General features: G+C 51.1%; 403 protein-coding genes, 7 tRNA genes, 1 other RNA gene, 32 pseudogenes and 1 riboswitch (2 of these 444 cut by a window edge). Of the genes and pseudogenes, 203 read left to right on the top strand and 240 right to left on the bottom strand.

Annotation, left to right across the window (positions count from 1 at the left end):
• The 4 genes and pseudogenes from speA to C1192_RS25940 all read right to left on the bottom strand — a co-directional run.
• Nucleotides 1-933 carry the start of a biosynthetic arginine decarboxylase gene (gene speA / locus C1192_RS20870; protein WP_052463068.1) on the bottom strand. It extends 1044 nt beyond the left edge of the window, so the window shows 933 of its 1977 coding nt (coding positions 1-933); it begins with the start codon at nucleotides 931-933; the stop codon falls past the left edge of the window.
• Nucleotides 934-941: 8 nt separating this feature from the next.
• Nucleotides 942-1073: an acid stress response protein YqgB gene (yqgB, locus tag C1192_RS20865; RefSeq protein ID WP_001338822.1), complete on the bottom strand. Its 132-nt coding sequence runs from the start codon at nucleotides 1071-1073 to the stop codon at nucleotides 942-944.
• A 93-nt stretch (nucleotides 1074-1166) separates the two neighbouring features.
• Nucleotides 1167-1310, bottom strand: a complete 144-nt coding sequence (gene yqgG, locus C1192_RS25945; RefSeq protein ID WP_269446598.1) for a small protein YqgG — start codon at nucleotides 1308-1310, stop codon at nucleotides 1167-1169.
• A gap of 110 nt (nucleotides 1311-1420) precedes the next feature.
• Nucleotides 1421-1672: pseudogene (locus C1192_RS25940) on the bottom strand (hypothetical protein).
• A gap of 55 nt (nucleotides 1673-1727) precedes the next feature.
• On the opposite strand from C1192_RS25940, the gene metK reads away from it, so the two are divergent.
• The 8 genes and pseudogenes from metK (at nucleotide 1728) to ruvX (ending at nucleotide 9004) form a co-directional block, all read left to right on the top strand.
• A complete protein-coding gene (gene metK, locus C1192_RS20850; protein ID WP_038355773.1) occupies nucleotides 1728-2882 on the top strand; it encodes a methionine adenosyltransferase in 1155 nt (384 codons plus the stop codon).
• Nucleotides 2883-3363: 481 nt separating this feature from the next.
• A pseudogene (galP, locus tag C1192_RS20845) lies at nucleotides 3364-4765 on the top strand (galactose/proton symporter).
• 76 nt (nucleotides 4766-4841) lie between these two features.
• Nucleotides 4842-5339: a SprT family zinc-dependent metalloprotease gene (locus C1192_RS20840; RefSeq protein WP_038355772.1), complete on the top strand. Its 498-nt coding sequence runs from the start codon at nucleotides 4842-4844 to the stop codon at nucleotides 5337-5339.
• 94 nt (nucleotides 5340-5433) lie between these two features.
• The gene (gene endA / locus C1192_RS20835) at nucleotides 5434-6141 is read left to right on the top strand and encodes a deoxyribonuclease I (RefSeq protein WP_000286521.1); all 708 of its coding nucleotides are present in this window, start codon (nucleotides 5434-5436) and stop codon (nucleotides 6139-6141) included.
• 80 nt (nucleotides 6142-6221) lie between these two features.
• The gene (gene rsmE, locus C1192_RS20830) at nucleotides 6222-6953 is read left to right on the top strand and encodes a 16S rRNA (uracil(1498)-N(3))-methyltransferase (protein WP_001517055.1); all 732 of its coding nucleotides are present in this window, start codon (nucleotides 6222-6224) and stop codon (nucleotides 6951-6953) included.
• A 12-nt stretch (nucleotides 6954-6965) separates the two neighbouring features.
• Nucleotides 6966-7916 (top strand): glutathione synthase, encoded by a 951-nt coding sequence (gene gshB, locus C1192_RS20825; protein WP_000593301.1) that lies wholly within the window; start codon nucleotides 6966-6968, stop codon nucleotides 7914-7916.
• Between the two features lie 108 nt (nucleotides 7917-8024).
• Nucleotides 8025-8588 (top strand): YqgE/AlgH family protein, encoded by a 564-nt coding sequence (locus C1192_RS20820; RefSeq protein WP_010378695.1) that lies wholly within the window; start codon nucleotides 8025-8027, stop codon nucleotides 8586-8588.
• Nucleotides 8588-9004, top strand: coding sequence for a Holliday junction resolvase RuvX (gene ruvX / locus C1192_RS20815; protein WP_000017106.1), 417 nt, complete (start codon nucleotides 8588-8590; stop codon nucleotides 9002-9004). The genes C1192_RS20820 and ruvX overlap by 1 nt, the downstream gene beginning before the upstream one ends.
• A gap of 163 nt (nucleotides 9005-9167) precedes the next feature.
• Here ruvX and C1192_RS20810 read toward each other — a convergent pair whose 3' ends face one another.
• Nucleotides 9168-10148, bottom strand: coding sequence for a PilT/PilU family type 4a pilus ATPase (locus C1192_RS20810; RefSeq protein ID WP_072041616.1), 981 nt, complete (start codon nucleotides 10146-10148; stop codon nucleotides 9168-9170).
• 17 nt (nucleotides 10149-10165) lie between these two features.
• Here C1192_RS20810 and yggS point away from each other — a divergent pair, with 17 nt between their 5' ends.
• The 5 genes from yggS to hemW are packed head-to-tail and all read left to right on the top strand — an operon-like array spanning nucleotide 10166 to nucleotide 13471.
• Nucleotides 10166-10870, top strand: coding sequence for a pyridoxal phosphate homeostasis protein (gene yggS, locus C1192_RS20805; RefSeq protein WP_038355770.1), 705 nt, complete (start codon nucleotides 10166-10168; stop codon nucleotides 10868-10870).
• Nucleotides 10871-10887: 17 nt separating this feature from the next.
• Complete coding sequence (yggT, locus tag C1192_RS20800) at nucleotides 10888-11454, top strand: osmotic shock tolerance protein YggT (RefSeq protein ID WP_001094831.1); 567 nt, start codon at nucleotides 10888-10890, stop codon at nucleotides 11452-11454.
• Nucleotides 11451-11741 (top strand): DUF167 family protein YggU, encoded by a 291-nt coding sequence (yggU, locus tag C1192_RS20795; RefSeq protein ID WP_001277217.1) that lies wholly within the window; start codon nucleotides 11451-11453, stop codon nucleotides 11739-11741. Before yggT ends, yggU begins: the two co-directional genes overlap by 4 nt.
• A 7-nt stretch (nucleotides 11742-11748) precedes the next feature.
• Complete coding sequence (locus tag C1192_RS20790; protein WP_001174757.1) at nucleotides 11749-12342, top strand: XTP/dITP diphosphatase; 594 nt, start codon at nucleotides 11749-11751, stop codon at nucleotides 12340-12342.
• Nucleotides 12335-13471 carry a radical SAM family heme chaperone HemW gene (gene hemW, locus C1192_RS20785; RefSeq protein WP_038355769.1) on the top strand — a complete coding sequence of 379 codons (1137 nt, stop codon included), beginning with the start codon at nucleotides 12335-12337 and terminating at the stop codon, nucleotides 13469-13471. The genes C1192_RS20790 and hemW overlap by 8 nt, the downstream gene beginning before the upstream one ends.
• 64 nt (nucleotides 13472-13535) lie before the next feature.
• Here hemW and C1192_RS20780 read toward each other — a convergent pair whose 3' ends face one another.
• The 5 genes from C1192_RS20780 to trmB all read right to left on the bottom strand — a co-directional run bounded on the left by C1192_RS20780 (nucleotide 13536) and on the right by trmB (nucleotide 17845).
• Entirely contained in the window at nucleotides 13536-14543 is a 1008-nt protein-coding gene (locus C1192_RS20780) for a DUF1202 family protein (protein ID WP_038355768.1), read from the bottom strand.
• A 116-nt stretch (nucleotides 14544-14659) separates the two neighbouring features.
• Complete coding sequence (gene ansB, locus C1192_RS20775; RefSeq protein WP_038355767.1) at nucleotides 14660-15703, bottom strand: L-asparaginase 2; 1044 nt, start codon at nucleotides 15701-15703, stop codon at nucleotides 14660-14662.
• A 175-nt stretch (nucleotides 15704-15878) separates the two neighbouring features.
• The gene (locus C1192_RS20770) at nucleotides 15879-16598 is read right to left on the bottom strand and encodes a YggN family protein (RefSeq protein ID WP_000984801.1); all 720 of its coding nucleotides are present in this window, start codon (nucleotides 16596-16598) and stop codon (nucleotides 15879-15881) included.
• A gap of 201 nt (nucleotides 16599-16799) precedes the next feature.
• Complete coding sequence (locus C1192_RS20765) at nucleotides 16800-17126, bottom strand: YggL family protein (RefSeq protein ID WP_038355766.1); 327 nt, start codon at nucleotides 17124-17126, stop codon at nucleotides 16800-16802.
• Nucleotides 17126-17845 carry a tRNA (guanosine(46)-N7)-methyltransferase TrmB gene (trmB, locus tag C1192_RS20760; RefSeq protein WP_000786922.1) on the bottom strand — a complete coding sequence of 240 codons (720 nt, stop codon included), beginning with the start codon at nucleotides 17843-17845 and terminating at the stop codon, nucleotides 17126-17128. Before trmB ends, C1192_RS20765 begins: the two co-directional genes overlap by 1 nt.
• 160 nt (nucleotides 17846-18005) lie before the next feature.
• Here trmB and mutY point away from each other — a divergent pair, with 160 nt between their 5' ends.
• From mutY to nupG, 4 genes are all read left to right on the top strand, one after another.
• Nucleotides 18006-19058, top strand: coding sequence for an A/G-specific adenine glycosylase (mutY, locus tag C1192_RS20750; RefSeq protein WP_001517060.1), 1053 nt, complete (start codon nucleotides 18006-18008; stop codon nucleotides 19056-19058).
• 26 nt (nucleotides 19059-19084) lie between these two features.
• Entirely contained in the window at nucleotides 19085-19360 is a 276-nt protein-coding gene (locus C1192_RS20745) for an oxidative damage protection protein (RefSeq protein WP_000091700.1), read from the top strand.
• Between the two features lie 66 nt (nucleotides 19361-19426).
• Nucleotides 19427-20506 (top strand): membrane-bound lytic murein transglycosylase MltC, encoded by a 1080-nt coding sequence (mltC, locus tag C1192_RS20740; protein WP_038355765.1) that lies wholly within the window; start codon nucleotides 19427-19429, stop codon nucleotides 20504-20506.
• Between the two features lie 199 nt (nucleotides 20507-20705).
• Complete coding sequence (gene nupG, locus C1192_RS20735) at nucleotides 20706-21962, top strand: nucleoside permease NupG (RefSeq protein ID WP_001517062.1); 1257 nt, start codon at nucleotides 20706-20708, stop codon at nucleotides 21960-21962.
• A gap of 48 nt (nucleotides 21963-22010) precedes the next feature.
• Here nupG and speC read toward each other — a convergent pair whose 3' ends face one another.
• Both speC and C1192_RS25520 read right to left on the bottom strand, forming a co-directional pair.
• Nucleotides 22011-24146, bottom strand: coding sequence for an ornithine decarboxylase (speC, locus tag C1192_RS20730; protein WP_038355764.1), 2136 nt, complete (start codon nucleotides 24144-24146; stop codon nucleotides 22011-22013).
• 162 nt (nucleotides 24147-24308) lie between these two features.
• Nucleotides 24309-24392 carry a hypothetical protein gene (locus tag C1192_RS25520; RefSeq protein ID WP_212976457.1) on the bottom strand — a complete coding sequence of 28 codons (84 nt, stop codon included), beginning with the start codon at nucleotides 24390-24392 and terminating at the stop codon, nucleotides 24309-24311.
• Nucleotides 24393-24544: 152 nt separating this feature from the next.
• On the opposite strand from C1192_RS25520, the gene C1192_RS20725 reads away from it, so the two are divergent.
• Together C1192_RS20725 and C1192_RS20720 are read left to right on the top strand one after the other, a co-directional pair.
• Nucleotides 24545-25252 carry a DUF554 domain-containing protein gene (locus C1192_RS20725; RefSeq protein ID WP_038355763.1) on the top strand — a complete coding sequence of 236 codons (708 nt, stop codon included), beginning with the start codon at nucleotides 24545-24547 and terminating at the stop codon, nucleotides 25250-25252.
• A gap of 105 nt (nucleotides 25253-25357) precedes the next feature.
• Nucleotides 25358-25433, top strand: a tRNA-Phe gene (locus C1192_RS20720).
• A 76-nt stretch (nucleotides 25434-25509) separates the two neighbouring features.
• Here C1192_RS20720 and C1192_RS20715 read toward each other — a convergent pair.
• The 12 genes and pseudogenes from C1192_RS20715 to tssB form a co-directional block, all read right to left on the bottom strand.
• Nucleotides 25510-26223, bottom strand: a pseudogene (locus C1192_RS20715) (VasL domain-containing protein); the annotation flags it as partial.
• 30 nt (nucleotides 26224-26253) lie between these two features.
• Nucleotides 26254-27404, bottom strand: a protein-coding gene (locus C1192_RS20710) for an IS3-like element ISEc16 family transposase (protein ID WP_103194781.1) whose coding sequence is annotated in 2 segments (ribosomal slippage) — nucleotides 26254-27143 and nucleotides 27143-27404 — 1152 coding nt in all. Because the reading frame shifts where the segments join, the coding sequence is not laid out codon by codon here.
• A 44-nt stretch (nucleotides 27405-27448) separates the two neighbouring features.
• On the bottom strand, nucleotides 27449-27613 hold the full coding sequence (locus C1192_RS20705) for a hypothetical protein (protein ID WP_154663961.1): 165 nt from the start codon (nucleotides 27611-27613) through the stop codon (nucleotides 27449-27451).
• 2 nt (nucleotides 27614-27615) lie between these two features.
• A pseudogene (locus tag C1192_RS20700) lies at nucleotides 27616-28749 on the bottom strand (DUF2345 domain-containing protein); the annotation flags it as partial.
• On the bottom strand, nucleotides 28662-28991 hold the full coding sequence (locus tag C1192_RS25740; protein WP_038354802.1) for a hypothetical protein: 330 nt from the start codon (nucleotides 28989-28991) through the stop codon (nucleotides 28662-28664). The gene C1192_RS25740 and the pseudogene C1192_RS20700, both read right to left, overlap by 88 nt.
• A 237-nt stretch (nucleotides 28992-29228) precedes the next feature.
• Entirely contained in the window at nucleotides 29229-31844 is a 2616-nt protein-coding gene (gene tssH, locus C1192_RS20695) for a type VI secretion system ATPase TssH (protein ID WP_038354803.1), read from the bottom strand.
• A 177-nt stretch (nucleotides 31845-32021) separates the two neighbouring features.
• Nucleotides 32022-32513, bottom strand: coding sequence for a type VI secretion system effector Hcp (hcp, locus tag C1192_RS20690; RefSeq protein WP_038354804.1), 492 nt, complete (start codon nucleotides 32511-32513; stop codon nucleotides 32022-32024).
• A 4-nt stretch (nucleotides 32514-32517) separates the two neighbouring features.
• Nucleotides 32518-34242, bottom strand: a complete 1725-nt coding sequence (locus tag C1192_RS20685; protein WP_077784534.1) for an OmpA family protein — start codon at nucleotides 34240-34242, stop codon at nucleotides 32518-32520.
• Nucleotides 34243-34245: 3 nt separating this feature from the next.
• Nucleotides 34246-34899, bottom strand: a pseudogene (gene tssL, locus C1192_RS20680) (type VI secretion system protein TssL, short form).
• The gene (gene tssK, locus C1192_RS20675; protein ID WP_038354805.1) at nucleotides 34896-36233 is read right to left on the bottom strand and encodes a type VI secretion system baseplate subunit TssK; all 1338 of its coding nucleotides are present in this window, start codon (nucleotides 36231-36233) and stop codon (nucleotides 34896-34898) included. The pseudogene tssL and the gene tssK overlap by 4 nt, the downstream one beginning before the upstream one ends.
• Before the next feature lie 18 nt (nucleotides 36234-36251).
• Nucleotides 36252-37799, bottom strand: a complete 1548-nt coding sequence (gene tssC, locus C1192_RS20670; protein WP_038354806.1) for a type VI secretion system contractile sheath large subunit — start codon at nucleotides 37797-37799, stop codon at nucleotides 36252-36254.
• A gap of 33 nt (nucleotides 37800-37832) precedes the next feature.
• Nucleotides 37833-38330: a type VI secretion system contractile sheath small subunit gene (tssB, locus tag C1192_RS20665; protein WP_016249187.1), complete on the bottom strand. Its 498-nt coding sequence runs from the start codon at nucleotides 38328-38330 to the stop codon at nucleotides 37833-37835.
• A 593-nt stretch (nucleotides 38331-38923) separates the two neighbouring features.
• Between tssB and C1192_RS20660 the strand changes: the two genes are divergently transcribed.
• A complete protein-coding gene (locus C1192_RS20660) occupies nucleotides 38924-39397 on the top strand; it encodes a hypothetical protein (RefSeq protein ID WP_000143249.1) in 474 nt (157 codons plus the stop codon).
• A 148-nt stretch (nucleotides 39398-39545) separates the two neighbouring features.
• On the opposite strand, the gene C1192_RS20655 is transcribed toward C1192_RS20660, so the two are convergent.
• The 4 genes and pseudogenes from C1192_RS20655 to C1192_RS20640 all read right to left on the bottom strand — a co-directional run bounded on the left by C1192_RS20655 (nucleotide 39546) and on the right by C1192_RS20640 (nucleotide 43203).
• A complete protein-coding gene (locus tag C1192_RS20655) occupies nucleotides 39546-41117 on the bottom strand; it encodes an IS66-like element ISCro1 family transposase (protein WP_103194767.1) in 1572 nt (523 codons plus the stop codon).
• 19 nt (nucleotides 41118-41136) lie between these two features.
• Nucleotides 41137-41484 (bottom strand): IS66 family insertion sequence element accessory protein TnpB, encoded by a 348-nt coding sequence (gene tnpB, locus C1192_RS20650; protein WP_069906977.1) that lies wholly within the window; start codon nucleotides 41482-41484, stop codon nucleotides 41137-41139.
• Nucleotides 41484-41861: pseudogene (tnpA, locus tag C1192_RS20645) on the bottom strand (IS66-like element accessory protein TnpA); the annotation flags it as partial. The pseudogene tnpA and the gene tnpB, both read right to left, overlap by 1 nt.
• A gap of 13 nt (nucleotides 41862-41874) precedes the next feature.
• The gene (locus C1192_RS20640) at nucleotides 41875-43203 is read right to left on the bottom strand and encodes an IS4-like element IS4 family transposase (RefSeq protein ID WP_103194760.1); all 1329 of its coding nucleotides are present in this window, start codon (nucleotides 43201-43203) and stop codon (nucleotides 41875-41877) included.
• Between the two features lie 80 nt (nucleotides 43204-43283).
• On the opposite strand from C1192_RS20640, the pseudogene C1192_RS20635 reads away from it, so the two are divergent.
• The 3 genes and pseudogenes from C1192_RS20635 to spt form a co-directional block, all read left to right on the top strand.
• A pseudogene (locus C1192_RS20635) lies at nucleotides 43284-43802 on the top strand (Rossmann-fold NAD(P)-binding domain-containing protein); the annotation flags it as partial.
• 31 nt (nucleotides 43803-43833) lie between these two features.
• A complete protein-coding gene (locus C1192_RS20630; protein ID WP_000248105.1) occupies nucleotides 43834-44082 on the top strand; it encodes an acyl carrier protein in 249 nt (82 codons plus the stop codon).
• Nucleotides 44082-45254 (top strand): serine palmitoyltransferase, encoded by a 1173-nt coding sequence (gene spt / locus C1192_RS20625; protein ID WP_000524948.1) that lies wholly within the window; start codon nucleotides 44082-44084, stop codon nucleotides 45252-45254. The genes C1192_RS20630 and spt overlap by 1 nt, the downstream gene beginning before the upstream one ends.
• A gap of 34 nt (nucleotides 45255-45288) precedes the next feature.
• On the opposite strand, the pseudogene lptG (C1192_RS20620) reads toward spt, so the two are convergent.
• The 7 genes and pseudogenes from lptG (C1192_RS20620) to C1192_RS20590 form a co-directional block, all read right to left on the bottom strand.
• Nucleotides 45289-46368, bottom strand: a pseudogene (gene lptG / locus C1192_RS20620) (LPS export ABC transporter permease LptG).
• Nucleotides 46365-47435 carry an LPS export ABC transporter permease LptF gene (gene lptF / locus C1192_RS20615; RefSeq protein WP_000779618.1) on the bottom strand — a complete coding sequence of 357 codons (1071 nt, stop codon included), beginning with the start codon at nucleotides 47433-47435 and terminating at the stop codon, nucleotides 46365-46367. The pseudogene lptG (C1192_RS20620) and the gene lptF (C1192_RS20615) overlap by 4 nt, the downstream one beginning before the upstream one ends.
• Before the next feature lie 30 nt (nucleotides 47436-47465).
• Nucleotides 47466-48023, bottom strand: coding sequence for a YtfJ family protein (locus C1192_RS20610; protein ID WP_000952663.1), 558 nt, complete (start codon nucleotides 48021-48023; stop codon nucleotides 47466-47468).
• A gap of 11 nt (nucleotides 48024-48034) precedes the next feature.
• The gene (locus C1192_RS20605; RefSeq protein ID WP_038354416.1) at nucleotides 48035-48859 is read right to left on the bottom strand and encodes a hypothetical protein; all 825 of its coding nucleotides are present in this window, start codon (nucleotides 48857-48859) and stop codon (nucleotides 48035-48037) included.
• A pseudogene (locus C1192_RS20600) lies at nucleotides 48859-50209 on the bottom strand (lipopolysaccharide biosynthesis protein). The gene C1192_RS20605 and the pseudogene C1192_RS20600 overlap by 1 nt, the downstream one beginning before the upstream one ends.
• A gap of 45 nt (nucleotides 50210-50254) precedes the next feature.
• Entirely contained in the window at nucleotides 50255-51013 is a 759-nt protein-coding gene (locus C1192_RS20595; protein WP_000339328.1) for a nucleoside/nucleotide kinase family protein, read from the bottom strand.
• Nucleotides 51014-51044: 31 nt separating this feature from the next.
• On the bottom strand, nucleotides 51045-51758 hold the full coding sequence (locus C1192_RS20590) for a dTMP kinase (protein ID WP_072274938.1): 714 nt from the start codon (nucleotides 51756-51758) through the stop codon (nucleotides 51045-51047).
• Nucleotides 51759-51931: 173 nt separating this feature from the next.
• Between C1192_RS20590 and C1192_RS20585 the strand changes: the two genes are divergently transcribed.
• The gene (locus C1192_RS20585) at nucleotides 51932-52624 is read left to right on the top strand and encodes a dTMP kinase (protein ID WP_001517097.1); all 693 of its coding nucleotides are present in this window, start codon (nucleotides 51932-51934) and stop codon (nucleotides 52622-52624) included.
• Between the two features lie 48 nt (nucleotides 52625-52672).
• Here C1192_RS20585 and pitB read toward each other — a convergent pair.
• Both pitB and gss read right to left on the bottom strand, forming a co-directional pair.
• Nucleotides 52673-54172, bottom strand: a pseudogene (gene pitB / locus C1192_RS20575) (inorganic phosphate transporter PitB).
• Nucleotides 54173-54473: 301 nt separating this feature from the next.
• Complete coding sequence (gss, locus tag C1192_RS20565; protein ID WP_001517098.1) at nucleotides 54474-56333, bottom strand: bifunctional glutathionylspermidine amidase/synthase; 1860 nt, start codon at nucleotides 56331-56333, stop codon at nucleotides 54474-54476.
• Nucleotides 56334-56537: 204 nt separating this feature from the next.
• Between gss and yghU the strand changes: the two genes are divergently transcribed.
• Nucleotides 56538-57404: a glutathione-dependent disulfide-bond oxidoreductase gene (yghU, locus tag C1192_RS20560; RefSeq protein ID WP_038354413.1), complete on the top strand. Its 867-nt coding sequence runs from the start codon at nucleotides 56538-56540 to the stop codon at nucleotides 57402-57404.
• A gap of 157 nt (nucleotides 57405-57561) precedes the next feature.
• On the opposite strand, the gene hybG is transcribed toward yghU, so the two are convergent.
• From hybG to yghX, 10 genes are all read right to left on the bottom strand, one after another.
• Nucleotides 57562-57810 (bottom strand): hydrogenase maturation factor HybG, encoded by a 249-nt coding sequence (hybG, locus tag C1192_RS20555; protein WP_000334894.1) that lies wholly within the window; start codon nucleotides 57808-57810, stop codon nucleotides 57562-57564.
• A 12-nt stretch (nucleotides 57811-57822) separates the two neighbouring features.
• The gene (gene hypA / locus C1192_RS20550; protein ID WP_000544957.1) at nucleotides 57823-58164 is read right to left on the bottom strand and encodes a hydrogenase maturation nickel metallochaperone HypA; all 342 of its coding nucleotides are present in this window, start codon (nucleotides 58162-58164) and stop codon (nucleotides 57823-57825) included.
• Nucleotides 58157-58645 carry a hydrogenase-2 assembly chaperone gene (hybE, locus tag C1192_RS20545; RefSeq protein ID WP_000134011.1) on the bottom strand — a complete coding sequence of 163 codons (489 nt, stop codon included), beginning with the start codon at nucleotides 58643-58645 and terminating at the stop codon, nucleotides 58157-58159. The genes hypA and hybE overlap by 8 nt, the downstream gene beginning before the upstream one ends.
• Nucleotides 58638-59132 carry a HyaD/HybD family hydrogenase maturation endopeptidase gene (locus C1192_RS20540; protein ID WP_038354412.1) on the bottom strand — a complete coding sequence of 165 codons (495 nt, stop codon included), beginning with the start codon at nucleotides 59130-59132 and terminating at the stop codon, nucleotides 58638-58640. Before C1192_RS20540 ends, hybE begins: the two co-directional genes overlap by 8 nt.
• A complete protein-coding gene (gene hybC / locus C1192_RS20535) occupies nucleotides 59132-60835 on the bottom strand; it encodes a hydrogenase 2 large subunit (protein WP_000083056.1) in 1704 nt (567 codons plus the stop codon). Before hybC ends, C1192_RS20540 begins: the two co-directional genes overlap by 1 nt.
• A complete protein-coding gene (hybB, locus tag C1192_RS20530) occupies nucleotides 60832-62010 on the bottom strand; it encodes a Ni/Fe-hydrogenase cytochrome b subunit (RefSeq protein WP_016249212.1) in 1179 nt (392 codons plus the stop codon). The genes hybC and hybB overlap by 4 nt, the downstream gene beginning before the upstream one ends.
• Nucleotides 62000-62986 carry a hydrogenase 2 operon protein HybA gene (gene hybA, locus C1192_RS20525; protein WP_001081870.1) on the bottom strand — a complete coding sequence of 329 codons (987 nt, stop codon included), beginning with the start codon at nucleotides 62984-62986 and terminating at the stop codon, nucleotides 62000-62002. The genes hybB and hybA overlap by 11 nt, the downstream gene beginning before the upstream one ends.
• Nucleotides 62987-62988: 2 nt before the next feature.
• On the bottom strand, nucleotides 62989-64107 hold the full coding sequence (hybO, locus tag C1192_RS20520; RefSeq protein ID WP_000145417.1) for a hydrogenase 2 small subunit: 1119 nt from the start codon (nucleotides 64105-64107) through the stop codon (nucleotides 62989-62991).
• 189 nt (nucleotides 64108-64296) lie between these two features.
• The gene (gene yghW / locus C1192_RS20510; protein ID WP_001059136.1) at nucleotides 64297-64584 is read right to left on the bottom strand and encodes a DUF2623 family protein YghW; all 288 of its coding nucleotides are present in this window, start codon (nucleotides 64582-64584) and stop codon (nucleotides 64297-64299) included.
• A 119-nt stretch (nucleotides 64585-64703) separates the two neighbouring features.
• On the bottom strand, nucleotides 64704-65591 hold the full coding sequence (gene yghX / locus C1192_RS20505; protein ID WP_038354411.1) for a YghX family hydrolase: 888 nt from the start codon (nucleotides 65589-65591) through the stop codon (nucleotides 64704-64706).
• Between the two features lie 156 nt (nucleotides 65592-65747).
• On the opposite strand from yghX, the gene gpr reads away from it, so the two are divergent.
• Nucleotides 65748-66788, top strand: a complete 1041-nt coding sequence (gene gpr / locus C1192_RS20500; protein ID WP_000262134.1) for an L-glyceraldehyde 3-phosphate reductase — start codon at nucleotides 65748-65750, stop codon at nucleotides 66786-66788.
• A 39-nt stretch (nucleotides 66789-66827) separates the two neighbouring features.
• Here gpr and C1192_RS20495 read toward each other — a convergent pair whose 3' ends face one another.
• Nucleotides 66828-67322, bottom strand: coding sequence for a TIGR00645 family protein (locus tag C1192_RS20495; RefSeq protein WP_001517102.1), 495 nt, complete (start codon nucleotides 67320-67322; stop codon nucleotides 66828-66830).
• 126 nt (nucleotides 67323-67448) lie between these two features.
• On the opposite strand from C1192_RS20495, the pseudogene C1192_RS20490 reads away from it, so the two are divergent.
• A pseudogene (locus tag C1192_RS20490) lies at nucleotides 67449-67625 on the top strand (SDR family oxidoreductase); the annotation flags it as partial.
• Nucleotides 67626-67951: 326 nt separating this feature from the next.
• On the opposite strand, the gene exbD reads toward C1192_RS20490, so the two are convergent.
• Nucleotides 67952-68377, bottom strand: coding sequence for a TonB system transport protein ExbD (exbD, locus tag C1192_RS20485; RefSeq protein WP_001240714.1), 426 nt, complete (start codon nucleotides 68375-68377; stop codon nucleotides 67952-67954).
• 6 nt (nucleotides 68378-68383) lie between these two features.
• Nucleotides 68384-69118: a tol-pal system-associated acyl-CoA thioesterase gene (gene exbB / locus C1192_RS20480; protein ID WP_000527841.1), complete on the bottom strand. Its 735-nt coding sequence runs from the start codon at nucleotides 69116-69118 to the stop codon at nucleotides 68384-68386.
• Between the two features lie 251 nt (nucleotides 69119-69369).
• Between exbB and metC the strand changes: the two genes are divergently transcribed.
• Together metC and yghB are read left to right on the top strand one after the other, a co-directional pair.
• Nucleotides 69370-70557 carry a cystathionine beta-lyase gene (gene metC, locus C1192_RS20470; protein ID WP_038354410.1) on the top strand — a complete coding sequence of 396 codons (1188 nt, stop codon included), beginning with the start codon at nucleotides 69370-69372 and terminating at the stop codon, nucleotides 70555-70557.
• 139 nt (nucleotides 70558-70696) lie between these two features.
• A complete protein-coding gene (gene yghB / locus C1192_RS20465; protein WP_000268420.1) occupies nucleotides 70697-71356 on the top strand; it encodes a DedA family general envelope maintenance protein YghB in 660 nt (219 codons plus the stop codon).
• Between the two features lie 39 nt (nucleotides 71357-71395).
• On the opposite strand, the gene yqhC is transcribed toward yghB, so the two are convergent.
• Entirely contained in the window at nucleotides 71396-72295 is a 900-nt protein-coding gene (gene yqhC / locus C1192_RS20460) for a DNA-binding transcriptional regulator YqhC (protein WP_016249216.1), read from the bottom strand.
• A gap of 193 nt (nucleotides 72296-72488) precedes the next feature.
• Here yqhC and yqhD point away from each other — a divergent pair, with 193 nt between their 5' ends.
• The 4 genes from yqhD (at nucleotide 72489) to yqhH (ending at nucleotide 76005) form a co-directional block, all read left to right on the top strand.
• On the top strand, nucleotides 72489-73652 hold the full coding sequence (gene yqhD, locus C1192_RS20455) for an alcohol dehydrogenase (protein ID WP_001058791.1): 1164 nt from the start codon (nucleotides 72489-72491) through the stop codon (nucleotides 73650-73652).
• A 103-nt stretch (nucleotides 73653-73755) separates the two neighbouring features.
• A complete protein-coding gene (dkgA, locus tag C1192_RS20450) occupies nucleotides 73756-74583 on the top strand; it encodes a 2,5-didehydrogluconate reductase DkgA (protein WP_000184343.1) in 828 nt (275 codons plus the stop codon).
• A 199-nt stretch (nucleotides 74584-74782) separates the two neighbouring features.
• Nucleotides 74783-75712 (top strand): YqhG/Tai3 family protein, encoded by a 930-nt coding sequence (locus C1192_RS20445; RefSeq protein WP_016249217.1) that lies wholly within the window; start codon nucleotides 74783-74785, stop codon nucleotides 75710-75712.
• A 35-nt stretch (nucleotides 75713-75747) separates the two neighbouring features.
• Nucleotides 75748-76005: a lipoprotein YqhH gene (gene yqhH, locus C1192_RS20440; RefSeq protein ID WP_001517105.1), complete on the top strand. Its 258-nt coding sequence runs from the start codon at nucleotides 75748-75750 to the stop codon at nucleotides 76003-76005.
• A gap of 44 nt (nucleotides 76006-76049) precedes the next feature.
• On the opposite strand, the gene C1192_RS20435 is transcribed toward yqhH, so the two are convergent.
• The 7 genes and pseudogenes from C1192_RS20435 to ygiW form a co-directional block, all read right to left on the bottom strand.
• Nucleotides 76050-78269 (bottom strand): YgiQ family radical SAM protein, encoded by a 2220-nt coding sequence (locus tag C1192_RS20435; protein WP_001517106.1) that lies wholly within the window; start codon nucleotides 78267-78269, stop codon nucleotides 76050-76052.
• A gap of 110 nt (nucleotides 78270-78379) precedes the next feature.
• A complete protein-coding gene (ftsP, locus tag C1192_RS20430) occupies nucleotides 78380-79792 on the bottom strand; it encodes a cell division protein FtsP (protein ID WP_001517107.1) in 1413 nt (470 codons plus the stop codon).
• A 71-nt stretch (nucleotides 79793-79863) separates the two neighbouring features.
• A complete protein-coding gene (plsC, locus tag C1192_RS20425) occupies nucleotides 79864-80601 on the bottom strand; it encodes a 1-acylglycerol-3-phosphate O-acyltransferase (protein ID WP_000965727.1) in 738 nt (245 codons plus the stop codon).
• 228 nt (nucleotides 80602-80829) lie between these two features.
• Nucleotides 80830-83088, bottom strand: a complete 2259-nt coding sequence (parC, locus tag C1192_RS20420) for a DNA topoisomerase IV subunit A (RefSeq protein ID WP_001281917.1) — start codon at nucleotides 83086-83088, stop codon at nucleotides 80830-80832.
• 137 nt (nucleotides 83089-83225) lie between these two features.
• A pseudogene (locus tag C1192_RS20415) lies at nucleotides 83226-84832 on the bottom strand (ABC transporter substrate-binding protein).
• A 108-nt stretch (nucleotides 84833-84940) separates the two neighbouring features.
• Entirely contained in the window at nucleotides 84941-85423 is a 483-nt protein-coding gene (locus tag C1192_RS20410) for an AraC family transcriptional regulator (RefSeq protein ID WP_000796007.1), read from the bottom strand.
• Nucleotides 85424-85474: 51 nt separating this feature from the next.
• Nucleotides 85475-85867 carry an OB fold stress tolerance protein YgiW gene (gene ygiW, locus C1192_RS20405; protein WP_000712662.1) on the bottom strand — a complete coding sequence of 131 codons (393 nt, stop codon included), beginning with the start codon at nucleotides 85865-85867 and terminating at the stop codon, nucleotides 85475-85477.
• 151 nt (nucleotides 85868-86018) lie between these two features.
• On the opposite strand from ygiW, the gene qseB reads away from it, so the two are divergent.
• The 4 genes from qseB to C1192_RS20385 all read left to right on the top strand — a co-directional run bounded on the left by qseB (nucleotide 86019) and on the right by C1192_RS20385 (nucleotide 89060).
• The gene (qseB, locus tag C1192_RS20400) at nucleotides 86019-86678 is read left to right on the top strand and encodes a quorum sensing response regulator transcription factor QseB (RefSeq protein ID WP_038354409.1); all 660 of its coding nucleotides are present in this window, start codon (nucleotides 86019-86021) and stop codon (nucleotides 86676-86678) included.
• On the top strand, nucleotides 86675-88024 hold the full coding sequence (gene qseC / locus C1192_RS20395; protein ID WP_000673336.1) for a quorum sensing histidine kinase QseC: 1350 nt from the start codon (nucleotides 86675-86677) through the stop codon (nucleotides 88022-88024). Before qseB ends, qseC begins: the two co-directional genes overlap by 4 nt.
• Nucleotides 88025-88133: 109 nt before the next feature.
• Nucleotides 88134-88715, top strand: a complete 582-nt coding sequence (gene mdaB, locus C1192_RS20390; protein ID WP_000065441.1) for an NADPH:quinone oxidoreductase MdaB — start codon at nucleotides 88134-88136, stop codon at nucleotides 88713-88715.
• 30 nt (nucleotides 88716-88745) lie between these two features.
• Nucleotides 88746-89060: a putative quinol monooxygenase gene (locus tag C1192_RS20385; RefSeq protein WP_000633738.1), complete on the top strand. Its 315-nt coding sequence runs from the start codon at nucleotides 88746-88748 to the stop codon at nucleotides 89058-89060.
• Nucleotides 89061-89104: 44 nt separating this feature from the next.
• On the opposite strand, the gene C1192_RS20380 is transcribed toward C1192_RS20385, so the two are convergent.
• From C1192_RS20380 to C1192_RS20360, 5 genes are read right to left on the bottom strand one after another with little or no spacing between them, the layout of a single operon-like run.
• Complete coding sequence (locus tag C1192_RS20380) at nucleotides 89105-89992, bottom strand: MurR/RpiR family transcriptional regulator (RefSeq protein ID WP_038354408.1); 888 nt, start codon at nucleotides 89990-89992, stop codon at nucleotides 89105-89107.
• Nucleotides 89989-90936, bottom strand: a complete 948-nt coding sequence (locus tag C1192_RS20375; RefSeq protein WP_001517110.1) for an iron-siderophore ABC transporter substrate-binding protein — start codon at nucleotides 90934-90936, stop codon at nucleotides 89989-89991. The genes C1192_RS20380 and C1192_RS20375 overlap by 4 nt, the downstream gene beginning before the upstream one ends.
• A gap of 10 nt (nucleotides 90937-90946) precedes the next feature.
• Nucleotides 90947-91984, bottom strand: a complete 1038-nt coding sequence (locus C1192_RS20370; protein ID WP_038354418.1) for a FecCD family ABC transporter permease — start codon at nucleotides 91982-91984, stop codon at nucleotides 90947-90949.
• 8 nt (nucleotides 91985-91992) lie between these two features.
• The gene (locus C1192_RS20365) at nucleotides 91993-92976 is read right to left on the bottom strand and encodes a FecCD family ABC transporter permease (protein ID WP_038354407.1); all 984 of its coding nucleotides are present in this window, start codon (nucleotides 92974-92976) and stop codon (nucleotides 91993-91995) included.
• The gene (locus C1192_RS20360) at nucleotides 92973-93782 is read right to left on the bottom strand and encodes an ABC transporter ATP-binding protein (protein ID WP_038354406.1); all 810 of its coding nucleotides are present in this window, start codon (nucleotides 93780-93782) and stop codon (nucleotides 92973-92975) included. The genes C1192_RS20365 and C1192_RS20360 overlap by 4 nt, the downstream gene beginning before the upstream one ends.
• A gap of 373 nt (nucleotides 93783-94155) precedes the next feature.
• Here C1192_RS20360 and C1192_RS20355 point away from each other — a divergent pair, with 373 nt between their 5' ends.
• A complete protein-coding gene (locus C1192_RS20355; RefSeq protein ID WP_001051713.1) occupies nucleotides 94156-96297 on the top strand; it encodes a TonB-dependent siderophore receptor in 2142 nt (713 codons plus the stop codon).
• A gap of 55 nt (nucleotides 96298-96352) precedes the next feature.
• On the opposite strand, the gene parE is transcribed toward C1192_RS20355, so the two are convergent.
• The 5 genes from parE to nudF are packed head-to-tail and all read right to left on the bottom strand — an operon-like array spanning nucleotide 96353 to nucleotide 100759.
• Nucleotides 96353-98245, bottom strand: a complete 1893-nt coding sequence (gene parE / locus C1192_RS20350) for a DNA topoisomerase IV subunit B (RefSeq protein WP_000195279.1) — start codon at nucleotides 98243-98245, stop codon at nucleotides 96353-96355.
• A gap of 28 nt (nucleotides 98246-98273) precedes the next feature.
• Nucleotides 98274-98855, bottom strand: a complete 582-nt coding sequence (gene yqiA / locus C1192_RS20345) for an esterase YqiA (RefSeq protein WP_000105733.1) — start codon at nucleotides 98853-98855, stop codon at nucleotides 98274-98276.
• Complete coding sequence (cpdA, locus tag C1192_RS20340; RefSeq protein ID WP_000444754.1) at nucleotides 98855-99682, bottom strand: 3',5'-cyclic-AMP phosphodiesterase; 828 nt, start codon at nucleotides 99680-99682, stop codon at nucleotides 98855-98857. The genes yqiA and cpdA overlap by 1 nt, the downstream gene beginning before the upstream one ends.
• Before the next feature lie 24 nt (nucleotides 99683-99706).
• Nucleotides 99707-100129: a DUF1249 family protein gene (locus C1192_RS20335; protein ID WP_000833390.1), complete on the bottom strand. Its 423-nt coding sequence runs from the start codon at nucleotides 100127-100129 to the stop codon at nucleotides 99707-99709.
• Entirely contained in the window at nucleotides 100130-100759 is a 630-nt protein-coding gene (gene nudF / locus C1192_RS20330; protein WP_038354405.1) for an ADP-ribose diphosphatase, read from the bottom strand.
• Between the two features lie 204 nt (nucleotides 100760-100963).
• Between nudF and tolC the strand changes: the two genes are divergently transcribed.
• The 6 genes from tolC (at nucleotide 100964) to dsbI (ending at nucleotide 108083) form a co-directional block, all read left to right on the top strand.
• Complete coding sequence (gene tolC / locus C1192_RS20325; RefSeq protein WP_000735302.1) at nucleotides 100964-102445, top strand: outer membrane channel protein TolC; 1482 nt, start codon at nucleotides 100964-100966, stop codon at nucleotides 102443-102445.
• Between the two features lie 147 nt (nucleotides 102446-102592).
• Complete coding sequence (locus tag C1192_RS20315; RefSeq protein ID WP_000831543.1) at nucleotides 102593-103264, top strand: DUF1190 family protein; 672 nt, start codon at nucleotides 102593-102595, stop codon at nucleotides 103262-103264.
• Between the two features lie 5 nt (nucleotides 103265-103269).
• Nucleotides 103270-104430: a glutathionylspermidine synthase family protein gene (locus C1192_RS20310; protein WP_000442874.1), complete on the top strand. Its 1161-nt coding sequence runs from the start codon at nucleotides 103270-103272 to the stop codon at nucleotides 104428-104430.
• A gap of 484 nt (nucleotides 104431-104914) precedes the next feature.
• Complete coding sequence (gene assT / locus C1192_RS20305) at nucleotides 104915-106711, top strand: arylsulfate sulfotransferase AssT (RefSeq protein ID WP_000459873.1); 1797 nt, start codon at nucleotides 104915-104917, stop codon at nucleotides 106709-106711.
• Nucleotides 106712-106728: 17 nt separating this feature from the next.
• Nucleotides 106729-107397 carry a thiol:disulfide interchange protein DsbA/DsbL gene (locus tag C1192_RS20300; protein ID WP_038354404.1) on the top strand — a complete coding sequence of 223 codons (669 nt, stop codon included), beginning with the start codon at nucleotides 106729-106731 and terminating at the stop codon, nucleotides 107395-107397.
• 14 nt (nucleotides 107398-107411) lie between these two features.
• Nucleotides 107412-108083: a protein-disulfide oxidoreductase DsbI gene (dsbI, locus tag C1192_RS20295; RefSeq protein ID WP_038354403.1), complete on the top strand. Its 672-nt coding sequence runs from the start codon at nucleotides 107412-107414 to the stop codon at nucleotides 108081-108083.
• Between the two features lie 48 nt (nucleotides 108084-108131).
• On the opposite strand, the gene ygiD is transcribed toward dsbI, so the two are convergent.
• Nucleotides 108132-108920 (bottom strand): 4,5-DOPA-extradiol-dioxygenase, encoded by a 789-nt coding sequence (gene ygiD / locus C1192_RS20290; protein ID WP_024193608.1) that lies wholly within the window; start codon nucleotides 108918-108920, stop codon nucleotides 108132-108134.
• Nucleotides 108921-109062: 142 nt separating this feature from the next.
• Here ygiD and zupT point away from each other — a divergent pair, with 142 nt between their 5' ends.
• Entirely contained in the window at nucleotides 109063-109836 is a 774-nt protein-coding gene (gene zupT / locus C1192_RS20285) for a zinc transporter ZupT (protein WP_000115865.1), read from the top strand.
• Nucleotides 109837-109893: 57 nt separating this feature from the next.
• Here the strand turns inward: zupT and yqiD are convergent, their stop codons facing one another.
• Together yqiD and ribB are read right to left on the bottom strand one after the other, a co-directional pair.
• Entirely contained in the window at nucleotides 109894-110064 is a 171-nt protein-coding gene (yqiD, locus tag C1192_RS25935; protein WP_052462988.1) for a protein YqiD, read from the bottom strand.
• A gap of 262 nt (nucleotides 110065-110326) precedes the next feature.
• Nucleotides 110327-110980, bottom strand: coding sequence for a 3,4-dihydroxy-2-butanone-4-phosphate synthase (ribB, locus tag C1192_RS20275; RefSeq protein ID WP_038354402.1), 654 nt, complete (start codon nucleotides 110978-110980; stop codon nucleotides 110327-110329).
• Nucleotides 110981-111083: 103 nt separating this feature from the next.
• Nucleotides 111084-111232: riboswitch (FMN riboswitch) on the bottom strand.
• Between the two features lie 122 nt (nucleotides 111233-111354).
• On the opposite strand from ribB, the gene ubiK reads away from it, so the two are divergent.
• Nucleotides 111355-111654, top strand: a complete 300-nt coding sequence (gene ubiK / locus C1192_RS20270) for a ubiquinone biosynthesis accessory factor UbiK (RefSeq protein ID WP_001517114.1) — start codon at nucleotides 111355-111357, stop codon at nucleotides 111652-111654.
• A gap of 33 nt (nucleotides 111655-111687) precedes the next feature.
• Here the strand turns inward: ubiK and glgS are convergent, their stop codons facing one another.
• A complete protein-coding gene (glgS, locus tag C1192_RS20265; RefSeq protein ID WP_001517115.1) occupies nucleotides 111688-111888 on the bottom strand; it encodes a cell surface composition regulator GlgS in 201 nt (66 codons plus the stop codon).
• 268 nt (nucleotides 111889-112156) lie between these two features.
• On the opposite strand from glgS, the pseudogene C1192_RS20260 reads away from it, so the two are divergent.
• The 3 genes and pseudogenes from C1192_RS20260 (at nucleotide 112157) to ibsE (ending at nucleotide 114772) form a co-directional block, all read left to right on the top strand.
• A pseudogene (locus C1192_RS20260) lies at nucleotides 112157-112786 on the top strand (OB-fold-containig protein).
• 26 nt (nucleotides 112787-112812) lie between these two features.
• Nucleotides 112813-114474, top strand: a complete 1662-nt coding sequence (locus tag C1192_RS20255) for a flotillin family protein (protein ID WP_000341014.1) — start codon at nucleotides 112813-112815, stop codon at nucleotides 114472-114474.
• Between the two features lie 238 nt (nucleotides 114475-114712).
• Nucleotides 114713-114772: a type I toxin-antitoxin system Ibs family toxin gene (gene ibsE / locus C1192_RS20250; RefSeq protein WP_001387082.1), complete on the top strand. Its 60-nt coding sequence runs from the start codon at nucleotides 114713-114715 to the stop codon at nucleotides 114770-114772.
• Nucleotides 114773-114890: 118 nt separating this feature from the next.
• Here the strand turns inward: ibsE and hldE are convergent, their stop codons facing one another.
• Genes hldE through ygiF form a run of 3 tightly spaced genes read right to left on the bottom strand, consistent with a single transcriptional unit; the run spans nucleotide 114891 to nucleotide 120536 of the window.
• Nucleotides 114891-116324, bottom strand: a complete 1434-nt coding sequence (gene hldE, locus C1192_RS20245) for a bifunctional D-glycero-beta-D-manno-heptose-7-phosphate kinase/D-glycero-beta-D-manno-heptose 1-phosphate adenylyltransferase HldE (protein ID WP_001517119.1) — start codon at nucleotides 116322-116324, stop codon at nucleotides 114891-114893.
• A 47-nt stretch (nucleotides 116325-116371) separates the two neighbouring features.
• Nucleotides 116372-119212: a bifunctional [glutamate--ammonia ligase]-adenylyl-L-tyrosine phosphorylase/[glutamate--ammonia-ligase] adenylyltransferase gene (glnE, locus tag C1192_RS20240; protein ID WP_038354401.1), complete on the bottom strand. Its 2841-nt coding sequence runs from the start codon at nucleotides 119210-119212 to the stop codon at nucleotides 116372-116374.
• Between the two features lie 22 nt (nucleotides 119213-119234).
• Nucleotides 119235-120536: an inorganic triphosphatase gene (gene ygiF, locus C1192_RS20235; RefSeq protein WP_000046322.1), complete on the bottom strand. Its 1302-nt coding sequence runs from the start codon at nucleotides 120534-120536 to the stop codon at nucleotides 119235-119237.
• A 241-nt stretch (nucleotides 120537-120777) separates the two neighbouring features.
• Between ygiF and C1192_RS20225 the strand changes: the two genes are divergently transcribed.
• Both C1192_RS20225 and cca read left to right on the top strand, forming a co-directional pair.
• Nucleotides 120778-121398 (top strand): TIGR04211 family SH3 domain-containing protein, encoded by a 621-nt coding sequence (locus tag C1192_RS20225; protein ID WP_001125318.1) that lies wholly within the window; start codon nucleotides 120778-120780, stop codon nucleotides 121396-121398.
• A 63-nt stretch (nucleotides 121399-121461) separates the two neighbouring features.
• A complete protein-coding gene (cca, locus tag C1192_RS20220) occupies nucleotides 121462-122700 on the top strand; it encodes a fused tRNA nucleotidyltransferase/2',3'-cyclic phosphodiesterase/2' nucleotidase/phosphatase Cca (RefSeq protein WP_001517122.1) in 1239 nt (412 codons plus the stop codon).
• A gap of 181 nt (nucleotides 122701-122881) precedes the next feature.
• Here the strand turns inward: cca and bacA are convergent, their stop codons facing one another.
• Together bacA and folB are read right to left on the bottom strand one after the other, a co-directional pair.
• On the bottom strand, nucleotides 122882-123703 hold the full coding sequence (gene bacA, locus C1192_RS20215; RefSeq protein WP_016249227.1) for an undecaprenyl-diphosphate phosphatase: 822 nt from the start codon (nucleotides 123701-123703) through the stop codon (nucleotides 122882-122884).
• Between the two features lie 90 nt (nucleotides 123704-123793).
• Nucleotides 123794-124162 carry a bifunctional dihydroneopterin aldolase/7,8-dihydroneopterin epimerase gene (folB, locus tag C1192_RS20210; protein WP_010378860.1) on the bottom strand — a complete coding sequence of 123 codons (369 nt, stop codon included), beginning with the start codon at nucleotides 124160-124162 and terminating at the stop codon, nucleotides 123794-123796.
• Between the two features lie 105 nt (nucleotides 124163-124267).
• Here folB and plsY point away from each other — a divergent pair, with 105 nt between their 5' ends.
• Nucleotides 124268-124885, top strand: coding sequence for a glycerol-3-phosphate 1-O-acyltransferase PlsY (gene plsY, locus C1192_RS20205; protein ID WP_001272800.1), 618 nt, complete (start codon nucleotides 124268-124270; stop codon nucleotides 124883-124885).
• A gap of 44 nt (nucleotides 124886-124929) precedes the next feature.
• On the opposite strand, the gene tsaD is transcribed toward plsY, so the two are convergent.
• Complete coding sequence (gene tsaD / locus C1192_RS20200) at nucleotides 124930-125943, bottom strand: tRNA (adenosine(37)-N6)-threonylcarbamoyltransferase complex transferase subunit TsaD (protein WP_001264356.1); 1014 nt, start codon at nucleotides 125941-125943, stop codon at nucleotides 124930-124932.
• Nucleotides 125944-126180: 237 nt separating this feature from the next.
• On the opposite strand from tsaD, the gene rpsU reads away from it, so the two are divergent.
• The 5 genes from rpsU (at nucleotide 126181) to C1192_RS20165 (ending at nucleotide 133078) form a co-directional block, all read left to right on the top strand.
• Nucleotides 126181-126396 (top strand): 30S ribosomal protein S21, encoded by a 216-nt coding sequence (rpsU, locus tag C1192_RS20190; RefSeq protein WP_001144069.1) that lies wholly within the window; start codon nucleotides 126181-126183, stop codon nucleotides 126394-126396.
• A 110-nt stretch (nucleotides 126397-126506) separates the two neighbouring features.
• On the top strand, nucleotides 126507-128252 hold the full coding sequence (gene dnaG, locus C1192_RS20185; RefSeq protein WP_038354400.1) for a DNA primase: 1746 nt from the start codon (nucleotides 126507-126509) through the stop codon (nucleotides 128250-128252).
• Nucleotides 128253-128446: 194 nt separating this feature from the next.
• Entirely contained in the window at nucleotides 128447-130288 is a 1842-nt protein-coding gene (gene rpoD / locus C1192_RS20175) for an RNA polymerase sigma factor RpoD (RefSeq protein WP_000437384.1), read from the top strand.
• A 156-nt stretch (nucleotides 130289-130444) separates the two neighbouring features.
• On the top strand, nucleotides 130445-131773 hold the full coding sequence (locus C1192_RS20170; protein WP_103194816.1) for an IS4-like element IS4 family transposase: 1329 nt from the start codon (nucleotides 130445-130447) through the stop codon (nucleotides 131771-131773).
• A 96-nt stretch (nucleotides 131774-131869) separates the two neighbouring features.
• Nucleotides 131870-133078, top strand: coding sequence for an IS256-like element IS1414 family transposase (locus tag C1192_RS20165; protein WP_103194764.1), 1209 nt, complete (start codon nucleotides 131870-131872; stop codon nucleotides 133076-133078).
• A 95-nt stretch (nucleotides 133079-133173) separates the two neighbouring features.
• Here C1192_RS20165 and C1192_RS20160 read toward each other — a convergent pair whose 3' ends face one another.
• Nucleotides 133174-133677 carry a GNAT family N-acetyltransferase gene (locus C1192_RS20160; RefSeq protein WP_001468314.1) on the bottom strand — a complete coding sequence of 168 codons (504 nt, stop codon included), beginning with the start codon at nucleotides 133675-133677 and terminating at the stop codon, nucleotides 133174-133176.
• Between the two features lie 192 nt (nucleotides 133678-133869).
• Between C1192_RS20160 and C1192_RS20155 the strand changes: the two are divergent.
• A pseudogene (locus C1192_RS20155) lies at nucleotides 133870-134100 on the top strand (DUF898 family protein); the annotation flags it as partial.
• On the opposite strand, the gene C1192_RS20150 reads toward C1192_RS20155, so the two are convergent.
• Nucleotides 134100-135428 (bottom strand): IS4-like element IS4 family transposase, encoded by a 1329-nt coding sequence (locus C1192_RS20150; protein WP_103194760.1) that lies wholly within the window; start codon nucleotides 135426-135428, stop codon nucleotides 134100-134102. The pseudogene C1192_RS20155 and the gene C1192_RS20150 overlap by 1 nt on opposite strands.
• 86 nt (nucleotides 135429-135514) lie before the next feature.
• Between C1192_RS20150 and C1192_RS20145 the strand changes: the two are divergent.
• Nucleotides 135515-136495, top strand: a pseudogene (locus C1192_RS20145) (DUF898 family protein); the annotation flags it as partial.
• A 46-nt stretch (nucleotides 136496-136541) separates the two neighbouring features.
• Here C1192_RS20145 and valS read toward each other — a convergent pair.
• The 3 genes from valS to pepA form a co-directional block, all read right to left on the bottom strand.
• A complete protein-coding gene (valS, locus tag C1192_RS20140) occupies nucleotides 136542-139397 on the bottom strand; it encodes a valine--tRNA ligase (RefSeq protein ID WP_000416370.1) in 2856 nt (951 codons plus the stop codon).
• Complete coding sequence (gene holC, locus C1192_RS20135; RefSeq protein WP_000786399.1) at nucleotides 139397-139840, bottom strand: DNA polymerase III subunit chi; 444 nt, start codon at nucleotides 139838-139840, stop codon at nucleotides 139397-139399. Before holC ends, valS begins: the two co-directional genes overlap by 1 nt.
• Before the next feature lie 162 nt (nucleotides 139841-140002).
• A complete protein-coding gene (pepA, locus tag C1192_RS20130) occupies nucleotides 140003-141514 on the bottom strand; it encodes a leucyl aminopeptidase (protein ID WP_000397162.1) in 1512 nt (503 codons plus the stop codon).
• A gap of 153 nt (nucleotides 141515-141667) precedes the next feature.
• On the opposite strand from pepA, the gene ytgA reads away from it, so the two are divergent.
• From ytgA to C1192_RS20115, 4 genes and pseudogenes are all read left to right on the top strand, one after another.
• Entirely contained in the window at nucleotides 141668-141718 is a 51-nt protein-coding gene (gene ytgA, locus C1192_RS25515) for a protein YtgA (RefSeq protein WP_211180521.1), read from the top strand.
• Nucleotides 141719-141780: 62 nt separating this feature from the next.
• Nucleotides 141781-142881 (top strand): LPS export ABC transporter permease LptF, encoded by a 1101-nt coding sequence (gene lptF / locus C1192_RS20125; RefSeq protein WP_038354837.1) that lies wholly within the window; start codon nucleotides 141781-141783, stop codon nucleotides 142879-142881.
• Nucleotides 142881-143963, top strand: a complete 1083-nt coding sequence (lptG, locus tag C1192_RS20120) for an LPS export ABC transporter permease LptG (RefSeq protein ID WP_038354836.1) — start codon at nucleotides 142881-142883, stop codon at nucleotides 143961-143963. Before lptF (C1192_RS20125) ends, lptG (C1192_RS20120) begins: the two co-directional genes overlap by 1 nt.
• A gap of 115 nt (nucleotides 143964-144078) precedes the next feature.
• Nucleotides 144079-145406, top strand: a pseudogene (locus C1192_RS20115) (IS4 family transposase).
• A 38-nt stretch (nucleotides 145407-145444) separates the two neighbouring features.
• Here the strand turns inward: C1192_RS20115 and C1192_RS20110 are convergent.
• Nucleotides 145445-145529, bottom strand: a tRNA-Leu gene (locus C1192_RS20110).
• Between the two features lie 195 nt (nucleotides 145530-145724).
• Here C1192_RS20110 and C1192_RS20105 point away from each other — a divergent pair.
• The 3 genes and pseudogenes from C1192_RS20105 to C1192_RS20095 all read left to right on the top strand — a co-directional run.
• Nucleotides 145725-145952: pseudogene (locus tag C1192_RS20105) on the top strand (alcohol dehydrogenase catalytic domain-containing protein); the annotation flags it as partial.
• A 157-nt stretch (nucleotides 145953-146109) separates the two neighbouring features.
• The gene (locus C1192_RS20100) at nucleotides 146110-147612 is read left to right on the top strand and encodes a helicase HerA-like C-terminal domain-containing protein (protein WP_001294846.1); all 1503 of its coding nucleotides are present in this window, start codon (nucleotides 146110-146112) and stop codon (nucleotides 147610-147612) included.
• A gap of 213 nt (nucleotides 147613-147825) precedes the next feature.
• Nucleotides 147826-149034 carry an IS256 family transposase gene (locus C1192_RS20095; RefSeq protein WP_103194806.1) on the top strand — a complete coding sequence of 403 codons (1209 nt, stop codon included), beginning with the start codon at nucleotides 147826-147828 and terminating at the stop codon, nucleotides 149032-149034.
• A 74-nt stretch (nucleotides 149035-149108) separates the two neighbouring features.
• Here C1192_RS20095 and dolP read toward each other — a convergent pair whose 3' ends face one another.
• Nucleotides 149109-149684, bottom strand: coding sequence for a division/outer membrane stress-associated lipid-binding lipoprotein (dolP, locus tag C1192_RS20090; RefSeq protein WP_000646038.1), 576 nt, complete (start codon nucleotides 149682-149684; stop codon nucleotides 149109-149111).
• Between the two features lie 185 nt (nucleotides 149685-149869).
• Here dolP and C1192_RS20085 point away from each other — a divergent pair, with 185 nt between their 5' ends.
• Nucleotides 149870-150838 (top strand): IS110 family RNA-guided transposase, encoded by a 969-nt coding sequence (locus tag C1192_RS20085; protein ID WP_038354882.1) that lies wholly within the window; start codon nucleotides 149870-149872, stop codon nucleotides 150836-150838.
• Between the two features lie 22 nt (nucleotides 150839-150860).
• On the opposite strand, the gene diaA is transcribed toward C1192_RS20085, so the two are convergent.
• Genes diaA through lpoA form a run of 3 tightly spaced genes read right to left on the bottom strand, consistent with a single transcriptional unit; the run spans nucleotide 150861 to nucleotide 153860 of the window.
• Nucleotides 150861-151451 carry a DnaA initiator-associating protein DiaA gene (gene diaA / locus C1192_RS20080; protein ID WP_000893477.1) on the bottom strand — a complete coding sequence of 197 codons (591 nt, stop codon included), beginning with the start codon at nucleotides 151449-151451 and terminating at the stop codon, nucleotides 150861-150863.
• A gap of 19 nt (nucleotides 151452-151470) precedes the next feature.
• Nucleotides 151471-151866, bottom strand: coding sequence for a YraN family protein (locus C1192_RS20075; RefSeq protein WP_000246845.1), 396 nt, complete (start codon nucleotides 151864-151866; stop codon nucleotides 151471-151473).
• On the bottom strand, nucleotides 151824-153860 hold the full coding sequence (lpoA, locus tag C1192_RS20070; protein ID WP_016249240.1) for a penicillin-binding protein activator LpoA: 2037 nt from the start codon (nucleotides 153858-153860) through the stop codon (nucleotides 151824-151826). Before lpoA ends, C1192_RS20075 begins: the two co-directional genes overlap by 43 nt.
• A 64-nt stretch (nucleotides 153861-153924) precedes the next feature.
• Between lpoA and rsmI the strand changes: the two genes are divergently transcribed.
• Nucleotides 153925-154788, top strand: a complete 864-nt coding sequence (gene rsmI / locus C1192_RS20065) for a 16S rRNA (cytidine(1402)-2'-O)-methyltransferase (protein WP_038354445.1) — start codon at nucleotides 153925-153927, stop codon at nucleotides 154786-154788.
• Nucleotides 154789-154853: 65 nt separating this feature from the next.
• Here rsmI and C1192_RS20060 read toward each other — a convergent pair whose 3' ends face one another.
• The 11 genes and pseudogenes from C1192_RS20060 to kbaZ all read right to left on the bottom strand — a co-directional run bounded on the left by C1192_RS20060 (nucleotide 154854) and on the right by kbaZ (nucleotide 164460).
• Entirely contained in the window at nucleotides 154854-155567 is a 714-nt protein-coding gene (locus C1192_RS20060) for a galactosamine-6-phosphate isomerase (RefSeq protein ID WP_001194135.1), read from the bottom strand.
• 228 nt (nucleotides 155568-155795) lie between these two features.
• Nucleotides 155796-156587: a PTS galactosamine transporter subunit IID gene (agaD, locus tag C1192_RS20055; RefSeq protein WP_000534352.1), complete on the bottom strand. Its 792-nt coding sequence runs from the start codon at nucleotides 156585-156587 to the stop codon at nucleotides 155796-155798.
• Nucleotides 156577-157387: pseudogene (gene agaC, locus C1192_RS20050) on the bottom strand (PTS galactosamine transporter subunit IIC). The gene agaD and the pseudogene agaC overlap by 11 nt, the downstream one beginning before the upstream one ends.
• Before the next feature lie 38 nt (nucleotides 157388-157425).
• Nucleotides 157426-157902, bottom strand: coding sequence for a PTS galactosamine transporter subunit IIB (agaB, locus tag C1192_RS20045; protein ID WP_000098037.1), 477 nt, complete (start codon nucleotides 157900-157902; stop codon nucleotides 157426-157428).
• A gap of 167 nt (nucleotides 157903-158069) precedes the next feature.
• Entirely contained in the window at nucleotides 158070-158930 is an 861-nt protein-coding gene (gene kbaY, locus C1192_RS20040; RefSeq protein ID WP_038354448.1) for a tagatose-bisphosphate aldolase subunit KbaY, read from the bottom strand.
• Between the two features lie 12 nt (nucleotides 158931-158942).
• The gene (locus tag C1192_RS20035; RefSeq protein WP_001114899.1) at nucleotides 158943-160097 is read right to left on the bottom strand and encodes an AgaS family sugar isomerase; all 1155 of its coding nucleotides are present in this window, start codon (nucleotides 160095-160097) and stop codon (nucleotides 158943-158945) included.
• Between the two features lie 463 nt (nucleotides 160098-160560).
• Nucleotides 160561-160995 (bottom strand): PTS galactosamine/N-acetylgalactosamine transporter subunit IIA, encoded by a 435-nt coding sequence (gene agaF / locus C1192_RS20030; protein ID WP_038354449.1) that lies wholly within the window; start codon nucleotides 160993-160995, stop codon nucleotides 160561-160563.
• Between the two features lie 17 nt (nucleotides 160996-161012).
• Entirely contained in the window at nucleotides 161013-161891 is an 879-nt protein-coding gene (gene agaE / locus C1192_RS20025) for a PTS N-acetylgalactosamine transporter subunit IID (protein ID WP_010379159.1), read from the bottom strand.
• Nucleotides 161881-162669: a PTS N-acetylgalactosamine transporter subunit IIC gene (gene agaW, locus C1192_RS20020; RefSeq protein WP_038354450.1), complete on the bottom strand. Its 789-nt coding sequence runs from the start codon at nucleotides 162667-162669 to the stop codon at nucleotides 161881-161883. The genes agaE and agaW overlap by 11 nt, the downstream gene beginning before the upstream one ends.
• Nucleotides 162670-162679: 10 nt before the next feature.
• Nucleotides 162680-163153, bottom strand: a complete 474-nt coding sequence (agaV, locus tag C1192_RS20015; RefSeq protein ID WP_001132993.1) for a PTS N-acetylgalactosamine transporter subunit IIB — start codon at nucleotides 163151-163153, stop codon at nucleotides 162680-162682.
• A gap of 26 nt (nucleotides 163154-163179) precedes the next feature.
• Nucleotides 163180-164460, bottom strand: a complete 1281-nt coding sequence (gene kbaZ / locus C1192_RS20010; RefSeq protein ID WP_016262581.1) for a tagatose-bisphosphate aldolase subunit KbaZ — start codon at nucleotides 164458-164460, stop codon at nucleotides 163180-163182.
• Nucleotides 164461-164708: 248 nt separating this feature from the next.
• Between kbaZ and agaR the strand changes: the two genes are divergently transcribed.
• A complete protein-coding gene (gene agaR / locus C1192_RS20000; RefSeq protein WP_000072182.1) occupies nucleotides 164709-165533 on the top strand; it encodes an aga operon transcriptional regulator AgaR in 825 nt (274 codons plus the stop codon).
• A 51-nt stretch (nucleotides 165534-165584) separates the two neighbouring features.
• Here agaR and garD read toward each other — a convergent pair whose 3' ends face one another.
• Complete coding sequence (garD, locus tag C1192_RS19995; protein WP_001273732.1) at nucleotides 165585-167156, bottom strand: galactarate dehydratase; 1572 nt, start codon at nucleotides 167154-167156, stop codon at nucleotides 165585-165587.
• Between the two features lie 372 nt (nucleotides 167157-167528).
• Here garD and garP point away from each other — a divergent pair, with 372 nt between their 5' ends.
• From garP to cyuA, 14 genes are all read left to right on the top strand, one after another.
• On the top strand, nucleotides 167529-168863 hold the full coding sequence (gene garP / locus C1192_RS19990) for a galactarate/glucarate/glycerate transporter GarP (protein ID WP_038354451.1): 1335 nt from the start codon (nucleotides 167529-167531) through the stop codon (nucleotides 168861-168863).
• 15 nt (nucleotides 168864-168878) lie between these two features.
• On the top strand, nucleotides 168879-169649 hold the full coding sequence (garL, locus tag C1192_RS19985) for a 2-dehydro-3-deoxyglucarate aldolase (protein ID WP_001058055.1): 771 nt from the start codon (nucleotides 168879-168881) through the stop codon (nucleotides 169647-169649).
• A 29-nt stretch (nucleotides 169650-169678) separates the two neighbouring features.
• Nucleotides 169679-170572 (top strand): 2-hydroxy-3-oxopropionate reductase, encoded by an 894-nt coding sequence (garR, locus tag C1192_RS19980; protein ID WP_000178109.1) that lies wholly within the window; start codon nucleotides 169679-169681, stop codon nucleotides 170570-170572.
• A gap of 92 nt (nucleotides 170573-170664) precedes the next feature.
• A complete protein-coding gene (garK, locus tag C1192_RS19975; RefSeq protein WP_016249234.1) occupies nucleotides 170665-171810 on the top strand; it encodes a glycerate 2-kinase in 1146 nt (381 codons plus the stop codon).
• A gap of 32 nt (nucleotides 171811-171842) precedes the next feature.
• Nucleotides 171843-172219, top strand: an RNA gene (rnpB, locus tag C1192_RS19970) — RNase P RNA component class A.
• 765 nt (nucleotides 172220-172984) lie between these two features.
• On the top strand, nucleotides 172985-173923 hold the full coding sequence (tdcA, locus tag C1192_RS19960) for a transcriptional regulator TdcA (RefSeq protein ID WP_000104220.1): 939 nt from the start codon (nucleotides 172985-172987) through the stop codon (nucleotides 173921-173923).
• A gap of 98 nt (nucleotides 173924-174021) precedes the next feature.
• A complete protein-coding gene (tdcB, locus tag C1192_RS19955) occupies nucleotides 174022-175011 on the top strand; it encodes a bifunctional threonine ammonia-lyase/L-serine ammonia-lyase TdcB (protein ID WP_000548354.1) in 990 nt (329 codons plus the stop codon).
• 21 nt (nucleotides 175012-175032) lie between these two features.
• Complete coding sequence (tdcC, locus tag C1192_RS19950) at nucleotides 175033-176364, top strand: threonine/serine transporter TdcC (protein ID WP_000107717.1); 1332 nt, start codon at nucleotides 175033-175035, stop codon at nucleotides 176362-176364.
• 25 nt (nucleotides 176365-176389) lie between these two features.
• Nucleotides 176390-177598: a propionate kinase gene (tdcD, locus tag C1192_RS19945; RefSeq protein ID WP_038354452.1), complete on the top strand. Its 1209-nt coding sequence runs from the start codon at nucleotides 176390-176392 to the stop codon at nucleotides 177596-177598.
• A gap of 33 nt (nucleotides 177599-177631) precedes the next feature.
• Entirely contained in the window at nucleotides 177632-179926 is a 2295-nt protein-coding gene (gene tdcE / locus C1192_RS19940) for a 2-ketobutyrate formate-lyase/pyruvate formate-lyase (RefSeq protein ID WP_038354453.1), read from the top strand.
• Between the two features lie 13 nt (nucleotides 179927-179939).
• Nucleotides 179940-180329, top strand: a complete 390-nt coding sequence (locus C1192_RS19935; protein WP_000719985.1) for an enamine/imine deaminase — start codon at nucleotides 179940-179942, stop codon at nucleotides 180327-180329.
• A gap of 69 nt (nucleotides 180330-180398) precedes the next feature.
• A complete protein-coding gene (tdcG, locus tag C1192_RS19930; protein ID WP_038354454.1) occupies nucleotides 180399-181763 on the top strand; it encodes an L-serine ammonia-lyase in 1365 nt (454 codons plus the stop codon).
• Between the two features lie 278 nt (nucleotides 181764-182041).
• A complete protein-coding gene (locus tag C1192_RS19925) occupies nucleotides 182042-183373 on the top strand; it encodes an SLC5/6 family protein (protein ID WP_000401606.1) in 1332 nt (443 codons plus the stop codon).
• 27 nt (nucleotides 183374-183400) lie between these two features.
• Nucleotides 183401-184711 carry a cysteine desulfidase gene (gene cyuA, locus C1192_RS19920; protein WP_000483437.1) on the top strand — a complete coding sequence of 437 codons (1311 nt, stop codon included), beginning with the start codon at nucleotides 183401-183403 and terminating at the stop codon, nucleotides 184709-184711.
• 208 nt (nucleotides 184712-184919) lie between these two features.
• Here cyuA and C1192_RS19915 read toward each other — a convergent pair whose 3' ends face one another.
• Both C1192_RS19915 and C1192_RS19910 read right to left on the bottom strand, forming a co-directional pair.
• Entirely contained in the window at nucleotides 184920-185084 is a 165-nt protein-coding gene (locus tag C1192_RS19915; RefSeq protein WP_010379152.1) for a protein YhaL, read from the bottom strand.
• 22 nt (nucleotides 185085-185106) lie between these two features.
• Nucleotides 185107-185808: a pirin family protein gene (locus C1192_RS19910; protein ID WP_000633605.1), complete on the bottom strand. Its 702-nt coding sequence runs from the start codon at nucleotides 185806-185808 to the stop codon at nucleotides 185107-185109.
• Nucleotides 185809-185912: 104 nt separating this feature from the next.
• Between C1192_RS19910 and yhaJ the strand changes: the two genes are divergently transcribed.
• Nucleotides 185913-186809 (top strand): DNA-binding transcriptional regulator YhaJ, encoded by an 897-nt coding sequence (gene yhaJ / locus C1192_RS19905; protein ID WP_001041020.1) that lies wholly within the window; start codon nucleotides 185913-185915, stop codon nucleotides 186807-186809.
• A 33-nt stretch (nucleotides 186810-186842) separates the two neighbouring features.
• On the opposite strand, the gene C1192_RS19900 is transcribed toward yhaJ, so the two are convergent.
• From C1192_RS19900 to exuT, 12 genes are all read right to left on the bottom strand, one after another.
• Nucleotides 186843-187211 carry a DUF805 domain-containing protein gene (locus C1192_RS19900; RefSeq protein ID WP_000384147.1) on the bottom strand — a complete coding sequence of 123 codons (369 nt, stop codon included), beginning with the start codon at nucleotides 187209-187211 and terminating at the stop codon, nucleotides 186843-186845.
• Between the two features lie 121 nt (nucleotides 187212-187332).
• On the bottom strand, nucleotides 187333-188319 hold the full coding sequence (gene yqjG / locus C1192_RS19895; RefSeq protein ID WP_038354455.1) for a glutathionyl-hydroquinone reductase YqjG: 987 nt from the start codon (nucleotides 188317-188319) through the stop codon (nucleotides 187333-187335).
• Nucleotides 188320-188387: 68 nt separating this feature from the next.
• Complete coding sequence (locus C1192_RS19890; protein ID WP_038354456.1) at nucleotides 188388-188780, bottom strand: DoxX family protein; 393 nt, start codon at nucleotides 188778-188780, stop codon at nucleotides 188388-188390.
• Nucleotides 188781-188966: 186 nt separating this feature from the next.
• Complete coding sequence (locus C1192_RS19885) at nucleotides 188967-189266, bottom strand: YqjK-like family protein (protein WP_000015590.1); 300 nt, start codon at nucleotides 189264-189266, stop codon at nucleotides 188967-188969.
• Nucleotides 189256-189660: a phage holin family protein gene (locus tag C1192_RS19880; protein ID WP_001517136.1), complete on the bottom strand. Its 405-nt coding sequence runs from the start codon at nucleotides 189658-189660 to the stop codon at nucleotides 189256-189258. The genes C1192_RS19885 and C1192_RS19880 overlap by 11 nt, the downstream gene beginning before the upstream one ends.
• A gap of 2 nt (nucleotides 189661-189662) precedes the next feature.
• Entirely contained in the window at nucleotides 189663-189968 is a 306-nt protein-coding gene (locus C1192_RS19875) for an ElaB/YgaM/YqjD family protein (protein ID WP_000031410.1), read from the bottom strand.
• 37 nt (nucleotides 189969-190005) lie between these two features.
• The gene (gene yqjC / locus C1192_RS19870) at nucleotides 190006-190374 is read right to left on the bottom strand and encodes a DUF1090 family protein YqjC (RefSeq protein WP_010379140.1); all 369 of its coding nucleotides are present in this window, start codon (nucleotides 190372-190374) and stop codon (nucleotides 190006-190008) included.
• Nucleotides 190375-190520: 146 nt separating this feature from the next.
• Entirely contained in the window at nucleotides 190521-190904 is a 384-nt protein-coding gene (gene mzrA / locus C1192_RS19865; RefSeq protein ID WP_001166776.1) for an EnvZ/OmpR regulon moderator MzrA, read from the bottom strand.
• Nucleotides 190905-190907: 3 nt separating this feature from the next.
• A complete protein-coding gene (gene yqjA / locus C1192_RS19860; protein WP_000422149.1) occupies nucleotides 190908-191570 on the bottom strand; it encodes a DedA family general envelope maintenance protein YqjA in 663 nt (220 codons plus the stop codon).
• A 21-nt stretch (nucleotides 191571-191591) separates the two neighbouring features.
• Nucleotides 191592-191726, bottom strand: coding sequence for a hypothetical protein (locus C1192_RS26215; protein WP_422851371.1), 135 nt, complete (start codon nucleotides 191724-191726; stop codon nucleotides 191592-191594).
• Nucleotides 191727-191913: 187 nt separating this feature from the next.
• Nucleotides 191914-192690, bottom strand: coding sequence for a transcriptional regulator ExuR (gene exuR, locus C1192_RS19855; protein WP_000406032.1), 777 nt, complete (start codon nucleotides 192688-192690; stop codon nucleotides 191914-191916).
• A 129-nt stretch (nucleotides 192691-192819) separates the two neighbouring features.
• Nucleotides 192820-194118 (bottom strand): hexuronate transporter ExuT, encoded by a 1299-nt coding sequence (exuT, locus tag C1192_RS19850; RefSeq protein WP_001517135.1) that lies wholly within the window; start codon nucleotides 194116-194118, stop codon nucleotides 192820-192822.
• Nucleotides 194119-194601: 483 nt separating this feature from the next.
• Between exuT and uxaC the strand changes: the two genes are divergently transcribed.
• From uxaC to C1192_RS19835, 3 genes are all read left to right on the top strand, one after another.
• The gene (gene uxaC / locus C1192_RS19845; protein ID WP_000187442.1) at nucleotides 194602-196014 is read left to right on the top strand and encodes a glucuronate isomerase; all 1413 of its coding nucleotides are present in this window, start codon (nucleotides 194602-194604) and stop codon (nucleotides 196012-196014) included.
• A 14-nt stretch (nucleotides 196015-196028) separates the two neighbouring features.
• A complete protein-coding gene (gene uxaA / locus C1192_RS19840; protein ID WP_001199399.1) occupies nucleotides 196029-197516 on the top strand; it encodes an altronate dehydratase in 1488 nt (495 codons plus the stop codon).
• A gap of 82 nt (nucleotides 197517-197598) precedes the next feature.
• A complete protein-coding gene (locus C1192_RS19835; RefSeq protein WP_001517134.1) occupies nucleotides 197599-198150 on the top strand; it encodes a YgjV family protein in 552 nt (183 codons plus the stop codon).
• Between the two features lie 3 nt (nucleotides 198151-198153).
• Here C1192_RS19835 and sstT read toward each other — a convergent pair whose 3' ends face one another.
• The 5 genes from sstT to C1192_RS19810 form a co-directional block, all read right to left on the bottom strand.
• Nucleotides 198154-199398, bottom strand: a complete 1245-nt coding sequence (gene sstT / locus C1192_RS19830; RefSeq protein ID WP_000211634.1) for a serine/threonine transporter SstT — start codon at nucleotides 199396-199398, stop codon at nucleotides 198154-198156.
• 557 nt (nucleotides 199399-199955) lie between these two features.
• Nucleotides 199956-200921: a TerC family membrane protein Alx gene (gene alx / locus C1192_RS19825; protein WP_001098824.1), complete on the bottom strand. Its 966-nt coding sequence runs from the start codon at nucleotides 200919-200921 to the stop codon at nucleotides 199956-199958.
• 282 nt (nucleotides 200922-201203) lie between these two features.
• Nucleotides 201204-202190: a Gfo/Idh/MocA family protein gene (locus tag C1192_RS19820; RefSeq protein ID WP_001517133.1), complete on the bottom strand. Its 987-nt coding sequence runs from the start codon at nucleotides 202188-202190 to the stop codon at nucleotides 201204-201206.
• A gap of 78 nt (nucleotides 202191-202268) precedes the next feature.
• Entirely contained in the window at nucleotides 202269-202961 is a 693-nt protein-coding gene (locus C1192_RS19815) for a SanA/YdcF family protein (protein ID WP_038354457.1), read from the bottom strand.
• Between the two features lie 75 nt (nucleotides 202962-203036).
• The gene (locus C1192_RS19810) at nucleotides 203037-203540 is read right to left on the bottom strand and encodes a M48 metallopeptidase family protein (protein WP_016249231.1); all 504 of its coding nucleotides are present in this window, start codon (nucleotides 203538-203540) and stop codon (nucleotides 203037-203039) included.
• Nucleotides 203541-203624: 84 nt separating this feature from the next.
• Between C1192_RS19810 and rlmG the strand changes: the two genes are divergently transcribed.
• Entirely contained in the window at nucleotides 203625-204761 is a 1137-nt protein-coding gene (rlmG, locus tag C1192_RS19805) for a 23S rRNA (guanine(1835)-N(2))-methyltransferase RlmG (RefSeq protein WP_000018671.1), read from the top strand.
• A gap of 117 nt (nucleotides 204762-204878) precedes the next feature.
• Here the strand turns inward: rlmG and fadH are convergent, their stop codons facing one another.
• From fadH to ebgR, 7 genes and pseudogenes are all read right to left on the bottom strand, one after another.
• Entirely contained in the window at nucleotides 204879-206897 is a 2019-nt protein-coding gene (gene fadH, locus C1192_RS19800) for an NADPH-dependent 2,4-dienoyl-CoA reductase (protein ID WP_038354458.1), read from the bottom strand.
• Nucleotides 206898-207139: 242 nt separating this feature from the next.
• A pseudogene (gene ygjK, locus C1192_RS19795) lies at nucleotides 207140-209493 on the bottom strand (alpha-glucosidase).
• Between the two features lie 16 nt (nucleotides 209494-209509).
• Nucleotides 209510-210576 (bottom strand): annotated as a pseudogene (gene ygjJ, locus C1192_RS19790) (protein YgjJ).
• 140 nt (nucleotides 210577-210716) lie between these two features.
• A complete protein-coding gene (locus C1192_RS19785; protein ID WP_038354459.1) occupies nucleotides 210717-212150 on the bottom strand; it encodes an amino acid permease in 1434 nt (477 codons plus the stop codon).
• A 62-nt stretch (nucleotides 212151-212212) separates the two neighbouring features.
• Nucleotides 212213-212662, bottom strand: a complete 450-nt coding sequence (locus tag C1192_RS19780) for a beta-galactosidase subunit beta (protein ID WP_001517130.1) — start codon at nucleotides 212660-212662, stop codon at nucleotides 212213-212215.
• Nucleotides 212659-215751 carry a beta-galactosidase subunit alpha gene (gene ebgA, locus C1192_RS19775; RefSeq protein ID WP_038354460.1) on the bottom strand — a complete coding sequence of 1031 codons (3093 nt, stop codon included), beginning with the start codon at nucleotides 215749-215751 and terminating at the stop codon, nucleotides 212659-212661. Before ebgA ends, C1192_RS19780 begins: the two co-directional genes overlap by 4 nt.
• A gap of 183 nt (nucleotides 215752-215934) precedes the next feature.
• Nucleotides 215935-216918, bottom strand: coding sequence for a transcriptional regulator EbgR (ebgR, locus tag C1192_RS19770; protein WP_000212448.1), 984 nt, complete (start codon nucleotides 216916-216918; stop codon nucleotides 215935-215937).
• 218 nt (nucleotides 216919-217136) lie between these two features.
• Here ebgR and C1192_RS19760 point away from each other — a divergent pair, with 218 nt between their 5' ends.
• Complete coding sequence (locus C1192_RS19760) at nucleotides 217137-217469, top strand: tRNA-binding protein (RefSeq protein ID WP_000450593.1); 333 nt, start codon at nucleotides 217137-217139, stop codon at nucleotides 217467-217469.
• Nucleotides 217470-217512: 43 nt separating this feature from the next.
• Here C1192_RS19760 and ygjG read toward each other — a convergent pair whose 3' ends face one another.
• A complete protein-coding gene (gene ygjG / locus C1192_RS19755) occupies nucleotides 217513-218892 on the bottom strand; it encodes a putrescine aminotransferase (protein WP_032141512.1) in 1380 nt (459 codons plus the stop codon).
• A 418-nt stretch (nucleotides 218893-219310) separates the two neighbouring features.
• On the opposite strand from ygjG, the gene aer reads away from it, so the two are divergent.
• Complete coding sequence (aer, locus tag C1192_RS19745; RefSeq protein WP_038354461.1) at nucleotides 219311-220831, top strand: aerotaxis sensor receptor Aer; 1521 nt, start codon at nucleotides 219311-219313, stop codon at nucleotides 220829-220831.
• Nucleotides 220832-220939: 108 nt separating this feature from the next.
• Here aer and nfeR read toward each other — a convergent pair whose 3' ends face one another.
• Entirely contained in the window at nucleotides 220940-221569 is a 630-nt protein-coding gene (gene nfeR / locus C1192_RS19740) for a DNA-binding transcriptional regulator NfeR (RefSeq protein WP_000017992.1), read from the bottom strand.
• A 299-nt stretch (nucleotides 221570-221868) separates the two neighbouring features.
• On the opposite strand from nfeR, the gene nfeF reads away from it, so the two are divergent.
• Nucleotides 221869-222633 carry an NADPH-dependent ferric chelate reductase NfeF gene (gene nfeF, locus C1192_RS19735; RefSeq protein ID WP_038354462.1) on the top strand — a complete coding sequence of 255 codons (765 nt, stop codon included), beginning with the start codon at nucleotides 221869-221871 and terminating at the stop codon, nucleotides 222631-222633.
• A 58-nt stretch (nucleotides 222634-222691) separates the two neighbouring features.
• On the opposite strand, the gene C1192_RS19730 is transcribed toward nfeF, so the two are convergent.
• Nucleotides 222692-222767 (bottom strand) — tRNA-Ile (locus C1192_RS19730).
• Between the two features lie 125 nt (nucleotides 222768-222892).
• On the opposite strand from C1192_RS19730, the gene mug reads away from it, so the two are divergent.
• Nucleotides 222893-223399, top strand: coding sequence for a G/U mismatch-specific DNA glycosylase (gene mug, locus C1192_RS19725; RefSeq protein WP_038354463.1), 507 nt, complete (start codon nucleotides 222893-222895; stop codon nucleotides 223397-223399).
• Between the two features lie 33 nt (nucleotides 223400-223432).
• Here the strand turns inward: mug and C1192_RS19720 are convergent, their stop codons facing one another.
• The 4 genes and pseudogenes from C1192_RS19720 to ppa form a co-directional block, all read right to left on the bottom strand.
• Nucleotides 223433-224761, bottom strand: a complete 1329-nt coding sequence (locus C1192_RS19720) for an IS4-like element IS4 family transposase (RefSeq protein ID WP_103194760.1) — start codon at nucleotides 224759-224761, stop codon at nucleotides 223433-223435.
• Nucleotides 224762-224845: 84 nt separating this feature from the next.
• A pseudogene (locus C1192_RS19715) lies at nucleotides 224846-225328 on the bottom strand (glycoside hydrolase family 1 protein); the annotation flags it as partial.
• Entirely contained in the window at nucleotides 225325-227205 is a 1881-nt protein-coding gene (locus tag C1192_RS19710) for a beta-glucoside-specific PTS transporter subunit IIABC (RefSeq protein ID WP_038354670.1), read from the bottom strand. The pseudogene C1192_RS19715 and the gene C1192_RS19710, both read right to left, overlap by 4 nt.
• A 511-nt stretch (nucleotides 227206-227716) precedes the next feature.
• The gene (ppa, locus tag C1192_RS19705; RefSeq protein WP_000055070.1) at nucleotides 227717-228247 is read right to left on the bottom strand and encodes an inorganic diphosphatase; all 531 of its coding nucleotides are present in this window, start codon (nucleotides 228245-228247) and stop codon (nucleotides 227717-227719) included.
• Nucleotides 228248-228555: 308 nt separating this feature from the next.
• Here ppa and ytfQ point away from each other — a divergent pair, with 308 nt between their 5' ends.
• The 5 genes from ytfQ (at nucleotide 228556) to C1192_RS19675 (ending at nucleotide 233719) form a co-directional block, all read left to right on the top strand.
• Nucleotides 228556-229512 carry a galactofuranose ABC transporter substrate-binding protein YtfQ gene (ytfQ, locus tag C1192_RS19695; protein WP_038354671.1) on the top strand — a complete coding sequence of 319 codons (957 nt, stop codon included), beginning with the start codon at nucleotides 228556-228558 and terminating at the stop codon, nucleotides 229510-229512.
• A gap of 135 nt (nucleotides 229513-229647) precedes the next feature.
• On the top strand, nucleotides 229648-231150 hold the full coding sequence (gene ytfR / locus C1192_RS19690; RefSeq protein WP_038354672.1) for a galactofuranose ABC transporter, ATP-binding protein YtfR: 1503 nt from the start codon (nucleotides 229648-229650) through the stop codon (nucleotides 231148-231150).
• Nucleotides 231151-231163: 13 nt separating this feature from the next.
• Entirely contained in the window at nucleotides 231164-232186 is a 1023-nt protein-coding gene (ytfT, locus tag C1192_RS19685; RefSeq protein WP_001468307.1) for a galactofuranose ABC transporter, ATP-binding protein YtfT, read from the top strand.
• A complete protein-coding gene (yjfF, locus tag C1192_RS19680) occupies nucleotides 232173-233177 on the top strand; it encodes a galactofuranose ABC transporter, permease protein YjfF (protein WP_000596001.1) in 1005 nt (334 codons plus the stop codon). Before ytfT ends, yjfF begins: the two co-directional genes overlap by 14 nt.
• 26 nt (nucleotides 233178-233203) lie before the next feature.
• The gene (locus C1192_RS19675) at nucleotides 233204-233719 is read left to right on the top strand and encodes a DUF2569 domain-containing protein (RefSeq protein ID WP_000263317.1); all 516 of its coding nucleotides are present in this window, start codon (nucleotides 233204-233206) and stop codon (nucleotides 233717-233719) included.
• Nucleotides 233720-233758: 39 nt separating this feature from the next.
• Here the strand turns inward: C1192_RS19675 and fbp are convergent, their stop codons facing one another.
• Nucleotides 233759-234757 (bottom strand): class 1 fructose-bisphosphatase, encoded by a 999-nt coding sequence (gene fbp, locus C1192_RS19670; protein ID WP_038354673.1) that lies wholly within the window; start codon nucleotides 234755-234757, stop codon nucleotides 233759-233761.
• Nucleotides 234758-234932: 175 nt separating this feature from the next.
• On the opposite strand from fbp, the gene mpl reads away from it, so the two are divergent.
• Nucleotides 234933-236306 carry a UDP-N-acetylmuramate:L-alanyl-gamma-D-glutamyl-meso-diaminopimelate ligase gene (gene mpl, locus C1192_RS19665; RefSeq protein WP_001219774.1) on the top strand — a complete coding sequence of 458 codons (1374 nt, stop codon included), beginning with the start codon at nucleotides 234933-234935 and terminating at the stop codon, nucleotides 236304-236306.
• Between the two features lie 179 nt (nucleotides 236307-236485).
• Here the strand turns inward: mpl and yjgA are convergent, their stop codons facing one another.
• The gene (gene yjgA, locus C1192_RS19660) at nucleotides 236486-237037 is read right to left on the bottom strand and encodes a ribosome biogenesis factor YjgA (RefSeq protein ID WP_038354674.1); all 552 of its coding nucleotides are present in this window, start codon (nucleotides 237035-237037) and stop codon (nucleotides 236486-236488) included.
• A gap of 93 nt (nucleotides 237038-237130) precedes the next feature.
• On the opposite strand from yjgA, the gene pmbA reads away from it, so the two are divergent.
• Both pmbA and cybC read left to right on the top strand, forming a co-directional pair.
• Complete coding sequence (gene pmbA / locus C1192_RS19655) at nucleotides 237131-238483, top strand: metalloprotease PmbA (RefSeq protein ID WP_038354675.1); 1353 nt, start codon at nucleotides 237131-237133, stop codon at nucleotides 238481-238483.
• 58 nt (nucleotides 238484-238541) lie between these two features.
• Nucleotides 238542-238928, top strand: coding sequence for a cytochrome b562 (gene cybC, locus C1192_RS19650; RefSeq protein ID WP_001232257.1), 387 nt, complete (start codon nucleotides 238542-238544; stop codon nucleotides 238926-238928).
• Here the strand turns inward: cybC and C1192_RS19645 are convergent.
• Complete coding sequence (locus C1192_RS19645; RefSeq protein WP_256734106.1) at nucleotides 238925-239053, bottom strand: hypothetical protein; 129 nt, start codon at nucleotides 239051-239053, stop codon at nucleotides 238925-238927. The genes cybC and C1192_RS19645 overlap by 4 nt on opposite strands.
• Nucleotides 239054-239117: 64 nt before the next feature.
• Between C1192_RS19645 and C1192_RS19640 the strand changes: the two genes are divergently transcribed.
• Nucleotides 239118-239360: a type II toxin-antitoxin system RelB/DinJ family antitoxin gene (locus C1192_RS19640; RefSeq protein WP_000212715.1), complete on the top strand. Its 243-nt coding sequence runs from the start codon at nucleotides 239118-239120 to the stop codon at nucleotides 239358-239360.
• Nucleotides 239350-239639 (top strand): annotated as a pseudogene (locus C1192_RS19635) (type II toxin-antitoxin system RelE family toxin). Before C1192_RS19640 ends, C1192_RS19635 begins: the two are co-directional and overlap by 11 nt.
• Here C1192_RS19635 and nrdG read toward each other — a convergent pair.
• The 5 genes from nrdG to treR all read right to left on the bottom strand — a co-directional run bounded on the left by nrdG (nucleotide 239640) and on the right by treR (nucleotide 246912).
• Nucleotides 239640-240104: an anaerobic ribonucleoside-triphosphate reductase-activating protein gene (nrdG, locus tag C1192_RS19630; RefSeq protein WP_038354677.1), complete on the bottom strand. Its 465-nt coding sequence runs from the start codon at nucleotides 240102-240104 to the stop codon at nucleotides 239640-239642.
• An 84-nt stretch (nucleotides 240105-240188) separates the two neighbouring features.
• Complete coding sequence (nrdD, locus tag C1192_RS19625) at nucleotides 240189-242327, bottom strand: anaerobic ribonucleoside-triphosphate reductase (RefSeq protein ID WP_000187807.1); 2139 nt, start codon at nucleotides 242325-242327, stop codon at nucleotides 240189-240191.
• Between the two features lie 392 nt (nucleotides 242328-242719).
• Nucleotides 242720-244375, bottom strand: a complete 1656-nt coding sequence (gene treC / locus C1192_RS19620; RefSeq protein ID WP_038354678.1) for an alpha,alpha-phosphotrehalase — start codon at nucleotides 244373-244375, stop codon at nucleotides 242720-242722.
• Between the two features lie 49 nt (nucleotides 244376-244424).
• On the bottom strand, nucleotides 244425-245843 hold the full coding sequence (treB, locus tag C1192_RS19615; RefSeq protein WP_000049038.1) for a PTS trehalose transporter subunit IIBC: 1419 nt from the start codon (nucleotides 245841-245843) through the stop codon (nucleotides 244425-244427).
• Nucleotides 245844-245964: 121 nt separating this feature from the next.
• The gene (treR, locus tag C1192_RS19610) at nucleotides 245965-246912 is read right to left on the bottom strand and encodes a trehalose operon repressor TreR (protein WP_001181341.1); all 948 of its coding nucleotides are present in this window, start codon (nucleotides 246910-246912) and stop codon (nucleotides 245965-245967) included.
• Between the two features lie 173 nt (nucleotides 246913-247085).
• On the opposite strand from treR, the gene mgtL reads away from it, so the two are divergent.
• Nucleotides 247086-247139: a mgtA regulatory leader peptide MgtL gene (gene mgtL, locus C1192_RS19600; RefSeq protein WP_001387276.1), complete on the top strand. Its 54-nt coding sequence runs from the start codon at nucleotides 247086-247088 to the stop codon at nucleotides 247137-247139.
• A 142-nt stretch (nucleotides 247140-247281) separates the two neighbouring features.
• Complete coding sequence (gene mgtA, locus C1192_RS19595; protein ID WP_038354679.1) at nucleotides 247282-249978, top strand: magnesium-translocating P-type ATPase; 2697 nt, start codon at nucleotides 247282-247284, stop codon at nucleotides 249976-249978.
• A gap of 44 nt (nucleotides 249979-250022) precedes the next feature.
• Here mgtA and C1192_RS19590 read toward each other — a convergent pair whose 3' ends face one another.
• From C1192_RS19590 to pyrL, 5 genes are all read right to left on the bottom strand, one after another.
• Complete coding sequence (locus C1192_RS19590; RefSeq protein ID WP_038354680.1) at nucleotides 250023-250478, bottom strand: transposase; 456 nt, start codon at nucleotides 250476-250478, stop codon at nucleotides 250023-250025.
• Between the two features lie 66 nt (nucleotides 250479-250544).
• Nucleotides 250545-250931, bottom strand: a complete 387-nt coding sequence (locus tag C1192_RS19585) for an enamine/imine deaminase (RefSeq protein WP_000047542.1) — start codon at nucleotides 250929-250931, stop codon at nucleotides 250545-250547.
• Between the two features lie 72 nt (nucleotides 250932-251003).
• Complete coding sequence (gene pyrI, locus C1192_RS19580; protein ID WP_000148581.1) at nucleotides 251004-251465, bottom strand: aspartate carbamoyltransferase regulatory subunit; 462 nt, start codon at nucleotides 251463-251465, stop codon at nucleotides 251004-251006.
• Between the two features lie 12 nt (nucleotides 251466-251477).
• On the bottom strand, nucleotides 251478-252413 hold the full coding sequence (gene pyrB, locus C1192_RS19575; RefSeq protein ID WP_000013036.1) for an aspartate carbamoyltransferase: 936 nt from the start codon (nucleotides 252411-252413) through the stop codon (nucleotides 251478-251480).
• Nucleotides 252414-252416: 3 nt separating this feature from the next.
• Nucleotides 252417-252551 carry a pyr operon leader peptide gene (gene pyrL / locus C1192_RS19570; RefSeq protein ID WP_032141493.1) on the bottom strand — a complete coding sequence of 45 codons (135 nt, stop codon included), beginning with the start codon at nucleotides 252549-252551 and terminating at the stop codon, nucleotides 252417-252419.
• 262 nt (nucleotides 252552-252813) lie between these two features.
• Between pyrL and tabA the strand changes: the two genes are divergently transcribed.
• Nucleotides 252814-253266, top strand: a complete 453-nt coding sequence (gene tabA, locus C1192_RS19565) for a toxin-antitoxin biofilm protein TabA (protein ID WP_000583473.1) — start codon at nucleotides 252814-252816, stop codon at nucleotides 253264-253266.
• Nucleotides 253267-253311: 45 nt separating this feature from the next.
• Here the strand turns inward: tabA and argF are convergent, their stop codons facing one another.
• Nucleotides 253312-254316, bottom strand: coding sequence for an ornithine carbamoyltransferase (gene argF, locus C1192_RS19560; protein WP_000012892.1), 1005 nt, complete (start codon nucleotides 254314-254316; stop codon nucleotides 253312-253314).
• A 160-nt stretch (nucleotides 254317-254476) separates the two neighbouring features.
• Between argF and rraB the strand changes: the two genes are divergently transcribed.
• Both rraB and C1192_RS19550 read left to right on the top strand, forming a co-directional pair.
• Entirely contained in the window at nucleotides 254477-254899 is a 423-nt protein-coding gene (gene rraB, locus C1192_RS19555; RefSeq protein ID WP_038354681.1) for a ribonuclease E inhibitor RraB, read from the top strand.
• A 58-nt stretch (nucleotides 254900-254957) separates the two neighbouring features.
• Nucleotides 254958-256166, top strand: a complete 1209-nt coding sequence (locus tag C1192_RS19550; protein WP_103194764.1) for an IS256-like element IS1414 family transposase — start codon at nucleotides 254958-254960, stop codon at nucleotides 256164-256166.
• A gap of 51 nt (nucleotides 256167-256217) precedes the next feature.
• Here the strand turns inward: C1192_RS19550 and mdtN are convergent, their stop codons facing one another.
• The 9 genes from mdtN to C1192_RS19505 form a co-directional block, all read right to left on the bottom strand.
• Nucleotides 256218-257249, bottom strand: coding sequence for a multidrug efflux transporter periplasmic adaptor subunit MdtN (gene mdtN, locus C1192_RS19545; RefSeq protein ID WP_038354703.1), 1032 nt, complete (start codon nucleotides 257247-257249; stop codon nucleotides 256218-256220).
• A 19-nt stretch (nucleotides 257250-257268) separates the two neighbouring features.
• On the bottom strand, nucleotides 257269-257544 hold the full coding sequence (locus C1192_RS19540) for a YtcA family lipoprotein (RefSeq protein WP_001517588.1): 276 nt from the start codon (nucleotides 257542-257544) through the stop codon (nucleotides 257269-257271).
• A gap of 208 nt (nucleotides 257545-257752) precedes the next feature.
• Nucleotides 257753-259738 (bottom strand): alkyl sulfatase YjcS, encoded by a 1986-nt coding sequence (gene yjcS / locus C1192_RS19535; protein WP_038354702.1) that lies wholly within the window; start codon nucleotides 259736-259738, stop codon nucleotides 257753-257755.
• A 285-nt stretch (nucleotides 259739-260023) separates the two neighbouring features.
• Nucleotides 260024-260953 (bottom strand): allose kinase, encoded by a 930-nt coding sequence (alsK, locus tag C1192_RS19530; protein ID WP_038354701.1) that lies wholly within the window; start codon nucleotides 260951-260953, stop codon nucleotides 260024-260026.
• A complete protein-coding gene (gene alsE, locus C1192_RS19525; RefSeq protein ID WP_038354700.1) occupies nucleotides 260937-261632 on the bottom strand; it encodes a D-allulose-6-phosphate 3-epimerase in 696 nt (231 codons plus the stop codon). Before alsE ends, alsK begins: the two co-directional genes overlap by 17 nt.
• Nucleotides 261633-261642: 10 nt before the next feature.
• Nucleotides 261643-262623 (bottom strand): D-allose ABC transporter permease, encoded by a 981-nt coding sequence (gene alsC, locus C1192_RS19520; protein WP_038354699.1) that lies wholly within the window; start codon nucleotides 262621-262623, stop codon nucleotides 261643-261645.
• Nucleotides 262602-264134, bottom strand: a complete 1533-nt coding sequence (gene alsA, locus C1192_RS19515) for a D-allose ABC transporter ATP-binding protein AlsA (RefSeq protein WP_038354698.1) — start codon at nucleotides 264132-264134, stop codon at nucleotides 262602-262604. Before alsA ends, alsC begins: the two co-directional genes overlap by 22 nt.
• Before the next feature lie 127 nt (nucleotides 264135-264261).
• Entirely contained in the window at nucleotides 264262-265197 is a 936-nt protein-coding gene (gene alsB / locus C1192_RS19510) for a D-allose transporter substrate-binding protein (protein ID WP_038354697.1), read from the bottom strand.
• A gap of 57 nt (nucleotides 265198-265254) precedes the next feature.
• A complete protein-coding gene (locus tag C1192_RS19505) occupies nucleotides 265255-266145 on the bottom strand; it encodes a MurR/RpiR family transcriptional regulator (RefSeq protein WP_038354696.1) in 891 nt (296 codons plus the stop codon).
• A gap of 437 nt (nucleotides 266146-266582) precedes the next feature.
• Here C1192_RS19505 and rpiB point away from each other — a divergent pair, with 437 nt between their 5' ends.
• Nucleotides 266583-266951 (top strand): ribose 5-phosphate isomerase B, encoded by a 369-nt coding sequence (gene rpiB, locus C1192_RS19500; protein ID WP_241482942.1) that lies wholly within the window; start codon nucleotides 266583-266585, stop codon nucleotides 266949-266951.
• Between the two features lie 68 nt (nucleotides 266952-267019).
• Complete coding sequence (gene yjdP / locus C1192_RS19495; protein WP_038354695.1) at nucleotides 267020-267349, top strand: DDRRRQL repeat protein YjdP; 330 nt, start codon at nucleotides 267020-267022, stop codon at nucleotides 267347-267349.
• Between the two features lie 160 nt (nucleotides 267350-267509).
• Here the strand turns inward: yjdP and yjdN are convergent, their stop codons facing one another.
• A complete protein-coding gene (yjdN, locus tag C1192_RS19490) occupies nucleotides 267510-267953 on the bottom strand; it encodes a VOC family metalloprotein YjdN (RefSeq protein WP_001131293.1) in 444 nt (147 codons plus the stop codon).
• Between the two features lie 139 nt (nucleotides 267954-268092).
• Nucleotides 268093-268428, bottom strand: a complete 336-nt coding sequence (locus C1192_RS19485; RefSeq protein ID WP_000056775.1) for a zinc ribbon domain-containing protein YjdM — start codon at nucleotides 268426-268428, stop codon at nucleotides 268093-268095.
• A 401-nt stretch (nucleotides 268429-268829) separates the two neighbouring features.
• On the opposite strand from C1192_RS19485, the gene crfC reads away from it, so the two are divergent.
• The 4 genes from crfC (at nucleotide 268830) to pmrR (ending at nucleotide 273917) form a co-directional block, all read left to right on the top strand.
• Complete coding sequence (gene crfC, locus C1192_RS19475) at nucleotides 268830-271058, top strand: clamp-binding protein CrfC (protein WP_038354694.1); 2229 nt, start codon at nucleotides 268830-268832, stop codon at nucleotides 271056-271058.
• Complete coding sequence (locus C1192_RS19470) at nucleotides 271055-271927, top strand: diguanylate cyclase regulator RdcB family protein (protein WP_038354693.1); 873 nt, start codon at nucleotides 271055-271057, stop codon at nucleotides 271925-271927. Before crfC ends, C1192_RS19470 begins: the two co-directional genes overlap by 4 nt.
• Before the next feature lie 269 nt (nucleotides 271928-272196).
• Complete coding sequence (gene proP, locus C1192_RS19465; RefSeq protein WP_038354692.1) at nucleotides 272197-273699, top strand: glycine betaine/L-proline transporter ProP; 1503 nt, start codon at nucleotides 272197-272199, stop codon at nucleotides 273697-273699.
• Between the two features lie 128 nt (nucleotides 273700-273827).
• Nucleotides 273828-273917: an LpxT activity modulator PmrR gene (gene pmrR / locus C1192_RS25925; protein ID WP_001517597.1), complete on the top strand. Its 90-nt coding sequence runs from the start codon at nucleotides 273828-273830 to the stop codon at nucleotides 273915-273917.
• Here pmrR and pmrB read toward each other — a convergent pair.
• The 7 genes from pmrB to melR all read right to left on the bottom strand — a co-directional run bounded on the left by pmrB (nucleotide 273893) and on the right by melR (nucleotide 283349).
• Nucleotides 273893-274993, bottom strand: coding sequence for a two-component system sensor histidine kinase PmrB (gene pmrB / locus C1192_RS19455; RefSeq protein ID WP_162183427.1), 1101 nt, complete (start codon nucleotides 274991-274993; stop codon nucleotides 273893-273895). The genes pmrR and pmrB overlap by 25 nt on opposite strands.
• The gene (gene basR / locus C1192_RS19450; RefSeq protein ID WP_000697920.1) at nucleotides 274994-275662 is read right to left on the bottom strand and encodes a two-component system response regulator BasR; all 669 of its coding nucleotides are present in this window, start codon (nucleotides 275660-275662) and stop codon (nucleotides 274994-274996) included. It lies immediately after the preceding gene.
• A complete protein-coding gene (eptA, locus tag C1192_RS19445) occupies nucleotides 275659-277302 on the bottom strand; it encodes a phosphoethanolamine transferase EptA (RefSeq protein WP_038354691.1) in 1644 nt (547 codons plus the stop codon). The genes basR and eptA overlap by 4 nt, the downstream gene beginning before the upstream one ends.
• Nucleotides 277303-277405: 103 nt before the next feature.
• Nucleotides 277406-278743 (bottom strand): arginine/agmatine antiporter, encoded by a 1338-nt coding sequence (gene adiC, locus C1192_RS19440; protein ID WP_000093135.1) that lies wholly within the window; start codon nucleotides 278741-278743, stop codon nucleotides 277406-277408.
• 136 nt (nucleotides 278744-278879) lie between these two features.
• Nucleotides 278880-279641: an AraC family transcriptional regulator gene (locus C1192_RS19435; protein ID WP_001217088.1), complete on the bottom strand. Its 762-nt coding sequence runs from the start codon at nucleotides 279639-279641 to the stop codon at nucleotides 278880-278882.
• 334 nt (nucleotides 279642-279975) lie between these two features.
• Nucleotides 279976-282243 (bottom strand): arginine decarboxylase, encoded by a 2268-nt coding sequence (gene adiA, locus C1192_RS19430; protein WP_077784527.1) that lies wholly within the window; start codon nucleotides 282241-282243, stop codon nucleotides 279976-279978.
• A gap of 197 nt (nucleotides 282244-282440) precedes the next feature.
• Nucleotides 282441-283349 (bottom strand): transcriptional regulator MelR, encoded by a 909-nt coding sequence (gene melR, locus C1192_RS19425; RefSeq protein ID WP_038354689.1) that lies wholly within the window; start codon nucleotides 283347-283349, stop codon nucleotides 282441-282443.
• Nucleotides 283350-283619: 270 nt separating this feature from the next.
• Here melR and melA point away from each other — a divergent pair, with 270 nt between their 5' ends.
• The 4 genes and pseudogenes from melA to melB form a co-directional block, all read left to right on the top strand.
• Nucleotides 283620-284963, top strand: coding sequence for an alpha-galactosidase (melA, locus tag C1192_RS19420; RefSeq protein WP_052463000.1), 1344 nt, complete (start codon nucleotides 283620-283622; stop codon nucleotides 284961-284963).
• A gap of 104 nt (nucleotides 284964-285067) precedes the next feature.
• Nucleotides 285068-285319 (top strand): annotated as a pseudogene (locus C1192_RS19415) (MFS transporter); the annotation flags it as partial.
• A 73-nt stretch (nucleotides 285320-285392) separates the two neighbouring features.
• Nucleotides 285393-286601, top strand: a complete 1209-nt coding sequence (locus tag C1192_RS19410; RefSeq protein ID WP_103194764.1) for an IS256-like element IS1414 family transposase — start codon at nucleotides 285393-285395, stop codon at nucleotides 286599-286601.
• A 35-nt stretch (nucleotides 286602-286636) separates the two neighbouring features.
• Nucleotides 286637-287812 (top strand): annotated as a pseudogene (gene melB, locus C1192_RS19405) (melibiose:sodium transporter MelB); the annotation flags it as partial.
• Nucleotides 287813-287966: 154 nt separating this feature from the next.
• Here melB and C1192_RS19400 read toward each other — a convergent pair.
• The 5 genes from C1192_RS19400 to C1192_RS19375 all read right to left on the bottom strand — a co-directional run bounded on the left by C1192_RS19400 (nucleotide 287967) and on the right by C1192_RS19375 (nucleotide 294700).
• Nucleotides 287967-288596, bottom strand: coding sequence for a DUF2238 domain-containing protein (locus C1192_RS19400; protein WP_001517602.1), 630 nt, complete (start codon nucleotides 288594-288596; stop codon nucleotides 287967-287969).
• Nucleotides 288597-288718: 122 nt separating this feature from the next.
• A complete protein-coding gene (gene fumB / locus C1192_RS19395; RefSeq protein WP_038355164.1) occupies nucleotides 288719-290365 on the bottom strand; it encodes a class I fumarate hydratase in 1647 nt (548 codons plus the stop codon).
• A gap of 77 nt (nucleotides 290366-290442) precedes the next feature.
• Nucleotides 290443-291783: an anaerobic C4-dicarboxylate transporter DcuB gene (gene dcuB, locus C1192_RS19390; protein WP_038355163.1), complete on the bottom strand. Its 1341-nt coding sequence runs from the start codon at nucleotides 291781-291783 to the stop codon at nucleotides 290443-290445.
• 569 nt (nucleotides 291784-292352) lie between these two features.
• Nucleotides 292353-293072, bottom strand: coding sequence for a two-component system response regulator DcuR (gene dcuR, locus C1192_RS19380; RefSeq protein WP_038355162.1), 720 nt, complete (start codon nucleotides 293070-293072; stop codon nucleotides 292353-292355).
• Nucleotides 293069-294700, bottom strand: coding sequence for a sensor histidine kinase (locus C1192_RS19375; RefSeq protein WP_038355161.1), 1632 nt, complete (start codon nucleotides 294698-294700; stop codon nucleotides 293069-293071). Before C1192_RS19375 ends, dcuR begins: the two co-directional genes overlap by 4 nt.
• A gap of 178 nt (nucleotides 294701-294878) precedes the next feature.
• Here C1192_RS19375 and yjdI point away from each other — a divergent pair, with 178 nt between their 5' ends.
• From yjdI to ghoT, 4 genes are all read left to right on the top strand, one after another.
• Nucleotides 294879-295109, top strand: a complete 231-nt coding sequence (gene yjdI / locus C1192_RS19370; protein ID WP_000371696.1) for a 4Fe-4S mono-cluster protein YjdI — start codon at nucleotides 294879-294881, stop codon at nucleotides 295107-295109.
• Nucleotides 295110-295120: 11 nt separating this feature from the next.
• Nucleotides 295121-295393: a GNAT family N-acetyltransferase gene (locus tag C1192_RS19365; protein WP_038355160.1), complete on the top strand. Its 273-nt coding sequence runs from the start codon at nucleotides 295121-295123 to the stop codon at nucleotides 295391-295393.
• Nucleotides 295394-295620: 227 nt separating this feature from the next.
• Complete coding sequence (ghoS, locus tag C1192_RS19360; protein WP_001517605.1) at nucleotides 295621-295917, top strand: type V toxin-antitoxin system endoribonuclease antitoxin GhoS; 297 nt, start codon at nucleotides 295621-295623, stop codon at nucleotides 295915-295917.
• Between the two features lie 26 nt (nucleotides 295918-295943).
• On the top strand, nucleotides 295944-296117 hold the full coding sequence (gene ghoT / locus C1192_RS19355; protein ID WP_001173345.1) for a type V toxin-antitoxin system toxin GhoT: 174 nt from the start codon (nucleotides 295944-295946) through the stop codon (nucleotides 296115-296117).
• A gap of 118 nt (nucleotides 296118-296235) precedes the next feature.
• Here ghoT and lysS read toward each other — a convergent pair whose 3' ends face one another.
• The 11 genes from lysS to aspA form a co-directional block, all read right to left on the bottom strand.
• A complete protein-coding gene (gene lysS / locus C1192_RS19350; RefSeq protein WP_038355159.1) occupies nucleotides 296236-297753 on the bottom strand; it encodes a lysine--tRNA ligase in 1518 nt (505 codons plus the stop codon).
• A gap of 236 nt (nucleotides 297754-297989) precedes the next feature.
• Complete coding sequence (gene dtpC, locus C1192_RS19345) at nucleotides 297990-299447, bottom strand: dipeptide/tripeptide permease DtpC (protein ID WP_038355158.1); 1458 nt, start codon at nucleotides 299445-299447, stop codon at nucleotides 297990-297992.
• Nucleotides 299448-299505: 58 nt separating this feature from the next.
• Nucleotides 299506-301653: a lysine decarboxylase CadA gene (cadA, locus tag C1192_RS19340; RefSeq protein ID WP_001517607.1), complete on the bottom strand. Its 2148-nt coding sequence runs from the start codon at nucleotides 301651-301653 to the stop codon at nucleotides 299506-299508.
• Nucleotides 301654-301732: 79 nt separating this feature from the next.
• Nucleotides 301733-303067 carry a cadaverine/lysine antiporter gene (cadB, locus tag C1192_RS19335; RefSeq protein ID WP_001517608.1) on the bottom strand — a complete coding sequence of 445 codons (1335 nt, stop codon included), beginning with the start codon at nucleotides 303065-303067 and terminating at the stop codon, nucleotides 301733-301735.
• Between the two features lie 363 nt (nucleotides 303068-303430).
• On the bottom strand, nucleotides 303431-304969 hold the full coding sequence (cadC, locus tag C1192_RS19325) for a lysine decarboxylation/transport transcriptional activator CadC (protein WP_001187163.1): 1539 nt from the start codon (nucleotides 304967-304969) through the stop codon (nucleotides 303431-303433).
• A gap of 602 nt (nucleotides 304970-305571) precedes the next feature.
• Nucleotides 305572-305647, bottom strand: a tRNA-Phe gene (locus C1192_RS19320).
• A 106-nt stretch (nucleotides 305648-305753) separates the two neighbouring features.
• Nucleotides 305754-306329, bottom strand: a complete 576-nt coding sequence (locus C1192_RS19315) for a transcriptional regulator (RefSeq protein WP_001188522.1) — start codon at nucleotides 306327-306329, stop codon at nucleotides 305754-305756.
• Between the two features lie 35 nt (nucleotides 306330-306364).
• Nucleotides 306365-308062, bottom strand: a complete 1698-nt coding sequence (gene dsbD / locus C1192_RS19310; RefSeq protein WP_038355157.1) for a protein-disulfide reductase DsbD — start codon at nucleotides 308060-308062, stop codon at nucleotides 306365-306367.
• Nucleotides 308038-308376 (bottom strand): divalent cation tolerance protein CutA, encoded by a 339-nt coding sequence (gene cutA, locus C1192_RS19305; RefSeq protein ID WP_001517610.1) that lies wholly within the window; start codon nucleotides 308374-308376, stop codon nucleotides 308038-308040. Before cutA ends, dsbD begins: the two co-directional genes overlap by 25 nt.
• Before the next feature lie 115 nt (nucleotides 308377-308491).
• Nucleotides 308492-309793: an anaerobic C4-dicarboxylate transporter DcuA gene (gene dcuA / locus C1192_RS19300; RefSeq protein ID WP_038355156.1), complete on the bottom strand. Its 1302-nt coding sequence runs from the start codon at nucleotides 309791-309793 to the stop codon at nucleotides 308492-308494.
• A 117-nt stretch (nucleotides 309794-309910) separates the two neighbouring features.
• Nucleotides 309911-311347 carry an aspartate ammonia-lyase gene (aspA, locus tag C1192_RS19295; RefSeq protein ID WP_001517611.1) on the bottom strand — a complete coding sequence of 479 codons (1437 nt, stop codon included), beginning with the start codon at nucleotides 311345-311347 and terminating at the stop codon, nucleotides 309911-309913.
• A gap of 336 nt (nucleotides 311348-311683) precedes the next feature.
• On the opposite strand from aspA, the gene C1192_RS19290 reads away from it, so the two are divergent.
• Entirely contained in the window at nucleotides 311684-312160 is a 477-nt protein-coding gene (locus C1192_RS19290) for an FxsA family protein (RefSeq protein WP_001267441.1), read from the top strand.
• Between the two features lie 15 nt (nucleotides 312161-312175).
• Here the strand turns inward: C1192_RS19290 and yjeH are convergent, their stop codons facing one another.
• Nucleotides 312176-313432, bottom strand: coding sequence for an L-methionine/branched-chain amino acid transporter (yjeH, locus tag C1192_RS19285; protein ID WP_000015807.1), 1257 nt, complete (start codon nucleotides 313430-313432; stop codon nucleotides 312176-312178).
• A 275-nt stretch (nucleotides 313433-313707) separates the two neighbouring features.
• Between yjeH and C1192_RS19280 the strand changes: the two genes are divergently transcribed.
• From C1192_RS19280 to C1192_RS19270, 3 genes are all read left to right on the top strand, one after another.
• Nucleotides 313708-314001, top strand: a complete 294-nt coding sequence (locus C1192_RS19280) for a co-chaperone GroES (protein WP_001026276.1) — start codon at nucleotides 313708-313710, stop codon at nucleotides 313999-314001.
• A 43-nt stretch (nucleotides 314002-314044) separates the two neighbouring features.
• A complete protein-coding gene (gene groL / locus C1192_RS19275) occupies nucleotides 314045-315691 on the top strand; it encodes a chaperonin GroEL (RefSeq protein WP_000729132.1) in 1647 nt (548 codons plus the stop codon).
• 137 nt (nucleotides 315692-315828) lie between these two features.
• On the top strand, nucleotides 315829-316182 hold the full coding sequence (locus tag C1192_RS19270; RefSeq protein WP_000558209.1) for a DUF4156 domain-containing protein: 354 nt from the start codon (nucleotides 315829-315831) through the stop codon (nucleotides 316180-316182).
• A gap of 202 nt (nucleotides 316183-316384) precedes the next feature.
• On the opposite strand, the gene C1192_RS19265 is transcribed toward C1192_RS19270, so the two are convergent.
• Together C1192_RS19265 and epmB are read right to left on the bottom strand one after the other, a co-directional pair.
• Nucleotides 316385-317254: a YjeJ family protein gene (locus tag C1192_RS19265; protein ID WP_038355155.1), complete on the bottom strand. Its 870-nt coding sequence runs from the start codon at nucleotides 317252-317254 to the stop codon at nucleotides 316385-316387.
• Between the two features lie 405 nt (nucleotides 317255-317659).
• The gene (epmB, locus tag C1192_RS19260; RefSeq protein WP_016262795.1) at nucleotides 317660-318688 is read right to left on the bottom strand and encodes an EF-P beta-lysylation protein EpmB; all 1029 of its coding nucleotides are present in this window, start codon (nucleotides 318686-318688) and stop codon (nucleotides 317660-317662) included.
• 41 nt (nucleotides 318689-318729) lie between these two features.
• On the opposite strand from epmB, the gene efp reads away from it, so the two are divergent.
• From efp to sugE, 4 genes are all read left to right on the top strand, one after another.
• The gene (efp, locus tag C1192_RS19255; protein WP_000257278.1) at nucleotides 318730-319296 is read left to right on the top strand and encodes an elongation factor P; all 567 of its coding nucleotides are present in this window, start codon (nucleotides 318730-318732) and stop codon (nucleotides 319294-319296) included.
• Between the two features lie 50 nt (nucleotides 319297-319346).
• Nucleotides 319347-319472, top strand: a complete 126-nt coding sequence (gene ecnA, locus C1192_RS19250) for a lipoprotein antitoxin entericidin A (protein ID WP_000977753.1) — start codon at nucleotides 319347-319349, stop codon at nucleotides 319470-319472.
• A gap of 111 nt (nucleotides 319473-319583) precedes the next feature.
• A complete protein-coding gene (gene ecnB / locus C1192_RS19245; protein ID WP_000239596.1) occupies nucleotides 319584-319730 on the top strand; it encodes a lipoprotein toxin entericidin B in 147 nt (48 codons plus the stop codon).
• Nucleotides 319731-319906: 176 nt separating this feature from the next.
• Nucleotides 319907-320224, top strand: a complete 318-nt coding sequence (gene sugE, locus C1192_RS19240) for a quaternary ammonium compound efflux SMR transporter SugE (protein WP_000118465.1) — start codon at nucleotides 319907-319909, stop codon at nucleotides 320222-320224.
• Here sugE and blc read toward each other — a convergent pair.
• The 6 genes from blc to frdA form a co-directional block, all read right to left on the bottom strand.
• A complete protein-coding gene (gene blc, locus C1192_RS19235; protein WP_001238372.1) occupies nucleotides 320221-320754 on the bottom strand; it encodes a lipocalin Blc in 534 nt (177 codons plus the stop codon). The genes sugE and blc overlap by 4 nt on opposite strands.
• An 88-nt stretch (nucleotides 320755-320842) precedes the next feature.
• Entirely contained in the window at nucleotides 320843-321976 is a 1134-nt protein-coding gene (locus C1192_RS19230) for a BlaEC family class C beta-lactamase (RefSeq protein WP_038355166.1), read from the bottom strand.
• A 62-nt stretch (nucleotides 321977-322038) separates the two neighbouring features.
• Nucleotides 322039-322398, bottom strand: a complete 360-nt coding sequence (frdD, locus tag C1192_RS19225) for a fumarate reductase subunit FrdD (protein ID WP_000609664.1) — start codon at nucleotides 322396-322398, stop codon at nucleotides 322039-322041.
• A 10-nt stretch (nucleotides 322399-322408) separates the two neighbouring features.
• Complete coding sequence (gene frdC, locus C1192_RS19220) at nucleotides 322409-322804, bottom strand: fumarate reductase subunit FrdC (RefSeq protein ID WP_000208757.1); 396 nt, start codon at nucleotides 322802-322804, stop codon at nucleotides 322409-322411.
• A gap of 10 nt (nucleotides 322805-322814) precedes the next feature.
• Nucleotides 322815-323549: a fumarate reductase iron-sulfur protein gene (gene frdB / locus C1192_RS19215; RefSeq protein ID WP_000829498.1), complete on the bottom strand. Its 735-nt coding sequence runs from the start codon at nucleotides 323547-323549 to the stop codon at nucleotides 322815-322817.
• Entirely contained in the window at nucleotides 323542-325350 is a 1809-nt protein-coding gene (frdA, locus tag C1192_RS19210) for a fumarate reductase (quinol) flavoprotein subunit (RefSeq protein ID WP_001517616.1), read from the bottom strand. Before frdA ends, frdB begins: the two co-directional genes overlap by 8 nt.
• Before the next feature lie 324 nt (nucleotides 325351-325674).
• On the opposite strand from frdA, the gene epmA reads away from it, so the two are divergent.
• The 4 genes from epmA to C1192_RS19190 all read left to right on the top strand — a co-directional run bounded on the left by epmA (nucleotide 325675) and on the right by C1192_RS19190 (nucleotide 329061).
• Nucleotides 325675-326652 carry an elongation factor P--(R)-beta-lysine ligase gene (epmA, locus tag C1192_RS19205; RefSeq protein ID WP_000004769.1) on the top strand — a complete coding sequence of 326 codons (978 nt, stop codon included), beginning with the start codon at nucleotides 325675-325677 and terminating at the stop codon, nucleotides 326650-326652.
• Between the two features lie 217 nt (nucleotides 326653-326869).
• Nucleotides 326870-328372 (top strand): glutamate/gamma-aminobutyrate family transporter YjeM, encoded by a 1503-nt coding sequence (gene yjeM, locus C1192_RS19200; protein WP_016262797.1) that lies wholly within the window; start codon nucleotides 326870-326872, stop codon nucleotides 328370-328372.
• A gap of 60 nt (nucleotides 328373-328432) precedes the next feature.
• Nucleotides 328433-328750, top strand: a complete 318-nt coding sequence (yjeN, locus tag C1192_RS19195) for a protein YjeN (RefSeq protein ID WP_000349123.1) — start codon at nucleotides 328433-328435, stop codon at nucleotides 328748-328750.
• Nucleotides 328747-329061: a YjeO family protein gene (locus C1192_RS19190; protein ID WP_001272717.1), complete on the top strand. Its 315-nt coding sequence runs from the start codon at nucleotides 328747-328749 to the stop codon at nucleotides 329059-329061. Before yjeN ends, C1192_RS19190 begins: the two co-directional genes overlap by 4 nt.
• Nucleotides 329062-329098: 37 nt before the next feature.
• On the opposite strand, the gene mscM is transcribed toward C1192_RS19190, so the two are convergent.
• The 3 genes from mscM to rsgA form a co-directional block, all read right to left on the bottom strand.
• Nucleotides 329099-332422: a miniconductance mechanosensitive channel MscM gene (gene mscM, locus C1192_RS19185; protein ID WP_038355154.1), complete on the bottom strand. Its 3324-nt coding sequence runs from the start codon at nucleotides 332420-332422 to the stop codon at nucleotides 329099-329101.
• Nucleotides 332423-332443: 21 nt separating this feature from the next.
• Nucleotides 332444-333412: an archaetidylserine decarboxylase gene (gene asd, locus C1192_RS19180; RefSeq protein ID WP_038355153.1), complete on the bottom strand. Its 969-nt coding sequence runs from the start codon at nucleotides 333410-333412 to the stop codon at nucleotides 332444-332446.
• 96 nt (nucleotides 333413-333508) lie between these two features.
• The gene (gene rsgA, locus C1192_RS19175; RefSeq protein WP_000041983.1) at nucleotides 333509-334561 is read right to left on the bottom strand and encodes a small ribosomal subunit biogenesis GTPase RsgA; all 1053 of its coding nucleotides are present in this window, start codon (nucleotides 334559-334561) and stop codon (nucleotides 333509-333511) included.
• A gap of 94 nt (nucleotides 334562-334655) precedes the next feature.
• On the opposite strand from rsgA, the gene orn reads away from it, so the two are divergent.
• From orn to C1192_RS19155, 4 genes are all read left to right on the top strand, one after another.
• Entirely contained in the window at nucleotides 334656-335201 is a 546-nt protein-coding gene (orn, locus tag C1192_RS19170) for an oligoribonuclease (RefSeq protein WP_038355152.1), read from the top strand.
• Between the two features lie 209 nt (nucleotides 335202-335410).
• Nucleotides 335411-335486 (top strand) — tRNA-Gly (locus C1192_RS19165).
• Between the two features lie 157 nt (nucleotides 335487-335643).
• Nucleotides 335644-335719 (top strand) — tRNA-Gly (locus tag C1192_RS19160).
• Between the two features lie 35 nt (nucleotides 335720-335754).
• A tRNA-Gly gene (locus C1192_RS19155) sits at nucleotides 335755-335830 on the top strand.
• A gap of 269 nt (nucleotides 335831-336099) precedes the next feature.
• On the opposite strand, the gene queG is transcribed toward C1192_RS19155, so the two are convergent.
• Nucleotides 336100-337239, bottom strand: coding sequence for a tRNA epoxyqueuosine(34) reductase QueG (queG, locus tag C1192_RS19150; RefSeq protein WP_038355151.1), 1140 nt, complete (start codon nucleotides 337237-337239; stop codon nucleotides 336100-336102).
• Between queG and nnr the strand changes: the two genes are divergently transcribed.
• The 21 genes and pseudogenes from nnr to C1192_RS19045 all read left to right on the top strand — a co-directional run bounded on the left by nnr (nucleotide 337238) and on the right by C1192_RS19045 (nucleotide 359076).
• On the top strand, nucleotides 337238-338785 hold the full coding sequence (nnr, locus tag C1192_RS19145) for a bifunctional ADP-dependent NAD(P)H-hydrate dehydratase/NAD(P)H-hydrate epimerase (protein WP_077784560.1): 1548 nt from the start codon (nucleotides 337238-337240) through the stop codon (nucleotides 338783-338785). The two genes, queG and nnr, sit on opposite strands and share 2 nt — an antisense overlap.
• Nucleotides 338757-339218 (top strand): tRNA (adenosine(37)-N6)-threonylcarbamoyltransferase complex ATPase subunit type 1 TsaE, encoded by a 462-nt coding sequence (gene tsaE / locus C1192_RS19140; protein WP_000981973.1) that lies wholly within the window; start codon nucleotides 338757-338759, stop codon nucleotides 339216-339218. The genes nnr and tsaE overlap by 29 nt, the downstream gene beginning before the upstream one ends.
• Before the next feature lie 18 nt (nucleotides 339219-339236).
• Nucleotides 339237-340574: an N-acetylmuramoyl-L-alanine amidase AmiB gene (gene amiB, locus C1192_RS19135; RefSeq protein WP_016262802.1), complete on the top strand. Its 1338-nt coding sequence runs from the start codon at nucleotides 339237-339239 to the stop codon at nucleotides 340572-340574.
• Between the two features lie 9 nt (nucleotides 340575-340583).
• A complete protein-coding gene (mutL, locus tag C1192_RS19130; RefSeq protein WP_038355150.1) occupies nucleotides 340584-342431 on the top strand; it encodes a DNA mismatch repair endonuclease MutL in 1848 nt (615 codons plus the stop codon).
• The gene (gene miaA, locus C1192_RS19125) at nucleotides 342424-343374 is read left to right on the top strand and encodes a tRNA (adenosine(37)-N6)-dimethylallyltransferase MiaA (RefSeq protein WP_001280339.1); all 951 of its coding nucleotides are present in this window, start codon (nucleotides 342424-342426) and stop codon (nucleotides 343372-343374) included. Before mutL ends, miaA begins: the two co-directional genes overlap by 8 nt.
• 85 nt (nucleotides 343375-343459) lie before the next feature.
• Nucleotides 343460-343768, top strand: a complete 309-nt coding sequence (gene hfq, locus C1192_RS19120) for an RNA chaperone Hfq (RefSeq protein ID WP_001051887.1) — start codon at nucleotides 343460-343462, stop codon at nucleotides 343766-343768.
• A gap of 75 nt (nucleotides 343769-343843) precedes the next feature.
• Nucleotides 343844-345124, top strand: a complete 1281-nt coding sequence (gene hflX / locus C1192_RS19115) for a ribosome rescue GTPase HflX (RefSeq protein WP_038355149.1) — start codon at nucleotides 343844-343846, stop codon at nucleotides 345122-345124.
• A gap of 86 nt (nucleotides 345125-345210) precedes the next feature.
• On the top strand, nucleotides 345211-346470 hold the full coding sequence (hflK, locus tag C1192_RS19110; RefSeq protein ID WP_000312488.1) for an FtsH protease activity modulator HflK: 1260 nt from the start codon (nucleotides 345211-345213) through the stop codon (nucleotides 346468-346470).
• 2 nt (nucleotides 346471-346472) lie between these two features.
• The gene (hflC, locus tag C1192_RS19105) at nucleotides 346473-347477 is read left to right on the top strand and encodes a protease modulator HflC (protein ID WP_001232407.1); all 1005 of its coding nucleotides are present in this window, start codon (nucleotides 346473-346475) and stop codon (nucleotides 347475-347477) included.
• A gap of 81 nt (nucleotides 347478-347558) precedes the next feature.
• Entirely contained in the window at nucleotides 347559-347756 is a 198-nt protein-coding gene (locus tag C1192_RS19100; protein WP_001089300.1) for a DUF2065 domain-containing protein, read from the top strand.
• Between the two features lie 103 nt (nucleotides 347757-347859).
• On the top strand, nucleotides 347860-349158 hold the full coding sequence (gene purA / locus C1192_RS19095; RefSeq protein ID WP_000527967.1) for an adenylosuccinate synthase: 1299 nt from the start codon (nucleotides 347860-347862) through the stop codon (nucleotides 349156-349158).
• 206 nt (nucleotides 349159-349364) lie between these two features.
• Complete coding sequence (gene nsrR / locus C1192_RS19090) at nucleotides 349365-349790, top strand: nitric oxide-sensing transcriptional repressor NsrR (protein ID WP_001177639.1); 426 nt, start codon at nucleotides 349365-349367, stop codon at nucleotides 349788-349790.
• A gap of 38 nt (nucleotides 349791-349828) precedes the next feature.
• A complete protein-coding gene (gene rnr, locus C1192_RS19085; RefSeq protein WP_038355148.1) occupies nucleotides 349829-352270 on the top strand; it encodes a ribonuclease R in 2442 nt (813 codons plus the stop codon).
• A 179-nt stretch (nucleotides 352271-352449) separates the two neighbouring features.
• Nucleotides 352450-353181, top strand: coding sequence for a 23S rRNA (guanosine(2251)-2'-O)-methyltransferase RlmB (rlmB, locus tag C1192_RS19080; RefSeq protein ID WP_001293269.1), 732 nt, complete (start codon nucleotides 352450-352452; stop codon nucleotides 353179-353181).
• A gap of 126 nt (nucleotides 353182-353307) precedes the next feature.
• Nucleotides 353308-353709: a DUF2170 family protein gene (locus C1192_RS19075; RefSeq protein WP_000220117.1), complete on the top strand. Its 402-nt coding sequence runs from the start codon at nucleotides 353308-353310 to the stop codon at nucleotides 353707-353709.
• A gap of 18 nt (nucleotides 353710-353727) precedes the next feature.
• Nucleotides 353728-354426 (top strand): PspA/IM30 family protein, encoded by a 699-nt coding sequence (locus tag C1192_RS19070; protein ID WP_038355147.1) that lies wholly within the window; start codon nucleotides 353728-353730, stop codon nucleotides 354424-354426.
• A 51-nt stretch (nucleotides 354427-354477) separates the two neighbouring features.
• The gene (locus tag C1192_RS19065; RefSeq protein ID WP_000012579.1) at nucleotides 354478-355137 is read left to right on the top strand and encodes a YjfK family protein; all 660 of its coding nucleotides are present in this window, start codon (nucleotides 354478-354480) and stop codon (nucleotides 355135-355137) included.
• Between the two features lie 17 nt (nucleotides 355138-355154).
• A pseudogene (locus C1192_RS19060) lies at nucleotides 355155-355553 on the top strand (DUF350 domain-containing protein).
• 9 nt (nucleotides 355554-355562) lie between these two features.
• Nucleotides 355563-356201: pseudogene (locus C1192_RS19055) on the top strand (DUF1190 domain-containing protein).
• 2 nt (nucleotides 356202-356203) lie between these two features.
• Nucleotides 356204-357367, top strand: coding sequence for a glutathionylspermidine synthase family protein (locus C1192_RS19050; protein ID WP_038355145.1), 1164 nt, complete (start codon nucleotides 356204-356206; stop codon nucleotides 357365-357367).
• A gap of 83 nt (nucleotides 357368-357450) precedes the next feature.
• Nucleotides 357451-359076: pseudogene (locus C1192_RS19045) on the top strand (isovaleryl-CoA dehydrogenase).
• Nucleotides 359077-359166: 90 nt separating this feature from the next.
• Here C1192_RS19045 and yjfN read toward each other — a convergent pair.
• Nucleotides 359167-359442 (bottom strand): DUF1471 family protease activator YjfN, encoded by a 276-nt coding sequence (gene yjfN / locus C1192_RS19040; RefSeq protein ID WP_001517630.1) that lies wholly within the window; start codon nucleotides 359440-359442, stop codon nucleotides 359167-359169.
• Between the two features lie 148 nt (nucleotides 359443-359590).
• Nucleotides 359591-359920 (bottom strand): biofilm peroxide resistance protein BsmA, encoded by a 330-nt coding sequence (gene bsmA, locus C1192_RS19035; protein ID WP_000254648.1) that lies wholly within the window; start codon nucleotides 359918-359920, stop codon nucleotides 359591-359593.
• 181 nt (nucleotides 359921-360101) lie between these two features.
• On the opposite strand from bsmA, the gene yjfP reads away from it, so the two are divergent.
• The gene (yjfP, locus tag C1192_RS19030) at nucleotides 360102-360851 is read left to right on the top strand and encodes an esterase (RefSeq protein ID WP_016249502.1); all 750 of its coding nucleotides are present in this window, start codon (nucleotides 360102-360104) and stop codon (nucleotides 360849-360851) included.
• Here yjfP and ulaR read toward each other — a convergent pair.
• Both ulaR and ulaG read right to left on the bottom strand, forming a co-directional pair.
• A complete protein-coding gene (ulaR, locus tag C1192_RS19025) occupies nucleotides 360848-361603 on the bottom strand; it encodes an HTH-type transcriptional regulator UlaR (protein ID WP_038355144.1) in 756 nt (251 codons plus the stop codon). The genes yjfP and ulaR overlap by 4 nt on opposite strands.
• Nucleotides 361604-361710: 107 nt before the next feature.
• Nucleotides 361711-362775, bottom strand: a complete 1065-nt coding sequence (ulaG, locus tag C1192_RS19020) for an L-ascorbate 6-phosphate lactonase (RefSeq protein WP_001517631.1) — start codon at nucleotides 362773-362775, stop codon at nucleotides 361711-361713.
• Between the two features lie 354 nt (nucleotides 362776-363129).
• Between ulaG and ulaA the strand changes: the two genes are divergently transcribed.
• From ulaA to ulaF, 6 genes are read left to right on the top strand one after another with little or no spacing between them, the layout of a single operon-like run.
• On the top strand, nucleotides 363130-364527 hold the full coding sequence (gene ulaA, locus C1192_RS19015) for a PTS ascorbate transporter subunit IIC (protein ID WP_001517632.1): 1398 nt from the start codon (nucleotides 363130-363132) through the stop codon (nucleotides 364525-364527).
• A 15-nt stretch (nucleotides 364528-364542) separates the two neighbouring features.
• Nucleotides 364543-364848, top strand: coding sequence for a PTS ascorbate transporter subunit IIB (ulaB, locus tag C1192_RS19010; protein ID WP_038355143.1), 306 nt, complete (start codon nucleotides 364543-364545; stop codon nucleotides 364846-364848).
• Between the two features lie 9 nt (nucleotides 364849-364857).
• Nucleotides 364858-365322 (top strand): PTS ascorbate transporter subunit IIA, encoded by a 465-nt coding sequence (ulaC, locus tag C1192_RS19005; protein ID WP_000776497.1) that lies wholly within the window; start codon nucleotides 364858-364860, stop codon nucleotides 365320-365322.
• A 13-nt stretch (nucleotides 365323-365335) separates the two neighbouring features.
• On the top strand, nucleotides 365336-365986 hold the full coding sequence (gene ulaD / locus C1192_RS19000; RefSeq protein WP_000056742.1) for a 3-keto-L-gulonate-6-phosphate decarboxylase UlaD: 651 nt from the start codon (nucleotides 365336-365338) through the stop codon (nucleotides 365984-365986).
• Between the two features lie 9 nt (nucleotides 365987-365995).
• Entirely contained in the window at nucleotides 365996-366850 is an 855-nt protein-coding gene (gene ulaE / locus C1192_RS18995) for an L-ribulose-5-phosphate 3-epimerase UlaE (RefSeq protein ID WP_000949556.1), read from the top strand.
• Entirely contained in the window at nucleotides 366850-367536 is a 687-nt protein-coding gene (gene ulaF, locus C1192_RS18990) for an L-ribulose-5-phosphate 4-epimerase UlaF (protein WP_001517633.1), read from the top strand. Before ulaE ends, ulaF begins: the two co-directional genes overlap by 1 nt.
• A gap of 129 nt (nucleotides 367537-367665) precedes the next feature.
• On the opposite strand, the gene yjfY is transcribed toward ulaF, so the two are convergent.
• Complete coding sequence (gene yjfY, locus C1192_RS18985) at nucleotides 367666-367941, bottom strand: DUF1471 family protein YjfY (protein WP_000492914.1); 276 nt, start codon at nucleotides 367939-367941, stop codon at nucleotides 367666-367668.
• Between the two features lie 326 nt (nucleotides 367942-368267).
• Between yjfY and rpsF the strand changes: the two genes are divergently transcribed.
• From rpsF to rplI, 4 genes are read left to right on the top strand one after another with little or no spacing between them, the layout of a single operon-like run.
• Entirely contained in the window at nucleotides 368268-368663 is a 396-nt protein-coding gene (gene rpsF / locus C1192_RS18980; RefSeq protein WP_001216676.1) for a 30S ribosomal protein S6, read from the top strand.
• Between the two features lie 6 nt (nucleotides 368664-368669).
• Nucleotides 368670-368984, top strand: a complete 315-nt coding sequence (gene priB, locus C1192_RS18975) for a primosomal replication protein N (protein ID WP_001517634.1) — start codon at nucleotides 368670-368672, stop codon at nucleotides 368982-368984.
• Between the two features lie 4 nt (nucleotides 368985-368988).
• A complete protein-coding gene (gene rpsR / locus C1192_RS18970) occupies nucleotides 368989-369216 on the top strand; it encodes a 30S ribosomal protein S18 (RefSeq protein WP_000135199.1) in 228 nt (75 codons plus the stop codon).
• 41 nt (nucleotides 369217-369257) lie between these two features.
• Nucleotides 369258-369707 carry a 50S ribosomal protein L9 gene (gene rplI / locus C1192_RS18965; RefSeq protein WP_001196062.1) on the top strand — a complete coding sequence of 150 codons (450 nt, stop codon included), beginning with the start codon at nucleotides 369258-369260 and terminating at the stop codon, nucleotides 369705-369707.
• A 100-nt stretch (nucleotides 369708-369807) separates the two neighbouring features.
• Here the strand turns inward: rplI and C1192_RS18960 are convergent, their stop codons facing one another.
• The 6 genes from C1192_RS18960 to C1192_RS18935 all read right to left on the bottom strand — a co-directional run bounded on the left by C1192_RS18960 (nucleotide 369808) and on the right by C1192_RS18935 (nucleotide 377226).
• Nucleotides 369808-371085, bottom strand: a complete 1278-nt coding sequence (locus C1192_RS18960) for an MFS transporter (protein ID WP_001033611.1) — start codon at nucleotides 371083-371085, stop codon at nucleotides 369808-369810.
• A gap of 91 nt (nucleotides 371086-371176) precedes the next feature.
• Nucleotides 371177-373249: an FAD-dependent oxidoreductase gene (locus tag C1192_RS18955; RefSeq protein WP_001517635.1), complete on the bottom strand. Its 2073-nt coding sequence runs from the start codon at nucleotides 373247-373249 to the stop codon at nucleotides 371177-371179.
• On the bottom strand, nucleotides 373246-374787 hold the full coding sequence (locus C1192_RS18950) for an acyl CoA:acetate/3-ketoacid CoA transferase (RefSeq protein ID WP_038355142.1): 1542 nt from the start codon (nucleotides 374785-374787) through the stop codon (nucleotides 373246-373248). The genes C1192_RS18955 and C1192_RS18950 overlap by 4 nt, the downstream gene beginning before the upstream one ends.
• 9 nt (nucleotides 374788-374796) lie before the next feature.
• Nucleotides 374797-375573 carry an enoyl-CoA hydratase/isomerase family protein gene (locus C1192_RS18945; protein ID WP_038355141.1) on the bottom strand — a complete coding sequence of 259 codons (777 nt, stop codon included), beginning with the start codon at nucleotides 375571-375573 and terminating at the stop codon, nucleotides 374797-374799.
• A gap of 9 nt (nucleotides 375574-375582) precedes the next feature.
• Entirely contained in the window at nucleotides 375583-376425 is an 843-nt protein-coding gene (locus C1192_RS18940) for a sugar phosphate isomerase/epimerase family protein (protein ID WP_001205218.1), read from the bottom strand.
• A gap of 9 nt (nucleotides 376426-376434) precedes the next feature.
• The gene (locus tag C1192_RS18935) at nucleotides 376435-377226 is read right to left on the bottom strand and encodes a 3-ketoacyl-ACP reductase (RefSeq protein WP_000843394.1); all 792 of its coding nucleotides are present in this window, start codon (nucleotides 377224-377226) and stop codon (nucleotides 376435-376437) included.
• A gap of 210 nt (nucleotides 377227-377436) precedes the next feature.
• On the opposite strand from C1192_RS18935, the gene C1192_RS18930 reads away from it, so the two are divergent.
• Nucleotides 377437-378084, top strand: a complete 648-nt coding sequence (locus C1192_RS18930) for a TetR/AcrR family transcriptional regulator (RefSeq protein WP_001517639.1) — start codon at nucleotides 377437-377439, stop codon at nucleotides 378082-378084.
• On the opposite strand, the gene ytfB is transcribed toward C1192_RS18930, so the two are convergent.
• A complete protein-coding gene (gene ytfB, locus C1192_RS18925; protein WP_038355140.1) occupies nucleotides 378068-378706 on the bottom strand; it encodes a cell division protein YtfB in 639 nt (212 codons plus the stop codon). The two genes, C1192_RS18930 and ytfB, sit on opposite strands and share 17 nt — an antisense overlap.
• Before the next feature lie 217 nt (nucleotides 378707-378923).
• On the opposite strand from ytfB, the gene bamJ reads away from it, so the two are divergent.
• The 4 genes from bamJ to C1192_RS18900 all read left to right on the top strand — a co-directional run bounded on the left by bamJ (nucleotide 378924) and on the right by C1192_RS18900 (nucleotide 384199).
• Nucleotides 378924-379544 carry a BamJ family beta-barrel-assembly machinery protein gene (gene bamJ / locus C1192_RS18915; protein ID WP_000211229.1) on the top strand — a complete coding sequence of 207 codons (621 nt, stop codon included), beginning with the start codon at nucleotides 378924-378926 and terminating at the stop codon, nucleotides 379542-379544.
• Nucleotides 379545-379845: 301 nt separating this feature from the next.
• Nucleotides 379846-381249 (top strand): D-serine/D-alanine/glycine transporter, encoded by a 1404-nt coding sequence (cycA, locus tag C1192_RS18910; RefSeq protein ID WP_000228359.1) that lies wholly within the window; start codon nucleotides 379846-379848, stop codon nucleotides 381247-381249.
• Between the two features lie 266 nt (nucleotides 381250-381515).
• Nucleotides 381516-382673, top strand: a complete 1158-nt coding sequence (locus C1192_RS18905) for a hypothetical protein (protein WP_038355139.1) — start codon at nucleotides 381516-381518, stop codon at nucleotides 382671-382673.
• A gap of 32 nt (nucleotides 382674-382705) precedes the next feature.
• The gene (locus C1192_RS18900) at nucleotides 382706-384199 is read left to right on the top strand and encodes a hypothetical protein (protein ID WP_038355138.1); all 1494 of its coding nucleotides are present in this window, start codon (nucleotides 382706-382708) and stop codon (nucleotides 384197-384199) included.
• Between the two features lie 52 nt (nucleotides 384200-384251).
• Here C1192_RS18900 and ytfE read toward each other — a convergent pair whose 3' ends face one another.
• From ytfE to C1192_RS18885, 3 genes are all read right to left on the bottom strand, one after another.
• A complete protein-coding gene (gene ytfE, locus C1192_RS18895; RefSeq protein WP_038355137.1) occupies nucleotides 384252-384914 on the bottom strand; it encodes an iron-sulfur cluster repair protein YtfE in 663 nt (220 codons plus the stop codon).
• 107 nt (nucleotides 384915-385021) lie between these two features.
• Nucleotides 385022-385987 (bottom strand): DMT family transporter, encoded by a 966-nt coding sequence (locus tag C1192_RS18890; protein WP_038355136.1) that lies wholly within the window; start codon nucleotides 385985-385987, stop codon nucleotides 385022-385024.
• A gap of 108 nt (nucleotides 385988-386095) precedes the next feature.
• Complete coding sequence (locus C1192_RS18885; RefSeq protein ID WP_001517644.1) at nucleotides 386096-386956, bottom strand: SDR family oxidoreductase; 861 nt, start codon at nucleotides 386954-386956, stop codon at nucleotides 386096-386098.
• Between the two features lie 88 nt (nucleotides 386957-387044).
• Between C1192_RS18885 and C1192_RS18880 the strand changes: the two genes are divergently transcribed.
• Nucleotides 387045-387425, top strand: a complete 381-nt coding sequence (locus C1192_RS18880; RefSeq protein WP_038355135.1) for a winged helix-turn-helix transcriptional regulator — start codon at nucleotides 387045-387047, stop codon at nucleotides 387423-387425.
• Between the two features lie 112 nt (nucleotides 387426-387537).
• On the opposite strand, the gene cpdB is transcribed toward C1192_RS18880, so the two are convergent.
• Entirely contained in the window at nucleotides 387538-389481 is a 1944-nt protein-coding gene (gene cpdB / locus C1192_RS18875) for a 2',3'-cyclic-nucleotide 2'-phosphodiesterase (protein WP_016262813.1), read from the bottom strand.
• 171 nt (nucleotides 389482-389652) lie between these two features.
• On the opposite strand from cpdB, the gene cysQ reads away from it, so the two are divergent.
• Complete coding sequence (cysQ, locus tag C1192_RS18870; protein WP_000886881.1) at nucleotides 389653-390393, top strand: 3'(2'),5'-bisphosphate nucleotidase CysQ; 741 nt, start codon at nucleotides 389653-389655, stop codon at nucleotides 390391-390393.
• On the opposite strand, the gene C1192_RS18865 is transcribed toward cysQ, so the two are convergent.
• A complete protein-coding gene (locus C1192_RS18865) occupies nucleotides 390383-390940 on the bottom strand; it encodes a YtfJ family protein (RefSeq protein WP_001517647.1) in 558 nt (185 codons plus the stop codon). The genes cysQ and C1192_RS18865 overlap by 11 nt on opposite strands.
• 324 nt (nucleotides 390941-391264) lie before the next feature.
• On the opposite strand from C1192_RS18865, the gene C1192_RS18860 reads away from it, so the two are divergent.
• On the top strand, nucleotides 391265-391471 hold the full coding sequence (locus C1192_RS18860) for a DUF1107 domain-containing protein (protein ID WP_000689228.1): 207 nt from the start codon (nucleotides 391265-391267) through the stop codon (nucleotides 391469-391471).
• Nucleotides 391472-391531: 60 nt separating this feature from the next.
• Here C1192_RS18860 and paeA read toward each other — a convergent pair whose 3' ends face one another.
• The gene (paeA, locus tag C1192_RS18855) at nucleotides 391532-392881 is read right to left on the bottom strand and encodes a polyamine export protein PaeA (RefSeq protein ID WP_038355134.1); all 1350 of its coding nucleotides are present in this window, start codon (nucleotides 392879-392881) and stop codon (nucleotides 391532-391534) included.
• Nucleotides 392882-393068: 187 nt separating this feature from the next.
• Complete coding sequence (gene msrA, locus C1192_RS18850) at nucleotides 393069-393707, bottom strand: peptide-methionine (S)-S-oxide reductase MsrA (RefSeq protein ID WP_016249513.1); 639 nt, start codon at nucleotides 393705-393707, stop codon at nucleotides 393069-393071.
• Between the two features lie 205 nt (nucleotides 393708-393912).
• Here msrA and tamA point away from each other — a divergent pair, with 205 nt between their 5' ends.
• From tamA to C1192_RS18825, 4 genes are all read left to right on the top strand, one after another.
• Nucleotides 393913-395646, top strand: a complete 1734-nt coding sequence (gene tamA, locus C1192_RS18840; RefSeq protein ID WP_038355133.1) for an autotransporter assembly complex protein TamA — start codon at nucleotides 393913-393915, stop codon at nucleotides 395644-395646.
• Nucleotides 395643-399422, top strand: coding sequence for an autotransporter assembly complex protein TamB (gene tamB / locus C1192_RS18835; RefSeq protein ID WP_038355132.1), 3780 nt, complete (start codon nucleotides 395643-395645; stop codon nucleotides 399420-399422). The genes tamA and tamB overlap by 4 nt, the downstream gene beginning before the upstream one ends.
• A 2-nt stretch (nucleotides 399423-399424) precedes the next feature.
• Nucleotides 399425-399769: a gamma-glutamylcyclotransferase family protein gene (locus C1192_RS18830; protein ID WP_001219159.1), complete on the top strand. Its 345-nt coding sequence runs from the start codon at nucleotides 399425-399427 to the stop codon at nucleotides 399767-399769.
• A gap of 106 nt (nucleotides 399770-399875) precedes the next feature.
• Nucleotides 399876-401204, top strand: coding sequence for an IS4 family transposase (locus C1192_RS18825; protein ID WP_103194814.1), 1329 nt, complete (start codon nucleotides 399876-399878; stop codon nucleotides 401202-401204).
• Nucleotides 401205-401484: 280 nt separating this feature from the next.
• Here C1192_RS18825 and C1192_RS18820 read toward each other — a convergent pair.
• Nucleotides 401485-402105, bottom strand: a pseudogene (locus C1192_RS18820) (BglG family transcription antiterminator); the annotation flags it as partial.
• A gap of 73 nt (nucleotides 402106-402178) precedes the next feature.
• Between C1192_RS18820 and C1192_RS18815 the strand changes: the two are divergent.
• Nucleotides 402179-403387, top strand: a complete 1209-nt coding sequence (locus C1192_RS18815) for an IS256-like element IS1414 family transposase (protein WP_103194764.1) — start codon at nucleotides 402179-402181, stop codon at nucleotides 403385-403387.
• A gap of 35 nt (nucleotides 403388-403422) precedes the next feature.
• On the opposite strand, the pseudogene C1192_RS18810 reads toward C1192_RS18815, so the two are convergent.
• The 4 genes and pseudogenes from C1192_RS18810 to C1192_RS18795 form a co-directional block, all read right to left on the bottom strand.
• Nucleotides 403423-403647: pseudogene (locus tag C1192_RS18810) on the bottom strand (CAT RNA binding domain-containing protein); the annotation flags it as partial.
• Nucleotides 403644-404594 (bottom strand): annotated as a pseudogene (locus tag C1192_RS18805) (glycoside hydrolase family 1 protein); the annotation flags it as partial. The pseudogenes C1192_RS18805 and C1192_RS18810, both read right to left, overlap by 4 nt.
• Before the next feature lie 16 nt (nucleotides 404595-404610).
• Entirely contained in the window at nucleotides 404611-405939 is a 1329-nt protein-coding gene (locus C1192_RS18800) for an IS4-like element IS4 family transposase (RefSeq protein ID WP_103194760.1), read from the bottom strand.
• Nucleotides 405940-406067: 128 nt separating this feature from the next.
• Nucleotides 406068-407276 (bottom strand): IS256-like element IS1414 family transposase, encoded by a 1209-nt coding sequence (locus tag C1192_RS18795; RefSeq protein WP_103194764.1) that lies wholly within the window; start codon nucleotides 407274-407276, stop codon nucleotides 406068-406070.
• 56 nt (nucleotides 407277-407332) lie between these two features.
• Here C1192_RS18795 and mdtO point away from each other — a divergent pair, with 56 nt between their 5' ends.
• The 9 genes and pseudogenes from mdtO to yjcO all read left to right on the top strand — a co-directional run bounded on the left by mdtO (nucleotide 407333) and on the right by yjcO (nucleotide 419443).
• Nucleotides 407333-409390, top strand: a complete 2058-nt coding sequence (gene mdtO / locus C1192_RS18790) for a multidrug efflux transporter permease subunit MdtO (protein WP_038354734.1) — start codon at nucleotides 407333-407335, stop codon at nucleotides 409388-409390.
• Nucleotides 409387-410853: pseudogene (mdtP, locus tag C1192_RS18785) on the top strand (multidrug efflux transporter outer membrane subunit MdtP). The gene mdtO and the pseudogene mdtP overlap by 4 nt, the downstream one beginning before the upstream one ends.
• Before the next feature lie 197 nt (nucleotides 410854-411050).
• A complete protein-coding gene (gene fdhF / locus C1192_RS18780) occupies nucleotides 411051-413198 on the top strand; it encodes a formate dehydrogenase subunit alpha (RefSeq protein WP_077784529.1) in 2148 nt (715 codons plus the stop codon).
• Nucleotides 413199-413571: 373 nt separating this feature from the next.
• Entirely contained in the window at nucleotides 413572-415140 is a 1569-nt protein-coding gene (locus C1192_RS18775; protein WP_038354732.1) for an ABC transporter substrate-binding protein, read from the top strand.
• A gap of 100 nt (nucleotides 415141-415240) precedes the next feature.
• Complete coding sequence (locus C1192_RS18770) at nucleotides 415241-416290, top strand: ABC transporter permease (RefSeq protein ID WP_001271210.1); 1050 nt, start codon at nucleotides 415241-415243, stop codon at nucleotides 416288-416290.
• Complete coding sequence (locus C1192_RS18765) at nucleotides 416290-417123, top strand: ABC transporter permease (protein ID WP_038354731.1); 834 nt, start codon at nucleotides 416290-416292, stop codon at nucleotides 417121-417123. The genes C1192_RS18770 and C1192_RS18765 overlap by 1 nt, the downstream gene beginning before the upstream one ends.
• Nucleotides 417116-417952, top strand: coding sequence for an ABC transporter ATP-binding protein (locus C1192_RS18760; RefSeq protein ID WP_016262784.1), 837 nt, complete (start codon nucleotides 417116-417118; stop codon nucleotides 417950-417952). Before C1192_RS18765 ends, C1192_RS18760 begins: the two co-directional genes overlap by 8 nt.
• On the top strand, nucleotides 417939-418643 hold the full coding sequence (locus C1192_RS18755) for an ABC transporter ATP-binding protein (protein ID WP_038354730.1): 705 nt from the start codon (nucleotides 417939-417941) through the stop codon (nucleotides 418641-418643). Before C1192_RS18760 ends, C1192_RS18755 begins: the two co-directional genes overlap by 14 nt.
• A gap of 110 nt (nucleotides 418644-418753) precedes the next feature.
• Nucleotides 418754-419443: pseudogene (gene yjcO / locus C1192_RS18750) on the top strand (Sel1 family TPR-like repeat protein YjcO).
• A 161-nt stretch (nucleotides 419444-419604) separates the two neighbouring features.
• Here yjcO and gltP read toward each other — a convergent pair.
• From gltP to nrfA, 8 genes are all read right to left on the bottom strand, one after another.
• Entirely contained in the window at nucleotides 419605-420918 is a 1314-nt protein-coding gene (gene gltP / locus C1192_RS18745) for a glutamate/aspartate:proton symporter GltP (protein ID WP_000789606.1), read from the bottom strand.
• 342 nt (nucleotides 420919-421260) lie between these two features.
• Entirely contained in the window at nucleotides 421261-421857 is a 597-nt protein-coding gene (gene nrfG / locus C1192_RS18735) for a heme lyase NrfEFG subunit NrfG (protein ID WP_000812997.1), read from the bottom strand.
• Complete coding sequence (gene nrfF, locus C1192_RS18730; protein ID WP_001037812.1) at nucleotides 421854-422237, bottom strand: heme lyase NrfEFG subunit NrfF; 384 nt, start codon at nucleotides 422235-422237, stop codon at nucleotides 421854-421856. The genes nrfG and nrfF overlap by 4 nt, the downstream gene beginning before the upstream one ends.
• Entirely contained in the window at nucleotides 422230-423948 is a 1719-nt protein-coding gene (locus tag C1192_RS18725; RefSeq protein ID WP_072041572.1) for a heme lyase CcmF/NrfE family subunit, read from the bottom strand. The genes nrfF and C1192_RS18725 overlap by 8 nt, the downstream gene beginning before the upstream one ends.
• A 19-nt stretch (nucleotides 423949-423967) precedes the next feature.
• Nucleotides 423968-424924, bottom strand: coding sequence for a cytochrome c nitrite reductase subunit NrfD (gene nrfD / locus C1192_RS18720; protein ID WP_001517578.1), 957 nt, complete (start codon nucleotides 424922-424924; stop codon nucleotides 423968-423970).
• On the bottom strand, nucleotides 424921-425592 hold the full coding sequence (nrfC, locus tag C1192_RS18715; RefSeq protein WP_000220276.1) for a cytochrome c nitrite reductase Fe-S protein: 672 nt from the start codon (nucleotides 425590-425592) through the stop codon (nucleotides 424921-424923). The genes nrfD and nrfC overlap by 4 nt, the downstream gene beginning before the upstream one ends.
• Complete coding sequence (gene nrfB, locus C1192_RS18710; RefSeq protein WP_010377524.1) at nucleotides 425589-426155, bottom strand: cytochrome c nitrite reductase pentaheme subunit; 567 nt, start codon at nucleotides 426153-426155, stop codon at nucleotides 425589-425591. The genes nrfC and nrfB overlap by 4 nt, the downstream gene beginning before the upstream one ends.
• A gap of 44 nt (nucleotides 426156-426199) precedes the next feature.
• Nucleotides 426200-427636 (bottom strand): ammonia-forming nitrite reductase cytochrome c552 subunit, encoded by a 1437-nt coding sequence (gene nrfA, locus C1192_RS18705; RefSeq protein WP_000196871.1) that lies wholly within the window; start codon nucleotides 427634-427636, stop codon nucleotides 426200-426202.
• Between the two features lie 392 nt (nucleotides 427637-428028).
• Here nrfA and acs point away from each other — a divergent pair, with 392 nt between their 5' ends.
• The 3 genes from acs to actP all read left to right on the top strand — a co-directional run bounded on the left by acs (nucleotide 428029) and on the right by actP (nucleotide 433100).
• The gene (gene acs / locus C1192_RS18695; RefSeq protein ID WP_000078190.1) at nucleotides 428029-429987 is read left to right on the top strand and encodes an acetate--CoA ligase; all 1959 of its coding nucleotides are present in this window, start codon (nucleotides 428029-428031) and stop codon (nucleotides 429985-429987) included.
• Between the two features lie 1152 nt (nucleotides 429988-431139).
• The gene (locus C1192_RS18690; protein WP_001517575.1) at nucleotides 431140-431454 is read left to right on the top strand and encodes a DUF485 domain-containing protein; all 315 of its coding nucleotides are present in this window, start codon (nucleotides 431140-431142) and stop codon (nucleotides 431452-431454) included.
• On the top strand, nucleotides 431451-433100 hold the full coding sequence (actP, locus tag C1192_RS18685; protein ID WP_000832601.1) for a cation/acetate symporter ActP: 1650 nt from the start codon (nucleotides 431451-431453) through the stop codon (nucleotides 433098-433100). Before C1192_RS18690 ends, actP begins: the two co-directional genes overlap by 4 nt.
• Nucleotides 433101-433197: 97 nt before the next feature.
• On the opposite strand, the gene C1192_RS18680 is transcribed toward actP, so the two are convergent.
• From C1192_RS18680 to soxR, 3 genes are all read right to left on the bottom strand, one after another.
• Entirely contained in the window at nucleotides 433198-434847 is a 1650-nt protein-coding gene (locus C1192_RS18680) for a Na+/H+ antiporter (RefSeq protein ID WP_000402197.1), read from the bottom strand.
• A gap of 150 nt (nucleotides 434848-434997) precedes the next feature.
• A complete protein-coding gene (gene ghxP / locus C1192_RS18675; RefSeq protein ID WP_000106896.1) occupies nucleotides 434998-436347 on the bottom strand; it encodes a guanine/hypoxanthine transporter GhxP in 1350 nt (449 codons plus the stop codon).
• Nucleotides 436348-436891: 544 nt separating this feature from the next.
• The gene (gene soxR, locus C1192_RS18665) at nucleotides 436892-437356 is read right to left on the bottom strand and encodes a redox-sensitive transcriptional activator SoxR (RefSeq protein ID WP_038354707.1); all 465 of its coding nucleotides are present in this window, start codon (nucleotides 437354-437356) and stop codon (nucleotides 436892-436894) included.
• Between the two features lie 85 nt (nucleotides 437357-437441).
• Here soxR and soxS point away from each other — a divergent pair, with 85 nt between their 5' ends.
• On the top strand, nucleotides 437442-437765 hold the full coding sequence (gene soxS / locus C1192_RS18660; protein WP_000019357.1) for a superoxide response transcriptional regulator SoxS: 324 nt from the start codon (nucleotides 437442-437444) through the stop codon (nucleotides 437763-437765).
• A gap of 3 nt (nucleotides 437766-437768) precedes the next feature.
• Here the strand turns inward: soxS and pdeC are convergent, their stop codons facing one another.
• Nucleotides 437769-439355, bottom strand: a complete 1587-nt coding sequence (pdeC, locus tag C1192_RS18655; RefSeq protein ID WP_038354708.1) for a cyclic di-3',5'-guanosine monophosphate phosphodiesterase PdeC — start codon at nucleotides 439353-439355, stop codon at nucleotides 437769-437771.
• Between the two features lie 447 nt (nucleotides 439356-439802).
• On the opposite strand from pdeC, the gene C1192_RS18645 reads away from it, so the two are divergent.
• Nucleotides 439803-440084 (top strand): YjcB family protein, encoded by a 282-nt coding sequence (locus C1192_RS18645; RefSeq protein WP_000224316.1) that lies wholly within the window; start codon nucleotides 439803-439805, stop codon nucleotides 440082-440084.
• A 97-nt stretch (nucleotides 440085-440181) separates the two neighbouring features.
• Here the strand turns inward: C1192_RS18645 and ssb1 are convergent, their stop codons facing one another.
• Nucleotides 440182-440718: a single-stranded DNA-binding protein SSB1 gene (gene ssb1, locus C1192_RS18640; protein ID WP_000168305.1), complete on the bottom strand. Its 537-nt coding sequence runs from the start codon at nucleotides 440716-440718 to the stop codon at nucleotides 440182-440184.
• Between the two features lie 250 nt (nucleotides 440719-440968).
• Here ssb1 and uvrA point away from each other — a divergent pair, with 250 nt between their 5' ends.
• Nucleotides 440969-443791: an excinuclease ABC subunit UvrA gene (gene uvrA / locus C1192_RS18635; RefSeq protein ID WP_038354709.1), complete on the top strand. Its 2823-nt coding sequence runs from the start codon at nucleotides 440969-440971 to the stop codon at nucleotides 443789-443791.
• Between the two features lie 207 nt (nucleotides 443792-443998).
• On the opposite strand, the gene C1192_RS18630 is transcribed toward uvrA, so the two are convergent.
• The 7 genes from C1192_RS18630 to C1192_RS18600 form a co-directional block, all read right to left on the bottom strand.
• Entirely contained in the window at nucleotides 443999-444355 is a 357-nt protein-coding gene (locus tag C1192_RS18630) for an MmcQ/YjbR family DNA-binding protein (RefSeq protein ID WP_038354710.1), read from the bottom strand.
• 3 nt (nucleotides 444356-444358) lie between these two features.
• Nucleotides 444359-444775, bottom strand: coding sequence for a secondary thiamine-phosphate synthase enzyme YjbQ (locus tag C1192_RS18625; RefSeq protein ID WP_016262776.1), 417 nt, complete (start codon nucleotides 444773-444775; stop codon nucleotides 444359-444361).
• Nucleotides 444776-444885: 110 nt separating this feature from the next.
• Complete coding sequence (aphA, locus tag C1192_RS18620; protein WP_038354714.1) at nucleotides 444886-445599, bottom strand: acid phosphatase AphA; 714 nt, start codon at nucleotides 445597-445599, stop codon at nucleotides 444886-444888.
• 229 nt (nucleotides 445600-445828) lie between these two features.
• Complete coding sequence (gene tyrB, locus C1192_RS18615; protein WP_001517573.1) at nucleotides 445829-447022, bottom strand: aromatic amino acid transaminase; 1194 nt, start codon at nucleotides 447020-447022, stop codon at nucleotides 445829-445831.
• 242 nt (nucleotides 447023-447264) lie between these two features.
• On the bottom strand, nucleotides 447265-448344 hold the full coding sequence (gene alr, locus C1192_RS18610) for an alanine racemase (RefSeq protein ID WP_001147291.1): 1080 nt from the start codon (nucleotides 448342-448344) through the stop codon (nucleotides 447265-447267).
• 52 nt (nucleotides 448345-448396) lie between these two features.
• Nucleotides 448397-449812 carry a replicative DNA helicase gene (gene dnaB, locus C1192_RS18605; protein ID WP_001517572.1) on the bottom strand — a complete coding sequence of 472 codons (1416 nt, stop codon included), beginning with the start codon at nucleotides 449810-449812 and terminating at the stop codon, nucleotides 448397-448399.
• Between the two features lie 72 nt (nucleotides 449813-449884).
• Nucleotides 449885-450919: a LacI family DNA-binding transcriptional regulator gene (locus tag C1192_RS18600; RefSeq protein WP_001129779.1), complete on the bottom strand. Its 1035-nt coding sequence runs from the start codon at nucleotides 450917-450919 to the stop codon at nucleotides 449885-449887.
• A gap of 254 nt (nucleotides 450920-451173) precedes the next feature.
• On the opposite strand from C1192_RS18600, the gene C1192_RS18595 reads away from it, so the two are divergent.
• The 6 genes from C1192_RS18595 (at nucleotide 451174) to ltrA (ending at nucleotide 459936) form a co-directional block, all read left to right on the top strand.
• Complete coding sequence (locus C1192_RS18595; protein WP_038354711.1) at nucleotides 451174-452745, top strand: acyl CoA:acetate/3-ketoacid CoA transferase; 1572 nt, start codon at nucleotides 451174-451176, stop codon at nucleotides 452743-452745.
• Nucleotides 452738-453517 (top strand): enoyl-CoA hydratase/isomerase family protein, encoded by a 780-nt coding sequence (locus C1192_RS18590; protein WP_000064839.1) that lies wholly within the window; start codon nucleotides 452738-452740, stop codon nucleotides 453515-453517. Before C1192_RS18595 ends, C1192_RS18590 begins: the two co-directional genes overlap by 8 nt.
• An 89-nt stretch (nucleotides 453518-453606) precedes the next feature.
• Complete coding sequence (locus C1192_RS18585; protein WP_038354712.1) at nucleotides 453607-455007, top strand: MFS transporter; 1401 nt, start codon at nucleotides 453607-453609, stop codon at nucleotides 455005-455007.
• Entirely contained in the window at nucleotides 454997-457066 is a 2070-nt protein-coding gene (locus C1192_RS18580) for an FAD-dependent oxidoreductase (protein WP_038354713.1), read from the top strand. Before C1192_RS18585 ends, C1192_RS18580 begins: the two co-directional genes overlap by 11 nt.
• An 83-nt stretch (nucleotides 457067-457149) precedes the next feature.
• Nucleotides 457150-458133 (top strand): quinone oxidoreductase, encoded by a 984-nt coding sequence (locus C1192_RS18575; RefSeq protein ID WP_000235536.1) that lies wholly within the window; start codon nucleotides 457150-457152, stop codon nucleotides 458131-458133.
• A gap of 450 nt (nucleotides 458134-458583) precedes the next feature.
• The gene (ltrA, locus tag C1192_RS18570; protein ID WP_103194782.1) at nucleotides 458584-459936 is read left to right on the top strand and encodes a group II intron reverse transcriptase/maturase; all 1353 of its coding nucleotides are present in this window, start codon (nucleotides 458584-458586) and stop codon (nucleotides 459934-459936) included.
• A 224-nt stretch (nucleotides 459937-460160) separates the two neighbouring features.
• Here the strand turns inward: ltrA and pspG are convergent, their stop codons facing one another.
• Together pspG and dusA are read right to left on the bottom strand one after the other, a co-directional pair.
• The gene (gene pspG, locus C1192_RS18565) at nucleotides 460161-460403 is read right to left on the bottom strand and encodes an envelope stress response protein PspG (RefSeq protein WP_000891405.1); all 243 of its coding nucleotides are present in this window, start codon (nucleotides 460401-460403) and stop codon (nucleotides 460161-460163) included.
• 135 nt (nucleotides 460404-460538) lie between these two features.
• A protein-coding gene (gene dusA / locus C1192_RS18560) for a tRNA dihydrouridine(20/20a) synthase DusA (RefSeq protein WP_038355655.1) crosses the window boundary here: on the bottom strand, nucleotides 460539-461373 show its 3' portion. It continues 161 nt past the right edge of the window; only the last 835 of its 996 coding nucleotides appear in the window; the start codon falls outside the window, past its right edge; it ends in the stop codon at nucleotides 460539-460541.

Raw genomic sequence — 461373 nt, 5'->3', positions numbered from 1 at the left:
ACCGCCAACGTCAAAGCACTGAATGTTGACGCCCAGCTTATGCAGCTCAACATAGAAGCGCGCAGATTCACGAACGCCTGTCGCGATATCGCGAATATTCGCCATCTGCGAACCGAGGTGGAAGTGCAGCAGTTGCAGGCTATCGAGACGTCCGGCTTCACGCAGTGTCTCAACCAGTTGCAGTACCTGGGTTGCCGCCAGACCGAACTTCGATTTTTCACCACCGGAAGACTGCCATTTACCAGACCCCTGCGAGGCCAGACGCGCACGCACGCCAAGACGAGGGATCACGTTCAGACGTTCCGCTTCATCCAGCACAATGGCGATTTCAGACATCTTCTCGATAACCAGATAAACCTTATGGCCCATCTTCTCGCCAATCAGCGCCAGGCGGATATATTCGCGGTCTTTATAGCCGTTACAGACGATGACGCTGCGGGTCATGCCAGCATGCGCCAGCACCGCCATCAACTCAGCTTTTGAACCTGCTTCCAGCCCCAGCGGTTCACCAGAATGAATCAGGGACTCAATCACGCGGCGGTGCTGGTTAACCTTGATCGGGTAAACGAGGAAGTAGTCACCGTTATAGCCATAGGATTCCCGCGCACGTTTAAACGCGTCGTTAATAGAACGCAAACGGTGCTGCAGGATCTGCGGAAAGCAGAACAGTGCAGGCAGGCGCTGGCCCTGCGCTTCGCGGGTCTTCACTAACTGCGCGAGATCAACGCGAGCTTCCGGGACGTCCGGGTCAGGGCACACGCTAATGTGACCCAGCTCGTTAACGTCATAGTAGTTATTGCCCCACCAGGCAATATTGTAAGTACGCAGCATCTTGCTGGCTTCCTGGGAGCTCATTGCAACCTCCTGCATGGAGCGTAGTACACCGTGTTCGCCCGCTGACGAAGGCAAACTCATAGACATGTCGTCAGACATAGCGAACCTCAAATTATTTTATTAAGTGTAAAACAGTTAACCACTATCGCAGCCTGAAACTGCGATAACAACCCATAAGCACACGGATTTTCCAGCAGCGTATGCTGACGCTCCGACTGCGCAACCGGTTTCTTTTTCATAACATTATTAAGCACATAACCGAACGTAAGTGTGACAGTCCGGCGAAACCACGAGAAAACTCTTGTATTTACAAGAGCGCCCTTGTTCAGTCATCAGTAACTGTTGCCAGCTCTTGAATCCTGAGAAGCGCCGAGATGGGTATAACATCGGCAGGTATGCAATGCAGAGATGCAGAGTGCGGGGAACGAATCTACACCAGAACGGTGCGACAGATTAAGCAGCAGACAACGATTCATTATTTCGTATCACCTCCACGGCCGCCTGCGAAGACGAACCAACAAGCTAAAACACTGATTTCAACCCGGCTGGAAGTGGCAACACGAAAGGAACGTCGTGTGCTTTTTATTTAAGCCGCGCGCCGCGTTTTATACCCCACAATGGCAGAAAATTGCAAAAGATAAATACACAGAATGCCAGCATTGTCAGGAAAAATTTCCAGCTACGTTTTTAACGGAATGAGATACGCTTCAAAAAAAAGTGGAAATCGGATGACGTCTTGACCTAAAATAGCCATCCAGATGTTAATCCATCCATACTGATTAACACTCAGACTGCCAGTGTTTTTAACCTGCAGAGTCGTGGAAGGAGCCACTACCACAGAAAATCCACACAACAGTTTGAGCTAACTAAATTCTCTTTAGGTGATATTAAATATGGCAAAACACCTTTTTACGTCCGAGTCCGTCTCTGAAGGGCATCCTGACAAAATTGCTGACCAAATCTCTGATGCCGTTTTAGATGCGATCCTCGAACAGGATCCGAAAGCACGTGTTGCTTGCGAAACCTACGTAAAAACCGGCATGGTTTTAGTTGGCGGTGAAATCACCACCAGCGCCTGGGTGGACATTGAAGAGATCACCCGTAACACCGTTCGCGAAATTGGCTATGTGCATTCCGACATGGGCTTTGACGCTAACTCTTGTGCGGTTCTGAGCGCTATCGGCAAACAGTCCCCTGACATTAACCAGGGCGTTGATCGTGCTGATCCGCTGGAACAAGGCGCTGGCGACCAGGGTCTGATGTTTGGCTATGCCACCAACGAAACCGATGTGCTGATGCCAGCGCCAATCACCTATGCACACCGTCTGGTACAACGTCAGGCTGAAGTGCGTAAAAACGGCACTCTGCCGTGGCTGCGCCCGGACGCAAAAAGCCAGGTTACTTTCCAGTATGACGACGGCAAAATCGTTGGCATCGATGCAGTAGTGCTTTCCACCCAGCACTCTGAAGATATCGATCAGAAATCCCTGCAAGAAGCGGTAATGGAAGAGATCATTAAGCCGATCCTGCCAGCAGAATGGCTGACTTCCGCAACCAAATTCTTCATCAACCCGACCGGACGTTTTGTTATCGGCGGCCCGATGGGTGACTGCGGTCTGACGGGGCGTAAAATTATCGTTGATACCTACGGCGGCATGGCTCGTCACGGTGGCGGCGCGTTTTCTGGTAAAGATCCATCCAAAGTGGACCGTTCCGCAGCTTACGCAGCACGCTATGTTGCGAAAAACATCGTGGCAGCGGGTCTGGCTGACCGTTGTGAAATTCAGGTTTCCTACGCGATCGGCGTGGCTGAACCGACTTCCATCATGGTAGAAACTTTCGGTACTGAGAAAGTCCCTACTGAACAACTGACCCTGCTGGTGCGCGAGTTCTTCGACCTGCGTCCATACGGTCTGATTAAGATGCTGGATCTGCTGCACCCAATCTATAAAGATACCGCTGCATATGGTCACTTTAGTCGCGAGCATTTCCCGTGGGAAAAAACCGACAAAGCGCAGCTACTGCGCGATGCCGCCGGTCTGAAATAATCTTTCATCCCCGCTTTCTAAGGCCAGCCTCGCACTGGCCTTTTTCTTTTCTAAAAAATGCCCGATGCGCTACGCTTACCAGGCCTACAACCATTGCTACATGTAGGCTGGCTAAAACGTTCACGCCGCATCCGGCAAAAGCCGCCCACACGATAGCAACATTCCGTTGCTGAACACGTTTATCCGTAGTTCATCACAACAACTGAAACCGATTACACCAACCATAGCAACCCAGTATTTATAATATTTTCATCATATTATTCAGTTTTCATGATTGTTACATTTCTTTTCAGCAAAGTCTTAATTGCAGATAACTTCGCTTAATCTATGATGTTATAACTCAATTGTTTTCATGTACTTAAATTATAACCACTATAAATGTTAGTGTAATCGATTACACTGATGTGACATGCTTCACATCTTTTTGCGTCGTACTCACCTATCTTAATTCACAATAAAAAATAACATATTGGAGGGCATCATGCCTGACGCTAAAAAACAGGGGCGGTCAAACAAGGCAATGACGTTTTTCGTCTGCTTCCTTGCCGCTCTGGCGGGATTACTCTTTGGCCTGGATATCGGTGTAATTGCTGGCGCACTGCCGTTTATTGCAGATGAATTCCAGATTACCTCGCACACGCAAGAATGGGTCGTAAGCTCCATGATGTTTGGTGCGGCAGTCGGTGCGGTGGGTAGTGGCTGGCTCTCTTTTAAACTCGGACGTAAAAAGAGCCTGATGATCGGCGCTATTCTGTTTGTTGCTGGTTCGCTGTTCTCAGCCGCAGCGCCAAACGTTGAAGTACTGATTCTTTCTCGCGTTCTGCTGGGTCTGGCGGTGGGTGTTGCTTCCTATACCGCGCCACTATACCTCTCCGAAATTGCGCCAGAGAAAATTCGTGGCAGTATGATCTCGATGTATCAGTTGATGATTACCATCGGCATTCTCGGCGCTTATCTTTCTGATACCGCCTTCAGCTACACCGGCGCATGGCGCTGGATGCTGGATGCTGGGTGTGATTATCATCCCGGCAATTCTGCTACTGATTGGTGTTTTCTTCCTGCCAGACAGCCCACGTTGGTTTGCCGCCAAACGCCGCTTTGTTGATGCCGAACGCGTGCTGCTGCGCCTGCGCGACACCAGCGCGGAAGCGAAACGCGAACTGGATGAAATCCGTGAAAGTTTGCAGGTCAAACAGAGCGGTTGGGCACTGTTTAAAGAAAACAGCAACTTCCGTCGTGCGGTATTCCTTGGCGTGCTGTTACAGGTGATGCAGCAATTCACCGGGATGAACGTCATCATGTATTACGCGCCCAAAATCTTCGAACTGGCGGGTTATACCAATACTACCGAGCAAATGTGGGGGACAGTGATCGTTGGTCTGACCAACGTACTCGCCACCTTTATCGCTATTGGTCTGGTTGACCGCTGGGGACGGAAACCGACGCTGACGCTGGGCTTCATGGTAATGGCTGCTGGCATGGGCATACTGGGTACGATGATGCATATCGGTATCCACTCACCGTCGGCGCAGTATTTTGCCATTGCCATGCTGCTGATGTTTATTGTCGGTTTTGCCATGAGCGCAGGTCCGTTGATTTGGGTACTGTGTTCTGAAATTCAGCCGCTGAAAGGCCGCGATTTTGGCATCACCTGCTCCACCGCCACCAACTGGATTGCCAACATGATCGTCGGCGCAACGTTCCTGACTATGCTCAACACGCTGGGCAACGCCAACACCTTCTGGGTGTATGCGGCTCTGAACGTGTTGTTTATCCTGCTGACATTGTGGCTGGTACCGGAAACCAAACACGTTTCGCTGGAACACATTGAACGTAATCTGATGAAGGGTCGTAAACTGCGCGAAATCGGCGCTCACGATTAATCGTCTCTGGCTTCCTCCCGTCGCGGAGGAAGCCACCTCTTGCAGTCATCTTTTCTTCGCTTTATCCTCAGCCGCTATGAAAACGCCCCGTCTCCCTATCGCCATCCAACAGGCCGTTATGCGTCGTCTGCGGGAAAAACTCGCCCAGGCCAACCTGAAGCTGGAGCGTAATTACCCGGAGCCAAAAATCGCTTACACCCAGCATGGTACATCCGCCGGTACTGCCTGGCTGGACAGCTATGAAATTCGTCTCAATCCGGTGCTGTTGATGGAAAACAGCGAAGCTTTTATAGAAGAAGTCGTACCGCACGAGCTGGCGCATTTACTGGTGTGGAAACACTTTGGTCGCGTGGCACCGCATGGCAAAGAGTGGAAATGGATGATGGAAAGTGTGCTGGGTGTTCCCGCCCGCCGCACGCATCAATTTGAGCTACAATCCGTACGCCGCAACACCTTCCCCTACCGCTGTAAATGCCAGGAGCATCAGCTTACCGTGCGCCGCCATAACCGTGTGGTGCGTGGAGAGGCCGTCTATCGCTGCGTTCATTGCGGCGAACAACTGGTTGCGAAATAACCACCTGAACTATCAGGAACTTTCCTGATCTGGCTGATTGCATAGTAAAACAACTTTCGCTACGTTGCTGGCTCGTTTTAACACGGAGTAAATGATGTACCGTTATTTGTCTGTTGCTGCGGTGATACTGAGCGCAGCATTTTCCGGCCAGGTATTGGCCGAAGGCATCAATAGTTTTTCCCAGGCGAAAAATGCGGCAGTAAAAGTCTATGCTGACGCACCGGGAACATTTTACTGCGGCTGTAAAATCAACTGGCAGGGTAAAAAAGGCGTTGTGGATCTGGAGTCATGCGGATATCAGGTACGCAAAAATGAAAATCGCGCCAGTCGTGTGGAGTGGGAACACGTGGTTCCCGCCTGGCAGTTCGGCCACCAGCGTCAATGCTGGCAAGACGGCGGACGTAAAAACTGCGCCAAAGATCCGGTTTATCGCAAAATGGAAAGCGATATGCATAACCTGCAGCCCTCGATAGGCGAAGTGAACGGCGATCGCGGCAACTTTATGTACAGTCAGTGGAATGGTGGCGAGGGTCAGTATGGACAGTGCGCCATGAAGGTGGATTTCAAAGAAAAAGTGGCGGAACCACCAGCTCATACGCGAGGCATCATTGCCAGAACTTATTTCTATATGCGTGACCAGTACAACCTGACACTCTCACGCCAGCAAACGCAACTGTTTAACGCCTGGAACAAGATGTATCCGGTCACCGATTGGGAGTGTGAGCGCGACGAACGCATTGCAAAGGTGCAAGGCAATCATAACCCGTATGTGCAACGCGCTTGCCAGGCGCAAAAGAGCTAACCTACACTAGCGGGATTCTTTTTGTTAAACCCCTACCTCACGCAGGCAACTGCGTGGGGAGACGACGCGGATTTTTAACCATGCGTATCCCCCGCATTTATCATCCTGAACCATTAATCAGCAACTCGCACATTGCTCTTTGCGAAGATGCCGCTAACCATATCGGCCGTGTACTGCGTATGGGGCCTGGTCAGGCGTTACAGTTATTTGACGGTAGCAACCAGGTCTTTGACGCAGAGATTACCAGCGCCAGCAAAAAAAGCGTGGAAGTTAACGTGCTGGAAGGTCAGCTCGACGATCGTGAATCGCCTCTGCATATTCATCTCGGTCAGGTAATGTCACGCGGTGAAAAAATGGAATTCACTATCCAGAAATCGATCGAACTTGGAGTAAGCCTCATTACGCCACTTTTTTCTGAACGCTGCGGCGTTAAACTGGATAGCGAACGTCTGAACAAGAAGCTCCAGCAGTGGCAGAAAATTGCAATTGCCGCCTGCGAGCAGTGTGGTCGTAACCGGGTGCCGGAGATCCGTCCTGCAATGGATCTGGAAGCCTGGTGTGCAGAGCAAGATGAAGGACTGAAACTGAATCTTCACCCGCGCGCCAGTAACAGCATTAACACGCTGCCGTTGCCGGTCGAACGCATCCGCCTGCTGATTGGCCCGGAAGGCGGATTATCAGCAGATGAAATTGCCATGACTGCCCGCTATCAATTTACTGATATCCTGCTGGGACCTCGCGTTTTGCGTACAGAGACAACTGCGCTCACCGCCATAACTGCGCTACAAGTACGTTTTGGTGATCTGGGCTAACGGAGAAAAATAATGATCAAGCTCGGCATCGTGATGGACCCCATCGCAAGCATCAACATCAAGAAAGATTCCAGTTTCGCTATGTTGCTGGAAGCACAACGTCGTGGTTACGAACTTCACTATATGGAGATGGGCGATCTCTATTTGATCAATGGTGAGGCTCGCGCTCGTACCCGTACTTTGAGCGTCGAACAGAACTACGATAAATGGTACGAGTTCACGGGTGAGCAGGATCTGCAACTGGCCGATCTCGACGTGATCCTGATGCGTAAAGATCCGCCGTTTGATACCGAGTTTATCTACGCCACTTATATTCTGGAACGTGCTGAAGAGAAAGGAACGTTGATCGTTAACAAGCCACAGAGCCTGCGCGACTGTAACGAAAAACTGTTTACCGCCTGGTTCTCTGACTTAACACCAGAAACGCTGGTCACGCGTAATAAAGCACAGTTGAAAGCGTTCTGGGAAAAGCACACTGACATTATCCTTAAACCGCTGGACGGCATGGGTGGCGCGTCGATTTTCCGCGTGAAAGAAGGCGATCCGAACCTCGGCGTGATTGCCGAAACCCTGACTGAGCACGGTACTCGCTACTGTATGGCGCAAAATTACCTGCCTGCCATTAAAGATGGCGACAAACGCGTTCTGGTGGTGGATGGCGAGCCAGTACCGTACTGCCTGGCGCGTATTCCGCAGGGTGGCGAAACCCGTGGCAATCTGGCTGCCGGTGGTCGCGGCGAACCTCGTCCGCTAACTGAAAGTGACTGGAAAATCGCCCGCCAGGTAGGGCCGACGCTGAAAGAAAAAGGGCTAATTTTTGTTGGCCTGGATATTATCGGAGACCGCCTGACTGAAATTAACGTCACCAGCCCAACCTGTATTCGTGAGATTGAAGCAGAGTTTCCGGTCTCGATCACCGGAATGCTAATGGATGCCATCGAAGCACGTTTACAGCAACGATAACCCAGCTTAACGAGAGGGATCTCGTTGAGACTATGAGTGACAGCGCCCGTCTTTCCACGCATACTGGGCGCTGTTGCTTTTTTGAACCAGGAAACAGAACCTCTGACAATGAATTTACAGCATCACTTTCTTATTGCCATGCCTGCTCTCCAGGATCCGATTTTCCGTCGTTCGGTGGTCTACATTTGCGAACATAATCCAGAGGGTGCAATGGGGATTATCATTAACAAGCCTCTGGAAAATCTTAAAATTGAAGGGATTCTGGAAAAATTAAAGATCACGCCGGAGCCGCGTGATGAGTCAATCCGTCTGGACAAGCCTGTTATGCTCGGTGGCCCACTGGCTGAAGATCGTGGGTTTATTTTGCATACTCCACCATCAAATTTTACTTCCAGTATTCGCATTTCAGACAACACGGTGATGACCACTTCCCGTGATGTGTTGGAAACGCTCGGCACCGATAAACAACCCTCTGACGTGATGGTTGCGTTGGGTTACTCCTCCTGGGATAAAGGCCAACTGGAACAAGAAATTCTCGACAACGCCTGGCTAACCGCTCCGGCAGATCTGAATATTCTGTTCAAAACACCGATAGCCGACCGCTGGCGCGATGCGGCAAGGCTGATTGGTGTTGATATTCTTACCATGCCTGATGTGGCGGGACACGCCTGATGAGCGGGACTTTACTTGCCTTCGACTTCGGCACCAAAAGCATTGGCGTAGCGGTTGGTCAACGCATTACTGGCACCGCTCGCCCTTTGCCTGCGATTAAAGCGCAGGACGGTACGCCGGACTGGAATATTATCGAGCGTTTGTTGAAAGAGTGGCAGCCAGACGAAATCATCGTCGGTTTGCCGCTGAACATGGACGGCACCGAACAACCGCTAACCGCCCGGGCGCGTAAATTCGCCAACCGTATTCATGGTCGTTTCGGTGTTGAAGTAAAGCTACATGACGAACGTCTTAGCACCGTGGAAGCGCGTTCCGGCCTGTTTGAACAGGGCGGTTATCGGGCGCTCAACAAAGGCAAAGTCGACTCTGCCTCTGCGGTTATCATTCTCGAAAGTTATTTTGAGCAGGGATATTAAGGCGATTTGCAAGCCTGGCAAATTGTAGATAGCGTCATCGTCCATCTTGCCGGATGCGGCGTAAACGCCTTATCCGGCCTACATTTGGCAGCGATTGTAGGTCTGATAAGACGCGTCAGCGTCGCATCAGGCATATTTACGATGCTAATCAGCCGCTTTAGCCTCACAAGCGCCCTTCTTTCACCCGCTGCTGATAACTCTGCTGAAAAGTTAACATCCCCACCTGCTGCCCGGTTTGAATAACATGTGGCAACTGGTGGGTTTTCCCTTCGCGTATCAAATTCCCCACCGCTGGCGTGTTAATCAACAATTCAAACAGCGCCACGCGCCCTTCCTGCTTATCCACTTCCAGCTTTTGTGACAACACCGCCCGCAAACTACCGGCCAGTTGATTACGCACGGGATCTTTTTCCTGTGCCGGAAATGAATCTACCAGCCGCTCGACCGCCTGCGCTGCACCGCGCGTATGTAAGGTTGCCAGCACCAGATGCCCGGTTTCTGCCGCCGTCAGCGCCAGACGGATTGTCTCGCTATCACGCAGCTCTCCGAGCAATATCACATCGGGATCTTCCCGCAATGCCGCACGTAATCCCGATGCAAACGTCATACAGTGCAAACCAATCTCCCGCTGCTGGATCAAACATCGCTGGCTGGCATAGAGATATTCAACAGGATCTTCCAGCGTCAGAATATGCGCATCGGCATGTTGATTGAGATAACCAACCATCGCCGCCAGTGTGGTCGATTTGCCGCTCCCCGTCGCTCCCGTCACCAGAATCAGGCCATTCTCGCTATTGAGTAATTCCGGCAATACCGGCGGCGCGCCAAGTTGTTCGAGCTGCGGGCAATGCGTAGGTAACAACCGTAACGCCAGAGAAATGCCTTGCCGCTGCGCAAACGCACTGCCTCGTAGCCGCTGGTTTTCAGCCAGCGATACCGCAAAATCAAGCTGGCCATTCTCAAGCAATATCGCCCGTTGATCGTCATCCAGCCACTCCCGCAACAACTCTTCGACGTCTGGCGCGTCAAACGGCGCGACCTCCATTCTCCCTCGAATGCGCCATCGTGCTGGCCAGGCGCTGCACAGGTGTAGATCCGAGACGTTATGCTTTACACTAAGGGTCACAATTTCTTCCATATTCATACTAAGATCCTCAGAAAATGAACGATATTGCGCATAACCTGGCACAGGTTCGGGACAAAATCTCAACGGCTGCAACGCGTTGCGGCCGTTCTCCAGAAGAAATTACGCTGCTTGCAGTCAGTAAAACAAAACCTGCGAGCGCCATCGCAGAAGCCATCGACGCGGGGCAGCGTCAATTTGGTGAAAACTATGTTCAGGAAGGGGTAGATAAAATTCGCCACTTTCAGGAACTGGGCGTAACAGGATTAGAGTGGCATTTTATTGGCCCGTTGCAGTCTAATAAAAGCCGCCTGGTGGCAGAGCATTTCGACTGGTGTCATACCATCGACCGTTTGCGTATCGCCACCCGTCTTAACGATCAGCGTCCGGTAGAACTTCCCCCTCTTAACGTACTGATTCAAATCAACATTAGCGATGAAAACAGTAAGTCAGGCATTCAACTGGCAGAGCTGGACGAGCTGGCAGCAGCGGTCGCAGAACTACCGCGTTTACGCCTGCGCGGGCTCATGGCGATCCCCGCGCCAGAGTCAGAATATGTAAGGCAGTTTGAAGTTGCACGCCAAATGGCTGTAGCATTTGCCGGACTGAAAACGCGCTACCCGCATGTCGACACCCTCTCTCTGGGGATGTCAGATGATATGGAAGCCGCCATTGCGGCAGGTAGCACGATGGTTCGCATCGGCACTGCTATCTTTGGTGCACGTGATTACTCTAAAAAATAAGGAATTAAAGGAACGCCATGAATACGTTGACTTTCCTGCTTTCAACGGTCATTGAGCTGTATACCATGGTGCTGTTATTACGCATCTGGATGCAGTGGGCTCATTGTGATTTTTATAACCCCTTCTCACAGTTTGTGGTGAAGGTGACGCAGCCGATTATCGGGCCACTGCGCCGCGTTATTCCGGCAATGGGGCCGATTGACAGCGCCTCACTGCTGGTGGCGTACATTTTGAGTTTCATCAAAGCCATCGTCCTGTTCAAAGTCGTAACCTTCCTGCCGATCATCTGGATTGCCGGTTTGCTGATTCTGCTGAAAACTATCGGCCTGCTGATCTTCTGGGTACTGCTGGTGATGGCGATAATGAGCTGGGTAAGTCAGGGTCGCAGCCCAATTGAATATGTGCTGATCCAGCTTGCCGATCCGCTACTGCGTCCGATTCGCCGCCTGCTACCGGCAATGGGAGGGATTGATTTCTCACCAATGATCCTCGTACTGCTGCTGTATGTCATCAATATGGGTGTCGCAGAAGTATTACAGGCAACCGGAAACATGCTGCTGCCGGGGCTGTGGATGGCGTTATGAGTGCCGTAACAGTAAACGATGACGGTCTGGTATTACGGCTTTATATCCAGCCGAAAGCCAGCCGTGATTCTATTGTCGGTTTACATGGCGACGAAGTAAAAGTCGCCATTACCGCACCGCCGGTCGACGGCCAGGCCAACAACCATCTGGTGAAGTTTCTCGGTAAGCAGTTCCGGGTCGCGAAAAGCCAGGTGGTGATTGAAAAAGGCGAACTTGGCCGCCACAAACAAATTAAAATCATTAATCCGCAACAAATCCCGCCAGAAATCGCGGCGTTAATTAATTAGGTATCCTATGCAAAAAGTTGTCCTCGCAACCGGCAATGCCGGTAAAGTGCGTGAGCTGGCGTCGCTGCTTAGCGACTTCGGTCTTGATATCGTGGCCCAAACGGAACTTGGCGTCGATTCCGCCGAAGAGACCGGCCTGACCTTTATCGAAAACGCGATCCTGAAAGCGCGCCACGCGGCAAAAGCGACCGGTTTACCGGCGATTGCCGACGATTCCGGTCTGGCGGTTGATGCGCTTGGCGGAGCGCCGGGGATTTACTCCGCTCGTTATTCCGGTGAAGACGCAACCGATCAAAAGAATCTGCAAAAACTGCTGGAAACCCTGAAAGACGTACCGGACGACCAACGCCAGGCTCGTTTCCACTGCGTGCTGGTGTATCTGCGTCATGCGGAAGATCCGACTCCGCTGGTGTGCCACGGTTGCTGGCCTGGCGTGATTACCCGTGAACCTGCTGGTACTGGTGGCTTTGGTTATGATCCGATTTTCTTCGTGCCTTCTGAAGGCAAAACCGCTGCCGAACTGACTCGCGAAGAGAAGAGTGCCATTTCCCACCGTGGTCAGGCGTTGAAACTGCTGCTGGACGCGCTACGTAATGGTTAAGTTACCGCCGCTCAGTCTCTACATTCACATCCCGTGGTGTGTGCAGAAATGCCCGTACTGCGATTTCAACTCTCACGCGTTGAAAGGAGAAGTGCCGCACGACGATTATGTTCAGCATCTGCTTAACGATCTGGACAATGATGTGGCTTATGCTCAGGGTCGTGAAGTGCAGACAATATTTATTGGCGGTGGTACGCCGAGTCTGCTTTCTGGCCCGGCGATGCAAACGCTGCTGGACGGCGTGCGTGCGCGTTTGCCGCTGGCAGCGGATGCAGAAATTACTATGGAAGCGAATCCTGGTACGGTAGAAGCCGATCGCTTTGTTGATTATCAGCGTGCCGGTGTGAACCGCATCTCTATTGGTGTGCAGAGTTTTAGCGAAGAAAAGCTGAAACGACTTGGACGCATTCATGGCCCGCAAGAAGCGAAACGGGCAGCGAATCTGGCAAGCGGGCTGGGGTTGCGTAGTTTTAACCTTGATTTGATGCACGGGTTGCCTGATCAATCACTGGAAGAGGCGCTTGGCGATCTGCGCCAGGCCATTGAACTGAATCCGCCGCATCTTTCCTGGTATCAGTTGACCATCGAACCCAATACGTTGTTTGGTTCGCGGCCACCGGTGCTACCGGACGACGACGCACTGTGGGATATTTTCGAACAGGGGCATCAGTTATTAACCGCAGCGGGTTATCAGCAATATGAAACCTCCGCTTACGCCAAACCGGGTTATCAATGCCAACACAATCTCAACTACTGGCGATTTGGTGACTACCTCGGCATCGGCTGCGGCGCGCATGGCAAAGTGACCTTCCCGGACGGGCGCATTCTGCGTACCACCAAAACGCGTCACCCGCGTGGTTTTATGCAGGGGCGTTATCTGGAAAGCCAGCGTGATGTAGAAGCCACTGATAAGCCGTTCGAGTTCTTTATGAATCGCTTCCGTTTGCTGGAGGCCGCGCCACGCGTGGAGTTTAGCCAGTATACCGGCCTTTGCGAAGAAGTGATTCGCTCTCAGTTAGACGAGGCTATCGCTCAGGGTTATCTCACCGAATGTGCGGATTACTGGCAGATAACGGAACATGGGAAGTTGTTTTTAAATTCACTGCTGGAACTGTTTCTGGCCGAGTAAACTTGTTCTGCCGGATGCGGCGTAAACGCCACATCCGGCTACAAGCCATGCATCATCGCAAAAATTACTTAATCCCCCCATTACGCCGCAGTTGTTCGGTATCTTTTTTCCAGCGTTCATTAGCCTGGTTGATATCGTCAATCTTCATCAAAATCGCGACTTTTTTACTGTTTATTTCCGAAACTTTCATCGTTAACGGATATTGCCCTTTTTCAAGCTTTATCCAGTCATCCTGCAATTTACGGCTGAGTTTTTGTGATTGCAGAAAAGTCTGTCGCCGCTGCTCGTTGATATCAAAATCCCGTTTCTGCTGAATCGGCACTTCATAACACTCTTCACTCTGTTTATGACATGCCGCAATCGCCGGTTGATAGACCTCTTTGTCATATTTAGCCGCGAACACCTCGCTATCATTCTGTTTATTAAACGCATCCCGTTGCTGGTGTATTTTTTTAAAAGCGTCTTCACGAGTCATTTGCTTGCCATCTGCCCCTTTTCCCCAATAAGCATTCGCCGCTTTCTGTGCCACAACCATTTGCTTATCAAGCTCTTTCACTTCCTTTTCCAGCCCCGAAATCGAATTCATCTGCACATTCAGCGCTGACTCAAGCTGACTAAAGCGATAATTGAAATCTTCGCTATTCACAATCAGGTACTTATTATTCGTTTTGATATCATCAACAAACCGCCCACTATCGCTGGCTGCTGCCTGAAAAGAGTAAAAATTCACCGTCCAGCCAGACGCGGGCGTTCCTTTACTGGTTAACATCGCTGAGAATTTTACGGGTTTATCTTTCACCCAGGTCTGTTCCAGCAGTTGATAATCTGCCAACTGACCGATCCAGGTATAGAGATCATCGTTAGAAGAGACATCACCTTCCGCAGACCAGGTGGCCTGATTCCCCTTCGCATCAAGTTTTTTTAAATTGATGGCATCCAGTTTGAGAATGCCGTGATATTGCTTTTTGAATTGATCTTTTAAGACATTTTCAGTTGGCGGTTCACCATCGGCCCAGCCATAACCTGACATCAACACAAACAACGCCGTACCTACAATCCATTGTTTTTTCACAGTGAAAGTCTCGCATGGAATAATTTATTCCTGTGATTATCATCATGATAATTATGATTGACAATGGACGTGAGTCTGAAGTGAGAAAGCCCCGGCACGATACCGGGGCGAGGCGATTAGTACTGATTGAAAATCTGCTGGATCTGCTGTGGATCTTTAGTTTGCGTCAGCGCCAGTTGCAGCAGAACGCGCGCTTTTTGCGGGTTCAGCGTACCAGAGGCGACGAAACCGTATTTCGCATCATCCACTTCGGCATCCTGAGTGGTTGCGCCCGTCGGTACGCGAGAAGAACGCACTACCGCAGTGCCGTTTTTCGCCACGGTTGCCAGGGTGTCGAATACGGTTTTATACAGGTTACCGTTACCCACACCGGCGCTAACGATGCCGTCATAGCCCGCATCTACCAGTGCTTTTGCCGGAAGATCGGATGCGTTAGCATAGTTATAAACGATACCAACTTTCGGCAGTTCATTCAGCTTAGAGACATCAAACGGCGTATCGCTGGTGTGCTTACGCGCCGGAGTACGCTGATAGTCGATTTTACCGTTGTGAATGTAACCCAGTGGACCGAAGTTAACAGACTTGAAGGTCGCTACATCGGTAGTGTTGGTTTTGGTCACACGACCATCCAGCACGGTGTCGTTCATCACTACCAGCACGCCACGGTTAGCGGAGGCTTTATCTGCTGCGGTCACTACCGCGTTATACAGGTTGAATGGACCGTCTGCGCTCATGGAGGTGGACGGACGCATTGCGCCGACCATCACTACTGGCTTATCACATTTTACGGTCAGATCGAGGAAGTAAGCGGTTTCTTCCATCGTGTCTGTACCGTGAGTAATGACGAAGCCGTCAGTTTTATCGCAGTCGGTATTAATTTTTTTCGCCAGTGTCAGCCAGACATTATCATTCATGTCCTGGGAGCCGATGTTAACGACCTGCTCGCCTTTAACGTTCGCAATGTCCTTCAATTGCGGCACCGCATTGACCAGGTTTTCTACGCCAACTTTACCCGCTGTGTAGTTAGATTTGGTTGCGGAGTCACCACCACCGGCAATCGTCCCGCCGGTCGCTAAAATGGTGATATTCGGTAATGCTAATGCTGCACCACTAAAACCCATAACCAGTGCGGCAAGTGCCGTCTTTCTGAAAAACTCCATTTCATTCCTCCAGTTACGTGAACGCTACGTATTATCCCTTAGCTTTGTATAAGAAATTTGACGTTAAACAATTTACAACGTGAATGGATTTTGGAGATCTATAAAGTTAGAGGCAGGTAACAAAACGAAGAATTAAACGGCATAAAAAAGTATTATGCCGTCTTAAAATAGAAGATTATTTCAAATTCCCAACCAGGGCTTTGCGGCTATCTTCCAGGGTCACCACACGGCTACAGACATCTTTGCCAAACTGCTGGAAATCTTTTTCCTGCTTTTTCCACTCGGTTTGGATGGAGGATTGCAAACCGCCCAGGCTTCCCAGCACATTCTGTAACGGATTACCGCCGCTTTTCAGTACCGCTTTCGCGCCCATTTCATTAATGCTGTCCTGCAAAATTCCACCCATCGCCTGATTCACTAGTTGCTGGCCTTCGGCGCGAACCTGATCAATGGCTTTATAGTGGAACGTCAGGCCATCGCTGCGCGTTTCAATAATGCGATTCATCTGTTCTTTCAACTGCGCATCGAGCTTGGTCAGACGGCTGCGCATTTTACTGCTTTCACCCATCTCCTGAACGATAATTTTATCCAGTGCGACGCGGGCTTTCTCAACGCGGCTCTTAGTCCCTTCATCAATCCACGGCAACGTGCTGCGCAGTTCTGCCTGATAATCCTTCGCCTGCTCGCGCTGGGCGGCACTCAGAGAATATTGCTTGCCGTTGTACATCACATTGCCGTCTGGCGTGATCACCAGATTGCCGTTTTCGCCCTTCACCTGTACGGTTTGCGGGCTGACAATCACATCGTCACGCGGTGTGACGCTGCACTGGTAGTCGGCGTGAGCAGTCATTGCCGTTACTGAAAGTGCTGCCGCCAGCAGCATTTTGCGCATCATAATCTTCCCTCAAGAACAAATCAGGCCAGCATTTGCTGGCCCGGATTGATAACAAAGTGCGCATTGTCCATGCCGGATGCGGCGTAAATGCCTTATCCGGCCTACTCAATCGTGCAACCTCAATATATTGCATACCCATTGTAGGCCTGATAAGCGTAGCGCATCAGGCAGTTTTGCGTTTGTCATCGCCCGTATGCTTTCTTAGTCCCACCAAACGTCGAAAAGTTCGCTGGCGCGTACCTCATCCAGTTTGCGCTCTTCCAGCCACTTACGCACAATCGCCTGATGTTCTTCGGTACATTTGCCAATTTCCTGCATGCAGATCAGACCTTCCCAGGCCAGATAACCGCTGCCGTCAAAAGCCAGCTTGTTCGGTTCGACAACCTCGTTAATAAAATCATCAACGGTTTTATCAATCTGTTCTTCCGATGTACCTTCCGGGAATCGCCATGCCACCGAAAATCCTAATTCCTGGAATTCGTCGATGTGCATTTTTTTACGCAGACGACGGCTACGGTTCTTTGCCATTATTTCACCCTCTCGAACATTAAGTCCCATACTCCGTGACCAAGACGATGACCACGTTGTTCAAATTTCGTCACCGGACGTGATTCCGGGCGCGGTACGTAATCGTTACTTTCTGACAGGTTTTTATAACCGTCAATGGAAGACATCACTTCGAGCATATGTTCCGCATAAGGTTCCCAGTCGGTCGCCATATGGAATACGCCCCCCAGTTGCAGTTTGCTTTTTACCAGTTCAGCAAACGGCACCTGAACGATACGGCGTTTATTATGACGTGCTTTGTGCCACGGGTCAGGGAAAAAGAGCTGAACCATGCTCAATGAATTGTCAGGAATCATTTTATGCAGCACTTCGACCGCGTCATGACACATCACGCGCAGATTGCTCAGCCCCTCTTCATGCGCGGAAGCCAGGCAAGCGCCAACGCCCGGCGAATGCACTTCAATGCCGAGGAAATCCTGCTCCGGACGCTCTTTCGCCATTGCCACCAGCGAAGCACCCATGCCAAAACCAATCTCAAGCGTCACCGGCGCTTCACGGCCAAACAGCGTCGGGAAATCCAGCATATCTTCGCTGAACTCAACGCCCATCACCGGCCAGTAGTTTTCCAGCGCATGTTCCTGGCCTTTGGTCAGTCGCCCCTGGCGGCGTACAAAACTACGGATACGGCGCAGAGGACGGCCGTTTTCATCAAATTCCGGTGAGATGACGTCGTTTTTCATAAAGATTTAGTCGCTTGTGAAAGTGTTCTGAAAACGGGCATTATCCAAAGTTAGTTGCCGGATGCAAGCATGATAAGGCCGTGGCTGCGGAAAGTTCCGGTTTACACCCTGTCGTCACTGTGCTGCAATCTTGCCCCCAACAACTGTGAATTTGGTGACCATGCAAGCGTCGCAATTTTCAGCCCAGGTTCTGGACTGGTACGATAAATACGGGCGGAAAACCCTGCCCTGGCAAATTGACAAGACGCCCTACAAAGTATGGCTCTCAGAAGTGATGTTGCAACAAACTCAGGTTGCGACTGTTATCCCCTATTTTGAACGCTTTATGGCGCGCTTCCCGACGGTGACCGATCTCGCCAATGCGCCGCTGGATGAAGTTCTCCACTTATGGACCGGGCTTGGCTATTACGCCCGCGCGCGCAATCTACATAAAGCGGCACAGCAAGTTGCCACCTTGCACGGCGGAAAATTCCCGGAAACCTTTGAGGAAATCGCCGCACTACCGGGCGTCGGGCGTTCCACCGCGGGCGCGATCCTCTCACTTTCTCTGGGTAAGCACTTTCCGATTCTCGACGGTAACGTCAAACGCGTGCTGGCGCGCTGCTATGCTGTAAGCGGCTGGCCAGGGAAAAAAGAGGTCGAGAATAAACTGTGGAGTTTGAGCGAACAGGTGACGCCCGCCGTCGGTGTGGAGCGGTTTAATCAGGCGATGATGGATTTAGGCGCGATGATCTGCACGCGCTCGAAGCCAAAGTGTTCGCTCTGCCCGCTACAAAACGGCTGCATTGCCGCGGCCAATGATAGCTGGTCACTTTATCCAGGCAAAAAACCGAAACAGACGCTGCCGGAGCGCACCGGCTACTTTCTGCTGTTACAGCACGAAAATGAAGTATTTCTGGCGCAGCGTCCGCCAAGTGGATTGTGGGGCGGTTTATACTGCTTCCCGCAGTTTGCTGATGAAGAAAGTATGCGGCAATGGCTGGCGCAACGGCAGATCAACGCCGGTCACCTGACGCAACTCACCGCGTTTCGTCATACCTTCAGCCATTTCCATTTAGATATTGTGCCTATGTGGCTTCCCGTGTCGTCATTCACCGGTTGCATGGATGAAGGCAATGCGCTCTGGTATAACTTAGCGCAACCGCCGTCAGTTGGCCTGGCGGCTCCCGTGGAGCGTTTGTTACAGCAGTTACGCACTGGCGCGCCGGTTTAGCGCGTGAGTCGATAAGAGGATAATTTATGAGCAGAACGATTTTTTGTACTTTCCTGCAGCGTGAAGCAGAAGGTCAGGATTTTCAGCTATACCCCGGCGAACTGGGAAAACGCATCTACAACGAGATTTCCAAAGAAGCCTGGGCGCAGTGGCAGCACAAGCAAACCATGTTGATCAACGAAAAGAAACTTAACATGATGAATGCTGAGCACCGCAAGCTGCTGGAGCAGGAGATGGTCAATTTCCTGTTCGAAGGTAAAGAGGTACATATCGAAGGCTATACGCCGGAAGATAAAAAATAAAAAGACATTGCCGGAGCACGCCTCCGGCAACTTGCATAAAAACAAACACAACACGCACCCGGAATGATGAAAAAATATCTCGCGCTGGCTTTGATTGCGCCGTTGCTCATCTCCTGTTCGACGACCAAAAAAGGCGATACCTATAATGAAGCCTGGGTCAAAGATACCAACGGTTTTGATATTCTGATGGGGCAATTTGCCCACAATATTGAAAACATCTGGGGATTCAAAGAGGTGGTGATCGCCGGTCCTAAGGGCTACGTGAAATACACCGATCAATATCAAACCCGCAGCCACATCAACTTTGATGATGGTACGATCACTATCGAAACCATCGCCGGGACGGAACCTGTCGCACACCTGCGCCGGGCAATTATCAAAACGTTACTGATGGGTGACGATCCGGGGTCGGTCGATCTCTATTCCGATGTTGATGATATTACGATATCAAAAGAACCTTTCCTTTATGGTCAGGTAGTAGACAACACCGGGCAGCCAATTCGTTGGGAAGGTCGCGCGAGCAATTTCGCGGATTATCTGCTGAAAAACCGCCTCAAAAGCCGCAGCAACGGGCTGCGTATTATCTACAGCGTAACCATTAATATGGTGCCGAACCACCTTGATAAACGTGCGCATAAATATCTCGGTATGGTTCGCCAGGCGTCACGAAAATATGGTGTCGATGAGTCATTAATTCTGGCGATTATGCAAACCGAATCCTCATTTAACCCGTATGCGGTCAGCCGTTCCGATGCGCTGGGATTAATGCAGGTAGTACAGCACACCGCCGGGAAAGACGTGTTCCGCTCACAGGGGAAATCCGGCATACCTGGCCGCAGTTTCTTGTTCGATCCTGCCAGCAACATTGATACCGGCACCGCATATCTGGCGATGCTGAATAATGTTTATCTCGGCGACATTGATAACCCAACGTCGCGGAGTTATGCCGTCATCACCGCCTATAACGGCGGCGCTGGCAGCGTGTTACGTGTTTTCTCGAATGATAAAATTCAGGCAGCTAATATTATTAACACCATGACGCCAGGTGATGTTTATCAGACTTTGACGACCCGCCATCCTTCTGCGGAATCTCGCCGCTATCTCTATAAAGTGAACATGGCGCAGAAATCTTACCGCCGTCGATAATTTCACCTTTGCCTCTGACATTACTTCGAGGCAAAGTGTTACACGCTTCACAATTTCGCCTTGCAAATTGAGATTATTTGCAATTATTTGCTACGGATGACAAAAAAACAGTCAGCGAAGTTGATAGAATCGCATCATCTTGCACGGTCAAATGTGCTTTTTAAAACACTCATCCGCATCACGATGTGAGGAAATTAACATGAATCTTAAGCTGCAGCTGAAAATCCTCTCTTTTCTGCAGTTCTGCCTGTGGGGAAGTTGGCTAACGACCCTCGGCTCATATATGTTCGTTACCCTGAAGTTCGACGGTGCTTCTATTGGCGCAGTTTATAGTTCACTGGGTATCGCAGCGGTCTTTATGCCTGCTTTGCTGGGGATTGTGGCCGACAAATGGTTAAGTGCGAAATGGGTATATGCCATTTGTCACACCATCGGCGCAATTACTCTCTTCATGGCGGCGCAAGTTACCACGCCGGAGGCGATGTTCCTCGTTATCCTGATTAACTCGTTTGCCTATATGCCAACACTTGGGTTAATCAACACCATCTCTTACTATCGCCTGCAAAACGCGGGGCTGGATATCGTTACTGATTTCCCGCCAATCCGTATCTGGGGCACCATCGGTTTTATTATGGCGATGTGGGTGGTGAGCCTGTCAGGCTTCGAACTAAGCCACATGCAACTGTATATTGGCGCAGCCCTTTCCGCCGTTCTGGTGCTGTTTACCTTTACGCTGCCGTATATTCCGGTTGCTAAACAGCAAGCGAATCAGAGCTGGACGACTTTGCTGGGGCTTGATGCATTCGCGCTGTTTAAAAACAAGCGTATGGCGATTTTCTTCATCTTCTCGATGCTGCTGGGCGCGGAACTGCAGATTACCAACATGTTCGGTAATACCTTCCTGCACAGCTTCGACAAAGATCCGATGTTCGCCAGCAGCTTTATCGTGCAACATGCGTCAATCATCATGTCGATTTCGCAAATCTCTGAAACGCTGTTCATTCTGACTATCCCGTTCTTCTTAAGCCGCTACGGTATTAAGAACGTAATGATGATCAGTATTGTGGCGTGGATACTGCGTTTTGCGCTGTTTGCCTACGGCGACCCGACTCCGTTCGGTACTGTACTGCTGGTGCTGTCAATGATTGTCTACGGCTGCGCATTCGACTTCTTCAACATCTCTGGTTCGGTGTTTGTGGAAAAAGAAGTTAGCCCGGCAATTCGCGCCAGTGCGCAGGGGATGTTCCTGATGATGACCAACGGCTTCGGCTGTATCCTCGGCGGTATTGTGAGCGGTAAAGTGGTTGAGATGTATACCCAAAACGGCATTACCGACTGGCAGACCGTATGGCTGATTTTCGCAGGTTACTCCGTGGTTCTGGCCTTCGCGTTCATGGCGATGTTCAAATACAAACACGTTCGTGTCCCGGCGGGCACACAGACGGTTAACCACTAATTACGCCAAGAAAAACGGGCTACCATCTGGTAGCCCGTTTTTTTGTTCTCACTTCAACACATAACCGTATAAACGTTTCATGCCGTCGGCATCGGTTTCGCTATAGACACCTTGTAGCTCCGGCGAAAACCCCGGCAACAAATTCACGCCTTCTTCCAGTGCGAGAAAATAACGCTGTACCGCGCCTCCCCATACCTCCCCCGGCACCACGCAAAGCACGCCAGGTGGATACGGCAGCGCGCCTTCCGCCGCAACCCGCCCTTCGGCATCACGAATACGCACTAACTCCACTTCACCACGAATATAGGCGCTATGCGCATCCTGGGGATTCATCACTACAGGCGGGAAACTCTGTTGGCGGAACATCGCTTTTTGCAGGTCTTTGACGTCGAAACTGACATACAGATCGTGCATCTCCTGACACAACTGGCACAGGGTATAGTCGCGATAGCGCACCGGATATTTGTTATAAACGCTCGGCAACACCTCAGCCAGTGGCGAGTCATCCTCAATATGCTGTTCAAACTGTGCCAACATTGCAACCAGTTGTGCCAGCTTCTCGTGGCTCTCCGCCGGGGTTAATAAGAACAGAATAGAGTTGAGATCGCACTTTTCCGGCACAATGCCATTCTCACGCAGATAGTGCGCCAGAATCGTCGCAGGAATACCAAAGTCGCTATATTCACCGGTTTCGGCATCGATACCGGGCGTGGTCAGTAGCAGCTTGCACGGATCAACAAAATACTGATCTGCGGCATATCCCTCAAAGCCGTGCCAATTCGCCCCCGGTTCAAAACTGAAGAAGCGACGGTCGCTGGCCAATACTGACGTCGGATAATCCTGCCACAATTTGCCACCAACAACGGGCGGGATAAACGGGCGAAACAGCTTACAGCGTGCAAGAATCGCCTTGCGCGCTTCAATGCCCAACTCAACACACTCCGCCCACAGTCGACGACCGCTCTCCCCTTCATGGATTTTGGCGTTAACGTCCAGCGCAGCAAACAGCGGATAGAACGGACTGGTGGAGGCGTGGAGCATAAAGGCATTATTCAACCGCTTATGCGGGCAAAAGCGCGCCTGCCCGCGAATATGGTTATCTTTTTTGTGGATCTGCGAAGTCTGCGAGAATCCCGCCTGCTGTTTGTGCACCGACTGGGTAACAAAGATCCCCGGATCGTTTTCGTTAAGTTCTAACAGTAACGGCGAGCTATCTGCCATCATCGGAATAAACTGCTCGTAACCGACCCACGCGGAATCAAACAGAATGTAATCGCACAAATGCCCAATGGTCTCGATCACCTGGCGAGCGTTATAGATAGTACCGTCATAAGTTCCTAACTGAATAATTGCCAGGCGAAACGGGCGCGGTAGTTCGGCTTTTTCTGGTGCCACTTCACGAATTTGCTGGCGCAAATAGTCTTCATTAAAACAATGCGCATCAATACCGCCGATAAAACCGAACGGGTTACGCGCGGCTTCCAGATACACCGGCGTCGCCCCAGCCTGAATCAATGCACCGTGATGATTCGACTTATGATTGTTACGATCGAACAGTACCAGATCGCCACGCGTTAACAGCGCATTGGTAACCACTTTGTTTGCTGCCGAAGTGCCGTTAAGCACAAAATAGGTTTTATCAGCATGAAACACTTTGGCCGCAAACTTCTGCGCATCCTTCGCTGAGCCTTCATGAATAAGCAGATCGCCCAGTTTCACATCGGCGTTGCACATATCGGCACGAAAAACGTTCTCACCGAAGAAATTGTAAAAATGACGCCCCGCAGGATGCTTTTTAAAGAACGCGCCATGTTGATGACCCGGGCAAGCAAAAGTGCTGTTGCCCATCTCAACATATTGCGTCAGCGTGTCATAAAACGGCGGCAACACGTTTTCTTCGTACTGGCAGGCTGCAGATTCCAGCTCCAGCCACTGCTGCTCGTTGCCATTGATTACCGCCGCGACGCCCGCAGGCAATTCAACAATCTGTTCGGAATACAAAAACACCGGTAGATGAAAACCAGTGCGTTTAAGTAACGCAAGAATGCCACTGCGGCTATCCGCAGCGGTAATGACGACTGCCGCGACGTCCGTAAAATCAGTATCTTCCAGCGCCACCACGCGACGATGGGTAGAAATTCGGGAAACCAGTTCACTACTGGCGGCAATACTCATTGATTTCATAAATGTAAAACCCGTTTCGGGGAGGTAAAAATACCGGGCAAGGTGTAAAAACCTGCCGCATGAGATGTGGGTCAAACTGGTCACCAGCTCCGACCGCCAGACATCAGTAAAAGCAGAATGGCTCTGATTTTACTGTTGTCCTACAGTGAGCGTGCGTTAACTTCACCGCATGAGCAGTAATATGGAAAGGGAAGCGTTTCGCGCAAAACGGCGATAAACAAGAGAATGTAAGGAGGTGGCGTGCATCGGGCAAACTCCGTACAACAAGGAGAAAATTCGCGCAATCATGGCACCTTTCACCAGAGCGTGCAAGCCAGGACTTTGCGGTCAGACAAGCAATCGGCGGGACAAAAAGTTCATAATAAAAACATCAAACAACACAATTAACAGGAACTCTTGTGGTCATCGGCCCTTTTATCAACGCTAGTGCAGTATTACTGGGTGGCGTCCTCGGCGCACTGCTTAGTCAACGCTTACCGGAACGGATCCGTGTCTCTATGACATCCATTTTTGGTCTGGCATCGTTGGGAATTTGTATTTTACTGGTGGTGAAATGCGCCAACCTTCCGGCGATGGTTTTAGCGACGCTACTCGGTGCATTAATTGGTGAAATTTGTTTGTTGGAAAAAGGTGTTAATACCGCAGTCGCTAAAGCGCAAAATTTGTTTCGTCACTCGCGTAAAAAGCCAGCGCATGAATCTTTTATTCAGAATTTTGTCGCGATTATTGTCCTGTTTTGTGCCAGCGGCACCGGGATCTTCGGCGCGATGAATGAAGGGATGACCGGCGATCCGAGCATTTTAATCGCCAAGTCATTTCTGGATTTCTTTACCGCGATGATCTTCGCCTGTTCACTTGGCATTGCGGTATCGGTGATTAGTATTCCATTGCTGATCATCCAGTTAACGCTGGCCTGGGCTGCTGCGCTGATATTACCGCTGACAACACCATCGATGATGGCAGACTTCAGCGCCGTAGGTGGTTTGCTGCTGCTAGCAACCGGCTTACGCATCTGCGGCATTAAACTATTTCCGGTGGTCAACATGCTTCCAGCACTACTTCTGGCAATGCCTCTTTCCGCCGCCTGGAGCGCCTGGTTTGTCTGATGATGCGTGTAGTAACGGCAAAGTGATGATAGATTGTGCAGTCTGCTATAAATTGAAGAAATTTAATTGACGAGACGAGGCGAATCAGGTTTAATGCGCCCCGTTGCCCGGATAGCTCAGTCGGTAGAGCAGGGGATTGAAAATCCCCGTGTCCTTGGTTCGATTCCGAGTCCGGGCACCACTATTCATAAGGTCTCGCTGAAAAGCGGGGCTTTTTCTTTTTCTGGCTACGGTAAATTTCTGGCCGTTGCTACAGGTCATTCATAAACATTCACACCTTTTATCTTCGAAGTGTTCTGTCTAATGTCGGCATACCTGGCGATAAGCTGCTTCAGGTGCATCTCTGCCTGAGCCTCTGTTGCAGGAGGGAGTGGCTGTCCTACCGGCAATTGCGCCAGTACCCGCAGTTGTTCTTCAGCCGGTATGGATTGGTTAAATAGCTGCATAGCGGAATACACCACTGATTTCAGTTCACTGACCGTCATGTATTTCCCCTTATGCTCATCCAACCCGTTCAGCCGTTCACTCAGTCTCTGTAGCGTCATCATTCCCTGATGCCAGCCATTCAGGTTTCCTGTCGGCAATGCGGCAACATTAAGTTGTTGCTGCCACTGCTGTATCAGGGGCTTTGCCCGCTCCGGCCAAATCGCCTGAGCCTGTTCGACAAGCTGCCGACCTCTGGTGATGAGCCAGTCCGGTGGTAGCTTATCGAGAAGTGCAAGCTGCTGCTGTGTTTGCGTAATTAAAGTTTGTGGCAATGGAGATTGCTGGCGCAATATATCCAGTTGTTCTGGCGTGAGTATTGTGGGTAACGGTGCCAAAGAGGCCGTAAGTTGAGCTTGTAGCGGGTCTGGACGGTGAAAATACTGCCAGGCCCATACTATTACTGCACTTATCACCAGCATGGTACACATCCCGCCGACAAAAGATTTCCACCTTTTTACTGGCATGGGTATGGCAGAAAGCACATCTGATCCTACCCACGTAATGTGGACACGGCCCTAAGCGAGATTATGGTTTTCAAATTGTTCCGGGCTGAGACCGCCACAGGCACTGTGACGACGCCAGCGATTGTAATCACACTCGATATAATTAAACACCGTTGCCCGCATTATTTCCCGGCTGCTAAAGCGTTCCCCGTGGATACATTCCACCTTCAGCGAATGAAAGAAGCTTTCCACACAGGCATTGTCATAACAGTTGCCTTTCGCACTCATACTGCCACGCAGGTTGTGTCGCTTCAGCAGCGCCTGATAATCCCCTGAACAGTATTGACCACCACGGTCCGTATGAACAATGACGCTTTCCGGGCGTCTTCTCCGCCACAACGCCATTTGCAGTGCATCACAGGCCAGTTGTGCTGTCATTCGCGGTGACATCGACCAGCCAATAACGGCGCGTGACCACAGGTCGATGACTACTGCGAGATACAACCAGCCCTCATCGGTACGCAAGTACGTGATGTCACCCGCCCACTTCTGGTTCGGGCCGCTGGCGCTGAAGTCCTGCTCCAGCAGATTCTCCAATACGGGCAGGCCATGTGCACGGTAGCTGACCGGGCTGAACTTCCGGCCGGCTTTCGCCCGCAGCCCCTGACGACGCAGGCTGGCGGCAATGGTTTTAATATTGAACTCCGGCAGTTCGTCAGCAAGGCGGGGAGCACCGTATCGCTGCTTTGCCTCAAAGAATGCCTTATGAACAGCGGTATCGCAGGTGAGCCGAAACTGTTGGCGCAGGCTCATCTGGTGACGACGCCTGAGCCAGACATACCAGCCGCTGCGGGCAACCCGAAGTACACGACACATCGCTTTGATGCTGAACTCTGCCCGATGATTTTCGATGAAGACATACTTCATTTCAGGCGCTTCGCGAAGTATGTCGCGGCCTTTTGGAGGATGGCCAGTTCCTCAGCCTGCTCCGCCAGTTGTCGTTTAAGGCGGACATTTTCAGCGGCCAGTTCGCTTTCGCGCTCTGACGAACTCATTTGTTGCTGCTGTTTACTGCGCCAGGCATAAAGCTGAGATTCATACAGGCTGAGTTCACGGGCTGCGGCGGCCACACCGATGCGTTCAGCGAGTTTCAGGGCTTCGTTACGAAATTCAGGCGTATGTTGTTTACGGGGCTTCTTGCTGATTGATACTGGTTTTGTCATGAGTCACCTCTGGTTGAGAGTTTACTCACTTAGTCCTGTGTCCACTATTGGTGGGTAAGATCATTATTCCCTGTACCATCAAAAAACATCCCGATAGTAATCGTAATACCTGGTACAGGTTTACGCTTACAGACAACTGTTTTCTCTGACACATTCACATCAGTAAAGTGCTCGCACTCACTGGCTTCCCAAGCATGGAAATCACTCATGCTTATTTGCTCCCTGCTGCAGAATTACCGGTTCCAAGGATCTCAATGTTTAATTTGCTGGGCATTGAAGTATAAATTGGCAACGTTTTACCATTGTCATCTGAAATACCATGAAACACCTGCCCGTCAGCCGTCGTCACTTTATACTCAGTCTGTGAGATAATATTCCCGTTTTCATCAGTCAGAGAGTAAATACCACCGTATCCTTTCGGAAATTCAGGGGTTGGCGTATTCAGCGAAGCGGCCCCCATCTTCTGAGCGTTAACACATTTCCACAAAATATTACCTTCACAGCCCAGAATAATATTTTTACCCTGCAACTGAATGAACGACCCGTCCAGATTTTTCAGCACGACATCTTTCGCAGCAGTGATTTCAACCCGTCCCTCTGTACTGGTCACGGTCACATCTTTTTTCGCTGCCGCATCCAGCGCATCATCCTGCGCCTGGATTTCAACTTTTCCCTTCGCGGCGAACAGTTTCATCCCCGTCTTACAGGCCAGCATACTGATGGCTTCACCCGCTGCCACCGTAAAACGCTTCAGTGCACTGATATCCGTATTCTGTTGGGACATAATCCCCACGCTGACACTGCCCGAGGAAACGCGCACACCTTCCGGACTGCTGATGCTGACGCCTTGTGGTGCATTCAGGACCATCCCCGGCTGTGCCAGGTCCGTCAGGGCATCCGTCAGCATTTTCTGACTCCGGATATCCGCCGGATACGCCTGCGCCGTTTCTGCCGCATCTGACAGCGTTCTGGCAATACTCAGGGCATTTTCCAGTTGGGCAATGGCCTCCTGCATTGACAGCATCTTATCGCTGGCAAATGCCTGTTTATCGGCGGTGATAAATACTCCGGCACCTCCGCGAATCGATATATGCCTGTCCGTGCGCAGCTCTGCCCCTTCCCCGCGCAGTTCACGGGAGGCATCCACGTTATGCCCCAGATTAAGCTGCGTCTTGCCCCCGTACTCCGTACTGAGCTTGATATGCTCCTCACCGCGCCTGTCCTCCATCCGCAGTTTGTTCAGACCGGCGGTGCGGATTACATTCCGCGTGTTGTTGGCTTCGGTGACGGGGTCTGCGTGGCGGGAGTCGTGCAGGGCGTGGGCGATATACGGCCGGTCAGTGTCATCAGTGGCCCGGTCCCCATGGTCAGTGTCGCCGGTTTACTCAGTAACTGCGATGTACTGATGTTCAGGTCACTGCTGGTAAACAGAACGGTGTACTGATACAGCCCGCTCATGCACTCCTCACCACTGAAAGCCTCCACATCCGGCGATGCGGTACAGGACGGAATATCCAGACGGTAGCGGTTCAGCCCGCCTTCAGTTAATGCAGACAGGGCGTTATTCAGCGTCTCTGTCAGACTCATAATATTGGCTCCATAGGATAACCCGTTGTTCATGACGCTGTTACCAACGGGCTGATGGCGGGATTAAATAAGGGGACTCAGCCGATAAGAAAAAGAGTGATTATGGCTCCAGCCCAACGGCACTAATAATGACCTTTAATGGCAACAGTCTCATTTCAAAATACCCAAATTTTTGCAGTACAAAATTATCAGCAATAATCTGTGCCTGCAGTCCCATCGGATAATCACTTAGCTCCTTTAGCCAGGTTTAAACTCCAGTCCAATCCCTTCATCATCATTCCAGCCCAGCGTCAGCGAAACCGGCTTTTGTTTCGCCGCCATATGAATCAGCAGTTGCTGACTCAGTACCGGCAAAATTTGCTGGTTGAGCAGGTTGTCGATATTGCGCGCTCCGGTGTCCGGTAGCAGGCAGGCACTGGTCAAAGCGTCATACAGACTCTCGTCAACATATGTGGTCAGGCCATAGTGACGATGCAAGCGCGTGCTGACCTGTAAGAGTTTCATTGCCACGATGGCACGCATCGCCGCTTCCGTTAGCGGGCGATAAATCACTGTCTGGAAGCGGGCAAGCAGCGCAGGCTGGAAGTGTTCGCACAGGATCGGGCGCAGCAGTTCGTGCAGATCTGCTTCGGTAGCTTCCGGTTTTTCATTGAGCAACTGCATCAAATGGTCGCTGCCAAGATTGGAGGTCATCAGAATAACGGTATTACGGAAGTCGATTTCACGGCCTTCGCCGTCGCGCATAAAGCCACGGTCAAAGACCTGATAGAACAGGTTCATCACATCACGATGCGCTTTTTCAACTTCATCGAGCAGCACCACGCTGTACGGACGCTTGCGCACCGCTTCGGTGAGGATGCCCCCCTGCCCGTAGCCGACGTAGCCTGGAGGAGAGCCTTTCAGTTGGGAGACGGTGTGCGGCTCCTGGTATTCCGACAGGTTGATGGTAATCAGTGATTTTTCACCGCCGTACATGACGTCAGCCAGCGCCAGCGCCGTTTCGGTTTTCCCTACACCACTTGGGCCAACCAGTAGGAACACACCCTGTGGGCCATTCTCCGAAGTGAGGCCTGTTTTCGCGGCTCGCAGGCGCCGGGCGATGGCTTCAAGCGCCACATTCTGCCCAACTACGCGTTTACCGATTTCGTTTTCCAGCGTCAGCAGTTCGCTCTGCTCGTCTTTCATCAGTGACGACAGCGGGACGCCCGTCCAGTCAGCAATCACGGTAGCAACGGTACGCACATCCACATCGACGGAGAGTAACGGGTTGCTGTGCTGCATACCGTTCAACTTCTGTTGCAGGACGTAAGTTTCACTCTGACGAGAAATCTCCTGACGGCTTTCCAACAGTTGTTCAGTAAGTTCCCGCTCCTGACCGTATCGGGTTTCCAGCTCCTCGAGTTCAATAAAGAATTTTTTCTCCTCCTGTTCGATTGCCGCCAGGCGTTCACCGTGGTTTTGATTGCCGACGGCAATGTCTTCCTGTAGTGCCAGCCTCTCCATTTCAAGAGCGGTAATCCGGGAACGGGTACGGATCAATTGTTCAGGCACGGTGTCGAGGCTCATGCGCACGCGGGCGCTTGCGGTGTCGAGCAGGTCAACGGCTTTGTCCGGTAGTTGGCGGCCTGTAAGATAACGTCGGGAAAGCGCGACAGCAGCACGAACCGCATCGTCGGTGATATGCACATTATGGTGTCCGGCGTAGCGAGATTTCAGACCACGCAGCATCAGGCAGGCGGTGTCATCGTCGGGTTCATCCACCTTCACCATCTGAAAGCGGCGCTCAAGTGCGGCATCGCGTTCGAAAAATTGTTTGTATTCAGACCAGGTAGTGGCAGCAATGGTTCGTAATTCGCCGCGCGCCAGTGCCGGTTTCAACAGGTTGGCGGCATCCGCGCCACCAGCCTGGTTGCCTGCGCCGATGATCGTGTGCGCTTCATCAATAAACAGCAAAATCGGTACTGGTGACTGCTGCACAGCATCAATCACGTTTTTCAGACGCTGTTCAAATTCCCCCTTCACGCCCGCACCAGCCTGCAACAGACCAAGATCAAGAGTGCGTAGCACGACAGGTTTGAGCGACTCCGGCACATTGCCTTCAGCGATTCTGAGCGCCAACCCTTCTACCAGTGCCGTTTTACCGACACCCGGCTCACCGACCAGGATCGGGTTGTTTTTTCGGCGGCGAGAAAGAATGTCCACCATCTGGCGGATTTCAGTATCACGCCCAAATACCGGATCGATTTTGCCTTCGCGGGCTTTGGCAGTGACGTCGAGAGTAAACTTATCCAGCACGTTCTGCAGTACCGGGCTGAGTTCCCCCTCTTTTAACTCCGCACCAACAGGACTTCTAACAGACGCCAGTTCCGCTTCCTGCTGCACTTCAGGACGCTCATCTGACTGGGCATCCAGTAACGGGCGCAGGCGTTCCAACTGACTCTGGCCCAGGGTCAGTAATGGCCACAGACCATCGCAACGCACCAGGTTCTGCTTATCAACCAGTGCCATCATCAGGTGGTGACTTCGGATCTGTTCTTCGCCTGCCAGTGAGGCAATCAGCCAGGCTTCTTGCATCAGCGTCTGGATGTTTGCTGAAAGCTGCGGACGACGGAGCACTGAGCGCGGTTGTTTGTCGAGCCAGCCAAGCAAATCCTGCCAGAGACAGTCCATGTCCCACTCGTAGCGACGTGCCAGCACCGTAAGATCGCCCTCGCCCTGCTCCAGCAGTTTCAGCAGCCAGTGCTCCGGCAGAATTTCCGTATGCGCACGGGTCTGGCAGAGCGAAGCCGCCCCTTCCATCGCACGAGCACAGTATGGGTTCAGACGTCGCAGCAGGATGGCTGGATTTTCCATAAATTTCTCTCTTTATCGGTTCCTGGGCACGCTACCGCCCCTCGCTATTTCCTGAGAAGGAGACCTAAGCGCATACGGTCAGGCTGGCAGATTGTGGGTTCTTTGCTGAAAGCCCGTTGACTTCAGACGTTCAGCAAAAACGAAAAAGCGGGCAGAGAAACTCTGCCCGCTCGTGACTTACGCTGTAGCGCGTTCGTTCCATGAATCGGAATGAATGATGTTGCCGTCTTTGTAGGTCCAGGTGATTTTTTCGTAGCGCAGTTCGATCTGCTCAAGGTGGTTGTGCTTCTCGAAAGAAGGATCTTTGATGTCGTGCATGACAGGATTCACCTTCACCACTTTTACGTTCTCGAGCTTAGTGTTGAAGTACTCGACCTCCTGACCCGCATCGTTAATTTTGTACCACTTGAATTCTGCAGACTTGAGGGTCTGTCCGGTGGTCACCGCCTTGTACAGGTATGGGCTGGAGGAATCGATTTCCTTGGTAAACAGGAACGGAGTGTGGATTCGGGTGCCGGTCAGCTTGCCTGTGTTGTTATCAATCGGGATGTACAGGTTGTGTTCCTGAGCCACCACTTCGATGCTGCCTTCACGATCCTGAACGTCCACAGACCCTTTGATGTCCGCGCCGCCATCGTCCTTCAGCCAAAGATAAACAGGAATTGCCATGGAATTACTCTCTATTATGTTGTGATGCGGCATCATCCTGTGATGACGCCAGGGTGTGACCTGGCATCTGACAGGCATTAGCCTGCGATACCAGACTGATTTCGACACGGCGGTTGAGCGCACGGCCTTCCGGGGTATCATTAGTTGCGAGCGGGCGGCTTTCGCCATAGCCCTGCACCGCAAAACAGCTTTCCGGCACGTCACCGGTGTCATGCATCCAGTCGCGCACCGCTTCGGCACGTTTCTGAGAAAGCGTCTGATTTCGTTGTGCATTGCCGGTGTTATCCGTATGACCGGCGACCACAATCAGCCAGCCCGGCATGGCCTTGACGCCCACCAGCGAATTAACCAACATTTTGGTGGATCCGGCTTTCAGCGCCGATTTGCCGGAATCGAACAGCGACATGCTGTCAAGGCGGATAGTCTTTGGTCCCTGGACAATTTTTTTGATAACCGGCAGCGAGGATGGTGATAGTGATGGTGGTAGCACCTGATCATTTACGACGGCTTCAACAGCAGGTATCAGACGCTGCCCCTGATATAACCCGAAGCGATAGCGCACAGGTTCACCGCGCTGCTGCCAGTCATCCAGCAGAGCGCCATCAGCGCGCAGACGCTGCTGCACCTGGAGTGTAGGTGTGAGAGGGATGTCGGTGAGATGGTGGTATAAGGCAAGATGGTCACCGACATTGCGGATCAAACGCTGGTTGTTACACCAGGACGCCAGTATCGCCAGCGCAAGGAAAATGCCTCCCAACAGCCCGGCGTAGCGCCAGAACACCATCCGGCGACTGACGCCACGACGACGCGGCAGCGCCGACAGCAGTAGATCAGGCAACGGCAAAAGCTCACCGTTCTCCACTGTATCAGGTGGCAGCGCAGTAACAGAGGCAATGTGTTGTTGCCAGAGGTTACCGGCGAGACCGCTCACGGGAACCATGCACAACCCTTGAACACAAGGCTTCAGAGCGGGCAGTTCTCCCTGACGCTCCGACAGCAAGCTGTTAACAGCGGAGTTCAGCCAGGCAAGTCCACTGTCAAGCCACAGTATCTGGCTCAGGCGGGACAGCCACTCGCCCGAAGCCGTTTCCCGAGTCCAGTCGCTCAGCGACAAATTGCCCTGACCTGGTTGATACACCTGGAGTCCTGCCCGTTGGCTAACAGTGGTAAACCAGACTGGCTCTGCATCAACACTGGCGGCAGGCGGTGACAGCCAGCTCACTACCCACAACGGTGGGAGTTGTCCGGTTGCAGCGCGGCATTGCATCACGGCACGCTGCCAACCACGCAGACTTTGAGTTAAGTCAGCGTCAGATGTATGACGTTCAGGCAGAACCGCCAGCAACACAGAGATCTGTGACACCAGAGCCGGGCGAATCTGACTCAGGTATTGAGCCAGCAATGGCAGTTGCTCTGCATCTTTTACCCACAGATACCAGCCCTGACGGGTTTCACGATGCTGTACCCCCTCAGCAAAAAGCGCGCGGTTATCACCACACACCAGAATGACAGCCCCCTGAAAATCCTCCGTGGGCAGTGACTCCCCGAACGCCGGAGCCTGTATCTGTGATGTCCGGTACTGATGCCAGAGCATCACCCCACATACCAGAATAACCAGCAGGCTGAGCGCCACGCGACTCCCGGCCGACAGCGGCCAGAACCCCAGGATAAGCCACAATGCCAGCACACCCGCCAGGACGGTTAACAGACTCCGGTAAACCTCACGCATCCTTTACTCCGGTCTGACCGTCTGGCTCACCAGTTCGGTGAGGGAGGATGAGAGGAAATACCACAGCGCAGCCAGTACTGCTGCCCCGATAATCCAGGAGAGCCAGTACAGTCGGCGGCCGCTGCGCAGACTGGATACTCTGGTGACAATAGGTGCATCCTGGGCAAGCGTAAAAGCGGGCACCCGTTCCCTCAGCGCTCGCACCACGTCTTCACGGCGTTCGTCATCCTGCGCCCGATACTGCCCGACAAATCCCAGTTGTAGGGTACGGTACATACAGGTCAGCGCGGCCATATCCGGTGAGGACTCTTTCAACAAATTACGGATACGCTCCCACAACATCTCACCGGCATTCAGAGTGCCGAAGAAATGAGCCTGCAACGGATCGCGACGCTAAGCCAAATAGCCATCGTCAGCCGTTCCCCGATTGAGAACACTTTCATCCAGCAGAGCGCACAGGGCGTATACCATGTGCTCCCGGCTGATATCACTGTAGCCTGCATCCGAAAGCGACTTCTGCGCTTCATGAACCAGACGGCAGGCACGGCGATAAAGCCCTTCCCCGTCCCGAACTTCTTGCCCACCGCGTAGCTGACTGGCCATCAGCCAGCCCGGATAGAAAATCTGTTCAATCTGGCTGAGACTGGAATTATTCATGCGCGTAACACCGCAAAGAGTTCAAGTTTCACATCCCCCAGTGAGCACGGGGTGTAGAAGGTACAGCTCCCCGCTTCCAGCATCGCCCGCGCCGCATCGGTACTCAGATCCAAAGAGAAGTACTGGTTTTCGAGGCGCAGAGGGATCGCCGCAGGCACATGGCTGAGTGGTTTAATAACCATGCCGCTCAGCGCCACGTTCACCACATCCGAAACGTCATCGAGACTGCCCGCTTTGCAAAGTTGCGGGAATTTCACTTGCAGTTCGTGATTCGGCATGGAGGAGCGTACAGAAAGATAGAAATCAGCCCCTTCACGCAAGCGGGCATCATGCAGCACGCCTTTCCAGAGCTGATCGACATGTTCCAGTTGAATACTGATAACCCGGGAGGGCAGACTGGCCTCCAGCAGTTTATCGAGCAGTGTCAGCAACGGCGGGAACACACGTTTAGGCGCATCATGCTGATAAACAGGAATATCACTGGCATCGTGCTCCAGTGAAAAGGTCAGTAGGCTGCCCGCCAGACGGGTCAATTCACGGTAAAGCAACTCCGGGTGACGCCCCGGTGTTTGCAACAGTTCGCTCAGTACAGGTTCGGCGCTATTCAGGGCATTGAGCAGCCAGAACAGGGAAACATCGGCCACGGCAAAATCAGCCAGACGCTCGTTGCTTTCGCGACGCATCGCCATCAGGCGCTTACGTCGTGCCTGCAGACGAACCAACAGATCACCCAGCTCAGCCACAAGCGAAGGGCTTGCCGCAATCGAGAGCATCGGCGGGATAAAGGACGGATCACAATTCCACTGCCCCTGCGCATTGCGTGCCAGACGAGCCACCGGACAGGTCAGGTAAGCGGTATTTTCCTGCGTAGATAAGCGAAGGGGGATGGCATTACGCAAAATAGCCAGTTCACCACTTTCATGTCCGGCAAGTTCCTGAACCACCACACGTTCAGCTCTCCAGCGGCGCGGGCGCTCACTATCCTGACCGTTATCCAGATTGCCACCACTGGCACTCAACAACGGCAGCGCCACAACGACTTCAACGACCTCAGAACCGTTTGCGACAGTTAAATCACAGACCGGCGGAAGATTATCCGCCAGGTCGGTATCAACAATTGTGCCGTCCTGGAAACGTACCTCCAGACGGGTGGCATTTAGGCGCGACAATGCAAGAGCCGCGGTGTCAAATTCAGCATTCACCACGCCCCAGGGATGGGAAATTCCCATTCCTGCAACGGTATCGGCAATGTGTGCGTTCCAGCGTGCCTGCTGCTGGAACTGCTGCGGAGCCAGCGCGGCCCCATCCTCCCAAAGTGGGCGAAAAATTTTCATCCCTGATTTCCCCTCACCTTACGACTTGGCTTTCGGCATCTGGGAAACCAGTGAGAGATTGATATCCATCCCTTCCACCTGGAAGTGCGGTATGGCATAGAGTTTCACGCGGAAGAAGCCCGGATTATCGTCAATGTCTTCCACCACAACTTTCGCGTCACGCAGCGGATGAGATGCCTGCAACTCATCGCCCGGATCGGTCATTTCGGTCACAAGACCACGAACCCAGGTGTTCAGCTCCAATTCCAGCAAACGACGATCCTTGGTAGTACCAATGTTTTCACGTTGAATCAGCTTCAGGTAATGAGCGATACGCGATAGCAGGAAGATGTAAGGCAGACGCGCATTGATACGGCTGTTGGCAGTGGCATCCGCGGTATCGTAGAGCGCGGGTTTTTGAGTGGAGTTTGCCGAGAAGAAACACGCATAATCGCGGTTTTTGTAGTACGACAGGGGAATGAAGCCAAGATTCGCGAACTCGAACTCGCGGGTTTCCGGGATCATCACCTCAGACGGGATTTTTACCTGGTTGCCGGTGCCAAGATCATACAGGTGAATTGGCAGATCCTGCACTGCACCACCCGCCTGTGGACCACGGATTTGTACACACCAACCGTTGTTGATGAAGCTTTTCACCATGTTGGCCGCAAAAGCAAAAGAGGCATTAGTCCACAGGTATTTATCGTGATCCGGGCCTTTCACCTCTTCAACATAGTTAAAACTACGAACCGGTACAGTGTCCGGGCCATACGGCAGGCGACCCAGCACACGTGGCATTACCAGCCCCAGGTAACGGGAATCGTCCGTATCCCTGAAACTTTTCCATTTAATGTATTCGGCGCGGTCAAAGTAGTTACCGATATCTTTGATGGCTGCCACATCTTCCATTGACTCTTTCAGGAAAAATTTCGGGCCTGCAGAACCGATAAATGGCATATGAGCCGCTGCGGACACTTTTGATAAATTACGCATCAGCGCCACGTCCTGCGCAGATGCATCAAATTCATAAGCGGAAATCAGCGCGGCAATCGGCTCGCCGCCCGGCGTATCATACTCATCAATGTATGTGTGTTTGTACAAACCACTCTGGATAATTTCCGGGCTGTCTTCAAAGTCCTGACGCAGGTCTTCTTTAGATATATCCAACAACTCAACTTTCACGTTCTGGCGGAAATCTGTTTTATCGACCAGCGATTTCACGCCGCGCCACAGACTTTCTACCGCCTGAAAGTCCTCATGATGCATAACGGCATCAAGCTGACGGCTGATCTGGTAATCCAGTTCTGCGATATGGTGATCAATCAGATTTTTGTCGAGCTTTTCAACTTTCGAGCCAGATTTTGTCAAACACTCCAGAAACACCTGCATCCCGGCTGTTAAACGTTCATCCGCAGTGGCATCTGACATCGCCTGGGCGTCCTGCCAGATATCCAGTGAACTCAACTCAGAGACAGGGTTCAGATTAATTTTTTCAAACAGGGAGGCATAAACTCCACCTGCAGCAGGACGTTCAAGCACCACACTCTCGCCACCAGCGGCATTCTCATTTTTTACAGACATCAACATTTTCCTTATTAATCCATTAAATCGTCGTGACCGTTACGGCTGTTTAGGTGCCAAAGCTGAAAGTTCTGCTTTGAGTTCTGCACTTAATGCCGGGTCCAGCAAAATGTTTTCCAGTTCTTTACGGAACGTCTGGTTATCCAGAAGGTTCGCTTTTAAATCACGAAGTAAATTACGCATGGAAAGCATGGCTTTTAGCTGAGGTATTTGTCGGGATACCTGTTCCGGGGAGAAATCTTTTATGCTCTGAAATGTCAACCTGATGCTGTCTTCGCTACCGTCATCAGCAAGTGTGTTATTAACGATAAGATTTACTTTTGGGGAATAGTCTGAAAGGACTGCATCAAAATTATTTTTGTTAAGATTAACTTTTTTACGCTCAGATAATGGCGCGGATTCCTGACCATTACTAAAATCACCCGCAACCAGTAACTTCAGGGGTAATTCTGTTTTTTTACTCGCCCCCCCTGTATGCAGTTCTAATTTCAGATTAATACGAGCCTTTGGTATCTCCCGCTGGAAACTGTCACTCATAATCCCCTCACGCAATTCAGTTAAAGTCAAATTAATCATAATACTTCTCTAACCGGATACTAAGGCAATTGCGAAATCAAAAAAAACAATACAGATCAATATATTGAGAATAAAAAACAATGGGAATGTTGCCAAACAATAAAAATAAGCACAGCAATATCAAGCAATTAAAAACGTCTTTATAAATATTCCTAATTGTATTTTTATTATGTGCTTTTATTTTTTCCTTACCCACACAACCTGTTAACAGACAGGCGGTACATCGTGCGAAACGTTGACTTACCTGGCTTCATCCTACTGGCAAAGTTATTCTGATAGCCCCGCTGACTTTGCCTTACTGATTCATAAGTATTCACCGCCATCCTTATCCAACACTCAGACCATCCCAGTTTCTACAGGCCTCACCATTGGCGGAAGAGATTTTATTTTATGTAAGCGCAAATTTGCATTACAGCATATTCAGGCCTACACCCGAATAGCCTGATTAACCATAAAATATTGCCGCAGCGCAGCATATTGACTATTCCTTGAACTTATATTCATACATTGTAATAGCACAGTAAATGTAGGATCTTATGCATAACGGAGTATTTATGACTTTTAAGCGTTTGGTTGTTATTACCGCTATATCCTGTATGTATACCGGATTTGCATTTGCAACGAATGTCTCGTTGAATCCTGCCCAGGTAGAACATCTGAATAACGTCATTCATCGTGAGGTAAAAGGGAAGAATGACCGTAATTTTGCCTATACAAACTGGACTGAAGCTCAACGCGTAGCCGAATTTATTTGCCGACCGCTGGCACTGAAAGAACTACAGAAGCAGTACACCGACGTAGATAAGGTTATTCTCGATCAGGGAAAACATAATATGCAGCGCCTGGTCTCACCTGCGCTCCTGACGGGCAATGGTCAGTACCGTCGGGGGATTAACTGGACGACTTTTCACTACGCATGTGAACTGTCAGTGAAAACCGGAGAGGCTATAGGGTTCAGATTGTTGAACAACAAAACCCTGACCATGGCTCCGGGACCCGTTATTCGTCCCGGGAGGCTAAGCCAGTGAAAAATATTCTTACCGCATTTCTCATCATCACTCTCCCAGCGTTCTCTGCCACGGCGGCCAGTTTTGATTGTCGGCAGTCCCACAGTGCGGATGAAAAAGCAATTTGTTCATCACATCAGTAAGCGGCTCGTCAGAACCGTATTGATATTTACTGAGAGCTCAGATCAACTTTCCAGGGCAACAGATCGCGTACCCGGTTTGCCGGCCAGTCCTGGATATGTTCAATGACGTAACGCAGCCACTTTTCTGGCTCCACATTGTTCAGACGGCATGTGCCGATCAGCGAGTACAACACCGCCGCATGTTCACCACCGCTGTCGGAACCCGCGAACATCCAGTTTTTCCGGCCTACGGCCACTCCCCGTAAGGCGTTCTCTGCGATGTTGTTGTCGATTTCCACCCAGCCATTACTGCAGTACACGTTCAGTGCATCCCACTGTTTCAGCAGGTATGCGAACGCTTTTGCCGTATCTGAGTGACGCGACAGTGTTTTCATCTGTTGCTGTATCCAGTCATACAGTGACTGCATCAGTGGCGCGGCTCTGGCTTTTCTTGCCGCCAGACGCTGTTCTGCTGAACAGCCCCGGACCTCTGCCTCGATAGCATACAGTTCACCGATACGCTGCAGGGCTTCCGTGGTGATGTCGGTGGGCGCTCTTGCATGCACATCGTGGATTTTTCTCCGGGCATGAGCCATACACGCGGCTTCCGTTATTCTGCCGGATTCGTATAACACCCGGTAACCACCGTAAGCATCGGCCTGAAGCACACCGCTGTAACCGGCCAGGTGATTTTGTGGATGGATACCTTTCCGGTCCGGACTGTACGCGAACCAGACCGCCGGGGGCATCTGTGAACCGGCGTTGCGGTCATCACGGACGTAGACCCACAGCCGGGCTGTCCGGGTTTTACCGCTGCCCGGCTCCTGGACCGGGACGGGGATATCATCGGCATGGACTTTACCGGGCATCAGCACATACTGGCGCAGGACGTCATACAGCGGCTCCAGCAGTTCAGCAACGGCACCGGTCCAGCGCCCCAGTGTGGCACGGCTCAGCTCCACTCCCTGACGACGGTATATTTCTGACTGGCGGTATAACGGCAGATGGTCTGCATATTTCCCGGTGACAACATGGGCCAGAAGCCCCGCTCCGGCATAACTGCGTGCAATGGGTTTTGAAGGTACTGGTGCCTGCACGATATGGTCGCACCGGCAACAGGCCAGTTTCGGACGTTGTGTTTCGATAACCTTAAAGGCGCTGCTGATAAGCTCCAGTTGCTCTGACACATCACATCCCAGAGAACTGAGTTCACCACCACAGGCAGGACAGCATTCCTCTTCCGGCCGGATAACCCGGGTTTCACGGGGAAGTGAGGCCGGTAACGGTTTACGGGCTGAAGACTGGCGCAGGGCGGATGGCAGTACCGGGTCATATTGCTCACCCAGCGTTTCCGCCATTTCTTCCTGAAGTGCGCTGATTCGCTCCTGAGCTTCCTGTATCTGCCGTTCGGTTTTTGCACGAAGTTTTTCTGAGCTTTTACCGAACTGCATACGTTGCAGTTTCGCAACCAGCGCCTTCAGCCGGTTGATTTCGGAAGCATAAGCCGCCACCCGCTGTGAGAGCAGGCGGTTGTATTCAGCCATCTGGCGGATGGTGTCCTGTTGCGTCTGCAACAGTGCCCGCAGGCGGGCGTTCTCATGAGCAAGTGAGGTGTCCATATCCTCACTTTACAACGGGTTATATGCGGATTCCAGCGCGTTCCGTTCGTTTCGGGTGCTTCCAGTTGATACCTTCAGGAAGCATGGATAACTGAGCCGGAGTAAGGTGCACCTTGCCGTCACGGGTGACTGGCCAGACGAAGCGGCCCCGCTCCAGGCGTTTGGTGAAGAGGCACAGTCCGTCACTGTCAGCCCACAACACTTTTATCTGGTCACCCCGGCGTCCGCGGAAGATGAACAGGTGTCCGGAGAACGGGTCATCCTTCAGGACGTTCTGAACTTTTGATGCCAGGCCGTTAAAGCCATTCCGCATGTCGGTGATACCTGCAACCAGCCAGATACGCGAACCGGCAGGGAGAGATATCATCAGTGGCTGCTCCCTTTTATTTCGCGGATAAGTGTCTGTAATAACGCCGGCGTCAGTTTACCTTTAAGCCTGAGAGTTCCGGCCGGCAGAACCAGCTCACAACACAGACTGTCGGACGGTGTATTTATCTGCTCTGGTTCCTGTGCGGGGGCCGGGATTTTATTATCCGGCTCCGGCGTTAACGTCACGGGAAGCAGTGCCGGCATATTTTTTCCGGAAGGCAGCAGGCCACCTTTCCGGTATTGATGGCGCCAGTTGAAGAGCAGGTTATCGTTGATTCCGTTTTCCCGGGCGATCTGCGCCACACAGGCTCCGGGCTGCAGTGACTGCTCCACTAAGGCGATTTTAAACTCATAAGGGAAGTTGGGCCGCCGGGGTAATGCCAGTCAGTTAAGCAACTGACTGGCTCTTTTTCGGGGCTGTGGGGTATTTCCAGGGCCTCTCCTTTACCACTCTCGGGAAGGCTCTTTCCCTTCTTGTCGGTAATTTCACAAGTTGTCCCATACTTGCAAGATCGCGCATCAGCTCCGGTATACGTCCCGGTGAAGCGCCCTGCAATGTCATCAGCATTCTCATCACCATTCCGCATGATTCTGAGAAACTCAGTTGATTCGGCCAGTAACCTTTCAGATGTTCTGCCATTTTAATCATCTGATATCTCACCAGATTATAAGCCAGTAAGACACCCCACAGCTCTTGCTCCACAAGCTCCGGCTTTTTACTTCTCAGCGTCAGCCTGCTCAGTTGCATCGTCTGTTTTATCTCCCTGTATCCCAGTTCGATTTCCCAGCGATGACTGTACAGATCCGCCATTTCTCCTCCGGGGAAGCGCATGGCGTCCGTCATCGACGTCAGCAGATGGCAGACTTTTCCTTTGCGCGTCACGGTCAGCAGGCGGGCTGTCACCTCATTTCCCAGCCCCGGCCACTTTTTTCGTGCCTGCGGGCTGGTTTTCAGCTTCACCAGATGATCGCCTTTACCCAGTTTTCTGATCTCTTCATATTGCGCTCCCTTTCTGAGAGGGATCATCCAGTGGCGGTGTTCTCCCGCCTGGCTCCAGGCATTTAACAGTCCCAGTGAGTAATAACCTTTATCCATTAACGTCAGGGTGTTATCGCCGGTTTGTTCTATAAGTTGCTCAGCAAGCTCATTTTCGCTGTTCTTCATCGTGCCGAAGGCTGCAGCCGTCAGCAGATGGCTGGTCAGTTCCATCTGGCAGACCATTTTGACCTGCGGGTAGAGCGCCGGGTTCCCGGCATGTGTCTGGCGGGGGAAGGCTGCATCGTTCTCTGGTGTATCCGGTGTGCGCCAGAACACACCATCGATGGCCAGCAGGGTCAGGCCGCACCAGTGCGGATGCGGCGTGGTGTTATGCCAGAGCTGCGCTGTTTTCGTGAACACGCGGCGGACAGCCTCACTTCCCAGACGCTGGCGGGCCTGAATAACGGCACTGGGGGCAACGAAGGGGCGATTGCCCGGCAGCATGATGTCCAGGCGATTCACAATCTGGTGAAGAGGTTCTTTACGCTCAAGCGCCATGCCAACAATACACCAGACCATCATTTCGAGGGGAAGACGGCGCTTGCGTAGCGTTACAGTACCTGATTCGGCAAGGCAACGAGAGATGAGTTCGGGGTCGAGGTAATCCCCCAGAGAAGTCAGTGGGTTACGCAGAGAATCGTAACGGGATACCAAATCAAGGGCCTGTCCAATGAGCATAAAAAAATCCGGAAACGAGTGAGCGTTTCCGGATTCTTACACAGCCACTGGATCGGTCAACTGATCCTTAACTGATCGGCATTACAGCAATGGCTGGCGAAATCACGCTGGGCGTTTTTCGTCCAACTGCAGTGTATGGCCCCGGCGATAAAGAGCTAAAACCGCTGTTTGACTGGATGCTGCGCGGACTTCTGCCACGTACTGGCGCACCAGATACGCAGCTCTCTTTTCTGCACGTCACCGATTTCGCCCAGGCTGTGGGTCAGTGGTTAAGCGCCGATTCCGTACAGACGCAAACGTATGAATTATGCGATGGCATCGCCGGAGGTTATGACTGGCGACGTGTCCAACAGCTTGCCGCTGTAGCCCGTTGTGGTTCTGTGCGGATGGTCGGTATTCCTCTGCCGTTACTCACCTGCCTTGCGGATATCAGTACCGCGTTGAGTCGCCTCGCAGATAAAGAACCCATGCTGACCCGCTCGAAAATCCGTGAATTAACCCATGCCGACTGGTCGGCAAGTAATAAATGTATTTCTGAAGATATTAATTGGTTTCCCGGGGTTAGCCTGGAACACGCATTACGCAACGGGCTATTTTGATTGTCTTGTTTAAAGGTGTGTTAACGTTTCTATGGTAAATCGTGAAATAGTAATGGATTACATCCTTTCCTGTTTACAGGAGTTGGTCGAAAACGGTGTGGAAATTAAGCCCGACAGCGATCTCGTCAACGATCTCGGCCTGGAGTCGATCAAAGTGATGGATCTCTTAATGATGCTGGAAGACAGATTCGATATTTCCATTCCTATTAATATTCTGCTGGATGTCAAAACCCCTGCGCAATTAATGGAAACTCTACTTCCATGGCTGGAGAATAAATAATGGGGCTTTATGATAAATATGCGCGCCTTGCTGGTGAGCGGCTGCAATTTAGTGATAACGGTTTAACGCCGTTTGGCACCTGTATTGATGAAGTGTATTCCGCCACCGAAGGCCGTATCGGCAATAAAAAAGTGATTCTGGCCGGGACCAATAATTATCTCGGATTAACCTTCAATCATGATGCCATTGCGGAAGGTCAGGCGGCGTTAGCGACCCAAGGCACCGGCACCACCGGTTCTCGTATGGCTAATGGCAGTTATGCGCCGCATCTGGCATTAGAGAAAGAAATTGCAGAGTTCTTCAATCGCCCTACCGCTATCGTTTTTTCAACCGGTTATACCGCGAATTTAGGTGTCATCAGCGCACTTGCCGACCATAACGCCGTGGTATTGCTCGATGCCGACAGCCACGCCAGTATTTATGACGCCTGTTCTCTCGGCGGTGCGGAAATTATTCGTTTCCGCCATAACGACGCCAACGATCTGGAGCGTCGCATGGTTCGCCTCGGTGAACGGGCAAAAGAGGCGATTATCATCGTTGAGGGCATCTACAGTATGCTCGGTGATGTGGCACCGCTGGCAGAAATCGTTGATATCAAACGTCGCCTCGGTGGTTATTTGATTGTCGATGAAGCGCATTCGTTTGGCGTATTAGGCGCAACGGGCCGCGGACTGGTTGAAGCCGTTGGCGTTGAAGACGATGTGGATATTATCGTCGGCACCTTCAGTAAAAGCCTGGCCTCCATTGGCGGTTTTGCCGTGGGTTCGGAAGCGATGGAAGTGCTGCGCTACGGCAGCCGCCCGTATATTTTTACCGCCTCGCCTTCCCCTTCCTGCATTGCGACCGTGCGCTCGTCGTTAAAAACCATTGCCACACAACCAGAGCTGCGGCAAAAGCTGATGGATAACGCCAACCATCTGTATGACGGGCTACAAAAGTTGGGTTATGAGTTAAGCTCGCATATCAGCCCGGTAGTGCCGGTGATAATCGGTTCGAAAGAGGAAGGGTTACGTATCTGGCGCGAGCTTATCTCGCTGGGCGTTTATGTGAATCTTATCCTGCCGCCTGCCGCACCTGCGGGTATTACGCTGCTGCGCTGTAGCGTTAACGCCGCTCACAGCCGCGAGCAAATCGATACCATCATTCAGGCATTTGCTACCCTGAAGTCGTAATATTGGCCCGCCGTGGTGTTACGCCACGGCTGGATTAATGTTGCCTGTCATACCAATACACCAGAATCAACGCGACCAACACAAACGCTACCGGTAAACCGAGCGCGGTAACGGGCGCGCTCAACGCAAATAGCAATCCCAGATTGACCATGATTTGATAGCTGATCTAGGTAAGCAAGCCAACGATGACGCCTACAGCAAGACGGCTGCCCATCCCCGGCGAGCGCGGAGTGCTAAAGGTAAAGGGCACAGCCAGTAAAATCATCGCCAGAGTTAAGATGGGTTGCCTCAGCTTTTCCCACAGTGCAAGGCGGTATTCGCTGCCCGGTTGTCCGGTTTCCTGCAAATAATGGATGTAATGGTTGAGCTGACGGACAGAAAAAGTATTCCCCGGCATCGATAACTCTTCGAGATTCATACTGGTGAATGCCGATTGCCAGGCAAGATTGGCTAATGCTTCCTGCGTTTCTTTACCGTTAAGCCATTTTTTGTGATTCACGCCGTGCAGGATCCACGTTTTGTCGTTTTCAATGGTGGCACTGCGTGCGTAAATGTAGGATTCGAGCGAGAGATCGTCGCGGTAATGAAATATCTCTACGCCCACAGGCTGACCCAGTTCGTTCAGCGATTTCACCGTCACAAATTCATTGCCGCGCCTGGCCCACAGCATATTGCCGGTAATATCATCCTCATCTCCCAACGCTACCGCGGTAGATTTGATTTGCAGTGCCTGTTGCTGCAATGGCGACGCAACCCACTCATCAATCGCGCCTAACGAAACAGTCCACAGTATTCCGGCGACCAGCGCCACCAGTGCAATACGGAAAATAGAAAAACCCGTGCTACGAATGGCAGTAAGTTCGCTGTTTTTCGATAGTTGTCCCAGGCCGACAATCCCACCCAATAACGCGATAAATGGTGCAAGCTCGACCAGTGTGCGCGGTAAGGTCATCAGTACCACCAGCACCGCCTGAGTCCAGCGATAACCACCAGGGCTGACATCATCCAGTTCGTTAATCAGGTTGAAGGTGGTAAAAAGCGGCAACAGTAGCCCGGCCGCGGCAGCAAAACCGAGGAAGATATGGCGGATTAAATAGCGACTGAAAACATTCATCGGGAAAATTTCTGCAGCAAAGAGAAGTCGCGAGCAACCAGCATCAACAGACCTATTAGCATGAGTCCGGGCACTAACCACAAACCAGGAATGAGGGGAATCGCGCCGTTAGCCACCAGGGTGCGGCAGACGTCGCCGCCATAAAAAATGGCAATAAACAGTAATGTCAGTGGCAGTAACGTAGAAAATCGCCCCTGCCGCGGTTTTACCCGGCTTAAAGAAATAGCCAGCAGTGCCATCAACAACGCCGTCAGGCCACGGCTTTGTCGCCATTGCAGCTCGGCATGATCGGCAGGAAAGACAGAGTGTGCCAGTTCCGTGACCGATTTCGCTTTGCGTTTGACGTTAGGGCTTTGATCCAGCGGATTCAGATGTAATTGCAGATTACGGTAAAGCTGTTCGTTGTCGTCACGGCCCTGATGATCGAGAAGATAGGCAGTTCCGTTATGCAACATAACGGTAGGTTTCTCGGGTGATGGGTCGACCACATCGACCGAACGGGCGCGGAAAATACGTGTTCGATTGGCGGTAGAAGTATAAATCAGCGCATCGGTCAGGCGGTTATTATCTTGATCAACCGTCTGCGAGAGGATCATTCGTCCGTTATCGTTAGTGTTAAATTTCTTTGCCCGCAACTGGCGAACATCCAGCTCCGACTGCGACTGTTGCTCCAGTTGATAAATCTGCGCATAAGCCCACGGCCTGCCATACATCGACAACAGAGTGACAAAAATACTTAGCGGTATCGCCAGGTAAAGAACGGCTTTGTACAAACGCGCCGGGCTGCCTCCCGCCGCAGAGATAGCGGTAATTTCTGAATCGGTATACATCTGCCCAAGCGTCACGCCAACCGACACATACAGGCCAACCGGTAATAACATCTCCAGTGCAATCAGCACCTTGTAGAAAACGATATCCAGTACAACATCAAGCGCTAAGGTTCCATTTGCCGCTTCGGTCAGATAACGCTGTGCGGAGTAGCTGGCAAAAATAAAGATCAGAAAACCGATGATAATCAGCACCAGACGGCGCGTACCACGCATGATGTAGTGCTCAACCAACTTCATCTCACTAACGCCCTCAATCCTTTGAATTTTTTATTCATTGATCAGCTTATGTGCCAACGCAATAACATGATCTACTTCTTCCGGCACCAGGCTACCGTCCTTTGCCCACTGGATTTGCCCGTATTTATTCAGCACCAGAATGGTTGAACTCTGCTCCGGCAGTTGCCAGGCAAGACGTCCCAGACCATTGGCGTCAATAACAAATTGCGCCCACGGATAGCGGCGTTTATTTTTTTCAATTTTACCTGCCACGAAATAACCGGTGCCAAAGATGGCATCATCGGTGTTCACTATGGTGGTGGGCTGAAAACGATCCTGAGGAAAATTTGCTATTTCTACTGCTTTGATTAGCAATGAGTTCTTTTTCTTTGCCGACTTTCGCCCGGCAATATACTGGATAATACGAACTTTTCCCGCCAGTTGCGTGCTATTCCACTTTTGGTAGTGAATCTCTTCGTTATTAAGCAGCAACTCACCGCCTTCCTGGATATAAACAGGGGGAACCGGTTTTCCTGTGACGAAATTGTGTGCCTGCGCACCAGGTAATAAGAGCATGATAATCAGTGCGACAATCAAACGAGATAACATCATTACCCCGGTTATAGCGGAAAACGCGAAATCAGCAGTTCTAAACGCTGGCGAATATCGCTATCGAGTGCCACTGGTGCATCATACGACTGGCGATTTTCCATATCGTCCGCCACCATGTCGTCGTGCTTATCTCCCATCAGGCCATTAATGGCTGCGAGAAAGCGGGAAATCTGCAACGCCTCTTTATTTTCAGGATCAAGCGATCTTAACGTGTCGTAATAAGAAACCTGCTGGCTGATGATTTTTCGCACATCATGAAATTCCCTGCCTGTAAGCTGTGGTTTGGCAACAATCTCCTTCAGAATGTGCATTTGCTTCTGGCGATAAGCGATAAAGCCGTTCACGCTTTCTAACTGGCTATGGCGTAATAAATAACTCACCAGCCACCATACAAGAGGGCTTAAATAAATACGTAACAAGTTTCCGTAATACGACACGATATTTTTCTTACCGTTACGAAAACCGTCCTGAAAACGCCCAAGAAAAACCGTCGTTTTGCCGAATAAGAATCCCGCCCGGTGTTTTTTTAAATACAACCGTTGGGCAAAACGTAAATGCTTGTAGCGCGCCCGCATGTATTTAAACTGTTTGCGCTCGTCAGACGTAAGCTCCTCACCTTTGGACTGTTTGCGGATTAAATGCAGTAACTCCTGACGATTAACACCATTCAGCCAGAATTGCAGACATAACGCATAGTTATCCTGAATGATTTCAGCAGTACAACGCAAAGCAATTGTCGATGGTAAACTGACCCACTCATCAATAACATCATCTTCCTCAACCGCAATAAATAAACGCTCGCTCGCCTCAAGCGGGAAATATTTTCTCATCATCAGGATTTCTCTCCGGCTGCGTTATAACGCAATGAATGGCGCTGAAAAAACGCCTTTAAGGTCGGAATTAATGAGAGCGCCACATCCAGACATTGACCGCCGAAATAGGCAAACGCCGCCCCCAGCACACCAAACAGATGGCAGGACATGAACAGCAACACGATGTAGCCGATTGAAGACGATGGTTTGCGCCACGAGAAAAGCGCGTTGTTTCCCCGCCATCAGCAGCAATGATTCCTGCGGGAAACCCAGCATCGAAATAACAATCGCGCCCAACATGACCTGAATCAGGTCATATGCTTCGAGATATTTAACGCCAAACACCAGCGAAATAAGTGGCTTACCAACGATCAACACCGCAAGCGCAACCAGAATGCCGATCCCGCCCGCCAGCAAGCCGGACTTCACGCCTAACAACCACGGTCTGGTGGTTCGAGGATCTAAACGCATCACTTCAGGGTAAAAGCTCTTACCCAGCAAACTGGCGGGCGTTCCGGCAGCGTCAAAGAATGTCATAGCGATTTTAAATAATCCGGCGGCCGCTGGCCCTAACACGATCCCCACCAGCACCGTGCTGCACGAGTTACGCGCCGACCAGATGGAGTGAGCAATGTTGGTTGACCAGACAAAACTCCACGCGCCTTTAATGTGTCTGGCAGACTCAAACAGATTTAATTTGAAGGCGTTATGGATATTTCTACGACGCAGTTCACGCGCAGCAAACCACCAGTACATCGTGCCACCAACCAGATTCGAGGCGTACCAGGCGATCACGAAGCCCGCAAAACCAAAGTCAAAATACCAGGCAATGACGCTTCCCGCCGCACGCAGAAAAGGTTTCGTCGCCTGCTGCACCGCAATTAAGTCGAAGCGATCCACTGCGCGCAAAATGCCGGTCGGCGTGGAGGAAGCCATTGAGGGGATAAGCGTGCAATAGAGCGCCGCCAGCCAAAAACTTTGCTCATCCAGACCTAACGAGTGAGAAAGAAATGGCAGCAAGGCAATGCCGCCGACAATCGCCACCGCACCACTGACGATATCCAGCGAAAAGGAAAAAGAGACAACATTGCGAAATTGTTGGGGATTATTATTGGTTAAGGCTGGCGTGCCATACTGCACTACCAACTGCCATGTCTGAAACTTAATAAAATCACTGATCGACTTGGCATACGATTGCACAATCACCAGTACGCCAAACATGGCTGGCGTCATCCCTTTCCCTGCGCATGAAAGCGCCAGTAAACCCAGCAAAGCGCTCACGACATTGCTGGAGCCTAACCAGGCGCTATTGCGAATAATGGTGCGAAATGCGCCATCTGCAAACCAATGTTTGATGTTAAAACCCGCCAATTCAGCCAGACCTTATCGTTGAAAATGAAAAACAGCCCGCCAGCCTTAAGTTAAACGTCGGCGGTCAGAAACGATGGCAACCAGAGAAACCGCTTTCTGTGCCTGTTCCAGCACTTCGCTGTAGGGCGCTCTGGAATCAATCTCAAGAATTTTTGTGCCGTTATAGCCAATCTTCGACATGACACCGATTTTGTCCTGCAACTCGGCATAGTCATGGTCAGGCTTGCGGGAGATAGCAGTATCAATATCAATACCCAGACGAATGATTAATTCCGGGCGATATTGCGCCATTTGTTGGTATAACTGCCGCTCACGCTGCGCCAGGAACATGTTGATTTTCCCGGCCGCACGTTCGACGCCAATCCCAGGACCGTCATAATAGAAACCGGAAATTTCAGCCTGCGGAAAGCGATCGCTGACCACCAGAACACCACTTTGCGCCAGTCGCTGAACTTTGCGCAGATTTGCCATTCTTCGCAGCGAAAAGCCGTACATAATCGCCGCCGCCCAAAGCGCCGGAGATTGGGTTTTCATACTTTGGGTTTTGGAGGATTTTGCCGCCAGTCTCCGCTCCAGCCAGACACCAACAAACGGTAAGCGTTTAATTTTGTCGCCGTCTTCGCCCGAGAGCAGCCCCAGATAGCGGCGCTCGGTTTGCCAGTGCTGTTGCAGTGATTTCACCAGATCGGTGGTCAGCGTGGATTTCCCCGTGCCATCACACCCGACCACCGCAATCAGCCCTGGAATGTAGTTGGGCTGCGGCGCAGTTGTACTATTAGCAGTTTGCGTGTGTAGTGCATCCATTCGTTAAATCATCCCTTATCCATTTTGGTGATCAGGAAAGCGCGGCGTGAATTGAGCGTAGTGACACTTGCAGGACTTCATCGGCGGGTTGCCGCCCATCCAGTTCAAGGATCTTTGCGCCATTGAACGTCAGTTGTGGCGTGACGGCGATTTTTTCCTGTAACGCCGCCAGTTGATGGTCGGGCTTACGCGAAAACGCCGTCTGTTCATCAATAGCAAGACGAATCAATAACACAGGTAAATAAGACGCCATCCACTGGTATAGTTTCAGTTCGCGCTGCCTTAACATTTTTATCCAGCCGTTACCGCCAGTAGTTTTTGCCAGTTGCGGGCCATCAAAGCGAAAACCCGGCACTTCAACCTGCGGGTAGCGATCTGTAATGAGCAGATAGCCTTGCTGGCTTTTGCGCAACATTTTGCGAAACTTGTACGCCCGCCAGCAAGAAAGCAAATAAATAACCAGCGCGGTAATATTACCGGGCGGCGTTGAAGGCTTTTCATGCACATGTGCCGCTTTGCCTCGCAAATAACGGCCAAAAGGTGCACCAATAATGGGGAGCTGTGAAATCCACTCACCAATTCGCCCGGACGATTGCCCGAGATAAATGTGTTCTGTTGGCATTTTTGCTGCCAGTTCATTCACCAGGCTTGCCGTGAGGGTCGATTTACCCGAACCATCACATCCCACAATGGCAATAACGCGCACTGGCGTGGAATTAATTATTGACATATTACGTTGATTCACGAAAAACCCGGCAGCAAATAATGTATTGAATATTACGTGGTCCGTGCTCAGAATATCCGTTCAACCTTATTGTGACAATGGTTAATTGTGGTATTACCCTGAATTACGCTTTCATAAAAACATATTAACCAAATAAATATTTTGGGTGGATATTTAAATTTAAGGATATATTCATGCAATCAATAACCTCTCCGTTAATTGCCGTTATCGGCAGTGATGGTTCAGGCAAGTCAACGGTGTGTGAACATCTCATTACCGTTGTCGAAAAATATGGTGCCGCAGAAAGAGTTCATCTCGGGAAACAAGCAGGGAATGTGGGGCGAGCAGTAGTCAAATTGCCCTTAATGGGGAAATCACTTAATAAATCTATTGAACGCAATAAAGTGAAAACGGCGAAAAAATTACCGGGTCCCGTTCCGGCGCTGGTAATTACAGCATTTGTCGCCCGTCGCTTACTACGCTTTCGCCATATGCTTGCCTGTCGTCGTCGCGGGTTAATTGTTTTAACCGACCGTTATCCGCAAGACCAAATTCCTGGCGCTTACGATGGTACGGTGTTCCCGCCTAACGTTGAAGGCGGTCGTTTTGTCTCATGGCTGGCAAGTCAGGAACGTAAGGCGTTTCACTGGATGGCTAGCCATAAGCCTGATCTGGTCATCAAACTCAATGTCGATCTGGACGTTGCCTGCGCGCGTAAACCCGACCACAAAAGGGAATCGCTGGAAAGGAAGATAGCCATAACGCCGCAGTTAACCTTTGGCGGTGCACAACTGGTTGATATCGATGCCAATCAGCCGCTGGAGCAGGTGCTGATTGATGCGGAAAAAGCGATTAGGGATTTTATGACGGCACGAGGTTATCACTAGTCAGAAGTGATAATGCCCGATCGCAGGGAGCGGGCATTATCAGGAAGGTTAAATAAGCTGCAATGCTATCCAGTACAGACTACCAGACAGAAAAATTGCCGCCGGTAAGGTAAACACCCATGCCATCAGGATACTGGTTACCGTTTTACGCTGTAACCCACCGCCATCCACTACCATCGTCCCCGCCACCGCAGAAGAGAGTACGTGCGTTGTGGAAACAGGCATACCGATGTAACTGGCAAGACCGATAGACACTGCCGCCGTCATTTGCGCCGCCATGCCTTACGCATACGTCATGCCACGCTTACCAATTTTCTCACCGATGGTCATCGCCACACGACGCCAGCCAATCATGGTGCCGATACCGAGCGCCAGTGCTACCGCCATGATAATCCACACCGGAGCGTACTCAATAGTGCTTAACATATCGCTGCGCAGTTTTTTCAGCAGGTTCTGGTCTTCTTTGCTAACGCCTGGCAGTTTCGCCAGTTTCGCGGAAGTATCAGAGATGCAAAGCATAATGCGCCGCAACTGACTGCGTTGACTTACGTTTAACGGCTCGTAGCTTTCCATATTGCCCGGCAGCATCGTTTTGACACGAGCAATCGCATCAAAAGTATTTGCTGGATGACAGTGGAACTCCGTCGCTTGCGTGCCTTCAGTTGATGCCGCAGGCAACGGGGGTTCCATCGCAATCAATTTCTGCGGCAGTTCCGGATGCTGTTGCAGATAGTGTTCGAAGTTGGTCACTGCATCGCGAGTACGGGTAATTTCATAGCCGGAAGCATTCATATTGACGACAAACCCGGCGGGCGCAATCCCCACCAGAACCAGCATCACCAGGCCGATCCCTTTCTGTCCGTCGTTCGCGCCGTGCGAAAACGCTACGCCCGCAGCGGAAACAATCAGTGCAATGCGCGTCCAGAATGGCGGCTTACGTTTACCTTTTTTCTTTTTGCGATCTTCAGGAATGCGGTGAATACGGTCACGCTTTTTCGTTCCGCTCCAGAAACGGCGCAGCAGGAAAATCAACCCTCCCGCAATGACAAGACCGACGATAGGGGAGACAATCAGCGAGGAGAAAATCTTGGTCACTTCACGCAGGTTTAACGCATCCATCACCGATGAGCCGGTTAACAGCGCGTTGGTTAAACCAATGCCGATAATAGCGCCAATCAAGGTGTGCGAACTGGAGGCCGGTAAACCAAAGAACCATGTTCCCAGATTCCAGATAATCGCCGCCAGCAGCATGGAAAAGACCATCGCCAGACCATGAGTTGACCCCATATTCAGCAACAAATCGGTTGGCAACATATGGACGATGGCATAGGCGACGCTAAGTCCGCCAAGCAATACACCAAAAAAGTTAAAAAATGCTGCCATCACCACAGCAAGTTGTGGCTGCATGGCACGGGTATAAATAACGGTTGCGACCGCATTCGCTGTGTCATGAAAACCATTAATTGCTTCATAGAACAACACAAACGCCAGAGCAAGTAATAACAAAAGCCCCGTATATACATCAAGGCCAACAAATAAATTTAGCATATATTAGATTACGCCATTTTGAATTTACGAACGAACGCATTATCAGTGACTTTAATGGCATGGGCAAAGTGAAATATCGCTTTTTAGTGATAAAAACAATGTTATTTCTTTAGGATCAGGGAATAAGTCACCATTCAGAAATCACGGAAAGAATTCATGACAAAGAATTTCAACCCCTAATATATTTATATTATGAATTTATTAATCTAAATAAATCCACCCGATAAATGTTTTGATTATTACACAAACAATTTTCCGCACTGGTTATTTCCATAATCAGTGCGGTTTATGGCAAAGTTTATTACTCTTTCACCACAATTAACGGTTCAATATCACTCTCTTTCTTGATGACCAGTGATTCATCTCCGCGCAAGCAAGTCCCACCGTAGTTACCGCCAACAGTGAAGGTACATACCTGAATGTATTTACCGTCCACTTTTGGCAGACACCACAACTGCTGGTAAATGTTTTTCTGCTCGGCAAATTTACCGCTGGTTTTGTCCAACACCTCTTCATGATGGCTGACGAGGTCGATATTGCTGCCACAGCGACCGGCAATCGGCTTCACGGCGTAACCGGTTTTCACCAGCTCATCATTAACGGTGAAATCGGTATCCAGCAGGTAGCGATGGTGCGGGAACAACGACCAGAGGATCGGCAGAATCGCTTTGTTGCCAGGGATCACCGTCCACAGCGGCTCAAAGACCAGTACTTCCGGACGCAGCAGAACGTCTATCAGGCGCACTTCATTTTGCGGATGGCCGGTACGGATCGGCACCGCAGCAAACTCACGGTCGCTGACTTCGCGAATCTGATCAAACGCGGTTTCCCATGCCCATGTTTTCCACACGCAGTTAACCAGTCTCCCTTCCCCATCAATCAGTTGCCCGGCAGCATCCCAGCGCAGCTCGTCTAACCCGCGCAAGATACGCGTTTCAAAGCCCGCCTGTTGCAGCGCCTGCTCCATAAACTGCGCGTGATAGTTCTCCTCGATATCTTTGTCCTGCATGATATGGACAAACGGACGTGCACGACTGTGTTTCCAGGCACCAGCCAGTTCGTTAATCAGCCCTTCAGCCGGATTGAAGCCGTTGCCTTTATAGCCTTGCTCCGCCCAACGTTCGAGGATCAAGCCCGCTTCAGTATGACAGGAGGCAGAATCGGCGTTATATTCATAGACTTTCAAGCCGCGCTCATCCATGCAGAAATCCATACGACCGGTGATCATATGGTGACGGCGACGCTGCCAGGAGAGACGCAAACGCGGCCAGAGGATTTTCGGAATGTCGAACAGCGCCAGCAGATTGTCATCTTTCAGCACCTTGTCGGTGGCGTGGAGATACATCAGGTGCAGCTCGTTGGTGGCTTTAATCAGCTCCTGCTCGGCACTCTCGGTAATGGTGTAATAATGATACGGATCCTGATTGATCACTTGACCGTTCGCCTGCACGTAGGCGTTTTGTAGCGGATCTTTTTCATCCAGCCATTTGCCGTCAAACTGGCCTTTGTTTTCCAGCCGCGCCCCGCTGATTTTCAACAAATCACCTGCAATTTCCGGCTGCGGTAAACTGTGTTCGGTATCTTCTGTCTGGATCATCCAGCCCAGGATGGTGGTGTCATCGAAGGTGTCTTTCAGGGTATAGCAGCCGTTTTCGACCACCATTTCCAGCTCACGCGTCCACTGTTGCCCTTGCGGCAATGGAGAATGAATCACGTTCTGTTCCGCAATACGGACTTTATTGCCGCGTAATTGGGTAATGATGGCGACATGGCCGGTGTCTTTAAATTCACCGCCCTTATCCCAAATAAGAAGCGCTCCTGCGACCGGTGCACGCGGCGAGCCGTTAGGAAATGCCTGCAATGGCAGGATGTTGTCGTTAACCACTTCACGCAGGAAGCGCAATGAGAAAATCTCCCACGCCATGCCCACATCGGTGAAGACCACACCGTAATTCAAAAAGAGAAAACGGCGAGCAAATTCAACACATTGCCATTTGTGGCCCATATATTCATCGTCGATATAGCTACGGAATACGGCGTCATCTTCGTATTCCTGCGGATCGAGAGAACTGTAATCTGAAGAGTAGATTGCTACACCACCGGGGGCGTAGCCCAATAATGTCCCGAACGGGGCATCCTGGCTGGTCGTTCCTTTGCTCATCACTTTACCTTTAACAATACAACCTAAGCAGTTGGCGTAATTGTTGTGCTCTGATTACCTGCTCAGCGACATTAACCGGACAGAGGTCTGACTTATCATACACCTCAACGCAGCGGCTGGTGCAAAGGGTTAAAAAATTCACAATCTGTACAGCAAGCGAGCTGCTACACTGCTTCAACACTACCACTCAGAAGGCAATTCAGTATGACAGACAATATTTATCAGCCCGCGAAAGTCTGGACGTGGGATAAATCTGCTGGCGGCGCGTTCGCCAATATCAATCGCCCGGTTTCTGGTCCGACGCATGAAAAAACGCTGCCTGTTGGCAAGCACCCGTTGCAACTTTATTCGCTGGGTACGCCAAACGGTCAGAAAGTAACGATTATGCTCGAAGAGCTGCTGGCGCTGGGCGTCACCGGCGCAGAGTACGATGCCTGGCTGATTCGCATTGGCGATGGCGATCAATTCTCCAGCGGTTTTGTCGAAGTGAACCCGAACTCGAAAATCCCGGCACTGCGCGATCATACGCATAATCCGCCGATCCGCGTGTTTGAGTCAGGTTCGATTCTGCTTTATCTGGCGGAGAAATTTGGCTACTTCCTGCCGCAGGATCTGGCGAAGCGCACTGAAACGTTGAACTGGCTGTTCTGGTTACAGGGTGCTGCGCCGTTCCTCGGTGGTGGTTTTGGTCACTTTTACCATTACGCGCCGGTGAAAATTGAGTACGCCATTAACCGCTTTACTATGGAAGCCAAGCGTCTGCTCGACGTGCTGGATAAGCAACTGGCGCAGCATAAGTTTGTGGCGGGCGATGAGTACACCATTGCTGATATGGCAATCTGGCCGTGGTTTGGCAACGTGGTGTTAGGCGGCGTGTATGATGCCGCAGAGTTTCTTGATGCGGGTAGTTATAAACACGTGCAACGCTGGGCGAAAGAAGTGGGTGAACGTCCGGCGGTGAAGCGTGGGCGTATTGTTAACCGCACCAACGGACCGCTGAATGAGCAGTTGCATGAGCGCCATGACGCCAGTGATTTCGAGACAAATACAGAAGATAAGCGTCAGGGGTAATGGTTAGCGTTCGTCGCAGCAAGCCCTCCAGACCGATGTAGGCCGGATAAGGCGTTCACGCCGCATCCGGCAATCAGGCAATCAGGCAATCAGGCACAATGCCTGATGCGACGCTCGCGCGTCTTATCAGGCCTACGAAAGCATCCGACTTTAATTATCACGCGCTGGTAATGTCGTAATCCATATTGCGCAGCGCGTCTAATGTGGCTTTGGCTTCATCTTCATCAATGATGCTCATGGCAAACCCGACGTGCACCAGCACCCACTGGCCCAGCAAATCAGCCGGATTGCCTTCGCAAATCAGGGCGATATTCACGTCGCGCTTGATGCCACAAACTTCAACCTGCGCAAGTTGGTGAATATCTTCACCGACGGCCAGCACCTGGCCAGGAACGCCAATACACATTGTTAACTCCGGTTATTCAACTTCAATACTTTTGACGATCAGCGAATCGCCGGTATCGACACGCAACCGCTCGCCATGACAGAGCGGACACTGCGCATCGTGCTGATGAATCTCCACTACCTGGCTGCAATCCCAGCACCAGGCCTGGGCGGGTTTATAGACGATATGTAAATCGCACCCTTGCGCCACCGTTCCCTGGCAGACAATTTCAAAACTAAAACGAACCGCGCTCTCCTCAACGCAGGAGAGCGCGCCAATTTCCAGCCACACGGCGGTGACGCGCTTAACATCGTGCTGCTCCGCCTGCCGTTGGATAATTTCAACGGCGCTCTGGCAAAGCGACAACTCATGCATTTTCATCACTCCTGCGGCCAAACAGCAGGGCGCGACGCCCTGCGTGTGGCACATCCGGATTCGTGACTGGCAGCGAAAGAATCATTCGCGCGCAGTCATCCGTCAGGCGTTTGCCCTCTTCAATCGACATGCTGTGCGAAAGCGGCGACATCAGCGAGCAAGAGAGGTATTGCGAAACACCGTCCAGTTCGCCAACGGTAAAGGTCATAGTGCCATAAGGCAGTTGCAGACCGATCTTCTCACTCACTTTGCGCAGCGGCCAGAGTTGATCCGGGCCGGGGAAGATCACTGCACTCAGCATCCACGGGGTGATCACACACCCCGTCCACTGACCTTCGAACAGCGTAAAATCGGAAACATACACCGGCATGGAAGGATGCAGAAACGAGAGGTCGTGCATCGAACGCCGGGCAATTTCTTCAAACGCTGCCTGTACTTGCGCCTTTGGGGAGGTCTGGAAACCAGCAATCTCCTCAGTCATGTGCTGCCTCCCGCGGGATGGCTTCCACGCCTGATTCGCGCAGCGCAGCCAGAACCTGCTCAAGCGCAGGTTCAATCATTGCTTCGACCGTCGGCGTTAAACCGATGTGCGGCTCCAGCGATTCCGGGATCACGCCGACCAGAGTCAGCTTTTTCGGAAACTCGCCGGTGAAGCGCAGGGCCGACAATACGTCGGCCAGGCCAAGCTGATGCGGAGAGATTTTGTTGGTAAACAACGCCGGAACTTCTTCGTCCCGCAGGATCATCATCGTTCCCGGCGCGTTCTTTTTCGACACAATGGCATCGGCAATGATCAGATGATCGCGATTTGCCATGTCGCCAAGCAGTTCCATTCCCGCCGTGCCGCCATCGAGGATCTCAACATAATCCGGCAGAATGCATCGTTGCTCTAACGCTTCAACAATCCGCACGCCGATGGCTTCATCGGTCAGCAAAATATTGCCGACCCCTAAGACTAAAATACGCATTACAGAACCTTCACTGAAACCACTTCGTTGCCGTCGGCATCCACTACGTGAACCGCACAGGCCATGCACGGGTCGAAGGAGTGAATGGTACGCACCACTTCCAGCGGTTTATTCGGATCGGCAATCGGTGTACCCACCAGCGACTGTTCATACGGACCGACGTCATCATTGAAGTTACGCGGGCCAGAGTTCCAGGTGGATGGAACGACCGCCTGGTAGTTGCTGATGATGCCGTCTTTAATCACCATCCAATGGGAGAGCATACCGCGCGGCGCTTCGAGGAAGCCAACGCCTTTGAACTCGCCCGTTGCTGGAATGTTCGGCTTCACGAACGTGGTGTGGTCGCCTTTGCCGATATTAGTGATCAGTGCACTGTATTGATTTTGCAGGATATCCTGCAATTCGCAGCAGTGAACGGTACGACCAATAATACGCCCCAGCGTGGAGTGCAGTTGCGCCACTTCCAGCGTGTTGCCCGTCAGTTTCTGATAAATCGCAACGATTTCATTCAGTTTGTTCTGGGTAGACTCGCGTCCTGCCGCCAGTTTCACCAGCATGTTTGCCAGCGGACCCACTTCTACCGTTTTGCCGTAGAAAGTCGGTGATTTCACCCAGGAGTATTTACCGTCGTCAGACCAACCGTCGTAAGCCGGAATGGTTGTGCCTTCCCACGGTGCCTGCGGTGCTTCGTCTTTATACCAGGAGTGTTTCGCGCTTTCCTGAATCCCTTTGATCAGGTATTCATCGGAATGGGAAGTAATCGGACGATACGAGGACAAATCCGCGTTTTCGATATATCCGCCAGGGAACAGGAAGCTACCGTTTTTGCTGTCGGTCGGGAATTCCGGCACACTCAGGTAGTTCACCGCACCTTTACCGCGCTCCAGCCATTCCGGATAAAACGCCGCGATAACGGCAGTATCAACCTTATAAACCTGCTCAACAAAGTCGCTCAGCTTGTCGATGAAGGACTTGATGTACATCAGGCGCTCAAGGTTCAGTACGCCCAGACCGTCGAGGTTGATCGGGTTAGCGACCCCACCTACCGCCAGGTTCTGAATGTGCGGCGTTTTACCGCCCAGCAGCGCCACCACTCGGTTTGCGTCACGCTGGCACTCCAGCGCCTGTAAGTAGTGCGCTACCGCAATCAGGTTCACTTCCGGCGGCAGTTTCATCGCCGGGTGCCCCCAGTAGCCATTGGCGAAAATACCCAACTGACCGCTGGCAACCAGATCTTTGATCTTGTTCTGAACTTTGGTGAACTCTTCCGGGCTGTTCAGGTGCCAGGTCGAAACACCTTTCAACATTTCAGAAGCTTTAGTCGGATCAGCTTGCAGTGCAGAAGTGATGTCCACCCAGTCCAGCGCAGAGAGCTGATAGAAATGGACGATATGGTCATGCGTGGTATGCGCAGCCAGAATAATGTTACGGATGTATTGCGCGTTAACCGGAACGTCAATGTTCAGCGCACTCTCTGCCGCACGAACAGAAGAGAGCGCGTGAGTGGTGGTACATACGCCACAGATACGTTGCACAATCATCCAGGCATCGCGCGGATCGCGGTTTTTCACGATCTCTTCCATGCCGCGCCACATGGTTCCGGAAGCCCATGCTTTCGAAACGACGCCATTTTCGATTTCGCAATCGATGCGTAAATGCCCTTCAATACGGGTTACCGGATCAATAGTAATTCTCTGGCTCATGCTTTGCTCGCCTCATGACGATTATGATCGTTTTGTTTTAAAGGAGGAAGTATCGGCAGTAGACGAATGAGTACGATGTAAGCGCAAATCTCAATAGCCACAAAACCAATAGAAATCAACAGTTCTTCCCACGTCGGGAAGTAGGCGTAACCGCCGCCAGGGTTGAATGCCACCAGCGAATAGGTCAGACGCCAGGTTGCACAACCTAACAGTGCGCTCAGTGCCGACAGGAACAGCATACGTGAATCATTACGCAGCTTCGCCACACGCAGAACGACCAGCGGGAAGAGCATCAGCAGGACTTCAATCCAGAATATGACGGAGTAGAAGTCACCGGCAAACGCTAACGACAGCTTGTCGCGATAGATTAACTCGCCAAAGCGCAGCACGATGAAAATCGCCAGCAGCACGCTGATGGTGTTGGTCAACTTGACGAACAGGCTCTTCTCATCCGGCCCGTTGCCACGCAGACCCGCCTGCACCAACGAACCTTCAAAGATGACTATCGAGAAGCCCATGATGAACGCCGTCAGCAGCGAGAACAGCGGCAACATTTCATAGCTCTGCCACAGCGGATGCACTTTGTAGCCCGCCGAGATCATCAGTGATCCCATGGAAGACTGGTGCATAGTCGGCAGCAGCGCGCCAAGCGCGATGATAAAGAACATCACCTTGTTCAAACGCTTGAGCGATACCTTCCAGCCCAGACGTTCAAACAATGCAGGAGCAAACTCCAGAGCCATCACACCGATGTAGATGGTCATACAAACCGCCGTCTCGAACAGTACCGAGTTCACGTTGAAGTGACCCGGAATATAGAAGTACGGCAGGTTCCAGTAACGACCGACGTCGATGGTAATCGACAAGCCACCCAGTGAGTAACCGAACAAACTTGCCAACAGCGCCGGACGCACCAGCGGATGGTATTGTCCACGGTTAAAGACGTATACCGCCCACGCCAGCGCCCAGCCGCCACAGGCGAAACCGGTGCCGATCAGCAGGTCAAACGCAATCCACACGCCCCATGGGAAGCCGCCATTCAGGTCGGAGACAGAGCCCAGACCGAACACCAGACGCTTCACAATCAGGAGCATACAAATGACGATTAACGGTCCAAAAATCATGACCGGTTTACTGATGATTTTGCCGCCCAGCGGTTGTGGATCATGACTCATGATCGTCTCCTCCGTCGTGATGGTCGTTTTTGGTGTTGCGACGAACCAGCACGGTTAAGCCCGCCAGCACAGCCAGTGGTAGCATCATGCCTTTATACAGGGTGTGTTGAATATTTTCGGAACGCGCGCCGGTAGAAAGATCGTCCAGTTTCGGCAAGTCGAGATTTTCATAAGGAACCCCCGTCAGTACCAGAACCTGAGTACCGCCGCCCTCTTTCTCGCCGTACAGATGCGGATAATATTTCGGCACTGTGTGCAGGTAAGTGTCGCCAGATTTCAACGTTTGACGCGGATAGTGGTATTCGCTGCCAGGCTTCAGCGCCAGGCGTTTTTTCGCCTCAGCCATCAGCTCTTCACGCGTACCAAAAATCACCGCGCCCGCCGGACACACTTCTACGCAGCCAGGTAGACCGCCTTTATCGAGACGCTCCACACCTTTCTGGTTACACAGCTCACACTTATGCAGCGCACCAAACGGGTTGTTGTAGTCGTACTTCGGCACATTGTACGGGCAGGCGACCATGCAGTAACGGCAGCCGGTGCACACGTCTTTGTCGTAATGGACAATGCCGGTTTTCGGATCTTTTTTCAGCGCAGAAACCGGGCACACGGAGACACAGTTCGGATCGACGCAGTGCATACACTGCTTCTTAATGTACGCATAGCCATTCTCTTCCTGGTCTTTGTTGACGCCAGTGCCGCTGGTCCACACCTGGATGATGTTATTGGTATACGGCGACAGTTTGTCGTTGTTCGACCACGTCTGTTCCCCTTGCGGGTTACGTTCCGGGAAGTTGATATCCTGACACTTAGTCACACAAGCCTGGCAGCCTACGCACAAGGTCGAGTCATACAACATTCCCAGCGATCCCGGAATTGGCGGGCGGTTTTCAGCAGCCGCATGGCTGACAGACGGCAATGCGCCCGTCAGCAATGCCCCGCAGGAGGCTGCTTTAATAAAATTACGTCTGTTCACGGTTATTCTCCCCGTGAGTCAGCGTTATCTTTCTTTTGCTGACGACCCAGTTCACGCACCGCCATCACGCTGACACCGGCAACCAGCCCAACCACACCGCCAAGCAAACCGATAGCGCCCGCAGAAACGTTGCCGCCCTCTTTAGCGTTAACGTCCGGTTTCTGTGAACGCGGCGTCTGGTTTTCGACGTTGGCAAGCTGATGGATGCCTTTATGGAAGCCGATACCTTCTTCGTTACAGCCGTAGCACGGGTGACCAATCGCCACCGGCCATACACCGCCAACGTCGCAGAATTGCAGTGTGGAGCAGTTACCGTAAGTTTCCGGCCCTTTACAGCCGAGGTGGTACAGGCACCAGCCTTCGCGATGGCCATCATCACCAAACTCTTTGGCGAAACGACCAGCATCGAAGTGCGGGCGACGTTCGCAATGTTCGTGAATCAGACGCCCATAGGCGAAGGTCGGACGGTTTTTGTTATCCAGCTTCGGCGGTTTACCGTAAGTGATGATGTGCGCAACGGTCGCAAGGAAGTTGTGCGGGTTCGGCGGGCAGCCTGGAATGTTGATAACGGTTTTGCCCGGCAGAACTTCTTGCAGGCTGACCGCACCGGTTGGGTTAACCCCAGCAGCGGCGACACCGCCCCACGCGGAGCAGGAACCGATAGCGATAATTGCGGCAGCACCTTCTGCCGCTTTGCGGATGTGATCCACAATCGGCTCACCGGCGACCATGCAGTAAATACCGTTATCTTTTAATGGGATGGAACCATCCACAACCAACACATACTGCCCTTTGTATTTCTCGAGCGCGTTATGTTTGTTCTCTTCAACCTGATGGCCGAAAGCGGCGGAGAGCACTTCGTGATATTCCAGAGAGATAGTCTCCAGCACGAGGTTTTCTACCGTTGGATGCGTTGCACGAAGCAGAGATTCCGTACAACCAGTACATTCCTGCGCGCCAATCCAGATAACCGGCGGGCGCTGCGGGTTAGTGACCGATTCGGCCATCTCTGCGGCGGCTTTGCTACTCAACCCCATGGTGGCGGCTAATGCTGCACAAAGCTTCATGAAATCACGGCGATTAATGCCGTGAGAATGGATGAGGGTGTTATCTCCAGTCATTTATAGTTATTCCGTTGCGAAGACCTGGCATATATTTTGCCTCAACCGCAAAATCGATAATGCGATCGATGCGCCATTTACCACACATTTATTATGGTTATCATTGTCATGATACTGCGGCGGGGCGCTAAAACGAAGGGGAAGGAGCATTAGTGTAATTAATTAAAGCAAGATAATACGTATGTTTGATCAATTTTCGAGGCGATAGCCAGCCATAAAAAAGCGCAAAGTAGAACAGGAATTATTCTCACGAAAGAAATCCATTACCATCTCTTTATCCAGCCCATAACGCCGCGTCAGAATGCCTGCTTCCCAGGCGCTAAGCTGACGATCGCCGGTCTTTTCATACATCCGGTGCGAGTAGCCTAATACAAAACCGCGTTTATAATCGGCGCAGAATTTCGTCACATTAACCGCACTGTCGGCATGTGTTGCTTTTAATCCCGCCATTAAGCCTTTACCAAAATGGTTATTCATAATTTATCTCCAATCGATATATATGAATTTATATAGCGATATTTTAGGCAAAGTACGACTTTTACGCACGCTATTTTTTCCTGTATGTGAAAGACGTTATCCAGTAAGAGATAAACGCATCAAGAGAGATATTTGTCGAACCATTTCAGCGTTCTTTGCCAGGCAAGATCGGCGGCAGATTTGTCATAACGGGGAGTGGAATCATTATGGAATCCGTGATTAACCCCCGGATAAATATACGCCTCATAGACCTTATTATTCGCTTTCAACGCTGCCTCATAAGCGGGCCAGCCTTCGTTAATTCGCGTGTCCAGTTCGGCGTAGTGGAGCAGTAAAGGCGCTTCAATTTTCGCCACATCGGCGGCCAGAGCCTGGCGACCATAAAACGGCACCGCGCAGGCCAGTTCCGGATATGCCACCGCTGCCGCGTTCGATACCCCACCGCCATAGCAAAATCCGGTTATACCTACCTTGCCAGTGGCTTGCGGATAGCGTTGCATAAACTCAATCGCGGCAAAGAAGTCATTCATCAGTTTGGTTGGATCGACCTGCTGTTGCAGCTCGCGGCCTTTGTCATCGTTCCCGGGATAGCCGCCAACGGAACTTAAACCGTCAGGAGCGAGGGCAATATATCCGGCCTTCGCCACTCGCCGCGCCACATCTTCGATATACGGATTCAGCCCGCGATTCTCATGCACCACCACTACGGCTGGCGTTTTGCTGTTCATCTTCGCAGGTTTCACCAGATAGCCGCGCACCTCACCATGACCATTTGGCGAAGGATACGTGATGTACTCCGCAACAATATTCGGATCGGTAAACTCCACCTGGGTCGCCCATGCGTAATTTGGCCTGAGCAAATCAAACAATGCTAATGCCGTCATCCCGCCCACTGCATACTTCGCCGCAATATTGAGGAACTCACGTTTCGATATTTTCCCGTGAGCGTAATAGTCGTAGTAGTCCAGCAACTCTTGTGGGAAATCTTTAGCGGTCAGACGCGGCATCGTTTCACTCCTCAACTGGTGTTTTTTTAAGCAAAGCATAAGCACGTGTTTTTGCCCAGTTTTTCGTCACACTGTGAGCGATGCTACGGGATCTCCCCTGGCAAATCGCTAGACTAGAAACATCGTTTCGAAATTGAACAGTGGAAAGGAGATGTCATGGTCTGGTTAGCGAATCCCGAGCGTTACGAGCAGATGCAGTACCGCTATTGCGGAAAAAGCGGTTTACGCCTGCCCGCGTTATCGCTCGGTTTGTGGCACAATTTTGGTCACGTCAACGCGCTGGAGTCACAGCGTGCGATCCTGCGTAAAGCCTTTGATTTGGGCATTACGCACTTTGATTTAGCCAACAACTACGGCCCGCCTCCTGGCAGTGCGGAAGAGAACTTTGGCCGTCTGCTGCGGGAAGATTTTGCCGCTTATCGTGACGAGTTAATCATCTCCACCAAAGCTGGCTACGATATGTGGCCCGGCCCGTATGGCTCTGGCGGGTCGCGTAAATACCTGCTCGCCAGCCTCGACCAAAGCCTGAAACGTATGGGGCTGGAGTATGTCGATATCTTTTACTCTCATCGCGTCGATGAAAATACGCCGATGGAAGAAACCGCGTCAGCGCTGGCCCATGCGGTGCAAAGTGGTAAGGCTCTGTATGTCGGGATATCGTCTTACTCGCCAGAGCGAACGCAAAAAATGGTCGAGTTGCTACACGAGTGGAAAATTCCGCTGCTAATTCACCAACCTTCGTACAATTTACTGAACCGCTGGGTGGATAAAAGCGGTCTGCTGGATACCCTGGAAAATAACGGTGTGGGCTGCATTGCCTTCACTCCGCTCGCCCAGGGATTGTTAACCGGAAAATATCTCAACGGTATTCCTGAAGATTCTCGGATGCATCGTGAAGGGCACAAAGTTCGCGGCCTGACGCCGAAAATGCTTACCAACGCCAACCTCAACAGTCTGCGTTTATTAAATGAAATGGCACAGCAGCGTGGTCAATCTATGGCTCAAATGGCATTAAGCTGGTTGCTGAAAGATGATCGAGTGACGTCGGTATTGATTGGTGCCAGCCGTCCGGAGCAACTGGAGGAGAACGTACAGGCGCTAAATAATCTGCTGTTTAGTGCCGAAGAACTGGCGCAGATTGACCAACATATCGCTGATGGCGAGCTAAATCTGTGGCAGGCGTCTTCCGATAAATAACGTGTTAATACCGGGCGCGAGAACCGCGCCCGAATAAGATCAGTGATTATGACGGGTGAGTCGGTCAAGATAGCCCATCACAAATGCAGAGAGCACAAACGTCAGATGGATAATGACGTACCACATCAGTTTGTTATCCGGGACATTTTTCGCATCCATAAAGACGCGCAGTAAGTGAATGGAAGAGATTGCCACAATCGACGCCGCCACTTTATTTTTCAGCGACGTAGCATCCATTTTCCCCAGCCAGTTCAGCTTCTCTTTGTTCTCGGAGATATCTAACTGCGAGACAAAATTCTCATAACCGGAAAACATTACCATCACCAGCAAACCGCCAACCAGCGTCATATCTACCAGCGACAGTAACACGAGGATCAAATCAGATTCCGCTATCGAGAAGATATTCGGCAATACGTGAATAATCTCCTGAAAGAACTTCAGCGCCAGGGCAACCAGCGCCAGCGAAAGGCCAAAGTACACGGGGGCAAGCAGCCAGCGAGAAGCATACATTGCATTTTCAAGAAAACGTTCCATACATTCCTGTCGTGTAGTTAAAACGGGCAACAGTATATCGTAATTGAGTAAACAGCACGCAACAGCCAATCAACATATACGTTAATCCTTTGTCGCATAAATCCGACGTTTAGGGATCTTCCTGGTTACCTTATTAACCAGGAAGCGATTCCATTGTTGCCGAAAGGCTCCGGTATCATAACCACTTCGTCAATCCAGGCGTATCAGCCAAGCCCACACTTGCTGGATTATGCTGCAACGAAAACGGCGATTCTTAACTACAGCCGTGGTCTGGCGAAACAGGTCGCGGAGAAAGGGATACGTCACTGCGGAAGTGCACGGCGTGTGCGGCGGTGAGCATTTAGGCTGAAAAAATGCCCGGTTGTGAGAAGCGACCGGGCATCATTGTGCTTTTAACTCTTGCCTGATGCGGCGAAAACACCTCATCAGGCCTGCAAACTCATGAAAATTCAAAACGTTGCAATAGATTTTGTAGGCCGGATAAGACGCGCCAGCGTCGCATCAGGCATTGAGCACCGAATGTCGGATGCGGCATGAACGCCTTATCCGGCCTACAAATTCATGCAAATTCAATATATTGCGATAGAGTCTGTAGGCCTGATAAGCGCAGCGCATCAGGCAATTCTGCGTTACTTCGCTTTGGCAGTTTCTTCGCCAACCAGACCTATCTTCAGGTAACCCGCCTGATGCAGCGTATCCATTACCTTCATCAACGTCTCGTAATCGACGGTTTTGTCCGCGCGGAAGAAGATGGTGGTATCTTTCTTACCTTCGGTTAACGCATTCAGTGCCGTAACCATCGTTTCATCGGTGACAGGATCGTTACCGATGAACATCGAGTTATCCGCCTTCACCGACAGATAAACCGGTTTTTCCGGGCGCGGCTGCGGCGTGCTGGTAGAAGCAGGCAAGTTCACCTTCACATCTACCGTCGCTAACGGTGCCGCCACCATAAAGATAATCAGCAGAACCAACATCACGTCGATAAACGGCGTCACGTTGATGTCGTGCATTTCGCCGTTATCGTCGAGGTTTTCGTTAAGATGCATTGCCATCGGACATTATCCTGCGCGTAATTTTTGTGCGACACGAACCGGATGCGCAGCGGCGCTGGCTTCCAGATCCAGATCACGGCTTTGCAGCAACAGCACCTGCGCTGCGACATCACCCAGCATCGCTTTAAAGCCGCCAATCTGACGTGCGAATACGTTATAGATAACAACCGCCGGAATTGCTGCCACCAGACCGATTGCCGTTGCCAGCAGCGCTTCTGCGATGCCCGGTGCAACAACTGCCAGGTTGGTAGTCTGCGTTTGCGCAATACCGATAAAGCTGTTCATGATGCCCCAGACTGTACCAAACAGCCCCACAAACGGCGAAATCGCGCCGATGGTTGCAAGGTAGCCGTTACCGCGCCCCATTTGACGCCCCACTGCGGCGACCCGACGTTCAAGGCGGAAACTGGTGCGCTCTTTAATACCGTCGTTATCGTCGCTGCCTTCTGACAGTTCCAGCTCGTTCTGCGCTTCATTGAGCAAATGCAGACTTAAGCTTTTGCTACCAAAATCAGCGGCGATATCGTTGGCCTGGTTTAAGGAGCGAGCTTCAGCCAGCAGTTGCTGTTCACGCTTCAGGCGACGCTTCTGGTTGAAGAACTCAACGCTCTTGCTGAAGAAGATTGCCCAGGTGACTACGGAGGCCAGAATCAGCCCAATCATCACGCACTTAACGACAATATCGGCGTGCTGATACATACCCCAGACGGAAAGATCCGTCTGCATTAAATTATTACCCACTGTGTATCTCCAGGACGCAAGTCACAAAATCTGCGCACAATAATATCAAAACGACGTCGAATTGATAGTCGTTCTCATTACTATTTGCATACTGCCGTACCTTTGCTTTCTTTTCTTTGCGTTTACGCAGTAAAAAAGCCACCAGCACAACATTTGCGAAAATTTTCTGCTTTATGCCAATTCTTCAGGATGCGCCCACTATTATTCATGCTAGTTTAGACATCCAGACGTATAAAAACAGGAATCCCGACATGGCAGACAAACAACTTGATACTCAACTGGTCAATGCAGGACGCAGCAAAAAATATACCCTTGGCGCGGTAAATAGCGTGATTCAGCGCGCCTCTTCGCTGGTCTTTGATAGTGTGGAAGCAAAAAAACACGCGACGCGTAATCGTGCCAATGGTGAATTATTCTATGGCCGCCGCGGAACGTTAACGCACTTCTCATTGCAAGAAGCGATGTGTGAACTGGAAGGTGGCGCAGGCTGCGTGCTGTTTCCTTGCGGGGCGGCAGCCGTTGCCAATTCCATTCTCGCGTTTGTCGAACAAGGCGATCATGTGTTGATGACCAACACAGCCTACGAACCGAGTCAGGATTTTTGTAGCAAAATCCTCAGCAAATTGGGCGTAACGACATCGTGGTTTGATCCGCTGATTGGCGCGAATATCGTTAAACATCTGCAGCCAAATACCAAAGTGGTGTTTCTGGAATCGCCAGGTTCCATCACTATGGAAGTGCATGATGTTCCGGCGATTGTCGCCGCCGTGCGCAGCGTGGTGCCGGACGCCATCATTATGATTGATAACACCTGGGCTGCCGGAGTGCTGTTCAAAGCCCTTGATTTTGGTATCGATATTTCCATTCAGGCCGCCACCAAATATCTTGTGGGTCACTCAGATGCGATGATCGGCACCGCGGTGTGCAATGCCCGTTGTTGGGAGCAACTGCGGGAGAACTCTTATCTGATGGGGCAGATGGTCGATGCCGATACCGCCTATATGACCAGCCGTGGCTTGCGCACTTTAGGTGTGCGTCTGCGCCAGCATCATGAAAGCAGTCTGAAAGTTGCGGAATGGCTGGCAGCGCATCCGCTGGTTGAGCGGGTTAACCACCCTGCTCTGCCGGAAAGTAAAGGCCATGAGTTCTGGAAACGAGACTTTACAGGTAGCAGCGGACTATTTTCCTTTGTGCTGAAGAAAAAACTCAACGACGAAGAACTGGCGAACTATCTGGATAACTTCAGTTTATTTAGCATGGCCTACTCGTGGGGCGGCTATGAATCGTTGATCCTTGCGAATCAGCCGGAACATATCGCAGCCATCCGCCCACAAGGAAAGATTGATTTCAGCGGCACGTTGATTCGCCTGCATATTGGTCTGGAAAACGTCGACGATCTGATTGCCGATCTGGACGCGGGCTTTGCACGAATTGTGTAACATTGCCAAATTTGGACAATTTTGCAGACATTTAATTGTGATTAGTCTTAAATTGTTGCGTCCGGGATCAAGGCGTCCCGGACGATTCAGGAGTACAATAGGCAAATAAAGGCTTAAACGCTGTTCCACAGGAAAGTCCATGGCTGTTATTCAAGACATTATCGCTGCGCTCTGGCAACACGACTTTGCCGCGCTGGCGGACCCTCATATTGTTAGCGTTGTTTACTTTGTCATGTTTGCCACGCTGTTTTTAGAAAACGGCCTGTTGCCCGCCTCGTTTTTGCCAGGCGACAGCTTGTTAATACTGGCTGGCGCACTGATTGCCCAGGGGGTTATGGATTTTCTGCCAACAATCGCGATTCTGACTGCCGCAGCCAGTCTGGGCTGCTGGTTAAGTTATATTCAGGGACGTTGGTTAGGTAATACCAAAACGGTGAAAGGCTGGCTGGCGCAGCTTCCGGCTAAATATCATCAACGCGCCACCTGTATGTTTGACCGCCACGGTTTGCTGGCTCTGCTGGCTGGGCGTTTTCTCGCATTTGTCCGCACGCTGCTGCCAACAATGGCGGGGATTTCCGGTCTGCCAAACCGTCGCTTCCAGTTTTTCAACTGGCTAAGTGGACTGCTGTGGGTCAGCGTGGTGACCAGTTTTGGTTACGCCTTAAGCATGATCCCGTTCGTTAAACGCCATGAAGATCAGGTGATGACGTTTCTGATGATCCTGCCAATTGCCCTGTTAACCGCAGGCCTGTTAGGCACGCTGTTTGTGGTAATTAAAAAAAAATACGGTAACGCCTGACATTTTCCTCTGTTCCCGGCAGCAATGCCGGGAACGCATTTAACTCCCCTGCATCGCCCGCATTCTTGCTGCATCTTCACCCGGCGTCACACCGAAGTAACGTTTAAATTCGCGGCTGAACTGTGATGCACTTTCATAACCTACACGCATCGCTGCCGCACTGGCTTTCATGCCATCGTGGATGATCATCATTCGCGCCTTATGCAGCCGGTAGTTCTTCAAATACTGCAAAGGCGAGGTGCTGGTGACAGATTTAAAATTATGATGGAAGGCAGAAACACTCATATTGGCTTCTGCCGCGAGTTGCTCGACGCTTAGATTTTCGGTGTACTTATTCTCAATACGTTTCAGCACGCGGCTAATCAGACTGAAATGCGTCTGGCGACTGACCAGCGCCAGTAATGCTCCGCCGCAAGGTCCGGTCAGCACGTAGTAAAGAATTTCGCGGATGATCTGCTTGCCGAGAATGCGCGCATCCAGCGGTCGCTCCATCACATCCAGTAACCGCTCCGCCGCACATAAAATCTCTTCTGACAGCGTGGCGGAGTTTATGCCGCTGGCTGCCATCGACGGTTGAAAATGTTCATCCTCGCCAATGTCCATCAACAGTTCCTGTAACTGCAAAATATCAACATTGAGACGTAAGCCCGCTAATGGCACCTCCGGCGTAGCGTAAGTTTCGCACTCAAAGGGTAATGGCACCGTCAGTAGCAGATATTCATTGGCATCATAACGAAACACTCGTTCATTGATATAACCGATTTTATGCCCGGAAAAGAGAATTATGATGCCTGGCTCGTACATTACCGGCGTACGTGCCCCGGGATTCTCGCCAAACAGCAAGCGCACATCAGGCAACAGTTCTGACAAACTATTTTCTTTATTTTTCAGATTATTAATTTTATCCGTCAGCAGTCGGCAAATCTCTTCACGTTTCATATCGTGTAATTTCTTAGGATTAATGCGGCAATTTGATTGTGCGCAATTTTGTACTATTTCTCCAGCACTCTGGAGAAATAGGCAAGACATTGGCAGAAATGAGCATTGAGAGCCACGGCGCTGGCGACCACAATGACAAACATCAGGCAGACTGATCTCTGCCCTCATATTGGCCCAGCAAAGAGAGCAAGTAATGAACAACTTTAATCTGCATACCCCAACCCGCATTCTGTTTGGTAAAGGCGCTATCGCCGGTTTACGCGAGCAAATCCCTCACGATGCCCGCATATTGATTACTTACGGCGGCGGTAGCGTTAAAAAAACCGGCGTTCTGGATCAAGTACTGGATTCCCTGAAAGGCATGGACGTGCTGGAGTTTGGCGGTATCGAACCAAACCCGACTTATGAAACGCTGATGAACGCCGTGAAACTGGTTCGCGAACAGAAAGTGACTTTCCTGCTGGCGGTTGGTGGCGGTTCCGTACTGGACGGCACCAAGTTTATCGCCGCAGCAGCAAATTATCCTGAGAATGTCGATCCGTGGCACATCCTGCAAACGGGTGGTAAAGAGATTAAAAGTGCCATCCCAATGGGCTGCGTGCTGACGCTGCCAGCGACCGGTTCAGAATCCAACGCAGGTGCGGTGATCTCTCGCAAAACCACCGGTGACAAACAGGCGTTTCATTCTGCCCACGTTCAGCCGGTATTTGCCGTGCTCGATCCGGTTTATACCTACACCCTGCCGCCGCGCCAGGTGGCTAATGGCGTAGTGGACGCCTTTGTACACACCGTAGAACAGTATGTTACCAAACCGGTTGATGCCAAAATTCAGGATCGTTTCGCAGAAGGTATTTTGCTGACGCTTCTCGAAGATGGCCCGAAAGCCCTGAAAGAGCCAGAAAACTACGATGTGCGCGCGAACGTCATGTGGGCAGCGACTCAGGCACTGAACGGTTTGATTGGCGCGGGCGTACCGCAGGACTGGGCAACGCATATGCTGGGCCACGAACTGACTGCTATGCACGGCCTGGATCACGCGCAAACGCTGGCTATCGTCCTGCCTGCGCTATGGAATGAAAAACGCGACACCAAGCGCGCGAAACTGCTGCAATACGCTGAACGTGTCTGGAACATCACCGAAGGTTCCGATGACGAGCGTATTGACGCCGCAATTGCCGCTACCCGCAACTTCTTCGAGCAATTAGGCGTGCCGACGCGCCTGTCCGACTACGGTCTGGACGGCAGTTCTATCCCGGCATTACTGAAGAAGCTGGAAGAACACGGCATGACCCAACTGGGCGAAAATCATGATATTACGCTGGATGTCAGCCGTCGCATTTACGAAGCAGCCCGTTAAGCTTTTTCCTCCTCAAACTTTCGTTTTTGGGTATTTCGTCCAGACTTAAGTTCACAACACCTCACCGGAGCCTGCTCTGGTGAGTTCATATAAGGAGGAACATATGACTAATCCAACCGTTATTAAGCTACAGGATGGCAATGTCATGCCCCAGTTGGGACTGGGCGTCTGGCAAGCAAGTAATGAGGAGGTAATCACCGCGATTCAAAAAGCCCTGGAAGTGGGATATCGCTCGATTGATACCGCCGCGGCCTATAAAAACGAAGAAGGCGTCGGCAAGGCACTGAAAAATGCCGCACTTGCCAGAGAAGAGTTGTTCATCACTACCAAACTGTGGAACGACGACCACAAGCGTCCCCGTGAAGCCCTGCTGGACAGCCTGAAAAAACTCCAGCTTGATTATATCGATCTCTACTTAATGCACTGGCCCGTTCCCGCTATCGACCATTATGTCGAAGCATGGAAGGGAATGATCGAGCTGCAAAAAGAGGGGTTAATCAAAAGCATCGGCGTCTGTAACTTCCAGATCCACCATTTGCAACGTCTGATTGATGAAACTGGCGTGCCCCCCGTGATTAATCAGATCGAACTTCATCCGCTGATGCAGCAACGCCAGCTTCACGCCTGGAACGCTACGCACAAAATTCAGACCGAATCCTGGAGCCCGTTAGCGCAAGGCGGAAAAGGTGTCTTTGACCAGAAAATCATTCGCGATCTGGCGGATAAATACGGCAAAACTCCAGCACAGATTGTCATCCGCTGGCATCTGGATAACGGCCTGGTGGTGATCCCAAAATCAGTCACACCTTCACGCATTGCCGAAAACTTTAATGTCTGGGATTTCCGTCTCGACAAAGACGAACTTGGTGAAATCGCGAAACTCGATCAAGGTAAACGCCTCGGTCCCGATCCCGACCAGTTCGGCGGCTAACGCACAAATTCTCCCGGTGGCGGTAATGTTCCGCTACCGGACTTTTCAGAAATCATTTATTCCCCTCTCCTCCCGCCCGTTGTTACTCTCCTCCGTTCAGAAATGCCACATTTAAGGACATCATCATGCGGAGCTGGAAGCTCTTAAAGCAACAAAGCATCTACAATATGGATAAACGCGACGGTGAGGTAAAAAACAGATGAGACAAATACTTCTTCTGTTTTTGGCTGTTTTTGCAAGCTTCACGACTCAGGCACAATCACCATCGCTAACCGCTGAACAAACAGTTCGCCTGATTTATCAAAACTATAAATCGGATGCCAGTGCGCCTTATTTCGGAGCAACAGGAGAGCAGGCAATAACATCTGAACGCATACAAAAGGTGCTAACCCTGAATGATAATCTCACTCTACCGGGCAATATTGGCTGGCTGGATTACGATCCGATTTGTGACTGTCAGGATTTTGGCGATCTGGTGTTAGAAAGCGTAGCGATTACCCAAATAGACGCCGACCACGCGGATGCCGTTGTGCGCTTTCGTGCCTTCAAAGACGATAAAGAAAAGACCACGCAAACGCTGAAAATGGTGGCCGAAAATGATCGCTGGGTCATTGACGATATTGCCAGCAATCATGGTAGCGTCTGGCAGGCAGTTAATAGCGAGAATGAAAAAATCCTGGCAACGCTGGCATCGCTGCAAAAAGAACAGCCAGAAGCTTTTGTCAGTGAACTATTTGAGCATATTGCCGATTATAGCTGGCCCTGGACGTGGGTTGTTTCCGACACTTATCGTCAGGCCGTTAATGCCTTCTATAAAACTACCTTCAAAACTGACAGCAACCCCGATGAAGATATGCAAATCGAGCGGCAATTTATTTACGATAATCCGATCTGTTTTGGCGAAGAAACGCTATTTTCTCGCATTAATGAAATCCGTGTACTGGAGAAAACCGCTGATTCCGCCCGCATCCATGTTCGTATTGCGCTGACCAATGGCAACAGCGAAGAGCAGGATTTGGTTTTACAGCGGCGCGAAGGGCTGTGGGAAATTGCAGATTTCATCCGTCCGGATAGCGGAAGTTTGCTTAAACAGATTGAAGCGAAGACTGCGGCCAGATTAAAGCAGTGAGTTGAATAGGAATAATAAATAAAAGGGAACACTATATGAAAACGATTTTCACCGTGGGAGCTGTTGTTCTGGCGACCAGCTTACTAAGTGGCTGCGTCAATGAACAAAAGGTCAGTCAACTGGCGGGTAATGTACAAACATTAAATGCCAAAATCGCCCGGCTTGAGCAGGATATAAAAGCATTACGCCCGCAGATCTACGCCGCCAAATCCGAAGCTAACAGAGCCAATACACGCCTTGATGCGCAAGACTATTTTGATTGCCTGCGCTGCTTGCGTATGTATGCGGAATGATAAAAATATCCCCGGTAGCTATTCTGCTACCGGGGATAATTAACTTAACGACCAACAGCCACTTTTGGGCGTTTCTTCGCCCCTGCATTCACCGGGCGAGATTGCGCGGGTGGCGCTTTCTTTGCTCCGGCAGGTGTCTGGCGCTGGGTCGCCATTGGCGTATGTTTGGTCAACGCCGGACGGGTATTGCGGTTCTGGCGACGGGCCTCGCGCATCTCTTCAATGGTTGGCGCAGGCACTAAGCAATCGCGACGACTGCCAATCAGATGCTTTTTACCCATCGCTTCCAGCGCCTGGCGGATTAACGGCCAGTTTGCCGGATCGTGGTAACGCAATAACGCTTTATGCAAACGTCGCTGCTTGTCGCCCTTCGGTACGAAGACGTCTTCGCTCTTATAACCAATCTTCGCCAGCGGGTTTTTGCCGGTGTAATACATGGTGGTCGAGTTAGCCAACGGCGACGGATAGAAGTTCTGCACCTGGTCGAGACGGAAGCGGTGTTTTTTCAGCCACAGCGCCAGGTTCACCATATCTTCATCACGCGTACCGGGGTGTGCGGAGATGAAATACGGGATCAGATACTGCTCTTTGCCTGCCTGTTTCGAGTAGGTGTCGAACAGCTCTTTAAAGCGGTCATAGCTACCCATGCCCGGCTTCATCATCTTCGACAGTGGCCCTTCTTCGGTATGTTCCGGCGCAATCTTCAGATAACCACCGACGTGATGGGTCGCCAGCTCTTTGATGTAGCGCGGATCTTCTACGGCGATGTCATAGCGCACGCCGGAGGCGATCAGGATCTTTTTAATGCCTTTCAGATCGCGGGCACGGCGATAGAGATTGATCGTCGGCTCGTGGTTAGTGTCCATATGCGGACAAATATCCGGATACACACACGACAAGCGGCGGCAGGTCTGCTCGGCGCGTGGCGATTTGCAGCGCAACATATACATGTTGGCCGTTGGCCCGCCGAGATCGGAAATCACGCCCGTAAAGCCCGGAACGGTATCGCGGATCGCTTCAATCTCATTAATGATCGAGTCTTCCGAACGGCTCTGAATAATGCGCCCTTCATGCTCGGTAATAGAACAGAAAGAACAGCCGCCAAAGCAGCCACGCATAATATTGACCGAGAAACGGATCATTTCGTAAGCTGGAATACGGGCATTACCGTAAGCCGGATGCGGCACGCGCTTGTACGGCAACGCAAAGACGCTGTCCATCTCTTCGGTAGAAAGCGGAATGGCTGGCGGGTTGATCCACACATAGCGGTCGCCATGTTTTTGCATCAGCGCACGAGCGCAGCCTGGGTTGGTTTCGTGGTGCAGAATACGCGAAGCATGTGCGTACAGCACTTTATCGCCCTTCACTTTCTCGAATGAAGGCAACAACACGTAGGTTTTTTCCCACGGTTTCGGACGCGGCGGCTGCACAGTAACGACTTTCGCTTCCTGTTTTTTCGGTGTCACCGGTTTGTTATCCGCGCACGGCAAATCTTCGCCATACGGATGCGGGATCGGGTCAATTTTCCCGGGAGTGTCGAGACGAGTAGAATCCACGCCACTCCAGCCAGGTAGCGCTTCTTTCACGATAATCGCGGTATTACGTACATCGCGGATTTCACTAATCGGCTCGCCCATCGCCAGACGATGCGCCACTTCCACCAGCGGACGCTCACCGTTACCGAACATCAGCATGTCGGCTTTGGAATCTACCAGCACCGAACGGCGCACGGTGTCAGACCAGTAATCATAATGCGCGGTACGACGCAGGCTGGCCTCGATACCACCGAGGATCACCGGTACATCTTTCCATGCTTCTTTACAACGCTGGGTATAAACCAGTGTCGCGCGATCCGGACGCTTACCCGCGACATTATCCGGGGTGTAGGCATCGTCATGGCGTAAACGACGATCGGCAGTGTAACGGTTGATCATCGAGTCCATGTTGCCTGCAGTCACGCCGAAAAACAGATTCGGTTTGCCCAGACGCATAAAATCATCTTTGCTGCTCCAGTCCGGCTGGGCGATGATCCCGACACGAAAGCCTTGCGCTTCCAGCATACGACCGCAAATCGCCATCCCGAAACTCGGGTGATCAACATACGCGTCGCCAGTAACCAAAATGATGTCGCAGCTATCCCAGCCAAGTTGATCCATCTCTTCACGAGACATCGGCAAAAACGGTGCCGGTCCAAAACAGGCGGCCCAGTACTGCGGCCAGGAGAACAGGTCGCGATCCGGTTGGATCAGGGAGATAGAGCTCATTTTGCTTCCAGAAATGGTAAAAAAATAATCAAAGGCCAGGGAGTATAAGCCGGAACGAAAGAGAAATCGAAAGGTATTCCATACTCGCCCTTCTCGGGCGAGTATGGAGATTAAGGCACCGGATTAACCAACAGTTGCCCGATGGAACCGCGATCCGCCATTTCCAGCGTCTGGCTATTAAAGTAGAACGGGAAGTGCGCCCAGGAAGGCTGACCGAAATAGACAAGCAGTTCCACTTGCCCATCAACCCATACGGTGTCTTTCCAGCCTCTGTCTTCCGGGAATGGCATCGCACCGTTCACGTTACGGATCTGGAACATCACGCCTTCAATATGGAATGATTGCGGCTCATCTGCCCGCACCGTCCAGCGTTCCCACGTACCTTGCTGCGCGGTGACATCAATACGATTGACGTCCCACAACTGCCCGTTGATGCCAGGATCGTCACCCAGGCTAATATCACGGCTGCGAATCGGAGAGCCGGCCATTATTTCGGTCGGTAACAAACGCATCGGCAGGCTGTCTGTCACCAGCGGCAGAAGACCGGTCGGGCGCAGCGTCAGCACCAGCGTGGAAACCAGAATGCTGGATGGCTCAAAGAAGCCACGAATACGATCAACAATGCTCGCCGCTTCACCACAGGTGATCGACACTTCATCACCGTTGCTCATATCCACCAGAATCTCACGACGCTCGCCCGGTGCCAGCGAAAGCTGTTTCACCGACACGGGTGCAGGCAGGAACCCCTGGTCGCCAGAAATCACGTGTAACGGACGTCCGTCACTCATCTGTAATTGATAACGACGGGAGTTCGACGCGTTCAATAAACGCAGGCGCACCCAACCGCGCGAAACTTCAACATACGGGCTTTGTACGCCATTGACCAGTAGCGTATCGCCAACAAAACCGCCGCTTCCCGGCTCGTTGTATTCCGGCGTGCCAAAGTTATCCAGCCGTTTATCCTGGATAATGACCGGAAAATCATCCACTCCATAATGATTAGGGATTGGCAGCGACTTGCTGACTTCATCTTCCACCAGCCACATCCCGGCAAGGCCGTTATAAACCTGCTGTGCCGTGCGGTTCGGTGTGTTGGCGTGATACCACAGGGTCGCGGCGCTCTGACGAATTGGCAGCACAGGTGCCCAATCAGCATTTGGCGACATCATGCGTGCAGGCCCCCCCATCAGCGGGCCTGGCACCTGTAGCCCGGCGACTGTCATTGAGACATTTTCTGTCAGTCGGTTGCTGTAAATCAGCTTAACATCATCGCCCTTCCAGACGCGGATAGTCGGCCCAAGGTAGCGACCATTGATACCCCAAACCGACGCACGCGTTCCTGGCGTAAATGACCAGTGCGCACGTTGTACTGTCATAAACAGCGGTTGCCCACGGCGAGATTCAAGCAGCGGCGGAACGGGCAGCGGTTGCTGTTGCCCGGCTGCGCTTGCCTTCAGGGGGACTGCTCCTGCACACAGTGCAATCCCCGATGCCTGAATGAACTGACGCCGACTGAGTGACATATTTGCTCCATGTAAAACTGGCTAAAGTAATACCGTGCAGGAAAACATTCCCGCAAAAACAGACTGCCGACTTAAACTTTTCCGGCGGCTTCGCGCTCTGCGACTTCTTTATCGAGCTCGGCTATTTTTTGTTCCATTATCGAACGACAATGGGCAGCCAGCTCGCGAACCTGATCTTTACCATATTGACTGACGTCAATTGGCGGCAGCATTTCTACGATCACTAAACCATTATTCAGTCGGTTAAGATTAATCTTATTCGAAGTTGTGGAAACACACACGGGAATAATGGGGACGCCTGCCGCAATCGCCGCATGAAATGCCCCTGTTTTAAACGGCAGCAGGCCACGACCACGGCTGCGCGTTCCTTCCGGGAACATCCAGATGGAAATACGGCGTTTTTTGAAGTGATTCACCACTTCCGCGATAGTGCCGTGCGCTTTAGTACGATTGTTTCTGTCGATCAATAAGTTGCCAGTTAACCAGTACAACTGACCAAAAAAGGGGATCCACAGCAAACTCTTTTTACCCACAGTGACTGTCGGTGGCTGCACGATATTCGATGCCGTCACCATGTCATAGTTGTTCTGGTGGTTAGCGATATAGATAGCATTACCATAACTTTCAGCATCAGCGGGTTTGCGACACTCAACTTTAAGGCCGAACAGCGGCGCAAGACGACCAAACATATGCCCAAAGGTGGCCACATGCTTCGGATTTCTCGGGCTGAACAGACAGTAAATGGAGCCGAAAACACAGACTAACAAGCTGTAAATCACGGTAATAATAAGACGAAAGATATATAGCATAACACCCTCTGAAGATCTGAGAGACTGGCATTGTACGTCACCTGAAATCAGGTTAGGGCATTGTTAAAAGCCGCTCTCTGGAAAAGCGTATTGTTAATCGCAACGCATGAATAAACAACGGTTTCAAGGGAATTTTTATCGTTTCCTGGGGCTGATTACGCTGCCGGATGACGACTTAACGTTCCATCCGGCAGTCCTTGCAAACGGGAGAAAGCCCCCTCCGGCATATTACTCTTCGCTATCGCTGCTGCTGGCGCGGAGAGGCGAATCAATCTCGACACGGTCGATACGCTGCAAACCACGCATCAAGGTGCCGCGACGGCCACGCTCACCGGTAACTTTCAGCAATTCTTCCGGGCGCAGTTTGATTTTGCGTTTCCCGACATGAATGGTCAGGGTACTTTGCGGCGGCAGTACATACAGGTGTGCCAAACCATCCTCGCCCCGCGCGGCTTCTGCCGACGGAATGTTGATGATCTTGTTGCCTTTACCCTTCGACAGTTGCGGAAGCTCGCTTACCGGGAACATCAACATGCGGCCTGCCTGAGTGATTGCCAGCAACATATCAGAAGCATCTTCAATGACTACCGGCGGCATGACATGCGCATTTTCCGGTAAGGTGATCAATGCTTTACCCGCACGATTACGCGCCACCAGATCGTTAAAGGTGCAGACAAAACCGTAACCCGCATCGGAAGCCATCAACAGTTTCTGATCGTCGCTTTCCATCAGCATATGGTCAACGGTAGCACCTGGCGGCAACGTCAGTTTGCCAGTAAGCGGTTCGCCCTGACCACGCGCCGACGGCAGCGTAATTGGGTCGATGGCATAGCTGCGTCCGGTAGAATCAACAAACACCACTGGCTGGTTGCTCTTGCCTTTCACCGCAGCTTTAAAGCTGTCACCCGCTTTGTAGTTCAAACCTGGGGCGTCAATGTCGTGGCCTTTAGCGCTACGCACCCAGCCCATCTGCGACAGCACGATGGTAACGGGTTCAGACGGCAGCATGTCGTGCTCACTCATTGCTTTCGCTTCTTCGCGTTCCTGCAACGGTGAACGGCGATCGTCACCATATGCTTGCGCATCGGCCTGCAACTCTTTCTTCAGCAGATTATTCATCTTGCGCTCGGAAGCCAGAATGCTCTGCAACTGGTCACGCTCTTTTTCCAGCTCGTTCTGCTCACCGCGAATCTTCATCTCTTCCAGTTTGGCGAGATGACGCAGTTTCAATTCGAGGATCGCTTCCGCCTGGGTTTCCGTGAGGCCAAAACGCGACATCAGCGCCGGTTTCGGTTCATCTTCATTACGAATGATCTCAATCACTTCGTCGATATTGAGAAACGCCACCAGCAAACCTTCCAGGATATGCAGGCGCTTGAGGACTTTCTCCAGACGATAGTTCAAACGGCGGCGCACGGTATCGCGACGGAATACCAGCCATTCGGAGAGGATTTCCAGCAGGTTTTTCACCGCCGGACGCCCATCCAGACCAATCATATTAAGGTTAATGCGATAGCTCTTTTCCAGATCGGTGGTGGCGAAGAGGTGATTCATCACCTGATCCATATCCACGCGATTAGAGCGCGGCACAATCACCAGACGGGTCGGGTTCTCGTGGTCGGATTCATCGCGTAGATCGTCAACCATTGGCAGCTTTTTGTTACGCATTTGCGCAGCAATTTGCTCCAGTACGCGCGCACCAGAAACCTGATGCGGTAAGGCACTGATGACCACCGCGCCATCTTCTTTCTTCCACACTGCGCGCATACGCACAGAACCACGACCATTTTCGTAGATTTTGCGGATCTCCGCCCGGGAGGTGATGATTTCCGCTTCGGTCGGGTAATCCGGCCCCTGCACAATATCCAGTAACTGATCGAGCGTGGTTTTCGGCTGGTCGATTAAGGCGATTGCTGCCTGTGCGACTTCGCGCAGGTTATGTGGCGGAATGTCCGTTGCCATCCCGACAGCAATACCGGTGGTGCCGTTAAGCAAAATATTCGGCAGGCGGGCAGGCAGCATTTTCGGCTCCTGCAAGGTGCCGTCGAAATTTGGCACCCAATCCGCCGTCCCTTGCCCCAGCTCGCTCAATAACAGCTCGGAATATTTCGACAGACGGGATTCGGTGTAACGCATTGCCGCGAACGATTTCGGATCGTCCGGCGCGCCCCAGTTCCCCTGACCATCAACCAGCGGATAACGGTAAGAAAACGGCTGCGCCATCAGAACCATCGCTTCATAGCAGGCGCTGTCGCCGTGCGGATGGTACTTACCCAGTACGTCACCGACGGTACGGGCCGACTTTTTAAATTTGGCGGTAGCATTCAGACCCAGCTCAGACATCGCATACACAATGCGGCGCTGAACGGGTTTCAGACCATCACCAATAAACGGCAACGCACGATCCATGATGACGTACATGGAGTAGTTTAAGTAGGCGTTTTCCGTAAATTCATGTAGCGCAAGGCGCTCTGCCATATCGCTCATTAATTCTGATTCCTCAACTTATTCGCCAGCCTTCAAAGGGGCAATATTGCCGGAGATACTACATTATCTGTCGCGTCGAGTCACAGGAGATCAGCGTGAATAGCGCCGCCGGACGTGCTCCGACGGCGATAAAGGCATCAATGTGCCTTGATATACAACTCTTTGCTGTAGACATAATCCTGGGGATTATGCAGCGGGAAACCGCCAACGTAAGGTTTAAGCAATTTGATCAGCGGCTGATAGTAGATGGGAATGAGCGGTGCCTGCTGATTAATGATCATCTCTGCCTGCTGATACAACGCATTACGCTTTGTCGCGTCAGTGGTCTGCGCCGCCTGATTTAGCAACGCGTCATACTGCGCATTTTTCCAGTGACCGACATTCTCTTCACTATCGCTTTTGAGCGTGTTCAGGAAAGTGGAAGCATCATTGTACGTCGCATCCCACGACTGCCGCGATAGCATGAAATCACCGGCTCGCCGGGTATCAAGATAGGTTTTCCACTCCATCGTGCGCAGCGTCACCTGTGCACCAAGCCATTTTTTCCATTCGGAAGACAACGCAATTGCCGTTTTTTCATGCAAATCATACTTGTTGTAGAACAGTTCAAAGCGTAGCGGATGAGAAGCATCGTACCCCGCTTGTTTGAGCAAGGCTTTTGCCGTCGCCACGCGCTCACTCATCGGCTTTTGCAGTTCATCAAACGTCGTCGCGTTAAAGTCTTCTACCTCTGGCGGCGTCAACGTGGTTGCAGGCGTTCGCAACCCGAGTATCTTTTGCGCAATCAACGGCCTGTCGACCGTCAGATATAGCGCCCGCCGGACACGAACATCGTCAAACGGTGGTTTCTGGATATTGAAATTGTAATATTCACTGTTCAGACGCGGGATAATTTGCAACTCACCAGGCAGTGATTTTTCAATAGCAGGAATTTGTTGTGCCGGAACCCAGGTGAGATCGACTTCACCCGCACGATAGCGGTTATAGCCGGTGACTGAATTATCCAGTGCCAGATACTCAACCTGCTGCAATACCGTATGTTGTGCATCGCGGTACTTTGGATTTTTGCGTGCGGTAATCTTTTCGTTAACCACCCATTTATCAAGCACAAAAGCACCGTTGTAAACCATATGCCTGGCTTACTCCAGCTATCGCCATACTTCGCAATCATATGATGCGGAACCGGAAACAGCGTCGGCCAGGCTAGCATTGTCGTAAACCACGGTACGGGCTGCTCAAGCGTGACTTCAAAAGTGCGGTCATCTGTCGCTTTCACGCCTAACGATGAGACATCCGATTTTCCCGCCGCGATAGCCGCTGCATTTTTAATATGCGCCTGCGCCAGATAGCCAGCAAAAGGGCTTGCCGTTTTGGGGTCAACCGCGCGCTGCCAGCCGAGGACAAAATCCTGCGCTGTCAGAGGCTGACCATCAGACCACTGTAAGCCGTTGCGTAAATGGAAAATATAGCGTTTGCCGCCATCTGACACTTCCCAGGATTCAGCCTGGGCAGGTTGCACTTTACCTTCGCCGTCCATCCATACCAGACCTTCAAACAGATCCAGCACAATCTGCGCGGCGGTATTCTCCTCAACCTTTTGCGGGTCAAGCGTGCCGGGGTCGCTATGATTGTTGTAACGAAAGAGCTGTTGCGGGGCGAGCGGTGTGTTGGCGGGAACGTCAGCAGCATAGAGAGGAGCCGCACTTACCAGGCTGACCAGCCATAATAAATTTCGCGTATACATGGTATTCCTTACCGGAGAAATTATAAGCCTGACAACAATACGCCGGTGGCATTGTTAGCTCAAACTTATCGCGAGTGATTTGGCTCACACTCCGGAAAAGAGCCCCCTTCACATTAACGGCACATAAATATCCGTTTCCAGCCGCTTCTCTGACATCCCTTCGGCCAGGTTGGTGTAGTGAAACAATATCGGTGCGTTACGCATTTTCTCGCCGCTATCAGGAAGCCAACGGCGAATGATGGCCCGGATAGTGTGAGATATGTTATCCAGGTCGCCAGAATGACGGGCAACCGCATAACGCCCTGCGGTGAGTTCGCCATTACTCACACCATAACGATTCTCCGGAACAGGCTCGTTAACGCTGCCGCAAATATCAAAGCGAAACGCGTCTGGCGCAGTGGTGGCAGGATCGTCCCAAGCGACGCCAAAAGTCTGGCTTTGGTTAACGGGAGATAACCCCGTGTCTTTGCGCCACATGATAAATTTCGCCACGCTGTAGTTGAGCAACTCAGGGCTACAGCGATGCGGCAACATCGCCACGCGGGTTGATGGGAAATCGATAATATTTACGTCCAGTGCACGGTTTTTCATGTTGCTCCCTGCGAAATTATTCCCGGGAACGCGTCCCGGGAGCAGTAACAATTACGGATTGACTTTACTGATCTGTTTCACGTCAATCTCAACAGAGTTCCAGTCTTTATCCACTTCCCCCTGAATCTCAACCGTATCTTTCGGCGTAACTGTCACGCCGTTCCAGCGTTTATGGTCGATATCGACATTGATGGTGCCGCTGGCATCTTTGAACACATACAGATCGTCAGAGATGCGCTCAACGATATTGCCACGCAGAGTTACCCAGGTGTCGTCACGCAAAGATTTCGCGTTTTCTACGTTAGTTACGCTGCCGTTCGGCCCCTGGAATCCTCCGGTTTGACTTTGTGTTGCCGATGGGCCAGAAAAGCCCCCCTGCTCTGCTGCCATAACCGGTGCGCTACACAGGGCCATTACTGCAATTACTGCTGCGAATTTTTTCATGTTTGTTACTCCCTTTGATGTCTGTTTCCAGGCATTAAACAAGATAGTCCTTAACAACTTCTTAAGGAAAAAAAAGAAAATTTAGTACTGTACAGAGCGCGTTACAACACGGTTTACTGACAACGAATACAGCTATCGCAGGGATGAAAAGATGCGAATTTTACTGATAGAAGATGACATGCTGATTGGTGACGGCATCAAAACAGGTCTTAGTAAGATGGGCTTTAGTGTGGACTGGTTTACGGAAGGTCGTCAGGGAAAAGAGGCGCTTTATAGCGCACCTTATGACGCGGTGATCCTTGATCTCACCTTACCGGGAATGGATGGCCGCGATATTTTGCACGAGTGGCGGGATAAAGGTCAGCGTGAGCCGGTACTGATCCTGACCGCGCGCGACGCACTGGCCGAACGCGTGGAAGGTTTGCGTCTGGGGGCCGACGATTATCTGTGTAAACCTTTTGCATTGATAGAAGTCGCCGCTAGGCTGGAAGCACTGATGCGGCGAAGCAACGGCCAGGCCAGCAACGAGCTACATCACGGCAACGTCATGCTCGACCCGGGCAAACGGATCGCCACCCTGGCAGGTGAATCCTTAACACTCAAGCCAAAAGAATTTGCCCTGCTGGAATTACTGATGCGTAACGCTGGTCGTGTTCTACCACGCAAACTGATTGAAGAAAAACTGTATACCTGGGACGAAGAGGTCACCAGCAATGCCGTCGAAGTACATGTGCATCATCTGCGACGCAAACTCGGCAGTGACTTTATTCGCACCGTTCACGGTATTGGCTACACATTAGGTGAGAAATGAAATTTACCCAACGCCTTAGTCTGCGAGTCAGGCTGACGCTGATCTTTTTGATTCTGGCCTCGCTGACCTGGGTTGTCTCCAGCTTTGTAGCCTGGAAACAAACGATTGATAATGTCGATGAGTTGTTCGATACCCAGTTAATGCTGTTTGCCAAACGATTAAGTACGCTCGATCTTAACGAAATTAATGCGGCAGATCGTATGGCAAGAACGCCGGATAAATTCAAACACGGCCATGTGGATGACGATGCCCTGACATTTGCCATTTTTACCCGCGACGGCAGAATGGTTCTTAACGATGGCGATAATGGAGAAGATATTCCCTATAGCTATCAGCGTGAAGGTTTTGCTGACGGGCAACTGGTGGGTGATAAAGATCAATGGCGCTTTATCTGGATGACATCACCTGATGGTAAATATCGCATCGTTGTCGGCCAGGAATGGGAATACCGTGAAGACATGGCGCTGGCAATCGTCACCGGCCAGCTCATCCCCTGGCTTGTTGCGCTACCCATTATGTTAATTTTCATGATGGTGTTACTGGGTCGTGAGCTCTCGCCACTGAACAAACTAGCGCTGGCGCTACGTATGCGCGATCCCGACTCGGAAAAACCACTCAACGCCGCGGGCGTACCCAGCGAAGTGCGTCCGCTAGTCGAGTCGCTGAATCAACTGTTCGACCGTACACATGCGATGATGGTGCGTGAACGGCGCTTTACCTCTGACGCCGCTCACGAACTGCGTAGCCCGTTAACAGCGCTGAAAGTTCAAACCGAAGTTGCGCAACTCTCTGACGATGATCCGCAGGCACGGAAAAAAGCACTGACGCAATTACATTCGGGGATCGATCGCGCCACCCGTCTGGTTGATCAACTGCTCACACTATCGCGGCTCGACTCGCTGGATAACCTTCAGGACGTCGCGGAGATCCCACTTGAAGATCTCCTGCAATCGGCGGTGATGGATATCTACCACACGGCGCAGCAGGCAAAAATTGACGTACGGCTGACGCTCAATGCCCACGGCATCAAACGCACCGGACAACCGCTATTGCTAAGTCTACTGGTACGAAATCTGCTGGATAACGCAGTACGCTACAGTCCACAGGGCAGCGTAGTAGATGTCACTCTGAATGCAGATAATTTCACCGTAAGAGACAACGGCCCCGGCGTGACGCCAGAGGCGCTGGCGCGAATTGGCGAACGTTTCTACCGCCCACCAGGACAAACCGCAACCGGTAGCGGACTGGGGTTGTCGATTGTCCAGCGGATCGCAAAATTGCATGGCATGAATGTTGTGTTTGGGAATGCGAAACAAGGTGGATTTGAGGCGAAAGTGAGCTGGTAGTAGTGAGACTTTTGCAAAATTCGCAAAAGACTTTGCACATTTTGCTAATTTCACCGCACCGCTCTGTGACGTACTATTGTCGGTAAACGTCTCTCCTTGAGGATAAAAAATGAGCAACATTCTGATTATCAACGGTGCGAAAAAATTCGCCCACTCCAATGGTCAACTGAACGACACCCTGACCGAAGTCGCGGATGGCACGCTGCGCGACCTCGGGCATGATGTCCGCATCGTTCGCGCTGAGAGCGACTACGATGTCAAAGCCGAAGTACAAAACTTTCTCTGGGCTGATGTGGTGATCTGGCAGATGCCTGGCTGGTGGATGGGCGCGCCGTGGACGGTGAAAAAATACATTGATGATGTGTTCACCGAAGGTCACGGCACGCTGTATGCCAGCGATGGTCGTACCCGCAAAGATCCGTCGAAAAAATACGGTTCTGGCGGTCTGGTACAGGGTAAAAAATATATGCTCTCGCTGACCTGGAACGCCCCAATGGAAGCCTTCACCGAAAAAGATCAGTTCTTCCACGGCGTTGGCGTTGACGGTGTGTATCTACCGTTCCATAAAGCAAACCAATTCCTCGGCATGGAACCGCTGCCGACATTTATCGCTAATGACGTGATAAAAATGCCTGATGTTCCCCGCTATACTGAAGAATATCGCAAGCATCTTGTGGAAATTTTTGGTTAACTAGAGCTCTGGCTTTAGAAGGAGTTAACCATGATTACAGTAATCGCAGAAATCCGTACTCGCCCTGGCCAACATCACCGTCAGGCGGTATTGGATCAGTTTGCTAAAATCGTTCCAACAGTTCTGAAGGAAGAAGGTTGCCACGGCTACGCGCCAATGGTGGATTGCGCTGCTGGCGTGAGTTTCCAGTCTATGGCGCCGGACTCTATTGTGATGATTGAGCAGTGGGAAAGCATCGCGCACCTTGAAGCGCATCTGCAAACCCCGCACATGAAAGCATATAGCGAAGCCGTAAAAGGCGATGTGCTGGAGATGAATATTCGTATCCTGCAGCCGGGACTTTGATGTTCCCGAAAAGAGGCCGGTGTTGCTACCGGTCTCAGGCCTGATTAGCCATTCTTTCTTCCCGTTTTCAAACCCCGATGGAAATCGTTAATTCGCTTAATGGTTTTAACCGCACGCTGCGGCACCGCTGAGGCCACCGACCAGACAATCATTTCCAGGCACAACAATACCGTACCATGTAGCGGCGTTTTCCCCTTTTCATCCCCGCGCGGAACGTGGATAACGATACTGGCGTCTTTACTAAAACGCGAATCCAGAGCGTTTGTCAGCAAAATAACCGGGATCCCCAGCCGTTTCGCTTCACGCAGCGTTGCCAGCCCTTCCCGGTGTGCAGATTTTTGCGCCATCATGATCAGCACATCGCCACGCTGAAGCGCGATCAATTGCTCGGCAAGGCCAATACCCGTACGGTTTAGCGCCGTGGCGGGCAAGCCAATGCGGTTGAATAGCCGCGCGGTATAATCCGCCAGAATACCCGAAGCGCCAATGCCAAAAATAGCAACTTGCCGCGCCTGCACCAACAAGGCTACCGCTTGCGCAAGCGAGTGGCGGTTTTCAGGCTCTGACAGGACATTGCAGGTATACAGATGCCCTTCAAGAACAAAGTCGATTGCGGTGTTAACATCGCTCGTCAAGTTACTCACCGTCGTAGACATCTTTTCGCTGGAGCTAAGGGCTGGGCCAAGCCACTGTTCCAGAGTACGTTTCAGATCGCGCAGCCCGGCAAACCCCAGAGCCTGTATAGCCCGAATTACTGTGGCATCGGAAGTGTTTAACGTGGCCGCAATTTCCATCGCCGTTTGCTCGAGGACCACTTCACGGTGCTCATTAATGTAGCTGGCGACGGTTCTTAACCCTGGCGTTAACTGACTCGCACGAGTACGAAAACGCTCCCCAAAAATATCAACCCGCGTTTTGTCTTTCTGGATCATTTGGCCTCCGGTAAAGGTCGCCCCGCAATTTGTGATTGTATCTGCGCAGCCATCAATCCCAGAGATGCAAAGGAGTTAGAAATCGCCTCTTCACGCGAAATCAACACATAACGTCCGGAACGACAGGCTGTCAGAAACTGACACCATCCCGGCATGACTTTTTCCATTGCTGCCAGCTCGTCCTGAGGTTTACCACCAGAATCACCGCGCCAGGTTGCAAAAACAAAATCGGCATCCAGTTCAGGCAAACGCTCCGCGCTCACATCCATTCGCCCACCTTCAGGAATGCTCTCAATCAGCGGCGGAAAGCGAAAACCAGCATCGCGTAATACCCGCCCCAGCGAATGATAGCTATGCATCACATTAATTTTTCCCTGATTTGCCTGAATCACCGATACCGTTATTTTTTGACTGTCCAGCGTCGCCTTCAGCGCATTGATTTGCGCCTGATAGCGGCGTTCAAGTATCGCCAGCCGCGCCTGTGTTCCTGTAAGTTCGGCCAACTTGCGGTAGATTTCTGGCGCGCCCCCTTTGAGATGATCAATGCTCACCGTGGGCGCAATTTTCTCCAGTTGTTCAATGGGCGTATTACGGGTCGGTTCTGTGATGATCAGGTCCGGCTTTGCCGCCACAATCGCTTCAATATCAATATCGGCTGTTCCAATGAAGGCGATCGATGAATTATCGAAATCAACACCTGTCAGTAACGCACCTGATCGAATGAAATGGCTACCGTCAGGCCGTGTACGCCCGTGGCTGGCGACAGGAGGTACACCGAGTTCAATCAAAGGAATGGTGATATCAAGATCGTGTAAAGAAACGATTCTCTTTGGATGTGCAGGCACAGTGACTTTGCGCCCTAAATCATCGGTAAACACCTGAACAGGCTCTGTTGCACGAGCAAAAAATGACAACAATATCAGCAGAGAAAAAAATAAACGCATATAACTCCCGTTAAAAACTGTTCCTGCGTTGCCAGAGAAGTAGCAAAAAGAATGGTCCACCAATCAGTGAGATAACGATTCCTGCAGGGAGTTGCAAAGGTAAAAAAGCCAAACGACCAATGCTATCCGCCAGAATGACTAACAACGCCCCCGATACGGCGCTCCCCAGCAGTAATGTCGTCTGTCCACCACGCAGAATAAAACGTGATATATGAGGTGCTATCAGCCCGACAAAGCCGATGTTGCCAACACAAGAAACGCAGACGGCTGTCAGGATTATTGGCGCGGCTACACGCAACAACGCCAGACGAGAACTGTTCACGCCTAATCCGGTTGCAACCTGATGACCAAGCAGAGCGATATCCGCAGTCCGGGCTGTGAACAGCAATAAAAGAGCGGCTGGCAACATCCAACAGGCTGAAATACCGACTAACATCCAGTTGGCTGCATGTAGGCTTCCCGATAACCACATCAATGCAGTTTGTACGTCACGAATATCTGCTGTGGTCATAAATACACCGATCCCCGCGGCGAAAAACCAGGAAACGCCAATGCCGATCAAAACAAATCGCGGGCGGGAAATATCGCGTGCACAGAAAATCACCACTAACGCAACGAATAAGCCGCCAGCGAGGCCAGCCACTGGACGCCAGAACATCCCCAGCATTGGAAACTGGAAAATCAGCCACAGCACTGCCACGCTACATCCTTCCTTGACCCCGATAAGACCGGGATCCGCAAGGCTGTTACGAGCAATAGACTGCATTGCGGCTCCCGCCATACCTAACATGGCTCCGCATAGCAACGCCATGATGACTCTCGGCAAGCGAATATCCTGCACAATATAACGTGTGTCTGTGTTCACATTTTCTGGAGAGAACAACGCTCGTCCGACTTCCGATGCCGGGACAGAAAAAGAACCATGCATCAGACCGAATATCAGTATTCCAACAGCAAACAGAGACAGTCCACCAAGCAACACCAGATTTTTAGGGCGTACCAGTGTCGAAAACTCACCAACACGTAGCGGGCGTAACCCAACGTTCATTATCCGGCTCATTTGAACATCCTCGTCGCCATAATGACAAAAACAGGTGCACCAACTAATGCCGTCATGACACCTGTCGCCAGCTCATGGGGCGTGAAAAGCGTCCTGGCAATAATATCTGCCAGTAATAGCAGTAAGGCTCCGACACAAGCTGAAAGAGGTAGCAGAACGCACAGATCCGTTGATACCAGACGCCGGACAATCTGCGGTACGAGCAAGCCGACAAAACCAATCGGGCCAGCAATCGATACGGCCGCGCCACAGAGCAACGCGATCGCAATCAGAGTGAATGTTCGCGTGCGTAGTACCGAGACGCCCAGGCCCTGCGCCATGCGATCGCCCAGTGCCAACATGTTAAGAGAGGGCGCAAGATAAAGAGCTAATACAAATCCCCCCAGAGAAAACCAGGCGGACGTACCAAGCGTCGCCCAATCCAACCCCGCTAAATCACCCGCTAACCATGTCCGCATCGCCAACAACGTTTGTTCGTCAAGAATCAGGATTGCAGCCGTTATTGAGGAAACGAACGCCGATAGCGCCACGCCGCATAAGGTAACTTTCATTGGCGTTAACCCTGAACGTCCTGCGGAAGAGAGCAGCAATATCAGCAGGAACAGTACCGCGCCTCCCGCTGATGCCAGCAATGGACGCCCAACAGGAAATGCCAGTCCTAGTGCACTGGCAGCAACGACAGCCAGGGCGGCTCCGGCATTTAAGCCTAAAATATGTGGCTCCCCCAATGGGTTACGAATGACAGCCTGCAACAAAGCACCAGCAACACCAAGAGAAGCACCAGTAAGCAATGCTGCCGCCAAACGCGGCAAACGGAGTCTTATAATCACGTTGTGATCGAAGTTTTGCGGTTCAAAATGGAAAAATGCCTGCAACACCGTTTGTGGTGCAATAAATCGGGCACCAATCCCAGGATATACAACGCATCCCACCAGCAGTAAGGTGAGGAAAAAAACAGTAACCAGCCCCGTGCGCATCATACTTTTTCTACACCACGAAACGGCATGAAAAACGGTTTTCCCGTCAGAGGATTTATTGATGCGTGAACATCAACGTCAAAGACAGCTTTCACCAGCTCAGGCGTGCAATGCTCCCCCTCATTCAACACACGCACCACTTTCCCCTGGCGTAAAAATATCAGCGTATCGCCATAATTGACGGCAAAATTCAGATCATGCAACACCACAACGACTGTACGCCCGTGATGGCGCGTTAAGTCATGTAATAACTCAAGAATTTCAACCTGATAACGTAAATCAAGCCAGGTTGTTGGTTCATCCAGCAGGATATAAGGCGTCTTTTGCGCCAACACCATCGCAATCCAGCACCGCTGGCGCTGCCCACCAGAGAGTTTTTCAACAGGTAAATGCGCAAACTCCTGCGTACCGGTTAATTTCAGGGCCTCTTCTACCGCCTGCTCGTCAGCGTCGCTCCATTGACGTATAAAATTCTGCCAGGGAAAGCGCCCGCGCGACACCAGTTCGTAAACGGTTAAGCCCTCCGGCAATAATGGCGACTGCGGTAAGATCCCAAGTCTGCGGGATAACGCTTTCGTTGGTTGCTCGTGAATCGCTTTGCCATCAAGCAATATCGAGCCGCCCATGGGTTGCAATATACGCGCAATGGTACTGAGCAACGTCGACTTTCCACAGCCGTTTGCCCCAACCAGAACGGTCATTTTCTCTGTGGGAACGGAGAAAGAAACACCATCAACAATGATGTTCTTGTGATACCCGGCAGAAACATCGTCGAGGATCAGCCCCTGCCCTTTTGCGTTATGTGCCACGTGTACGCCAACTTAATCAAAGACAAACAAAAATAAAACTCATTCTCCTTTGAGAGTTTGACGCCACAAAATGTAGTAGTCAAGAAGTTAAAACCCACACAAAAACAAGGTAAATAACAGGTAAAATCTTTTTGAAAATAAAAATTAAAACATTAAATATTAATGAGTTAAAAACAATCAACCTGCATTAAATCATCGTGAAAACACCTGTAGCATTTTTTCGTTATTTCTCATTTACTACTACATTATTGCATGATTGAATGATTCTCAATTACATATCCGATGGCGAAATAACAAACGGATAGTGCTTAGTGAGCAACAAGAAACAATTTTCACTCGCGACAATCCGCGAGTTTTTGGGATAAAAGACTAAATGGCTAAGTTCACACCTTCATTCTCAGGAGTCAAAGGTCGGGCGCTCTTTTCACTGCTCTTTGCGGCACCGATGATTCATGCAACAGACACTGTAACGACCAAAGATGGCGAAACCATCACGGTTACCGCGGATGCGAATACCGCAACTGAGGCGACCGACGGTTATCAGCCTCTGAGCACCTCCACGGCGACATTAACCGATATGCCGATGCTGGATATTCCGCAGGTGGTCAATACGGTTAGCGATCAAGTTCTGGAAAATCAGCATGCGACGACGCTGGATGAGGCGCTTTATAACGTCAGTAACGTGGTGCAAACCAATACATTAGGCGGGACTCAGGACGCTTTTGTACGTCGTGGGTTTGGTGCAAACCGGGATGGCTCCATCATGACCAACGGCCTGCGAACCGTACTTCCTCGCAGTTTCAACGCCGCAACAGAACGTGTGGAAGTGCTAAAAGGCCCGGCCTCCACGCTGTATGGCATTCTCGATCCTGGTGGGCTGATTAACGTCGTGACAAAGCGCCCGGAAAAAACGTTCCATGGTTCTGTCTCAGCCACGTCCTCCAGTTTTGGTGGTGGTACAGGGCAACTTGATATCACAGGTCCCATTGAAGGCACTCAACTGGCCTACCGCCTGACGGGGGAAGTGCAGGATGAAGACTACTGGCGGAACTTCGGTAAAGAGCGCAGTACATTTATTGCCCCATCACTCACCTGGTTTGGTGATAATGCAACAGTAACCATGCTCTATTCACATCGGGACTATAAAACGCCATTCGATCGCGGAACAATTTTCGATCTTACGACGAAACAGCCCGTAAACGTTGATCGAAAAATACGTTTCGACGAACCGTTTAATATTACAGATGGTCAGTCCGATCTGGCGCAACTCAACGCAGAATATCATCTCAATAGCCAGTGGACTGCGCGCTTTGATTACAGCTACAGCCAGGATAAATACAGCGATAATCAAGCTCGCGTTACCGCGTATGATGCAACAACAGGAACGCTGACACGGCGTGTTGATGCAACTCAGGGCTCTACTCAGCGCATGCATTCTACTCGTGCGGATCTGCAAGGGAATGTCGATATCGCTGGATTCTATAATGAGATTCTGGGCGGGGTGTCATATGAATATTATGATCTTCTGCGCACAGATATGATTCGCTGTAAAAACGCTAAAGATTTCAATATCTACAACCCTGTTTATGGCAATACCAGCAAATGTACAACGGTCTCGGCATCGGACAGTGATCAGACGATCAAACAGGAGAGCTACTCAGCTTATGCTCAGGACGCGCTCTATCTGACCGATAACTGGATTGCCGTCGCCGGGATCCGCTATCAGTATTACACGCAGTATGCGGGTAAAGGCCGTCCTTTTAATGTCAATACTGACAGCCGCGATGAGCAATGGACTCCCAAACTGGGGTTGGTCTACAAACTGACGCCATCGGTATCCTTATTTGCCAATTATTCGCAAACATTTATGCCGCAATCGTCAATTGCCAGCTACATTGGCGATCTTCCCCCGGAATCATCTAATGCTTACGAAGTCGGGGCAAAATTCGAGCTGTTCGATGGTATAACCGCAGATATTGCGCTGTTTGATATCCATAAACGCAACGTGTTGTATACCGAAAGTATTGGTGACGAAACCATCGCCAAAACGGCAGGCCGCGTTCGTTCAAGAGGGGTAGAAGTCGACCTTGCGGGAGCATTAACTGAAAATATTAATATTATTGCCAGCTACGGCTATACCGATGCTAAGGTTCTGGAAGATCCTGATTATGCAGGAAAACCATTGCCGAATGTTCCTCGTCATACCGGTTCGCTATTCCTGACCTATGACATTCATAATATGCCTGGCAATAACACGCTGACGTTTGGCGGTGGCGGACATGGCGTAAGCCGTCGTTCAGCAACCAATGGGGCTGACTACTATCTGCCGGGCTATTTCGTTGCCGATGCCTTCGCCGCATATAAAATGAAATTGCAGTATCCGGTCACTCTGCAATTAAACGTCAAAAACCTGTTTGATAAAACGTATTACACCTCTTCCATAGCCACAAATAATCTGGGTAATCAGATTGGCGATCCGCGTGAAGTGCAATTCACGGTGAAAATGGAATTTTGATAAAAAAAGCCCGGTATGTTTACCGGGCTATATTTTATTCTCCTGGCGGGAATTATCAGACCTCAATCTCCGCCATATCACCTTTCTCTTGCAACCAGTTACGGCGGTCTTCCGAGCGTTTCTTCGCCAGCAGCATGTCCATCATCGCGTCAGTACGCTGATCGTCTTCATCATCGATGGTTAACTGCACCAGACGGCGTGTATTCGGATCAAGCGTGGTTTCGCGCAATTGCATCGGATTCATTTCGCCCAGACCTTTAAAACGCTGGACGTTAGGCTTGCCTTTTTTGCGTTTTAACTGCTCAAGCACGCCCTCTTTTTCTTCTTCCGTCAGCGCGTAATAAACCTCTTTCCCGAGGTCAATGCGGTAGAGCGGTGGCAGAGCAACGTAAACGTGGCCGTGTTTCACCAGCGTGCGGAAGTGCTTTACAAACAGTGCGCAAAGCAACGTAGCAATGTGCAGGCCATCGGAGTCCGCATCCGCCAGGATACAGATCTTGCCATAACGCAACTGGCTAAGGTCGGCGCTGTCAGGATCAATACCGATCGCCACTGAAATATCATGCACTTCCTGCGAGGCCAACACTTCATCAGAAGAGACCTCCCAGGTGTTAAGGATCTTACCTTTCAACGGCATGATCGCCTGATATTCACGATCGCGCGCCTGCTTGGCTGATCCACCTGCGGAGTCACCTTCCACGAGGAACAGTTCGGTACGATTGAGATCCTGCGCGGTACAGTCAGCCAGTTTGCCAGGCAACGCCGGGCCACTGGTCAGCTTTTTACGTACCACTTTCTTCGCCGCACGCATACGACGCTGGGCGCTGGAAATCGCCATCTCCGCCAGCAATTCAGCAGCCTGGACGTTCTGGTTCAACCACAGGGTGAACGCATCTTTCACCACGCCAGAAACGAATGCCGCACATTGACGCGAAGAGAGACGTTCTTTGGTCTGCCCGGCAAACTGCGGATCCTGCATTTTTACTGACAGCACATATGCGCAGCGATCCCAGATATCTTCCGCTGACAGTTTCACGCCGCGCGGCAGAATGTTGCGGTATTCACAGAACTCGCGCATCGCGTCCAGCAGGCCCTGACGCAGACCGTTAACGTGCGTCCCGCCCTGCATCGTTGGGATCAGGTTGACGTAGCTTTCGGTCAGCAGTTCGCCACCTTCCGGCAGCCACAAGAGCGCCCAGTCCACCGCTTCGGTATCGCCAGAAAAATTACCGATAAACGGTTTTTCCGGCAACGTCGGCAAGCCATTTACCGCTTCCGCGAGGTAATCATTCAGACCGTCCTGATAGCACCAGCGTTGTTCGGTATTGTTGATCTCATCTTTAAAAGTGATCTCAACGCCGGGGCACAGTACCGCTTTGGCTTTCAGCACATGCGTAAGGCGCGAAACAGAAAAACGCGGGCTGTCAAAGAAGGTTTCATCCGGCCAGAAATGTACGCTGGTGCCGGTATTGCGTTTACCGCAAGTGCCGACAACCTGCAAATCCTGTACTTTTTCGCCATTTTCAAACGCGATGTTATAAATCTGGCCATCGCGGCGCACGTTGACTTCTACGCGCTTTGACAGGGCGTTAACCACCGAAATCCCCACGCCGTGCAGGCCGCCGGAGAACTGATAGTTTTTATTGGAGAACTTACCACCCGCGTGCAGACGGCAGAGGATCAATTCGACCGCCGGAACACCTTCTTCCGGGTGAATATCCACCGGCATTCCACGGCCATCGTCAATGACCTCCAGCGACTGGTCAGCATGTAAAATAACGTCCACGCGTTTTGCGTGACCGGCCAGTGCTTCATCGACACTGTTATCAATAACTTCTTGCCCCAAATGGTTTGGGCGAGTGGTATCGGTATACATCCCCGGGCGGCGGCGAACCGGCTCAAGCCCGGTGAGTACCTCAATGGCATCAGCGTTATAAGTTTGCGTCATGGTTTAAGTTAGCAATTCGAGTTGATCGTCAGAGATGGTGCAGACCAAGAAAATCGACGATCGGGTTGAAATAATCTTCGAAGCCCGTGAATGCGTGGTTGCCGCCTTCTATTACAGTCTGGCGGCAGGAGGCGTAGTACGCCACCGCCTGGCGGTAATCCAGCACTTCATCTCCCGTCTGTTGCAGCAGCCAGATAAGATCCGGTGCTTCCAGTGGGTCAATCTGCATGACTTTGAGATCGTAAATATGGCGTGACTCTAGCACATATTGCTGCCCGGTGTAGGGGTTCTCGTTCTGACCGAGATAGTCCGTCAGCAGTTCAAACGGGCGCACAGCCGGGTTTACCACTACCGCTGGCAGCATAAAACATTGCGACAACCAGGTAGCGTAATAACCCCCAAGTGACGAACCAACGATACCCAGCGAATCACCACCATGTTCCAGCACAATGGATTCCAGCAGTTCTGCCGCATCGGAAGGATACGGCGGCAACTGCGGAATAATCATCTCAACGTCAGGGTGATGCTCCGCCAGCCAGTTTTTCAACAAGCTCGCTTTCGCTGAACGCGGCGAACTGTTGAATCCATGCAAATAAAGAAGCGTTGACATCAGTAGCCTTCTGAAGCGGTATCTGGTTGGAAACGAGTGTCCGCCAGGCGGTGCACTTCGGTAGTCAGGGTGCCATCGGCATGGAGTTCCAGCGTACGCCAGCCAGGGGCAATAGTGTCCAGCGTAAAGTTGGAACAGTGTGGTTTAAACTGCACACAGGTTGATGGCGTTGCCAGCAGGCGGCGACCATTCCAGTCGAGATCGAGTTCCTGATGGATATGTCCGCACAACAGATATTTGACGTGCGGAAACTTCACCAGCACGTTATCCAGTTCACCCGCGTTACGCAGACTGTGCTGGTCAAGCCAGCTACAACCCGCAGGCAACGGATGATGGTGCAGCAGCAGCAAAGTATGACGTTCTGGCGCATCGGCCAGTTTACGTTCCAGCCAATCAAGCTGAAACTCGCTCAACTCGCCGTGCGGTACGCCAAACACCTGGCTATCCAGCATCAGGATTTGCCATTGCTCACCAATAAACACACGCTTCGCCGGGGAGATGCCCGCATCCTGTAATGCGCTGTACATCGCAGGCTGGAAATCATGGTTACCCGGCAGCCAGACGCAGGGCGCACGAAAGCTTGCGATGCCTTCTGCAAAGTGCTGATAGGCCGCAGAGGATTGATCCTGTGCCAAATCACCTGTCGCGACAATCAGGTCGAATTCGTGCTGGTGTGGGCGAATCGCCTCCAGCACCGCCTGATAGCTCTCCCAGGTGTTTACCCCCAGCAGGGCTTCGTGCTTTTGTGCAAACAGGTGAGTGTCGGTAATTTGTAAAATCCTGACTCTGGCCTCACCAGCCAGAGGAAGGGTTAACAGGCTTTCCAAATGGTGTCCTTAGGTTTCACGACGCTAATAAACCGGAATCGCCATCGCTCCATGTGCTAAACAGTATCGCAACCAGTCCGCTAAAAACTGATTAATTTGATGCTTTTCGTCGCGTTGATGCAACTTTTTATTAGGATAATCATACCGCGCTTTAAAGCGAAAAATCTGCTGACTTGAACACACTTCAGCCACCATCGCGTCATGATACAGACGCACCGTCATTGACGGAAGGCTCCAGTAACTGATTGCAGGTGCAATCTGTTCAATTGTCACCAGGGTAGTGTATCGGGTCGATTCCACAATCGTTAACCGATATTGTGCGTTTGCCACCTGATAGCTTACAGTTTCGCCGGGTGCGTCATTGCGCGGCAACAAACGGCGCAATTGTGAAAAGTTCATCTCGCACAGGCGCATCATTTCAGGAAAGTCAGGTGTGTAACGCTTCATTTATGCCCACTCATTTTTTAACGCTTGATGATGCAGTTGCAGCCATTGCAAAGCGATGACCGACGCTGCGTTGTCGATTTTCCCCTCTTCTACCCACTGGTATGCCTGCTCCCTGCTTACCACATGAACGCGAATATCTTCGTTTTCATCAGCCAGACCGTGAATACCGCTTGCGGTCGTGGCGTCCACTTCGCCCACCATAATTGACGAACGCTCACTGGTGCCGCCCGGGCTTGCCAGAAAACTTAACACCGGTTTGATCCGTTTGACTATCAGTCCCGCCTCTTCAATCGCTTCGCGACGGGCGACATCTTCTACGCTTTCACCTTCTTCGATCATCCCGGCAACCATTTCCAATAACCAGGGCGTTTCGCTGGTGTCATAGGCGGCAATCCGAATCTGCTCAATCAGCACAACTTCATCGCGTACTGGGTCAAAGGGTAGCAAGACTGCGGCGTGCCCGCGCTCAAAAATTTCCCGCCGGACCTCATGACTCATTTGTCCGTTGAATAGACGATGGCGAAATCTATAAAGATCTAATGAAAAAAAGCCGCGATAAAGTGTTTCTCGTGCAATAATTTCTACATCGTTTTTGCCAAATGTAACGGGCAGGTTGTCTGGCTTAAGCATTGTTAATGTCCTGACACTAATAGTGAATTAAATGTGAATTTCAGCGACGTTTGACTGCCGTTTGAGCGGTCATGTGTTAAATTGAGGCACATTAATGCCCTATGGCACGTAACGCCAACCTTTTGCGGTGGCGGCTTCTGCTAGAATCCGCAATAATTTTACAGTTTGATCGCGCTAAATACTGCTTCACCACAAGGAATGCAAATGAAGAAATTGCTCCCCATTCTTATCGGCCTGAGCCTTTCTGGGTTCAGTACGTTGAGCCAGGCCGAGAACCTGATGCAAGTTTATCAGCAAGCACGCCTTAGTAACCCGGAATTGCGTAAGTCTGCCGCCGATCGTGATGCTGCCTTTGAAAAAATTAATGAAGCGCGCAGTCCATTACTGCCACAGTTGGGTTTAGGTGCAGATTACACCTACAGCAACGGCTATCGCGACGCGAACGGCATCAACTCTAACGCGACCAGTGCGTCCCTGCAGTTGACCCAGTCCATTTTCGATATGTCGAAATGGCGTGCGCTGACCTTGCAGGAAAAAGCGGCCGGAATTCAGGACGTCACTTACCAGACCGATCAACAAACTCTGATCCTCAACACCGCGACCGCTTATTTCAACGTGTTGAATGCGATTGACGTTCTTTCCTATACCCAGGCGCAAAAAGAAGCGATCTACCGTCAGTTAGATCAAACCACCCAACGTTTTAACGTGGGTCTGGTGGCGATCACCGACGTGCAGAACGCCCGCGCACAGTACGATACCGTGCTGGCAAACGAAGTGACCGCACGTAACAATCTCGACAATGCCGTTGAGCAACTGCGTCAGATCACTGGTAATTACTACCCGGAACTGGCGGCGCTGAATGTTGAAAACTTTAAAACCGACAAACCACAGCCGGTGAACACTCTGCTGAAAGAAGCTGAAAAGCGTAACCTGTCGCTGTTACAGGCACGTTTGAGCCAGGACCTGGCACGCGAGCAAATTCGCCAGGCGCAGGATGGTCACTTACCGACTCTGGATTTAACGGCCTCTACCGGAATTTCTGACACCTCCTACAGTGGTTCGAAAACCCGTGGTGCGACCGCAGGCCAGTATGACGACAGCAATATGGGCCAGAACAAAGTGGGCCTGAGCTTCTCGCTGCCGATTTATCAGGGCGGAATGGTTAACTCGCAGGTGAAACAGGCGCAGTACAACTTCGTGGGTGCCAGCGAGCAACTGGAAAGCGCACACCGTAGCGTCGTGCAAACCGTGCGTTCCTCCTTCAACAACATTAATGCATCTATCAGTAGCATTAACGCTTACAAACAAGCCGTTATTTCCGCCCAAAGCTCATTAGACGCGATGGAAGCTGGTTACTCGGTCGGTACGCGTACCATTGTTGATGTATTGGACGCCACCACGACGCTGTACAACGCCAAGCAAGAACTGGCGAATGCACGTTATAACTACCTGATTAACCAGTTGAATATTAAATCAGCTCTGGGTACGTTGAACGAGCAGGATCTGCTGGCATTGAACAATGCGCTGAGCAAACCGGTTTCCACTAACCCGGAAAACGTCGCGCCGCAAACGCCGGAACAAAATGCTATCGCTGATGGTTATGCACCTGATAGCCCGGCACCAGCCGTTCAGCAGGTATCCGCACGCACTTCCACCAGTAACGGTCATAACCCTTTCCGTAACTGATGACAACGACGGGGCTTCGGCCCCGTCTGAACGTAAGGCAACGTAAAGATACGGGTTATCTGCCGCATTCTTCCCCCTTCTCGCTTCAATTTCGACCAGCCATCCTCTATTCTGATGGGTATTTACCACTGGTCCCGGAAGACAAAAATGAAACGGACAAAATCCATACGCCACGCATCGTTCCGCAAAAACTGGAGCGCACGCCATCTGACACCTGTCGCTCTTGCTGTTGCCACTGTTTTTATGCTGGCGGGCTGTGAAAAGAGTGATGAGACCGTGTCTCTGTATCAGAACGCTGATGATTGTTCAGCCGCAAACCCAGGCAAAAGCGCAGAATGCACCACCGCGTACAACAATGCGCTGAAAGAAGCCGAACGTACCGCGCCGAAATACGCCACCCGTGAAGACTGTGTTGCCGAATTTGGCGAAGGTCAATGCCAGCAGGCACCTGCCCAGGCAGGCATGGCACCAGAAAACCAGGCGCAGGCCCAGCAATCCAGCGGAAGCTTCTGGATGCCGCTAATGGCAGGTTACATGATGGGTCGTCTGATGGGCGGCGGAGCGGGTTTTGCACAGCAACCGCTGTTCTCCTCAAAGAACCCTGCCAGCCCGGCTTACGGTAAATATACCGACGCAACCGGTAAAAACTATGGCGCAGCCCAGCCAGGCCGCACCATGACCGTACCGAAAACAGCAATGGCACCAAAACCAGCGACCACCACCACCGTTACCCGCGGCGGCTTTGGCGAGTCTGTTGCCAAACAAAGCACCATGCAGCGTAGCGCAACCGGCACCTCTTCTCGTTCAATGGGTGGTTAATACCGATGGAAAGAGTCAGTATTACCGAGCGCCCGGACTGGCGCGAAAAAGCCCACGAATACGGTTTCAATTTTCACACCATGTACGGCGAGCCGTACTGGTGTGAAGATGCCTACTACAAGTTGACCCTCGCCCAGGTTGAAAAACTGGAAGAAGTTACCGCCGAACTGCACCAGATGTGCCTGAAAGTGGTGGAAAAAGTGATCGCCAGCGATGAGCTGATGACCAAATTCCGCATTCCAAAGCATACCTGGAGCTTTGTACGTCAGTCATGGCTGACCCACCAGCCGTCGCTTTATTCACGTCTTGATCTGGCGTGGGACGGTACAGGCGAACCTAAGTTACTGGAAAATAACGCTGATACGCCAACATCACTGTATGAAGCAGCGTTCTTTCAGTGGCTCTGGCTGGAAGATCAGCTTAACGCTGGCAACCTGCCGGAAGGCAGCGATCAGTTTAATAGCCTGCAAGAAAAGCTGATTGATCGCTTTGCCGAGCTACGTGAACAGTATGGCTTTCAGTTGCTGCATCTCACCTGCTGTCGCGACACGGTGGAAGATCGCGGCACTATTCAGTATTTGCAGGACTGCGCGACCGAAGCTGAAATCGCTACCGAGTTTCTGTATATCGACGATATCGGTTTAGGTGAAAAAGGTCAGTTCACGGATTTACAGGATCAGGTCATCGCTAACCTGTTCAAACTATATCCGTGGGAATTTATGCTGCGCGAAATGTTCTCTACCAAGCTGGAAGATGCTGGCGTACGCTGGCTGGAACCGGCGTGGAAGAGCATTATCTCCAACAAGGCGCTTCTGCCACTGCTGTGGGAGATGTTCCCGAATCACCCGAACCTGTTGCCCGCTTATTTTGCGGAAGATGATCATCCGCAAATGGAAAAATATGTGGTTAAGCCGATCTTCTCACGTGAAGGTGCAAACGTGTCGATCATTGAGAACGGTAAAACCATTGAAGCGGCGGAAGGCCCGTATGGCGAAGAAGGAATGATTGTTCAGCAATTCCATCCGCTGCCGAAATTTGGCGACAGCTATATGCTGATTGGAAGCTGGCTGGTGAACGATCAACCTGCCGGAATTGGCATTCGTGAAGACCGTGCATTGATCACCCAGGATATGTCTCGCTTCTACCCCCATATTTTTGTTGAATAATACTGCTTAAAATTGCCCCGATAACCGGGGCAATTCATTATTAATCCGCAATTCATAACTCCAATCAATATATAACCACATACATCTCTACATTTTATTTAACATTAATAATCAATCTAATGTTAAATCGTCATATACAGACGGTTTTGTAATTAAAACAAGTAAAGAAATCACAATACAACTCACTGATATTTCTTAAATATTTTGTTTTTTATCACGTTAAAATTTGATTTAATAATAAAAAAACAATGCCGCAGAGATCACACTACACAATATTGAATATTGTTATTGATATATCGCCACCCTACTATCAATTAAAGATAAATATTCATTTCAGAGAATGACAATATATTAAAAAACAACAAAAACATTCTCACTATTTATTTAACCTGCATCTTCATTCATAAAATGAATTTATTAGTCCTATCTCAACAGTCGATATTCATCATTATTATATATTTGCGTTATATAAGGAGATATATCCATGTTTGATAAATACAGAAAAACACTGGTAGCCGGAACTGTGGCATTAGCTCTGGGTTTATCTGCAACTGGCGTGATGGCTGCAGGTTTTAAACCAGCGCCACCAGCCGGGCAACTCGGTGCTGTCATCGTTGATCCCTACGGTAATGCACCTCTGACCGCTGTGGTTAATTTAGACAGTCACGTCATTTCAGACGTCAAAGTTACCGTCCACGGTAAGGGCGAAAAAGGCGTTGAAATCAGCTATCCCGTGGGTCAGGAGTCACTAAAAACTTATGATGGCGTACCGATTTTTGGTCTTTATCAGAAATTTGCAAACAAAGTGACCGTTGAATGGAAAGAAAACGGCAAAGCCATGAAAGATGACTACGTGGTGCAGACTTCAGCCATCGTCAACAATTACATGGATAACCGCTCCATCTCCGATCTACAGCAGACCAAAGTTGTTAAAGTCGCCCCCGGTTTTGAAGACCGCCTCTATCTGGTTAATACCCATACCTTTACCGCACAAGGTTCCGATCTCCACTGGCACGGCGAAAAAGATAAAAATGCCGGTATCCTCGATGCAGGCCCGGCAACCGGTGCACTGCCTTTTGATATCGCCCCCTTTACCTTCATTGTCGATACCGAAGGTGAATATCGCTGGTGGCTGGATCAAGACACCTTCTATGATGGCCGTGACCGCAACATCAACAAACGTGGTTATCTGATGGGTATCCGCGAAACACCGCGTGGCACCTTTACCGCAGTACAAGGCCAGCACTGGTATGAGTTCGACATGATGGGCCAGGTGCTGGAAGATCACAAACTGCCGCGTGGATTCGCTGACGCTACCCATGAATCCATTGAGACGCCTAACGGCACGGTACTGCTGCGCGTAGGCAAGAGCAACTACCGTCGCGATGATGGCATACACGTCACGACCATTCGTGATCACATTCTTGAAGTCGATAAATCGGGTCGCGTTGTCGATGTATGGGATCTGACAAAGATCCTCGATCCGAAACGTGATGCTCTGCTTGGCGCACTGGATGCCGGCGCAGTTTGCGTTAACGTTGATCTGGCCCACGCGGGTCAGCAGGCAAAACTGGAACCGGATACACCGTTCGGTGATGCTCTGGGTGTAGGACCAGGCCGTAACTGGGCGCACGTTAACTCCATCGCATATGACGCCAAAGATGACTCAATTATTCTCTCCTCTCGTCATCAGGGCGTAGTGAAGATTGGTCGTGATAAGCAAGTGAAATGGATCCTTGCACCATCCAAAGGCTGGGAAAAACCGCTGGCCAGCAAACTGCTGAAACCTGTGGATGCCAATGGTAAACCTATCGCCTGTAACGAAAATGGCTTATGTGAAAACTCGGATTTCGACTTCACCTACACCCAACATACCGCATGGATCTCCAGCAAAGGTACGCTCACTATCTTTGATAATGGCGACGGTCGCCATCTGGAACAGCCCGCCTTACCGACCATGAAATATTCACGCTTCGTGGAATATAAGATTGATGAGAAGAAAGGTACTGTTCAGCAAGTTTGGGAATACGGTAAAGAACGCGGTTACGATTTCTATAGCCCAATCACCTCCATCATCGAATATCAGGCCGACCGTAACACCATGTTCGGCTTCGGCGGTTCCATTCATCTGTTCGACGTCGGTCAGCCTACCGTCGGTAAGTTGAACGAAATCGACTACAAAACCAAAGAAGTGAAAGTGGAAATCGACGTGCTGTCTGATAAACCCAACCAGACTCACTATCGCGCGCTGTTAGTCCATCCAAAACAGATGTTTAAATAATTAAGAAGGGAATAAAAATGTCGAAATTAGGGATCTCATCACTGCTTAAAAGCGTGCTACTTACCGCTACCCTGGCGGTTTCATTTACTGCTTCCGCCTTCACCGAAGGCACGGATTATATGGTTCTGGAAAAACCCATTCCGAACGCCGACAAAACGCTGATCAAGGTTTTCAGCTATGCCTGCCCGTTCTGCTACAAATATGACAAAGCAGTTACCGGCCCGGTATCGGAGAAAGTGAAGGATGTCGTCGCTTTTACCCCATTCCATCTGGAAACCAAAGGTGAATACGGTAAGCAGGCAAGCGAAGTCTTTGCAGTATTGATTAATAAAGATAAAGCGGCCGGCATTTCTTTATTTGATGCTAACTCGCAGTTTAAGAAAGCCAAGTTTGCTTACTACGCGGCTTATCACGACAAAAAAGAACGCTGGTCTGACGGTAAAGATCCGGCTGCTTTTATCAAAACCGGCCTGGATGCCGCAGGTATGAGTCAGGCGGATTTTGAAGCGGCACTGAAAGAGCCGGCGGTACAGGAAACACTGGAAAAATGGAAAGCGGCCTATGACGTAGCCAAAATTCAGGGCGTTCCGGCCTATGTCGTCAATGGTAAATACTTGATCTATACCAAGAGCATTAAATCTATCGACGCTATGGCAGACCTTATCCGTGAGTTAGCAAGCAAATAACAGGGAAACAGGCTATGGGTATTAAGGGAATGTGGAAAGACCTTAGCACTTCACCGGTGAACACGCTGGTAAGATGGCAGGAACAACGCTTTTTATGGTTGTTAATGGCTGTTGCGATGGGCGCGCTGATTATCCTGGCGCACTCTTTCTTCCAGATCTATCTCTACATGGCACCCTGTGAGCAGTGTGTTTACATTCGCTACGCCATGTTTGTGATGGTTATTGGTGGATTGGTTGCGGCGATTAATCCGAAGAATATCGTCCTTAAGTTGATTGGCTGTGTGATGGCCTTTTACGGCTGCATTATGGGACTGAAGTTTTCGCTCAAACTGAACGATATCCATCATGCAGTGCATAACCCGGACCCCGATTCACTGTTTGGCGTACAGGGTTGCTCGACCGATCCCACTTTTCCCTTTAATCTGCCGCTGGCACAATGGGCTCCAAACTGGTTCAAGCCTACCGGGGATTGCGGCTATGATGCGCCAATCGTTCCTGATGGCGTCACACTGAGCAGTATGCAGCAGTGGTTTGTGGAGATGTATCAGCAATCTGAAGGTTGGTATCTGCTACCTCCGTGGCACTTTATGAACATGGCACAGGCCTGTATGTTAGCTTTTGGTCTCTGTTTGTTGCTGCTACTGGTGATGAGCGGTGCGTGGGGACTTAAACTGCTGAGAAAATAAGGTAATGCAAACCGAAGCCAACAATTTGGCTTCGGTTTTCTTCATCTATTAACCTACCTGCACCGATAGCATACTTAAACTCCCCATTTCTATGCCATCGACTGGAATGGTAATTGCCTCTTGCCCATCCCATGCGCCTAAAATATACAAAAGCGGTAGATAGTGTTCCGGTGTTGGGTTCGATAACGCCCCGCCCTCATGGTCCAGGTAGTTCACCAGAGGATGCTGTTCCACTGGCCCTTGCCACGTTAAATTCGCTTTCACATACTCATTAAACGACATCGCCCACGGATACGGTGAGCTGTCGCCATGCCATTTTACTGTGCGAAGATTATGCACCACGTTGCCGCTGGCGACTAACATTATTCCTTCATCGCGCAGCGCCGCCAGTTTACGCCCCATTTCGAAATGCCAGGCGATGGGTTTAGTACTATCGATACTCAACTGCACCATCGGAATATCAGCTTGCGGATACATCTTAATCAGCACGCCCCACGAACCGTGATCAAAACCCCAGGCTTCTTGATCCAACGTGACAGGGGCTGGCGCTAACAATTCAACCAGACGTTGCGCCAATGCTGGCGATCCTGGAGCCGGGTAATGAGTGTCGTAAAGCGCCTGCGGAAAGCCACCAAAGTCATGAATAGTGGGCGGCGCTTCCATCGCAGTAACTCCTGTTCCCCGGGTAAACCAGTGAGCCGAAACCACAACAATCGCTTTCGGGCGCGGTAACGTCATCCCCAACTTGTGCCAGCTACGGGTATATAGATTATCTTCCAGCACGTTCATCGGGCTACCGTGACCTAAAAACAATGCTGGCATACGTGTTGAAGACATGATGATATCCTTAACTAAAGGTGTCATTTTGATATCCTCACAATACGCTTGTTCGGCGGAGTAAGAACCCGGATAACAATGATGATCATCATCAGTTATTTTGAAGATCCGCCTGAAGGTGAAGATTTATAAGGAGTAGTCGATGTCAGTACCTCTCATTCTGACCATACTGGCGGGGGCAGCCACGTTTATTGGCGCGTTTCTCGGCGTTCTCGGGCAAAAACCCTCGAACCGGCTACTGGCGTTTTCGCTAGGATTTGCAGCGGGGATCATGTTGCTTATCTCATTGATGGAGATGCTACCTGCCGCATTAGCCGCTGAAGGGATGTCCCCTGTTCTGGGCTATGGGATGTTTATCTTTGGTCTGCTGGGCTATTTTGGTCTGGACCGTATGTTACCGCATGCGCATCCGCAGGATTTAATGCAAAAATCGGTGCAACCGTTACCAAAATCGATCAAGCGTACTGCCATTCTGCTCACTCTTGGCATCAGTCTGCATAACTTCCCGGAAGGTATCGCTACCTTTGTAACGGCAAGCAGCAATCTGGAACTGGGCTTTGGCATCGCGCTGGCCGTTGCATTACACAATATTCCTGAAGGTCTGGCAGTGGCGGGGCCTGTTTATGCAGCTACGGGGTCAAAACGAACAGCGATTCTGTGGGCGGGAATTTCTGGGCTGGCGGAAATACTCGGCGGCATTCTGGCGTGGTTGATCCTCGGCAGCATGATTTCACCCGTCGTTATGGCGGCAATTATGGCGGCGGTGGCTGGGATTATGGTGGCGCTCTCTGTTGACGAATTAATGCCGTTAGCGAAAGAGATAGACCCCAATAATAACCCGAGCTATGGCGTGCTATGCGGAATGTCAGTGATGGGATTCAGTTTAGTGCTGCTACAAACGGCAGGAATTGGCTAAAAACAATTTCAGATGTTGTCCTGTACATGGACAACATCTGCTGGCTCCCATAAAGCCCTATTTTAGCTTTTCGGCCGTCTCTTCTCTCGTACTGTTTAAGTATTTGTTTCGCGCTTCCAGCAGTGCGTCTCTATCCTGGCGAAAAGCCCGACAATAACGTTTCAAATGCAGGAAATAACCCACTACAACCAGCGCAATCAATACAATCCAGTACCAGGCGATAAACATCCTTTTTACCCTTAATATTTAACAATACTAAACATTTGGCGCATAAATTTCACATACCCTTTTCGGATATATTCATATGGTCGCATAATAACGGAACAAATATATGATTTTGATCATAATGAAAAAGGTTGGCTGATATCAGTGAAATTTTTTCATAGAAAAAGAGGGGATATTTACATTCCGTCAGGTGAAGACAAAATAAAACCGAAGCCTGCTACCGCTTCGGTTTCTTTGATTATCGCGCCAGTTTAAGCAACCGTTTTCAGCTAGCTTTACGCTCATGCGCCTGACGATACGCCACCAAATCTTCAATGGTGACCAGCGCCATATTGTGTTTATTGGCAAATTCAATGCATTCTGGCGCACGCGCCATAGTGCCATCATCATTAGTCAATTCACACAGCACACCTGCTGGTTTAAAGCCTGCCAGCGTCACCAGATCGATAGTCGCTTCAGTATGACCACCGCGAGTCAGTACACCACCCGCCTGTGCACGCAATGGAAATACGTGACCCGGACGATTGAGGTCAGAGGGTTTCGCATCATCGGCAATGGCGGCACGAACGGTCGTAATACGATCAGCAGCAGAAACACCGGTAGTCACACCTTCAGCAGCTTCAATGGTTACGGTAAAACCGGTGCCATAGGCACTGGTGTTATTTTCTACCATCATTGGCAGATCAAGTTGTTTACGGCGATCCTCGGTAATGCACAGGCACACAATACCGCTACCGTGGCGGATGGTCAGCGCCATCTGCTCAACGGTCATGGTTTCTGCCGGGAAGATCATATCGCCTTCGTTTTCACGGTCTTCGTCATCAAGCACCATTACACCGCGTCCTTCACGCAGCGCTGCCAGTGCATTTTCAACACGTTCGAAAGGCGTACCAAAAGAGGAAAGTAGCATCTGATTCATGGTAAAAAAACCTCACTAAAATTATGGTTACCAGAATCAGGGCAGTCTTAGGAGTGGCGGCATACAGCCAAAATAACGTGAGCGGGTCCATGCCCGACAGAATCGTTACTCTCTCCCATCCGGACTTTAACCGTCGGCCCCGGAATTACACCGGATCTGCTGTCCTTTGAGTTTGCACCCAAAGCGCTCGCGGGCTTTCAACTATGTTGATTTACCGCCGGTGGGGAATTTCGCCCCGCCCTGAGAATAAGCGAGATCACTATAACGCTAATGGCTAGCGGCAGCAACGCTGCAGGTTCACATAATTCTGGTTTATGCCTGTCTCTTATCGCACTACAATGTTACTCAATACCTATCAGTTCAGGGAAACTACAATGATTGACCCGAAAAAAATTGAGCAAATCGCTCGCCAGGTTCACGAATCGATGCCTAAAGGAATCAGGGAGTTCGGGGAAGATGTGGAGAAGAAAATCCGCCAAACCCTACAAGCGCAGTTGACGCGTCTCGATCTGGTAAGCCGTGAAGAATTCGACGTTCAGACGCAGGTCTTGTTACGGACTCGTGAGAAACTGGCATTGCTGGAACAGCGCATCAGTGAACTGGAAACACGCTGCACCCCGACAGCAGAAACTCAATCTCCACCAGCTATCCCACCAGTTGATAAGCCTGAATAAAATAAACAAAAACGGGCCAAATGGCCCGTAATATCAATGTTCTAATTCCAGTTCTCTTGGCTGTGTCATCTGCTGGCAATACCATGCATAGCGGGCGCAAAACCAGGTTCGATGTTCTTCATCCATATTACCGGTGACGGCCAGAATATCGACCGGGCGGCCTTCAGTATGCATTCTGGCAAAACTACGCGCCAGGAAATCGAAATTATTTAAAGAATTAAGACTATGATCCATAAGCACATCCTCCGGTTATCGCATACCTTTTAAGGCTATATGCTTTTTCTGATTTCAGTATTCCTTAATCAGTGTAGTGCCTTTAAACATAACGTGCGTAAATATATTGTTTCGGATCACACTTTTTATCGAAAAATAAAAAATAACATTAATGGACTTCCCCTTTTAAAACATCACTAACACATGTTATTATTAGCAAAGGCAAATGTAAGAAAGGAAACAATACTATTGTAAACAATGCGTCACTGAATGGACGATGGAGTGACAGATGATTTTATTTACCGACTATAACGCACCTTATCTTTTTGCTATTTCCTTTGTACTATTGATCGGTTTGTTGGAAATTATTGCCATTATCTGTGGCCATATGCTCTCCGGCGCTCTTGATGCACATCTTGATCATTACGATTCCATAACCACAGGTAATATTAGCCAGGCACTTCATTATCTCAATATTGGAAAACTGCCAGCCCTCGTCGTCCTCTGTCTGTTGGCAGGCTTTTTTGGCCTCATTGGCATTCTTCTTCAGCATGTCTGTGTCATGCTCTGGCAAACACCACTCCCAAACCTGTTCGTAGTTCCAGTTAGTTTACTGCTCACAATTATCATGGTGCATTATACCGGCAAGGTGATTGCGCCCTAGATCCCTCGCGACCATAGTACTGCCATTACAGAAGAAGAATATATTGGCTGCATGGCATTAATTACTGGTCATCAGGCCTCTTCCGGAAAACCCTGTGAAGGAAAACTCACTGATCAATTTGGTCAAATACACTATTTATTACTGGAACCCGAAAAAGGGATATTCTTCAATAAAGGCGATAAAGTATTAATTATTTGTCGACTTTCTACAACGCGGTATTTGGCTGAAAAAAATCCCTGGCCAAACATATTGTAATTATTTAATTAAAAGGAAATTTAATAATGGATGATATTGTCAACTTAGTTCCGTCATGGATGTTTACCGCGATTGTTGCCGTATGCATTCTATTTATTATCGGTATTATTTTCGCGCGGCTTTATCGTCGGGCATCCGCCGAGCAGGCATTTGTCCGTACCGGATTAGGCGGGCAAAAAGTAGTCATGAGCGGCGGCGCAATTGTTATGCCTATCTTCCATGAAATAATCCCCATCAATATGAATACATTGAAACTGGAAGTCAGTCGCTCGACAATTGATAGTCTGATCACGAAAGACCGTATGCGCGTCGATGTGGTTGTCGCTTTCTTTGTGCGCGTAAAACCTTCAGTTGAAGGAATTGCCACCGCAGCTCAGACGCTGGGGCAACGCACTCTGTCGCCTGAAGATTTACGTATGCTGGTCGAAGATAAATTCGTCGATGCCCTACGTGCGACAGCGGCACAAATGACGATGCATGAGTTGCAAGATACGCGCGAAAACTTCGTTCAGGGAGTGCAAAATACCGTTGCAGAAGACTTATCGAAAAACGGCCTGGAACTGGAAAGCGTGTCACTCACCAACTTTAACCAGACCTCCAAAGAACATTTCAACCCGAATAATGCCTTTGACGCTGAGGGTTTGACCAAGCTGACCCAGGAAACAGAACGTCGCCGCCGCGAACGTAACGAGGTTGAACAAGATGTAGAAGTTGCGGTTCGTGAAAAAAACCGTGATGCGCTGTCGCGGAAGCTGGAAATTGAACAGCAAGAAGCGTTTATGACCCTTGAGCAGGAGCAGCAGGTGAAAACCCGCACTGCCGAGCAGAACGCAAAAATTGCTGCTTTTGAAGCTGAACGTCGGCGTGAAGCAGAGCAAACGCGTATTCTTGCTGAACGTCAGATTCAGGAAACCGAAATCGACCGCGAGCAGGCCGTCCGCTCCAGAAAAGTTGAGGCTGAACGTGAGGTTCGCATTAAAGAAATCGAACAGCAACAAGTCACCGAAATCGCCAACCAAACGAAATCGATCGCCATTGCGGCCAAATCGGAACAACAATCGCAGGCAGAAGCCCGTGCCAACCTGGCTTTAGCAGAAGCAGTAAGCGCCCAGCAAAACGTAGAAACGACACGTCAGACCGCCGAAGCTGACCGTGCCAAGCAGGTAGCGCTGATTGCAGCAGCACAGGATGCGGAAACCAAAGCAGTTGAACTGACCGTGCGGGCGAAAGCAGAGAAAGAAGCTGCAGAAATGCAGGCGGCAGCCATTGTTGAGTTAGCCGAAGCTACGCGTAAAAAAGGCCTGGCAGAAGCAGAAGCGCAACGAGCGTTGAACGACGCCATCAACGTACTTTCTGACGAACAAACCAGCCTTAAATTCAAGCTGGCACTATTGCAGTCTCTGCCTGCTGTAATCGAGAAATCCGTTGAGCCGATGAAGTCTATTGACGGTATCAAGATTATTCAGGTCGATGGCTTGAATCGTGGCGGCGCTGCGGGTGATGCGACATCAGGCAGCGTTGGCGGAGGAAACCTGGCGGAGCAGGCATTATCAGCCGCTCTTTCTTACCGTACACAGGCACCGCTTATTGACTCTCTACTTAATGAAATCGGTGTTTCAGGCGGTTCGCTGGCGGCACTGACTTCACCATTGGCTTCATCGATTCCCGTCGCAGATAAAGTAGAATAAATCTTCTTATATTCACATCCCTGGCTCAAAAAGCCGGGGATTTTTTATATCTACGTTCCAGCAAAAAGTGCAAATGATCAGGCTGTTGCAACGTTTTGCGTGACCGCTCGGGGAAGACCAAACTGCATCAGAGAAAGCATTGTGCGGGGTCTGTCACTCATCAACACTCGGAGAGTCAGTAAGGGGTTGAAACGGAAAAGCCCCTCCCGAGGAAGGGGCCTTATAGAAGGAAAGGGTTATGATGAAGTTCGTCATCATACTGGTTGTGTTGTTACTGTTAAGTTTCCCGACTTACTAACAACTCATCAGAGGGAGAGAAATCCTCCCTTACCCTTGTTCCTTTACCTTAGGTTGAAAAAACAACAGCGCCAATAGCTCTACCTGGCACGAAGCGAGATCTGCGAACCGCTTTCCAGTTAGCCTTTTTTATCCTGTTGGATCTTCTTGATGATGTTGGTTGTCGAGCAACCATCTTCGAAGTTGAGCACCAGCACTTCACCGCCGTTGGCCCAGACTTCTTTACTCCCGGCGATCTCTTCCGGTTTATAGTCGCCACCTTTCACCAGCAGATCCGGCAGGATCCCGGCGATCAGGCGCTGCGGCGTATCTTCTTCAAATGATACCACCCAGTCGACCGCTTCCAGTGCGCCCAGTACAATCATGCGCTGTTCGAGCGGATTAACCGGACGAGAATCCCCTTTCAGCCGTTTAGTGGAGGCATCGCTGTTCACGGCGACAATCAAGCGATCGCCCAGTTTACGGGCATTTGCCAGATAGGAGACGTGCCCGGCATGCAAAATATCGAAGACGCCGTTGGTCATCACCACTTTTTCACCGCGTTTACGCGCCGCGGCTACAGCCAGCTTCAGTTCTTCTTCAGTCATCACGCCAAAGCCGGTGTCCGCACGTCCACGTACTGCGTTTTCCAGCTCGATCGGTGAAACCGTGGACGTCCCCAATTTACCGACAACAACGCCTGCTGCCGCATTCGCAAAGAAGCAAGCTTCTTCCAGTGAATTACCCGCAGCCAGCGTTGCTGCCAGCACGCCAATCACCGTATCGCCTGCGCCAGTTACGTCATAAACTTCCTGCGCCTGAGTTGGCATATGCAGCGGCGCTTTCCCCGGTTGCAGCAGTGTCATCCCTTGTTCGGAACGGGTTACCAGCAGCGCAGAGAGTTCATAATCGGCAATCAGTTTCATGCCGCGTTCAACAATCTCTTCTTCGGTCTTACATTTACCAACAACAGCTTCAAACTCAGAGAGATTCGGCGTCAGCAGCGTAGCGCCACGGTAACGTTCAAAATCAGTACCTTTTGGATCAATCAGCACCGGAACGCCCGCTTTACGCGCTAGTTGGATCATATGCTGTACGCTTGCCAGCGCGCCTTTGGCGTAGTCAGAAAGCACCAGCGCGCCAATCGAACCCAGCGCCTGATTAATCCGCTCATGTAGTGGCTGCGGATCGACGCCTTCGAAACCTTCTTCAAAGTCCAGGCGGATAAGCTGTTGGTTACGGGAAAGCACCCGCAGTTTGGTAATGGTTGGATGCGTCGGCACAGAAACGAAGTCGCATTTTACGTTCACGTCCGCCAGTGATTTACTGAGCGCGCGCGCCGCATCATCAATACCTGTCAGCCCAACCAGACGCGCGTTAGCACCGAGAGAAGCGATGTTCATCGCCACGTTGGCTGCGCCGCCCGGACGTTCTTCAATGGTATTGACCTTAACCACAGGCACCGGCGCTTCCGGCGAAATACGACTGGTGGGGCCGTACCAGTAACGATCCAGCATCACATCACCAACCACCATCACTCCAGCACGTTCAAACTCTGGCAGCGTTACTTTCATTCCTGTCTCCTGAGAGATTCAAAATTTGCGCGCGATAATATCACACTTCATTCCTCCACCAGCCACTTCTGCCAGCTTGCCCGCACCAGTTCACGCTCTGCGGTGAAGCACTCATCCGGCACATGGCCCGGCAACTCCTGTAACGCCAGGTGGTGAAGTTCATCGCGAAGCGTAGTGTAAGCACGGGTTAGCGCCATCGCTTCCCGCTCTTCCATAATGTCGTTTTGCGCCAGCAGTTCCAGAATGCGCACGTTGTCTGACCAGCGCGTTAACTTTGGTTTTTCATGAGCGTAGCGCAACACCAGATATTGGGTAATAAATTCGATATCGGTAATTCCGCCCTCATCGGCTTTGATATCAAAGCGATCGCGATGTTTATTGCCGAGATGAGCGCGCATTTTCTCGCGCATTTCCCGCACTTCCGTTTGTAGGTTTTTACCTTCACGCGGCAGTGTCATAATTTCCCGACGCACCGCGTCGAATTGCGCTGTCAGTTGTGGATCGCCATACACCACACGCGCACGCACCAACGCCTGATGCTCCCACGTCCAGGCCTCATTTTTCTGATAATCGGCAAACGCTTCTGTGGAGGTAACCAGCATTCCCGCCGCTCCGGACGGGCGCAGCCGCGCATCCACTTCATACAAAATGCCGGAAGAAGTACGTGTGCTGAACAGGTGCATAATGCGTTGCGCCAGACGCAGATAAAACTGCCGTCCGTCGATTTCCCGATCGCCGTCGGTCATTACATCCATCGGGCAATCGTGCAGGAAGATCAGATCAAGATCAGAACTGTAGCCTAACTCCCAGCCCCCCAGCTTACCGTAGCCGACCACCGCAAAACCGCGGCCTTCGCGTTCACTCAGGTGATTCGGTTTACCATAGCGGGCAACCATTTGTCCCCATGCTTGCTGTACCACAGCATCGATCATCGCCTCCGCCAGCCAGGTTAAGTGATCGCTCACTTTCATCACTGGCAGCGTTCCGGCAATATCCGCGGCAGCAATACGTAACAACTGTGCCTGTTTAAATTGACGCAACGCCTCAAGCTGTTGTTCTTCATCATCTTCTGGCACGCGCAGCAAATACTGGCGCAGTTCATCACGGTAGGCATCAGTCGCCGTCGGCTGGTAGAGCGTGTTCGGATCGAGCAGTTCATCCAGCAATAATGGATAACGCGCCAGTTGGCTGGCAATCATCGGAGATGCAGCGCACAGCGAAATCAAATGTTTAAGCGCCGCCGGAAATTCACTGAGCAACTCAAGATAAGTGGTACGAGTGACAATCCCCACCAACAAGGCGGTAATACGCGACAGCGTGACGGCGGCATCTTCACGCCCACAAACGTCACTCAGCAGATGCGGCATCAGATGGTCGAGTACCTGACGTCCGCGCGGCCCGATGGTACGTTTGTCTAACTCTTTACGGAAATCGGCAATCAGCGCCAGCACTTGTTTGCGATCATCCTCGCTAAGATGCGCCAGCACCGGCGTGGTGTCATCTTCCTGCAACGCATCCTGCCACAACTCACGCCACTGCTCCGATAGCGACTCTTCCTGAGTTTCGCTTTCGTCATCGCCAATCAGTTCGTTAAATACCCGGCGCACATTGGTCATATGTCCGATCAGCGCTCCGGTCAGTTGCAACCAGTCAGCGAAATCCATCGCCCACGCCAGCCGCGCACGGTTAAGCTCATCGGCTGGGAGCGTCTGGGTTTGTTCATCATTAATGCTTTGCAGCAAGTTTTCCAGACGACGCAGAAACAGATATGCCACTCGCAATTGTTCGGCATCGTTTTCAGAAAGCAGATGCAGCGTGGCAATGGCGCTGAGTGTTGGCAGTAAAGAGCGTGATTGCAGCGACGGTTCGCGCCCACCGCGAATGAGCTGAAACACCTGGACGATAAATTCAATTTCACGAATGCCACCGGCACCAAGTTTGATGTTGTCAGTAAGGCCACGACGGCGGACTTCACGGGCAATCATCCCTTTCATGTTGCGTAGCGACTGGATCACGCTGAAATCGATGTAACGGCGGAAAACAAACGGACGCAGCATCGAACGCAATTCGTTAGCATAAACGCCATCGCTATCGCCCATAATCCGCGCCTTGACCATCGCGTAACGCTCCCAGTCACGCCCCTGTTCCTGGTAATAATCTTCCAGCGCCGCGAAACTCAGCACCAGCGGGCCACTTTCACCAAACGGGCGCAGCCGCATATCCACGCGATAGACAAAGCCATCTTGCGTCGGTTGATCCAGCACTTTAATCAGCCGCTGGCCCATGCGGGTAAAGAACTGAGCATTATCCAGTTCGCGGCGTCCTCCCTGCGTGCAACCATGTTCCGGCCAGGCAAAAATCAGATCGATATCCGAGGAGAAATTCAGTTCTCCACCACCCAGCTTACCCATGCCTAAAATCAGCAGCGGTTGCGCTTCGCCCTGCGCATTACACGGCGTTCCCCATTCGCGGCAGCAGGCGTCATACAGCCAGTCACGCGCCGCGACAATCAGCGTCTCCGCCAAATGGCTGAGTTGCTGCAAAATGTTCTCTTCCGCAACCAGCGCCAGTGTTTGCGCCCAGGCAATACGCACCATAATGCGCCGACGGAACAGCCGCAGTTCGCGCATTAAGCTGGCTTCATCGTTTACATCACTGAGCGCCTTCTGTAACCATGCAGCGTAATGCTGCCATTCGTCGGCCTGCGGTGGTTCGCTTTCCAGTTCCACCAACCACTCTGGATGCGCAATCACACTGTCCTGCACAAAATCACTGAAGGTAAGTACTGACTTCGCCTGTGAGCTAAGTGATTCCTCGGCTAAAGGCGCTGGCAGCCGCTCAACAACGGTCTGCCAGTACTGCTGTAACGGTGAAGAGAGCGGCTTCATACGCGATTTTATCCTTGCCTGATTAACGTTTTCCGCTGTGCAACCAGAACGGTTCCTGATTGTTTGCCTCATTACGGAAATGTTCAATTTCAATGCGTTGCCCGGTCGCAATAGCGTGACGCAGCCCCTGCCAGTTCTCCAGCCAGGCTTGCGCGACGAGAGGATCGTAATAACCTGCCAGCAGCAATACGGAGTCAATATCACGCGTAAGACGTGGCAACTGATCACGATAGCGATCGCCCAACGGCTGGCAAAAAACGCTTTTCAGCTCAGCGGCGTGGCGGGAGAGATGGATATCAGCAAAGCGTTTAAAGGAATCACTCATTTTGCTCTGCGCTTTGCTATCTAAAAACGGCTGCCAGGCTTTGCTTACCAGCCATTCGGTCAACGCCAGTTTCGCCATTGCCGTTTCGGTAGAGTAGACAGCCGTTACGGCAGAAACCGCAGAAACAATTGTCGCTTCACATTGGGTCAGCAGATCACGTAAGTGAGTGCTCGCTTTACGTGGGACAATGCCACCGAACAGCATCAGCGTATGACGAACCAGGCCGATGGCTGCCAACACTTGCTCTTTCGCCGCATCGTTGCCGCGTACCCACAGCTCCTCATGATACTGCCATTGCGCTAATGCCAGCTCCAGCGCCGCTTCCAGCCCCTGCTCGACATCCGCTTTTGCCGCAACATGCAGAATAGAGGTGGGTTTAATTTCACGCGCAGGATTGCCCTGTGCCAGGTGATAACCACGTGCGGCTTTGCTCAGGCTGCCCTGACGCAATCCGGTTTGCGATACCAGTTGGCTCGCCAGTTTCAGCACCGCGCGCGTTTCACCGCTAAGTAATTCCAGCTCCAGTTCGCAGATGGGTTCAGCAAATTCACCGGCTTTCACTTCCCCCAAATCGAGGGCAATCTCAATCTGGCTGCCATCAACATCTACCAACCATTTTTCGCGATAAAAATCAGTGCTGAACAGCGGCTGTACGCGGGAAGCAAGATCGGCAGGTAATTCATTGTTTGGCCAGACTTCTACTGGAAACTGTGCCAGATCGAGGTTCGCCTCACTCAACGCAACGTTATATTCCGGTCGCTGGTGTAACCCGCCCGTTACCCGCCCGGCAACTTTCATGGTCATCTCATAGCGACCATTTTCGCCACGAATACGCAGGCCCATATCGTGCCCACGCAGCCAGTTATCCGGCGTTTCGTAGTAGACGTTGAGCAACTGCACGGGGTCATGATGCTCACCGCCCAGCGTATTGAGATGGTCACGCAACGCCTCAACGGCACTGTGATTAACAATAAACTTTAATTCGATTTCCTGAGCCATGGCCTTTACTTATCGGTTATGTCACATAAGTGACGATGAACGGCGAACTAAATGCGATCTTTTTTGTCAGTAGATAGTATTTTGCGCCAAATTGCCATGCAACGAGCATTTTGACGGGCGTAAAAGTTTGAAACAGTGGCAAGAGCTGACACAGAGGATTCCGATTGATGCCGAATGCTTTGCGTAGCGACACTGATGCCACTACTATCGTTCCACTTTCCATGACAATAACGACAGCCTGATGCCAAAATTACGCCTGATCGCACTAACTTTACTCGCGCTTAGCGCCACTGCCGTCTCTCACGCGGAAGAAAAGCGCTATGTTTCTGACGAACTGAATACCTGGGTCCGCAGTGGCCCGGGAGATAATTATCGCCTCGTGGGCACGGTTAACGCCGGTGAGGAAGTGACATTATTACAAACTGACGCCAACACCAGTTACGCCCAGGTGAAAGACAGCTCTGGTCGTACCGCCTGGATCCCGTTGAAACAACTTAGCACAGAGCCAAGTCTACGCTCCCGTGTGCCAGATCTGGAAAATCAGGTCAAAACCCTGACCAATAAGCTCACCAATATCGATAACACCTGGAATCAGCGCACGGCAGAAATGCAGCAGAAAGTGGCGCAGAGCGACAGCGTGATCAACGGGTTAAAAGAAGAAAATCAGAAGCTGAAAAACGAACTGATTGTCGCCCAGAAAAAAGTTGATGCCGCCAGCGTACAACTGGATGACAAACAGCGCACCATCATCATGCAGTGGTTTATGTATGGTGGCGGCGTGCTGGGGCTTGGCTTGCTGCTCGGTCTGGTATTGCCGCACCTGATCCCAACGCGCAAACGTAAAGATCGCTGGATGAACTAAATCGCCTTCTTCGTCACACTATCTTATTATTAGGAATTGTGTATTTGACGAAGGGAAAATGGCGTGAAGATTTATCTGGTCGGTGGTGCGGTTCGGGATGCGTTATTAGGGCTACCGGTCAAAGACAGAGATTGGGTGGTTGTCGGCAGCACGCCACAACAGATGCTTGACGCGGGCTACCAGCAGGTAGGCCGCGATTTTCCTGTTTTTCTGCATCCGCAAACGCATGAAGAGTATGCGCTGGCGCGTACCGAGCGGAAATCCGGTTCGGGATACACAGGTTTTACCTGTTATGCCGCGCCTGATGTCACGCTGGAAGATGATCTTCAGCGTCGCGATCTGACTATCAATGCGCTGGCCCAGGATGATGACGGCGATATTATCGATCCGTACAACGGTCTGGGCGATCTGCAAAGCCGTCTTCTGCGCCATGTTTCCCCCGCTTTTGGCGAGGATCCGCTACGCGTGCTACGCGTAGCGCGTTTTGCCGCACGTTATGCTCATCTCGGTTTTCGTATTGCCGATGAAACAATGACGTTGATGCGCGAGATGACCCACGCGGGTGAACTGGAACACCTGACGCCCGAACGCGTGTGGAAAGAAACTGAAAGCGCCCTCACAACCCGCAATCCACAGGTGTTCTTTCAGGTACTACGCGATTGCGGCGCATTACGCGTTTTATTCCCGGAGATCGACGCGTTGTTTGGTGTCCCCGCTCCGGCGAAATGGCACCCGGAAATCGATACTGGTATTCACACCTTAATGACACTCTCAATGGCGGCGATGCTAAGTCCGCAGGTCGATGTCCGTTTCGCAACGTTATGCCACGATCTCGGTAAAGGGCTAACGCCGCCGGAGCTGTGGCCACGTCATCATGGTCATGGTCCGGCAGGCGTGAAATTAGTAGAACAATTGTGCCAGCGCCTGCGCGTCCCTAATGAAATCCGCGATTTAGCCAAACTGGTCGCGGAGTTTCACGATCTCATCCACACCTTCCCAATGCTGAATCCGAAAACCATCGTCAAATTGTTTGATTCCATCGATGCCTGGCGTAAACCGCAGCGTGTCGAGCAACTGGCGCTGACCAGCGAGGCAGACGTGCGCGGTCGAACCGGTTTTGAAGCGGCAGATTACCCACAAGGACGCTGGTTACGTGAAGCGTGGGAAGTAGCGCAGTCAGTACCAACAAAGGCGGTTGTTGACGCGGGATTTAAAGGCGTGGAGATCCGCGAGGAGCTGACACGACGCCGAATTGCGGCGGTGGCTACCTGGAAGGAACAACGTTGCCCAAAGCCTGAATAAGTTTTGGGCATTTTGCCGGATGCGGCATAAACGCCTTATCCGGCTACATGTCAACGACGGTTGTAGGCCTGATAAGACGCGCAAGCGTCGCATCAGGCGTTGATTGCCGGATGCGGCGTGAACGACTTATCCGGCCTACGCAATCGTGGACAATTCCAGGCATCCGACACTGTTCTTCACATCAAAAGAACACAACGTACACCGCAGCCGCCACAATAAAGCGATAAATGGCGAACGGGATAAACGAAATCCGCTTAATTAATTGCAGGAAGGTTTTAATCGCAATCAGCGCCACCACAAAGGCGGTGAAAAACCCAACGGCAAACATCGGGATATCACCGGTTGTCAGGAACCCCCAACTTTTGTAGAGATCGAGCGCCGTTGCGCCCATCATCATCGGCACCGCCAGCAGGAACGAGAACTCAGAAGCGGCGTAACGACTCACGCCCATCAGCATCCCACCAGAAATAGTCGCTCCGGAGCGGGAGAAACCCGGCCACAGCGCCAGACACTGGAAACAGCCAATCATAAACGCCTGACGATATGTCATATCATCCAGACCCGGCGCGCGCGGCTCTTTCGGCTTCAGGCATTCCGCGGCAATCAACAATAGACCGCCAACGACCAGCGCGTACATGACATTTATCGGGTTAAACAATGACTTAATCGTATCGTGGAATAACAGCCCCAGGACAACTGCCGGGATCATCCCCAGTAAAATGTGGATCAGCGTTAACCGGCCTTTGCTTTCTCCTTCGCGCTGCAATGGACGGCCAAAATGAATGCCAATCAGGCCAAACAAACGCCGCCAGAACATGACAACCACAGCCAGAATCGATCCTAACTGGATAACGACTTCAAAGGTTTTCGCCGTATCGCCCTCAAATCCCAACAAATGACCGACAATAATCATGTGGCCCGTGCTGGATACCGGCAGAAATTCTGTCAATCCTTCGACCACACCCAATATTGCCGCTATCAGCAGCGAGTGCATATCGCTCATCAATAAACCCCTAAATTATAAAAATATACCGCTTGTCCAAACTACTGCAGTATGACCCGCTTATAACCATTTGGTTTAACAGCTATAAAATTAATTATTCTCTTTCAGATTATTGCCACGCTCAATGATTACGCCAACATTAACAGCGCGCGCCACTGCACCTGGCTTGCTGAGTTTGATGCGCACCCACGGAGAGTTAAAGCGAGTCAGTAGCAATTCCGCCACCTCTTCCGCCACGCGTTCCACTAACGCAAAACGCGCCCCCTCGACGTGGCTAACCACCGTTTCTGCGATGTCAGCGTAGCTGAGGCAGTCCGCCACATCATCGCTTTTCGCCGCTTTACGGTTATCCCACGCCATTTCGATATCGAACACCAGCTTCTGCTCGATGGTCTGTTCCCAGTCGTAAACACCAATAGTGGTGATTACCGAAAGTTGCTCTATAAATACAATATCCATCACGACCTGCTCGCTTTTTGGCTAACCCGGATACCACTTCCGGCGAAATGTGCGTATTATCCACGGATTCATCGTTAAACACGAATTTTCAAAACGGAACAGCTTATGAGTGCAATCGCGCCTGGAATGATCCTCATCGCGTACCTCTGCGGCTCCATTTCCAGTGCCATTCTGGTTTGCCGCTTGTGTGGTCTGCCCGATCCGCGAACCAGCGGCTCCGGTAATCCTGGCGCAACCAATGTATTACGTATCGGTGGCAAGGGAGCAGCCGTAGCAGTACTGATTTTCGACGTTCTGAAAGGAATGTTGCCCGTTTGGGGCGCGTATGTATTAGGTGTCAGCCCCTTCTGGTTAGGCTTAATTGCCATAGCTGCCTGTCTTGGACATATCTGGCCGGTTTTCTTCGGTTTTAAAGGGGGGAAAGGCGTTGCCACCGCTTTTGGTGCAATAGCCCCGATTGGCTGGGATTTAACGGGCGTGATGGCGGGAACCTGGCTGCTTACCGTGCTATTGAGTGGATATTCGTCGCTGGGGGCGATTGTCAGCGCGCTGATTGCTCCGTTTTATGTCTGGTGGTTTAAGCCACAATTCACCTTCCCGGTTTCGATGCTCTCTTGCCTGATCCTGCTGCGTCATCATGACAACATCCAGCGTCTGTGGCGTCACCAGGAGACAAAAATCTGGACGAAATTCAAAAGAAAGCGCGAAAAAGATCCTGAGTGATTTTTCAGCCCGTGCTTATCCTTTTCACAGGCTGAATCATAGCCTTACGCAGCCGGTAACTCTGCCAGTGGCCAGCGCGGACGCACACTCACGCCGAGATCCGCCGTCGCGCCTGCTTTAAACCGCACCATTCCGGCATAGGCGATCATCGCGCCGTTATCGGTACAAAACTCCGGACGCGCGTAGAATACCTCGCCACGACGCTTTTTCATCATTTCCGCCAGTTTCGCCCGCAGCGTGCGGTTAGCACTCACGCCGCCTGCCATGACCAGTCGCTTAAAGCCCGTCTGATCCAGCGCTCGCTTACACTTAATCATCAACGTATCGACCACCGCATCTTCAAAGGCGCGAGCGATATCAGCACGCGTCTGGTCGTCGGTGCCGTTGTCACGAATGGTATTTGCCGCGAAGGTTTTCAGGCCAGAGAAGCTGAAATCCAGCCCCGGACGGTCGGTCATCGGACGCGGGAAGACAAAGCGCCCGGCAGTACCCTGGGCGGCCATTTTCGACAGTAACGGCCCGCCTGGATAATCCAGCCCCAGCAGCTTCGCGGTCTTATCAAACGCTTCCCCGGCAGCGTCATCAATGGACTCACCGAGCAACTCGTACTGACCAATACCAGTGACGCTGATTAACTGCGTATGACCGCCGGAAACCAGCAGCGCGACAAACGGAAATTCCGGTGGGTTATCTTCCAGCATCGGCGCTAACAGATGCCCTTCCATATGGTGTACCGGGATCGCCGGAACGCCCCAGGCAAACGCCAGCGAACGCCCGACCGTTGCGCCAACCAACAGCGCGCCGACTAATCCAGGGCCTGCGGTATAGGCCACTGCATCAATATCTTTTGCTGTCAGCCCGGACTCTTTCAGCGCCGCCTGGATCAACGGTACGGTTTTACGCACGTGATCGCGGGAGGCCAGTTCAGGCACTACGCCGCCGTAGTCAGCGTGTAATTTCACCTGACTATACAATTGGTTGGCTAACAAACCTTTTTCATCGTCGTAAATGGCGATGCCGGTTTCATCGCAAGAAGTTTCAATACCCAGTACACGCATGACTTGTTTTACCTCGCTTTATTACCGCGCAGTGTAGGACCAATGCGGGTTGATGTAAAACTTTGTTCGCCCCTGGAGAAAGCCTCGTGTATACTCCTCACCCTTATAAAAGTCCCTTTCAAAAAAGGCCGCGGTGCTTTACAAAGCAGCAGCAATTGCAGTAAAATTCCGCACCATTTTGAAATAAGCTGGCGTTGATGCCAGCGGCAAACCGAATTAATCAAAGGTGAGAGGCACATGCCGGTAATTAAAGTACGTGAAAACGAGCCGTTCGACGTAGCTCTGCGTCGCTTCAAGCGTTCCTGCGAAAAAGCAGGTGTTCTGGCGGAAGTTCGTCGTCGTGAATTCTATGAAAAACCGACTACCGAACGTAAGCGCGCTAAAGCTTCTGCAGTGAAACGTCACGCGAAGAAACTGGCTCGCGAAAACGCACGCCGTACTCGTCTGTACTAATTCCCCGAGAGCGTTGCTCTCCGATCAGACCGAGTTGTAGTTGTAAGGCCGTGCTTCCGAAAGGAATGCGCGGCTTATTTTCGTTTATGAATTGCTAAAAATCGGGGCCTATGGCTGGACGAATCCCACGCGTATTCATTAATGATCTGCTGGCGCGCACTGACATCGTCGATCTGATCGATGCTCGTGTGAAGCTAAAAAAGCAGGGCAAGAATTTTCACGCGTGTTGTCCATTCCACAACGAAAAAACCCCGTCCTTCACCGTCAACGGTGAGAAACAATTTTACCACTGCTTTGGATGTGGCGCGCACGGCAACGCGATCGACTTTCTGATGAACTACGACAAACTCGAGTTCGTCGAAACGGTCGAAGAGTTGGCGGCAATGCACAATCTTGAAGTGCCATTTGAAGCAGGCAGCGGCCCCAGCCAGATAGAGCGCCATCAACGGCAAACTCTTTATCAGTTGATGGACGGTCTGAATACGTTTTACCAACAATCTTTACAGCAACCTGTTGCTACATCTGCGCGCCAGTATCTGGAAAAACGCGGATTAAGCCATGAGGTAATCGCCCGTTTTGCGATTGGTTTTGCGCCCCCCGGCTGGGACAACGTCCTGAAACGGTTTGGCGACAATCCAGAAAATCGCCAGTCATTGATTGATGCAGGCATGTTGGTAACCAACGATCAGGGTCGCAGTTACGATCGTTTCCGCGAGCGGGTGATGTTCCCCATTCGCGATAAACGCGGTCGGGTGATTGGTTTTGGTGGGCGCGTGCTGGGCAACGATACCCCAAAATACCTGAACTCGCCGGAAACTGATATTTTCCATAAAGGCCGCCAGCTTTACGGTCTTTATGAAGCGCAGCAGGATAACGCTGAACCCCAGCGTCTGTTGGTGGTCGAAGGCTATATGGACGTGGTTGCTCTGGCGCAATACGGTATTAATTACGCCGTTGCATCGTTGGGTACATCGACCACTGCCGATCACATTCAGTTGTTGTTCCGCGCGACCAACAATGTCATTTGCTGTTATGACGGCGACCGCGCAGGTCGTGATGCCGCGTGGCGAGCGTTAGAAACGGCGCTGCCCTATATGACAGATGGTCGTCAGCTACGCTTTATGTTTTTACCGGATGGCGAAGACCCTGACACGCTGGTACGCAAAGAAGGTAAAGAGGCGTTTGAAGCGCGTATGGAGCAGGCCATGCCGCTCTCTGCGTTTCTGTTTAACAGCCTGATGCCGCAAGTTGATCTGAGCACACCTGACGGGCGTGCGCGTTTAAGTACGTTGGCGCTGCCGCTGATTTCTCAGGTGCCCGGAGAAACATTGCGCATCTATCTTCGTCAGGAATTAGGCAACAAGTTAGGCATACTTGATGACAGCCAGCTTGAACGATTAATGTCGAAAGCAGCGGAGAACGGTGTTTCTCGTCCTGTTCCGCAGCTAAAACGCACGACCATGCGTATACTTATAGGGTTGCTGGTGCAAAATCCAGAATTAGCGACGTTAGTCCCGCCGCTGGAAAATCTGGATCAAAATAAGCTCCCCGGACTTGGCTTATTCAGAGAACTGGTCAACACTTGTCTCTCTCAGCCAGGTCTGACCACCGGGCAACTTTTAGAGCACTATCGTGGCACAAATAATGCTGCCACCCTTGAAAAACTGTCGATGTGGGACGATATAGCAGATAAGAATATTGCTGAGCAAACCTTCACCGACTCACTCAACCATATGTTTGATTCGTTGCTTGAACTGCGCCAGGAAGAGTTAATCGCTCGTGAGCGCACGCATGGTTTAAGTAATGAAGAACGCCTGGAACTCTGGACATTAAACCAGGAGCTGGCGAAAAAGTGATTTAACGGCTTAAGTGCCGAATAGCGATCGGGAAGCCCCCGACAGCCGCACTGAGAGGCAGCGGCAATGATATAAGTACGCCCTCGTAATTATCGTTGGCGGTAAACAACCGTTGGATTTCAGCATTAATATCTGAATGATATCCGGTCAATCGCCCAACACCAACCTCATGAAATAAGTGTGGATACCGTCTTATGGAGCAAAACCCGCAGTCACAGCTAAAACTTCTTGTCACCCGTGGTAAGGAGCAAGGCTATCTGACCTATGCCGAGGTCAATGACCATCTGCCGGAAGATATCGTCGATTCCGATCAGATCGAAGACATCATCCAAATGATCAATGACATGGGCATTCAGGTGATGGAAGAAGCGCCGGATGCCGATGATCTGATGCTGGCTGAAAACACAGCAGACGAAGATGCTGCCGAAGCCGCCGCACAGGTGCTTTCCAGCGTGGAATCTGAAATCGGGCGCACGACTGACCCGGTACGCATGTACATGCGTGAAATGGGCACCGTTGAACTGTTGACCCGCGAAGGCGAAATTGACATCGCTAAACGCATCGAAGACGGGATCAACCAGGTTCAATGCTCCGTTGCTGAATATCCAGAAGCGATTACCTATCTGCTGGAACAGTACGATCGCGTTGAAGCGGAAGAAGCACGTCTGTCCGATCTGATCACCGGCTTTGTCGATCCGAACGCAGAAGAAGAACTGGCACCAACCGCCACTCACGTCGGTTCAGAGCTTTCTCAGGAAGATCTGGACGATGACGAAGATGAAGACGAAGAAGATGCCGACGACGACAGCGCCGACGATGACAACAGCATCGACCCGGAACTGGCTCGCGAAAAATTTGCTGAACTGCGTGCCCAGTATGTTGTAACGCGCGACACCATCAAAGCGAAAGGCCGCAGTCACGCAGCCGCTCAGGAAGAGATCCTGAAACTGTCTGAAGTGTTCAAACAGTTCCGCCTGGTGCCGAAGCAGTTTGACTACCTGGTCAACAGCATGCGCGTCATGATGGATCGCGTTCGTACACAAGAACGTCTGATCATGAAGCTCTGCGTTGAGCAGTGCAAAATGCCGAAGAAAAACTTCATCACCCTGTTTACCGGCAACGAAACCAGCGATACCTGGTTCAATGCAGCGATTGCGATGAACAAACCGTGGTCGGAAAAACTGCACGATGTCTCTGAAGAAGTGCATCGCGCCCTGCAGAAACTGCAGCAAATTGAAGAAGAAACCGGCCTGACCATTGAGCAGGTTAAAGACATCAACCGCCGTATGTCCATCGGTGAAGCGAAAGCCCGCCGTGCGAAGAAAGAGATGGTTGAAGCGAACTTACGTCTGGTTATTTCTATCGCCAAGAAATATACCAACCGTGGCTTGCAGTTCCTCGATCTGATTCAGGAAGGCAACATCGGTCTGATGAAAGCGGTTGATAAGTTCGAATACCGTCGTGGTTATAAGTTCTCCACCTACGCAACCTGGTGGATCCGTCAGGCGATCACCCGCTCTATCGCGGATCAGGCGCGCACCATTCGTATTCCGGTGCATATGATTGAGACTATCAACAAGCTCAACCGTATTTCTCGCCAGATGCTGCAAGAGATGGGCCGCGAGCCGACGCCGGAAGAACTGGCTGAACGTATGTTGATGCCGGAAGATAAGATCCGTAAAGTGCTGAAGATCGCCAAAGAGCCAATCTCCATGGAAACGCCGATCGGTGATGATGAAGATTCGCATCTGGGGGATTTCATCGAGGATACCACCCTCGAACTACCGCTGGATTCTGCGACCACCGAAAGCCTGCGTGCGGCAACGCACGACGTGCTGGCTGGCCTGACCGCGCGTGAAGCGAAAGTTCTGCGTATGCGTTTCGGTATCGACATGAACACCGACCACACGCTGGAAGAAGTGGGTAAACAGTTCGACGTTACCCGTGAACGTATCCGTCAGATCGAAGCGAAGGCGCTGCGCAAACTGCGTCACCCGAGCCGTTCTGAAGTGCTGCGTAGCTTCCTGGACGATTAATCTGTAGGCCGGATAACACGTTCACGTCATATCCGGCACTCGTCTTGCTACTCTAACGCCACCTTTCTGGTGTAATGCCGATCAGTTAAGGATCAGTTGACCGATCCAGTGGCTGTGTAAGAATCCGGAAACGCTCACTCGTTTCCGGATTTTTTTATGCACATTGGACAGGCCCTTGATCTGGTATCCCGTTACGATTCTCTGCGTAACCCACTGACTTCTCTGGGGGATTACCTCGACCCCGAACTCATCTCTCGTTGCCTTGCCGAATCAGGTACTGTAACGCCACGCAAGCGCCGTCTTCCCCTCGAAATGATGGTCTGGTGTATTGTTGGCATGGCGCTTGAGCGTAAAGAACCTCTTCACCAGATTGTGAATCGCCTGGACATCATACTACCGGGCAATCGCCCCTTCGTTGCCCCCAGTGCCGTTATTCAGGCCCGCCAGCGCCTGGGAAGTGAGGCTGTCCGCCGCGTGTTCACGAAAACAGCGCAGCTCTGGCATAACGCCACGCCGCATCCGCACTGGTGCGGCCTGACCCTGCTGGCCATCGATGGTGTGTTCTGGCGCACACCGGATACACCAGAGAACGATGCAGCCTTCCCCCGCCAGACACATGCCGGGAACCCGGCGCTCTACCCGCAGGTCAAAATGGTCTGCCAGATGGAACTGACCAGCCATCTGCTGACGGCTGCAGCCTTCGGCACGATGAAGAACAGCGAAAATGAGCTTGCTGAGCAACTTATAGAACAAACCGGCGATAACACCCTGACGTTAATGGATAAAGGTTATTACTCACTGGGACTGTTAAATGCCTGGAGCCAGGCGGGAGAACACCGCCACTGGATGATCCCTCTCAGAAAGGGAGCGCAATATGAAGAGATCAGAAAACTGGGTAAAGGCGATCATCTGGTGAAGCTGAAAACCAGCCCGCAGGCACGAAAAAAGTGGCCGGGGCTGGGAAATGAGGTGACAGCCCGCCTGCTGACCGTGACGCGCAAAGGAAAAGTCTGCCATCTGCTGACGTCGATGACGGACGCCATGCGCTTCCCCGGAGGAGAAATGGCGGATCTGTACAGTCATCGCTGGGAAATCGAACTGGGATACAGGGAGATAAAACAGACGATGCAACTGAGCAGGCTGACGCTGAGAAGTAAAAAGCCGGAGCTTGTGGAGCAAGAGCTGTGGGGTGTCTTACTGGCTTATAATCTGGTGAGATATCAGATGATTAAAATGGCAGAACATCTGAAAGGTTACTGGCCGAATCAACTGAGTTTCTCAGAATCATGCGGAATGGTGATGAGAATGCTGATGACATTGCAGGGCGCTTCACCGGGACGTATACCGGAGCTGATGCGCGATCTTGCAAGTATGGGACAACTTGTGAAATTACCGACAAGAAGGGAAAGAGCCTTCCCGAGAGTGGTAAAGGAGAGGCCCTGGAAATACCCCACAGCCCCGAAAAAGAGCCAGTCAGTTGCTTAACTGACTGGCATTACACCTTTCTGGGAGCCTGTACATAGATTTGTGTAATTGCCTGATTTTGATATGTTCAATCCAGCATCAAATGAAGGTTAATTTATGGACGAAAAACAGTTACAGGCTCTGGCTAACGAACTGGCCAAAAACCTCAAAACCCCTGAAGACCTCAGTCAGTTTGATCGGCTGCTGAAAAAGCTCAGCGTTGAAGCCGCTCTCAATGCAGAGATGACACACCATCCTGGGTATGAGAAAAATCAGTCCAGACCAGGAGCTAACTCCCGCAACGGTTTTTCCACAAAGACCGTTATCACAGGCGACGGTCCACTGGAACTGCGTACTCCGCGCGATCGTGACGGTACCTTCGAACCACAACTGGTAAAGAAAAATCAGACCCGTATTACCGGGATGGATAACCAGATCCTCTCGTTGTATGCCAAAGGGATGACCACCCGTGAGATAGCTGCTGCGTTCAAAGAACTGTATGACGCAGATGTTTCACCGGCACTGATATCAAAGGTTACCGATGCCGTGATGGAGCAGGTTGTAGAATGGCAAAACCGACCACTGGATGCTGTTTACCCCATTGTTTATCTTGACTGTATCGTCCTGAAAGTTCGGCAGGACAGTCGCGTCATCAACAAATCGGTGTTCCTGGCACTGGGCATCAATATCGAAGGTCAGAAAGAACTGCTGGGTATGTGGCTGGCCGAAAATGAAGGGGCGAAGTTCTGGCTCAATGTGCTGACTGAACTGAAAAACCGCGGTCTGAACGATATCCTCATCGCCTGTGTGGATGGCCTGAAAGGCTTCCCGGATGCCATCAACACAGTATATCCGAAGGCCCGCATCCAGTTATGCATCGTGCATATGGTGCGCAACAGCCTGCGCTTCGTGTCATGGAAGGACTACAAAGCCGTCACTCGCGACCTGAAAGCGATTTATCAGGCTCCCACGGAAGAGGCAGGCCAGCAGGCACTGGAAGCGTTCGCTGCGGCCTGGGACTGTCGCTATCCTCAGATAAGCCGAAGCTGGCAGGCTAACTGGCCGAATCTTGCCACGTTCTTCGCTTATCCAACGGACATCCGCAAAGTGATCTATACGACGAATGCCATCGAGTCGCTAAACAGCGTGATCCGCCATGCGCTCAAAAAGCGTAAAGTGTTCCCGACAGACGACTCGGTGAAAAAAGTGGTGTGGCTGGCAATCCAGTCTGCGTCCCAGAAATGGACGATGCCGTTGAAGGACTGGCGAATGGCAATGAGCCGCTTTATTATCGAGTTCGGTGACCGCCTGGACGGTCACTTCTGAGAAAAGGCATTTACACAGAATCTTAAACAGGCTCCGGTGTTCGCCATTAATTAATTGATTAAAATGCCCGATAGCACACACTAGCGGGCATTTTTTTACAGTTCGCGCAGCATCCGCACTTCACAATCGACATGGCCCGTGCAGCCAAGCGCATAGTCGATATGTTGAAAACCTAAATGTTCATACAAACCAATCGCTTCTTTCAAAAAAGCGGTTGTTTCCAGATAGCAGCGTTTGAAGCCCATTTCTCGCGCCTGCTCCATCGCCATTAAGGCCAGTTTTTTTGCCAGCCCTTTGCCGCGAATAGCAGGAAGAAAATACATTTTTTGTAATTCGCAAATGTCTGACTCACTCCCGGTTAATGGCGCAATTCCGCCGCCGCCGACCACTTCGCCGTGGTATTCAACCACCCAATACGCATGGCCAGGCTGACTGTACATTTGATACAGCTCGTCGAGATTGGGATCGGCAACGGTATAGCCTTTATCAGCGGTCAGACCGTACTCTGCGGACACCTGGCGGATGACACTGGCAATAGCAGGATTATCGGTGGCGGTAAGTTTGCGCAAACGGAGCGCGGGAGAAGCGACAACATTCATAGCATAGCTCAATTTCAAATGTATGATTTATAGCTCACTTTAATACCACCCTCGCTTATGCGGTGCAAGAAGAAGATAAATCAGAAAATATTAAGCATATATCTCTTTGAGAAGGCGTATTCTAGGCGTACCAGTATTATTGTACTGGATTTATTATCTGTATGAATGGAATTTATTTTAGGGATATAGTTCATGAATGGTGTAAACGTCGGGAAAGATAATCCTCGTCACGCATTTGTTTTTACAGGCAAGGGTGGTGAGTATTTTCTTATTTGTCTTGTGAATTTTTTACTGACAATTATTACGCTGGGAATATATGGGCCGTGGGCATTAGTGAAATGCCGTCGTTATATTTATCAACATGTGACACTCAAGGGGCAACCATTTAGTTATAAGGGAACAGGTGGTGTAATGCCAGTCAGTTAAGCAACTGACTGGCTCTTTTTCGGGGCTGTGGGGTATTTCCAGGGCCTCTCCTTTACCACTCTCGGGAAGGCTCTTTCCCTTCTTGTCGGTAATTTCACAAGTTGTCCCATACTTGCAAGATCGCGCATCAGCTCCGGTATACGTCCCGGTGAAGCGCCCTGCAATGTCATCAGCATTCTCATCACCATTCCGCATGATTCTGAGAAACTCAGTTGATTCGGCCAGTAACCTTTCAGATGTTCTGCCATTTTAATCATCTGATATCTCACCAGATTATAAGCCAGTAAGACACCCCACAGCTCTTGCTCCACAAGCTCCGGCTTTTTACTTCTCAGCGTCAGCCTGCTCAGTTGCATCGTCTGTTTTATCTCCCTGTATCCCAGTTCGATTTCCCAGCGATGACTGTACAGATCCGCCATTTCTCCTCCGGGGAAGCGCATGGCGTCCGTCATCGACGTCAGCAGATGGCAGACTTTTCCTTTGCGCGTCACGGTCAGCAGGCGGGCTGTCACCTCATTTCCCAGCCCCGGCCACTTTTTTCGTGCCTGCGGGCTGGTTTTCAGCTTCACCAGATGATCGCCTTTACCCAGTTTTCTGATCTCTTCATATTGCGCTCCCTTTCTGAGAGGGATCATCCAGTGGCGGTGTTCTCCCGCCTGGCTCCAGGCATTTAACAGTCCCAGTGAGTAATAACCTTTATCCATTAACGTCAGGGTGTTATCGCCGGTTTGTTCTATAAGTTGCTCAGCAAGCTCATTTTCGCTGTTCTTCATCGTGCCGAAGGCTGCAGCCGTCAGCAGATGGCTGGTCAGTTCCATCTGGCAGACCATTTTGACCTGCGGGTAGAGCGCCGGGTTCCCGGCATGTGTCTGGCGGGGGAAGGCTGCATCGTTCTCTGGTGTATCCGGTGTGCGCCAGAACACACCATCGATGGCCAGCAGGGTCAGGCCGCACCAGTGCGGATGCGGCGTGGTGTTATGCCAGAGCTGCGCTGTTTTCGTGAACACGCGGCGGACAGCCTCACTTCCCAGACGCTGGCGGGCCTGAATAACGGCACTGGGGGCAACGAAGGGGCGATTGCCCGGCAGCATGATGTCCAGGCGATTCACAATCTGGTGAAGAGGTTCTTTACGCTCAAGCGCCATGCCAACAATACACCAGACCATCATTTCGAGGGGAAGACGGCGCTTGCGTAGCGTTACAGTACCTGATTCGGCAAGGCAACGAGAGATGAGTTCGGGGTCGAGGTAATCCCCCAGAGAAGTCAGTGGGTTACGCAGAGAATCGTAACGGGATACCAAATCAAGGGCCTGTCCAATGAGCATAAAAAAATCCGGAAACGAGTGAGCGTTTCCGGATTCTTACACAGCCACTGGATCGGTCAACTGATCCTTAACTGATCGGCATTAGAACAGGTGGTGCCATTTTTGTTAGCATGTTACTTATTATGATCGTTTATTTTTTCAGTATTTTTTGTTTTTCAGGCCAACACTTTGTGCTTGGTTTTTTCCTGTTTGCCCTCTTGATCTGCGGTATTCCTTGCATGGCAGTGAAGAGTCTGCAATATCAGGCGAACATGACCTCACTGAATGGTATTCGCTTTGGCTTTAACTGCTCCATGCTCCGTGCATGGTGGGTGATGTTAGGTCTGCCTGTTCTGTTGGCGTTAGCTTTTTGGTTAGCGCTATACCTTATTGCGCAAGTTATGACATCAATAGGAGGATTAGTCTTTAATTTAGTGGTGTTAAGTTTACTTTCAGCCGTCGGATTGGGTGTTGTCCACGGTATTACCTATAGCAAATGGATGCCGTTGCTGGGTAATAACGCGACCTTTGGCACTCATCAGTTCTCTATTAAGGTAAACGTAAAAGAATGCATTAAAGGATGTATGCTCGCAATATTAACCATGGTTCCTTTCATCATTGTCATTGGTATTATGATTGCGCCAGTATTTCAGCAATTAATGATGATGACTATGTTAGGGCGGGCTGGTGCGGGTAGTGATCTTATATTGCAATATTACCCGCAGATTATGGCTTCCTATTTCCTGTATTTTGTGGCGATTCTTGTTTTTGCCAGTTATCTCTATGCCACGTTACGCGGTCTGTTTCTGAATAATCTGACACTGGCAAATGGAACAATTCATTTCCATTCGTCTGTTACCACCTTCGGTATGCTTCTGCGCATGTTTGCGATATTAATGGGGGCTTCAATCACCTGTGGACTGGCTTATCCCTGGCTGAAAATGTGGATGGTTGGCTGGATTGCCAATAATACCCATGTTCAGGGTGACCTTGATTCGCTGGAATTAACCAATGATGACAAACCGCAGGATAGCGGGCCGTTAATGTGGATATCTCGCGGTATTATGCCGTATGTTCCGTTTATCTAAATAAAAAGGCCGGAGCATGCTCCGGCCTTCGTTTTCACGGTGGGTATTACAGCGCGGCGATAACCGCCTGCTGTTCAATCAGTTTCGCTTTCGCTTCCGCATAACCTTCCAGCTTCTCACGCTCTTTCGCGATAACCGCTTCCGGTGCGCGGGATACAAAGCCTTCGTTCGCCAGCTTGTTCTCGATGCGGCTGATTTCGCCTTCGATCTTCGCCACTTCTTTTGCCAGACGCGCCAGCTCATCTTCTTTATTGATGAGGCCAGCCATCGGGATCAGCAGCTCAGCACCGTCGACGATCTTAGTAACGGAAACCGGACCTTTGTCATCGGCAGGCAGCACAGTGATGCTTTCCAGACGCGCCAGTGTTTGCAGGAAGCCACGGTTTTCATTTACGCGACGCTCTGCATCCGCACTGCAACCACGCAGCAGAAGCTCCAGCGGTTTGCCCGGTGCGATGTTCATTTCCGCGCGGATGTTACGCACCGCAATGATCGCCTGTTTCAGCCACTCGGTGTCAGCCAGCGCCGCCTCATCAACCTGAGACGCATCGTACTGCGGGAACGGTTGCAGCATGATGGTGTCGGCAGTGATGCCGCACAGTACTTTCACACGCTGCCAGATGGTTTCGGTGATGAACGGAATGATCGGATGCGCGAGGCGCAGCAGACCTTCCAGCACGGTCACCAGCGTATGGCGAGTACCACGCAGTTCGGCTTCAGTTCCACCGTTCATTACCGGCTTGGTCAGCTCCAGATACCAGTCGCAGAACTGGTTCCAGGTGAACTCATACAAAATGCCTGCGGCGATATCGAAGCGGAAGCTATCCAGCGCTTCGCGGTACGCTTTGATGGTCTGGTTGAACTCCGCCAGGATCCAGCGGTCTGCCAGTGACAGGGTCATTTCGCCGCCGTTAAAGCCGCAATCCTGACCTTCAGTGTTCATCAGCACAAAGCGGCTGGCGTTCCACAGTTTGTTACAGAAGTTACGGTAACCTTCCAGACGCTTCATATCCCAGTTGATGTCACGACCGGTAGAAGCCAGCGCCGCCAGGGTGAAGCGCAGGGCGTCAGTACCGTGCGGCTCAATACCGTTCGGGAACTGCTTCTCGGTGCGCTTACGGATTTTATCCGCCAGTTGTGGCTGCATCATATTGCCGGTACGTTTTTCCAGCAGTTCTGGCAGCGAAATACCGTCGACCATATCCAGCGGGTCAATCACGTTACCCTTGGATTTGGACATCTTCTGGCCTTCGTCATCACGAATCAGACCGGTCATGTAAACGGTGTGGAACGGCACCTGCGGCTTGCCATTTTCATCTTTGATGAAATGCATGGTCATCATGATCATGCGGGCAATCCAGAAGAAGATGATGTCGAAGCCAGATACCATCACACTGGTCGGGTGGAACTGACGCAGGGCGTCGGTGTTTTCCGGCCAGCCAAGAGTAGAGAAAGTCCACAGCGCAGAGGAGAACCAGGTATCGAGAACGTCTTCGTCCTGACGCAGAGCGACGTCGGCGGCAAGGTTATTTTCCTTGCGCACTTCATCTTCGTTGCGGCCAACATAAACGTTACCCGCTTCGTCGTACCATGCCGGAATGCGGTGACCCCACCACAGTTGACGAGAGATACACCAGTCCTGAATATCACGCATCCAGGAGAAGTACATGTTTTCGTACTGCTTCGGTACGAACTGAATGTCGCCGTTCTCAACCGCTTCAACTGCCGGTTTCGCCAGTACATCGGCACGTACATACCACTGGTCGGTCAGCATCGGTTCGATAACTACGCCGCCACGGTCGCCGTAAGGAACAGTCAGGTCGTGCGGTTTAATCTCTTCCAGCAGGCCGAGGGCATCAACGGCAGCAACGATCGCTTTGCGTGCAGCAAAACGCTCCAGTTTCTGGAATTCTGCCGGGATCTCGCTGGAATAAACGTCAGATTCGTTACCTTTGGTATCGAACACCTGGGCGCTTTCACGGATATCACCGTCAAAGGTCAGGATGTTGATCATCGGCAGAGCGTGGCGTTTACCTACTTCATAGTCGTTAAAGTCGTGCGCCGGAGTGATCTTCACGCAGCCAGTGCCTTTTTCCATGTCGGCGTGTTCGTCGCCAACGATAGGAATACGACGGTTCACCAGCGGAAGAATGACATATTTGCCAATCAGATCTTTGTAACGCGGATCTTCCGGGTTAACAGCGACGCCGGTATCGCCCAGCAGAGTTTCCGGGCGGGTGGTCGCGACGACCAGATAATCTTTACCGTCTGCGGTTTTCGCGCCGTCAGCCAGCGGATAGCGGATGTGCCACATCGAACCTTTCGATTCGCGGTTTTCCACTTCCAGGTCAGAGATAGCGGTGCGCAGTTTCGGGTCCCAGTTGACCAGGCGTTTGCCACGGTAAATCAGGTCTTCTTTATACAGACGAACGAAAACTTCTTTCACCGCATTGGAAAGCCCTTCATCCATAGTGAAGCGCTCACGCTCCCAGTCGACGGAGTTGCCGAGACGACGCATCTGACGAGTAATGGTGCCGCCGGATTCCGCTTTCCATTCCCAGATTTTATCGATGAAGGCTTCGCGGCCATAGTCGTGACGGGTTTTACCTTCTTCTGCGGCAATCTTGCGCTCAACGACCATCTGGGTAGCGATCCCGGCGTGGTCAGTACCGACCTGCCACAGGGTATTTTTACCCTGCATGCGCTGATAGCGGATCATGGTATCCATGATGGTTTGCTGGAAGGCGTGACCCATATGCAAACTGCCGGTGACGTTCGGCGGCGGGATCATGATGCAGAAACTTTCCTGGCTTTCATCGCCATTAGGCTTAAAGTAGCCCTGCTTTTCCCAGTGCTCGTAAAGCGGCTGTTCGATATCTTGTGGGTTGTATGTCTTTTCCATTATTTCCAGGTTGCCGTATTCAGGTTGAAACCAGCCACGCGGTAGGCTTTATAGCGTTCGCGCGCCAGTTGTTTCAGAGAATCTTCATAAGGGACGAAGTCTACCACTTCTGTGAAAGCGGTGGCAAAATCTGCAAAGCTTGTTCGCAGACTAATCAATATATCGCGCGGGCTGCTGCTACGTTTTTGCGGCCAGGCGATCTCCACTGGCGCACCGCCGCGCGGTCCTTCTCCCGCTAAATTGTGCGGAACAAAACTTTCTGCCGGACGTGCCCACAGGGCTTCGTCCAGCCGGTAAGCCTGTTTTTCATCTTCACAGGCGATGAGCACGCGCTTACCGCTGCGCCAACGTTCTGCGGCAATTTCACACACCAGTTGCTCAACGGCGCTTAAGCCATCAACGGTGGTGTCATTGTCCAGAAGGTAGAACGTTGCGTTTTTCATATATGGGGCTTCTTGTGGTGGATTTAAATATGCATCAGGTAATACACCGCATTGCCTGATGCGCCGCTGTCGCGTCTTATCAGGCCTACAAGTTCGGTGCTGTGTGTAGGTCGGATAAGGCGTTCACGCCGCATCCGGCAAGAACAATAATTCTTGATGCAATCACTCTTCGCCGTTAAACCCGGCGCGGTTCAACAGGAACTGTGCCAGCAACGCCACCGGACGGCCGGTTGCGCCTTTTGCTTTACCAGAACGCCACGCAGTACCCGCGATATCCAGGTGTGCCCAGTTGTACTTACGCGTAAAGCGCGACAGGAAACAGCCTGCGGTAATCGCCCCGCCAGGACGCCCGCCAATGTTCGCCATATCGGCAAAATTGGACTCCAACTGTTCCTGGTACTCGTCACCCAGCGGTAAACGCCATGCGCGGTCGCCAGACTGTTCAGACGCGGCAATCAGCTCATGAGCCAGCGGGTTGTGGTTCGCCATCAGGCCAGTGATATGATGGCCCAGCGCGATCACACAAGCACCCGTCAACGTCGCCACGTCAATCACCGCCTCTGGCTCAAAACGCTCAACATAAGTTAACACATCGCACAGCACCAGACGGCCTTCAGCGTCGGTATTCAGCACTTCAACGGTTTGGCCGGACATGGTGGTTAACACATCGCCCGGACGATAGGCACGACCGCCAGGCATGTTTTCGCAGCCTGCCAGCACGCCGATAACATTAATCGGCAGTTGCAGCTCCGCGACCATACGCATCACGCCGTAAACTGCCGCCGCGCCGCACATATCGTACTTCATCTCATCCATGCCTTCGGAAGGCTTGATCGAGATACCGCCGGAGTCGAAGGTTAAGCCTTTACCGACCAGCACGATTGGGCGCGCATCTTCCGACGCGTTGCCTTTGTACTCAATCACCGACATCAGCGATTCGTTCTGCGAACCCTGACCAACCGCCAGATAGGAGTGCATCCCCAGCTCTTTCATCTGCTGTTCACCGATAACGCGGGTGATGACATTTTTGCTGTAGCTGTCAGCCAACTGGCGTGCTTGGGAGGCGAGGTAGGCGGCGTTACAGATATTTGGCGGCATATTGCCGAGATCTTTCGCCGCTTTGATCCCTGCGGCAATCGCCAGACCGTGCTGGATCGCACGCTCACCACTGGTAAGTTCACGGCGAGTCGGTACGTTGAACACCATTTTACGCAGCGGACGACGCGGCTCGGTCTTATTCGTTTTTAGTTGATCAAAACTGTATAGCGTCTCTTTTGCCGTCTCGACAGCCTGACGCACTTTCCAGTAGTTATTGCGGCCTTTGACGTGCAGTTCAGTCAGGAAGCAGACCGCTTCCATTGAGCCAGTATCATTCAGTGTATTAATGGTTTTCTGAATAACCTGCTTATACTGGCGCTCATCCAGCTCACGTTCTTTGCCACAACCAATAAGGAGGATGCGCTCGGAGAGCACATTTGGCACATGGTGCAGCAACAGGGTCTGCCCCGGTTTTCCTTCCAGTTCGCCCCGGCGTAGCAGGGCGCTGATGTACCCATCACTGATCTTATCGAGCTGTTCTGCAATCGGAGAAAGGCGACGTGGTTCGAAGACGCCCACGACGATGCAGGCACTCCGCTGTTTCTCCGGGCTACCGCTTTTTACACTAAACTCCATGCACTACGCTCCTGAATCTTAAAGACAACGGCGGTGGCTACAGATAGAATTGCAAGCTTTCGTAACTCATGTCCGCTGTTGCGATGACTTCGTGTTAATCTTAACGTTATTACGGCATTGGCACGTCAGAACAAAATCTGAGGGGCGAATCCGTTGAGTATAATTATCTTAGCGACGATTTCGACGACTCAAGAGAATAAATGACGTTTAAGCCATGAAACAAGCTAAAATCCTGCAAAAGACGAGTTTTTACGGGCGTATTTAAAGTGATAATCATAAGATATCTGGTTCGGGAGACGCTCAAAAGCCAGTTGGCGATACTCTTCATCTTGCTTTTGATCTTCTTCTGTCAAAAGTTAGTGAGGATCCTCGGCGCGGCGGTTGACGGCGACATTCCGGCGAACCTGGTGCTCTCCCTTCTTGGGTTGGGCGTGCCGGAAATGGCGCAGCTTATCCTGCCATTAAGCCTGTTCCTCGGGCTGCTGATGACGTTGGGTAAACTGTATACCGAAAGTGAAATTACGGTAATGCATGCCTGTGGCCTGAGCAAAGCGGTTCTGGTCAAAGCGGCGATGGTTCTCGCGGTATTCACGGCGATTGTCGCGGCGGTTAACGTTATGTGGGCAGGACCGTGGTCATCGCGCCATCAGGATGAAGTGTTAGCGGAAGCGAAAGCTAACCCCGGCATGGCGGCGCTGGCGCAAGGTCAGTTCCAGCAAGCGACGAATGGCAGCTCGGTGCTGTTCATCGAAAGCGTTGACGGTAGCGATTTCAAAGATGTGTTCCTCGCGCAAATTCGACCAAAAGGTAATGCGCGTCCTTCCGTGGTGGTGGCCGATTCCGGACATTTAACTCAGTTGCGAGATGGCTCTCAGGTTGTGACCCTCAATCAGGGAACGCGCTTCGAAGGCACTGCACTGCTGCGTGATTTCCGCATTACGGACTTCCAGGATTATCAGGCGATCATCGGTCATCAGGCGGTAGCGCTGGACCCGAACGATACTGACCAGATGGACATGCGCACACTGTGGAACACTGACACCGATCGTGCCCGCGCGGAACTGAACTGGCGTATCACTTTGGTATTCACCGTGTTTATGATGGCGCTCATGGTTGTGCCTCTGAGCGTGGTTAACCCGCATCAGGGGCGTGTCCTGTCGATGCTACCGGCCATGTTGCTGTATCTGCTTTTCTTCCTGATCCAGACCTCGCTGAAATCGAACGGCGGTAAAGGTAAGTTGGACCCGACGCTGTGGATGTGGACCGTAAACCTGATTTATCTGGCTTTGGCGATTGTTCTCAACCTTTGGGATACGGTGCCGGTTCGCCGTCTGCGCGCCAGTTTTACGCGTAAAGGAGCGGTATAATGCAACCCTTTGGTGTACTTGACCGCTATATCGGTAAAACTATTTTCACCACCATCATGATGACGCTGTTCATGCTGGTGTCGCTTTCCGGCATTATCAAGTTTGTCGATCAGTTGAAAAAAGCCGGGCAGGGGAGCTACGACGCGTTAGGCGCGGGGATGTATACCCTGCTGAGCGTGCCGAAAGATGTGCAAATCTTCTTCCCGATGGCGGCCTTGCTGGGCGCGTTGCTCGGACTGGGGATGCTGGCACAACGCAGCGAACTGGTGGTAATGCAGGCTTCTGGTTTTACCCGTATGCAGGTGGCGCTGTCAGTGATGAAAACCGCCATTCCACTGGTCTTGTTGACCATGGCGATTGGCGAGTGGGTCGCGCCGCAGGGCGAACAGATGGCGCGTAACTACCGTGCGCAGGCGATGTACGGCGGCTCGTTGCTCTCTACCCAGCAAGGTTTATGGGCGAAAGATGGCGAAAACTTTGTCTATATCGAACGAGTAAAAGGCGATGAAGAGTTAGGTGGCATCAGTATTTATGCCTTCAACGAGAATCGTCGTCTGCAATCCGTTCGCTATGCTGCTTCCGCGAAGTTTGACCCGGAACATAAAGTCTGGCGTCTCTCGCAGGTTGATGAATCTGACCTGACCAATCCCAAACAGATAACCGGTTCGCAGACTGTGAGCGGTACCTGGAAAACCAACCTCACGCCGGACAAACTGGGCGTTGTAGCGCTGGATCCGGATGCTCTCTCCATTAGTGGTTTACACAACTACGTGAAGTATCTGAAGTCGAGTGGCCAGGACGCCGGACGTTATCAGCTCAATATGTGGAGCAAAATCTTCCAGCCGCTTTCTGTCGCGGTGATGATGTTGATGGCGCTGTCGTTCATCTTCGGTCCACTGCGCAGCGTGCCGATGGGGGTACGCGTGGTCACCGGTATCAGCTTCGGCTTTGTGTTCTACGTGCTGGATCAGATCTTCGGCCCACTGACGCTGGTTTACGGTATCCCGCCGATCATCGGCGCACTGTTGCCAAGCGCCAGCTTCTTCTTAATCAGCCTGTGGCTGTTAATGAGAAAATCGTAACTTGATGAACGAATAAAGGGAGCATAAGCTCTAATGCCGATCAGTTAAGGATCAGTTGACCGATCCAGTGGCTGTGTAAGAATCCGGAAACGCTCACTCGTTTCCGGATTTTTTTATGCTCATTGGACAGGCCCTTGATCTGGTATCCCGTTACGATTCTCTGCGTAACCCACTGACTTCTCTGGGGGATTACCTCGACCCCGAACTCATCTCTCGTTGCCTTGTTGAATCAGGTACTGTAACGCTACGCAAGCGCCGTCTTCCCCTCGAAATGCTGGTCTGGTGTATTGTTGGCATGGCTCTTGAGCGTAAAGACCCTCTTCACCAGATTGTGAATCGCCTGGACATCATCCTACCGGGCAATCGCCCCTTCGTTGCCCCCAGTGCCGTTATTGAGGCCCGCCAGCGCCTGGGAAGTGAGGCTGTCCGCCGCGTGTTCACGAAAACAGCGCAGCTCTGGCATAACGCCACGCCGCATCCGCACTGGTGCGGCCTGACCCTGCTGGCCATCGATGGTGTGTTCTGGCGCACGCCGGATACACCAGAGAACGATGCAGCCTTCCCCCGCCAGACACATGCCGGGAACCCGGCGCTCTACCCGCAGGTCAAAATGGTCTGCCAGATGGAACTGACCAGCCATCTGCTGACGGCTGCAGCCTTCGGGACGATGAAGAACAGCGAAAATGAGCTTGCTGAGCAACTTATAGAACAACCCGGCGATAACACCCTGACGTTAATGGCTAAAGGTTATTACTCACTGGGACTGTTAAATGCCTGGAGCCTGGCGGGAGAACCCCGCCACTGGATGATCCCTCTCAGAAAGGGAGCGCAATATGAAGAGATCAGAAAACTGGGTAAAGGCGATCATCTGGTGAAGCTGAAAACCAGCCCGCAGGCACGAAAAAAGTGGCCGGGCTGGGAAATGAGGTGACAGCCCGCCTGCTGACCGTGACGCGCAAAGGAAAAGTCTGCCATCTGCTGACGTCGATGACGGACGCCATGCGCTTCCCCGGAGGAGAAATGGCGGATCTGTACAGTCATCGCTGGGAAATCGAACTGGGATACAGGGAGATAAAACAGACGATGCAACTGAGCAGGCTGACGCTGAGAAGTAAAAAGCCGGAGCTTGTGGAGCAAGAGCTGTGGGGTGTCTTACTGGCTTATAATCTGGTGAGATATCAGATGATTAAAATGGCAGAACATCTGAAAGGTTACTGGCCGAATCAACTGAGTTTCTCAGAATCATGCGGAATGGTGATGAGAATGCTGATGACATTGCAGGGCGCTTCACCGGGACGTATACCGGAGCTGATGCGCGATCTTGCAAGTATGGGACAACTTGTGAAATTACCGACAAGAAGGGAAAGAGCCTTCCCGAGAGTGGTAAAGGAGAGGCCCTGGAAATCCCCCACAGCCCCGAAAAAGAGCCAGTCAGTTGCTTAACTGACTGGCATTACAGCTGAGGTCTATTTATATACTTTTGGTGCCGAAGGCCGGACTCGAACCGGCACGTATTTCTACGGTTGATTTTGAATCAACTGCGTCTACCGATTTCGCCACTTCGGCACTGAAGAGGTATGCGGAAAACGTTGTGGATTATACCTGTCACGCGCCGCCATGCAAGCGTCAGCTTGCACCCACCTTGCTAAGTGCTGAAAATTTCAGCACTATTCTCAGTAATGTGTAACCTTTGTCACACTCCAGGCCTCCCGCCCGACCATACTCTACACTTCCCGGGAAATATCAGAGAAGGGCAAAAGCATGTCGATGATAAAAAGCTATGCTGCAAAAGAGGCTGGCGGGGAACTGGAGCTCTATGAGTACGATCCCGGTGAACTGAAGCCACAAGACGGCGAAGTACAGGTGGATTACTGCGGGATTTGCCATTCTGGCCTGTCGATGCTCGACAACAAGTGGGGATTCTCACAGTACCCACTGGTTGCCTGTCATGAAGTGATTGGTCGCGTGGTTGCGCTGGGTAGCGCCGCGTAAGATAAAGGTTTGCAAATCAGTCAGCGTGTCGACCTCTGATCGCTCTGCCGGGTCACTTCTACCGGCCTTTAAGATATCTCGCAATTGGCTGAATTTAGTGGTGAAAAGCGCTCAACCGTGTCTATACTCCAGGCAGGGAACTGGAGGAAATCTCATGAGCGAACCGCGTTTAATTGCCCGCACGCCGGACACAGAACTGTTTTTACTACCCGCTATGGCTAACCGTCACGGACTGATTACTGGCGCAACAGGGACAGGTAAAACTGTCACGCTGCAAAAACTGGCGGAATCTCTGTCAGAAATCGGCGTTCCGGTATTTATGGCCGATGTAAAAGGTGATTTGACCGGGGTTGCGGCAGAAGGTACTACCTCGGAAAAACTGCTCGCTCGGTTGAAAAATATCGGCGTCAACGACTGGCAGCCACATGCGAATCCAGTAGTTGTGTGGGATATTTTTGGTGAGAAAGGTCATCCAGTACGGGCAACGGTCTCGGATCTGGGACCGCTGTTGCTTGCACGGCTGTTAAATCTCAACGACGTGCAATCCGGCGTGCTGAATATCATCTTCCGTATTGCCGACGATCAGGGACTATTGTTACTCGACTTTAAAGATCTCCGGGCGATTACCCAATATATCGGTGATAACGCCAAATCATTCCAGAATCAGTACGGTAATATCAGTAGCGCATCGGTTGGCGCCATCCAGCGCGGATTACTGACGCTGGAACAGCAAGGGGCGACGCATTTCTTTGGTGAGCCGATGCTGGATATCAAAGACTGGATGCGTACCGATGCCAACGGTAAAGGTGTTATCAATATTCTTAGCGCCGAAAAGCTCTACCAGATGCCAAAACTGTACGCCGCCAGCCTGCTGTGGATGCTTTCTGAGTTGTATGAGCAACTGCCAGAAGCAGGCGATTTGGATAAACCGAAACTGGTATTTTTCTTCGACGAAGCGCATCTGCTGTTCAACGATGCACCGCAGGTGTTGCTGGATAAGATTGAACAGGTAATAAGACTTATCCGCTCGAAAGGTGTGGGCGTCTGGTTTGTTTCGCAAAACCCGTCTGATATCCCTGACAACGTGCTTGGGCAGTTGGGAAATCGCGTTCAGCACGCTCTGCGCGCCTTCACGCCGAAAGACCAGAAAGCGGTGAAGACGGCGGCGCAAACCATGCGTCCCAATCCGGCATTTGATACGGAAAAGGCGATTCAGGAACTAGGAACCGGCGAAGCGTTGATCTCTTTTCTGGATGCGAAAGGAAGTCCTTCTGTGGTAGAGCGTGCGATGGTGATCGCGCCTTGTTCACGGATGGGGCCGGTAACGGAAGATGAGCGTAACGGCCTGATTAATCACTCTCCGGTGTATGGCAAGTATGAAGATGACGTAGACCGGGAATCCGCCTATGAGATGCTGCAAAAAGGTGTGCAGGCCAGTACCGAACAGCAAAATAACCCTCCTGCCAAAGGGAAAGAGATAAGTGAAGATGACGGTATTCTGGGTGGGTTGAAGGATATTTTGTTTGGCACTACCGGACCGCGCGGCGGGAAGAAAGATGGCGTGGTACAGACTATGGCGAAAAGCGCCGCCCGTCAGGTGACGAACCAGATTATACGCGGGGTGCTGGGGAGTTTGCTGGGGGGAAGAAGAAGGTAAGTCAGGTGCGATTTATCTTCGCCTGATGCGGCGCTGGCGGGTCTTATCAGGCCTACGCCACTGCAATATATTGATTTTTCAGGCATGAACGAAACACACTTTGCTGACAATAATAAAGGGAGCTTATGCTCTAATGCCAGTGAGCCTGTACATAGATTTGTGTAATTGCCTGATTTTGATATGTTCAATTCAACATCAAATGAAGGTTAAATTATGGACGACAAACAATTGCAGGCTCTGGCTAACGAACTGGCCAAAAATCTCAAAACCCCTGAAGATCTCAGTCAGTTCGATCGCCTGCTCAAGAAAATCAGTGTTGAGGCTGCTCTCAACGCTGAACTGACTCACCATCTGGGACATGAAAAAAATCAGCCCAAATCGGGAACCAACTCCCGTAATGGCTATTCCACGAAAACCGTCACCACTACCGACGGGCCGATGGAATTACGTACTCCACGTGATCGTGATGGTTCCTTCGAACCACAACTGGTGAAGAAAAATCAGACCCGCATTACCGGCATGGACAACCAGATCCTGGCGCTGTATGCCAGAGGGATGACTACCCGCGAAATTACCTCAGTCTTCAAAGAAATGTACGATGCAGACGTCTCTCCGGCGCTGATATCGAAAGTCACCGATGCCGTAATCGACCTGGTTGTTGAATGGCAAAACCGTCCTCTGGATGCGATTTATCCCATTGTTTATCTTGACTGTATTGTCCTGAAAGTACGGCAGGACAGCCGGGTTATCAACAAAGCGGTGTTCCTGGCTCTGGGTATTAACCTTGATGGTCAGAAAGAGCTGCTGGGTATGTGGCTGGCCGAAAATGAAGGTGCAAAGTTCTGGCTGAATGTACTGACGGAACTGAAAAATCGCGGCCTGAACGATATCCTTATCGCCTGCGTGGACGGCCTGAAAGGCTTCCCGGAAGCGATTAATGCCGTCTACCCGGAGACGCAGATCCAGTTGTGCATAGTACACATGGTACGCAACAGCCTGCGGTTCGTGGCGTGGAAAGACTATAAAGCGGTAACCCGTGACCTGAAACAGGTTTACCGCGCAGCCACGGAAGAAGGCGCGTTGCAGGCGCTGGATGCGTTCGGGAAGGAATGGGATGCACGGTACCCGCAGATAAGTCGCAGCTGGCGGGCAAACTGGCCGAATATTGCCACCTTCTTCGTGTACCCGGAGGCGATCCGCAAGGTTATCTACACCACTAACGCAATCGAATCGCTGAATAGCGTCATCAGACATGCGATAAAGAAACGGAAAGTGTTCCCGACAGATGAATCGGTGAAAAAAGTGGTGAGGCTGGCTATCCAGTCAGCCTCACAGAAATGGACGATGCCACTTCAGGACTGGCGGATAGCCATGAGTCGCTTTATTATCGAATTCGGTGACCGCCTTGACGGTCACTTCTGAGAAAGGCATTTACACAGAATGATGGACAGGCTCCTGATACGCGGCAGCGTCGCATCAGGCTTTACAAAGAGCTGTTATTTAATAAACGTAAATGCCGTGGTCACACGTTTCACACCACTCACCCGGCTGGCAATATCTGCCGCCGCTTTCGCCTCACGCTCAGTCACCAGCCCCATCAGGAACACTTCGCCGTTTTCGGTGGTTACTTTCACGTTAGACGATTTCACCAGGTCGCTTGCCAGCAACTGCGAGCGAACTTTAGTGGTGATCCACGTATCATTCGACGCTTCGCCCAGACCAATTGGTTGGCCCTGACGAATCTCGTTATACACTTCGTTGGCACCGTCTACGCCCATCGCAATCTGTTTTGCACGAGCCGAAAGTTCGGTGTTTGGTGACTGCCCAACCAGCAGCACTTTGCCCTGATAGGCCGTTACATTAATGCGCGCTTCTTTCTTAATTTGTTCATCTTTCGACAATGCGCTGTTAACGCGCACTTCCAGGGTGCCATCGTCCACCTGGGTGCCGACACTGCGCGGATCGGTCGCTGCTTTAGTTCCCACAGCGGCTGTACCCACTACGGCAGCAGCAACACAACCTTGCAACAGCAGTGCGGAAATAAGGACTGCGATTGGCGATAATGCCTTCATGTATTCTCCTTGTATCTTGAAAATTGGTTAATATAACAGCGATTAGATTTGGCAATGTGTATGCAGCCTGTTGTCTCCTGGGGTTTATAGCCCGTGATTAAGCGTTTGGCGCATACACTGAGCCACTCATCTGAAACCCGAACAGTTGTCCGTACTCCATAACGCATTTGCAAGGATGGGTAATAATGAGTCTGCCAAATCCACTCTGTGTGGGAATTGATGTTTCCAAAGCGACACTGGACATTGCTACTACCAGTGAGTTCGCCCAGTTCACTACAGGTAACGACGCTGATGGCTTTGATGCCATTGTTGCTGAACTCAGAAAGCATTCGGTGGCGTTGATTCTGATGGAAGCCACCGGAGGGCTTGAGGCTGCTGTGGCCTGCTCGCTTCAGGCCGAAGGTTTTGATGTTGCGGTTGTCAATCCAAGGCAGGCCAGAGACTTTGCCCGTGCAATGGGATACCTGGCAAAGACTGACCGCATTGACGCCAGAGTGCTTGCTCAGATGGCTGAAGTCATTAATCGCCATCCGGAACGGGAACGCTTTATTCGGGCTCTGCCGGATAGCGAACGTCAGGTGCTTGCTGCAATGGTGGTACGCAGACGCCAGTTGATTACCATGTTGGTGGCTGAGCGTAACCGTCTGCATCCTGCACATCCGCAAAGCAGAAAAAGCATTAATATCATCATCCAGGCTCTGGAGAATGAACTTGCCCGGATCGATGAAGATATGAACAGGCACATTCAGAGTCATTTTAAAGAGCTTACTGAACGTCTGAGCAGCATCAAAGGTGTTGGCACCATGACGGCTGCTGCATTGCTGGCAGAAGTGCCAGAACTGGGCAACCTCTCGAGACGTGAAATCAGTGCACTTATAGGTGTTGCTCCGGTAAACCGGGACTCGGGAACCATGCGCGGTCGACGAACCATTTTTGGCGGTCGAGCGGGGGCAAGAGCAGCCCTGTACATGGCAGCTCTTGTGGCAACCCGGTTTAATCCGGTGATAAAGGCGTTTTATATGCGTCTGCTTGCAGCCGGAAAAGCCAAAAAAGTGGCGCTGGTTGCCTGTATGCGTAAGTTGCTGACTATCCTGAACGCAATGCTCAGAAAGAACGAAGAATGGAATGAATCGCACCATCATGTTGCTCCATGATTTTTACGTTCAAGACAGTTGCTTAATCATCCTGGTGAGGGAAAAGCGTGTTATCGATCAGATCGCACAGGCAATTTACCGTCAGCATGTGCATTTCTTGAATGCGAGCACTACGATGCGAAGGAATACGGATCTCCACGTCTTGCGGCCCTAACAACCCTGCAAGTTCACCGCCGTCATAGCCGGTTAATGCCACAATAGTCATATCACGCGTAACGGCGGCTTCAACAGCTTTAACGATATCGCGGCTGTTACCGCGAGTAGAAATGGCTAACAGCACATCTCCCGCATGTCCCAGCGCCCGTACCTGTTTTGCATATACTTCATCATGCAAGCGATCATTGGCAATCGCCGTTAAGACAACATTATCAGTATTTAGTGCAATGGCAGGTAAGCTGGGCCGCTCCGTTTCGAAACGGTTGATCATGCTGGCAGCAAAATGCTGTGCGTTGGCAGCGGAAGTCCCATTACCACAACAGAGGATTTTGTTGCCATTAAGCAGAGACTGAACCAGCGTCATGGCTGCACGGGAGATGGCATCCGGAAGCGCCTCTGCCGCCGCAATTTGAGTTTGAATGCTTTCAGTGAAGCAAGCTTTTATTCTTTCTAGCACGCTAATCCTTAAACCTTAATTATGAGTGGTCATTAAAGGCATCCTTAATCCACTCAACATCATTCCCGGTGAAGGCTACCACATCGAACCGGCAATCCACAGTATCAAAACTCCCATTATGGCGCGCGAGCCACAAGCGGGCAGTCTGTAATAATTTGTGTTGTTTGCTACGGGTCACACTGGCTGCTGCGCCGCCGTAGAGTGCAGAGCGGCGGTAACGCACCTCGACAAAAACGGTGGTCTGGCCTTCACGCATTATCAAATCGATCTCGCCGCCACGCTCGTTCACGTTGGCGGCGACAAACTGCAGTCCTTTGCCTTCCAGCCAGCGACGCGCTTGTTTTTCCCACGCATCGCCGGTCTGTTTAGTGGTTAACTGGCGGGGACTACCTGACCTTGTTGGTACTGTAGCCATGATAACTTCCTGTTAATCACGCAATCCGGGTTAGCCGTCAGACCTCCGGTATTACCGTTGATTTCAAACCCCTGAACCTGGCGCATTTGCGAGAAATGATTCGCCAGTGACCAGGCATCGACACCCATTGCATACATTCGCGCCAGCGAATAATCGTTGTTCACAGCACTGAGTGCCTGCTGCATTAATGACAGGTTACTCCCTGCCAGCATTGGGATTTCACTGTACTGTAAACCTTCCATCTCCAGGCGGAAATCAGGACCCGCGGAGCCTTGTGCGCTGCGGGAGCTGGCGTACAGCGTTGCGCCGCTCTGGCTGCCGTTACGCATGGTAATCATCGGCTTGATGAAGGCGATTTCGCCTGGCGTTGCCACAATGTATACCGCATCGACACGACCGCCATTATTGGTGAACTGGTCATCGGTTGGCGTGGTTTGCAGCGTTGGGTTGTTTGTGGTCATGCCGGAATCGGTTGTCGTTCTGGGGGTAATCGGACTCCCCGTTAAAGCGATACCTGAACCGCCGTTGACACCCGCGCGTAATTCGCTGGTAGAGCCGAATTTTTGTTGTAGAACGGTGCCGCCGCCCAGTTTCTGCCACTCTTGCGCAAACGCATTTGCTACGCGATCACCCAGCGAACTGCGCGGGATCAGCACCAGCGGCGCTTGTTTGCCCTGGTCACGAATATGACGTGCTGCATCGCGCGCTTCATCTTCCGGCGACAGCGCGAAATAACAGATGTTGGCACGGTTTTCGATATTTTCCGGCTGGTTAAGCGCCAGCACGTTCAGCGGGGTGTTGCTCTTCAGCAACTCTTCAACGTTATTTTTCAGCAGCGGGCCGACCACAATACTCGCGCCGTCCTGCTGTACCTGGTTGAGGATCTGGCTAAGCGGTTGTGAAGAAGTATCGTAGATTTTCAGTTCTGCTGACGGATTTGCTGGTGCGCTTACTGCTGCGGTGGTTGCAGTTGGGGTGTTTACAGGCACCGGCTGTGCCTCGGTTTCTTCACCCGTCAGATCGCTAACAGAGGCCTGTGCCGGGCTGGCAACGCCATCCACGGTTTGCGGTTGGGGCTGTTCTGTGACGTCCGCGGCAGGTGCGGCAGCTACCTGCGCTGCTACTGGTTGAGTACCGATATTTTTCGCCGCTTCAAATCCTTGCTGAATAGTGCGACCAAACACCGCGGCCTGACCATTCAACGGCAACAGCAGGGCGATTTTATTGGTTGACGCTGGTTTAAACGCTTTTACGTTTACCAACTGCGTTGGCAGCATTTTCGCGCCCGGATTGTTCGGGTAACGTTTCTGCCAGTCGGCAATGCCGGCCTTCATCATGTCGGGATCGTTGCGGTTATCAAACCAGACGCGTTGCAGATCCAGCCAGCCTTGCAGGATATTTTCGTCGGCGTTGATCACCAGCGTATTCGCCTGCTCCTGAGTCATGGAGGAGAGCGCCTGCCAGGTAGCATCAATATTTTGCTGTTTTTCTTTCGCCCCGAGCAGCGGTTCCTGAGCAATTAAAGCGCGCAATAAATCAATGGAAGGACGCCCCTGGCTGGCATCGATTTTTGCCTGCCAGTAACGTGCCTGCTGGTTTGGCTCTAAATCTGCCGGAGTAATTTTAACCAGCAAGGTTTGCGCGCCAGTAAAATCTTTCTGTGCCAGTTTAATTTCTACTGCCAGCAGAGTTTTCTCGCGACGCTGGGTATCGTTCAGTTCCTGCGGCAGTTGGTTAAATAATTCTACCGCTTGCCCGGTTTTACCTTCTTTCACCAGTGCACGAATGGCGAGTAATTGCCAGTTGATCCTGGTATCATCAGAGCTTTGCTGCATCTGCTGCAGATAAAAGGCAGAATCAGCCTGCGCCGTGCCCTGCATATAGGCAGTGGACTGATCGGGGGTATGGGTGCCACAACCGGCGAAAATCAGGGCTGCCAGAACAACAGGCAGACAACGCGCGGCTTTCAAACGAGAAAATGTTGAGGGTACCATAATGTATCCAGTGATATTTTTTTTACGCAATGCTCAATATTAAATCGGCAATACGGACGACACAATGAAACAACACCAATCGGCGGATAATTCTCAAGGTCAGCTCTACATTGTACCGACGCCAATCGGCAATCTGGCAGATATCACCCAGCGTGCGCTGGAGGTATTGCAGGCCGTTGATCTGATTGCCGCCGAGGATACGCGTCATACCGGTTTACTGCTGCAACATTTTGGGATTAACGCCCGATTGTTCGCCTTGCACGACCATAACGAACAACAGAAAGCAGAAACACTGCTGGCGAAACTGCAAGAGGGGCAAAACATTGCGCTGGTGTCCGATGCCGGAACGCCGCTGATTAACGACCCTGGCTACCATCTGGTGCGCACCTGCCGTGAAGCGGATATTCGCGTGGTGCCGCTACCGGGGCCGTGTGCTGCCATTACAGCATTAAGCGCCGCGGGTTTGCCATCAGATCGTTTTTGTTATGAAGGTTTCCTGCCTGCTAAATCAAAAGGTCGCCGTGATGCGCTAAAAGCCATTGAAACGGAACCGCGCACGCTGATTTTTTATGAATCCACCTACCGTCTGTTAGACAGCCTGGAAGATATTGTCGCGGTGCTGGGCGAATCGCGCTACGTAGTGCTGGCTCGCGAACTGACCAAAACCTGGGAAAACATTCACGGCGCGCCCGTAGGCGAACTGCTGGCGTGGGTAAAAGAAGATGAAAATCGCCGCAAAGGTGAAATGGTGCTGATTGTCGAAGGGCATAAAGCACAGGAGGATGATTTGCCCGCCGATGCGCTGCGCACGCTGGCGCTGTTGCAGGCAGAACTGCCGCTGAAAAAAGCGGCGGCGCTGGCAGCAGAAATTCACGGCGTGAAGAAAAACGCGCTGTATAAGTATGCGCTGGAGCAGCAAGGGGAGTGATATATCTCCGTGGCCCCGTTTGGAGAACCCAGGGGCCACTTGCTTTTGCCTGGCTTAGGGGGATGTTAACGATGACGCATCCCATCAATCAAACATGTGAAATGGTTATGTAGCCATAAAAACGAAGCGGGGATAGTGGTGGAGACTGTGGCTGTGAGAAAACGTTCTGTCGCATCCTGCTTTCCTTCGCCAGTCACCAGTAGCAAAACTTCGCGGGCATTGAGAATATCCTTCAAGCCTAAGGTGATCCCCCGGGTCACGGGGTGACCAGCGGTTTTTAACATCTCATGTTGCTGGGTTTTCACATCAAGTTGGCTGATATGGCAGGCCGGTTGCAGGCTTTCTCCCGGTTCGTTCAGTCCCAGATGACCGTTTTTCCCCAATCCGAGAACGCACAAATCGAGACCACCTTTGCGTGCAATTAAATCCGTTACCCGCTCGCACTCTGTCTCGTTTATCCCTTCGGAACGAAAGCTGATGAGCTGGTCTTCACGTAACCCCAGCGGCTGCACGATATGTTGCTGAAGGAAGGTTTCGCAGGTGCCGGGCGCGGTTAATGGCAGATCTACCCATTCGTCGAGCTTCACGAAGGTCAGTTGGCTGGCATCAACGTGCTGCTGGTGGATTTTTTCCACCAGATAACTGTAGGTAAGCACGGGAGTTGCGCCGGTCGCGAGGCAGATGACTGCATTGGGGGTGTTGCGGATTAACGTCAGCAAATGTTCGCTGGCGTGTTCACTGAGCGCAGTGTAGTCATCGAAGTGCTGTAAGGTTTGCATGAGGAGAAATTCCTTGTGTAGAGAGGCACCGTCAGGCGCGATGCGAAGACCGATGACAAACGCTAAATTGCCTGATGCGCTACGCTTATCAGGCCTACGTGATCTCTGCAATATATTGAATTTGTGTGCTTTTGTAGGCCGGACAAGGCGTTCACGCCGCATCCGGCATGAACAAAGCGCACTTTGTCAACAATCTGAGGCACCGTCAGGCGCAGTGCCTCATTCCATTTACAAAATACCGAATGCGGAACAAACGATGGAAAGCACGAACGTGACGGCGATTAACAGCACCGGATGCGCTTTTTTCACCCGTAATAAGTAATACATCAACAGGGTGTAAGCCATCGGCAAAATATTCGGGAAGACTTTATCGAAGAAATCCTGTTGCAGCGCGACGCTGTGAGTACTGTCGATAGCAAACGACGTCACGACGTTAATATGTACATACGAAGCGATCAGCCCGCCGATTACCGTGATCCCGAGGATAGTTGCCGAACGGGCGATCATCTGCGAGTTCTCTCGCACTTTATCAATCGCCTTCACACCGACCGAATAACCAACGTGAGTCCAGCCAACGCGCAGGAAAAAGATAAGCAGGTAAACGGCGAAAAACAGAATCGGCCCCAACAGGTTTCCCTGGCTGGCAAACGATGAGCAAATTCCCGCCATAATCGGCAATAAGGTAAACCAGAAAATCGCATCGCCAATCCCGGCGATTGGGCCAAACAGCGCCACTTTGAGGCCTTTAATGGTGTCGCGATTTTCCCCTTTCTCTTCCATCGAAATGAGTAATCCCATCAGGAATCCGACCAGATTCGGGTGGGTGTTAATAAATTCGAGGTTATCTTTCATCGCCGCGCTTAAGCCCGGTTTGTCGTCCTTATAAATCTTTTTCAGGATCGGCAACATCGCCCAGGTAAATCCCCCCGCCTGCATCCTTTCGTAGTTAAAGCTCGCTTGCAGCAGCGATGAACGAAAGCCCAGACGGGTGATATCTTTTTTACTGATTTCAGATCCCATTGCTGTAGTCCTCTTCTTCATTTTTACTGGCAACGGGCAACGGGCTGCGGTTGCGCTTGCTGCCGGGATTTCGCATTGAAAAATTCATACACCGCAAAACCTGCCCCCAGTACGGCGACCGGTAACAGGTTGCTGACCTGGATGTAGCAAACAAACAGGAAACCGGCGATCAGGTAAGGGATGTATTGCGCTTTGAACATCACGCGCAGCAGCAGACCAAAACCAACGGCAGGTAAAATACCGCCGGCCACTTCAAAACCATGAGTCAACTAGGCTGGCATCGCCTTTACCAGCGCCTGCATCGCGCCTTGCGCCAGGTAGGTACAAAGAAACGCAATCACTGCATATGAAGAGGCAACAATCAGCATCGTTATCCAGTTAAGTCGGGAAAACGCGGCCGTATCCGCCTCTTTCGCGCATTTATCCGCTTTGGTCATAAATAATGAGAAAGCGGAATAGAAAAACAGAATGACGTACTGCATTAACAAACTAAACGGCAGGCCAAGACCAATTGCCGTTTTGGCATCCACCCCCGTAGACCACGCAATGACGGTAGTCATCAGACCCGCCATGATAGGGTTGGGCGGTTGAACACCACCGGCAGGGGTTAATCCGGCGAACGCCAGTTCTGTCAGACCACCGGTAATTAAGCCGGTCTGAATATCACCGAGTATTGCTCCAGTAAGGGTACAAACGATTATCGGACGGAATAAAAACAAGGCTTCCAGCCAAAAATCAATCCCCAGAACGAAAACTAATGCCGCCAGGGATAGCCCCTGAATTAGGGTTATTTCATGCATTTTTATTACCTCAAACCAATATTAAGGCGATTTTAGATTTAGTCAGGTATTTGTTCTTTTTGATCACCGGGGACGTCCTGAATAAAAACATTCACGCCGCGTTGCTTAATAAAACGTAAATCAGCGAGATCCTGAAAATCGACATAAACTTTACTGCTGATTTGCTTTTTCCCTTCCGAGAAATGCATATTGCCGACGTTAACGTCTTTCAGTTCTATTCCCCCTTCCACCAATTTACGTACTGTTTGCGGTGTACGGCAAATCAGGAATATCTTCTGATGTGGTGCAGCTTTGCCGATGACGTTAATGGTTTTTTCGACAGTAAAGAAACGAATGCCAAAACCGTAAGTTTCCGCGGTAATGCCCATTAATTTCTGTTGAATATCATCATTAGCGACAACATCATCCACGACCACCAGCAAATTTGCGCCGATGGTGGATGTCCAGGTAACGCCAACCTGGCCATGAACCAGACGATTATCAATACGGGTTAAGAGAATATTTGGACTGCTCATTTTTAATCCTCACCATAAAAGTTGAATAATATAATTTATTTAAATATATTACTGTTGCGATATTATATTGGTGTATTTATTAAATTTTAATAATCTCCTTTGCCATTAAGGCACTACCCGATATTAACCGGGCAGCACACTCAAATAAATCGTAAAAAAATCAATAATTACGCGGATATTCTATTTTCTGAACCACAGACATTAATTTTGTTTCTGACAACTTCTTTCATTGCATCCATGCCGACGCGCATATAATAACGAGGATCATTACCTTGCGGATTTTCCGCAAACCAGGCTTTTACTGCGCCAGCGAAGGCTATTTTTAATTCCGTGGCAACGTTCACTTTTGTGACGCCAAGTTCAATAGTGCGACGGACAAATTCATCCGGGACATCGCTGGCACCATGCAGCACCAGTGGAATATCCACCACTTCACGAATTTCCGCCAGTCGCTGGAAATCAATCTTCGGCGTTTTGCTGTATAACCCGTGCGCCGTACCAATCGCCACCGCCAGGCTGTCGACGCCCGTTAGTTCGACAAAGCGTTTAGCTTCTTGTGGGTCGGTAAGGAACGCGCTTTCGGCGTCAACGCTCATATCATCTTCCACACCGCCCAGGCGACCCAGTTCCGCTTCCACGCTGCAATCCTGCGAGTGGCAGAAGTCGACAACCGATTTCACCAGCTTCACGTTCTCGACAAACGGGAAGTGACTGCCGTCGATCATCGCACTGCGCACGCCGGCGTGGACTTTACGGCGAATATCATCCAGCAATTCGTGGTGGTCGAGATGCAGCGCCAGCGGCATGTTGTAGGTCGTGGAATAGGCGCTACACAGGGCGTAGATCTCTTCCAGGGCGATATGTTTAAAGGTGCCCGGCGTCCCGGCGAGGATCACCGGCGATCGCATTTCACTACATACTTCGAGGATCGCCTGGATCGTCTCGGCGTTATGAATGTTAAAGGCAGGCACTGCGTAACCATTGGCCAGGGCATCCTGTAACAGATATTTGGTGGAGATAATACTCATAATGCGATCCTCTTATGCCTGCCACGGATGAATAATGACACCTTGCACCACACGGTTAACGGTGCCGCTGGCTGATGGGGTATCCGGCGTATTGCCCATATGCAGCGACTGCATCAGTGCAAACGTCTGAGCGTATATCAGGAAGCAAAATGCCTGCTCAACGTCGATAAAGTGACGGGACGGCGGCAGGATGATATGCGGACCCGCGGTGATAATGTCGTTGCTTTCAGCGGCGATGGCGATCACGCGCATTGCCTGGTTATCGCGGCGTAATTCTGCCAGCAGATCAAGATCATACTGACGGGTATAAGGGTGGCTGGAGACAAACACCACCACCAGCGTTTCGTCATTGACCAGCGATTTCGGGCCATGACGGAATCCGGTTGGGGAATCATAAAAGGCCGCCAGCTTACCCGCAGTCAGTTCCAGTACCTTCAACGCCGACTCGCGTGCCGCGCCTTGTAAGCCACCGCTGCCGAGATAAACGATCCGTTTCCACGGCGCGTAACCAAACACACCTTCGCTGAAATCGCCCAGCGAGGTCAGGATTACCTGGCAACGATCCGCCACGTCACGGAAGGTCTGGCTGTTGATCGTCTCTGGCGCGAAAACCGCGAGGCAACTGGCCATCATGGTGGTAATGCTGCTGGTCATCGCAAAGCCGCGATCGTGCGTTTCTGCTGGCATCAGCAGGGCAAACGCGTTGTCGCTGTTAATCGCGTTTTGATAGAGATCGCCCGCTTCGTTACAAGTGATCGGCAAGTGGTAGCACTCCGGCACAAACTGATTCGCCAGTTCCACGGCAGCGACGCTTTCCGGGCTGTTGCCGGAACGACCGAAGGAGATCAGCAGCAGAGGATGAGCTGGATTCAGGTAATCCATTGGATTAGTGACCAGATCGGTGGTCGGTACGGCGCTGAAGTTTTTTCCAGTCTGGCTGGCGAGCCATGGCGCGATGATGTCACCGATAAATGCCGAGGTTCCGGCTCCGGTCAGGATGATCCGCAGATCCTCTTTGCGCAGTAACGGTTCAAGGAAGTTATCGAGCGCAGAACGTAACGTGTCGATGTTGGTGAGCGAACGGATCCATGCGCGAGGCTGATGGCGGATCTCTTCTTCAGTCCATGTGCCGGTGGTTGCAGCAGCAGGGGTGTAATTTTCTGGCATAACGCAATCCTTAGTCTGATGAACTTGACTTCAGGCGGGTAGCTTTCGCTTGCCTTTCGTTTCATTTCACTTGGTTATTTCTTTCGTTGATTAAAATTTATAGAAAAGAAACTGAAAGTTCAATGGTGAAAAAAGAAATAAAACGAAATTTGTGATCGGTGAAAGAAAAGATAAGGGAAGTGAAAGGGATTGCATGATGGTGTAAATATCAGCACTGATTGCCGGATGCGGCGTAAACGCCTTATCCGCCTGGCTGTCACCAGCCGTAGGTCGGATAAGACATCCGACATTTACGCCGCAACGACGCTTCGTAGGTCGGATAAGACGCGTCAGCGTCGCATCCGACACCGGTGCAAAGGTCAAAACAAAAGAAAGACCTTGCGGGGGAAGTGAAAGCCAGAAAAGAAACGAAAGTGTAAAACGTCACCCACTGTCTTTTACTAACAGCGGCGGGGCGCTTACCTTATATCCCTTCCTCGACCGGACATTCTTCATGGCAGCGATCCAGCTCGTCCACCAGACTGGTCAGCCCACGGTGTCCGCACTCCAACGCCTGCACGCGAAACTCTTCGCTACTTAACCCTTCACGCTCCAGCACCATCTCCAGTAACAGTTGCAAATTGGTGCCGGTGATCACTTCACAGCCCGGTTTTTGCATCGCCAGCGTTGAAGCCACGCGAAACGGCGTGCCGCCGAGCAAATCCGTCAGAAAAACAATGCTGTCTTCACAATCCAGTTGGGCGATGGCTTCTTCAAGCTGCGATGTAAGCAGCGCGGTGCTTGAGGTTTCCGGAAAATCGATGGCGATAAACTGCGATTGCTCACCGAGAATTTGTTTCATCGCTTTTTCCATGCCGCTGGCAAATCCGCCATGCCCTGTCAAAATAATACTTAACATCTATTACCTCATTGTATTTAAAGGAAATGGCAAAATTTACCGACGATGCCGAGAACCACCGTGATTGCAATCAGGCGCAACGGACTCCAGCCGCGACGTACCAGCCAGAACATGGTCAGGGTATAGGCCAGCGGTAAGAAGGCAGGCATCAGTTTGTCGATAACGTCAGCCTGCAACTTAACCACTGCGTCGCCCGCCGTGATTTCCAGAGTGGTGCTTAAACGGACATAGGTTGCAACCAGCGCGCCGATTACCGTCATCCCGACGATAGACGCCGCATGGCCGACTTTTTTGGTATTCGCTTTAATCAGCGGGATCGCCGCGACGCCCATGCGATAAGCGTAATGTGCAAGGCCAAAACGCAGACCGAGATGCACCACGTTGAACAGAACAATAAATACGACAGCGCCGAGAATAGATCCTTGCAACGCCAGACTGGCACCAATCCCGCCACAAATTGGTAGCAACGTCAGCCAGAACATCGCATCGCCAATCCCGCCCAGCGGCGCACCGACAGCAATCTTGGTGCTCTGAATACTGTTAACGTCCTGCTTGGAACGCTCCATCGCGAGGATAATGCCAATAACAAACGTCACCAGAAACGGGTGAGTATTGAAGAAACCCATATGCCCTTTCATGGCGCGCGCCAGGTCGCGTTTATTGGTGTGGATCTTTTTCAGTGCAGGTAACAGACCGTACAGCCAACCGGAAGCCTGCATACGTTCGTAGTTGAAAGAAGCCTGTAACAGCATGGAACGCCATGCGACGCGATTGATATCTTTTTTCGTTAGCTCTGCGCCAATGCTCTGATCTTCATATACGTTTTCATTGACGCCGTTCAGCAGTGTTTCTTCATTTTCGCTGACGTTCGGCAGGGTCGTTTGATTAGATGCCATCTTCAAATTCCTCTTTCTGTGCCGCAGGTTGAGTCGGTTCAGGAGATTTACGCAGCAGGTCGATCAGCGCCATCGCCAGCGCGGCGGCGGCAATAGCCAACACCGGTAACTTGAGCCAGGCGGCGGCAACGAACCCCAGGATGAAGTAAGGGATATAGACGTTTTTCATCATGATTTTCAGTAGTACGGCAAAACCGATTGCTGGCATGATGCCGCCCGCGACGCCGAGGCCGTCGATTAACCGTTGCGGCAGGACATCAATGATGGTTTTGGCATGTTCCGCACCGAAGTAAATTGGCAGGAAAGCGCAGAGAAAATAGAAGGTGCCGAGCGCCAGTAGCGCCAGTAGCGCCAGATAGTTTACGCGCTCAATACCGCGCGTATCGGCATTCTCCGCCATTCGGTCGCAGCGGGACATCACACCAGACATCACCGAGAACAGGAAGGTAATCCCCATTTGTACCGCGACCGCGAAAGGTACGGCGACGCCGACCGCGACATCCGGTTTCACGCCGGTAGTGATGGCAAATGCCGTGCCGACGATAGTACCGATAATCACGTTAGGTGGCTGTGCGCCCGCCAGCGGAGCCAGCCCCATCCACACCAGCTCCAGTGTACCGCCAGTTAAAATACCGGTATGCAGATCGCCAAGTACCAGCCCGACCAACGGCCCGAGAACCACCGGGCGGTGTATATGGGTTAAGCCGTTAAACATATCCAGGCCAGCGATAAAGGCGATAATGCCCAACGCGAATGCCTGCAACAGACTGATTTCCATGATGAATCCCTCAAAGTAATTTAAAGAGGTCCACAGCAGGTTCTGTCGGGACGCCCTGAACGAAGCATTCCACCCCTGCGGATTTCAGGTCGTTAAATGCCGCGATATCGCCCGCATCCACAGAAACCGTTTTGGCGATTTGCTGTTTGCCATTGGCGTAGTGCATATTGCCAACGTTAATGCGGTTAACCGGAACGCCACCTTTAACCAGCGTCAGGAAATCGGCTGGTGTTTTACAAACCAGCAAGATTTTCTGCCGATCAGCAGCGCGGTGGATGTTGTCGATCACTTTTTGTAGTGTCCAGAAACGCACGGCGATCCCTTCTGCCAGCACCATTTCCATCAGGTTTTGTTGTACCGGATCTTCGGCAACCTCATCATTGGCTACCAGAACCAGATTTGCCCCCGCAAATCCAACCCACTGAACGCCGACCTGACCGTGAATCAAGCGTTCATCAATCCGGCTTAAAACAATATTTGGCATAGCGTGTTCCTCGTTTTTGTTATGGCTTACTGGCCTTCACAGGCAGCGTGGTACTGCGCCAGGATGTCCTGAATATGGTTAATAATGAGTGCCCGTGGCGTTGGCTGTAGCTCGCCGGAGCGAACTTTTACGTATTGCAGCGGCAGGTACTGGCTGATGAGTGGCTGCGGAATTGGCGCATCTGCCAGGTTGCGGACCAGGTGGGCGAAAGCATCATCAATCTGCCGGTCTGGCCAGTAATAACGCACGCGATCCGAGTAACTGTAGCCGCGTGCCAGACGACGCGCGTTCCCGTCCCCGTGGTAATGGCTTTGCCAGTATTCCGGACGGTCGAGCATCACGTTTTCCAGTACCTGACGCAGACCAGAACAGGCTTTTGCTGGCACCAGTTCTTCTTCGATAGCCGCCAGAGAAAACAGTGCTTCACGTAGGGCGAAGGTCAGCGCCGGGCCAACTTTCAGAATGGCAAAGTGGTCAATGACCAACTGGCGCAGCGATTGCGGTGTTTGATAATCGGTAGAATGAGCTTCGAAAATCAGTGTTTCGTAGTTTTCGACCATCTGACTTAAGGCGATCGCTTTTGCAGGCTGATAATCAATAACGTTGGTGTGATCGAATTCGACGCCGGGTTGTACCACCAGCGCAATAATACGTGGCCAGATGGCATTCAGACCTTGCTTTTCAAAAGCATGACGATGGGCTTCCAGCGTGGTGCGGGCGGCATCCGGTGTAGTCACTGCCAGTTCGCTTAAGGTTTCATGTGCGCCGCCAGGAACCGGAACTTCAGTTCCAATGACATACACCAGATCGGCCTCGCCAAAGTGTTCACGGCAGGTTTCTTCCGCCACTTTCGCCAGGCGAGCGGCGCGTTCAGCAACGATGTCATCGGTTAAGGGGATCGGATCGCCCTGACAGGACATGCTGCAATCAAGGTGAATTTTTTTGAATCCCGCCGTGACGTAGCTTTTTATCAAATCATCGGCATTAGCCATCGCCTGGGTTGCGGGCAGGTTTTGCCAGCGGTTAGGTCCCAGATGATCGCCACCGAGAATTAGCATGTCTTGTGGGAAATTCAGCGAGTCGGCAAGCTGGCAAACAAAGCCGCGAAAATCGGCAGGCGTCATTCCGGTATAACCGCCGAACTGATCCACCTGATTGGACGTTGCTTCAATCAGTAGTGGCGTTTGGTTTGAGAAGGCGTAGCGGATGGCAGCTTCCAGCACCAGCGGATGTGCGGAACAAACGGCATAAATCCCATTTGTTTTGCCCCCTTTGTGCTGCCTCACCATTTCTGTCAGATGTTTCACTTTCCTCTCCAGTTTAGATTACTGCAACCTTGATCTTTCGTTTTCTTTCAATTGATACTGCGTCATGGTGAGATAAAAATAAAACGAAAGATAATAGTTTTCTGATTTGATTCACAAAAGAAACATAATGAAAGCTCCTGAAACGAGGGGCGCTTGCGTCAATGGGCAATGTGGGCTTGCATTTGGTTAATAGAAAGGCGTTAATAAGCAAAACGAAATGAAACGAAAGCTTTACGAAAGGACTTACTATGAGTAATACCGACGCTTCAGGCGAGAAGCGAGTAACAGGCACCAGTGAGAGACGAGAACAGATCATTCAGCGCCTGCGGCAGCAAGGAAGTGTGCAAGTTAATGATCTATCGGCATTGTACGGCGTTTCTACGGTGACGATCCGTAACGATCTGGCATTTCTGGAAAAGCAGGGGATCGCCGTGCGTGCTTATGGTGGCGCGTTGATCTGCGATAGCACGACACCGTCAGTCGAACCTTCGGTGGAAGATAAAAGTGCGCTCAACACTGCGATGAAACGCAGCGTTGCGAAAGCTGCTGTTGAGCTGATTAAGCCTGGCCATCGCGTGATCCTCGACTCCGGAACCACAACCTTTGAGATTGCCCGTCTGATGCGCAAGCATACTGACGTGATTGCGATGACCAACGGTATGAACGTGGCTAATGCTTTGCTGGAAGCTGAGGGCGTTGAGCTACTGATGACCGGCGGGCATTTGCGCCGTCAGTCACAATCTTTTTATGGCGATCAGGCTGAACAATCGCTGCAAAATTACCACTTCGACATGCTGTTTCTCGGTGTAGATGCTATCGATCTGGAGCGCGGCGTCAGTACGCACAATGAAGATGAAGCCCGTTTGAACCGCCGGATGTGCGAAGTTGCGGAACGGATCATCGTGGTCACTGATTCCAGTAAGTTCAATCGCTCCAGTTTACATAAGATCATTGATACCCAGCGGATCGATATGATCATTGTCGATGAAGGCATTCCTGCGGATAGTCTGGAAGGGCTACGAAAGGCCGGGGTTGAGGTGATTCTGGTCGGGGAGAATGCGTCTTCGCTATGACTTACTATGCCCGATAAACGTGTGCCATCGGGCATAATACAAATTGAGTTATCAAGTCACCGGTGCCGGGTTAAACACCGCCAGTTGGTTATGCAACCCCCATTGGTCTGAGAAGGTTTTCTTCTTTCCGCTGGCAACGTCGAGAATAAAGTGGAACAGTTTCCAGCCCACCTCTTCAATCGTCTCTTCGCCGGTGGCGATGGTGCCCGCATTAATATCCATCAAATCAAACCAACGGTTCGCCAGTTCAGTGCGGGTTGCCATTTTAATGACCGGCACTGCCATCAGGCCGTAAGGTGTGCCGCGACCGGTCGTAAATACTTGAACGGTAATTCCTGAAGCCACCTGTTGGGTGCCACAGACAAAGTCGCTGGCTGGCGTCGCGGCGTAAATTAATCCACGTTTGGTCGGACGCTGCCCTGGCGACAGCACTTCTACAATCGCGCTTTTACCTGATTTGGCAATGGAGCCGAGAGCCTTCTCCACGACGTTTGCCAGACCGCCTTTTTTGTTTCCCGGCGAAGGGTTGGCGCTGCGGTCGGTTTTCCCCATATTGAGATAGTTGTCGTACCATTCCATCTCTTCCAGCAGACGCTTACCGACCTCTTCGTTAACGGCGCGCGGCGTCAGCAGATGAATGGCGTCGCGTACTTCCGTCACTTCCGAGAACATCACCGTTGCACCGCAGCGCACCAGCAGATCAGACGCATAGCCAACCGCCGGATTGGCTGTCACGCCAGAAAACGCATCGCTGCCGCCGCACTGCATACCAACAACCAGTTCTGAAGCCGGGCAGGTTTCTCGCTGACGTTGATTCAGCTTGTGCAGATGGCGTTCGGCAACCTGCAAAATATCCTCAACCATTGACTGAAAACCGACATGCTTTTCATCCTGCAAGCTGACAATACTGGCGCTTTCCAGTGGAATAGCCTGCACATCGTCCGTACCGACCAGCAGGCGCTCTGGTTGCAATTTCTCGCATCCGAGGCCAATCACCATCACCTCACCGCCAAAGTTTGGGTTCAGCGAAATGTTGTGAATGGTTCGAATAGGCACCACCGCCGCTGGGGCATTAATCGCCACGCCACAGCCGTACAGGTGATTCAGCCCCACCACACCATCGACGTTCGGGTATTTCGGCAGCAGGTCGCGCTCAATAATTTTCACCACGTAATCGACGACGCCTGCCACACAATGCACGCTGGTCGTGATGCCGAGCAGGTTCTTGGTGCCCACACTGCCATCGGCATTGCGATAGCCTTCAAAGGTATAACCTTCCAGCGGCGGTAAAGGTTCCGGCACTTTGGTTGCCAGAGGCAAAGTATGTAAGGGGGGCGCTTCAGGCAGAACCACCATCGATTCATCGATCCAGCTTCCACGTGGGATGGCGCGCATGGCGTAACCAATCACTTCGCCATAACGAATAATTTCGCCATCAGCAGGAATGTCGATCAATGCGACTTTATGCCCCTGGGGAATATGCTCAATTAATTCCAGGCCGTCCGGAAAACGCGTTCCTGCTTTCAGGCCATTATCATTAACAATAATTGCCACATTATCTGTGTCATGAACTTTTATATAAAACGCAGTCGGCGTTTCTTGTCTTATTTCGATATTGGCCATTGTTCAATATTCTCCAGCCAGGGGGATATTAAAATGAGCATTAGATCTCATTTAAAAATAAATAACTTCATTAGGTGAAATAAGAATGTCAGGAGTTTAACGGTAGAAATGTGATCAATGTCAATCATTTCAGGGATTGCGACGCTACCCGGCAAGGCAAAGCGTAAATCTGTGCTTTAGCGCGCAATGTTATGTGCATATGCTCAAAATAATATTTAAATTACATTATTTAAGTTCGCATTTGCACAATGATTATTATTACCCCGCTGCTTATACTAATTCACGAGGCCATTGTCATAACTATATGAATGGAACTCATAAATAATACCTTCCCAATAATAAAAATCAACATAAGTACCCGAGGTAAATAAAATGATTCTGGACACCATTGAAGAAAAAAAGAAAAGCGTGCATACCCGCTATTTAATATTATTTATTATTTTTATTGTGACAGCCGTTAACTATGCCGACCGTGCAACGCTGTCGATTGCCGGTACTGAAGTAGCAAAAGAACTGCAATTAAGCACGGTTTCGATGGGGTACATTTTCTCCGCTTTTGGCTGGGCCTATCTGCTAATGCAAATCCCTGGCGGCTGGCTGCTGGATAAGTTTGGATCGAAGAAAGTTTACACTTACAGCCTCTTTTTCTGGTCGCTGTTTACCTTCCTGCAAGGCTTTGTCGATATGTTCCCTATTGCCTGGGCAGGGATCTCCATGTTCTTCATGCGCTTTATGTTGGGCTTCTCGGAAGCGCCGTCATTCCCGGCGAACGCCCGTATTGTTGCTGCCTGGTTCCCGACTAAAGAACGCGGAACAGCTTCCGCCATCTTTAACTCGGCGCAATATTTCTCGCTGGCGCTCTTTTCGCCACTGCTTGGCTGGCTGACTTTCGCCTGGGGCTGGGAGCACGTCTTTACCGTTATGGGGGGGATTGGTTTTGTACTAACGGCGCTGTGGATTAAGTTGATTCATAACCCGACAGACCATCCGCGCATGTCTGCGGAAGAGTTGAAGTTTATCTCCGAAAATGGTGCGGTGGTCGATATGGATCACAAAAAGCCAGGCGGTGCGACAGCAAGCGGTCCTAAGCTGCATTACATCAAGCAATTGCTCTCTAACCGCATGATGCTGGGGGTATTTTTCGGGCAATATTTTATCAACACCATCACTTGGTTCTTCCTCACCTGGTTCCCGATTTATCTGGTACAGGAAAAGGGGATGTCGATTCTGAAAGTCGGCCTGGTTGCGTCGATTCCGGCATTGTGTGGATTTGCTGGCGGCGTGCTTGGGGGTGTCTTCTCGGATTATCTGATCAAACGCGGTTTGTCACTGACTCTGGCACGTAAGCTACCAATTGTGCTGGGAATGTTGCTGGCTTCCACCATCATCTTATGTAACTACACCAACAACGCCACGCTGGTGGTCATGCTGATGGCGTTAGCCTTCTTTGGCAAAGGATTTGGCGCACTGGGCTGGCCGGTGGTTTCCGATACCGCACCGAAAGAGATTGTTGGCCTCTGCGGCGGCGTCTTTAACGTCTTTGGCAATGTCGCCTCCATTGTCACTCCACTGGTGATTGGTTACCTGGTTAGTGAACTGCATTCCTTCAATGCGGCGCTGGTATTTGTGGGATGTTCGGCGCTGATGGCAATGGCCTGCTACCTCTTCGTGGTTGGTGACATTAAACGTATGGAATTGCAGAAATAAGCAAAGGTATAAGCGATGAATAATGATATTTTCCCCAATAAGTTCAAAGCCGCGTTGGCTGCGAAACAGGTACAGATTGGCTGCTGGTCAGCACTTTCCAACCCGATCAGCACTGAAGTTCTTGGTTTGGCTGGCTTTGACTGGCTGGTGCTGGATGGCGAACATGCGCCAAACGATATTTCCACGTTCATCCCGCAGTTGATGGCGTTGAAAGGTAGCGCCAGTGCGCCAGTAGTGAGGGTGCCGACCAACGAACCGGTGATTATTAAGCGCCTGTTAGATATCGGTTTTTACAACTTCCTGATCCCCTTTGTCGAAACGGAAGAAGACGCGGTACAGGCGGTAGCATCAACGCGTTATCCACCAGAAGGTATTCGCGGCGTCTCCGTTTCTCATCGCGCCAATATGTTTGGCACCGTACCGGACTATTTCGCCCGGTCGAATAAGAACATCGCCATTCTGGCGCAAATCGAAAGCCAGCAGGGCGTCGATAACGTTGACGCCATCGCTGCGACCGAAGGCGTTGATGGCATTTTCGTTGGCCCCAGCGATCTGGCGGCGGCATTAGGTCATCTCGGCAATGCGTCACATCCGGAGGTACAAAAAGCGATTCAACATATTTTCAACCGCGCCAGCGCTTACGGTAAACCCAGTGGCATCCTCGCGCCAGTTGAAGCCGATGCACGCCGTTATCTGGAATGGGGTGCCACATTTGTCGCTGTCGGCAGCGACCTCGGTATTTTCCGCTCCGCCACGCAGAAACTGGCAGATGCCTTTAAAAAATAACGACCACCGCAACAAGAGAGATGATTGATATGACTATGAAAGTTGGTTTTATTGGCCTGGGTATTATGGGTAAACCAATGAGTAAAAACCTTCTGAAAGCAGGTTACTCGCTGGTGGTTTCTGACCGTAATCCAGAAGCTATCGCTGACGTGATTACCGCAGGCGCAGAAACCGCGTCTACGGCTAAAGCCATCGCTGAACAGTGCGATGTCATCATTACCATGCTGCCAAACTCTCCGCACGTGAAAGAAGTGGCGCTGGGGGAAAATGGCATCATTGAAGGTGCAAAACCAGGGACGGTATTAATCGATATGAGTTCAATCGCTCCGCTGGCAAGCCGTGAAATCAGCGAAGCACTGAAAGCGAAAGGTATTGATATGCTGGACGCCCCGGTGAGCGGCGGTGAACCGAAAGCCATCGATGGCACCCTGTCAGTGATGGTGGGTGGCGACAAAGCTATTTTCGACAAATACTATGACTTGATGAAAGCGATGGCGGGATCCGTTGTATATACCGGAGAAATCGGTGCAGGCAACGTCACCAAACTGGCAAACCAGGTCATTGTAGCGCTGAATATTGCGGCGATGTCAGAAGCGTTAACGCTGGCAACCAAAGCGGGCGTTAATCCTGATCTGGTTTATCAGGCGATTCGTGGTGGGCTGGCGGGAAGTACTGTACTCGATGCAAAAGCGCCGATGGTGATGGACAGGAATTTCAAGCCGGGCTTCCGTATCGATCTGCATATTAAGGATCTGGCAAATGCGCTGGATACCTCCCATGACGTTGGTGCGCAATTGCCGCTGACCGCAGTGGTCATGGAGATGATGCAGGCGCTGCGTGCCGATGGGCTGGGAACAGCAGACCACAGCGCTCTGGCGTGCTACTACGAAAAACTGGCGAAAGTCGAAGTCACTCGCGAGTGACGTCGTGCCCGGATGGCGTGGTGCAATCCGGGCTGGGAGCCAGGCCGAATAAGAGAAACGCCCTCCGGCGTCATGTGGTAACAGGCAAAGATATGAAAATCGTAATCGCCCCAGATTCTTACAAAGAAAGTTTATCTGCCAGCGAGGTTGCGCAGGCGATAGAAAAGGGATTTCGGGAAATTTTTCCTGATGCACACTATGTTTCTGTTCCCGTTGCTGATGGCGGTGAAGGAACGGTGGAAGCGATGATTGCTGCCACTCAGGGGACCGAACGTCAAGCCTGGGTTACGGGGCCGCTGGGTGAGAAGGTGAATGCCTGTTGGGGGATCTCTGGCGACGGTAAAACCGCGTTTATTGAAATGGCGGCGGCCAGTGGGCTGGCGTTGGTTCCAGCGGAAAAGCGTGATCCGTTGGTGACCACTTCTCGTGGTACGGGTGAGTTAATCTTGCAGGCGCTGGAGAGCGGCGCAACCACTATTATTATCGGCATTGGCGGCAGTGCTACCAATGATGGCGGCGCGGGAATGGTGCAGGCGCTGGGAGCGAAGTTAAGCGATGCCAGTGGTAATGAAATCGGCTTTGGTGGCGGCAGCCTCAATACCCTGAATACCATTGATATCTCTGGCCTTGATCCACGCTTAAAGGATTGTACGATTCGCGTCGCCTGCGATGTCACCAATCCGCTGGTGGGCGACAGCGGCGCGTCACGTATCTTTGGCCCGCAGAAAGGGGCTAATGAAGCCACGATTGTTGAGCTGGACAAGAATCTCTCTCACTATGCTGATGTCATCAAAAAATCGCTGTATGTTGATGTGAAAGACGTCCCCGGATCTGGTGCTGCGGGCGGTATGGGGGCGGCGCTAATGGCGTTTCTTGGTGCAGAGCTAAAGAGCGGCATTGAGATTGTGACTACGGCGTTGAATCTGGAAGAACATATTCACGATTGTACGTTGGTGATCACCGGAGAAGGGCGCATTGATAGCCAGAGTATCCACGGCAAAGTACCGATTGGCGTAGCGAATGTCGCGAAGAAATACCATAAACCGGTAATTGGTATTGCAGGGAGTCTGACGAAGGATGTCGGCGTTGTGCATCAGCACGGCATCGATGCCGTATTCAGCGTGTTGAACAGCATTGTTACCCTGGATGAAGCTTTCAGCGGGGCTTATGACAATATTTACCGCGCTTCACGCAATATCGCCGCCACACTGGCGATTGGAATGCGCAGTGCGGGGTGACAAGGGCGCGCAAACCCTCTATACTTCGCGCCGAAGCTGACCAGACAGTCGCCGCTTCGTCGTCGTCCTCTTCGGGGGAGACGGGCGGAGGGGAGGAAAGTCCGGGCTCCATAGGGCAGGGTGCCAGGTAACGCCTGGGGGGGAAACCCACGACCAGTGCAACAGAGAGCAAACCGCCGATGGCCCACGCAAGTGGGATCAGGTAAGGGTGAAAGGGTGCGGTAAGAGCGCACCGCGCGGCTGGTAACAGTCCGTGGCACGGTAAACTCCACCCGGAGCAAGGCCAAATAGGGGTTCATAAGGTACGGCCCGTACTGAACCCGGGTAGGCTGCTTGAGCCAGTGAGCGATTGCTGGCCTAGATGAATGACTGTCCACGACAGAACCCGGCTTATCGGTCAGTTTCACCTGATTTAACAAAGCCCGTCAGTGCAAGCTGGCGGGTTTTTGCTTTTTTGGGAGGGCGGGAAGATGAATGACTGTCCACGACGCTATACCCAAAAGAGCGCGGCCTGTTGGTTTAATATAAACACTCTTTTTAGCCATCCTGTGGTCTATGCTGATAACTTACTTCGAATAGCAATTATTAGTTTTGTGATCCTCAACACAAAATGCTATTCGGTAACCGTAAAACAAGAATAAATCATGGGAAACGATTGCGTTCACAAAATGACGTCCTGCCATTGAGAGGAAAAATGACGTTAATCAATTGTTTTATTTGTTTAATATATGTTTATTTGGTTTTAAGTCTTTGCTATGATCAATGTTTCATCTTCAACAAATGGCGCAAAAAAATGTGATGTGCCGCATTATTTATCTATGAAAACGATTTATTTATAATAAAATTTGATAACTTGCGCATTAAATTTAACTTAAAATTCGTCTGCGAAATACACGGTAATTGATTGAAATATCGTCTAAGCGCATTTTCTAATAAGAAAAATCAAGCGTGTTGTTATCGCCATAAAATATGGTTATCCCCCCTTATTTTTTTGATAAAAGTCAGGCTTTGTGTTGATTTTTATTGTCTAACTAATTGATATTAAATGGGTATATCGCTTTAAGGATTTACCTGGAAAACTATTGAAAGTTAATTTGTGAGTGGTCGCACATATCCTGTTCATTCCATTTTGATACAATTCATTCCGTCAATGAGGTAATTAACGCAGGTTGTTATGAGCACTATTCTTCTTCCTAAAACGCAACACCTGGTAGTCTTTCAGGAAGTCATCAGAAGTGGCTCTATTGGATCGGCTGCAAAAGAATTAGGGTTAACTCAACCAGCGGTAAGTAAAATCATTAACGATATTGAAGATTATTTTGGCGTTGAATTAGTCGTTCGGAAAAATACCGGCGTAACGCTGACACCTGCTGGTCAATTGTTGCTCTCTCGTTCCGAATCCATTACCCGCGAAATGAAAAATATGGTTAATGAGATTAGCGGTATGTCCACTGAGGCTGTAGTGGAAGTCTCATTTGGTTTTCCATCGCTGATTGGCTTTACCTTTATGTCCGGGATGATCAACAAATTCAAAGAGGTGTTCCCGAAAGCGCAGGTCTCAATGTATGAAGCGCAACTGTCTTCGTTCTTACCGGCTATCCGCGATGGGCGCCTGGATTTTGCGATAGGTACGTTAAGTGCAGAAATGAAGCTTCAGGATTTGCATGTTGAGCCGCTGTTCGAATCAGAATTCGTGCTGGTTGCCGGTAAGTCCCGAACATGCACCGGCACCACCACGCTGGAGTCTTTGAAGAACGAACAGTGGGTGTTGCCACAAACGAATATGGGATACTACAGCGAGCTACTCACCACGCTACAAAGAAATGGCATCAGTATTGAAAACATCGTTAAAACCGACTCGGTCGTCACCATTTATAATCTTGTTCTCAATGCTGATTTCTTAACCGTTATTCCCTGCGATATGACTTCACCTTTTGGTTCTAATCAATTTATTACTATTCCGGTTGAGGAAACGTTGCCGGTGGCACGATATGCCGCAGTATGGTCAAAAAATTATCGTATCAAAAAAGCAGCATCAGTTTTGGTGGAATTAGCTAAAGAGTATTCATCTTATAATGGGTGTCGACGAAGGCAATTAATAGAAGTTGGTTAGTTATTTGTTTTTTATTTAAACATGAATAATCCACCTGTATTTTTACAGGTGTTGGTTACGGTTACCTACAAATTTAATTCAGGCGAAGAGGTTTTATAATGCATATTACATACGATCTGCCGGTTGCTATTGATGACATTATTGAAGCAAAACAACGTCTGGCTGGGCGAATTTATAAAACAGGCATGCCTCGCTCTAACTACTTTAGTGAACGTTGCAAAGGTGAAATATTCCTGAAGTTTGAAAACATGCAGCGTACTGGTTCATTTAAAATTCGAGGTGCATTTAATAAATTAAGCTCCTTAACCGATGCCGAGAAACGCAAGGGGGTAGTGGCCTGTTCGGCGGGCAACCATGCACAAGGGGTTTCGCTTTCCTGTGCGATGCTGGGGATTGATGGTAAAGTCGTGATGCCGAAAGGCGCGCCAAAATCCAAAGTTGCGGCAACGTGTGACTACTCCGCTGAAGTCGTACTGCATGGCGATAACTTCAACGATACCATCGCCAAAGTAAGTGAAATTGTCGAAACGGAAGGTCGCATCTTTATTCCCCCTTATGATGATCCGAAAGTCATTGCCGGCCAGGGAACGATTGGTCTGGAAATTATGGAAGATCTCTATGATGTCGATAACGTAATTGTACCAATTGGCGGTGGTGGTTTAATTGCCGGTATTGCAGTGGCGATTAAATCTATTAACCCAACTATCCGTGTTATTGGTGTGCAGTCAGAAAACGTTCACGGTATGGCGGCTTCTTTCCACTCGGGAGAAATAACCACGCACCGAACTACCGGCACCCTGGCGGATGGTTGTGATGTCGCTCGCCCGGGTAATTTAACTTACGAAATCGTTCGTGAATTAGTCGATGATATCGTGCTGGTTAGCGAAGACGAAATCAGAAACAGTATGATTGCCTTAATTCAGCGCAATAAAGTCGTCACCGAAGGCGCGGGCGCTCTGGCATGTGCTGCATTATTAAGCGGTAAATTAGACCAATATATTCAAAACAGAAAAACCGTCAGTATTATTTCCGGCGGTAATATCGATCTTTCCCGCGTCTCTCAAATCACCGGTTTCGTTGGCGCTTAATTAATTCGTTGAGGATAGGATATGAGTACTTCAGATAGCATTGTATCCAGCCAGACAAAACAATCGTCATGGCGTAAATCAGATACCACATGGACGTTAGGTTTGTTTGGCACGGCAATCGGCGCCGGGGTGCTGTTCTTCCCTATCCGCGCAGGTTTTGGCGGACTAATTCCGATTCTGCTGATGTTGGTATTGGCATACCCAATCGCGTTTTATTGTCACCGGGCGCTGGCGCGTCTGTGCCTTTCCGGCTCTAACCCTTCCGGCAACATTACGGAAACGGTGGAAGAGCATTTTGGTAAAACCGGCGGCGTGGTCATTACGTTCCTGTATTTCTTCGCGATTTGCCCACTGCTGTGGATTTATGGCGTTACCATTACCAACACCTTTATGACTTTCTGGGAAAACCAGCTCGGCTTTGCGCCACTGAATCGCGGCTTTGTGGCGCTGTTCCTGCTGCTGTTGATGGCCTTCGTCATCTGGTTTGGTAAGGATCTGATGGTTAAAGTAATGAGCTACCTGGTATGGCCGTTTATCGCCAGCCTGGTGCTGATTTCTCTGTCGCTGATCCCTTACTGGAACTCTGCGGTTATCGATCAAGTTGATCTCGGTGCGCTGTCGTTAACGGGTCATGATGGCATTCTGATCACCGTCTGGTTGGGGATTTCCATTATGGTCTTCTCCTTTAACTTCTCGCCAATCGTCTCTTCCTTCGTGGTTTCTAAACGTGAAGAGTATGAGAAAGATTTTGGACGCGACTTCACCGAGCGTAAATGTTCACAAATTATCTCTCGTGCCAGCATGTTGATGGTTGCGGTAGTGATGTTCTTCGCCTTTAGCTGCCTGTTTACACTTTCTCCGGCGAATATGGCGGAAGCGAAAGCGCAGAATATTCCGGTACTTTCTTATCTGGCTAACCACTTTGCGTCCATGACCGGCACCAAAACGACGTTCGCTATTACGCTGGAATATGCGGCTTCCATCATCGCACTGGTGGCTATCTTCAAATCTTTCTTCGGTCACTATTTGGGGACGCTGGAAGGTCTGAACGGTCTGATTCTGAAGTTCGGTTATAAAGGTGACAAAACCAAAGTGTCGCTGGGTAAACTGAATACTATCAGCATGATCTTCATCATGGGCTCTACCTGGGTTGTCGCCTACGCCAACCCGAACATTCTGGACCTGATTGAAGCGATGGGTGCACCGATTATTGCCTCACTGCTGTGCCTGTTGCCGATGTACGCCATTCGTAAAGCGCCGTCTCTGGCGAAATACCGTGGTCGTCTGGATAACGTGTTTGTCACCGTGATTGGTCTGCTGACCATCCTGAACATCGTATACAAACTGTTTTAATCTGTAACTCAGGATGAGAAAAGAGATGAATGAATTTCCGGTTGTTTTAGTTATTAACTGTGGTTCGTCTTCAATTAAGTTTTCTGTGCTGGATACCTCAGACTGTGAAGTATTAATGTCAGGTATTGCCGATGGTATTAACTCGGAAAATGCATTCTTATCCGTAAATGGAGGAGAGCCAGCACCGCTGGCTCACCACAGCTACGAAGGTGCATTGAAGGCAATTGCATTTGAACTGGAAAAACGGAATTTAAATGACAGAGTGGCCTTAATTGGCCACCGTATCGCCCACGGCGGCAGTATTTTTACCGAGTCCGCCATTATTACCGATGAGGTCATTGATAATATCCGCCGTGTTTCCCCGCTTGCGCCGCTGCATAATTACGCCAATTTAAGTGGTATTGAATCGGCACAGCAATTATTTCCAGGTGTAACTCAGGTGGCGGTATTTGATACCAGCTTCCATCAGACAATGGCTCCAGAGGCTTATTTATATGGCCTGCCGTGGAAATATTACGAAGAGCTTGGCGTGCGTCGTTATGGCTTCCACGGAACCTCGCACCGCTACGTTTCTCAGCGCGCCTATTCGCTGCTGGATCTGGCGGAAGATGACTCCGGTCTGGTGGTCGCGCATCTTGGCAATGGTGCATCTATCTGTGCAGTTCGCAATGGTCAGAGCGTGGATACCTCAATGGGAATGACGCCGCTGGAAGGGTTGATGATGGGCACGCGCAGTGGTGATGTTGACTTCGGTGCGATGTCCTGGGTGGCGAGTCAAACCAACCAGAGCCTGGGCGACCTGGAACGCGTGGTAAATAAAGAGTCGGGATTATTAGGTATTTCCGGTCTTTCTTCCGACTTGCGCGTACTGGAAAAAGCCTGGCATGAAGGCCATGAGCGTGCACAACTGGCAATTAAAACCTTTGTTCACCGAATTGCCCGCCATATTGCCGGACACGCTGCCTCATTACATCGCCTGGATGGAATTATATTCACCGGTGGAATAGGGGAGAACTCAAGTTTAATTCGTCGTTTGGTTATGGAACATTTAGCTGTATTAGGAGTAGAGATTGATACAGAAATGAATAATCGATCTAACTCTTACGGTGAACGAATTATTTCCAGTGAAAATGCGAGCGTAATTTGCGCCGTTATTCCGACCAACGAAGAAAAAATGATTGCCTTAGATGCGATTCATTTAGGCAAAGTAAACGCCCCCGCAGAATTTGCATAATTTAGTTGAAGTATTGTAGAGAGATTATTTTTCATGAAGGTAGATATCGATACCAGCGATAAGCTGTACGCCGACGCATGGCTTGGCTTTAAAGGTACGGACTGGAAAAACGAAATTAATGTCCGCGATTTTATTCAACACAACTATACACCTTATGAAGGGGATGAATCTTTCCTTGCCGAAGCAACGCCTGCAACCACGGCGTTGTGGGAAAAAGTAATGGAGGGCATTCGTATCGAAAACGCGACTCACGCGCCGTTAGATTTCGATACCAATATTGCCACCACCATTACCGCTCATGATGCGGGATATATTGATCAGCCGCTGGAAAAAATAGTGGGTCTGCAAACGGATGCGCCGTTAAAACGCGCGCTGCATCCGTTCGGTGGCATTAATATGATTAAAAGTTCATTCCACGCGTATGGCCGTGAAATGGACAGCGAATTTGAGTACATCTTTACCGATCTGCGTAAAACCCATAACCAGGGTGTATTTGATGTTTATTCACCGGATATGCTGCGCTGCCGTAAATCTGGGGTACTGACCGGTTTGCCGGACGGTTATGGTCGCGGACGTATTATCGGAGACTATCGCCGCGTGGCGTTGTACGGCATCAGCTATCTGGTGCGTGAACGCGAACTGCAATTTGCCGATCTTCAGTCTCGTCTGGAAAAAGGCGAAGATCTGGAAGCCACTATCCGTCTGCGTGAAGAACTGGCAGAACATCGTCGTGCGCTGTTACAGATTCAGGAAATGGCAGCGAAATATGGCTTTGACATTTCCCGTCCGGCGCAAAATGCGCAGGAAGCGGTGCAATGGCTCTATTTCGCCTACCTGGCGGCGGTGAAATCGCAAAACGGTGGTGCGATGTCTCTTGGTCGTACCGCGTCGTTCCTCGATATCTACATTGAACGCGACTTTAAAGCCGGTGTGCTCAATGAGCAGCAGGCGCAGGAACTGATCGACCACTTCATTATGAAGATCCGCATGGTGCGCTTCTTGCGTACACCAGAATTTGATTCGCTGTTCTCCGGCGATCCAATCTGGGCTACGGAAGTGATCGGCGGGATGGGGCTGGATGGCCGCACACTGGTGACCAAAAACTCCTTCCGTTATCTGCATACCCTGCACACTATGGGGCCAGCACCGGAACCTAACCTGACTATTCTGTGGTCGGAAGCGCTGCCGATTGCCTTCAAAAAATATGCGGCGCAAGTGTCTATCGTCACCTCTTCCTTGCAGTATGAAAACGACGATCTGATGCGCACTGACTTCAACAGCGATGATTACGCGATTGCCTGCTGCGTCAGCCCAATGGTGATTGGTAAGCAGATGCAGTTCTTCGGCGCACGCGCTAACCTGGCGAAAACATTGCTGTATGCAATCAACGGCGGGATGGACGAGAAGCTGAAGATTCAGGTGGGCCCGAAAATGGCTCCGCTGATGGACGACGTGCTGGACTACGACAAAGTGATGGATAACCTCGACCACTTCATGGACTGGCTGGCGGTGCAGTACATCAGCGCGCTGAACCTCATCCACTACATGCATGACAAGTACAGCTACGAAGCCTCGCTGATGGCACTGCACGATCGTGATGTTTATCGCACGATGGCATGCGGGATTGCTGGCTTGTCGGTGGCGACGGACTCCTTGTCCGCAATTAAATATGCTCGCGTGAAACCGATTCGTGACGAAAACGGTCTGGCGGTGGACTTCGAAATTGACGGTGAATATCCGCAGTACGGCAACAACGACGAGCGCGTAGACAGTATTGCCTGCGACCTGGTTGAACGCTTTATGAAGAAAATTAAAGCGCTACCAACCTATCGTAACGCCGTGCCGACCCAGTCGATTCTGACGATCACCTCAAACGTCGTGTACGGACAGAAGACAGGTAACACGCCGGACGGTCGTCGTGCGGGTACTCCGTTTGCCCCTGGCGCTAACCCGATGCACGGTCGTGACCGCAAAGGGGCCGTGGCTTCGCTGACCTCTGTGGCGAAACTGCCGTTCACCTACGCCAAAGACGGTATTTCGTACACCTTCTCAATTGTCCCTGCGGCGTTGGGCAAAGAAGATCCGGTACGCAAAACCAACCTTGTCGGTCTGCTGGATGGCTATTTCCACCACGAAGCGGATATCGAAGGCGGTCAACATCTCAACGTCAACGTTATGAACCGGGAAATGTTGTTGGATGCCATCGAGCACCCGGCAAAATACCCTAACCTGACAATCCGTGTCTCTGGCTACGCTGTGCGCTTCAACGCGCTGACCCGTGAACAGCAACAGGATGTGATTTCACGTACCTTTACCCAGGCGCTCTGACGCCGGAGGATGTATGAAAAAAATTATCGAAACGCAACGTGCCCCGGGGGCAATCGGCCCTTATGTTCAGGGTGTGGATTTAGGCAGCATGGTCTTCACTTCCGGGCAAATTCCGGTTTGCCCGCAGAGCGGCGAGATCCCGGCTGATGTGAAAGATCAGGCACGTTTAAGCCTGCAAAACGTCAAAGAGATTGTTGTCGCTGCCGGTTTGTCCGTGGGCGATATCGTCAAGATGACGGTATTTATCACCGATCTGAACGACTTCGCCACCATCAATGAAGTCTATAAGCAGTTCTTTGATGAGCATCAGGCGACCTACCCGACCCGTAGCTGCGTGCAGGTCGCGCGTTTGCCGAAAGATGTGAAGCTGGAAATCGAAGCTATCGCAGTACGTAGCGTGTAAAGCCTGGAGTGGGGCGGCCGCAGAGTCGTCCCACTCCTCTTCACAGAGTGGCAATCCGAGAGTGTGGTTATGATTAGTGCATTCGATATTTTCAAAATTGGTATTGGTCCCTCCAGTTCGCATACCGTGGGGCCAATGAATGCTGGAAAAAGTTTTATCGATCGGCTGGTAAGTAGTGGTTTATTAACCGCAACGAGCCACATTGTGGTCGATCTTTACGGGTCGTTGTCACTGACGGGCAAAGGCCATGCCACGGATATCGCTATCATCATGGGACTGGCAGGGAACAGTCCGCAGGATGTTGTTATTGATGAGATCCCTGCATTTATTGAACTTGTGACGCGCAGTAGTCGACTCCCGGTGGTGGCAGGCGCACATGTGGTTGATTTTCCTGTAGCAAAAAACATTATTTTTCATCCGGAAATGTTGCCGCGTCATGAGAACGGAATGCGGATTACTGCCTGGAAAGGGCAGAAAGAACTCTTAAGCAAAACCTATTATTCTGTCGGCGGCGGTTTTATTGTTGAAGACGAACACTTCGGCCTGACGCATGATGTCGAAATGCCAGTACCTTATGACTTCCATTCGGCAGGCGAACTGCTGAAAATGTGTGATTACAATGGGCTGTCTATTTCTGGTCTGATGATGCAAAACGAACTGGCGTTGCGCAGCAAAGCGGAAATTGACGCTGGTTTTGCGCGTATCTGGCAGGTGATGTCTGACGGTATTGAACGCGGCATGAACACCGAAGGCGTATTGCCTGGCCCGCTCAATGTCCCACGCCGGTCGGTGGCGCTGCGCCGCTTGCTGCTTTCTAGTGACAATATCTCTAACGATCCAATGAATGTGATCGACTGGATCAATATGTTTGCTCTGGCGGTCAGTGAAGAAAACGCCGCTGGTGGACGTGTAGTGACGGCACCCACTAACGGCGCTTGCGGTATTATTCCGGCGGTGCTGGCCTATTACGATAAATTCCGCCGTCCGCTCAATGAGCGCTCTATCGCTCGTTTTCTACTGGCGGCTGGTGCTATCGGCGCGCTATATAAAATGAATGCCTCCATTTCCGGTGCGGAAGTGGGGTGTCAGGGGGAAATTGGCGTGGCCTGTTCGATGGCAGCGGCAGGGCTAACCGAACTGCTGGGCGGTAGCCCGGCTCAGGTGTGTAATGCGGCGGAAATCGCCATGGAGCATAACCTTGGGCTGACCTGCGATCCGGTAGCCGGGCAGGTGCAAATTCCGTGTATTGAGCGGAATGCGATTAATGCCGTGAAAGCGGTGAACGCAGCGCGGATGGCGATGCAGCGTACCTCTGCACCACGTGTTTCGCTCGATAAAGTGATCGAGACGATGTATGAGACTGGCAAAGATATGAACGATAAATACCGCGAAACTTCACGCGGAGGACTGGCTATTAAAGTGGTCTGCGGCTGACATTGTTGTCAGCTTTCATCCTTGGGTGCACAAAATGCGCACCCTTTTTTATTGTGATCTGCCGCAAATAGAGAATAACCATTTCCTATTTATCGATTTGGTAGAAAATTATTATCCATCACCGTTATTTCAAAGTCTTGATTGTGAAGATTTTCTCTGACCTCACGCGTATCATTTCTTTATTCTAATAACTCGCCTGCAAAAAACGTAGACCGCATATCGCCTTGATGCGGCTCGGAAAAAAATAATAAGCCCTACAAAATATTGAGCGAGAAATTATGGAAATTGCATCGAATAAAGGCGTTATTGCAGACGCTTCGACCCCGGCGGGTCGTGCTGGAATGAGCGAAAGTGAGTGGCGTGAAGCAATCAAATTCGACAGTACCGACACCGGTTGGGTGATTATGAGTATTGGGATGGCGATTGGCGCGGGGATTGTTTTTCTCCCGGTGCAGGTCGGTTTGATGGGATTGTGGGTATTTTTGCTCTCATCAGTGATTGGTTACCCGGCAATGTATCTGTTTCAGCGGTTGTTTATTAATACGCTGGCCGAATCGCCGGAGTGTAAAGATTATCCGAGCGTCATCAGTGGCTATTTAGGCAAAAACTGGGGCATCCTGTTAGGTGCACTTTATTTCGTGATGCTGGTGATCTGGATGTTCGTCTATTCCACCGCCATCACCAACGATAGTGCCTCCTATCTGCATACTTTTGGCGTGACCGAAAGCGTGCTGTCAGACAATCCGTTTTATGGACTGGTACTGATTTGTATTCTGGTGGCGATCTCCTCACGCGGCGAGAAACTGTTATTCAAAATTTCAACCGGCATGGTGCTGACCAAACTGTTGGTAGTCGCGGCATTAGGCGTGTCGATGGTCGGAATGTGGCATCTGTATAACGTGGGTTCGCTGCCGCCGCTGGGGCTGCTGGTGAAAAACGCGATTATTACGCTGCCGTTTACTCTGACCTCAATCCTGTTTATTCAGACTTTAAGCCCGATGGTGATTTCCTATCGCTCGCGGGAAAAATCGATTGAAGTGGCGCGACATAAAGCGCTACGGGCAATGAACATTGCATTTGGCATTTTGTTCGTCACTGTCTTTTTCTATGCCGTGTCGTTCACCCTGGCGATGGGACATGACGAAGCGGTAAAAGCCTATGAGCAGAATATTTCTGCCCTGGCGATTGCCGCGCAGTTTATTAGCGGTGATGGCGCAGCGTGGGTAAAAGTGGTCAGCGTCATTCTCAATATCTTTGCCGTAATGACCGCGTTCTTTGGCGTCTATTTAGGCTTTCGCGAAGCCACGCAAGGGATAGTAATGAACATCCTGCGCCGCAAGATACCAGCCGAGAAGATTAACGAAAATCTCGTCCAGCGCGGCATCATGATTTTCGCTATTTTACTGGCCTGGAGCGCCATCGTACTGAACGCGCCGGTGTTGAGCTTCACCTCTATCTGTAGCCCGATTTTCGGCATGGTGGGGTGCCTGATCCCGGCGTGGCTGGTTTACAAAGTACCGGCATTGCACAAATACAAAGGTGCCTCTCTGTACCTGATTATCGTCACCGGTTTGTTGCTCTGTGTTTCACCGTTCCTGGCATTTTCTTGATTTACCTGAAATTTTAAGGTTTTTATTATGTTTAATTCGACTTTAAATCCGTTATGGCAGCGTTACATCCTCGCAGTACAGGAGGAGGTAAAACCGGCGCTGGGATGTACTGAACCTATTTCACTGGCGCTGGCAGCGGCGGTTGCTGCGGCAGAACTGGAAGGTCCGGTTGAACGTGTAGAAGCCTGGGTTTCGCCAAATCTGATGAAGAACGGTCTGGGGGTCACCGTTCCCGGTACGGGAATGGTGGGGCTGCCGATTGCAGCGGCGCTGGGAGCGTTAGGCGGAAATGCCAAAGCTGGGCTGGAAGTGCTGAAAGATGCGACAGCACAGGCGATTGCCGATGCCAAAGCGTTGCTGGCGGCGGGAAAAGTGTCGGTTAAGATCCAGGAGCCTTGCGATGAAATCCTCTTCTCTCGCGCCAAAGTCTGGAGTGGTGAGAAGTGGGCTTGTGTCACCATCGTCGGCGGACATACCAACATTGTGCATATTGAGACGCACAATGGCGTGGTGTTTACTCAGCAGGCGTGTGTGGCCGAGGGCGAGCAAGAGTCGCCGCTGGCGGTGCTGTCTAATACGACGCTGGCAGAGATCCTGAAGTTCGTCAATGAAGTGCCGTTTGAGGCGATTCGCTTTATTCTCGATTCTGCGAAGTTAAATTGCGCATTATCGCAGGAAGGTTTAAGCGGTAACTGGGGGTTGCATATTGGCGCGACGCTGGAAAAACAGTGTGCACGCGGTTTGCTGGCGAAAGATCTCTCTTCGTCAATTGTGATTCGTACCAGCGCGGCATCTGATGCGCGTATGGGCGGCGCAACGCTTCCGGCGATGAGTAACTCGGGTTCTGGTAATCAGGGGATCACCGCGACAATGCCTGTGGTAGTGGTAGCGGAACACTTCGGTGCTGATGATGAGCGTCTGGCGCGCGCGTTGATGCTTTCGCATTTGAGCGCGATTTACATCCATAACCAGTTGCCGCGATTGTCTGCGCTGTGTGCTGCAACGACGGCTGCAATGGGGGCCGCCGCCGGGATGGCATGGCTGGTGGATGGGCGTTATGAAACGATCTCAATGGCGATCAGCAGTATGATCGGTGATGTTAGCGGTATGATTTGCGATGGCGCATCGAACAGTTGTGCTATGAAGGTTTCGACCAGTGCTTCGGCAGCATGGAAAGCGGTGTTAATGGCGCTGGATGATACCGCCGTGACCGGCAATGAAGGCATTGTGGCGCATGATGTTGAGCAGTCGATTGCCAATCTGTGTGCGCTGGCAAGCCATTCGATGCAGCAAACGGATCGGCAGATTATCGAGATTATGGCGAGCAAGGCCAGATAAGCGCCGGATTTCGGATGTCATACCTGATGCCGGATGCGATGCTGGCGCATCTTATCCGGCCTACGGGTTGTGCAATTTGTTGGTTTTGTTGGGTTTTGTACCCGGTGCCGGATGCGATGCTGGCGCATCTTATCCGGCCTGCGGGTTGTGCAATTTGTTGGTTTTGTAGGCCGGATAAGGCGTTTACGCCGCATCCGGCAACCTGTCTTTACGCGGTAGCTTCATCCTCGGCTAACCGCGTTTCAGCATCAGCGACTATCGCTTCCAGCTCACTCAACATCTCTTCATAGCCAAAGTTTTTAGTAGCGCGGGTGGCTTCTTTCGCCACTACGGACTTCACTTGTTGACGTTTCTTCGTCGATTTTTTACTCACCATCTTCTCCCTGTAAAAACAACTAGACGGGTAAATCTATCAGCAAAGCGCGCAGTGGGGAATCGGCAACCAGCGTAATGTTAGTCTCGTCACGAATAAACGCCCCGTCGCCGCAGCTCAGCGCCGCTTTCTCTTCGTTGTGCGTAATCGCATGAAACTGACCGTGAATCGATTGCAAATAGGCACGCGGGCCGTGTAGTTGAAAGCTCGCGCTTTCGTTCTTATCGAGCACGATATGATGCAGCCACACCTGCTGGCGCAGTTGCAGGCTACCCTTCGCGCCATCGGGCGAGGCGATTAATTGCTGCTTATCCATATTAAGCGCCAGTTTTTGAATCAGCGGATTCTCCCGCTGTGGACAAGCGTCCAACCAAAGCTGCATCCGCGTTAACGATTTGTCCTTGCTGATGTTATGTTCGCTATAACTCACGCCCGGCTGAGTAGAAAGCAATAAGGCTTCACCAGCGCTGGCTTGAACATGATTGCCTTCACTGTCGCGGTATTCTGCCTCTCCATCCAGAATCACATTCAAAATATCGACTTTTGGGTAGGTTCGCGGCTGGAAGGCGGCACCTGGGGTCAGCACTTCCTGGTTAAGTACACGCAGGGAGGCATAGCCTAACAATGTAGGGTCGAAGTAGTGTCCAAAGGAAAAAGTATACCGGGCCTGCAACCATCCGTAGTCTGCTTGTCCACACTGTCTGGCAGTTCGGGTAGTAATCATAATTCTTGACCTCTCTTTACTTCCTTTTATGGTAAGGGGCTGGACGCTACATTGTTAGCCAGATATTCTGCCCGGTATGTTCAAATTTCCTGAATGAGAACGACATGGCCAAAGAAAGGGCATTAACGCTGGAAGCACTGCGTGTTATGGATGCTATTGATCGCCGTGGCAGTTTTGCGGCAGCAGCAGATGAGCTGGGACGCGTGCCTTCTGCGCTTAGCTACACCATGCAAAAACTGGAAGAAGAGCTGGATGTGGTGCTGTTTGACCGCTCGGGGCATCGGACAAAATTCACCAATGTCGGGCGTATGTTGCTGGAGCGGGGACGTGTTCTGCTGGAGGCAGCAGATAAACTGACTACTGATGCCGAAGCCCTCGCGCGCGGTTGGGAAACACATCTCACTATTGTGACCGAGGCGCTGGTGCCGACGTCGGCCTTTTTCCCGCTAATCGACAAACTGGCGGCGAAAGCCAATACCCAACTGGCAATCATCACCGAGGTGCTGGCGGGGGCGTGGGAGCGACTGGAGCAGGGCCGGGCAGATATTGTTATCGCGCCGGATATGCATTTTCGTTCTTCGTCGGAGATCAACTCGCGCAAGCTCTATACCTTAATGAATGTCTACGTCGCCGCGCCGAATCACCCGATTCATCAGGAGCCGGAGCCGCTTTCGGAGGTTACGCGTGTGAAATATCGTGGGATCGCGGTGGCAGATACCGCCCGTGAGCGTCCGGTATTGACGGTGCAGTTGCTGGACAAACAGCCGCGCTTAACGGTCAGCACCATTGAAGATAAACGGCAGGCGTTACTGGCGGGGCTTGGCGTGGCAACCATGCCGTACCCGATGGTCGAAAAAGATATTGCTGAAGGGCGGTTGCGTGTAGTCAGCCCGGAATCGACCAGCGAAATCGATATTATTATGGCGTGGCGTCGCGACAGTATGGGGGAGGCAAAATCCTGGTGTTTGCGAGAAATCCCTAAATTGTTTACGGCAAAATAATCCATTAAGCACCTTTTGCAAGGTGCTTAATTATTATTCTTGTTCCAGTTTTGGGTCTGGCCCAAACCGGTTTTCACCTGGTGTACCCGCCTGGCAGTTAAACACGATGATAATCAGCCAGCCGATAACCGGGATTAAGAACAGTAGCACCCACCATGCCGAGCGGTCGGTGTCGTGCAGGCGACGGAACTGAACCGCCCACCACGGTAAAAACACCAGAATGCCATAGATGGTCGTCAGAATGCCCTCGCCACCGGCGCGTTGCCAGCCTAACATTTTGTCCAGCAGCCCCAGCACGAACGTAAAGATGATGTTGACCAGAATAAACATCCAGTACTCTTTGCGCCGCGCACGTCCCCGAAAACCGACATAATTTTTCAGTACTTTCAGATACCAGTCCATTTTTGCCTCAATTTTGCTCAATCACTTGTTTTTAAAGCAGCAAATTAAGAATAGACATGAATGAAATGACAGTAAATATTAACTTGATGAATTAATAAGGCATCGTGAAGGGTACCTTTGTTTAGCTGAAGCGAACATCCCGCCCGTGTGGTTCATCGAGATCCTGCCACGGACCAATCGAAATAATCCCGGTGGGATTGATGGTCTTATGGCTGCGGAAGTAGTGATTACGGATATGATCGAAATTGACAGTTTCGGCAATCCCCGGCATCTGGTAGATATCGCGCAGGAAGCCGTACAGGTTCAGGTAATCGCTGATGCGGTGCTTATCGCACTTGAAGTGGGTGACATACACCGGATCAAAACGGATCAATGTGGTCCACAGGCGAATATCGGCTTCGGTGAGCTGGTTACCTGTCAGGAAGCGATGCTGCCCTAAGATCTGTTCCAGGCGTGCCAGTGATTCAAATACTTTTACCACTGCTTCGTCATAGGCCTGTTGGCTGGTGGCGAAACCGGCCTTATAGACGCCATTGTTAACGGTGTCGTAAATCCAGCCATTGAGTTCGTCAATTTTCGTTTGCAGTGCAGGCGGGTAGTAATCACCAGCTTTCGCACCCAGCGCATCAAAAGCGGTATTGAACATGCGGATGATTTCCGCTGATTCGTTGCTGACGATGGTGTGATTCTTTTTGTCCCACAGCACGGGAACGGTGACACGACCGCTATAGTGCGGATCGGCATGAAGGTAAAGCTGATACAGAAACTCGTGTTGATAGAGCGTGTCGCCGGTTGCACCTGGAAAACTGTCATCAAAGGTCCAGCCATTTTCCAGCATCAGTGGGTTCACCACGGAAACAGAGATGAACGGTTCCAGACCTTTGAGTTTACGCATAATCAGCGTGCGGTGTGCCCACGGGCAGGCGAGTGAAACATAGAGATGGTAGCGTTTTTTTTCTGCGACAAAACCACCTTTGCCAGTCGGCCCAGGCGCGCCATCGGCAGTGAGCCAGTTACGAAATGCGGAAGCTGAACGTTGAAATTTACCGCCGGTGGATTTTGTGTCGTACCAGGTGTCATGCCAGACACCGTCAATCAGTTGACCCATTTTTTTTCCTCCAATAGCAAAAACGAGGAGCTTCCTCCTCGTTTTTTATCGTTAAGTATAGCCTGTGCTTACCACTTTTTATTCAGCAGGCGGTCGATGCTATATGCGCCCGGACCGGTAATCGCCAGAAGCAGGTATCCACCAGAAATAGTCATATTTTTCATAAACATTAGCGAGTTCATGCCTTCGGCAAAGTTGCTGTGAAATAAAAATGCCGTCAACAGTGTAAAGCCAGCGGTAAACAGTGCGGTGGTACGCGTCAGGAAACCGAACAGGATTGCCAGGCCGCCACCGAACTCAAGCAGGATCACCAGCGGCAGCATAAAGCCCTGGACACCCATCGCTTCCATGTATTGTTGCGTGCCTGCATAACCGGTAATTTTCCCCCAACCTGCGCTAATAAACAGAATTGGCATTAAAATACGCGCTACCAGTACACCAACATCTTCTAATTTTTTCATCTTACTCTCCACTGCGCCACTCAGGCCGCTGATTGTTTTTTTCTGCAAGAGCGCGGTATTAGCGTCGTTGCTGTCGATGGAGAGAAGCATAAACGTAGTGAATGGTGATTGTTAGCAAGGAAAACTGTCAAAAATTTTCAAAAAATTTGAGGGATAAGGCCGGAATGACTCCGGCCAGAGAGGTAATTAACCGCGAAGCTGCTGCTGATTAATCGTACTTTTAACCAGACGCCAGGCACTCCAGACGCCAAAACCGCGTCTGGCCCAGCGAACCAGCATATTCGGATGGCGAATTGTCCAGATAGCCATCACGCTGCTGCCAACCAGCGCCCAGGAGCGCAAACTCAACAGCATATTCCAGCGACGATCGTAAGCGCCTGTTGCCTCCAGCCAGTCACGACGACTGGCGGAAAGATCCAGCCGTTGTTGCTGGATCTGGCTAAGTAGCTGTGCCTTGCGGCGTTCACGTTCGACTTTACCGCTCACGGGACTCCTCCTCGAGCAGTTGCCGATCGTTCGCCAGTTCATGGCGCGTATGGCGCAACAGGGTCGATTTCCGCGACTTGCGTAATGTCCAGATACCGCCAATCAGCGCTAAAAGGAACAACACCACGGTGGTGGCAATCATTGCATTCAGGCGATATTGCGGATCAATCGCCCAGATAATCAGCACCATCAGGCTCATAAGACCAAATGCAGCAAAAAGCATCGTCAGACCCAGCATCAGTAATAACTGAAAGATATTGGCTTTTTCTTCTTCCAGTTCAACCACCGCCAGCCGCAGACGTGTCTCCACCATTTCAACCATGATAGTGACAATTCGCTGCCCGATGCCCAGAACGCTTTTACCGGGCCCTTGCGCGTGCTGAGTGTCCGCCATAATTAACGACGAGACAGTAGAACGCCCAACACTACACCGACGGCAGCGCCAATGCCTACGCCTGTCCACGGATTTTCACGCACGTATTCATCGGCACGTGCCGCCGCTTCACGGGTCTGTTTGGCAATTGCATCACCGGTTTCACCCAGACGGTAACGGCTCTGTTTCAGTGCCTGCTCCGCTTTGCTGCGAATCTTACTCAACTCTTCTTTCGACTTCTCTCCTGAAGCGCTTAGTACTTCTTCCAGCGTATCAGACAGGGATTTCAACTCAGCACGCAGATGTTCCGTAGTGTGTTCTTTCGACATAGTTTTCTCCAGGTGAGTAAGTAGTGACTATTGCGGATTAGTAGGCGCGCGCTTCCAGCTTTTTCAGCTCTTCCTGCGCTTCTGCCAGTTTCCGTTCGCGTTTGGCAATCTTATCCGCATCGCCTTTTTGTTTGGCCTCGGCTAAATCATGTTTGCGTTCCGCTACCTCATCTCTCTGCTTTGCGATTTTCTTCTGATGATCGGCGCGCAGTTGGCTATCTGAACAATTGGCCCGTACTTCTCTAAGGGCTTTGTTCAGGCCGTTGATACGATTCTGGTTTTGGTGTTTTTCAGCATAGCTGATCTCCTTAAGGATATTTTGCTCCTTTTCCTGACAAAGAGTAGTGGCATAACTACTGACACTAAGAGCAAAAAGAGAAACAGCTAAAGCGATGCGGTATTTCATTCTTGAACCTTCCATTGTGACTCGGACCCATTACAGAGGAACGATTGTCCAGACAACGAAGCGGTAGTGTTAACCACCGCCTCATTAATCATAGACAGTAACAGTGAAATCACCAAAGTGAGTGATATGTTTCGGATAACAGGAAGTTATCCGAAGCGATGAGAGTTATCTCGCAGCCGGGTCAGCCACTGCATAGCCTGACTATTATTGTCCTGCTGTGCAATGATGTAGCCATGAGGCAATGTTCTGTCGAGAACAGCTTTTGCGGCGGCACTCTGGTCGCTGGAATCAAATGTAATCAGTAGAGTGTCATTCTTGGGAGTGATGCTTTTGAAAGGAATGCCGTGAGCGTCAAGGTGATGCCAGATGGAAAAACCGTCTGGCATCGTCGTGCCTTGATGAACGGCACGGATCGCCAGCGTTGAATCTTGCTGACGAACCGCGGACCAAGCCAGCAGCAGCGTGCCGACCAGCAGTAAAGCAGCGCCGGACCAGACTAGCTGACGAAGCGACATGCGAGGTATTTGCATCCCTTACCCCCGATTTCCATATTTCTTTTTCCATAACACAACCAAAGAACCTGCCAGACCAAACACCAGCAGTACCACCGGGAGCAGCATCAGGCATGACATGAGCTGATCCTCATACTTCAAAAATACCGGCGTTTTGCCGAGCATGTATCCTAAGGTTGTCAGGATCAACACCCACAGCAGACCGCTCATCCAGTTGAAGAACTGAAAACGGGCATTATTCAGCCCTGACAACCCGGCAATAGTCGGCAGTAATGTTCTGACAAACGCAATAAAGCGGCCAATCAGCAACGCGGATAAACCGTGTTTGTGAAAAAGATGATGTGCGCGTTGGTGATAGTGCGCGGGTAAATGGGAAAGCCAGTTTTGCACGGTGCGGGTATTGCCCAGCCATCGCCCCTGTATGTAACTGACCCAGCAGCCAAGGCTGGCGGCAACGGTCAGTAACAGAATCGTTTGCGGATACCCCATCGCGCCTTTAGCAATCAATACACCGACCAACACCAGTAAGCTGTCGCCCGGTAAAAAGGCTGCCGGAAGCAAGCCGTTTTCAAGGAACAAAATTACAAACAAGACAAAATACAACATGCCAATCATCGATGGATTGGCCAGCGTTTCAAAATCCTGCGCCCACAGGGCTTGCAGTAATTGGGTCAAAAGTTCCATTCATTATTCCTGGTGAATCGGTTAACGCCACGCCGGTTTTAAATGATGCACTCCCGCCAGGTTATTACTGTTTTTGTATGGATTGCGGGTCAGGACACCAACACGGCCTGAACTATTCCCTGTTAAAACGTGAGATAAGAAAACATTTAATAGCATAAATTCAAATTGAATCTAATTGTAACAAAGGTCAACGTTGTTCGTTATCAAAATTACATGTCCGTGGGGTCTGATTTTGCTGATTGCAGGGGAGGGTGGCGAGAGGATTTACACAGGCTGACACTTTATACTTTTCGCTTACTGATAAAGCGCACAGGCACCTGGCAGCGCCTGTCAGAAGAGAGGGCTATTTATTGCTATTGGCAGCCGTATCCAGATGTACAACCGGGTTTTCAGCAAACAGGTAACGGTCAGCATTGAATTCGAAATCATCACTGGTTTCGTTAAATAACATAATTTTAGTGTTTTCCAGATGCTGCCACATTGCCAGTTTAGCGGCATGGGGATCTTTGCGAATCAGCGCTTTAAGGATTTGATCGTGGTCATCGCACCAGTTATCGACGGTACGAGAATCAATGTGTTCGTGGAGTTTTTTCCAGTACGGGTTATGGCTACGCTGGGTCCACATTTTCTCAACGATGGCTGCCAGCGCCGAGTTCTGCGTTGCCAGGGCTACCTGAATATGAAACTGCAAGTCCCACTCGGAATCGCGGAAGCATTGTTCGCCGCGTGCCTGCTCCTGGATGGCCATCAGTTTCATGATGTCCTGTTTAGTGACCTGGGTAGCGGCAAACTCAGCAATATTGCTTTCGATGAGCTGGCGTGCCTGGAGCAACTCAAACGGACCGTAATTAGCAAATTCCATATTATCGTCAGCCGCTTGCTGATGGCGAGGCTGGTTGGAAACCACATGAATACCTGAGCCTTTACGCACCTCTACATAGCCTTCTACTTCCAGCATGATGATGGCTTCACGAACCACGGTGCGGCTGACGTTTTTTTCATCGGCAATAAAACGTTCGGCGGGTAATTTATCACCCACCAGATAGACGCCCTGCTCGATGCGCTCTTTCAGGTCAGCAGCAAGTTGTTGGTACAAACGGCGTGGTTCAGAGATTTCCATATGCGCTCCAGGCATGATACAGCAGACTATATTTGTTATACCACTTTTGCGAGATTTGCTCTACTCGCAGTGATGAAAAAGCCGCCTGAAAAGGCGGCTTCGAAGGGAAACTAAAACTTATACTTTGCGTTAATGTTGCGGTGCGGGATCGTTATGTGTTTCCTGCGCCACCTCAATCGCTGGTTTGTTCTGCAATACCGTCCAGATAACCAGCGCGCCTAACAGGTCGAACACTGCCAGTACCGCGAACAGCGGGCTGAAGCCGATGGTGTCAGCCAGTGCACCCACAACCAGCGCAAACAGCGTACTTGCCAGCCATGCGGACATCCCGGTCAGACCGTTTGCCGTTGCCACTTCGTTACGACCGAACACGTCAGAAGAGAGCGTAATCAGCGCGCCAGACAGTGCCTGGTGAGCAAAACCACCGATACACAGCAGCATAATCGCTACATACGGGTTGGTGAACAGACCGATCATACCCGGGCCAATCATCAGTACCGCACCCAGCGTTACAACCATCTTACGGGACACGATCAGGTTCACACCAAACCAGCGCTGGAACAGCGGCGGCAGGTAACCACCGAGGATGCAACCGAGGTCAGCAAACAGCATCGGCATCCAGGCAAACATAGCGATCTCTTTCAGGTTAAAGCCGTAAACTTTAAACATGAACAGCGGGATCCACGCGTTGAAAGTACCCCAGGCGGGTTCCGCCAGGAAGCGCGGCAGTGCGATACCCCAGAACTGACGGTTACGCAGGATCTGACCAACGGACAGTTTTTTCGCCGTGCCAACCTGGTGCTGGGCTTCCTGACCATTAATAATGTAGTCGCGTTCTTCATCGGTCAGATGCTTCTGGTCGCGTGGATGCTTATAGAAAATCAGCCATGCCATCGCCCAGATAAAGCTCAATGCACCAGAGATGATAAATGCCATCTGCCAGCTATGCATTACGATTGCCCATACTACCAGCGGCGGTGCAATCATCGCGCCAATTGAAGAACCAACGTTAAAGTAACCTACTGCGATGGAACGCTCTTTCGCCGGGAACCATTCGGAGCTGGCTTTCAGACCCGCCGGGATCATTGCCGCTTCAGCAGCACCTACTGCACCACGAGCAATCGCCAGGCCGCCCCAGCTACCCGCCAGCGCGGTAGCGCCACAGAACACTGCCCACAACACGGCAAACATCGCGTAACCGATTTTTGTACCCAGAACATCCAGTACATAACCCGCTACCGGTTGCATGATCGTATAAGCAGCAGAATAGGCTGCGATGATGTAGGAATACTGTTGGGTGGAGATGTTTAACTCTTCCATCAGAGTTGGCGCAGCCGCCGCTACAGTGTTACGCGTCAGGTAGCCAAGCACGGTGCCGAGCGTCACCAGTGCGATCATGTACCAACGTAACCCTTTAATTTTACGCATGTAAAACCTCATCGTTTTGTTATATCCGCAGGAATCGCGGCCATCATCCCGCCAGAGGCTGAAGATGTTAGTTACGACCGGGTAACCGAAAAAAAAACCGGCACGCCCCGAACGTTGCCATGAAAGTTTCGTGCTAATTCGGCTTCCGTACCGGTCAACCCGATTCATCTAACAAATGAATGAATCAGCAATTTGCATTCCGTCGACTTATGATTTGCGACGGCAGAAAGATAACTTGTCATACAACTTTAAAAGGTGAGAGCCATCACAAATGTGCGAATATTTGTAGGGACATTACTGGATAATGACGAGGCCAGAAATGGCGCGGCTTGCGGCGGCGTTTACCACTTTGAGAGTAATTTTTTTAACTACGTTTATTGATCTAACTCACGAAAATATCTTCTGGCTCTGGAAATTGGTGTGATAACTTTGTCAGCATCGCACCATAAGCAAGCTAGCTCACTCGTTGAGAGGAAGACGAAAATGACTCCGTTTATGACTGAAGATTTCCTGTTAGATACTGAATTTGCCCGCCGCCTGTATCACGACTACGCAAAAGACCAGCCGATTTTCGATTACCACTGTCATTTGCCGCCGCAGCAGATTGCAGAAGATTATCGCTTTAAGAATTTGTATGACATCTGGTTGAAAGGTGATCACTACAAATGGCGTGCAATGCGTACCAATGGCGTGGCTGAACGCTTGTGTACAGGTGATGCCTCTGACCGTGAGAAGTTTGATGCGTGGGCGGCGACCGTTCCACACACTATCGGCAACCCGTTATACCACTGGACGCATCTGGAACTGCGCCGTCCGTTTGGTATCACCGGTAAACTGCTGTCTCCGTCGACTGCCGATGAGATCTGGAACGAATGTAACGAATTGCTGGCGCAGGATAACTTCTCCGCGCGCGGCATCATGCAGCAGATGAACGTGAAAATGGTTGGCACCACCGACGATCCGATTGATTCTCTGGAACATCACGCAGAGATCGCCAAAGACGGTTCTTTCACCATTAAAGTGCTGCCGAGCTGGCGTCCGGATAAAGCCTTCAACATCGAACAGGCGACTTTTAACGACTATATGGCGAAGCTGGGCGAAGTTTCCGACACCGACATTCGCCGCTTTGCTGATCTGCAAACCGCCCTGACCAAACGTCTGGATCACTTCGCCGCTCACGGTTGTAAAGTGTCTGACCACGCGCTGGATGTGGTGATGTTTGCCGAAGCGAACGAAGCGGAACTGGATAGCATCCTGGCACGCCGTCTGGCTGGTGAAACTCTGAGTGAGCACGAAGTGGCACAGTTTAAAACTGCGGTACTGGTGTTCCTTGGTGCCGAATACGCACGTCGCGGTTGGGTGCAGCAGTACCACATTGGCGCACTGCGTAATAACAACCTGCGTCAGTTCAAACTGCTGGGGCCGGATGTAGGCTTCGACTCCATCAACGACCGTCCGATGGCGGAAGAACTGTCTAAGCTGCTGAGCAAACAGAACGAAGAAAACCTGCTGCCAAAAACCATTCTTTACTGCCTGAACCCGCGCGATAACGAAGTGCTGGGCACCATGATCGGTAACTTCCAGGGCGAAGGTATGCCGGGCAAAATGCAGTTCGGTTCCGGCTGGTGGTTTAACGACCAGAAAGACGGTATGGAACGTCAGATGACCCAACTGGCGCAGCTCGGTCTGCTGAGCCGCTTTGTCGGTATGCTGACTGACAGCCGTAGTTTCCTGTCATACACCCGTCACGAATACTTCCGCCGCATTCTGTGCCAGATGATCGGTCGCTGGGTGGAAGCAGGCGAAGCACCGGCGGACATCAACCTGCTGGGCGAGATGGTGAAAAATATTTGCTTTAACAATGCGCGTGACTACTTCGCCATTGAACTGAACTAAGGTCTGGGGTTGATATGCAATACATCAAGATCCATGCGCTGGATAACGTCGCGGTCGCTTTAGCGGATCTGGCTGAAGGCACAGAAGTCAGTGTCGATAGCCAGACTGTTACGCTGCGTCAGGACGTCGCTCGTGGACATAAATTTGCGTTAACGGATATCGCAAAAGGAGCCAACGTCATTAAATATGGTCTGCCGATTGGTTATGCATTGGCGGATATTGCGGCGGGGGAACACGTTCACGCCCACAATACGCGCACGAATCTGAGCGATCTGGATCAGTATCGCTATCAACCTGATTTTCACGATCTGCCAGCACAAGCGGCAGATCGTGAAGTGCAGATCTATCGTCGCGCTAACGGCGATGTCGGGGTGCGTAATGAGTTGTGGATCTTGCCGACCGTTGGCTGTGTCAATGGCATCGCGCGGCAGATCCAGAATCGTTTCCTGAAAGAGACTAACAACGCCGAAGGGACTGATGGTGTGTTCCTCTTCAGCCACACCTACGGCTGCTCGCAGTTGGGCGACGATCACATCAATACTCGTACTATGCTGCAAAACATGGTGCGCCATCCGAATGCGGGCGCAGTACTGGTGATTGGTCTGGGTTGTGAAAACAACCAGGTTGATGCTTTCCGCGAAACGCTGGGGGATATTGATCCTGAACGCGTTCATTTCATGATCTGCCAGCAGCAGGACGATGAAATCGAAGCCGGGATCGAACATCTGCATCAGTTGTATAACGTGATGCGCAACGACAAGCGCGAGCCGGGCAAACTCAGTGAACTGAAGTTTGGTCTGGAGTGCGGCGGTTCCGACGGTCTTTCTGGTATTACCGCTAACCCGATGCTGGGGCGTTTTTCTGACTACGTGATTGCTAATGGCGGTACTACCGTACTGACAGAAGTGCCGGAGATGTTCGGTGCAGAGCAGTTGCTGATGAGTCATTGCCGCGATGAAGCGACGTTTGAAAAACTGGTCACTATGGTTAACGACTTCAAACAGTACTTTATTGCCCATGACCAGCCGATCTACGAAAACCCATCACCGGGGAACAAAGCAGGCGGTATTACCACGCTGGAAGACAAATCACTTGGTTGTACTCAGAAAGCGGGTTCCAGCGAAGTGGTTGATGTGTTGCGTTATGGCGAACGTCTGAAAACGCCGGGACTGAACCTGTTAAGCGCGCCGGGTAACGATGCCGTGGCAACCAGCGCACTGGCGGGCGCAGGCTGCCATATGGTGTTGTTCAGTACTGGTCGCGGTACGCCGTATGGTGGTTTTGTTCCAACAGTGAAAATCGCCACCAACAGCGAACTGGCGGCGAAGAAAAAACACTGGATCGACTTTGACGCGGGTCAGTTGATCCACGGTAAAGCGATGCCGCAGTTGCTGGAAGAGTTTATCGACACCATCGTTGAGTTTGCCAACGGTAAGCAAACTTGCAACGAGCGTAACGACTTCCGCGAACTGGCGATCTTTAAAAGCGGCGTAACGTTATAAGATCGAAATGAGTTGTTAATAAAAAACGGCGTTTCATAATGTGAAGCGCCGTTTGCTTTTCCATACCTGCTAAGGATTTATCATGACCGCGTATTGGCTGGCCCAGGGCGTGGGTGTCATCGCCTTTCTGATTGGTATCACAACATTTTTCAACCGTGACGAACGTCGCTTCAAAAAGCAGCTTTCGGTCTATAGCGCCGTTATCGGCGTGCATTTCTTTCTCCTGGGCACCTATCCTGCCGGTGCCAGTGCCATCCTTAACGCCATCCGTACACTGATTACCCTACGCACGCGCAGCTTATGGGTGATGACAATCTTCATTGTGCTCACTGGCGGAATTGGCCTGGCGAAGTTCCATCATCCTGTTGAATTACTGCCGGTTATTGGCACGATCGTCAGTACCTGGGCGCTGTTTCGCTGTAAAGGGCTGACTATGCGCTGCGTGATGTGGTTTTCAACGTGTTGCTGGGTGATTCACAACTTTTGGGCCGGGTCGATTGGTGGCACGATGATTGAAGGCAGTTTTCTGTTGATGAATGGCCTGAATATCATTCGTTTCTGGCGGATGCAGAAAAGGGGAATTGATCCGTTTAAAGTAGAGAAAACCCCTTCCGCCGTAGACGAAAGGGGTTAAGCATTAATTACGCAGGGCGCTATTTGCCAGACGCTCATCTTCCGCCTGGCATGCTGCCGCGGTGAACAGCACGTCAGTTGACGAGTTCAGCGCGGTTTCGCAGGAGTCCTGCAATACGCCGATAATAAAGCCGACGGCGACCACCTGCATGGCGATGTCGTTTGGGATACCGAACATATTACAGGCCAGCGGGATCAGCAGCAGAGAACCACCAGCTACGCCTGATGCGCCACAGGCACACAAAGAAGCAACCACGCTCAACAGCAGCGCCGTGGGCAGATCCACCGGAATACCCAGCGTATTGACCGCTGCCAGCGTCAACACCGTAATGGTGATCGCCGCGCCCGCCATATTGATGGTTGCTCCCAGCGGAATAGAAACGGAATAGGTATCACGATCCAGATTCAGCTTTTCGCACAGCGCCATATTCACCGGAATATTCGCCGCAGAGCTACGGGTGAAGAAGGCGTACACGCCGCTTTCACGTAGGCACAGCAGTACCAGCGGGAACGGATTACGACGAATTTTCCACCATACCAGCAGTGGATTAACCACCAGCGCCACCAACAGCATACAGCCAACCAGCACCGCGAGCAGTTGCGCATAACCCCACAACGTGTCGAACCCTGTGGTTGCCAGCGTAGAAGAAACCAGGCCAAAAATACCGATCGGCGCGAAGCGAATCACCAGCTTCACCATAAAGGTGACGGCATTCGACATATCGTTGACCAGGTTTTTGGTGGTCTCGTTACCATGACGCAGGGCAAAACCGAGGCCAATCGCCCACACCAGAATCCCGATGTAATTACCTTTTAGCAGGGCGTCGATAGGGTTGGAAACCATACTCATCAGCAACCCGCGCATGACCTCAATAATGCCTGACGGGGGGGTAATATCCCCCGCACTGCTGGATAAATGCAGAGTAGAAGGGAAGGCGAAGCTGAAGACAACTGCGGCCAGTGCAGCGGAGAAAGTACCCAGCAAATAGAGAAACAGAATAGGGCGGATATTGGTTTTTTGTCCGTGCTGGTGGTTAGCGATGGAAGCCATTACCAGCATCAGCACCAGGATTGGCGCTACAGCTTTCAGCGCGCCGACGAACAGGGTGCCTAACAGGCCGACAGCTTCAGCCGCCGGTTTTGAGATCCATGCCAGGAGAATCCCCAGAACAAGGCCGACCAGGATTTGTTTTACCAGGCTGCCATGAGCCAGACGCCGGAATATCCCCGGTGAACGTTGCGTAGTCATTTTTCGATCCTTTCGTTGTGTTGTCGCACATCCCTGGTGCGTTCTGTCGACGCATCTTTCAGGATGTAACAAAGTATTTGCAAGGTTGAGTATAAGGAAAGTTGTGGGTTCGGGAAGCTAAAAATACTGGATTTTAAAGAGAGGTCATATTTTGTAACTTAATGGTTACATTTATTTTACATAAACAGAGGGAAGGACTGACTACTAAGGCTGATTAGATAACATATGGGCAAAACTATTTGGAGTATGAGAACGGTTGCGCTCCTTTAATGTGCAATGCCATATAAAGTCACTGGCGCAGGGAGCGCGCAGGGGGCGGCCAATCGCCGCTGCCCCCTGCACCCCGGGCTCTGGCGAACAAAATCGCCGCCGCGCGGTTCCCTCAGCTTATCCCTTGCGGCTATCGGGTACGGGCGCGAGGTAACATCCCTGTAAAACGCGCCCTCGCCGCGCATCCATGCGGTCTTTTTGTAACGAGCTATAAGTCGATTACATAATTAATAGCTCATCTTTGTCTGGAATGAGTTATCTCCAGTAATGGCTTAATATACAGCGAATTACTCTACCCGCTGCTTATCATGCTGATAATTCACCCACGCGTTGATAATAAACGTCGTCACCAGAATGCCAAACACCACGCCCAGCGAGACGGCGATCGGAATATGGTAGAAATCGACAATCAGCATCTTGATACCAATAAACACCAGAATCACCGCCAGGCCATATTTGAGCATCGAGAAACGCTCCGCCACGCCCGCCAGCAGGAAATACATCGCACGCAGGCCGAGTATCGCAAACAGGTTTGAGGTCAGCACAATGAACGGATCGGTGGTGACGGCGAAGATTGCCGGAATGCTATCCACGGCGAAAATCACGTCGCTTAACTCCACCAGAATCAACACCAGCATCAGCGGCGTGGCATACAGCAAGCCATTCTTACGCACAAAGAAGTGCTCGTTGTCGATGGTGTCGGTCATGCGCAAATGACCCCGCAGCCAGCGTACCAGCGGCTTGTCGCCAATCCCTGATTCGTCTTCATGGGCCAATGCCATCTTCACGCCAGTAAACAGCAGGAATGCGCCAAAGATATACAGGATCCAGTCGAACTGCGAAATCAGCCAGCTACCGGTGAAGATCATGATAGTACGCAGGACAATCGCCCCGAGCACGCCATACACCAGCACGCGGCGTTGTAATGCCGCCGGAACAGAGAAATAGCTGAACAACATCAGCCAGACAAAGACGTTATCAACCGCCAGAGATTTCTCAATCAGATAACCAGTGAGGAAGGCCAGCGCCTGCGGGTCCGCGACTTCGCGTCCCTGTGTCTGCGCCAGATACCACCAGAAAGCGGCGTTAAACAGTAACGACAGCGTCACCCAAACCAGTGACCAGGCTGCAGCCTGTTTCATGGTCATAGCGTGCGCACCCCGACGCCCCTGCAACAACAGGTCGATAGCCAGCATAACAGCGACAACGACAGCGAATCCGCCCCATAACAACGGCGTGCCGACAGTATTCATAGAAGTTCCTTACACATAAAAAAACGGCCAACGTCGGAAGACGTCAGCCGCTGCTTTTTATGCATAGACCTCGCCTTCCGGCAAGGTCTCACTTACAACAAAAAAGGAATACGTCTGCGTATTCCTTTCGGGTTGCCCGGTGACCGGATGTGGTTTTTCACACATCGTAATGACGATCGACCGGCAATGAAGTTACTCCCCTTTGCAGGTAACAAAGTATGACAGACCATTCATCCAGTCAATGGTCTGTTACATGCCTTTTACACTGCTTTACGGTAACAATTATTGCTTTACGCTATCTGCCGGAAAAATCACCCCGGTCTGGCGGCGGATCTCGGTCAGCAGTTTGGCGGTGATACGACTGACTGCCAGACCCGGATGATCTACCAGATGCTCATCCACCAGAGTGGCGAACAGCTCTGCTTCGTAGAGCATGGTATTAATATGCTGCGGCAAGGTGAGATCCTGCATCTGGCTGCCACGCGGTACAAAACAGACTTTCTGGCACTCGGAAAGTTTTTCAATTACCAGTGATCCCGCTTCGCCCTGAATCTCGCTTGCCAGTACAGAATCGCTGACTTTGGAGTGCTGCAACGTAACGCTGAAATCACCGTAATCCATCACCACCACGCCGTGGGCATCCACGCCGCTTGCCAGCAAACTGGCGGTTGCCTGCACGCTTTTCGGCTCACCAAATAACGCCACTGCCGACGCCAGGCAGTAAAAGCCGATATCCATGATCGAGCCGTTAGAGAACGCCGGATTAAAGGTATTGGGATTCTCGCCGTCGAGATAACGTTGATAACGCGAAGAGTACTGGCAGTAGTTAAAAAAGACTTTACGCAATTTGCCGACTTTCGGCAGCGCCTGGCGTAACAAATGAAAGTTAGGCAGGCTGGCCGTTTTAAATGCTTCAAACAGCACCACCTGATTTTCCCGCGCGCAGGCAATAGCGGCATCCACTTCCGCCAGATTCGACGCCAGCGGTTTCTCGCAAATTACATGCATTTTGTGACTGAGGAAAAGCTGCGTCTGGGAAAAATGCAGGGCATTCGGGCTGGCAATATACACCGCGTCAATGGCATCGCTTTCCGCCATCGCTTCCAGCGAAGTGAACAGATGCTCGACAGAAAAATCATTGGCGAAGTGCTGGGCCTGTTCAAGGCTGCGGGAATAGACGGCGGTTAACTTGTATTTGCCGCTCTCATGGGCGGCCTCGACGAACTGGCGGGTGATCCAGTTCGTGCCAATCACGGCGAAACGTATCATAACGCGTGGTTACTCCATAAAGGGATTCTGTCGTCAATGTAGCACGCCTTTTTCATCTTCGGCGTGCGTGGATACGCATTATTTCTGCGCCGGACAGCCATGTTCGCTAAATGGCCCAATCATGACCGACGGCCCGAGATATTTCGGCTGGCGATGGAGGATTTTGGCGTCAATCACCGCGCTGACGCGAGCGAGTTTTTCCCGCAGTTGAGTATAAAAACCCTGTTTCATATTCAGGTCAGGGGCATTAAAACCGATAGCATCGATGCCGTACTGTTTTGCCAGCCAGATGGCGCGTTGGTTATGAAATTTTTGCGAAATAATGGTGATATGGTTCTCACCAAACACTTTATTGGCGCGCACCACCGAATCAAGCGTTGAGAATCCGGCATAATCGCAGAAGATGACTTTCGCCGGTACGCCTTTAGCGATGAGCGCCCGCTGCATTCCTGACGCTTCATCGTAATTTTTTCGTCCGTTATCACCACTGACCAACAGCCACTTCACTTTTCCGGCGTGGTACAACTCTGCGGCGCTATCAATACGTCGGGTAAAGTAGCGATTACCCGGCTTTGCTCCCAGCAATAACCCCACGTTACGTATCGGAACTGCGTTGACATCGCTCCATGTTAGTTGCTGGCTGGCGTTGACCATCGCCCGATCGCTGATAAAAACCGTCGCGCCTGCTACAAGCAACAGTAAACAGGCAATCTTAAGAATCCGGCGGGAAAAACAAACGCGACGAAGAAGGCGGAAAAATGCGCGCAGCATGGTCGTTATCCTTAACGAAAGAGGGACGTCGATTTTAGGCGTTAATGGGAGAAAATATAACGCCTGAATCCATTTTCAGATTTTGCCCCGGCCAAGCGACAGTTGCGTCAACCACAGGCGAGTGTCGAACTCAAGCTGGTGGTACTGTGGTTCCATATGACAGCACAACTGGTAGAACGCTTTGTTGTGCTCCTTCTCTTTCAGATGCGCCAGTTCATGCACCACGATCATGCGCAAAAACGGTTCCGGCGCGTTGCGAAACACGGTAGCAACGCGAATTTCAGCCTTCGCTTTCAGCTTGCCGCCCTGCACGCGGGAAACAGCAGTATGTAATCCCAGCGCGTTTTTCAGCACGTGGATCTTATTGTCATACATCACTTTATTGATCGGCGGGGCATTACGCAGAAACTGATTTTTCAGATCCTGAGTGTATTGCCAGAGGGCTTTATCGGTGGCGTAGTCGTGCGTTCCCGGATAGCGTTTTGCCAGCACATCACCCAGACGCTGTTCATTAATTAGCGTGCGCACCTGGGAAAGTAGCTGCTCGGGATAGCCCTGAAGATAAGTAAGATTGCTCATAACTGCCCATGAAAAAGAGAAAAAGGGTATACTCACGCACCCTTTTCAGGGGCAACGTCGAAATTTTATCATTCAGGAGGGCCGATGAGCCACTTAGACAACGGTTTCCGTTCACTGACACTACAACGTTTTCCGGCAACGGATGACGTTAACCCGCTACAGGCGTGGGAAGCGGCGGATGAATATTTGCTGCAACAGTTGGACGACACAGAAATCCGCGGCCCGGTGTTAATCCTGAATGATGCTTTCGGTGCGTTAAGCTGCGCGCTGGCGGAACATAAACCGTACAGTATTGGTGATTCGTATATCAGCGAGCTGGCAACGCGCGAGAATTTGCGTCTCAACGGGATTGATGAGTCGAGCGTGAAGTTTCTCGACAGCACTGCCGACTACCCGCAACAGCCGGGCGTGGTGTTGATCAAAGTGCCGAAAACGCTGGCGTTGCTGGAACAACAACTGCGTGCGCTGCGCAAAGTGGTCACGCCGGATACACGTATTATTGCTGGCGCTAAAGCCCGCGACATTCACACTTCCACGCTGGAACTGTTCGAAAAAGTGCTCGGCCCAACCACCACCACGCTGGCATGGAAAAAAGCGCGACTGATTAACTGTACCTTCAATGAACCGCCGCTGGCTGATGCACCGCAGACCGTTAGCTGGAAACTGGAAGGCACCGACTGGACTATCCACAACCATGCGAATGTCTTCTCCCGCACCGGGCTGGATATTGGCGCGCGTTTCTTTATGCAGCATCTGCCGGAAAATCTTGAAGGGGAGATTGTCGATCTCGGCTGTGGTAATGGCGTCATTGGTCTGACGCTGCTTGATAAAAACCCGCAGGCGAAAGTGGTGTTTGTCGATGAATCACCGATGGCAGTTGCTTCCAGCCGATTGAACGTAGAAACCAACATGCCTGAAGCGCTGGATCGCTGCGAGTTTATGATCAACAACGCACTTTCTGGCGTAGAGCCTTTTCGCTTTAATGCTGTGCTCTGCAACCCGCCGTTTCACCAGCAACATGCGCTGACCGATAACGTTGCCTGGGAGATGTTCCACCACGCCCGCCGCTGCCTGAAAATCAACGGTGAGCTGTATATCGTTGCCAACCGCCATCTGGATTACTTTCACAAACTGAAGAAGATTTTTGGCAATTGCACCACTATCGCGACGAATAATAAATTTGTGGTGCTGAAAGCAGTGAAGCTGGGGCGTCGTCGATAAGGTTGGGAGCTACCTGCCGGATGCGGCGTGAACGCCTTATCCGGCTTACATTCAGCACGTTACCCCCAGGCCAGATAAGACGCGTCAAGCGTCGCATCCGGCACTTCAAAGAACGATTTAAATCTCCAGCGCAAGCCGCGTCCCCTGAGCTATCGCTCGCCGCGCGTCCAGTTCCATTGCCACATCGCAGCCGCCAATTAAATGCACGGTTTTCCCGCTATCAATGAGCGGTTGTGCCAGTGCGCGGTTTGGCTCTTGCCCTGCACAGATCACCACATGATCTACTGCGAATACCTGCGTTTCACCGTTGATCACCACATGCAGTCCGTCATCATCGATCTTCTGATAACTTACGCCTGGGATCATTTTCACGCCGCGCGAGAGCAGGGTGGTGCGATGGATCCAACCGGTGGTTTTACCCAATCCCTGACCTGGTTTGCTGGCTTTACGTTGGAGCATTACGATTTGTCGTGGGCTACGGGGGATCTGTATACCTTGCGAACTTAAGCCACCAGCTTGTTGCAGGCTGCTGTCGATCCCCCATTCTGTGCAGAATTCAGCGATATTCTGGCTGGTGGATTCGCCTGGCTGACTCAAATACATTGCCGTATCAAAACCAATACCGCCACAACCGATGATGGCGACTTTGTTGCCCACTGGCGCTTTGTCGCGCAGTACATCGAGGTAACTCAGTACTTTCGGATGATCGATCCCGTCGATGGGCGGAATACGCGGCACGATCCCGCTGGCAAGGATCGTTTCATCGAACGCCTGTAATTGATCCGCCGTCACGGTGTGATTGAGTTTCAGCGTCACGCCCGTCACTTCGATCATCCGGCGGTAGTAACGCAGTGTTTCGTAGAACTCCTCTTTACCGGGGATCTGTTTGGCAATGTTGAACTGCCCACCGATCTCGCCGTGAGTATCAAACAGCGTTACCTGATGTCCACGTGCTGCTGCGTTAATGGCAAACGCCAGCCCCGCCGGACCTGCACCGACCACCGCCAGATTTTTTTTCTGCATAGCAGGAAGGATTGGCATTTTGGTTTCATGGCAGGCGCGAGGATTGACCAGACACGAAGTCACTTTGCCGACGAAGATCTGATCCAGACAGGCCTGGTTACAGCCAATACAGGTGTTGATCTCATCAGATCTCCCCGATTGCGCTTTTGACAGCAGCTCGGCATCAGCCAGAAACGGTCGCGCCATCGACACCATGTCCGCATCGCCACGCGAGAGGATATCGTCGGCAACCTGCGGATCGTTAATTCGGTTGGTGGTCACCAGCGGCAGTGATACATGGCCTTTCAGTTTGCGCGTGACCCAACTGAATGCGCCGCGCGGCACGGGAGTGGCGATGGTCGGAATCCGCGCTTCATGCCAGCCAATGCCGGTATTGATAATGGTTGCGCCAGCCGTTTCAACGGCCTGCGCCAGTTGTACCGTTTCGGTAAAAGTGCTGCCGCCTTCTACCAGATCGAGCATCGACAGACGGTAGATAATAATGAAATCGTTGCCGACGCGTTCGCGCACTGCACGTACCACTTCAACGGCAAACCGCATCCGGTTAGGGTAATCACCACCCCACTGGTCGCTACGCTGGTTGGTGCGCAGAGTCAGAAATTCGTTGATCAAATACCCTTCGGAACCCATAACTTCTACGCCATCGTATCCGGCCTCCCGCGCCAGTTGCGCACAGCGGGCGAAATCGTTGATCAGTTGCAGGATCTCTTCATGGCTTAACTCATGAGGAACGAAACGGTTGATGGGAGCCTGCAATGCGGACGGGGCAACCAGATGCGGCTGGTAACTGTAGCGCCCGGTATGCAAAATTTGCAGGGCGATTTTGCCGCCTTCCTGATGTACCGCTTCGGTAATAATGCGATGGTGTGGGATCTGACAGGCGTCGTTGAGCATTGCGCCGCCTTCCATGCCAACGCCCGTTAAATCTGGTGCGATACCGCCGCTGACAATCAGCGCCACGCCGTGGCGGGCGCGTTCGGCATAAAACGCCGCCAGCCGCTCAGCGCCATCCGGGTATTCCTCCAGCCCGGTGTGCATTGACCCCATCAGTACGCGGTTTTTTAACGTGGTGAAGCCTAAATCAAGCGGGGCGAACAGCGACGGGTAGCTCATAAGATTGTCCAGTATGTAAAATAATTGTTATGTGGTCGGATGAGTTCTAATTTAGCCGTCGCCGGAGAAAAGGGAAAAGGGGAATGCGGGGTTTGTGATGGGATTCAAAAAGAATACGCCCGGTGGTAATGCCGGATGCGACGCTTGCCGCGTCTTATCCGGCCTACGGGGACTTATCCGGCCTACGGGCGTACATGTAGGGCGGATAAGGCGTTCACGCCGCATCCGCCAGCCGTTGTAAATTACTGCTTACGGAAAAAATCGTTATACAACATATACAAATGCGCTGCGCTCCAGGAGAAATTTGGGGCACCTTGCTGTGCGCCGGTCAGCGGGTTGTAATTCTCCTGAATCGGACCGTCGGCGGTTAAGCCTTTGGCGTGCTGGAAAAAAGTATCCGCAAGTTTCAGGGCATCATCGCGATAACCGTAACGCTCCATACCTTTCAGAGCAAACCAGAACTGATCCACCCATACGCGCCCGCGCCAGTAGATATCCGCGCCAAAGGCCGGATTGGTTAACGCTGCCGTTCCCAGTGGGACAAAGGTGTTGAACTCTTTGGTGTCCAGCATCACCTTCACCACCGCGTCGGCATTGGCCTGCGTTGCTGCACCATTAAACAGCGGCGACCAGCCTTCCGGCCCTTTACCGCGCTCGACAATCGGCTTGCCCGCGCAGCCGTTCGCTAACGGTTTATCTTCAATGCGTATGTCATAGTAGAACTGTGTGGCCGGGTCGAACATACAAGTATTGATGTAATCTGCGAGCTGTACTGCCAACTGGCGATAACGTTTGGCTTCTTCGGGTTTGCCGAGGATTTTCGCCATCTCGGCCAGATAATGATTATCGCTGTACATATAGCTGGCCTGATCCACCGATTCCTGTAACAACGAGTAGCCCAGCAACGTCCCGTCCTGACTGCGGTTTTCAGCGAATTTCACCGTCCAGTCACTACGTTTGCCGCCGTTAGCGACATATTTATCCAATTGTTCTTTGTCGATAAAACCAAAGACGGCTGCATCATCACGCCCCGATTCCCACGACGCGGCAACCTGCGCCGGAATTTCCAGGCTGTCGTACTGGCCTTTCTCAACTACCCGGGCGTAATTGTTCAGCCCGGACTGCGTCTCTTCTTTGTCGCCTTTTTTCACTGTAAACAGCATCTCGCCATTCTCAGTATTGTGGGCTTTATCGCGGGTTGCGCCATATTCCGGTACGCCGTTGCCGTTATGATCGCGGTTACGTAACCACCAATCGTGATAGGCCACCAGTTTCGGGTACATCTCTGCCAACCAGCCTTTATCCTGGGTGACGTTGTACACTTCCATCACCGACCAGGCGGCAAGACTGGGTTTGGTATTACGTTCATTCCAGTTGCCGCCATCGCCGCCACGCTCGGGGCTAAGGTTCCACGCAATCAGGTCCGGCACAAATCCCACATCCTGCGGACGCACGGCGTCGCCAGGTTGGATCTGCCAGGAGAAGACCGCGCGGATATTCTCTTTGGCGATGTCCGGATTGAAATGCGCCATCGCAAACGCCTGCTTCCAGGTATCCCACGGCCAGGTCTGATTGCCGGAGAACCAACGCCCGGTTACCGACGGCGTGACGGTGTTATATTTCACCGCACCGCCCGGCGAACGCCAGTTGCCGTTGAGGGTTTCGATCGCTTTCACCGCGACGCGCGTCTGCTCCAGCGTCGCATCCGGATTGGTTAACCCTTTCTTCAGGTACTCTTCCCAGCGTCGCTGCGAGGCGGTGAGATAAAACGCCGGACGCGCCAGAATATCGCGGATTTGCATCTGTTCTTTGCTGACTTCCTGGGCGGTCAGCAGATGGGAATAGGTGGTATAGAGTGTCGTCGAACCGTTGATATGCGCCTTACTGGTAAAGCGATTACCGTTGATTTCAGTCTGCATCGGTAATGATTTATGCACCTGATATTCCGATTCGCCGGAGGTCAGCAGATCCCAGGTGGCGCGCACTTTGCCAAAGGTAACTTTCAGGCCATCACGGGTGGCGCTGATCTTGCGTTGATAATCAGGGTACTCGCCAGTAATGGTTTTATCAGAAAGCGGTTTCCCTTCTTTCGCTTCCAGTTTTTCCAGCAGCTCGCCGTCCCACACCAGATCCAGCGGTTTATCGCTGGTGATTTTGGTTTCCAGTAGTGACGTGCGCGGCGTGGCGAAGCGCAGAGTCATTTCTATCTGCACATCTTTTGCTGTCAGCTTTTTTGCACCAGCGCACCGGGAATACTGTATGCCTCCAGTGTGAAGTCGACTTTTTGGCCGTCCTGCCAGACAGTCAGGCGGTCGAAATTGGTGGCCATAAAGTTGATGTACTCTTCCGTTAGCAGTGCAACGCCCGGAAAGCCACCCATGGTGTTCGGGCCGTCAGGCAACAGGTGGCCATGCCAGGCACCGAGATCGAAAAATGGGTTAAAACGCTGGTGGTCGTCGTAATCGTAATCCTTCATGTACTGCGGCGCGCCGGTACGGTTAATCACGTTTTTATAATTGTCGGCGTTAGCGGCATGGGCGGAAAAGCTCATCAGCAGGGCGCAGGCTACTGGCGTTAAAATGGTTTTGATTTTCATGAGATTACTGTCCTTATTACCAGTAAAAATATTGCATCAGGAAGAGTTGGTCGCTGGGATCGTGAGAGGCATTTTTCATGTAGAAGCGGCTGTCAAAAGCCGTAGCGAAACGTCCGCCACCGTATTCGTACCAGATACCAAACTGCATGAAAGAGGTGGTTTCATCGTCTGCGTGGTCAGGGCGATGTCTGGCGTAGGTGTAAGCGGTGGAGAGATAAATGCCTTTTAACGCTTCATACATGGCGCTCACCATCATCCCGCTTTCACTTCCCGGTACGTCCAGCCCGTCGGCGCGTCCGGTATGGTGCCAGGCGCGTGCGGCGAAGTTAGGGGTAAGCAGGCCAGTGAGATAAAGCTGTCCTGTGCCGTCGGTAATTTCCAGACCGTTCAGGTGATGCCTTCGGCAAGGTCATACTGGATGTAACCGTTCATCATTGCCGGATAGGTGTATTTATCGTCGTAGCGATCGTATTTGCCAAAATGCAGCCAGGCTTTGCTTTCGTCATGATGTCCGGCAGGTGTGGCGGTGACGCTATAACGAAAATTACCGGTTAGGTTTTGTACCTTCAGCGCGGTCATAATGTCACGGGTATTGGGAATGACGTAGCCCAGATCGGGCGTGAAATCGCCCCACCATTGCAGGTCATCCAGTGAGGAATCCTGACGCAGACTCAGCATGATTTCGGTGCCATCATTGGTACGATAACCGCCATAGAAACGGTTAATCCCACCTTCAAAACCGCCCCAGCTATGGTCAGGCACCCATGCATTGCCGTCGTGGTCGGCCTGCACGGTCCAGCCTTCGCCGTAAATCAGGCCGAACCAGGAGCCATACTTCATCTCCAGGCCACCTTCAATATAGGTGCCGTCACTGTATTTATGTTTATTCTCACCCTCTAAATCCATATATCCACCAACCCCTAATTCGCCGTAAAAACGAAATGAAGGAGAAGACGTCGAAGTAATCGCGGGTGTTTTTGTGTCGTCATGTTCTGCCGGACGTGCTTCATCAGCGGCCGCAAAAAACGCGTAGCAAAACGGCAGAGCAACTAATGCTCTGCAAGGCGTACTATTAAATTTCATAATGTTAATCCATGAGCTAAAGAAAAAGTACAGCCTTTTATCGACATAATTAATAATGTTAAAAATACTCAGGCAGAAACTATTTTCCCTCTCCCCATCCAGGAAGAGGGAAAATGCCTGCTCATTTTTTATTAGTCTGCTTAATCCACGTTGTTGGCTGGCGTCGCTTCAATATGGCGTTCTTCAGCCGTTAATCCTTTTATATATTTGCTGTATTTCCACCACGCAAAGCCGAGGAAAATAACAATACCGCCGACGTTATAAAAAATGATGGTCAGAATATTTGCACCGGTCGGGAAGGTCGAGGCGACAAATCCTACGGCAAATATCGCAATCAGCATTGAAACAATGATAATACCGGTGCGACGGGAACCCATACGGAAATCACGTGGCAGGTGATCTAATTTGGCGCGTAAATTCAGATAGGCCAGCATGATGAATAACGGCGGAAGCATGGACGCTGCCGCGGTCATATTAATAATAGTATTCATTAGATCCTGCACGGTATTGGAGCCGAGCATCGGGATAATCATCAGTGGGATCACGATCAGGAACTGGATCCACGCCGCGCGCGCCGGAACGCCGTTTTCGTTCAGTTCGACGGTTTTCTTACCAAAGATCCCTTCCGGGATTTCGGAAAAGAAAATTTTCACCGGCGTTGCGGTCCACATCAGCAGGGAACCAAACATCGCGGTAAAGGACACAAGGCCAACAAAGCGGTTCATTAACGCTTCCGGCAGACCAAAGTATGCGGCCATGCCGTGGAATACCTGCACCGATCCGCCAGTAAATTTCAACTCTTTGCTGCTGACGAAGACGTTAATCAGCACCGAGGAGACGGAGTACAGTACACCGATAAAAATCCCGGCGAGGATGATCACTTTAACGAACGATTTCGATCCGCCTTTAACGTCGTTAACGTACACAGCAACGGACTCTGCGCCGCCTGCGGCCATAAAGATCCAGGTGGTAACGCCGAGGAACGCCCAGTTAAAGTTCGGGATCATCGCGTCAACGGTGATGGGGTCTGCAGGTTGTACGCCGCCAACCAGCGCCGTACCTGCCAGTAAAATGTAGGAGAGCGTTAACAGCAGCATCAGCGTTGAAGTAACGGAGGTGATTGGTCCCAGCATTTTCGCCCCGTTGGTGGAAACCCATGTGGAGAAGGCGAACAGCACCATGCTGATAATGGTGGTGGCAACTGGCGTCATAATATATTCGTAGCCGAGGAAGGCATACGAGGCGTAAGCAATAACGCGCGGCAATAATGAGGTGAAAAAGAACAGGTTCACGAACCAGTAGGTATAGGCAGTAATAAATGCCCAACGTCCGCCCAGCGAACTTTTTACCCATGCGTAGACACCAGCTTCCGAGTTTTTATTTAACGAAACAAATTCTGCGATGATCAGACAGAAGGGAATAAAATAAAAAATCGTCGCGAGGAAAAACATCGGTGCCGAGGCCAGTCCAAGCTCAATATTATTATTGATGACGTTATTAAAGCTATAAACGGCGGCAAAAGTCAGCGAGAGCAAGCCGAATTTGCCGATTGTATTACGTTTGGTATCAGACATAACACATCTCCGAAAATGAGTAGGGTAGCGGTGGCGGCAAACTCCTTTTGCCGCCGTAGTTGTTATTTGTTATGGAAATAACCATCTTCGATGGTGACTTTGAGAACGACTTTTTTGACTGCGTTATTACAGATAAACCGATACGCTTCATGGTTATCGCAAATAATGATTTGCCCTTCATGAACTTCAACGGTTTCTCCGCAGCCCTTTAAATATTCACGGTCAGTTTCATCGCGATAATATTCCACGACCTGTAACATCTCTTTCGGTGCATATTCAATTTTTTGCTGCCCTTGCAGGTAGTAATGCACTTCAAAATAGCGGCGATGTCCGGTAAATAACGCATCAGTCGCGGAGTCGTTTTCCACTCGATAGGTCAATGAGTCACCGATGGAGTGGGCGACGCCAGGCTGAATATTGTCGATATTTTCAATCGCTTCAACGCAGCGTTGCCACTTCTTGCCAGAGGCGTAAATCTGGCGGAACTGTTCTAAGTTATCGATGATCCTCATTGCTTATTCTCGCTGTGCAAATTCGTGGAAAAGAACCCTGCGCCGAACTCATGCGACGCTAGGCTTTGCGCGGTGGCTTCTCCGCCAGAAACTGGCAGCAACGTAAAGCCGTAGCTGAAGTCACGAAACCAGACGCGCCAGGAGTCCAGCACCTCGCTACCCCAGGAGTTGGAGCCGAGGCCAAGCAACTGGTGGTCGAGGTTCAGAGTGATGTCATCGCTGCGCCGCAGCTCGTTGCAGTGCTGGGCTGCGTGGATGTTCTCCTGGGTATAGTGCCAGGCGCTGAAGTTAATCGGGCGCTGCGGAACCACCAGCAGACCGCTGCCGTGGCGGTTAGTCAGTGCCGCCCAGCGGACATGCTGGCGGTTGCCGTTGTTCTGCGGGAAGGGATAGTTCTCGAACATGGCATCGACGTTGCTGCGCCAGATATCGATGATGTTAGCCTGCTGGCTGTCGGCGTAGTTTTCGCCCGGTCCACGTCCGTAATACGCCACCTGATCGTATTCGCCGTTAATTCCCATGGTGAAACCGATGCACGGAATGATGTGCGGATAGTCGCCGTAACGTTCGCCGGAAAGTGCCACGTTAACCTGACCATCGGCAGCGATGCGCCAGATGTAGGTGCAGCGCATCCCGAAGTCAAACACCGGCGGGGCAATAACCGTGCGGCTGATGATCAACACCTCGCTATCACTTTGCTCAACGGCAAAGTCGCGCAGATGCTCCTGCATGATCTGCAAATGATTCGGTTGCCACAGTCCTTCGTACTCCTGCTTGTGGTTGTCGATCATTGGTTTGAAGAAGTTGATCTTTGGCTCGCGAGTCAGCAGTGATTCGCCATTCACCTGCCATGACGTCGGTTTGCCAGTCAATTTTGAGAAGGTGATTGCGAAGTTGTAGCCGCGAACGGTGCAGCTCAAACGTTCATCTTCCAGCGTCAGCGGATGGGCGTTATTCGGCGCGAAAGGCACAGGCTGCGCAGTGTTTTCCTTCAGCGGGAACTGATAAGTGGCGATAGGGTGCCCGGCGTCGCTGTAGCGAGTGCGGGAATCTTTGGTCACCGTAATGTTGAGAAACGCTTCGCGGGTGTCCAGTTGCGGCAGCGTGATGTGCAAGGGGGCTTCGCTGTTCGGCGCAACGTCGCGCAGCTTAATTTGCTGCGTCGCGAGCGTTTCACCTTCGGCGCGCACGTCTACGTGCAGGGTGTAGTCATCAAGCGTGGTAAACCACAGTTTATTTTCGACTTTCAGTTCGCCGCGATTCAGATCCAACGCGTGAATTTTTACCGGCGCGATAACCTGTTTGTACTCTTTCAGACCCGGCCCCGGTGTCTGATCGGAATAGATCAAACCATCAAGACAGAAGTTATAGTTGTTGGGATAGTCGCCGTAATCGCCGCCGAATTTATACCAGACGTTGCCGTTGTCATCCTGCGCCAGGATCCCGTGATCACACCACTCCCAGACATAATGCCCCTGAATGCAATCGTGCTTATAGAAGACGTTCTGGTATTCCGTCAGCCCGCCAGGTCCGTTACCCATCGCATGGGCGTATTCACAGATGATGCGCGGTTTTGGATGCGGGTATTCACCAAACTCATTCATCAGCGGCACGCGGGTGTACATGGTGGAAATAATATCGACCACTTCAGCATCGCGATCTTCTTCGTAGTGAACCAGACGCGTGTCATCCAGCGCCTTCGCCGCGTGGTACATCGCGCGGATGTTACAGCCATAGCCGGACTCGTTGCCCAGCGACCAGATGATGATCGACGGATGGTTTTTCTGCGCGTGAATATGACGAACGATGCGCTCGACGTAGACTTTTTCCCACTGCGGATCGTCGGTAATGCGGCTGATATCACCAACGTTAGCAAAGCCGTGCGATTCGACGTCGGTTTCCGCCATTACAAACAGGCCGTAGATATCACACAGTTCGTAAAAACGCGGATCATTCGGGTAGTGAGCAGTACGCACAGAGTTGATGTTGTGTTGTTTCATCAACTGGATATCTTTCTCAACGCGATCTATCCCAACGGCGCGGCCTTTGCGATGATCGTTGTCGTGGCGGTTGACGCCGTGCAGCATCACATAACGGTTATTGATCCAGAACAGACCGTCGCGCACTTTGATATCACGGAAGCCAACGCGTTGCGGCACCACTTCCAGAACATTGTCGTTGGCATCTTTCAGCGTCATGACCAGATGGTAAAGATAAGGGGATTCTGCTGACCATTGCTGCGGCTGTTCGACAGTAAAAGCAAAACTGGCGCTGGTCAGTTTTTCAATTGCCAGGTGATTAATGGCGCTGCGGTGCACCACGCGTTCGCCGTCGAACAGGGTATATTCCAGCGTCGTTACGGCAGGGGAGGCAGCGAGATTTTCCAGCACCACTTCGCAGGAAAGTGTGGCGTCGCAATAGGCTTCGTCAAAGTCGGTACGCACGGTGAAATCGTTAATGTGCGTCAGTTGTTTACCGATCAGATAAACATCGCGGAAGATCCCCGCCGACCACCACATATCCTGGTCTTCAACATAGGTGGAGTCAGCCCACTGCATCACGCGCACACACAACAGGTTGTCGCCGGTTTTAACCATCGTACTGATGTCAAACTCTGCGGTCAGGCGACTGCCCTTGCTGAAGCCAACATACTGACCGTTAACGTAGACTTCAAAATAGGTTTCGACGCCGTCAAATTTGATCAGCGTCTGTTTACCCAGCCAGCCGTCGCTGAGGGTGAAAATACGTTGATAGGCACCGGTTGGGTTATCGCTGGGAACAAACGGCACATCGATGGGGAATGGAAAACCTTCGTCGGTATATTGCAGTTTGCCGTGACCTTCCATTTGCCACATGGCGGGGACGGTGATGTGCCCCCAGTCAGCCATTAGCTCAGAGGTGAAGGCTTCTGGCACTTGCAGCGGATGATCAAAAAAATGGAAATTCCACTGACCGCTTAAAGGCAGAAACAGGCTGCTGGTTTCGCGGGCAAAGGTACGTGCCTGCGCAACAGAATCATATGAAAAAAAGTACGCACGCGGCGTAAGTCGGTTTTCGTGGGTGAGCTGAATGTTTTCCCAGCGATTCATAGGGCCTCCCGGTAGAGAGAAATCGGAACCATTTATGGCGATGGTAGTTTGTGTAATTGATGGGGAGTTTAGTAAAATTTTTACTAAAAAGTAGCAGGTAAATGCATTTACTTTAACTGGATCACGAAAATAAACGGCAGCACTGTCCGGCAAAAACGATTGCCAGACAGTGTGTGAGGGGATTTAGCGGGTTGTACCGCGCAGTTTTAATTTGCTGGGAACGAAGACTAGCAGCGGCAGCGCGCGACCATCGCGAGCCTTTTCATACACCAGATTAACGCCCTGGCTTCCCATCATCTCGGAATGGATTCGCACGGTTGAGAGCGGCGGAAAGGTAAATCGCGCGGTAGGAATGTCGTTAACGCTGATAAGCGAAATATCCTGCGGGATGTTCAGGCCACGTTCATGAATTGCCCGTAGTACGCCGATAGCAATGGAATCGGAAGCGACAAACAATGCCTTCGGGTAGTTTTCCCGCGCCAGCATTTGTTTTGCCAGTTCATAGCCTGACGAGCTGGAAAAACCGCCGCGCCAGATATCCTCTTCGCGCACAACGTGCTTGAGATGACCATACTCGACAAATGCCGCTTCGCGAATATCTGCTTTGCCTGGCTCGTCTTCGCCGCCAATAAAACCGATGCGATTTACACCCTGAGCAATATAGAAATCGATGATTTCTTTACTGATGCGTGCCAGATCGATATCTACCGCATCGTAATTGCTGCCTGGCTCGTGAAAGTCGATAAAACAGATATTATCGGTTAACGCACTGGCGGCGGCGCGTAGGGCAGGCGTGGGCTTGCCGACAATTAAAATGCCGGTGACGTTTTTAATGTCCGGCAAGCCGTTGTGCTCATAACAGTTGGTCAGTTCGATCGCCAGCTTTTCGCACTGGGTTTCAATGCCGTGACGGATCGCCAGATAGTAAGGGTCGTTGATCTCCAGCTCCTGCTGGTAGCTGTAGATGGCCAGAATATGGTGCTGGTTGACTGCACCAGTCTGTAATTTACGGGCGCTGCTGGTCTTGTACTCCAGCTTTTCTGCGATCTCCAGAATGCGATGTTTCGTCTCTTCCTTTACATTCAATGTCGGATCGTCATTTAAAACCCTGGATACTGTCGCCAGGGATACGCCAGCTTCGATTGCGATGTCTTTTAGTGTTGCCATGTTTACCTTTTTTACTTTCCCTGATGTGCGCCTTCATTGTAGAGGAAGTGCTTATTGGGTCACCTGTTTTCAGTAAATAAAGCGCGTTTCTTTGACGCTGTAACGGTAACACAGTGGCTTACGAATGTGATCACGCCTGCATTCTCTATTTTTAGCCTACAGGATTCAGAAAAACTTTTGCTATAGTTTAGTAAAATTTTACTTGAAGGGGAGAAACAATGGAAACCGTGGCTTACGCTGATTTTGCGCGTCTGGAAATGCGTGTCGGGAAGATTGTGGAAGTTAAACGCCATGAAAACGCCGACAAGCTGTACATCGTACAGGTTGATGTCGGTGAAAGAACGCTGCAAACCGTGACCAGCCTGGTGCCGTACTACCGCGAAGAAGAGCTGATGGGTAAAACGGTGGTGGTACTGTGCAATCTGCAAAAAGCAAAAATGCGCGGTGAAACTTCGGAATGCATGCTGTTGTGTGCAGAAACTGATGACGGCAGTGAAAGCGTGTTATTAGCGCCGGAGCGGATGATGCCTGCGGGCGTGCGTATCGTATAAAAAATGGCGGATGGCGAATTTGCCTCGCTATCCGCCATCGGTATTACGCCTCTTCGACACTTACTCGCATGGCGGCCAGCGCCTTACGCGCCGCTTTGATCACCTGTTCACACTGTTCAATGCTCAGTGTCAGTGGCGGTTCAATGCGGATCGTTTTGGCATTGTTGAGCGTTCCGGCAACCAGCACGCGCTGGCGGAACATCTCGCTGGCAAAGTTGTAGCCGATTTCGTTATCAACAAACTCAATCGCCATCAACATTCCTTTGCCGCGCGCGTCCTGCACCAGATCGGGATATTCCCGCGCCAGTTGACGGAAACCGTCCAGCAACATATCGCCTTTTTGCTCAGCCTGGGCCGGTAAATTCTGTTCCAGCAACACGTTGATGGTTGCCAGCGCTGCCGCACAGGCCAGCGGGTTGCCGCCAAAAGTGGTGGTATGCAGAAACGGATTGTCGAACAGCACTGAGAATACCTCTTCGGTGGCGATGGTCGCGCCAATCGGCATCACGCCGCCGCCGAGGGCTTTCGCCAGGCACAGGATGTCCGGCTGAACGTTCTCATGTTCGCAGGCGAACATCTTGCCCGTGCGCCCCATGCCCGTTTGCACTTCATCGAGGATCATCAGTGCGCCGAACTCATCGCACAGCTTACGTACGGCGGTGAGATAACCCGGCGGCGGCAGAATTACACCACCTTCGCCCTGAATTGGCTCAAGGATCACTGCGGCAACATCATCACCGGTTTTTTTGCACTCGCTAAGGGCTGTGCGCATGGCTTCAATATTGCCAAACGGTACATGACGGAAACCCGGCAGCAGCGGCATAAACGGTTTGCGGAAGGTCGATTTCGCCGTGGCCGACAGTGCGCCAAGCGATTTGCCGTGGAACGCGCCGCTGGTAGCAATAAAAGTAAATTTGCCGCGCGGTGACTGATAAGCCTTCGCCAGTTTTAGCGCCGCTTCAACGGACTCGGTGCCGCTATTACAGAAGAAGCTGTATTTCAGTTTACCGGGCGTCAGCGCGGCAAGGGTTTTCGCCAGCATCGCCCGTAACGGATCGAGCAACTCCTGGCTATGCAGTGGCTGTTTCGCAAGTTGATTCTGTACGGCGGAAACTACAACTGGATTACGGTGCCCCACGTTGAAAATTCCAAAACCTCCCAGGCAGTCAATAAACTCCTGTCCCTGGGTGTCGACAAGCGTATTTAAACCTCCCGCTTGCCACTCTACGGCTCCGTAATCCCCGCCAGCGGTAACAGATTTGCGATACTCTAAAAATCCCGGATTGACATGTTCTTTGAAGTATTCAATCACCTCCCGGTTAAGTGCTTTCATCTCCTCATGATCCAGCGTTCGCTTTTCAATGAGATTCAGGGCGTGGGCGCTGCACGCTAAAGCCGATGCGCTCGAAGGTAACCTGTTCAAAATATGCTCCGGAGGCTCGCGTATCACATGATACCGATTTAAGTATTGCAGGGATTGCGCCACTCCGGCTGCGATTGCGAAAATCGGGATAAACACAAATGCAGCAATCATCTGTGCAACATTTAATGCTGATTGTTAATATTTGTTGTTATTTAGTACGATTTCTATCGAGTATGGATTTTGCGCTTGTTATGTAAATGCACTCTTTCAGGGCAGAAAATGCCTGTTTTTTGGGCAATGCAATTAATGTTATCGCATAGTAACAGGGTGAAAGTATTTTAAATCAATGAATTACATTTTGTGCTTTAATCGCAAATTGCGATCTAAATCAAATTAAACCGCTAAAGATAACCGCGCCGGGGCCGACATAACTTCCGACAAGAAGTTAACAACAATATAACCTGCACAGGACGCGATTATGTCTTCTCATCCGTATGTCACCCAGCAAAATATCCCGCTGGCTGACGATACCACTCTGATGTCTACTACCAATCTACAAAGCTATATCACACATGCTAATGACACTTTTGTGCAGATTAGCGGCTATACATTGCGGGAGTTACAGGGGCAGCCGCATAACATGGTGCGCCATCCGGATATGCCGAAAGCGGCCTTTGCTGATATGTGGTACACCCTGAAACAGGGGGAACCCTGGAGTGGAATCGTGAAAAATCGGCATAAAAATGGCGATCATTATTGGGTGCGGGCGAACGCGGTGCCGATGGTGCGCGATGGCAAAATCAGTGGCTATATGTCGATTCGCACGCGGGCGACGGATAAAGAGATCGCAGCGGTAGAGCCGCTGTACAAGGCGTTGAATGTCGGGCGCACAAATAAGCGTATCCATAAAGGTTTAGTGGTGCGTAAAGGCTGGTTGGGAAAACTCCCTTCATTGGCGCTTCGCTGGCGGGCGCGTGGAGTGATGGCGCTGATGTTTATCGCGCTGGCGACCATGCTCTGGTTTGCCGCCGCACCAGTGGTGAATTATTTCCTCTGTGCGTTAGTGATGCTGTCAGGAATTGCCTGTTTTGAATGGCAGATTATTCGTCCGATAGAAAATGTCGCCAGCCAGGCGCTGAAGGTGGCGACCGGTGAGTGTAACAGTGTTGATCATCTGAATCGCAGTGATGAACTGGGGTTGACGTTGCGGGCAGTAGGGCAGCTTGGTTTGATGTGCCGCTGGTTGATTAATGACGTATCAAGCCAGGTTTCCAGCGTCAGAAGCGGCAGTGAAACGCTGGCAAAAGGCACCGATGAACTTAACGAACATACTCAGCAGACGGTAGATAATGTTCAGCAAACGGTAGCGACCATGAATCAGATGGCAGCGTCGGTAAAACAGAACTCTGCCACGGCTTCGGCTGCCGATAAACTTTCTATTACCGCCAGTAATGCGGCAGTGCAGGGCGGGGAAGCGATGACCACGGTGATCAAAACGATGGATGATATTGCAGACAGTACTCAGCGCATTGGCACTATTACTTCGCTGATTAACGATATTGCTTTTCAGACCAATATCCTCGCGCTGAATGCGGCGGTGGAAGCAGCGCGTGCCGGAGAGCAGGGTAAAGGTTTTGCGGTGGTTGCGGGCGAAGTACGTCATTTAGCCAGCCGCAGCGCCAATGCTGCCAACGATATTCGCAAGCTGATCGATGCCAGTGCTGATAAGGTGCAATCCGGTTCACAACAAGTGCACGCTGCCGGACGGACGATGGACGATATTGTGGCGCAGGTGAAAAACGTAACTCAGTTGATTGCTCAGATTAGCCATTCAACGCTGGAACAAGCTGATGGGCTTTCCAGTCTGACCCGTGCGGTAGATGAACTTAACCTGATTACCCAGAAAAACGCCGAGCTGGTGGAAGAGAGCGCGCAGGTGTCAGCGATGGTTAAACACCGCGCCAGCCGACTGGAAGACGCGGTGACGGTGCTGCATTAATCGGTATGCCGGATATCATGGTTGGTACACAATGCCTGATGCGATGCTGGCACATCTTATCAGGTGTAGGGCTGATAAGGCGTTCATGCCGCATCCGGCAATCGGTGATTAATCCAGTTGCGTAATATCAAAAGCGGCGCGGTCAATTACCGCAATGATCTTTTTTATCTGCGCGTCGCTGATGTCACTCTGGTTGACACGTAAGTCCAGCACCGCTTTAAAATTATCCAGCGCCCGCTTCATTTGCGGGTTCTGGCGTAGCGCAGCGCCAACGCAGCGGGCTTTGATCCGTTCTTCAATCATTTCCACTTGTTCGCGATTTTCTTCCAGCCACTGCGCGCCCTGTTCGGTCAGCGCAATCTGCTTCTTGCCGCCTTCTTCTTCGCGGATGGTAATCAGCGACTGCTCCTGGAGAAAATCCAGCGTCGGATAGATGACGCCCGGACTTGGGGTGTAATTTCCCTGGGTCAGATTCTCAATCGCTTTAATCAACTCGTAACCGTGGCTGTCATCGCGTGAAAGAATATCCAGAATCACCAGACGCAATTCACCGTGACCAAAGAAACGCTGCCGACGACCACCGCCGCGACCGTGACGACCACCGCAGCATTGACCATGCTCGTGCTCATGCTGATGACCGTGCCCGCAGTGCTCGTGTTCTGACTTCTCACCTTTGCAGCAGCCTTCATGGCGTGGCTGGCCTTCATGTTTACAACACCCTTCGTGATGATGGCTCATAATCAGCCTCCTGTTGCTTAATTAGATATATCTAATTTATATCTAATTTATATCTAATTTATATCTAATGCGAACATTACTGCAAGTGCAAAAATGATTTTTAACCGCAGATGTGCTCAACATGTAGGCCGGATAAGGCGTTCACGCCGCATCCGGCAGCCTTGCTATGGTGCTGAATGCCTTCACATACTTCAGATATATCAATTCTACAAATTGCTTGCATTTATCATGATTAGCAATCATTATCATTTGTGAATTTTATTTAGATATATCTGATTACCATCACGAAGGCGATAACAATGACTAACTCTCCCCGCTACCCACAGCGCGTTCGAAATGATCTGCGCTTCCGTGAACTGACTGTGTTACGTGTTGAGCGTATCAGCGCCGGTTTTCAGCGTATTGTCCTTGGCGGCGAGGCGCTGGACGGTTTTACGTCGCGCGGCTTTGACGATCACAGCAAACTCTTCTTTCCTCAAACTGACGCTCATTTTGTGCCGCCAACAGTAACGGAAGAAGGTATCGTCTGGCCGGAAGGACCGCGCCCGCCGTCGCGTGACTATACGCCGCTGTACGATGAACAACGCCATGAACTGGCGATCGATTTCTTTATACACGACGGCGGCGTCGCCAGCGGCTGGGCGATGCAGGCGCAACCAGGCGATAAACTCACGGTGGCCGGACCGCGAGGTTCGCTGGTGGTGCCGGAGGATTACGCGTATCAGGTGTATGTCTGCGATGAGTCCGGAATGCCTGCACTGCGCCGCCGCCTGGAAACGTTGAGCAAACTTGCCGTTAAACCGCAAGTTACTGCGCTGGTCAGCGTGCGGGATAACGCCTGTCAGGATTATCTCGCGCACCTTGACGGTTTTAACATCGAATGGCTGACGCATGATGAGCAGACGGTGGACGCGCGTCTGGCGCAGTTGGCAATTCCTGCCGATGATTACTTCATCTGGATAACCGGTGAAGGAAAAGTGGTTAAGAATTTAAGCCGTCGCTTTGAAGCGGAACAGTATGATCCACAGCGGGTACGCGCAGCGGCTTATTGGCACGCGAAGTGATTGAACAGAAAGAAAAAAACAAAAGGCTGACGATTTCTCGTCAGCCTTTTGCTGTGTCTGGTGGCCCCTGCTGGACTTGAACCAGCGACCAAGCGATTATGAGTCGCCTGCTCTAACCACTGAGCTAAGGGGCCATGGTAGCGGATTATAAAGTAACTCCGTGTCGCAATCCAGCCATTACCGCGCGGCTGCTGTTTTTATAAACAATGTGTTTTCAATTCGTTATACTTCCTGCGGGTTGTGTTGTTCAGGAGTTAATATGGTTGACGATATTCTTGCGCCAGGATTGCGTGTGGTGTTTTGTGGCATCAATCCGGGTCTTTCTTCCGCGGAGTCTGGTTTTCCGTTTGCCCATCCGGCGAATCGCTTCTGGAAGGTGATTTATCAGGCCGGGTTTACCGACCGTCAGTTGAAGCCGCAGGAAGTGCAGCATCTGCTGGATTATCGTTGTGGCGTCACCAAACTGGTTGACAGGCCAACGGTGCAGGCTAATGAAGTGTCAAAGCAGGAATTGCACGCAGGTGGGCGCAAGCTAATTGAAAAAATTGAGAATTATCAGCCGCAGGCGTTGGCGATTCTGGGTAAGCAGGCGTATGAACAGGGATTCAGTCAGCGAGGCGTGCAGTGGGGGAAACAAACGCTGACCATTGGTTCGACGCAGATTTGGGTATTGCCGAATCCCAGCGGTTTAAGTCGAGTTTCTCTGGAGAAACTGGTTGAGGCATATCGGGAGTTGGATCAGGCACTGGTAGTGCGTGGGCGATAAAAAACGCCACCAGAAAGGAGTAATGCCAGTCAGTTAAGCAACTGACTGGCTCTTTTTCGGGGCTGTGGGGTATTTCCAGGGCCTCTCCTTTACCACTCTCGGGAAGGCTCTTTCCCTTCTTGTCGGTAATTTCACAAGTTGTCCCATACTTGCAAGATCGCGCATCAGCTCCGGTATACGTCCCGGTGAAGCGCCCTGCAATGTCATCAGCATTCTCATCACCATTCCGCATGATTCTGAGAAACTCAGTTGATTCGGCCAGTAACCTTTCAGATGTTCTGCCATTTTAATCATCTGATATCTCACCAGATTATAAGCCAGTAAGACACCCCACAGCTCTTGCTCCACAAGCTCCGGCTTTTTACTTCTCAGCGTCAGCCTGCTCAGTTGCATCGTCTGTTTTATCTCCCTGTATCCCAGTTCGATTTCCCAGCGATGACTGTACAGATCCGCCATTTCTCCTCCGGGGAAGCGCATGGCGTCCGTCATCGACGTCAGCAGATGGCAGACTTTTCCTTTGCGCGTCACGGTCAGCAGGCGGGCTGTCACCTCATTTCCCAGCCCCGGCCACTTTTTTCGTGCCTGCGGGCTGGTTTTCAGCTTCACCAGATGATCGCCTTTACCCAGTTTTCTGATCTCTTCATATTGCGCTCCCTTTCTGAGAGGGATCATCCAGTGGCGGTGTTCTCCCGCCTGGCTCCAGGCATTTAACAGTCCCAGTGAGTAATAACCTTTATCCATTAACGTCAGGGTGTTATCGCCGGTTTGTTCTATAAGTTGCTCAGCAAGCTCATTTTCGCTGTTCTTCATCGTGCCGAAGGCTGCAGCCGTCAGCAGATGGCTGGTCAGTTCCATCTGGCAGACCATTTTGACCTGCGGGTAGAGCGCCGGGTTCCCGGCATGTGTCTGGCGGGGGAAGGCTGCATCGTTCTCTGGTGTATCCGGTGTGCGCCAGAACACACCATCGATGGCCAGCAGGGTCAGGCCGCACCAGTGCGGATGCGGCGTGGTGTTATGCCAGAGCTGCGCTGTTTTCGTGAACACGCGGCGGACAGCCTCACTTCCCAGACGCTGGCGGGCCTGAATAACGGCACTGGGGGCAACGAAGGGGCGATTGCCCGGCAGCATGATGTCCAGGCGATTCACAATCTGGTGAAGAGGTTCTTTACGCTCAAGCGCCATGCCAACAATACACCAGACCATCATTTCGAGGGGAAGACGGCGCTTGCGTAGCGTTACAGTACCTGATTCGGCAAGGCAACGAGAGATGAGTTCGGGGTCGAGGTAATCCCCCAGAGAAGTCAGTGGGTTACGCAGAGAATCGTAACGGGATACCAAATCAAGGGCCTGTCCAATGAGCATAAAAAAATCCGGAAACGAGTGAGCGTTTCCGGATTCTTACACAGCCACTGGATCGGTCAACTGATCCTTAACTGATCGGCATTACAGCCATAGCTGGACTTTATCGGCAAACTCGCTGAACAGCAGACGGGCGTAACGAACAAACGCCTCCCCGGTTTTGCGGTTCAGCCAGCCGCCTTTCAACTCCAGAGCCCAGGGCAAGTCGAAATGATACAACGTGACGATGGGGGTTATTCCGTGGCGTGTCAGGGCGTCGATCAGGCGGTGATAAAAGGCTAACCCGTCCGGATTCACCGGGCCATCACCGTCAGGTATCACCCGCGACCAGGCCACCGAAAAGCGGTAGGCCTTCAGCCCCATCTGCGCCATCAGCGCTACGTCTTCCTCCACGCGATGATAGTGATCGCTGGCAATGCGGAAGTCAGCCGTTCCCGGCGGATGGCTGAGCATGTCGACTACCGACGGTCCTTTACCGTCTTCATTCCACGCGCCCTCAACCTGATAGGCCGAAGTGGACGCGCCCCACAGAAAACCGTCCGGGAACTGCGTTTTCTTTTGATAAATCATACCTGCACCACCTTAGCGGATTGCACCATCAGTTGTTCGCCGTAATCGACCTGCGCGGCGGTGGTAAGGCGCAGGGAGTGCTGCTCGTCGCCATTGACCACAATCACCGGGGTAATCAGGTCATACCCGGCCTGTTCGATGGCGGGGATATCAAAGCGGATTAGCTCCTGTCCGACCTCCACCTTATCGCCTACTTTCAGCGATGAGCTAAAGTGCTGGCCGTTAAGATTAACGGTATCGATACCGATATGGATCAGCAGCTCAAGTCCGCTTTCACTTTGTAAACCAACGGCGTGGCAGGAAGGTAGAAACATCATTACAGTACCGTTAAACGGCGCACGCAGAACCCCTTCCTGTGGTTGGATCGCCACGCCTTCTCCCAGCAGGCCACCGGAAAAGACATCATCATTCACTTCGTTCAGCGCCATCACCTGACCGCGCAGCGGGCTGAGTACTTCAATCTCACCCTCAATTTTCGGGCTAACGACAGGCTGCGGAGCCTCGCTGACCTCTTCTTGCTCTTCAGGCGTATCTTTAAAGGCGATAAACCAGGTCAGGGCAAAGGTTACTACGATAGAAATCGCACAGGTCACTAGCGCATGGACGATATTCATCGGGTTTTCACCGATAAACGCCGGCAGCGCCGCAAGTCCTAGGGAGACAAACGCATAGCGCACCAGACCGCTCACACCAGCATAAATCCCGGCGCAGCCGCCACCGATCATCGCGGCAATCAGTACCCGGCGGAACTTGAGTAATACCCCGTACAGTGCCGGTTCGGTGATCCCCAGCAGCGCGGTAAAGCCCGATGATGAGGCCAACTGGCGCAGGTTGTTATTTTTGGTTTTCAGCGCCACGCACAGCGTCGCCGCGCCCATTGCCACGTTTGACGCCAGCATTCCCGGTCCGTTGATCATCTCAAAACCGTTTTTACTCAACTGACCGGTAGCGATTGGCGTCATCGCCCAGGCGGTGCCGGTAATAATCAGGAAGGGTTGCAGAGCGCCCATCAGCATCGGAATTAACCAACTGGCGTGGCGATCAATAGCGCCCGCGCCAGCCGCCACCAGATCGTTAAGCAAAATACCCGCAGGGCCGACGAGCACCAGCGCCAGTGGCGCGGTGATCAACAGGATCAGCATCGGCTTAACAAAGAACTTAATGATCGACGGCGAAACCTTCTCCGCGAAGCGCTCCACCCACGACATCAGCCAGACCGTCAGAATAATTGGCAGCACTGACCCGGCGTAATCGGAAAGCAGGACGTTGATACCGACAAAATCAACCGCTTTCCCCGCTGCCAGCATCTGGCCGATGCCCGGATGCAGCAGTACGCCCGCGAGGGTCATCGCCAGAATCGGGTTACATTCAAATTTCAGCGATGCCCCGTAGGCCAGCAGCACTGGCAGGAAGAAGAAGGCCGCGTCGGCAATAATGTTGAGTAGCTGATAGGTTGAACTGGTTTCGCTAATCACGCCCGTTAGTTTGAGGATAGCCAGCAGCGCCTTGATCATCCCGGCGCCGGTAATGGCCGGGATCACTGGGGTGAAGGTGGTCGAAATCACGCTGATAATGCGTGCGATGATACCGGTGGGTTTGGCGTTTTTGCCACCGCTTGAGGAGCCTTTCTTCTCCGGCAGCGCCTTATTGAGCAGGCGATAAACCTGCTGCACCTCATTGCCGATAACAATCTGGAACTGACCGCCTTTCTCCACCACGCTTATCACGCCGGGGATAGCGCCAATCTGCGTATCGTTAACCTTTGCGCGATCGTTAAACTCCATGCGCAAGCGGGTCGCGCAGTGGGTGAGCATTCGGATATTCTCCGCACCACCCACCGAGTGGAGGATTTTGTCTGCTGTTTCGTTATAGTTCATAGTGTTCCCTGGGTTGAGGCAAAAAAAAAGACCAAAATAGAAATGCTCCCCTTGGCGGGAGAGCATTTCTATTTTGGTCTTGCCTGCTTTCGCAGTAGCACGCCATCATAGAAATGGGTTATTTCGACAGATTATCTAAGTGATGTTGTTGTCTTTCAATCGGTATAGAGAAAAAATGTGATCTGCATTGAATGAAATTATGACGGTTTCAGGTGAACCTCTATGTTTTACCCAAACACGTGTCTACCATTCATGTGATAAGAAGGGCTTTGTGCCTTACCAACACCGGGTTCGGTTGTTTTTTGCAAGACAAAACAGGTGTCAATATAAAATAAAAACCCTTACTAACCGAAGCCCGGTGTTCAGGGTTATTACGATATACTCGTCATGCTGCAAGTTGCATGTACTGTGTCTGCGTTCGCTCACCCCAGTCACTTACTTATGTAGGTGCCCGGGAATTCACTCGCTTGTCGCCTTCCTGCAACTTGAATTATTTAGAGTATACAAGAAATTATTTATTCTTTGCGCGCTCGAAGGAAGCAACGATTTCAGCTTTAGCGGCTTCAGCGTTTTCCCAACCTTCAACTTTCACCCACTTGCCTTTTTCGAGGTCTTTGTAGTGCTCGAAGAAGTGAGCGATCTGCGCTTTCAGCAGTTCCGGCAGATCGTTAACGTCTTTGATGTGATCGTATTCTTTGCTCAGCTTGCTGTGCGGAACCGCAATCAGTTTTGCATCTTCACCGGCTTCGTCGGTCATTTTCAGAACGCCAACCGGACGGCAACGGATCACAGAACCCGGCTGCAGCGGGTACGGAGTCGGGACCAGTACGTCAACCGGATCACCATCCAGAGACAGAGTGTGGTTGATGTAACCGTAGTTGCATGGATAGAACATTGCGGTGGACATGAAGCGGTCAACGAACAGTGCGCCGCTTTCTTTGTCGATTTCGTATTTGATCGGATCTGCGTTAGCCGGGATCTCAATAACAACGTAGATGTCTTCCGGCAGATCTTTACCCGCAGGGACGTTGAGTAAGCTCATGTCTGTTTCCTTTAAAATATGTGGCAAACAAGTGCCGAGTATTATAGCCAACTCGCGCCGAATGTCTTCGCTTGTTTTCGTCCTCTTTTTCCTTTTTCGCCAGCTTTAAGACGGTTTACAGAGCAGGAAAATCCATAACCGTAGCCGCATTTTTCATAGCGAGATGAAAGCGATTACAAACTTGTGATTAACGATGTATTTACTTTTTTGAAGTGTGAAGTAACGCAATCTGTTACATGACCGATTGTCTATAGTTTTTTCGCGAACATCTTTTAAACAATAATAATCACCCCGACGAGGACAACCCTATGTGGAAACGCTTACTTGTAGTCTCTGCGGTCTCAGCAGCCATGTCGTCTATGGCATTGGCCGCTCCCTTAACCGTAGGATTTTCGCAGGTCGGATCGGAGTCCGGCAGGCGTGCCGCAGAAACCAACGTGGCGAAAAGTGAGGCAGAAAAGCGCGGTATCACGCTAAAAATTGCCGATGGTCAGCAAAAGCAGGAAAACCAGATTAAAGCGGTACGTTCCTTCGTCGCACAAGGTGTGGATGCGATCTTTATCGCTCCGGTGGTGGCGACGGGCTGGGAACCAGTATTAAAAGAGGCGAAAGATGCCGAAATTCCGGTCTTTTTGCTCGACCGTTCCATCGATGTGAAAGACAAATCTCTCTATATGACGACCGTTACTGCTGACAACATTCTGGAAGGCAAGTTGATTGGTGACTGGCTGGTGAAAGAGGTCAACGGTAAACCGTGTAACGTGGTTGAGTTACAAGGCACCGTTGGGGCGAGCGTTGCCATCGACCGTAAGAAAGGTTTTGCCGAAGCTATTAAGAATGCGCCAAATATCAAAATTATCCGCTCGCAATCCGGTGATTTCACCCGTAGTAAAGGCAAAGAAGTTATGGAGAGCTTTATCAAAGCGGAAAACAACGGCAAAAATATCTGCATGGTTTACGCCCATAACGACGACATGGTAATAGGCGCGATTCAGGCGATTAAAGAAGCGGGTCTGAAGCCGGGCAAAGATATTCTGACAGGCTCTATCGACGGCGTGCCGGATATCTACAAAGCGATGATTGATGGTGAAGCGAATGCCAGTGTTGAACTGACGCCAAACATGGCAGGCCCAGCTTTCGACGCGCTGGAGAAATACAAGAAAGACGGCACCATGCCTGAAAAGCTGACGCTGACTAAGTCCACCCTTTATCTGCCTGATACCGCAAAAGAAGAGTTAGAGAAGAAGAAAAATATGGGGTATTGAGGCCTACAAACCGATGCCGACTGGTAGGTCGGATAAGGCGTTCACGCCGCATCCGGCATTTGTGCGCAGATGCCTGATGCGACGCTGGTGCGTCTTATCAGGCCTACCAGGAGCCCGCTTTACACTGGGAGAGCTATGGCTACCGACCAACACCAGGAAATCCTCCGTACCGAAGGATTAAGCAAATTCTTCCCCGGCGTCAAAGCGTTAGATAACGTTGACTTCAGCTTGCGTCGTGGTGAAATTATGGCACTGCTTGGTGAAAACGGGGCAGGAAAATCGACGCTGATTAAAGCATTAACCGGCGTTTACCATGCCGATCGCGGCACAATCTGGCTGGAAGGCCAGGCCATCTCACCGAAAAACACAGCCCATGCACAACAGCTTGGCATCGGCACCGTCTACCAGGAAGTCAACCTGTTACCCAATATGTCGGTTGCCGACAATCTCTTTATCGGCCGTGAGCCCAAACGTTTCGGCTTGCTACGGCGCAAAGAGATGGAAAAGCGCGCAACCGGGTTAATGGCATCCTACGGTTTCTCCCTAGACGTGCGCGAACCGCTCAACCGTTTTTCGGTGGCAATGCAGCAAATCGTCGCCATTTGCCGGGCCATCGATCTCTCCGCCAAAGTGCTGATCCTTGATGAACCCACCGCCAGCCTCGACACCCAGGAAGTGGAACTACTGTTTGGCCTGATGCGCCAGCTTCGAGATCGCGGCGTCAGCCTGATCTTCGTCACTCACTTTCTCGATCAGGTATACCAGGTCAGTGATCGGATCACCGTCTTACGCAACGGCAGCTTTGTTGGCTGTCGGGAAACCCGCGAGCTTCCGCAGATCGAACTGGTGAAAATGATGCTGGGGCGTGAACTCGACACTCATGCGCTACAGCGTGCCGGGCGAACATTGTTGAGCGACAAACCTGTTGCCGAGTTTAACAATTACGGCAAGAAAGGGACGATCGCGCCGTTTGATCTGGAAATTCGTCCCGGCGAGATCGTCGGGTTGGCAGGTTTGCTGGGATCAGGACGTACAGAAACTGCGGAAGTGATCTTCGGTATCAAACCCGCCGACAGCGGCACAGCGTTGATCAAAGGTAAACCGCAAACCCTGCGATCGCCGCATCATGCATCGGTACTGGGTATTGGTTTCTGTCCGGAAGACCGGAAAACCGATGGCATTATTGCTGCCGCTTCGGTACGGGAAAATATCATCCTTGCCTTACAAGCCCAGCGCGGCTGGCTGCGACCGATTTCACGCAAAGAACAGCAGGAAATAGCAGAACGATTTATCCGCCAGCTCGGTATTCGCACCCCTTCCACGGAACAGCCGATAGAGTTCCTCTCTGGCGGTAATCAACAAAAAGTGTTGCTTTCACGCTGGCTGCTGACTCGTCCGCAATTTCTAATTCTCGACGAGCCAACGCGCGGTATTGACGTTGGTGCCCACGCCGAGATCATCCGCCTGATTGAAACGCTGTGCGCCGATGGTCTGGCACTGCTGGTGATCTCCTCGGAACTGGAAGAACTGGTGGGCTATGCCGATCGGGTGATCATCATGCGTGATCGTAAACAAGTGGCAGAGAGCCCGCTGGCAGAGCTTTCCGTTCCGGCGATCATGAACGCCATTGCGGCGTAAGGAGAACAGTGTGATGCCTCAATCTCTCCCTGACACCGCGTCGTCGAAAAGGCGTTTTCGCTGGCCGACGGGAATGCCGCAACTGGCAGCGCTATTGCTGGTGCTGCTGGTCGATAGCCTGGTCGCCCCGCATTTCTGGCAGGTGGTGCTTCAGGATGGGCGTCTGTTCGGGAGTCCCATCGATATCCTTAACCGCGCGGCTCCCGTTGCGCTGCTGGCGATCGGCATGACGCTGGTGATCGCCACTGGCGGCATCGATCTTTCCGTAGGCGCGGTGATGGCTATTGCCGGAGCTACAACGGCCGCGATGACGGTAGCGGGGTATAGCGTGCCGATTGTGCTACTCAGTGCGTTAGGCACCGGCATTCTGGCTGGATTGTGGAATGGCATTCTGGTGGCGATCCTCAAAATTCAACCGTTTGTCGCCACTCTGATCCTGATGGTTGCCGGGCGCGGCGTGGCGCAACTGATCACCTCCGGACAGATCGTTACTTTCAACTCGCCGGATCTCTCCTGGTTCGGCAGCGGATCGCTGTTGTTCCTGCCAACGCCGGTCATTATTGCAGTGCTGACACTTCTTCTGTTTTGGTTGCTGGCTCGCAAAACGGCGCTGGGGATGTTTATTGAAGCTGTTGGCATCAACATTCGGGCAGCGAAAAATGCCGGAGTGAACACGCGGATCATCGTCATGCTCACCTATGTGTTGAGCGGGCTGTGTGCGGCGATTGCGGGCATTATTGTGGCGGCGGATATTCGCGGTGCCGACGCCAATAATGCTGGATTATGGCTGGAACTGGACGCCATTCTTGCGGTGGTGATCGGCGGTGGATCACTGATGGGCGGGCGCTTTAACCTGCTGCTCTCGGTGGTGGGGGCGCTGATTATTCAGGGAATGAATACCGGGATTTTGCTCTCGGGCTTTCCGCCGGAGATGAATCAGGTGGTGAAAGCGGTGGTGGTGCTTTGCGTGCTGATTGTTCAGTCGCAACGCTTTATCAGTCTGATTAAAGGAGTGCGTAGCCGTGATAAAACGTAACTTGCCACTGATGATCACCATCGGCGTCTTTGTGTTGGGCTATCTCTACTGTCTGACGCAGTTTCCCGGTTTTGCCTCCACGCGGGTGATCTGCAATATCCTGACTGATAACGCTTTTCTGGGGATCATCGCTGTCGGCATGACCTTTGTGATCCTCTCCGGTGGGATCGATCTTTCTGTCGGTTCGGTGATCGCTTTTACCGGCGTGTTTCTGGCAAAGGTGATTGGTGACTTCGGCTTTTCGCCACTATTGGCCTTCCCGCTGGTACTGGTGATGGGCTGTGCCTTCGGCGCATTTATGGGGCTTCTGATCGACGCGCTGAAGATCCCGGCATTCATCATTACCCTGGCAGGAATGTTCTTTTTGCGCGGCGTCAGCTATCTCGTTTCGGAAGAGTCGATCCCGATTAACCATCCCATTTATGAAACGCTCTCAAGCCTGGCGTGGAAAATCCCCGGCGGCGGTCGCTTAAGCGCGATGGGACTGCTGATGCTTGCGGTGGTGGTTATTGGTATTTTCCTTGCACATCGTACCCGTTTTGGTAATCAGGTATATGCCATTGGTGGCAACGCGACTTCGGCAAACCTGATGGGAATTTCTACTCGCAGCACCACTATTCGCATTTATATGCTCTCCACCGGACTGGCGACACTGGCGGGGATTGTCTTCTCTATTTACACCCAGGCCGGATACGCGCTGGCAGGCGTAGGTGTGGAACTGGACGCTATCGCCTCCGTGGTGATTGGCGGTACACTTTTAAGCGGCGGTGTTGGGACAGTATTAGGAACGCTTTTTGGCGTAGCGATTCAGGGACTCATTCAGACTTACATAAACTTTGACGGCACGATGAGTTCATGGTGGACGAAAATCGCCATCGGCATTTTGCTGTTTATTTTCATTGCATTACAGCGTGGGTTAACGGTGCTGTGGGAGAACCGTCAGAGTTCGCCAGTAATAAGAGTGAGTCCGGAAAATACAATAAAAGAATAAATTTACTGATATACAAGGATATTTTTATGTGGGCAAAGGAAGGCGAGGATTTAAGTACAACATGCAAAAGTTGTGGAGTAGCTGTTTTACCACCTGACGATTATTGTAAAGGTTGTGCTGATAAAAAGCTTACGGGGATTGGAGGTTGGCTGTATTTACCTGCTATTTCTTTAGTGCTGGTGATTATTTCGAGCATTTATTCTTTTGTACGAACATGGGGGCTTGCTCAGGGCAGTCAGGAAGAACCGCTCAGAACTCTGCTTTATCTGGAAGTGGTCGGATGTGCCACGATATTTCTGTTGGTGAGTTATACTACTTTTTTGTTTTTTAATAAGAAACGCCAACTTCCTCACTACTATATTGCCCTTCTTCTGGCGCTCTTCGCATTGAATGTTGCTGATACCTGGGGAGCAGTACAATTTCTTCATGCCACAATTGATCTTTCAGACGCATGGGGTGTGCTGAAAAATATCATTCATCTGGCTATCTGGGTTCCCTATTTCCGTGTCTCTAAACGCGTCAAATTAACTTTTGTTAATTAAAACGCAAAAACGCCGGACTGCTCCGGCGTTTTTAGACCATTACGCGTCCGGGAACTCACGGATAAAGCGTTCGACATCTTCAACCATATGGTCATTGCCGACGAAGAACGAATGGCGCTGATGCAGGGTTTCCGGGATGATATCCAGAATACGCTCTTTGCCATCGCTCGCTTTACCGCCTGCTTGTTCCGCCAGGAATGCCATTGGGTTGCATTCATACAGCAAACGCAGTTTACCGTCCGGGTGACTTGCGGTGCTTGGATAGAGATAAATGCCGCCTTTCAGCAGGTTACGGTGGAAATCCGCGACCAGTGAACCGATATAACGTGAGGTGTACGGGCGGTTGGTGGACTTATCTTCTTCCTGGCAGAATTTAATGTACTTCTTCACTCCGTTAGGAAACTTAATGTAGTTTCCTTCGTTGATGGAGTAGGTTGAGCCTTTCTCCGGGAAACGCATTTTTTCCTGACACAGACAGAAAACGCCGAGTGACGGATCATAAGTAAAGGCGTGGACGCCGCAGCCAGTGGTGTAAACCAGCATGGTAGAGGAGCCGTATACCACGTAACCTGCGGCAACCTGTTTATTACCAGGCTGGAGGAAATCCTCTTCCGTTACCGGCGTACCAACAGGCGTGACGCGGCGGTAGATGGAGAATATAGTACCGACAGAGACGTTAACATCGATGTTGGACGAGCCATCCAGGGGGTCCATCAGCACAACGTATTTTGCGTGTTCACACCCATCAAAGACGACAATCCCATCCTCTTCTTCAGATGCAATGCCCGCAACGATATCGCGCGCTTTCAATGCGGCTTTCAGTTTTTCATTAGCGAACAGGTCGAGTTTTTGTTGCACCTCGCCCTGCACATTCTCAGCACCGCTGGCACCCAGGATATCAACCAGTCCGGCTTTGTTGATATCTCTATGGATAATCTTGGCGCCCAGTTTTATTGCCGACAGCAAAGCAGTGAGCTCACCGGTAGCATGAGAAAACTCGTGCTGCTTTTCGACAATAAATTCACCTAACGTTTTCATAAAACTTTCCCTGCAATGTTTATGGAGTAAAGCGACCGCAACAATCTTAACAAATAATCTGAATGTTGCGCTCAGGTGAATCGCGCCAGCAAATTACGGATTATCCTGAAATGCGTTTCTCACTTGCCCGACATATGCGTAAAATGGGCGGTAGATTAAAAAAGGATAATGACGTATGCGCATTCATATTTTAGGAATTTGTGGCACGTTTATGGGTGGTCTGGCGATTCTGGCGCGCCAGTTGGGCCATGAAGTAACGGGTTCGGACGCCAATGTGTATCCGCCGATGAGCACCTTACTTGAGAAGCAAGGCATTGAACTGATTCAGGGTTTCGATGCCAGCCAGCTCGATCCGCAGCCGGATTTGGTGATTATTGGCAATGCCATGACCCGTGGAAATCCGTGTGTGGAAGCGGTACTGGAAAAAAACATTCCGTATATGTCAGGTCCACAGTGGCTGCACGATTTTGTGCTGCGTGACCGCTGGGTTCTGGCCGTTGCTGGTACACACGGCAAAACCACTACCGCGGGAATGGCGACCTGGATTCTGGAACAGTGCGGCTATAAACCGGGTTTTGTGATCGGCGGTGTACCTGGAAACTTTGAGGTTTCGGCGCGTCTGGGCGAAAGCGACTTCTTTGTTATCGAAGCGGATGAGTATGACTGCGCCTTCTTTGACAAACGTTCTAAGTTTGTTCATTACTGCCCGCGCACGCTGATCCTCAATAATCTTGAGTTTGATCACGCCGATATTTTCGATGACCTGAAAGCGATCCAGAAACAGTTCCACCATCTGGTACGTATTGTTCCGGGGCAGGGCCGTATTATCTGGCCGGAAAACGACATCAACCTGAAACAGACCATGGCGATGGGCTGCTGGAGCGAGCAGGAGCTGGTGGGCGAGCAGGGACACTGGCAGGCGAAAAAGCTGACCACCGACGCTTCCGAATGGGAAGTTTTGCTGGATGGTGAAAAAGTGGGTGAAGTGAAATGGTCGCTGGTGGGGGAACATAACATGCACAACGGTCTGATGGCGATTGCTGCGGCCCGTCATGTTGGTGTTGCTCCGGCAGATGCTGCTAATGCGCTGGGGTCATTTATCAACGCTCGTCGTCGTCTGGAACTGCGTGGTGAAGCAAATGGCGTGACGGTATATGACGATTTTGCCCATCACCCGACGGCAATTCTGGCAACGCTGGCGGCGCTGCGCGGTAAAGTTGGTGGTACGGCGCGTATTATTGCTGTGCTGGAACCACGCTCGAACACCATGAAGATGGGCGTCTGCAAAGATGATTTAGCACCGTCGTTAGGTCGTGCCGATGAAGTCTTCCTGTTGCAACCGGCGCATATTCCGTGGCAGGTAGCCGAAGTGGCGGAAGCCTGTATTCAGCCTGCACACTGGAGTGGTGATGTCGATGCGTTGGCAGATATGGTGGTGAAAACCGCCCAGCCTGGCGACCATATTCTGGTGATGAGCAACGGCGGTTTTGGTGGTATTCATCAGAAACTGCTGGATGGTCTGGCGAAGAAGGCGGAAGCCGCGCAGTAACCCTGAGACGCCTTATAAGGCCTACAGGGGCAATGTGCTTTTGTAGGCCGGATAAGGCGTTCACGCCGCATCCGGCATTTGAGCATAGCGCCTGATGCGACGCTTGACGCGTCTTATCAGGCCTACAGATCTGGCGGTGCACTGCATCCGGCAAACCATACTCACATCAGCAACAAAACTTACCCTTCGTTCTCCGCTAACTCACGCAGATACTGGAAAATCTGTCGTGCGGATTTCGGCGGCTTGTTCCCTTCTTTCTCTTTCTTCGCGTTGCGGATCAGAGCACGTAATTGCTGACGATCGGCATCTGGCCACAAGTTCAATACCTCAGCGATGGCATCATCACCGTGGTCGATCAAACGATCGCGCAGGTTTTCCAGTTTATGGAACAGCACAACCTGCTGGTTGTGGCGGTTTTTCAGCTTATCCAGCGCCTGACGGATCGGTTCTACATCGCGCTGGCGCAGCATCTTACCGATAAGCTGCAACTGGCGGCGGCGGCCTTCCATCTTAATACGCTGGGCTAACTCGATAGCTGCGCGCAGATCCGCATCTAGCGGGATCTTATCCAGCGCGTTTTTCCCCAGATCTACAATTTCCGCACCCAGGCGTTTTAACTCCTCGGCATCGCGTTTAATTTCACTTTTACTGACCCAGATAATTTCATCGTCTTCGTCTTCGATATCATCATCGGGAACGTCGTCGAGCCAGTCTTCGGGCTGCTTAGTCATGTCAGGCTCCTTAAAAAAAGAGGCTAATGTTACCAGTTAAGATGCGCACTGAAAAACGGTTCTCTGTTAGACTTCAGAGAAACTCTCTACATTATGGCACTTGCAATGAAAGTAATCTCTCAAGTTGAAGCGCAGCGCAAGATTCTGGAAGAAGCAGTTTCGACTGCGCTGGAGTTGGCCTCAGGCAAATCGGACGGTGCAGAAGTTGCCGTCAGCAAGACCACCGGCATTAGCGTAAGCACGCGTTATGGTGAAGTGGAGAATGTCGAATTCAATAGCGATGGCGCGCTGGGGATCACCGTTTATCACCAGAACCGCAAAGGTAGTGCATCATCCACCGATTTAAGCCCGCAGGCCATTGCCCGCACCGTACAGGCGGCGCTGGATATTGCCCGTTATACCTCGCCAGATCCCTACGCAGGTGTGGCAGATAAAGAGTTGCTGGCCTTTGACGCGCCTGATCTCGACTTGTTCCACCCTGCGGAAGTCTCTCCGGATGAAGCCATTGAACTGGCGGCCCGTGCTGAACAGGCTGCGTTAAAGGCGGACAAACGCATCACCAATACCGAAGGCGGCAGTTTTAACAGCCACTACGGGGTAAAAGTATTTGGTAACAGCCACGGCATGTTGCAGGGCTACTGTTCAACGCGCCATTCACTCTCCAGTTGCGTGATTGCCGAAGAGAACGGCGATATGGAGCGTGATTATGCCTACACCATTGGTCGCGCGATGAGCGATCTACAAACGCCGGAATGGGTCGGGGCAGACTGCGCCCGCCGTACTTTATCGCGCCTGTCACCGCGTAAACTCTCCACTATGAAAGCGCCGGTAATTTTTGCCAATGAAGTTGCCACGGGGCTGTTTGGTCATCTGGTCGGCGCGATTGCCGGTGGTGCGGTCTACCGCAAATCGACTTTTCTGCTCGACTCGCTCGGTAAACAAATTTTGCCTGACTGGCTGACCATTGAAGAACACCCGCATCTGCTAAAAGGGTTGGCATCCACGCCATTCGACAGTGAAGGTGTGCGCACCGAGCGTCGCGATATCATCAAAGATGGCATCCTGACTCAGTGGCTGCTGACTTCCTACTCTGCGCGCAAGCTGGGGCTGAAAAGTACCGGTCATGCGGGCGGTATCCACAACTGGCGTATTGCCGGGCAAGGTCTGAGCTTCGAGCAGATGCTCAAAGAGATGGGCACCGGGCTGGTGGTGACAGAATTGATGGGCCAGGGCGTGAGCGCAATTACCGGTGATTATTCCCGTGGTGCCGCGGGCTTCTGGGTAGAAAACGGCGAAATTCAGTATCCGGTTAGCGAAATCACCATCGCAGGTAATTTAAAAGATATGTGGCGCAATATTGTCACCGTCGGTAACGATATTGAAACACGCAGCAATATACAGTGTGGTTCTGTACTGTTGCCGGCGATGAAAATCGCCGGGCAGTAAAAAACTGGCGCGACCTGCCGCGCCGAATCTTAATAAGAAAAATGGAAGGAAGTGAGCAATGCGTAAAAGCCTGTTAGCTATTCTTGCAGTCTCCTCGTTGGTATTCAGTTCGGCGTCGTTTGCCGCTGATCTGGAAGGCAATATGGAAACCCTCAACGACAATTTAAAAGTGGTCGAAAAAGCGGATAACGCGGCGCAAGTCAAAGATGCGTTAACCAAAATGCGCGCCGCGGCGCTGGATGCGCAAAAAGCAACGCCGCCGAAGCTGGAAGGTAAATCGCCAGACAGTCCGGAAATGAAAGATTTCCGTCACGGTTTCGACATTCTGGTCGGCCAGATTGACGACGCGCTGAAGTTGGCGAACGAAGGTAAAGTCAAAGAAGCACAGGCCGCCGCAGAGCAACTGAAAACCACCCGCAACACCTATCACAAGAAGTATCGTTAATGCTGGATTGGGCGGTGAAACATCACCGCCCAACGCTCTTCTCCTTTCATAAATCCCACGCAGAATTTACTGTCAACACGACCATTGTCCTGTGCGTAGCCCCATTTTTGCGAGGCGTTTTCCATAAATGAATGTAATGCATATGTAATGCTATAATGCATTACACTTTTCGTAATTACCGGAGGCATAATGGCCACACTTAACGTCCGCCTGGATGACAAACTGAAAAATGAGGCTTATGCGGTGCTGGAAAAATTAAATATCACGCCTACTGAAGCAGTGCGACTGCTGTTTCAGTACGTTGCGGAAAATGGGCGAATGCCGGTAAAAACGCTCACTGTCAGTGATAGCGAAGAAGCCTTGTTACGCACTGTCAGGGAACGACTGGCCAACCCACAAGAGGCCATTAAGGTCCGACTGGATGAACTATGAGCTGGCCTTTGATCCGCGAGCGCTGAAAGAGTGGCAAAAGCTGGGCGTGGCAGTCCGGGAACAATTTTAAAAAAGCTTGAGAATGTGCTGAAAAGGCCGAGCAATCCATCGGCTAAACTGCGGGATTTGCCGGACTGCTATAAAATTAAGTTTCGGACACTGGGATATCGTCTGGTCTATCAGGTCAATGATAAAGCGTTGCTCGTGTTGGTGATAGCTATTGGTAAGAGAGAGAACTCAGCCGTTTATGATGAGGCGGATAAACGGCTGGGTGAGTGATTACCGCAAATGATGCACCACCTGGTTGCTGCTACCGCGCCAGATCAGGGACGGATCTTTTAAATCCTGCACAAATTTGCCGTCGACCAGCACGTTAATCAAGTCAACAACCTGCATTTGCGCAGCATTGAGTTTGTCGAGTTTATAGCCTGTCCATACCCAGATATCTTTACCAGGGCACTCGGCGCGGATGCGTTGTACCAGTTTTAAAATATCCGGCACGTTTTGTGGGTGCAGCGGGTCGCCGCCGGAGAGGGAAATACCCTGGCGTTTGATGCGGGTGTCGTTCAGATCGTTGATGATCTGGTCTTCCATTTCTTTGGTAAACGGTTGACCGGAATTTACCCGCCAGGTGCTTTTGTTATAGCAGCCAGGACATTCATGGACGCACCCGGAGACAAACAGGGTGCAGCGAGTGCCGGGGCCGTTAACGATGTCGACAGGATAGTATTGATGGTAATTCATTTTTGCCTGGCTTATCAGTCCGCGTGTAGGCCGGATAAGACGCTTTCGCGTCGCATCCGGCATTTGCTTACCGCAGAGTGAAGATCAACCGATTTGCCCATTGCCCAAATGTTTAACGCGGCGCTTAACTTCTTCCTGCTTACCGGCGTTAAACGGACGCGCATCAGGACTGCCTAAATACCCGCACACGCGGCGAGTCACCGACACACGGGAGGTGTCATGGTTACCACATTTCGGGCAGGTGAAGCCTTTGCTGGTGCACTCAAACTCACCGGTAAAGCCACATTCGTAGCATTCATCGATCGGCGTGTTGGTGCCGTAATACGGCACATGCTGATAGCTGTAATCCCAGACATCTTCCAGCGCCTTCAGGTTGTGCTGAATATTTGGATACTCGCCGTAGCAAATGAAGCCACCGTTCGCCAGCGGCGGATAAGGCGCTTCAAAGTCGATCTTGTCGTACGGGTTAACCTTCTTCTCAACATCGAGGTGGAAACTGTTGGTGTAGTAACCTTTATCGGTCACGCCCGGCACCACGCCAAACTCCGCAGTATCAAGACGACAGAAGCGATCGCACAGGTTTTCACTCGGCGTACTGTAGAGGCTGAAACCGTAGCCGGTTTCTTCTTTCCACTGATCCACCGCCTGACGCAGACGTTCAACAATGGCAATACCTTTCGCACGCAGTTGCTCGTTGTCGTAAACATGTTCGCCGCCGAACAGCGCATTAATCGTTTCGTGGATCCCGATATAACCCAGCGAAATCGATGCACGACCGTTTTTGAAGATTTCAGAAACGTCGTCATCAGCATTCAGACGTACGCCACAGGCACCTTCCATATAGAGGATTGGGGCCACGCGCGCTTTCACGCCTTCCAGACGGGCGATACGGGTCATCAGCGCCTTACGCGCCAGCACCAGGCGTTCATCCAGCAGCTTCCAGAAGGTGGCTTCATCACCTTTTGCTTCCAGCGCAATACGCGGCAGGTTAAGGCTGATTACGCCGAGGTTGTTACGTCCATCGTGGATCTGCTCGCCGTTTTCGTTTTCCCACACGCCGAGGAAGCTGCGGCAACCCATTGGCGTTTTAAACGACCCGGTAACTTTAACCACCTGATCGTAGTTCAGAATGTCTGGATACATGCGCTTGCTTGCACACTCCAGTGCCAGTTGTTTGATGTCGTAGTTCGGATCACCTTTTTTATGGTTCAGGCCATCGCGGATCGCAAACACCAGTTTCGGGAACACGGCAGTTTTACGGTTTTTACCGAGGCCCGCGATACGGTTACGCAGGATAGATTCCTGAATCAGACGCGACTCCCAGCTAGTACCCAGACCAAAGCCAAAGGTGACAAACGGCGTCTGACCGTTGGCTGTGTGCAGGGTATTCACTTCATATTCCAGCGACTGGAACGCGTCGTAGCACTCTTTGATGGTACGAGAGTTGGCGTAGCCTTCAGCGTCTGGAATGCTCCACTCTTCCGCTGTTTTACGGTGCTTGTTGTAGCTGGCAGTGACGAACGGTGCCAGAACTTCGTCGATACGGTTAATGGTGGTGCCGCCATAAATATGGCTGGCAACCTGGGCGATAATCTGTGCAGTTACTGCGGTTGCCGTAGAGATCGACTTCGGCGGTTCAATCTCGGCGTTCCCCATCTTAAAGCCCTGGGTCAACATACCTTTCAGGTCGATCAACATGCAGTTGAACATCGGGAAGAACGGCGAGTAATCGAGATCGTGGTAGTGAATATCGCCACGCTCATGCGCCTGAACCACGTCACGCGGCAGCAAATGCTGGCGTGCATAGTGTTTAGCAACAATCCCGGCCAGCAGGTCGCGCTGGGTCGGAATCACCTTGCTGTCTTTGTTGGCGTTTTCATTGAGCAACGAAGAGTTGGTCTGCTCGACCAGGCCACGGATCTCCTGGTTCAGGCGACCGCGTTTTTCACGTTCAATGTCGCGATCATGACGGTACTCGATGTAAGCACGAGCCAGTTGTTTGTACGGGCCAGACATGAGCTGGTTTTCAACTGCAGTCTGGATTTCGTTGATATCGACCTGGGTGCGGCCTTGCATTTGCTCGCTGACGACAGCGGCAACAGTGGCACAATAATCTGCATCATCGACTTCCGCTGCTTTAGCTGCACGCAGAATAGCTTCTTTGATGCGCTCTGATTTAAACGGCACTTTGCAGCCGTCTCGTTTCATCACATGCGGTGTCATGATCGCTCCATATTTTTAAGAACAGGTTATACACAGAAAATTGGGAAGTGCGCCCCGGTTTATTTGGCTCTTTTTACGGGGAGTTACAGCAGTCCCAATCTGCCTTATCCACAATTATGTCGGCTTAGTTGGTGTGTATCTTGATGCAAGTATAGTCGACGGATACAACATATTGGGTTGCGATGCATTTTAAAGTCTATATATAGTGCTTTGCATTAAGGATGTTTGAGCTTTTTTTGATTTAGCTCAAAGTAAAAAGCAGAGTGTACGGATGACGGGCGCTACAGCGATGTGTAAATTTTTAATAATTTTCTGTTTAAAAAACCAACAAAAACAATGTGCTGCCATGTAAGGCCCCGAAAATGCTCGCTTTACCGGGGCCAGGAGAAGAATTATCTCTGCAACCACCAGGCAGCCTCAAAAGGCCGTAATGTCATGGCTCCCGGTTGAGAGGAGGCTTCTTCATAGTTGTGCATTAACAGTTGCCAGTCGCCGCGGATTTGCCCTGGCTGCCAGGGTTGTATGTCGCGGCTAAGGTTGGCAATCACCAATAAGGTTTGCCCCTGCCATTCGCGGCGATAGCACCACAACGCAGGGCTGTTTGGCAGCAGATCCTGGTAATCGCCCCATGTCAGAATGGGTTCTTGTTTACGCAGCGCGATTAATTTCTGATAGGTGTAAAACACCGAAGATTCATCGGCCAGCGCGGCTTCCACGTTGATTTCCCGATAGTTATCACACACGGCAATCCACGGTTCGGCGGTAGTAAACCCGGCGTTATCGCCGTTGTTCCATTGCATTGGCGTGCGGCTGTTATCGCGGGACTTGCTGGCGAGGATCGCCAATAACTCTTCGGCGTCACACCCGCAGTTGCGCAGTTCGGCAAACATGTTGAGGCTTTCCACGTCGCGGTAATCGGTAATGCGTGTGAAATGCGGATTGGTCATGCCAATCTCTTCCCCCTGGTAAATATAAGGCGTTCCCTGCATACCATGCAGCACCATCGCCAGCATTTTTGCCGCAGGCTCTCGGTAGTCACCTTCATCGCCAAAGCGAGAAACAATGCGCGGCTGATCGTGGTTACACCAGAACAAAGCATTCCACGTGACGTTATGCATTCCCTGTTGCCAGTGGCGGAACAATGTTTTTAACGCTACAAAGTCAGGTTTAGCTAGCGTCCATTTTTCACCGCCGGGATAATCGACCTTCAGGTGATGAAAATTAAAGGTCATCGACAATTCACTGCCTGTCAGCGCCGCGTATCGCTGGCAATGTTCAAGGCTGGTGGAGGACATTTCACCTACGGTCATCAACCCGCGTGGTGTAAAGACATCACGGTTCATCTCGTGCAAAAACTCATGGACTCGTGGCCCGTCGGTGTAGAAGCGACGCCCGTCGCCATCCAGATCGTCAGGGAAGCGCGGGTCTTTGGAGATCAGATTCACCACATCCAGACGCAGCCCGTCTACCCCGCGATCGGCCCAGAACTCACAGACTTTTTTCAGTTCTGTGCGTACTGCTGGGTTTTCCCAGTTGAGATCGGCCTGTTCAGGTGCAAACAGATGCAAATAATACTGTTCGCTTTCTGCGTGCCAGCGCCAGGCATTGCCGCCGAATTTAGAACGCCAGTTATTTGGTGGTATTCCTGGTTTGCCGTCACGCCAGATATAAAACTGACGATAAGGGCTTTCTTTGTTCAGCGCCTCGCGAAACCAGGCGTGTTGGGTAGAAGTATGGTTAAACACCATATCAAGAATAATGCGAATACCGCGCGATTTCGCCTGCGCCACCAGTTCGTCAAAATCATCCAGCGTGCCATACGTGGGATCAATCGCCGTATAGTTCGCCACGTCGTAACCGTTATCGACCTGGGGAGAGACATAAAAGGGGGTCAACCAGATAGCATCGACCCCCAGTTTTTGTAGATAGTCGAGGCGCAGGGTGACTCCGCGCAGATCGCCGGTGCCGCTGCCGGTGGTGTCCTGAAAACTCTTTGGATAAATCTGGTAGATAACGCCGTTTTGCCACCAGTGGGGAAGATTAGTCATTAGGTTATTCCTGCAAATGCGAGGGGGCGCAAGTGCGCCCCGAAGAAAATTAAACAATTTCAAGCGTACCCAGGCGATATTTCCGCTGGTAGATAAACGAGGTGAGTACAATCGGAATGATGATGGCGATAGCCATTGCCAGCGCAAACACCTGCCAGTAGCTCGGCTGAATAGAGAGAATGCCCGGCAGACCGCCAACACCGATGCCGTTCGCCATGACGCCGTTCAGGCCGCATAACAATCCCGCCACACCAGAACCAATCATCGCGCACAGCATCGGGAAGCGATATTTCAGGTTGATGCCGTACATTGCCGGCTCTGTGACCCCAAGCCAGGCGGAGATCGCGGCAGGCACGGAGATCTCGCGTTCATTGTGCTTGCGGCTGGAAATGATAATACCTATCACGGCGGAGCCCTGAGCGATATTCGACAGTGCAATCAGCGGCCACACTGGCGTGCCACCCATGCTTTGAATCATCTGCAAATCAATAGCAAGCGTGGTCTGGTGTACGCCGGTGATCACCAACGGGGCGTACAGGAAGCCAAACAATGCCGCACCAATCGGCGCAAAGCTGCCGGTCATCAGGTGGCGTACCGCAAAGGCAACGCCATCGCCAATCATGCGGCCAAAGGGACCAATAAGTGCATGGGCAAGGAACACCGCGAGGATCAACGAACAGACCGGCACAACCACCAGATAGAGGTAATCTGGCACGATGCGCTTAAGGCGGGTTTCAATAACGCCAAGCGCCAGCCCGGCCAGCAGTGCCGGGATCACCTGTGCCTGATAGCCCACTTTAGCGATGCTGAACATGCCAAAGTCCCATACTTCTGGCACCTGCTGCCCGAGCAGATAGGCGTTCATCAATTGTGGAGAAACCAGCGTCACGCCAAGTACGATACCGAGAATCGGTGTGCCACCCATCTTTTTCACCGCTGACCAGCAGATTCCGACTGGCAGGTAGAAGAAGATCGCTTCACCGATCAACCACAAAAAATCGTAGATCGTTTTTAGAGAAGGGTACATTTGCGCCAGCGTCTGCCCGTTGCTCATGGGTAGATCGCCAATCACATTGCGAAAACCGAGGATCAAACCACCACTAATTAGCGCCGGTAGCAACGGGAAGAAGATCTCTGCGAAATGGGAGATCAACTGTTCATGCCATTTCATATTTTGCCGTGCAGCTTTTTTCACCTGCTCTTTATCGACCTGCGCCTGACCTGTCCTCGCCAACAGCGCTTTATAGTAATCGCCAACGTTGGTGCCAATGACCACCTGAAATTGCCCGGCATTGGTGAAGCAGCCTTTCACCATTGGTAATTGTTCAATTTCTTTCGGTCTGGCATTGGTCGGTTGGTTGAGGACAAAGCGCAGGCGTGTAATACAGTGGCTCACCGTCGCGATATTGTCGCGCCCGCCGACCAGTTCAATCAACTGGTCGATATCCGTTTGGTTCACTTTGCTCATCGTAAAGCCCCGTGGCAGATGACATATTTGGTTGATGGCGGAATATCGTGGGAAGAGAATATTAAAAATGGGAACGTTCCCGAAATACAGCGAAGATCACAAATTATCGTTCAGTCAACGATCAGGAAAGGGTGGCGGGGATGACGATTTGTTGGGGTTCGCTGCGTCCGGTTACCTGCTCGATCAACTGGCAGGCCGCCTGGCGTCCGGCTTCAGCGTAGCCGGGATCAACGGTGACGATCTCCGGATGGAGGAACTTCATCAACGGCGTATTACCAACACTCGCCAACTGTAGAGTGTCAATGCGTTTCTCTTGCAGGTATTTACTTGCGCCAAGTGCCAGCGTGTCGGTTGCGCACAGCAACGCGGTGGTTTCAGGCGTAATCACTTTTTCCACGTTATCGTAGCCTTGCTTCATGGCAAGGCCCGGCAGAGCGGCGACGGGATGCAGTTTATGCGCTTTGCAAAATGCCAAATAGGCCTCATGGCGTCGCTTACCGGTAGTGACGTCACTGTGTGGCACGCCGAGATAGCTGATATTGCGGTGCCCCTGGTCATACAGTCGCTGCATCAGGATTTTGATCGCCCCTTCGTCGTCATAACAGACTGAAGCAAAGCCTTTTGCGTCACGTGCCATCAGCACCAGTGATGACTGCCAGTGGGCTAACATCTCTTCCGTTATGCCGGTAAAACCAAACAGCACCACGCCGTCAATATTACGACGTTTCAGAACGCCCAGATGCTCTGCGACCAATTGTGGTGAAAACTGGCTTTCCATCATGATTGGGTCGTAGCCCTGTTCATAGAATGCAGGCAGCATGGTCTGAACGGCGAGATTTTCTGATAACGAATCCAGACGGGTAACGATAATGGCGACGACTTTATCGCTTTGCCCACGCATGGCGCGTGCGGAGCGGGAAGGGGAAAATCCATGCTGATTCATCACTGCTTCCACGCGCTCACGTGTGCGCTGACTCACGCCGCTTTCGTTATTCAGTACCCGGGAAACCGTGGATTTCCCCACGCCGCTTAAGCGCGCGATGTCTTTGATGGTCAGCCGATTTTGCATCCTGTTGCCCCGTAACTTGCGGTTTAATTATTTGAGCCTAACTTTACCTGTGCATACCGCAATGGGCAAAGTCTGGTTTATCGTTGGTTTAGTTGTCTGCAGGTATTATATCGGCATAAATGCTACCAATATTATTGGATTCCTGGCGCTATTTTTCACTTACCGGAGGTTATATGGAACCTGATCCCACGCCTCTCCCTCGACGGAGATTAAAACTTTTCCGGTAAGCCTGTCTTTTCACGGCGTTACCGGATGCGTAAGGCCGTGACGTTTTAACGTCCCAGCTCATTTTTATTACCTTCAGGTAAAGCTTTGCAACGCCTGAAGATATTTTCTGCACCATGCTTACAGGGTGCGGAGGGACTTCCTATGTTTAAAGAAATTTTTACCCGGCTCATTCGCCATTTACCTTCTCGTCTGGTTCATCGCGATCCGTTGCCTGGCGCGCAACAGACAGCGAATATTCCGATCCCCCCTTCCTTAAGTGCGCATTGCCTGAAAATGGCGGTAATGCCAGAAGAGGAATTATGGAAAACCTTCGACACCCATCCGGAAGGGTTAAATCAGGCGGAAGTGGAATTAGCCCGCGAACAACATGGTGAAAATAAATTACCTGCGCAACAACCGTCTCCGTGGTGGGTACATTTGTGGGTCTGTTATCGCAACCCCTTTAATATATTGCTCACCATTCTCGGCGGTATTTCTTATGCCACGGAGGATTTATTTGCTGCAGGTGTGATCGCGTTAATGGTGGCTATTTCCACGCTGCTGAACTTTATTCAGGAAGCGCGTTCCACTAAAGCGGCAGATGCCCTGAAAGCGATGGTCAGCAATACCGCGACGGTGCTGCGTGTAATTAACGACAAAGGGGAAAATGGCTGGCTGGAGATCCCAATCGACCAGTTAGTGCCTGGCGATATTATTAAACTGGCGGCGGGGGATATGATCCCGGCCGATTTACGTATTTTGCAGGCGCGCGATCTGTTCATCGCTCAGGCGTCATTAACCGGTGAGTCTCTGCCCGTTGAAAAAGCAGCAACTACCCGCCAGTCAGAGCACTGTAATCCGCTGGAGTGCGACACTTTGTGTTTTATGGGCACCACCGTGGTGAGCGGCACGGCACAAGCAATGGTGATTGCCACAGGTGCCAATACCTGGTTTGGTCAACTGGCGGGGCGTGTCAGCGAGCAGGAAAACGAGCCGAACGCCTTTCAACAAGGGATCAGCCGCGTCAGCATATTGTTGATTCGCTTTATGCTGGTGATGACGCCGGTGGTGCTGCTCATCAACGGTTACACCAAAGGTGACTGGTGGGAAGCAGCGCTGTTCGCGCTTTCGGTTGCGGTAGGCTTAACGCCGGAAATGTTGCCGATGATTGTCACTTCGACGCTGGCACGTGGCGCAGTCAAGCTATCGAAACAGAAAGTGATCGTCAAACATCTGGATGCCATTCAGAACTTTGGCGCTATGGATATTCTGTGCACTGATAAAACAGGCACCCTGACGCAAGATAAAATTGTGCTGGAGAATCATACCGATATCTCCGGTAAAACCAGCGAGCGGGTGCTACATAGTGCGTGGTTGAACAGCCATTACCAGACCGGGCTTAAAAACCTGCTCGATACGGCGGTGCTGGAAGGCATCGATGAAGAGTCTGCCCGTCTGTTGGCCAGTCGTTGGCAGAAAGTGGATGAAATTCCGTTTGATTTCGAGCGCCGCCGGATGTCGGTAGTAGTGGCAGAAAATGCCGAACACCATCAACTGGTTTGCAAAGGCGCATTGCAGGAGATCCTCAATGTGTGTTCGCAAGTGCGTCACAATGGCGAGATTGTCCCGCTTGATGACACCATGTTACGCAAGATTAAACGGGTTACTGATACGCTGAACCGTCAGGGGCTGCGCGTGGTTGCGGTGGCGACGAAATACCAGCCAGCGCGTGAAGGAGATTACCAGCGAATTGATGAATTCGATCTGATCCTCGAAGGATATATCGCTTTTCTTGATCCGCCAAAAGAGACAACGGCTCCGGCTCTGCGGGCGTTAAAAGCCAGTGGAATTACCGTGAAGATCCTTACTGGCGACAGTGAGTTAGTGGCGGCGAAAGTGTGCCATGAAGTGGGGCTGGACGCGGGAGAAGTGGTTACTGGTAGTGATATTGAAACGCTAACTGACGACGAATTGGCAAATCTCGCGCAACGTACCACGCTGTTCGCGCGCCTGACGCCGATGCATAAAGAACGCATTGTGACCTTACTGAGGCGTGAAGGGCATGTGGTTGGCTTTATGGGCGATGGAATAAATGATGCGCCCGCCTTACGCGCTGCGGATATTGGAATTTCCGTGGACGGCGCGGTAGATATTGCTCGTGAAGCGGCTGATATCATCCTGCTGGAAAAAAGCCTGATGGTGCTGGAAGAGGGGGTTATTGAGGGACGTCGCACTTTCGCCAACATGCTGAAATACATCAAAATGACGGCGAGTTCTAACTTCGGTAATGTGTTCAGCGTGCTGGTGGCGAGTGCTTTCTTGCCTTTCCTGCCGATGTTGCCGTTACACTTGCTTATTCAGAACCTGCTGTACGATGTGTCACAGGTGGCTATCCCGTTTGATAACGTCGACGACGAGCAAATTCAAAAGCCGCAGCGCTGGAATCCGGCGGATCTGGGGCGCTTTATGATCTTCTTCGGACCGATCAGTTCGATCTTCGATATTCTGACGTTTTGCCTGATGTGGTGGGTATTCCATGCCAACACACCGGAAACGCAAACGCTGTTCCAGTCGGGCTGGTTTGTGGTGGGGTTACTGTCGCAAACACTGATTGTACATATGATCCGTACCCGCCGTGTTCCGTTTATTCAGAGCCGCGCATCGTGGCCGTTAATGATCATGACCGTGATCGTGATGGTTGTGGGGATCGCATTGCCGTTCTCGCCGCTGGCCAGTTATCTGCAACTGCAGGCGTTGCCGTTAAGCTATTTCCCGTGGCTGATTGCGATTCTGGCAGGGTATATGACATTAACGCAACTGGTGAAAGGGTTCTATAGCCGTCGTTACGGCTGGCAGTAAGTCAGTGATGAGACTGACCTGAAATATTCTTTCAGGTCAGTCACCTACGAAAAAATCTGCACAAAAAAATAGATTACTGCAAAAATAAAAAAACAAATAAACGTCCAGCTCAAATTATAAAGGGCGCTATAGCTTTTATTTACCGAACGAGAGAGACAGATGTCTTCTTTTTTAATGTGTCTGGAGGAGATGTTGCGATACAGGCGGATATAATAAACACAATAAAGTAATAAAGGCGGTATTACCCATCCACCTGTAGGCTTGCCAAATATAAGCGTGAGTATAATGGAGACAGCAAAGAAAAGCAGAAAGACGATTTGCGCTTTGGATTCTATTTTTTTTAATTCACTTCTTACGCCTTCTGCGTGCTGTTCTTGCCAGCGCCGCAGCGTACTAACACTAAATTGATAGTATTCACATAAATCCTTATTAGGTGCACCCTTTTTTGACTGCTGTAAAATTTCAGCAATTTGTTCATCAGTGAAACGGGCTTTAGCCATCTTCAACCCTCCGTGGTTGAATCAGATAATCCAGGCGCGAAACCTGGATTATCTTTTTGAAAGAGATTAGCGACGAACAGCGATCGCTTCGATCTCAATCTTCACGTCTTTCGGCAGACGGGCAACTTCAACGCAAGAACGTGCCGGGAAGGTGGCATTGTGTTCGGTGAAGAAGGCTTCGTAAGTGGCATTTACGGTTGCGAAGTCGTTCAGATCTTTCACAAAAACGGTGGTTTTAACGATATCGCCCACTTTCAGGCCAGCCGCTTCCACGATCGCTTTTACGTTATCCAGAGACTGACGCGCCTGTGCGGCTACGTCTGCCGGAACTTCGCCCGTTTTCGGGTTTACCGGGATCTGACCGGAGGTGATGATCATACTGCCCAGATCAACGCCCTGAACATACGGACCGATAGCTGCGGGGGCATTTTCCGTCGCGATAGTTTTGCTCATGATTTCTCCTTTATTACAGCGGTAAAAAGTCTGGCTCATTATAGGGAGCCAGACTTTTATTACCAACCGCAATTAATTGGCCAGCACCACATTATGGGAAAACTCTTTTTCGCAGTATTTGCATTTGAGCGCGATATCATTGGCGCGTTTTCTCACTGCAAAGCTGGAAGAAACCGGTTCGGCATGGCTGATACAGTTGCTGTTCGGGCAGACCAGCACATTGTCGATGCGCTCCGGCAGGCTGGGGCGCGATTTGCCAACCACTTCATAGTTGTCGATACGGTTTACCGTGGCTTGCGGTGCATACAATGCCAGTTGGTCTACCTGATCTTCACTCAAAAAGGTATTTTCGATTTTGATCAGATCCTTGCGCCCCATCTCGCCAGAAGGCAGGTTCAGACCAATGGTGATGCGCTGATCCGTTTCGGTCAGCTTGAACAGACTCAACAGCTTAAAACCGATCTGGGCGGGGATATGGTCAATTACCGTGCCGCGTTTAATAGCTTCAACCTGCAATTTATTATCGTGTGTCATCTCTATTTCCCCTTACAGTACCAGATCGCGATTCAGAACCAGTGCCAGTAACGCCTGGCGAGCGAAAATTCCGTTACCTGCCTGCTGGAAGTACCAGGCGTGCGGCGTTTTATCAACATCTGTCGCAATCTCATCAACGCGCGGCAGCGGATGCAGCACTTTCATATTGGCTTTGGCGTTGTGGAGATCGCTGGCGCGCAGGACAAACTGCGCTTTCACGTTGGCGTATTCAGACGGATCCAGGCGCTCTTTTTGCACGCGGGTCATATACAGAATATCCACTTCCGCCATCACTTCTTCGATGGCGCTATGCAGACTCCAGGCGATACCTTTTTCATCGAGCATATCCAGAATGTATTGCGGCATTGCCAACGCATCCGGGGCGATGAAGTAAAAACGGTTGCCGTCGAATTTTGCCAGCGCCTGGGTCAGAGAGTGCACGGTACGGCCATATTTCAGGTCACCGACCATTGCGACGTGGAGATTGTCCAGACGCCCCTGAGTTTCCTTAATCGTGAACAGATCCAGCAAGGTTTGCGTCGGATGTTGGTTGGAACCATCACCGGCATTCAGTACCGGTACATTGCCGGAAAACTCAGTGGCCAGGCGTGCCGCACCTTCCTGCGGGTGGCGCATCACAATCGCATCGACATAGGTACTAATAACCGAAATGGTATCGGCCAGCGTTTCCCCTTTTTTACCCAATGACGTGTTGGCGCTGTCGGAGAATCCCACCACGCTGGCACCCAGGCGGTGCATCGAGGTTTCGAAAGAGAGGCGGGTGCGGGTTGATGCTTCGAAGAAGCAACTGGCAATCACTTTATGTTTCAACAACTCTGGTTGCGGGTTTGCTTTCAGTTTCGCCGCTGTCGCCAGCACCAGATTAAGGTCATCGCGACTAAGGTCGTTTATGGAAATGATATGTTTTTGATATAGCGGATTAGCCATCTTTTATCTCCTGACGCCTGGGCAAAAAAAAGCCCCTCGATTGAGGGGCTGGGAATAGGTGATCAACGGGAAGAAAAACGGCAGGCCAGCGTCTTTTTTCAGACGCGGTAAGACAAAATGTCGAACACACTGAACCATACATCCTCCCGGCAAATTGTCCGGCATTATACTCAGCCAGAAAGTGGGATCAAGCGATTAATGCAAAAAATTCCCCAGGTAAACGATTGTTGTGAATTTATATGCTTTAAATTTGAATTTATAACATAAGGTGGGATGGCGCGGGAACGGGCAGGAAAATATGCGCTGGCGCAATCAGGCGGCAAAAAATACTGGTATGGCTATAAGGAATTACGTATAACAAGAGAAATGAAACAATGTTTTAATTGAGGAAAGGAAAGAAATGATCATCGGAAATATTCATAATCTCCAGCAATGGTTGCCGGAAGAGTTACGCCAGGCGATTGAGCATATTAAAGCGCACGTTACGGCAGAAACGCCAAAGGGTAAGCACGATATCGAAGGCAACCGTCTGTTTTATCTTATCTCTGAAGATATGACCGAGCCGTATGAAGCGCGTCGCGCAGAGTATCATGCTCGCTATCTCGACATTCAAATTGTGTTAAAAGGGCAGGAGGGCATGACCTTTAGCACGCAACCTGCGGGTACACCGGATACTGACTGGTTAGCAGATAAAGACATCGCCTTTTTGCCGGAAGGCGTTGAAGAGAAGACCGTCATCCTCAATGAAGGGGACTTTGTCGTGTTCTATCCGGGTGAAGTGCACAAGCCACTGTGCGCAGTGGGCGAGCCAGCCAGGGTTCGCAAAGCGGTTGTGAAGATGCAGATGGTATAAGCGGATTATACCGGTGGCGACGTTACGCCGCCTCCGGTACTGGTGTTATTTGGCAAGCGTCGCGACCATCACTGCTTTGATGGTATGCATACGGTTTTCCGCCTGATCAAAAACAATGCTGGCGGCAGATTCGAAGACCTCATCCGTCACTTCCATCCCACCATGCAGGCCAAATTCTTCAGCCATTTTCTTGCCAAGCGTGGTTTGATCGTCATGAAATGCGGGCAGACAGTGCAGGAATTTGACTTCGGGATTACCCGTCAACTGCATCATTTTGCTGTTTACCTGATAATCACGCAGCAGTGCAATACGTTCTGCCCATTTCTCTTTCGCTTCCCCCATCGACACCCACACATCGGTATAGATAAAGTCTGCGCCTTTAACGCCTGCCGCGATATCTTCTGTCAGCGTAATATTCCCGCCGTTCTGTTGTGCCAGCGCGCGACATTCCGCAACCAGCGAGGCTTCCGGCCAGCACGCCTGCGGTGCCACCAGGCGTAAATCCAGGCCAGTCAGCGCAGCAGCTTCCAGCATCGAATTGCCCATGTTGTTGCGGGCATCTCCGGCGTAGACCAGCGTCATTTCATTGAACGCTTTACCCGGTAAATATTCTTGCATGGTCAGCAGATCTGCCAGCAACTGCGTTGGATGGAATTCATTGGTCAGCCCGTTCCAGACCGGCACGCCAGCGTATTCTGCCAGCGTTTCGACGATCTCCTGACCATAGCCGCGATACTGAATACCGTCATACATGCGTCCAAGCACGCGGGCAGTATCTTTAATCGACTCTTTATGACCAATCTGGCTGCCGCTGGGGCCGAGATAAGTGACGCGAGCGCCCTGGTCATATGCGGCAACTTCGAAAGAGCATCGGGTACGTGTCGAGTCTTTTTCGAAGATGAGCGCGATGTTTTTACCCGTGAGTCTGGCTTCTTCAGTACCGTTTTTCTTATCGGCTTTCAGCTTCGCGGCTAACTGAAGCAGGCTGTTGATTTCAGCGGGTGTGAAATCGAGTAATTTCAGGAAATGCTTATGATAAAACCCGGACATAGATCCCTCCTGTGGCTAACGCCCAATGAATTAAAATTCAATTTATATGTATGAATATTCATTTGCAAGCCTGAGGCATAAATCTTTATCACAAAGGTGGAGGCAATGTCAGTGGTGTGTGACAATAAGAGTATCGGCAGGACATTAAGAGGAATAAGCCATGGCAAACCCGGAACAACTGGAAGAACAGCGTGAAGAAACGCGTTTGATTATTGAAGAATTACTGGAAGATGGTAGCGATCCAGACGCGCTGTACACCATCGAGCATCACCTTTCCGCAGACGATCTGGAAACCCTGGAAAAAGCGGCGGTTGAAGCATTTAAACTCGGCTATGAAGTGACCGATCCAGAAGAGCTGGAAGTGGAAGAGGGTGATATCGTGATTTGCTGTGACATCATCAGCGAATGCGCGTTGAATGCCGATCTGATCGATGCTCAGGTTGAGCAATTGATGAACCTGGCAGAGAAATTCGACGTTGAATACGACGGTTGGGGGACTTACTTTGAAGATCCTAACGGTGAAGAAGGCGACGATGAAGATTTTGTCGACGAAGATGATGACGGTGTTCGAGCCTGTACATAGATTTGTGTAATTGCCTGATTTTGATATGTTCAATCCAGCATCAAATGAAGGTTAATTTATGGACGAAAAACAGTTACAGGCTCTGGCTAACGAACTGGCCAAAAACCTCAAAACCCCTGAAGACCTCAGTCAGTTTGATCGGCTGCTGAAAAAGCTCAGCGTTGAAGCCGCTCTCAATGCAGAGATGACACACCATCCTGGGTATGAGAAAAATCAGTCCAGACCAGGAGCTAACTCCCGCAACGGTTTTTCCACAAAGACCGTTATCACAGGCGACGGTCCACTGGAACTGCGTACTCCGCGCGATCGTGACGGTACCTTCGAACCACAACTGGTAAAGAAAAATCAGACCCGTATTACCGGGATGGATAACCAGATCCTCTCGTTGTATGCCAAAGGGATGACCACCCGTGAGATAGCTGCTGCGTTCAAAGAACTGTATGACGCAGATGTTTCACCGGCACTGATATCAAAGGTTACCGATGCCGTGATGGAGCAGGTTGTAGAATGGCAAAACCGACCACTGGATGCTGTTTACCCCATTGTTTATCTTGACTGTATCGTCCTGAAAGTTCGGCAGGACAGTCGCGTCATCAACAAATCGGTGTTCCTGGCACTGGGCATCAATATCGAAGGTCAGAAAGAACTGCTGGGTATGTGGCTGGCCGAAAATGAAGGGGCGAAGTTCTGGCTCAATGTGCTGACTGAACTGAAAAACCGCGGTCTGAACGATATCCTCATCGCCTGTGTGGATGGCCTGAAAGGCTTCCCGGATGCCATCAACACAGTATATCCGAAGGCCCGCATCCAGTTATGCATCGTGCATATGGTGCGCAACAGCCTGCGCTTCGTGTCATGGAAGGACTACAAAGCCGTCACTCGCGACCTGAAAGCGATTTATCAGGCTCCCACGGAAGAGGCAGGCCAGCAGGCACTGGAAGCGTTCGCTGCGGCCTGGGACTGTCGCTATCCTCAGATAAGCCGAAGCTGGCAGGCTAACTGGCCGAATCTTGCCACGTTCTTCGCTTATCCAACGGACATCCGCAAAGTGATCTATACGACGAATGCCATCGAGTCGCTAAACAGCGTGATCCGCCATGCGCTCAAAAAGCGTAAAGTGTTCCCGACAGACGACTCGGTGAAAAAAGTGGTGTGGCTGGCAATCCAGTCTGCGTCCCAGAAATGGACGATGCCGTTGAAGGACTGGCGAATGGCAATGAGCCGCTTTATTATCGAGTTCGGTGACCGCCTGGACGGTCACTTCTGAGAAAAGGCATTTACACAGAATCTTAAACAGGCTCGGAGTTGAGGGCGCTCATTATTGCGGCTCAAGATTAGCGACTGCCGATGCGCCGATACGGAACATTTCCGGGTCAGGTTTATCGACCATGATTTTGACCGGAAAACGCTGGGCAACGCGGCCCCAGTTAATAGAACGAGACACTTTCGGCAGACCGCCAAGCACCAGACCACCATCATCCGGCAACACACCATAGCCAATGGAATCTACTTTACCTTCGAAGGTTTTGCCGCTGTCGCTCATCAGGCGAATTGTCGCAGGCGTACCGGCATGAATGTTTTTCAGATCGGTTTCGCGGAAGTTGGCGATCACGTACCAGTGACGGGTGTCGATTAGCGTGAAAATAGGATGCATCGCGGAGGCAAATTGCCCAACCGAGGTTTTGAGGGAAATCACCCGACCATCGAACGGTGCGCGAACAGTGGCCATTTCCAGATGCAGTTTGGTCAGGGCAATATCCGCTTCGACCGCCGCGCGTTGCGCGACCAGTGCATCGACGCCGCTAACGGCGCTGGCGGCTGACTGTGCCTGCAACAATACAGCATTAAGATCGGCTTCTGCCGCACGCTGTGCGGTTCTCGCGCGGTCTACATCTTCCGCAGAGACAAAACCTTCCTTCAGTAGCGGCTCGGTACGGCGTAATGTATCGTTGGCCTGTTTGGCAGCGGCGCGAGCTTTTTCTACCGTGGCGTTAACCGAGTCAGCACCGAACTGTTGGGCATTAACGCTACGCTGAGTGAGCATAATTTGCTTATCCAGCGCGGCGAGGGAAGCTTCGGCTTTCGCCAGATTAGCTTCGTACGGGCGCGGGTCGATGCGAAACAGTAAATCACCTTGTTTAACTGCCTGGTTGTCGGTGACTGCCAGTTCTACAATGCGACCGCTGACTTCCGGTACTACATCAATGGTATCGGCTGACGCGTAAGCGTCGTTAGTTGATGGCGCACTGTCGACGCGCCAGATAACAAAAACAGCGGCAACCAGTGCCAGCGCAACCACCAGCAGGGCAGGGAATTTACTGCGAGGAGCTTTTTTCGGCGTACTTTCCATGAGCGCATCTCAAAATAGATTAGAAAAATGCCAGCCAGAACAGCATGGCGTAGAGAGCAAAAAGGGCGGTATAAATAATTCCGACAAATGCCAGATTGATATTTGCCCGCTGAATAATTCGCCTTGTGATGAGAGTCACAATAAGGCTGGCAATAACGCAGAAAAACCAGCCGGGATAATAAGCGCCGATTACCGGGATCGCCGGAGATAATGAGCATCCCGAAACCATGAAGACGGGAATTATCCAGGTTGCTTTTTTGAGTTGCATCACCATGCGAGAGAGAACTGTTGGCATAATAAATACATCCTGTCTGCTGCGAACAATATCTGTAGTGAATGTCAATATCCATTGAAGGCGTCAGTATGGCTATTTTCTTGTGGAATAAAAATAGCTTTATTCAGCCACCGCATTCATAACTTATTTATTTTATGTATTAGTTAATGATTTATATTTTTAATATAAATGCTTTCGGGAGCTTAATTGCCCCCGAAAGTGAGTGGAATTAATTTGGGGTAACGATATTCACCCACAAATCAAAATTATCCAGACAGGCAATAATTTCTTCCAGTTTCGCACCATTGCCAATAATTTTGGCTTTCTTCGCTTTTACCAGCTCTGCCATTTTCGCCTGTCCGGTCAGCACCGCGTGCAGATCTTCACGGCTGATGTAGAAAGCGGCGTTGGCTTCAGGCTGCAGCGTTTTACGGTAGTTAAGCACGCTATCGTTCAGCGTCAGGTTGAGGTTATCGCCGTTACTCATATTGAAGTTCAGGCTGATATTTTTGCCAGCGGCTTTTTCGCTATCGAGGCGCACGGACATAAAGTCGAACAGCATTTCGACTGACATCCCGCGAATGGTGTCCGGGGAACCGGTGGTGCCGTGGCTGAACTTATGTACTCCTTCGCGCAGCTCTTTCGCACCAGTCAGGTAGAAACCGCGCCAGGTGGCGGACTCGGCCTGATAACCAAGCTGTTCAAAGTTTTTGGCTTGCAGATTTTTCGCTACCTGGTCACCCGGATTGGCGGCAATCACCTGTTTCAGTAATTCTGCCGACCAGCGGTAATCCCCTTGCTTATTCGCTTCCTGTGCCAGGTTGATCACGCGCGCGGAACCGCCCAGCGCCTGTACATAACGCTTGCCCATCTCCACCTGACCATATGGATGCAGGTTAGCCGGATTGCCATCGTAGTAGCCAAGATAGAAGTTATACACCGCGCGGGCGTTATGGCTAACAGAGCCATAGTAGCCGCGGCTGGCCCAGTTGTTGGCAAGTGCTGGCGGCAACTTAATCATGTCTCCGATTTCATTCATGGTGTAGCCCTGGTTTGCCAGGTGCAGGGTCTGATCGTGAATGTACTTGATGGTATCGCGATATTTACCAATATAATCATTGATATGCTTATTGCCCCAGACTGGCCAGGTGTGTGGCATAAACAGTACTTCCGCTTCGTTACCCCACATATCCAGCGTTTCGTTCAGGTACTCGGTCCACTTGCTGGTGTCGCGGGTTTTCGCGCCGCGCAGGGTGTAGAAGTTGTGCAGGGTGTGAGTGGCGTTCTCGGTGGTGCACAGCGCTTTCAGGGCCGGAATATAGAAATGCATTTCCGCGGGTGCTTCGCTGCCTGGGGTCATCAGGAAGTCAAACTCCAGACCATCGATAATCATCTTCTCGCCAGTTCTGACAATTGTTTTGGTTGGCGCAATAATGCTCGGGTCGCCGGTCGCCAGCGTGACACCGAGGCCATTACCCACGTTGCCCTGTGCGTTGTGCGGCAGTAACAGGCCGTAAGAGTAAAGGGCTCGGCGGCTCATGATGTTACCCGCCAGCATGTTTTCGCTGATAGCTTCGTCCATAAAGCCTGCCGGAGCGATTACCTGAACTTTCCCTGATTTAACATCAGCTTCAGTGATAATGCCTTTCACTCCGCCATAATGGTCGGCGTGGCTGTGGGTGTAGATAACGGCAACAATTGGTTTTTGCGGACGATGCTGGAAGTAAAGGTCAAGTGCGGCTTTCGCGGCTGGCGGCGTCACCAGTGGGTCGATAACAATAATCCCTTTCTCGCCTTCAACGAACGTAATGTTAGAGATGTCCTGACCGCGCACTTGATACATTTTATCGGTGACTTTAAACAGGCCAGAAATGCCGTTGATCTGCGACTGACGCCACAGACTGGGATTTACGGTTTCCGGTGCGGCGGCATTAATATCAAATTTGTAATCATCTGCCCGATAATAAACTTTTCCGTTAGCATCACGCAGAATACCTTCATCCAGTAGCGGGGCGATAAATCCACGCTGGGCATCGTCAAAATCCTGACGATCGCTAAACGGCAATGATTTGGCGTAGTTCTGGTTAATTTGCTGAGTATATTGGCTGGCAGCCTGAGCTTCTTCTTTCGCGTAAGCGGTATTTACCATCATGCCGCTGGCGGCGGTTAATGCAATAACAATCCTGCTCAAACGGAATAACCGTGAGTTATTCATATAAATCTCCATTTATCATTTGTGTCGTAAATATATGACCCATACAAAATACGTCATTTGAAACTGGCGTTATCATAATTGGGAAACTTCGACTTTAATAAGAGTAAGTGTGAGCAGAACACGCTATTTTATTAGGCATTAGTGCTGAAGAAGGAAGACAGCGATAGTTTTATTTTTTCTATAAATAATACGAAACGGTTTATTCTTTAATTATATATATTAACGGTAATATCGTTAGCATAGCGGGATTTTGCGCCACTATGCCAACGTTTTACTCATGAGTAATTAGTGCAGGGCTGCGTCCGATTGCGATAAAAAACGGTGATGCGCCAATATCGCTGCGCCCTGTGCGCCATTGAAATCAGAAGACGAGGCAGCAATAAAGCGCACGACCTGATGCGGCAGTGGGCGGCGCAGGTACGTTTGGGTCATCGCAATCAGTGTTTCGTGCGGGAAGGCAGACATATCCATTACGCCGCCGCCCAGAATCACTGCGTCAGGATCGAATAGGTTTATGCTGGTGGCAATGCCCCGCGCCGCGCTTTCCAGTAGATTCTGGACAAAAGGGGCGTTTCCCGCATGGATGAACAGATCGCTTAATGCATAATTTTGGGGCTGTTGTTCATACCAGCGTCTTAGTGCCAGTCCGGAGCAGACCGTTTCCAGACACCCTAAGTTGCCGCAGGCGCAGAGTTGGGCCATATCCCCTTGAGGAATATGGCCCAGTTCGCCTGCCACACCGTGCGCTCCTGTCCAGGGTGCACCGTTCATCCACACCGCGAACCCCATACCCGTACCGAGATAGGTCGCCAGAACCAGTTGTTGTGTGAGGCGGTTTTCTACTACGTCCCAGGAGAGTTGTAGGTTAACGTCGCGGGAAAATTCAACCGGACAATTCAGCGTATTTTCGAGTTTACCGGCGAGATCATATAAATCCGCCGCTGTTAACGGTAGGTTAGGCGTAGAAATAATGGTGCGCTTATCTTTGCCGACCAGTGCCGGAAACCCCATTACCAGACCATGACAGTGAGCGTTAAAGTGCCTGAGTTGTTCATTGAGCATTCCGGTGATACCTGACACCAGGCCGGAAGCTATCACTTCTGCGGTACGCTTTTTCTCACAGTGTAGTGTTTCCCCCTCTGCTGTCCGCAGACAAAAGCGGATATGCGTTGCTCCCATATCCACGCCCGCTACGACGTTACGCTGTTTTTGCATGAGGCTGTACCTCGTTTTTCGCAGCCAGAATCTGCGCTGCCATCACTTTCCACGCGTCGTCGATATTCTCCGCATGGTTGAAGAGTCCGGAGGTGCCGACGATAAAAACATCCGCCCCGACAGCCATCAGTTTTTCGTAAGTTGCCTGGTTGCAGGAACCGTCCACCTCGATTTCGTATTCCAGCCCCTCTCGTTCACGCCATGCTTTCAGTTCGGCAATTTTATCCAACATCTCAGGAATGAACGGTTGTCCGGCAAAGCCGGGATCGACAGTCATGACCGTAATTTTATCGGCTTTATGGATATAGTATTTCATTGCCTCAACCGGCGTTTCCGGGTTAAGAATCAACCCCACTTTCATGCCATGACGGCGGATTTCGTCAATCAGGCGAAATGCCTGACCGTTGATAGTTTCCGGATGCAGAGTGATGAAGTCTGCCCCTGCGCGCGCTAGTTGAGCAATGTAATCCTGCGGACGCGTTACCATCAGATGGCAGTCGAGCGGTTTACTCGCCAGTTTTTTTACCTGGCTTACGAAGAACGGCGAGAGTGTCAGGTTTGGTACAAAGTGGCCGTCCATAATATCGATGTGAAAGTAATCTGCATGGTTGTCGATAAATTCGATTTGTTCTTTAAATTTCAGCAGATCCATACACATTAACGATGGGGAGATTTTCATGTTCATTTCCTTACTTACTGATAAGACGGTCAAGGGCGACAGCCGCGATAATTAATCCGCCCATCACCACCAGTTGGTAATAGGTTTGTACCTGCAAAATATTCAGACCATTGTTGATGGTGCCGATGATCAGCCCGCCAATCACCACAGAGAAAATGCGTCCCTTGCCGCCGAAGAAACTGGTGCCGCCAATGATGGCACTGGCAATGGCATAGGTTTCAAAACCCATACCAGCAAGCGGTTCTGCCGCACCGAGTCGTGCCGTTGAGACGACGCCTGCCAGACCCGCACAAACACCAGAGATGATAAACACCACCAGGATGTGAAATTTCACGTCAATCCCGGAATAAAACGCTGAGTTTTTGTTGCCGCCCAGGGCGTAGATGTTGCGTCCGAGCCGCATACGAGTTGTCAGAAACCAGAGGATGAGCGCGACAATTAACGAGAAGATAACGGGGACAGGTATCCCGATTACACTGGCGGCAAAGAAGTTTACGAAGTCAAACGAGAAGCCGTATACCGAGTTGGCATCGGAGATCACCAGCGTGATCCCACGGAAAATTGCGTTGGTGCCAAGGGTGATAATGAACGGGTGTAGCCCCGTCCAGTTGACCAGGCAGCCGTTAATCGCCCCCAGTGCGCCGCCAACCAGTACACCACCAATCAGCGCTGCGAGAAACGGATCAACACCTGCTAACATCAGTTTGGCGGTCACCATACCGGAAAGTGCCAGAATCGCGCCAACCGAGAGGTCGATACCGGCGACCAGGATAGCGAAAAACTCGCCCATACCGATCAGTACAGTCACGGAGCTTTGAACAAAAATCTGGGTAATGTTGTTGGCGGTCAGAAAATATTCTGACGACAGTGAACCGAAGATGGCAACGATTATCGCCAGGATAAAAAAAGTACCGTATTTGTCCCAGAACAGCGCAAAGTTGAACGGTTTCTTCTCGTTCGCTTCGCCTTTTACTCTTGTGGTAATGCCCATGCCATAATCTCCTCTTCGCTCATGTCATCGCGATTAGTCAGGATTTGCGTCAGTCGTCCTTCGCAGAACACGGCGATGCGGTCGCAGACGGCGATAATTTCAGGTAGTTCAGATGACACCATCAGGATGACTTTTCCGTCGTCCGCCAGTTGGCGCATCACTTTGTAAATTTCGGCTTTCGCGCCAACGTCGATACCGCGGGTAGGCTCATCGAAAATGATTACTTCCGGGCGACAGCACAGCCATTTGGAGATCAGTACTTTCTGCTGGTTACCGCCAGAGAGTTCGGTGATGTTCTGGTTTACTGATTGGCACTTCAGCGCCAACAGTTCGCGCTGGGCTTCAGCGGTTTGTTGCTCGTCATCTTCATGAAACAGCCCCATTGCGCCTTTATAACCGCCGTCTTTCAGACTGCGGCTGATAGCCATGTTCTGAGCGATAGAAAAGTTGGGGAAAAAGCCATTATCCCGGCGGCTTTCCGTGATGTAAGCCATTCCTTTTTTTACGGCATCCAGAGGTGAACGAGGAGAAATAGCTTTGCCGTTAAGACGGATCTCTCCGCCAGAGCGTTTATCAACGCCAAATAGGCAATTCATCAGTTCAGTACGTCCGGAACCGACCAGTCCGGCAAAGCCTAATATTTCTCCCCGGCTGACGCTAAATGAGATATCCCGGACTTTTTTTCTGTCACGGCTGGTGACGTTTCTCACCTCAAAAACTGTATCGCACTCAAGGTTGCTGATGTTCTCCTTCATCGCGTTAAAACGGCTTTGCAGTTCACGGCCTACCATCAGACGGACGATATCGTCATTTGACACATCACTTACCATGCCGCTGCAAACGCTGCTGCCGTCTTTCATCACCGTATAGCGGTCGCAAATTCGACGAATTTCCGCCAGCTTATGTGAGATGTAGACGATGGCAGTGCCCTCTTTACGTAACTGATTCATGATCAGAAACAGATAGTCCACCTCTTTATTGGTGAGCGAGGAGGTGGGTTCATCCATGATGATGACTTTGGCGTCAAGCATTAGCGTCTTGGCGATTTCCAACATCTGTTTGTGGCTGATAGATAAGTTCGCCACTTTCTCATCTAAATCGACTTTCAAGCCCACGCGTAATAACATCATGGCAGCGCGTACTCGCATTTCTCGCCAGTCGATAATATTGACGCCGCAGATTTTTTTGGTCAGATGACGACCAATATATAAATTTTCCAGTACGGTTAATTCATCAATGACGCTGAGTTCCTGATAAATAATCCCGATACCGAGTTGTGCCGCTAATTTATGATCCAGTTTGTCATAGTTAATGCTATTAATGGTAATAGTGCCTTTGGTCGGCTCATGTATTCCAGATAACACTTTCATTAGCGTGGATTTACCCGCACCATTTTCGCCTAGTAATGCATGTATTTCATAAGGGTAAATAGTTAAATCAACCGACTTTAATGCGTGAACCGGACCAAAGGATTTGCCGATCCCCGCCATCGATATATATGGCGCGACCATAAATAATCTCTCTGCACTAAATATCGTGTTATTGCCTGATGGCGCTACGCCTTATCAGGCTTACGTTCAGGTTATTTTGTAGGCCGAATAAGCTGCTTAAGCATCGCTATCCGGCATATTTCCAGGTTTATTTAGTGACCAGGATAGAATCGACCAATTTAAATTCCGGTGCTTTATCCAGCGGGATAACCTTGCCGGATTTCTCGGCATCAACCATCAGCTTAAGACCCGTTGCGCCGATATTCGCCGGGTTCTGGGCAACAGTCGCTGTCATCTGTCCGGCTTCTACCATTTTACGGGCTTCCGGAATACCATCAGTACCGACGACCAGCACTTTGCTCGTTTTACCTGCGTTGGCAACGGCCTGGGCAACACCCATCGCCATCGTGTCATTCGCGCAATAGATCGCTTTAATATTCGGATTACGTTGCAACACATTGGTGGCGACATCCAGTGCTTTAATGCGGTCCCAGTCGGCAGGCTGGCTGGCGACTAATTTGATCTGACTTGCTTTTTTAAATGCTTCTGTTGCGCCATTACGACGCGCTTCACCGGAGGCGTTACCAGCTTTACCCTCAATGATTGCGACTTCACCACCTTCAGCACCCAGCTTGTCAATAATGAATGACGCGCCTTTCGCCCCGACAGCAACGTTATCGGTGGTGACAAAACCTTCCACATTACCACCTGCCTTTTTCAGGTTATCCATATCGATTTTTTCATCGAGATTGACCAGATAAATACCTTTTTTCCATGCGCGGGCGACAGGCATTACCAGGTTCACCGAGGATAAGGGGGCAAAGGCAATCCCTTTGTAATTTTTATTGCTCAGGTCTTCAAATAGCTGCAATTGAGATTGAAAATCCCCTTCTGAAGGAGAAGCAAAAATATCGACGCTGACACCCAGCGTTTTTGCTTCATCTTCAATTCCTTTTTTCATATCGACCCAAAATGGGTTGGAGAGCGTCTTTAATACGACAGCATATTCGGCGGCAGCAAAAGTGCTGGTTGACAACATTAAGCCCACGAGTGTGCCGCTGAAATATTTCAGATATTTATTCATAATAATGTTCTCACTGTAAGGGAGAGGTAATCCCGCGATGACGAGATTACCTTTTTCTTATTTCAGCGCGCCTGGTGAAAAGAAATCAACAATTGCGCCTGTTTTTTGCATGTTAATATTTGCTTGTTCAATGTTGAGCTGGGCGACAGAGACAAAAAATGCGTCCAGCAAAGTTAGTTGTAATATTCTTGCCGAGGCATTACGGCCTAATAACGGCGTTTCTGGGGCAGGTGAACAAATAATATAATCGGCCAGTTTCGCTATCGGTGAATGATAACTATGCGTTATACAAATAATCTTTGCCCCGTTCTTTTTTGCCAGTTCTACGGCTGCTTTCACATCACTGGTTCGCCCGGAATGGGTTACAACCAGAACCACATCTCCTTCCTGTAACAGCGACGCTGACATCATCATGATGTGAGCATCAGGATAGGCCTGGCAGCGTACACCGATGCGCAAAAACTTATGCTGTACGTCAGCACAGATAGCGTTTGATCCACCGGCACCGTACAAATCCCGCTGTTTGGCCTGATAGAAAAAACGCGCAGCACGGTGGATCTCATCAACGTTAACGATCGACTGACCTTCCATAATGGTACGTAAGGTGATGTTAAATACCTTATTCACCACATCCTGCGGTGCTTCATCAAAAGCCAACTCGGAGGGCAACACCTGTTCTGACTTAGAAAAATAGTCTTCCAGTGCACTGCGTAAGTTACGAAAGCCGCTAAATCCCAGCAGCTTTGATACCTTAACTATCATCGCTTCAGATACCGCCAGAGCTTCTGCGACATCTTTAATTGCGGGTGCACAACTCAGGTTACCGGGTTTGAGTAACCACTCCACGATGCGGCTTTCGTTTTCTGTCATTCCTTCCTGCTTCATTCGCAGGTAAGGCGCTAACCCGATACCGTTTGGAAGCGCGGAATCAAACTCTGACTGGCTCATCACGTTCTCTTGTCCTTGAATTGAAGACGTCACTATATCACCACAGCAAGAACAGAAAAGATGCTGACAACTTCACAAAAAAATAAAATTTATAAAGTTTGTTTTTTTGTGAATAATCGTGATTGAGGAAAAATTTGCTTTCATATAATCACTTTAAAAACATGGCGTTATTTTTCTTTTGAGTTTTTAGATGATTGGGTTTGTTGGATGGGAGGCTATTTCACGCTATTGCGCTGCCGGATGTAACTATGTAAAACAGACCAGGAAGGTGTATTTCATCAATTATGGGTGTTTTTGATTCATTTACATCACAAATGTTTTTTTGTTGTGAAGTTTTGCACAGGCGGGGAAGATGGATGAAAAAGATTGCATTTGGCTGTGATCATGTTGGTTTTATTTTAAAACATGAAATAGTGGCGCATTTAGTTTAACGCGACATTGAAGTGATTGATAAAGGAACCTGGTCGTCAGAGCGTACTGATTATCCGTATTATGCCAGTGAAGTGGCACTGGCAGTTGCTGGCGGAGAGGTTGATGGCGGAATATTGATTTGTGGTACAGGTGTCGGCATTTCGATAGCGGCGAACAAGTTTGCCGGAGTTCGTGCGGTCGTCTGTAGCGAACCTTATTCCGCGCAACTCTCGCGGCAACATAACGACACCAACGTGCTGGCTTTTGGTTCACGAGTGGTTGGCCTCGAACTGGCGAAAATGATTGTGGATGCATGGCTGGGGGCGCAGTACGAAGGCGGTCGTCATCAACAGCGTGTGGAGGCGATTATGGCAATAGAGCAGCGGAGGAATTGAGATTCATCCACTGTTTGCATGGATGAGTAATGACTAATGTGGATAGAGTCTCTTTCTGAGGTTAGTTAATGAAACGCTATCCGCTGTTATTTTTATTTACCCTGCTCACGCTGACCGCTGTTCCGGCTCATGCCGATATTATCGATGACACCATTGGCAATATTCAGCAGGCGATTAACGACGCTTATAATCCTGACCGTGGACGCGATTATGAAGATTCGCGTGATGACGGTTGGCAGCGTGAAGTGAGCGACGATCGTCGCAGACAATATGATGATTGCCACCGCCAGTTTGAAGATCGCCGCAGGCAACTGGATGACCGCCAGCGCCAGCTTGATCAGGAACGTCGGCAACTGGAAGATGAAGAACGGAGAATGGAAGATGAATATGGGCGTTAGTCGGATCGTTTTTGCCTGATTGCTGGTTAACCCCGGTTCCAGTTTATCCGCAACGATCGCCTTCAGAAGCGTAACTCACTCCTCGACTCTGTGTATAACAAAGTCACTTGTGACAAGAACGTCTGTTCACATCGCGGGAGGACGAGCCTCCCGGTGGGGCTTATTTTGTGGGCTGCTGTTTAACGACATTAATCATCCACGGCACTCCATATTTATCGGTGACTTTGCCGAAGCCATGCGCCCAGAAGGTTTCCTGCCAGTCCATTTCGATTTTTCCATTGGCAGCAAGGTTGTCAAACCAGCGTTTCCCTTCTTCGACCTGTTGCGAATCGAGCACCAGCGTAAAGCCGGAGTAGCTGGCTTTTCCTGACGGTATGGCATCGCTCATCATGATATCGCTACCGGCAATGCGCACGTTAGCATGGGCGATGGCAGTATCGGGGAATTGCATTCCTGATGGGCAGCCTTCGGCGCTTTCCTGTGCGGGTTTCGGCATTTCTCCGAAGCTGATTTTATACAGCAGTTCCGCGTCCAACGTGCGTTGATAATAGGCTATTGCGTCGGCACAGTTACCGGCAAAAGAGATGTAGGGACTTAACGGCATGATGGTGACCTCAGTGAAGAGAAGTCAGTTAAGTGTAGTTTGAATTTTGTACAGATGAAGAGTAGGCCTGATAAGACGCGGTAAGCGTCGCATCAGGCATTGGCACCGTTGCCGGATGCTTCGCACCCGGCAATCGAAATCAGTTCTTTTTCACAAACTCAGATTTCAGTTTCATCGGGCCAAAACCATCGATTTTGCAATCGATGTTATGGTCACCTTCAACCAGGCGGATGTTTTTCACTTTGGTGCCGATCTTCAGCATCGAAGAGCTACCTTTTACCTTCAGGTCTTTAATGATGGTAACGCTGTCGCCGTCAGCCAGCAGGTTGCCGTTAGCATCTTTAACGATCAGCTCGTCGCTTTCCTGTGCAGGTTCAGCGTCGTTCCATTCGTAGGCGCATTCCGGGCAGATGTACATGCCGTTATCTTCGTAAGTGTATTCGGAGTTGCATTTCGGGCAGTTTGGTAATGACATGTGGATTTCCTCAAAGTCAGCAGGGCAAAAGCGCCAAAAAACGGCAGATTGCCGAAAAAGGCCGCAATTATACACAAAATCCCTGAGTTTGTCGGGGGTACTGCTGATTTTAGACGACAAACGTTTTCATTTGAAAGACAACGCAAAAAGAAAATAATCTTTTTGCCTCCATTTATTATTTAAGTTAAGGTTAACTCTCTTCTTGTTCTTTTTTTAATTCAATTATTATTTCTATCTTTCTGACATTTTAAATGTATCGGAAGAGGCTTATTCATTCGGATAAAAAGACTATATTAATTATAAGAGTTATTTACTGCTGTAATTATAAAATCCGAAAGCAGAACTAAAAAACAATCTGGCTAAATAAAAGTAATAAAATTTGCTTTAAGGAAGAATTTTCCATGTACACACAGACAATATATGAGTTAAGTCAGGAGGCTGAACGCCTGTTACAGCTTTCCCGACAACAGTTGCAGTTACTGGAAAAAATGCCTCTCTCTGTACCCGGAGAAGATACACCACCACTGACTTTGCCCTGGGGGCAGCATAATATCGACGAGCGTCATGCCATGTTGAGTAATGAGCTGCGTAAAATCTCCCGTCTGGAAATGGTGCTGGCGATTGTTGGCACCATGAAAGCAGGGAAATCAACCACCATTAACGCTATTGTTGGCACTGAAGTTCTTCCTAATCGCAACCGTCCTATGACTGCGCTACCGACGCTTATTCGCCATGCTCCGGGGCAAAAAGAACCGGTGTTGCATTTTTCGCATGTCGCGCCAATCGACCGTTTAATCCAACAATTACAACAGCGCTTGCGTGATTTCGATATTAAACATCTGACCGATCTGCTGGAAATAGATAAAGATATGCGCGCACTTATGCAGCGGATCGAAAATGGCATCGCTTTCGAAAAATATTATCTTGGTGCCCAGCCTATTTTTCATTGCCTGAAAAGTTTGAATGATTTGGTGCGTCTGGCGAAGGCGCTGGACGTCGATTTTCCCTTTTCTGCTTATGCCGCCATTGAGCATATTCCAGTGATTGAAGTGGAGTTTGTCCATCTGGCGGGGCTGGAGAGTTATCCCGGGCAGTTAACGTTACTGGATACTCCCGGGCCAAATGAAGCCGGGCAACCACATCTGCAAGAAATGCTTAACGAGCAACTGGCGCGCGCCTCCGCAGTGCTGGCGGTACTGGATTATACGCAACTGAAGTCAATCTCCGATGAGGAGGTTCGTGAGGCGGTTTTAGCGGTGGGGAAATCAGTACCGCTGTATGTACTGGTCAATAAGTTCGATCAGCAGGATCGGAACAGTGACGATGCCGAACAGGTGAGGGCGCTGATTTCCGGGACGCTGATGAAAGGTTGCGTTACGCCTGGGCAGATATTTCCGGTGTCGTCGATGTGGGGCTATCTGGCGAATCGGGCACGCCATGAGTTAGTCAACAACGGTAAATTACCAGCACCGGAGCAACAACGCTGGGTGGAGGATTTTGCCCATGCGGCGCTGGGCAGGCGCTGGTGTAACGCCGATCTGGCGGATATCGACCATATTCGTCATGCTGCCGATCAACTGTGGGACGATTCGCTATTCGCCCAACCGGTTCAGGCGTTACTCCATGCCGCCTACGCTAACGCGTCGTTATATGCTCTGCGATCTGCATCGCATAAGTTGTTGAATTACGCCCTGCAGGCGCGGGAATATCTGGATTTTCGCGCACACGGGCTGAACGTCGCCTGCGAACAATTGCGGCAAAATATCCGCCAGGTTGAAGAAAATATGCAGCTATTGCAGCTCAATCAGGTACAGGTGAGTGGCGAGATTAAACATGAAATCAAGGTGGCCCTGACGTCAGCCACCGACTTTCTGTGTCAGCAGCAAAATGAGGTGAATGCCCAGTTAGCTGCGCTGTTTCAACATGATTCGTGGCCGTTAAGTGAGATCCGCACCCGCTGCGAGACGTTGTTACAGACGGCACAAACCAAAATCAGCCGTGACTTCACGCTGCGTTTTACTGAACTGGAATCAACCCTTTGCCGGGTGTTAACCGATGTTATTCGTCCCATTGAGCAACGGGTTAAAACGGAATTGAGTGAGTCCGGGTTTCGTCCTGGATTTCATTTTCCTGCTTTTCACAGCGCAGCTCCCCACTTCAATACTCGTCAGTTGTTCAGCAATGCAATATCTCGCCAGGAAAAAACGGATGAGCAGATCACCCGTTTTGGCATTGTGCGTGAGACTTTCTCGCGCTGGCTGAATCAGCCCGACTGGGGGCGGAGTAGTGAGAAATCTCCGCCGGAGGCTATTGATTACAGCGCGCTACAACGAATGTTAACCGCGGAAGTCGACCTTTATTGCCAACAAATGGCTAAAGCTTTGGCGGTTCAGGTCGATGATTCTGTCACGGCAGACATGAGCACTTTTTTTGCTGATTTAGCTTTATGCTTGACGGAATTACAGACGCGTTTACGCGAAAGCCTGGCTCTGCGTCAACAAAATGAATCTGTAGTTAAGATGATGCAGCAGCAATTGCAGCAGACTGTGATGACTCACGGCTGGATTTATACGGACTCTCAGTTGTTACGCGATGATATTCAAACACTTTTCACGGCAGAACGATATTGACTAAGACGTTACTGGACGGCCCCGGTCGCGTGCTGGAGTCGGTTTATCCCCGCTTTTTAGTGGATCTGGCGCAGGGCAATGACGCCCGCTATCCACAAGCCCATCAGCAGCAGTTTCGCGAACGGCTGATGCAGGAGATCCTTGCTCGCACACAGCTTCAGACGTGGGCGAACGCAGGAATGTTAAATGCGCCGCTTAGCCTGCGCCTGACATTGGTGGAAAAACTGGCGGCGATGCTTGATCCCGCTCATCTGGCGCTGACGCAGGTCGCGCAACATCTGGCACTATTGCAAAAAATGGATCACCGCCCACAATCTGCTTTTCCGAAACTTCCGCAGCAAATTGCCGCGTTGTATGAGTGGTTTTCCAGCCGTTGTTGCTGGAAGGAAAAAGCGTTAATGCAACGAGGATTACTGGTGCAGGCGGGCGAGCAGAGCGCGCAAGTTTTTACCCGCTGGCGTGCTGGTGCGTATAACGCCTGGTCGTTGCCTGGGCGTTGTTTCATTGTTCTGGAAGAGTTGCGCTGGGGGGCGTTTGGTGATGCCTGCCGTCTGGGAAGCCCGCAAGCGGCGGTGTTGTTGCTTGACGATTTGCGCGTGAAAGCGACGCAATATCTGGCCGAAAGTATCAACGCAGCACCGACTACTCGTCATTATTACCCTCAGTGGTTTACCTCTCCCACTACCCCGACTGGCGGAGATTATGCTGACTTTTTAAGCTGGCTGGGCAAGTGGTCCGATGCCGATAAACAGCCCGTTTGCTGGTCAGTAACCCAACGCTGGCAAACTGTCGCGCTGGGGATGCCACGGCTCTGCTCAGCACAGCGTCTGGCGGGGGCGATGGTAGAGGAAATCTTCACTGTAAATTAAGTGTAAATAATCGGTTACACCAATGAGTGTTAAACGAAATCCATGTGTGAAGTTGATCACAAATTTAAACGCTGGTAGGGTAAAAAGGTCATTAACTGCCCAATTCAGGCGTCAACAGGTTTGGTTGTACAGTTCTTAATCAGAACGTGTAAATAAACCCGCTACGCTTGTTACAGAGATTGCACCCTGCAATTCCCGCTCCCCTTTTGCGGGCGCCACGTCGATTTGCCTGACGTGTGCGGAAATGGGCTTATTCTGCGAGGAAAGCTATGCTGAAAAGGAAAAAAGTAAAACCGATAACCCTTCGTGATGTCACTATTATTGATGACGGTAAACTGCGAAAAGCCATTACTGCAGCATCGCTGGGTAATGCAATGGAATGGTTTGATTTTGGTGTTTATGGTTTTGTTGCTTACGCATTAGGTAAAGTCTTTTTCCCTGGGGCTGATCCCAGCGTGCAGATGGTTGCTGCACTTGCCACCTTCTCCGTTCCCTTTCTGATTCGACCGCTTGGCGGGCTCTTCTTTGGTATGTTGGGCGATAAATATGGTCGCCAGAAGATCCTCGCTATCACCATTGTGATTATGTCGATCAGTACATTCTGTATTGGATTGATACCGTCCTATGCCTCGATTGGTATTTGGGCACCGGTTCTGCTGTTGATTTGTAAGATGGCGCAAGGTTTCTCGGTCGGCGGCGAATATACCGGAGCATCGATATTTGTTGCGGAATACTCTCCTGACCGCAAACGTGGCTTTATGGGTAGCTGGCTGGATTTCGGTTCTATTGCCGGGTTTGTTCTGGGCGCGGGTGTGGTGGTGTTAATTTCTACCATCGTCGGTGAAGAGAACTTCCTCGACTGGGGCTGGCGTATTCCGTTCTTTATCGCTCTGCCGTTAGGGATTATCGGACTTTATCTACGTCATGCTTTAGAAGAGACACCAGCGTTCCAGCAACATGTTGAGAAACTGGAACAGGGCGACCGCGAAGGTTTGCAGGATGGCCCGAAAATCTCGTTTAAAGAGATTGCCACGAAGCACTGGCGCAGCCTGTTGACGTGTATTGGTCTGGTGATAGCCACTAACGTGACTTACTACATGCTGCTGACCTATATGCCAAGTTATTTGTCGCATAACCTGCATTACTCCGAAGATCACGGGGTGCTGATTATTATCGCCATTATGATCGGGATGTTGTTTGTGCAGCCGGTGATGGGCCTGCTGAGTGACCGTTTTGGCCGTCGTCCGTTTGTGATCCTCGGTAGTGTTGCGCTGTTTGCACTGGCGATCCCGGCGTTTATTCTGATTAACAGTAATATCATCGGTCTGATTTTTGCCGGACTGTTGATGCTGGCAGTGATCCTCAACTGTTTTACGGGCGTTATGGCCTCAACGCTGCCAGCGATGTTCCCGACGCATATCCGTTACAGCGCGCTGGCGGCGGCATTTAATATTTCGGTGCTGATTGCCGGTCTGACGCCAACGCTGGCGGCATGGTTGGTAGAAAGTTCGCAGGATCTGATGATGCCAGCGTATTACCTGATGGCAGTGGCGGTGATTGGTTTGATTACCGGCGTGACCATGAAAGAGACGGCGAATCGTCCGTTGAAAGGCGCGACACCGGCGGCGTCAGATTTGCAGGAAGCGAAGGAAATTCTCGTTGAGCATTACGATAATATCGAGCAAAAAATCGAAGATATTGACCACGAGATTGCCGATTTGCAGGCGAAACGCACTCGCCTGGTACAGCAACATCCGCGAATTGATGAGTAACCTGAAATGGATTACCTGATGCGACGCTGTCGCGTCTTATCAGGCCCCCAATCGGTCTGACCCGACTCTTAAGGTTCACTTAATCTCTGGCGTGCATACTCTCCTCCAGTTCAATGGAGGAGAGTGCAATGAAAAACCGTATTTATGAAAGTTTAACTACCGTGTTTAGCGTGCTGGTAGTAAGCAGCTTTCTTTATATTTGGTTTGCCACGTATTGATCTTTCTTCAGCCGTATCCAGGCGCGCGTGCCGGAAGTCTCTTCCCGGTTTTGCAGGAAAAACTGCCCGTGATGCAACTGCGTGATGCGGCTGACAATACTTAATCCCAGACCAATTCCGCCATAACGGCTGTCCATCCGTACAAACGCTTTGCTCAACTCTCCGCATTTACTCTCATCAATACCAGGCCCTTCATCTTCAACTGCCATTACCGCACCGCCATCTTCTTGCAGTTTAATCATAATGTTGCTGCCTTCGGGACTATAGCGATGGGCGTTTTCTACCAGGTTACGCAACAACATGCGTAGTAGAGTGACGTCGCCCTGGACAGTGATGTCGGCGGCGCTTTCTGGCAACAGCAAGGTTTGCTGACGCTGGTCGAGCATGGTGCTGAGTTCGTCATAGGAGGGCAGGATCACATCATCCAGCAACTTTACATGCTGGTAATTACCCGAAGAGAATGACTGTCCGGCGCGCGCCAGTTGTAACAACTGGGAGACGCTGGCCATCATCTGATCGAGCCGCGCGACTAACGGCGCTACGTCAATGTTGTGCGTTTTCGCCATTAACTCCAGATGCAAACGTACCCCTGCCAGCGGCGTTCGTAGTTCGTGAGCGACGTCAGCGGTAAACAGCCGTTCGTTATCCAGCGTGCTGGTCAGGCGACTGACCAGATCGTTCAATGCAGAAACTACCGCTTCGATTTCGAGGGTGGCACTGTGAATAGCAATAGGTGTCAGGTTGTCGGCGGTACGCGCTTCCAGCTCTTTTTGCAGTTCCGCCAGTGGGCGGGTGATGCGACGTACCGCCTGATAGCAGATAAACAGCGTCAGACTGACCATAAACACGCCAGGAACAATCAGACTGGCGACCGCCTCACGGATTTCACGCATGATGTGGCGATCGTTGTTGCGATTGTCGCGCAGCGCCTGCTCAAATAGCTGAATCTGCTCGGTGCTTTCATGCCATAGCCAGAAAACGCTGATCAGCTCAAACACCAGCAGAATTGCCCCAATGGTCAATATCAGCCGTTGACGCAGCGATATTGGTCGACGCAGAAAACGCATCAGGTTCAATTAGTTTTCCTCATTAGCGACCAGCATATAGCCAAAGCCGCGCACGGTGCGGATACGGGCTTTGCCCACTTTGTCGCGCAAGTTATGGATATGCACTTCCAGGGTATTCGTTGAGGGTTCGTTGTCCCAGTTGTAAATGTCGTTGTAGAGAATTTCCCGATGCACCGGACTACCCGCCTTGAGCATCAGGCGCGACAGCAGGGCATATTCTTTTGGTGTCAGGATCAGCTCTTCACCGCCCATCCATACCTGACGGCGACCCATATTCAGCGTCAGGTTGCCAACCTTCAGCTCGCTTTCGCCCTGATTATTATGGCGTCGCAGCAGGGCGCGGATGCGGGCGTGCAACTCTTCCAGCGCGAAAGGCTTCACCAGATAGTCGTCGGCACCGACATCCAGCCCGGCGATTTTGTCGGTAAGCGTGTCGCGGGCGGTGAGGATCAGTACCGGCAGGGTGTATTTTTTCTGCCGGATACGAGCGAGAAAATGCAGTCCATCTTCGTCGGGTAAACCTAAATCCAGCACCACCAGGCTGTAATGACCGGCTTCCAGGCTTTGTTCCGCCATCCGCGCGGTCGTGACGCCATCACACGCGTAGCCTTCAGTTTGTGCCGCCAGAATCAATCCCTGCAATAACAGTGTATCGTCTTCAACAATTAGAATTTTCATTCAGTCGTTCTCCTGCATGCCTGCAGAATATCATCCGCGGCTTGATAATACTTCGTCTCGACGCCGGTTAATCCCAACAGGGTTGAGAATAAATTGTCCTGCGAATAGTGCTGCGTTTGTGCTTGTTTTTGCAGGCAGCTTTGATCAACCTGATACCGTTTTTGATAATCCTCCGACAACCACAGCAGCATCGGAACCTGCTTTTGGCTATCCGGGGCGATGCTATAAGGCAAGCCGTGTAGATAGATGCCATTTTCACCTAACGATTCACCGTGGTCAGAAAGATAAATCAGGCTGGTGGTAAATTTATCCTGATGTTCTTTCAGCAGATTAATCGCTTTATCAACAATATAGTCGACGTAGAGCAACGTATTGTCGTAAGTATTGACCAGTTGCTCTTTGGAACAGGTCTGGATCTCGTTGGTGTCGCAGGTGGGAGTAAATTTCCTGAACTGCGGTGGATAGCGGTTGTAATAGGTCGGGCCGTGGCTGCCGATGGTGTGTAAGACAATCACCCCATCGCCTTGCAGATTATTGATGTACTCCTCCAGCCCGTGGAACAGCACTTCGTCATAGCATTCGCCGTTGATGCACTGACCGGGTAAGTTCAGGGCAGTGACGTTCTGATGAGGCACGCGGTCACATGCGCCTTTGCAGCCGCCATCGTTGTCATTCCATAGTACGTTGATGCCTGCCCGCTGAATGATATCCAGCACGCCTTCCTGGTGTTGTGCCAGCTCTTCTTTGTAATGCTCGCGCGGCATATCTGAGAACATGCACGGTACGGAGACAGCCGTTGCTGTGCCGCAAGACGTAGTATTAGGAAAATAGATCACGTTATCTTTCGCCAGTCGCGGGTTGGTTTCACGCGGGTAGCCATTGAGTGAGAAATTCTCCGCCCGCGAGGTTTCCCCGACGATCAAAATGGTCAGGTTTTTCCGGTTTCCTTTTTGCATTAACGGGTTGCGGTGTGCGTCCTCACCAATGCGTACCAGTGGCAGATTCGCCAGTCGCTGGTGGGAATACCATGACCAACTGGCAACAATGCTGTTGGAGGGGCTTAAAGATTTCACCAGCTCTTTGTTGTTGCGAAACAGCGAGGCGTAGTCTTTATAAAAAAGCACGGCAACCAGCACAATCAGCAGTACAGATATCAGGATACTGGCTCCACGGAAAAGAACACTGCGCAGGCGCGAGGCAGCAGGTTTGATTTTTATCCAGCAGGCAATCAGCGCAGCAAGTACGCCGCTTAACCCTAGCGTTAGTAACATGCGTGGCGTCATCAACGCATAACTTTCCGCCGGTGTGGTATCAATGATATTGGCAATCATCGAACGGTCGATGACGATGCCATAAGTCATGATGAAATATTGCGCAGATGCGCCAACGAGAATAAACAGACAGGCTAGTGGTCGATTAAGCCATAAGAAAGAGCCTAGTGTCAGAACAATATTAATCACGCTGAACGCGACGACTGGCATCGACAAGAAAACCAGCACGTTATGCAGCGAATCCAGCGGTAACGCCTGTAACACCTGTTTAAAAAAGGCAATGTTCAGGCAGATAGCAATATAAAAAGAGGCCAGCAATAGCCAGGCGAGTAAATTCAAAGAGGGTCTTTTTAAAAGGCGCTTTAACATCACGGTGTTTCCATCGAACAAAGTGCGCATATGCTCGCAAAGCAAAATTAAGCCAACCTTAAGTTCTTAAGGTTGGCTTTTATGTTTGCTGGATTAAGGAGGCTTAATCTTTGCTAATGGGTGGATCTAAAGGATACGGGTTTTTATGCAGCCGGTTGTAGTTCAGCGTGTACATAGCGGTGATCACCATCAGAGTGACAAATGACCACATGACTTCTTGTGCACCAGAACCAACCACCGCCCAGATGCAATAAAGGAAGGCGATAGTTGTGATGACCAGATACGCCGGACGCGCTTTGCCAAAGTGACCGTGGCCTAAAAGCAGTAAAGCTGCACAGGTATAAAGATAAGGCACCAGGGTAAAGATAACCGATACGGAAGAGACCAGACCGAACTCTTTGGTTGCGTTTGGTGAGATGCTGCTGAACTGGAAGATAGTCATCAGGATACCAACGATAATCAACCCGGCTACCGGTGTGCCTGCTTTGTTGACGCGGGCAAAAATCGGTGGGAACAAACCGTCATCGGCAGCGGCTTTCGCCGTTTGTCCAGCCAGTAACGTCCAGCCGCCGAGCGAACCCAGGCAACCAGCCGCCGCACAGAAGGAGACAATGGCTCCTGCGGTATCACCCAGCGCCATCCGTGCAGCATCACCGAATGGCGAGGCGGAAACGCGCAGTGCGGCATTCGGGATCATCCCCATAATTGCCGTGGTCGAGAGCACATAGCAGACGGCAGCAATCAGTACCCCACCAATGGTGGCAATAGGGACGTTGCGTTTCGGGTTTTTCACTACACCCGCTGCAACAGAAGCACTTTCTACCCCGATAAATGACCACAGCGTTACGTTTAAGGTGCTTTGAATTGCGCCGAAAGTGCCCAGACCGCTAACGTTCCAGGCCGCCATATAGGTTTCTCCGTGGAACCAGAACCAGCCGAATACGGCAATCCCGACGATGGGGATCAGCGCCAGTACAGTGGCGATGGCCTGCACGCGGGTAATCATTTTCGGCCCGACGATATTAAGCAGAACGAAGATCCACAGCACCACAACACAGGTGATAGTTAATACCAACGGATCTTTCAGTACCGGGAAGAAATAGCTCAGGTAGCCGACGCCAATGACCACCATAGCAATATTGCCGATCCAGCAGGCCAGCCAGTAGAGAACGTTAGTTTGATACCCGAGGAAAGGACCAAAACAGCGGCGCGCGTAGGCATATGAACCGCCAGGGCTGGGATCGAGGAACGACATTTTGGCGTAAACCATCGATAAAGCCAAAGCACCGATAATTGTCACCAGCCAACCATATATAGCAATCCCCCCCGTCGAGGCCAGATTTGCAGGTAACAGAAAAACACCTGACCCCATAATATTCCCCGACACCATTAGGGTGACGGGGATTAAGCCCACTTTGTGAGCATCAGCATCCGAAGACATAATAAAACTCCTGCGAAGGCGAGCTTCGTGACAATAAATTACGTCATATCATACGCCTGCATTCGCGCGTTGAATTATCGTCGGCTGGCTTATCGCTGATGCTGTTATTAATATATCTCTTCGTTAAGGTTATAAATCAGGCGATAGAACGTTCTCTATGCTGGCTAACATAATGGAGTGGGGTCATGCCATAGAAATCTTTAAATACAGAAATAAAGTAAGACGTACTGTTGTAGCCACAGGACTGTGACACCTGTGAGATATTTTTACCATCCATCATTAATTCATTTACGGCATAACGCATCCGGCAGGTGGTTATTATTTGGCTATAACTGGTGTTTTCGCTTTTCAGCTTTTTCTTTAACAAACTTGGGCTAAGGCATAAACAACTGGCTACCATACTAAGATTCCAGTCTTTATGGATATCGCTTTCAATGATTTGATAAACGCTGTCGCTAACACAATTACGTAACATATGCATTAGCAGTGAAAGGAATTTTTTACTGTCGAGAAAACGAGATAGTACAGTGAATAATAATGCACGTGTTCGTTCCTTTTCCGACTCTGTTTCAGCGGGCATTATGCTGTGTTGCGCTGCGACGCGAAACACCTCTGGTGTCAGGCATGACAGGGAAATAAAAGGCGTGGCGCTACGCTGCCAGACCGGTATTTTCGAGAGATCTTTATTCAGAAAGCGGAGATAATCTTTGATGATGTCGAGGCTAATATACGCAACCAAAGTGTTATTCAGAGAGGAGACGTCGATAATATTGTTTTCACAACTTAATAACGTTATATGGTTAGCTTTCAAACTTATAGGTTCTTTCCCATTCACTCTTAGCCAGACATCTTTTTCAGTTAATAAAACTATACAAGGTTGGTTGCTGCAAATCCTCATACATGTACTCCTGAAATGCAAAGAAAATAGTGGATCTCGCCAACATAGAGAGATACCGGGGACTGGTTATATAATTGTATGACGAATCAAAACATGCATAAAAATAACGTGTTTTGCTAATATTACAAATTTTTATAGTAATTTCTCATGTACAAAAATTTTTACAGAGTGAAGAAGTGTAAATAACAAACAAAAAAAGCGCGGGGTGGGACCGCGCAAAAAGTATGACATTTTTGTTTGCAGCAATTTTTATGAAAACGTTGCCATACTCAAAAGGCCTCAGGCCAGGCGGCGTAATGTTATTTAAACAATTACGCCTTCAGCGGAATAGTGGTTACGCTTTCACACACATTACGTGGTAAATACCGTCAATAATTTCGGTGCCTTCCGTTTCGTGTTCAAAACCAGGGAAATGATGATCCCAGGATTGCAGTGAGCGTAAATAGCTTACTTGTGGGCTGTTTTTATCGCCAAAGTTTTCACCGGAAAGCAGCATTGGGATCCCGGGCGGATATGGGATGACTGAGTTCGCCGCAATACGTCCCGGCAGGTTTTCAATGGATACCAGTTCAACGTTGTTATCGACAATTGCGTTGTATGCTTCGCGCGGAGTGATTTCTGCCACCGGCAGGCCGGAATAGGCTTCGTTCAATCGTGCGCCAGGATTGTTTTCTTTCAGCCAGGCAAACATTTTGTCGCCCAGATCGTGAATACCCATGTTCGCATAAGTGTCAGGATATTGTTCAACAAGTTCCGGCATTACCTGAGCCAGCGGGGTGTTAGCGTCGTAGTGGCGTTTGAAGGAACAGAGGGTGTTAGCCAGCGTTCCCCATTTCCCACGGGTTACGCCCATTGAGAACAGGAACATAATCTGGAAGTCGGTGGTACGGGTGGGCACAATGCCGTGGCGACCCAGCCATGCGGTAACCAGTGCCGCCGGAACACCGGTTTCTTCCAGTTCACCGTCTTCACCCATCCCCGGAGCGAGGATGCTGACTTTAATCGGGTCAAGCATACTCCAGTTATCCGGAATATCTTTGAAGCCGTGCCAGCTTTCGCCCGGATGCATTACCCAGCAGTCCTGAACGGTGGTCAGCAGTTTGTGCGGTGCGTCGGCAAAGTCATAGGTTTTGCCGGTTTCCGGATCGGTAACCACTTCTTTATTCCACGGCTTAAAGAACCAACTACCTTCGTCAGCAAACTCTTTATACAACCGTGCCATTGCCTGGCGGAAATCGACCGCTTCGTCGATCACTTCCTGAGTCAGCGACAGGCCGCTGTTGCCGTCCATCATTGATACAGCCACATCGTTTGACGCGCAGATGGCATATAACGGGGAAGTGGTGGCATGCATCATGTATGCCTGATTGAAGCGGGAGAAGTTAATCGCGCCGCGTCCTTCACGTACATGAATATAAGACGCCTGCGACAGTGCATTCAGCAGTTTATGAGTGGAGTGAGTGGCGAAAACGGTAGGACCGCTGTGATCACCCGGCTCACCGCGCATCGCGTAGTGATCGGCATAGATCGGATTAAAACGTGCGTAACCGTACCAGGCTTCGTCGAAGTGCAGACGATCGGCGGTTTTTTCCAGCAGATCCTGCGCGTCTTTGGCGTTATAGCATACGCCGTCATAGGTGCAGTTGGTTACCACGCAGTAAGAGGGTTTTTGCCCGACTTTGTCTTTGGTCAGCGGGCTTTCGCTGATTTTCTTCTGCAAGGTTTCAGGCTGCATTTCCTGCGGATAGATTGGCCCGATAATGCCGTAGCGGTTGCGGCTTGGCACCATGTATACCGGTTTCGCGCCAGTCAGCATTAAACCTTGTTCGATGGATTTGTGGCAGTTACGGTCAACAACAACCACGTCGTTATCTGTCATGCAGGCTTGCATGATGGTGCGGTTAGACCCTGAAGTGCCGACGATGACTGACCAGGAGTGGTCGGCACCAAATACGCGCGCGGCATATTTTTCGCTTTCGCCAAATGCGCCAGTATGGTCAAGTAAAGAACCGAGGGAAGTTCGTTCGATGCCCATGTCGGTGCGGAACAGGTTTTCACCATAGTAGTCATGGTAGAAACGTCCGGCGGGGGTTTTAGTGAAGCCAACACCGCCCTGGTGACCTGGCGCGGCCCAGGAGTACTCATGGATGTCGCTATATTTCATCAGCGCGCTGAACAGTGGCGGCAATAGCTGTTGGCGGTAGCGGGACATCGCTGCGATGGCGCGTCCGGCGATAAAGTCAGCGGTATCTTCCAGAATCCAGGCGAATTCATCGACAAGCTCCAGCAGATCGCGATCCAGCGCGGCGATTGATTTTTCCCGGTCGCCTAACAGGAATACCGGCACATTTTGCTGACGCTCATGAAGCTTACCGATCAATTCTCTGACATTTTGGTGTTCGTCCGGATGCTCCATTTGATAACTGAACATCAGACAATCAATGGCTTCATTTGAAGAGAGAATGGCAAAGCCATCATCAAAGGAGGTGGATTTAATCACGGTAACATTTTGTTGGCTCAAGGCATTTGCCAGACGCTCAACGGCGCTACCGACCCAGGTGTCCTGATGTAGAAACTCGCTTTCAACAATTAATACTTTCATCATTGCTTACCCGGTTGTGAAGGAATCTTCGCTGCGGGCAAGTATCTTCCGGGCATTTCAGGCTGTAAAGTGATTGAAAAACAAGCGTTTTTAAAAATTTTATATTATAAACAAAAGTTTAAATTAATTTTTTAATTGATTTTCAATGTTTATTATCGACAGCTAAATTATTTTTTTGGCTGATACTGATATCGTTTTTAGCCGGGAAGCATCTGGCGGCGTTGTTGGCTAAGTTTTCGGTATTGTTGCGGCGACATGCCGACATATTTGCCGAACGTGCTGTAAAAACGACTACTCGAACGAAAGCCTGCCGTCAGTGCAATATCGAGAATACTTTTATCGGTATCGCTCAGTAATGCGCGAACGTGGTTGATGCGCATCGCAGTAATGTACTGTTTCATCGTCAACTGCATGACCCGCTGAAATATCCCCATTGCATAATTGGCATTAAGTTTGACGTGCTCGGCCACATCGTTGATGGTCAGCGCCTGATCATAGTTATCCGCAATAAAGCCCAGCATCTGGCTGACATAAAACTGCGCATGGCGCGAGACGCTATTTTTGTGCGTACGTGAAGTTTTATTGACCAGAATAGGCTCCCAGCCGGAGAGGCTAAATCGCTTGAGCATCAGGCCAATTTCATCAATGGCGAGCTGGCGGATTTGCTCGTTTGGGTTGTTCAACTCCTGCTGCCAGCGGCGTACTTCAAACGGACTAAGTTGCTGTGCCACCAGTGATTTAATCACCATGCCGTGAGTCACATGGTTTATAAGGTCTTTATCCAGTGGCCAGGAGAGAAACAAATGCATTGGCAGATTAAAAATTGCCATGCTCTTGCAGGTTCCGGTATCGGTTAGCTGGTGCGGCGTACAGGCCCAGAACAGCGTGATATGGCCTTGATTGATACTTACGTGTTCATTGTTGATCAGGTATTCCACATCGCCATCGAAAGGCACATTTACCTCAACCTGACCATGCCAGTGGCTGGAGGTTATGACATGCGGCGCGCGAAATTCAATTTCCATCCGCTGATATTCCGAGTATAGCGACAGCGGGCTGCGGGTCTGCTTTTCATCACTGCTGCACATAAATGTGTCTGTATTCATCGATAGCCCTCTTTCCTGGATTATCAGAATCATGGCAGAAGTTGGCAGGGGTGACTGCGAATGACGACACAAAACGTAAAGAGAGAGGAATGGACAGGGTTTTATAAGGGCTAATTACTCTGTTTTTTAGGCAATTTATTCCCGAAAACTCAGATTTACTGCTAAGCAACCCAGGATCTGAGTTTTTGGGAATGCTCAACGGGGAAGCCGGAGGTTTTCTGCGAAATCGCCTGCCATGATGAAATCATTCAAGCAAGCCAGGAGACCTGAATGATGTCTGCACCCAAAATTACTTTTATCGGCGCTGGTTCGACGATTTTCGTTAAAAATATTCTTGGTGATGTGTTTCATCGCGAGGCGCTGAAAACGGCGCATATTGCCCTGATAGATATCGATCCCACCCGCCTGGAAGAGTCGCACATTGTGGTGCGTAAGCTGATGGATTCAGCAGGAGCCAGCGGCAAAATTACCTGTCATACCCAACAGAAAGAAGCCTTACAGGATGCTGATTTCGTGGTGGTGGCATTTCAGATTGGCGGTTATGAACCCTGTACGGTCACCGATTTTGAGGTTTGTAAGCGTCACGGTCTGGAACAAACTATTGCCGACACGTTGGGGCCGGGCGGCATTATGCGCGCGCTGCGTACCATTCCGCATCTGTGGCAGATTTGTGAGGACATGACGGAAGTGTGCCCCGACGCCACCATGCTGAACTACGTTAACCCGATGGCGATGAATACCTGGGCAATGTATGCCCGCTATCCGCATATCAAACAGGTAGGGTTGTGCCATTCGGTGCAGGGAACGGCGGAAGAACTGGCGCGCGATCTCAATATCGATCCCGCTACACTGCGTTATCGTTGTGCAGGTATCAACCATATGGCGTTCTACCTGGAGCTGGAGCGCAAAACCGCAGACGGCAGTTACGTGAGTCTCTATCCGGAACTGCTGGCAGCCTATGATGCGGGCCAGGCACCGAAGCCGAATATTCATGGTAATCCCCGCTGCCAGAATATTGTGCGCTATGAAATGTTCAAAAAGCTGGGCTACTTCGTCACGGAATCATCAGAACACTTTGCTGAATATACGCCGTGGTTTATTAAGCCAGGCCGTGAGGATTTGATTGAACGTTATAAAGTGCCGCTGGATGAGTACCCGAAACGCTGCGTTGAGCAACTGGCGAACTGGCATAAAGAGCTGGAGGAGTATAAGAATGCGTCCCGGATTGATATTAAACCGTCGCGGGAATATGCCAGCACAATCATGAACGCTATCTGGACCGGTGAACCGAGTGTGATTTATGGCAACGTTCGTAACGATGGCCTGATTGATAACCTGCCGCAAGGATGTTGCGTGGAAGTCGCCTGTCTGGTTGATGCTAATGGCATTCAGCCGACTAAAGTCGGTACGCTACCTTCGCATCTGGCAGCACTGATGCAAACCAATATCAACGTACAAACGCTGCTGACGGAAGCGATTCTCACGGAAAATCGTGACCGTGTTTACCACGCCGCGATGATGGATCCGCACACCGCCGCTGTGCTGAGCATTGACGAAATTTATGCTCTTGTTGACGACCTGATTACCGCCCACGGCAACTGGCTACCCGGCTAGTTGCACCGCTAATACGCTACTGCGCCGGGGTATGTCTTCCGGCGCACACCTCTGACGATACCAATAACAGAAGGCGGGCGTTGGTAACAGCGACCCGATACTCTATGAGCATTTCAATGACGACAAAACTCAGTTATGGATTTGGAGCGTTCGGGAAGGATTTTGCGATCGGCATTGTGTATATGTACCTGATGTATTACTACACCGATGTTGTCGGGCTGTCGGTTGGTTTGATTGGTACTTTGTTTCTGGTGGCGAGGATCTGGGATGCTATTAACGATCCGATTATGGGGTGGATTGTAAATGCTACGCGATCGCGATGGGGTAAGTTTAAGCCCTGGATCCTGATCGGTACGTGAGCCTGTACATAGATTTGTGTAATTGCCTGATTTTGATATGTTCAATCCAGCATCAAATGAAGGTTAATTTATGGACGAAAAACAGTTACAGGCTCTGGCTAACGAACTGGCCAAAAACCTCAAAACCCCTGAAGACCTCAGTCAGTTTGATCGGCTGCTGAAAAAGCTCAGCGTTGAAGCCGCTCTCAATGCAGAGATGACACACCATCCTGGGTATGAGAAAAATCAGTCCAGACCAGGAGCTAACTCCCGCAACGGTTTTTCCACAAAGACCGTTATCACAGGCGACGGTCCACTGGAACTGCGTACTCCGCGCGATCGTGACGGTACCTTCGAACCACAACTGGTAAAGAAAAATCAGACCCGTATTACCGGGATGGATAACCAGATCCTCTCGTTGTATGCCAAAGGGATGACCACCCGTGAGATAGCTGCTGCGTTCAAAGAACTGTATGACGCAGATGTTTCACCGGCACTGATATCAAAGGTTACCGATGCCGTGATGGAGCAGGTTGTAGAATGGCAAAACCGACCACTGGATGCTGTTTACCCCATTGTTTATCTTGACTGTATCGTCCTGAAAGTTCGGCAGGACAGTCGCGTCATCAACAAATCGGTGTTCCTGGCACTGGGCATCAATATCGAAGGTCAGAAAGAACTGCTGGGTATGTGGCTGGCCGAAAATGAAGGGGCGAAGTTCTGGCTCAATGTGCTGACTGAACTGAAAAACCGCGGTCTGAACGATATCCTCATCGCCTGTGTGGATGGCCTGAAAGGCTTCCCGGATGCCATCAACACAGTATATCCGAAGGCCCGCATCCAGTTATGCATCGTGCATATGGTGCGCAACAGCCTGCGCTTCGTGTCATGGAAGGACTACAAAGCCGTCACTCGCGACCTGAAAGCGATTTATCAGGCTCCCACGGAAGAGGCAGGCCAGCAGGCACTGGAAGCGTTCGCTGCGGCCTGGGACTGTCGCTATCCTCAGATAAGCCGAAGCTGGCAGGCTAACTGGCCGAATCTTGCCACGTTCTTCGCTTATCCAACGGACATCCGCAAAGTGATCTATACGACGAATGCCATCGAGTCGCTAAACAGCGTGATCCGCCATGCGCTCAAAAAGCGTAAAGTGTTCCCGACAGACGACTCGGTGAAAAAAGTGGTGTGGCTGGCAATCCAGTCTGCGTCCCAGAAATGGACGATGCCGTTGAAGGACTGGCGAATGGCAATGAGCCGCTTTATTATCGAGTTCGGTGACCGCCTGGACGGTCACTTCTGAGAAAAGGCATTTACACAGAATCTTAAACAGGCTCCGGTACGTTGGCTAACTCTGTAATCTTATTTCTTCTCTTTAGCGCGCATCTGTTTGAAGGTACTACTCAGATTGTCTTTGTTTGCGTGACCTACATTCTTTGGGGCATGACTTACACCATAATGGATATTCCCTTCTGGTCACTGGTTCCAACCATAACCCTCGATAAACGTGAGCGAGAACAACTGGTTCCTTATCCGCGCTTTTTTGCCAGTCTGGCGGGTTTTGTTACGGCAGGCGTGACGCTGCCATTTGTTAATTATGTCGGCGGCGGCGATCGGGGATTTGGCTTTCAGATGTTCACACTGGTGCTGATTGCGTTTTTTATTGTGTCGACCATCATCACTCTGCGTAATGTGCATGAAGTCTTTTCGTCAGATAATCAATCGTCTGTCGGAGAAAAACACCTGACACTAAAAGCCATCATTGCGCTTATTTATAAAAACGATCAGCTTTCCTGCCTGTTGGGAATGGCTCTTGCTTATAATATTGCCAGCAACATTATCACCGGCTTTGCTATCTATTATTTCTCGTATGTTATCGGTGATGCGGATCTGTTTCCCTATTACCTGTCGTATGTGGGAGCAGCTAACCTGGTGACGTTAGTGTTCTTCCCGCGTTTAGTTAAATCATTATCCCGACGTATTTTATGGGCCGGAGCCTCTATTCTTCCGGTATTAAGCTGTGGTGTTCTTCTGTTGATGGCATTAGTGGGCTATCACAACGTCGCTCTTATTGTGATAGCCGGTATTTTGCTGAATGTGGGGACGGCGCTGTTCTGGGTATTACAGGTCATCATGGTGGCAGATACCGTTGACTACGGTGAATATAAATTGCACATCCGCTGTGAGAGCATTGCTTATTCCGTGCAGACGATGGTGGTGAAGGGCGGTTCGGCATTTGCGGCTTTTTTCATTGCAGTTGTGTTGGGGATGATTGGCTATGTCCCGAATGTTGAACAGTCTACGCAAGCCATATTAGGTATGCAGTTTATTATGATTGCTCTACCTGCTCTGTTCTTCATGGTCACGCTGATTCTCTACTTCCGTTTCTATCGCCTCAATGGCGACACGCTGCGCAGGATCCAGATCCATCTGCTGGATAAATATCGTAAAGTGCCCTCCGTACCTGTTCATGCTGATATTCCGGTCGGTGCAGTGAGCGATGTGAAAGCCTGACGGACGTTGGCAATAGCGAATGAAAACATTGCCTGATGCGACGCTGGCGCGTCTTATCAGGCCTACAATAAGAAATTCAATTGATTGAATTTGCACATTTTGTAGGCAGAATAAGGCGTTTACGCCGCATCCGGCATAAACAAAACGCAGGTTGTCATCCGGTTATCAAGCCATAACGCCGTAACTGGTGGCAGTGAAAGCGAGCGAGGAATATCACCGCGGTTAATGCGCCCAGCAGCGCACAGAACATATCGGATTGCGTATCCCACTGGTCGCCCTGGGTGCCGAGAAAATCATCCGCGCCCTGGCCCATCGCCAACGCTGCCCACCACTCAACCAATTCATACATTGCGCTTATCGCCAGCGCCACGCAGCAGACCAGAAACGCTACCATTTTACGTCCGCGCACGTACATCCCACGCACAAGGATCTCTCGCGCCACCAGTGCAGGCACCAGCCCCTGAAAAAAGTGCCCCAGCTTGTCATACGGATTACGACTCAGCCCCAGCCATTCCTGCACTTCAAAACCGATGGGAACTTTTGCGTAGGTATACTGACCGCCAACCATCAGGATGATGGCGTGAAAGAAAATCAGCGTATAGAGCAAGGGCGTTAATGGATAACGTCTGGCGGTGGCAAGCAGCAACGGTACGACAATAATCACTGGCGTCACTTCCATCAACCAGGTCAGTTTGTCATGAGCCGAAATGCCGGTGTAAATCAGGATGAATGTTAGCGCCAACGCGCCAGTGTTAAGAATTAACGGCTTGAGTGTGCGGAGCATGGTGAGTTCGCAAGTCAGGGAAAATACTGACTATTCACCAGTAAGCGTGAAATTACAATCGCAAAAGAGGTGGCCCGGGGGGATCACCTGGCAGTATACCGCCAGGCGCCGGGCCGAAGAGGTTACTTAGTGCAGTTCGCGCACTGTTGATTGACGATCTGCTGGAAGAAGTCGTTGCCCTTGTCATCGACCAGGATAAACGCCGGGAAATCTTCCACTTCGATTTTCCAGATAGCTTCCATACCCAGCTCCGGATAGGCAACACATTCCAGATGCTTAATGCTCTGCTGTGCCAGCACTGCCGCCGGGCCGCCAATGCTGCCGAGGTAGAAGCCGCCGTGTTTATGACAAGCGTCGGTGACCTGCTGACTGCGGTTACCTTTCGCCAGCATGATCATGCTGCCGCCGTGGGATTGCAGCAGATCCACATAGGAGTCCATACGTCCTGCGGTAGTTGGGCCAAGTGAACCGGAAGGATAACCAGCAGGCGTTTTGGCCGGACCTGCGTAGTAGATCGGGTGATCTTTGATGTACTGCGGCAGTTCTTTACCTGCATCGATCAGTTCTTTCAGCTTAGCGTGCGCAATATCGCGACCAACGATAATCGTGCCGGTGAGCGACAAACGGGTGGAAACCGGATACTGCGAAAGCTGGGCGAGGATCTCTTTCATCGGACGGTTAAGGTCGACTTTCACCGCTTCGCCTTCACCTGCCTGACGTAGCTCTTCCGGAATGTACTGGCCTGGGTTGTGCTCCAGTTTTTCTATCCAGATACCTTCGCGGTTGATTTTTGCTTTGATGTTACGGTCAGCGGAGCAGGAGACGCCCATACCTACCGGGCAGGATGCGCCGTGACGCGGCAGACGGATCACGCGGATGTCGTGGGCGAAGTATTTACCGCCAAACTGCGCGCCGAGGCCGAGCTTCTGGGCCTCTTCCAGTAGTTCCTGTTCAAGCTGGACATCGCGGAATGCCTGACCGTGTTCGTTCCCTTCCGTCGGCAGTTCATCGTAATAGTGAGCACTTGCTAACTTAACGGTTTTCAGGTTGGTTTCAGCGGAAGTTCCACCAATCACAAATGCGATATGGTACGGCGGGCAGGCTGCGGTGCCGAGGGTGCGCATTTTCTCAACGAGGAAGTTTTTCAGTTTGCCGGGGGTTAGCAGGGCTTTCGTTTCCTGGTAGAGATACGTTTTGTTGGCAGAGCCGCCACCTTTGGCAACGCAGAGGAATTTGTACTCGTCGCCATCTACCGCGTACAGGTCGATTTGCGCAGGCAGGTTAGTGCCGGTGTTAACCTCTTTGTACATATCCAGCGGCGCGTTCTGTGAATAGCGCAGGTTATCTTCGATATAGGTGTTATAGACACCTTTTGACAGGGCTTCTTCATCACCGCCGCCGGTCCATACGCGCTGACCTTTTTTACCGACAATGATCGCGGTGCCGGTATCCTGGCAGGTCGGCAGCACGCCTTTGGCAGCGATTTCAGAGTTTCTCAAGAATTGCAGCGCCACATACTTATCGTTTTCGCTGGCTTCTGGGTCGTGAAGAATAGACGCAACCTGTTTCTGGTGGGCCGGACGGAGCATGAAAGATGCGTCGTGGAAGGCTTGCTGTGCCAGCAGGGTCAGGGCTTCTGGTTCCACTTTCAGAATAGTTTCACCGTCAAATTCGGCAACGCTGACGTAATCGGAGGTGAGCAGATAATATTCGGTATTGTCTTTCCCCATCGGGAAAGATGCCTGGTAGATAAATGGTTTGTTTGACATAGCTTCCAGCCTGTAACTCTGTATTTGTTATACGAAAATGGCGTGCCGCACAGCGACGGGCAGCACGCATAGTGCAATTACAAGAACCCGTACATCGCGGCGAAGATCCAGCCAAAGACGCAGGATACGCTCACGCCAATCAACCCTGGCAGAATGAAGCTGTGGTTGATGACGAAGCGACCGATGTGGGTGGTTCCGGAACGGTCAAACTGAATCGCTGCCAGGTCGCTAGGATAGGTCGGCAGGATGTAATAACCGTAGCAAGCCGGTGCTGAAGTCACGATGTATGCCGGGTCAACGCCGATCGCCAGTGCAACCGGAACAATGGCTGCCAGCGCTGCGGCCTGGGAGTTCACAAACTTGGAGACCAGCAACAGAACAATGGCATAAGCCCACGGATACTCTTTCACCATTTCGCCCAGTACGCCCTGAATTTCAGACATATGCGCACCGAACATGGTTTCCGCCATCCACGCGATACCGTACACCGCCACGATGGCGATCATACCGGAACGGAAGACTTCGTTTTTTGAGATAGACGCGGGATTGGTTTTGGTCAGGATAATAATCAGCGCCCCGGTCAGCAGCATAAACATCTGAATAACCAGTACCATTGATAGCGGTTTGCCACCAAAAGATGGACGCAGGTCTGAATCAGCACCGAGAAGCGCGACCACGGCGATTGCCCCGAGGAAGATCCACATTGCCAGCCAGTTGCTTTTCGGCAGTTTTTTATCCAGCAGCGTAGCGGTATCACCGTAAACATACTCACGGTTTTCCGGTACAGAGATGAATTTCTGGAATTCTTCGTCTTTATCCAGATCTTTACCGCGGAACCAACTGAAGATACCGATCGCCAGGATTCCTAACAAGGTAGATGGGATGGTGATAGCGAGCAGGTCAAGGAATTCAAGATGACGACCGTCAAAGGTGACGTTACCCAGCATTGCGACGAGTGATACTACCGCAACGGACACCGGACTGGCGATAATTCCCATTTGCGCGCCGATAGAACTCGCCGCCATCGGGCGTTCCGGGCGAATGTTGTTCTTAATGGCGACGTCATAGATGATCGGTAGAATGGTGTAGACCACGTGGCCAGTACCGCAAAGAATGGTCAGTATACAGGTGACAAACGGCGCGACAATGGAGACATATTTCGGGTTGCGGCGCAGCAGTTTTTCGGCAATTTGCAGCATGACGTCAAGGCCGCCAGAGGCTTGCAAGGTCGCAGATGCCGCCACCACCGCGATGATGACCAGCATTACATCAACGGGGGGTTTACCCGGCTGAAGGTGGAAGACGAAGACCAGAATGACCAGGCCGATACCGCCTAATAACCCCAGCGCGATACCGCCCTTTCTGGCACCATAAAACAGACATATCAGTATTATGATAAGTTGGATAGTAAATAACATGTGTGAACCCTCGCGATAATCCCATTTAAATTCTTGTCGAATAGATCACAGTCACGTTCTGTTTTGGATGAACTGTTTTCAGAGCCTGACTAAATATCCGTTTGGTCGTTACTGGCTTGAGTAAATACTTCACAGTAAATATTGGCTGATTAAAACAGCAGAAAATTTATGCACTGTGATAAGTGACTTTTTCAGAGAGAAATACTCTCTGGCGATGGGGTTATCGTTTATGTTTTGCAGATGTTAATGACTTGTTTGTTTGCTATCTTGTTGATATTTATCAGTCTGTTTTTGTTCTACAGGAAGATGTCATTAAGTTTATAGATTATTCTGATCTACCTATTTGTGGGTAAAAATACACATAATGCAGGTAACATAATAGTTAATTAACTTTTGTTAGCGTTTTGAAATTAAAAACTCTATTTATCCGAAAGGATATTAATTTGCTGGACTGAAGAAGGGAAATTATATTTGATCTGGCACAAGTTTTACTGATAGGGGATGTAACTTGTGCCAGTGCTGGTTTGCGTTACTACAATAATTGTTACTTCCAGATAACGAATAACGCTTTATTGACAATATTGCTTCAGTAATGAGTAATGCTCTGCCTGAATACGGTAACGATAAACCGGACGACCAGTGACACCATAATGGATGCTGGTAACTAAGATGTGGCAATTCACCAGCCAGATCAAATATTTACGGCACGAAACGCGTGAGATGTTAACCTCGTTGGCCAACTCGTCGGTTGAAAACTCATAGTCCTGATGAGCGTCAATCCACTGGCACAGCGTGCGTAAAGTCTGTGGCGTTAAGCCTTTCGGCAGACGACGCGTATCCTGTTCGTTGGATGAACTGCCATGAATTAGCTGGTCCAGTTCCGCCTGGTCGTAATACTGCTGCTTCTCCAGCGCCATTTTCTTTTGTCGCCAGCCGGTGAGTGCCTCTTCAAAACGTGATGCCTGGAAGGGTTTGATCAGGTAATCAACGACGCCGTAATGTAGTGAATCTTTAATAGTTGCGGCATCGGCAGCAGAAGAGATGACAATCACATCGCTTTTGCAGTGAGCGTTGTGCAGGGCGGGCAGTAAATCGAGTCCATTCTCTTTTTGCATATAGATATCGAGTAATATCAGGTCGATGGAGGTGTCGCTGTTGAAGATAATCTCTTTGGCTTTCTCAAGCGTAGAGGCGGTGCCGCAGCACTGAAAGCCCGGTATCTGTGCGACATAGCGGCGATTTAGTTCCGCTACCATTGCGTCGCCATCGATAATTAATACATTAATCATTTGCTCGACCTCTCCCCATCCCAGGGTAATTGGACAAAAAATTGTGTGAAAATTCCGGGTTCTGATTCCACGGCAATGCTGCCGCCGAGATTTTCAACCTGTTGTTTGACAAGTGCCAGACCGATGCCTCGTTCGCTTCCTTTTGTCGAGACACCTTTGTCAAAAATGTGATCGATTTTATCGGGGGGAATCCCCGGCCCATCATCGTTAATTTCACAGTGCAGCAAGCCGTGACGGTAGTGTAACGTGACGCTGATTTCGCCACCAGGTTGCGGCCCTAATGCCTCCAGCGCGTTTTCTATCAGGTTTCCCAGCGTGGTAATTAGCGTCGCGACCTGATCTTCACTACCACTGTCTGGCAACTGGCTTTCACTGTTTAAAATCAGCGTATGGCCTAAATCGGTCGCACGGTTAATCTTGCTGATTAAAAAACCAGCGATAACCGGAGATTTGATCTTACCCAGCAGAGAGCCAATCTCTTCCTGATAGTTGTTGGCTGTTTTGAGAATGTAATCTTCCAACTGCTTATAACTCTTCAGATGCAATAATCCGAGAATCACGTGCAATTTGTTCATAAATTCGTGGGATCGTTCACGAAGGGCATCGGCATAGTTGACCAGACCGTCCAACCGTTGCATCAGCTTACGAACTTCTGTTTTGTCTCTGAAGGTAGAGATGGCTCCGATGATAATGCCATTACTGCGCACCGGAACGGTGTTGATCAGTAAGAGTCTGTCTTTAACGGTCACCTCTTCATCTCGTCGCGGCGTGCCGTCGCGTAACACTTCCGAGACATCAACTACCTGCGACCATGCCTGACTAAGTGTCGATAACTTTTCGTCATCCTGCGATTTGTGGTAGTTGAGCAGTTCTTGCGCGGCATCATTAATTAGTGTGACTTCGCCACGAGCGTCCACGGCAACGACGCCTTCCTTGATCGATTGCAGCATTGCCTGGCGTTGCTCAAACAGAGTCGAGATTTCGTAGGGTTCCAGGCCGAACAGGATGCGCTTAAGTACTTTGACCAGTATCCAGGTGCCCAGACCGCCAACCAGCACACCGAATAAAATTGACCAGATAATGCTCCAGCGGCTGTCATTGATCTGCTGTGTTACACGGCTTAACTCCAGACCAATCGCCACCACGCCGATCTGTTTATGATTTTCGTCGTAGACAGGGGTAAATACGCGTAAGGCTTGCGCCAGAAAACCGTGATTAATAGCAACATTTTCCTCGCCGTTCAAAGCTTTAAGGATGTCATCACCTTTAAATGGCTGACCAATTCGCGGGGCTTCAGGGTGTGAGTAGCGAAGACTTTGCATATCGGTAATGACAATAAACAGCAGATCGTTCCGTTTGCGTACATCTTCAGCGATGGCCTGGATACCGCTCTCCTGCGGTGTTTTTTGTAAGCCCTGGCGGATTTCCGGCGAGTCAGCAAGGGTTCGCGCCACAGCCAGCGCCTTGTTGGCTAGTCCGTCACGCGTCATATCGCTGATCTGCGAGAAGTAAATCAGATGCACTACCAGCAACACCGAGAACAGCACTGCGCTGACCATTAAGATCACCGTGGTACTGAGTTTCATCGGACGTTTGCGTAACATGCGGCAGGGCAGTGAATGTCTCATCAGCTTCCTTGTATGACAAATTTCCTAAGCATTATCCCTGATGATGCGGGTAATTCAAAGGGAGTAAGGGGGATTGGCTATTTGGAGCAGAGGAGCTGGTCATTGAAACTGCCAGTGTCGTCTGGCGATTCGGGAGCTATGCTTATAGCGAAAACCATACTTTTGATGGGGGAAGGTCATGGATCAAGCTCTACTGGATGATGGTTATCGCTGCTATACCGGCGAAAAGATAGATGTCTGGTTCAACACCGCGATGTGTCAGCATTCCGGCAACTGCGTACGTGGCAACGGCAAGTTATTTAATCTCAAACGTAAGCCGTGGATTATGCCGGATGAAGTTGACGTCGCTACCGTAGTGAACGTTATTGATACGTGCCCAAGTGGCGCACTGAAATACCGTCATAAATAAGCGAGGGAAAAATGGAAATACGTGAGGGCTATAATAATTTTTATATTAATGATGCGCAGGGAAAGCAAATAGCAGAAATTGTCTTTGTGCCAACCGGAGAAAATTTAGCCATTATCGAACATACCGATATTGATGAAAGTTTGAAAGGGCAGGGGATTGGTAAACAACTGGTGGCAAAGGTCGTGGAAAAAATGCGCCGGGAGAAACGAAAAATTATCCCGCTGTGTCCGTTTGCGAAACACGAATTTGATAAAACGCGTGAGTATGATGATATTCGTAACTGATGGGAGAGTGTGGAGTAATGATATTTTCATGTTCTGCGTAACGTCATTCAGGAGAGTATCTGAAGGGTAGGGGGATGCACAAATAATGGTCAGAGAGAGCGTTTTTTTGTCCCAAATCATCCCCTCTATTGAGCAAAAAAAAAAGAATATCTCCTATATGAGAATCATCAATCGGGGTTAATAAACTTTGCATCCCCAGGGCGTATAATATTGATAGGAGTCATTTTATGGAAGGTATAAACAGGTTCAAAACTTACGTCGTTTCTTTTGATTATCCATCATCTTATTACTCAGTTTTCTTAAGGTTAAGGTCGTTAATGTATGATATGGATTTCTCCTCTATAGTTGCTGATGAATATGGAATACCACGACAATTGAATGAGAATGCTTTCGCAATAACGACATCATTAGCCGCAAGTGAAATTGAAGATTTAATCAGGCTCAAATGCTTAGACTTACCAGATATTGATTTTGACCTCAACATTATGATAGTCGATGACTATTTCCGTCAGTTCTACAAATAGATGGGAAGGATAAGAAGATATTCAAAATGGCACTATTCTCTAAAATATTAATTTTTTATGTGATTGGTGTGAACATATCCTTTGTCATTATCTGGTTTCTCTCACATGAGAAAACACATATTCGTTTACTTAGTGCATTCCTGGTAGGAATAACCTGGCCAATGAGCCTACCCGTGGCATTACTTTTTTCTCTCTTTTAGGAGCTGTGGTTGAGTGGCCCCGCTGGTTATCTTGAAACGAAGCGTCTCTCCTCAAAGCTGGACTTGCGGAACGACGAACGAAGCAGTCACCAGGCTGCTTCGTTCATTAAAGTAAAACTTATTTCTGTGGGCGCATAGCCGGGAAGAGAATAACGTCGCGGATAGTATGACTGTTAGTAAACAGCATAATCATTCGGTCGATACCAATACCTAAACCAGCGGTTGGCGGCAGACCATATTCCAGCGCAGTAACGTAATCTTCATCGTAGAACATGGCTTCGTCGTCACCTGCAGCTTTAGCGTTAACCTGCTCCTGGAAACGTTCTGCCTGATCTTCTGCGTCGTTTAATTCGCTAAAACCATTACCGATTTCACGACCACCGATGAAGAATTCAAAACGGTCGGTGATTTCCGGGTTAACATCATTACGGCGCGCCAGCGGCGACACTTCCGCCGGATACTCAGTAATAAAGGTTGGCTGAATCAGATGTGCTTCTGCCACTTCATCAAAGATTTCGGTGACAATACGTCCCAGCCCCCAGCTTTTCTCTACCGTAATACCGATAGATTCGGCTAATGCTTTAGCGGCATCAAAATTATCCAGGTCTGCCATATCGGTTTCTGGACGATATTTTTTGATTGCTTCGCGCATGGTGAGTTTTTCAAACGGTTTGCCAAAATCAAACACATGCTCACCATAAGTGACTTTAGTTGTACCCAGTACCTCTTGTGCCAGGGTGCGGAACAGTGACTCCGTCAGTTCAATCAAATCGTGGTAATCCGCATACGCCATGTAGAGCTCCATCATCGTGAACTCAGGATTATGACGAACAGAAATACCTTCATTACGGAAGTTACGGTTGATTTCGAATACTCGTTCAAAACCACCTACAACCAGGCGTTTCAGATACAACTCTGGCGCAATACGCAGGTACATATCCAAATCAAGAGCATTGTGATGGGTAATAAACGGGCGAGCAGATGCCCCACCTGGAATTACCTGCATCATCGGGGTTTCTACTTCCATAAACCCACGAGCGACCATGAACTGGCGGATAGCGGCCAGAATTTTTGAACGAACAACAAAAGTTTGACGGGATTTATCGTTAGCGATCAGGTCCAGATAACGTTGACGATAACGGACTTCCTGGTCCTGTAAGCCATGAAATTTATCTGGCAAGGGACGCAGTGCCTTAGTCAGCAGGCGTAACTCAGTACAGTGAATGGAAAGCTCGCCAGTTTGTGTCTTAAACAGCGTACCGCGTGCGCCGATAATGTCACCCAAATCCCATTTTTTAAACTGGTCGTTATAAACACCTTCTGGCAGGCTATCTCGCGCAACGTACAGTTGAATACGGCCACCTACATCCTGCAACGTTACAAAGGAGGCTTTCCCCATGATGCGACGGGTCATCATTCGGCCAGCAACCGAGACTTCAATGTTTAAGGATTCCTGTTCCTGGTTATCCTTCGCATCAAATTCCTCGTGCAACTGGTCAGAGGTATGGTCGCGGCGAAAATCATTGGGAAACGCCACACCTTGCTGACGCAGTGCTGCCAGTTTTTCGCGACGATTTCTCAGTTCATCATTAAAATCAATAGCCTCATTGGCTCCCCGTGTTTCTTGTTCAGACATTTTGGTTCCTCTAAATCCAGCTTTCAATTTAGCGTAGATAAAGAGACAGATCGGTACACTGTATTATCTGCCTCGACTATTAATAACTCAGTTTATCTTATCGAAACCAACGCTCACCTCAAGTTGATATCACTAATAAATAATCATAAAAATGGTTTAAATATCTTATTAATCTTGATTTGCTAGTGTGATTAACTAAAAGTCAATTGATTCATAACCAATTGTTTTAACGGCAGTTAATCGTTGCTTTCCTGTATCATATTGGTCGGCGTGCTAAACAGAAATCGGGTAGCAAAGGCCAATACCACGATGATCGCGACACAAGCCAACGTCCACTCTCCCATCTGGGAAAAGAATCGCTGGTAAGCTGCAATTGCCATACCGCTAATTTGCGACTCTGTCGTCTGTTGTGCCACTACGCCTGCCAGCCAGTTGGCGACCGCGCCTGTTGCCAGCATATAAATACCGGTTAATACGCCAGACATTTTCAGGCGCGTGATTTGCGCAATCGCCACCGGATCAATAAAGAGTTCGGCAAAGCCCATTAGCGCCAACCCGGATATCATCACGCCCATTGACGCTTGACCGCCAGCCGCTGCATGTCGGGCATCAAATGCCAGCAACATAAAGCCACAAGCCATCAGCAGTAAGCCAAAGGCAAACTTCAGCCAGACGCGCAATGTTGAGTTGCCGCGGCTTTCTGGCGACGCCAGCCAGGCAAGTACAACCCCAGCGAGCATCACCGCAATTGCATTCACCGACTGGAATAGCGCAGTAGGTACTTCAATATTGAATGCCTGACGATTCACAAAGCGATCGATAAACAAGCTGATGGTACTGCCGCCCTGTTGTGCCAGTATCCAGAACAACGTCCCGACAAACATCAACAATACAATTTGCCAAAGAGCACGGCGGTGTTCGGGGAATTTGATCATCATGCGGGCAATGATTTGTGCAGCAATAAGGCAAACGATCGCCAGCAAATATCCGGACCAGTCGTTTTCCAGCAATAGGGTAAAAAATACCGGGGCTAAACAGAGCATCACCACCAACCAACTCCATACCGGCAAGGCAAACTTCACGCGAGTGAGCGCTTTTTTGTCCATACCTCGTGTGGATTGGAAATGACGATGACCACTCAGGAATATCAACAAACCGATAAACATGCCGCCGCCCGCAAGGGCAAAGCCAACATGCCAACCATACCACTGTGCAGCCAGGCCACAGGCGATGGGGGCGGCGATAGAACCGATATTGCCCGCGGCATATAGCAGCGAAAAACCACCATCACGTCGATGATCGTCCGCGTCATAGAGCTCGCCAAGTAAACAGCTAATGTTTGATTTGAATAAACCGTAACCACAAATAATGATTGCCAGCGCCAGATACAGGCTAAAGGTTGAATTTGTATCAATGCCCAGTACCACATGGCCAAGGGTCATTAACAGCGCGCCGGCAATTACTGCAGTGCGGTTGCCGAGCAGGCGGTCGGCAAGCCAGCCGCCGAGAATAGGGGTAACATAAACCAGAGATGCATATGCGCTGAACAGGCTGATGGCATGGTTATCATCAAAACCAAGCTGATGGGTGAGATAGAGAATGAGTAAGGCACGCATGCCGTAAAAACTGAAGTACTCCCAGATCTGGATCGCCACGATATAGTATATCGCGCGCGGCTGTGAGGGTGTTTTCATGTGTTCTCCTTATGAGCAAAAAAGGGAAGTGGCAAGCCACTTCCCTTGTACGAGCTAATTATTTTTTGTTTTCTTCTTTCAATACCTTAACGGTATAGCGGCCATCAGCCTGACGGTATGCACCGTGAATGTCGGTTTCAAAGCCCGGATAGTGAGCGCCGATTTCACACAGCATCTGCAGGAACTCCAGAACCGGACGGCTTTCTTCGGTGATCATTTCACCCGGCATTACCAGAGGAACTCCCGGCGGATACGGAAGGATCATATTGGCGTTAATACGACCTACCATTTCGTCGAGGTAAACTTCTTCGGTCATACCGTGCAGCTCTTTCTGGAACGCAGCATACGGAGTCATTACCATCGTCGGCAGAACTTCAAATGCGCGATACATCAGATCCGGCAGATTGTGGTGAACAATCAGTTTGTGGATATTCTGCGCCAGTTCCTGAATACGCATGTTTTCATAGAATTCAGGATCTTCACGATACAGAGACGGCAGCATGTTTTTCACACGCAGGTTCAGGTCGAACGCACGTTTGAAGTCAGTCAGAGCACGCAGCAGGCTCAGTGCTTTGGTCTTATCGATACCGATGCTGAACAGGAACAGCAGGTTATACGGACCGGTCTTCTCAACAACGATGCCATGTTCGTCGAGGTATTTCGCCACGATGCTGGCCGGAATACCGAACTCGCTCATGGTGCCGTCTTTTTCCATCCCCGGAGTCAGCAGAGTGACTTTGATCGGGTCAAGATACATGTGTTCATTATCGATGTTTTTGAAGCCGTGCCAGGTGCTGTCAGAACGCAGCGGCCAGCATTCAGTGGTATCGATATGATCCGGCTGCCATACATCAAAGAACCAGCCATCAGATTCCGTTCTCAGGCGTTTGATCTCTTTACGGAACTTGATCGCACGTTCAATGGAACCGTTGATCAGACGCTTACCGGCATTACCTTTCATCATCGCCGCAGCGGTTTCAGTGGAGGCCACGATACCGTAGTGCGGAGAGGTGGTGGTGTGCATCATGTAGGCTTCGTTAAAGGTTTCTTCGTTTACATCACCTTTAACGTGGATCATGGAAGCCTGAGAGAATGCCGCCAGCAGTTTATGAGTGGACTGGGTTTCATAAATCACTTTCCCTTCTACACGGCCACCGCTCATACCACATTTACCTTCGTAAATTGGAGAGAAGTTGGTGTAAGGCACCCATGCGGAGTCAAAGTGGATGGATTTTACATCCAGTGTTTTCTTGATGAAGTCGGTGTTGTACAGCAGACCATCATAGGTAGAGTTAGTAATTACGGCATGTACCGGCCAGGTTGCGTTTGGTGTTTCTTTAACGCGCTTAGCAATGGTAGCGTGCTGGAATTCACTCTGTGGGATACCACCAAGAATACCGTAAGCGTTACGGGTCGGGCGGAAATAGATTGGTGTAACATCGCTCATCATCATCAGATGGGTCAGCGATTTGTGGCAGTTACGGTCAATCAGAATGGTGCTGCCTGCCGGAGCCGAGTACATACCGACAATTTTGTTGGCAGTGGAAGTACCGTTAGTCACCATGTAGCTGCGGTCTGCGTTAAATACGCGGGCGATATACTGTTCTGCTTCTTTGTGTGGACCGCTGTGATCCAGCAGAGAACCCAGTTCAGATACTGAAATGGAAATATCAGATTTCATGGTGTTCGGACCAAAGAAATCATAGAACAGGCTACCTACCGGGCTTTTCTGGAATGCAGTACCGCCCATGTGACCAGGAGTACAGAAAGTATATTTACCTTCACGAACATATTTAAACAGTGCTTTGGTCAGCGGAGGCAGAATAGTGTTGATATATTCGTCAGTGGTCTGCTTGATCTTGTTAGCAATATCATCAGCAGCACCCAGCGCATATTCAAAGAAGCTAATCTGTAAACGCAGATCGTTCAGGCTTACATCGAGAGTGGAATACGTATTAGCGAACGCGTACAACGGCAGGTTCTCGTTCATTTTGCTAATTTCTTCGCACAGCTCGAGATTATATTTATCCCAGTCAAAAATAACACCGCACAGACGCGCATTGTTTTCGATCAATTTTAATAAGTCGTCACGGTCGTTCGGGTAAACAATCTGGAAGTTCAGACGTTCAAGCGCGCGATGAAGTTCACGGATGGGTTCTTCTTTAAAATAAACCCCCATGTGATTCAATATTGCAATAACGTTCATAGTCATATCTCCAGGTAAAGAAGGCCCCTCCCAACACATGGGACAAAATGAAAGGAGGAGCCTCGGAAAATACTTTTAATTAATGTGCGTTAGATGCAGTGTGGTTATCCATTGAGTGGCTCTGGCGCTCGTGCATTTTGCGAGCGTAGAACATCAGGATAATCAGGCTGACGATGAAGGTTCCTGCCAGCTCGAAGGAGCTTGCACCCATCAGAGCGATGAAGCAGAACACGCAACCCAGTACAGAGCAGATCAGGCTGACAAAGTTGCGGATGTTAACGCCTTCAAAACGAATCAGGTCAACGCAAGAGTAGAAGTACGGCAGCATAGTCAGCAGTACTGCGATACCGGTCAGTTCACCAAACAGGTCAGATGCTTTACCACCGGCAGAGTTCATCAGGGTGATCAGGATCATCAGGGCAGTCATTTTCACAGCAGCCAGCAGCAGACCTTTTTTCGGAATACCGTTGCTGTCGACTTCGCCATAAACTTTCGGGAAGTTACCGTCGTTAGCGGCACGCACACCTGCCTGGCCTACCAGCATCATCCAGGAACCCAGAGACGTCAGGCATGCAAAGGCGGTGAATGCAGAAACCAGCGGCGCAGCCCAGTTACCCAGGATAGTAGAAGCACTGATTGCAAACGGAGCACCGGAAGCTGCCATTACAGAAGACGGATACATACCGGAAAGCACTTGAGTTGCAGCAATATAAACAATACCTGCTAAACCAGTACCCAGCATGGTTGCCAGTGGAACGGTACGTTTCGGGTTTTTAACCATACCCGTACTTACCGCTGCGGATTCCACACCCACAAAGGCCCACAGGCAGAGCAGAATACTTTTAATGATCGCATGGCCATCAGTGGTATTAGCAGTGTTCCAGTTAGCTGCATAAGTTGCAGCATCAAACCAATGCCAGCCAACAATAGCAGTCATAACTACAGGAATAAGAACCAGCACCAGACCAATAGTGGTTAAACGGCTTACCCAAGTACCGCCGAGCATATTTACAAAGGTAAATATCCAGACGATAGCAATACAGGCGATACCCGCCGGGACAGGATCATTTAATACCGGGAAGAAGGTGGAAAGATAAGATACAGCGGTAATACCAATCGCCAGGTTACCAATCCAGTTAGCATGGTAATAAAGAACACCTGTCTGAAAACCAAATGCAGGAGAAATCTCTCCGGCATAAGCAATTGGGCCACCTTGTTGCGGGTTTTTTGTTGCCAGTCGGGCATATACATAAGCCAACGACATTGCACCAATAATAGAGATAATCCAACCCCAGATAGCAATACCACCGATACTTGCAAGGTTCGCAGGTAATAATGCAATACCGCTCCCCATCATATTACCGGCAACAACACCGGTACAGGCAAATAGCCCGATCTTCTTGGCAGAACTCATGCTCTTCTCCTAATTTCATTTTTGAATTTGGAGTCCGGGTCATGATGCGTAACTATTTACTGACCAGACCAAACTGGCGACAAGATTACTCAAAAAAAAAGATTAATCCTAAAGATTAGGTGAAATAATACAAAAGTTTATGTAAGTGAGAATTTGAGCTCTCCATTAACAGATAAGAATCGCAAGTTGATATCATGAAAAGATAAACATTTAATGTTTACAATGGGTTATGTACATATTTGTGGTTAAAATTATGTAATAAAAATTATGCGACAAATAAAATGCCGCAACATATTACACCAATAAAAACACACAAAAATTCAACATCCAGTATTCCCGTGCATGAATCAACGCGGGAGTCACTTATTCTGAAGCGAGAAATTTGTCGAGATAAGGAACAACATAAGGAACAGAAGTCTGGAATATACCATTTTCAATCCAGTAAAGGGTGTTTGTACCAGGACGTAAATTAAAGGCTGTGAGATATGCATCAGCAGCTTCACGGTTCATCCCCTTCATTTCGTAAACTTTGCCAAGCAACACATAGTTTAGCCAGGACATTTCAAGATCAATTCCAGTATTTATCGCCTGATACGACTCCTCTATTTTTCCATTTTCCAGGGCACTGACAGCTTTTATTTGATAGAAAATGGCTAGATTATTCATGCCCGGCATTGTAGCAATGTTATCAATTTCTGTATTCAGTGCTGCTAATTGTTTTTCATCTAAAGGGTGCTGAGAATGACGTACTATATCAACTAATGCTTTTTCTGCTCTCGCATAGATAAATTCAGGAGATGATTCAATAATCTCACCTAATAATTCACTGGCACGGTTCAATGATTTTTCATCACCATGCATTAAATAATCATGCGCTTGATAAAAATTAGTTAATAAAGCACCTCGATGAGGCAATATTTGTTGGAACATCTCCTGCATTCGTTGTGGCCACGGTTGATTCAATGCCTTTGATAAACTCTCAAGTAAATCATTTTGAATTGCCAACTGGTTACCGTTAGTGATGACATAACGTTTATCCAGCATGGTTGAACCATCTGCATTGTCTACCAATTTCACCGACATAAAGCACTGCTGAGCGCGGTATTGGCGTTGATTAACAAATGCAATAGATAACGTTTTACCAGAGCTGCTCGGTTCATCAATGTTGTAGTTAATTTTGTCATGCACCATAAAGGTGGAGAAGGTATTAAGTGACGTAGCCACCAAATCGCCCACACCTATCGCGTAAGAGCGCTGATACGGAGAAGTCCAATTGTTACAACTGTTATTCACCATATTAATGTCAATATCGCGTGGATTGAGCAAAATACGCGATTTACTCAAAGGAAGACGCGTTTCCAGGCTGGAGAATGCCACGAGTACGACACAGATACCTAACGACAACAGGAAAAAAAACCATACCCAAAAGGCAGTTAATCGTTTGCATCTAACTGGGGGATGTTCAGGTGGCTTTGGGGGGTATTGGATATCTGGACTGTGGATGGGGGGATCTGTGTCAGGAGTCGCCTCTGGTATAGGAGGAGACGAAGATAACATCATTTCCTCCCCTTCCTCTTCGCTGCACCATATAACCGGAACCATTAATTTATAACCGCGCTTCGGTACAGTAGCGATATAGACAGGACTATCTTCATCATTATCTTTTAATGACTTACGCAGTTCTGAGATACTCTGTGTTACAACGTGATTGGTGACGATACTCCTCTTCCACACATTATCGATAAGTTCATCTCTACTAAGTACTTCACCACTATGTTGAGCAAAGAAAACCAGAAGATCGATTAATCGTGGCTCCAGGGTTAGTTGACGCCCGTTGCGACTTATTTGGTTTATGGACGGAGTAACAAGCCATTCGCCAACGCGAACTACAGGTTGTTGCATAATAGAAACTCACTCGAAAAGGGACTGGCCCAATGATAATTGCCATAACCTATTTTTACCATCTATTGATGAATGTCTTTACATATTATTGGTGAATAGAATACGTTATTCTTACCAGCCATAAACTTCTTGATTACATAGCCTTACGAAAGAACTTTAATGAGAACCAGAAGTAATTTGCCTTACCATCAAAATTCATCATCTTTGCCAAAGAAAAATGTTCAGAAAATAATTCCCGGAAAATGGCCCGAAGCGCTTACTATTTTAATGGATTGTTAGTCTTTGCATGAGCAAACGGACTGATACATTTTTCTTTGTTCGCATTCAGAATCTCATCAGTCGGCGTTCTGTTTATGGATGCATTACGCTCCTGATGACGTCATTTGACGTTCAACAGCATTACGGGGCCGCGCGACATTTCGCGTCAGTCAGTGCTATAGCTTAGGGACAAATTTTCTCGAACCGGGATATACCCGCAAAATGCTGGTGATGTGGGGGAGAATCGGGTTGAGTTCGGCAGAATTGATTTGGAGGCAGAACGCTTAAATCGTGGCATCCTGAAACGAAAAACGGACCTCTGTGGAGGTCCGTTTATATGAATTTGGTGCCCGGACTCGGAATCGAACCAAGGACACGGGGATTTTCAATCCCCTGCTCTACCGACTGAGCTATCCGGGCAACGGGGCGCATTAAACCGTAATCTGCACATCTCGTCAACCTAATTTCAGTAAAAACGATTCAATTGCTTAAGTTTGCGGCAAATCGCTTGTTTTCTGTATTTCTGTCAGGTCAGTGCCCCGCCCTGACGGCAGCGGGCGAAGCGCAGGATATCTTCCGCCAGTCGGTGTGCGGTGTCGACATCCGCCTGGCTGCGATTCACCAGCATGCGACTTAAACACCCTTCCAGCACCAGTTCCATCTGCTTTGCCACCATTGCCGGGTCGTCAACTTCCAGGGTGGTTAACAGTTCGTGGGTGAAATCATACGCCGCGCTTTTTTGCTGATCGGCCAGTTGATGGATAGGGTGGTCGGGATCGGGATAAAACGTGCAGGCAGCGATAAACAGACAGCCCGGATAGCGGTTGTTTTTAACGCATTCTGATAATGCCTGATAACGCGCCAGCAGCTTTTGTTCAGCAGATTGCGTTTCATCCAGCATCAGTTGACGACGCCAGACATCTATCTGTTGGCTAAGATAGCGCAGCGCATCGTAGAGGATGGCCTCTTTGTCTGGCCAGAAACGCTGGAGCGCTTCCAACGGATAATCCACTCGTTCAGCAACCATCTCCAGCGTAGTGTTAGCAATCCCTTGTAACTCTAATAATTTCAGGGCTTCTCCCAGTACATCTTCACGTTGCACGCTATTTTCCTCCGTCTTTCCCACTGAAGTGTCGTTCACGGTTGGCGATCGCGCAAATGTGCGCTGAAGGTTTCTGCATCCATAAAGCCCGTGACTCGTGCTTGTGGATGCTCCTGACCTTGTCCGTCAAAAAACAGAATCGTCGGTAGGCCAAGGACATTTAGATGTTTTAACAGCGCCACATCTTGTGCGTCGTTGGCAGTGACGTTGGCCTGAAGTAATACCGTGTCTGCTAACGCTTTTTGCACCTGCGGGTCACTGAAGGTGTATTTTTCGAACTCTTTACAGGCGACGCACCAGTCGGCATAGAGATCTAGCATTACCGGTTTGCCTTTGGCTGCAACGAGCGCCTGATTTAACTCATCTACTGTTTTGATTTTTTTAAAGTTGAGATGGGCCTGAGATTGTGCCGTGCTCGTCGCGCCAAACGCCCAATCCTGGAGTGGGCGCACGCTTACCAGCGCGGCTGCCAGCAGGATAATTTGTACCATGCGCATCCAGCCGCGTTTGGCTTGTAAGCTGGAGACAAACGCCCAGCCAAAGAACGCGACGCCAAGCGCCGACCACAAGCGTAATCCCCAGGCATCGCCAATCACCCGCTCCAGCAGGAAGACCGGCAGCGCCAGGATTACAAAACCAAACGCGGTTTTGACCTGTTCCATCCACGGACCGCTTTTCGGCAGCAGACGGTTGCCGAAGACAGTAATGAGTATCAGCGGTAGTCCCATGCCCAGCGCATAGAGATAAAGTGTACCGCCGCCCAGCCACATGTTCCCGCTTTGGGCGATATACAGCAGAATCGCGCTAAGTGGCGCGGTAGTGCATGGTGAACAGATCAATCCGGCAATTGCGCCCATAACAAACACACCGCCAGGCGAGCCGCCTTGCTGGCGATTACTCATCAGCGTGAGGCGTGTTTGTAGGGAAGAGGGAAGTTGCAGGGTAAACAAGCCAAACATCGACATCGCCAGCAAGGTAAAGACGATCGCGAGGCCGATAAGCACGTAAGGATGCTGTAGCGCCGCCTGGAACTGTAATCCCGCGGCGGCAACCACCAGACCCAGTGCCGTGTAAGTCAGCGCCATCCCCTGAACATAAATAAAGGTCAGCAGCAATGCTCTGGCGGTGGATAGCCGCTGTTTACCGCCCAGTACGATACCGGAAATCAGCGGGTACATCGGCAGCATGCATGGTGTGAAGGCGATGCCGATACCGATCAACAGCGCCCAGAGTGCAGAAAAGGGCAGTTGCGCGGCGGGTTGCTCTTGCTGCGGAACTGGCGCAGGTTGTGGCGCCGCGTTGTTGGCGAGCACTTTGCTTAACGGCACTATTTTAGTTTCTGGCGGATAACAGAAACCGGCGTCGGCGCATCCCTGGTAAGTAATCGTCAACGTCGCACCAGCACCCGCCTGATTGATGGTAACGGGAAGCGTCAGCCGCCCACGGTAAATCTCGCTTTTGCCGTAAAACTCATCTTCATGCCAGACACCTGACGGCAGTTGCACGTCGGCAATCTTCGCCTGTTCAGGCGTAATACGGATCTGTTTACGGTAGAGGTAATAACCGTCTTTGATCTGCCAGCTCAGATTAAGGTCATGCTGGTTTTGCTGAAAATCAAAAGCAAAGGCTTGATCCGCGGGGACAAATTGGGAACGTCCAGGCGCGTCGAATAATCCGGCAAAAACGGAAGTGCTGCAAAATAGCAGGATCAGCGTAAAGATGCGTTGAGCCATGAGAGGTAATCTGTGTCTCCATGTGTAACAGGTAAAACCAGAAGTTCAGGTGTTTGATAAGGATGATGAGCCTTCAGGCATTCCAGCAGTGCCTGCTGGTGAGCTTTATCGGTTTTTAAGATCATCTGTACTTCATATTCCTGTTCCAGCTTACCCTCCCAGTAATAGAGAGAGGTTGCACCGGGGATCAGGGTTGCGCAGGCTGCCAGTTTTTCTGCCAGCGCTTTGGCAGCCAGATCCTGGGCTGTCGCTTCATCCGGCGCGGTACACAGCACCACGACAGACGCGGTATTCGAACTTTTTTCATCAAGCATAAACACCTCGCTAGAACAGATGGAACCGCAAGAGAGAGGTCACTATACAACGGACGAGGGAAGGATGTTAGTCGGTGGGAAAGAAAGCGGGGCGTGAACGCCCCGCGATTTGTTATTACAGCATCACACTGCCCAGCAGGAAGCCGAAGCAAACGGCCAGGGCAACACCCAGAGTACCCGGGATGAAGAACGGATGGTTGAAGACGAATTTACCGATACGAGTTGTACCCGTGTCATCCATCTGTACCGCAGCAACCAGCGTCGGGTAGGTCGGCAGAATGAACAGGCCAGACACGGCTGCGAAAGAAGCAACAGCGGTCAGCGGAGAAACGTTCAGCGCCAGAGCCATCGGCATCAGTGCTTTTGCGGTTGCAGCCTGAGAATACAGCAGAGCAGAAGCAAAGAAGAAGATGACAGCCAGCAGCCACGGATGACCCTGAATCACTTCACCAGCGGTATCTTTGATCCAGTCGATGTTGTTGGAAACGAAAGTATCGCCCAGCCATGCAACACCCAGGATACAAATACAGGCGCTCATACCTGCTTTGAAGGTGCTGGAGTTGAGGATGTTGTCGGTATCCACTTTGCAAAGAATAGTGGTCAGGGTTGCAACACTCAGCATGATAATCAGGATGGCGTTAGTGGTGTTCATCAGCGGTTTCTCAACCAGACCCATGCTCGGGCTGTTGATGATCGCATAGATAACCACGCCGACTACGCCCAGCAGGAACAGCCAGACGGACGCTTTCGCGCCTTGTTTGATTTCAACCTGCTTCTCACCGCGCAGTTCAACCAAACCTTCTTCCAGACGCTTGCGATAAATCGGATCGTCAGACAGCCTGGAGTTGAACAGCATGGTGACCAGGAAGGACATCACCAGAACCGCCAGCAAGGTGGACGGGATGACCACGGAGAGCAAATGGAGGTAGCTGATGCCATGACCTTCCATTACGGAAGACATGTAAACCACTGCCGCAGAGATTGGCGATGCGGTGATCGCAATCTGCGCGGAAACTACCGCAGTAGACAGTGGACGGCAAGGTTTAACGCCTTGTTCCTTCGCTACTTCAGCGATAACTGGCAGCGTTGCCAGAGAGATGTTGCCAGTGCCCGCAAAGATGGTCAGGAAATAGGTCACGATCGGTGCGAGGATCGTGATGTATTTCGGGTTACGGCGCAGCAGCTTTTCTGTCTGGTGAACCAGATAGTCCAGACCGCCAGCAACCTGCATGGCAGAAATAGCAGCGATAACCGCCATGATAATGGAAATTACATCGAACGGAATGTTACCAGGCTTGACGCCGATAGCGGCAAGAACCAGCACCCCCAATCCACCTGCAAAACCAATACCAATTCCCCCTAATCTGGCGCCCAAAAAGATCGCCAGCAAAACGATGATGAGTTCTACAACTAGCATATTAGTCTTCCTTGTTTTTTAACAAGTTGATATCAGGTTGTTGTTTTTAAGTTACTGCTCACAAGAAAAAAGGCACGCCATCTGACGTGCCTCTTTTATTTGTACTACCCTGTACGATTACTGTTCGCTTTCATCAGTATAGCGTTTTGCTTTGTAAGCCGGATGCATCAGGTTCTGTACGGAGAAAATATCGTCTAGTTCCGCTTCAGTCAACAGACCGCGCTCCAGAACGACTTCGCGCACGCTCTTACCTGTTTCGGCACAGATTTTACCCACGATGTCACCGTTGTGGTGACCGATGAACGGGTTCAGGTAAGTGACGATACCGATAGAGTTGTAAACGTAACCTTCGCACACTTCTTTGTTAGCAGTGATGCCGTTAATGCATTTTTCCAGCAGGTTGTAGCAAGCATTGGTCAGAATGTGAACGGATTCAAACATCGCCTGGCCAATGACCGGCTCCATAACGTTCAACTGAAGCTGACCTGCTTCTGCTGCCATGGTAACAGTGGTGTCGTTACCGATGACTTTGAAGCATACCTGGTTAACTACTTCCGGAACTACCGGGTTTACTTTTGCTGGCATGATAGAAGAGCCTGCCTGCAGTTCCGGCAGGTTGATCTCATTCAGGCCGGCACGTGGGCCAGAAGAGAGCAAGCGCAGGTCGTTACAGATTTTGGACATCTTCACAGCCAGGCGTTTCAGCGCGCCGTGAACCATAACGTAAGCGCCGCAGTCAGAGGTCGCTTCGATGAGGTCTTCAGCCGGAACGCATGGGAAGCCAGTGACTTCAGCCAGTTTTTTCACTGCCAGCGGAGAGTACTCTTTCGGCGTGTTCAGGCCAGTACCGATGGCAGTTGCGCCAAGGTTAACCTCCAGCAGCAGTTCAGAAGTACGTTGGATGTTTTTCACTTCCTCTTTCAGCAGGATGCTGAAAGCGCGGAATTCCTGACCAAGGGTCATTGGTACTGCGTCCTGCAGTTGGGTACGACCCATTTTCAGGATGTCCTGGAATTCGACAGCTTTACGCTCAAAACCTTCGCGCAGTTGGTTAATAGCATCTACCAGTTTAATCAGGGAAGAGTAAACTGCGATGCGGAAACCGGTCGGGTAGGCGTCGTTGGTGGACTGACATTTGTTAACATGGTCGTTCGGATTCAGGTACTGATATTCACCTTTCTGGTGTCCCATCAGTTCCAGACCGATATTGGCCAGCACTTCGTTGGTGTTCATGTTTACGGAAGTACCTGCGCCGCCCTGGTAGACGTCTACCGGGAACTGATCCATGCATTTTCCGTTATTCAGGACTTCATCACATGCAGCAATGATTGCATTCGCTACACTTTTAGGAATGGTTTGCAGCTCTTTGTTTGCCATAGCTGCGGCTTTTTTAACCATTACCATACCGCGAACAAATTCAGGAATATCGCTGATTTTGTTGTTGCTGATATAGAAGTTTTCAATCGCTCTCAGAGTGTGAACACCATAGTAGGCATCAGCTGGAACTTCCCTGGTACCCAACAGATCTTCTTCGATACGAATGTTGTTTGACATGTGAACCTTCTTTTTCAAGCTGCCAATGATTTGCTTTAAACACACAGAATATATGTGGTTTCGAATGTTTTTCGACCGACGATTATCCCCTGCATCAGTCGAATACTCGGGATCATATGTTGCTTGAGGATTTCTACCGTAATCTGGATCACTTTAAGTGTCGGTTTTTACCCCTTAATTATTAATTTGTGAAATAGATCACCGCTTTGGGATTACTACCAAAAATAGTTGCGCAAACGTCTTGAAATTTTGCTAATGACCACAATATAAGCTGAACGCGATTCGCAACCCATTCAGGCGGCCGGATTTAACCGGTTGCTATTACAGGAGAAACCTTTGCGCTGGTTACCTTTTATTGCCATTTTCCTTTATGTCTATATTGAGATTTCAATCTTTATTCAGGTTGCCCACGTATTGGGGGTATTACTCACTCTTGTGTTGGTTATATTCACGTCAGTTATTGGTATGTCGCTGGTACGTAACCAGGGATTTAAGAATTTTGTGCTGATGCAACAAAAAATGGCGGCGGGAGAAAATCCGGCGGCGGAAATGATTAAAAGTGTTTCGTTGATCATTGCCGGTTTGCTGCTTTTATTACCGGGCTTTTTCACCGATTTCCTCGGTCTTCTTCTTTTATTGCCACCAGTGCAGAAACATCTGACTGTGAAGTTGATGCCGCATTTGCGTTTTTCCCGTATGCCGGGCGGTGGATTTAGTGCCGGAGCCGGTGGCGGCAATACTTTTGATGGTGAATATCAGCGTAAGGATGACAACCGCGATCGCCTTGATCATAAAGACGATCGTCAGGATTAATGTTGAAACGCCGGATTATGTGGTTATGCCATTTTCTGGCGTTTTTCGTTTCGGCAGGAACAACCACAGCCCCGCCAGCATGATCAATGCATACACGCTTTTCCAGCCGACCATCGCCAGCAACAGGATGCATAGCAGTCCGCCAATCACCGCCAGTAGCCGATAACGTCCCTTCAATAATTTACAGCCAGCCAGCATGCACAGCAGATAGATCATAATAAAGATGCCGTTGGCATAAATGATGAGTGCGTCCAGATTGATCTCTAAAGTGTGAATCACCAACGTGCTCACCACGCAACAGCCGAGCACTGCATTGAGGGCATTGTTCGGGATATGGCGAGAAGAGAGGCGCGCCAGGTAGTGGTTGGGTTTATCTTGCGCCTGCGACCAGACCAGGCGGGCGAAACTCTGTATATAAATGTTGAGGCTGGCAAAGCAGGCCAGATAGCCAATCACGCAGGCAATCCACAGCGCCCCTACACCGAACAGTTGCACCACAATTTCCGGAAGCGATGCTGCTGCCGCCATTTTTTCACCGTAGGCGTCGAAGTGTAAGACGACAACCGTACACCCCCAGTAGACTAAACCTGCCAGCACCAGACCAATCATCAGAGCGCGGGGGAAATCACGCTCCGGATTTTTAAATTCTGAGGCAAGGTGAGCAAACGCCTCCAGACCGACAAAGCACCAGAACATTACCGATAACGCAGCAAATAGCCCGGAAAGTTCGATATCACCTGGCGCAGGGAAGGGGATATTCGCAGGTTTAATATCGGCCGCCCACCAGACGGCGACAATCAGCGCGACGATAAGTCCGGCAATAACCGTTTGTAGATTCGCACTGGAACTGGCACCGCGAGTACCGATATACCACACCAGCGCCAGCGTACCGAGTTCAGCCATCAACAGTTGCCAGCCATGCCAGCCAAACATCGCCTGGCCGAATCCGGCGGCAATTTGCAGCGCAGCGGGCAAGCCAACGGGAATAACTGATAAAAATAACCAGCCTGTGACTCGCTCAAGCCGCGAACCGAACGCCATGCCGACAAAATGCGCCACACCGCCCGCGCTGGGGTAGTGGCGACCCAGAATCGCAAACACGATCGCAATCGGGAAAACTAAGATTATCAGAACAGGCCAGGCCCACAGGCTATTATTGCCTGCCACCAGGGCGGCTAAGGCAGGAACGGCAAACACGCCGGTGCCTAACAATGAAGTCGATAACAGGCCGATGCCCTGGGCCAGCCCCAGTTCTTGTTTGAGTCCACTCATGGGTTGATGTCCGATTGCGCCCAAATTTTGGGCAACTGCGCAGGTTTTTGATGGTAGCACAATCAGATTCGCTTATGACGACGATGTCGAAATTGCGATGAAACGTGAGGTGAATCAGGATTTTTACCCGATTTTGTGCTGATCAGAATTTTTTTTCATTTTCCCCCTTGAAGGGGAGAGGCCTCATCCCCATTTCTCTGGTCACCAGCCGGGAAACCACGTAAGGTCCGGCGTCACCCATAACAGATACGGACTTTCTCAAAGGAGAGTTATCAATGAATATTCGTCCATTGCATGATCGCGTGATCGTCAAGCGTAAAGAAGTTGAAACTAAATCTGCTGGCGGCATCGTTCTGACCGGCTCTGCAGCGGCTAAATCTACCCGTGGCGAAGTGCTGGCTGTAGGCAATGGCCGTATCCTTGAAAATGGCGAAGTGAAGCCGCTGGACGTGAAAGTTGGCGACATCGTTATTTTCAACGATGGCTACGGTGTGAAATCTGAGAAGATCGACAATGAAGAAGTGTTGATCATGTCCGAAAGCGACATTCTGGCAATTGTTGAAGCGTAATCCGCGCACGACACTGAACATACGAATTTAAGGAATAAAGATAATGGCAGCTAAAGACGTAAAATTCGGTAACGACGCTCGTGTGAAAATGCTGCGCGGCGTAAACGTACTGGCAGATGCAGTGAAAGTTACCCTCGGTCCGAAAGGCCGTAACGTAGTTCTGGATAAATCTTTCGGTGCACCGACCATCACCAAAGATGGTGTTTCCGTTGCTCGTGAAATCGAACTGGAAGACAAGTTCGAAAATATGGGTGCGCAGATGGTGAAAGAAGTTGCCTCTAAAGCGAATGACACTGCAGGCGACGGTACTACCACCGCAACCGTACTGGCTCAGGCCATCATCACTGAAGGTCTGAAAGCTGTTGCTGCGGGCATGAACCCGATGGACCTGAAGCGTGGTATCGACAAAGCTGTTACCGCTGCAGTTGAAGAACTGAAAGCGCTGTCTGTACCGTGCTCTGACTCTAAAGCTATTGCTCAGGTTGGTACTATCTCCGCTAACTCCGACGAAACCGTAGGTAAACTGATCGCTGAAGCGATGGACAAAGTCGGTAAAGAAGGCGTTATCACCGTTGAGGACGGTACTGGTCTGCAGGACGAACTGGACGTGGTTGAAGGTATGCAGTTCGACCGTGGCTACCTGTCTCCTTACTTCATCAACAAGCCGGAAACTGGCGCAGTAGAACTGGAAAGCCCGTTCATCCTGCTGGCTGACAAGAAAATCTCCAACATCCGCGAAATGCTGCCAGTTCTGGAAGCTGTTGCAAAAGCAGGCAAACCGCTGCTGATCATCGCTGAAGATGTTGAAGGTGAAGCTCTGGCAACTCTGGTTGTTAACACCATGCGCGGCATCGTGAAAGTGGCTGCGGTTAAAGCACCGGGCTTCGGTGATCGTCGTAAAGCAATGCTCCAGGATATCGCTACTCTGACCGGTGGTACTGTAATCTCTGAAGAGATTGGTATGGAACTGGAAAAAGCAACCCTGGAAGACCTGGGCCAGGCTAAACGTGTTGTGATCAACAAAGACACCACCACCATCATCGATGGCGTGGGTGAAGAAGCTGCAATCCAGGGCCGTGTTGCTCAGATCCGTCAGCAGATTGAAGAAGCAACTTCTGACTACGACCGTGAAAAACTGCAGGAGCGCGTAGCGAAACTGGCAGGCGGCGTTGCAGTTATCAAAGTGGGTGCTGCTACCGAAGTTGAAATGAAAGAGAAAAAAGCACGCGTTGAAGACGCCCTGCACGCGACCCGTGCTGCGGTAGAAGAAGGCGTGGTTGCTGGTGGTGGTGTTGCGCTGATCCGCGTAGCGTCTAAACTGGCTGACCTGCGTGGTCAGAACGAAGAGCAGAACGTGGGTATCAAAGTTGCACTGCGTGCAATGGAAGCTCCGCTGCGTCAGATCGTACTGAACTGCGGTGAAGAGCCGTCAGTTGTTGCTAACACTGTTAAAGCTGGCGACGGCAACTACGGCTACAACGCTGCAACCGAAGAATACGGCAACATGATCGACATGGGTATCCTGGATCCAACCAAAGTAACTCGTTCTGCTCTGCAGTACGCAGCTTCTGTGGCTGGCCTGATGATCACCACCGAGTGCATGGTTACCGACCTGCCGAAAAACGATGCGGCTGACTTAGGCGCTGCTGGCGGTATGGGCGGCATGGGTGGCATGGGCGGCATGATGTAATTGCCCTGCACCTCGCAGAAATAAAGAAACCCTCAGGCAGAAATGTCTGGGGGTTTTTCTTTTAGTCATCTTTCTAGTATAAGATTCAAACACGGACGACGCGAGGGGCGTCCAGCTCATTGATTATGGGGAATAACATGCACGTAAAATACTTAGCAGGGATTGTCGGTGCCGCGCTACTGATGGCGGGTTGTAGCTCCAGTAACGAATTGAGTGCTGCCGGTCAGAGTGTTCGCATTGTGGACGAGCAACCAGGCGCAGAGTGCCAACTTATTGGTACTGCGACAGGTAAGCAAAGTAACTGGCTTTCCGGACAACACGGCGAAGAAGGCGGTTCTATGCGTGGTGCGGCAAACGATCTGCGCAATCAGGCTGCCGCAATGGGCGGTAACGTGATTTATGGTATTAGCAGCCCGTCGCAGGGGATGTTGTCCAGCTTCGTTCCGACTGATAGCCAGATTATCGGCCAGGTTTATAAGTGCCCGAACTGATGTGATTCCGAGGCTGGGTGACAAACGTATAATTGCCTGATGCGCTTCGCTTATCAGGCCTACATCAGGCATTGCAACTGATTGAATGCTTGAGAATTTATAGGCCGGATAAGGCGTTTACGCCGCATCCGGCATGATCAACGATCACGTTATCAGTCATTTCAGGCTGGATGGCTCCAGCCTCGCATTAGCAAAGATGGGATTATTTCGCTTGTGGCGCGGCTTTGCTGATGGACTGAACGCGTAGGTGATGCAGTACGCGTAAGCATTGATCCTGGGTCAGCGGTTGGGCGTTATTTGCCGCTACGGTGCGAACGTAGACCTGACACGGCACTCCAGCGAGCTTTTTCAGTCGAGGGCTGAAATCAAGCATCCGGCGGGTGATGGCCTCCACTTCTTTACCTGCTGTCGCTTCACGTGTTTTCACCACTGCGCCGCTAAATTGTTCTTTGCCACTTTCATCTTTAAAGCGATAAAGCACCGCCAGATAATGGCTAAACAAGTTTTGTTTCCATTCTGGCTGTGAATAGGTGTCATATTCCAGATTACCATTATCCTGGCAGTCGACGTCATATAATGGCAGGAAATCTAACAGCGATGTAATACGTAATGCCAGTTCACGCATTTCCGCATTATTAATTGCGTGAATGATTGCTCGCGCCAGCATTTCAATTTGCAGTTCATTGACAACTAATTCAGATTTGCTGCCGTCATGCAGAGTTAATAGGAATGTGAGATTTTCACCCTGATTATCGGTAAGTTCCAGTGTATTTACACGGCGATTAATATCAGCATTTTTAAGTTCTTCAATCTGAATTTGAGGAATATTTTCTGCCATCTTTTTCATGGCCTTATCGCGCGCTTGCTCATACTGAAGACGGTGATCAGCCTCCAGTTTATGCTTTTGATGCAGACGGCTTTCCAGCGCTATCAACAGGTCGCGCAGTTCCATCACAGACATGAAGAACAACGATTCTTTATTGCGAGGCTCTTTTATTTTCAGTGCCAGTGCAATGAAGTTATTACTCTTGCGAATAACACCAGTGTTAACACCCTTGATGCTTATGGCCATGTAGGTTCTCCCTAACCATTTCTCAATAAAATAAATAATATATAATTTATAAGCCAGGTAAATGGGCTTGGTAGTAATAGTTGTTAAAATAACATAAATAGCGGCGCTCGCTCTATATAAACAGAAAAGAAAGGTTAATTATTGATGTCAGCTATATAAATAATAAAAATAGCAAAGCATATGAATAATTAATGGTTATGCAACGGAAAAGATTAAACTTCCCTATTTAATGGCAGGTCGCTGTACGCGTGTTCGTTGCTCTTGCCGGATGCGACGTAAACGCCTTATCAGGCCTACAGTTCATTGAAAATTCAATCAGTTGCAATGCATCATGTAGGCCTGATAAGCGCAGCACATCAGGCAATTTCACATTTATCATCAGCTTCAACCTCCCTGTTGAATCAGTTATTGCTGACGTAGCTGCAAATCCAGCGGTGTTTTGCTGGGTTCTCCGCCTATCTCACGCGCCAGTTTTGGCACCAGATATCCCGACACCAGCGTCAGCAACTCACGCATAATCTGCCGTGCTTCATCATCGCTCACCATGAAATGCGCCGCGCCCTGCACTTTATCGAGCACATGCAGGTAATAGGGCATCACGCCCGCGTCAAACAACGCATTACTCAGGTTTGCCAGCGTTTGCGCGTTGTCGTTCACGCCACGTAACAGAACACTTTGGTTAAGCAGGGTGACGCCCACGCGTTTTAACTTAGCCATCGCCTGACGGAATGTTTCATCCACTTCATTGGCATGGTTAATGTGATTCACCAGCAGGATTTGCAGCGTAGAACGGGCAAAGCGCTCAACCAGCGCCTCAGTGATGCGCGCCGGGATCACAATCGGCAGACGGCTGTGAATACGCAGACGTTTGATGTGCGGGATGGCTTCCAGTTGCGTGAGCAACCAGTCCAGTTCGCGATCTTTCGCCATCAGCGGATCGCCGCCGGAGAAAATGATCTCGTCCAGTTCTGGATGTGCGGCAACATACTCAAGTGCAGTCTGCCAGTTACGCTTGTTGCCCTGATTTTCGGCATACGGGAAGTGGCGACGGAAGCAATAGCGACAATTTACCGCACAGCCACCTTTCACCAACAGTAATGCCCGGTTGTGGTATTTATGCAACAAACCAGGCACCACGCTGTGCTGTTCTTCCAGCGGGTCGGTGGAAAAACCGGGTGCAGTGATATACTCATCTTGCGAGGTAAGTACCTGACGCAAAAGTGGATCGTCAGGATTGCCTTTTTCCATGCGATCGATAAATGAGCGGGGCACGCGCAGGGCAAACAGCTTTTTGGCGCTGCGTCCGGCCAACAGTTTTTCGTCCGCGTCTATATTCAAAAGACGCAGAAGTTCATCAGGATCGGTCACAACATCGGCAAGTTGCGCTAACCAATCTTCTCTGGATGGGGTGTTTAGGGTTACAATATGCGCCATTTTGTGGCTTAGCTACCAATTAACAAATTTCAGAGGGCCTTATGGCAACGTACTATAGCAACGATTTTCGTGCTGGTCTTAAAATCATGTTGGACGGCGAACCTTACGCGGTTGAAGCAAGTGAATTTGTGAAGCCGGGTAAAGGCCAGGCATTTGCTCGCGTTAAACTGCGTCGTCTGCTGACCGGTACTCGTGTAGAAAAAACCTTTAAATCTACGGATTCCGCTGAAGGCGCTGATGTTGTCGATATGAACCTGACTTACCTGTACAACGATGGTGAGTTCTGGCACTTCATGAACAACGAAACCTTCGAACAACTGTCTGCTGATGCAAAAGCAATTGGCGACAACGCGAAATGGCTGCTGGATCAGGCAGAGTGCATCGTGACTCTGTGGAACGGCCAGCCGATTTCCGTTACTCCGCCGAACTTCGTTGAACTGGAAATCGTTGATACCGATCCAGGTTTGAAAGGTGATACCGCAGGTACTGGCGGCAAACCAGCTACCCTGTCCACTGGCGCTGTGGTTAAAGTTCCGCTGTTCGTACAGATTGGCGAAGTTATCAAAGTGGATACCCGCTCTGGTGAATACGTATCTCGCGTGAAGTAATACGGTTGTGGTGCGGCCTGCTGGCTGCACCATCACTTTTCAGGTCAGAGATGATGAAACGCCTTATCCTTCTTGTTTTGCTTGCCAGTACGCTGCTCACGGGCTGTAACACCGCTCGCGGTTTCGGTGAAGATATCAAACATCTCGGCAATTCCATTTCCCGCGCTGCCAGCTAATTTCCTCTTCACTTCCGAAAAATCATCAGATTCCCGTCATTTTTGGTGATGTTGTCTATTATTAATTTGCTATAGGCAAACACAAATAACATTACCTAAAAGGAAGATATTATGGTGAAGAAGACAATTGCAGCGATCTTTTCTGTTCTGGTGCTTTCAACAGTATTAACTGCCTGCAACACCACGCGTGGCGTTGGTGAAGACATCTCTGATGGCGGTAACGCGATTTCTGGCGCAGCGACGAAAGCGCAGCAATAAGCAATAACGGTACGACAGGTTTGTCGTGCCGTTTGTTTTTCCCGGCGGTAATCACTGCTGTAACCGTTGAAATTTCCTCTTAAATCGGCAAAATACTTCTTTCACTATCAGCTTTGCGGGACGACCCGCAAACGCATCGTTTCACCGGGGACGGCCCCATTTCTCCGGAGTATTATATGTCCTGGATTATCCTGTTTATTGCTGGTTTGCTGGAAGTCGTCTGGGCGGTAGGCCTGAAATACACCCACGGTTTTAGTCGTCTGACGCCAAGCGTAATTACCGTGACGGCGATGATTGTCAGTATGGCGTTGCTCGCCTGGGCAATGAAATCGCTACCGGTAGGTACAGCTTATGCTGTCTGGACGGGGATTGGCGCAGTCGGGGCGGCGATCACCGGTATTGTGCTGCTCGGTGAGTCTGCTAGTCCGATGCGCCTGGCGAGTCTGGCGTTAATCGTACTGGGGATAGTTGGTCTGAAACTCAGCACCCATTAACTGCCGGGTTGCTGTACCCAGATAAACTTACTGACATCAAATCCTTCCCGGGTTGCGACCGCCAGCATCTCCTGTTTAACTTCGCTAGAAATAGTTGGCGTGCGGGAGAGTATCCACAGGTAGTCGCGATCCGGGCCGCAAACCAGCGCGTGGCGATACTCCCGGTCGAGCGCAATGACGTTATAGCCGCCATAGAAAGGGCCAAAGAATGACACTTTCAGCGCTGCGCGATGCGGATCTCCGGTAAAGTACGCTTTCCCTTCGCTCTGTTGCCACATCTCCCTGTCCGGATTATAGCCTTTGTTGATGACATTCAATCCACCATCATCCCGCAGGCTATATGTCGCGGTGACTTTCTCCAGTCCGCGTTCAAAGCGGTGATCAAAACGGGCAATCTCATACCAGGTGCCAAGATAGCGCTTAGCGTCGAAATTATTCACTACGGTCACGCCACGCGGCGGCGTAGGTGAACTACAGGCAACGACAAGAAATGCCGCTGTCGCTGCGGCAACAAGAGGGAGCAGGCGCATAGATGTTTCCTTACTGGTTTTTTTCTAAGTGTAGATGACAGCAAGGAAAAGAGGAGAAAAGGCCCGTAAATTCGGGCCATCTTCGTTGTTATTGCAAAGCGTTGAGAATCTGCCAGGCGGCGGCGACTCTCACCGGGTTTGGATAGTTTTTGTTAGCCAGCATCACAATACCCAACTCTTTTTCTGGGATAAATGCGACATAGCTACCAAATCCGCCGGTCGCCCCTGTTTTATGTACCCATGATGTGCGCACAGCAGGAGCAGGGGGCGTAATCGCTTTTACTGGTCGTGCTGCCAGTGCAATTTTATTGTCGCTGCCATTAATGATGCTGTCAGGATTTACCGGCCAGTCCAGCATTTCCCAGCCCAGGCCTTGATACATATCGCCAATTTTCCAGTAGCGAGATTGCGCCAGTTGGATACCTTGCTGAAGTGTTTTGTCGTTGATATTACGAGGATCTATATTGCTTTGTAGCCAGCGGGCCATGTCTTCAATCGTCGATTTCACACCGTAAGCTTCAGCATCTAACGCCCCTGGCGAAACATGCACCGCCTTACCTTCGCGATATCCCCAGGCGTAATTCTTTTCTTCTGCAGGCGGCACATTAATCCACGTATGGGTGAGTTTGAGTGGCTGGAAGACACGGGTATCCATTGCCTGTTCAAAGCTCAAACCAGACGGCTTCACAGCTAGCGAGCCGAATAAACCGATACTGGAGTTGGCATACAGACGTTGTGTTCCTGGCGTCCAGTCAGGCTGCCAGTTTTGATAGAAGCGCAGCAAGTCGCTTGAGGATTTAACGTCATCCGGCACTTGCAATGGCAGGCCGCCAGCGGTGTAGGTTGCGAGATGTAATAGCGTGATCCCGTTCCACTGTTTAGCGGTAAGTTCAGGCCAGTATTTTGTGACGGGATCGCTTAGATTTATTTCCCCTCGAGCAATAGTGTCGCCACCAAGTACGCCCGTAAATGTTTTGCTGACCGAGCCTAACTCAAACAACGTTTGTTGCGTGACGGGCTGCTTTTTATCTACGTCCGCATAGCCCCAGGTAAAGTAATAAGGTTTGCCCTGATAAATCACTGCAACGGCCATGCCCGGGATTTTTTGTTGTTCTATAAGCGGAGTCATTGTGCGATGCACAATATCGTTGAGCTGTTGGGGGGCGGCAAGTGCGGAGCAAGAGGCGGTAATCAGTAAGGCGCAGAGCGTCATTTTGAGCATAAGGTCTGGTTCCCATACAAAACGGCCCGCCATAGGCGGGCCGGATTTACATTGGCGATGCGTTAGATTGTAACGACACCAATCAGCGTGACAACTGTCAGGATAGCAGCCAGACCGTAGAAAACCCATTTGCCCGCAGGCACGTGGATTTTCAGATCGTGCATCGCGTGGTGCATACGGTGTAAACCACACCACAGCGGCAGAACGATCATCAGGAACAGGAATACGCGACCAATGAAGCTCTGCGCGAACGCCAGAACGCGTTCGTAGCTCAGAGCATCACCCGGAAACAGTCCCAGCGGCAGCATAATGCCGACCAGCAGGATCATTACCGGTGCAATGATTGCGCTCCACATACCACCGGCCCCGAAAAGGCCCCAGAATACCGGTTCGTCAGAACGCTTTGGATTTGGATTAATCATCTCAGGCTCCTTACCAGTACAGGGCTACAAACAGGATTACGATGGTGGCAACCACGGTTACCGCCCAGAGACTTTTGATAATTGGCTCTGGTCCCATTTTTTCGTCTTTTACAATGATATTGGCCGCTTTCGGTGCCAGTTCAAACCAGGTTTTGGTGTGCAGCAGAGCTGCCGCCAGAGTGATCAGGTTAATGATCACGATAACCGGGTTTTGTAAAAAGTCGACGAATCCCGCCCAGGCTTCCGGGCCATTTTTCAGGGCAAACAGCCCGAAAATCAGTTCAATGCTGAACCACACAGCCGGAACCGCCGTGCCTTCGCGCAGCATGTAAAAGCGATAAAACGGCAATTTTTTCCACCAGGTGGACGTCATTGGCCGTACATACGGTTTACGTTTAGTCGTCATGTTGCACTCCTTAGCGTGGTTTCAGGGTCGCGATAAGAAAGTCTTTCGAACTTTCTACTTTGCCCTGCTGAATGGCCGCAGCCGGATCGACGTGTTTCGGGCAGACTTCGGAGCAGTAGCCCACGAAAGTACAGCTCCATACGCCGTTCTGGCTGTTCAACTGCGCCATACGCTCCTTCTTACCGTGGTCGCGGCTATCTTCGTTATAACGATGCGCCAGCGTAATGGCAGCCGGACCGATGAACTCTGGGTTCAGGCCAAACTGCGGGCACGCGGCGTAGCACAGACCACAGTTGATGCAACCGGAGAACTGATGATACTTCGCCATCTGCGCCGGGGTCTGGATGTTAGTACCCTGATCCGCGGTGCGGGAGTTGCCAATGATGTATGGTTTGATCGCTTCCAGACTTTCGATGAAGTGGGTCATATCGACGACCAGATCGCGTTCGATCGGGAAGTTAGCTAGCGCTTCAACCTTCATACCGTCGGTGTAGTCACGCAGGAAGGTTTTACATGCCAGTTTCGGCACGTTGTTGACCATCATGCCGCAGGAACCACAAATCGCCATACGGCAGGACCAGCGGTAGCTCAGATCCGGTGCCAGGTTGTCTTTGATATAGCCCAGCGCATCCAGTAATGAGGTGGTTGCGTCATAAGGCACTTCATAAAATGCGCTATGCGGTGCGGTATCGACTTCCGGGTTATAGCGCACCACCTCGATTTTCAGGTTCTTCATCTCAGCCATTCGCCTTCTCCTTCTTATTGGCTGCTTCCGCCTTATCGGCTGCATCCGCTTCGCCACCGTAAACGCGTTTAGCTGGCGGCAGCGTAGTAATCTTCACGTCGCTGTACTCCAGGCGAGTAGTGCCATCAGCATCGCGGAAGGCGAGGGTGTGTTTGAGGAAGTTGACGTCGTCACGCTCGGTGCAACCTTCGTCCAGACGCTGGTGCGCGCCGCGAGACTCTTTACGCGCCATTGCGGAGTGCGCCATACATTCGGCAACGTTCAGACCGTGGCCCAGCTCGATGGTGTAGAGCAGGTCGGTGTTGAACACGCTGGAGGTGTCGGTGATGCGCACGCGCTTGAAGCGTTCTTGCAGCTCCGCCAGTTTGTCGATGGTTTTCTGCATCAGTTCCGGCGTACGGTAGATACCGCAGCCTTCTTCCATGGCCATGCCCATTTCGTCGCGGATCTTCGCCCAGTTTTCGCCGCCGTCCTGGTTAACCAGATCTTTCAGACGCTGTTCAACGGCAGTAGCCTGTGCATTGATTGCCGCATCGTTGCCATTACCAGCGGTAGATGCGCGCTCCATAGCTTGCTCACCGGCCAGACGACCGAAGACCACCAGTTCTGCCAGTGAGTTGGATCCCAGACGGTTTGCACCGTGCAGACCTACAGAGGAACATTCACCGACGGCGAACAGACCCTTAATACGGGTTTCGCAGTTCTGATCGGTTTCGATACCGCCCATGGTGTAGTGCGCGGTCGGACGTACCGGAATCGGTTCTTTAACCGGATCGACGCCAACGTATGCTTTTGCCAGTTCGCAGATAAACGGCAGACGTTCGTGCAGTTTTTTCTCACCCAGGTGACGCAGGTCGAGGTATACCACATCGCCGCGTGGTGTGGAGATGGTGTTGCCTTTACGCCATTCGTGCCAGAAGGCCTGAGAAACTTTGTCGCGCGGACCCAGTTCCATATATTTGTTTTTCGGCTCGCCCAGCGGAGTTTCCGGGCCCATGCCGTAATCTTGCAGATAACGGTAGCCATTTTTGTTGACCAGAATACCGCCTTCACCGCGGCAACCTTCGGTCATCAGGATACCGGAACCCGGCAGACCGGTCGGGTGATATTGAACGAATTCCATGTCACGCAGCGGAACGCCGTGGCTCAGTGCCATGCCCATACCGTCGCCAGTAACAATGCCGCCGTTGGTGTTGTAGCGATATACGCGACCCGCGCCGCCGGTAGCCATAACCACCGCATTAGCACGGATTTGCACCAGCGTACCTTCCATCATGTTCATTGCCACCAGGCCGCGAACGTGACCATCATCGACCAGAATATCCAGCACGAAGTGTTCATCAAAACGCTGGATCTGCGGGAATTGCAGAGAGGTCTGGAACAGCGTGTGCAGCATATGGAAGCCTGTCTTATCGGCGGCGAACCAGGTACGCTCGATTTTCATACCGCCGAAGCGACGTACGTTGACGCTACCATCCGGGCGACGGCTCCATGGGCATCCCCACAGTTCCAGTTGAGTCATTTCAGTTGGGCAGTGGTGGACGAAATAATCCACGACATCCTGCTCACACAACCAGTCGCCACCCGCTACTGTATCGTGAAAGTGATATTCGAAGCTGTCATGATCCTGCGCGACAGCGGCGGAGCCCCCTTCTGCGGCAACGGTATGGCTGCGCATCGGGTATACTTTTGAGATTAGTGCGATTTTTGCATTTGGATTTGCCTGCGCGGCAGCAATTGCAGCACGTAATCCCGCGCCACCGGCACCTACAATGGCAAGATCGGCTTGAAAGGTTTGCACGACATTCCTCCAGATTGTTTTTATCCCGCAGCACCGTACTTCAGGGTAAGTGTCTGAAAGCTACGGTCTGCGAACGCTATTCCACTGCTCCTTTATAGGTACAACAGTATAGTCTGATGGATAAGTCTGAAATTTGACGAGATCGATTTTTTTAGCGTGCCGGGAGGCTAAATTATCACTGAAGATGATTAATTTAATTACTAAACCATCATATTGCGGTTTTTTTAGTCACTGCCCACCGTTGATTGATTTCTGCGTAAAATTTGTCTCGCCGTCGCGTTGCGAGTAGACTTCGTGCCCTTGTCAAAAACTGGAGATTTTACTATGAGCGAAACGGCATCCTGGCAGCCGAGCGCATCCATTCCTAACTTATTAAAACGCGCGGCGATTATGGCGGAGATCCGTCGTTTCTTTGCCGATCGTGGAGTGCTGGAGGTGGAGACGCCTTGTATGAGCCAGGCGACGGTAACCGATATTCATTTGGTCCCGTTTGAGACACGTTTCGTAGGCCCCGGGCACTCGCAGGGGATGAATCTCTGGTTAATGACCAGCCCGGAATACCACATGAAACGCCTGCTGGTTGCCGGTTGTGGTCCGGTATTCCAGTTGTGCCGCAGCTTCCGTAATGAAGAGATGGGACGTTATCACAACCCTGAGTTCACTATGCTGGAGTGGTATCGACCGCATTATGATATGTATCGGTTGATGAATGAGGTGGACGACCTCTTGCAACAGGTGCTGGACTGCCCGGCGGCAGAAAGCCTTTCTTATCAACAAGCTTTCTTGCGTTATCTGGAAATAGACCCGCTTTCTGCTGACAAAACGCAACTGCGAGAAGTCGCGGCGAAACTGGACTTGAGTAACGTTGCAGACACCGAAGAAGACCGCGACACGTTGCTGCAACTGCTGTTTACCTTTGGCGTGGAACCGAACATTGGTAAAGAAAAACCAACGTTTGTGTACCATTTCCCGGCCAGCCAGGCATCACTGGCACAAATTAGTACGGAAGATCATCGGGTCGCGGAACGCTTCGAGGTCTACTACAAAGGTATTGAGCTGGCGAATGGTTTCCATGAATTGACGGACGCTCGTGAACAGCAACAACGCTTTGAGCAGGATAACCGTAAACGTGCGGCGCGTGGTTTACCACAACATCCTATCGACCAGAACCTGATTGACGCCCTGGAAGTTGGTATGCCTGACTGTTCCGGCGTGGCGTTAGGTGTTGACCGCCTGGTGATGCTGGCATTGGGCGCTGAGACACTGGCGGAAGTCATTGCCTTTAGTGTCGACCGGGCATAATTCTGAAAAGCTAGCTCAATCGCAACACAGAATGGCGTAGCTGACGCCATTCTGTAGCAGATGTTTTCATTTTTCCGCTAAAGCGCACAATTTAAGACTGGATGTTTGCTATCATCCAGGTATCAATTCTGTATTAGTTTTATTGTTGCCTGCCAATCGGTGGGTAGTGCAGTTAATTGGCGCGTTTAATATATGCGCTGAAATGAAGGATGATTCCATGCCTCACACGATAAAAAAGATGAGTCTAATTGGGCTCATATTGATGATCTTTACTTCAGTATTCGGTTTTGCGAATAGCCCATCGGCTTATTATTTAATGGGTTATAGTGCGATTCCATTTTATATATTTTCTGCATTATTATTCTTTATTCCATTCGCCTTAATGATGGCTGAAATGGGGGCGGCCTATCGCAAAGAAGAGGGCGGTATCTATTCCTGGATGAATAATAGCGTTGGGCCACGTTTTGCTTTCATCGGCACCTTTATGTGGTTTTCCTCTTATATCATCTGGATGGTGAGTACTTCCGCTAAAGTTTGGGTGCCGTTCTCAACATTCCTCTATGGTAGCGACATGACTCAGCACTGGAGTATTGCCGGGCTGGAGCCTACGCAGGTTGTTGGTCTGTTGGCTGTCGCATGGATGGTTCTGGTTACCGTCGTCGCCTCAAAAGGGATTAATAAAATAGCCCGTATTACTGCGGTAGGTGGTATAGCAGTAATGTGTCTTAATTTAGTATTACTGTTAGTGAGCGTTGCTATTTTGTTATTAAATGGTGGTCATTTCGCACAGGATATTAATTTTGTGGTATCTCCAAATCCGGGATATCAGTCCGGTCTGGCGATGTTATCTTTTGTCGTATTTGCTATTTTCGCTTACGGTGGAATTGAAGCTGTTGGCGGTCTGGTTGATAAAACGGAAAATCCTGAAAAGAATTTTGCTAAAGGTATTGTTTTTGCCGCTATTGTTATTTCGATTGGTTATTCCCTGGCAATATTCTTATGGGGCGTCAGCACTAACTGGCAGCAGGTATTAAGTAATGGTTCGGTTAACCTTGGCAATATTACTTATGTACTGATGAAGAGCCTTGGGATGACGCTGGGTAATGCACTGCATTTGTCGCCCGAAGCATCATTGTCGCTGGGGGTATGGTTTGCGCGTATTACCGGACTTTCGATGTTCCTCGCTTACACGGGGGCGTTCTTTACGCTTTGCTACTCGCCGTTGAAAGCAATCATCCAGGGGACGCCGAAAGCATTGTGGCCGGAACCAATGACGCGTCTGAACGCGATGGGAATGCCGTCTATTGCGATGTGGATGCAGTGCGGGTTGGTTACTGTCTTCATCCTGCTGGTTTCGTTTGGCGGCGGCACCGCATCGGCGTTCTTTAACAAGCTGACGCTGATGGCGAATGTCTCCATGACCATTCCGTATCTGTTCCTTGCCCTGGCATTCCCGTTCTTTAAAGCGCGTCAGGATCTCGACAGACCGTTTGTTATTTTCAAAACGCACATGTCAGCAATGATTGCCACAGTGGTTGTCGTATTGGTGGTGACGTTTGCTAACGTCTTTACCATCATCCAGCCAGTAGTCGAAGCCGGAGACTGGGATAGCACATTGTGGATGATTGGCGGCCCTGTCTTCTTCTCGCTGTTAGCAATGGCGATTTACCAGAACTATTGCGGCCGCATGGCGAATAAGCCTGAGTTAACCTTAGATTGATTGTATGCAATAACAACTCATCGCCAGCCCGGCGATGAGTTGTCTGAAAAGGAAGATGTCATGGATGGCACGGGGCGGGGCCCGCTGATAACCGAAGATCAAGTCAGAGCACTGCAATTTTCTGCTGGGGATGTAGCGGAAATAGAGCAGACTATTCTCTCTTTTTTCGATGCCTGCCACACCCGTAAAATAGCGATGGTGGTCGGCAATACCATTAATACCCTTAAAGATCGAGACCGGAATCGGTGGCGAAACCTGTCGGATATTTATTGCGCTTACCTTATCAGGTTCCTGGTTTTTCGTGGCGAATTGGTCGGATACGGTGATTTGTTCAGAATGCGTTTTAGCGAAATGAAACTGTCGGTTGAAACGTCATGAGTGCACATCAGTTTATTTTATGCTGCATTTGGTTCTTCGTATCTGTTCTCTGGATTCTGATACTGTCCACGCTGGACAAAGAATGGATGATTGATGGACGCGGGATTAACAACATCTGCGATGTGTTGGAGCATCTGGAAAATGACGATACTCGCGATGTCGGTGTGATAATGACGTTGCCGCTGTTTTTCCCTTTTCTTTGGTTCACGCAGTGGCGAAAAAAACGCGGCTGGTTTATGTACGCCACCGCGCTGGCGATCTTCGGCTACTGGCTATGGCAGTTTTTCCTGCGCTATCAGTTTTGTTGGTGATTGAAACTGCCAGAGTCGCCTCCGGCAGTTTCTCACGTTACAAGCTTCCTGCCTGACGCCCTTTACGCGCAGACGTTAATGTTCTGCCCGTTTGTTTACCGTTCAGACTTTCCAGACGCATCTGGAACGGCGGGAATGGCATATCGATACCGTGGGCGTGGAAGCCCGCCAGAATTAACTGGTGGATCTCGTGGCGCAGCGGCATACGGTGACCCATTTCCGCGGCGTAAATACGCAACTCGAAAATCTGAATCCCCTGTTGTAGATCGATCAGGAAGACTTCCGGTGCCGGGTTGTCGATGACCAACGAGCAGCGACGCGCTGCGGTTAGCAAGATTTCCGTCACTTCTTCACTGTTGGCATCGGCAGGAGCCGGAATCGTCAACACCACGCGCGTGACCGAGTCAGAAAGCGACCAGTTGATAAACTGCTCAGTAATGAACGCTTTGTTCGGCACAATAATCTCTTTGCGATCCCAGTCGCTGATAGTGGTGGCGCGGGTGTTAATTTTCGTCACACTGCCAGTAAGATCGCGAATTGTCACCGTATCGCCAATGCGAATCGGTTTTTCGAACAGGATAATCAGACCAGAGATAAAGTTGGCGAAAATCTCCTGCAAACCAAAACCGAGACCAACACCGAGTGCAGCGACCAGCCACTGCAATTTCGACCACTCAATACCAATCATCGAGAAGCCGACCAGCCCGCCAATCAGCATCAGCAGATATTTGGTGATGGTGGTGATGGCGTAACCTGTACCTGGCGTTAAATCAAGGTGCTGCAAAATCGCCAGTTCCAGCAGCGCGGGCAGGTTGCGCACTAGTTGCGTGGTGATGATAAACACCAGAATGGCAATCAGCACTGCACCGAGAGTAATCGGTTCCAGACTTTCCACGCCCTGCACTGTGGAGGTGACATCCCACAGCGAAATATTTTCGAGGAAGCCAAAAGCGGAATGAATTTCTGACCACAGCACGATGACTGAAAGAAGGGCGATCAGCATCAGGATTGAACGCACCAGCCGCAAGGATTGTGCACTGATAGCATCGAGATCGACTTCGCTTTCATCCACTTCAATCGCCCCTTCCGGGCTACTGTGATGATGCGCTTCTTCTTCGCCACGCGCGCGTTGTGCCAGCATTTCAGCACGGCGATGCTTCGCCCGGTCAAACGCCAACCTGCGGCGTTGGATCAGCATCCAGCGGCGGATAACGTGATAAATCACCAGTAACAGGAACCAGATGGCGACCGATGTTTCCAGCCTTGCCAGCAGAGCCTGCGCTGTTGCCAGATAACCCACGGCTGCGGCGAGAATAGCGACCAGTGGCGCGCCAATCATCATGTTCCACAGCATATGGTTGGCAATGTTGTCACCACTGCCTTCTTTGTTAAGATACAGCGGGATCCCGGCTTTTTTCAGGCTGAGCGTGACCACTGCCAGTGCACCGCAAATGAGGATAAAGCAAAGACGTCCCAGTGAGCCGGAAAACTCGCGGTCGTCGAGATTATCAAACATCATCAGCGCCATAATCAGTGGCACGATAAGCCCAATGCTCATCAGGTAGTAGCGCATACCACGGGAAACACGTTCGCGCGGCCAGCCGAAATGGGCGATAAACAAGCCGTTCGGGCGAGCAAAGGTGGCGCAAATCATCACCACCCACAGCAGTGGCACGGTGGCCGTTACACCATCGCCAATCGCTACCGCCAGCGGATAAGGCCACGCCTCGCGCAAGCCGTAACCCAGCGTCATCCACAGCACTGGTAGCGGCGAAGCGACGAGGATCGACCAGAAAAGCGTCCGTAACGTCAGCCAGAAATGATCCTGAGTGACTTTGCCGACTTTAGCCGCCGAACGTTCAAGAAAACGGGTGAAATAGCGGCGCGAGTAAATGCTGCAACCGACCAGAATCAACGCGCCAAACAGCGGTAAAATAGTCTCTTTGCTGGTCAGCATCATCATGGTGGCTTTACCTAACTGACTGAAGGTGTCCAGCGAGATCAGACGACGCAGATCCTGGGCGATTTCCAACGGCCAGGCGATGGTCATCGGGCGCACATCAGAGGTCCAGAACAGATAGCGGTGTGTCGCTTCGTTGACCTCTTTCAGCGCATCTTCCAGTTGCCCGTTGGAAACTTTCAGCTTGGTTAGCTCAAGCAGTAGCGTGTCGCCGCCCTGGAGTAATGAGTTAAGCAACTCGCGCTGAGTACGCAATTGAGCTTCGAGTATCCGGTTTTGCTCGGCAGTCAGCGGCTGGCCGTCGGCCTGAAGGATCTGTCGCAGTTGTGGCTGTTTATTGAGGAGATCTTCATAATGCAACCGTTGCACGCGCAACTGAGCCATCTCGGTATCAAGCTGTTGCGGTTTCGGCATTTCCGGCAGGCGTGCCACCTGCGCCCGCAGTGCTTCACCGAGCAAGTTTGATGAACCCAGCCATTGCGACTGTTCACGCAGCGTATTCAGTGCCTGCCGGACTTGCAACGTCTGGCTGGCAGCCTGACGCTGCTGTGAGGCGACGAGATCCATCCGCTGCGCTTGTTGATTCAACGCCGCCGATAGTTCACGGTTAATTTTGAATTGAGCAACGATATCTTCCGGCAAATCGGCACTGCTTTCTGCCAGTAATTCAGTGCTTTCCAGCGCCCGCTCTGCCTCAAGCTGGCGTTGGCTGTTCAACTGGTTGCGCAGGGCCTGCAAATACGCATCCAGTTGCTGACTCTCTTTTTCTGCCAGTGCCGAGCGCAGACGAGCCAGTTCCTGACGGTTATTGGCAGAAAGTTGCGCCAGCTCGAGTTCATCGACCAATGATTTCAAACGTGCGGAGTCGGCCTGCAACGCGAAATTTTGTGCCTGATTAAGCGGACTATTTCCCGTGAGTGTCCCCAGTCGGCGCTCAATTTCATTCAACTGGCGGCGGGCGTCAGTTTGCTGTTGTGGTAATTGATTAAGCGAATCCGCAATCTCGCGGGCGCGTTCCTGCTCTTGCTGGGCCTGACGGCTTTTATCCAGCAACTGACTGCTGACCTGGAGTATTTCCTGATTCAGCGCGTCGGTAGACATCCCCGGCGACACGCTGCGCGGCTCATCACGCATATTGTTTAACTGTGCGCGCAGAGTAGCGGAGAGTTTCGGGTAGTTATCAATGATTTCTTGATATTGCTTGATGCGCTCAAGGGAACCTTTACGTTCCTCAAGCGCATTTAAGGCAGACTGGAGCGCCTCTACGACTTCCGGCTGCGCGGGTTTCGCCGCTTTTGCCTGCTCCAGTTCCTGGGTGATTTGTTTACTATCGGGGGCCGTCGCGGCGTACGCCCCCCAACTGAGGCACCAGGCCATCAGAAAAGTGATAATCAGGCGCACGTCAGCGTTTCCTTTGATGGATTAGACCTGGTCTTTTTTGTCGTCAACCAATGGGCTGGCGTCGTGTTCTGCCTCGATCTCTTCAGCAGGAAGCGGGGCCGGTTCAGTTTCTGGCGTAACAAAGGTTTCGGTAGATACAGCCAGCGGCTGACCAATCTTAGTGACAGAAAGGCTTGCCAGTTGCTCAACCAGATTCACTTTACCCGGCGCAAACAGGTTGATAACAGTAGATCCGAGTTTAAAGCGCCCCATTTCCTGGCCTTTCAGTAGCGCCACAGAATCGTCGTTTTCCCCGGCAGGCCAGGTCCAGCGTTTGATGATGCCTTCGCGCGGTGGCGTAATGGTGCCTGCCCAGACAGTTTCAATGCTGCCAACAATTGTCGCACCGACCAGAATCTGTGCCATCGGGCCGAATTCGGTATCGAAGAGACAGATTACGCGTTCGTTACGGGCAAACAGATTTGGCACGTTCTGGGCTGTGAGATGATTCACCGAGAAGAGATCGCCCGGCACGTAGATCATCTCACGCAGGATACCGTTGCACGGCATATGTACGCGGTGGTAGTCACGCGGGGAGAGGTAAGTGGTCACAAACGTACCGTTGCGGAAGAGATCCGCCATCAGGTAGTTACCCGCCAGCAGGGCTTCAAGACTGTAGTTGTGGCCTTTGGCTTGCAGGATTTTATCTTCTTCGATTTTACCTAACTGGCTGATAACACCATCGGCAGGCATGACCAGAACATTCGGGTCGGTATCGATCGGGCGTACATCGTCACGCAGCGGACGGACAAAAAATTCGTTAAAGGTACGGTAGCTGGCGGTGTCCGGTTTCTGCGCCTCTTTCATGTCGACCTTGTAGTATTTAACGAACAGATCGATAACCAGTTTTGTCAGCCATCCTGCCCGCTTGCTTGCACCCCAACCCACCAGGCGAGTAAGCCATAGTTTCGGCAGAATATACTGTAGCGAAAGTTTGAATGAATTTAACAAGGTAGCCTCCAGGCCATTGTTTTGTCGTTCCTGATCCGGCGTACATGCCGGATCCTGAAAAAAAGGGGACGATTCTAACGACGGTTAGCTTAATTGTCAGTCATCCGTATCAGAAAAGTTTTTACGCGTTTTTACCTGCGCCATGCTTTCCAGAATACGGTGATAGTTTTCGAAACGAGTTTCCGCGATTTTCCCATCTTCAACCGCTTCACGGATAGCGCAGCCCGGATCGGTATCGTGTTTGCAATCGCGATACTTACACAGGCCTAAGTAATCATGAAATTCGACAAAGCCTTGAGTGATTTGTTCCGGTGCCAGGTGCCAGAGACCAAATTCACGCACGCCAGGGGAATCAATCACATCACCGCCGTGCGGGAAGTGATACAGCCGTGCGGCGGTGGTGGTGTGCTGACCCAGACCAGAGTTGTCCGAAACATCGTTGGTCAGGATCTCTTTTTGTAGCCCCAGCAACGCGTTCAGCAGACTGGATTTACCGACGCCAGACTGCCCGGCAAAGATGCTGATCCGCCCGGTCAACGCCTCTTCCAGCGGTTTCAGGCCATCCTGAGTATGGCTGGAAACCATTAATACGCGATAACCAATGTTGCGGTAAATATCCATCTGCTCGTTGACAAATGCCATACCGTCATCGTCCAGCAGGTCGATCTTGTTGAGCACAATAATCGGCTCAATCTGCAAGGTTTCGCAGGCCACCAGGTAACGGTCGATAATATTGAGCGACAGCTCCGGCAAAATGGCGGAGACAATGACGATCTGGTCGATGTTGGCGGCAATGGGCTTCACGCCGTCGTAAAAATCCGGGCGCGTCAACACCGAGGTGCGCTCATGCACCGCTTCAACGATCCCTTTGACATTAATACCTTCCGCCGCCGGTTTGCCCGGACGCCAGACAACGCGATCGCCAGTCACCAGCGAACGGATGGTGCGGCGAATATTGCAGCGGTGAACTTCGCCATCGGCGGATTCCACATCAGCATGCATGCCAAAACGGCTGATGACGATACCTTCATCAGGCTCGCCAAACAGATTGTCGTCGTAGTCGGGCTTCTCCTTAGACGTTTTAAGACGACGCTGGTGATTGGCGTTCACACGGCGCTGCTGGCCTTTGGAGAGTTTATTTTTACTCAATCGTACTGACTCCTGGTCGCCCCTGATGGGCAAAACATCTATGATACACGCAATTGCGAATCAATATAGTCACTGTGAATGGGTGGAAAATAGCATGAGTGCCAATGAAAACAACCTGATTTGGATCGATCTTGAGATGACCGGTCTGGATCCCGAGCGCGATCGCATTATTGAGATTGCCACGCTGGTGACCGATGCCAACCTGAATATTCTGGTAGAAGGGCCGACCATTGCAGTACACCAGTCTGATGAACAGTTAGCGTTGATGGATGACTGGAACGTGCGCACTCATACCGCCAGTGGGCTGGTGGAGCGTGTGAAGGCGAGCACGATGGGCGATCGGGAAGCGGAACTGGCGACGCTCGAGTTCTTAAAACAGTGGGTGCCAGCAGGAAAATCACCGATCTGCGGTAACAGTATTGGTCAGGATCGTCGCTTCCTGTTCAAATACATGCCGGAACTGGAGTCGTACTTCCACTACCGCTATCTCGATGTCAGCACGCTGAAAGAGCTGGCGCGCCGTTGGAAGCCGGAAATTCTTGATGGTTTTACCAAACAGGGGACGCATCAGGCGATGGATGATATCCGTGAATCGGTGGCGGAACTGGCTTACTACCGCGAGCACTTCATCAAGATGTAAAATTTTTCCTGGTCACGTAACCGCCGAAATCCACTTGCGGCGGCGTGATTTTGACGCTAAATTGAACGTCTTGCCGATAATTTCAGCACTTGAGATAAAAACTCAAAAAAATTTTTTAGGGGGGTTGCAGAGGGAAAGATTTCTCGTATAATGCGCCTCCCGTAACGACGCAGAAATGCGAAATTACGAAAGCAAAAATTAAGTAGTACGCGGGAATAGCTCAGTTGGTAGAGCACGACCTTGCCAAGGTCGGGGTCGCGAGTTCGAGTCTCGTTTCCCGCTCCAAAATTTGAAAAGTGCTGAAAGGCACAGACAACCCAATCGCAGTATTTCGAATTGCGACAAGGCGGCAACTGAACGAATCCTTCGGAGCTTACAAAAGTAAGTGACTAAGGTGAGTGAAGGCAGCCAAGGCAGTAGCGATTTGAAAGACGAAGATTAAGCGGGAATAGCTCAGTTGGTAGAGCACGACCTTGCCAAGGTCGGGGTCGCGAGTTCGAGTCTCGTTTCCCGCTCCAAAATTTGAAAGTGCTATAAAGCACAGACCACCCAAGCGGGAATAGCTCAGTTGGTAGAGCACGACCTTGCCAAGGTCGGGGTCGCGAGTTCGAGTCTCGTTTCCCGCTCCAAATTCTCCTCTCAATAAAATATCCACAGCGACGCGATGCGTTATTGCTGGTTTTTGTTATCTCTGACAAACTCTTGTAAACAGAGTTATCCACAGTGTCGGGCTGTAATCTTAATTTCAGGAAAACTTCGCACGGTGAATAGTAATTTTTTAACGTGTTGATATTTAAGTTGAAAAATAAGGTTTTGATTTGTCGTATTGATCGCTTGACGATTTTTTCTGGCTTGAATTGCAATGTGTTTTTAATTTTATTCACAAGCTGTGGATGAATCAGGCGTCACGTGGTAAGCCTTTTTCTATCACGCGAACCAGACGCTGTTTTTTCGGTAGTTGCACCTCGACCACGCAGGCATTTCGTCGCTCGATTTGCTGCGCAATCGCCCACTCTATGTGTTCATCGAGAAGTGGGTGTTCACCTTTCCGACTGTTCAGTGTCGCCAGAATCGCTTCATCCCAGGGCGCATTTCCTAGTGCTACGGCGATATTTCGCAGCCAGCGTAAGTGACCAATCCGCCTAATCGCTGATCCTTCCGTGACTTTTAAAAACTTCTCTTCGCTCCAGGCAAAAAGCTCAATGAGCTCCGGCGCATGTAACGGTTTACGCGGGCTGAAATCATCTTCAGTTGTCAGTTGTGAATAGCGATTCCACGGGCAGATAAGCTGACAATCATCGCAACCGTAAATACGGTTTCCCATTAATGGCCGTAGTTCTTCCGGGATTGCTCCTTCCAGTTCAATGGTGAGATAAGAGATACAGCGGCGAGCATCGACGGTATATGGTTCCACGATGGCTCCGGTCGGGCAAATCGTCATGCAGGCAACGCATTTACCACATCCTTCCTCAACCGGTTGATCCACAGGTAGCGGAATATCAACCAGCAGTTCGCCTAAAAAGAAGAACGAACCAGCTTCGCGATTAAGAATAAGTGAGTGCTTACCTGTCCAGCCAAGACCTGCTTTTTCAGCTAACGGACGCTCAAGAATAGGCGCAGAGTCGACAAACGGTCTAAAATTCAGCGAAACACAATGTTGCTGAATCATCTCGCCCAGCTTTTTGATTCGGTTGCGCAGAAGTTTGTGATAGTCACGGCCCAGCGCATAACGGCTAACATAGCCGAGTTTGGGATTTTTCAGCGTGCTGGCAAATGCGGCGTTGGCAGGAAGATAATTCATCCGCACGCTGATCACGCGCAGTGTACCGGTCAATAACTCGTGGGGGTGGGCGCGCAGCATACCGTGACGCGCCATCCAGTCCATTTCGCCATGGTATTGTTTGTCCAGCCATGCTTGCAGTTTTGGCTCGGACTCGCTGAGATCGGTATCGGTAATACCTACTTGCTGAAAGCCCAGTTCCAGCCCCCACTGTTTAATTTTTTGCGCTAACTGATTGAGATCGAGGGGCTCTGACATGACGGACCATACAATGAAGAAAAACCCCGTAAGTATACCACACACCGTCTGGCACGCCGACGATATCCGCCGTGGCGAACGCGAGGCGGCGGATGCGCTGGGGCTAACGCTCTATGAACTGATGCTTCGTGCGGGGGAAGCCGCGTTTCAGGTGTGTCGTACAGCTTATCCTGACGCCCGTCATTGGCTGGTGCTGTGCGGTCATGGCAATAACGGTGGCGATGGGTATGTGGTCGCGCGGCGGGCAAAAGCCATCGGCATTGAGGTCACGCTGCTGGCCCAGGAGAGCGACAAACCGTTGCCAGAAGAGGCCGCACAAGCGCGCGATGCATGGTTAAACGCGGGAGGCGAGATTCATGCTTCGAATATTGTCTGGCCTGAGTCGGTGGATCTGATAGTTGATGCGCTGCTCGGCACCGGATTGCAGCAAGCGCCCCGTGAACCCATCAGTAAATTAATCGATCATGCCAATACTCATCCTGCGCCGATTGTGGCAGTTGATATTCCTTCCGGCCTGTTAGCACAAACCGGAGCCACGCCAGGTGCGGTGATCAACGCCTCTCACACCGTGACCTTTATTGCCCTGAAACCAGGCTTGCTAACCGGGAAAGCGCGGGATGTAACCGGGGATCTGCATTTTGACTCGCTGGGGCTGGATAGGTGGCTGGCAACTCAGGAGGCGAAAATTCAGCGCTTTTCCGCATCGCAACTTTCTCACTGGCTGAAACCGCGTCGCCCGACATCACATAAAGGCGATCACGGGCGACTGGTGATTATCGGTGGCGATCACGACACGGCGGGCGCGATCCGTATGGCGGGCGAAGCGGCGCTGCGTGCTGGTGCTGGTTTGGTCAGAGTGCTGACGCGCAGTGAAAACATTGCGCCGTTGCTGACCGCGCGCCCGGAATTGATGGTATACGAACTGACTGCGGAATCCTTAGCTGATAGCCTGGAATGGGCCGATGTGGTGGTGATTGGCCCTGGTCTGGGTCAGCAAGAGTGGGGGAAAAAAGCCCTACAAAAAGTCGAGAATTTTCGCAAACCGATGTTGTGGGATGCCGATGCATTGAACCTGCTGGCAATCAATCCCGATAAGCGTCACAATCGCGTGATCACGCCGCATCCTGGCGAGGCTGCACGGTTGTTGGGCTGTTCCGTGGCTGAAATTGAAAGTGACCGCTTACATTACGCACAACGTCTGGTACAACGCTATGGTGGTGTAGCGGTGCTGAAAGGTGCCGGAACCGTGGTCGCTGCACATCCTGATGCGTTAGGTATTGTTGACGCCGGAAATGCAGGTATGGCCAGTGGCGGCATGGGCGATGTGCTCTCTGGTATTATTGGCGCATTGTTAGGGCAGAAACTGACGCCGTATGATGCTGCCTGTGCCGGTTGTGTTGCGCACGGTGCGGCGGCCGATGTGCTGGCAGCGCGTTTTGGTACGCGCGGGATGCTGGCAACCGATCTCTTTTCCACGCTACAGCGTATTGTTAACCCGGAAGTGACTGATAAAAACCATGATGAATCGAGTAATTCCGCTCCCTGACGAGCAGGCAACATTAGACCTGGGCGAACGGGTAGCTAAAGCCTGCGATGGCGCTACCGTAATCTATCTGTATGGCGATTTAGGTGCAGGTAAAACCACCTTCAGCCGGGGTTTTTTACAAGCTCTGGGCCATCAGGGTAATGTCAAAAGCCCCACCTATACGCTGGTCGAACCCTATACGCTCGACAAATTAATGGTTTATCACTTTGATTTGTACCGCCTTGCCGATCCCGAGGAGCTGGAGTTTATGGGGATCCGCGATTATTTTGCCCACGATGCCATCTGCCTGGTGGAATGGCCACAACAAGGTACAGGTGTTCTTCCTGACCCGGATGTCGAAATACACATTGATTATCAGGCACAAGGCCGTGAGGCGCGCGTGAGTGCTGTTTCCTCTGCGGGTGAATTGTTGCTGGCGCGTTTAGCCGGTTAACCTTTAAAAGGTGGCGGGATGATGTATCGCATCAAAAATTGGTTGGTGGCGGCATTGGTGCTGTTGTGCGCACAGGCTGGTGCCGCTACGCTCTCTGATATTCAGGTTTCTAATGGCAGTGAGCAGGCGCGGATAACGTTGAGTTTTATTGGCGATCCTGATTATGCCTTTAGCCATCAAAGCAAACGCACTGTGGCGCTGGATATTAAACAAACCGGTGTAATTCAGGGGCTACCGTTGTTGTTCAGTGGCAATAATTTGGTAAAAGCTATTCGCTCTGGCACGCCAAAAGATGCGCAAACGCTGCGGTTGGTGGTCGATCTTACCGAAAACGGTAAAACCGAAGCGGTGAAGCGGCAGAATGGTAGCAATTACACAGTCGTCTTTACGATTAACGCCGATGCACCGCCACCGCCCCCTCCGCCGCCTGTGGTTGCTAAACGCGTTGAAACACCTACGGTTGTCGCACCGCGCGTAAGTGAACCTGCGCGCAATCCGTTTAAAACTGAAAGCAACCGCACAACAGGTGTCATCAGCAGCAATACGGTAACGCGTCCGGCAGCGCGCGCGACGGCTAACACTGGCGATAAAATTGTCATCGCCATTGATGCCGGGCACGGCGGTCAGGACCCTGGCGCTATCGGCCCTGGCGGTACGCGGGAGAAAAATGTCACCATCGCCATCGCGCGTAAATTGCGTACTTTGCTCAATGCCGATCCGATGTTTAAGGGGGTTTTAACCCGTGACGGGGATTACTTTATTTCGGTGATGGGGCGTAGTGACGTCGCACGTAAGCAAAATGCCAATTTCCTCGTGTCGATTCACGCCGATGCCGCACCGAACCGCAGTGCCACCGGCGCTTCTGTATGGGTGCTCTCGAACCGTCGCGCAAACAGTGAAATGGCAAGCTGGCTGGAACAGCACGAGAAACAGTCAGAGTTGCTGGGCGGTGCTGGTGATGTGCTGGCAAACAGCCAGTCGGATCCGTACTTAAGCCAGGCTGTGCTGGATTTACAGTTCGGTCATTCCCAGCGGGTAGGGTATGATGTGGCGACCAGTATGATCAGCCAGTTACAACGCATTGGCGAAATTCATAAACGTCGACCAGAACACGCCAGCCTTGGCGTTCTGCGTTCGCCGGATATCCCGTCAGTACTGGTCGAAACCGGTTTTATCAGCAATAACAGCGAAGAGCGTTTGCTGGCGAGCGACGATTATCAACAGCAGTTGGCAGAAGCCATTTACAACGGCCTGCGCAATTATTTCCTTGCGCATCCGATGCAGTCTGCGCCGCAGGGCGCAACTGCGCAGACAGCCAGTACTGCCACGACGTCAGATCGCACGCTGCCAAACTAAGGATTATTGATGCCAATTCAGGTCTTACCGCCACAACTGGCGAACCAGATTGCCGCAGGTGAGGTGGTCGAGCGACCTGCGTCGGTAGTCAAAGAACTGGTGGAAAACAGCCTCGATGCGGGGGCGACGCGCATTGATATTGATATCGAACGTGGTGGGGCGAAACTTATCCGCATTCGTGATAACGGCTGCGGTATCAAAAAAGATGAACTGGCGCTGGCGCTGGCGCGTCATGCCACCAGTAAAATCGCCTCTCTGGACGATCTCGAAGCCATTATCAGCCTGGGCTTTCGCGGTGAGGCGTTGGCGAGTATCAGTTCGGTTTCCCGCCTGACACTCACTTCGCGCACCGCGGAACAGCAGGAAGCCTGGCAGGCTTATGCCGAAGGGCGTGATATGGATGTGACGGTTAAACCTGCTGCCCATCCGGTAGGAACGACGCTGGAAGTGTTGGATCTGTTCTACAACACCCCGGCGCGGCGCAAATTCATGCGCACCGAGAAAACGGAATTTAACCATATTGATGAGATTATCCGGCGTATTGCACTGGCGCGTTTCGATGTGACCATCAACCTGTCACATAACGGCAAAATCATGCGCCAGTACCGCGCGGTGCCGGAAGGCGGGCAAAAAGAGCGCCGTTTAGGGGCGATTTGTGGCACCGCTTTTCTCGAACATGCGCTGGCGATTGAATGGCAGCACGGTGACCTCACGCTGCACGGCTGGGTCGTAGATCCGACTCATACCACGCCCGCGCTGGCAGAAATTCAGTATTGCTACGTGAATGGGCGCATGATGCGCGATCGCCTGATCAATCACGCGATTCGCCAGGCCTGCGAAGATAAACTGGGGGCCGACCAACAACCGGCGTTTGTGTTGTTTCTTGAGATCGACCCGCATCAGGTGGATGTTAACGTGCACCCTGCCAAACACGAAGTGCGTTTTCATCAGTCGCGCCTGGTGCATGATTTTATCTATCAGGGCGTGTTAAGCGTGCTGCAACAGCAACTGGAAACGCCTTTGCCGTTGGAGGGTAACGCTCAGCCAGCACCGCGTCCTGTACCAGAAAACCGCGTGGCAGCAGGGCGTAATCATTTCGCTGAACCGGCAGTTCGTGAGCCAGCAGCCCAGCGCTACTCTCCTGCTCCAGCAACAGGCAGCCGCCAGGCCGCTCCGTGGCCGAACGCACAGCCAGGCTACCAGAAACAGCAAGGCGAAGTGTATCGCCAGCTTTTGCAAACGCCTGCGCCAATGCACAAACCAAAAGCGTCAGAACCGCAGGAACTTACGCTGGCAGCGAATGGTCAAAGCTTTGGTCGGGTGCTGACTATCGTCCATTCTGACTGTGCGCTGCTGGAACGCGACGGCAAAATTTCACTTTTAGCCCTGCCGGTAGCGGAACGCTGGTTGCGTCAGGTGCAACTGACGCCGGGTGAATCGCCAGTTTGCGCCCAGCCGTTGCTTATTCCGTTGCGGCTAAAAGTCTCTGGCGAAGAAAAATCGGCATTAGAAAAAGCGCAGTCTGCACTGGCAGAGTTAGGCATTGAATATCAGTCCGATGCGCAGCATGTGACCATCAGGGCCGTGCCTTTACCCTTACGCCAACAAAATTTACAAATCTTGATTCCTGAACTGATAGGCTACCTGGCAAAGCAGTCCGTATTCGAACATGGCAATATTGCGCAGTGGATTGCACGAAATCTGACGAGCGAACATGCACAGTGGTCAATGGCACAAGCCATTACCCTACTGGCGGACGTAGAACGGTTATGTCCTCAGCTTGTGAAAGCGCCGCCGGGTGGTCTGTTACAATCTGTTGATTTACATCCGGCGATAAAAGCCCTGAAAGATGAGTGATATCAGTAAGGCGAGCCTGCCTAAGGCAATTTTTTTGATGGGGCCAACGGCCTCCGGTAAAACGGCGCTGGCTATTGAGCTGCGTAAAATTTTACCAGTAGAGTTGATAAGCGTTGATTCTGCCCTTATTTACAAAGGGATGGATATCGGGACGGCGAAGCCGAACGCTGAAGAGTTACTCGCCGCGCCGCACCGATTGCTGGATATTCGCGATCCGTCGCAGGCTTATTCGGCTGCTGATTTTCGCCGCGATGCGCTGGCGGAAATGGCCGATATCACCGCGGCGGGGCGGATCCCGCTGTTGGTAGGCGGTACGATGTTGTATTTCAAGGCGTTACTGGAAGGGTTGTCGCCGCTACCGTCGGCGGACCCGGAAGTACGGGCCAGAATTGAGCAACAGGCGGCAGAGCAAGGTTGGGAGTCATTGCACCGTCAACTTCAGGAGATCGATCCGGTTGCGGCAGCAAGGATTCATCCAAATGATCCACAAAGGCTTTCCCGGGCACTGGAAGTTTTTTTCATTTCGGGTAAAACTTTAACGGAACTGACGCAAACGTCAGGAGACGCTCTACCGTATCAGGTGCATCAGTTCGCCATCGCCCCGGCGAGCCGTGAACTGCTCCATCAACGAATTGAGCAGCGTTTTCATCAGATGTTGGCTTCAGGTTTTGAAGCAGAAGTCCGGGCGCTTTTTGCCCGAGGAGATTTGCATACGGATTTGCCTTCCATTCGTTGCGTGGGTTATCGCCAGATGTGGTCTTACCTTGAAGGCGAAATCTCATACGATGAAATGGTTTATCGAGGTGTTTGCGCCACGAGACAGTTGGCGAAGCGGCAAATAACCTGGCTACGTGGTTGGGAAGGGGTTCACTGGCTTGACAGTGAAAAACCAGAACAGGCGCGTGACGAAGTATTACAGGTTGTTGGTGCTATCGCAGGCTGAATGTGTACAATTGAGACGTATCGTGCGCAATTTTTTCAGAATCGAAAGGTTCAAAGTACAAATAAGCATATAAGGAAAAGAGAGAATGGCTAAGGGGCAATCTTTACAAGATCCGTTCCTGAACGCACTGCGTCGGGAACGTGTTCCAGTTTCTATTTATTTGGTGAATGGTATTAAGCTGCAAGGACAAATCGAGTCTTTTGATCAGTTCGTGATCCTGTTGAAAAACACGGTCAGCCAGATGGTTTATAAGCACGCGATTTCTACTGTTGTCCCGTCTCGCCCGGTTTCTCATCACAGTAACAACGCCGGTGGCAGTACCAGCAGTAACTACCATCATGGTAGCAGCGCGCAGAATACTTCCGCGCAACAGGACAGCGAAGAAACCGAATAAGGTTTTGGGCTGTTTTTTTACACGGGGAGCCAGCGATCCTGCGTTCCCCGCTGATCTATTTAGAGGGTTATACGCTTGTTTGACCGTTATGATGCTGGTGAGCAGGCGGTGCTGGTACACATCTATTTTACGCAAGACAAAGATATGGAAGACCTCCAGGAGTTTGAATCTCTGGTCTCTTCCGCCGGTGTCGAAGCATTGCAGGTGATTACCGGTAGCCGTAAAGCGCCGCACCCAAAGTATTTTGTTGGTGAAGGTAAAGCCGTTGAAATTGCGGAAGCCGTAAAAGCGACGGGGGCTTCGGTCGTTCTTTTTGACCATGCACTGAGTCCGGCGCAGGAGCGTAACCTGGAGCGTTTGTGCGAATGTCGTGTTATCGACCGCACTGGTCTTATTTTAGATATTTTCGCCCAACGTGCACGTACTCATGAGGGTAAGTTGCAGGTTGAGCTGGCGCAGTTGCGCCATCTGGCCACGCGCCTGGTGCGTGGTTGGACCCACCTTGAAAGACAGAAAGGCGGGATCGGTTTGCGTGGGCCGGGCGAAACCCAGCTCGAAACCGACCGTCGTTTGTTGCGTAATCGCATTGTGCAGATACAGTCGCGCCTGGAAAAAGTTGAAAAGCAGCGTGAGCAGGGGCGGCAATCGCGCATCAAAGCCGACGTTCCTACAGTTTCGCTGGTGGGATATACCAACGCCGGTAAATCTACCCTTTTCAATCGCATCACCGAAGCACGGGTTTATGCGGCAGACCAGTTGTTTGCCACCCTCGACCCTACGTTGCGGCGTATTGACGTCGCGGATGTCGGTGAAACCGTACTGGCGGATACCGTAGGGTTCATTCGCCACTTGCCGCACGATCTGGTGGCGGCGTTTAAAGCCACGTTGCAAGAGACGCGGCAAGCCACATTGCTGCTGCACGTCATTGATGCGGCAGATGTGCGCGTACAGGAGAACATCGAAGCGGTGAATACGGTTCTTGAAGAGATCGATGCTCACGAGATCCCAACCCTGCTGGTGATGAACAAGAGCGATATGCTGGACGATTTCGAACCGCGTATTGATCGAGATGAAGAGAACAAACCGATTCGTGTCTGGCTTTCCGCGCAGACCGGAGCGGGGATACCACAGCTTTTTCAGGCTTTGACGGAGCGGCTTTCCGGTGAGGTGGCGCAGCATACATTGCGTTTGCCGCCGCAGGAAGGGCGTCTGAGAAGCCGTTTTTATCAGCTTCAGGCAATAGAAAAAGAGTGGATGGAGGAGGACGGCAGCGTAAGTCTGCAAGTTCGTATGCCGATCATTGACTGGCGTCGCCTCTGTAAACAAGAACCGGCGTTGATCGATTACCTGATCTAACCGGCAAAGCGTCTGAAGCGTGGAGTCATATCCTCTGGCGTCGAAAGACAACAGGGATCACCGCATAACAAATATGGAGCACAAACATGGCGTGGAATCAGCCCGGTAATAACGGACAAGACCGCGACCCGTGGGGAAGCAGCAAACCTGGCGGCAACTCTGAGGGAAATGGAAACAAAGGCGGTCGTGATCAAGGGCCACCTGATTTAGATGATATCTTCCGCAAACTGAGCAAAAAGCTCGGTGGACTGGGCGGCGGCAAAGGCACTGGATCTGGCGGTGGTAGTTCATCGCAAGGTCCGCGCCCGCAGCTTGGCGGTCGTGTCGTTACCATCGCAGCGGCAGCGATTGTCATTATCTGGGCGGCCAGTGGTTTCTACACCATTAAAGAAGCTGAACGTGGCGTGGTAACACGCTTTGGTAAATTCAGCCATCTGGTTGAGCCGGGTCTGAACTGGAAACCGACGTTTATCGACGAAGTCAAACCGGTGAACGTAGAAGCCGTGCGTGAACTGGCTGCTTCCGGTGTGATGCTGACGTCGGACGAAAACGTGGTGCGCGTTGAGATGAACGTGCAGTACCGCGTAACCAATCCGGAAAAATACCTGTATAGCGTGACCAGCCCGGATGACAGTCTGCGTCAGGCTACCGACAGCGCCCTGCGTGGAGTTATCGGTAAATACACCATGGACCGCATTCTGACGGAAGGTCGTACTGTGATTCGTAGCGATACCCAGCGCGAACTGGAAGAGACGATTCGTCCGTATGACATGGGTATCACGCTGCTGGACGTCAACTTCCAGGCCGCTCGTCCGCCGGAAGAAGTAAAAGCCGCGTTTGACGATGCGATTGCTGCGCGTGAAAACGAACAGCAATACATTCGTGAAGCAGAGGCGTATACCAACGAAGTTCAGCCGCGTGCGAACGGTCAGGCGCAACGTATCCTCGAAGAGGCGCGTGCGTACAAGGCTCAGACTATCCTGGAAGCCCAGGGTGAAGTGGCGCGCTTTGCTAAACTTCTGCCGGAATATAAAGCCGCGCCGGAAATTACTCGCGAGCGTCTGTATATCGAGACGATGGAAAAAGTGTTGGGTAACACCCGCAAAGTGCTGGTTAACGATAAAGGTGGCAACCTGATGGTTCTGCCGTTAGACCAGATGCTGAAAGGCGGCAACGCGCCTGCGGCGAAGAGCGACAACGGTGCCAGCAACTTGCTGCGTCTGCCGCCAGCCTCTTCCTCCACAACCAGTGGAGCAAGCAACACGTCGTCCACCAGTCAGGGCGATATTATGGACCAACGCCGCGCCAACGCGCAGCGTAACGACTACCAGCGTCAGGGGGAATAACGATGCGTAAGTCAGTTATCGCGATTATCATCATCGTGCTGGTAGTGCTTTACATGTCTGTCTTTGTCGTCAAAGAAGGTGAGCGCGGTATTACGCTGCGTTTTGGTAAGGTACTGCGTGACGATGACAACAAACCTCTGGTTTATGAACCGGGTCTGCATTTCAAGATACCGTTCATTGAAACGGTGAAAATGCTCGACGCGCGTATTCAGACCATGGACAACCAGGCAGACCGCTTTGTGACCAAAGAGAAGAAAGACCTGATCGTCGACTCTTACATCAAATGGCGCATCAGCGATTTCAGCCGTTACTACCTGGCAACGGGCGGCGGCGATATTTCGCAAGCAGAAGTGCTGCTGAAACGTAAGTTCTCTGACCGTCTGCGTTCTGAAATTGGTCGTCTGGATGTGAAAGACATCGTCACTGATTCTCGTGGTCGTCTGACCCTCGAAGTGCGTGACGCGCTGAACTCTGGTTCTGCGGGGACGGAAGATGAAGTGTCTACGCCTGCGGCAGATAACGCTATCGCAGAAGCCGCTGAACGTGTAACGGCAGAGACTAAGGGCAAGGTTCCGGTCATCAACCCGAACAGTATGGCTGCGCTGGGTATTGAAGTTGTCGATGTGCGTATCAAGCAGATCAACCTGCCGACCGAAGTGTCTGAAGCGATTTACAACCGTATGCGCGCCGAGCGTGAAGCGGTAGCGCGTCGTCACCGTTCACAAGGTCAGGAAGAAGCGGAAAAACTGCGCGCGACTGCCGACTATGAAGTGACCAGAACGCTGGCAGAAGCAGAGCGTCAGGGTCGTATCATGCGCGGTGAAGGTGATGCCGAAGCGGCTAAACTGTTTGCTGATGCATTCAGCAAGGACCCAGACTTCTACGCGTTCATCCGTAGCCTGCGTGCCTACGAGAATAGCTTCTCCGGTAATCAGGACGTGATGGTCATGAGCCCGGACAGCGATTTCTTCCGCTACATGAAGACGCCGAGCTCCGCGACGCGTTAAGATAACGACCGCGGTACAGGTAAATAAAGCCACCGCATCCTCAGGGATGCCGGTGGTTTTCTTTTTCTATAAGGACAATGAATGAATTCGACAATCTGGCTGGCGCTTGCTCTGGTTTTGGTGCTGGAAGGTTTAGGGCCGATGCTTTACCCACAGGCGTGGAAGAAGATGATCTCCGCGATGACCAATTTACCCGATAATATTTTACGCCGTTTTGGCGGTGGACTTGTGGTTGCGGGCGTTGTGGTCTACTACATGTTGAGGAAAACGATTGGCTGAGCAAAAAATAGACTGACTAAGGTCATTTTTGGATGCAAAAAGTGCTGTAACTCTGAAAAAGCGATGGTAGAATCCATTTTTAAGCAAACGGTGATTTTGAAAAATGGGTAACAACGTCGTCGTACTGGGCACCCAATGGGGTGACGAAGGTAAAGGTAAGATCGTCGATCTTCTGACTGAACGGGCTAAATATGTTGTACGCTACCAGGGCGGTCACAACGCAGGCCATACTCTCGTAATCAACGGTGAAAAAACCGTTCTCCATCTTATTCCATCAGGTATTCTTCGCGAGAATGTAACCAGCATCATCGGTAACGGTGTTGTGCTGTCTCCGGCTGCGCTGATGAAAGAGATGAAAGAACTGGAAGACCGTGGCATCCCCGTTCGTGAGCGTCTGCTGTTGTCTGAAGCATGTCCGCTGATCCTTGATTATCACGTGGCGCTGGATAACGCACGTGAGAAAGCGCGTGGTGCGAAAGCGATCGGCACCACGGGTCGTGGTATCGGGCCGGCCTACGAAGATAAAGTAGCACGTCGCGGTTTGCGTGTTGGCGACCTTTTCGACAAAGAAACCTTCGCTGAAAAACTGAAAGAAGTGATGGAATATCACAACTTCCAGTTGGTTAACTACTACAAAGTTGAAGCGGTTGATTACCAGAAAGTTCTGGATGATGTGATGGCGGTTGCTGACATCCTGACTTCTATGGTGGTTGACGTTTCTGACCTGCTCGACCAGGCGCGTCAACGTGGCGATTTCGTCATGTTCGAAGGTGCGCAGGGTACGCTGCTGGATATCGACCACGGTACTTATCCGTACGTAACTTCTTCCAACACCACTGCGGGTGGCGTGGCGACCGGTTCCGGCCTGGGGCCGCGTTATGTTGATTACGTTCTGGGTATCCTCAAAGCTTACTCCACTCGCGTTGGCGCAGGTCCGTTCCCGACTGAACTGTTTGATGAAACCGGCGAGTTCCTCTGCAAGCAGGGTAACGAATTTGGCGCGACAACGGGTCGTCGCCGTCGTACCGGCTGGTTGGACACCGTTGCTGTTCGTCGTGCGGTACAGTTGAACTCTCTGTCTGGCTTCTGCCTGACCAAACTGGACGTTCTGGACGGCCTGAAAGAGGTGAAACTCTGCGTGGCCTACCGTATGCCGGATGGTCGCGAAGTGACCACCACTCCGCTGGCAGCAGACGACTGGAAAGGCGTTGAGCCGATTTACGAAACCATGCCGGGTTGGTCTGAATCCACCTTTGGCGTGAAAGATCGTAGCGGTCTGCCGCAGGCAGCGCTGAACTACATCAAGCGTATTGAAGAGCTGACCGGTGTGCCGATCGATATCATCTCTACTGGTCCGGATCGTACTGAAACCATGATTCTGCGCGACCCGTTCGACGCGTAATTCTGGTACGCCCGGCAGATCTTTTGCCTGCCGGGCTAGCAGTGTGATACATTACTGTGTCGGGTAAGCCATTACGCTATCCGACACAGTGTTAAATCCTCGCTTTTTTCCTTCCCCAAACTGAAATAAATTAGCGACACAGCTTGTGGCTGGTTTATCATCAATGTAAATGTATTTTTTCCCGCTTTCCCTTTTTTGAGGTTGATGTGCAGTTAACGAGTTTCACTGATTACGGATTACGCGCGCTGATCTACATGGCATCATTGCCAGAAGGGCGGATGACCAGCATTTCTGAAGTGACTGACGTCTACGGCGTTTCCCGTAATCATATGGTCAAAATAATCAATCAACTTAGTCGTGCCGGCTACGTGACTGCTGTTCGTGGAAAAAATGGCGGCATTCGCCTGGGTAAACCGGCGAGTGCTATACGTATTGGTGATGTGGTGCGCGAGCTGGAACCCTTATCGTTGGTGAATTGCAGCAGTGAGTTTTGCCACATCACACCTGCCTGTCGGTTGAAACAGGCACTTTCAAAGGCCGTGCAAAGTTTTCTTACGGAACTGGATAACTACACGCTTGCCGATTTGGTTGAAGAGAATCAACCGCTTTATAAATTATTGCTGGTGGAGTGACGAAAATCTTCACCAGAGATGACAACGGAGGAACCGAGATGTCACAAGATCCTTTCCAGGAACGCGAAGCTGAAAAATACGCGAATCCCATCCCTAGTCGGGAATTTATCCTCGAACATTTAACCAAACGTGAAAAACCGGCCAGCCGTGATGAGCTGGCGGTAGAGCTGCACATTGAAGGCGAAGAGCAGCTTGAAGGCCTGCGTCGTCGCCTGCGCGCGATGGAGCGCGACGGTCAACTGGTCTTCACTCGCCGTCAGTGCTATGCGCTGCCGGAACGTCTCGATCTGGTGAAAGGTACTGTTATTGGCCACCGTGATGGCTACGGCTTTCTGCGGGTTGAAGGGCGTAAAGATGATTTGTATCTTTCCAGCGAGCAGATGAAAACCTGCATTCATGGCGATCAGGTTCTGGCGCAACCGCTTGGTGCTGACCGTAAAGGCCGCCGTGAAGCGCGTATTGTCCGCATACTGGTGCCAAAAACGAGCCAGATTGTGGGTCGTTACTTTACCGAAGCGGGCGTCGGCTTTGTGGTTCCTGACGACAGCCGTTTGAGCTTCGATATCTTAATCCCACCTGATCAGATCATGGGCGCACGCATGGGCTTTGTCGTTGTTGTCGAACTGACTCAACGCCCGACCCGTCGTACCAAAGCGGTGGGTAAAATCGTCGAAGTACTTGGCGACAATATGGGCACCGGCATGGCGGTTGATATCGCCCTGCGCACCCATGAAATTCCGTACATCTGGCCGCAGGCTGTTGAGCAACAGGTTGCCGGGCTGAAAGAAGAAGTGCCGGAAGAGGCAAAAGCAGGCCGTGTCGATCTGCGTGATTTACCGTTGGTCACCATTGATGGCGAAGACGCCCGTGACTTTGACGATGCGGTTTACTGCGAGAAGAAACGCGGCGGTGGCTGGCGTTTATGGGTCGCAATTGCCGATGTCAGTTACTATGTGCGTCCACCAACACCGCTGGACAGAGAAGCACGTAACCGCGGTACGTCGGTCTACTTCCCGTCGCAGGTTATCCCGATGCTGCCGGAAGTACTCTCTAACGGCCTGTGCTCGCTCAATCCGCAGGTAGACCGCCTGTGTATGGTGTGCGAGATGACCATTTCGTCGAAAGGTCGCCTGACCGGCTATAAATTCTACGAAGCGGTGATGAGCTCTCATGCGCGTCTGACTTACACCAAAGTTTGGCATATTCTGCAGGGCGATCAGGAACTGCGTGAACAATACGCGCCGCTGGTTAAGCATCTCGAAGAGCTGCATAACCTCTATAAAGTGCTGGATAAAGCCCGCGAAGAGCGCGGTGGGATCTCGTTTGAGAGTGAAGAAGCGAAGTTTATTTTCAACGCTGAACGTCGTATTGAACGTATCGAACAGACTCAGCGTAACGACGCGCACAAATTAATTGAAGAGTGTATGATTCTGGCGAATATCTCGGCGGCACGTTTCGTTGAGAAAGCGAAAGAACCGGCATTGTTCCGTATTCACGACAAGCCGAGCACCGAAGCGATTACCTCTTTCCGTTCAGTGCTGGCGGAACTGGGGCTGGAATTGCCGGGTGGTAACAAGCCAGAACCGCGCGACTACGCAGAACTGCTGGAGTCGGTTGCCGACCGTCCTGACGCAGAAATGCTACAAACCATGCTGCTGCGCTCAATGAAACAGGCGATTTACGATCCGGAAAACCGCGGTCACTTTGGTCTGGCATTGCAGTCTTATGCCCACTTTACCTCACCGATTCGTCGTTATCCTGACCTGACGCTGCATCGTGCCATTAAGTATCTGTTGGCGAAAGAGCAGGGGCATCAGGGGAACACGACTGAAACCGGTGGCTACCATTATTCAATGGAAGAGATGCTGCAACTGGGTCAGCACTGTTCGATGGCGGAACGTCGTGCCGATGAAGCAACGCGTGATGTGGCAGACTGGCTGAAGTGTGACTTTATGCTCGACCAGGTGGGCAACGTCTTTAAAGGCGTAATTTCCAGCGTCACTGGATTCGGTTTCTTTGTTCGCCTGGATGATCTGTTTATTGATGGTCTGGTCCACGTTTCTTCGCTGGATAACGACTACTATCGCTTTGATCAGGTTGGTCAACGTCTGATGGGGGAATCCAGCGGCCAGACTTATCGCCTGGGCGACCGCGTGGAAGTTCGCGTCGAAGCGGTTAATATGGACGAGCGCAAGATCGACTTTAGCCTGATCTCCAGCGAACGCGCGCCACGCAACGTCGGTAAAACGGCGCGCGAGAAAGCGAAAAAAGGTGATGCAGGTAAAAAAGCCGGTAAGCGTCGTCAGGTGGGCAAAAAGGTAAACTTTGAGCCAGACAGTGCTTTCCGTGGTGAGAAAAAAGCGAAGCCGAAAGCGGCGAAAAAAGACGCGAGAAAAGCGAAAAAGCCATCGGCTAAAACGCAGAAAATAGCTGCAGCGACCAAAGCGAAGCGTGCAGCGAAGAAAAAAGTAGCTGAGTGATCAAAACCCTCTTCAAAAAGAAGAGGGTCAGATTGCTGACAAAGTGCGCTTTGTTCATGCCGGATGCGGCGTGAACGCCTTATCAGGCCTACATAATCACGCAAATTCAATATATTGCAGAATCATGTAGGCCTGATAAGCGTAGCGTATCAGGCAAAACGTTAACAACGAGTACATTAATGAGCGAAATGATTTACGGCATCCACGCAGTGCAGGCCCTGCTGGAGCGCGCCCCTGAACGTTTTCAGGAAGTCTTTATTTTAAAAGGCCGTGAAGATAAACGTCTGTTACCGCTGATTCACGCCCTCGAATCTCATGGCGTGGTTATCCAGTTGGCAAATCGTCAATATCTCGACGAGAAAAGCGACGGTGCCGTGCATCAGGGCATTATCGCCCGCGTGAAGCCTGGACGTCAGTATCAGGAAAGCGATCTGCCGGATCTGATCGCTTCGCTCGAACAACCGTTCCTGCTGATCCTCGACGGCGTTACCGATCCACACAACCTCGGTGCGTGCCTGCGTAGCGCAGACGCCGCTGGCGTTCATGCGGTGATTGTACCGAAAGATCGTTCCGCTCAACTCAATGCAACGGCGAAAAAAGTGGCCTGTGGCGCGGCAGAAAGCGTTCCTCTGATTCGGGTGACTAACCTGGCGCGCACCATGCGTATGTTGCAGGAAGAGAATATCTGGATCGTCGGTACGGCGGGTGAAGCGGATCATACTCTCTATCAGAGCAAAATGACCGGGCGTCTGGCACTGGTGATGGGCGCGGAAGGTGAAGGCATGCGTCGCCTGACCCGTGAACATTGCGATGAGTTGATCAGCATCCCGATGGCAGGAAGCGTTTCTTCCCTGAACGTTTCGGTAGCGACCGGCATTTGTTTATTTGAAGCAGTACGCCAGCGTAGCTAATTCCTCTGAATTATGAAAAACCATCCATATTTGGATGGTTTTTTTTTACCTGGAGCTGGTAAGATAATTACGTGCTACAAATATTCATATTATTAATATTTTAACTTAATCACTATGGAATAATATATGACATGGAACCCGTTGGCGCTGGCGACGGCGCTGCAAACTGTACCTGAACAAAATATTGATATAACAAATAATGAAAACGCATTAATTATTAAAATGAATGATTATGGCGATTTGCAAATCAATATTCTTTTTACTTCCCGCCAGATGATTATCGAAACATTTATTTGCCCGGTAAGTTGTATCAGTAATCCAGATGAATTTAATACCTTCTTATTAAGAAATCAGAAGATTATGCCACTGTCATCGGTAGGGATCTCCAGTGTGGAGCAGGAAGAGTATTACATTGTTTTTGGTGCATTATCGCTTAACTCTTCCCTTGATGATCTCCTGCTGGAGATAACCACGCTGGTAGATAATGCATTGGATTTAGCTGAAATTACTGAAGAATATTCATATTAATCACGAAGACAGGTATTTATGGGGATTTTAAAAAGTTTATTTACATTAGGTAAGTCTTTTATTTCACAGGCGGAAGAATCCATTGAAGAAAACCAGGGTGTGCGGATGCTGGAACAACATATTCGCGACGCCAAAGCTGAACTGGATAAAGCCGGAAAATCACGCGTCGATCTGCTGGCGCGAGTGAAATTAAGTAACGATAAACTGAAAGATTTACGTGAGCGTAAAGCCACTCTGGAAGCCCGTGCGCTGGAAGCATTAAGTAAGAACGTCAACCCGTCGTTGATTAACGAAGTCGCTGAAGAAATCGCGCGCCTTGAGAACCTCATTACCGCTGAAGAGCAAGTGTTGTCGAATCTTGAAGTCTCCCGTGATGGTGTGGAAAAAGCGGTAACGGCAACGGCACAGCGTATTGCTCAATTTGAGCAACAGATGGAAGTCGTTAAGGCCACTGAAGCCATGCAGCGTGCGCAACAGGCAGTAACGACCTCTACCGTTGGAGCATCTTCCAGCGTCTCTACAGCGGCTGAATCCTTAAAACGCCTGCAAGCGCGTCAGGCCGAACGTCAGGCACGGCTGGATGCTGCTGCACAACTGGAGAAAGTGGCAGACGGCCGCGATCTCGACGAAAAACTGGCGGAAGTGGGGATTGGTGGAGTTAACAAAAGCAATGCTCAGGATGTGCTGGCAAGGCTGCAACGCCAACAGGGTGAGTAATTTTTTTTGCCAGCCTCACTAAAAGGCTGGCAGCTATTTTAAGGGTAAAATATGTCTGGTTTTTTCCAGCGCCTGTTTGGCAATGATGATAAGCCTGCTGTCGCTCGTGGTCCGCTGGGGTTGCATCTCCATAATGGTTTTACGCTCGATACGTTAGCGTTTCGTTTACTGGAAGATGAATTACTGATTGCGTTACCGGGGGAAGAATACACTGTAGCTGCAGCCAGTCGCATCGATCTGGGGGGCGGTAGTCAGATATTCCGTTACTACACTTCCGGTGATGAATTCCTGCAAATCAATACCACTGGCGGCGAAGACATTGATGACATTGATGATATCAAGCTCTTTGTCTATGAAGAGAGTTACGGTATCAGCAAAGAGAGCCACTGGCGCGAGGCAATTAATGCCAAAGCAATGGGGATGATGACCTTAAACTGGCAGGAAAAACGCTGGCAGCGATTTTTTAATAGCGAAGAACCAGGTAATATTGCGCCGGTCTACATGCTGGAAAAAATAGAAAATCAAAACCATACCAAATGGGAAGTGCATAACTTTATGATGGGTTACCAGCGACAGGTGACCGAAGATACTTACGAATATTTGCTGTTAAATGGTGAGGAATCCTTTAACGAACTCGGTGAACCGGAGTGGTTATTTTCGCGTGCGCTGGGTGTCGATATCCCACTAACATCACTTCATATTATTGGTTAATTACAGGGAAGTTTATAATGCATATTCTTGATTCACTCCTTGCTTTTAGCGCCTATTTTTTTATTGGCGTGGCTATGGTGATTATCTTTCTGTTTATCTATTCCAAAATTACTCCGCATAATGAATGACAGTTAATCAAAAACAATAATATCGCGGCGTCACTGGCGTTCAGCGGGACATTGCTGGGTTATGTTATTCCATTATCCAGTGCGGCAATCAATGCGGTGAGTATTCCTGATTATTTTGCTTGGGGTGGGATCGCACTGGTGATTCAATTACTCGTTTTTTCTGGCGTCAGACTTTATATACCCGCATTAAGCGACAAAATTATTAATCACAATACCGCCGCAGGAATGTTTATGGGAACCGCCGCGCTGGCTGGTGGTATTTTTAACGCAGCTTGTATGACATGGTAATGGACGATCATGGCCAGAAAACGCAAATCAAGAAATAGCAGTAAACCAGCTCACGGAGCCATCAGCCGTATTAATCGACCGAATAATCCCTTCACGCCGCAGCGAAATCGCTACGCACATAAATACTTAACGTTGGCGCTAATGGGGGGAGCCGCTTTTTTCGTATTGAAAAGTTGTGGCGATAGTGGCGATGTCGATAACGACGGCGACGGAACGTTTTACTCGACAGTGCAGGATTGCATTGATGACGGTAATAATTCAGATATCTGTGCTCATGGCTAGAACAACGCCAAAGCGGCATTTTATGCCGATGTTCCGAAGAATATGACTCAGCAGAATTGTCAGTCTAAGTACGAAAATTGCTATTACGACAACGTCGAACAGAGTTGGCTCCCGGTCATTTCTGGATTTTTATTAAGTCGGGTTATTCGTAAAGATCGCGATGAGCAGTTTGTTTATAACAGTGGCGGCTCCTCTTATGCTTCGCGCCCCGTCTGGCGCAACACTTCCGGTGATTACTCCTGGCGCTCCGGTTCTGGCAAAAAAGAGTCTTACTCTTCGGGCGGCTTTACCACCAGAAAAGCATCAACCGTTTCTCGCGGCGGCTATGGTCGTTCTTCCAGCGCCCGTGGGCATTGGGGAGGCTAATCATGCTGAGACACAACGTTCCTGTGCGGCGGGATCTGGATCAGATCGCTGCCGATAACGGATTTGACTTTCATATCATCGACAATGAAATCTATTGGGATGAGAGTCGTGCTTATCGCTTTACCCTGCGGCAGATTGAAGAGCAGATCGAAAAACCGACTGCGGAACTGCATCAGATGTGCCTTGAGGTGGTGGATCGTGCGGTTAAAACTGAAGAGATCCTGACGCAACTGGCGATCCCCCCGCTGTACTGGGATGTAATTGCTGAAAGCTGGCGCGCGCGCGATCCTTCGCTGTATGGCCGTATGGATTTTGCCTGGTGTGGTAATGCGCCGGTGAAGTTGCTGGAGTACAACGCCGATACGCCGACCTCGCTGTATGAATCGGCTTATTTTCAGTGGTTTTGGCTGGAAGATGCCCGGCGCAGCGGCATTATTCCGCGTGACGCCGATCAGTACAATGTCATTCAGGAGCGTCTGATTTCGCGCTTTAGCGAGATTTATAGCCGTGAACCGTTTTATTTTTGTTGCTGTCAGGATACCGACGAAGACAGGACTACCGTGCTGTACTTGCAGGACTGCGCCCAGCAGGCAGGACAGGAATCGCGGTTTATCTATATTGAAGATCTCGGCCTGGGCGTCGGCGGTGTGCTGACCGATCTCGATGATAACGTCATCCAGCGTGCGTTTAAGCTGTATCCGCTGGAGTGGATGATGCGTGACGATAACGGCCCGCTGCTGCGCAAGCGTCGTGAGCAATGGGTGGAACCGTTATGGAAAAGTATCTTGAGCAACAAAGGGTTAATGCCGCTATTGTGGCGCTTTTTCCCTGGTCATCCTAATCTTCTGGCATCCTGGTTTGAGGGCGAGAAACCGCAGATTGCTGCGGGCGAAAGCTACGTGCGTAAACCGATCTACTCACGGGAAGGCGGTAACGTCACCATTTTTGACGGTCAGAACAACGTCGTTGACCATGCTGAGGGTGATTACGCCGATGAACCGATGATCTACCAGGCTTTTCAGCCTTTGCCGCGCTTTGGCGATAGCTACACATTGATTGGTAGCTGGATTGTCGATGATGAAGCGTGCGGTATGGGGATTCGCGAAGATAACACGCTGATCACTAAAGATACTTCGCGTTTTGTTCCGCATTACATTGCGGGTTAAGAATGTTTTAGCAATCTCTTTCTGTCAGGAATCCGTGGCAGTGACCATACTAATGGTGACTGCCATTGATGGAGGGAGACACAGTGCACTGGCAAACTCACACCGTTTTTAATCAACCGATACCTTTAAATAACAGCAATCTATACCTGTCCGATGGCGCGCTTTACGAAGCGGTAACACGTGAAGGTGCGGGCTGGGATAGTGATTTTCTCGCCAGTATTGGTCAGCAGTTAGGGACGGCTGAATCCCTTGAACTGGGGCGACTGGCGAATGTGAATCCGCCAGAATTGTTGCGCTACGATGCTCAGGGACGCCGTCTGGACGATGTGCGTTTTCATCCGGCATGGCACTTGCTGATGCAGGCACTATGTACCAATCGGGTGCACAATCTGGCCTGGGAGGAAGATGCTCGTTCTGGCGCATTTGTGGCGCGCGCGGCGCGTTTTATGTTGCACGCACAGGTTGAGGCCGGATCGTTATGTCCGATAACCATGACTTTTGCCGCCACCCCATTGTTATTGCAGATGTTACCTGCACCATTCAAGGATTGGACCACGCCGCTGTTGAGCGATCGCTACGATTCCCATTTGCTGCCAGGCGGGCAAAAACGCGGTCTGTTGATTGGCATGGGAATGACAGAAAAGCAGGGCGGCTCTGATGTGATGAGCAATACTACTAGGGCAGAGCGTCTGGACGATGGTTCTTATCGGCTGGTGGGGCATAAATGGTTTTTCTCGGTGCCGTAAAGCGACGCGCATTTGGTGCTGGCACAGACCACGGGCGGATTGTCCTGCTTCTTTGTGCCGCGTTTTTTGCCTGATGGACAACGTAACGCGATTCGCCTGGAACGCCTGAAAGATAAGCTGGGCAATCGCTCTAATGCCAGTTGCGAAGTGGAGTTTCAGGATGCTATCGGCTGGCTGTTAGGTCAGGAGGGAGAAGGCATCCGCCTGATCCTGAAAATGGGCGGGATGACGCGTTTTGATTGCGCCCTGGGTAGCCATGCCATGATGCGCCGTGCATTTTCGCTGGCGATTTATCACGCTCATCAACGACATGTATTTGGCAATCCGTTGATCGAACAGCCCCTTATGCGTCATGTCTTAAGTCGCATGGCGCTTCAGCTTGAAGGGCAAACGGCGCTGTTGTTTCGTCTGGCACGGGCGTGGGATCGGCGTGCCGATGCTAAAGAAGCCCTGTGGGCGCGTTTATTTACGCCAGCAGCGAAGTTTGTGATTTGCAAAAGTGGCGTCCCATTTGTGGCCGAAGCGATGGAGGTGTTGGGCGGTATTGGCTATTGCGAGGAGAGCGAGTTGCCGCGGCTGTACCGGGAGATGCCGGTGAACAGTATCTGGGAAGGCTCCGGCAATATTATGTGTCTGGATGTGCTGCGCGTTCTTAATAAGCAGGCTGGCGTATACGAGTTATTGACGGAAGCGTTTATGGAAGTGAAAGGACAGGATCGCTATTTTGATCGCGCGGTTCGTCGTTTACAGCAGCAACTGCGCAAACCGACTGAAGAGCTGGGGCGAGAGATTACTCATCAGCTATTCTTGCTGGGTAGTGGCGCGCAAATGTTGAAATATGCTTCTCCGCCAATGGCGCAGGCGTGGTGTCAGATGATGTTAGATACGCGCGGTGGTGTGCGGTTGTCAGGGCAGATCCAGAATGATTTGTTACTGCGGGCGACTGGTGGTGTGTGTTTGTAAGCGTTTACGCTTAATGAAATATATAGAATTTATAGGCCGGATAGGGCGCTCGCGCCGCATCCGGCATTGTTCATTCGCTGTTGATAACACTCATGCATACAGTATCGCCTGTACACGCCAGTTATCGGGCTGCTGATCCTCGTACATGGTAATAATGCGATACCATGACGCCCCCTGTTCATCGGCCTTTAACGCCACGATACGTTCCACGTCCTGCGGATCCCCTGAAATATTGCTAACTGAGATCTGACCTATTTCATTCAGGCCCGTCACGCAGTCAGCACTGGCGAATTCTGCAGACTGTGCCGTGGCGCTCGCGGGACACGTAACTAATTGCAGCGAGGGTGAGGCAAGTAATTGTTTCATCGTCAGCTCCATTTTTCGTTTCCCCACATGTTGCAGGGCATTCCATCGCGGTAATAAACGCCCGAGCTTCCAGCCGGTAATTTATTGTGCACAGGTAAACGCATAGGGACGCAAAGCAATGTAAAGCTTACTGTATAAGTTGTCTGATTTATTTACGGTACAAAATGGCTTGTGAATACCACTGTCCTGTCACAATGGTTTCATCCACCATTACGACGACGTAATAATCAGCTTTTGCCGCGGCAGCTTTCGCTCTGATTTCTGCTAATGCGTCATCCGGTGAGCCACGGACCATTGTGCTTACCGTTCCAATTCGCTGTAGCCCTTGGGTTTGGTCGCGGCGAATTTCCTGCGGATGATCCGTTACTGGTGGCGCTGGCTGTGGCGTACCTTGCAGTGCGCTACAGGCGCTTAACATCAACACCAATAATAAACTGGCAAACCGGTAAACAACGCTATTACGTTTCCTGCTAACCATAGTGTAGTGCCTTATTAATTTAACTTTGGGGGAATGTTCCCGAATTGTTACCTGGTACGCGATTTTCGAATGAAAACGTGGTGAAAGCGTAACCCATATCTCAACATTATGAACTAATACTGCCAGCGGAAACTTGTGCTAAGGATTTCTTCATGTCATACCAGACAAAAAGGAGGAATAGATGATTGAATTAGAATCGCGCGTACTGGCAGATATTCCCGTTCTACATGCTTATCCCGTTGGGCAAAAAGAAACTCCGTTACCGTGCGTGATTTTTTATCACGGTTTTACTTCATCCAGTCTGGTGTATAGCTATTTTGCCGTTGCGCTGGCACAGGCCGGTATGCGGGTAATCATGCCAGACGCACCCGATCACGGTATCCGTTTTAGTGGCGACACACCGCGACGGTTAAATCAGTTCTGGCAAATATTGCGGCAAAATATGCAAGAATTTACGCCATTACGTGCGGCTATTGTTAAAGAAAACTGGCTGCTTGATGACCGTCTGGCAGTCGGCGGCGCATCGATGGGCGCGATGACGGCCTTGGGAATTACCGCTCGCCACTCCACGGTGAAATGTACCGCCAGCATGATGGGATCGGGCTATTTCACATCGCTTGCCCGTTCACTGTTTCCACCGCTGATACCTGAAACGGCAGCGCAGCAGCGCGAATTTAATAACATTATCGCTCCGCTGGTGGAGTGGGAAGCGACAAACCACCGGGAAGAGCTGGGAAACAGACCACTGCTCTTATGGCATGGTCTTGATGATGATGTCGTACCTGCCGACGAATCAGTACGTTTGCAGCAGGCACTAAGAGAAGCGGGGCTGGATAAACAGTTAACCTGTTCATGGCAGCCAGGCGTGCGTCATCGCATTACGCCAGAAGCGTTAGATGCCGCGGTGAAATTTTTCCGCCAGCATCTTTAAACGCGCAGAATGCTGACCCCTTGCGCTTCCAGTTGTTGCAGGATTTCCGGGTTAGCATTTTTGCCAGTGATCAGCATATCGATTTGATCGGCGCGGCTAAAGAGCATACCCGCGCGCTCACCAATCTTGCTGCTATCGACCAGAACCACCAGTTTCCCCACCACGCTCAGCATCTTCTGCTCTGCCATCGCTGTTAGCATATCGGTTTTATACAACCCTTCTGCCGTCAGCCCTTTGCCACTGGTAAACATCCAGTGGCCGGCATACAAGCTGTTCTCACTGCCCTGCGGGCTTAAGGTGATGGACTGGCTTTTATTGTACTGCCCGCCCATGATGATCACGCTCTCATGTTCCTGATCGATCAGGTAATTTGCCAGCGGTAAATAATTGGTGATGATTTGCACAGGCTTGCCACACATTTCCCTTCCGAGCAGGAATGCGGTGGAACCACAGTTGATGACCACACTTTCGCCCGGATTGACCAGTTGCGATGCCGCTTTGGCGATACGCACTTTTTCATCGTGGTTCTGTGCCTGGTGGAGATTCATTGGTGTCCAGCGAGGACGCTGTTGGGTGATGGCTTCCGCGCCATTGCGCACTTTTTTCAGTTTGCCGCTCTCGTCGAGTTTATTAATGTCCCGTCGTGCGGTAGCAGGCGAAATTCCCAAGCGCTCAACAACTTTCTCTACGGTCACAAAGCCCAATTGTGCGAGCATTTCCAGGAGGATTTGATGTCTTTGTGCTTCAGGCATGAGCTATTCCGATAAAATTTGATTTTTTTAGATGATATTTGAAATAGCCAGGAAATACTACGCCGGATAGCGGGAACATCTCCACGCTATCCGGTAAAAGCGACGGATTACAGGAACGATTTGAACGGCAGATCCGGTTCAATGGTGAAGCAATCGTCAAAACCACGCGGATAGTGGTATTCGAAGTTGTCTTTATCCAGCGGCCAGGTGAACTTGCCGCCAACCTGCCAGATAAACGGCTTAAAGCCATACTTCAGACGATCTTTTTTCATCTCCCACAGTACGCGAATTTCCTGCGGATCGGCCTGGAAGTTTGACCAGATATCGTGGTGGAACGGGATCACCACTTTTGCATTTAACGCTTCACCCATACGCAACATATCGGCGCTGGTCATTTTGTCGGTAATACCGCGCGGGTTCTCGCCGTAAGATCCTAACGCCACATCGATCTGATACTCATTACCATGTTTTGCATAGTAGTTGGAGTAGTGGGAGTCGCCGCTGTGATACAGGGAACCGCCCGGCGTTTTGAACAGATAGTTCACTGCGCGATCATCCATCCCGTCCGGCAGTACGCCAGCCGCTTTTTGATCCGCAGGCAGGGTAATCAGTGCAGTACGGTCGAACGCGTCAAGGGCATGAATTTCAATGTCTTTCACTTTTACCACATCGCCTGGTTTGACCACGATGCAGCGTTCTTTCGGCACGCCCCAGCCAATCCATAAATCCACACAGGTTTTCGGCCCGATAAATGGCACATCGTCGGCGCAGTTTTGCATTACGGCTGCAGCGACGTTCACGTCGATATGATCGTTGTGATCGTGAGTCGCCAGCACAGCGTCGATCTGGCGAATGGCAAACGGATCAAGGACAAATGGTGTGGTGCGCAGGTTCGGTTGCAGTTTTTTCACCCCTGCCATGCGCTGCATCTGGTGACCCTGTTTCATCAGTGGGTTACCGTGACTTTGTTTGCCAGTACCGCACCAGAAATCGACGCACACGTTGGTGCCGCCTTCCGATTTCAACCAGATCCCGGTGCAGCCGAGCCACCACATCGCAAAGGTGCCTGGTGCGACCTGTTCTTGCTCTATTTCTTCATTCAGCCAGCTACCCCATTCCGGGAAGGTGCTCAGGATCCAGGATTCACGGGTGATACTTTTCACTTTACTCATCGCCATTTACCTTCATGATAGTTCAATTTGAATCAATGTGTGATTGGTTTTGATTAATCCTGACACTGTTTTTTCAGGAAGGCAATGACCATTTTTTGACTTTTCACCGAAAGCGTTGTTGATGATTTTGAGTATGGAAAGATTTAAAGGAGTGTGTAATTTAATTAACTAAATGAATTTAAATGAGTAATTGTTTCGTCTTGTGAACACCATACTTTCTATGTGGAATTATTTGCGTGCCGCGTCACATTTAATCACAAATAATCTTGTTGTGATTACTTTTGAAAATTAGAGTGAGTGCACAACATTCCGGGTGTGCGGAATTCCCGGTTACCTCTTCTTCAGGAGATCGTTATGGAGATCCTCTACAGCATCTTTACCGTGTTCTTTAACCAGGTCATGACCAATGCCCCGTTATTGCTGGGTATTGTGACCTGCCTGGGCTACATCCTGCTGCGTAAAAGCGTCAGCGTGATTATCAAAGGCACCATCAAAACGATTATCGGTTTTATGTTGCTGCAAGCAGGGTCCGGCATCCTGACCAGCACTTTTAAACCGGTGGTGGCAAAAATGTCGGAAGTCTATGGCATTAATGGCGCGATTTCAGATACCTACGCATCGATGATGGCAACTATTGAGCGTATGGGCGATGCCTATAGCTGGGTGGGTTATGCGGTGTTGTTGGCACTGGCGCTAAACATCTGTTACGTGCTGCTGCGTCGCATTACTGGTATTCGCACCATCATGCTGACCGGCCACATCATGTTCCAACAGGCGGGTCTGATAGCTGTCACGCTGTTTATTTTCGGCTACTCCATGTGGACTACCATTATCTGCACTGCGATTCTGGTTTCGCTTTACTGGGGCATCACCTCCAACATGATGTACAAGCCGACTCAGGAAGTGACGGACGGCTGCGGTTTCTCCATCGGTCACCAACAGCAGTTTGCTTCCTGGCTTGCCTATAAGGTCGCGCCGTATTTGGGCAAAAAAGAGGAAAGCGTTGAAGACCTCAAATTGCCCGGTTGGCTGAACATTTTCCACGACAACATCGTCTCCACGGCGATTGTGATGACCATCTTCTTTGGTGCCATTCTGCTCTCTTTCGGTATCGATACCGTGCAGGCGATGGCAGGCAAAGTGAACTGGGTGGTGTACATCCTGCAAACCGGTTTCTCCTTTGCGGTGGCGATCTTCATCATTACTCAGGGCGTGCGCATGTTTGTCGCGGAACTCTCTGAAGCATTTAACGGTATCTCCCAGCGTCTGATCCCGGGTGCGGTTCTGGCGATTGACTGTGCGGCTATCTATAGCTTTGCGCCGAATGCCGTGGTCTGGGGCTTTATGTGGGGCACCATCGGGCAACTAATAGCGGTTGGTATTCTGGTCGCCTGCGGTTCCGCGATTCTGATCATTCCTGGTTTTATCCCGATGTTTTTCTCCAACGCCACCATCGGCGTATTCGCGAACCACTTCGGCGGCTGGCGTGCGGCGCTGAAGATTTGTCTGGTGATGGGGATGATTGAAATCTTTGGCTGCGTCTGGGCGGTGAAACTCACCGGTATGAGTGCCTGGATGGGCATGGCGGACTGGTCGATTCTGGCACCGCCGATGATGCAGGGCTTCTTCTCCATCGGTATCGCCTTTATGGCCGTCATCATCGTTATTGCATTGGCTTATATGTACTTCGCTGGCCGCGCGCTGCGCGCAGAAGAAGATGCAGAAAAACAACTGGCAGAACAGTCTGCTTAATAAGGAGTTTTGATTATGACCGTACGTATTCTGGCTGTGTGTGGCAACGGACAAGGCAGTTCCATGATCATGAAAATGAAAGTGGACCAGTTTTTAACCCAATCAAACATTGACCACACGGTAAATAGCTGCGCGGTTGGCGAGTACAAAAGCGAGTTGAGCGGCGCGGATATCATCATCGCTTCTACCCATATTGCGGGCGAAATCACTGTTACCGGCAACAAATATGTGGTTGGCGTGCGCAACATGCTCTCACCCACAGACTTTGGCCCGAAACTGCTGGAAGTGATCAAAGAACATTTCCCGCAGGACATAAAGTAAGGACGCGCCATGAAATTACGTGATTCGCTGGCAGAAAATAAATCTATCTGTTTGCAGGCAGAAGCAGAGACCTGGCAGGACGCGGTAAAAATTGGCGTTGACCTGCTGGTGGCGGCGGATGTTGTTGAGCCGCGTTACTACCAGGCGATTCTGGATGCGGTTGAACAGCACGGCCCGTACTTTGTGCTCGCGCCAGGCCTGGCAATGCCACACGGACGCCCGGAAGAGGGGGTTAAGAAAACCGGTTTTGCGCTGGTGACGTTGAAAAAGCCGCTGGAGTTCAACCACGAAGATAACGACCCGGTGGATATCCTCATCACGATGGCGGCAGTCGATGCCAATACTCATCAGGAAGTGGGCATCATGCAAATCGTCAACCTGTTTGAAGATGAAGAGAATTTCGACCGTTTACGCGCCTGCCGTACCGAGCAGGAAGTACTGGATTTAATTGACCGCACCAACGCGGCTGCTTAAGAAGGAATTGAAGATGTCATTACCCATGTTGCAAGTCGCGCTGGACAACCAGACTATGGATAGCGCCTATGAAACCACTCGTCTGATTGCTGAAGAAGTCGATATTATCGAAGTGGGCACCATTCTGTGTATGGGGGAAGGTGTGCGTGCGGTGCGCGATCTGAAAGCACTCTATCCACACAAGATTGTGCTGGCAGACGCCAAAATTGCTGATGCGGGCAAAATCCTTTCTCGTATGTGCTTTGAAGCCAACGCTGACTGGGTCACCGTGATTTGCTGTGCAGATATCAACACCGCCAAAGGCGCGCTGGATGTGGCAAAAGAGTTTAACGGCGACGTACAGATTGAGCTGACTGGTTTCTGGACCTGGGAACAGGCGGATGCATGGCGTGAAGCGGGCATCCAGCAGGTGGTGTATCACCGCAGCCGTGATGCGCAAGCAGCCGGTGTAGGCTGGGGCGAATCAGATATCGCCGCGATCAAACGCCTTTCTGATATGGGCTTCAAAGTAACCATTACCGGTGGCCTGGCGCTGGAAGATTTGCCACTGTTCAAAGGTATTCCGATTCATGTCTTTATCGCTGGTCGTAGCATCCGTGATGCCGCGTCTCCGGTTGAAGCTGCGCGTCAGTTCAAACGTTCCATCGCCCAACTGTGGGGCTAAGGAGCGGATATGTTGTCCAAACAAATCCCGCTTGGCATCTATGAAAAAGCACTCCCCACCGGGGAGTGCTGGTTGGAACGGTTGCAACTGGCAAAAACGTTGGGCTTCGATTTTGTTGAGATGTCAGTAGATGAAACGGACGCTCGCCTGTCTCGCCTTGACTGGAGCCGCGAACAACGTCTGACGCTGGTGAATGCGATTGTTGAAACTGGCGTGCGCGTACCGTCCATGTGCCTTTCTGCCCATCGTCGTTTTCCGCTGGGCAGCGAAGATGACACAGTGCGGGCGCAGGGGCTGGAGATTATGCGTAAAGCTATCCAGTTCGCCCAGGATGTCGGCATTCGCGTGATCCAACTGGCGGGCTATGACGTCTACTATCAGGAAGCCAATAACGAAACGCGTCGTCGTTTTCGCGAAGGGCTGAAAGAGAGTGTTGAGATGGCGAGCCGTGCGCAGGTGACGCTGGCGATGGAGATCATGGATTACCCGTTGATGAACTCCATCAGCAAGGCGCTGGGCTATGCACACTATCTCAACAACCCGTGGTTCCAGCTCTATCCGGATATCGGCAACCTGTCGGCGTGGGATAACGACGTGCAGATGGAATTACAGGCTGGAATAGGGCACATCGTCGCGGTGCATGTGAAAGACACCAAACCGGGCGTCTTTAAAAATGTGCCGTTTGGCGAAGGCGTGGTGGACTTCGAACGTTGCTTTGAAACGCTCAAACAGAGTGGTTATTGCGGGCCTTATCTGATTGAGATGTGGAGCGAAACGGCGGAAGACCCGGCGGCAGAAGTGGCGAAAGCGCGTGATTGGGTGAAAGCGCGCATGGCCAAAGCGGGCATGGTGGAGGCCGCATAATGCAAAAGCTGAAACTACAGGTATTTGAAGCCAACATGGATCTGCCGCGTTACGGACTGGTGACCTTTACCTGGGGCAACGTCAGCGCCATTGATCGCGGACGCGGGCTGGTGGTAATTAAGCCCAGCGGCGTCGCCTACGAAACCATGCAAGTGGACGATATGGTGGTGGTTGACATGAGTGGCAATGTGGTGGAAGGGCAGTATCGTCCATCGTCAGACACTGCAACGCATCTCGAGCTTTACCGTCGTTATCCATCTCTCGGTGGAATCGTGCATACCCACTCAACCCATGCCACCGCATGGGCGCAGGCGGGGATGGCGATCCCGGCGTTAGGCACCACACACGCTGACTATTTCTTTGGCGATATTCCGTGTACGCGCGGATTAAGCGAAGAAGAGGTGCAGGGCGAGTATGAACTGAACACCGGCAAAGTGATCATCGAAACGCTGGGCGATGCCGAGCCGCTGCATACGCCGGGGATTGTGGTTTACCAGCACGGGCCGTTCGCCTGGGGTAAAGACGCTCATGATGCGGTGCATAATGCGGTGGTGATGGAAGAAGTGGCGAAAATGGCGTGGATTGCGCGCGGCATTAACCCGCAACTGAATCCCATCGATAGTTATCTGATGAATAAGCACTTTATGCGTAAGCATGGTCCCAACGCTTATTACGGACAGAAGTAAAACACGCGCTGCGGAAATATCCTTCTTCGGGAGATAACTGGTCTGATTCCGCAGCCGTTTTTCATAAAAAAGCCCCCGGTGAAGGGGGCAATGCAAACTATGACAATGTTTCGTTGGTTATACCTGGTGCTAGCGATAAATATCCGCGCTGGCGTGCATGTTGCCGTTACTCCCCGGTTCCCGCATCAGAATCACGTGGTAGTACGTTGCGCCCTGCGCGTCGGTTTCTTCGTTTAATGCCTGACGTGCTTCACTTTCAGTGGCAAAGTTATGATTGATATAAATCACGCCTAAGCTCTGCACATCGTCCATATTTCTGGCCTGGTGGTTATTGATTTCAATGGCTGCCCATGTATTTGCACTTAGCAAAAGCACAGCCAGAAGGGCTAAAACACGACTGAACATAAATACCTCCTCGACGGCTGTCTTTGTATGCGCTCCTCTGTGATGATCTTCTGATTTAATTTTAATCAATGATAAAGAAGTTGATGGTGACCATTTCTGATGCAGTTGTTCAAAAAAACACCGTAATGGAATGTGATGAACTTCAAATCAGCGGGTTAGTACGATTTAGCGAAAGATGAGAATTATTTGTCGGCTGGCCTTGAGTTTAGCGGGGTATACCAGTACTATAACGCGTCATTTTTCAGCCGCCCTTTAACACGTTCCTTGCCTCCATGGGCTGCGGCTGACCCAGACAGGAGGCTGAATAATCCGTAAGGAGCAATTCGATGCGTCATTACGAAATCGTTTTTATGGTCCATCCTGACCAGAGCGAACAGGTTCCGGGCATGATCGAGCGCTACACTGCTGCCATCACTGGTGCAGAAGGCAAGATCCACCGTCTGGAAGACTGGGGCCGCCGTCAGCTGGCTTACCCGATCAACAAACTGCACAAAGCTCACTACGTTCTGATGAACGTTGAAGCGCCGCAGGAAGTGATCGATGAGCTGGAAACTACCTTCCGCTTCAACGACGCCGTTATCCGTAGCATGGTAATGCGTACTAAGCACGCCGTTACCGAAGCATCTCCGATGGTTAAAGCGAAAGACGAGCGCCGTGAGCGTCGCGATGATTTCGCAAACGAAACCGCTGATGATGCTGAAGCTGGGGATTCTGAAGAGTAATTTCTGATGACCAACCGTCTGGTGTTGTCCGGCACCGTGTGCAGGATGCCCCTTCGAAAGGTCAGTCCATCAGGAATTCCTCACTGCCAGTTCGTGCTTGAGCATCGTTCTGTGCAGGAGGAAGCCGGTTTTCATCGGCAGGCGTGGTGCCAAATGCCCGTTATTATTAGCGGACACGAAAACCAGGCCATTACTCACAGTATAACGGTCGGCAGTCGCATAACCGTTCAGGGGTTCATTTCATGCCACAAGGCAAAGAACGGTCTGAGCAAAATGGTTTTGCATGCCGAGCAGATTGAATTGATAGATTCTGGAGACTAGCCATATGGCACGTTATTTCCGTCGTCGCAAGTTCTGCCGTTTCACCGCGGAAGGCGTTCAAGAGATCGACTATAAAGATATCGCTACGCTGAAAAACTACATCACCGAAAGCGGTAAGATTGTCCCAAGCCGTATCACCGGGACCCGTGCAAAATACCAGCGTCAGCTGGCTCGCGCTATCAAACGCGCTCGCTACCTGTCCCTGCTGCCGTACACTGATCGCCATCAGTAATCGGTCACGGTCCATTAATACGACTTTGAGAGGATAAGGTAATGCAAGTTATTCTGCTTGATAAAGTAGCAAACCTGGGTAGCCTGGGTGATCAGGTAAATGTTAAAGCGGGCTACGCTCGTAACTTCCTGGTACCACAGGGTAAAGCTGTTCCAGCTACCAAGAAAAACATTGAATTCTTCGAAGCACGTCGCGCTGAACTGGAAGCTAAACTGGCTGAAGTTCTGGCAGCAGCTAATGCTCGCGCTGAGAAAATCAATGCACTGGAAACTGTTACCATCGCGTCTAAAGCTGGCGACGAAGGTAAACTGTTCGGTTCCATCGGTACTCGCGACATCGCTGACGCTGTAACTGCAGCAGGCGTTGAAGTGGCTAAGAGCGAAGTTCGTCTGCCGAACGGCGTTCTGCGTACCACTGGCGAACACGAAGTAAGCTTCCAGGTTCACAGCGAAGTATTCGCGAAAGTGATCGTAAACGTAGTAGCTGAATAATTCGTTATTCAACGAGACGTAAAAACGCCGGCCATGTGCCGGCGTTTTGCTTTATTGTTGAAGCGCCATAACCATAATTACAGCGCACTCATCTTAAATATTAGCTCGTAGCTAATTGTACGTGCGGTTCTTCATCTTTGACTTTGATAAGCGCCCACAGCGCAATTGCCCCCAGGATGTCAAAGAAAGCCAGAGCAATAAAGAACGGCGCGAAGCCGATAATGTGAACGAATGCCCCGATAAACAGGTTGAAAATCAACTGACCACTCCACGCACAGGCACCCGCCATACCAACGGCGGTGGCAACTTCATCTTTTTTGAACAAATCGCCGCCCAGTGTTGCCGCAACAGTAGAAAGACATTGATGCGAGAACGCGCCAATACTAATCAGCAATACGGCAATGTAGGGATTTTCGACAATACTCACCAGGCCGATTGTCATCATAATGACCGCAGCAATAGTGAAGGTAATTCTTCGCGAGTTAATTAAACTCACGCCGCGATCGTGGAAGAACTTCGCCACAAAACCGCTGGCTAAACAGCCGAGGTCGCCCAGCAGGAAAGGTAGCCAGACAAACATGGCAATTTCTTTCAGGCTAAAATGCAGCGTTTCAACGAAGAATATAGGCACCCAGAAATTAATGGTTCCCCATGCCGGGTCTGCGAGAAAACGCGCGATGCCGATACCCCAGAAATTACGTTGGCTGAGGATATGTTTGATTGACGTTTTTTCTTTTTTACCTGTTTTAAGATGCTGCTCTTGTCCTGATTCAATATATTGACGCTCTTCATCAGAAAGGCGTTTGGCATCTTTCGGATCTTTATAACAAAAGAACCAAAATATAGCCGCGAGCAAAGCAAGGCTACCCGAGACAATAAACGCAAATTGCCAGCTATGAAACATAATGCACCAGGCAATCAGCGGTGGTGCAAGCATTGCACCGAGTGAAGTTCCCATATTGAAAACCCCCGTAGCCACACCGCGCTCTTTTGCCGGGAACCATGTTGATGCTGTTTTAACACCCGCCGGAATTGCCGATGCTTCGCTGAACCCCATCAGGGCGCGCATAAATGCCAGACCTGACCATGTTCCGGTCAGTGCATGACCCATTGTCGCCAGACCCCAGATTGCGGCGCAAATCGCAAAGCTTAATTTCAGACCAACGGTATCAATAAAGAAACCCATCACCGGTTGCCCTAATGTATAGGCCAACTGGAACGCACTGACGATCCATGAATATTGCTCTTTGGTTATTCCAGTGGTCTCCATAATGGTTGGAGCCGCAATACCTAATGCAGTTCTGTCCAGATAATTGATTACAGTGATAAAACATACGAGGGCAATCATATGCCACCGATAATTCTTTATTTTATTCATGTTTAAACCTTTTAATTATATTAATAAACCCTGGTTGTTGGTATTTCCGTGTAATAGGTAATAAAATCAGGTACAGAGAACATATTAAAAATTATTGTGTGTAAATCTCTCCATTCAGAAAATCTGGCCAGTTTTTTTCAAAGAAAATACCGTTAATATGCGGTTGTTTGCGTAAAGACTTAACTTCGGTAATAAAAGAACCTTGTGAATATTGAATCGTTAATTTGTGATTTTTATCGTCGGCTTGCTCAGAGCGAAAACGCCATTCTTCTTTTGCGCCGCGACGAGTTTGTGGCAGGCATTCGCCTTGCGGATCAATAACCATCCGCGCCCCACGACTGCCGCCACCTGCGTCAATATAATGTGTGAGTTGCGTTAAAACGGCGGCAGAAGTCAGCGCCATATGCCGCCACATAAATAATTCAGCAACTTCGCCTGCGTGGTTGATGGTTAAACCGTGTTGCTGGGCAAATTCACTCAACAGCAGGGCATCGCGGGTGGCGTGGCGAACTTTATCGGCATGACAAATAAATCCAGCGTAATCAGACATTCGCGTCTGGATTTTTTCTTTCACCGTTGCCAGCGTCATACCGTTTTCGTTTGCCAGCGCCTGGGTGATGACCTCTCTTACGGTAGTCAGGGGCGAAGCTACCCGTTGCGCGATATCTCCCTCAACAGACCGCATTTGCGTACAGCCAATAAAGCGCGCCAGGCGCACGGCAAAAACCTGCCCGGCATTCAGCGCTGCGCCGCCGGGGCGAGTGACGCCGTGAGTTCCGGCCACTTCCCCCACGGCAAAACAGCCGGGGAGAGAGGTTTGCCCCCAGATATCCACCTCAATGCCGCCGTTCATGTGTTGATTATTCATGGCGAACTGCAGTGGTTGCGTGGTGAGCCCGTAACCGTGCATCTGGTACAACGAGATAGACAGCGGATTCATTCGTTGCAGGCGTTCGATGGGCGATGGTGCCAGCGCGCCGTTGTTTTCCAGATACGCGTGAACGTCAGCATCCAGTCGCGCTAATGAGAATGGCAAATCACCAGGCACCGCTTCAGGATTGCGATTGAAATCCATAAACACCAGGCGGCCTGATTGCTGCTCTTTTGCCACCGCCATATCCAGCAGGCTGGAGCCAAAATCCATCACCCGTGTGGCGTGGAACGGCCACTGATAGCCTTTACGGAAGATATTTGAAGCCAGTTCCTGGGTAGTGCGATAGTAATCCGCAAGGAAATTATACTCGTTACCCTCTGTATCCACAGAATAGATATACGGGATCACCTGCACATAGGTGCCGGATAAATTCCACGGAAACGTGCTGCGCGGCGTGCCTATACCAAACTGGCTTTCGGTCAGATTGGTTAGCGTCAAACCTTCTTCCAGCGCCAGCCCCAGCGAGCCAAAGCATTTATGCGGATAAACACTGTCGCGATAAAGCTCGCCCGGTCCGCCCGTTGCCAGTACCACATTGGGCGCAGTCACAATTGCCAGCCCCCACGGGTTATGGGCGCGGGAACCGGTTGCGAGGATAGCCCCCGCCACGCGATCTTCGCCATTCTCACCGCGTTGATGCAGCAGTTTAATCACCGTTGCACTGGTCAGCAGTGGAATGGAGAGGCGCTGCACTTCTTCCAGCAGCACTTTCACCATCAGGCGAGAAGTGCGTGGTCCACAGGACGTCGCGCGTCCGGCTTCGTCATGGTCGGTCTGATAACGGAGAATTGCGCCATAGCGATCTTCCGGCAATTCCAGACCAAGATATTGCAGCCCACCAAGGGTATGCAGGGAACCGACCGCTTCGACATATGCCGTGTCGTGATCCATCGCGCCGCCGCTCGCCAGTGCCTCGGCCAGTTTTGCGAAGTTGTCGCCGTTGCCCGCAGTAGCAGCGGTAAACAGCGTCTGTTTATCGGAACCGGAGCAGGCTGACGTTCCCATGTATAACCCGGCGGTAGCAAGCAGCACATTTTGCTGGCGACGTTTCAGCTCAACCGCTGCACGTAATCCAGCCGCGCCGCTACCAACGACCAGTGCATCAACTTGCCAGGTTGGGTAATCAACATCCTCCACGGTGACAATTGAGTGCGGTTCTGCTGGCGTAAAACCTTTCGGAAAGGTGACGTGCGTCAGTGCCTCGAGGATGGCGTCATCAGGCTGGCTCATGCGCCCTCCATCGGCGTAAACAGGCTACTTTCCATCAGACGCGGCTGCCTGATAATCGGACGGAAGGCCATGAACGGCAGAATGTCGCGGTCAATCTCCACGCCCGGGGCAATCTCAATTAATTCAACACCTTCTGTCGTTAACTGAAAAACCGCGCGTTCGGTGATGTACAGCACTTCCTGACCACTTTGCTGTGCGTAAGCGGCGCTAAAGGTGATTTTTTCCACCTGAGTAACCAGTTTGGGTATTTGACCTGACTGGGTGATATGCAGACCATCTGGCGTCACGTCGATCTTGCTGCCTTTGGCGTCGAATGTGCCGCAGAACACCACTTTACGGGCATTTTGTGCAATTTCGAGGAAGCCGCCAGGGCCGATCAGATTGCCGTTCAGGTGTGAGACATTGACGTTACCGTGCTGATCCATCTCGCCCATGCCGAGGAAAGTAATATCAATGCCGCCGCCGCTGTAGAACTCGAATTGATCCAGCGAAGGGATAATCGCGTCAGCGTTACGGGCGCAGCCGAAAAACGCGTCATCCAGCATCATGCCGTTATGCACGCCTTGCTCGACACTCAACCATAAACTTTGATAAGGAACACCTTCGCGCAGTGCAACCCCAGGAATACCGCCCGGAATACCAAAGCCAAAGTTGGTAGAAGCGCCAGCCACCAGTTCGCGTGCCGCCCGACGGGCAATCAGACGGCGCACCGGATGGCTAACCAGTTCAATAGCGCCGGTAGAACTCAGACGGCGATGCTGACCGCTAATTGTCAGGTCGTAGCCGCCAAGATAGGTTTGCGGTTGTTCGCGGTGCTCAACGATGCCATCGACCAGAATCCCCGGCAGCTTGACCCGGCGTGGTTCGATGGCGCCAGCTTCCAGCACATCGCGCACCTGGACGAATACTTTGCCGCCGCTGTTGTGTGCTGCCAGCGCCATCGAATAGCTATCCATATCAATCGCTTCTTCTTCGAGGCTAACGTTGCCACGCGGATCGGCATAAGTGCCGCGCAAAATGGCATAGTCCACTTTGAAAGGGCGATAGCGGAGTTTGGTTTCGCCATCAATTTCAATCAGTTCTACCAGATCGTCAGTGGTGCAAGCGTTCGACTTTCCGCCACCATTGCGTGGATCAACAAACGATCCCAGCCCTACGTGGGTAAAAAGCCCAGGACGTCCGGCACCGATCTCCCGCAGCAGTGCCTGAATTACACCGCCAGGAAAGCAATACGCTTCGATGGCGTTATTTTTTACCAACTCCTGCATTTTGGGGGACCAGGTAAAGTGTCCGGCAATTATGCGTTTGAGCATTTCGGCATGAGCGAGGCGGTTAGTGCCTTTGCTGTCGCGATCGCCAATGCCCAGCGAGTGGATTAGTGTCAGGTTGCGGGGGTGTCCGGTTTGCAGGAAACGCGCTTCAATGGCTGCCAGAATATGGTCAGCTTCCACCATGCCGCCGCCGTTACCGCTAATGGCAATGGTTGCGCCGTCCTGAATTTGCGCCGCCAGTGCCCCGGCGGTTGTTATCTTACGCATACAATTTCCTTATTGATTATGGAAGCTGACGCTGCCTTTTTCGGCAAATGCGCGCGTGGCTTGCTGGCAATCGTGGGTGGCGGACATTAATCCCGCCAGTAACTGGTGTGAGTAATCGGCATGTTTATTTTCCAGCGCCAGAATCAGTTGCTTAATATGCGCCAGCGCCACCGGGCCACATTTTTCCAGGTGCGCTAACTGATTCGCCATCCAGCTTTCTATCTGTTCTTTTTCTACCACTTCATCAATCAAATTCGCCGCCAGGGCTTCCTGCGCCGTCAGGCGTTTACCCAACATCAGCATCTGGCGACCAACCACCGGACCGACCTGATTAAGCACACGTTCGATGCCCATCCAGCCAGGCACCATGCCAAGCATCACTTCCGGGTTAGAGAGTTTTGCGTTGGGGCGAGCGATACGAATATCGCAGCACAAGGCAAGTTCAATACCGCCGCCGATGGTGTGACCGTTTAGATTCGCAACCGTTAATTGCGGTAAATTGCGTAGGCGATTAAAAACATCATTACCGCGTTTAATCCACTTTCTGCCCATATCTAATGGAGAATAAGTCGACCATGATTTAATATCGCCGCCCGCACAAAAGAATTTATCGCCGGTTGCGGTTAATTCGACTAATCGTAATGTGGTGTTGTTTTCAATTTCATTTAAATAATGATCGAGAGATTCAATCATCTCTTCATTAATGGCATGACATTTATCTTCACGGTTCAACGTCAGACGGCAGGAAGCCGCCGCTCTGCTGAACAGAACGGGTTGGTCATTCATGATCATTCCTTAACAATAATGCGCGATGCGATCGACGCTAATATCCAGCGTGCTGTTTATATCTTGCTGCCACCAGTACGGTGAGAATATTTCCAGCTCTATAGCGCCATTAAATCCGGCGTTTTCAACCAGGCGACGGATTGACGGAATATTGATGATGCCATCTCCCGGCATTCCCCGATCATTGACCAGATCGGTGGTTGGCACTAACCAGTCGGAAACATGAAATGCGAGAATTCGTTTTCCGGCACGCAGGATTTGGCTGGCCAGTTCCGGGTCCCACCAGACGTGGTAGACATCCACCGCCACGCCGAGACCAAACTCACCATCGGGATCGAGTTCATCACACCAGTCCAGTGCCTGGCGTAGCGTACACAAACAGGAACGATCGGCGGCAGTCATCGGGTGCAGTGGCTCCAGCGCAATTGGCACGCCGACTTCTTTCGAATGTGGCAGCAACTGGCGAATCCCTTGTTTCACCTGTTCCCGCGCCTCATACAGATCTTTTGTGCCAGTTGGTAACCCGCCAACCACCTGCATGTAACAGGCGGCGTTCAGCGCAGCGGCATCGTCCAGCGCCCGACGGTTATCATCTACTGCCAGTTTGCGCTCCGCCAGCGTCGGCGCGGTGTAATAGGTGCTACGACACAAACCGGAAACGCTCATGTTACTGGCGGCAAGCTGGCGGGCGATCTGCTGGAGATCTTCGCCCTGCAACTCTCTGCGCCAGGGGGCGAGCGCGCCGATACCGCGTGCGGCGCAGGCATCAATAATGGCGGGTAGCGGCATTTTATAGCCCAGCGTCGCGGTATTAATGCTGAATAAATCCGGGCGTTGTAACAGATCTCTCATGATTCAGCCTCAGAAGCGCGGCATACTTAAGCCGCCGTCGATAGCGACCGCCTGGCCACAGGTATAAATCAGTTTGCCTTCCGCCATTGCCCGTACTGTGGAGGCGATATCAGCCGGATAACCCCAGCGTCCCCACGGCACCAGACCTTTGGCAATTAGTTCATCATAATAGGCCGTTGCCGGAATGGTCATATCGGTTTTGATTAGGCCGGGGCGCACTTCATAGACGCCAATTTGTTCATTGCAAAGGCGAGCGGCAAACAGACGAGCAGCGGCAGAAACGGCGGTTTTGGCAATGGTATATTCGCCGCGATTCATCGCCAGCATGATAGCGTTGATTGAACTGACAAAAATAATCGAGCGGTGCGGTAGCTCCGCTTCCGGTTTCGGTTGTGCCAGTAAGCGTTTACTGAATGCCTGAGCGAGGAAAAACGGCGCACGGGTGTTAATGGCAATGTTTTGGTCGAAGCTGTCTGGCTCCAGGTCGAGAAGGTCACCGCGCTTTTTCACAGAAATCCCCGCGTTGTTGAGCAGACAGTCCAGACGCCCCCACTGGTTTTGCGCCGCGTCGAGCATCTCTTCATGCAGGGAGAGATCGCCAACATCGGCAGGGAAGCAAATCACTTCCACGCCTTCTGCCAGACATTCCTGTTGCGTGGCATGTAATTTTTCTACGCTGTCGGCATCGGGGCGATCGTTAATCAGCAGGTTAAAACCGCCACGAGCAAGTTCCAGCGCACAGCCTTTTCCAATACCACGTGCGGCTCCGGTAATCACGGCAACGGGACGAGTGGACTTCATACAATAACCCTCTTTTGAATATTGTTTCCTTGAGTGACGATTAGCTTGCGACGTGTGGAAAGAAATATCAACCATCTGGTTGGTTGATCTGCGATAGCGATCACAGGGCATTTGATAACTCGATGAAAGTACGAGTTTTTGCCCTTTTTTCTGGAGCTGAAATCAAATCAGGTTATGATAGTAATCCTGAAGAGGTCGTGGGGAAGCGTTATGTATCTTGATACCAGCAACGTACAAAGCCTGAAGGAAAAACTATTATTATGTGCGGTTAATGAATTTGCCGAATATGGTTATGAAGGGGCCAGAGTCGATAATATCGTGAAGGCTGCGGAGTGCAGTAAACAGACGGTTTACCATCACTTTGGTAATAAAGAAAATTTATTTATCGAAGTGCTGGAATATACCTGGAATGATATTCGACAAAAAGAAAAATCCCTTGATGTTTCAGGTCTCCCTCCACAAAAAGCAATTGAAAAAATCATCGATTTTACCTGGGATTATTACATTGCTAATCCCTGGTTTTTAAAAATTGTGCATAGTGAAAACCAGAGCAAAGGTGTGCATTATGCAAAATCACAGCGTCTTCAGGAAATTAACCACGCGCATTTGCAGTTAATGGAATCCTTGTTGGCTGAAGGGAAGAAACTCAATATTTTTAAGCCTGATATCGACCCGTTGCAGGTGAATATCAATATTGCCGCGCTTGGAGGATATTATTTGATCAACCAGCATACGCTTGGCCTGGTTTATCACATCAGCATGGTTTCACCGCAAGCGCTGGAAGCCAGACGTAAGGTCATTAAAGAAACGATCCTTAGCTGGCTTCTGCTTGAACCTTCATCTACCGCGCACGAATAAAACTGCCATCTGGCTGGCGGGTAAACAGAACCTGTTGATTATTCTCCGTATCAATGGTTAAGCCCGTCACCACGCCGCTGGCGTTCTGGCGAATTTTCACTATCTGCCCATTTTGCAAATTACTCAGCGGTTTACCCACGCCTTCTACCTGCGCCATTGCATAGACATCAGTGGCGGGTAGACCGTGGTCGCGGAACAGTTGCGCCATCGTTTTGCCGGGTTCGACACGGTAAGAGCGCCACTGGTTGTCAATTCCGCTATCTGGCTGGAAAGGTTGTGTTTGTGCGGTTTGCGGCTGATCTTCAGGCTGACTTTCCTGTATCGGTTCAGGGGCGACCGGTGCCACCTGATCGGGATCATTTTGTGGGGTGACTAATTGCGCCCGCAGTTGTTCTTCCGTCGGCGGTTGGGATTGCGACTGAATATCCAGTTGCGCTTCACGCGTCACCACCGGCGCGTCGGGCGTATCATCAGACGGAAGTAGAAAACCGATCACCAATACAATGGCGGCAATAATGATCCCCCGACGATGCATCGGCGGCAGCGGGTCCATGAAGCGAAAATTGTCCGGCGCGTGCCAGACTTTCTCCAGGGTTGGTTTTAGTTCAAAGCGCCCGGGCATGGTTTCCTCCTGCTCCGCGTCTTGTTCCTCAATCATAGCCTATGAATAAGCTAACGCTATGATGTCCGTGGTAAACCCGCTTTTATTATATTCATACGGGATATTGCTATTGTTTCTTTTTCCCCGTGATTTGTCATCATTCCCGCGACAAAGTTTTACCCAAAGTTGTGTGGCTGATATGCTGCCCGCTACTTTTTACCCTAAGAAAGGAAATACGATGACCACCCCAACTTTTGATACCATCGAAGCGCAAGCAAGCTACGGCATTGGTTTGCAGGTAGGGCAACAACTGAGTGAATCTGGTCTGGAAGGGTTACTGCCAGAAGCACTGGTTGCAGGCATTGCTGATGCGCTGGAAGGCAAACATCCGGCTGTTCCGGTTGATGTGGTGCACCGTGCGCTACGTGAAATCCACGAACGTGCCGATGCTGTTCGTCGTCAGCGTTTCCAGACGATGGCTGCCGAAGGTGTGAAATACCTTGAAGAAAACGCCAAAAAAGAGGGTGTGAACAGCACCGAATCTGGCCTGCAATTCCGCGTGATTAATCAGGGCGAAGGCGCAATTCCGGCACGTACCGACCGCGTTCGCGTTCATTACACCGGTAAACTGATCGACGGTACTGTATTTGACAGCTCCGTTGCCCGTGGCGAACCGGCTGAATTCCCGGTTAACGGCGTGATCCCAGGCTGGATTGAAGCACTGACTCTGATGCCGGTAGGTTCTAAATGGGAACTGACTATCCCGCAGGAACTGGCTTATGGCGAGCGTGGCGCTGGCGCGTCTATTCCTCCGTTCAGCACCCTGGTGTTTGAAGTCGAACTGCTGGAAATCCTCTAAGCAGCGCATTCTGTTCCCCTCGAGCCAGAGGGGAGCAGGCATTCAGCAATAAACCCTTCAGTTTGCCAAACGGCGCTATTTTGTGTTGCAAAGACCACGTAAGCGTGTATTTTTGTGAGCTATTTCGCGTTATCACCGTGATATGACACTCACTTTAAACATTAAATTAACATTAGATCTAAATCTTAGTATTCATCCCGCGCATTGTTACCTAATATCGATGAGTCCCGATACCGATTCGTCGTATCATAGACTGACAAAAGGCCGCAGAGCCTGAACAACACAGACAGGAAGAAAAAACATGGTAGATCAGGTAAAAGTCGTTGCCGATGATCAGGCTCCGGCTGAACAGTCGCTACGGCGCAATCTCACAAACCGACATATTCAGCTTATTGCCATTGGCGGTGCCATAGGTACAGGGTTGTTTATGGGTTCCGGTAAAACAATTAGTCTTGCCGGGCCGTCGATCATTTTTGTTTATATGATCATCGGTTTTATGCTCTTTTTCGTGATGCGGGCAATGGGGGAGTTGCTGCTTTCGAATCTGGAATATAAATCTTTTAGTGACTTCGCTTCCGATTTATTGGGGCCGTGGGCGGGTTATTTCACTGGCTGGACTTATTGGTTCTGTTGGGTGGTAACCGGTATGGCGGATGTTGTGGCGATTACCGCTTACGCGCAGTTCTGGTTTCCAGGACTTTCCGACTGGGTGGCGTCGTTGTCGGTGATCATTCTGTTGCTGGTTCTTAATCTCGCCACCGTGAAAATGTTTGGTGAGATGGAGTTCTGGTTCGCGATGATCAAAATCGTCGCTATTGTGTCGCTGATTGTTGTCGGTCTGATTATGGTGATGATGCACTTCCAGTCACCGACTGGCGTAGAAGCGTCGTTTGCGCATTTGTGGAATGACGGCGGCTGGTTCCCGAAAGGCTTAAGCGGCTTCTTTGCCGGATTCCAGATAGCGGTTTTCGCTTTTGTGGGGATTGAGCTGGTCGGCACAACGGCTGCGGAAACCAAAGATCCAGAGAAATCACTGCCGCGTGCGATTAACTCCATTCCGATCCGCATCATTATGTTCTACGTCTTCGCGCTGATTGTGATTATGTCCGTGACGCCGTGGAGTTCAGTGGTCGCGGAGAAAAGCCCGTTTGTAGAACTGTTTGTGCTGGTGGGGCTGCCTGCGGCGGCAAGTGTGATTAACTTTGTGGTGCTGACCTCTGCGGCTTCTTCTGCTAACAGTGGCGTATTCTCTACCAGCCGTATGTTGTTTGGTCTGGCACAGGAAGGCGTCGCGCCGAAAGCGTTCGCTAAACTCTCTAAACGCGCAGTACCAGCGAAAGGGCTGACCTTCTCTTGTATCTGTCTGCTCGGCGGCGTGGTGATGTTGTATGTGAATCCAAGCGTGATTGGCGCGTTCACCATGATCACCACGGTTTCAGCGATTCTGTTTATGTTCGTCTGGACAATTATCCTTTGCTCGTACCTGGTGTATCGCAAACAGCGTCCACACCTGCATGAGAAGTCGATCTACAAGATGCCGCTCGGCAAGCTGATGTGCTGGGTATGTATGGCGTTTTTTGTGTTCGTTATCGTGCTGCTGACGCTGGAAGATGACACTCGGCAGGCGCTGCTGGTTACTCCGCTGTGGTTTATCGCGCTGGGGCTGGGCTGGTTGTTTATTGGTAAGAAACGTATAGCGAAGTAATGCTGCTAAGGTACCTGCGGGTGCCTTTCAGGCTGCAAAATTGCCTGATGCGCTACGCTTATCAGGCCTACGGGAGCTCTGCCATATATTGAATTTGCGTGCTTTTGTAGGCCGGATAAGGCGTTTACGCCGCATCCGGCATGAACAAAGCACACTTTGTCTGCAATCTCTTTTGTCTTTATACATTCCTAAAAATACTTCCCGTCATCGACAGCGCCCAGGCGCGGGCTTACCGTGAATCTTTGCCACTTATTGCAGAGTTCACTATGGCTAAGCACAGTTGGTTATTAATCGCCGCATTACCTCTCTCCATTTCACCTTCCTGGGGCGCAGATTTTTATTACCGCCAGCAGGAGAAAGGTACGGTTTACATTGCCGAACAGAAGGGGGAAAAAGATGAGATCCTCTCCGAATTACCAGATATTAATTTTTCCCACCTTTGGCGCATTGCCAATTTAGCCAATAAACAAGAAACCCGCTTACTGTACGATTTTAATCCCGATAAGTTCGATTGCGATGATGAGGGGGATTGTCAGCATACCTGGCTCACCGATGGACGCTCTGTCCTTTGGGCAGGCAAAGTCCTGACAAACCCATCCGGTAAACCTAATGTCGATGCCACCAGTTTTCAGGCATTCGGCGCTTTCGCTGCCGATAAACGCAGTATCTATTTTGATGGTCAGCGTACCGATGATAATAGCGGTGATAAGCAGGTGGATATGTCAACGCTGGAAGAGACGGACATCTGGAATTTACTGCGTGATAAAAATAGTCTTTGGCATAAAGGTCGCTGGTTGGGTCATGCCGATGGATTTCAAATCGTGCGGCATGATTCAGCCATACAATTTGTTGTGCTGACAAATTCGCAGGTAATTGTTAACGGTAAGCTTCTGCCCGCCGATCGCAAAACTTTTCAGATTAAACGTTGGATGCCTGGTGAACGGTTGGTTTATCGCGATAAAAGCGGCGAGCATGACTATGAGCTTGAGGATATTGAGTATCGCTGTGCGCCATTTAATAGTGGTCTGAATAATGTGTCCTGGCTCAAACATGAAGCCACTCCAGCGGGCAGTGACTGTGTTTATGAAACGCTGGTGGGGGTTGATCCGGAATATTTTTATCTGTTTGTTTGGGACACCGGTTTATATAAGAACCAAATTTATAAAGTAACAACCAACGCCTTGGGTGAAGGTGAATTGATTAATCTTAAGTCGGAGGAACTCTCCGGCTCACTTGAAGCAGGTGGTTGGCGGAGATTAATTAATACGTATATATCTCCAGACGGGCAGCTTTACGCTCAACAAGCGACTGAAATTGTGAAAGAGCGTGCCCGGCAAGGTGAATGGCTGCGTTATAACCTGGGTGTGGGAGGATGGTCATTGGTGAAGCAACCTCCGAGCGGACTAAAACCCTTATTTAAATAACCTCTTCACACTAACAGCTTCAGGATGACGCTATGTTGCGAATTAAATCCCTTTGTCTCGCCCTGGCTTTATTTTCAACCACCTCACTAGCCTGCTCCGGTGTACCTTCTGCTGCGTTTTACTACCAGCCGTGGGGGCAAGGAACAAAATATAGCGTTGAAGATAGTGACGATTATGGACTCTATTTCCCGGATATTCATTTACCGCAGGTCAAGTTTAAGCAACTTCGCCGCGTACCCAACGGCACTGATGATAAATATGATTCTCCGGATAATATCAATAATGATTTTGTACAAGTGGATGCTGGCACTTATATCAGAACTAATGGCGGCTGGCGTTTCGACTGGTTGACTGATGGCCGTCATATTTTATGGGCAGGGAAAATAGTCCAGAACCCGCCGGGAACACCGAAAGTCGATGCCGCAACATTCCGTGCCTGGGGACGTTTTGCCGCTGATAAAGACAGCCTCTATTTTGATGGCGAACGCACGGATGATAACCGCGGCGAAAAGCAGGTTGATATGGATTCGCTGCAACAAGTCGGCGGTCGCGTTCGTTCAGGTGATTCTGCGGATGTGCTCAAAGATCGCCGCAATATTTATTTTCAAGGGCGTTGGTTAGGCAGTGCACAAGGGTATTCTATTCTTGGCGTTAAATCCTGGACACGTCGCCCCATTCTTTATTCACCTAATAGTTGTGAAAGCAAAAGTAATCCTGGACCGTGGGATACCATTTGGCGAACCCAATCGCAGGTCTTTGTGAATGGAGATGCCATCAATGCCGATCCGGATACCTTTCATCTTGTGCGCTGGATGGCCGGTTCACTACTGATTTATCGCGACAAAAACGGGGAGAAACGTTATTCGTTCGGGAAAGATTGCCGGAGTACGTTTGATCTACAGCGAGATAAAGTAACATGGTTGACGCGTGATGCTTCCCGGCGCGCTAATGACTGCCGGGTTGCGACCATTCCTGATGTTGATCCGGAATATTTTCGCCCGTTGACGCAGAATGTGGCGCAATATAAAGATTCGCTCTATCTGGTGAAGTATGTTTCTGGGGTCGAAAAAACGCTTTCGGTTATTCATTTACCCGACCCCAAACAAGAATTACAGGGAGGCGTTAATATTGTAGGGAATAAAGTTTATTTCATCGCGAGCGCTGATGTGACTATTTTCGATATTAATGGGCATTGGACGTGGTATAAAAGCCCCGATGGCACAACATTAAATTATTTGGCACATGATGACCGCTATACGTATTTTATTAACGAAGACACGGTTGAGCTCTTTGAACTGAAAGGCCAATGGACGTGGTTTAAATACGCCAATGGTCAATTATCAGATACCTTTGCTCATGATGACCATTATATTTATTACGTAGGAGATGGGTTGGTTCGTGATGCGAAGCGGCGTAATGAGACTCGACAACTCAATGCGGCGCATCTTGATAAAAACGGCAGTCTGCTTACCGTTGAAGGTAAGTACACCAGTTACAATAATGAATTGCTTCCACTGAGTGACTGAATCACTTAACAATCAACGATCCTGCTCATGTCAGGATCGTTGATCAAACAAATCACTCACCCGCCAGCGCGCGTGGGAACAGTACATTATTTTCCAGACTGATGTGCTCCATTAAATCATCAATCAGTTCATTAATACCGTTATACATCGCTTTCCAGGTGGTGCAGGCTTCCGGCGGCGGTGTGACGTTATTGGTAATGTGTTTGATAACCTCCAACAGCTCACCTGCTTCATCGTGTTCGCTTTCCATTACGCTGATTGGCCCCATCGCCTGGCTGCCCATGCCTTGTTTGATCATCGGGAAGAGGATCTGCTCTTCTTTCATCATGTGGCTGGAAAGCTTTTCATGCAGCATAGTCAGGTATTTTGTCAGCCCTTTTGGCACGCTCGGTTTGTCGGCGTGAACGCGCTCTACTTTGGTGGCTTGCAGGATCAACTCTGGCAGTTGTTCACGGTGACGATCGTGGTAGCGCACGATGATATGGTCGATGATTTCTGCCAGCGGCGCGCTACGCCAGTCTTTCTCAATCGGTTGTTCAGCAAGCTTTGCCAGTTCGGCTTCAATGACGTCAACATCCAGTTCTTTACGTGCCGCCGCGCGAGCCAGCGTCTGCTTACCGCCGCAGCAGTAATCCATATCATATTGACGAAACAGAGCCGAAGCGCGAGGAATAGAGAGCGCCAGTTCACCTAAAGGTTGGTCGCGATAAGCCATAGCTGATACCTCATTCTTAATAAGATAAGATGCATTTTAAATGCATCTTTAAGTTAAAAGCTATAACCCTTACGTAGCAGAGGATTATTTAACAGATTGGCAAGGTGTCAACTTTCAGAGACAGGTTCAGCTAAGGGTTTTTCCGGTTTTGCTCTGACTGCAATGATCACGCCGGCCACTAACAGAGCGATACCGCTCAGCGTCATCAGCGGTGGAATTTGTTGGCGGAGTAAAAAGGTGTACAGCAAACCTGCCAGCGTTTCGAAAACAATCAGCGGCCCGAGGATCACCGTCGGTAATCGCTGGCTGGCGACGTTCCAGCAAAGTGCGCCGACCCATGAGCAAAGCACGGCGATAGCAATCATCAGGCTAATAAAGGCCAGTGGACGGGAGCCAAAAGGTAGAGAGAAATCAGGCATTTGCGTATTCAGCCAGAAACAAGCAACAACATAACCGATGAGCGAAATCGGCAGCGTGACCAGCGCCTGCGCCGTCGCCCACATCATTGGATGTTTGTCTGAATTTTCCCGCAGCCAGCGGGCGTTGCGCAATGCATACCACGCCCAGCAAACCACGGAGACTAATGCCAGCATGACGCCTGAGGTATAACGTGCCCAGTCAAAATTGGGGAGACCGTGGTTTAACTCAGCAATATTTACACACGCAAGGCCGATACCAATACAAACCAGCGCCGGGGCGAGTTTCCCCCACGCGAGTTTGCCGTCGCGCTGGCTGTACAACAAATTGGCAAAGACCGGGATAACCACTGGCAGGGTGCCGATAATCATCGTGGAAACAGGCGCGCCGGTTCGCTGAATGGCACTGGCAAGGCAAAAGTAATAGATGAGATTGCCCATCATGGTGAGCATTAGCGCGGTAAGCCAGTCGCGACGTGTCAACTGGCGCAGACGCACGCGCCCCAGCCAGGCAATGGGCAGTGCAATTAAACCTAATGCCAGATAGCGTCCCATTGATTGCAACATCGCCGGGTATTCTGGAACGATCAACGGCCCGACAAAAATAAGCCCCCACATCAACCCTGCTAACAGGGCGTACAGCACGCCGCTAATCATCACTGGCATCCATTGGTCTGTCAGAAGAAATATTCAGGGAACAGAGATGGTTGCTCCCCGCATCCCGTCATTATCAGAGAGGATGCGGGAGGATGCCACTTTAATTAACTAGTTATTAACATTAAAAAGCGCGTTTACGCTTTCGGCTAATGTTGTTGTCGGGCGGCCAATCAGCGTGCTGAGTGTTTTGCTGTCATCAAACAGACCACCTTTTGATGCGCCAACGTCAGAGTCAGCCAGCATATCCGCCAGTCCGCCAGGAAGACCAACGCTTTTCAGCGCTGCGGCGAAATCGGCTTCGCTCATATTCTGGTAGATAACTGGTTTGCCGCTCTGTTTGGTCAGCTCTGCCGCTAACTGTGTCAGCGTCCAGGCGTTGTCGCCCGCCAGCTCATAGACTTTGCCTTCGTGACCTGCTTCGCTAATTACGCGTGCCGCAGCCTCTGCGTAATCTGCACGAGTTGCTGAGGCAATTTTGCCATCGCCCGCCGCACCAATAAATACGCCGTGTTCCAGTGCTGCCGGGGCGCTGGCGAGGTAGTTTTCAGTGTACCAGCCGTTGCGCAGCAGGGTATAAGCGATGCCAGAATCAGCCAGCATTTTCTCCGTCTCGATATGCTCAGCAGCCAGGCCGAGCGGGGAGGTGTCCGCATGTAACAGGCTGGTGTAGGCGATAAATTTCACGCCAGCCGCCTTTGCTGCATTAATAACATTACGATGCTGCGAGGCACGCTGTCCCACTTCGCTGGAAGAGATCAGCAGCAATTTTTCCACGCCCTGTAGCGCAGATGTCAGTGCAGCTTCATCGCCGTAGTCAGCCTGACGCACGCTAATGCCTTGTGCGCTCAAAGCATGCGCTTTTTCCGGATTACGTGCGATAGCCACTATTTGGCTGGCAGAAACGGTTTGCAGCAAAGATTCAATTACATTGTGACCAAGCTGGCCGGTCGCGCCGGTGATTGCGATCATGAGAAATCTCCATTGGTTTGTCTTGTGTTTAAATACGCTAACACCCAAACTAACTTTTAGTAAGTACATACAAAAAGGTAAGTATGAAATGAATCGGGTAAGCCTGTCGCAACAACTGAAAGAGGGAAACCTCTTCGCTGAGCAGTGTCCGTCGCGGGATGTGCTGAAACACGTTACCAGCCGTTGGGGGGTACTGATTCTGGTGGCGCTGCGCGAAGGCACTCATCGCTTTAGCGACTTGCGGCGTAAAATGGGCGGAGTGAGCGAAAAGATGCTCGCGCAGTCGTTACAGGCGCTGGAGCAGGATGGATTTGTTAACCGTATCGCGTATCCGGTGGTGCCGCCGCATGTGGAATATAGCCTCACACCGCTGGGTGAACAGGTCAGTGAAAAGGTTGCTGCACTGGCAGACTGGATTGAGTTGAATTTGCCAGAGGTGCTGGCGGTGCGGGATGAACGTGCGGTATAACTGCCGGAGACCTACGATTCGTGGTTTGTAGGGCGGATAAGACGCGTCAGCATCGCATCCGCCAGGAAGTGCCGGATGCGATGCATGATGTGTAGACCGAAAACGGTGTGTCTTACTTACTCAAATCCACCTGATAAATCGCAAACCCGATATCATCAGTCGCGACTTTATTCATCGGATACTGACCCTTCTCTTTAATAAAGTCTGCGGCTTTATCGGACGGGGACGTTTCAAAACGAATATCCAGTTTTTTATCACCGGCAATCGGCGCTAAACGCCAGTTATTATCTGCCGCTGGGTGAATTTCTCCTGCACGCTTCGACTCTTCAGCAATCCACGCTGCCAGCACCGAACGGTTCTCATCCGGCGACGCAAAGGCGATATGGCTGTCGCCTGTTCCGGCAAATTTGCCACCGTATGCACGATAATTATTGGTAGCAACCAGGAACATTGCGTCCGGATCAATCGGTTTACCATTAAAGGTCAGATTCTTAATCCTTTCCGCATTGGCATTAATCACCTGACATTCACCGTCATAGCGGGCTGGCTGGGTAACATCAATCTGATAATTCACGCCGTCAATCACATCAAAGTTATAGGTACGGAAGCCATCCCAGTTGATTAATGACTGCGGTTTAGTGCTGTTGGGATCTATCTGGTTAAACTGCCCGGCGGAGCACTCCAGCCACTCTTTAACTTCCTTGCCGCTGGCTTTTACCACAATCAGCGTATTGGGATAGAGATAGAGATCGGCGGCATTACGGAAAGTCAGTTGGCCTTTTTCCACTTCTACATAGCTGGCAGGATCGTTCTTGCGACCGCCAACTTTAAACGGCGCAGCGGCAGAGAGCACCGGCAGTTTTGCCAGATCCGGATCGCCCTGAATGTAATGTTCGACATACGCTTTTTGCGCGTTGTTCACCACCTGCACCGTCGGATCGTCCTGTACCAGCGCCAGATAGCTATACATATTGTCGGCGGATTTCCCGATAGGTTTGCTGACAAACTGGCGTGTGGCATCGTGATCGGCTTTCAGCGTTGCAACCAACTTGCTGTCTTCAGCGGCGAGTGATTTTTTATTGGCGACATCGTAAATCGGGCGAGCTTCCGCTTTTGCTTGCGTCACCTGCCATTTCCCGCTGTCATTATTGAGTTGCAGATCGACCACGCCGAGATGATCGCCCCACATGCCTGGCATTACCGCCGGAACACCGTTAATCGTACCTTTGGCGATATCTACGCCTTTGATATCAGCAAAATCTTTGCCCGGGAAGACGGCATGGGCATGACCAAACATAATGGCATCAACGCCCGGAATTTCACTGAGATAATAAACTGAGTTTTCCGCCATTACTTTATACGGATCGGCAGACAGACCAGAATGCGCCAGAACGACAACGACATCGGCACCTTTCTCGCGCATTTCCGGCACGTACTTGCGCACTGTTTCGGTAATATCGTTAACGGTAACTTTGCCGGATAAATTGGCTTTATCCCATCCCATAATCTGCGGTGGCACGACGCCGATATAGCCAATTTTCAGCGTTTGCTTTTTCCCGTCTTTATCGACTACTTCGGTGTCTTTAATTAAATACGGTGTAAACATCGGCTGGTTGGTTTTTACGTCAATGACATTGGCATTTATATAGGGGAATTTCGCCCCCGCCAGCGCATTTTTCAGGTAATCCAGACCGTAATTAAATTCATGATTGCCGAGTGTGCCGACGGTATAATCCAGCGTATTCAGCGCCTTATAGACCGGATGAATATCACCGGCTTTTAATCCTTTAGCCGACATGTAATCCGCCAGCGGGCTGCCCTGAATCAGGTCACCGTTATCGACCAACACGCTATTTTTCACTTCATTGCGCGCGTCATTAATCAGGCTCGCGGTGCGTACCAGCCCAAATTTTTCTGTGGATGTGTCTTTGTAATAATCGAAATCCATCATGTTGCTATGCAAATCAGAGGTTTCCATTATGCGTAGATCGACTGTTGCCGCATTCACGCTGGCAGCAATCAGCGTGGCCAGGAGCGTTGCGCTAAACTTAATCATAAGGGACATCCTTTTATGAACGAGAAGATAAAACGTCTTTCATACGGAGCGTGAAGGATGCCATAAATAATAAATCAGGAAACGATGACGCCATCACAGTTGGCGGATTCTATAGCGATGGGGTATAAGTAAAACAATAAGTTAACGCCGCTCACAGAGACGAGGTGGAGAATGTTAGATCAAGTATGCCAGCTTGCACGGATTGCGGGCGATGCCATTATGCAGGTCTACGACGGGACTAAACCGATGGACGTCGCCAACAAAGCAGATGACTCTCCGGTGACGGCGGCAGATATCGCCGCGCATACCGTAATCATGGAAGGATTACGTAAACTGACGCCGGATATCCCCGTTCTTTCTGAAGAAGATCCTCCCGGTTGGGAAGTCCGCCAGCACTGGCAACGTTACTGGCTGGTGGATCCGCTGGACGGCACCAAAGAGTTTATTAAACGAAATGGCGAATTTACCGTTAACATTGCGCTGATCGACAAAGGCAAACCGATATTAGGTGTGGTGTATGCGCCGGTAATGAACGTAATGTACAGCGCGGAGGAAGGAAAAGCCTGGAAAGAAGAGTGCGGCGTGCGCAAGCAGATTCAGGTACGCGACGCTCGCCCGCCTCTGGTCGTCATTAGCCGTTCCCATGCGGATGCGGAGCTGAAAGAGTATCTGCAACAGCTTGGCGAACACCAGACGACATCCATCGGTTCTTCACTGAAATTTTGCCTGGTGGCGGAAGGGCAGGCTCAGCTCTACCCGCGTTTTGGGCCAACCAATATTTGGGACACCGCTGCCGGTCATGCTGTGGCTGCCGCTGCCGGAGCACACGTCCACGACTGGCAGGGGAAACCGCTGGATTACACTCCGCGTGAATCCTTCCTGAATCCAGGGTTCCGGGTTTCTATTTATTAAGCAACTTATGCAGCAAGTCCATCACTTGCTGCACCTCTTCCTGAGTGAGCGCTCCATCTTTTGCCCATTGCACGCGACCGTCTTTATCCAGCACTGCAATGGCGGAACTCTCTTCATCCAACTGCCAGGCGCTGCGTGCGATGCCGTTGCTGTCGACAATAAACTGTGACCACGGATAGAGCTTTTTATTGCTCTCCAGGCTGCTACGTACAAACATACCTGAACCGGGGATAGCGTCGTCGGTGTTCACAATGGTGGTCGTCTGGTAGCGATCATGCGGCAGTTTTGCCGATTTAATCGCTTCAATCAGCGTCGCATTTTTCTCTTTTGCGGAGGTGCGACCGGCAATATGTTGCAGTACCCGCACTTTCCCCACTAACTGTGCGCTGTTCCAGGTATTGTAGCTAAACTGATCTTTATCAAGTACTAACTCGCCACGATCGGCAATGCCAATTGGTGGTACTCGCTGACCGGTTTCGAATTTATGCGCGGAGGCCATCATCGGCAGTAGCAAGCAAGTCAGCGCGAGAATCTTGCGTAGGGTCATAGTGTTTCCTTCTTATCGTATGCAGGTGATCCGACCACTTGGGGCGGACTTTTAATCATATGTGCTATTTATCGAATTTCCCGCAAGTGTGGTGCCAGTTTGCGGACAAGCGCACAAATCATATGAAAAATGAATGCTTATACTGAAGATTGTGGTTAGGTGAAAAGATAATTCTGAATAACTGTAACGTTAAGGTAAAAAACTTTATACACACTGGAAACATTGCAGCGATAGACTATAGTCATCAGGCATTAAAATTTGCGCCTCATAATAGTTGGGCCGATTGTGGCACCACAAAGGCGTAATACTCAGCAGGAGATAACAATGAAAATTTTCCAACGGTACAACCCACTGCAGGTGGCGAAGTACGTGAAAATCCTGTTCCGTGGACGGTTATACATCAAGGACGTTGGCGCTTTTGAATTTGATAAGGGTAAGATTCTTATCCCAAAAGTGAAGGATAAGCTGCATTTGTCAGTGATGTCCGAAGTTAACCGTCAGGTTATGCGTCTGCAAACAGAGATGGCTTAACCAGCGTGCTATGCAGTAATAAGACGGCTCCTGATTCAGGAGCCGTTGATGTTTCTGGGGTTATGCGACGCTTTCTTCTTTATTTTTATCTTTAGCGTCAGGCAGTTTCGGTGAAAGGGCGGTGGCTTTGCTGTCGATCCGCGTCACCAGCAGTTGGTCGATGCGGTAGTTATCGATATCCACCACTTCAAATTTGTAGCCGGAGAGTTTCACTGAATCGGTGCGTTTCGGGATCTTACGCAGCATAAACATCATAAAGCCGCCGATGGTTTCGTAGTTGCCCGACTGCGGGAACTCGTCAATATCCAGCACACGCATCACGTCGTCAATCGGCGTACCGCCATCGATTAGCCATGAGTTCTCATCACGCGCGACAATCTGTTCTTCCAGCCCCTGACCGACCAGATCGCCCATCAACGTGGTCATCACGTCGTTGAGGGTAATTATCCCCACCACCAGGGCGTACTCGTTCATGATTACCGCAAAGTCTTCACCCGCAGCTTTAAAACTTTCCAGCGCCTCAGAGAGGGTCAGAGTGTCAGGCACGATCAGCGTGTTGCGAATCTGCACGCCGCTATTCAGTGCCAGACTTTGATTGGCCAGCACGCGGTTCAGCAGATCTTTCGAGTCCACATAGCCGATGATGTGGTCGATATCTTCATTACAGACGAGGAATTTTGAGTGCGGATGCTCCGCCACTTTATTCTTCAGACTTTGCTCATCTTCATGGAGATCGAACCAAATCACGTTTTCACGCGGCGTCATGGAAGACGGCACGGTACGGGATTCCAGTTCAAACACGTTTTCGATCAGCTCGTGTTCCTGTTTACGCAGTACTCCAGCCAGTGCACCGGCTTCTACCACCGCGTAGATGTCATCAGAAGTGATGTCATCTTTACGTACCATCGGCAATTTAAAGATACGGAAGATCATGTTTGCCAGGCCGTTGAAAAACCACACCAGAGGGGTGCAGACGAACAGGCAGAAGCGCATCGGGTTGATGATACGCAAAGCCACAGCTTCTGGCGCAATCATACCGATGCGTTTCGGGGTTAAATCCGCAAACAGAATAAACATGCCAGTCACTAATGAGAAAGAGAGAATAAAGCTCAGTTGCTCAGAGAGTTCCGCTGATATATAGCGAGAGAACAGGCTGTTAAAAGCCGGAGAGAACGCCGCATCACCGACGATACCACCGAGTATCGCCACCGCGTTCAGACCAATTTGCACCACGGTAAAGAACATGCCGGGATTTTCCTGCATATCCAGAACGCGCTGGGCGTTTATATTGCCTTCATCAGCCAGCAGTTTAAGTTTGATTTTGCGTGAGGCGGCAAGCGAGATCTCGGACATCGAGAAGAACGCACTCACAGCGATCAAGCATAGTATGACTAAAATACTGTTTAACATATCTTATCCGACCGTTCAGGTCAGATCCTCGGAAGGGGAAGTTGATTAATTTGTGCGAAATACACATTGAAAGCCGGTTCGAAGAGAGTGAACCGACATTTTCAGTGGCTAGTATAGCGTAAGGTTCTGTAAAGTCGCCAGAGGGTTAAATTTTTGCTTCATTTCGCTTTAGTTCAGCCTTTTATTGCTACGCTTCAGGCGGCAGGCAAACGCCGATCCCACCAATTCCACAATAGCCATATGGGTTTTTGTGCAGATATTGTTGGTGGTCATCTTCGGCATAATAAAACGGTGTAGCGTTGGCGATCTCGGTGGTTATCTGGCGATCGTCACCGACGGTGAGCATTGCGGCCTGAAAACGTTCCAGACTGGCGCGGGCGGCAGCGTCCTGTTCTGGTGTCAGCGGGTAAATTGCGGAACGATACTGCGTGCCGTGGTCATTGCCCTGACGCATCCCTTGTGCGGGATCGTGATTCTCCCAGAATACCTGTAACAGTTGTTCGTAGCTGATCACTGACGGATCGTAAACCACGCGTACCGCTTCGGCGTGGCCGGTATCACCAGAACACACTTCCCGATAGGTCGGGTTTGGCGTGTAACCGCCGGTATAGCCTGCGGCAGTGCTGTAAACACCGGGAAGTTGCCAGAAAAGGCGTTCCACGCCCCAGAAACAGCCCATAGCAAAAATGGCGATCTCCATTCCGTCAGGCACATTGGTCATTGAGTGGCCGTTGACCGCATGCAATGTGGCTACAGGCATCGGGGTATTACGTCCAGGAAGGGCATCGGCGGGGGAAACCAGATGCTTTTTATCAAATAAACTCATAGTGTTGCTCTCCCGAAAGTCGGCCTTTGGGGATTAGGTTGTAACAAGAGACGTATTTGCACACAATAACCCCCGTGAATGTGTATAAAGTAAACCATAAGAAATATTTTGGGTTTAGTCTGCTTTTAAATCCATATGGCTGGATTTTTGTTAAGCCGTTTAACGGAGTTCCAGGGGCAGGAACAAAGGATATTCAGGAGAAAATGTGCGCTATATCCGACAGTTATGCTGTGTAAGCTTACTCTGCTTTAGCGAAGCTGCCGTCGCCGCGAACGTCCGTCTACAGGTCGAAGGGTTATCGGGGCAGCTAGAAAAGAACGTTCGTGCGCAGCTTTCTACGATTGAAAGTGATGAAGTTACGCCAGATCGGCGCTTTCGCGCACGTGTTGATGATGCTATCCGCGAAGGTCTGAAGGCGCTGGGCTATTACCAGCCGATCATTGAATTTGATCTCCGACCACCGCCAAAGAAGGGGCGGCAGGTGTTGATCGCCAAAGTCACGCCCGGCGTGCCGGTGTTGATTGGCGGCACTGATGTAGTTTTGCGCGGCGGTGCGCGGACTGATAAAGACTATTTGAAGTTGCTCGATACCCGCCCGGCTATAGGCACGGTGCTGAATCAGGGCGACTACGAAAATTTCAAAAAGTCCTTAACCAGCATCGCGTTGCGTAAAGGCTATTTCGATAGCGAATTTACCAAAGCACAGTTGGGTATCGCACTTGGCTTGCATAAAGCCTACTGGGATATTGATTACAACAGTGGCGAACGCTACCGCTTTGGGCATGTGACCTTCGAAGGATCACAGATCCGCGATGAGTACCTGCAAAATCTGGTGCCGTTTAAAGAGGGCGATGAGTACGAATCTAAAGATCTGGCGGAACTGAACCGCCGTCTCTCCGCTACTGGTTGGTTTAACTCGGTGGTGGTTGCACCGCAGTTTGATAAAGCGCGAGAAACTAAAGTATTGCCACTGACTGGCGTCGTTTCGCCGCGCACGGAAAACACCATTGAAACCGGGGTCGGGTACTCAACGGACGTTGGCCCACGAGTTAAAGCCTCGTGGAAAAAGCCGTGGATGAACTCTTACGGTCACAGCCTGACCACCAGCACAAGTATCTCTGCACCGGAACAGACTCTCGATTTTAGTTATAAAATGCCGCTGCTTAAGAACCCACTGGAACAATACTATCTGGTACAGGGTGGTTTTAAGCGTACTGATCTGAATGATACCGAATCCGATTCCACCACCCTGGTTGCTTCCCGTTACTGGGATCTTTCCAGTGGCTGGCAGCGTGCCATTAACCTGCGCTGGAGTCTCGACCACTTTACTCAGGGTGAAATCACTAACACCACGATGCTGTTTTATCCTGGGGTCATGATTAGCCGGACGCGATCACGCGGCGGCCTGATGCCGACCTGGGGCGACTCGCAGCGTTACTCTATCGACTACTCCAACACCGCCTGGGGATCGGACGTCGATTTCTCCGTATTCCAGGCGCAGAACGTCTGGATCCGCACACTTTACGATCGCCATCGCTTTGTCACTCGCGGCACGCTGGGCTGGATTGAAACCGGTGACTTCGACAAAGTACCGCCGGATTTACGTTTCTTCGCCGGGGGCGACCGCAGTATTCGCGGCTATAAATACAAATCGATCGCTCCGAAATACGCCAATGGTGACCTGAAAGGGGCATCAAAGCTGATTACCGGATCGCTGGAGTATCAGTACAACGTGACCGGAAAATGGTGGGGCGCGGTGTTTGTCGATAGCGGCGAAGCGGTAAGCGATATTCGCCGCAGTGACTTTAAAACCGGCACCGGGGTTGGCGTGCGTTGGGAATCGCCGGTCGGGCCGATCAAGCTCGATTTCGCCGTTCCGGTCGCTGACAAAGACGAGCATGGTTTACAGTTTTACATCGGTCTGGGGCCAGAATTATGAGTTTATGGAAAAAAATCAGCCTCGGCGTAGTCATCGTTATTTTACTGTTGCTGGGATCAGTGGCGTTTCTGGTGGGCACCACCAGCGGCCTGCATCTGGTATTTAAAGCGGCGGACCGCTGGGTGCCAGGGCTGGATATTGGCAAGGTCACTGGCGGCTGGCGCGACCTTACCTTGTCTGACGTTCGTTATGAGCAGCCAGGCGTGGCGGTAAAAGCGGGCAATCTGCATCTGGCGGTCGGGCTGGAGTGCCTGTGGGACAGCAGTGTTTGTATTAACGATTTGGCACTGAAGGATATTCAGGTCAACATCGACAGTAAAAAAATGCCCCCTTCAGAGCAAGCGGAGGAAGAGGAAGATAGCGGGCCGCTGGATCTCTCTACGCCATATCCCATCACCCTGACGCGGGTAGCGCTGGATAACGTCAACATTAAGATTGATGACACTACGGTGTCGGTGATGGACTTCACCTCCGGTCTGAACTGGCAAGAGAAAAACCTGACCCTGAAACCGACATCGCTGAAAGGGCTGTTGATTGCCCTGCCGAAAGTGGCAGAAGTGGCGCAGGAAGAAGTTGTCGAACCGAAGATTGAAAATCCGCAGCCGGATGAAAAACCGCTGGGCGAAACGCTGAAAGATCTCTTTTCTCGCCCGGTATTACCGGAGATGACCGACGTACATTTGCCGCTCAACCTGAACATTGAAGAGTTTAAGGGTGAGCAACTGCGCGTGACGGGCGACACGGACATCACCGTGCACACCATGCTGCTGAAAGTCAGTAGCATCGATGGCAATACCAAACTGGACGCACTTGATATCGACTCTAATCAGGGGAGCGTTAATGCCAGTGGCACGGCGCAACTGTCCAATAACTGGCCGGTAGATATCACCCTCAATAGCACACTGAACGTGGAGCCACTAAAAGGCGAAAAAGTGAAGCTGAAAGTGGGTGGTGCGCTGCGCGAACAACTGGAGATTGGCGTTAATCTTTCCGGTCCGGTGGATATGGATCTGCGCGCCCAGACGCGGCTGGCAGAAGTCGGATTGCCGCTCAACGTGGAAGTAAACAGCAAACAGCTTTACTGGCCGTTTACTGGCGAGAAGCAGTATCAGGCGGATGATCTGAAACTGAAACTCACCGGAAAAATGACTGATTACACGCTCTCTATGCACATGGCGGTGAAGGGGCATGAGATCCCGCCAGCGACCATTACCCTCGATGCAAAGGGCAATGAACAGCAGGTTAATCTCGACAAACTTACCGTCGCAGCGCTGGAAGGGAAAACCGAGTTGAAAGCGTTACTCGACTGGCAGCAGGCGATTAGCTGGCGTGGTGAGTTAACGCTTAACGGCATTAACACTGCGAAAGAGTTCCCGGAGTGGCCGTCAAAACTCAATGGTTTGATCAAAACCCGAGGCAGCCTGTACGGCGGCACCTGGCAGATGGACGTACCAGAGTTGAAGCTGACCGGCAATGTTAAACAGAACAAAGTGAACGTTGACGGAACGCTGAAAGGCAACAGTTATATGCAGTGGACGATCCCAGGTCTGCATCTGGAACTGGGGCCAAACAGTGCCGAAGTGAAAGGCGAGTTGGGGGTAAAAGATCTCAATCTTGATGCCACCATCAACGCGCCGGGGCTGGATAATGCGCTACCAGGACTGGGCGGTACAGCGAAAGGGTTGGTGAAAGTACGCGGTACTGTGGAAGCGCCACAACTACTGGCAGATATTACCGCGCGCGGTTTGCGTTGGCAGGAACTCTCCGTAGCGCAGGTTCGTGTGGAAGGCGATATCAAATCCACCGATCAGATTGCGGGTAAACTCGACGTGCGCGTTGAGCAAATCTCGCAGCCGGATGTGAATATCAACCTCGTCACTCTGAACGCGAAAGGCAGCGAAAAGCAGCACGAGTTACAACTGCGGATTCAGGGCGAGCCGGTTTCCGGGCAGCTCAATCTGGCAGGGAGTTTTGATCGCAAAGAAGAACGTTGGAAGGGAACACTTAGCAATACGCGCTTCCGGACGCCGGTCGGCCCGTGGTCGCTGACGCGTGATATCGTACTGGACTACCGCAATCAGGAGCAAAAAATCAGCATCGGGCCACACTGCTGGCTTAACCCGAATGCGGAACTGTGCGTGCCGCAAACCATTGATGCCGGGGCTGAAGGGCGTGCGGTGGTGAATCTCAACCGTTTCGACCTGGCAATGCTGAAGCCGTTTATGCCGGAAACCACTCAGGCCAGCGGTATCTTTACAGGTAAAGCGGATGTCGCCTGGGATACCACCAAAGAAGGGCTGCCGCAGGGCAGTGTTACTCTTTCCGGGCGTAACGTGCAGGTGACGCAAACCGTCAACGATGCGGCGCTGCCAGTAGCGTTTCAGACGCTGAACCTGACGGCGGAGTTGCGTAATAACCGTGCCGAGCTGGGCTGGACAATCCGTCTGACTAATAACGGTCAGTTTGATGGTCAGGTGCAGGTAACCGATCCACAAGGGCGGCGTAACCTCGGCGGCAACGTGAATATCCGTAACTTCAACCTCGCGATGGTAAACCCCATCTTTACGCGTGGTGAAAAAGCGGCGGGTATGGTGAGCGCCAACTTACGTCTGGGCGGTGATGTGCAGAGCCCGCAGTTGTTTGGTCAGCTCCAGGTCACTGGTGTGGATATCGATGGCAACTTTATGCCGTTTGATATGCAGCCGAGCCAGCTTGCGGTCAACTTTAACGGTATGCGCTCGACGCTGGCGGGCACTGTGCGAACCCAGCAGGGGGAAATTTACCTGAACGGTGATGCTGACTGGAGTCAGATTGAAAACTGGCGTGCGCGGGTGACGGCAAAAGGCAGTAAGGTGCGGATCACCGTACCGCCGATGGTGCGCATGGATGTGTCGCCAGATGTCGTATTCGAAGCCACACCAAGCCTGTTTACCCTCGATGGCCGCGTGGATGTACCGTGGGCGCGCATTGTGGTGCACGATCTACCGGAAAGTGCGGTGGGCGTCTCCAGCGATGTGGTAATGCTCAACGATAACCTGCAACCGGAGGAGGCGAAAACGGCATCGATTCCGATCAACAGCAACCTGATTGTTCACGTTGGCAACAATGTGCGCATTGATGCCTTCGGCCTGAAAGCGCGACTGACGGGCGATCTCAATGTCGTACAGGACAAACAAGGTCTGGGTCTGAACGGGCAGATCAACATTCCGGAAGGTCGCTTCCATGCCTATGGTCAGGATCTGATTGTGCGTAAAGGTGAACTGCTGTTCTCTGGCCCGCCGGATCAACCGTATCTCAATATCGAAGCGATTCGTAACCCGGATGCAACAGAAGACGACGTGATCGCCGGTGTTCGTGTCACCGGGCTGGCGGATGAGCCGAAAGCGGAGATCTTCTCTGACCCGGCGATGTCACAACAGGCGGCATTGTCCTACTTGTTACGCGGACAAGGGCTGGAGAGCGATCAGAGTGACAGCGCGGCGATGACCTCGATGCTGATTGGTCTGGGGGTTGCACAAAGTGGTCAGATTGTGGGTAAAATCGGTGAGACATTTGGCGTAAGTAATTTAGCGCTCGACACCGAGGGGGTAGGCGATTCCTCCCAGGTGGTGGTCAGCGGCTATGTATTACCAGGCCTACAAGTGAAATACGGCGTGGGGATATTTGACTCTATAGCAACACTCACGTTACGTTATCGCCTGATGCCGAAGCTATATCTGGAAGCCGTGTCTGGTGTAGACCAGGCACTGGATTTGCTCTATCAGTTCGAGTTTTAGCTATGCGAATATTTGTCTACGGCAGTTTACGCCACAAACAAGGCAACAGCCACTGGATGACCAATGCCCAGTTGCTGGGCGATTTCAGTATCGATAACTACCAGTTGTATAGCCTGGGCCACTATCCAGGCGCAGTTCCGGGGAACGGAACGGTACACGGTGAAGTTTATCGTATTGACAACGCCACGCTGGCCGAACTTGATGCCTTGCGCACCAGGGGCGGTGAATACGCGCGCCAGTTGATTCAGACGCCGTACGGGAGTGCATGGATGTACGTATATCAACGACCCGTCGATGGATTAAAGCTGATTGCAAGCGGCGACTGGTTAGACAGGGATAAGCCATAATTAAACACGCCACCTTCGGGTGTAATGCCGATCAGTTAAGGATCAGTTGACCGATCCAGTGGCTGTGTAAGAATCCGGAAACGCTCACTCGTTTCCGGATTTTTTTATGCACATTGGACAGGCCCTTGATCTGGTATCCCGTTACGATTCTCTGCATAACCCACTGACTTCTCTGGGGGATTACCTCGACCCCGAACTCATCTCTCGTTGCCTTGCCGAATCAGGTACTGTAACGCTACGCAAGCGCCGTCTTCCCCTCGAAATGATGGTCTGGTGTATTGTTGGCATGGCGCTTGAGCGTAATGAACCTCTTCACCAGATTGTGAATCGCCTGGACATCATGCTGCGGGGCAATCGCCCCTTCGTTGCCCCCAGTGCCGTTATTCAGGCCCGCCAGCGTCTGGGAAGTGAGGCTGTCCGCCGCGTGTTCACGAAAACAGCGCAGCTCTGGCATAACACCACGCCGCATCCGCACTGGTGCGGCCTGACCCTGCTGGCCATCGATGGTGTGTTCTGGCGCACACCGGATACACCAGAGAACGATGCAGCCTTCCCCCGCCGGACACATGCCGGGAACCCGGCGCTCTACCCGCAGGTCAAAATGGTCTGCCAGATGGAACTGACCAGCCATCTGCTGACGGCTGCAGCCTTCGGCACGATGAAGAACAGCGAAAATGAGCTTGCTGAGCAACTTATAGAACAAACCGGCGATAACACCCTGACGTTAATGGATAAAGGTTATTACTCACTGGGACTGTTAAATGCCTGGAGCCAGGCGGGAGAACCCCGCCACTGGATGATCCCTCTCAGAAAGGGAGCGCAATATGAAGAGATCAGAAAACTGGGGAAAGGCGATCATCTGGTGAAGCTGAAAACCAGCCCGCAGGCACGAAAAAAGTGGCCGGGGCTGGGAAATGCGGTGACAGCCCGCCTGCTGACCGTGACGCGCAAAGGAAAAGTCTGCCATCTGCTGACGTCGATGACGGACGCCATGCGCTTCCCCGGAGGAGAAATGGCGGATCTGTACAGTCATCGCTGGGAAATCGAACTGGGATACAGGGAGATAAAGCAGACGATGCAACTGAGCAGGCTGACGCTGAGAAGTAAAAAGCCGGAGCTTGTGGAGCAAGAGCTGGGGGGTGTCTTACTGGCTTATAATCTGGGGAGATATCAGATGATTAAAATGGCAGAACATCTGAAAGGTTACTGGCCGAATCAACTGAGTTTCTCAGAATCATGCGGAATGGTGATGAGAATGCGGATGACATTGCAGGGCGCTTCACCGGGACGTATACCGGAGCCGATGCGCGATCTTGCAAGTATGGGACACCTTGTGAAATTACCGACAAGAAGGGAAAGAGCCTTCCCGAGAGTGGTAAAGGAGAGGCCCTGGAAATCCCCCACAGCCCCGAAAAAGAGCCAGTCAGTTGCTTAACTGACTGGCATTACACCTTCGGGTGGCGTTGTTTTGCGAGACGACACGCATTCTGTTTTGTAACTTTCCCGCCTGTTTCTTTTCCTTCCGAGTCGCTTTCTATATCTGTTAACGCATAAAAAACGCTGCTGGTGTTCATTAATGCGCAGGGGTAAAACATCTCGCAATTTAAATGGTGAGAATGAGCAGGAGCGGCTTATTTCCAGCAAGCGGCTCTGAACAGGCAAGATGCGTTCTCAAAAGCAAATGTTATACGTCAATTTAAACAGAGGCATCCTGTTTATGCATCAAGTCCAGTTATCCTCACCAGATGGACTGTGAGCCATAGCAGTTCGTTACCTCTGAGGGTGATACCGAGTTGAACCTTGATATAATCGCGGATCAGTAGCGTACACTGCCAGGCTTCTGGATACTCTTTAATCACTTGCACTAGCAGGAAACTGTCCCGCGAGCTATCCAGTTCTCCCTCCTGTAAACGCTGAAGGAAAAACTGCATATGGATAAGAAAACGTGAGTAATTAATCGATTCAGTGTCGATCTCCTGCTTAAAGTGGTACTGCACGAGATTAAAAATATCCTTCAACATTTTCACTGACTGTATGGTTTGCGCTACGTCGTCGCCTTCGCTCTGACCATTCACAAGATGAAAAGCGATATTCCCGGCTTCCTCTTCCGGTAGTTCAATACCGTACTGCTGGCGAATAATGGTTACAGCCTCGCTGGCGATGTGGAACTGTTGTGGATAAAACCGCCTGACCTCCGGTAGTAGGCGGTTTTGAATGGTGATCCCTTTGCGGCTGCGCTCGATGGCAAAAGCCAGGTGATCGGCAAGGGTAAAGAAAATCTGCTCACGAACTTTGCTCGAAAGCTGCATGTTGGCACGGGAAATAATCATCGCAGCCGAGCCTGTACATAGATTTGTGTAATTGCCTGATTTTGATATGTTCAATCCAGCATCAAATGAAGGTTAATTTATGGACGAAAAACAGTTACAGGCTCTGGCTAACGAACTGGCCAAAAACCTCAAAACCCCTGAAGACCTCAGTCAGTTTGATCGGCTGCTGAAAAAGCTCAGCGTTGAAGCCGCTCTCAATGCAGAGATGACACACCATCCTGGGTATGAGAAAAATCAGTCCAGACCAGGAGCTAACTCCCGCAACGGTTTTTCCACAAAGACCGTTATCACAGGCGACGGTCCACTGGAACTGCGTACTCCGCGCGATCGTGACGGTACCTTCGAACCACAACTGGTAAAGAAAAATCAGACCCGTATTACCGGGATGGATAACCAGATCCTCTCGTTGTATGCCAAAGGGATGACCACCCGTGAGATAGCTGCTGCGTTCAAAGAACTGTATGACGCAGATGTTTCACCGGCACTGATATCAAAGGTTACCGATGCCGTGATGGAGCAGGTTGTAGAATGGCAAAACCGACCACTGGATGCTGTTTACCCCATTGTTTATCTTGACTGTATCGTCCTGAAAGTTCGGCAGGACAGTCGCGTCATCAACAAATCGGTGTTCCTGGCACTGGGCATCAATATCGAAGGTCAGAAAGAACTGCTGGGTATGTGGCTGGCCGAAAATGAAGGGGCGAAGTTCTGGCTCAATGTGCTGACTGAACTGAAAAACCGCGGTCTGAACGATATCCTCATCGCCTGTGTGGATGGCCTGAAAGGCTTCCCGGATGCCATCAACACAGTATATCCGAAGGCCCGCATCCAGTTATGCATCGTGCATATGGTGCGCAACAGCCTGCGCTTCGTGTCATGGAAGGACTACAAAGCCGTCACTCGCGACCTGAAAGCGATTTATCAGGCTCCCACGGAAGAGGCAGGCCAGCAGGCACTGGAAGCGTTCGCTGCGGCCTGGGACTGTCGCTATCCTCAGATAAGCCGAAGCTGGCAGGCTAACTGGCCGAATCTTGCCACGTTCTTCGCTTATCCAACGGACATCCGCAAAGTGATCTATACGACGAATGCCATCGAGTCGCTAAACAGCGTGATCCGCCATGCGCTCAAAAAGCGTAAAGTGTTCCCGACAGACGACTCGGTGAAAAAAGTGGTGTGGCTGGCAATCCAGTCTGCGTCCCAGAAATGGACGATGCCGTTGAAGGACTGGCGAATGGCAATGAGCCGCTTTATTATCGAGTTCGGTGACCGCCTGGACGGTCACTTCTGAGAAAAGGCATTTACACAGAATCTTAAACAGGCTCTCGCAGCCATTTCGATGACTTCATCCGGTATAGCGGAAAGTGCCTCAAGATAGCCGCTGCGTTCGTCAAGCGTCTGGGTTACAAATAGCTTCTCTATCTGCTCCGGGGCGATCTCGTCCCCGGGTCTGCTGTTGAAGCCAATACCTTTCCCCATGACGATAACTTCCCTGTTATCGTCATCAAGGGAGAGCACCAGGCTATTATTGAGCACCTTCTGAACAATCATCTCTGAGACTCGTTGTGGTTACCGTTTTGCGCGATGACATCCTTATACCACCAGAAACTGCGTTTGCGGATCCTTTGCAAACTCTTCAGATCATCCTCGCCGCGATCGACATAAATAAAACCGTAGCGCTTAGCGTATCCCTGGTGAGTGCTTACCACATCAATTGCTGCCCATGGGCAGTAGCCCATCAGCTCGACGCCGTCAGCAATTGCCAGACGCATTTGCTCAATGTGCGCCTCAAGGAAAGCGATACGGTAATCGTCATTCACCGTCCCATCATGCTCCAGCTTATCCGGTGCGCCCATACCGTTTTCGCTGATCAGAATCGGCAGGCCGTAGCGCTCGCACACTTTACGCAGCGTCAGGCGCAATCCCACCGGATCAACGACCCAGCCGTAAGGCGTTTTGCCGACCCACGGATTTTCCGCTGGCCGATAAACGCCCTCTTCGCCCAGCATAATTTGTTGATCGCCCGCGCGGGGGGCAACATCGGCACCATCGCCCCGGCTGGCAGCAATCGTCGCGGTTGAGTAGTAGTTAATGGCGATAAAATCCGGCCGCCCCTGCTGCAAAATCAGCGCATCTTCTGGCTGCATTTCCGGCGCGAGGCCGCGATCCTGCAAATACGCCCACGCCAGGGCGTTGTAGCGACCATGTACCGCTACATCTAAAAAACTCCAGCAGCGCAGCGTTTCCCAGTTATGCGCGGCAATAGCGTCTTCCGGTTTGCAACTTTCGGCGTACATCGAAGTGGTGTTTATCGCCGGGCCGATGCGCAGCCCAGGGAATTCGCGGTGGCACAGGGCGAAGATCTGCGCCTGAGCCAGCATCATATGATGATTCTGCTGGTACAGCGCCTTCTTATCCGGCAGTTCACGATTGGCGGGTACGCCAATCGCGCCGGGATGCAGGATCATGGTGTTCTGTTCGTTAATCGTCAGCCATAGCTGTAATGCCAGTCAGTTAAGCAACTGACTGGCTCTTTTTCGGGGCTGTGGGGTATTTCCAGGGCCTCTCCTTTACCACTCTCGGGAAGGCTCTTTCCCTTCTTGTCGGTAATTTCACAAGTTGTCCCATACTTGCAAGATCGCGCATCAGCTCCGGTATACGTCCCGGTGAAGCGCCCTGCAATGTCATCAGCATTCTCATCACCATTCCGCATGATTCTGAGAAACTCAGTTGATTCGGCCAGTAACCTTTCAGATGTTCTGCCATTTTAATCATCTGATATCTCACCAGATTATAAGCCAGTAAGACACCCCACAGCTCTTGCTCCACAAGCTCCGGCTTTTTACTTCTCAGCGTCAGCCTGCTCAGTTGCATCGTCTGTTTTATCTCCCTGTATCCCAGTTCGATTTCCCAGCGATGACTGTACAGATCCGCCATTTCTCCTCCGGGGAAGCGCATGGCGTCCGTCATCGACGTCAGCAGATGGCAGACTTTTCCTTTGCGCGTCACGGTCAGCAGGCGGGCTGTCACCTCATTTCCCAGCCCCGGCCACTTTTTTCGTGCCTGCGGGCTGGTTTTCAGCTTCACCAGATGATCGCCTTTACCCAGTTTTCTGATCTCTTCATATTGCGCTCCCTTTCTGAGAGGGATCATCCAGTGGCGGTGTTCTCCCGCCTGGCTCCAGGCATTTAACAGTCCCAGTGAGTAATAACCTTTATCCATTAACGTCAGGGTGTTATCGCCGGTTTGTTCTATAAGTTGCTCAGCAAGCTCATTTTCGCTGTTCTTCATCGTGCCGAAGGCTGCAGCCGTCAGCAGATGGCTGGTCAGTTCCATCTGGCAGACCATTTTGACCTGCGGGTAGAGCGCCGGGTTCCCGGCATGTGTCTGGCGGGGGAAGGCTGCATCGTTCTCTGGTGTATCCGGTGTGCGCCAGAACACACCATCGATGGCCAGCAGGGTCAGGCCGCACCAGTGCGGATGCGGCGTGGTGTTATGCCAGAGCTGCGCTGTTTTCGTGAACACGCGGCGGACAGCCTCACTTCCCAGGCGCTGGCGGGCCTGAATAACGGCACTGGGGGCAACGAAGGGGCGATTGCCCGGTAGCATGATGTCCAGGCGATTCACAATCTGGTGAAGAGGTTCTTTACGCTCAAGCGCCATGCCAACAATACACCAGACCATCATTTCGAGGGGAAGACGGCGCTTGCGTAGCGTTACAGTACCTGATTCGGCAAGGCAACGAGAGATGAGTTCGGGGTCGAGGTAATCCCCCAGAGAAGTCAGTGGGTTACGCAGAGAATCGTAACGGGATACCAGATCAAGGGCCTGTCCAATGAGCATAAAAAAATCCGGAAACGAGTGAGCGTTTCCGGATTCTTACACAGCCACTGGATCGGTCAACTGATCCTTAACTGATCGGCATTACACCAGAAAGGAGCCTGTTTAAGATTCTGTGTAAATGCCTTTTCTCAGAAGTGACCGTCCAGGCGGTCACCGAACTCGATAATAAAGCGGCTCATTGCCATTCGCCAGTCCTTCAACGGCATCGTCCATTTCTGGGACGCAGACTGGATTGCCAGCCACACCACTTTTTTCACCGAGTCGTCTGTCGGGAACACTTTACGCTTTTTGAGCGCATGGCGGATCACGCTGTTTAGCGACTCGATGGCATTCGTCGTATAGATCACTTTGCGGATGTCCGTTGGATAAGCGAAGAACGTGGCAAGATTCGGCCAGTTAGCCTGCCAGCTTCGGCTTATCTGAGGATAGCGACAGTCCCAGGCCGCAGCGAACGCTTCCAGTGCCTGCTGGCCTGCCTCTTCCGTGGGAGCCTGATAAATCGCTTTCAGGTCGCGAGTGACGGCTTTGTAGTCCTTCCATGACACGAAGCGCAGGCTGTTGCGCACCATATGCACGATGCATAACTGGATGCGGGCCTTCGGATATACTGTGTTGATGGCATCCGGGAAGCCTTTCAGGCCATCCACACAGGCGATGAGGATATCGTTCAGACCGCGGTTTTTCAGTTCAGTCAGCACATTGAGCCAGAACTTCGCCCCTTCATTTTCGGCCAGCCACATACCCAGCAGTTCTTTCTGACCTTCGATATTGATGCCCAGTGCCAGGAACACCGATTTGTTGATGACGCGACTGTCCTGCCGAACTTTCAGGACGATACAGTCAAGATAAACAATGGGGTAAACAGCATCCAGTGGTCGGTTTTGCCATTCTACAACCTGCTCCATCACGGCATCGGTAACCTTTGATATCAGTGCCGGTGAAACATCTGCGTCATACAGTTCTTTGAACGCAGCAGCTATCTCACGGGTGGTCATCCCTTTGGCATACAACGAGAGGATCTGGTTATCCATCCCGGTAATACGGGTCTGATTTTTCTTTACCAGTTGTGGTTCGAAGGTACCGTCACGATCGCGCGGAGTACGCAGTTCCAGTGGACCGTCGCCTGTGATAACGGTCTTTGTGGAAAAACCGTTGCGGGAGTTAGCTCCTGGTCTGGACTGATTTTTCTCATACCCAGGATGGTGTGTCATCTCTGCATTGAGAGCGGCTTCAACGCTGAGCTTTTTCAGCAGCCGATCAAACTGACTGAGGTCTTCAGGGGTTTTGAGGTTTTTGGCCAGTTCGTTAGCCAGAGCCTGTAACTGTTTTTCGTCCATAAATTAACCTTCATTTGATGCTGGATTGAACATATCAAAATCAGGCAATTACACAAATCTATGTACAGGCTCTCAACTCCCTGCCATTACCGGTGGTCAGGCTGCTGGCGTTCTTTCATGAAGAGCTAAGCGAGCAACGGCCAGGTCGCGTGCCGCAGACCGTGCAGCTCTGGGTAGGCTGCCTGCTGGTAGTGCTAATCTCGATGACCTTCGAGATCCCCTTCGTGGCGTTATCACTGGCAGTGCTGTTTTACGGTATTCAGTCGAACGCGTTTTACACCAAATTTGTGGCGTTCCTGTTTGTGGTCGCCACAGTGCTGGAGATCGGCAGCCTGTTTTTGATCTACAAATGGTCTTACAGCGAACCGTTGATCAGACTGATCATCGCCGGGCCGATCCTGATGGGCTGTATGTTTTTGATGCGCACCCATCGGCTGGGGCTGGTCTTTTTTGCCGTCGCTATCGTCGCCATTTACGGGCAAACCTTCCCCGCCATGCTCGATTATCCGGAAGTCGTCGTGCGCTTAACGCTGTGGTGTATTGTTGTCGGCCTCTACCCGACGTTATTGATGACGTTAATCGGCGTGTTGTGGTTTCCCAGCCGCGCCATCACGCAAATGCATCAGGCACTTAATGACCGACTTGATGAAGCGGTAAGCCACATGACAGAAAGCCTCACGCCACTACCTGAAACGCGGATTGAAAGAGAGGCGCTGGCGCTGCAAAAACTCAGTGTCTTTTGCCTCGCGGATGACGCCGACTGGCGAACCCATAGCGCATGGTGGCAAAGCTGCGTGGCAACGGTAACCTACATTTACTCGACGCTGAATCGCTACGATCCCACCGCGTTTGCTGACTCGCTGGCAATCATTGAGTTCCGGCAAAAACTAGCCCTGGAAATCAACAAACTGCAACATGCTATTGCACAAGGTCAATGCTGGGAAAGCAACTGGCGGCTAAGTGAAGAGGAAGCAATGGCGGCGCGGGAATGTAACCTGGAGAATATCTGCCAGACGCTGTTACAGCTTGGTCAGATGGACCCGCATACGCCGCCGACACCCGCCGCCAAACCACCTTCATTTGTACCCGATGCCTTTACCAATCCGGACTATATGCGCTATGCAGTGAAAACGCTGCTGGCCTGTTTAATCTGTTACACCTTCTATAGCGGCGTGGACTGGGAAGGCATTCACACCTGTATGTTGACCTGCGTGATCGTCGCTAACCCAAATGTTGGTTCATCGTACCAGAAGATGGCGTTGCGTTTTGGCGGGGCTTTTTGTGGGGCAATTCTGGCGCTGCTAATGACCATTTTAGTCATCCCCTGGCTGGACAATATTGTCGAATTGCTGTTTGTGCTGGCACCGATTTTCCTGTTGGGGGCGTGGGTTGCCACCAGCTCTGAACGTTCTTCTTATATCGGAACGCAGATGGTGGTGACCTTCGCGCTCGCCACACTCGAAAACGTTTTTGGTCCGGTGTATGACCTGGTGGAAATACGCGATCGCGCCATCGGTATTCTTATCGGCACTGCGGTATCGGCAGTGATTTACACCTTTGTCTGGCCTGAAAGCGAAGCACGCACACTACCGCAAAAACTGGCTGGCGCGCTGGGTATGTTAAGCAAACTGATGCGTATTCCTCGCCAGCAGGAAGCTACAACGCTGCGTACCTATATACAAATTCGTATTGGTCTGCATGCAGCGATTAATGCCTGTGAAGAGATGTGTCAACGTGTGGCGCTGGAGCGTCAACTAGATAACTCAGAGCGTGCTTTGTTGGTTGAACGTTCGCAAACAGTGATTCGCCAGAGCCGTGACCTTCTTCACGCCTGGGACGCTACCTGGAACTCGGCGCAGGCACTGGATCACGCGCTCCAGCCGGACAGGGCAAGCCAGTTTGCTGAGGCGCTGGAGAAATACTCCACGGGTCTGGCAACCACAATCAGCCATTCGCCAGTGATAGCGCTTGAAGAGACACCTGCCTCGCAGGCCATCCTGCCCACCTTATTAAAACAGGAGCAACACGTCTGTCAGCTCATCGCCCACTTGCCAGACTGGACTGCCCCGGCATTAACGCCCGCCACGGAACAGGCACAAGGAGCCACTCAATGATCAATCGTCAACTTTCACGCTTGTTGTTGTGCAGCATTCTCGGCAGCGCGACGCTGATTTCCGGTTGTGCGTTGGTGCGTAAGGATTCAGCCCCTCATCAACAACTTGAACCAGAGCAAATCAAACTTGCCGATGATATCCATCTGGCCAGTTCCGGTTGGCCACAAGCACAGTGGTGGAAACAGTTTCATGATCCACAACTGGATGCGCTGATCCAACGGACGTTAAGCGGTTCGCACACCCTCGCTGAAGCGAAATTGCGGGAGGAAAAAACGCAGTCGCAAGCTGATTTGTTAGATGCCGGTTCACAATTACAGGTTGCGGCGTTAGGGATGCTTAACCGCCAGCGCGTTTCGGCAAACGGCTTTTTAAGCCCTTATGCGATGGATGCGCCCGCACTGGGAATGGACGGGCCGTACTATACCGAAGCTACAGTAGGTTTGTTTGCTGGACTGGATCTCGATTTGTGGGGTGTGCATCGCTCAGCGCTTGCTGCCGCCATTGGCGCGCATAACGCGGCTCTGGCAGAAACCGCAGCGGTGGAGTTATCGCTGACCACTGGCGTGGCGCAGCTTTATTACAGTATGCAGGCCAGCTACCAGATGCTCGATCTGTTAGAACAAACCCGGAGTGTGATTGATTACGCGGTGAGAGCGCACCAGAGTAAAGTGACGCATGGTCTGGAAGCGCAAGTGCCTTTCCACGGCGCGCGGGCACAGATTCTGGCGGTCGATAAACAAATTGCTGCCGTCAAAGGGCAAATCACCGAAACGCGAGAATCCCTGCGCGCATTGATTGGCGCGGGAGCCAACGATATGCCAGAGATCAAACCGGTGGCGTTACCGCAAGTACAGACTGGCATTCCGGCGACGCTCTCTTATGAGTTGCTCGCCAGACGTCCGGATCTGCAAGCCATGCGCTGGTATGTTCAGGCGTCATTAAATCAGGTGGATTCCGCACGGGCGCTGTTCTACCCGAGCTTTGATATCAAAGCGTTTTTCGGACTGGATTCCATTCACCTGGACACCTTGTTCAAAAAAACCAGCCGCCAGTTCAACTTCATACCAGGTCTGAAATTGCCGCTGTTTGACGGTGGACGCCTGAATGCCAATCTCGAAGGCACGCGCGCCGCCAGCAACATAATGATTGAACGTTACAACCAGTCAGTACTGAACGCGGTGCGCGACGTTGCAGTCAATGGCACGCGTTTGTAAACGCTGAATGAAGAACGGGAGATGCAGGCAGAACGCGTAGAAGCGACTCGCTTCACCCAGCGCGCCGCCGACGCCGCCTACAGACGTGGATTAACCAGCCGCTTACAGGCAACCGAAGCCCAGTTGCCGGTACTTGCCGAAGAAATGTCCTTACTCATGCTGGATAGTCGCCGCGTGATTCAAAGTATTCAGTTGATGAAATCGCTGGGCGGCGGGTATCAGACTGCCCCGATCGTTGAGAAGAAATAAAACAGACGTCGCGTGATGGCTGTCACGCGGCATATCGTTTCGTCACGTCAAAACTGACGACAGCCTGTTTTTCGTCAGAGTTTTGAACAAAAAGCGCCCGTAATATCAGGGAATGTCCCCAAATAAAAGGTGGCATAAAAGATGCATACTGTAGTCGAGAGCGCGTATGCGTGATTTGATTAACTGGAGCGAGACCGATGAAAAAAGTCGTCACGGTTTGCCCATATTGCGCATCAGGTTGCAAAATCAACCTGGTCGTCGATAACGGCAAAATCGTCCGGGCGGAGGCAGCGCAGGGGAAAACCAACCAGGGTACTCTGTGTCTGAAGGGTTATTATGGCTGGGATTTCATTAACGATACCCAGATCCTGACCCCGCGCCTGAAAACCCCCATGATCCGTCGCCAGCGTGGCGGCAAACTCGAACCTGTTTCCTGGGATGAGGCTCTGAATTACGTTGCCGAGCGCCTGAGCGCCATCAAAGAGAAGTACGGTCCGGATGCCATCCAGACGACCGGCTCCTCGCGCGGTACGGGTAACGAAACCAACTATGTAATGCAAAAATTTGCGCGCGCCGTTATTGGTACTAATAACGTTGACTGCTGCGCTCGCGTCTGACACGGCCCATCGGTTGCAGGTCTGCACCAATCGGTCGGTAACGGCGCAATGAGCAATGCCATTAACGAAATTGATAATACCGATTTAGTGTTCGTCTTTGGGTACAACCCAGCGGATTCCCACCCGATCGTAGCGAATCACGTGATTAACGCTAAACGTAACGGGGCGAAAATTATCGTCTGCGATCCGCGCAAAATTGAAACTGTGCGCATTGCTGACATGCACATCGCACTGAAAAACGGCTCGAACATCGCGCTGTTAAATGCGATGGGCCATGTCATTATTGAAGAAAATCTGTACGACAAAGCGTTCGTCGCTTCCCGTACGGAAGGCTTTGAAGAGTATCGTAAAATCGTTGAAGGCTACACGCCGGAATCGGTTGAAGATATCACCGGCGTCAGTGCCAGTGAGATTCGTCAGGCGGCGCGGATGTATGCCCAGGCGGAAAGCGCATCCATTCTGTGGGGCATGGGTGTTACCCAGTTCTATCAGGGCGTGGAAACCGTGCGTTCTCTGACCAGCCTCGCAATGCTGACTGGTAACCTCGGTAAGCCGCATGCGGGCGTTAACCCGGTTCGTGGTCAGAACAACGTGCAGGGTGCCTGCGATATGGGCGCACTGCCAGATACGTATCCTGGCTATCAGTACGTGAAAGATCCGGCTAACCGCGAGAAATTCGCCAAAGCCTGGGGTGTAGAAAGTCTGCCAGCCCATACCGGTTACCGCATCAGCGAGTTACCGCACCGCGCAGCGCATGGCGAAGTCCGTGCGGCGTACATTATGGGCGAAGATCCGCTGCAAACTGACGCGGAACTGTCGGCAGTACGTAAAGCCTTTGAAGATCTGGAACTGGTCATCGTCCAGGACATCTTTATGACCAAAACTGCGTCAGCGGCGGATGTCATTTTACCGTCAACCTCGTGGGGCGAACATGAAGGTGTCTATACTGCGGCTGACCGTGGTTTCCAGCGTTTCTTCAAGGCGGTTGAACCGAAGTGGGATCTGAAAACGGACTGGCAAATCATCAGTGAAATTGCCACCCGTATGGGTTATCCGATGCACTACAACAATACCCAGGAGATCTGGGATGAGTTGCGTCATCTGTGCCCGGATTTCTACGGTGCGACTTACGAGAAAATGGGCGAACTGGGCTTCATTCAGTGGCCTTGCCGCGATACTTCAGATGCCGATCAGGGGACTTCTTATCTGTTTAAAGAGAAGTTTGATACCCCGAACGGCCTGGCGCAGTTCTTCACCTGCGACTGGGTAGCGCCAATCGACAAACTCACCGACGAGTATCCAATGGTACTGTCAACGGTGCGTGAAGTTGGGCACTACTCCTGTCGTTCGATGACCGGTAACTGTGCGGCACTGGCAGCTCTGGCTGATGAACCTGGCTACGCACAAATCAATACCGAAGACGCAAAACGTCTGGGTATTGAAGATGAGGCACTAGTTTGGGTGCACTCGCGTAAAGGCAAAATTATCACCCGCGCGCAGGTCAGCGATCGTCCGAACAAAGGGGCGATTTACATGACCTACCAGTGGTGGATTGGTGCCTGTAACGAGCTGGTTACCGAAAACTTAAGCCCGATTACCAAAACGCCGGAGTACAAATACTGCGCCGTGCGCGTCGAGCCGATTTCCGATCAGCGCGCCGCCGAGCAGTACGTGATTGACGAGTACAACAAGTTGAAAACTCGCCTGCGCGAAGCGGCGCTGGCGTAATACCGCTTTAACTCACGTTAAAGGCGACGGTATTACCCAACGCCTTTGTATCAATCCGGGAACGCTCACCCGTTTCCGGATTTTTTATACATACCCGCGCAGTCAGACCAGTCCATCCTGGTTATCAGCGACATCCTCTCCGTTGTTATTCTCATCCAATCACAAGTGCAAATGAGAATTATCTTTACTCAATTCTCATCGCGGCCTAACGTAATAATACTTTACATTTGATGATTAAAATTTCGGCAAGGTGAGAAATCATCGACCGTCTAACATGCTCTATTAACGGGATATTTTGGCGCAATTTATGCAGTAATGCCCCGTCAGATAGCGTATTGATAACCTCAAAGTAACTTCAGGGATTGGGAAGCATATGATTAAAAAACTATTATCTTTACTGGTATTAAGCGCAATTTCCGCCACCGCCTTTGCCGCGACACCGCCGAATACGTTGGTTGTTGCCCAGGGACTGGATGATATTGTGAGTCTGGATCCGGCAGAAGCTAATGAACTCTCCAGTATTCAGACTGTACCAAGCCTGTATCAACGCGTTGTGCAGCCGGATCGTAACGATCCCGCGAAAATCACTCCGATTCTGGCCGAAAGCTGGCAGGCTGATCCTGTAGCAAAAACGCTGACCATAAAACTCAAAAGCGATGCGAAATTTGCCTCCGGTAATCCGGTGCGCCCGGAAGATGTGATTTACTCTTATGTCCGTGCCGTCACGCTGAATAAGTCCGGTGCATTTATTCTCAATGTACTGGGCTGGCAACCGGAAAATATCGCCAGCCAGTTGAAGAAAATCGACGACCATACTGTCCAGGTACAGTGGAGTGCTGACGTCAGTCCGGCGCTGGCGCTGAATATTCTCTCTACGCCAATTGCCTCGATTGTTGACGAGAAGTTGGTTGCGCCAAACGCCAAAAATAACGACTTTGGTAATGAATGGCTGAAGATGCATTCCGCTGGCAGCGGCGCGTTTAAAATGCGTACCTACCAACCGCATCAGGCCATCGTGATGGAAGCCAACGCCAGTTCACCGACCGGCGCACCGAAGCTGAAAAGCGTCATCATCAAAAATGTTCCCGATCCTGCAACGCGTCGCCTGCTGATCCAACAAGGCGATGCTGATATGGCTCGCGATCTGGGGGCAGACCAAATTGATGCATTACAGGGTAAACCTGGCGTCAAAGTGATGAGTATTGCCTCCGCTGAGCAGAACTATCTGGCCTTTAATACCGGCAACAAGGATAACCCGCTGATGAGTAATCCTGCGTTCTGGGAAGCTGCTCGCTGGTTGGTCGATTACGACGGCATCACCAAAAATCTGCTGAAAGGACAATACTTTACCCATCAAAGTTTCCTGCCAGTAGGTTTCCCCGGTGCACTGGAAGAGACACCGTTCACCTTTAATCCTGCCAAAGCAAAAGAGATCCTTGCTAAAGCTGGAATCAAAGACCCGCACTTCACGCTTGATGTCGAAAATAAACCGCCATTTATTACCATCGCGCAGTCAATTCAGGCCAGCTTTGCTCAGGGCGGTGTAAAAGTGGATTTGCTGCCAGCCGCGGGGAGCCAGGTTTACTCACGGGTTCGCGCCCATCAGCATCAGGGGGCCATTCGTATGTGGTTGCCTGATTATTTTGACGCACATTCCAACGCCAGCTCTTTCGCCTATAACGATGGCAAATCCAGCACCGTTGCCGGGTTAAATAGCTGGAAAATCCCGGAACTGAACAAAGAAACGCTGGCGGCAGTCGCTGAACCCGATAATGCTAAACGTATTGATTTATATAAAAAAATGCAACAAGAACTGCAACGTAGTTCCCCGTATGTCTTTATTGATCAAGGCAAAACGCAAATTGTCATGCGTGATAATGTGCAGGGTTATCAACAAGGATTGAATGCCGATATGGTCTGGTTTGATCAGGTAACCAAATAATCCTGTACGCCACTCGCGCCCGACAACGTTATCGGGCGCGGTTACCAGGGCTGGTCCGCACTGCAGACCAGTCGCTGATTTTTCACTGTATGGAAAGATCATGTCTGCCGCTTTTTCCACTCACGCGAGATGGCGAGGCAAACGCCCTCTGCTCGCGCTCTTGCAAGGACTGTTTACCGTCTCTCTGACGTTGCTCGGCCTGCTGCTGATTACCTTTGCGCTTTCGGCCCTCTCACCGGTCGATCGGGTACTGCAAATCGTTGGCGATCACGCCAGCCAGTCCACCTATGATCAGGTGCGCCACCAGTTAGGGTTAGATCAACCGTTAGCCGTCCAGTTCTGGCATTACCTGGTGAATCTGGCTCACGGCGATCTCGGCATTGCCAGCGCTACCGGGCAACCGGTTCTCCAGGACTTGCTATCGGCGTTTCCGGCGACCCTGGAACTGGCGACGTTGGCGCTTATTGTCGGCTCCGTTGTCGGCGTTATTGCGGGTGTACTTTGCGCCCGTTATGTCGGTTCACCGCTGGATTTCGCCGTGCGGACACTGACTCTGCTGGGAAATTCCGTCCCCATTTTTTGGCTTGGTCTGCTGATGCTGGCACTGTTTTACGCCAGACTGCAATGGAGTGCCGGACCGGGCCGGCTGGATGATATTTATCAATTCACCATTGAACCCCGCAGCGGATTTGCGCTGATTGATACGTGGCTTTCTGGCGATCGCGAGGCGTTTACCAATGCCATCAACCATTTGATACTGCCGGTTTTATTACTGGCGTACTTCTCACTCGCCAGTATTACGCGCCTGACACGTTCCGCTTGTCTTGGCGAAATGAATAAAGAATATATTCTGCTGGCGCGCGCCAAAGGGGCCAGCGAGATGACAATTTTGCTACGTCATGTTTTGCCCAACATTCGCGGCACCTTGCTCACCGTTATCGCTCTCGCCTATACATCGATGCTGGAAGGCGCGGTACTGACAGAAACTGTCTTTTCATGGCCGGGCATTGGGCGCTATCTCACCACGGCGCTGTTCGCGGGCGACACTACAGCAATCATGGGGGGAACATTGCTGATTGGCGTCTGCTTTGTGTTGATAAATAACCTCACCGACCTGCTGGTCCGGCTGACCGATCCGAGGTTGCGCTGATGCCGATGTTTCTCTTTTTACGCCGTTTGCGTCATTCACCCGCCGCGTTCTGCGGTTTGATAATTATCCTGTTATTGATGCTAATTGCGCTCTTCGCGCCGTGGCTGGCTCCTCACGATCCTAACTGGCAGGATGCGGCTGCACGGTTACAAGCGCCGGGTAGCCAGCACTGGCTCGGAACAGATAGTTACGGGCGACATCTGCTTTCACGTTTAATCTACGGCAGCCGACCAGCGCTGGGTCTGGTGGCACTGGTGACCATCATTACACTCCCGGTCGGCCTGCTGATTGGCATTTTATCCGGATACTATGACGGCTGGCTGGAACGCGTGCTGATGCGTTTTACTGACGTGGTGATGTCAATGCCGCGTTTGATTCTGGCCTTTGCTTTCGTTGCCATGCTGGGGCCGGGGCTGGTTAACGGCGCGCTGGCGCTGGCGTTAACCACCTGGCCCGCTTATGCGCGTCAGGCGCGCAGTGAGATCCAACGTCTACGACACAGTGATTATCTTGCTGCTGCAGAGATGATGGGCATCCGCGGCTGGCGTCTGCTTATTGGTCATATTTTGCCATTGTGCCTGCCATCGGCCATTGTCCGCCTGGCGCTGGATTTAGCAGGCATCATTCTGGCGGCTGCTGGCCTGGGTTTTCTTGGTCTTGGTGCTCGTCCGCCAATGGCGGAATGGGGAGCCATGATCGCTGATGGTATGCAGGTCATTTTCGATCAATGGTGGATTGCCGCCGCGCCCGGCGCAATTATCTTAATTGCCAGCCTGGCCTTTAATCTACTGGGCGATGGCTTGCGCGATGTTCTGGAGCCACAACATGACTGATCCGCGCCTTAGTATCAACAATCTCTGTGTCGACTATCCGGGTTCCCGGGTCGTTAACAATATCAGTTTTACATTAGGCAATGAGCGTCTGGCGCTGGTCGGTGAGTCAGGTTCGGGTAAGTCCATGACCGCCCGCGCCCTGATGGGGCTGGTACGCAAACCCGGAGTGGTAACCGCAGACACACTTAACATCCTGGGTCGTGATGCGCTCACCCTTAACGCGCGTGGATGGCAACAACTGCGCGGTAACGATATCGCAATGGTATTGCAAGATCCGCGTTATGCACTTAATCCTGTGAAAACTGTGAAAGCACAACTGGAAGAGGCACTTACGCTTCACCAACGCCTGAGTCGCCGCGAAAAAGAAGAGAAAATAAATACCGCAATTCAGGCTGTCGGCCTTAATACGCGAGTGTTGCAAAGCTATCCACGAGAACTTTCTGGCGGGATGGGGCAGCGAGTGATGATTGCAATTGCGCTCATCAACAATCCCCGGGTATTGATTGCCGATGAGCCAACATCGGCACTGGATGTTCGCCTGCGCAATCAGATTCTGGAACTTCTGGTGACCCTGTGTGAACAACGACAGATGGCGATGCTGCTGATCAGTCACGACCTGCCATTAGTTGCCCAATTTTGCCACCGGGTGCTGGTGATGTATCAGGGAAGTAAGGTGGATGAAATGCGCGCCGATGCGCTACCCACAGCAACACACCCTTACACGCGCACACTGTGGACTTGCCGCCCGAGTGCGCAAACTTACGGACAGATGCTGCCGACGCTGGACAGGACGGCGATGACGCCGGAGAAATACCATGACGATTGTTGAAATTAATCACTTGCAGGTTACTTTTGCTGAGAAAACCGCAGTTTCAGCCGCCAGTTTTTCGGTTAATGCCGGAGAAACATTTAGCTTAATTGGCGAATCAGGCTGTGGAAAATCCACAATTTTGCGCGTAATTGCCGGATTACAGCGCGACTGGCGCGGCCAGGTATCGCTGTTTGGGCACACCATCAAACCAGGCATGCGTTTTCAGGGCGATCTCCGCCGCAATGTGCAAATGGTGTTTCAGGATCCCTATGCCTCATTGCATCCCAATCATACGTTGTGGCGAACGCTGGCTGAACCGCTCAAAATCCGTGGTGAACGTGAAATAGAAAAACACGTCCATACCGCACTGGAACAAGTTGGTTTACCTGCCGACGCCGCTCGCCGCTACCCGCATCAACTTTCCGGTGGTCAGCGACAACGTGTGGTTATTGCTCGCGCCCTATTATTACGGCCACAACTTCTTCTGCTGGATGAACCCACCTCAGCACTGGATATGTCGGTACAAGCGGAAATTCTTAATTTGTTGAATCAACTGAAGCGGAAGCACCAAATGACCTATCTGCTGGTCAGCCACGATGCAGATGTCATCGCGCACATGTCTGACCGGGCGGCAATGATGGATGGGGGGAAAATTCAGCGATTTTTCGATCGCAACGCTCTGGAAAAAGGTGAGCATCGGATGGATTAAAAATCCTTACATCGCATTAAATCATTCTGCCTGCAGGTCTTTTTACAGTTGTTTTTTTGTCCATCCGAACACTTTATACTGTCTATACCCTACCAAACCTCATTATCAAAATGAAAAAAATTATCACTTTGATGTTATTTTTGACATTCTTTGCCCACGCGGACGACTCCGAGCCAGGCAGCCAGTATGTAAAGGCAGCAGAGGCCGGAGATAAACGCGCACAATATTTTCTTGCCGATAGCTGGTTTAGCTCCGGCGACTTGAGCAAAGCCGAATATTGGGCACAGAAAGCCGCTGACAGCGGTGATGCCGATGCCTGCGCGCTGTTAGCGCAGATCAAAATCACTAATCCGGTCAGTCTGGACTATCCACAAGCAAAAGTGCTTGCCGAAAAAGCGGCGCAAGCTGGCAGTAAAGAAGGTGAAGTGACGCTGGCACATATTCTGGTTAATACCTAGGCAGGTAAACCGGATTATCCGAAAGCGATTTCACTGTTAGAAAACGCCTCGGAAGATTTGGAGAACGACTCCGCCGTTGATGCCCAAATGCTGCTTGGCTTAATTTACGCCAACGGCGTGGGCATCAAGGCCGACGATGACAAAGCAACCTGGTATTTCAAGCGTAGCTCTACCATTTCCCGTACCGGGTATTCCGAGTATTGGGCGGGAATGATGTTCTTAAACGGTGAAGAAGGTTTTATCGAGAAGAACAAACAAAAGGCGCTGCACTGGTTGAACCTGAGCTGTATGGAAGGGTTTGATACCGGATGTGAAGAATTTGAAAAGTTAACTAATGGCTAAAATTGGGGTGTCGGATGCGGCGTAAACGCCTTATCCGACCTACAAAAATTACGCTAAATCAGGCTATTGTGCAGTCTGGCGTAGGCCTGATAAGACGCGGTAAGCGTCGCATCAGGCATCCACACATTGCCGGGTGGATATAACTTCCCGGCAATCTTCAATTACTGATCCGCCGTCTTATCAAATTTGCCCAGCACTTCACGCTCGTAGGCCATCGCCTTTTTGCGGTCAAATTTGTGTTCCCACTTGGCAATTACCAGCACCGCCAGCGCATTACCCACCACGTTCAGCGCAGTACGCGCCATATCGAGGATACGGTCAACACCGGCAATAAACGCCAGGCCTTCCAGCGGGATCCCCACGCTACCCAGCGTTGCCAGCAGCACCACAAACGACACGCCCGGCACGCCAGCAATCCCTTTCGAGGTCACCATCAGCGTCAGTACCAGAATGATTTCCTGCCAGATGGACAAGTCAATGCCATACAACTGGGCGATGAAGATAGCGGCAATACTTTGATACAGCGTCGAACCATCGAGGTTAAAGGAGTAACCAGTTGGCACCACGAAACTGGTGATTGACGCTGGTGCGCCGTAGGCTTCCATCTTCTCGATAATCCGCGGCAGCACACTTTCAGAGCTGGCAGTGGAGTACGCCAGAATCAGCTCGTCTTTCAGAATACGAATCAGGATCCAGACGCTTAACCCGCACAGGCGCGCCACAATTCCCAACACCACCAGCGCAAAGAACAGAATGGCAAAATGCACCAGCAGCACCAGTTTCGCCAGCGGCCACAGAGAAGAAAAACCAAAGTTAGCTACTGTCACCGCAATCAACGCAAACACACCAATCGGCGCGTAACGCATCACCATGTGAGTCACTTTAAACATGGTTTCGGAGATGGAGCGGAACACGGTCACCAACGGTTCACGATGCGTCGCGGGCAGGGAGGAAAGTCCCAGACCAAACAGCACCGAGAAGAAGATGATCGGCAGCATTTCGCCTTTCGCCATCGACGCCACAATGTTCGTCGGCACCAGCGACAAAATAGTGCCCATTATGCCGTGGGAACTGCTTTGTACCGCTTCCGTGGTGCTCTGATATTTCGAAATATCGACAGTCGCCAACTGCGACATATCCACCCCGGAACCGGGCTGGAAGACGTTCGCCAGAGTGATCCCCAGAATGATAGCGACGGTGGTGATCACCTCGAAGTAGATAATGGTTTTCGCGCCAATTCGTCCGAGTTGTTTAGCATCACCAACACCTGCAATCCCAACAACCAGCGTGGAGATAACAATCGGCACAACAATCATTTTGATCAGGTGGATAAAAATATCACCCGCCGGAGAGAGCAAATTGACGACCAGCCATTCGCGGCTGTCGCTATGGTAGTGCAGGTAACTTCCCAGGAGAATGCCCAGCACCATAGCAAACAGAATCTGCCAGGCCAGGCTGAATTTTATATTTTTCATCAGAATAACTTCCTCAATGGAGCGCCGCTCTCCCGTTCAAAAACGTGAGAACGTGACATACTGCCAGGGCATGAATTGTGTTGCGTTGGTTTGTAGATTTTTTTAACGCTTATGATCAGTATCATTTGCGCGGTATGTTGCGCAACCCTTTAACAACAGAGCTTTTCGCTGCATTAATGCATAATAACGCGAGTTTATGGCAAGATTAATGCATAACCATTTGTTATTGAAAGATTTTTATTTGTTTAATTTGCAATAATACTGATTGGTGATTATTTTCTGAATGCGTTCATTCGGTTAATTTTTATGCAGCTCAATAGCATAATCTTCAGCTCCGGATGATTAATCCGATCGCCGCTGCAGCAGTTTTGCCATATTAATCGACTCAACCAACTGTGTCCGGTTTACCCTGGGTGAGTTGAGATCCATCACTTTTTGCCATAGTTCGATGGATTGCGCGTAGTTCGCCTGCATAAACGCATCAGAAGCCAGCAGCATCAGGGCGGTGATTTCGTTTTCGTCCAGCGCCAGGGCTTTGTCGATCATCGCACGAGCCTGGGCGGTCATATGCTGGCTGGCCTGGTAATAAAGCACCGTCGCCAGCGCCGCGTACAGTTCAGCGTTCTCACCGCGCAGTCGCAGCGCCTGACGGTACGCCAGCAGCGAATTGCTGTAATCGTTTTGCCACAGGTAATACTCGCCCAGCAGCGCCCACTGTTCGCTATTTTGCGGGTTGGCGCGAATTTTATCCTGCAATGCCTGAAGCTGTGTCTCCGGTGTTTGCTGGCTGGCAAACTGATGTAACGGATCGCGCTGGCGCAGATACTCCGCACGTGCCGCCTGCCATTTCGGACTTAACAGATAACCGCCGATACAGAGCAGCGCCATCACAACCGCCAGCGCCACCAGCGTTTTTACCGGCACTTGAGGCTGTTTCATCGTTTCCCCCTCACCCGCCAGAGGATCAGCGCCATTAGCAGTAACAACACCACTGGCAGCGCCCACAGGAGCAGCGTCTGGCTGGTCAGCGGTGGGTTATAGCGGACAAAATCACCGTAGCGTTCGGTCATCCAGCCGACAATCTCAGCTTTGCTTTTCCCCTCCGCCACCATCTTGTAAACCTGATGACGCATACTGACTGCCACCGGCGCGTTGGATTCCAGTAAGTTCTGATTCTGACACTGCGGGCAACGTAACTGACTGGCAATATTTAACGCCTGTTCCTGTTGTTGCAGATTGGCGAATTGCCAGGTGTCTACGACCTGGGCGTGTGCAAAACAGGCAAATATCAACAGTAACGTGAGAAGCAATTTATTCATCGCGATTTCTCCCCCGCCATCCGCTTAGCAATGCACCCGCAATCATCAACAACCCTCCCCCCCAGATCCAGCGCACGCCGCTTTGTACATACAAACGAAAAGCGTATCGATCTGGCCCGGTTTTCTCCCCCATCACTGCATACCAGTCATGGATGCCGTTCCAGCAAATAGACGGCTCCATCATTTGCTGACGGCGCGCTTCATAAAAACGCCGCTCCGGCGTCAGTTCACCAATACGTTGCTGATGGTCAAACAGCGCCACTACCGCTTTTTCGCTGGTGTAATTGCCTTTGGCTTGCAGATCGAGGCGTTCAAAACGGAAGGTGTAACCCGCCAGCGTCACCTGCTGACCCGGCTGTAAATTCAGGCTGATCTCCTGACGGCTAATGCTGGAAACCACGATCCCGGCGGCAAATAACAGCACACCAGAATGTGCCAGCAGCGCCGGAAGCGGTGCACGTTTGCCAGAGACATACGTCGCCAGCACAATCACCACCAGCATCAACAAACCAAACGGTAATGTCGCGCGATTAAAATACGGCGCACCAACGGAGAGACGCCCCCAGCCCAGCAGGCCGTAAATCATCGGATACAGCGTTCCCACCAGTACGATCAGCAGCACCGCGCAAAACAGTAACAGCGTTGCGAGAATTAACATTTCCCGCGATAACCCCGAAAAACGCACCGCAGAGCCACCGTCCCGCGCCCGCCAGCTATACAGCGCCAAAGACGCAAGGCTAATCAGTGCAAACAGGCTGAACAGCGGCACGGCGCGAACGTTATCCAGCGCGAACGCATGAACCGAAACCAGAATGCCGGAACGAACAATCAACGTACCCAGCAGCGACAGCATCAGCGTAACTATCGCCAGCAACAGAGACCAGTGGCGTAAAATTCCCTGCCGACGTGTCAGAGACAAACTGTGCAGCAGCGCAGTGGCAGAAAGCCAGGGTAATAAGGAGGCGTTTTCCACCGGGTCCCAGAACCACCAGCCGCCCCAACCCAGTTCGCAATAGGCCCACCAGGAACCGAGGATGATCCCCGCCGTTAATGCACACCACCCCGGCAGCGCCCATCGCCAGCAGACACGGGCGCTGGCTGCATCAAACTCGCCGCGCAGTAAACTCGCCAGCGCCACACTCGTCGCCACCATCAAACCGCCATAGCCGAGATAAAGCAGCGGCGGATGGAAGATAAGACCTAGATGCTGCAGCATCGGATTGAGATCGCGGCCTTCGATTGCTGGTGGGAATATGCGCACAAAGGGATCAGACCACAGCAACACAAACAGCAGCAGCGCGGCGAGTATGAGAGATAAAACGGCTAACGTGAGCGGAAATAGCGACCCGGTTTGCTGCCGATAATGCCAGGCAAACAGCGCGCTCCAGGCGGAAAGCAACAGCACCCAAAGCAGCAACGAACCTTCATGACCGCCCCACACCGCCGCTAGTTTGAGTTCCCACGACAGCAAACTGTAGCTATGTTGAGCGACATAAATAACCGAGAAATCGCTGGTGAGAAAACAATACGTCAGTACGCCAAAGGCAAGCAGCAGGAGCGCGAACTGTGCCAGAGTGCCGATGCTGGTGAGCCGCATCATAGCAGGCCAGCGCAGTCGCACACCCACGAAGGTCGTCAACGGGGTCAACACGTTGACCCCGAGACTTAACAACAACGCCAGAAAACCGACTTCAGGAAGGAATACGTCCAGAAACCACCTCTTTTCTGGCCTACGCCACCGTCAACTGCCCAGCGTAGAGAATGAAAAAGCGCAGCATCAACACACCGATCAGGCTGGCTCCACACGCCGCCAGCACGGCGGGAATGCCGGAACTGCGATTCACCCACGGTTTGAGCAGCATTGGCACAATCAGCCCCAGCCCGACAACGCCAAGCCAGAACCACCCTGTCCAGAAACCGCCGCCCAATGCTGCCACCAGCGCCCGCACTTTACCGTCATCGCCCAACGCCAGACCGACGAAAAACGCCACCAGCAGGAAGATTTCACCCCATACAACGGGTATTTCCATACGGTGAACAAAGTGCGCTTCCGTGGAATGCGGGTTATTGCGCTGGCGTATCGCCATGGCGATCAGCGCCACTGCCGCACCGGACGAGATGCCGGAGAACAGGAACAGCACCGGCAGAATCGGGTTATTGAGGAACGGATACGATTTCAGCGCCGACAGCAGAAAACCGGTATAAGCCCCCAGCAACACCGCCAGCACCAGCATCAGCGTTTCCAGCCCGCGATGAACAGGCGTCAGCAGGGTCAGAACCTTTTGCACGATCCCCAGCTTCGGCAACCAGCGTTGTTGCAGGGCAAGCAAATCTTGTTCAAAGATTTTCGCCAGCCACAGCACCAGCACCACCATGTAGAGCTGAAACAGCATCACCCCCATCGACATCACCGAGGTAAAACTGTAGTGGAACATCAGTTTCCAGAAGGTCCACGGCTTCGTCAGGTGGAAGACGAGGATCAACAAACCGAGGATCACCGCGCCAGGCCCGACAAACAGCGTGGTACGCAGCAACGTACTGTCTGCACCGCCCACCTGTGGATAGAAACGACGCAGCAACACAGCCAGCGTCACCAACCCCGCAGAAATTCCCACTAAAAACAGATAGATGGCAATCGGCCAGTCCCACACCAGCGATTCAAAATGAAATGCGGAAGCCTGAGTCATTGGCTTACCTCCCCGTATTTAAACGGCACGCGGTACAGCTTCGGCTTGGTTCCCAGCGCCAGCTTGTAGCGGTAAGTGGTTTTCTGGCGCAGCAGTTTTGAAATTTCACTGTTGGGATCATCCAGATTGCCAAATGTCAGCGCCTTCGTCGGGCAAGCCTCAACGCACGCGGGCAGCTTACCGGCCTGCAAATTGGTCTTACGGCAGAAGTCGCATTTGTCCGCGGTCTTCGTGACCGGATGGATAAAGCGCACGCGGTACGGACAGGCGGCGATGCAGTACTGACAACCGACGCAGAGATCCGGATTAACATCGACAATCCCGCTGGCGGCATCGCGAAAAGATGCACCGGTCGGGCAGACGTCAACGCACGGCGCATGGTCACAGTGCTGGCAAGACTTACGGAAGAAGCGATATTTCACATCAGGAAATTCGCCCTGCGGCTCGCTGCGAATAATCGTCAGGCGCGAAACACCTTCCGGCACCTTGTTCACTTCCCGACAAGCATCCATACAGGCGGTACAGCCGATGCATAACGACTCGTCATGCACCATGCCGTAACGCACGCCATTGATATTCAACGTTTTCGCCACCACGCGCCCTGCGGTGCCGCTGACGGCTGCCAGCACGCCGACGCCGGTGAGAAACTGGCGACGAGACCAGGTCATGGCTGCTCCTTAAGCAACGGAACAGACGCCGGGTTAAAGTTCGGATTGGTGCGCTGATCGCTGTGGCAATCGACGCAAATCTTAATCCGTCCTTTGTCACTTAACGTCTGCATCGTATCTTGCTGTGGATGCAGGGAATGACAACTGGCGCACGCCACTTTAGTGACATGAACATCGTGCGGCCAGAATGCTTTTTGCAACTGTTCCGGTAGATGACAGGACATACAGACACTGTTCTGCTCTCCAACGTTGTACATCGGCTCGTTAAAGCGCATCACATCTTTCACCCCTTCGCGATGTTGCGGCGACGGCTGGCCGTGACAGTTGGTGCAGGTAACCGGCAGTTTGTTATTCGGGTTGATAACGGAAGCATGTTTGCCATGCATACCTTCGGTGTCTGGCTTATGACAGTCCAGACAGGCGGCGTCCGGGTTACGCTGCTGGGTAACTTCGTAGCGATCATCAGATACCTGCGCTGCAGGGGTAGCGGTAATTCCGTTCAGGCTCCACAACAGACCCGACGCCAGCACCCCGGCAGTTAATAACGAACGTAATACGCTCATATTCACTCCATTGTGTTTTCCGCCCCTTGCGAGGCGGAACGGGGTTATTGGCTTAACAGACCGTTTTTACGTGCCTGCTCTTCCCACTGCGGGATCACCGTTTTGATAAAGTCCTGCTTCTCGGCCTTGATTTGTTCCATGTTCAGACCAATTGCCTGCTGGGCTTTCTCTTTGGTCGAGATATCTGGGATCTGGATTTCATGGGTGATACCTTTGGTCGCCAGCAGGCGCGCCAGTTTGGTACGCGCATCAGCGGCTTTATCCATCGCCGTGCCGAGCATCCGCAGACCTTCTTCCGGTGCATGCATATGAATGCCGTGGGAAGCGATCGCCAGATCCCAACGCCACTGGGCATGACGGATGTCGTCCTGAATCGGCTTCATCTCGGCTTCCGTAGCGCCTGCATCCAGTGCCGCTTTCGCTTCGAAGTGAGCGTGAACCAGTTGATCCTCAACCTTGATTTTCAGGTCATTAATCGACTGTTTACGCTCCGCGACCACTTTTTGCAGCGTGGCTTTGTCCTGGGTATGACAGTTCGCACAAGTCTGGGCGAAGTTATCAAACGGATTGCCAATTTTATGGTCGGTGTAGAGTTTGCCTTCCGCGTTCTGCACTTTCGGCATGTGACAGTCGATGCAGGTCACGTTGTTTTTGCCATGAATGCCCGCAGTCCAGGTTTCATATTCCGGGTGTTGCGCTTTCAGCATCGGCGTTTTCGACAGGGAGTTGGTCCAGTCGGAGAAGGCAATTTTGTCGTAATACTGCTCCATATTTTCGACTTTCATGCCGTTATCCCACGGGAATTTAACGGCTTTATCTTTACCGTCAAAGTAATACTCCACGTGGCACTGACCGCAGACCATCGACTGCTGGTCAAAACGACCACCTTTCTCAAAAGGCTTACCAATGGCTTCCATCGCACGTGCCGCATACGGACGGGAAAGAGTTAACTCTGGTTTGCCTTTGGCGAACTCTGGCGAAGCGGTGTTATGGCAGTCAGCGCAGCCCAGGTTGTTGACGATTTCCGGGCCGCCGCGCGCCCATTTACCGTGGAAGTAACCATCTTCTCCGTCTTTCTGGATCAAACGCGCCACGTCCGGACTTTTACAACTCCAGCAGGCCATTGGCATCGTGCCATCTTCGGCATTTTTCGGCGCACCGGTACGCAGGGTTTCGCGCACATCGGTAACGGCGTAGGCATGGCCGCGCGGTTTGTTGTAATCGCGCGAGAAAGGATACCCCGCCCACAGGATCACCAGTCGTGGATCTTCCGCCAGTGCGTCAACACGCTCTGACTGTTCCGAGGTGGCTTTCCAGGAGAGATATTGATCGGGATGCTGCGGGGCAAAGGTTTCATTCTTCGCTTCCACAGTTACAGGTTTCGCGGGAGCGGCCGTTTGTTCAGCGTGAACAGAAGTGAGAAAGAAAAAAGGAACCAACAAGCTGAAGAAACGGCGTGCGTTTATTTTTATCCTTGTCATAGGGGCTTCATCCAAATTTTGCCATTGAGGCAATGGCAGTTTTTATTGTTTTTTCATGACAGTAACCGCACATACACTGTCATGACATTGCTCGCCCCTATGTGTAACAAATAACCACACTCTGAATGTTGTCTTTAATCAATTGTAAGTGCATGTAAAATACCACTTTAGAGTTAGACGGTATTTTTCCCGTTTCCAACGGTATGCATAACTGCATGTTCCTCAAAGAATTAATCAACTTTTGTTAGTGACCTTCAAAAATACCCTGCCGTTTATTTGCACTATTCTGCTTTTGCGTGATCTGCCGCCCAAATACTAAACAAAACTACCAATACCCCTACATTTAACGCTTATGCCACATATTATTAACATCCTACAAGGAGAACAAAAGCATGAGTCAAATTCACAAACACACTATTCCTGCCAACATCGCAGACCATTGCCTGATAAACCCTCAGCAGTATGAGGCGATGTACCAACAATCCATTAACGCACCAGATACTTTTTGGGGCGAACAGGGAAAAATTCTCGACTGGATCAAACCGTACCAGAAGGTGAAAAACACCTCCTTTGCCCCGGGTAACGTCTCGATTAAATGGTACGAAGACGGCACGCTGAATCTGGCGGCAAACTGCCTTGATCGCCATTTACAAGAAAACGGCAATCGTACCGCCATCATCTGGGAAGGCGACGACGCCAGCCAGAGCAAACATATCAGCTATAAAGAGCTGCATCGCGACGTTTGCCGCTTCGCCAATACCCTGCTCGGGCTGGGCATTAAAAAAGGCGATGTTGTGGCGATTTATATGCCAATGGTGCCGGAAGCTGCGGTCGCAATGCTGGCCTGCGCCCGTATTGGCGCGGTGCATTCGGTGATTTTCGGCGGCTTCTCGCCGGAAGCGGTGGCCGGGCGCATTATCGACTCTAACTCACGACTGGTGATCACCTCTGATGAAGGCGTGCGTGCCGGGCGCAGCATTCCGCTGAAGAAAAACGTTGATGACGCACTGAAAAACCCGAATGTCACCAGCGTTGAACATGTCATTGTACTGAAGCGTACTGGCGGAAAAATCGGCTGGCAGGAAGGCCGCGACCTGTGGTGGCACGACCTGGTTGAGCAAGCCAGCGATCAGCACCAGCCGGAAGAGGTCAACGCCGAAGATCCTCTGTTTATTCTTTATACCTCCGGTTCTACCGGAAAACCGAAAGGCGTGCTGCACACTACCGGCGGTTATCTGGTTTACGCGGCGCTCACCTTTAAATACGTCTTTGATTATCATCCGGGTGATATCTACTGGTGTACCGCCGATGTGGGCTGGGTTACCGGGCACAGTTATTTGCTGTACGGCCCGCTGGCCTGCGGCGCGACCACGCTGATGTTTGAAGGTGTGCCAAACTGGCCGACGCCTGCCCGTATGGCGCAAGTGGTGGATAAGCATCAGGTCAATATTCTCTATACCGCGCCAACAGCCATTCGCGCACTGATGGCGGAAGGCGATAAAGCGATTGAAGGCACCGACCGTTCGTCGCTGCGCATTCTCGGTTCAGTAGGCGAGCCAATAAACCCGGAAGCGTGGGAGTGGTACTGGAAGAAGATCGGCAACGAGAAATGCCCGGTGGTCGACACATGGTGGCAGACCGAAACCGGCGGTTTCATGATTACCCCACTTCCTGGCGCTACCGAACTGAAAGCCGGTTCGGCAACGCGTCCGTTCTTCGGTGTGCAACCGGCACTGGTAGATAACGAAGGCAATCCGCTGGAGGGCGCGACCGAAGGCAGCCTGGTGATGACTGACTCCTGGCCGGGCCAGGCGCGTACGCTGTTTGGCGATCATGAACGTTTTGAACAGACCTATTTCTCCACCTTCAAAAATATGTATTTCAGCGGCGATGGCGCGCGTCGTGATGAAGATGGTTATTACTGGATCACCGGGCGTGTGGACGATGTACTGAACGTTTCTGGTCACCGTCTGGGGACTGCGGAGATTGAATCGGCGCTGGTTTCGCATCCGAAGATAGCCGAGGCCGCGGTGGTCGGTATTCCGCACAATATTAAAGGCCAGGCGATTTACGCCTACGTCACGCTTAATCACGGGGAGGAACCGTCACCAGAACTGTACGCAGAAGTCCGCAACTGGGTGCGTAAAGAGATTGGCCCGCTGGCGACGCCAGACGTGCTGCACTGGACCGACTCCCTGCCTAAAACCCGCTCCGGCAAAATTATGCGCCGTATTTTGCGCAAAATTGCGGCGGGCGATACCAGCAACCTGGGCGATACCTCGACGCTTGCCGATCCTGGCGTGGTCGAGAAGCTGCTTGAAGAGAAGCAGGCTATCGCGATGCCATCGTAACCCACAATTGCCTGATGCGATCCGGCCTACATCTGGCAACGGCTGTAGGCCTGACAAGACGCGACAGCGACGCATCTGGCGTTGATTGCCGGATGCGGCGTAAACGCCTTATCCGGCCTACATCTGGCAACGGCTGTAGGCCTGATAAGACGCGACAGCGACGCATCTGGCGTTGATTGCCGGATGCGGCGTAAACACCTTATCCGGCCTACATTCGGCAACGGCTGTAGGCCTGATAAGACGCGACAGCGACGCATCTGGCGTTGATTGCCGGATGCGGCGTAAACGCCTTATCCGACCTACATTCGGCAACGGCTGTAGGCCTGATAAGACGCGACAGCGACGCATCTGGCGTTGATTGCCGGATGCGGCGTAAACGCCTTATCCGACCTACATTCGGCAACGGCTGTAGGCCTGACAAGACGCGACAGCGACGCATCTGGCGTTGATTGCCGGATGCGGCGTAAACACCTTATCCGGCCTACATTCGGCAACGGCTGTAGGCCTGATAAGACGCGACAGCGGCGCATCTGGCGTTGATTGCCGGATGCGGCGTAAACGCCTTATCCGGCCTACATTCGGCAACGGCTGTAGGCCTGATAAGACGCGACAGCGACGCATCTGGCGTTGATTGCCGGATGCGGCGTAAACGCCTTATCCGGCCTACTTTCGGCAACGGCTGTAGGCCTGATAAGACGCGACAGCGACGCATCTGGCGTTGATTGCCGGATACGGCGTAAACGCCTTATCCGGCCTACATTCGGCAACGGCTGTAGGCCTGATAAGACGCGACAGCGACGCATCTGGCGTTGATTGCCGGATACGGCGTAAACGCCTTATCCGGCCTACATTCGGCAACGGCTGTAGGCCTGATAAGACGCGACAGCGGCGCATCAGGCGTTGATTGCCGGATACGGCGTAAACGCCTTATCCGACCTACATTCGGCAACGGCTGTAGGCCTGATAAGACGCGACAGCGACGCATCAGGCGTTGATTGCCGGATACGGCGTAAACGCCTTATCCGGCCTACATTCGGCAACGGCTGTAGGCCTGACAAGGCGCATCAGGCTATGGGTTACCTGGGCGTTAACCCTCTCCCACAAGGGAGCGGGAATTAAAACAATCCCTACATTACCTCTGGAGAATCTGTGATGAATGGCACTATTTATCAGCGGATAGAAGACAATGCGCATTTCAGGGAGTTAGTCGAAAAACGGCAACGGTTTGCCACCATCCTGTCGATTATTATGCTGACAGTTTATATCAGTTTTATTTTACTGATTGCCTTTGCGCCTGGCTGGCTGGGCACTCCGCTGAATCCGAACACCAGCGTCACACGCGGTATTCCCGTTGGCGTCGGGGTGATTGTGATCTCCTTTGTTCTCACTGGTATCTACATCTGGCGGGCGAACGGCGAATTCGACCGCCTTAATAACGAAGTCCTGCATGAGGTACAAGCGTCATGAAAAGAGTTATGACGGCGCTTGCCGCCACACTCCCTTTCGCAGCGAACGCCGCGGATGCCATTAGCGGGGCCGTAGAACGCCAGCCAACAAACTGGCAGGCGATTATTATGTTCCTGATTTTCGTCGTGTTTACGCTTGGTATCACCTACTGGGCATCAAAACGCGTGCGTTCCCGTAACGACTACTACACCGCAGGCGGTAATATCACCGGCTTCCAGAACGGTCTGGCGATAGCCGGTGACTATATGTCTGCCGCCTCATTTTTGGGGATCTCCGCGCTGGTGTTTACCTCCGGTTATGACGGCCTGATCTACTCGTTGGGCTTCCTGGTAGGCTGGCCAATCATTCTGTTTCTGATTGCCGAACGTCTGCGTAACCTGGGTCGCTATACCTTTGCGGATGTCGCCTCATACCGTTTGAAACAAGGGCCAATCCGCATTCTTTCGGCCTGTGGGTCTCTGGTGGTGGTGGCGCTATATCTCATCGCCCAAATGGTTGGTGCGGGTAAACTGATCGAGCTGCTGTTCGGCCTTAACTATCACATCGCCGTGGTTCTGGTTGGCGTATTGATGATGATGTATGTCCTGTTTGGCGGCATGTTAGCAACCACCTGGGTACAGATTATCAAAGCCGTTTTGCTGCTGTTCGGTGCCAGCTTTATGGCCTTTATGGTGATGAAGCACGTCGGTTTTAGCTTCAACAATCTGTTCAGCGAAGCGATGGCAGTACACCCGAAAGGTGTCGACATCATGAAGCCGGGCGGGCTGGTAAAAGATCCAATCTCCGCACTCTCGCTGGGGCTGGGACTGATGTTTGGTACAGCAGGTCTGCCGCACATTCTGATGCGCTTCTTTACGGTTAGCGATGCTCGCGAAGCGCGTAAGAGCGTGTTCTACGCCACCGGCTTTATGGGTTACTTCTATATCCTGACCTTTATTATCGGCTTTGGTGCGATCATGCTGGTCGGTGCAAATCCGGAATATAAAGATGCGGCGGGCCATCTTATTGGCGGTAACAACATGGCGGCGGTTCACCTGGCCAATGCGGTGGGCGGCAACCTGTTCCTCGGCTTTATTTCAGCGGTTGCTTTCGCCACCATCCTCGCGGTGGTTGCAGGTCTGACGCTGGCAGGCGCATCGGCGGTTTCTCACGATCTGTACGCCAACGTCTTCAAAAAAGGCGCGACCGAACGTGAAGAGCTGCGGGTATCGAAAATCACCGTGCTGATTTTGGGTGTGATTGCGATTATCCTCGGCGTGTTGTTTGAGAATCAGAACATCGCCTTCATGGTGGGTCTGGCGTTTGCTATCGCCGCGAGCTGTAACTTCCCAATCATTCTGCTTTCCATGTACTGGTCGAAACTGACTACGCGTGGTGCGATGCTGGGCGGCTGGTTAGGCCTGATTACAGCGGTAGTGTTGATGATCCTCGGCCCAACGATTTGGGTGCAGATCCTCGGTCACGAAAAAGCCATCTTCCCGTATGAATACCCGGCGTTGTTCTCCATCTCCGTGGCATTCCTCGGTATCTGGTTCTTCTCGGCAACCGATAATTCAGCGGAAGGCGCGCGCGAGCGTGAACTGTTCCGTGCGCAATTTATCCGTTCCCAGACCGGCTTTGGCGTTGAGCAGGGCCGCGCGCATTAATCTCCGTTTGTCCCTGGTCGCCTGACCAACGGTAAAAAGGTGCGATGTACTACACCTTTTTACCGATTGCGTCAGGCTATCTTACGCCGTCAGAGCGTTACTGATTTTCTTCAATTAACAACGCTTCCAGCAAATCAAGATCGTGCAATAATTTTTGCAGCGTTTCGTTGCTGATCTCCCGCGTGGCGCGCAGGTGGTACAGTTCAGCACGTTCAGAACGCAGTGCCGCCAGACGGAAGCGGCGTTCCAGGTCTTCTTCCAGGATTGAACTTTCAACATCATTACGCCCATCGGCGCGACGACGCAGGTTACCAATCACACGAGAACTCACCTCTGTGAGCAACTGGTTATCGATGTTCTCTTCGGTGTCCGCCGCCAGACGTTCTTCCATTTTCTGGATCGCCACAATCGCTACTTCAGCCGTTGCCGCGCGTGCAATGCGTTCCTCTTTCAACTGCTGGGAATGATCCGCGACTTCAATGTGTTGCAGCAAAATAGGCAACATCACTACACCAACAAACAGCGAGAAGAGAATCACGCCAGCCGCCAGGAACACCAGCTCATAACGCGCCGGGAAGACGTTACCATCCGGCAACAGCAGAGGAATGGAGAGCACACCGGCCAGAGTGATTGCCCCGCGCACCCCAGCGAAAGACGCGATCAGGATTTCTCGTGTGGTCCACGAACCAAACTCCATCGGCTTCTTCTTCAGGAAGCGGTTACTGAGCTTTTTCATCGTCCACAACCAGCCAAAACGAACCAGCATTAAGGCGACATAAATCAGCACGATATCGACAAAGAGCATCCAGACTTCGACGTTGGGGTCGATTTCCGCCGCCATCAGCGACGTCTCCAGAATGCCCGGCAATTGCAGGCCCAGCAGCAGGAACACCATACCGTTAAAGACAAATTCCAGCATCGCCCAGGTGCTGTTGGCACGCAGTCGCATCGCCAGCGGCGCACGGCGCATCACACCGGAGCGGGTGATGGTCATACCGGCGGCAACCGCTGCGAGGATGCCGGAAACGCCAATATGTTCGGCAATAAGATAAGAGGCGAACGGCAGCAGGAACAGCAGTACGATCTGCGTTGCCGGTTCATCACCGCCCCATCGACTCAGGAAACGCAACGAGCGACCATACAGCCAGCTCACCGCAAAACCGGCGAGAATACCGCCAATTGCCACTTTCATAAATTCGACCGTCGCGCCGCCAACGGTGAAGATCATCGTCCCCATCGCGACTGCCACGGCAAACTTCAGCGACACCAGGCCGGAGGCGTCATTCATCAACGCTTCGCCCTGCAAGATGCCCATAATTTTTTTCGGTATGCGCCCTTCTCCAACAATCCCGGAGAGCGCTACAGCATCGGTCGGAGAGAGCACCGCCGCCAGCGCAAAAGCGGGGATCAGCGGAATACCTGGCACCACCCAGTAAATAAGGAAGCCAATGCCGACCACGGTGACGACGACCAGCGCCAGCGCGAGACCGAAGATCTCCCGGCCATGCTCAAGAAATTCGCGGGTCGGCGTTTTCCAGCCATCCGCGAACAGCAACGGCGGGATAAATAAGACTAAAAAGAGTTCTGGGTCAAATTCCACATGCAAACCAAACGTCGGCCACGCCAGTAGCGCACCAATGGCGATTTGCATAAGCGGAAGCGGGATCTGAAAGGGCATGACACGAGTGACCACCCCGGACAGCGAGACCACGAGGGTCATTATCAGTATGGTGAAGAAGATTTCCATGCGTTCCCTGTTTGCGATGTTTTTTATGATTTGAGAAAGGTTTTATACCCGGATTCTCAGTTTTTCAGAATATCGCAAAAGCTCACACAATGTACGGAGAAAATAAAAACGGGCAGCAATTGCTACCCGTTTTCAGAATCTTATTAAAGATTAGATAGCCCAGCCACCCGCGTAGAAGGTGACCAGCGCCACGGCGATAACGACCGTACCAATGTTCAGCTTACGCCATTCGCCAGAGACCAGACGACCAATCACCAGAGTCGCGAAGCCGATCATGATGCCTGTTACGATGTTACAGGTCAGCACGATGAATACTGCCGTTACCAGACCCGCCATTGCATCGACAAAATCAGCAAAGTCGATTTTCGCCACGTTGCTCAGCATCAGCAGGCCAACGTACATCAGCGCCGGAGCCGTTGCGTAACCCGGAACAAGATAAGAGAGCGGAGAGAGGAACAGAATCAGCAGGAACAGCACGCCAACGGTGATAGCCGTCAGGCCGGTTTTACCGCCCGCCGCTGTACCCGCCGCAGACTCGATGTATACCGCAGCCGGTGCCGCGCCAACCAGGCCGGAGAAAACGCTACTCAGGGAGTCTGTAGTTAGTGCTTTACCACCGTCAATAATCTGCCCGTCTTTATCCAGCAGATTCGCCTGACCAGCAACTGCACGGATGGTTCCGGTAGCGTCAAAGACCGCCGTCATCACCAGCGCCAACACGCTCGGCAAGACCAGTGGGTTCAGTGCCCCCATAATGTCCAGGCTGCCAATTAGCGAATTGCCGTTCTCATCACTCAATGAAGGCATGGCAAAAACGCCGGAGAAATGGACATTAGGATCGAAGATCAGGCCCACAATCGAGATACCGATAATGGTCAGCAGAATGCCACCCGGTACTTTCAGTTTTTCCAGGCCGATGATCACAGCCAAACCTACCAGCGACATAATCACCGGGAATGTCGCGAAATCACCCAGCGCAACCGGCAAACCATCAAGCGGGTTTTTAATCACCAGACCGACGCCGTTGGCAGCAATCAGCAGCAAAAACAGGCCGATTCCAATCCCCGTGCCATGCGCCACGCCGTGCGGTAAGTTGCGCAAAATCCAGCTACGGATACCTGTTGCGGAAATAACCGTAAACAGCACCCCCATCAGGAACACAGCACCCAGCGCCACCGGAACACTGATATGTTGCCCCAGCACCAGGCTGAATGCGGTAAATGCAGTCAGGGAGATGGCGCAGCCGATAGCCAATGGTAGATTGGCCCACAACCCCATCGCGATAGAACCCATCCCGGCAACCAGACAAGTCGCAACAAAAACGGCCGCTGGCGGGAAGCCCGCTTTGCCCAACATGCCCGGAACGACGATAACCGAATAGACCATCGCCAGAAACGTTGTTAACCCGGCAACCACTTCCTGACGAACAGTGCTTCCACGTTGTGAAATTTTAAACCAGGCGTCGAGTGAACCGCCGGTACGCGCTGATGGCGTAGACATAAGAAAACATCCCCTGAGAGTTTATTTTTCGTCAAGATGCGTGGCGGACAATCCCCTGCCAGCGAAACGTTATCTTCCTGCTTCTGGTTTGCGACAATCGGGGTCGTCGCAAAAAGCAAACGTTTAGCTCCACGCATACAAAACGGGTGGTAAAAAAAAGCAAACGATTATCCGGCGATCATAGCGGCTTTTTCAACCGAAGTTTGCTGCTTTTTTCCCTTTTCTCGTATTGACGATGAAAAACCAAGCAACTGATGCGCAAACGTTATCGTCGATGCGCAAAATTACGGCATTTGTAGGCAACTTGTAGCAAAAGTTTGCGGTAAAAAATCACGCAAGATGACAAAAATATTGCGGCTAAAAAGGATCACTTTGCACTGGCGAAGAAACGGCGGTGGCATACAATTAAAGTATCAACACCAACCGGAACCTCCACCACGTGCTCGAATGAGGTGTGTTGACGTCGGGGGAAACCCTCCTGTGTACCAGCGGGATAGAGTGAAAGACAAAGGCCGGAAACAAACTAAAGCGCCCTTGTGGCGCTTTAGTTTTGTTCATCTTCCAGCAAACGCGCACCAGAACCTTCTTCGCCTAAGCGATCGCCTGGGTTACGCAACGGGCAGTCGCTACGCGAAAGGCAGCCGCAACCAATACAGCCGTCCAGTTCGTCACGCAACGCAACTAAGGTATGAATTCGCCGGTCCAGTTCTTCACGCCATTGTGATGAGAGTTGCTTCCACTCTTTCGCACTTAATGTATGCCCTTCGGGCAACACACCAAACGCTTCACCAATGGTCGCCAGCGGAATACCAATACGTTGAGCAATCTTGATGATGGCGACATATCGCAACACATCACGCTTATACCGCCGCTGATTGCCGCTGTTACGGATACTGGTAATCAAACCTTTGCTTTCATAGAAATGCAGCGCCGATACCGCCACTCCACTACGTTTCGCCACTTCGCCCGGAGTAAGCAAGGCTTTAATGCGGGGTAATTTCTTTTCCATAAATCGCTTTACCTCAAGTTAACTTGAGGAATTATACTCCCCAACAGATGAATTAACGAACTGAACACTGAAAAGAGGCAGATTTATGTCCCATCAGAAAATTATTCAGGATCTTATCGCATGGATTGACGAGCATATCGACCAGCCGCTGAACATTGATGTGGTGGCGAAAAAATCAGGTTATTCAAAGTGGTATTTACAGCGGATGTTCCGTACGGTGACACATCAGACGCTTGGCGATTACATTCGTCAACGCCGCCTGCTACTGGCTGCCGTTGAGTTGCGCACCACCGAACGCCCTATTTTTGATATCGCGATGGATCTGGGCTATGTCTCACAGCAGACCTTTTCCCGCGTTTTCCGTCGGCAGTTTGATCGCACTCCCAGCGATTATCGCCACCGGATCTAGGGTTTACTGCCCGCGCATGACGTCATGCGCGGGTACTGGCTCTGCCCATGCCATAAAAACCTGCGGCGGCATCGCCTTTGCAAAGTACCAACCCTGACAATAGCGCACGCCGCGTTTGCGCAACCAGTTGACCTGATCCTCAGTTTCCACCCCTTCTGCAATCGTTTTTAGACCCAGACTGTGTGCCAGTTCGATAATGTGTTCTGCAATCAAATGGCTGGTTCTGTGCGTGGTTAGCGTCTCAACAAACGATTTATCGATTTTCAAGATATCGATATTCAATGAATTAAGATTATGCAAGTTGGAGTAGCCAATACCAAAATCATCGATCGCCACTTCGTAACCAGCCTGACGGAAAGCCAGAATAATCGGCGTCATTTTGGCGACATCAAGAAACGCATGTTCAGTGACTTCAAATTTAATTTGCTGCGGACGCACGGTAAATTGCTCGATTTTTTGATTGGTTAGGGCAATCACCCTTGAAGTATGAAAATCAGAGGCGGATAAGTTAACTGAAATAGAGAGTTCAGGATGTTTCGCCAGCCAGGCACCGAGATCGTCAAACACCCTATTAATGACATAATTGGTAACCTGCTCAATTAGCCCCTTTTGTTCCGCCAGCGGAATAAACTCCGCTGGCGTCATTACCTGTCCCTGAGTCCCCGGCCAACGTAGCAACGCCTCAGCGCCAATACATTTATTCGTTTTAATATCAACAATTGGCTGGTAATAGAGACAAAGTTGCCGTTTTTCGAGAGCACGTTGCAATTTACGCTCAGGAGACTGGTACTTCTGGTTTATACGCAACCAGAGTAAAAGCAGCACCAGGCTGCCCAAAATACCTGCCGGCAAGGCAAATACAAGGTGATTATAAAAATGCGAAAAAATACGCTGGTTTGAGGTTGCTACGATAGCGGCAATGGGACGTTTTGTTGAATGAACTATCGCATATAAATAACCATTCTGCTGTACGGTTATTTCCCTCTGATGAATCAATGGTGAAAAATTTTCTGCGGAGGCCTGTTTGCTTAAAGAGAAAAAGGTTTTCGTCACCGTATCATAAACCCCCCATTGCAGCGTCGGATCGTCAGACATTACCTCGCTCCAGAATAAAGGGTTAATTACCGCGACATAGTTTCCTCGCTGCATATAGGTCATTTTATAACCTGAGAAAAAAGGCGTATCACGGTAATAATAGATTGAGACATCAGGTTCACGCTTATAGTTTGCTGACGCCATCCTGTAGCCGTTAACGGGAACTATTAATGTTGAACATAAAAAAAGGTTATCGTGGGCATATATCAATTCGTTGATATAAAGATAACCGCGGATAATATTCAGCATTTGTTGTTGATGAATGGGAGTGCAAATTTGTCCCTGATAGCGTTCTGCATCGTCGCTCGCTAAATCTGCCTGCTGAATGACCAACTCGGATTTCTCCAGGGCTAACCGGGCAAAAGCACGAAGTTGATTATTCACTTCCGCTTTAGCCCAAAGGAGGGCAATCCATAGTGAAAGGATAACAGGAAGGAGTACCACAAAGATGATGCCCGGCAACGCCAGCATCCTGCGTCGTGCACTTTGACTCATTTCTATCAATTCCCTGCCTGGTTATACCTGGTCATTGCAAGGTGAAAACCTTGACTACCGACGACGTTAGATAAATCTTACGGTATAAATAGCACTTTTGCCTGATTTGAAATTGATACCTTTATAATCGTTATTTGCATAAAAATAACTCGCTGATATCAAAAGAGCTTTGTTGGAAAAATGCAGGTCAGGCAGGAAGTTACAATATTTCTTTATTGTACATTGCCTCGACATCACTGAATAAACCACATCATTAGTGCAGTAATAAAGTCGCGGCATAATCTGGCTAACAAACAACCAATTGTGATATAGTTCACGAAATTTATGAAACAGCAAAAGTGTTTCATTTTTGTGTTCTGAAAGCCCCGCGATAGCCAGAGTGTACCACGCCTCCCGTGAGAAATGCCGCGCTGTCCAGGGCCTGGCAATTTTCTGAGGAAATGTTTGATGGCTACCCTCACCACGGGCGTGGTTCTTCTTCGCTGGCAGCTTCTTAGCGCCATACTGATGTTTCTGGCTAGTACGCTCAACATCCGTTTTCGGCGGTCTGATTATATCGGGCTGGCAGTGATCAGTAGTGGTCTGGGCGTTGTTTCCGCCTGCTGGTTCGCGATGGGACTGCTCGGAATCACAATGATGGATATTGCCGCAATCTGGCACAATATTGAGTCGGTAATAGTGGAAACCACAAATCAGGCACCGCCACAATGGCCAATGATTTTGGTGTGATATGCAGAAGCCTCCATATGGAGGCTTCTTTTTTATCCCTGGCAGATGCGTTAATCACCTACCTTAAAACAATATAATCTATTGTTTTAAAACAAAATCAGAATGGGATATCGTCATCGAAATCCATCGGCGGCTCGTTAGACGGCGCTGCCGGAGCGGACTGCTGCGGGCGAGACTGCGCGCCGCCGCTGAACTGATTGCCACCCTGCGGCTGCTGAGGTTGACCCCAACCGCCCTGCGGCTGACCGCCCCCGATGTTACCGCCTGCCGGAGCGCCACCACCCTGACGACCACCCAGCATCTGCATGGTGCCGCCAACGTTCACCACGACTTCTGTGGTGTAGCGATCCTGACCGGATTGGTCGGTCCATTTGCGGGTACGCAACTGACCTTCGATATAAACCTGGGAACCTTTACGCAGATATTCACTGGCCACTTCCGCCAGTTTGCCGAACAGCACAACGCGGTGCCATTCAGTCTGCTCTTTCATCTCGCCGGTCGCTTTATCACGCCAGGATTCGGAAGTAGCCAGCGTAATGTTGGCAACTGCGCCACCATTTGGCATGTAGCGTACTTCCGGGTCCTGGCCCAGATTACCAACGAGAATAACCTTATTTACGCCTCTGCTGGCCATGTTCGTGTCTCCTGAAAAAAACGGTCTAATAAGTGTAAACGCGCGATTGTAGCATTACCAATAGCGGTTTTACCACGATGTGACCTCGGTTCCGGGAAACAAACATGGTCCGACATTGTTACACAGCACTCCGGATTCTGCATTCCAATACTGTATATTCATTCAGGTCGATTTGTGTCATAATTAACCGTTTGTGATCGCCGGTAGCGCCATGCCGCCGGGCAAAAAGTGTTTAATCCGGGAAAGGTGAATGGATAAGATCGAAGTTCGGGGCGCCCGCACCCATAATCTCAAAAATATCAACCTCGTTATCCCCCGCGACAAACTGATTGTCGTTACCGGGCTTTCGGGTTCTGGCAAATCCTCGCTCGCTTTCGACACCTTATATGCCGAAGGGCAGCGTCGTTACGTTGAATCCCTTTCCGCCTACGCGCGGCAGTTTCTATCACTGATGGAAAAGCCGGATGTCGACCATATCGAGGGGCTTTCACCCGCCATCTCGATTGAACAGAAATCGACGTCCCACAACCCGCGCTCCACGGTGGGGACAATCACCGAAATCCACGACTATTTGCGTCTGCTGTACGCTCGCGTCGGTGAGCCGCGCTGCCCGGATCACGATGTCCCGCTGGCGGCGCAAACCGTCAGCCAGATGGTAGACAACGTCCTGTCGCAGCCGGAAGGCAAACGTCTGATGCTACTCGCGCCAATCATTAAAGAGCGCAAAGGCGAACACACTAAAACGCTGGAGAATCTGGCGAGTCAGGGTTACATCCGCGCACGTATTGATGGCGAAGTCTGCGATCTTTCCGATCCGCCGAAACTGGAACTGCAAAAGAAACACACGATTGAAGTGGTAGTTGATCGTTTCAAAGTGCGTGACGATCTTACCCAACGCCTGGCGGAGTCATTTGAAACGGCGCTGGAGCTTTCCGGCGGTACGGCGGTGGTTGCCGATATGGACAATCCGAAAGCGGAAGAGCTGCTCTTTTCCGCCAACTTCGCCTGTCCGATTTGCGGCTACAGTATGCGCGAACTGGAACCGCGTCTGTTTTCGTTCAACAACCCGGCGGGCGCCTGCCCGACCTGTGACGGCCTCGGCGTTCAACAATATTTCGATCCTGACCGAGTGATCCAAAATCCGGAACTATCGCTGGCGGGCGGCGCGATCCGCGGCTGGGATCGCCGTAATTTTTATTACTTCCAGATGCTGAAATCACTGGCAGACCACTATAAGTTCGACATCGAAGCACCGTGGGGCAGCCTGAGTGCGAACGTGCATAAAGTGGTGCTTTACGGTTCTGGCAAGGAAAATATCGAATTCAAATACATGAACGATCGTGGCGATACGTCTATCCGCCGCCATCCGTTCGAAGGCGTGCTGCACAATATGGAGCGCCGTTATAAAGAAACAGAATCCAGCGCGGTACGCGAAGAGTTAGCCAAGTTTATCAGCAATCGTCCGTGCGCCAGTTGTGAAGGGACGCGTCTGCGCCGTGAAGCACGCCACGTTTATGTTGAGAATACACCGCTGCCTGCCATCTCTGACATGAGCATCGGCCATGCGATGGAGTTCTTCAACAATCTCAAACTCGCCGGGCAACGCGCGAAGATTGCGGAAAAAATCCTTAAAGAGATTGGCGACCGCCTGAAATTCCTCGTTAACGTCGGGCTGAACTACCTGACACTTTCCCGCTCGGCAGAAACCCTTTCCGGCGGTGAAGCCCAGCGTATCCGTCTGGCAAGCCAGATTGGCGCAGGGCTGGTTGGCGTGATGTACGTGCTGGATGAACCGTCTATCGGCCTGCATCAGCGCGATAACGAACGCCTGCTGGGTACGCTTATCCACCTGCGCGATCTCGGTAATACCGTGATTGTGGTGGAGCACGACGAAGACGCTATTCGCGCGGCTGACCATGTCATCGACATTGGCCCGGGCGCAGGTGTACACGGTGGTGAAGTGGTCGCGGAAGGTCCGCTGGAAGCGATTATGGCAGTTCCGGAGTCGTTAACCGGCCAGTACATGAGCGGTAAACGCAAAATTGAAGTGCCGAAGAAACGCGTACCCGCAGATCCGGAAAAAGTGCTGAAACTGACAGGCGCGCGCGGCAACAACCTGAAAGATGTGACACTGACGCTGCCGGTAGGTCTGTTTACCTGCATCACCGGGGTTTCAGGTTCTGGTAAATCGACGCTGATTAACGACACGCTGTTCCCGATTGCCCAACGCCAGTTGAATGGCGCAACAATTGCTGAACCTGCACCCTATCGCGATATTCAGGGGTTGGAGCATTTCGACAAAGTCATCGATATCGACCAAAGCCCAATTGGTCGTACTCCGCGTTCCAACCCGGCGACCTATACCGGCGTGTTTACGCCTGTACGCGAATTGTTTGCGGGCGTACCGGAATCCCGTGCGCGCGGTTATACGCCTGGACGGTTCAGCTTTAACGTCCGTGGTGGGCGCTGCGAAGCCTGTCAGGGCGATGGTGTAATCAAAGTGGAAATGCACTTCCTGCCGGATATTTACGTGCCGTGCGACCAGTGCAAAGGTAAACGTTATAACCGCGAAACGCTGGAGATTAAGTACAAAGGTAAAACCATCCACGAAGTGCTGGATATGACCATCGAAGAAGCGCGTGAGTTCTTTGATGCTGTGCCCGCACTGGCGCGTAAACTGCAAACGCTGATGGATGTTGGTCTGACGTACATCCGTCTCGGGCAGTCCGCAACCACGCTTTCCGGTGGTGAGGCCCAGCGTGTGAAGCTGGCGCGTGAATTGTCAAAACGCGGCACCGGGCAGACGCTGTATATTCTCGATGAACCGACCACCGGTCTGCACTTTGCCGATATTCAGCAACTGCTCGACGTTCTGCATAAACTGCGCGATCAGGGCAATACCATTGTGGTGATTGAGCACAATCTCGACGTGATCAAAACCGCTGACTGGATTGTTGATCTGGGGCCAGAAGGTGGCAGCGGCGGCGGTGAGATCCTCGTCTCCGGCACGCCAGAAACCGTCGCAGAGTGTGAAGCATCGCATACAGCGCGCTTCCTCAAGCCAATGCTGTAATCGTTAAGGCCGCTTTCTGAGCGGCCTCAGATTATTGACAAAGTGCGCTTTGTTCTTGCCGGATGCGGCGTGAACGCCTTATCCGGCCTACAAAAACATGCAATTTCAATATATTGCAGGGATTACGTAGGCCTGATAAGCGTAGCGCATCAGGCAATTTTGTGTTTGTCATCATTCTCAGGCCGCTTGCTGAACGGTCTTTTCCTTTCAGAGTTGCACCAGCAATTTACGTTTTCCTTCCGGCAGCAAATTCACCGCCTGCTGATACGACGCATCGACCAGATAATAGATTTGCGAATCCGGCAGCGAGCCATCGAGATAAACAGTGCTCCAGTGCGCTTTGTTCAGATGTCGGCTGGGGCGAACATCACTGTGCTGCTGACGCAGAAGATCCGCCAATTCCGGGCTGGTTTTCAGCGAAACCGCTGGGCGATTTTCCACCTCTTTCACCATCGCAAACAGCACATCTTCAACTTTGATTTGCGTTGCTTTCCAGTCACTATGCACACTCTGTTCTGCGCCTGGTTTTGCCATGCAATATTGTAGCAACTCCGAAATAGTCATTTTTTACTCCCCTTGTAGTGTCGCGATGATGCGACGCGATCCGCCGTGGATGCGATGTTCCCCCAGCCAGATCCCCTGCCAGGTGCCGGTCTGAATACGCCCTTTATGCACTGGCAATACGAGCGATACCCCCAGCATTGAGGATTTGATATGAGAAGGCATATCGTCTGCTCCTTCATAGTCATGCTCATAGCTATCGTTATCGGGAACCGCACGGAGGAAAAAACGCTCCATGTCATGGCGTACAGTGGGGTCGCAATTCTCATTAAGTGTCAGAGAGGCGGAGGTGTGTTGCAGCAACAGGTGCAGTAAACCAACATTAACACGCGGCATATCAGCCAGTTGATTCAGAATTTCATCCGTTACCAGATGGAATCCACGAGATTTGGCGCTAAGCGTGAGCGTTTTTTGATACCACATGTACTGCTCCTTGATAAAACTCTCTTAATCAGTTTGCAGCAAGACAGCGAAAGGATAAAGGTTTGATTAAAAAAACAGCATTCAGGAGAGTGTCATACTCTCCCGCTCTGTCAGTATTCTGAATTGACGATCACCTCTTCGCCAAAAGCACCCGCTTGTGGCAAGGGTTTGTAGGTAGAGTTGGAGGCTCGCAGAATACGGATACCACGAATGCCAACATCACGCGCGGCAGTGATATCGTTATCAGAATCACCATAAAACATTCGGATATTTTTATCCTGCAACCACTGCGTTTTTGTGTTTTGTCCTGGTTTATCGCCCGCAAAAATGACCGGGTTCATACTGGTTGCCGGGATATGAAAGTCATCAGCTAATGTTTTTGAAACCGTTTCTGTTTTCGTTGGGCTACGGCCAGTCACAAAGAAGATAGCGTCGCCGCGGCGGACATGTATATCAATTAGCTGACGTGCAACCTCTTTTGGAATGCTGAATTCATCCCAACCGTTGTTCATCTTTTCCCAGAAGGCCGGGGTTTTCAGATAATCTTCGCTTTCTGGCGAGAATATTTTCTTGCCGCGCCAGAATCCGGGGCTGGAAAACAGAACCGTGTCATCAATATCGAACCCAACCGCCATTGGTGGACGCCCTGCGAGGCTATTTTCAATTTGTGCGACCGATACCCAATGGACAGGTGCCTGTTCAGCAAGTCTGGCAACGTTAGTGCCGGGATTAAGCGGTGAAGGTGAAGAGGCCAGTGCAACAGCGGAACTGTTTAGAGCGAACAATAAGCAAACGGCACTCAATGCCTGTGTGATCTTGCGCATATTTTTCCCTAAATAGTCAGTAAGTTGAAACTTTTTATTGTGATATTTGTTGAAAAAACCATCTGACCATAACGCCAGCAGTGTGAGAAAGGAAGGATTATCTGCGGCTTTTGTGAAGAAAGGGAGCAGGATCACATGAGACCAGCCCATGTTTGTTAATATTTAATAACTTAATGTATTTCCATAGAATAATAGAGCAGGCGGCTATTCAACCGCCTGCTGGCGAACCTTACATCACCGCAGCAAATGCCTTTGCCACACGCTGCACGTTTGCAGAGTTAAGCCCCGCCACGCACATACGCCCGCTGGCGATCAGGTAAACACCAAACTCTTCACGCAGTCGGTCAACCTGGGCGGCGCTTAAACCGGTATAGCTGAACATACCGCGTTGCTTAAGCAGATAATCGAAATTACGCCCCGGCATCTCAGTACTCAGCACCTGCACCAGTTGCTGACGCATTGCCAGAATACGGGTACGCATTTCTTCTACTTCTGCCAGCCAGTTGGCTTTCAACGCCTCATCATTCAGCACCGTTGCCACCACCTGCGCACCAAAATTCGGCGGACTGGAGTAAATACGGCGCACAGTGGCTTTCAATTGCCCCAGCACGCGGCCTGCGGCTTCGGCATCTTCACACACTACCGAAAGACCGCCGACACGTTCGCCGTACAGCGAGAAAATTTTCGAGAATGAATTGCTCACCAGAGCGGGCAATCCGGCACTGGCAATGGCGCGAATGGCGTAGGCATCCTCGTCCATACCAGCACCAAATCCTTGATAGGCGATATCAAGGAATGGGATAAGCTCACGTGTCTTGAGGATTTCAATCACCGCATCCCACTGGTCATTGGTGAGATCGGCGCCTGTTGGGTTATGGCAACACGGATGCAACAGCACAATACTGCGGGCGGGCAGTGTTTTCAGCGTCGCCAGCAAGTCGCTAAAACGCACACCGTTGGTCGCTTCGTCATACCAGGGGTAAGTGCTCACTTCGAATCCAGCACCGGCGAATATTGCTACGTGGTTTTCCCAGGTAGGATCGCTGACCCAGACGCCTGATTCAGGGAAATAGCGTTTCAGGAAGTCAGCGCCCACTTTTAATGCCCCCGAGCCGCCGAGGGTTTGAATGGTCGCCACACGCTGTTGTTGCAACACCGGATGGTTCGCACCGAACAACAGCGGCGCAAGAGCATGGCGATAGCTGTTAAGCCCTTCCATCGGCAAATAAAGCGAAGCGCCGTGAGGCTGCGCATTCAGGCGCGCTTCCGCTTCTGCGACGGCTTTTAGTTGCGGGATAATCCCGTCTTCGTTGTAGTACAGGCCGATACTTAAATTCACTTTGTCGCCGCGAGGATCTTCTTTAAAACGCTCCATAAGCGAAAGAATCGGGTCGCCAGCGTAGGCGTCAACTTTTTGAAACACGCGATGGTTCTCCAGGTTTACAGGCAGGTGGTTAAAACACAATAAACCGGAAGATGGGGAAGATCGAGAGGATGTTTAGCAATAAGCGGCAATTAATAACGTAGCGCGGCTGATGAAAAACGCAAAACCTCCAGTGGCACAAACGACAAGAGTGTATCAATTTATTGAATTTACATCGCGTTGCTGGCCGGATAAGGCTTTCACACCACACCCGGCACAGACAATCAAATATTGCTGAACGATTAATCGACGTATTTCATCGCCACCCTTGACGTCAGGCGCGTGATAAGTTCGTAAGCACTTACTTTTGTCATTGCAGCGATTCGCTCAACCGGCAGACCTTCACCCCACAGAATCACCGGATCACCCGCTTTATCCTGCGCCTCTGGGCCTAAGTCTACGCAGATCATATCCATCGCAACTCGCCCGACGATTGGCACTTCGCGGCCATTGACCAGCACTGGCGTACCGGACGGAGCTGCGCGAGGGTAGCCATCGCCATAACCCATCGCCACAACGCCAAGACGGGTATCACGTTCACTGATCCATGTTCCGCCATAACCTACAGGCTCCCCGGCTTTATGCCCACGCACAGCAATCAGACTGGAGGTCAGAGACATCACTGGCTGGCAACCGAAATCAGCACCGGTGGAGCCATCTTCCAGCGGCGATACACCGTAAAGAATGATGCCGGGGCGCACCCAGTCAAAATGCGACTGTGGCCATAACAAGATTCCACCCGATGCGGCGATTGAACGCTTGCCGGGCCTGCCTTCACAAAAGGTATTGAAGATATCGAGTTGTTTCTCAGTCGCGCCGCATTTTGGCTCATCAGCGCGAGCAAAGTGGCTGACAATATTCACCGGCTGACGGACGTTTTTGCATTGCGTAAGTCGTTGATAAAACGCCTCAGCTTGTTCCGGTAACACACCCAGTCGGTGCATACCGGTGTCGAGTTTCATCCAGACGGTAACTGGCTCCTCCAGATTAGCCTCTTCCAGAGCAGCAAGCTGTTCTTCGTTATGCACGGCGGTATGCAGATGTTCAGCGGAGATCGTCGACAAATCGTCTGCTTCAAAAAAACCTTCCAGTAACAAAATAGGTTGCGTGATGCCCCCCGCTCTAAGCCGCAGAGCTTCTTCGAGACGGGCGACGCCAAAAGCGTCAGCATCGGGGAGCGTTCGCGCGGTCTCAATCAGACCGTGACCGTAGGCGTTCGCTTTCACCACCGCAACCAGTTTACTGGCAGGTGCCAGTTCACGCAGACGTTGCAGGTTGTGTCGCAGAGCGCGGCGGTTAATCACAACAGTTGCCGCTTGCATTTGTGTTCCTTGATAAGTATTTGCTTTAATTACCTGATTTATAAAATAATTATTACTCGTCGTCGTATTGCGGCCCTGCGTAATTATCAAAGCGCGACCATTGACCGTTAAAGGTCAGCCGTACCGTCCCGATTGGGCCGTTACGTTGTTTACCGATAATAATTTCCGCGATGCCTTTTAAATCACTGTTTTCGTGATAAACCTCATCACGATAGATAAACATGATCAAGTCCGCATCCTGCTCGATGGAGCCGGATTCACGCAGGTCAGAGTTGACCGGGCGTTTGTCGGCACGTTGTTCCAGAGAGCGGTTCAACTGCGAGAGTGCCACCACCGGCACGTTCAGCTCTTTTGCCAGCGCTTTTAGCGAGCGGGAGATTTCTGCAATTTCCAGCGTACGGTTATCGGAAAGCGCCGGTACGCGCATCAATTGCAGGTAGTCGATCATGATAAGCCCGATGCCGCCGTGCTCACGGGCAATACGGCGCGCGCGGGAGCGCACTTCCGTTGGCGTCAGGCCGGAGGAATCATCGATATAGATATTACGTTTTTCGAGCAAAATGCCCATCGTGCCGGAAATGCGCGCCCAGTCTTCATCATCAAGCTGCCCGGTACGGATTTTGGTCTGGTCAACACGTGACAGTGACGCCAGAGAACGCATCATAATCTGTTCTGATGGCATCTCCAGCGAGAAGATCAATACCGGTTTATCCTGCAACATCGCCGCATTTTCAACGAGGTTCATCGCAAATGTCGTTTTACCCATCGACGGACGTGCCGCGACGATGATCAAATCCGACGGCTGCAAACCCGCGGTTTTTTTGTTGAGATCGTCGTAGCCGGTATTAACACCGGTTACACCATCGTGCGGCTGCTGGAAAAGTTGCTCAATACGCGCCACCGTGGCGTCGAGCACATCAGCGATGTTCTTCGGTCCTTCGTCTTTATTGGCACGACTTTCGGCAATTTTAAAGACGCGAGACTCAGCAAGGTCGAGCAGGTCTTCACTGGTGCGTCCTTGCGGATCAAAACCGGCTTCGGCAATCTCATTAGCAACCGAGATCATCTCACGGACAACGGCACGTTCGCGCACGATGTCAGCATATGCACTGATGTTTGCCGCACTTGGCGTATTTTTTGACAGTTCCGCCAGATAGGCAAAACCACCAACGCTGTCGAGTTGCCCCTGGCGCTCCAGCGATTCTGCCAGGGTGATCAGGTCGATGGGGCTACCGCTTTCCTGCAAACGCGCCATTTCGGTAAAGATATGACGGTGCGGACGGGTGTAGAAATCGTCTGCCACCACACGCTCGGCCACATCATCCCAGCGTTCGTTATCCAGCATTAAACCGCCCAACACCGACTGCTCCGCTTCGATCGAGTGCGGAGGCACTTTCAGCCCGGCAACTTGTGGATCGCGTTCGCGGGGTTCAGTTTGTTGTTTGTTGAAGGGTTTATTGCCTGCCATAACGAATGGTGTTACCTGATGTTGAACGGGGGACAAGAGAGTATAGCGAGAAACGGTTTCTCGCTACAGCATTTAACGCCCCTGCTTTCCGGTGGAAGCGCGAATTTGCAGGGTTGGGCGATAAACGTAATGGCTGAGCGGCGCATCAGGTTGCGCGATACGCCGTAGAATTTGCTGCGCCGCTTGTTTCCCCAGCGCCAGTGGTTCTACCGCAATGGTGGTTAACGGCGGGTTACTGTAAGCGCAAGCCGCCACGCCGTCATTACCAATCAGCGAAATATCTTTTCCGGCAAGCACCCCTCTTTCGCCTAACGCCGATTCCGCGCCAAAAGCCATGAGATCGTTATAACAAATTACTGCTGTCGGTGGCGAAGGCATATCTAACAGTTGTTGCATCAACTGGTAGCCGTTGGCCTGAGTCGGTTCAGCACGCAGCGAAAAAGCATCAGTACTCCACGGTTGTAAACCATGATGGTTCATCGCCTCCAGATATCCCTGATAACGCATATGGTGCGTAAGCCCCCCAATAAACACGATGTCCCGGTGTCCTTGTTGAATGAGATATTCCGTAGCTTCCCGGACACCTGCGTGGCTGTCCACGCCAACGTAATCGACGGGCAATTGTTGCCAGTCAAGAGGGCGCATCGTGATTAATAAGGGTGTGGAACTGTTGGCATAACGCTGTAAATCGGCTTCTGAGGTGCTGTTTACTGGACAGAGGACAATGCCCGCGACGTGGTGTTCCAGCAAGGTATCAAGTACCTGTTTTTGCCGATCGCTACGCTGGGAGGTATTGGACATTACGGTGATAAAACCGTGCTCCGCCAGCGTCATCTCAAGGCCCATTGTAAATTCAGCGAAGAAAGGGTTGGTCAAATCATCAATCACCACGCCGATAGTCAGTGATTTTTGCGAACGTAAATTGGCGGCAAAACGGTTATAGACATAGCCTAATTGCTCAATGGCTTGTTGGACTTTTTGTTGAGTCTCTTTTTTGATCAACGGACTGTCGTTGAGTACCAGCGACACGGTCGATTTCGAAACGCCAGCCGCACGTGCAACATCGGTTAATGTTACCCGCTTTCTTCCTGTATCCGACTTCGCCATGACTACTCCAATCCCCCATAAGATCAAGGCATTTACTTTATCATAATCTCCTTTTGCTCATGCGATCCGTTACCCCCGGGATCGCAGGAGATCGTCGTTTCGATCACAGATTCACACTTCGCTTATTGTTTTTTTTGCACACCAATCGTACAAATTACGCATAAATTAGATCGTTCCAATTAATTTATAATCACTATTACATTGTTATACATGCATATTTTTAATTATTTTTATATCGAAATAAGGAAATTATTATGTGCTCTGTACGCACGATCACTGCATCGGAAGCTGCAGATTTGATTGCTGATGGCGCAGTTGTCACCGTCTCCTCCTCCAGTGGAATGGGTTGCCCGGATGTCGTGCTGGCGGCAATAGGTGAACGCTTTCAACGTGCCGGACATCCGCAAAACATCACTACCATCCACCCTATCGCTGCAGGTGATATGTATGGCGTAAAAGGTGTCGATCATCTGGCGCAACCGGGCTTACTGGCAAAAGTGATCGCGGGCTCCTACCCCTCCGGGCCATCATCAATGACGCCTCCGTTAATCTGGCAAATGATCAATGACAACGCGATCCCCGCCTGGAATCTGCCTTCCGGGATCTTATTTGATATGCACCGGGAAGCCGCGGCTCATCGCCCTGGCGTGCTGACACAAACAGGTATGGATACTTATGTAGATCCCCTGTTGCAGGGCGGTGCAATGAATGAAAAAGCGGCGCAACAATCTCTGGTTGAACGTGTTCGATTTGCTAACGACGACTGGCTGTTTTTCCCCAGTATCGTGCCCCAGGTGGCTATCATTCGCGCTACTACTGCCGATGAACGCGGCAATCTGACTTATGAACATGAAGGGGCTTATCTTGGGCCACTGGAACAAGCCACCGCCGTTCGCAATAACGGTGGAATCGTAATTGCGCAAGTAAAACGGCAGGTTGCTGCCGGAAGCCTGAAACCAAAAGAGGTGCGTATTCCTGGTGTATTGGTGGATTACATCGTAATTGCACCGGAACAAACACAAACCACGCAAACGCAATACGAACCTGCTATTTCCGGCGAAATCAGTCGTCCGCTGTCAGACTTTAGTTATATGGAACATAGCCCGGCGCGGGTTATTGCCCAGCGAGTCGCGCAAGAACTACAACGTGGTGATGCGGTAAATATTGGCTTTGGTATTTCTGCCAACGTGCCGCGTATTTTGCTGGAACAAGGTCGCCACGGTGACGTCACCTGGCTGCTGGAACAAGGGGCGATTGGCGGAGTTCCACTGCTGGAATTTCAGTTCGGCTGCGCTTCTAATGCGGAAGCATTTTTGCCCTCTCCCCAGCAATTCACCTATTTCCAGGGCGGTGGCTTTGATCTCACTCTGATGTCATTTTTACAAATCGGCGCAGATGGCTCAGTAAACGTCTCGCATCTGCCCGCTCGTCCACATGTGACTGCCGGATGCGGTGGTTTTATTGATATCACTTCACATGCGAAGCGGATTATTTTCTCTGGCTTTTTCAATGCAGGTGCACAGCTACAACTGGAAGATGGCCAACTACGTATCATTAAAGAAGGCAAAGCCAAAAAACTGGTGCAAGAAGTCGCCCACATGACGTTCTCTGGCAAACGCGCGATGGCGCGAGGTCAACAAGTGCAATACATCACTGAACGCTGCGTGTTGGAATTAACACCAGACGGGTTACTGGTCACGGAAATTGCCCCGGGTATTGAGCCTGAACGCGACATTCTCTCCCAAAGCGATGCCCCACTCCGTCTGGCAGACGATCTCCAGTTAATGAATCCCCTCTATTTTCAACAAGGAAGTGACCATGAGTAACGGCACCATTGACCTCCTGCGCAACGATTTCGTTGCCACACTGGTGATTAACCGCCCGGCGAAACTCAACGCATTAACTCCGGAGATGCTTGAACAGCTACTGACACATTGCCATACGCTGGAAACTGATTCGGAGATCCGCGTGGTACTACTGACCAGTGCCAGTGAAAAAGCATTTTGTGTCGGCGCGGATATTCATCGCTGGTCCTCTCTTTCTGCGCTCGATATGTGGCGCAACTGGATCCGTCGCGGTCATCAGGCATTTGACGCACTGGCACAACTGCCACAGCCCGTAATTGCTCTGATGCACGGCCTCGCCTATGGCGGTGGCCTGGAACTGGCTGCTACCGCCGATATCCGTATTTGTAGCGACGAAGCACGGATGGCGCTACCAGAAACCGGGCTGGCGACAGTGCCTGGCTGGTCAGGTACTCAGCGGCTGACGGCACTGATTGGGCGCTCACTGGTGAAAGAATTGATATTTACGGGCGAACCACTGGATGCGCAACGTGCACTGTCCTGCGGACTGGTAAATCGTGTTGTCGCCAGAGAAGCGTTACACGATGCCGGGCAGCAACTGGCACAACGTATCGCCCAGCGCGCTCCCATTGCTGTGCAGCTAGCCAAACAGGTTATTGATGCCGGTGAAGGTATTGCCGTGGCCTCAACGCTTGAAGCACTGGCTGGCGCTTTTTCCTCCACTACTCAAGATGCTCGTGAAGGCAGTCAGGCATTTGCCGAGAAGCGTCAACCGAACTTTAGCGCCCGATAACTTAACGTTTCATTTTGGATTTTAACAACAACGCAGAATCCCATTGATTTTGGGCGGATCTCTTTTATCCGTCTGAAAGGAGATACATCATGCAACCTACACAACTAGCTGAAAAAACGAATGTTTCATCAGCAGATCTACGTCGCGCGGCGTGGACCTGCTCTCTCGGCAGCGCACTGGAATACTACGATTTCGCACTTTACAGCCTGGCCTCCGCCATTATTTTTGGGCCACTCTTTTTTCCTAATCAGGAACCGGGAATGGCGCTTATCGCCAGTTTTGGTACTTACTTTCTCGGGTTTGCCGTCAGACCGGTAGGCGGCATTCTCTTCGGCTCATTAGGTGATCGTCTGGGACGTAAATTTGTCCTGCTCGCAACGGTGTTGTTAATGGGGATCGCCAGCACGTTGATTGGGGTTTTACCCACCTACGAAACAGCAGGGATCTGGGCACCGATCATGCTTATCGCATTACGCCTGTTACAAGGGCTTGGCGCGGGTGCGGAACAGGCTGGAGCGGCTGTACTGATGACCGAATATGCCCCCAACGGCAAACGGGGTTATTACGCTGCGCTGCCGTTCCTTGGTATTCAGATTGGTACGTTTATGGCATCTGCCGTTTACTTCATCCTGCTCCACAATGTGACAAATCTTGCCGAAACCTGGTGGTGGCGTCTGCCCTTCCTCTCCAGCGTGGTGATTATCGCGGTGGCCATTTATATTCGTCTGCATCTTAAAGAGTCACCGTCATTCGCCAAACTTGAAGCTCGCCAACAAGTTACAGAATCACCTTTACGCAATTTGCTGAAAACGTCACGCCGCAACGTCTTCGTGGGGATTGGTTTGCGCCTGGCAGAAAACAGCGGCTCTTCGATTTATCAGGCTTTAGCTATTAGCTATATCGTTGGTGTGGTTGAGCTGGATAAATCGGTCGGCACACTGTGTCTAATGTCCGCGGTGGTGGTAGGCGCAATTATGGTGCCCGTTGCTGGTTGGCTGACAGACCGCTTCGGTAGGGTTATTGTCTATCGCAGCCTGGCAATTTTTCAGCTATTGATCACCTTTCCGGTATGGTGGTCTTTCAGCCACGGCAATGTTCCGGTCACGATTGTCTCTCTTTCTCTGGCGTTGGGTGTTGGGGCGTGGGGGATGTTCGGCGCTCAGGGCGCTTTCCTGCCGGAATTGTTTGGTGCCCGCCATCGTTATATTGGTGTAGCACTGGCAAGGGAAGTTTCTGCAGTTATCGCGGGTGGGATCGCCCCGCTGGTTGGCTCAGCCATCATCTCCTGGGTAATTCACACCAACGATCCAAGCGGTATTGCCGCCTGGATGCCAATTGCGATTTACCTCAGTCTGTTGACCGTTGGCACGATCATTGCGACCTTTTTTGCGCCAGAAACACGCGATCGTGATCTTGATGATCTGGCCGATGCAAGCGTGATCACCGTCTCCCGACGCAATCAAACTACGGGGTCATACCATGACGCATAATGTCTCTGAATCCATTATCGATTCCCTGATAGACGTGAAAATGCCCCATTACGCACCGCTGGCTCAGACCAGCGGGTATATCGACCTCAACGGTTCACTATTGCCAGAGTACCTTTGCAACACTCTGGTTTTGGGAAGCGGTGCCGCCGGGTGGCGTGCCGCAGTTGAGCTCAAGCGACAGAATGTCGATGTGATGGTAGCCTCCAGCAAAGCCTTCTGGGGCACTTCCGCCTGTTCTGGTTCTGATAAACAAACGCTTCACACCGCCAATACTCGTGCAAATGGTGACCATTTTCTGGCATTAAGTGACTCTCTGGCGGCGGGTGGTTCGATGGATTATGACACTGCATATGTTGAGGCCGTCGGATCAGTGAACACCTGTGAAGTACTGAAATATCTGGGTCTGGATTTGCCAGAAGATCTCTTTGGCGCAACGTTGCGTTATCAAACCGATCACGATGAGTTTGGCCGCGCAACCAGTTGCGGCCCACGCACATCGCGCCTGATGGTTAAGGTGCTGGCTCAGGAGGCAATGCGCCTTAATATCCCTCTTTGCGATCACACAACAGCGATTCGTATCCTGACCAGTGATGAAGGAGAAAATAGACGAGTCGCAGGGGTGATCGCAATCGATAAAGCCTGTCGGGATAATCCCTGGCGAATGGTAGTGATTCGCTGCCAACATCTGGTTTTAGCCACGGGGGGGCCTGGTGAACTTTATCGTGACAGTGTCTATCCGGTGAACTGCTTTAGTGCGTTGGGCATGGCACTGGAAGCAGGTATAACCCTGGTGAATCTTACGGAAAGTCAGTTTGGTATCGGTACACCGCGCAGCCAGTTTCCGTGGAATCTTTCCGGTACTTACATGCAAGCAATGCCGCGCATCTACTCGCAGGACCACTCCGGACGTCAGTATAATTTTCTGGCAGCTTATTACCCCACGACTCGTATGCTGGCCTCCGCTATATTTCGCAAAGGTTACCAATGGCCGTTTCACGCGGAACGAATGCTGGAATATGGCTCCAGCCTGCTAGATGTCGCGGTATATGAGGAGACACAAAAAGGGCGCGATGTTTTCCTCGATTTTCTGCAGGAACCGGCCCCCGCAGCGGACGGAACGCCATTCAACCTGCAGGAACTGGATGATGATGTCATCGGCTATCTGCAAGAAAATCACGCTCTGTTAGCGCAACCACTGGCTCGATTAACACAGATGAATCCACTGGCTCTTCGTTTGTATCAGATGCATGGTCATGACCTGACTGCCTCACCACTAAAATTTACGTTAAACAATCAACATCTTAATGGCGGAATTGATGTTGATATTTGGGGGCGTACCTCGCTAATTGGTTGTTATGCTGTCGGAGAAAATGCCGGAACACATGGTGTCACGCGCCCTGGTGGATCAGCGCTCAATGCCGGGCAAGTTTTCGCCCGCCGCTGTGCATTGCATATTGCTCATCAGAAAAGCCAAAACCTCCCTCTCGAGAGGCAACAAATTCTCAGTACGATTAACGAGGCGCAACAGTACCTGAATCAAGGACTGCTGCGCGACAACGTGCGAGAAGCGATACAAAATACCATGAGCCACCATGCCGCAATTTTGTGTCATACACAGGGGATCAACGCTGCCACGCAAACCATAGCAACACTCTGTGAAGATATTCGCCGGGAAGGTATTCAAAGCGATGAAAACAGCCTCGCCCAATCTTTCCAGTGGCGGCAAAGTGCGCAACTGGCGCTGGCGGTACTACGCTCTTTACAATGCTATATCGAAAACGGTGGAGGAAGTCGTGGTGCCAGAGCGATCTATGATGGTGAAGCCGGTATCGCACCGCAAACACCCGGTGGGCCACTCCTGACCTGGCGTTTTCGGCCTGAAAATCAGGATGCCCGGCAATTTATGATTTGTGTTTGTCTGGATGCTAATAGTTACCAAACCTGGACTCGCCCGTGCCGTGAGCGAGGCGTATTAACGCTAACCAACTTTGAGCACCAGTGGCAAAACTGGATTTTGGCGACGCTGTTTCATACTGACCAGAGATATTCCGGGTTGTGACCGCAGACCGGAAAAAATCCCCGCGTGGCCTGGCGACTACTGTTAGGCTTAAAACAGATATGTCGCTCAGTAAAGGAGTTTAAATGGCAACGCGCATCGAATTTCACAAGCATGGTGGCCCGGAAGTACTGCAAGCCGTGGAGTTTACTCCTGCCGATCCAGCAGAGAATGAAATCCAGGTCGAAAATAAAGCGATTGGCATCAATTTTATCGACACGTATATCCGCAGCGGCCTTTATCCGCCGCCATCACTGCCCAGTGGATTAGGCACCGAAGCGGCTGGCATAGTAAGTAAAGTCGGCAGTAGTGTGAAACATATTAAAGCAGGCGATCGCGTGGTCTATGCGCAGGCGGCATTAGGGGCTTACAGTTCTGTGCATAACGTCAATGCTGATAAAGCAGCGATTCTGCCAGCAGCGATCTCTTTTGAGCAAGCTGCCGCCTCGTTCCTGAAAGGCTTAACGGTTTATTATCTGCTGCGTAAAACCTATGAAATCAAACCTGACGAGCAATTCCTGTTTCATGCCGCGGCGGGTGGTGTGGGCCTGATAGCCTGTCAGTGGGCGAAAGCCTTAGGGGCGAAACTTATTGGCACCGTGAGCACCGCGCAAAAAGCACAAAGTGCCATAAAAGCCGGGGCATGGCAGGTGATTAACTATCGCGACGAAAATCTGGTCGAGCGATTAAAAGAGATCACCGACGGCAAGAAAGTGCGCGTGGTATACGATTCCGTAGGCAAAGATACCTGGGAACGGTCGCTGGATTGTCTGCAACGTCGCGGTTTAATGGTCAGTTTTGGCAACTCATCAGGCGCGGTTACCGGTGTGAACTTAGGCATTCTCAATCAGAAAGGCTCGCTGTATGTGACGCGCCCTTCCTTGCAAGGCTATATCACCACGCGGGATGAGTTAACCGAAGCCAGTAATGAACTGTTTTCATTAATTGCCAGCGGCGTGATTAAGGTCGATGTCGCGGAGCAACAAAAATATCCGCTGAAGGATGCGCGGCGCGCGCATGAGATTCTGGAAAGCCGGGCAACGCAGGGTTCCAGTCTACTGATCCCATAAAGAAATTGGGCTTCCACCTGGGAAGCCCTTTCTTTGTGTGCCGGGCATGTTCAGCAGCTCGGGGGTGAAAGTCCCCTGTCCAGCCTGATGGTGGCGAAGGACTAGCGAAGCGCAAGGGCGTCGTCGTGAGGCGGGGTCTGAAGGAAGCGTGAAGCAAATCCATGACCTGACGAACAGAAATCCGATACGAGGCCTACCCGGTTGGCGGAGCAAGCAAAGAATTGCGAAGGCCATAACCATCAAGAACCGGGGTGGTAAATCGGACAGGTGTGTGGTGAAGGCGGCTGAACTTACCCCGGGAGGCCTGTCCGTCGTTCTGTATCCAGAACTGAGCGTACCGTAAGGGGCGCTGACCGGCGGACAGGAGTCAGCAGAGGGCATAGTAGGGCATGACACCCGAAGGCCCGAACGGTAATGAGTGACGAGTATCAACGGAGGTTCTGAACGGTCATGCAGCAGAAAACGCATCGCGACCCTGAGGCCGGGGAACGGGGTGAAGCCCCGAACGCCGCCCTTCCGGGGGCTGAAACCGTGCAGGCACCGACGAACAGAGAAAGTCCGTCGTCAACAGTGTGGCTGATGGAAGCCATTTGTGAACCAGTCAATCTCAGGCAAGCCCTGAAAAGAGTTAAAGCCAACAAAGGTGCAGCGGGAGTCGATGGTATGCGCGTAAGCGAACTGCCGGACTACCTGAGGCACCACTGGCCAGAGCTGAAAGCGCAACTGCTGTCCGGCAGATACCGCCCATCTCCTGTGAGAAGAGTGTCCATACCGAAGCCCGGCGGCGGCGAACGTCTGCTGGGCATCCCGACGGTGGTGGATCGCTTCATCCAGCAGGCGATGATGCAGGTATTGCAGGCACAGTGGGATAGCTCGTTCAGCGACAACAGCTACGGGTTCCGTCCCGGTCGTTCGGCCCACCAGGCAGTGATACAAGCCCGGGAACATATCGGGGCCGGGTATCACTGGGTGGTCGACCTCGATCTGGAGAAGTTCTTCGACCGGGTAAATCACGATGTGCTGATGAGCCGGATAGAGAAACGAGTATCGGATAAACGGGTGTTGTCACTTATCCGCAGGTTCCTGAATGCAGGGGTGATGGACGCAGGTCTGGTAAGGCCGGTGACAGAAGGAACGCCGCAGGGCGGCCCACTGTCGCCGCTGCTATCGAACCTGCTGCTTGACGACCTCGACAAGGAACTGGAGAAACGTGGTCTGAAGTTCGTGCGGTACGCAGACGACTGTAATGTCTACGTGAAAAGCGAACGGGCAGGCAACCGGATCATGGCGGGGTTGACGCACTGGCTGAGCCATAAACTGAAGCTGAAGGTCAACGCGAAGAAGAGTGCTGTAGCACGCCCTGAAACGCGCAAGTTCCTTGGATACAGCTTCATAAGGGGGCGGAAGGTATGGTGCGTGGTATCGCCGGAGTCGATAAAACGGTTCAAAATGCGGATAAGAGCACTGACCGGACGCAACACAGGGAGAAGCCTTGAACAGCTAACTCAGCCGCTAAGACGATATCTGACGGGCTGGAAAAGTTACTACGGGCTGAACCAGAGGCCATCGCTGATGCGAGAGCTGAACGGATGGATAAGGCGCAGGCTGCGAAGCATACTCTGGAAACAGTGGAAAACGGGCCGCAACCGCTTCAGGGAGTTGCGCAGTCGAGGCGTAAGCAAGGACCTTGCGGCGCAAACAGCAGGAAGCTGCCATAAAGAGTGGCGGATAAGCTGTAGTCCGGCACTGAATATAGCACTCCCCAATAAGCTGTTCTCCAGACTGGGCCTGCCAGAAGTATAGGCAGGCGACGATCAACATAACCGAACCGCCGTATACGGCCCCGTACGTACGGTGGTGTGGGAGGAAGCTGATCGTGAGATCAGCTCCTATCCCGATTATAGTTCGGCTGTATGTAGGGTACAGCTCGATGAATTTGTTTGACGCGCAATAGTGACAGATTTGATTATCAATTCCTATTTTGTTCTAAGGATAAAACCTTAGGTTGTGATCATCCGCACAATCCCTTAGTAACGCCAGCGGTCATAGCGCTGATATTTCGGCACTTTTGGTGCTTTAATCGTCTTGATTACCCACACTACTGCAATCGCCAACAACAGCCACGGCAACAACTTGATCATCAATGCCAGCATACCGCCGAGGAACATAATGGCCGTCGCCACAACCAGCGCGGCGATAATACCCAGCAACGAAACACCAGTGACCATCAACATGACAAAAAAGCCAATAACGAAAAGTAGTTCCAGCATGATGTTCTCCCAAAAATGAAATCTCTTGCTGCCATTACAAGAATCATGCCAAAAACTAATATATTGATTTATCAAAGAAAACGCCCCGCGACCGTGCGCAGGGCGTAGTGAATTTGACTACTTTATGGTGAAAAATTAACGCTTGTCCGCCACCAGTTTGAGCGCGCGTTCCAGCACGTTAATATCGGCACCTGCTTTATGGGCATTTTCACTTAAATAACGCCGCCACTGCCGCGCGCCAGGGATCCCCTGGAACAACCCCAACATATGGCGGGTGATATGACCGAGATACGTACCCTGGCTAAGCTCGCGTTCAATGTACGGATACATGGCTCGTACCACCGCCACCGGATCGGCATCGGTATCCGAGGAACCAAAAATCTCACGATCCACCGCCGCCAGAATGCCGGGGTTTTGATACGCCTCGCGCCCGACCATCACACCATCCATATGTTGCAAATGCGCTTTAGCCTCTTCCAGTGACTTAATACCACCGTTAATCGACATCGTCAGATGCGGGAAATCACGCTTCAGTTGATAGACGCGCGGGTAATCGAGCGGCGGGATTTCACGGTTTTCTTTCGGACTTAAACCAGAAAGCCAGGCTTTACGCGCGTGGATGATAAACATCTCGCATTCACCTTTGCCGGAAACAGTGTTGATGAAATCACAGAGAAATTCATAACTGTCCTGATCATCAATGCCAATACGCGTTTTCACCGTCACCGGAATCGACACCACATCGCGCATCGCTTTCACGCAGTCGGCTACCAATTGCGCATTGCCCATCAGGCACGCGCCAAACATCCCGTTCTGCACCCGGTCAGATGGGCAGCCAACATTCAGGTTGATCTCATCGTATCCGCGCGCTTGTGCCAGCTTCGCACATTGCGCCAGCGCCGCCGGATCGCTTCCACCCAACTGCAACGCCACCGGATGCTCTTCTTCACTGTACGCCAGGTAATCACCT

The organism is Escherichia marmotae, from assembly GCF_002900365.1.
Classification (GTDB): Bacteria; Pseudomonadota; Gammaproteobacteria; order Enterobacterales; family Enterobacteriaceae; genus Escherichia; species Escherichia marmotae.
The sequence above is the reverse complement of the archived record's forward strand: the minus strand, read 5'-3'. Positions and strand labels throughout refer to the sequence as shown.

Coding starts and splice junctions, on each gene's coding strand:
- yqgB (WP_001338822.1), bottom strand. CDS start 1,073: ATGAAAAAGAAACCGGTTGCGCAGTCGGAGCGTCAGCATACGCTGCTG.
- yqgG (WP_269446598.1), bottom strand. CDS start 1,310: ATGAATCGTTGTCTGCTGCTTAATCTGTCGCACCGTTCTGGTGTAGAT.
- metK (WP_038355773.1), top strand. CDS start 1,728: ATGGCAAAACACCTTTTTACGTCCGAGTCCGTCTCTGAAGGGCATCCT.
- C1192_RS20840 (WP_038355772.1), top strand. CDS start 4,842: ATGAAAACGCCCCGTCTCCCTATCGCCATCCAACAGGCCGTTATGCGT.
- endA (WP_000286521.1), top strand. CDS start 5,434: ATGTACCGTTATTTGTCTGTTGCTGCGGTGATACTGAGCGCAGCATTT.
- rsmE (WP_001517055.1), top strand. CDS start 6,222: ATGCGTATCCCCCGCATTTATCATCCTGAACCATTAATCAGCAACTCG.
- gshB (WP_000593301.1), top strand. CDS start 6,966: ATGATCAAGCTCGGCATCGTGATGGACCCCATCGCAAGCATCAACATC.
- C1192_RS20820 (WP_010378695.1), top strand. CDS start 8,025: ATGAATTTACAGCATCACTTTCTTATTGCCATGCCTGCTCTCCAGGAT.
- ruvX (WP_000017106.1), top strand. CDS start 8,588: ATGAGCGGGACTTTACTTGCCTTCGACTTCGGCACCAAAAGCATTGGC.
- C1192_RS20810 (WP_072041616.1), bottom strand. CDS start 10,148: ATGAATATGGAAGAAATTGTGACCCTTAGTGTAAAGCATAACGTCTCG.
- yggS (WP_038355770.1), top strand. CDS start 10,166: ATGAACGATATTGCGCATAACCTGGCACAGGTTCGGGACAAAATCTCA.
- yggT (WP_001094831.1), top strand. CDS start 10,888: ATGAATACGTTGACTTTCCTGCTTTCAACGGTCATTGAGCTGTATACC.
- yggU (WP_001277217.1), top strand. CDS start 11,451: ATGAGTGCCGTAACAGTAAACGATGACGGTCTGGTATTACGGCTTTAT.
- C1192_RS20790 (WP_001174757.1), top strand. CDS start 11,749: ATGCAAAAAGTTGTCCTCGCAACCGGCAATGCCGGTAAAGTGCGTGAG.
- hemW (WP_038355769.1), top strand. CDS start 12,335: ATGGTTAAGTTACCGCCGCTCAGTCTCTACATTCACATCCCGTGGTGT.
- ansB (WP_038355767.1), bottom strand. CDS start 15,703: ATGGAGTTTTTCAGAAAGACGGCACTTGCCGCACTGGTTATGGGTTTT.
- C1192_RS20770 (WP_000984801.1), bottom strand. CDS start 16,598: ATGATGCGCAAAATGCTGCTGGCGGCAGCACTTTCAGTAACGGCAATG.
- C1192_RS20765 (WP_038355766.1), bottom strand. CDS start 17,126: ATGGCAAAGAACCGTAGCCGTCGTCTGCGTAAAAAAATGCACATCGAC.
- trmB (WP_000786922.1), bottom strand. CDS start 17,845: ATGAAAAACGACGTCATCTCACCGGAATTTGATGAAAACGGCCGTCCT.
- mutY (WP_001517060.1), top strand. CDS start 18,006: ATGCAAGCGTCGCAATTTTCAGCCCAGGTTCTGGACTGGTACGATAAA.
- C1192_RS20745 (WP_000091700.1), top strand. CDS start 19,085: ATGAGCAGAACGATTTTTTGTACTTTCCTGCAGCGTGAAGCAGAAGGT.
- mltC (WP_038355765.1), top strand. CDS start 19,427: ATGAAAAAATATCTCGCGCTGGCTTTGATTGCGCCGTTGCTCATCTCC.
- nupG (WP_001517062.1), top strand. CDS start 20,706: ATGAATCTTAAGCTGCAGCTGAAAATCCTCTCTTTTCTGCAGTTCTGC.
- speC (WP_038355764.1), bottom strand. CDS start 24,146: ATGAAATCAATGAGTATTGCCGCCAGTAGTGAACTGGTTTCCCGAATT.
- C1192_RS25520 (WP_212976457.1), bottom strand. CDS start 24,392: ATGCACGCCACCTCCTTACATTCTCTTGTTTATCGCCGTTTTGCGCGA.
- C1192_RS20705 (WP_154663961.1), bottom strand. CDS start 27,613: ATGAGTGATTTCCATGCTTGGGAAGCCAGTGAGTGCGAGCACTTTACT.
- C1192_RS25740 (WP_038354802.1), bottom strand. CDS start 28,991: ATGAGTCTGACAGAGACGCTGAATAACGCCCTGTCTGCATTAACTGAA.
- tssH (WP_038354803.1), bottom strand. CDS start 31,844: ATGGAAAATCCAGCCATCCTGCTGCGACGTCTGAACCCATACTGTGCT.
- hcp (WP_038354804.1), bottom strand. CDS start 32,513: ATGGCAATTCCTGTTTATCTTTGGCTGAAGGACGATGGCGGCGCGGAC.
- C1192_RS20685 (WP_077784534.1), bottom strand. CDS start 34,242: ATGCGTGAGGTTTACCGGAGTCTGTTAACCGTCCTGGCGGGTGTGCTG.
- tssK (WP_038354805.1), bottom strand. CDS start 36,233: ATGAAAATTTTTCGCCCACTTTGGGAGGATGGGGCCGCGCTGGCTCCG.
- tssC (WP_038354806.1), bottom strand. CDS start 37,799: ATGTTGATGTCTGTAAAAAATGAGAATGCCGCTGGTGGCGAGAGTGTG.
- tssB (WP_016249187.1), bottom strand. CDS start 38,330: ATGAGTGACAGTTTCCAGCGGGAGATACCAAAGGCTCGTATTAATCTG.
- C1192_RS20660 (WP_000143249.1), top strand. CDS start 38,924: ATGACTTTTAAGCGTTTGGTTGTTATTACCGCTATATCCTGTATGTAT.
- C1192_RS20655 (WP_103194767.1), bottom strand. CDS start 41,117: ATGGACACCTCACTTGCTCATGAGAACGCCCGCCTGCGGGCACTGTTG.
- tnpB (WP_069906977.1), bottom strand. CDS start 41,484: ATGATATCTCTCCCTGCCGGTTCGCGTATCTGGCTGGTTGCAGGTATC.
- C1192_RS20640 (WP_103194760.1), bottom strand. CDS start 43,203: ATGCTCATTGGACAGGCCCTTGATTTGGTATCCCGTTACGATTCTCTG.
- C1192_RS20630 (WP_000248105.1), top strand. CDS start 43,834: ATGGTAAATCGTGAAATAGTAATGGATTACATCCTTTCCTGTTTACAG.
- spt (WP_000524948.1), top strand. CDS start 44,082: ATGGGGCTTTATGATAAATATGCGCGCCTTGCTGGTGAGCGGCTGCAA.
- lptF (WP_000779618.1), bottom strand. CDS start 47,435: ATGAAGTTGGTTGAGCACTACATCATGCGTGGTACGCGCCGTCTGGTG.
- C1192_RS20610 (WP_000952663.1), bottom strand. CDS start 48,023: ATGTTATCTCGTTTGATTGTCGCACTGATTATCATGCTCTTATTACCT.
- C1192_RS20605 (WP_038354416.1), bottom strand. CDS start 48,859: ATGATGAGAAAATATTTCCCGCTTGAGGCGAGCGAGCGTTTATTTATT.
- C1192_RS20595 (WP_000339328.1), bottom strand. CDS start 51,013: ATGGATGCACTACACACGCAAACTGCTAATAGTACAACTGCGCCGCAG.
- C1192_RS20585 (WP_001517097.1), top strand. CDS start 51,932: ATGCAATCAATAACCTCTCCGTTAATTGCCGTTATCGGCAGTGATGGT.
- gss (WP_001517098.1), bottom strand. CDS start 56,333: ATGAGCAAAGGAACGACCAGCCAGGATGCCCCGTTCGGGACATTATTG.
- yghU (WP_038354413.1), top strand. CDS start 56,538: ATGACAGACAATATTTATCAGCCCGCGAAAGTCTGGACGTGGGATAAA.
- hybG (WP_000334894.1), bottom strand. CDS start 57,810: ATGTGTATTGGCGTTCCTGGCCAGGTGCTGGCCGTCGGTGAAGATATT.
- hypA (WP_000544957.1), bottom strand. CDS start 58,164: ATGCATGAGTTGTCGCTTTGCCAGAGCGCCGTTGAAATTATCCAACGG.
- hybE (WP_000134011.1), bottom strand. CDS start 58,645: ATGACTGAGGAGATTGCTGGTTTCCAGACCTCCCCAAAGGCGCAAGTA.
- C1192_RS20540 (WP_038354412.1), bottom strand. CDS start 59,132: ATGCGTATTTTAGTCTTAGGGGTCGGCAATATTTTGCTGACCGATGAA.
- hybC (WP_000083056.1), bottom strand. CDS start 60,835: ATGAGCCAGAGAATTACTATTGATCCGGTAACCCGTATTGAAGGGCAT.
- hybB (WP_016249212.1), bottom strand. CDS start 62,010: ATGAGTCATGATCCACAACCGCTGGGCGGCAAAATCATCAGTAAACCG.
- hybO (WP_000145417.1), bottom strand. CDS start 64,107: ATGACTGGAGATAACACCCTCATCCATTCTCACGGCATTAATCGCCGT.
- yghW (WP_001059136.1), bottom strand. CDS start 64,584: ATGAATAACCATTTTGGTAAAGGCTTAATGGCGGGATTAAAAGCAACA.
- yghX (WP_038354411.1), bottom strand. CDS start 65,591: ATGCCGCGTCTGACCGCTAAAGATTTCCCACAAGAGTTGCTGGACTAC.
- gpr (WP_000262134.1), top strand. CDS start 65,748: ATGGTCTGGTTAGCGAATCCCGAGCGTTACGAGCAGATGCAGTACCGC.
- C1192_RS20495 (WP_001517102.1), bottom strand. CDS start 67,322: ATGGAACGTTTTCTTGAAAATGCAATGTATGCTTCTCGCTGGCTGCTT.
- exbD (WP_001240714.1), bottom strand. CDS start 68,377: ATGGCAATGCATCTTAACGAAAACCTCGACGATAACGGCGAAATGCAC.
- metC (WP_038354410.1), top strand. CDS start 69,370: ATGGCAGACAAACAACTTGATACTCAACTGGTCAATGCAGGACGCAGC.
- yghB (WP_000268420.1), top strand. CDS start 70,697: ATGGCTGTTATTCAAGACATTATCGCTGCGCTCTGGCAACACGACTTT.
- yqhC (WP_016249216.1), bottom strand. CDS start 72,295: ATGAAACGTGAAGAGATTTGCCGACTGCTGACGGATAAAATTAATAAT.
- yqhD (WP_001058791.1), top strand. CDS start 72,489: ATGAACAACTTTAATCTGCATACCCCAACCCGCATTCTGTTTGGTAAA.
- dkgA (WP_000184343.1), top strand. CDS start 73,756: ATGACTAATCCAACCGTTATTAAGCTACAGGATGGCAATGTCATGCCC.
- C1192_RS20445 (WP_016249217.1), top strand. CDS start 74,783: ATGAGACAAATACTTCTTCTGTTTTTGGCTGTTTTTGCAAGCTTCACG.
- yqhH (WP_001517105.1), top strand. CDS start 75,748: ATGAAAACGATTTTCACCGTGGGAGCTGTTGTTCTGGCGACCAGCTTA.
- C1192_RS20435 (WP_001517106.1), bottom strand. CDS start 78,269: ATGAGCTCTATCTCCCTGATCCAACCGGATCGCGACCTGTTCTCCTGG.
- ftsP (WP_001517107.1), bottom strand. CDS start 79,792: ATGTCACTCAGTCGGCGTCAGTTCATTCAGGCATCGGGGATTGCACTG.
- plsC (WP_000965727.1), bottom strand. CDS start 80,601: ATGCTATATATCTTTCGTCTTATTATTACCGTGATTTACAGCTTGTTA.
- parC (WP_001281917.1), bottom strand. CDS start 83,088: ATGAGCGATATGGCAGAGCGCCTTGCGCTACATGAATTTACGGAAAAC.
- C1192_RS20410 (WP_000796007.1), bottom strand. CDS start 85,423: ATGAAAAACCGTGCACTGGACGTAAATATTATCGATTTCCCATCAACC.
- ygiW (WP_000712662.1), bottom strand. CDS start 85,867: ATGAAAAAATTCGCAGCAGTAATTGCAGTAATGGCCCTGTGTAGCGCA.
- qseB (WP_038354409.1), top strand. CDS start 86,019: ATGCGAATTTTACTGATAGAAGATGACATGCTGATTGGTGACGGCATC.
- qseC (WP_000673336.1), top strand. CDS start 86,675: ATGAAATTTACCCAACGCCTTAGTCTGCGAGTCAGGCTGACGCTGATC.
- mdaB (WP_000065441.1), top strand. CDS start 88,134: ATGAGCAACATTCTGATTATCAACGGTGCGAAAAAATTCGCCCACTCC.
- C1192_RS20385 (WP_000633738.1), top strand. CDS start 88,746: ATGATTACAGTAATCGCAGAAATCCGTACTCGCCCTGGCCAACATCAC.
- C1192_RS20380 (WP_038354408.1), bottom strand. CDS start 89,992: ATGATCCAGAAAGACAAAACGCGGGTTGATATTTTTGGGGAGCGTTTT.
- C1192_RS20375 (WP_001517110.1), bottom strand. CDS start 90,936: ATGCGTTTATTTTTTTCTCTGCTGATATTGTTGTCATTTTTTGCTCGT.
- C1192_RS20370 (WP_038354418.1), bottom strand. CDS start 91,984: ATGAACGTTGGGTTACGCCCGCTACGTGTTGGTGAGTTTTCGACACTG.
- C1192_RS20365 (WP_038354407.1), bottom strand. CDS start 92,976: ATGATGCGCACGGGGCTGGTTACTGTTTTTTTCCTCACCTTACTGCTG.
- C1192_RS20355 (WP_001051713.1), top strand. CDS start 94,156: ATGGCTAAGTTCACACCTTCATTCTCAGGAGTCAAAGGTCGGGCGCTC.
- parE (WP_000195279.1), bottom strand. CDS start 98,245: ATGACGCAAACTTATAACGCTGATGCCATTGAGGTACTCACCGGGCTT.
- yqiA (WP_000105733.1), bottom strand. CDS start 98,855: ATGTCAACGCTTCTTTATTTGCATGGATTCAACAGTTCGCCGCGTTCA.
- C1192_RS20335 (WP_000833390.1), bottom strand. CDS start 100,129: ATGAAGCGTTACACACCTGACTTTCCTGAAATGATGCGCCTGTGCGAG.
- nudF (WP_038354405.1), bottom strand. CDS start 100,759: ATGCTTAAGCCAGACAACCTGCCCGTTACATTTGGCAAAAACGATGTA.
- tolC (WP_000735302.1), top strand. CDS start 100,964: ATGAAGAAATTGCTCCCCATTCTTATCGGCCTGAGCCTTTCTGGGTTC.
- C1192_RS20315 (WP_000831543.1), top strand. CDS start 102,593: ATGAAACGGACAAAATCCATACGCCACGCATCGTTCCGCAAAAACTGG.
- C1192_RS20310 (WP_000442874.1), top strand. CDS start 103,270: ATGGAAAGAGTCAGTATTACCGAGCGCCCGGACTGGCGCGAAAAAGCC.
- assT (WP_000459873.1), top strand. CDS start 104,915: ATGTTTGATAAATACAGAAAAACACTGGTAGCCGGAACTGTGGCATTA.
- C1192_RS20300 (WP_038354404.1), top strand. CDS start 106,729: ATGTCGAAATTAGGGATCTCATCACTGCTTAAAAGCGTGCTACTTACC.
- dsbI (WP_038354403.1), top strand. CDS start 107,412: ATGGGTATTAAGGGAATGTGGAAAGACCTTAGCACTTCACCGGTGAAC.
- ygiD (WP_024193608.1), bottom strand. CDS start 108,920: ATGTCTTCAACACGTATGCCAGCATTGTTTTTAGGTCACGGTAGCCCG.
- zupT (WP_000115865.1), top strand. CDS start 109,063: ATGTCAGTACCTCTCATTCTGACCATACTGGCGGGGGCAGCCACGTTT.
- yqiD (WP_052462988.1), bottom strand. CDS start 110,064: ATGTTTATCGCCTGGTACTGGATTGTATTGATTGCGCTGGTTGTAGTG.
- ribB (WP_038354402.1), bottom strand. CDS start 110,980: ATGAATCAGATGCTACTTTCCTCTTTTGGTACGCCTTTCGAACGTGTT.
- ubiK (WP_001517114.1), top strand. CDS start 111,355: ATGATTGACCCGAAAAAAATTGAGCAAATCGCTCGCCAGGTTCACGAA.
- glgS (WP_001517115.1), bottom strand. CDS start 111,888: ATGGATCATAGTCTTAATTCTTTAAATAATTTCGATTTCCTGGCGCGT.
- C1192_RS20255 (WP_000341014.1), top strand. CDS start 112,813: ATGGATGATATTGTCAACTTAGTTCCGTCATGGATGTTTACCGCGATT.
- hldE (WP_001517119.1), bottom strand. CDS start 116,324: ATGAAAGTAACGCTGCCAGAGTTTGAACGTGCTGGAGTGATGGTGGTT.
- glnE (WP_038354401.1), bottom strand. CDS start 119,212: ATGAAGCCGCTCTCTTCACCGTTACAGCAGTACTGGCAGACCGTTGTT.
- ygiF (WP_000046322.1), bottom strand. CDS start 120,536: ATGGCTCAGGAAATCGAATTAAAGTTTATTGTTAATCACAGTGCCGTT.
- C1192_RS20225 (WP_001125318.1), top strand. CDS start 120,778: ATGCCAAAATTACGCCTGATCGCACTAACTTTACTCGCGCTTAGCGCC.
- bacA (WP_016249227.1), bottom strand. CDS start 123,703: ATGAGCGATATGCACTCGCTGCTGATAGCGGCAATATTGGGTGTGGTC.
- folB (WP_010378860.1), bottom strand. CDS start 124,162: ATGGATATTGTATTTATAGAGCAACTTTCGGTAATCACCACTATTGGT.
- plsY (WP_001272800.1), top strand. CDS start 124,268: ATGAGTGCAATCGCGCCTGGAATGATCCTCATCGCGTACCTCTGCGGC.
- tsaD (WP_001264356.1), bottom strand. CDS start 125,943: ATGCGTGTACTGGGTATTGAAACTTCTTGCGATGAAACCGGCATCGCC.
- rpsU (WP_001144069.1), top strand. CDS start 126,181: ATGCCGGTAATTAAAGTACGTGAAAACGAGCCGTTCGACGTAGCTCTG.
- dnaG (WP_038354400.1), top strand. CDS start 126,507: ATGGCTGGACGAATCCCACGCGTATTCATTAATGATCTGCTGGCGCGC.
- rpoD (WP_000437384.1), top strand. CDS start 128,447: ATGGAGCAAAACCCGCAGTCACAGCTAAAACTTCTTGTCACCCGTGGT.
- C1192_RS20170 (WP_103194816.1), top strand. CDS start 130,445: ATGCACATTGGACAGGCCCTTGATCTGGTATCCCGTTACGATTCTCTG.
- C1192_RS20165 (WP_103194764.1), top strand. CDS start 131,870: ATGGACGAAAAACAGTTACAGGCTCTGGCTAACGAACTGGCCAAAAAC.
- C1192_RS20160 (WP_001468314.1), bottom strand. CDS start 133,677: ATGAATGTTGTCGCTTCTCCCGCGCTCCGTTTGCGCAAACTTACCGCC.
- C1192_RS20150 (WP_103194760.1), bottom strand. CDS start 135,428: ATGCTCATTGGACAGGCCCTTGATTTGGTATCCCGTTACGATTCTCTG.
- valS (WP_000416370.1), bottom strand. CDS start 139,397: ATGGAAAAGACATACAACCCACAAGATATCGAACAGCCGCTTTACGAG.
- holC (WP_000786399.1), bottom strand. CDS start 139,840: ATGAAAAACGCAACGTTCTACCTTCTGGACAATGACACCACCGTTGAT.
- pepA (WP_000397162.1), bottom strand. CDS start 141,514: ATGGAGTTTAGTGTAAAAAGCGGTAGCCCGGAGAAACAGCGGAGTGCC.
- lptG (WP_038354836.1), top strand. CDS start 142,881: ATGCAACCCTTTGGTGTACTTGACCGCTATATCGGTAAAACTATTTTC.
- C1192_RS20100 (WP_001294846.1), top strand. CDS start 146,110: ATGAGCGAACCGCGTTTAATTGCCCGCACGCCGGACACAGAACTGTTT.
- C1192_RS20095 (WP_103194806.1), top strand. CDS start 147,826: ATGGACGACAAACAATTGCAGGCTCTGGCTAACGAACTGGCCAAAAAT.
- dolP (WP_000646038.1), bottom strand. CDS start 149,684: ATGAAGGCATTATCGCCAATCGCAGTCCTTATTTCCGCACTGCTGTTG.
- C1192_RS20085 (WP_038354882.1), top strand. CDS start 149,870: ATGAGTCTGCCAAATCCACTCTGTGTGGGAATTGATGTTTCCAAAGCG.
- C1192_RS20075 (WP_000246845.1), bottom strand. CDS start 151,866: ATGGCTACAGTACCAACAAGGTCAGGTAGTCCCCGCCAGTTAACCACT.
- lpoA (WP_016249240.1), bottom strand. CDS start 153,860: ATGGTACCCTCAACATTTTCTCGTTTGAAAGCCGCGCGTTGTCTGCCT.
- rsmI (WP_038354445.1), top strand. CDS start 153,925: ATGAAACAACACCAATCGGCGGATAATTCTCAAGGTCAGCTCTACATT.
- C1192_RS20060 (WP_001194135.1), bottom strand. CDS start 155,567: ATGCAAACCTTACAGCACTTCGATGACTACACTGCGCTCAGTGAACAC.
- agaD (WP_000534352.1), bottom strand. CDS start 156,587: ATGGGATCTGAAATCAGTAAAAAAGATATCACCCGTCTGGGCTTTCGT.
- agaB (WP_000098037.1), bottom strand. CDS start 157,902: ATGAGCAGTCCAAATATTCTCTTAACCCGTATTGATAATCGTCTGGTT.
- kbaY (WP_038354448.1), bottom strand. CDS start 158,930: ATGAGTATTATCTCCACCAAATATCTGTTACAGGATGCCCTGGCCAAT.
- C1192_RS20035 (WP_001114899.1), bottom strand. CDS start 160,097: ATGCCAGAAAATTACACCCCTGCTGCTGCAACCACCGGCACATGGACT.
- agaF (WP_038354449.1), bottom strand. CDS start 160,995: ATGTTAAGTATTATTTTGACAGGGCATGGCGGATTTGCCAGCGGCATG.
- agaE (WP_010379159.1), bottom strand. CDS start 161,891: ATGGCATCTAATCAAACGACCCTGCCGAACGTCAGCGAAAATGAAGAA.
- agaW (WP_038354450.1), bottom strand. CDS start 162,669: ATGGAAATCAGTCTGTTGCAGGCATTCGCGTTGGGCATTATCGCCTTT.
- agaV (WP_001132993.1), bottom strand. CDS start 163,153: ATGCCAAATATTGTTTTAAGCCGGATTGATGAACGCTTGATTCACGGT.
- agaR (WP_000072182.1), top strand. CDS start 164,709: ATGAGTAATACCGACGCTTCAGGCGAGAAGCGAGTAACAGGCACCAGT.
- garD (WP_001273732.1), bottom strand. CDS start 167,156: ATGGCCAATATCGAAATAAGACAAGAAACGCCGACTGCGTTTTATATA.
- garP (WP_038354451.1), top strand. CDS start 167,529: ATGATTCTGGACACCATTGAAGAAAAAAAGAAAAGCGTGCATACCCGC.
- garL (WP_001058055.1), top strand. CDS start 168,879: ATGAATAATGATATTTTCCCCAATAAGTTCAAAGCCGCGTTGGCTGCG.
- garR (WP_000178109.1), top strand. CDS start 169,679: ATGACTATGAAAGTTGGTTTTATTGGCCTGGGTATTATGGGTAAACCA.
- garK (WP_016249234.1), top strand. CDS start 170,665: ATGAAAATCGTAATCGCCCCAGATTCTTACAAAGAAAGTTTATCTGCC.
- tdcA (WP_000104220.1), top strand. CDS start 172,985: ATGAGCACTATTCTTCTTCCTAAAACGCAACACCTGGTAGTCTTTCAG.
- tdcB (WP_000548354.1), top strand. CDS start 174,022: ATGCATATTACATACGATCTGCCGGTTGCTATTGATGACATTATTGAA.
- tdcC (WP_000107717.1), top strand. CDS start 175,033: ATGAGTACTTCAGATAGCATTGTATCCAGCCAGACAAAACAATCGTCA.
- tdcD (WP_038354452.1), top strand. CDS start 176,390: ATGAATGAATTTCCGGTTGTTTTAGTTATTAACTGTGGTTCGTCTTCA.
- tdcE (WP_038354453.1), top strand. CDS start 177,632: ATGAAGGTAGATATCGATACCAGCGATAAGCTGTACGCCGACGCATGG.
- C1192_RS19935 (WP_000719985.1), top strand. CDS start 179,940: ATGAAAAAAATTATCGAAACGCAACGTGCCCCGGGGGCAATCGGCCCT.
- tdcG (WP_038354454.1), top strand. CDS start 180,399: ATGATTAGTGCATTCGATATTTTCAAAATTGGTATTGGTCCCTCCAGT.
- C1192_RS19925 (WP_000401606.1), top strand. CDS start 182,042: ATGGAAATTGCATCGAATAAAGGCGTTATTGCAGACGCTTCGACCCCG.
- cyuA (WP_000483437.1), top strand. CDS start 183,401: ATGTTTAATTCGACTTTAAATCCGTTATGGCAGCGTTACATCCTCGCA.
- C1192_RS19910 (WP_000633605.1), bottom strand. CDS start 185,808: ATGATTACTACCCGAACTGCCAGACAGTGTGGACAAGCAGACTACGGA.
- yhaJ (WP_001041020.1), top strand. CDS start 185,913: ATGGCCAAAGAAAGGGCATTAACGCTGGAAGCACTGCGTGTTATGGAT.
- C1192_RS19900 (WP_000384147.1), bottom strand. CDS start 187,211: ATGGACTGGTATCTGAAAGTACTGAAAAATTATGTCGGTTTTCGGGGA.
- yqjG (WP_038354455.1), bottom strand. CDS start 188,319: ATGGGTCAACTGATTGACGGTGTCTGGCATGACACCTGGTACGACACA.
- C1192_RS19890 (WP_038354456.1), bottom strand. CDS start 188,780: ATGAAAAAATTAGAAGATGTTGGTGTACTGGTAGCGCGTATTTTAATG.
- C1192_RS19880 (WP_001517136.1), bottom strand. CDS start 189,660: ATGGCGGACACTCAGCACGCGCAAGGGCCCGGTAAAAGCGTTCTGGGC.
- C1192_RS19875 (WP_000031410.1), bottom strand. CDS start 189,968: ATGTCGAAAGAACACACTACGGAACATCTGCGTGCTGAGTTGAAATCC.
- yqjC (WP_010379140.1), bottom strand. CDS start 190,374: ATGAAATACCGCATCGCTTTAGCTGTTTCTCTTTTTGCTCTTAGTGTC.
- mzrA (WP_001166776.1), bottom strand. CDS start 190,904: ATGCAAATACCTCGCATGTCGCTTCGTCAGCTAGTCTGGTCCGGCGCT.
- yqjA (WP_000422149.1), bottom strand. CDS start 191,570: ATGGAACTTTTGACCCAATTACTGCAAGCCCTGTGGGCGCAGGATTTT.
- C1192_RS26215 (WP_422851371.1), bottom strand. CDS start 191,726: ATGCTATTAAATGTTTTCTTATCTCACGTTTTAACAGGGAATAGTTCA.
- exuR (WP_000406032.1), bottom strand. CDS start 192,690: ATGGAAATCTCTGAACCACGCCGTTTGTACCAACAACTTGCTGCTGAC.
- exuT (WP_001517135.1), bottom strand. CDS start 194,118: ATGCGTAAAATTAAAGGGTTACGTTGGTACATGATCGCACTGGTGACG.
- uxaC (WP_000187442.1), top strand. CDS start 194,602: ATGACTCCGTTTATGACTGAAGATTTCCTGTTAGATACTGAATTTGCC.
- uxaA (WP_001199399.1), top strand. CDS start 196,029: ATGCAATACATCAAGATCCATGCGCTGGATAACGTCGCGGTCGCTTTA.
- C1192_RS19835 (WP_001517134.1), top strand. CDS start 197,599: ATGACCGCGTATTGGCTGGCCCAGGGCGTGGGTGTCATCGCCTTTCTG.
- sstT (WP_000211634.1), bottom strand. CDS start 199,398: ATGACTACGCAACGTTCACCGGGGATATTCCGGCGTCTGGCTCATGGC.
- alx (WP_001098824.1), bottom strand. CDS start 200,921: ATGAATACTGTCGGCACGCCGTTGTTATGGGGCGGATTCGCTGTCGTT.
- C1192_RS19820 (WP_001517133.1), bottom strand. CDS start 202,190: ATGATACGTTTCGCCGTGATTGGCACGAACTGGATCACCCGCCAGTTC.
- C1192_RS19815 (WP_038354457.1), bottom strand. CDS start 202,961: ATGCTGCGCGCATTTTTCCGCCTTCTTCGTCGCGTTTGTTTTTCCCGC.
- C1192_RS19810 (WP_016249231.1), bottom strand. CDS start 203,540: ATGAGCAATCTTACTTATCTTCAGGGCTATCCCGAGCAGCTACTTTCC.
- rlmG (WP_000018671.1), top strand. CDS start 203,625: ATGAGCCACTTAGACAACGGTTTCCGTTCACTGACACTACAACGTTTT.
- fadH (WP_038354458.1), bottom strand. CDS start 206,897: ATGAGCTACCCGTCGCTGTTCGCCCCGCTTGATTTAGGCTTCACCACG.
- C1192_RS19785 (WP_038354459.1), bottom strand. CDS start 212,150: ATGTCTGATACCAAACGTAATACAATCGGCAAATTCGGCTTGCTCTCG.
- C1192_RS19780 (WP_001517130.1), bottom strand. CDS start 212,662: ATGAGGATCATCGATAACTTAGAACAGTTCCGCCAGATTTACGCCTCT.
- ebgA (WP_038354460.1), bottom strand. CDS start 215,751: ATGAATCGCTGGGAAAACATTCAGCTCACCCACGAAAACCGACTTACG.
- ebgR (WP_000212448.1), bottom strand. CDS start 216,918: ATGGCAACACTAAAAGACATCGCAATCGAAGCTGGCGTATCCCTGGCG.
- C1192_RS19760 (WP_000450593.1), top strand. CDS start 217,137: ATGGAAACCGTGGCTTACGCTGATTTTGCGCGTCTGGAAATGCGTGTC.
- aer (WP_038354461.1), top strand. CDS start 219,311: ATGTCTTCTCATCCGTATGTCACCCAGCAAAATATCCCGCTGGCTGAC.
- nfeR (WP_000017992.1), bottom strand. CDS start 221,569: ATGAGCCATCATCACGAAGGGTGTTGTAAACATGAAGGCCAGCCACGC.
- nfeF (WP_038354462.1), top strand. CDS start 221,869: ATGACTAACTCTCCCCGCTACCCACAGCGCGTTCGAAATGATCTGCGC.
- mug (WP_038354463.1), top strand. CDS start 222,893: ATGGTTGACGATATTCTTGCGCCAGGATTGCGTGTGGTGTTTTGTGGC.
- C1192_RS19720 (WP_103194760.1), bottom strand. CDS start 224,761: ATGCTCATTGGACAGGCCCTTGATTTGGTATCCCGTTACGATTCTCTG.
- C1192_RS19710 (WP_038354670.1), bottom strand. CDS start 227,205: ATGAACTATAACGAAACAGCAGACAAAATCCTCCACTCGGTGGGTGGT.
- ppa (WP_000055070.1), bottom strand. CDS start 228,247: ATGAGCTTACTCAACGTCCCTGCGGGTAAAGATCTGCCGGAAGACATC.
- ytfQ (WP_038354671.1), top strand. CDS start 228,556: ATGTGGAAACGCTTACTTGTAGTCTCTGCGGTCTCAGCAGCCATGTCG.
- ytfR (WP_038354672.1), top strand. CDS start 229,648: ATGGCTACCGACCAACACCAGGAAATCCTCCGTACCGAAGGATTAAGC.
- ytfT (WP_001468307.1), top strand. CDS start 231,164: ATGCCTCAATCTCTCCCTGACACCGCGTCGTCGAAAAGGCGTTTTCGC.
- C1192_RS19675 (WP_000263317.1), top strand. CDS start 233,204: ATGTGGGCAAAGGAAGGCGAGGATTTAAGTACAACATGCAAAAGTTGT.
- fbp (WP_038354673.1), bottom strand. CDS start 234,757: ATGAAAACGTTAGGTGAATTTATTGTCGAAAAGCAGCACGAGTTTTCT.
- mpl (WP_001219774.1), top strand. CDS start 234,933: ATGCGCATTCATATTTTAGGAATTTGTGGCACGTTTATGGGTGGTCTG.
- yjgA (WP_038354674.1), bottom strand. CDS start 237,037: ATGACTAAGCAGCCCGAAGACTGGCTCGACGACGTTCCCGATGATGAT.
- pmbA (WP_038354675.1), top strand. CDS start 237,131: ATGGCACTTGCAATGAAAGTAATCTCTCAAGTTGAAGCGCAGCGCAAG.
- cybC (WP_001232257.1), top strand. CDS start 238,542: ATGCGTAAAAGCCTGTTAGCTATTCTTGCAGTCTCCTCGTTGGTATTC.
- C1192_RS19645 (WP_256734106.1), bottom strand. CDS start 239,053: ATGGAAAACGCCTCGCAAAAATGGGGCTACGCACAGGACAATGGTCGT.
- C1192_RS19640 (WP_000212715.1), top strand. CDS start 239,118: ATGGCCACACTTAACGTCCGCCTGGATGACAAACTGAAAAATGAGGCT.
- nrdG (WP_038354677.1), bottom strand. CDS start 240,104: ATGAATTACCATCAATACTATCCTGTCGACATCGTTAACGGCCCCGGC.
- nrdD (WP_000187807.1), bottom strand. CDS start 242,327: ATGACACCGCATGTGATGAAACGAGACGGCTGCAAAGTGCCGTTTAAA.
- treC (WP_038354678.1), bottom strand. CDS start 244,375: ATGACTAATCTTCCCCACTGGTGGCAAAACGGCGTTATCTACCAGATT.
- treB (WP_000049038.1), bottom strand. CDS start 245,843: ATGAGCAAAGTGAACCAAACGGATATCGACCAGTTGATTGAACTGGTC.
- treR (WP_001181341.1), bottom strand. CDS start 246,912: ATGCAAAATCGGCTGACCATCAAAGACATCGCGCGCTTAAGCGGCGTG.
- mgtA (WP_038354679.1), top strand. CDS start 247,282: ATGTTTAAAGAAATTTTTACCCGGCTCATTCGCCATTTACCTTCTCGT.
- C1192_RS19590 (WP_038354680.1), bottom strand. CDS start 250,478: ATGGCTAAAGCCCGTTTCACTGATGAACAAATTGCTGAAATTTTACAG.
- C1192_RS19585 (WP_000047542.1), bottom strand. CDS start 250,931: ATGAGCAAAACTATCGCGACGGAAAATGCCCCCGCAGCTATCGGTCCG.
- pyrI (WP_000148581.1), bottom strand. CDS start 251,465: ATGACACACGATAATAAATTGCAGGTTGAAGCTATTAAACGCGGCACG.
- pyrB (WP_000013036.1), bottom strand. CDS start 252,413: ATGGCTAATCCGCTATATCAAAAACATATCATTTCCATAAACGACCTT.
- pyrL (WP_032141493.1), bottom strand. CDS start 252,551: ATGGTTCAGTGTGTTCGACATTTTGTCTTACCGCGTCTGAAAAAAGAC.
- tabA (WP_000583473.1), top strand. CDS start 252,814: ATGATCATCGGAAATATTCATAATCTCCAGCAATGGTTGCCGGAAGAG.
- argF (WP_000012892.1), bottom strand. CDS start 254,316: ATGTCCGGGTTTTATCATAAGCATTTCCTGAAATTACTCGATTTCACA.
- rraB (WP_038354681.1), top strand. CDS start 254,477: ATGGCAAACCCGGAACAACTGGAAGAACAGCGTGAAGAAACGCGTTTG.
- C1192_RS19550 (WP_103194764.1), top strand. CDS start 254,958: ATGGACGAAAAACAGTTACAGGCTCTGGCTAACGAACTGGCCAAAAAC.
- mdtN (WP_038354703.1), bottom strand. CDS start 257,249: ATGGAAAGTACGCCGAAAAAAGCTCCTCGCAGTAAATTCCCTGCCCTG.
- C1192_RS19540 (WP_001517588.1), bottom strand. CDS start 257,544: ATGCCAACAGTTCTCTCTCGCATGGTGATGCAACTCAAAAAAGCAACC.
- yjcS (WP_038354702.1), bottom strand. CDS start 259,738: ATGAATAACTCACGGTTATTCCGTTTGAGCAGGATTGTTATTGCATTA.
- alsK (WP_038354701.1), bottom strand. CDS start 260,953: ATGCAAAAACAGCGTAACGTCGTAGCGGGCGTGGATATGGGAGCAACG.
- alsE (WP_038354700.1), bottom strand. CDS start 261,632: ATGAAAATCTCCCCATCGTTAATGTGTATGGATCTGCTGAAATTTAAA.
- alsC (WP_038354699.1), bottom strand. CDS start 262,623: ATGGGCATTACCACAAGAGTAAAAGGCGAAGCGAACGAGAAGAAACCG.
- alsA (WP_038354698.1), bottom strand. CDS start 264,134: ATGGTCGCGCCATATATATCGATGGCGGGGATCGGCAAATCCTTTGGT.
- alsB (WP_038354697.1), bottom strand. CDS start 265,197: ATGAATAAATATCTGAAATATTTCAGCGGCACACTCGTGGGCTTAATG.
- C1192_RS19505 (WP_038354696.1), bottom strand. CDS start 266,145: ATGAGCCAGTCAGAGTTTGATTCCGCGCTTCCAAACGGTATCGGGTTA.
- yjdP (WP_038354695.1), top strand. CDS start 267,020: ATGAAACGCTATCCGCTGTTATTTTTATTTACCCTGCTCACGCTGACC.
- yjdN (WP_001131293.1), bottom strand. CDS start 267,953: ATGCCGTTAAGTCCCTACATCTCTTTTGCCGGTAACTGTGCCGACGCA.
- C1192_RS19485 (WP_000056775.1), bottom strand. CDS start 268,428: ATGTCATTACCAAACTGCCCGAAATGCAACTCCGAATACACTTACGAA.
- crfC (WP_038354694.1), top strand. CDS start 268,830: ATGTACACACAGACAATATATGAGTTAAGTCAGGAGGCTGAACGCCTG.
- proP (WP_038354692.1), top strand. CDS start 272,197: ATGCTGAAAAGGAAAAAAGTAAAACCGATAACCCTTCGTGATGTCACT.
- pmrR (WP_001517597.1), top strand. CDS start 273,828: ATGAAAAACCGTATTTATGAAAGTTTAACTACCGTGTTTAGCGTGCTG.
- basR (WP_000697920.1), bottom strand. CDS start 275,662: ATGAAAATTCTAATTGTTGAAGACGATACACTGTTATTGCAGGGATTG.
- eptA (WP_038354691.1), bottom strand. CDS start 277,302: ATGTTAAAGCGCCTTTTAAAAAGACCCTCTTTGAATTTACTCGCCTGG.
- adiC (WP_000093135.1), bottom strand. CDS start 278,743: ATGTCTTCGGATGCTGATGCTCACAAAGTGGGCTTAATCCCCGTCACC.
- C1192_RS19435 (WP_001217088.1), bottom strand. CDS start 279,641: ATGAGGATTTGCAGCAACCAACCTTGTATAGTTTTATTAACTGAAAAA.
- adiA (WP_077784527.1), bottom strand. CDS start 282,243: ATGAAAGTATTAATTGTTGAAAGCGAGTTTCTACATCAGGACACCTGG.
- melR (WP_038354689.1), bottom strand. CDS start 283,349: ATGAATACAGACACATTTATGTGCAGCAGTGATGAAAAGCAGACCCGC.
- melA (WP_052463000.1), top strand. CDS start 283,620: ATGATGTCTGCACCCAAAATTACTTTTATCGGCGCTGGTTCGACGATT.
- C1192_RS19410 (WP_103194764.1), top strand. CDS start 285,393: ATGGACGAAAAACAGTTACAGGCTCTGGCTAACGAACTGGCCAAAAAC.
- C1192_RS19400 (WP_001517602.1), bottom strand. CDS start 288,596: ATGCTCCGCACACTCAAGCCGTTAATTCTTAACACTGGCGCGTTGGCG.
- fumB (WP_038355164.1), bottom strand. CDS start 290,365: ATGTCAAACAAACCATTTATCTACCAGGCATCTTTCCCGATGGGGAAA.
- dcuB (WP_038355163.1), bottom strand. CDS start 291,783: ATGTTATTTACTATCCAACTTATCATAATACTGATATGTCTGTTTTAT.
- dcuR (WP_038355162.1), bottom strand. CDS start 293,072: ATGATTAATGTATTAATTATCGATGGCGACGCAATGGTAGCGGAACTA.
- C1192_RS19375 (WP_038355161.1), bottom strand. CDS start 294,700: ATGAGACATTCACTGCCCTGCCGCATGTTACGCAAACGTCCGATGAAA.
- yjdI (WP_000371696.1), top strand. CDS start 294,879: ATGGATCAAGCTCTACTGGATGATGGTTATCGCTGCTATACCGGCGAA.
- C1192_RS19365 (WP_038355160.1), top strand. CDS start 295,121: ATGGAAATACGTGAGGGCTATAATAATTTTTATATTAATGATGCGCAG.
- ghoS (WP_001517605.1), top strand. CDS start 295,621: ATGGAAGGTATAAACAGGTTCAAAACTTACGTCGTTTCTTTTGATTAT.
- ghoT (WP_001173345.1), top strand. CDS start 295,944: ATGGCACTATTCTCTAAAATATTAATTTTTTATGTGATTGGTGTGAAC.
- lysS (WP_038355159.1), bottom strand. CDS start 297,753: ATGTCTGAACAAGAAACACGGGGAGCCAATGAGGCTATTGATTTTAAT.
- dtpC (WP_038355158.1), bottom strand. CDS start 299,447: ATGAAAACACCCTCACAGCCGCGCGCGATATACTATATCGTGGCGATC.
- cadA (WP_001517607.1), bottom strand. CDS start 301,653: ATGAACGTTATTGCAATATTGAATCACATGGGGGTTTATTTTAAAGAA.
- cadB (WP_001517608.1), bottom strand. CDS start 303,067: ATGAGTTCTGCCAAGAAGATCGGGCTATTTGCCTGTACCGGTGTTGTT.
- cadC (WP_001187163.1), bottom strand. CDS start 304,969: ATGCAACAACCTGTAGTTCGCGTTGGCGAATGGCTTGTTACTCCGTCC.
- dsbD (WP_038355157.1), bottom strand. CDS start 308,062: ATGGCTCAACGCATCTTTACGCTGATCCTGCTATTTTGCAGCACTTCC.
- cutA (WP_001517610.1), bottom strand. CDS start 308,376: ATGCTTGATGAAAAAAGTTCGAATACCGCGTCTGTCGTGGTGCTGTGT.
- dcuA (WP_038355156.1), bottom strand. CDS start 309,793: ATGCTAGTTGTAGAACTCATCATCGTTTTGCTGGCGATCTTTTTGGGC.
- aspA (WP_001517611.1), bottom strand. CDS start 311,347: ATGTCAAACAACATTCGTATCGAAGAAGATCTGTTGGGTACCAGGGAA.
- yjeH (WP_000015807.1), bottom strand. CDS start 313,432: ATGAGTGGACTCAAACAAGAACTGGGGCTGGCCCAGGGCATCGGCCTG.
- C1192_RS19280 (WP_001026276.1), top strand. CDS start 313,708: ATGAATATTCGTCCATTGCATGATCGCGTGATCGTCAAGCGTAAAGAA.
- groL (WP_000729132.1), top strand. CDS start 314,045: ATGGCAGCTAAAGACGTAAAATTCGGTAACGACGCTCGTGTGAAAATG.
- C1192_RS19270 (WP_000558209.1), top strand. CDS start 315,829: ATGCACGTAAAATACTTAGCAGGGATTGTCGGTGCCGCGCTACTGATG.
- C1192_RS19265 (WP_038355155.1), bottom strand. CDS start 317,254: ATGGCCATAAGCATCAAGGGTGTTAACACTGGTGTTATTCGCAAGAGT.
- epmB (WP_016262795.1), bottom strand. CDS start 318,688: ATGGCGCATATTGTAACCCTAAACACCCCATCCAGAGAAGATTGGTTA.
- efp (WP_000257278.1), top strand. CDS start 318,730: ATGGCAACGTACTATAGCAACGATTTTCGTGCTGGTCTTAAAATCATG.
- ecnA (WP_000977753.1), top strand. CDS start 319,347: ATGATGAAACGCCTTATCCTTCTTGTTTTGCTTGCCAGTACGCTGCTC.
- ecnB (WP_000239596.1), top strand. CDS start 319,584: ATGGTGAAGAAGACAATTGCAGCGATCTTTTCTGTTCTGGTGCTTTCA.
- sugE (WP_000118465.1), top strand. CDS start 319,907: ATGTCCTGGATTATCCTGTTTATTGCTGGTTTGCTGGAAGTCGTCTGG.
- blc (WP_001238372.1), bottom strand. CDS start 320,754: ATGCGCCTGCTCCCTCTTGTTGCCGCAGCGACAGCGGCATTTCTTGTC.
- C1192_RS19230 (WP_038355166.1), bottom strand. CDS start 321,976: ATGCTCAAAATGACGCTCTGCGCCTTACTGATTACCGCCTCTTGCTCC.
- frdD (WP_000609664.1), bottom strand. CDS start 322,398: ATGATTAATCCAAATCCAAAGCGTTCTGACGAACCGGTATTCTGGGGC.
- frdC (WP_000208757.1), bottom strand. CDS start 322,804: ATGACGACTAAACGTAAACCGTATGTACGGCCAATGACGTCCACCTGG.
- frdB (WP_000829498.1), bottom strand. CDS start 323,549: ATGGCTGAGATGAAGAACCTGAAAATCGAGGTGGTGCGCTATAACCCG.
- epmA (WP_000004769.1), top strand. CDS start 325,675: ATGAGCGAAACGGCATCCTGGCAGCCGAGCGCATCCATTCCTAACTTA.
- yjeM (WP_016262797.1), top strand. CDS start 326,870: ATGCCTCACACGATAAAAAAGATGAGTCTAATTGGGCTCATATTGATG.
- yjeN (WP_000349123.1), top strand. CDS start 328,433: ATGGATGGCACGGGGCGGGGCCCGCTGATAACCGAAGATCAAGTCAGA.
- C1192_RS19190 (WP_001272717.1), top strand. CDS start 328,747: ATGAGTGCACATCAGTTTATTTTATGCTGCATTTGGTTCTTCGTATCT.
- orn (WP_038355152.1), top strand. CDS start 334,656: ATGAGTGCCAATGAAAACAACCTGATTTGGATCGATCTTGAGATGACC.
- nnr (WP_077784560.1), top strand. CDS start 337,238: ATGACGGACCATACAATGAAGAAAAACCCCGTAAGTATACCACACACC.
- queG (WP_038355151.1), bottom strand. CDS start 337,239: ATGTCAGAGCCCCTCGATCTCAATCAGTTAGCGCAAAAAATTAAACAG.
- tsaE (WP_000981973.1), top strand. CDS start 338,757: ATGATGAATCGAGTAATTCCGCTCCCTGACGAGCAGGCAACATTAGAC.
- amiB (WP_016262802.1), top strand. CDS start 339,237: ATGATGTATCGCATCAAAAATTGGTTGGTGGCGGCATTGGTGCTGTTG.
- mutL (WP_038355150.1), top strand. CDS start 340,584: ATGCCAATTCAGGTCTTACCGCCACAACTGGCGAACCAGATTGCCGCA.
- miaA (WP_001280339.1), top strand. CDS start 342,424: ATGAGTGATATCAGTAAGGCGAGCCTGCCTAAGGCAATTTTTTTGATG.
- hfq (WP_001051887.1), top strand. CDS start 343,460: ATGGCTAAGGGGCAATCTTTACAAGATCCGTTCCTGAACGCACTGCGT.
- hflK (WP_000312488.1), top strand. CDS start 345,211: ATGGCGTGGAATCAGCCCGGTAATAACGGACAAGACCGCGACCCGTGG.
- hflC (WP_001232407.1), top strand. CDS start 346,473: ATGCGTAAGTCAGTTATCGCGATTATCATCATCGTGCTGGTAGTGCTT.
- C1192_RS19100 (WP_001089300.1), top strand. CDS start 347,559: ATGAATTCGACAATCTGGCTGGCGCTTGCTCTGGTTTTGGTGCTGGAA.
- purA (WP_000527967.1), top strand. CDS start 347,860: ATGGGTAACAACGTCGTCGTACTGGGCACCCAATGGGGTGACGAAGGT.
- rnr (WP_038355148.1), top strand. CDS start 349,829: ATGTCACAAGATCCTTTCCAGGAACGCGAAGCTGAAAAATACGCGAAT.
- rlmB (WP_001293269.1), top strand. CDS start 352,450: ATGAGCGAAATGATTTACGGCATCCACGCAGTGCAGGCCCTGCTGGAG.
- C1192_RS19075 (WP_000220117.1), top strand. CDS start 353,308: ATGACATGGAACCCGTTGGCGCTGGCGACGGCGCTGCAAACTGTACCT.
- C1192_RS19070 (WP_038355147.1), top strand. CDS start 353,728: ATGGGGATTTTAAAAAGTTTATTTACATTAGGTAAGTCTTTTATTTCA.
- C1192_RS19065 (WP_000012579.1), top strand. CDS start 354,478: ATGTCTGGTTTTTTCCAGCGCCTGTTTGGCAATGATGATAAGCCTGCT.
- C1192_RS19050 (WP_038355145.1), top strand. CDS start 356,204: ATGCTGAGACACAACGTTCCTGTGCGGCGGGATCTGGATCAGATCGCT.
- yjfN (WP_001517630.1), bottom strand. CDS start 359,442: ATGAAACAATTACTTGCCTCACCCTCGCTGCAATTAGTTACGTGTCCC.
- bsmA (WP_000254648.1), bottom strand. CDS start 359,920: ATGGTTAGCAGGAAACGTAATAGCGTTGTTTACCGGTTTGCCAGTTTA.
- yjfP (WP_016249502.1), top strand. CDS start 360,102: ATGATTGAATTAGAATCGCGCGTACTGGCAGATATTCCCGTTCTACAT.
- ulaR (WP_038355144.1), bottom strand. CDS start 361,603: ATGCCTGAAGCACAAAGACATCAAATCCTCCTGGAAATGCTCGCACAA.
- ulaG (WP_001517631.1), bottom strand. CDS start 362,775: ATGAGTAAAGTGAAAAGTATCACCCGTGAATCCTGGATCCTGAGCACC.
- ulaA (WP_001517632.1), top strand. CDS start 363,130: ATGGAGATCCTCTACAGCATCTTTACCGTGTTCTTTAACCAGGTCATG.
- ulaB (WP_038355143.1), top strand. CDS start 364,543: ATGACCGTACGTATTCTGGCTGTGTGTGGCAACGGACAAGGCAGTTCC.
- ulaC (WP_000776497.1), top strand. CDS start 364,858: ATGAAATTACGTGATTCGCTGGCAGAAAATAAATCTATCTGTTTGCAG.
- ulaD (WP_000056742.1), top strand. CDS start 365,336: ATGTCATTACCCATGTTGCAAGTCGCGCTGGACAACCAGACTATGGAT.
- ulaE (WP_000949556.1), top strand. CDS start 365,996: ATGTTGTCCAAACAAATCCCGCTTGGCATCTATGAAAAAGCACTCCCC.
- ulaF (WP_001517633.1), top strand. CDS start 366,850: ATGCAAAAGCTGAAACTACAGGTATTTGAAGCCAACATGGATCTGCCG.
- yjfY (WP_000492914.1), bottom strand. CDS start 367,941: ATGTTCAGTCGTGTTTTAGCCCTTCTGGCTGTGCTTTTGCTAAGTGCA.
- rpsF (WP_001216676.1), top strand. CDS start 368,268: ATGCGTCATTACGAAATCGTTTTTATGGTCCATCCTGACCAGAGCGAA.
- priB (WP_001517634.1), top strand. CDS start 368,670: ATGACCAACCGTCTGGTGTTGTCCGGCACCGTGTGCAGGATGCCCCTT.
- rpsR (WP_000135199.1), top strand. CDS start 368,989: ATGGCACGTTATTTCCGTCGTCGCAAGTTCTGCCGTTTCACCGCGGAA.
- rplI (WP_001196062.1), top strand. CDS start 369,258: ATGCAAGTTATTCTGCTTGATAAAGTAGCAAACCTGGGTAGCCTGGGT.
- C1192_RS18960 (WP_001033611.1), bottom strand. CDS start 371,085: ATGAATAAAATAAAGAATTATCGGTGGCATATGATTGCCCTCGTATGT.
- C1192_RS18955 (WP_001517635.1), bottom strand. CDS start 373,249: ATGAGCCAGCCTGATGACGCCATCCTCGAGGCACTGACGCACGTCACC.
- C1192_RS18950 (WP_038355142.1), bottom strand. CDS start 374,787: ATGCGTAAGATAACAACCGCCGGGGCACTGGCGGCGCAAATTCAGGAC.
- C1192_RS18945 (WP_038355141.1), bottom strand. CDS start 375,573: ATGAATGACCAACCCGTTCTGTTCAGCAGAGCGGCGGCTTCCTGCCGT.
- C1192_RS18940 (WP_001205218.1), bottom strand. CDS start 376,425: ATGAGAGATCTGTTACAACGCCCGGATTTATTCAGCATTAATACCGCG.
- C1192_RS18935 (WP_000843394.1), bottom strand. CDS start 377,226: ATGAAGTCCACTCGTCCCGTTGCCGTGATTACCGGAGCCGCACGTGGT.
- C1192_RS18930 (WP_001517639.1), top strand. CDS start 377,437: ATGTATCTTGATACCAGCAACGTACAAAGCCTGAAGGAAAAACTATTA.
- ytfB (WP_038355140.1), bottom strand. CDS start 378,706: ATGCCCGGGCGCTTTGAACTAAAACCAACCCTGGAGAAAGTCTGGCAC.
- bamJ (WP_000211229.1), top strand. CDS start 378,924: ATGACCACCCCAACTTTTGATACCATCGAAGCGCAAGCAAGCTACGGC.
- cycA (WP_000228359.1), top strand. CDS start 379,846: ATGGTAGATCAGGTAAAAGTCGTTGCCGATGATCAGGCTCCGGCTGAA.
- C1192_RS18905 (WP_038355139.1), top strand. CDS start 381,516: ATGGCTAAGCACAGTTGGTTATTAATCGCCGCATTACCTCTCTCCATT.
- C1192_RS18900 (WP_038355138.1), top strand. CDS start 382,706: ATGTTGCGAATTAAATCCCTTTGTCTCGCCCTGGCTTTATTTTCAACC.
- ytfE (WP_038355137.1), bottom strand. CDS start 384,914: ATGGCTTATCGCGACCAACCTTTAGGTGAACTGGCGCTCTCTATTCCT.
- C1192_RS18890 (WP_038355136.1), bottom strand. CDS start 385,987: ATGATTAGCGGCGTGCTGTACGCCCTGTTAGCAGGGTTGATGTGGGGG.
- C1192_RS18885 (WP_001517644.1), bottom strand. CDS start 386,956: ATGATCGCAATCACCGGCGCGACCGGCCAGCTTGGTCACAATGTAATT.
- C1192_RS18880 (WP_038355135.1), top strand. CDS start 387,045: ATGAATCGGGTAAGCCTGTCGCAACAACTGAAAGAGGGAAACCTCTTC.
- cpdB (WP_016262813.1), bottom strand. CDS start 389,481: ATGATTAAGTTTAGCGCAACGCTCCTGGCCACGCTGATTGCTGCCAGC.
- cysQ (WP_000886881.1), top strand. CDS start 389,653: ATGTTAGATCAAGTATGCCAGCTTGCACGGATTGCGGGCGATGCCATT.
- C1192_RS18865 (WP_001517647.1), bottom strand. CDS start 390,940: ATGACCCTACGCAAGATTCTCGCGCTGACTTGCTTGCTACTGCCGATG.
- C1192_RS18860 (WP_000689228.1), top strand. CDS start 391,265: ATGAAAATTTTCCAACGGTACAACCCACTGCAGGTGGCGAAGTACGTG.
- paeA (WP_038355134.1), bottom strand. CDS start 392,881: ATGTTAAACAGTATTTTAGTCATACTATGCTTGATCGCTGTGAGTGCG.
- msrA (WP_016249513.1), bottom strand. CDS start 393,707: ATGAGTTTATTTGATAAAAAGCATCTGGTTTCCCCCGCCGATGCCCTT.
- tamB (WP_038355132.1), top strand. CDS start 395,643: ATGAGTTTATGGAAAAAAATCAGCCTCGGCGTAGTCATCGTTATTTTA.
- C1192_RS18830 (WP_001219159.1), top strand. CDS start 399,425: ATGCGAATATTTGTCTACGGCAGTTTACGCCACAAACAAGGCAACAGC.
- C1192_RS18825 (WP_103194814.1), top strand. CDS start 399,876: ATGCACATTGGACAGGCCCTTGATCTGGTATCCCGTTACGATTCTCTG.
- C1192_RS18815 (WP_103194764.1), top strand. CDS start 402,179: ATGGACGAAAAACAGTTACAGGCTCTGGCTAACGAACTGGCCAAAAAC.
- C1192_RS18800 (WP_103194760.1), bottom strand. CDS start 405,939: ATGCTCATTGGACAGGCCCTTGATCTGGTATCCCGTTACGATTCTCTG.
- C1192_RS18795 (WP_103194764.1), bottom strand. CDS start 407,276: ATGGACGAAAAACAGTTACAGGCTCTGGCTAACGAACTGGCCAAAAAC.
- C1192_RS18775 (WP_038354732.1), top strand. CDS start 413,572: ATGATTAAAAAACTATTATCTTTACTGGTATTAAGCGCAATTTCCGCC.
- C1192_RS18770 (WP_001271210.1), top strand. CDS start 415,241: ATGTCTGCCGCTTTTTCCACTCACGCGAGATGGCGAGGCAAACGCCCT.
- C1192_RS18765 (WP_038354731.1), top strand. CDS start 416,290: ATGCCGATGTTTCTCTTTTTACGCCGTTTGCGTCATTCACCCGCCGCG.
- C1192_RS18760 (WP_016262784.1), top strand. CDS start 417,116: ATGACTGATCCGCGCCTTAGTATCAACAATCTCTGTGTCGACTATCCG.
- C1192_RS18755 (WP_038354730.1), top strand. CDS start 417,939: ATGACGATTGTTGAAATTAATCACTTGCAGGTTACTTTTGCTGAGAAA.
- gltP (WP_000789606.1), bottom strand. CDS start 420,918: ATGAAAAATATAAAATTCAGCCTGGCCTGGCAGATTCTGTTTGCTATG.
- nrfG (WP_000812997.1), bottom strand. CDS start 421,857: ATGAAACAGCCTCAAGTGCCGGTAAAAACGCTGGTGGCGCTGGCGGTT.
- nrfF (WP_001037812.1), bottom strand. CDS start 422,237: ATGAATAAATTGCTTCTCACGTTACTGTTGATATTTGCCTGTTTTGCA.
- nrfD (WP_001517578.1), bottom strand. CDS start 424,924: ATGACTCAGGCTTCCGCATTTCATTTTGAATCGCTGGTGTGGGACTGG.
- nrfC (WP_000220276.1), bottom strand. CDS start 425,592: ATGACCTGGTCTCGTCGCCAGTTTCTCACCGGCGTCGGCGTGCTGGCA.
- nrfB (WP_010377524.1), bottom strand. CDS start 426,155: ATGAGCGTATTACGTTCGTTATTAACTGCCGGGGTGCTGGCGTCGGGT.
- nrfA (WP_000196871.1), bottom strand. CDS start 427,636: ATGACAAGGATAAAAATAAACGCACGCCGTTTCTTCAGCTTGTTGGTT.
- acs (WP_000078190.1), top strand. CDS start 428,029: ATGAGTCAAATTCACAAACACACTATTCCTGCCAACATCGCAGACCAT.
- C1192_RS18690 (WP_001517575.1), top strand. CDS start 431,140: ATGAATGGCACTATTTATCAGCGGATAGAAGACAATGCGCATTTCAGG.
- actP (WP_000832601.1), top strand. CDS start 431,451: ATGAAAAGAGTTATGACGGCGCTTGCCGCCACACTCCCTTTCGCAGCG.
- C1192_RS18680 (WP_000402197.1), bottom strand. CDS start 434,847: ATGGAAATCTTCTTCACCATACTGATAATGACCCTCGTGGTCTCGCTG.
- ghxP (WP_000106896.1), bottom strand. CDS start 436,347: ATGTCTACGCCATCAGCGCGTACCGGCGGTTCACTCGACGCCTGGTTT.
- soxR (WP_038354707.1), bottom strand. CDS start 437,356: ATGGAAAAGAAATTACCCCGCATTAAAGCCTTGCTTACTCCGGGCGAA.
- soxS (WP_000019357.1), top strand. CDS start 437,442: ATGTCCCATCAGAAAATTATTCAGGATCTTATCGCATGGATTGACGAG.
- pdeC (WP_038354708.1), bottom strand. CDS start 439,355: ATGAGTCAAAGTGCACGACGCAGGATGCTGGCGTTGCCGGGCATCATC.
- C1192_RS18645 (WP_000224316.1), top strand. CDS start 439,803: ATGGCTACCCTCACCACGGGCGTGGTTCTTCTTCGCTGGCAGCTTCTT.
- ssb1 (WP_000168305.1), bottom strand. CDS start 440,718: ATGGCCAGCAGAGGCGTAAATAAGGTTATTCTCGTTGGTAATCTGGGC.
- uvrA (WP_038354709.1), top strand. CDS start 440,969: ATGGATAAGATCGAAGTTCGGGGCGCCCGCACCCATAATCTCAAAAAT.
- C1192_RS18630 (WP_038354710.1), bottom strand. CDS start 444,355: ATGACTATTTCGGAGTTGCTACAATATTGCATGGCAAAACCAGGCGCA.
- C1192_RS18625 (WP_016262776.1), bottom strand. CDS start 444,775: ATGTGGTATCAAAAAACGCTCACGCTTAGCGCCAAATCTCGTGGATTC.
- aphA (WP_038354714.1), bottom strand. CDS start 445,599: ATGCGCAAGATCACACAGGCATTGAGTGCCGTTTGCTTATTGTTCGCT.
- alr (WP_001147291.1), bottom strand. CDS start 448,344: ATGCAAGCGGCAACTGTTGTGATTAACCGCCGCGCTCTGCGACACAAC.
- dnaB (WP_001517572.1), bottom strand. CDS start 449,812: ATGGCAGGCAATAAACCCTTCAACAAACAACAAACTGAACCCCGCGAA.
- C1192_RS18600 (WP_001129779.1), bottom strand. CDS start 450,919: ATGGCGAAGTCGGATACAGGAAGAAAGCGGGTAACATTAACCGATGTT.
- C1192_RS18595 (WP_038354711.1), top strand. CDS start 451,174: ATGTGCTCTGTACGCACGATCACTGCATCGGAAGCTGCAGATTTGATT.
- C1192_RS18590 (WP_000064839.1), top strand. CDS start 452,738: ATGAGTAACGGCACCATTGACCTCCTGCGCAACGATTTCGTTGCCACA.
- C1192_RS18585 (WP_038354712.1), top strand. CDS start 453,607: ATGCAACCTACACAACTAGCTGAAAAAACGAATGTTTCATCAGCAGAT.
- C1192_RS18580 (WP_038354713.1), top strand. CDS start 454,997: ATGACGCATAATGTCTCTGAATCCATTATCGATTCCCTGATAGACGTG.
- C1192_RS18575 (WP_000235536.1), top strand. CDS start 457,150: ATGGCAACGCGCATCGAATTTCACAAGCATGGTGGCCCGGAAGTACTG.
- ltrA (WP_103194782.1), top strand. CDS start 458,584: ATGCAGCAGAAAACGCATCGCGACCCTGAGGCCGGGGAACGGGGTGAA.
- pspG (WP_000891405.1), bottom strand. CDS start 460,403: ATGCTGGAACTACTTTTCGTTATTGGCTTTTTTGTCATGTTGATGGTC.